Source organism: Streptomyces sp. GbtcB7 (assembly GCF_019091445.1).
GTDB lineage: Bacteria > Actinomycetota > Actinomycetes > Streptomycetales > Streptomycetaceae > Streptomyces > Streptomyces mirabilis.
The window spans coordinates 1-328,500 of the sequence record NZ_JAGXJM010000007.1; the positions used below are offsets into that span (position 1 = coordinate 1).

General features: G+C 70.5%; 306 protein-coding genes, 13 pseudogenes and 2 riboswitches. Of the genes and pseudogenes, 145 read left to right on the top strand and 174 right to left on the bottom strand.

Annotation, left to right across the window (positions count from 1 at the left end; translation table 11 throughout):
• Together KVT44_RS13390 and KVT44_RS13395 are read left to right on the top strand one after the other, a co-directional pair.
• A partial coding sequence (locus KVT44_RS13390; RefSeq protein WP_217567216.1) for an aldehyde dehydrogenase family protein occupies positions 1-766 on the top strand: 766 nt, incomplete at its 5' end.
• A 99-nt stretch (positions 767-865) separates the two neighbouring features.
• Complete coding sequence (locus KVT44_RS13395; RefSeq protein ID WP_217567217.1) at positions 866-1,570, top strand: TetR/AcrR family transcriptional regulator; 705 nt, start codon at positions 866-868, stop codon at positions 1,568-1,570.
• A 632-nt stretch (positions 1,571-2,202) separates the two neighbouring features.
• Here KVT44_RS13395 and KVT44_RS13400 read toward each other — a convergent pair.
• Entirely contained in the window at positions 2,203-3,912 is a 1,710-nt protein-coding gene (locus tag KVT44_RS13400; RefSeq protein ID WP_217567218.1) for an MFS transporter, read from the bottom strand.
• A gap of 741 nt (positions 3,913-4,653) precedes the next feature.
• Between KVT44_RS13400 and KVT44_RS13405 the strand changes: the two genes are divergently transcribed.
• The 3 genes from KVT44_RS13405 (at position 4,654) to KVT44_RS13415 (ending at position 10,537) form a co-directional block, all read left to right on the top strand.
• On the top strand, positions 4,654-6,903 hold the full coding sequence (locus KVT44_RS13405) for a LuxR C-terminal-related transcriptional regulator (RefSeq protein ID WP_217567219.1): 2,250 nt from the start codon (positions 4,654-4,656) through the stop codon (positions 6,901-6,903).
• Positions 6,904-7,351: 448 nt separating this feature from the next.
• Positions 7,352-9,169, top strand: coding sequence for a LamG domain-containing protein (locus KVT44_RS60560; protein WP_308313988.1), 1,818 nt, complete (start codon positions 7,352-7,354; stop codon positions 9,167-9,169).
• A gap of 132 nt (positions 9,170-9,301) precedes the next feature.
• The gene (locus tag KVT44_RS13415; RefSeq protein ID WP_217567220.1) at positions 9,302-10,537 is read left to right on the top strand and encodes an endonuclease/exonuclease/phosphatase family protein; all 1,236 of its coding nucleotides are present in this window, start codon (positions 9,302-9,304) and stop codon (positions 10,535-10,537) included.
• A 220-nt stretch (positions 10,538-10,757) separates the two neighbouring features.
• Here KVT44_RS13415 and KVT44_RS13425 read toward each other — a convergent pair.
• The 4 genes and pseudogenes from KVT44_RS13425 to KVT44_RS13440 all read right to left on the bottom strand — a co-directional run.
• Positions 10,758-11,280 (bottom strand): annotated as a pseudogene (locus KVT44_RS13425) (IS5/IS1182 family transposase); the annotation flags it as partial.
• Positions 11,281-11,546: 266 nt separating this feature from the next.
• A complete protein-coding gene (locus KVT44_RS13430) occupies positions 11,547-12,491 on the bottom strand; it encodes a fumarylacetoacetate hydrolase family protein (protein ID WP_217567221.1) in 945 nt (314 codons plus the stop codon).
• Positions 12,488-14,101, bottom strand: a complete 1,614-nt coding sequence (locus KVT44_RS13435; RefSeq protein ID WP_217567222.1) for an MFS transporter — start codon at positions 14,099-14,101, stop codon at positions 12,488-12,490. The genes KVT44_RS13430 and KVT44_RS13435 overlap by 4 nt, the downstream gene beginning before the upstream one ends.
• A 76-nt stretch (positions 14,102-14,177) precedes the next feature.
• Positions 14,178-15,125 (bottom strand): MBL fold metallo-hydrolase, encoded by a 948-nt coding sequence (locus tag KVT44_RS13440; protein ID WP_217567223.1) that lies wholly within the window; start codon positions 15,123-15,125, stop codon positions 14,178-14,180.
• A 137-nt stretch (positions 15,126-15,262) separates the two neighbouring features.
• Between KVT44_RS13440 and KVT44_RS13445 the strand changes: the two genes are divergently transcribed.
• Complete coding sequence (locus KVT44_RS13445) at positions 15,263-15,901, top strand: TetR/AcrR family transcriptional regulator (RefSeq protein WP_217567224.1); 639 nt, start codon at positions 15,263-15,265, stop codon at positions 15,899-15,901.
• A 693-nt stretch (positions 15,902-16,594) separates the two neighbouring features.
• On the opposite strand, the gene KVT44_RS13450 is transcribed toward KVT44_RS13445, so the two are convergent.
• The 4 genes from KVT44_RS13450 to KVT44_RS13465 are packed head-to-tail and all read right to left on the bottom strand — an operon-like array spanning position 16,595 to position 20,441.
• The gene (locus KVT44_RS13450; protein ID WP_217567225.1) at positions 16,595-17,794 is read right to left on the bottom strand and encodes a mandelate racemase/muconate lactonizing enzyme family protein; all 1,200 of its coding nucleotides are present in this window, start codon (positions 17,792-17,794) and stop codon (positions 16,595-16,597) included.
• On the bottom strand, positions 17,791-18,321 hold the full coding sequence (locus KVT44_RS13455; protein WP_217567226.1) for a nuclear transport factor 2 family protein: 531 nt from the start codon (positions 18,319-18,321) through the stop codon (positions 17,791-17,793). The genes KVT44_RS13450 and KVT44_RS13455 overlap by 4 nt, the downstream gene beginning before the upstream one ends.
• Positions 18,321-19,094 (bottom strand): ribonuclease activity regulator RraA, encoded by a 774-nt coding sequence (locus tag KVT44_RS13460; RefSeq protein ID WP_217567227.1) that lies wholly within the window; start codon positions 19,092-19,094, stop codon positions 18,321-18,323. Before KVT44_RS13460 ends, KVT44_RS13455 begins: the two co-directional genes overlap by 1 nt.
• A 45-nt stretch (positions 19,095-19,139) precedes the next feature.
• Positions 19,140-20,441, bottom strand: a complete 1,302-nt coding sequence (locus tag KVT44_RS13465; protein ID WP_308313989.1) for an enolase C-terminal domain-like protein — start codon at positions 20,439-20,441, stop codon at positions 19,140-19,142.
• Between the two features lie 148 nt (positions 20,442-20,589).
• On the opposite strand from KVT44_RS13465, the gene KVT44_RS13470 reads away from it, so the two are divergent.
• On the top strand, positions 20,590-21,396 hold the full coding sequence (locus tag KVT44_RS13470) for an IclR family transcriptional regulator (RefSeq protein ID WP_217567229.1): 807 nt from the start codon (positions 20,590-20,592) through the stop codon (positions 21,394-21,396).
• A 75-nt stretch (positions 21,397-21,471) separates the two neighbouring features.
• Here the strand turns inward: KVT44_RS13470 and KVT44_RS13475 are convergent, their stop codons facing one another.
• Both KVT44_RS13475 and KVT44_RS13480 read right to left on the bottom strand, forming a co-directional pair.
• Entirely contained in the window at positions 21,472-22,131 is a 660-nt protein-coding gene (locus KVT44_RS13475) for a fumarylacetoacetate hydrolase family protein (protein WP_217567418.1), read from the bottom strand.
• Entirely contained in the window at positions 22,128-23,435 is a 1,308-nt protein-coding gene (locus KVT44_RS13480; RefSeq protein ID WP_308313990.1) for an MFS transporter, read from the bottom strand. Before KVT44_RS13480 ends, KVT44_RS13475 begins: the two co-directional genes overlap by 4 nt.
• Positions 23,436-23,957: 522 nt before the next feature.
• Between KVT44_RS13480 and KVT44_RS13485 the strand changes: the two genes are divergently transcribed.
• From KVT44_RS13485 to KVT44_RS13495, 4 genes are all read left to right on the top strand, one after another.
• On the top strand, positions 23,958-24,671 hold the full coding sequence (locus KVT44_RS13485) for a FadR/GntR family transcriptional regulator (RefSeq protein ID WP_217567231.1): 714 nt from the start codon (positions 23,958-23,960) through the stop codon (positions 24,669-24,671).
• 110 nt (positions 24,672-24,781) lie between these two features.
• Positions 24,782-25,465: an aspartate/glutamate racemase family protein gene (locus tag KVT44_RS58015; protein ID WP_308313991.1), complete on the top strand. Its 684-nt coding sequence runs from the start codon at positions 24,782-24,784 to the stop codon at positions 25,463-25,465.
• Complete coding sequence (locus tag KVT44_RS58020; protein ID WP_308313993.1) at positions 25,462-26,289, top strand: sugar phosphate isomerase/epimerase family protein; 828 nt, start codon at positions 25,462-25,464, stop codon at positions 26,287-26,289. The genes KVT44_RS58015 and KVT44_RS58020 overlap by 4 nt, the downstream gene beginning before the upstream one ends.
• 162 nt (positions 26,290-26,451) lie before the next feature.
• The gene (locus KVT44_RS13495) at positions 26,452-28,893 is read left to right on the top strand and encodes a glycoside hydrolase N-terminal domain-containing protein (RefSeq protein WP_217567233.1); all 2,442 of its coding nucleotides are present in this window, start codon (positions 26,452-26,454) and stop codon (positions 28,891-28,893) included.
• 60 nt (positions 28,894-28,953) lie between these two features.
• Here the strand turns inward: KVT44_RS13495 and KVT44_RS13500 are convergent, their stop codons facing one another.
• The 4 genes from KVT44_RS13500 to KVT44_RS13515 form a co-directional block, all read right to left on the bottom strand.
• On the bottom strand, positions 28,954-30,606 hold the full coding sequence (locus tag KVT44_RS13500; RefSeq protein ID WP_217567234.1) for a PHB depolymerase family esterase: 1,653 nt from the start codon (positions 30,604-30,606) through the stop codon (positions 28,954-28,956).
• An 82-nt stretch (positions 30,607-30,688) separates the two neighbouring features.
• Positions 30,689-31,783: an ABC transporter ATP-binding protein gene (locus KVT44_RS13505; protein WP_217567235.1), complete on the bottom strand. Its 1,095-nt coding sequence runs from the start codon at positions 31,781-31,783 to the stop codon at positions 30,689-30,691.
• Positions 31,776-33,569 carry an iron ABC transporter permease gene (locus tag KVT44_RS13510; protein ID WP_217567236.1) on the bottom strand — a complete coding sequence of 598 codons (1,794 nt, stop codon included), beginning with the start codon at positions 33,567-33,569 and terminating at the stop codon, positions 31,776-31,778. Before KVT44_RS13510 ends, KVT44_RS13505 begins: the two co-directional genes overlap by 8 nt.
• Positions 33,570-33,617: 48 nt before the next feature.
• Positions 33,618-34,790 (bottom strand): ABC transporter substrate-binding protein, encoded by a 1,173-nt coding sequence (locus KVT44_RS13515; protein ID WP_217567237.1) that lies wholly within the window; start codon positions 34,788-34,790, stop codon positions 33,618-33,620.
• 315 nt (positions 34,791-35,105) lie between these two features.
• Here KVT44_RS13515 and KVT44_RS13520 point away from each other — a divergent pair, with 315 nt between their 5' ends.
• The 5 genes from KVT44_RS13520 (at position 35,106) to KVT44_RS61035 (ending at position 39,508) form a co-directional block, all read left to right on the top strand.
• A complete protein-coding gene (locus tag KVT44_RS13520; RefSeq protein ID WP_254649356.1) occupies positions 35,106-35,816 on the top strand; it encodes a FadR/GntR family transcriptional regulator in 711 nt (236 codons plus the stop codon).
• Positions 35,817-35,973: 157 nt separating this feature from the next.
• Positions 35,974-37,077: an isocitrate/isopropylmalate dehydrogenase family protein gene (locus tag KVT44_RS13525; RefSeq protein ID WP_217567238.1), complete on the top strand. Its 1,104-nt coding sequence runs from the start codon at positions 35,974-35,976 to the stop codon at positions 37,075-37,077.
• A 235-nt stretch (positions 37,078-37,312) separates the two neighbouring features.
• Positions 37,313-38,566 (top strand): 3-oxo-tetronate kinase, encoded by a 1,254-nt coding sequence (gene otnK, locus KVT44_RS13530; protein WP_217567239.1) that lies wholly within the window; start codon positions 37,313-37,315, stop codon positions 38,564-38,566.
• Positions 38,563-39,204 (top strand): 3-oxo-tetronate 4-phosphate decarboxylase, encoded by a 642-nt coding sequence (gene otnC / locus KVT44_RS13535; protein WP_217567240.1) that lies wholly within the window; start codon positions 38,563-38,565, stop codon positions 39,202-39,204. The genes otnK and otnC overlap by 4 nt, the downstream gene beginning before the upstream one ends.
• A gap of 7 nt (positions 39,205-39,211) precedes the next feature.
• The gene (locus tag KVT44_RS61035) at positions 39,212-39,508 is read left to right on the top strand and encodes a hypothetical protein (RefSeq protein ID WP_368857590.1); all 297 of its coding nucleotides are present in this window, start codon (positions 39,212-39,214) and stop codon (positions 39,506-39,508) included.
• A 175-nt stretch (positions 39,509-39,683) separates the two neighbouring features.
• On the opposite strand, the gene KVT44_RS13545 is transcribed toward KVT44_RS61035, so the two are convergent.
• Positions 39,684-40,283, bottom strand: coding sequence for a MarR family winged helix-turn-helix transcriptional regulator (locus KVT44_RS13545; protein ID WP_217567242.1), 600 nt, complete (start codon positions 40,281-40,283; stop codon positions 39,684-39,686).
• 144 nt (positions 40,284-40,427) lie between these two features.
• On the opposite strand from KVT44_RS13545, the gene KVT44_RS13550 reads away from it, so the two are divergent.
• The gene (locus tag KVT44_RS13550) at positions 40,428-41,888 is read left to right on the top strand and encodes an aldehyde dehydrogenase family protein (protein ID WP_217567243.1); all 1,461 of its coding nucleotides are present in this window, start codon (positions 40,428-40,430) and stop codon (positions 41,886-41,888) included.
• A gap of 13 nt (positions 41,889-41,901) precedes the next feature.
• Complete coding sequence (locus KVT44_RS13555; protein ID WP_217567244.1) at positions 41,902-42,858, top strand: helix-turn-helix domain-containing protein; 957 nt, start codon at positions 41,902-41,904, stop codon at positions 42,856-42,858.
• On the opposite strand, the gene KVT44_RS13560 is transcribed toward KVT44_RS13555, so the two are convergent.
• From KVT44_RS13560 to KVT44_RS13570, 3 genes are all read right to left on the bottom strand, one after another.
• Positions 42,845-43,771 (bottom strand): hypothetical protein, encoded by a 927-nt coding sequence (locus tag KVT44_RS13560; RefSeq protein WP_217567245.1) that lies wholly within the window; start codon positions 43,769-43,771, stop codon positions 42,845-42,847. The two genes, KVT44_RS13555 and KVT44_RS13560, sit on opposite strands and share 14 nt — an antisense overlap.
• Positions 43,772-43,894: 123 nt before the next feature.
• Entirely contained in the window at positions 43,895-45,595 is a 1,701-nt protein-coding gene (locus tag KVT44_RS13565) for a thiamine pyrophosphate-binding protein (RefSeq protein ID WP_217567246.1), read from the bottom strand.
• 49 nt (positions 45,596-45,644) lie between these two features.
• Positions 45,645-47,066, bottom strand: coding sequence for a benzaldehyde dehydrogenase (locus KVT44_RS13570; protein WP_217567400.1), 1,422 nt, complete (start codon positions 47,064-47,066; stop codon positions 45,645-45,647).
• 197 nt (positions 47,067-47,263) lie between these two features.
• On the opposite strand from KVT44_RS13570, the gene KVT44_RS13575 reads away from it, so the two are divergent.
• Positions 47,264-47,734 (top strand): VOC family protein, encoded by a 471-nt coding sequence (locus KVT44_RS13575; RefSeq protein WP_217567247.1) that lies wholly within the window; start codon positions 47,264-47,266, stop codon positions 47,732-47,734.
• A 5-nt stretch (positions 47,735-47,739) separates the two neighbouring features.
• A complete protein-coding gene (locus KVT44_RS13580) occupies positions 47,740-48,486 on the top strand; it encodes a glucose 1-dehydrogenase (protein WP_217567248.1) in 747 nt (248 codons plus the stop codon).
• 209 nt (positions 48,487-48,695) lie between these two features.
• On the opposite strand, the gene KVT44_RS13585 is transcribed toward KVT44_RS13580, so the two are convergent.
• The 8 genes from KVT44_RS13585 to KVT44_RS13620 form a co-directional block, all read right to left on the bottom strand.
• Entirely contained in the window at positions 48,696-50,306 is a 1,611-nt protein-coding gene (locus KVT44_RS13585) for an FAD-binding oxidoreductase (RefSeq protein ID WP_254649357.1), read from the bottom strand.
• On the bottom strand, positions 50,303-51,076 hold the full coding sequence (locus KVT44_RS13590; RefSeq protein ID WP_217567249.1) for an ABC transporter ATP-binding protein: 774 nt from the start codon (positions 51,074-51,076) through the stop codon (positions 50,303-50,305). The genes KVT44_RS13585 and KVT44_RS13590 overlap by 4 nt, the downstream gene beginning before the upstream one ends.
• Positions 51,073-51,789: an ABC transporter ATP-binding protein gene (locus KVT44_RS13595; RefSeq protein WP_217567250.1), complete on the bottom strand. Its 717-nt coding sequence runs from the start codon at positions 51,787-51,789 to the stop codon at positions 51,073-51,075. The genes KVT44_RS13590 and KVT44_RS13595 overlap by 4 nt, the downstream gene beginning before the upstream one ends.
• Entirely contained in the window at positions 51,786-52,850 is a 1,065-nt protein-coding gene (locus KVT44_RS13600) for a branched-chain amino acid ABC transporter permease (protein ID WP_217567251.1), read from the bottom strand. Before KVT44_RS13600 ends, KVT44_RS13595 begins: the two co-directional genes overlap by 4 nt.
• A gap of 3 nt (positions 52,851-52,853) precedes the next feature.
• A complete protein-coding gene (locus KVT44_RS13605; protein WP_217567252.1) occupies positions 52,854-53,723 on the bottom strand; it encodes a branched-chain amino acid ABC transporter permease in 870 nt (289 codons plus the stop codon).
• Between the two features lie 34 nt (positions 53,724-53,757).
• Complete coding sequence (locus KVT44_RS13610) at positions 53,758-55,077, bottom strand: ABC transporter substrate-binding protein (RefSeq protein WP_217567253.1); 1,320 nt, start codon at positions 55,075-55,077, stop codon at positions 53,758-53,760.
• A 103-nt stretch (positions 55,078-55,180) separates the two neighbouring features.
• A complete protein-coding gene (locus tag KVT44_RS13615; RefSeq protein ID WP_308313994.1) occupies positions 55,181-56,791 on the bottom strand; it encodes an FAD-binding oxidoreductase in 1,611 nt (536 codons plus the stop codon).
• 80 nt (positions 56,792-56,871) lie between these two features.
• Positions 56,872-57,495, bottom strand: coding sequence for a hypothetical protein (locus KVT44_RS13620; protein ID WP_217567254.1), 624 nt, complete (start codon positions 57,493-57,495; stop codon positions 56,872-56,874).
• Positions 57,496-57,616: 121 nt separating this feature from the next.
• On the opposite strand from KVT44_RS13620, the gene KVT44_RS13625 reads away from it, so the two are divergent.
• Positions 57,617-58,360: a glucose 1-dehydrogenase gene (locus tag KVT44_RS13625; protein WP_254649359.1), complete on the top strand. Its 744-nt coding sequence runs from the start codon at positions 57,617-57,619 to the stop codon at positions 58,358-58,360.
• 83 nt (positions 58,361-58,443) lie between these two features.
• Positions 58,444-59,013: a MarR family winged helix-turn-helix transcriptional regulator gene (locus tag KVT44_RS13630; protein ID WP_217567256.1), complete on the top strand. Its 570-nt coding sequence runs from the start codon at positions 58,444-58,446 to the stop codon at positions 59,011-59,013.
• A gap of 254 nt (positions 59,014-59,267) precedes the next feature.
• Here KVT44_RS13630 and KVT44_RS13635 read toward each other — a convergent pair whose 3' ends face one another.
• A complete protein-coding gene (locus KVT44_RS13635) occupies positions 59,268-60,191 on the bottom strand; it encodes a LysR family transcriptional regulator (protein WP_217567257.1) in 924 nt (307 codons plus the stop codon).
• Between the two features lie 69 nt (positions 60,192-60,260).
• Here KVT44_RS13635 and KVT44_RS13640 point away from each other — a divergent pair, with 69 nt between their 5' ends.
• The 5 genes from KVT44_RS13640 to KVT44_RS13660 all read left to right on the top strand — a co-directional run bounded on the left by KVT44_RS13640 (position 60,261) and on the right by KVT44_RS13660 (position 67,680).
• Positions 60,261-61,316: an aldo/keto reductase gene (locus tag KVT44_RS13640; protein ID WP_217567258.1), complete on the top strand. Its 1,056-nt coding sequence runs from the start codon at positions 60,261-60,263 to the stop codon at positions 61,314-61,316.
• A complete protein-coding gene (locus KVT44_RS13645) occupies positions 61,313-61,732 on the top strand; it encodes a VOC family protein (RefSeq protein ID WP_217567259.1) in 420 nt (139 codons plus the stop codon). The genes KVT44_RS13640 and KVT44_RS13645 overlap by 4 nt, the downstream gene beginning before the upstream one ends.
• A gap of 262 nt (positions 61,733-61,994) precedes the next feature.
• Positions 61,995-64,262 (top strand): LuxR C-terminal-related transcriptional regulator, encoded by a 2,268-nt coding sequence (locus KVT44_RS13650; protein WP_254649360.1) that lies wholly within the window; start codon positions 61,995-61,997, stop codon positions 64,260-64,262.
• Between the two features lie 96 nt (positions 64,263-64,358).
• Positions 64,359-65,837 carry a carotenoid oxygenase family protein gene (locus KVT44_RS13655; protein WP_217567261.1) on the top strand — a complete coding sequence of 493 codons (1,479 nt, stop codon included), beginning with the start codon at positions 64,359-64,361 and terminating at the stop codon, positions 65,835-65,837.
• A 616-nt stretch (positions 65,838-66,453) separates the two neighbouring features.
• On the top strand, positions 66,454-67,680 hold the full coding sequence (locus tag KVT44_RS13660) for an NAD(P)/FAD-dependent oxidoreductase (protein WP_217567262.1): 1,227 nt from the start codon (positions 66,454-66,456) through the stop codon (positions 67,678-67,680).
• 285 nt (positions 67,681-67,965) lie between these two features.
• Here KVT44_RS13660 and KVT44_RS13665 read toward each other — a convergent pair.
• A pseudogene (locus KVT44_RS13665) lies at positions 67,966-69,145 on the bottom strand (homogentisate 1,2-dioxygenase).
• Between the two features lie 213 nt (positions 69,146-69,358).
• Here KVT44_RS13665 and KVT44_RS58025 point away from each other — a divergent pair.
• Positions 69,359-69,742: pseudogene (locus KVT44_RS58025) on the top strand (alpha-L-rhamnosidase); the annotation flags it as partial.
• Positions 69,743-69,897: 155 nt separating this feature from the next.
• Positions 69,898-70,080 (top strand): alpha-L-rhamnosidase C-terminal domain-containing protein, encoded by a 183-nt coding sequence (locus KVT44_RS58030; RefSeq protein WP_254649382.1) that lies wholly within the window; start codon positions 69,898-69,900, stop codon positions 70,078-70,080.
• Positions 70,081-70,300: 220 nt separating this feature from the next.
• On the opposite strand, the gene KVT44_RS13675 is transcribed toward KVT44_RS58030, so the two are convergent.
• The 25 genes from KVT44_RS13675 to KVT44_RS13795 form a co-directional block, all read right to left on the bottom strand.
• Positions 70,301-71,371 (bottom strand): MBL fold metallo-hydrolase, encoded by a 1,071-nt coding sequence (locus KVT44_RS13675; protein WP_217567263.1) that lies wholly within the window; start codon positions 71,369-71,371, stop codon positions 70,301-70,303.
• 485 nt (positions 71,372-71,856) lie between these two features.
• Positions 71,857-72,135, bottom strand: a complete 279-nt coding sequence (gene catC, locus KVT44_RS13680; RefSeq protein ID WP_217567264.1) for a muconolactone Delta-isomerase — start codon at positions 72,133-72,135, stop codon at positions 71,857-71,859.
• Positions 72,136-72,180: 45 nt separating this feature from the next.
• A complete protein-coding gene (catA, locus tag KVT44_RS13685) occupies positions 72,181-73,035 on the bottom strand; it encodes a catechol 1,2-dioxygenase (RefSeq protein ID WP_217567265.1) in 855 nt (284 codons plus the stop codon).
• 29 nt (positions 73,036-73,064) lie between these two features.
• On the bottom strand, positions 73,065-74,168 hold the full coding sequence (locus tag KVT44_RS13690) for a mandelate racemase/muconate lactonizing enzyme family protein (protein WP_217567266.1): 1,104 nt from the start codon (positions 74,166-74,168) through the stop codon (positions 73,065-73,067).
• Entirely contained in the window at positions 74,165-75,361 is a 1,197-nt protein-coding gene (locus KVT44_RS13695; protein WP_217567267.1) for an amidase, read from the bottom strand. Before KVT44_RS13695 ends, KVT44_RS13690 begins: the two co-directional genes overlap by 4 nt.
• Positions 75,358-75,873 (bottom strand): flavin reductase, encoded by a 516-nt coding sequence (locus KVT44_RS13700; protein WP_308313995.1) that lies wholly within the window; start codon positions 75,871-75,873, stop codon positions 75,358-75,360. The genes KVT44_RS13695 and KVT44_RS13700 overlap by 4 nt, the downstream gene beginning before the upstream one ends.
• Before the next feature lie 65 nt (positions 75,874-75,938).
• Positions 75,939-76,886, bottom strand: coding sequence for a PDR/VanB family oxidoreductase (locus KVT44_RS13705; protein WP_217567269.1), 948 nt, complete (start codon positions 76,884-76,886; stop codon positions 75,939-75,941).
• Positions 76,887-76,926: 40 nt separating this feature from the next.
• Positions 76,927-77,691, bottom strand: a complete 765-nt coding sequence (locus KVT44_RS13710) for an SDR family NAD(P)-dependent oxidoreductase (protein WP_217567270.1) — start codon at positions 77,689-77,691, stop codon at positions 76,927-76,929.
• Complete coding sequence (locus KVT44_RS13715) at positions 77,688-78,203, bottom strand: aromatic-ring-hydroxylating dioxygenase subunit beta (RefSeq protein ID WP_217567271.1); 516 nt, start codon at positions 78,201-78,203, stop codon at positions 77,688-77,690. Before KVT44_RS13715 ends, KVT44_RS13710 begins: the two co-directional genes overlap by 4 nt.
• Positions 78,193-79,452, bottom strand: coding sequence for a Rieske 2Fe-2S domain-containing protein (locus KVT44_RS13720; protein ID WP_217567272.1), 1,260 nt, complete (start codon positions 79,450-79,452; stop codon positions 78,193-78,195). Before KVT44_RS13720 ends, KVT44_RS13715 begins: the two co-directional genes overlap by 11 nt.
• Complete coding sequence (locus KVT44_RS13725; RefSeq protein WP_217567273.1) at positions 79,449-79,808, bottom strand: hypothetical protein; 360 nt, start codon at positions 79,806-79,808, stop codon at positions 79,449-79,451. The genes KVT44_RS13720 and KVT44_RS13725 overlap by 4 nt, the downstream gene beginning before the upstream one ends.
• A 16-nt stretch (positions 79,809-79,824) precedes the next feature.
• The gene (locus KVT44_RS13730; protein WP_217567274.1) at positions 79,825-80,934 is read right to left on the bottom strand and encodes an acyl-CoA dehydrogenase family protein; all 1,110 of its coding nucleotides are present in this window, start codon (positions 80,932-80,934) and stop codon (positions 79,825-79,827) included.
• A 114-nt stretch (positions 80,935-81,048) separates the two neighbouring features.
• Positions 81,049-82,275 carry an amidohydrolase family protein gene (locus tag KVT44_RS13735; RefSeq protein WP_217567275.1) on the bottom strand — a complete coding sequence of 409 codons (1,227 nt, stop codon included), beginning with the start codon at positions 82,273-82,275 and terminating at the stop codon, positions 81,049-81,051.
• Positions 82,276-82,381: 106 nt separating this feature from the next.
• Positions 82,382-83,827: an ATP-binding protein gene (locus KVT44_RS13740; RefSeq protein ID WP_308313997.1), complete on the bottom strand. Its 1,446-nt coding sequence runs from the start codon at positions 83,825-83,827 to the stop codon at positions 82,382-82,384.
• Between the two features lie 14 nt (positions 83,828-83,841).
• Positions 83,842-84,444: a response regulator transcription factor gene (locus KVT44_RS13745; RefSeq protein WP_217567276.1), complete on the bottom strand. Its 603-nt coding sequence runs from the start codon at positions 84,442-84,444 to the stop codon at positions 83,842-83,844.
• Between the two features lies 1 nt (position 84,445).
• A complete protein-coding gene (locus KVT44_RS13750; protein WP_217567277.1) occupies positions 84,446-84,706 on the bottom strand; it encodes a hypothetical protein in 261 nt (86 codons plus the stop codon).
• Complete coding sequence (locus tag KVT44_RS13755) at positions 84,703-85,161, bottom strand: nuclear transport factor 2 family protein (RefSeq protein WP_254649361.1); 459 nt, start codon at positions 85,159-85,161, stop codon at positions 84,703-84,705. The genes KVT44_RS13750 and KVT44_RS13755 overlap by 4 nt, the downstream gene beginning before the upstream one ends.
• A complete protein-coding gene (locus KVT44_RS13760; RefSeq protein WP_217567278.1) occupies positions 85,158-86,012 on the bottom strand; it encodes an ATP-binding cassette domain-containing protein in 855 nt (284 codons plus the stop codon). Before KVT44_RS13760 ends, KVT44_RS13755 begins: the two co-directional genes overlap by 4 nt.
• Positions 86,009-87,748, bottom strand: coding sequence for a dipeptide/oligopeptide/nickel ABC transporter permease/ATP-binding protein (locus tag KVT44_RS13765; protein WP_217567279.1), 1,740 nt, complete (start codon positions 87,746-87,748; stop codon positions 86,009-86,011). The genes KVT44_RS13760 and KVT44_RS13765 overlap by 4 nt, the downstream gene beginning before the upstream one ends.
• A complete protein-coding gene (locus KVT44_RS13770) occupies positions 87,745-88,686 on the bottom strand; it encodes an ABC transporter permease (RefSeq protein WP_217567280.1) in 942 nt (313 codons plus the stop codon). Before KVT44_RS13770 ends, KVT44_RS13765 begins: the two co-directional genes overlap by 4 nt.
• A 39-nt stretch (positions 88,687-88,725) precedes the next feature.
• Positions 88,726-90,231 (bottom strand): ABC transporter substrate-binding protein, encoded by a 1,506-nt coding sequence (locus KVT44_RS13775; protein ID WP_217567281.1) that lies wholly within the window; start codon positions 90,229-90,231, stop codon positions 88,726-88,728.
• A 109-nt stretch (positions 90,232-90,340) separates the two neighbouring features.
• Positions 90,341-91,228, bottom strand: coding sequence for a sugar phosphate isomerase/epimerase (locus KVT44_RS13780; protein WP_217567282.1), 888 nt, complete (start codon positions 91,226-91,228; stop codon positions 90,341-90,343).
• 14 nt (positions 91,229-91,242) lie between these two features.
• Positions 91,243-92,376, bottom strand: coding sequence for a Gfo/Idh/MocA family protein (locus KVT44_RS13785; RefSeq protein ID WP_217567283.1), 1,134 nt, complete (start codon positions 92,374-92,376; stop codon positions 91,243-91,245).
• Between the two features lie 35 nt (positions 92,377-92,411).
• Positions 92,412-93,332 carry a sugar phosphate isomerase/epimerase gene (locus KVT44_RS13790; protein ID WP_217567284.1) on the bottom strand — a complete coding sequence of 307 codons (921 nt, stop codon included), beginning with the start codon at positions 93,330-93,332 and terminating at the stop codon, positions 92,412-92,414.
• Positions 93,329-94,480 carry a Gfo/Idh/MocA family protein gene (locus KVT44_RS13795; RefSeq protein WP_217567285.1) on the bottom strand — a complete coding sequence of 384 codons (1,152 nt, stop codon included), beginning with the start codon at positions 94,478-94,480 and terminating at the stop codon, positions 93,329-93,331. Before KVT44_RS13795 ends, KVT44_RS13790 begins: the two co-directional genes overlap by 4 nt.
• Before the next feature lie 221 nt (positions 94,481-94,701).
• On the opposite strand from KVT44_RS13795, the gene KVT44_RS13800 reads away from it, so the two are divergent.
• Positions 94,702-95,937 carry an ROK family transcriptional regulator gene (locus KVT44_RS13800; RefSeq protein ID WP_217567286.1) on the top strand — a complete coding sequence of 412 codons (1,236 nt, stop codon included), beginning with the start codon at positions 94,702-94,704 and terminating at the stop codon, positions 95,935-95,937.
• A gap of 841 nt (positions 95,938-96,778) precedes the next feature.
• Here the strand turns inward: KVT44_RS13800 and KVT44_RS13805 are convergent.
• From KVT44_RS13805 to KVT44_RS13815, 3 genes are read right to left on the bottom strand one after another with little or no spacing between them, the layout of a single operon-like run.
• Positions 96,779-100,729, bottom strand: coding sequence for a hypothetical protein (locus tag KVT44_RS13805; protein WP_217567287.1), 3,951 nt, complete (start codon positions 100,727-100,729; stop codon positions 96,779-96,781).
• 14 nt (positions 100,730-100,743) lie between these two features.
• A complete protein-coding gene (locus KVT44_RS13810; protein WP_217567288.1) occupies positions 100,744-101,154 on the bottom strand; it encodes a DUF6375 family protein in 411 nt (136 codons plus the stop codon).
• The gene (locus KVT44_RS13815) at positions 101,151-102,023 is read right to left on the bottom strand and encodes a radical SAM protein (RefSeq protein WP_217567289.1); all 873 of its coding nucleotides are present in this window, start codon (positions 102,021-102,023) and stop codon (positions 101,151-101,153) included. The genes KVT44_RS13810 and KVT44_RS13815 overlap by 4 nt, the downstream gene beginning before the upstream one ends.
• 739 nt (positions 102,024-102,762) lie before the next feature.
• On the opposite strand from KVT44_RS13815, the gene KVT44_RS13820 reads away from it, so the two are divergent.
• Positions 102,763-103,479 (top strand): hypothetical protein, encoded by a 717-nt coding sequence (locus KVT44_RS13820; RefSeq protein ID WP_217567290.1) that lies wholly within the window; start codon positions 102,763-102,765, stop codon positions 103,477-103,479.
• A gap of 113 nt (positions 103,480-103,592) precedes the next feature.
• Here the strand turns inward: KVT44_RS13820 and KVT44_RS13825 are convergent, their stop codons facing one another.
• From KVT44_RS13825 to KVT44_RS13850, 6 genes are all read right to left on the bottom strand, one after another.
• Complete coding sequence (locus KVT44_RS13825) at positions 103,593-104,909, bottom strand: ThiF family adenylyltransferase (protein WP_217567291.1); 1,317 nt, start codon at positions 104,907-104,909, stop codon at positions 103,593-103,595.
• A gap of 4 nt (positions 104,910-104,913) precedes the next feature.
• Entirely contained in the window at positions 104,914-105,321 is a 408-nt protein-coding gene (locus tag KVT44_RS13830) for an E2/UBC family protein (RefSeq protein ID WP_217567292.1), read from the bottom strand.
• 4 nt (positions 105,322-105,325) lie between these two features.
• Positions 105,326-105,586 (bottom strand): multiubiquitin domain-containing protein, encoded by a 261-nt coding sequence (locus tag KVT44_RS13835; RefSeq protein ID WP_217567293.1) that lies wholly within the window; start codon positions 105,584-105,586, stop codon positions 105,326-105,328.
• Positions 105,587-105,681: 95 nt separating this feature from the next.
• The gene (locus tag KVT44_RS13840) at positions 105,682-107,430 is read right to left on the bottom strand and encodes an AAA family ATPase (RefSeq protein ID WP_217567294.1); all 1,749 of its coding nucleotides are present in this window, start codon (positions 107,428-107,430) and stop codon (positions 105,682-105,684) included.
• Positions 107,427-108,374 carry a hypothetical protein gene (locus tag KVT44_RS13845; protein WP_217567295.1) on the bottom strand — a complete coding sequence of 316 codons (948 nt, stop codon included), beginning with the start codon at positions 108,372-108,374 and terminating at the stop codon, positions 107,427-107,429. The genes KVT44_RS13840 and KVT44_RS13845 overlap by 4 nt, the downstream gene beginning before the upstream one ends.
• The gene (locus KVT44_RS13850; protein ID WP_217567296.1) at positions 108,367-108,996 is read right to left on the bottom strand and encodes a hypothetical protein; all 630 of its coding nucleotides are present in this window, start codon (positions 108,994-108,996) and stop codon (positions 108,367-108,369) included. Before KVT44_RS13850 ends, KVT44_RS13845 begins: the two co-directional genes overlap by 8 nt.
• 702 nt (positions 108,997-109,698) lie before the next feature.
• Between KVT44_RS13850 and KVT44_RS13855 the strand changes: the two are divergent.
• Both KVT44_RS13855 and KVT44_RS13860 read left to right on the top strand, forming a co-directional pair.
• Positions 109,699-109,824, top strand: a pseudogene (locus KVT44_RS13855) (ATP-binding protein); the annotation flags it as partial.
• Between the two features lie 1,640 nt (positions 109,825-111,464).
• Positions 111,465-112,757, top strand: coding sequence for a cytochrome P450 (locus KVT44_RS13860; RefSeq protein WP_254649363.1), 1,293 nt, complete (start codon positions 111,465-111,467; stop codon positions 112,755-112,757).
• A 97-nt stretch (positions 112,758-112,854) separates the two neighbouring features.
• On the opposite strand, the gene KVT44_RS13865 is transcribed toward KVT44_RS13860, so the two are convergent.
• Genes KVT44_RS13865 through KVT44_RS13880 form a run of 4 tightly spaced genes read right to left on the bottom strand, consistent with a single transcriptional unit; the run spans position 112,855 to position 114,528 of the window.
• Positions 112,855-113,412 (bottom strand): GNAT family N-acetyltransferase, encoded by a 558-nt coding sequence (locus KVT44_RS13865; protein ID WP_217567297.1) that lies wholly within the window; start codon positions 113,410-113,412, stop codon positions 112,855-112,857.
• 11 nt (positions 113,413-113,423) lie between these two features.
• A complete protein-coding gene (locus KVT44_RS13870) occupies positions 113,424-113,570 on the bottom strand; it encodes a Tn3 family transposase (RefSeq protein ID WP_217567298.1) in 147 nt (48 codons plus the stop codon).
• Positions 113,570-114,142: a DUF6529 family protein gene (locus KVT44_RS13875; protein ID WP_099924092.1), complete on the bottom strand. Its 573-nt coding sequence runs from the start codon at positions 114,140-114,142 to the stop codon at positions 113,570-113,572. The genes KVT44_RS13870 and KVT44_RS13875 overlap by 1 nt, the downstream gene beginning before the upstream one ends.
• Positions 114,142-114,528, bottom strand: a complete 387-nt coding sequence (locus tag KVT44_RS13880; protein ID WP_217567299.1) for a hypothetical protein — start codon at positions 114,526-114,528, stop codon at positions 114,142-114,144. The genes KVT44_RS13875 and KVT44_RS13880 overlap by 1 nt, the downstream gene beginning before the upstream one ends.
• Positions 114,529-115,086: 558 nt before the next feature.
• Between KVT44_RS13880 and KVT44_RS13885 the strand changes: the two are divergent.
• Positions 115,087-115,266: pseudogene (locus tag KVT44_RS13885) on the top strand (SDR family oxidoreductase); the annotation flags it as partial.
• A 142-nt stretch (positions 115,267-115,408) separates the two neighbouring features.
• On the opposite strand, the gene KVT44_RS13890 reads toward KVT44_RS13885, so the two are convergent.
• Positions 115,409-116,014, bottom strand: a complete 606-nt coding sequence (locus KVT44_RS13890) for a TetR/AcrR family transcriptional regulator (protein WP_099924089.1) — start codon at positions 116,012-116,014, stop codon at positions 115,409-115,411.
• A 124-nt stretch (positions 116,015-116,138) separates the two neighbouring features.
• On the opposite strand from KVT44_RS13890, the gene KVT44_RS13895 reads away from it, so the two are divergent.
• From KVT44_RS13895 to KVT44_RS13920, 6 genes are all read left to right on the top strand, one after another.
• On the top strand, positions 116,139-116,597 hold the full coding sequence (locus KVT44_RS13895) for a cupin domain-containing protein (protein WP_217567300.1): 459 nt from the start codon (positions 116,139-116,141) through the stop codon (positions 116,595-116,597).
• Between the two features lie 46 nt (positions 116,598-116,643).
• Positions 116,644-117,453, top strand: a complete 810-nt coding sequence (locus KVT44_RS13900) for an alpha/beta fold hydrolase (protein WP_217567301.1) — start codon at positions 116,644-116,646, stop codon at positions 117,451-117,453.
• A 20-nt stretch (positions 117,454-117,473) separates the two neighbouring features.
• The gene (locus KVT44_RS13905) at positions 117,474-118,892 is read left to right on the top strand and encodes a DHA2 family efflux MFS transporter permease subunit (protein WP_217567302.1); all 1,419 of its coding nucleotides are present in this window, start codon (positions 117,474-117,476) and stop codon (positions 118,890-118,892) included.
• A 230-nt stretch (positions 118,893-119,122) separates the two neighbouring features.
• Positions 119,123-120,688: a serine/threonine-protein kinase gene (locus KVT44_RS13910; protein WP_217567303.1), complete on the top strand. Its 1,566-nt coding sequence runs from the start codon at positions 119,123-119,125 to the stop codon at positions 120,686-120,688.
• 170 nt (positions 120,689-120,858) lie between these two features.
• A complete protein-coding gene (locus tag KVT44_RS13915; protein WP_054228938.1) occupies positions 120,859-121,233 on the top strand; it encodes a DUF779 domain-containing protein in 375 nt (124 codons plus the stop codon).
• Between the two features lie 75 nt (positions 121,234-121,308).
• Positions 121,309-122,583, top strand: a complete 1,275-nt coding sequence (locus KVT44_RS13920; RefSeq protein WP_217567304.1) for a phosphodiester glycosidase family protein — start codon at positions 121,309-121,311, stop codon at positions 122,581-122,583.
• A gap of 31 nt (positions 122,584-122,614) precedes the next feature.
• Here KVT44_RS13920 and KVT44_RS13925 read toward each other — a convergent pair whose 3' ends face one another.
• The 6 genes from KVT44_RS13925 to KVT44_RS13950 form a co-directional block, all read right to left on the bottom strand.
• The gene (locus KVT44_RS13925) at positions 122,615-122,809 is read right to left on the bottom strand and encodes a hypothetical protein (protein WP_054228939.1); all 195 of its coding nucleotides are present in this window, start codon (positions 122,807-122,809) and stop codon (positions 122,615-122,617) included.
• A gap of 176 nt (positions 122,810-122,985) precedes the next feature.
• Complete coding sequence (locus KVT44_RS13930) at positions 122,986-123,843, bottom strand: phosphatidylinositol-specific phospholipase C/glycerophosphodiester phosphodiesterase family protein (protein ID WP_217567305.1); 858 nt, start codon at positions 123,841-123,843, stop codon at positions 122,986-122,988.
• Positions 123,844-124,018: 175 nt separating this feature from the next.
• A complete protein-coding gene (locus KVT44_RS13935) occupies positions 124,019-125,125 on the bottom strand; it encodes an acyl-CoA dehydrogenase family protein (protein WP_217567406.1) in 1,107 nt (368 codons plus the stop codon).
• A gap of 5 nt (positions 125,126-125,130) precedes the next feature.
• Positions 125,131-126,312, bottom strand: coding sequence for an acyl-CoA dehydrogenase family protein (locus tag KVT44_RS13940; RefSeq protein WP_143607484.1), 1,182 nt, complete (start codon positions 126,310-126,312; stop codon positions 125,131-125,133).
• Positions 126,309-127,286 carry an NADPH:quinone oxidoreductase family protein gene (locus KVT44_RS13945; protein ID WP_099924081.1) on the bottom strand — a complete coding sequence of 326 codons (978 nt, stop codon included), beginning with the start codon at positions 127,284-127,286 and terminating at the stop codon, positions 126,309-126,311. Before KVT44_RS13945 ends, KVT44_RS13940 begins: the two co-directional genes overlap by 4 nt.
• Before the next feature lie 94 nt (positions 127,287-127,380).
• Entirely contained in the window at positions 127,381-127,977 is a 597-nt protein-coding gene (locus KVT44_RS13950; RefSeq protein ID WP_229888850.1) for a helix-turn-helix domain-containing protein, read from the bottom strand.
• Between the two features lie 87 nt (positions 127,978-128,064).
• Here KVT44_RS13950 and KVT44_RS13955 point away from each other — a divergent pair, with 87 nt between their 5' ends.
• The 5 genes from KVT44_RS13955 to KVT44_RS13975 all read left to right on the top strand — a co-directional run bounded on the left by KVT44_RS13955 (position 128,065) and on the right by KVT44_RS13975 (position 132,804).
• Complete coding sequence (locus KVT44_RS13955) at positions 128,065-129,015, top strand: NAD(P)/FAD-dependent oxidoreductase (protein WP_217567407.1); 951 nt, start codon at positions 128,065-128,067, stop codon at positions 129,013-129,015.
• Positions 129,016-129,059: 44 nt separating this feature from the next.
• On the top strand, positions 129,060-130,598 hold the full coding sequence (locus KVT44_RS13960; RefSeq protein WP_217567306.1) for an ATP-dependent DNA ligase: 1,539 nt from the start codon (positions 129,060-129,062) through the stop codon (positions 130,596-130,598).
• Entirely contained in the window at positions 130,595-131,059 is a 465-nt protein-coding gene (locus KVT44_RS13965; protein WP_099924078.1) for an NUDIX domain-containing protein, read from the top strand. Before KVT44_RS13960 ends, KVT44_RS13965 begins: the two co-directional genes overlap by 4 nt.
• Positions 131,060-131,145: 86 nt before the next feature.
• Positions 131,146-132,540, top strand: a complete 1,395-nt coding sequence (locus KVT44_RS13970; protein WP_217567307.1) for an NADP-dependent succinic semialdehyde dehydrogenase — start codon at positions 131,146-131,148, stop codon at positions 132,538-132,540.
• A gap of 24 nt (positions 132,541-132,564) precedes the next feature.
• Positions 132,565-132,804 (top strand): DUF6213 family protein, encoded by a 240-nt coding sequence (locus KVT44_RS13975; protein ID WP_054228947.1) that lies wholly within the window; start codon positions 132,565-132,567, stop codon positions 132,802-132,804.
• Between the two features lie 42 nt (positions 132,805-132,846).
• On the opposite strand, the gene KVT44_RS13980 is transcribed toward KVT44_RS13975, so the two are convergent.
• Complete coding sequence (locus tag KVT44_RS13980; RefSeq protein ID WP_217567308.1) at positions 132,847-133,521, bottom strand: transcriptional regulator; 675 nt, start codon at positions 133,519-133,521, stop codon at positions 132,847-132,849.
• Between the two features lie 213 nt (positions 133,522-133,734).
• On the opposite strand from KVT44_RS13980, the gene KVT44_RS13985 reads away from it, so the two are divergent.
• From KVT44_RS13985 to KVT44_RS13995, 3 genes are read left to right on the top strand one after another with little or no spacing between them, the layout of a single operon-like run.
• A complete protein-coding gene (locus KVT44_RS13985; RefSeq protein ID WP_099924075.1) occupies positions 133,735-134,799 on the top strand; it encodes a type III polyketide synthase in 1,065 nt (354 codons plus the stop codon).
• Between the two features lie 5 nt (positions 134,800-134,804).
• Positions 134,805-136,019, top strand: a complete 1,215-nt coding sequence (locus KVT44_RS13990) for a cytochrome P450 (RefSeq protein WP_217567309.1) — start codon at positions 134,805-134,807, stop codon at positions 136,017-136,019.
• A gap of 8 nt (positions 136,020-136,027) precedes the next feature.
• Positions 136,028-136,549: a cupin domain-containing protein gene (locus KVT44_RS13995; protein WP_099924073.1), complete on the top strand. Its 522-nt coding sequence runs from the start codon at positions 136,028-136,030 to the stop codon at positions 136,547-136,549.
• A 16-nt stretch (positions 136,550-136,565) separates the two neighbouring features.
• Here the strand turns inward: KVT44_RS13995 and KVT44_RS14000 are convergent, their stop codons facing one another.
• A complete protein-coding gene (locus KVT44_RS14000) occupies positions 136,566-137,795 on the bottom strand; it encodes an acyl-CoA dehydrogenase family protein (protein WP_217567310.1) in 1,230 nt (409 codons plus the stop codon).
• 169 nt (positions 137,796-137,964) lie between these two features.
• Here KVT44_RS14000 and KVT44_RS14005 point away from each other — a divergent pair, with 169 nt between their 5' ends.
• Complete coding sequence (locus KVT44_RS14005) at positions 137,965-138,609, top strand: TetR family transcriptional regulator (protein WP_054228952.1); 645 nt, start codon at positions 137,965-137,967, stop codon at positions 138,607-138,609.
• A 144-nt stretch (positions 138,610-138,753) separates the two neighbouring features.
• Here KVT44_RS14005 and def read toward each other — a convergent pair whose 3' ends face one another.
• The gene (def, locus tag KVT44_RS14010; RefSeq protein WP_180293101.1) at positions 138,754-139,293 is read right to left on the bottom strand and encodes a peptide deformylase; all 540 of its coding nucleotides are present in this window, start codon (positions 139,291-139,293) and stop codon (positions 138,754-138,756) included.
• A 154-nt stretch (positions 139,294-139,447) separates the two neighbouring features.
• On the opposite strand from def, the gene KVT44_RS14015 reads away from it, so the two are divergent.
• The 7 genes from KVT44_RS14015 to KVT44_RS14045 all read left to right on the top strand — a co-directional run bounded on the left by KVT44_RS14015 (position 139,448) and on the right by KVT44_RS14045 (position 147,884).
• Positions 139,448-140,686 carry a MurT ligase domain-containing protein gene (locus KVT44_RS14015; RefSeq protein ID WP_168506668.1) on the top strand — a complete coding sequence of 413 codons (1,239 nt, stop codon included), beginning with the start codon at positions 139,448-139,450 and terminating at the stop codon, positions 140,684-140,686.
• Between the two features lie 22 nt (positions 140,687-140,708).
• Positions 140,709-141,437, top strand: coding sequence for a type 1 glutamine amidotransferase (locus KVT44_RS14020; protein WP_054228955.1), 729 nt, complete (start codon positions 140,709-140,711; stop codon positions 141,435-141,437).
• 259 nt (positions 141,438-141,696) lie between these two features.
• Positions 141,697-142,722 carry a 6-phosphofructokinase gene (locus KVT44_RS14025; protein ID WP_217567311.1) on the top strand — a complete coding sequence of 342 codons (1,026 nt, stop codon included), beginning with the start codon at positions 141,697-141,699 and terminating at the stop codon, positions 142,720-142,722.
• 103 nt (positions 142,723-142,825) lie between these two features.
• Positions 142,826-143,779 (top strand): cytochrome c oxidase assembly protein, encoded by a 954-nt coding sequence (locus tag KVT44_RS14030; protein ID WP_099924072.1) that lies wholly within the window; start codon positions 142,826-142,828, stop codon positions 143,777-143,779.
• 212 nt (positions 143,780-143,991) lie between these two features.
• Complete coding sequence (locus KVT44_RS14035) at positions 143,992-145,467, top strand: DUF6777 domain-containing protein (protein WP_308313998.1); 1,476 nt, start codon at positions 143,992-143,994, stop codon at positions 145,465-145,467.
• A 36-nt stretch (positions 145,468-145,503) separates the two neighbouring features.
• Positions 145,504-147,630: a serine/threonine-protein kinase gene (locus KVT44_RS14040; protein WP_217567313.1), complete on the top strand. Its 2,127-nt coding sequence runs from the start codon at positions 145,504-145,506 to the stop codon at positions 147,628-147,630.
• A gap of 95 nt (positions 147,631-147,725) precedes the next feature.
• Positions 147,726-147,884 carry a hypothetical protein gene (locus KVT44_RS14045; RefSeq protein ID WP_167552139.1) on the top strand — a complete coding sequence of 53 codons (159 nt, stop codon included), beginning with the start codon at positions 147,726-147,728 and terminating at the stop codon, positions 147,882-147,884.
• A gap of 17 nt (positions 147,885-147,901) precedes the next feature.
• Here the strand turns inward: KVT44_RS14045 and KVT44_RS14050 are convergent, their stop codons facing one another.
• From KVT44_RS14050 to KVT44_RS14065, 4 genes are read right to left on the bottom strand one after another with little or no spacing between them, the layout of a single operon-like run.
• Positions 147,902-149,107 carry a sensor histidine kinase gene (locus tag KVT44_RS14050; protein ID WP_099925839.1) on the bottom strand — a complete coding sequence of 402 codons (1,206 nt, stop codon included), beginning with the start codon at positions 149,105-149,107 and terminating at the stop codon, positions 147,902-147,904.
• Between the two features lie 28 nt (positions 149,108-149,135).
• A complete protein-coding gene (locus KVT44_RS14055) occupies positions 149,136-150,881 on the bottom strand; it encodes a cation acetate symporter (RefSeq protein WP_217567314.1) in 1,746 nt (581 codons plus the stop codon).
• Between the two features lie 45 nt (positions 150,882-150,926).
• Positions 150,927-151,286: a hypothetical protein gene (locus KVT44_RS14060; protein WP_054228962.1), complete on the bottom strand. Its 360-nt coding sequence runs from the start codon at positions 151,284-151,286 to the stop codon at positions 150,927-150,929.
• Between the two features lie 14 nt (positions 151,287-151,300).
• Entirely contained in the window at positions 151,301-152,056 is a 756-nt protein-coding gene (locus tag KVT44_RS14065; protein ID WP_099924068.1) for a LytTR family DNA-binding domain-containing protein, read from the bottom strand.
• A 119-nt stretch (positions 152,057-152,175) separates the two neighbouring features.
• On the opposite strand from KVT44_RS14065, the gene KVT44_RS14070 reads away from it, so the two are divergent.
• From KVT44_RS14070 to KVT44_RS14085, 4 genes are all read left to right on the top strand, one after another.
• Entirely contained in the window at positions 152,176-152,688 is a 513-nt protein-coding gene (locus tag KVT44_RS14070; protein WP_067378689.1) for an Lrp/AsnC family transcriptional regulator, read from the top strand.
• Between the two features lie 123 nt (positions 152,689-152,811).
• Positions 152,812-153,633, top strand: a complete 822-nt coding sequence (gene ddaH, locus KVT44_RS14075; protein ID WP_097283733.1) for a dimethylargininase — start codon at positions 152,812-152,814, stop codon at positions 153,631-153,633.
• Positions 153,630-154,880, top strand: coding sequence for an ornithine--oxo-acid transaminase (rocD, locus tag KVT44_RS14080; protein WP_075025345.1), 1,251 nt, complete (start codon positions 153,630-153,632; stop codon positions 154,878-154,880). Before ddaH ends, rocD begins: the two co-directional genes overlap by 4 nt.
• Positions 154,881-154,941: 61 nt before the next feature.
• On the top strand, positions 154,942-155,118 hold the full coding sequence (locus tag KVT44_RS14085; protein ID WP_217567315.1) for a hypothetical protein: 177 nt from the start codon (positions 154,942-154,944) through the stop codon (positions 155,116-155,118).
• Here the strand turns inward: KVT44_RS14085 and KVT44_RS14090 are convergent.
• From KVT44_RS14090 to KVT44_RS14100, 3 genes are all read right to left on the bottom strand, one after another.
• Positions 155,105-155,449 (bottom strand): hypothetical protein, encoded by a 345-nt coding sequence (locus tag KVT44_RS14090; RefSeq protein WP_190169156.1) that lies wholly within the window; start codon positions 155,447-155,449, stop codon positions 155,105-155,107. The genes KVT44_RS14085 and KVT44_RS14090 overlap by 14 nt on opposite strands.
• Positions 155,450-155,507: 58 nt before the next feature.
• Positions 155,508-156,005: a GbsR/MarR family transcriptional regulator gene (locus KVT44_RS14095; RefSeq protein ID WP_217567316.1), complete on the bottom strand. Its 498-nt coding sequence runs from the start codon at positions 156,003-156,005 to the stop codon at positions 155,508-155,510.
• Positions 156,006-156,084: 79 nt separating this feature from the next.
• On the bottom strand, positions 156,085-156,492 hold the full coding sequence (locus tag KVT44_RS14100) for a RidA family protein (protein ID WP_095856018.1): 408 nt from the start codon (positions 156,490-156,492) through the stop codon (positions 156,085-156,087).
• Between the two features lie 143 nt (positions 156,493-156,635).
• Between KVT44_RS14100 and KVT44_RS14105 the strand changes: the two genes are divergently transcribed.
• Positions 156,636-157,016, top strand: coding sequence for a helix-turn-helix domain-containing protein (locus KVT44_RS14105; RefSeq protein WP_217567317.1), 381 nt, complete (start codon positions 156,636-156,638; stop codon positions 157,014-157,016).
• 52 nt (positions 157,017-157,068) lie between these two features.
• On the opposite strand, the pseudogene KVT44_RS14110 reads toward KVT44_RS14105, so the two are convergent.
• Positions 157,069-157,942: pseudogene (locus KVT44_RS14110) on the bottom strand (short-chain fatty acyl-CoA regulator family protein); the annotation flags it as partial.
• A 132-nt stretch (positions 157,943-158,074) separates the two neighbouring features.
• Between KVT44_RS14110 and KVT44_RS61040 the strand changes: the two are divergent.
• Positions 158,075-158,625: pseudogene (locus KVT44_RS61040) on the top strand (5-methyltetrahydropteroyltriglutamate--homocysteine S-methyltransferase); the annotation flags it as partial.
• A complete protein-coding gene (locus KVT44_RS61045; protein ID WP_368857588.1) occupies positions 158,612-159,079 on the top strand; it encodes a hypothetical protein in 468 nt (155 codons plus the stop codon). The pseudogene KVT44_RS61040 and the gene KVT44_RS61045, both read left to right, overlap by 14 nt.
• Here the strand turns inward: KVT44_RS61045 and KVT44_RS61050 are convergent.
• Positions 159,073-159,186: pseudogene (locus KVT44_RS61050) on the bottom strand (hypothetical protein); the annotation flags it as partial. The gene KVT44_RS61045 and the pseudogene KVT44_RS61050 overlap by 7 nt on opposite strands.
• A 7-nt stretch (positions 159,187-159,193) precedes the next feature.
• Here KVT44_RS61050 and KVT44_RS61055 point away from each other — a divergent pair.
• Complete coding sequence (locus tag KVT44_RS61055) at positions 159,194-159,307, top strand: hypothetical protein (protein ID WP_368857589.1); 114 nt, start codon at positions 159,194-159,196, stop codon at positions 159,305-159,307.
• Between the two features lie 98 nt (positions 159,308-159,405).
• On the opposite strand, the gene KVT44_RS14120 is transcribed toward KVT44_RS61055, so the two are convergent.
• Positions 159,406-159,915, bottom strand: coding sequence for a GNAT family N-acetyltransferase (locus KVT44_RS14120; RefSeq protein WP_099924062.1), 510 nt, complete (start codon positions 159,913-159,915; stop codon positions 159,406-159,408).
• Positions 159,916-159,941: 26 nt separating this feature from the next.
• On the opposite strand from KVT44_RS14120, the gene KVT44_RS14125 reads away from it, so the two are divergent.
• Both KVT44_RS14125 and KVT44_RS14130 read left to right on the top strand, forming a co-directional pair.
• On the top strand, positions 159,942-160,460 hold the full coding sequence (locus KVT44_RS14125; protein ID WP_099924061.1) for a CGNR zinc finger domain-containing protein: 519 nt from the start codon (positions 159,942-159,944) through the stop codon (positions 160,458-160,460).
• A gap of 110 nt (positions 160,461-160,570) precedes the next feature.
• Positions 160,571-161,296: a 1-acyl-sn-glycerol-3-phosphate acyltransferase gene (locus KVT44_RS14130; protein ID WP_075025340.1), complete on the top strand. Its 726-nt coding sequence runs from the start codon at positions 160,571-160,573 to the stop codon at positions 161,294-161,296.
• Between the two features lie 60 nt (positions 161,297-161,356).
• Here the strand turns inward: KVT44_RS14130 and KVT44_RS14135 are convergent, their stop codons facing one another.
• The 8 genes from KVT44_RS14135 to KVT44_RS14170 form a co-directional block, all read right to left on the bottom strand.
• Positions 161,357-162,955, bottom strand: coding sequence for an alpha/beta hydrolase (locus tag KVT44_RS14135; RefSeq protein WP_217567318.1), 1,599 nt, complete (start codon positions 162,953-162,955; stop codon positions 161,357-161,359).
• 141 nt (positions 162,956-163,096) lie between these two features.
• The gene (locus KVT44_RS14140; RefSeq protein WP_217567319.1) at positions 163,097-163,858 is read right to left on the bottom strand and encodes an urease accessory protein UreD; all 762 of its coding nucleotides are present in this window, start codon (positions 163,856-163,858) and stop codon (positions 163,097-163,099) included.
• The gene (gene ureG / locus KVT44_RS14145) at positions 163,855-164,538 is read right to left on the bottom strand and encodes an urease accessory protein UreG (RefSeq protein ID WP_099924058.1); all 684 of its coding nucleotides are present in this window, start codon (positions 164,536-164,538) and stop codon (positions 163,855-163,857) included. Before ureG ends, KVT44_RS14140 begins: the two co-directional genes overlap by 4 nt.
• A gap of 135 nt (positions 164,539-164,673) precedes the next feature.
• The gene (locus KVT44_RS14150) at positions 164,674-165,348 is read right to left on the bottom strand and encodes an urease accessory protein UreF (RefSeq protein WP_217567320.1); all 675 of its coding nucleotides are present in this window, start codon (positions 165,346-165,348) and stop codon (positions 164,674-164,676) included.
• The gene (locus KVT44_RS14155; RefSeq protein ID WP_217567321.1) at positions 165,348-167,069 is read right to left on the bottom strand and encodes an urease subunit alpha; all 1,722 of its coding nucleotides are present in this window, start codon (positions 167,067-167,069) and stop codon (positions 165,348-165,350) included. The genes KVT44_RS14150 and KVT44_RS14155 overlap by 1 nt, the downstream gene beginning before the upstream one ends.
• On the bottom strand, positions 167,062-167,373 hold the full coding sequence (locus KVT44_RS14160) for an urease subunit beta (RefSeq protein ID WP_054228979.1): 312 nt from the start codon (positions 167,371-167,373) through the stop codon (positions 167,062-167,064). Before KVT44_RS14160 ends, KVT44_RS14155 begins: the two co-directional genes overlap by 8 nt.
• A gap of 16 nt (positions 167,374-167,389) precedes the next feature.
• Positions 167,390-167,692, bottom strand: a complete 303-nt coding sequence (locus KVT44_RS14165) for an urease subunit gamma (protein WP_054229180.1) — start codon at positions 167,690-167,692, stop codon at positions 167,390-167,392.
• Positions 167,693-167,961: 269 nt separating this feature from the next.
• Positions 167,962-168,240: a type II toxin-antitoxin system Phd/YefM family antitoxin gene (locus KVT44_RS14170; protein WP_099925837.1), complete on the bottom strand. Its 279-nt coding sequence runs from the start codon at positions 168,238-168,240 to the stop codon at positions 167,962-167,964.
• Between the two features lie 202 nt (positions 168,241-168,442).
• On the opposite strand from KVT44_RS14170, the gene KVT44_RS14175 reads away from it, so the two are divergent.
• The 4 genes from KVT44_RS14175 (at position 168,443) to KVT44_RS14190 (ending at position 171,031) form a co-directional block, all read left to right on the top strand.
• Positions 168,443-169,099: an ATP-dependent Clp protease proteolytic subunit gene (locus KVT44_RS14175; RefSeq protein WP_217567322.1), complete on the top strand. Its 657-nt coding sequence runs from the start codon at positions 168,443-168,445 to the stop codon at positions 169,097-169,099.
• 7 nt (positions 169,100-169,106) lie between these two features.
• Positions 169,107-169,412 carry a hypothetical protein gene (locus KVT44_RS14180; RefSeq protein ID WP_054228981.1) on the top strand — a complete coding sequence of 102 codons (306 nt, stop codon included), beginning with the start codon at positions 169,107-169,109 and terminating at the stop codon, positions 169,410-169,412.
• A gap of 346 nt (positions 169,413-169,758) precedes the next feature.
• Positions 169,759-169,944: riboswitch (cyclic di-AMP (ydaO/yuaA leader) on the top strand.
• A 3-nt stretch (positions 169,945-169,947) separates the two neighbouring features.
• The gene (locus KVT44_RS14185) at positions 169,948-170,421 is read left to right on the top strand and encodes a C40 family peptidase (RefSeq protein WP_060902454.1); all 474 of its coding nucleotides are present in this window, start codon (positions 169,948-169,950) and stop codon (positions 170,419-170,421) included.
• A gap of 88 nt (positions 170,422-170,509) precedes the next feature.
• Positions 170,510-171,031 (top strand): DUF6328 family protein, encoded by a 522-nt coding sequence (locus KVT44_RS14190; RefSeq protein WP_099924054.1) that lies wholly within the window; start codon positions 170,510-170,512, stop codon positions 171,029-171,031.
• A gap of 466 nt (positions 171,032-171,497) precedes the next feature.
• On the opposite strand, the gene KVT44_RS14195 is transcribed toward KVT44_RS14190, so the two are convergent.
• On the bottom strand, positions 171,498-171,956 hold the full coding sequence (locus tag KVT44_RS14195) for an ATP-binding protein (protein WP_054228985.1): 459 nt from the start codon (positions 171,954-171,956) through the stop codon (positions 171,498-171,500).
• Positions 171,957-172,168: 212 nt separating this feature from the next.
• Here KVT44_RS14195 and KVT44_RS14200 point away from each other — a divergent pair, with 212 nt between their 5' ends.
• The gene (locus KVT44_RS14200) at positions 172,169-173,026 is read left to right on the top strand and encodes a helix-turn-helix transcriptional regulator (RefSeq protein ID WP_217567323.1); all 858 of its coding nucleotides are present in this window, start codon (positions 172,169-172,171) and stop codon (positions 173,024-173,026) included.
• A gap of 12 nt (positions 173,027-173,038) precedes the next feature.
• A complete protein-coding gene (locus tag KVT44_RS14205) occupies positions 173,039-173,263 on the top strand; it encodes a DUF397 domain-containing protein (protein ID WP_079065523.1) in 225 nt (74 codons plus the stop codon).
• On the opposite strand, the gene KVT44_RS14210 is transcribed toward KVT44_RS14205, so the two are convergent.
• On the bottom strand, positions 173,220-174,380 hold the full coding sequence (locus tag KVT44_RS14210) for an 8-amino-7-oxononanoate synthase (protein WP_190169147.1): 1,161 nt from the start codon (positions 174,378-174,380) through the stop codon (positions 173,220-173,222). The genes KVT44_RS14205 and KVT44_RS14210 overlap by 44 nt on opposite strands.
• A gap of 186 nt (positions 174,381-174,566) precedes the next feature.
• Between KVT44_RS14210 and bioB the strand changes: the two genes are divergently transcribed.
• Genes bioB through bioD form a run of 3 tightly spaced genes read left to right on the top strand, consistent with a single transcriptional unit; the run spans position 174,567 to position 177,781 of the window.
• Positions 174,567-175,772: a biotin synthase BioB gene (gene bioB / locus KVT44_RS14215; RefSeq protein WP_217567324.1), complete on the top strand. Its 1,206-nt coding sequence runs from the start codon at positions 174,567-174,569 to the stop codon at positions 175,770-175,772.
• The gene (locus KVT44_RS14220) at positions 175,765-177,063 is read left to right on the top strand and encodes an adenosylmethionine--8-amino-7-oxononanoate transaminase (RefSeq protein WP_217567325.1); all 1,299 of its coding nucleotides are present in this window, start codon (positions 175,765-175,767) and stop codon (positions 177,061-177,063) included. Before bioB ends, KVT44_RS14220 begins: the two co-directional genes overlap by 8 nt.
• A gap of 1 nt (position 177,064) precedes the next feature.
• Positions 177,065-177,781: a dethiobiotin synthase gene (gene bioD / locus KVT44_RS14225; protein ID WP_217567326.1), complete on the top strand. Its 717-nt coding sequence runs from the start codon at positions 177,065-177,067 to the stop codon at positions 177,779-177,781.
• A gap of 77 nt (positions 177,782-177,858) precedes the next feature.
• Here bioD and KVT44_RS14230 read toward each other — a convergent pair whose 3' ends face one another.
• Positions 177,859-180,027 (bottom strand): LuxR C-terminal-related transcriptional regulator, encoded by a 2,169-nt coding sequence (locus KVT44_RS14230; RefSeq protein WP_308313999.1) that lies wholly within the window; start codon positions 180,025-180,027, stop codon positions 177,859-177,861.
• Between the two features lie 114 nt (positions 180,028-180,141).
• On the opposite strand from KVT44_RS14230, the gene KVT44_RS14235 reads away from it, so the two are divergent.
• Both KVT44_RS14235 and KVT44_RS14240 read left to right on the top strand, forming a co-directional pair.
• The gene (locus KVT44_RS14235; protein WP_217567327.1) at positions 180,142-180,828 is read left to right on the top strand and encodes a triacylglycerol lipase; all 687 of its coding nucleotides are present in this window, start codon (positions 180,142-180,144) and stop codon (positions 180,826-180,828) included.
• A gap of 106 nt (positions 180,829-180,934) precedes the next feature.
• Positions 180,935-181,621, top strand: coding sequence for a class I SAM-dependent methyltransferase (locus KVT44_RS14240; protein ID WP_190169143.1), 687 nt, complete (start codon positions 180,935-180,937; stop codon positions 181,619-181,621).
• Here KVT44_RS14240 and KVT44_RS14245 read toward each other — a convergent pair whose 3' ends face one another.
• Positions 181,622-181,996: a hypothetical protein gene (locus KVT44_RS14245; RefSeq protein ID WP_054228993.1), complete on the bottom strand. Its 375-nt coding sequence runs from the start codon at positions 181,994-181,996 to the stop codon at positions 181,622-181,624.
• Positions 181,997-182,000: 4 nt separating this feature from the next.
• On the bottom strand, positions 182,001-182,264 hold the full coding sequence (locus KVT44_RS14250) for a hypothetical protein (protein ID WP_054228994.1): 264 nt from the start codon (positions 182,262-182,264) through the stop codon (positions 182,001-182,003).
• Between the two features lie 149 nt (positions 182,265-182,413).
• Between KVT44_RS14250 and KVT44_RS14255 the strand changes: the two genes are divergently transcribed.
• The 14 genes from KVT44_RS14255 to mug all read left to right on the top strand — a co-directional run bounded on the left by KVT44_RS14255 (position 182,414) and on the right by mug (position 196,922).
• Positions 182,414-183,310: an ABC transporter ATP-binding protein gene (locus KVT44_RS14255; protein ID WP_254649366.1), complete on the top strand. Its 897-nt coding sequence runs from the start codon at positions 182,414-182,416 to the stop codon at positions 183,308-183,310.
• 10 nt (positions 183,311-183,320) lie between these two features.
• Positions 183,321-185,885, top strand: a complete 2,565-nt coding sequence (locus tag KVT44_RS14260; RefSeq protein WP_217567328.1) for an FtsX-like permease family protein — start codon at positions 183,321-183,323, stop codon at positions 185,883-185,885.
• Positions 185,886-186,010: 125 nt separating this feature from the next.
• On the top strand, positions 186,011-186,910 hold the full coding sequence (locus KVT44_RS14265) for an LLM class F420-dependent oxidoreductase (protein ID WP_099924044.1): 900 nt from the start codon (positions 186,011-186,013) through the stop codon (positions 186,908-186,910).
• 57 nt (positions 186,911-186,967) lie between these two features.
• Positions 186,968-187,393 (top strand): GNAT family N-acetyltransferase, encoded by a 426-nt coding sequence (locus tag KVT44_RS14270; RefSeq protein WP_190169140.1) that lies wholly within the window; start codon positions 186,968-186,970, stop codon positions 187,391-187,393.
• 160 nt (positions 187,394-187,553) lie between these two features.
• Positions 187,554-188,897 (top strand): hemolysin family protein, encoded by a 1,344-nt coding sequence (locus tag KVT44_RS14275; RefSeq protein ID WP_217567329.1) that lies wholly within the window; start codon positions 187,554-187,556, stop codon positions 188,895-188,897.
• Positions 188,894-189,907: a hemolysin family protein gene (locus KVT44_RS14280; RefSeq protein WP_217567330.1), complete on the top strand. Its 1,014-nt coding sequence runs from the start codon at positions 188,894-188,896 to the stop codon at positions 189,905-189,907. Before KVT44_RS14275 ends, KVT44_RS14280 begins: the two co-directional genes overlap by 4 nt.
• 73 nt (positions 189,908-189,980) lie before the next feature.
• Positions 189,981-190,763, top strand: coding sequence for an SGNH/GDSL hydrolase family protein (locus KVT44_RS14285; RefSeq protein WP_099924040.1), 783 nt, complete (start codon positions 189,981-189,983; stop codon positions 190,761-190,763).
• Between the two features lie 36 nt (positions 190,764-190,799).
• Positions 190,800-191,138: a DUF4326 domain-containing protein gene (locus KVT44_RS14290; RefSeq protein WP_217567331.1), complete on the top strand. Its 339-nt coding sequence runs from the start codon at positions 190,800-190,802 to the stop codon at positions 191,136-191,138.
• Between the two features lie 137 nt (positions 191,139-191,275).
• Positions 191,276-191,890, top strand: coding sequence for a hypothetical protein (locus KVT44_RS14295; protein WP_099924039.1), 615 nt, complete (start codon positions 191,276-191,278; stop codon positions 191,888-191,890).
• A gap of 64 nt (positions 191,891-191,954) precedes the next feature.
• On the top strand, positions 191,955-192,188 hold the full coding sequence (locus tag KVT44_RS14300) for a ferredoxin (RefSeq protein WP_099924038.1): 234 nt from the start codon (positions 191,955-191,957) through the stop codon (positions 192,186-192,188).
• Positions 192,185-193,579 carry an FAD-dependent oxidoreductase gene (locus tag KVT44_RS14305; protein ID WP_217567332.1) on the top strand — a complete coding sequence of 465 codons (1,395 nt, stop codon included), beginning with the start codon at positions 192,185-192,187 and terminating at the stop codon, positions 193,577-193,579. Before KVT44_RS14300 ends, KVT44_RS14305 begins: the two co-directional genes overlap by 4 nt.
• A gap of 24 nt (positions 193,580-193,603) precedes the next feature.
• A complete protein-coding gene (locus KVT44_RS14310; protein WP_217567333.1) occupies positions 193,604-194,842 on the top strand; it encodes a cytochrome P450 in 1,239 nt (412 codons plus the stop codon).
• A gap of 92 nt (positions 194,843-194,934) precedes the next feature.
• The gene (purB, locus tag KVT44_RS14315; protein ID WP_054229009.1) at positions 194,935-196,377 is read left to right on the top strand and encodes an adenylosuccinate lyase; all 1,443 of its coding nucleotides are present in this window, start codon (positions 194,935-194,937) and stop codon (positions 196,375-196,377) included.
• Positions 196,374-196,922 carry a G/U mismatch-specific DNA glycosylase gene (gene mug / locus KVT44_RS14320; RefSeq protein WP_217567409.1) on the top strand — a complete coding sequence of 183 codons (549 nt, stop codon included), beginning with the start codon at positions 196,374-196,376 and terminating at the stop codon, positions 196,920-196,922. Before purB ends, mug begins: the two co-directional genes overlap by 4 nt.
• 9 nt (positions 196,923-196,931) lie before the next feature.
• Here the strand turns inward: mug and KVT44_RS14325 are convergent, their stop codons facing one another.
• From KVT44_RS14325 to KVT44_RS14335, 3 genes are read right to left on the bottom strand one after another with little or no spacing between them, the layout of a single operon-like run.
• Positions 196,932-197,375 carry a hypothetical protein gene (locus tag KVT44_RS14325; RefSeq protein WP_101407877.1) on the bottom strand — a complete coding sequence of 148 codons (444 nt, stop codon included), beginning with the start codon at positions 197,373-197,375 and terminating at the stop codon, positions 196,932-196,934.
• A gap of 41 nt (positions 197,376-197,416) precedes the next feature.
• A complete protein-coding gene (locus KVT44_RS14330) occupies positions 197,417-198,142 on the bottom strand; it encodes an ABC transporter permease subunit (RefSeq protein WP_217567334.1) in 726 nt (241 codons plus the stop codon).
• The gene (locus KVT44_RS14335) at positions 198,139-199,080 is read right to left on the bottom strand and encodes an ABC transporter ATP-binding protein (protein WP_217567335.1); all 942 of its coding nucleotides are present in this window, start codon (positions 199,078-199,080) and stop codon (positions 198,139-198,141) included. Before KVT44_RS14335 ends, KVT44_RS14330 begins: the two co-directional genes overlap by 4 nt.
• 107 nt (positions 199,081-199,187) lie before the next feature.
• Between KVT44_RS14335 and KVT44_RS14340 the strand changes: the two genes are divergently transcribed.
• The 3 genes from KVT44_RS14340 (at position 199,188) to KVT44_RS14350 (ending at position 202,314) form a co-directional block, all read left to right on the top strand.
• The gene (locus tag KVT44_RS14340; RefSeq protein ID WP_217567336.1) at positions 199,188-200,357 is read left to right on the top strand and encodes a sensor histidine kinase; all 1,170 of its coding nucleotides are present in this window, start codon (positions 199,188-199,190) and stop codon (positions 200,355-200,357) included.
• A 14-nt stretch (positions 200,358-200,371) separates the two neighbouring features.
• Positions 200,372-201,034, top strand: coding sequence for a response regulator transcription factor (locus KVT44_RS14345; RefSeq protein ID WP_217567337.1), 663 nt, complete (start codon positions 200,372-200,374; stop codon positions 201,032-201,034).
• Between the two features lie 122 nt (positions 201,035-201,156).
• Positions 201,157-202,314 carry an ROK family transcriptional regulator gene (locus KVT44_RS14350; protein ID WP_099924029.1) on the top strand — a complete coding sequence of 386 codons (1,158 nt, stop codon included), beginning with the start codon at positions 201,157-201,159 and terminating at the stop codon, positions 202,312-202,314.
• 104 nt (positions 202,315-202,418) lie between these two features.
• On the opposite strand, the gene KVT44_RS14355 is transcribed toward KVT44_RS14350, so the two are convergent.
• The gene (locus KVT44_RS14355) at positions 202,419-203,180 is read right to left on the bottom strand and encodes a GntR family transcriptional regulator (RefSeq protein ID WP_190169131.1); all 762 of its coding nucleotides are present in this window, start codon (positions 203,178-203,180) and stop codon (positions 202,419-202,421) included.
• 256 nt (positions 203,181-203,436) lie between these two features.
• The gene (locus tag KVT44_RS14360) at positions 203,437-204,321 is read right to left on the bottom strand and encodes an RNA polymerase sigma-70 factor (RefSeq protein ID WP_217567338.1); all 885 of its coding nucleotides are present in this window, start codon (positions 204,319-204,321) and stop codon (positions 203,437-203,439) included.
• A 155-nt stretch (positions 204,322-204,476) separates the two neighbouring features.
• On the opposite strand from KVT44_RS14360, the gene KVT44_RS14365 reads away from it, so the two are divergent.
• Positions 204,477-205,307 carry an alpha/beta fold hydrolase gene (locus KVT44_RS14365; protein WP_075025299.1) on the top strand — a complete coding sequence of 277 codons (831 nt, stop codon included), beginning with the start codon at positions 204,477-204,479 and terminating at the stop codon, positions 205,305-205,307.
• A gap of 45 nt (positions 205,308-205,352) precedes the next feature.
• On the opposite strand, the pseudogene KVT44_RS14370 reads toward KVT44_RS14365, so the two are convergent.
• A pseudogene (locus KVT44_RS14370) lies at positions 205,353-206,198 on the bottom strand (DMT family transporter); the annotation flags it as partial.
• Between the two features lie 67 nt (positions 206,199-206,265).
• Here KVT44_RS14370 and KVT44_RS14375 point away from each other — a divergent pair.
• From KVT44_RS14375 to KVT44_RS14385, 3 genes are all read left to right on the top strand, one after another.
• Positions 206,266-207,666: a PLP-dependent aminotransferase family protein gene (locus tag KVT44_RS14375; protein WP_217567339.1), complete on the top strand. Its 1,401-nt coding sequence runs from the start codon at positions 206,266-206,268 to the stop codon at positions 207,664-207,666.
• 183 nt (positions 207,667-207,849) lie between these two features.
• Positions 207,850-209,448: an alkaline phosphatase gene (locus KVT44_RS14380; protein WP_217567340.1), complete on the top strand. Its 1,599-nt coding sequence runs from the start codon at positions 207,850-207,852 to the stop codon at positions 209,446-209,448.
• Between the two features lie 224 nt (positions 209,449-209,672).
• A complete protein-coding gene (locus KVT44_RS14385) occupies positions 209,673-211,097 on the top strand; it encodes a GNAT family N-acetyltransferase (protein WP_217567341.1) in 1,425 nt (474 codons plus the stop codon).
• 48 nt (positions 211,098-211,145) lie between these two features.
• On the opposite strand, the gene KVT44_RS14390 is transcribed toward KVT44_RS14385, so the two are convergent.
• Positions 211,146-212,477 (bottom strand): PLP-dependent aspartate aminotransferase family protein, encoded by a 1,332-nt coding sequence (locus KVT44_RS14390; protein WP_217567342.1) that lies wholly within the window; start codon positions 212,475-212,477, stop codon positions 211,146-211,148.
• Here KVT44_RS14390 and KVT44_RS14395 point away from each other — a divergent pair.
• Both KVT44_RS14395 and KVT44_RS14400 read left to right on the top strand, forming a co-directional pair.
• Positions 212,439-212,975, top strand: coding sequence for an Lrp/AsnC family transcriptional regulator (locus tag KVT44_RS14395; protein ID WP_217567343.1), 537 nt, complete (start codon positions 212,439-212,441; stop codon positions 212,973-212,975). The genes KVT44_RS14390 and KVT44_RS14395 overlap by 39 nt on opposite strands.
• Before the next feature lie 63 nt (positions 212,976-213,038).
• Entirely contained in the window at positions 213,039-214,730 is a 1,692-nt protein-coding gene (locus KVT44_RS14400) for a DUF885 domain-containing protein (protein WP_217567344.1), read from the top strand.
• A 92-nt stretch (positions 214,731-214,822) separates the two neighbouring features.
• On the opposite strand, the gene KVT44_RS14405 is transcribed toward KVT44_RS14400, so the two are convergent.
• Entirely contained in the window at positions 214,823-215,737 is a 915-nt protein-coding gene (locus KVT44_RS14405; protein WP_308314000.1) for an MBL fold metallo-hydrolase, read from the bottom strand.
• A gap of 148 nt (positions 215,738-215,885) precedes the next feature.
• Here KVT44_RS14405 and KVT44_RS14410 point away from each other — a divergent pair, with 148 nt between their 5' ends.
• A complete protein-coding gene (locus tag KVT44_RS14410; RefSeq protein WP_217567411.1) occupies positions 215,886-216,755 on the top strand; it encodes a LysR family transcriptional regulator in 870 nt (289 codons plus the stop codon).
• Between the two features lie 6 nt (positions 216,756-216,761).
• Here the strand turns inward: KVT44_RS14410 and KVT44_RS14415 are convergent, their stop codons facing one another.
• A complete protein-coding gene (locus tag KVT44_RS14415; protein WP_217567345.1) occupies positions 216,762-217,268 on the bottom strand; it encodes a rhodanese-like domain-containing protein in 507 nt (168 codons plus the stop codon).
• Positions 217,269-217,429: 161 nt separating this feature from the next.
• Here KVT44_RS14415 and KVT44_RS14420 point away from each other — a divergent pair, with 161 nt between their 5' ends.
• Positions 217,430-217,876, top strand: coding sequence for an Lrp/AsnC family transcriptional regulator (locus KVT44_RS14420; RefSeq protein WP_095858239.1), 447 nt, complete (start codon positions 217,430-217,432; stop codon positions 217,874-217,876).
• A 20-nt stretch (positions 217,877-217,896) separates the two neighbouring features.
• On the opposite strand, the gene KVT44_RS14425 is transcribed toward KVT44_RS14420, so the two are convergent.
• The 3 genes from KVT44_RS14425 to KVT44_RS14435 form a co-directional block, all read right to left on the bottom strand.
• Positions 217,897-220,899, bottom strand: a complete 3,003-nt coding sequence (locus KVT44_RS14425; protein ID WP_217567346.1) for an AAA family ATPase — start codon at positions 220,897-220,899, stop codon at positions 217,897-217,899.
• A gap of 58 nt (positions 220,900-220,957) precedes the next feature.
• On the bottom strand, positions 220,958-222,121 hold the full coding sequence (locus KVT44_RS14430) for an exonuclease SbcCD subunit D (protein ID WP_217567347.1): 1,164 nt from the start codon (positions 222,119-222,121) through the stop codon (positions 220,958-220,960).
• A 69-nt stretch (positions 222,122-222,190) separates the two neighbouring features.
• Entirely contained in the window at positions 222,191-222,817 is a 627-nt protein-coding gene (locus KVT44_RS14435; protein ID WP_190169121.1) for a YigZ family protein, read from the bottom strand.
• 682 nt (positions 222,818-223,499) lie between these two features.
• Here KVT44_RS14435 and KVT44_RS14440 point away from each other — a divergent pair.
• Positions 223,500-225,491 carry an APC family permease gene (locus tag KVT44_RS14440; RefSeq protein ID WP_217567348.1) on the top strand — a complete coding sequence of 664 codons (1,992 nt, stop codon included), beginning with the start codon at positions 223,500-223,502 and terminating at the stop codon, positions 225,489-225,491.
• Between the two features lie 10 nt (positions 225,492-225,501).
• Here KVT44_RS14440 and KVT44_RS14445 read toward each other — a convergent pair whose 3' ends face one another.
• Both KVT44_RS14445 and KVT44_RS14450 read right to left on the bottom strand, forming a co-directional pair.
• Positions 225,502-226,047: a histidine phosphatase family protein gene (locus KVT44_RS14445; protein WP_099924013.1), complete on the bottom strand. Its 546-nt coding sequence runs from the start codon at positions 226,045-226,047 to the stop codon at positions 225,502-225,504.
• Positions 226,044-226,724, bottom strand: coding sequence for a hypothetical protein (locus tag KVT44_RS14450; protein WP_217567349.1), 681 nt, complete (start codon positions 226,722-226,724; stop codon positions 226,044-226,046). The genes KVT44_RS14445 and KVT44_RS14450 overlap by 4 nt, the downstream gene beginning before the upstream one ends.
• Before the next feature lie 263 nt (positions 226,725-226,987).
• Between KVT44_RS14450 and KVT44_RS14455 the strand changes: the two genes are divergently transcribed.
• The 3 genes from KVT44_RS14455 to KVT44_RS14465 all read left to right on the top strand — a co-directional run bounded on the left by KVT44_RS14455 (position 226,988) and on the right by KVT44_RS14465 (position 230,075).
• Entirely contained in the window at positions 226,988-227,668 is a 681-nt protein-coding gene (locus KVT44_RS14455; protein WP_217567350.1) for a response regulator transcription factor, read from the top strand.
• Positions 227,669-227,781: 113 nt separating this feature from the next.
• The gene (locus KVT44_RS14460; protein ID WP_217567351.1) at positions 227,782-228,903 is read left to right on the top strand and encodes an acyl-CoA dehydrogenase family protein; all 1,122 of its coding nucleotides are present in this window, start codon (positions 227,782-227,784) and stop codon (positions 228,901-228,903) included.
• A 2-nt stretch (positions 228,904-228,905) separates the two neighbouring features.
• Complete coding sequence (locus KVT44_RS14465) at positions 228,906-230,075, top strand: acyl-CoA dehydrogenase family protein (protein ID WP_217567352.1); 1,170 nt, start codon at positions 228,906-228,908, stop codon at positions 230,073-230,075.
• 227 nt (positions 230,076-230,302) lie between these two features.
• Here KVT44_RS14465 and KVT44_RS14470 read toward each other — a convergent pair whose 3' ends face one another.
• Positions 230,303-230,821, bottom strand: coding sequence for a MarR family winged helix-turn-helix transcriptional regulator (locus KVT44_RS14470; RefSeq protein WP_075025281.1), 519 nt, complete (start codon positions 230,819-230,821; stop codon positions 230,303-230,305).
• Positions 230,822-230,904: 83 nt separating this feature from the next.
• Complete coding sequence (locus KVT44_RS14475) at positions 230,905-231,570, bottom strand: SDR family NAD(P)-dependent oxidoreductase (protein ID WP_217567353.1); 666 nt, start codon at positions 231,568-231,570, stop codon at positions 230,905-230,907.
• Positions 231,571-231,806: 236 nt separating this feature from the next.
• Here KVT44_RS14475 and KVT44_RS14480 point away from each other — a divergent pair, with 236 nt between their 5' ends.
• A complete protein-coding gene (locus KVT44_RS14480) occupies positions 231,807-232,214 on the top strand; it encodes a CoA-binding protein (RefSeq protein ID WP_217567354.1) in 408 nt (135 codons plus the stop codon).
• 75 nt (positions 232,215-232,289) lie between these two features.
• Positions 232,290-232,730, top strand: a complete 441-nt coding sequence (locus KVT44_RS14485) for a GNAT family N-acetyltransferase (protein ID WP_067378938.1) — start codon at positions 232,290-232,292, stop codon at positions 232,728-232,730.
• A 16-nt stretch (positions 232,731-232,746) separates the two neighbouring features.
• Here the strand turns inward: KVT44_RS14485 and KVT44_RS14490 are convergent, their stop codons facing one another.
• The 3 genes and pseudogenes from KVT44_RS14490 to KVT44_RS14500 form a co-directional block, all read right to left on the bottom strand.
• Entirely contained in the window at positions 232,747-233,595 is an 849-nt protein-coding gene (locus KVT44_RS14490; RefSeq protein ID WP_217567355.1) for an alpha/beta fold hydrolase, read from the bottom strand.
• 128 nt (positions 233,596-233,723) lie between these two features.
• Positions 233,724-235,946: a catalase/peroxidase HPI gene (gene katG, locus KVT44_RS14495; RefSeq protein WP_217567356.1), complete on the bottom strand. Its 2,223-nt coding sequence runs from the start codon at positions 235,944-235,946 to the stop codon at positions 233,724-233,726.
• 100 nt (positions 235,947-236,046) lie between these two features.
• Positions 236,047-236,145, bottom strand: a pseudogene (locus KVT44_RS14500) (transcriptional repressor); the annotation flags it as partial.
• 180 nt (positions 236,146-236,325) lie between these two features.
• On the opposite strand from KVT44_RS14500, the gene KVT44_RS14505 reads away from it, so the two are divergent.
• The 4 genes from KVT44_RS14505 (at position 236,326) to ppk2 (ending at position 239,180) form a co-directional block, all read left to right on the top strand.
• Positions 236,326-236,754 carry a Fur family transcriptional regulator gene (locus tag KVT44_RS14505; RefSeq protein WP_217567357.1) on the top strand — a complete coding sequence of 143 codons (429 nt, stop codon included), beginning with the start codon at positions 236,326-236,328 and terminating at the stop codon, positions 236,752-236,754.
• A 108-nt stretch (positions 236,755-236,862) separates the two neighbouring features.
• Positions 236,863-238,017, top strand: coding sequence for an inorganic phosphate transporter (locus tag KVT44_RS14510; protein WP_099924003.1), 1,155 nt, complete (start codon positions 236,863-236,865; stop codon positions 238,015-238,017).
• Between the two features lie 20 nt (positions 238,018-238,037).
• Positions 238,038-238,274, top strand: a complete 237-nt coding sequence (locus tag KVT44_RS14515; RefSeq protein ID WP_217567358.1) for a hypothetical protein — start codon at positions 238,038-238,040, stop codon at positions 238,272-238,274.
• A 21-nt stretch (positions 238,275-238,295) separates the two neighbouring features.
• Positions 238,296-239,180 (top strand): polyphosphate kinase 2, encoded by an 885-nt coding sequence (ppk2, locus tag KVT44_RS14520; RefSeq protein ID WP_217567359.1) that lies wholly within the window; start codon positions 238,296-238,298, stop codon positions 239,178-239,180.
• 38 nt (positions 239,181-239,218) lie between these two features.
• On the opposite strand, the gene KVT44_RS14525 is transcribed toward ppk2, so the two are convergent.
• The gene (locus tag KVT44_RS14525; protein ID WP_054229043.1) at positions 239,219-239,578 is read right to left on the bottom strand and encodes a metalloregulator ArsR/SmtB family transcription factor; all 360 of its coding nucleotides are present in this window, start codon (positions 239,576-239,578) and stop codon (positions 239,219-239,221) included.
• 62 nt (positions 239,579-239,640) lie between these two features.
• Here KVT44_RS14525 and KVT44_RS14530 point away from each other — a divergent pair, with 62 nt between their 5' ends.
• Entirely contained in the window at positions 239,641-240,831 is a 1,191-nt protein-coding gene (locus KVT44_RS14530; protein ID WP_308314006.1) for a cation diffusion facilitator family transporter, read from the top strand.
• 4 nt (positions 240,832-240,835) lie between these two features.
• On the opposite strand, the gene KVT44_RS14535 is transcribed toward KVT44_RS14530, so the two are convergent.
• Together KVT44_RS14535 and KVT44_RS14540 are read right to left on the bottom strand one after the other, a co-directional pair.
• Positions 240,836-241,393: a YbaK/EbsC family protein gene (locus KVT44_RS14535; RefSeq protein WP_190169109.1), complete on the bottom strand. Its 558-nt coding sequence runs from the start codon at positions 241,391-241,393 to the stop codon at positions 240,836-240,838.
• Positions 241,394-241,436: 43 nt separating this feature from the next.
• A complete protein-coding gene (locus tag KVT44_RS14540; RefSeq protein WP_054229045.1) occupies positions 241,437-242,009 on the bottom strand; it encodes a helix-turn-helix domain-containing protein in 573 nt (190 codons plus the stop codon).
• Positions 242,010-242,116: 107 nt separating this feature from the next.
• Here KVT44_RS14540 and KVT44_RS14545 point away from each other — a divergent pair, with 107 nt between their 5' ends.
• Entirely contained in the window at positions 242,117-242,974 is an 858-nt protein-coding gene (locus KVT44_RS14545; protein WP_217567360.1) for a DMT family transporter, read from the top strand.
• 16 nt (positions 242,975-242,990) lie between these two features.
• Here the strand turns inward: KVT44_RS14545 and KVT44_RS14550 are convergent, their stop codons facing one another.
• Complete coding sequence (locus tag KVT44_RS14550) at positions 242,991-243,758, bottom strand: acyltransferase (RefSeq protein ID WP_067378965.1); 768 nt, start codon at positions 243,756-243,758, stop codon at positions 242,991-242,993.
• A gap of 130 nt (positions 243,759-243,888) precedes the next feature.
• Between KVT44_RS14550 and KVT44_RS14555 the strand changes: the two genes are divergently transcribed.
• Entirely contained in the window at positions 243,889-244,419 is a 531-nt protein-coding gene (locus tag KVT44_RS14555) for a gamma carbonic anhydrase family protein (protein ID WP_054229048.1), read from the top strand.
• Between the two features lie 98 nt (positions 244,420-244,517).
• Here the strand turns inward: KVT44_RS14555 and KVT44_RS14560 are convergent, their stop codons facing one another.
• From KVT44_RS14560 to KVT44_RS14575, 4 genes are all read right to left on the bottom strand, one after another.
• Entirely contained in the window at positions 244,518-245,168 is a 651-nt protein-coding gene (locus KVT44_RS14560; protein ID WP_099923996.1) for a DedA family protein, read from the bottom strand.
• A gap of 74 nt (positions 245,169-245,242) precedes the next feature.
• Entirely contained in the window at positions 245,243-246,895 is a 1,653-nt protein-coding gene (locus KVT44_RS14565; protein WP_308314001.1) for a carboxylesterase family protein, read from the bottom strand.
• Positions 246,892-249,351 (bottom strand): beta-glucosidase, encoded by a 2,460-nt coding sequence (locus KVT44_RS14570; RefSeq protein WP_217567361.1) that lies wholly within the window; start codon positions 249,349-249,351, stop codon positions 246,892-246,894. Before KVT44_RS14570 ends, KVT44_RS14565 begins: the two co-directional genes overlap by 4 nt.
• Positions 249,352-249,644: 293 nt before the next feature.
• Positions 249,645-251,489 (bottom strand): TIGR03767 family metallophosphoesterase, encoded by a 1,845-nt coding sequence (locus KVT44_RS14575; protein WP_217567362.1) that lies wholly within the window; start codon positions 251,487-251,489, stop codon positions 249,645-249,647.
• A 436-nt stretch (positions 251,490-251,925) separates the two neighbouring features.
• Between KVT44_RS14575 and KVT44_RS14580 the strand changes: the two genes are divergently transcribed.
• Both KVT44_RS14580 and KVT44_RS14585 read left to right on the top strand, forming a co-directional pair.
• Complete coding sequence (locus KVT44_RS14580) at positions 251,926-254,313, top strand: beta-galactosidase (RefSeq protein WP_217567363.1); 2,388 nt, start codon at positions 251,926-251,928, stop codon at positions 254,311-254,313.
• 90 nt (positions 254,314-254,403) lie between these two features.
• A complete protein-coding gene (locus KVT44_RS14585) occupies positions 254,404-255,489 on the top strand; it encodes a LacI family DNA-binding transcriptional regulator (RefSeq protein WP_217567364.1) in 1,086 nt (361 codons plus the stop codon).
• Positions 255,490-255,630: 141 nt separating this feature from the next.
• Here KVT44_RS14585 and KVT44_RS14590 read toward each other — a convergent pair whose 3' ends face one another.
• Positions 255,631-256,083, bottom strand: coding sequence for a DUF4442 domain-containing protein (locus KVT44_RS14590; protein WP_179436649.1), 453 nt, complete (start codon positions 256,081-256,083; stop codon positions 255,631-255,633).
• Between the two features lie 105 nt (positions 256,084-256,188).
• Here KVT44_RS14590 and KVT44_RS14595 point away from each other — a divergent pair, with 105 nt between their 5' ends.
• Positions 256,189-257,178: a hypothetical protein gene (locus KVT44_RS14595; protein ID WP_217567365.1), complete on the top strand. Its 990-nt coding sequence runs from the start codon at positions 256,189-256,191 to the stop codon at positions 257,176-257,178.
• Between the two features lie 52 nt (positions 257,179-257,230).
• Here the strand turns inward: KVT44_RS14595 and KVT44_RS14600 are convergent, their stop codons facing one another.
• Complete coding sequence (locus tag KVT44_RS14600; protein WP_099923990.1) at positions 257,231-257,557, bottom strand: hypothetical protein; 327 nt, start codon at positions 257,555-257,557, stop codon at positions 257,231-257,233.
• A gap of 174 nt (positions 257,558-257,731) precedes the next feature.
• On the opposite strand from KVT44_RS14600, the gene KVT44_RS14605 reads away from it, so the two are divergent.
• The 3 genes from KVT44_RS14605 (at position 257,732) to KVT44_RS14615 (ending at position 260,205) form a co-directional block, all read left to right on the top strand.
• Positions 257,732-258,838 (top strand): MFS transporter, encoded by a 1,107-nt coding sequence (locus KVT44_RS14605; protein ID WP_308314007.1) that lies wholly within the window; start codon positions 257,732-257,734, stop codon positions 258,836-258,838.
• Positions 258,839-258,905: 67 nt separating this feature from the next.
• Entirely contained in the window at positions 258,906-259,895 is a 990-nt protein-coding gene (locus KVT44_RS14610) for a dipeptidase (RefSeq protein WP_254649370.1), read from the top strand.
• 7 nt (positions 259,896-259,902) lie between these two features.
• A complete protein-coding gene (locus tag KVT44_RS14615) occupies positions 259,903-260,205 on the top strand; it encodes a GAP family protein (protein ID WP_308314002.1) in 303 nt (100 codons plus the stop codon).
• 194 nt (positions 260,206-260,399) lie between these two features.
• On the opposite strand, the gene KVT44_RS14620 is transcribed toward KVT44_RS14615, so the two are convergent.
• On the bottom strand, positions 260,400-261,818 hold the full coding sequence (locus KVT44_RS14620) for a glutamate decarboxylase (protein WP_254649371.1): 1,419 nt from the start codon (positions 261,816-261,818) through the stop codon (positions 260,400-260,402).
• Positions 261,819-261,976: 158 nt separating this feature from the next.
• Here KVT44_RS14620 and KVT44_RS14625 point away from each other — a divergent pair, with 158 nt between their 5' ends.
• A complete protein-coding gene (locus KVT44_RS14625) occupies positions 261,977-262,474 on the top strand; it encodes a hypothetical protein (protein ID WP_217567367.1) in 498 nt (165 codons plus the stop codon).
• Between the two features lie 319 nt (positions 262,475-262,793).
• Here the strand turns inward: KVT44_RS14625 and KVT44_RS14630 are convergent.
• Positions 262,794-263,223, bottom strand: a pseudogene (locus KVT44_RS14630) (DUF4291 domain-containing protein).
• Between the two features lie 110 nt (positions 263,224-263,333).
• Positions 263,334-266,180: an AAA family ATPase gene (locus KVT44_RS14635; protein ID WP_217567368.1), complete on the bottom strand. Its 2,847-nt coding sequence runs from the start codon at positions 266,178-266,180 to the stop codon at positions 263,334-263,336.
• 532 nt (positions 266,181-266,712) lie between these two features.
• On the opposite strand from KVT44_RS14635, the gene KVT44_RS14640 reads away from it, so the two are divergent.
• Complete coding sequence (locus KVT44_RS14640) at positions 266,713-267,909, top strand: epoxide hydrolase family protein (protein WP_217567369.1); 1,197 nt, start codon at positions 266,713-266,715, stop codon at positions 267,907-267,909.
• A 94-nt stretch (positions 267,910-268,003) separates the two neighbouring features.
• A complete protein-coding gene (locus tag KVT44_RS14645; RefSeq protein ID WP_217567370.1) occupies positions 268,004-268,264 on the top strand; it encodes a hypothetical protein in 261 nt (86 codons plus the stop codon).
• Positions 268,265-268,717: 453 nt separating this feature from the next.
• Here KVT44_RS14645 and KVT44_RS14650 read toward each other — a convergent pair.
• A pseudogene (locus tag KVT44_RS14650) lies at positions 268,718-268,858 on the bottom strand (DUF4291 family protein); the annotation flags it as partial.
• Positions 268,859-269,205: 347 nt separating this feature from the next.
• Here KVT44_RS14650 and KVT44_RS58040 point away from each other — a divergent pair.
• Positions 269,206-269,373, top strand: a pseudogene (locus tag KVT44_RS58040) (MFS transporter); the annotation flags it as partial.
• On the opposite strand, the gene KVT44_RS14655 reads toward KVT44_RS58040, so the two are convergent.
• From KVT44_RS14655 to KVT44_RS14665, 3 genes are all read right to left on the bottom strand, one after another.
• Positions 269,335-270,180 carry a spermidine synthase gene (locus tag KVT44_RS14655; RefSeq protein ID WP_217567372.1) on the bottom strand — a complete coding sequence of 282 codons (846 nt, stop codon included), beginning with the start codon at positions 270,178-270,180 and terminating at the stop codon, positions 269,335-269,337. The pseudogene KVT44_RS58040 and the gene KVT44_RS14655 sit on opposite strands and share 39 nt — an antisense overlap.
• Before the next feature lie 144 nt (positions 270,181-270,324).
• The gene (tuf, locus tag KVT44_RS14660) at positions 270,325-271,494 is read right to left on the bottom strand and encodes an elongation factor Tu (RefSeq protein WP_099923985.1); all 1,170 of its coding nucleotides are present in this window, start codon (positions 271,492-271,494) and stop codon (positions 270,325-270,327) included.
• Between the two features lie 318 nt (positions 271,495-271,812).
• Positions 271,813-272,547, bottom strand: coding sequence for a DNA alkylation repair protein (locus tag KVT44_RS14665; protein ID WP_217567373.1), 735 nt, complete (start codon positions 272,545-272,547; stop codon positions 271,813-271,815).
• Between the two features lie 49 nt (positions 272,548-272,596).
• Here KVT44_RS14665 and KVT44_RS14670 point away from each other — a divergent pair, with 49 nt between their 5' ends.
• On the top strand, positions 272,597-273,376 hold the full coding sequence (locus KVT44_RS14670) for a TVP38/TMEM64 family protein (protein WP_190169095.1): 780 nt from the start codon (positions 272,597-272,599) through the stop codon (positions 273,374-273,376).
• 88 nt (positions 273,377-273,464) lie between these two features.
• Here KVT44_RS14670 and KVT44_RS14675 read toward each other — a convergent pair whose 3' ends face one another.
• Positions 273,465-274,634 carry a thiolase family protein gene (locus KVT44_RS14675; protein WP_217567374.1) on the bottom strand — a complete coding sequence of 390 codons (1,170 nt, stop codon included), beginning with the start codon at positions 274,632-274,634 and terminating at the stop codon, positions 273,465-273,467.
• 102 nt (positions 274,635-274,736) lie between these two features.
• On the opposite strand from KVT44_RS14675, the gene KVT44_RS14680 reads away from it, so the two are divergent.
• Entirely contained in the window at positions 274,737-275,198 is a 462-nt protein-coding gene (locus KVT44_RS14680; RefSeq protein ID WP_217567375.1) for a helix-turn-helix domain-containing protein, read from the top strand.
• 89 nt (positions 275,199-275,287) lie between these two features.
• On the opposite strand, the gene KVT44_RS14685 is transcribed toward KVT44_RS14680, so the two are convergent.
• The 3 genes from KVT44_RS14685 to KVT44_RS14695 are packed head-to-tail and all read right to left on the bottom strand — an operon-like array spanning position 275,288 to position 278,156.
• Positions 275,288-276,019, bottom strand: a complete 732-nt coding sequence (locus tag KVT44_RS14685; protein WP_308314003.1) for a cupin — start codon at positions 276,017-276,019, stop codon at positions 275,288-275,290.
• The gene (locus tag KVT44_RS14690; protein WP_190169092.1) at positions 276,016-276,957 is read right to left on the bottom strand and encodes a PmoA family protein; all 942 of its coding nucleotides are present in this window, start codon (positions 276,955-276,957) and stop codon (positions 276,016-276,018) included. Before KVT44_RS14690 ends, KVT44_RS14685 begins: the two co-directional genes overlap by 4 nt.
• Positions 276,954-278,156 (bottom strand): Gfo/Idh/MocA family protein, encoded by a 1,203-nt coding sequence (locus tag KVT44_RS14695; RefSeq protein ID WP_217567376.1) that lies wholly within the window; start codon positions 278,154-278,156, stop codon positions 276,954-276,956. Before KVT44_RS14695 ends, KVT44_RS14690 begins: the two co-directional genes overlap by 4 nt.
• Before the next feature lie 390 nt (positions 278,157-278,546).
• Between KVT44_RS14695 and KVT44_RS14700 the strand changes: the two genes are divergently transcribed.
• Positions 278,547-279,422: an undecaprenyl-diphosphate phosphatase gene (locus KVT44_RS14700; protein ID WP_217567377.1), complete on the top strand. Its 876-nt coding sequence runs from the start codon at positions 278,547-278,549 to the stop codon at positions 279,420-279,422.
• Between the two features lie 119 nt (positions 279,423-279,541).
• Here KVT44_RS14700 and KVT44_RS14705 read toward each other — a convergent pair whose 3' ends face one another.
• A complete protein-coding gene (locus tag KVT44_RS14705; protein WP_217567378.1) occupies positions 279,542-280,117 on the bottom strand; it encodes a carboxymuconolactone decarboxylase family protein in 576 nt (191 codons plus the stop codon).
• Positions 280,118-280,428: 311 nt separating this feature from the next.
• On the opposite strand from KVT44_RS14705, the gene KVT44_RS14710 reads away from it, so the two are divergent.
• Together KVT44_RS14710 and KVT44_RS14715 are read left to right on the top strand one after the other, a co-directional pair.
• On the top strand, positions 280,429-280,713 hold the full coding sequence (locus KVT44_RS14710) for a helix-turn-helix domain-containing protein (RefSeq protein WP_217567415.1): 285 nt from the start codon (positions 280,429-280,431) through the stop codon (positions 280,711-280,713).
• Between the two features lie 159 nt (positions 280,714-280,872).
• On the top strand, positions 280,873-281,052 hold the full coding sequence (locus KVT44_RS14715; RefSeq protein WP_075032584.1) for a hypothetical protein: 180 nt from the start codon (positions 280,873-280,875) through the stop codon (positions 281,050-281,052).
• A 60-nt stretch (positions 281,053-281,112) separates the two neighbouring features.
• Here KVT44_RS14715 and KVT44_RS14720 read toward each other — a convergent pair whose 3' ends face one another.
• From KVT44_RS14720 to KVT44_RS14740, 5 genes are all read right to left on the bottom strand, one after another.
• Complete coding sequence (locus KVT44_RS14720) at positions 281,113-281,853, bottom strand: SDR family NAD(P)-dependent oxidoreductase (RefSeq protein ID WP_217567379.1); 741 nt, start codon at positions 281,851-281,853, stop codon at positions 281,113-281,115.
• A gap of 132 nt (positions 281,854-281,985) precedes the next feature.
• Entirely contained in the window at positions 281,986-282,531 is a 546-nt protein-coding gene (locus tag KVT44_RS14725) for a hypothetical protein (RefSeq protein ID WP_217567380.1), read from the bottom strand.
• A gap of 212 nt (positions 282,532-282,743) precedes the next feature.
• Positions 282,744-283,007, bottom strand: a complete 264-nt coding sequence (locus KVT44_RS14730) for a hypothetical protein (protein WP_308314004.1) — start codon at positions 283,005-283,007, stop codon at positions 282,744-282,746.
• 113 nt (positions 283,008-283,120) lie between these two features.
• Entirely contained in the window at positions 283,121-283,822 is a 702-nt protein-coding gene (locus KVT44_RS14735; RefSeq protein ID WP_217567381.1) for a 1,4-alpha-glucan branching protein, read from the bottom strand.
• Positions 283,823-283,825: 3 nt separating this feature from the next.
• Complete coding sequence (locus KVT44_RS14740) at positions 283,826-284,827, bottom strand: LLM class flavin-dependent oxidoreductase (protein WP_217567417.1); 1,002 nt, start codon at positions 284,825-284,827, stop codon at positions 283,826-283,828.
• 116 nt (positions 284,828-284,943) lie between these two features.
• Here KVT44_RS14740 and KVT44_RS14745 point away from each other — a divergent pair, with 116 nt between their 5' ends.
• Together KVT44_RS14745 and lnt are read left to right on the top strand one after the other, a co-directional pair.
• Positions 284,944-285,429 carry a nuclear transport factor 2 family protein gene (locus tag KVT44_RS14745; RefSeq protein WP_075032511.1) on the top strand — a complete coding sequence of 162 codons (486 nt, stop codon included), beginning with the start codon at positions 284,944-284,946 and terminating at the stop codon, positions 285,427-285,429.
• A 127-nt stretch (positions 285,430-285,556) separates the two neighbouring features.
• Positions 285,557-287,167, top strand: a complete 1,611-nt coding sequence (gene lnt, locus KVT44_RS14750) for an apolipoprotein N-acyltransferase (protein WP_217567382.1) — start codon at positions 285,557-285,559, stop codon at positions 287,165-287,167.
• Here the strand turns inward: lnt and KVT44_RS14755 are convergent.
• The gene (locus tag KVT44_RS14755; protein ID WP_190169085.1) at positions 287,085-287,996 is read right to left on the bottom strand and encodes a Gfo/Idh/MocA family protein; all 912 of its coding nucleotides are present in this window, start codon (positions 287,994-287,996) and stop codon (positions 287,085-287,087) included. The genes lnt and KVT44_RS14755 overlap by 83 nt on opposite strands.
• Positions 287,997-288,130: 134 nt before the next feature.
• Here KVT44_RS14755 and KVT44_RS14760 point away from each other — a divergent pair, with 134 nt between their 5' ends.
• On the top strand, positions 288,131-288,643 hold the full coding sequence (locus KVT44_RS14760; RefSeq protein WP_217567383.1) for a DinB family protein: 513 nt from the start codon (positions 288,131-288,133) through the stop codon (positions 288,641-288,643).
• A 131-nt stretch (positions 288,644-288,774) separates the two neighbouring features.
• Complete coding sequence (locus KVT44_RS14765) at positions 288,775-289,257, top strand: hypothetical protein (RefSeq protein ID WP_217567384.1); 483 nt, start codon at positions 288,775-288,777, stop codon at positions 289,255-289,257.
• Between the two features lie 22 nt (positions 289,258-289,279).
• On the opposite strand, the gene KVT44_RS14770 is transcribed toward KVT44_RS14765, so the two are convergent.
• The 7 genes from KVT44_RS14770 to KVT44_RS14800 all read right to left on the bottom strand — a co-directional run bounded on the left by KVT44_RS14770 (position 289,280) and on the right by KVT44_RS14800 (position 295,487).
• Complete coding sequence (locus tag KVT44_RS14770) at positions 289,280-289,879, bottom strand: tetratricopeptide repeat protein (protein ID WP_217567385.1); 600 nt, start codon at positions 289,877-289,879, stop codon at positions 289,280-289,282.
• A 147-nt stretch (positions 289,880-290,026) separates the two neighbouring features.
• Positions 290,027-290,710 (bottom strand): uracil-DNA glycosylase, encoded by a 684-nt coding sequence (locus KVT44_RS14775; RefSeq protein ID WP_075032516.1) that lies wholly within the window; start codon positions 290,708-290,710, stop codon positions 290,027-290,029.
• A gap of 113 nt (positions 290,711-290,823) precedes the next feature.
• A complete protein-coding gene (locus KVT44_RS14780; protein ID WP_217567386.1) occupies positions 290,824-292,404 on the bottom strand; it encodes an ABC transporter substrate-binding protein in 1,581 nt (526 codons plus the stop codon).
• Between the two features lie 209 nt (positions 292,405-292,613).
• Positions 292,614-293,375, bottom strand: coding sequence for an SDR family oxidoreductase (locus tag KVT44_RS14785; protein ID WP_099923885.1), 762 nt, complete (start codon positions 293,373-293,375; stop codon positions 292,614-292,616).
• 16 nt (positions 293,376-293,391) lie between these two features.
• On the bottom strand, positions 293,392-294,153 hold the full coding sequence (gene fabG / locus KVT44_RS14790) for a 3-oxoacyl-ACP reductase FabG (RefSeq protein WP_099923884.1): 762 nt from the start codon (positions 294,151-294,153) through the stop codon (positions 293,392-293,394).
• A 189-nt stretch (positions 294,154-294,342) separates the two neighbouring features.
• Positions 294,343-294,726, bottom strand: coding sequence for a DUF3037 domain-containing protein (locus KVT44_RS14795; RefSeq protein WP_060900867.1), 384 nt, complete (start codon positions 294,724-294,726; stop codon positions 294,343-294,345).
• On the bottom strand, positions 294,723-295,487 hold the full coding sequence (locus KVT44_RS14800) for a HipA family kinase (RefSeq protein WP_217567387.1): 765 nt from the start codon (positions 295,485-295,487) through the stop codon (positions 294,723-294,725). Before KVT44_RS14800 ends, KVT44_RS14795 begins: the two co-directional genes overlap by 4 nt.
• A 197-nt stretch (positions 295,488-295,684) precedes the next feature.
• Between KVT44_RS14800 and KVT44_RS14805 the strand changes: the two genes are divergently transcribed.
• Positions 295,685-296,182, top strand: a complete 498-nt coding sequence (locus KVT44_RS14805) for a Rieske (2Fe-2S) protein (RefSeq protein WP_099923882.1) — start codon at positions 295,685-295,687, stop codon at positions 296,180-296,182.
• 18 nt (positions 296,183-296,200) lie between these two features.
• Here KVT44_RS14805 and KVT44_RS14810 read toward each other — a convergent pair whose 3' ends face one another.
• Positions 296,201-296,839 carry a cysteine hydrolase gene (locus tag KVT44_RS14810; RefSeq protein ID WP_190169079.1) on the bottom strand — a complete coding sequence of 213 codons (639 nt, stop codon included), beginning with the start codon at positions 296,837-296,839 and terminating at the stop codon, positions 296,201-296,203.
• Between the two features lie 153 nt (positions 296,840-296,992).
• Between KVT44_RS14810 and KVT44_RS14815 the strand changes: the two genes are divergently transcribed.
• A complete protein-coding gene (locus KVT44_RS14815; protein ID WP_099923880.1) occupies positions 296,993-297,460 on the top strand; it encodes a pyridoxamine 5'-phosphate oxidase family protein in 468 nt (155 codons plus the stop codon).
• Between the two features lie 219 nt (positions 297,461-297,679).
• Here KVT44_RS14815 and KVT44_RS14820 read toward each other — a convergent pair whose 3' ends face one another.
• Positions 297,680-298,582 carry a LysR family transcriptional regulator gene (locus KVT44_RS14820; RefSeq protein ID WP_099923879.1) on the bottom strand — a complete coding sequence of 301 codons (903 nt, stop codon included), beginning with the start codon at positions 298,580-298,582 and terminating at the stop codon, positions 297,680-297,682.
• Between the two features lie 74 nt (positions 298,583-298,656).
• Between KVT44_RS14820 and KVT44_RS14825 the strand changes: the two genes are divergently transcribed.
• On the top strand, positions 298,657-299,592 hold the full coding sequence (locus tag KVT44_RS14825; RefSeq protein WP_217567388.1) for a DMT family transporter: 936 nt from the start codon (positions 298,657-298,659) through the stop codon (positions 299,590-299,592).
• Positions 299,593-299,655: 63 nt separating this feature from the next.
• Here KVT44_RS14825 and KVT44_RS14830 read toward each other — a convergent pair whose 3' ends face one another.
• The gene (locus KVT44_RS14830; protein ID WP_217567389.1) at positions 299,656-300,987 is read right to left on the bottom strand and encodes an aminotransferase class I/II-fold pyridoxal phosphate-dependent enzyme; all 1,332 of its coding nucleotides are present in this window, start codon (positions 300,985-300,987) and stop codon (positions 299,656-299,658) included.
• A 35-nt stretch (positions 300,988-301,022) separates the two neighbouring features.
• Here KVT44_RS14830 and KVT44_RS14835 point away from each other — a divergent pair, with 35 nt between their 5' ends.
• Positions 301,023-301,712 carry a pyridoxamine 5'-phosphate oxidase family protein gene (locus tag KVT44_RS14835; RefSeq protein WP_225900241.1) on the top strand — a complete coding sequence of 230 codons (690 nt, stop codon included), beginning with the start codon at positions 301,023-301,025 and terminating at the stop codon, positions 301,710-301,712.
• A gap of 75 nt (positions 301,713-301,787) precedes the next feature.
• On the opposite strand, the gene KVT44_RS14840 is transcribed toward KVT44_RS14835, so the two are convergent.
• The 3 genes from KVT44_RS14840 to KVT44_RS14850 form a co-directional block, all read right to left on the bottom strand.
• A complete protein-coding gene (locus KVT44_RS14840; RefSeq protein ID WP_217567390.1) occupies positions 301,788-302,768 on the bottom strand; it encodes a DMT family transporter in 981 nt (326 codons plus the stop codon).
• A gap of 229 nt (positions 302,769-302,997) precedes the next feature.
• Positions 302,998-304,008 (bottom strand): DMT family transporter, encoded by a 1,011-nt coding sequence (locus tag KVT44_RS14845; RefSeq protein WP_099923875.1) that lies wholly within the window; start codon positions 304,006-304,008, stop codon positions 302,998-303,000.
• Between the two features lie 46 nt (positions 304,009-304,054).
• Positions 304,055-304,684, bottom strand: a complete 630-nt coding sequence (locus tag KVT44_RS14850; RefSeq protein ID WP_229888839.1) for a Clp protease N-terminal domain-containing protein — start codon at positions 304,682-304,684, stop codon at positions 304,055-304,057.
• A gap of 305 nt (positions 304,685-304,989) precedes the next feature.
• On the opposite strand from KVT44_RS14850, the gene KVT44_RS14855 reads away from it, so the two are divergent.
• Complete coding sequence (locus tag KVT44_RS14855) at positions 304,990-305,418, top strand: SRPBCC family protein (protein ID WP_054229119.1); 429 nt, start codon at positions 304,990-304,992, stop codon at positions 305,416-305,418.
• 101 nt (positions 305,419-305,519) lie between these two features.
• On the opposite strand, the gene KVT44_RS14860 is transcribed toward KVT44_RS14855, so the two are convergent.
• Complete coding sequence (locus tag KVT44_RS14860) at positions 305,520-306,173, bottom strand: PadR family transcriptional regulator (protein WP_190169073.1); 654 nt, start codon at positions 306,171-306,173, stop codon at positions 305,520-305,522.
• Between the two features lie 211 nt (positions 306,174-306,384).
• On the opposite strand from KVT44_RS14860, the gene KVT44_RS14865 reads away from it, so the two are divergent.
• Positions 306,385-306,798, top strand: coding sequence for a hypothetical protein (locus KVT44_RS14865; RefSeq protein ID WP_229888838.1), 414 nt, complete (start codon positions 306,385-306,387; stop codon positions 306,796-306,798).
• 193 nt (positions 306,799-306,991) lie between these two features.
• Entirely contained in the window at positions 306,992-307,807 is an 816-nt protein-coding gene (locus KVT44_RS14870; RefSeq protein ID WP_217567391.1) for a PhzF family phenazine biosynthesis protein, read from the top strand.
• Between the two features lie 78 nt (positions 307,808-307,885).
• Here the strand turns inward: KVT44_RS14870 and KVT44_RS14875 are convergent, their stop codons facing one another.
• Complete coding sequence (locus KVT44_RS14875) at positions 307,886-308,686, bottom strand: CPBP family intramembrane glutamic endopeptidase (RefSeq protein ID WP_075033608.1); 801 nt, start codon at positions 308,684-308,686, stop codon at positions 307,886-307,888.
• A 199-nt stretch (positions 308,687-308,885) separates the two neighbouring features.
• Here KVT44_RS14875 and KVT44_RS14880 point away from each other — a divergent pair, with 199 nt between their 5' ends.
• A complete protein-coding gene (locus KVT44_RS14880; RefSeq protein ID WP_217567392.1) occupies positions 308,886-310,655 on the top strand; it encodes a substrate-binding and VWA domain-containing protein in 1,770 nt (589 codons plus the stop codon).
• A gap of 348 nt (positions 310,656-311,003) precedes the next feature.
• On the opposite strand, the gene KVT44_RS14885 is transcribed toward KVT44_RS14880, so the two are convergent.
• Positions 311,004-312,524, bottom strand: coding sequence for a glutamate-cysteine ligase family protein (locus KVT44_RS14885; RefSeq protein WP_190169069.1), 1,521 nt, complete (start codon positions 312,522-312,524; stop codon positions 311,004-311,006).
• A gap of 537 nt (positions 312,525-313,061) precedes the next feature.
• On the opposite strand from KVT44_RS14885, the gene KVT44_RS14890 reads away from it, so the two are divergent.
• Positions 313,062-313,646 carry a hypothetical protein gene (locus KVT44_RS14890; RefSeq protein WP_095855895.1) on the top strand — a complete coding sequence of 195 codons (585 nt, stop codon included), beginning with the start codon at positions 313,062-313,064 and terminating at the stop codon, positions 313,644-313,646.
• Between the two features lie 391 nt (positions 313,647-314,037).
• The gene (locus KVT44_RS14895; RefSeq protein ID WP_054229126.1) at positions 314,038-314,244 is read left to right on the top strand and encodes a DUF5999 family protein; all 207 of its coding nucleotides are present in this window, start codon (positions 314,038-314,040) and stop codon (positions 314,242-314,244) included.
• Between the two features lie 99 nt (positions 314,245-314,343).
• Here the strand turns inward: KVT44_RS14895 and gcvP are convergent, their stop codons facing one another.
• On the bottom strand, positions 314,344-317,229 hold the full coding sequence (gene gcvP / locus KVT44_RS14900; protein ID WP_217567393.1) for an aminomethyl-transferring glycine dehydrogenase: 2,886 nt from the start codon (positions 317,227-317,229) through the stop codon (positions 314,344-314,346).
• Between the two features lie 180 nt (positions 317,230-317,409).
• Positions 317,410-317,505: riboswitch (glycine riboswitch) on the bottom strand.
• A gap of 114 nt (positions 317,506-317,619) precedes the next feature.
• Here gcvP and KVT44_RS14905 point away from each other — a divergent pair.
• Entirely contained in the window at positions 317,620-317,991 is a 372-nt protein-coding gene (locus KVT44_RS14905; protein ID WP_217567394.1) for a PRC-barrel domain-containing protein, read from the top strand.
• Positions 317,992-318,108: 117 nt separating this feature from the next.
• Here the strand turns inward: KVT44_RS14905 and KVT44_RS14910 are convergent, their stop codons facing one another.
• The 10 genes from KVT44_RS14910 to KVT44_RS14955 all read right to left on the bottom strand — a co-directional run bounded on the left by KVT44_RS14910 (position 318,109) and on the right by KVT44_RS14955 (position 328,315).
• On the bottom strand, positions 318,109-319,503 hold the full coding sequence (locus KVT44_RS14910; RefSeq protein ID WP_217567395.1) for a DNA polymerase IV: 1,395 nt from the start codon (positions 319,501-319,503) through the stop codon (positions 318,109-318,111).
• 43 nt (positions 319,504-319,546) lie between these two features.
• On the bottom strand, positions 319,547-320,191 hold the full coding sequence (locus KVT44_RS14915) for a MerR family transcriptional regulator (RefSeq protein WP_217567396.1): 645 nt from the start codon (positions 320,189-320,191) through the stop codon (positions 319,547-319,549).
• Between the two features lie 328 nt (positions 320,192-320,519).
• A complete protein-coding gene (locus KVT44_RS14920) occupies positions 320,520-320,993 on the bottom strand; it encodes a bifunctional nuclease family protein (RefSeq protein WP_006123076.1) in 474 nt (157 codons plus the stop codon).
• Positions 320,994-321,079: 86 nt separating this feature from the next.
• Positions 321,080-321,844 carry a MerR family transcriptional regulator gene (locus KVT44_RS14925; protein WP_099923866.1) on the bottom strand — a complete coding sequence of 255 codons (765 nt, stop codon included), beginning with the start codon at positions 321,842-321,844 and terminating at the stop codon, positions 321,080-321,082.
• Positions 321,845-321,886: 42 nt separating this feature from the next.
• Positions 321,887-322,852 (bottom strand): FHA domain-containing protein, encoded by a 966-nt coding sequence (locus KVT44_RS14930; protein WP_075033617.1) that lies wholly within the window; start codon positions 322,850-322,852, stop codon positions 321,887-321,889.
• A 61-nt stretch (positions 322,853-322,913) separates the two neighbouring features.
• Positions 322,914-323,756 (bottom strand): DUF881 domain-containing protein, encoded by an 843-nt coding sequence (locus tag KVT44_RS14935; protein ID WP_190169064.1) that lies wholly within the window; start codon positions 323,754-323,756, stop codon positions 322,914-322,916.
• Between the two features lie 5 nt (positions 323,757-323,761).
• Positions 323,762-324,094 (bottom strand): small basic family protein, encoded by a 333-nt coding sequence (locus tag KVT44_RS14940; RefSeq protein ID WP_003988855.1) that lies wholly within the window; start codon positions 324,092-324,094, stop codon positions 323,762-323,764.
• A complete protein-coding gene (locus KVT44_RS14945; RefSeq protein ID WP_229888885.1) occupies positions 324,091-324,927 on the bottom strand; it encodes a DUF881 domain-containing protein in 837 nt (278 codons plus the stop codon). The genes KVT44_RS14940 and KVT44_RS14945 overlap by 4 nt, the downstream gene beginning before the upstream one ends.
• Before the next feature lie 167 nt (positions 324,928-325,094).
• Positions 325,095-327,590, bottom strand: coding sequence for a mannose-1-phosphate guanyltransferase (locus KVT44_RS14950; protein ID WP_217567397.1), 2,496 nt, complete (start codon positions 327,588-327,590; stop codon positions 325,095-325,097).
• Positions 327,591-327,706: 116 nt separating this feature from the next.
• Positions 327,707-328,315: a CDP-alcohol phosphatidyltransferase family protein gene (locus KVT44_RS14955; RefSeq protein WP_054229135.1), complete on the bottom strand. Its 609-nt coding sequence runs from the start codon at positions 328,313-328,315 to the stop codon at positions 327,707-327,709.
• Positions 328,316-328,500 lie beyond the last annotated feature (185 nt).

Here is a 328,500-nt window from a genome sequence, read left to right on the forward strand (position 1 = left end):
CGCCTTCACCGGTTCGACCCCGGCCGGCCGCCGTATCGCCGAAGTCTGCGGCCGGTTGCTGCGGCCGGTCACCCTGGTACTGGGCGGCAAGGCAGCTGCGATCATCCTGGACGACGCCGACCTGACGTCGACCGTATCGGGCCTGGCAGGCGTCTCCTTCGCCAACAACGGCCAGACCTGTCACCTCAGCACCCGCGTGCTCGCCCCCGCCGCGCGATACGCCGAGGTGCTGGAGGCCGTATCGGAACTGGCCCGCGCCCTGCCTGTCGGTGACCCGCTCGAACCGGCCACCGCGATCGGCCCCATGGTGAGTCGGCGTCACCGGGAGCGGGTGGAGGGCTACATCGCCTCCGGCCTGGCACAGGGCGCCAGGCTCACCGCGGGCGGGGGCCGACCCGCTCACCTGGACCGTGGCTGGTACGTGGAGCCCACCGTCTTCGGCGACGTACGCAACGATATGGCCGTCGCCCAGGAGGAGATCTTCGGCCCGGTGCACACGGTCACCCCGTACGCCACCGACAACGAGGCTGTCGCGCTGGCCAATGCTTCCGAGTTCGGCCTCGGCGGGTCGGTATGGACATCCGACCCCGAGCGCGGTCTGGCGTTGGCCCGCCGCGTGCGTACCGGAACCATCGGGGTCAACGGCTACGCCCTGGACTTCGCTTCACCCTTCGGCGGCTACAAGGCCAGCGGTCTGGGCCGCGAACTCGGCCCCGAGGGACTGGACTCCTATCTCCAGCTCAAATCCGTCTATCTGCGGGGCTGACCGCCCCTGCCAGGTACGATGCCCCTGTCAGGTGGAACCCGTGGCCCAGCGCCCTCCGCCGGTCCCACCCGCCCTTCGTCCCAACTCCGAGGAGCCCCCGTGAACACGCCACCGGACCAGAACTCCGGTTCGGCTCAGCAGTGGCGCGAGTACGAAGCACTCGACCTGCACCCCATCCTCATGCATGCCATGAGGGCGTTCAACGAGCACGGCTACCACGGAACCTCGGTACGGGACCTCGCACGCCGTGTCGGCGTCACCGTCCCGGCGCTCTACTACCACTACGAAAACAAGCAGGCGTTGCTCAGCACCCTGCTCGAATCATCGGTGCGCGACGTTCTGGACCGCTGCCGTACCGCGGCGGCCGAGGCCGGCGAAGACCCCGTCGCCCGCTTCTCATCCATGATCGAATGCATCGTGCTCTACATGGCCCACCGCCGCGGACTCGCCTTCCTGGACACCGAGATCCGCAGCCTGGAGCCGGAGAATCGGGCTCGTTACATCGCCCTGCGCGACTATCTCGAGCACATGCTGCTCGACACCGTCCGGGCGGGCATCGCCGAAGGCCTCTTCACCACTCCCATCCCGGCCGACGCCAGCCGAGCCGTGCTGACCATGTGCCAGGGCGTCGCCACCTGGTACCACCCGGGCGGGCCCCTCCCCCCCGAGGCGATAGCCGACCGCTACGTGCTGCTCTGCCTTGGCACGGTCGGCTTCACCGGCGCACCCGAGCTGCGTGCGCACTCCGCCCCCCATCGCAAGGACGTGCGGACCGGTACCGGCACTCGCAGCCGCTCCGCCTGACCATAGGTCCACCGAGATCAGCCCATCCGTCCGGTCCGCCCGCGTCCCAGCGGGCGGACCGGATTTCACCGTTGCTCTCGACTGGCTCCATGAGGTGCCCGGACCATGCGCCGCGCGCCGGACTTCCTGTCGGCCACGAGCACATTCGGTTCGCGGTGGTCCTGTGGCATCCACAGCCCCCGCCGCTCTCCGCGTCAGTGCTGTGCACCGCCGAGACCGGACCGCGGAGGTCAGGTGTCATGGTCGGGATCGGCAAGGCGGTTCCCGTACGTTTCGAGATCCACCCGCCGAGCAGCCGACGGGCATCGCGCCCCTCGGCTCTCACCGAGCCCCGCGCGGCAGGCGCCCGTCGCGTCATGCGTCATGCGTCATGCGTCATGCGTCAACCAGGTAGAACGGTGGTCCGGCATCCTGGCGGACCGGGCGATCCCCGCATCCTGGCGGACCGGGCGATCCCCGCGGCGTGGACAGACAACATGGCCGCACACACATACGGCAACGCCTCGACAGCCCAGTCGACGGCGCGACAGCCGCCACCTCCGCCGAGCGCCCAGCAACGCCGGAGCGGTGCCGGGGGTCCCCCACCACGGGAACCCCCGGCACCGCTCCCCAGCCCGAGTGGGCCAGGCGGGTCAGACGCCGCTGCCCGACAACGCGGCGAGTTCCCGCGCGACGGTCCGCTCATGTGCTTCGAAGTCCTCGCGTGCCTTACGAGGGCGCCATCGCCCGGCCATCACGAAGACAAAGGGCAGGAAGATCACCTGGCCGCCGACACACACCCACCACCAGCTCGTCCACTGGCCTGCGACGTCCTCGGACGCCTTCTGAACGGCGGGGCCGTGCTCCTTCAGGATCAGCAGTTCGGGCTGAGCCTTCTGTACGACGGTGAGGTCCTTCACGCCCACCTCAGTGACGGCACGCAGGGACAGGGCCGGCGGTACCGCGCCCGGCCCGTACTTGGCCAGTTCGGCGAAGACTTGCGGATGAGCCTTGATGATGGCCTGCGCGGGGGCGGTCTGCCGGGCGGCGGCCTGGACCTCGGCACCGTGTTCCACAAGCGGTGTCACGGCGGTGGCCAGGACCGGCAGCAGGGCGGCGGCCCCGGCCGCGACGAGTCGGAGCGCACCGCCGAAGACGGCGAGACCGGCTGCGGTCGCCGCCGGGTTTCGCCGCTCCACGGTTTCGGTGAACCCGGCCAGCCACGGGGTGAACGTCAGGCTGTTGAGAGCGCCCATGGCGACCAGCAGCCATACGAAGGTGTCATAGCTGGTCTCGGCGCCGCGGGTGACCAGTGTGAAGACGATCGTCACCGCGATGGAGCCGATGGCGCCGGCGAGCATGAAGGGCTTGCGCACCCGCAGACGGTCGGAGAGCAGGCCGCCGACCAGCGCGCCGCAGAGATTGCTGATCCAGAACCAGTTCAGCAGTGAGTTGGCGCGCTGCTCGCTGTAGCCCAAGGTGGTCGAGAGGTAGAGCACGAAGTTGCCGACGACGGAGAGGTACAGCAGCGAGAAGAAGGCCACCGAGAAGGCGGTGCCCACGATGTCCAGGCGCAGCAGCTGCCGCCACTGGCCCCGGCCCTTCGGCTGCGGGTCGATGCCCAGTGCGCGGGCCTCCACCAGTTCGCGGTCGTGCAGGCTCACCATGACCTGGTCGCGCAGTCCGGGCGAGAGTTCACGCAGGCCGATGAGGGCGACGAGGAACACGACGAGCCCGGCGACGCCCGCGTAGCGCAGCTCGTCCTGCCAGGTGGTCGAGCCCTGCAGGGTGTGGCTGACCACCTGGGTGGCGACCAGAGTGCCGACGATGGGTCCGGCACCCCAGAAGGCCATCGCCGTGCCCCGGCCGAGCTGTGGTGAGAAGTCCCGGATCAGAGCGGGAGTGGCGACCAGAGTCATGCCCTCCACCGCGCTCAGCACCGCGAAGACGACGAGATACGACGTCTTGTCGGGTGCGTTCGGCAGGGCGAAGAACACGAGCAGACTCGCTGCCAGGACACCGCCGACGACCAGGTTCGCCCGGCCCCAGCGGTCCGCGACACCGGCGGCGAGAGAACCCAGCGCACCGACGACAGCACCCGCGACGCTGACCCAGAGGAAGTAGTGGAACGACATGCCGTAGTGGCTGATGATCGAGGCGGAGACCGCGTACTGCACGTTGAGCTGGTAATAGAACAAGACGGTCACCGCGACGACGATGGCCAGATACACGAAGCGTCGGCCGGTCGCGGGGTACTCGTCGAGTCGGCGTCGCCACAGCCAGGAACCGGATTCGGGCGTGCCACGGCCGTCACCGGTCGTGGTGTCGGCATCGGTCGGTGGTGAGGTGATGGGCTGGGACATGCGGCCTCCCGGCATGCTCAGAGGGACCTTGCGGCTCATGCGGTGGGTTGAGATGGAGGCAGGCGCGGCTTTGTGAGCTTCGTGGCCTACGAGCCATGAAACCGGCGGCTCGCACTGCCCGGGTAAGGCCGAGCGCGAGGTGCCGTGCGTGACAGGCCGCCCCGGACGCCTCTTGCGCACGGAGCAGGTGGTTGCTCGGCCAGACCTTATGAGCGAACGCTAAGTAAAAGCCATACTCGTACACGGGGAACTTTCCACCGGCTCACCACATGAGATGCCTGACGAGATCGAGTGATCATCCCTTTAGTCACGCTATGAGACCTCTAGGTCGAGCCAAAGACACAAGCCTTCAAGGAAGTAAACGATCGGTCGCTAACCACCCTGATGTTCGCGCACCCCAAGGAAGGGCAGCCCTCGCCGGTGCCTGCCAGACGAGCCCGACCTTGCCCGAAGCGGCTGAAGGTGACGCCAAGATCGACGCCCACGGTCCCTCGCGGCGTGGTCAGCGGCACGCTCGCCTTCGGCGACCCGCCCTTGCCGTCCGGTGGACGGGGCTGTGGTCCGCACCATCGCGGCGGTGCGAGAGTGGAACGTTACGCTGAGCAGTGGAGTCCGGCGGTTCGCACATTTCGGTAAGTTTCGCGTGAAGGACGGTCCTGCGGCCACAGGGGTCGGCGATCGCAGCGTGCGGGGCGTCGCCGACTGGCGGGTTCCTCCGGGCACGTGGGAAGGGAAGGGAACGTGACCAGCGTCATCTCGGAAGCGGGGCACCTGCCCGCGGCCTTCACCAGCTTCGTGGGTCGGCGGCGTGAGGTCGCCGAGATCCGCCGCTTCCTCGGCTCGGCGCGGCTGCTGACGCTCACCGGAGTGGGCGGCGTGGGCAAGACGCGGCTGGCGCTGGAAACGGCCACGGCGTCCAGGAAGGCCTTCGCGGACGGGACGTGGCTGGTCGACCTGGCTCCGGTGCGGGAGCCCAAGTTGGTGGCGAGCGCGGCCGCGACCGCGCTGGGAGTGCCGGACCTGGGAGCCCGGCCAGTCCTGGAACAACTCGCCGGATATCTGGCCGGGCGCCGGGCGCTGATCGTGCTGGACAACTGCGAGCACCTCATCGACGCCTGCGCCGAACTCGCCCAGACGTTGCTGTCCGCCGCCCCCGAGCTGCGCATCCTGGCAACGAGCCGCCAGACACTGGGTATCACGGGCGAGCACCTCATCGACGTCCCCCCGCTGGCGTCGGACGAGGCGGTCGAACTGCTGCGGGACCGGACCGTCGCCGTCCGGCCGGAGTTCCGGGTCACCGATGCGAACCGGGCCGCTGTCTCGCGTTTGTGCGACGACCTGGACGGGGTGCCGCTGGCGATCGAGCTGGCCGCGTCCCGGCTGCGTACCCTCACCGTGGAGCAGGTGGTGGAGCGGCTGGAGGACCGGTTCACGCTTCTCACCGGTGGCAGCCGGACCGCCCGGCCGCGCCAGCGCACGCTGCGCGCGGCGATCGACTGGAGTTACGAGCTGTGCGGCCCCGCCGAGCGGCTGCTGTGGCGTCGGCTGTCGGTCTTCGCCCAAGGCTTCGGCCTGGACGCGGCCGAAGACGTCTGCTCGGGCGACGGCATCGACCGCGAGGACGTGCTGGATCTCCTGGACCGGCTGGTGTCCCAGTCCGTCGTCCTGCCCACCGAGCGCGAGGGGCTGCCCGGCTACCGGCTGCTGGAGACCATTCGCCGCTTCGGCCGGTCCCGCCTTGCCGAATCGGGCGAGGAACAACGGCTGCTGCATCGGCACCGCGACTTCCATCTCGCCCTCGCCGAGCGCCTCTCCGACGGCTGGTACGGCCCCGGCCAGCGGGAAGCCCTGACCCGGCTGCGGGCCGAGCACGGCAATCTGCAGGCGGCACTCGACTGCGGCGATGATCCGCAGGTCACGCTGGCCCTGGCCGCGGCGCTGCGCTTCCACTGGGGCGTCGGCGGATTCCTCGGCGAGGGACGCCGCAGACTCGGCCGGGCGCTGACGGCCGCGCCCGAGCCCACCCCGGCACGGGCCCGGGCGCTGTTGGCCGCGTCCTGGGTCGCGCTGTTGCAGGGCGATCCGCCGGTGGCCGACCAGTGGCTGAACGAGGCCGCCGAGTTGAGCGAGCGGCTGGACGCCCCGGTGCTGCGCGCCTACGTGCAGGGCTTCCGTGGCACGTCGGCAAGGCTCAGGGGGAACCTGAAGGAGGCCGCGTCGCTGCAGGAGGGCTCGGCGGACGCGCACGCGGCCCTGGGCGAGAGACGCGGATTCGGCTTCGCTCTGTACCAGTTGGCCATCACCCAGAGCCTCCTCAGGGACCCGCGCGCGGCGGAGACCGGCAGACGGGTGCTCGCGATCGCCGAGACGCACGGCGAGCGGTGGGGCCGTGCCCGTGCGCTCTGGGCCCTGGGCTATGACGCCTGGCTGCGTGGCGACCGTACGGAGGCCATCGCCTGGATCCGGGCCGGACTCGAGACCGAGCGGGGTTTCAACGACTGCATCGGGACCGCGCAGCTGCTGGACCTGCTCGCCTGGACCACCGCCGACGACGGCGACCACGAGCGGGCGGCGAGGCTTCTGGGCACCGTCCGTGCCCTGTGCCGGGCCATGGGCACCCATGACTCCGAGCAGCACGCGCGGTGTCAGGAAGCGGTCGTCGGGTCCCTTGGCCCGGCGGCGTACGAGCGGGCGCTCGCGGAGGGTGGCCGGCATGACCGCCCGGACCTGGCCATCGCCTACGCCCTGGGCAGCGGCCGGGAACCGGCGACCGCCCCGGCCATCGTCCCCCCGAGCCCGCTGACCCGCCGCGAGCGGGAGGTGGCCGCGCTGGTGGCCCAGGGCATGAGCAACCGGCGGATCGCCGCCGAGCTGGTGCTGTCGCCGCGCACGGTCGACGGCCATGTCGAACGCATCCGGACCAAGCTCGGCTTCGGCTCCCGCGCCGAGATCGCGGCCTGGTGGGTGGTGAATCAGGTACCCACCCCGTAAAACTACCCACGCCCCGGGGCGGGCCACGCCACGATCCTTCTCGCATGACGCACCACGGCGGACCAAGCCTGCCACCACGGCATCGGCCGACCCGTGCGCAGGCCGCCCGGACCCCAGGAGTGGTGACCCGGTCGCGGCAGCCGGGGTGCCGGGCGGTCCCCCGCGGCACGGCCTCCGGACGGTGAACGCCTCGGATGTCCGTCGGTGTACCGCGAGGTGCCGCCAGTCGCTCGCACGCCGGGTGCGTGAATCGGTGGATCCGCAGCCGAGGACACCGGTCTGAGAGCGCGTTCATTCCTGTTGGACAGAGCGGTGAAAGGGCCTCTCCTCTCCTCAACCCTCCTCCACGCTCCGAACAGACCCGTCCCCGCCGAACGCACGTGGCCAGGCGCGTCAAGCAGTCGTCGCGTCGGACGCCTGTGTACCCCTTCCATCCGAAAGGAAGAGCATGCGAAGAACGAAAGCGACCGGGGCAGGGCAGGTGACCGCCCACGTCGTGGCCTCGCCGAGTCGTGGCCCGGCCGCTCCGGTGGCCTCCCTTCTGGTCCGCGCGGGCGCCTCGCTGCGACGGCGGATGTTCGCCGGTGCCTTCGCCGTCCTGTCTCTCGGGCTGGCCGCCAGCGGCGTGCTGACCACCGCCGCTCCGGCGCAGGCCGAGATCACCAACGGCCTGGTGCTGCGGTACAAGATGGACGAGACGTCCGGCACGGTCGCGGCCGACTCCTCGGGCAACGGCCGCAACGGAACGGTCAACGGCACCGCCTCATGGAGCGGTGCCGAGGGGCTGGCCTTCAACGGCTCCAACACCTACATCAAGGTGCCGAACAACATCATGTCCGGGCTCAGCTCGATCACCGTCGCGTTCGACGTGTGGATCGACCCGGCCATAGGCAAGCCGTACTTCCTCTACGGGTTCGGCAACACCAGCGGCACCAGCGGCAACGGCTACCTGTTCGCCACCGGGAACCAGTTCCGTACCGCAATCACGACGACCAACTACGCCGCCGAGCAGAACACCCGCCCCTCCACCTCGTACCAGCTGGCGCGCGGCATGTGGAAGCACGTGACGTACACCCAGACCGGCAACACCGGCATCCTGTACGAGAACGGCGTGGAGAAGGCCCGCAACACCAATGTGACGATCGCCCCGGGCGCGATCGGCGGCGGGACGACCACCGCGGACTACATCGGCCGGTCGCTGTACTCCAGTGACCTGTACTTCAACGGCCGGATGCGGGACTTCCGCGTCTACGACCGGGCCCTGTCCACCTCCGAGGTACAGGCCGTGGCCACCGGAACCGAAGAGCAGTGGGAGGAGTTGCAGGCCCTGGCCGCCTACAACGGCGCGCTCGGGGCGTTCGACGACCCCGACGTCGGACCCGTCGTCATCTTCCCGTCGGACTACACCGGCGACATCAACGACCTGCAGGCCCCACCCGACTGGACCAACGAATTCGGGCAGGCCCCTGCCGAATGGCCCGACCCCGTCTCGGGATGGAGTCAGCTGTTCACACTCTCCCAGATCACCGATCTCCAGGACGCGGTCACCGCACAGGTACAACCGAACGGCGACACCACCTACCAGCTGAGCGTCTACTACGACGTGTCACGCGACCAGGTGGTGGTGGCCACCGACGCTCCGGCCTCGGTCACCGATCCGTTGGTGGCCGCCCATCCCGGCAAGCTCGTGATCGAGGCGTACACGCTCGACAATCCGCCACCCGCCAAGTGCACTCCGGACCAGACGACAGTGGGCAAGGTGCTGTCCGACGGCGCCGCGCCGGCGGCGGGTTTCAACGATGCCACGACGAAACTGCAGTGGCAGCAGGTCCAGGCCCTCGCCGACTACAACTGCGCGCTCGCCGCGTTCGACGACCCCAACATCGGACCGGTGCTCATCTTCCCGTCGGACTACACCGGCGACATCGACGACCTGCAGAAGCCGCCAGGGTGGACCTCCGAGTACGGAGAGGTCCCGGCCGCCTGGCCCACCCCCACCACCGTGAAAAGCCCCCAGTTCACCCTCGCCCAGATCACCGACATCCAGGACGCGGTCATCCGGCAGGTATCGGCGGACGGCGACACCACCGCCTACAGCGTTGCCGTCCGCTACGACGGGATGAGCGACCGGGTGGTGGTGGACACCGATGCCCCGTCCTCGGTCACCGCTCCGCTGCTCACCGCCTATCCGAACCGGGTCGTGATCAACACGGTCACAGCGCCCACGCCGGCCTCCACCGCCGACAGCTCGTCCGTCGTCGGATAGCCGATCCCCCGTGCACCCTTCGCGCCGTCATCGGCGCACCAGAAAGGACAATCGATGAGGATTCCCCTCCCCAGGGCGTCCCGCGGGAAACAGCACCGCCGCGGCAGCGGTCGAACGCGGATGAGATTTCTTGTGCCCGTGCTTGCGGTGGCCATGCTGGCCGGCGCGATCGTCTTCCTCGCGACACCGCAGCGCGCCTCCGCGGCGGTGACGGACTACCGCCCCGCGACGTACAACATGCAGGGCGGTGGCAACAAGTGGACGACCGACATCCCGCAGCTCACCAACCGCGGCTACAACGTGATCTCGCTGCAGGAGGCCGGCCCCCGTCCGCCGGCAAGCGCGACACTGTTGTGGACGAGCGGCTACCTGTCAGGCAACCAGCAGTGGGCGGGTTGGCGCGTACAGCAGTACCGTTGGCGGCCGCTGGGCCAGTCCCAGGACTGGTACATCTACTTTGTGCGGACCGACTTCGGCGGCAACCGGGTGAACCTGGCCATTCTGACCCGCCAGGCGGCGCATGAGGTACACATCGCGCGGCCCGCCTTCTACGGCAGCAACGGGCTTCCGACGTCCCGGCCGGCCCTCGGCATCACCCTGGGCAGTACGATCTTCTTCAGCGTGCACGCGTTGGCGTCCGGGGGTACAGACGGCCGGCAGTTGCTGCAGAACATGGCCGGGCTGGCGGGATCCCGCATATGGGCCGCGATGGGCGACTGGAACCGCGCGCCCAGCACCCTCCAGGTCCAGCCCGGTTGGCACAGATACACGGTCAACGGCCCCACCCACCAGAGTGGTGGGGAACTGGACTACATGGTGTCCAACCAGCGGATCGCGGGCTACGGTGCCGCCGCCAGGGGCTACGGCTCCGACCACTTCGCCGTCATGTTCTCCGTCCTTCGCGCCAATGCGGGTGTCGCCCTGTTCAACGCCCACGACGGCAACCGCGCCCTTGAGGTGGAGTCGCAGAACGCCACCACCACTGGTTCCAGCATCGTGTCCATGAACAAACAGCCAGGGCCGTGGGGCCACTTCAAGTTCGTCCCCGAGGGCGACGGCAACTACAGCATCAGGGTGACCAAGAGACCGGCTGGTACCCCTGAAATGTGTCTGGACGCCGGTGACGCACGTCTTCGCCGATATCCCTGTGACGGCAGCATCGCCCAACTCTTCGACATGCAGTACTGGGGCGATACGGGCCAGCTCAAGATCGTGTCCGTCGACCAAGAATCCTGCCTCGGGGACGACACCGACAACGGATACGGAACCGAACTCGTGACCACCGTGACCTGCACGAAGGGCGAGGCCAGGTTCAACTTCCGGTTCGACCAGGATCCCGACCCCAACGCGGCCGCCGTGGTCTTCTAGAACCTTCCAGAACCCGACAAGCGTAGAAATCGACGTACGCCGGCCGACCGCGCGGCGACGACGGAAGGGGCTGCCCGCAGGCAAGCCCCTTCCGGACGATCGTCGACCTCTGCCGGGCGAGGCCAAGACCAACGCGAAGGACGCCGCGGTGATCGCGGACGCCGCCCGCACCAAAGCGCGCAAGCGCGCCGTTCGTAGCAGCGGGCGAGCCGGTAGAAGACGTCTTGTCCGAGTCGTTGCCGGTGTCCAGATACACGGTGATGTCGTCGGGCAACGGCCCGAGGTCGTCCAGGCGGTCCAGGGGCGGGGCGAGCAGCGGGGAATCGTGGCGGTTGGCACCGGAGGCCCTGTCTGCCACGGTCGACTGGTGAGTGTCCGGCAGCCTCGCCGCCTCCGGGACCCTTGGTGATGGAGCCGTCGATGGCGATCCGGCCAAGAACGAGGCCGACGATCCGATCGTAGGACTCCCACGCGACCTGCCTGAGCCGGGCGAAGCCGCCGAGGGCGATCCCCTGGTCGCGACGGTTGCGGATCGTAGTGGCCGAGCACGTCGTGTCGGCTATCGCCTCGTAAGAACAGCCGAAGCGCAGCAGTTGCAGGAGCTTGTCAAAGATGATCCGGTCACTGATGCTCAGGCGGTGGCAGCCGAGTGAATGGTCTGGGTGGTACAGCGGCCGTTCGGGCAGCAGGGCCGCGAATGGGGCCCGAAGTGGTTCGGCCGGCCGTGACGGCAGCGCGGGCACAGGTCTCCCCATTGATCACAGAGCGTCGCAACTCCATGGTCACCCGAACCTGTACCTGTTCTGCTGCCGAGGTCCCCCACCGCGCCTGCTGCGCGACCTCGTGGTCGACGCCGCAGGCGAGGCCGAGGGTGTTGGCGCCGTGCCGGTCGCGGATAGGCCGCGAGCGCTGCCCAGAGCCAGGATCGCGGACGTGGCCACCGGCACCGGTGCCGGTGGCCACGTCCGCAGCGGTGGCCCCGCCGGCGACTGCTCCGTACATCGAGGCTTCACAGCCTGCGGCGCGCCGAAGCTATGGGAAGGGGGGCCACCCCTTCGACGACCGTGTTGCTGATGGTGCCCAGGCCCTGGGCCGTGATGGTGACGGTGTCGCCGTACGTCAGCGGTGGCGGTTCGAGCGCGCCGCCCCGGCCCCAGAGTTCGGCCAGACAGCCTCCGTTGCCACAGGTGCCGGAGCCGAGGACGTCGCCGGGGCGGACCCATGTGCCCCGGGAGGCGTAGGCGACCATCTCCTCGAATGTCCAGGCCATGTTGGCGAGGGTGTCCTGTCCGATGGTCACGCCGTTGACGTCGACGGTGAGTTCGAGATCCAAGAAGCCTTCGGCGTTTCGGTACGGATCGAGTTCGTCGGCGGTGACCAGCCAGGGGCCGAGGGTGGTGGCACTGTCCTTGCCCTTGGCCGGACCGAGTTTGACCTTCATCTCCTGGCCCTGGAGATCGCGCGCGGACCAGTCGTTGAGGATCGTGTAGCCGATGATGTGGTCCTGCGCCTCCTTGGGGCTGAGGTCCCGCCCGGCACGTCCGACGACGGCGGCCACTTCCAGTTCGAAGTCGAAGCGCCGACAGCCGGGCGGCACCGGGACATCGTCGTGGGCACCGATCATCGCGTAGGGGTTCGTGAAGTAGAAGGCGGGCTTGGCGTACCACTCTTCGGGCACGGTGTCGCCGTATCCCACGGCGATACCCGCGACATGTCCTTCGAAGGTCATGAAGTCCCGTACGGTCGGCGGCTGCAGCGGCGGCAGCAGTCGGACTTCGGCGAGTGCGAGGCGCGGAGCCCCGGTCAGGGCCCGGGCGCCGACGGCCCGCAGTTCGCTCTCGCCGGCCTCGATGAGCCCCAGCAGGCCGACACCGACGTCGAAGGGGTGGACTCCGTCGTCGGTCACGACTCCGGACCGCTGTTCTCCGTCATGGAGGAAGGTCGCGTACTTCACGGTCGGATCCCTTCAGGGGCGGCGGTCTCCGGCCCGCTCTTCCCTGCGACACCGCTACCACGGGTTCTGAACCCCAGGAAGACGGCGGCGATCACGGCGGCGACAAGACAGGCGACTGCGGTGAGGACGAGCCCGGCGTTGTAGCCGTCGGCGAGTGCCCGTTCGGTGAACGGGGCGATCTTCGCGCTGAGCGGGCCGAGTTCGGCGGTGTGCAGGGCGATGGGTCCACCCGCGTCGAGGACAGCGGAGGCTGTGCCGTGTTCGGCAGGTGTGAGTTCCGCGCCGGCGAGGCTCCCCGTCAACTGGCTGGTCGCCATGCCGAGGGCCACCGCGCCGACGACGGCCGGGCCGAGAGTCTGACCAAGGTCACGGACCAGGCTGGTGGTGGCGCTCGCCATACCGGTCAGACTCGGGGGAACGACGTTGACCGCAGCGGCTGTGATGGCGGCGACGACCAGTCCGAAGCCGACGCCGTTGAGGACGAGCGGGCCGAGCAGGGGCACGAGGCCGGTCTCGTGGATCGGCACCGCGCGCAGCCACAGCTGCGCGGCGGCCAGCGCAGTGAAGCCGGTGACGAGCATCGGGCCGGGGCCGACCTTGTGCAGCAGCCGGACCAGCAGCGGCCAGATGAAGGGGGTGATGCCCTGGATCACCAGGAAGGGAACTGCGGCCCGCAGTGGGCTCTGGTGCTGGATCACGCCGAGGCGGATGCTCAGGTCGTACGCCCCGCCCAGGAAGCCGAACATCCCGATGACCGCCATCGCGGCCGAGGCGGCGAAGGCCGGGATACGGAACAGCTCCAGACGCAGCATCGGCGAAGCGCCGCGGTTCTCCACCTGAACGAACGCGCCGAGCAGAACGGCGGCGGCGACGAAGGAGAGGACGACGGCCGGCGACCCCCAGCCGTCAGCGGGGCCCTGGATGATGCCGTACAGCAGGGCCAGCAGAGCCAGACCGATCGTGATCTGCCCCGGCCAGTCCAGCGAGCGGCCTTCAGGAGCGCTGGACTCGGCAGTCAGCCGCCACGCCGCCGCCGCGGCCACGAGCGCGAGCAGCCCGGTGGCGGCGAACGCCCATTGGAAGGAGGCGTGTTCGACGACGGAGCCGGAGAGCAGCGGGGCGATAAACGCGCCGAGAGACAGAGCGGTGGTCCACGAGGCGAGGCCGCGGGCCCGGGCAGCGGGCGTCGGCGTACTCGCGGTGATCACGGCCAGCGAGGCGGGAAAGAGCGCGGCGGCGCCGATGCCCGAGAGCGCCTGACCGGTGATCAGCTGGGCCGCGGAGTCGGAGGTCGCAGAGACCGCGTAGCCGACGGCGGCCAGCAGCGCTCCTCCCACCAGCAGCTTCTTGCGTCCGTACAGGTCACCGAGGACGCCGAAGGTCAGCGCGAGCACGGCGGCCGGGACCAGGAACGCGTCGCTGATCCACGTCAGCTCCGCGCCGGATGTCTGCAGGGAGCGCTGGATGACTCCGTTGATCGCGGCGGGCAGTACCAGGCCGATCTGGGCGAGGCACACCGCGAGGCAGCCGGCGATGATCGTTCCGGTGTGCCGGGCCGACGGGCCGTCGGTCGGCGTGATGGGTGGGTCGTAGGCAGGGCTGGAGACCATGTCTCCTCCTCAGAATGGTCCGGGGAATGACCGGTGGGGATCCGGGTGGGACCGGCGGCTCGGAAAGGCCGGTGAATCAGAAACCGGAGTGAGAGCAGGCGAGTTCGGCCATACGGCCGAACAGGCCGGGCCCGTCGAGCGGGGACAGGGAGGGGTCGAGTTCCCGGTAGACGGTGTGCACGTTGACGGCCAGCCGTTCACTCTCGTCCAGCTCGGCGAAGCGCCCGAGGCGGATGTCACGTGCGGCGTCCATGGCGGGCATTCCGGCGGTGAACCGGGCGGTGGCCTGCTCGTGGACGTGTTCGAGGTAGTCGCGGATGTCCCGGACCGCCTTCTTGGTGGTGACCGGTCCGTGTCCGGGCACGATGGTGTCGGCGTCGAGACCGAGGAGCAGGTCGCAGGCGGCGAGCCAGTTGGCGAACGGCCCGTGCCACACGACGGGAGTGGAGCCGGCGAACACGATGTCGCCGGTGTAGACGACCCGGACCTGCGGCACGTGGACGATGGTGTCTCCGGCGCTGTGGGCGGGACCCACGTCGATCAGACGGACCTCCGTGCCGCCGACGTCCAGCACCAGTTCTCCGTCGAAGACCCGGTTCGGCAGGACGGGCTCGATGCCCGCGTAGTCGAAGGCTCCGAAGATCCGGCGGGCGAACCGCCCGGTGAGACCTTGAGCGGCGGCGAGTTGCCGCATCTCGGCCGGGCCGACCTGCCGCATGTCGGCCAGTGACCCGCTGGCCGTGACGATCTCGGCGTGGGCCACCAGCTGGTTGCCGAACCAGTGGTCACCGTTGCCGTGGGTATTGACCACGGTCGAGATGGGGGCGGTGGCGGTCACCGGTGCCAGCGCGTCGAGCATCACACGGGTCAACCGCAGGTCGTAGAGGGTGTCGACGAGAAGGGACTCGCCCCGGCCTGCGACCAGGCCGGCATTGCTCATGCCCCAGCCGCCCCGGTTCGGGAGCCACGCATGACAGCCCCCGCCTACCTCGACACGGCCCGCCATGGGGAGTACGGAAGCCACGCTGCCTCCTGTCCACGTCCCGCGACATCGCGAGATCAGAATCGATTGATGGACTCGCATCCATCAATGGTCCGGAATCTAGATTCCTTCTGTGGATGAGGTCAAGAGGTGTGCAGCGCTGTGTTCTACTGGAGGCCATGAAGATCCCGGACGCCGGAGCCGTCCCCTCAAGCGACGCACCCGCTCCCGGGCGTCGGGAGCGCAAGCGTCGCCAGGTGCATGACAAGCTGTACGAAGCGGCGGTGGGGCTGTTCGTGGCCCAGGGATTCGAGGCGACGACCATGGAGGAGATCGCCGACACCGCCGATGTCGCCCGGGCCACCGTCTTCAACCACTTCTCTCAAAAGGTGGGATTCCTTGAGGAGTGGGGAGCCCGCCGCCGTTCCCGGGTCGCGGCCATCCTCGGTCAGGAGCACGCCGAGGACCTGCCGGTCGGTGAGCGCCTCAGGCGCTACCTGCGAGAGATGGGCGAACTCAACGTCGCCTCCCGCGCGGAGACCACGGTCCTCATGGGCGCCTCGGCACGATTCGGCCGGCTGCTGCAGGATCCGTCACTGGAAATCGAACTCACCAAGATCGCCGAAGAAGGGCAGCGGCGCGGCGAGATCCGGCCCGAGGTCGCCGCCGACCAGGCGGGCACCCTGCTCGCGGCCTGCTACTTCTCCACCGTTCTGCGCTGGATCCGCGAGGAGCCACCGCCCTTCGACCTCACCGGCCGCCTCGACGCCGCGCTCGACATCATCCTGCTGGGCATCCTCACCTCAACCTCACCCTGAACGACATCTCGCGCCAGACCCGGCCCCGGGCGCCGGGGGCGACGACCCACCCGCTTGTCGAGCGATGTCCGGACGTCATCTCCGGGCCAGGATGCCTCGCCACGACGCGGCTCCCAAGCCGCCCCTGGTCAACGAGCCCACCGCTGGCTTCGGATCACCGGGCCGGTCCTCCGGGACCACGAGCGCGACTGATCGCCTACACCGGTAACTAGAGTGCCGCCACCGGCGACCACCTCGGTGCGTATCACTCCACGACCGACGCCGGAGCCACCGTAAGCTTCGCCTTCGACGGCACCACCATCGCCACCGGCGTAAGCCTGAGCAGCGCCACCGCGACCGTCGGAAAGCCACCACGTCATGATCGGCCCGGCCGCCGGCGACCCCAGCAAGAACGTCGCGGGCGAGATCAAGCTCTACCGCGACACCACCCTGCTCGCCGCCGACACCACCGGCACCTCCGGCCTCACCGGGGTCCGCGTCGAATCGAACGTCGGTGGCGTCGGCGACCTGGTCACGGTCGACAACACCTCCGTCACGACCGGCGGCACCACCGCCTACAGCAGCACGTTCGGCTCATGGGCCGCCGCCTCCACGTGGATCGACGAGACCGGCGGTGGCGGACTCCTGGATACGCCCTGTCGTCACCGCGGCCTGCCTGCCGGTGATGGTGACGTGCCGCACCACCCCTCGCGGTTACCCCAGTTCAGTGCTCTCGGCCGTCCAGGCTGCCGCCTGCTCGCTCAGGGACAGCCCGAGTCCGGGACGGTTGGGGATACTCAGGCGGCCGTCGGTGATCTCCAGCCGTTCGTTGAACATCGGCTCCAGCCATTCGAAGTGCTCGACCCAGGCGGTGCGCGGGTAGGCGGCGGAGAGATGGGCGTGGATCTCCATCACGAAGTGCGGGGCGAGGGCGAGGCCCTTGTAGTCGGCGAGGTGCATGATCTGGAGGAACGGGGTGATGCCGCCGACGCGTGGGGCGTCGGGCTGGACGAAGTCCGAGGCCCGGGCCTCGATCAGCTGGGCGTGTTCGCCGAAACTGGTGAGCATCTCGCCGGTGGCGATGGGGGTGTCGAGGGTGGCGGCGAGATCGGCGTGGCCCTGGGCGTCGTAGGCGTCGAGGGGTTCCTCGATCCAGGTGAGGTCGAACTCTTCCAGCCGACGGCCGATGCGGATCGCGGTGAGACGGTCCCACTGCTGGTTGGCGTCGACCATCAGCGGCACTCCGTCGCCGATGTGCTCGCGGACGCGGCGCACCCGCTCCAGGTCGACACTCGGCTCGGGCGAGCCGACCTTGAGTTTGATGCCACCGACGCCGCGTGCGAGGGCGAGGTCCACGTTGTCGAGGACCTGCTCGATCGGCATGGACAGGTAGCCGCCGGAGGTGTTGTAGACGGGGACGGAGTCGCGGTGGGCGCCGAGCAGTTTGGCGAGCGGGAGTCGGGCACGTCGGGCCTTGAGATCCCACAGGGCGATGTCGAGGGCGGCGAGTGCCTGGACGGCGACGCCACTGCGGCCCATGGAGGCGCCCGCCCAGATGAGCTTGGACCACAATCGGGAGATGTCGGAGGGGTCTTCGCCGATCAGTTCGGGTGCGATCTCCTTGGCGTGGGTGTACAGGGCGGGACCGCCGGCCCGCTTGGAGTAGCCGAAACCCAGGCCGTGGTGCCCGGACTCGGTGCTGATCTCGGCGAAGAGGAAGGCGATCTCGGTCAGCGGCTTCTGCCGCCCGGTGAGGACCTTGGCATCCGATATCGGCGTGTGCAGGGGGAGGTTGACGAGGGAGAGACGGACACCGGTGATGCGGTCGGTGGTCGCCTCACCAGGGGCCTGGGCCCAGGGCTTGAACGCGACGGAGTCGGCGGGGGCGACGGATCGCTCGCTGGTGGTGGTCATGCGACGGTCTCCTCGGCGGTGTGGCGCGGGTTGCTGTGCGCGGCGTCCTTGTGGGGGCGTGGGACGGGGCACGTCGTGTGGTAACCACGGCTCTCGTAGTCGAAGCCCTCAAGTTCGATGTGGTCCCGGCCGTCCCCGCGGGAGGCGTAGTAGGCGCGGATCTCGGTGATCAGACCGGTCTCGTCGTCGAAGGCGTACCATTCGTCGCCGCGCAGGAAGCCGTTCAGCGCGGTCTTGTAGTGGGTCCACTCGATGACGGCCTGGTTCGAGGCGGGGTCCGTGATCAGCCGGTCGATGGTCCAGGCCGAGCCGATGGTCAGTACGAGGTGCCGCCAGTTCCCGGCGATGGTGTGGGCACCCTTCCAGGGGCCGTCAAGACCAGGGGGGAAGTAGTGGACGGCGTCGTGGGTGAAACAGCCGGCCATCTTCTCGACGTCCGCCTCATTGCAGCCGTCGAAGTAGGTGCGGATCGTCTGCTCCATACGGGCCCGACGTTCGCTTTCCACAAGCGTGGCAAAGTGCTTCATCAGTGCGCGGTCTCCTTGTGTTCACTCGCCGCAGGCGCCTGCGCGGCCTTCCAGTCGGCGTACTCCTTCTTGGTCTGCTCGTTCGGCGGGTAGAGGCCGCCCAGCAATGGCTCGCCCTGGTGGACGCGGTGGTGCAGCCAGGCCTCCAGCTCCTCCTGCTCCAGCGCCTCGCCGGCGGTCCGCTCGACCAGATGGCGCGGGACGACGATGACGCCGTCCCGGTCGCCGACCAGGATGTCGCCGGGATAGACGGCCACGCCCGCGCAGCCGATGGGCACCTGGAGGTCGGCCACATGGAAGCTGGTCAGCCGGGTGGTGGCGGTGACCGTGCGGGAGTACGTGGGCAGGGGCAGGGTCTTGAGAACGTGCCCGTCACGGAACGCTCCGTCGGTGACGACCCCCGCCGCCCCGCGGTGCAGGGCACGGGTGACCAGCATGTCGCCGGCGGACGCGGCACTGACGTCGGAGCGGCTGTCGATGACCAGGACCTGGCCGTCGGAGAGCGATTCGACACCCAGCCACTGCAGGTTGTCCTCCTGGTGCAGGGAATCGAGTGTGTCGATGTCCTCCCGGGCCGGAATGAAGCGCATGGTGAACGCCTCGCCGACGAACCCGTCGAGGGAGGGATTGAGGGGGCTCACACCGACCAGGAACTGCTGGCGCAGGCCGAGGGCGAAAAGGCGGGTGGCCAGGGTGGCGGTCGAAACGCGGGTGAGCTTGTCCCGGACGTCCCGGTCGAGCGGCGGCAGTTTGCTGTCGTACACGGCGGACATGACGTAACTCCTGTAAGAGGTGAGCCGGTCGGGGGCGAGGGCCGGTCAGAACTTCGGCAGCGTCGGGCGTTCGTAGCCGGGGTGTACGGCGCGCATCGCGGCGATGTCGTCGCGCTCGCGCATCCGGGGCTTCTTCTGCCAGCGTTCGTGCAGCCGGGCGAGCATGTCGCGGTCGAGCTCGACGCCGAGGCCGGGGGTGTCGGTGACCTTGACACACCCCTCGTCGAAGGTGAACGGCTCGGTGATGACGTCCTCACCGGTCATCGCCTGCCAGGGGTAATGGGTGTCGCAGGCGTACTGGAGGCCGGGGACCGTGGCGGCGACCTGTGTCATGGAGGCAAGGCTGATGCCCAGATGGGTGTTGGAGTGCATGGACACGGCACGCCCGTGGGTCCGGCACACGGCGGCGAGGTCGCGAGTGGCCAGCAGCCCGCCCCAGAAGTGATGGTCGCAGAGCACGACCTGCACGGCGTCGAGGCCGAAGGCCGGCCCGATCTCCTCGACCGCCGTGACGATCATGTTCGTGGCCAGGACCGCTCCGGTGCGACGGCGCAGTTCGGCCATGTCCTCCAGCCGTGCGGTGGGGTCCTCCAGGTATTCGACGACGCCGTCGAGTTCCTCGGCGACCTTGACCGCCGTCCGCAGGGACCATGCGCCGTTGGGGTCGAGACGCAACGGGTGGGTGGGGAAAGCGGCGGCAAGCGCCTTGACGGCAGCTGCCTCCTCCAGCGCCGGGAAGGCGCCGCCTTTCAGCTTGAAGGACTGGAAGCCGCCGTACGCATGGAACTTCCGGGCCAGTTCGACGACGCCCGCGGGGTCGGCGGCCTCGCCCCACGGGTCGGGTTCGGCGCCCGGCTGGGCGGCCCACTTGTAGAAGAGGTAACCGGAGTACTCGACCCGGTCACGGACCTTGCCGCCCAGCAACTGGTGGACAGGGACGCCCAGTTCACGGCCGTAGGCATCCAGGGCGGCGCCCTCGAACGCGGAGACGACGGAGAGCCGCATCTTCTCGGTGGTAAGCAGTCCGCGGTAGCCGGAGGCGTCCGGATTGGGGTCGACGACATGGCTGCCCGAGGGGTCCTTGCCGATCTGGAGGATGGCGTTGATCTCGCCGACCGGGTGGCCCTTCAGCTGAGGAGCGAGCTCGGCGGCGAGCCGGAGATAGGCGCCGTCGCCGTAGGTCTCGCCCAGTCCGACCGTGCCGGTCTCCGTCTCGACCTCCACGATCAGACGGGGAGCGTACGGCTGGTGGACTCCGGCGATGTTCAGCAGCGGCGGATCGGAGATCAGGATCGGGGTGAGGCGAATGTCCGCAATGCGGGGGCCTGCGGGGGCCGTGAGAGACACGGGAAACCCTCTCTGTCTCATTCAGTAGTTCACTGTCCCAATGAATGAACACGATGAATCTAGCAATGGACTTCCGGGCCGCACAAGGGGAAGGTAGTCTCATCCACTGGGATTCTTGCCGAGCTGGAAAGCGGGAGGCGCGTTCACCATGAAGGCAGCAATCGACGCGGCGGCCGATGCGTCCGCCGCCGCGGAGCGCGGTCCGGGCGCGCTGGACCGCGGCCTCGCGATCCTCGACCACCTCTCGCGGGCGCGCAGCTCCACGACCGTCGAGCTCGCCAAGGACCTCGGCCTCTCCCGCTCGACGGCGTACCGTCTGGTCGAACGGCTGCGTGCGCAGGGCTGGTTGAGTCTTGACCCGGTCAGCGGTCATCTGCGGCTCGGTCCCATGGCGATGCGTCTGGCCAACGCCGCCGTCGCCTCGACCAATCTGCTGGACGCCGCGACCCCGGCTCTGCGCAAGCTGGTCGACCTGACCCAGGAGACCGTGAGCCTCGCCGTGCCCAACGGCCTGTCGATGGTCTTCATCCACCGCGAGCGCGGCCCGCGCCCGTCCGCCGTGACCGCCGAACTGGGTGCCGCCCGCCCCATGCACATCACCTCACTGGGGCGCGCCTTTCTCGCCGCGCTGCCCGAGCCTCGACTGGAAGAAACACTGGTGGAGCTCGTCCGTTCGTCCGAGTCCCCGGTGACCGCCGCGACCGTCTCCGACCTGCACGCCGAGGTCGTACGCACGCGCGAGCGCGGATATGCCCAGGACATCAGGGAGTTCGACGCTTCGAGCGTGTGCTGCGGGGCAGCGGTCCACGACCACACGGGACTTCCGGTGGCCGCGATCAGCGTGGCGGGCGTGGCCGAGCGAATGGAGCCGGCCATCGCCACGTACGGGCCGGTGGTCGCGAAGGTGTGCGCCGATCTCTCGGCGGGGCTGGGGTACGTGCCGCCGAAGGCCTGAGGACACCGCGGGGTTCCGGCCGGAGACGGCTCCTGCCGGATCCCACGCCGCGTCGTACAGAACTTCTCGTGCGGTCTATGTCTTCGCCACCACGGGGTTGGTCAGTCGGCCGATCCCCTCGACCTCCGAGACCAGTACGTCGCCGGGTTTCAGCGCCATCCGCGGTGTACGGAAGTCCCCGCAGCCCGAGGGTGTGCCGGTGAGGATGACATCACCGGGCCGGAGGGTGAAGAACGAGCTGAGGTAGGCGATCAGCTCAGCCACCGTGAAGACCATGTCCTTCGTCGTACCTTCCTGCACCCGTTCGCCGTTGAGCCAGGTGCGGACGGCGAGTTGCTGCGGGTCGGGCACATCGGCGGCCGGTACGACCTCGGGTCCGAGCGGGCAGAAGGTATCGAGGCCCTTGCCGCGCACCCACTGCCCGTCGGCCTCCTGCAGGTCGCGCGCGGAGACGTCCTGGGCCACGGTGTAACCGCGCACGATGCCCAGCGCCTCCGCGGCCGGAACGTCGCGGGCCGTTTCGCCGATGACGACGGCGAGTTCGCTCTCCCAGTCGACACGGCTGGTGATCTCCGTGTCGATGACGATCGCCTCGCCGTCGCCGATGACGCTGGAGGTCAGTTTGGGAAAGAGATACGGCGTCGTCGGCGTCTCCCGTCCCATCTCCCGGATGGTGTCGGCGTAGTTGAGGCCGATGCCGAAGATCGTGCCCGGCCGCAGCCGTCCGCCCGTCATCGGGCCGGCTCCGCGGTTTCCCGACTGATGGGACCCATTCCTTCTCCTAGAGACTTCGAGGCGGAATCCGCCGTGGCGTCTTCCCTGTCCCGCACCCACAGGCAGGCGACGGCCGCGACGAAGGAGAGGCAGCCGAGGGCGATCAGCGCCCATTCCGTACTGCCGGTACGTTCCTTCACCAGGCCGAAGCCGAACGGTGCCACGAACCCGCCGAGGTTGGCGACGGAGTTGATGACGGCGATGGCGACGCCGATCGTCATCGGGTTCACGGTGCGCTGCACGATCGGCCAGAAGACCGGGCTGATCGACTTGAAGCCCATGGCTGCCACGCACAGCCATACCAGTGCCCACCAGGGCGAGACCAACGCGGCGGTCAGGGTGCCGATGCCCGCGACCAGCAGCTGGCCGACGAGAATGGGCTTGCGCCGACTGGTGCGGTCGCCTACGCGGGCCAGGCCGAACATCGCCACCATCGCGCACAACCAGGGCAGCGAGGACAGCAGTCCGACCGTGACCGCGTTGGTGCCCGGGATGTCGCCGACGATCGACGGCAGCCAGAAGGTGTTGGCATAGATGGACATCTGGGTCGCGAAGTAGATGAAGACGAAGAGGGCGATCTTCGGGTCACGCAGCACGCTCCAGAAGGACGCCTTGCCCTCGCCGTACATCTCGACCGCCGCCTTCTCCTCGGCCTCGACGGCCTCGGTCAGGGCGGCCTTCTCCTGACGGGTCAGCCAGGTCACGTCCTCGATCCGGCCGTCCAGCCAGAAGAAGGCGAAGACTCCGATGCCCACCGAGAGCAGGCCCTCCAGGAGGAACATCCACTGCCCGCCGTGCAGCCCCAGCACGCCGTCCATGCCCAGCAACGGCCCGGACAACGGACCCGAAACAGAGAAGGCCACCAGCGCACCCACGCCGTAGCGGGCGTTGGCGCGGCCCCGGTAGTCGTTGGGCAGCCAGGTGGAGAAGTAGTAGAGCACGGCCGGCACGAACCCGGCCTCAGCGGCACCGAGCAGTAAGCGCAGCGCGTAGAAGCTGACCGGGCCCTGCACGAAGAGGGTGCAGGCGGAGACGATGCCCCAGCTGACGCAGATCCGGGAGAGCCAGATCTTGGCGCCGAACCGCGCCATGAGCAGGTTCGAGGGGACTTCGCAGAGCATGTAGGTGATGAAGAACAGCCCGGCACCGAGGCCGTAGGCGGCTGCCCCGATGCCGAGGTCGGCCTCCAGGTGCTCCTGGGCGTAGCCGATGTTCGAGCGGGTGAGCTGGTTGCACATCATCATGATCGCGAAAACCGGCACCACGCGCCGGAGAATCTTCGACGCGGCGCTGTGCACCGCGGCCTCTCGGATGTCCCGCGACGGGGATGCGCCTGGCGACGGCTTGTTCTCTGCTGGGGAGTTCATACTGCGGCCACTTCCTCGCGTCCCAACGATTGGGAATGTGTACCGTTTATTGGCACGGGTCAACGTAGGAGGGGGCCTGGGAGGTGTCAAGAGATCGGACGAGACTCGGGCGCGGGACGGCGAAGCTCGCCCCGGAGCCCAGGCGGCGCCCCGGCAGGCCGGGGCGGCGGTCCGGCGCGTGAGCAGGTCGACAGCGTTCCTGTCGCGCCGCGGAGCGGAGGCCCCCGCCCTCCCGCACCCTGTCGAGGTCGACGAACGCGCGCCCGGGAGACATCGCCGCGCCGGGAAAGCAGCCGGGAAAGCAGCTGCCCCGGATGACCGGACCACCGGTTCATCACTTCGCAGTACGATCGCTGCACCGCCGCGTCCAGCGCTCCTTCGACGACCGGGCCGGCGCGCAGCCGATCAGAAAGCGACGCGATGAGCACCGAACTCTCCAGGATCAAGGTGGAACCACGGGAGCCCCTGGCCTCGGAGGTGTCCCGGCGACTGATCGACTACCTGATGTCCGGCGAGGTCGAGCCCGGCCAGCGCATTCCCTCCGAGCGACAGCTCACCGAGATGCTCGGGGTGAACCGGCCGACCGTGCGCGAGGCGATCAAGTCGCTGGGCTTCCTCGGCCTGCTGGAGATCCGGCAGAGCAGCGGTACATATTTCCGTGGGCCGGACTCGGATGTCCTCTACCGGCTGTTCGAACTGGGTCTGGTGCTCGGCGAGCGCGGCTCTAGGGACCTGCTTCAGGCACGCGCGGAACTCGAAGTACTCGTAGCCGGTCTCGCGGCCGAGCAGCGTGACGAGGCAGGCGTGGAACTGCTGCGCAAGCGGCTCACCGAGATGCGCGACTGCGCCGACGACGCGTTCCCCGAGGCCGACATGGCCTTCCACGCCGCTGTCGCCGACGTCTGCGGCAATGTCGTACTGCGCGACATGCTCAAGGGGATGCGAGCGATGGTGCAACGCGGCTGGATCAACCGCACGGGCAGCACCCGCAGTCGCAAGATCGCGTACGACGATCACGTTCCGATCTTCGAGGCGGTCAAGCGTGCCGACGCACCAGCCGCCCGAAATGCCATGGCGCGGCACATGGAAGGAGCAACCCAGCGGCTACTCACCGCCCTGGAGCAGGAAGGCTGACCAGGCAGCGGTATCCATATTCAGCAACCGGTTGACCGGTTGACCGACGCTCCCTAGGCTGGCGGTTGCGCGGCCACCTGTGCGCCGCCGCATGGAGTGGGGAGGTCCCGGTGACGCAGAATCGGCCCGTGGTGGCCATGATCCATGCCGTTCCGTCCGGCGCGGAGATCGCCAACCAGGCGTTCGCCGAGGTCTTTCCCGAGGCCGTGGTGTGGAACCTGCTGGACGACCGGCTGCTCGAAGACGCGCGGTCCGCCGGTGGCCTCGGCCCTGGTCTGCGCCGCCGCATGCTGCGCCTGATCGACCACGTCTTCCAGGAAGGGGCGGACGGGCTGCTCCTGACATGCTCGTCGTACGGGCCGGTGGTCGACACGGCCCGGCGTCTGTGGGGCAAGCCGGTCTACAAGGCCGACGAGGCCATGTTCCGCGCCGCGCTCGGCATGCCCGTCGGCCGTCTGCTGGTGCTCGCCTCCACTCCCCCCGCCGTACCGGCGGCCGTGGAACAACTGGAAGCGCTCAAGCTCGAGTTCCGCGGTGGCCCCGAGATCGGCACGGTGCTCTGCGAAGAGGCGGCGTCGATCGGCCACCCCGAGGAGCTGGCGACGGTCCTGGCGCAGGCCGCCCGCACCGAGCGAGCCGACGTGGTGCTGCTCGCCCAGTACTCCCTCACTCCGGCCGCCACCGCTCTGCGGGCCATGCTCGGCGTTCCGGTACTCAGCGGCGCCGGCGCTGCCGCCCAGGCGCTGCGAAGGGATCTCATCGACTCCCCCGCCCTGATCGGTTCCGAGGCGTGACCGAGCTGCCCTGGCCCATCGCGTACACCGTCTCCTCCGACGACTGCAGCTCGCCGGCCGCCCTGGGCCACCAGTCCCCCTACGCGAAGGCGCTGGCCGAGGTCGCGGCACTCGGCTACGAAGCCGTCGAGGTGCAGGTACGCGAACCCGGTCCGCGATCCGCCGAGCGGCTTCAGGCCGTGGCGGGCGCGACCGGGGTACGGATCGCGGCCATCGCGACCGGCCCCGTGCACGGCGAGGACGGTCTCACTCTCATCGACCCGGATCCCGAAGTGCGCTGCCGAGCACTGAGGCGGCTGACAGCCACGGCTGATCTCGCGGCGGAGCTGGGTGTCCCGATGACGCTGGGCAAGGCCCGCGGCCGTTTCGCGCCTGGGCTGGAGGAACGTCAGCGAGTCTGGGCGCTGGCGTCCGTACGCGATCTCGCCGGCCACCTCGCCGCGAGGGGAAGCCGCCTGCTGCTGGAACCGCAGCGCCGGGCGAACACCGACTTCCTCACCACGGCAGACCAGGCACGGGCGTTCGCCACCGACGTCGGCGAACCCGGTATCGGCCTGGTGCTGGACACCCACCACATGGCTGCCGAGGGCGAGCCCTTCGCCGAAACCGTCGACGCGAACGCCGACTGGCTCGCCTGCGTACAGCTGGCGGACAGCCACAGCCGCGGACCGCTCGGCAGCGGTCACTTCGCCTTCGACGCGCTGCTCGGGGCACTCCGCCGTACGGGGTTCAGCGGTTGGATCACGATGGAGCACCATCAGGTTCCCACCAGCGCCCAGGCGGCCGAACGCTCTCTGGAGACGTTGCGCAAGGCATTCGCCTGACCACACTGCGGCGGCGGACGGGGTCGCATCCACCATCCACGGGCACCCGAAAACTTTCGACACGTGAACGCCTTTTGTTCGGCACCGGTTCGGGGGATCGGGACCCTGTCGTGAATCGATTCACGACGATCTGCGCTCCTGTCCCCACGCCTGGGAGAACACGTGAACAGACGCCAGTTCCTCGCCACCGCCACAGCGGCAGCCGCGACACCCGCGGTCTGGCCGACGGCCAACGCCCGTGCCGTCGGGTCCCCCAGGCCTCCGCGCTGGGGAGTCCACGACGAGGCCCCCGCCACCACGTGGACCGACGGTTTCCTCAGCGGCAACGGGGAGACGGGAATCACCGTCTACGGCGCGCCCGCGAGCGAGAAGGTCGTCCTCAACCACCACCGCCTCGTGCTGCCCAACGGCACCCGCGACCAACAGCCGCCGGTCACCGCCGACCTGTTGGAGAACGTCCGCGATCTCGCGCTGGCAGGCAACTACCGGGCAGCGCAGTCGGCGTTCTCCCCGCCCGGCTGGACGATCAAGTGGACACAGACCTACCACCCGAGTCACCAGCTGGTGCTTGAGAGCCCGCACCATGTCTCGTACCAGGACTACCTGCGTACCACGGACTTCCGCACCGGTCAGATCACCACCAGTTGGAGTGACTCGGCCGGCACCTGGAGACGCCGGGCCTTCGTGTCGCGTGCGCATGGCATCGCGGTGCATGAACTGTTGCCGCCCCGCGGCGCCACGATCGACTTGACAGTCCGTGCCGACCCCACGCTGGCCGACGTGCCCGGCACGGTCTCGTTCACCACCACCTCGGACGTGGCGGCGGGAGAAGGCTGGCTCACCCTTCGCGGCACCTATCCCGCGGACCTCGGCGCGCACGGCTTCGAGGGCGTGACCCGGATCATCGCCCAGGGCGGCGGGGTGACAGCCCGCGAGGGCGTTGTCGAGATCACCGACGCTTCCCGGGTGCTGCTGCTGTCGAAGCTCGGCCGCTACGACACCGCCGACGGCTGGGACTCCCGCCCCGTGCACCGGGCACTCGCGGTACCGCGCGCCGGATACGACACCCTGCTCGCCCCGCACGCGCGCGTGCACCGCGAGCTGTACGACCGCACCACTCTCGACCTCGGCGGCACCGCCGCCGACCGTGCCCTGACCACCAGCCGGCTGATCGCCCGCCAGAACGCCGACCCGTCCGTGCCTGATCCAGCCCTGCTGGAGCGGCTGTTCGCGGTCGGCCGCTATCACTTCGTGTCCTCGTCCGGTGTGCTGCCGCCGCGCCTGACCGGCATCTGGTCCGGCGGCTGGAAGGCCGCCTGGGCAGGCGACTTCACCACCGACGCCAACGTCAACTTGCAGGTCGCGGCCGCGAATCTCGGCGACCTGGCCGAGCCCTTCCAGGGGTACGTCGACCTGGTCCTCGGTCAGATCGACGACTGGCGCACCAACGCCCGGCGCCTGTACGGGGCGCGCGGCTTCCTTGCCCCCTCCCGCACCGACGGCGAGAACGGCTTCATGTTCCACTTTCACTCCGCCTGGCCGGGCCATGCCTGGACCGGGGGCGCCGACTGGCTGTTCCTGCCGTTGCTCGAGCATTACCAGGTCACCCGGGACGAGCGGTTCCTGCGCCGGACTCTCGCCCCACTGCTGCTCGAACTCGCCCTGTTCTACGAGGACTTCCTCACCCGGACCGACACCGACGGCAACGCCGTCTTCGTACCTTCGTTCTCGATGGAGAACGTCCCCGCCAACACGGGTCGCTACCTCGCCGTCAACGCCACCGGCGATGTCGCCGCAGGCCGCCACGCCCTTCGGTCCGCGATCTGGGCGGCGAAGAAGCTGGACGTGGAACAGGGGGCGGGCGAGGGCGCGGAGCGCTGGTCGAAGCTGTTGGAGCGGATCCCGCCGTATCGCCTCACCGAGGACGGACTGATCGCCGAATGGTCCTGGCCCGGACTCGACGAGCGCCACAACCACCGCCATGTCAGCCACCTCTACGGAGCCTGGCCACTGCACGAGATCAACCCGGAGGACACTCCGGACCTGGTCGAGGCGACCCGCGCCACGCTCGTCGCCCGCCGCGCCGACACCTCGTACGCCGCCCATGGCAGCCTGCACCGGGCCCTGGTCGCCGCCCGCGTCAAGGACGGCCCGAAGGTCGAGGAGAACCTGGCCCGTATCCTCGGCAAGAACATGCTCTTCCGCTCCCTGATGACCTCCCACAACCCGAACCTCGACATCTTCAACGCCGATGCCTCGAACGCCATCCCGGCCGTGCTCGTCGAGGCCCTGGCCTACTCCCGGCCCGGCGTCACCGAACTCCTGCCCGCCCTGCCCGACGCCTGGCCCAAGGGCACGCTGCGGGGCATCCGGGGCCGCGACGGAGTCACCGTCGAGGAGCTGAGCTGGGATCTGGGGAAACGCGAGGTGAGGGCGGTACTGCGCACTGAGCGGGCTCGTACGACGACCCTGATCAGCAGGCGCGGCATCGGCTCGATCCGAGCCGATGCTGTCGTGCGCGCATCCGAACTCGGGACCCACGCGCGCGAACTGGCTCTGCCCGCGAGGAAAAAGGTCCACGTTCGGATCAGCCTGCCCGGCTGAGGGCGAGCCGGCACGCGGCCCGTGCGGGCCGCGCCGCGTGCCGGCTCACTCACGAATCCCTCAGTGAACTTCGAGAGAACCATCGGGAAGCCGGCGGTAACGGGAGAAGAACTCGGCCCACACCTTGTGGTTCACGCCGTTCGGCGGGAAATGGCCGACGTCACCGTTGACGGTCCAGCGGTATTCGGCGACGCCATCGGTGAACACCTCGGTGGTGTACCGGCCGTCGACGACGGTGCGGGGCCGCTGGAGGTTCCTGTCGACCGTTTCCCGCCAGAAGACGCGCGAGGCCGCCTCCCCGGAGCTGCCGCCCGGGAAGTCACCGGGTACTTCGTCGACTCCTCTGAACTGCCAGACCGGGAGTGGCACGTCGGTGCGCACGACGGGTGCGCTGTAGTCGTTCGCCCGGAAGAGGTGGCCGGACTGGGGCGCTATGGCGGCGAACCGCTCGGGGTACTGCACCGCGAGGCGGTTGGTGAACGCCGACCCCTGCGAGAAGCCGGTGACGTACACGCGCGTGAGGTCGGCTTCGAAGCGGGAATCGATGTCTTCGACGATGCCCAGGGCCACGCGTACATCGGTGTTGTCGGGGGCGGCGTCCGGGCTCCAGGCGATGTTGTCGTGGGGCCCGGCTCCGGGGAGCGGCTCGGCCTGCGGAAACACCGCGATGAAACCGTACTTCTCGGCGACGTCCGCCCAGTAGGACTGCTGGGCGTGGAAACGGGCCGAGCCGTTACGGCCGTGGAAGGACATGACGACCGGCAGCCTCCGGCCGTGCCTGGTCAAGGACCGATAGCGCGTCGGAAGATAGACCAGCCACCTCCGGGAGGCACCGCCGATGGTCTTCGTACACCAGCGCAGCCCCATCTCCTGTGCTGTCCGGAACGGCACGAGATGGCCGTTGACGGAGTCCTGATCGGTAAAACGCAGCGTCGGGTGGAACATCCTGTCCCAGACCGCCTCGACGACGTCGGTGCTGGCGAAACCCCGCCCATCGCGCAGGCGCGACACGCGCACCTGGGCATGGGGCCGGCCCTTGTTGGCGCCTCTCCAGTACGCGATCTGGCGGCTCTCCTCGGCCGATGGCCGGGGGCCGCGGAGGAACGTCCAGCCGGACATCGCGGTGACGGTCAGCCGGGAGGCGGCCTTGTCGTAGAAGTCTAGGGGAACGCCGTCCCCGCAGCCCGCGACCGCGACATAGCGAGTCGAGGAGATCGCGGCCACCTGGTTGGCCAGCGCCGCGCCCGCTCCCTCGCCGGCGATGTAGGTGTTGATCTCATTGGACTTGTAGGTGCCGCGGACTGTGTCGGTGACCGCGGTGACGAAGGCGATGTCATCGGGGCGGTCCGCGGACAACCCGATGTTCCAGCCCCCGTCGGCCGCGACCGGGAACGCCACGATGAAGCCGCGGTCCTCGGCGACTCGGGTCCACGCGGTACGTGCCGCATACCCGGCGCCGCTCTCGTCGTCGGGAGGGATCACGATCACCAGCGGATTGTTCTTCGGATCCTGAGCGCGATACGCGGGCTGGCCACTCGGTACGTAGACGGAGAACCTGCGAGTCACTCCCCCGGATTCGATCGTCTGGTGCGACAGCGGCTGCGACGCGGCGGCCGGCCGGCGGCTGCGCGGCTGGGCAGCCGCGGACCCTTCTGCGGCGAGGGCGCTACCGAGTCCGGCGGCGGCGAGGGTTACGAACGTACGGCGTTTCATGAGGCGGCTCCGTCTGCGTTTCGCGCGGGAAGGAGAACGAGGAGGACCGAACCCGTTCGGCCCTCCCGTGGTGCCAGTGCCCTCAGGCCGCTGCCGGATACAGCAGGCAGTCCTCGGGGCGGATCAGCAGGCTGATCTCCGAGCCGGTGTAACGGACCTCGCTCTCCGCCTGGAGGGTGAGTCCGCCGACCGTGAGTTCGTATTCGAAGCGGGCGCCGGTGTACGAGCATTGAGCGATCTTCGCCTCAAGAACGTTGACCCCGTTGGCGGGCACGTCCGCGCGCTCGGCGAGCGTGATCCGCTCGGACCGCAGGCCGACGGTGGCCTTCTGCCCCTGGGCGGCTCCGTCGGTGCGTACGACGTCCAAGTGCTGTCCGGTGTCCCCCAGCTCGACGCGCACGGTCCTGCGGTCGGCCGGCGCCTCTCCGATACGGCCTTCGAGAAGGTTGCAGCGGCCGATGAACCCCGCGACCTCGGGGGTGGCCGGGGTCTCGTAGATCTCGGTGGGGGTGCCGACCTGCTGGAGGCGGCCGTGCATGAAGACCGCGATGCGGTCGGACAGTGACATGGCCTCGATCTGGTCGTGGGTGACGTAGACGGTGGTGATCCCGACCTCGCGCTGCAGGGCCTTGAGCCAGGTACGGGCCTGATCGCGCATCTTGGCGTCCAGGTTGGAGAGCGGCTCGTCGAGGAGCAGTACGCCAGGGGCGTAGACGATGCCGCGGGCCAGTGCCACACGCTGCTGCTGGCCACCCGAGAGCTGGTGGGGGTAGCGGTCCCGCAGGTGCAGCATGTCGACCTTGCCGAGGGCCTCGTCGATGAGGCGGCGCTGCTCGTCCTTGCTCACCTTGCGCAGCTTGAGGGGGAGGGCGAGGTTGTCGGCTATGGTCATGTGCGGCCAGAGGGCGTACGACTGGAAGACCAGGCCCAGGTTGCGTCCCTCCGGCGGCACGGCGTGCTTGCCCGTGCCCTCGAAGAAGACCTGGTCGCCGACGCGGATGGTGCCGGAGTCGGGGTGTTCCAGGCCCGCCACGCAGGACAGCGTGGTGGACTTGCCGCAGCCGGACGGGCCGAGGAGGGTGAAGAACTCCCCTTCCTGGACGGTGAAGTTGATGTCTTCCAGGACGGTGTTCCCGCCGAAGGACTTGACGAGGTTCTCGACAACCAGCTCAGGCATTGTTCTTCCCCTTGTTTCGCGTCTTCTTTTCCTTCACCAGCAGCCCGGCGAGGCCCGCGACGACGGCGGTGACGGCGATCTGGATGGTGGCGAGGGCTGCGACCGAGCCGGTCTCCCCTTGCGTCCACAGGTCGATGGCGGTGGTGCCGATGACCTGTGATTCGGCGCCGGCCAGGAACATGGCGGGCGCGTACTCCCTGATCATCGCCGTCCAGATGAGGACGAAGGAGGCGAGCATGGCGGGCACGAGCAGGCGGATCAGGATCCGCGAGACGGTTCGCCACCAGTCCGCTCCGGCGACTCGGGCGGCGTTGTCGAGTTCCCTGCCGAGCTGCATCACGGACGGTGAGATCGCTCCGAAAGCGGACGGAAGGGCACGGACCCCGAAGGCGATGATCAGAGCGATCAGCGTGCCACGTACGGCGTCGCCGCCGGGCGCCCAGGCGAAGGCCCAGAAGAAGCCGATGCCGATGATGAGCCCGGGCACAGCGTGCGGGGAGAGGGCGGCGGTCTCCAGGAGTCGCGCGAAGCGGAATTCGGAGCGGCGCGCGACCAGGACGACGACCGTGCCGATGAGCGTGACCGCGATCGATCCGATCAGCGCGATGGTGATCGAGTTGACGATCGATTCGGTGTAGGGCGCATAGTCGAAGATCAGCCGGAAGTTGTCGAGCGTGAGTGTGGAGAACGGGCTGACCAGCGGCGTGAGCAGCGAGGTGAACGCCCGCGCGATCAGCGCGATCATCGGCAGCAGTACGCCCAGGACCAGGTAGACGCCGACGAAGGCGAAGCCCGCCCACTTCCAGTTGCCGAGGTCCAGCAGGTTGGCACGGGTGGCCTTGCCCCGTACGGAGACGAAGCGCTGAGCGTGCTTCAGAAGCCGGGTCTGGGCGATCACCAGGGTGATGGTGGCGGCCAGGATCAGTGTGGACGCCGCGCCGAGGAGACCGTAGTCCGGATTGATCGAGTCGATGCCTTCGTTGTACAGGAAGCTGGAGAACATCGTGATCTCGGAGGGCTCGCCCAGGATCAGCGGGATGGACAGGGTCTCCACGGCCGTACCGAAGATCAGCAGACCGGCGTAGAGCATGGGCGGGCGCAGCATCGGGACCACGATGGAGCGCAGGATGCGCATCGGTCCCGCGCCGACGGTGCGGGCCGCGTTCTCCAGCGAGGTGTCCGAGGAGGCCAGCGCGTTGGCGCAGAAGAGAAAGGCGACGGGAACCTGGGCGACGGCCTCGACGAAGGCCATGCCGGGCAGCGTGTAGAGGTCCCAGGGCACGAAACCCGCGTACTCACGCAGTGCGGTGGTCAGGAATCCGGCCGGACCGTAGACCACGATCCAGCCGAACGCGAGGACGAGCGGCGAGATGTAGATGGGCCAGCGCACGATCTGCCCGATGATCCGTGCGCCGGGGAAGCGGGTGCGCGTCAGCAGGATCGCCATCGGCACGGCGATGGCGAGTGCGAAGACCGTCGTGAGCACCGCGAAGAGCAAGGTGTTGAGGATGATCGTGCCGAAGCCCGCCTCGGTGAAGAGGTGAACGTAGTTGGAGAGGGTGAAGGCCCCGCCCGCTTCGTAGAGCGGCTGGTTGCGGACCGACTGGAACAGGATCGGGATGACCGGGGCGAGGACGAGCGCGACCGTGACAAGAAAGGTGAGGTAGTGGATGAAGGCTTCGCGGCCGGCGCCGAACCAGCGCCGGTAGCTGGGTATGCCCAGTTCACCGGGGCGCAGGGAACGGGGTGGTGCGTCGGCCGGGGCCGGGGGTGTCTGGGTGGCCATGGGACCTCCGTCTGCTGGGAGATGATCGGGTCGGGAAACGGGCGGTGATCAGCCCTTGGCCTTCTCCCAGCGGTGGAGGTAGGCGTCCTGGTCCTTCTCCTCGACCGCCGCGTACCGGTAGAGGTGAACGCGGTCCGTGCCCAGCTTGCGCTGGAGATCCTGCAGGCTGTCGGTGCCGGACTGCTCGACACCCGGCCGGTACGGGGTGAGACCTCCGGCGGCAACGGCCTTCTGTCCCTCGTCGGAGAGGAGGAAATCCAGGAAGAGCCGTGCGGCATTGCCGTGCGGGGCGGTCTTCACCATGGAGATGGCGCGGGGCACGACGACCGTGCCTTCCTCGCAGTACGTCCAGCCGAGCAGCCCACCGCTGTGCTCGGCGGCGGGTACGGCGACCGCGCCATTGATGTTGATCGAGGCGTCGTACTCACCGGAGACGACCTTCTCGACGAGGGTGCCGGAGGAGTGGTCGGCCCGGACGAACGGCAGGATGCGCGTGAAGTTCTGCCAGCCGTCAGGCACGTTGCTCGTGTAGCCCTGGTTGCTGGCGTAGCCGAAGGCGTTGCTCGGGTCGTAAGCACCGATCTTGCCGCGGAAGCGGCTCGGTTCGGACTCGGCGAGCGAGGCGAGCGAGGCGATGCCGTTGGGGATCTGCCCCTCGTCGAGCGTCTTGCGGTTGTAGAGCACGACGATGGGATCGGTGGAGAAGACCCAGACACCGGGCAGCATCTCCGCGAAGTCGGGGAGCTTCGTCTTCTCGGGCGACGAGTAGTCGCCGGCGATCTTCCGGCCGGCGTAGTCGGCCCAGTTGCCCGGCGCGTTGGAGACCAGCAGATCGGCGGGCGAGGTACCGGTGGCCGCCTCGCTGTAGTACCGCTCGTAGACGGCGGAGCTGCCCAGGTTGGTGGCTCGGATGTCCTCCAGCCACGGGTAGCGGGCGGTGAAGGCCTCGAAGATCGGCTGCCAGGCGGTCTGCGAGGTGTTCGAGTAGATCAGCAGCTTCTTCTCCCGGCGCGAGGCGTCGACGATCACGTCGTAGTCGCCGGGGTAGTAGCCGGGTGCGGGCTTGGCCGCGGCATTCGCGTTGCCGCTGGTGCAGCCGGTCAGCACTCCGCTCGTGGCCGCGGTCGCCCCGAGGGCGGCGACACCGCGCAGCACACTGCGGCGGGATGGCCCGCGGGCGGGGGCCGCTGCGGATCCGGGCCCGAAACGGGTGGGAAACATGGGGGCTCTTCTCATGTCTGGCGCGACGGCGCTGTCAGCTGCGACGAGAGCACCTGGGCCGATCGAGCCGGAACGGGCTGGTGCGGGGCGGCCGGTGCCGGGTCTGCTCCCGTGGTTGCGACGACGATGGACCTCAACCGGTAAACCTGTCAACCACTTGCCGGGTCGCTGTTCACTGTGCGATGGAGATTTCGCCTCCATGTCGGTGACGTATCCGCGAAACATCATGGGCGCGGAGCATCATGCCGCCGGACCGCTACGGTTTGGCGCGCAGCCGTTTGATCGGCCGGCACTTCGAGCAGGAGGACGCAGACGATGGCAGGCCTACAGAGGATCGAACGCGAAGAGCCGAGCACTCCGGCAGTGGAGGTGGCCCGGCGTCTGCTCGACCATCTGCTCACGTCCGGGCAGTTGCGGTCAGGTGATCGGCTACCGCCGGAACGGGAGCTCGCCGAGGTGTTCGGGGTCGGCCGCTCGGCGGTACGTGAGGCCCTCAAGTCACTGTCGCTGCTGGGCCTGCTGGAGATCAGGCAGGGCGACGGGACGTATGTGCGCGGGGCGACGTCGGACCTCTTGCCGCAGGTCCTGGAGTGGGGACTGCTGCTGGGCGACCACAAAATGGACGAGTTGCTGGAGGCGCGCGCCTGCGTGGAGGTGGACCTCGCGGAGCTGGCCGCGCTGCGCCGCAGCGCCAACGACCTGACCGCGCTGGAGACCCACCTCGCCCGGATGGAAGCCGTCCACGACAGCCCCGCCAAGTATCTGGAAGCCGATCTGGCCTTCCATCGCGCACTGGCCCAGGCATCGCACAACTCGGCACTCACCGGCTTCCAGGCCCGGCTCGAGTCGCTGGTCGTGGTCTGGATCAAGAAGAATATCCGCAAGCCGGGCGAGGGCAAGCTCGCCGAACACGCCGCGGTGCTGGAGGCGGTGCGGGCCCGCGACCCCAGGGCCGCGCGAGCCGCCATGCACGCGCACATGGATTCCGCGACGCGTCGGCTGCGGGCACGGCTCAACGAGCAGTGAAGGGAACGCGAAACGGTCATCCGGTTTACCGGTTGACATGTTGCGGGGTACGCGGGCATGCTCCAGTCATCCCCGGGTGCTGCCGCGCCCGCTCCGACGACCGAGGAGCTCCCCGGGACGGGAACTCCTCCGCAATCCGTGAAGAGGTGCAAGGGCAGTGGCTGAAGCAACAACGGCCCGTGTCTACCGGCTGGGCGTGCTCGAAGGCGACGGCATCGGGCCCGAAATCGTGCCGGCCGCAGTGGCGATCGCCGATGCCGCGGTGGCCGCCACGGGTGCCGGGAAGATCGACTGGGTGACGCTTCCGCTGGGAGCCGGCGCCATCGAGACCCATGGCACCCCCGTGCCCGACGAGACCAAACAAGCACTCACCGAGCTCGACGGCTGGTACCTCGGTCCGCACGACAGCGTCAGCTACCCCGAGCCGCACAAGTCCGCGCTCAACCCGTCGGGCACACTGCGCAAGCATTTCCAGCTCTTCGCCAACATCCGTCCCGCCAAGAGCTTCCCCGGCGCGCGGGCCGTGTGCGAGAACGCCGACCTGGTGATCGTCCGCGAGAACACCGAGGGCTTCTACGCCGACCGCAACACGTACGCGGGTACCGGCGAATTCAGCCCCGTCGAGGGCGTCGCGATCGCCATGGGCATCATCACCCGCACGGCCACCGAGCGCGTAGCCCGTGTCGCCTTCGACCTGGCACGCTCGCGCCGCAAGAAGCTGACGATCGTGCACAAGGCGAACGTCCTGAAGCTCACCACCGGACTGTTCCGCACCGTGTGCCAGGAAGTCGCCGAGGAGTATCCCGACGTCGCCGTCGACGACTTCCACATCGACGCCATGACCGTCCACCTGGTCCGACGCGCCCAGGACTTCGACGTCATCGTCACCGAGAACATGTTCGGCGACATCCTCTCCGACCTCGCCGGTGAGATCAGTGGCTCCCTGGGCACCGCGCCTTCCATCAACGCCTCCGCCGGCACCGCCATGGCCCAGGCCTCGCACGGCTCGGCCCCCGACATCGCCGGGCAGAACATCGCCAACCCGGTCGCCATGGTCCTGTCCGGCGCGATGCTCTTCGAGTGGCTCGGCGCCCGCCACGAGGACCCGGCCATCAGCAGGGCCGCGGCCGTCATCGAGGCCGGTGTGGCCGCCGCCATCAAGAGCGGCATCTCCACACGCGACCTCGGGGGCTCGGCCTCAACCACCGAGTTCACCAGCGCTGTCGTGCGGGCCATCGACGACGGGGCCGGCCAGGCCTGAGCCTGCCGGGCCCGGCAGGCGGCGGGGCGGTCGCGGAACCGGAGTCGCCCCGCGCTCCGTTCCCTCTCACTGCACGCCATCCACGCCCCGGGAGTGCCGGGCGGTCGGACTCGTCCGCTCACACTCCGCGGGAGAATCCTCAGGCCGCGCCCCGCCCGGCCCCGGCCCGCCCCACCCGGCTGAGCCTGTACAGACAACCTGCGCAGATACAGCAGACATAGAGGAGAGCAGTCCGATGCCCGTGCGCCTGGGGTGCATAGCCGACGATTTCACCGGTGGCACCGACGTGGCCGCCGCCCTGCGCAGGGCCGGACTGCGCACCGCCCTTGTCTTCGGCCTCCCCGAAGCCGACGCCGCGCTGCCCGACGACTGCGACGCCGTTGTCGTCGCCCTCAAGTCCCGCAGCACACCGGTGAAGGACGCGGTCCAGGAATCCCTCGCCGCGCAGAAGTGGCTGTGGTCCCAGGGCGCGGCGCAGGTCTACTTCAAGTACTGCTCCACCTTCGACTCCACCGCCGAAGGCAACATCGGCCCCGTCGCCGACGCTCTGCTCGACGCCGGGGGCAGTCGCCTGACCGTTGTCTGCCCGGCCTCCCCCGCCAACGGCCGCACCGTCTACCAGGGACACCTCTTCGTCCACGACCGGCTGCTCGCCGAGTCACCCATGCGTCATCATCCGCTCACACCGATGACGGACTCCGACCTGGTACGGCTCATGAGCGCTCAGTCCAAGCATCCGGTCGGCTTGATTCCGCTGCCAGTTGTGCGTACCGGACCGGTCACGGTCGCCGAGGCACTCAGGGCGCACGAAGACCAGGGTGTACGCCATGTCATCATCGACGCCGTTGTCGAGGCCGACCTCGAGACCATCGGTGCCGCCTGTCTGGAACTCGGCGTCGTGACCGGCGCGGCGGGCCTGGCCGAGGGACTCGGCCGGGCCTACCCCACCACCGGCCAGAACACGGCCGAACCGATTCCGCACGACGGTCGGGCCGCGATCCTCGCCGGGAGCTGCTCCGCCCGCACCCTTGAGCAGATCGCCCACTTCTCCACGCGCCACCCCGCTCTCCGGCTGGACCCGCTCGCCGCAGCCACCGGCCAGGACGTCATCGCCGCGGCACTCGCTTGGTACGACGCCCAGCCCGCCGACGCCCCCGCCCTCCTCTACGCCTCCGCCGCACCTGACGAACTGGCCCGAACCCAGGCACAGTTGGGAACGTCCGAAGGGGCGAGCCTGGTCGAGAACCTGCTGGGCACGCTGGCCCGGCATCTCGTCGAGCGCGGTGTGCGCCGTCTGATCGTCGCCGGCGGTGAGACCTCGGGTGCCGTCACCACCGCTCTGGGCGTACGCGCCGTCCTGGTCGGCACCGAGGTGGACCCCGGCGTGCCCTGGACCCGGACCACCGGCACGGACGAACTGGCGCTGATGCTCAAGTCGGGCAACTTCGGCGCCCCCGACCTGTTCTCCCGCGCTCTGGAGACCATGTGACCGACCACACCGACGAGCGGCAGGCCCGCGCCGGGCTGGTCCGCACCGCGCACTCGTTCTTCACCCGCGGACTCACTCACGGCAGCACCGGCAACCTCAGCGTCCGCCTCGCGGACAACACCGTGCTGCTCACCCCGACCGGCTCCAGCCTCGGCACCCTGACCGCCGAAGCCCTCGCGCGCATCGACACCGAAGGCCGTCACCTCGACGGGCCGCGTCCCTCCAAGGAGGCCTTCCTCCACGCGGCCTTCTACCGTGCCCGGCCCGACGCGAAGGCGGTCGTCCACCTGCACTCGACGCACGCCGCGGCTGTCTCCTGCCTCGCCGACGTGGACCCCGCCGACGTACTGCCGCCCCTGACCGCGTACTACGCGATGCGCGTCGGCCGTCTTCCGCTGCTGCCTTATCACGCGCCTGGGGACGCCTCCCTGGAGCCGTTGGCCGAGAAGGCCGCGCGCGATCACCATGCCGTACTCCTGGCCAACCACGGCCCGGTCGTCGCGGGCCGCACGCTCGCGCAGGCTGCCGACGCGGTCGAGGAACTGGAAGAGACCGCCAAGCTGCACCTCCTCCTGCACGGCCGCCGGACCCGCCCCCTCACCCCCGAGCAGGCTGCCGCGCTCGGCCACCCCTCCTGACGGCCGGATCCGAGCGCGGCAGCCCCGCACCACTGCCCTCCCGGGGAAACTCACGCCCGACACCTCGGCGACCGCCGCCCGCGCCGAACTCGGCCTCGGCTTCGAGGCGTCGGGCGCCCTTCCCCGTAAGAGCCGCAAGGCCGGCGTGGGCGCTGCAGACATCCCGGCCGGCTTCGGCGGCATCACCTTCCACCCCGGCGCCCGCCTCTACGCGGACGACGACAAAGTCATGCTGTCCGTCGGCCGCACCCAGCCGACGGACAGAGGTGCGCAAACACCACGTGGCGCGCGTCTCCTGGCCTGAGGCCCGGTACGCGACCGCTGCCGTCCTCAGCTGCGCCGAGAAGGTGTCACCGAGCGGCGGCATCGTCCTCTCCGCCGCGACCGGTCGCGAGGATCCGTACTCGTCCTCATGGTCAACCGTTCCGTCGCGGCTGACATCGAGCCCTGCTCGATCACGGGGACCGACCCCACGCGGATCAGCCCGGCGCTCCTGGAGTACGCGGAGGAGATGGACGCGGGACGAGCCGTTGCTGCGGTTCGGCGGGGGGTTCGGGGTCGCTGGCGGCGATCTTGCCGAGGAGGTGGGCGAGGGTGAGTTCTTCGCCGGAGGTGAGGGCGTCCAGCCAGAGCTTTTCGCGGTTGGTGCTCCACCAGCGCAGGAATTCGTCGACGACTCGGTCGCCCGGCTCGGTGAGGGTGATGACGAGCATGCGCGCGTCGTCCGGCTGGGGGCTGCGGGTGAGCAGGGCAGAGCGTTCCAGGGTGTCCAGCGCGGAGGTGACGCTGGCCTTGGAGACGCTGAGCTGATCGGCCAGCCGACGCGGAGTCTGCGGACCGCCGAGCCGGAGGGCCGACATAAGGCGGAAGGCGGCGAAGGTCAGACCGGCCGGCCGGGCGAAGTTGGTCTCGATATCACGCTCGATCTTCTTGGCGGCCCGCAGGAGGTTGTAGCCGACGGACATGGAGGCCAGTCTCGGGTCCGCGCCGGGCACGTCGAAGCCGGAGGCGGCGGCCAGGCGTTCACCACGCGTCGGTACCGGTTCGGAAGGCGGCTCACCAGTCGGGTTGTCTGCCATGCGGTGGGGCTCCTGTCCGGGTACGAGTGGTTCCTCTTTACGTAACACAGTCTTGACGCGGTCGCGGCCCGCCTTCTACCGTCGACACGGTCGTTAGACTTCTAACTACCACGCGTTTGCGCCACCACTCAATGAGGAGATGTCATGGCCTGGCTGGACGAGTCCGCTTGGCAGTCCCGGATCCGGCTCGGGGGCTGGGTGTCCGGCTCCGGCGGCGAGTACGCCGTCACCGAGCCCGCCACCGGCAAGGAGCTCACACGCATCGGCCAGGCAGGCCCCGCGGACGTGGCCGCCGCCACCTCGCGGGCCGCGCGGGCCCAGCGCGAGTGGGCGGCGCTGCCGTACGACCAGCGGGCGGCGGTGCTGCGCCGGGCCGGGGACATCTGGAACGAGCGGGCGGCGGAGATCCAGGAGTGGATCGTCCGGGAGTCCGGGAGCATCCCGGCCAAGGCACAGCTGGAGACGCACACCGCCGCCGAGGAGTGCTACGAGGCCGCCGCCCTGGCCTCGCACCCGGCCGGTGAGCTGCTGCGCAGCGCCCAGCCGCGCATCAGCCTGACGCGCCGGGTCCCGGCCGGGATCGTCGGGGTCATCTCGCCCTTCAACTTCCCGCTGATCCTGTCCGTCCGCTCCGTCGCCCCGGCGCTGGCGCTCGGCAACGCCGTCATCCTCAAGCCCGACCCCCGCACCGCGGTCTGCGGAGGCGTGGTCCTGGCCCGGGTCTTCGAGGAAGCCGGGCTGCCCGAAGGAGTGCTGTCCGTGCTGCCGGGTGGCGCGGACGTCGGCGAGGCCCTGGTCACCGACCCGCTGGTACGGGTGATCTCCTTCACCGGCTCCACCCGTGCCGGGCGTATCGTCGGCCGCCTCGCCGGGGTGCACCTCAAGCGCGCCCACCTGGAGCTGGGCGGCAACTCCGCCCTGATCGTCACCGCCGACGTGGACCTGGAGAAAGCGGTGTCGGCGGGCGCGTTCGGCTCCTTCATGCACCAAGGCCAGATCTGCATGACCACCGGCCGCCACATCGTGGACGCGGCGATCGCCGAGGCCTACGCCGCCGCGCTGGCCGAGCACGCCGACCGCCTCCCCGTCGGCGACCCGTTCATCGAGCAGGTCGCACTGGGCCCGGTCATCGACGCGGGGCAGCGCGACGGCATCCACCGCCTGGTCACCGAGTCGGTCGCCGCCGGGGCGCGGCTCGCGGCCGGTGGCACGTACGAGGACCTGTTCTACCGGCCGACCGTACTGGCCGGCACGCCCGTGACCGCGCCCGCGTACGCCGAGGAGGTCTTCGGTCCGGTCGCGCCCGTGGTGTCGTACGACACCCTCGACCAGGCGATCGCGCTCGCCACGGACACCCCGTACGGGCTGAAGCTGGGCATCCTGACCGGCGACGGCCTCAAGGCCATGGAGCTCGCCGAGAAGCTCCCGGTCGGCGCCGTCCACATCAACGACCAGACCGTCTCCGACGAGGCCGTCGCCCCCTTCGGTGGCCTGGGCGCCTCCGGCACCGGGGCCCGCTTCGGCGGTGTCCAGGGCAACCTCGAAGCCTTCACCGAGGTGCAGTGGGTCACCGCCCAGAGCCAGATCCCGGACTACCCCTTCTGATGCGGACCCGCCCATGTCCATCGTGATCGACACCGCCGGCTGGCCGGTCGACGAACGCGGCTCGCGCTGGCAGGAGGCGCTGTCCTCGGCGCACGCGCCGCTGAGCTTCCATCCGCGTACCCGCGAGATACTCGGCCGGATGCGGCATGGGCGGCTCGGCGCCCTGCGGTACTCGGAAGCGGTCATGCCGGAGGGCGAGTTGCGGCGGAGCGCGGCCGTCGTCCGGCGTGGCCCGCTGCCGCCCGAGGTACTGGTGCTGCTCCAGCTCGAAGGCAGCGCCACGGTTCTGCAGGCATGCCGTCAGTCGCGGCTGGAACCCGGCGACCTGACGCTGTGCGAGCCCACCCGCCCGTGCTCCGTCGACTTCTCCGACGGCGCCCGTACGGTGGCCATGGTGCTGCCCGGGCGCATGCTGGCACTTCCGCCACGACGGCTGCTGGACCTCACCGCGCTGCGCGTCGACGGCGACAGCGGCGCGGGCTCCGCCGCCGCGGCGCTGGTGACCTCGCTCGTCTCCCGGCCGGCCGCCGTCACCTGGCGTCAGGAGCAACGGCTCGGCGACGCGGTGGCCGCGGTCCTGACCGCCGCCCTGGAGGAGTTGCTCCCGACGGCGCCCGCCGCGTCCGGCCCCCGGCCCGACCTGGTGGCCCGGATCCACCAGTACGTGGAAGTCCAGCTCGGCGACCCCGAGCTGGACCCGGCGCGGATCGCCGCCGCGCACCGCATCTCGGTGCGCTACCTCAACCGGCTGCTCGCGGGCGAGGGCACGACCGTCGTGGAACTGATCCGGTCGCGGCGGCTGGAGTGCTGCCGCCGCGACCTCGCCGACCCCTCCCTGCGCGAGCTGCCGATCTCCGCGATCGCCGGACGCTGGGGCATCCCGAACGCCTCACGCTTCAGCCATCTGTTCCGGGCGTGCTACGGGATGTCCCCGCGCGCCTTCCGGACCACCGCGCTCACGCCTGCGTAGCCGCCCGGGCCGCCGCGGCGGTGTCCCCGGCGGCGCGGGCCTTGCGCTGCTCGCGGTACGCGCCGGTCGCCCGGCGCTCGCTGATCAAGGTCGTGGAGTCGGGCAGGAACCGCTCCTGCGCGCCGAGCAGCAGTCGGAATCCCCACCTGACCAGCCTGGCCGCCACCCGGTTCGGGTGGGGCAGGCCGTGCACTCCGCGCACCTTCTCCGGGGTCACGGCGAGCACGATCGCACGGCCGAGCGGCCACAGCGGGCGCGGGAACCAGCGCTCGGCGAACTGCTGCACCAGCGCGGCGGCGGCGACCCTTCCGTGCTCGGTGGTGGGGTAGTCGCGGTCCTCGAACTTCTCGGCGAAGGCCACGATGCCGTCGAAGTCGTCCGGGAAGCCCCGGATCGGCCCGGTCTCGGTCTCGAACAGCTTCGACAGGTCGCGCAGCCAGTGGTGGAAGGCGATCCGGAGGTTGTCCGGCATCCCCGAGAGCCCTACGTCGATCCGCAGGCGATGACTGAACAGTGCCATCAGCGCCAGCGGCTGGATGAAGTCGTCATGGTCGGCGAAGTTGCCCGGCAGCTGCCTCGCGAGCGCCATGTGGCGGCGGTTGAGCCGGGTGATCGACTTGCGTACGTCGGGGTGGGAAGGCCCCAGGACGTACCACTCGACCAGATAGTCGAGGCTGTCGTCGAAACGCTTCTGCTGGTGGTCGGTGACCTTACGGGTGTGCATCAGGGTCTCGGAGCCGTGCGACGCCTGGATCACGTTCATGAACGAGACCGCGTAGGACAGATTCAGCACGAACTCGTTGAGCTGATAGCCGACGATCAGGCCGATGATCTTCTCGTAGTCGACCTCGGGATCGAGCTGCGCGATCTCCTTCTCGACCCACCTCTTGCCGCTGCCGCGCTTCTTCGACACGACACACCTCCTCCGTCACAGGATCCCTGTCCTCAAGGACGACCCTGACAGCACAGGTGCGCCGCGTCTTGCTCCAGGCGGCACCACAACTTGTCGTACCGGGTACGAAGGCAGCGGGCCGCCTCAGGCGTCCTGCGGATAGGTCGTGCAGTAGTGCTCCTTGGTCTGCGCGAGCCGGGTGCGCGCTACAGCGAAGTCGAGTACCGCGGGGCGGCCGGCGGTGTTCTCGGTCAGGGCCCGCTTCAGCGCGTCGGGCACGGCGGTGGGGTCGTCGACGCGTTCGCCGTACGCGCCGCAGGCCTCGGCCAGGCGGGCGAAGTCGGGCTGGAAGGGGAACTCGGTGTCCAGGATGCGGTTGCCGTAGGTGTGTTCCTGGAGGTCCCGGATGGAGCCGAGGGCGTCGTCGTCGAGTACACACCAGGTGACGCCCAACCGGTATTGGGCGGCCATGGGGAGGATGTTCATGACCATCTGGAAGGAGCCGTCGCCCACGAAACAGAGGGCGGGGCGGTGCGGGTGGACCAGCCGGGAGGCGGGCAGGGCGGCGGCGGCGAACCCCATGCCGTAGAAGCTGGACGGGACGATGACCGAACGGGGCTCGTAGACGCGGAAGAAGGGGAAGGCGCCCCCGATGTGCTGGGCGAGGGCCCCGACGTCGACGCCGAGGACGGTGTCACGGGGAAAGACGGAGCGGGCGGCGCGGATGACGCGGGCCGGGTGGATGGGGGCGCTCTCGTCGAGTGCCATGCGGTCGATGTCGGCGTCCAGGGCGGCGATGTCGCGGGCGAGCCGCCGGGTGCGGTCCGGGGACGCGCACGTGTCGCGCGGAAGGGCGGCCAGTATCTGCTCCAGGACCCGTCCGATGTCGCCGGTGACCGGGATGTGTGCCGGGAGTGCGCGGCCCAGTTCGGCGGGGTCGATGTCGACCTGGACGTAGGTGGCGTCGGGGGACGGGAGCGCGGTGGGCTGCCAGTTGGTCTCCATCTCCTCGAAGCGGGTGCCGAGGCCGAGGACGACGTCGGCCTCGGCGAGCAGCCGTTTGGCGACCGGGTTGCGGTGGGCGCCGAGGCCGCCGGCGGCGAGGGGGTGGTCGTCGGGGAGGCTGCCGCGTCCGGCGAGGCTGGTCAGCACGGGAGCCGGGAGACGTTCGGCCAGGACGCGCAGCTCGTCGAAGGCGCCGGAGGCGGCGACTCCGCCGCCGGCGATGACGAGCGGGCTCCGGGCACCGGCGAGAGCCGCCGCCGCGGCGTCGACGGCGGGCTGGTCGGCGGCGGTCCGGGCGGCCGGGCCGGCCGGCCGGTACGGCTTGTCCGGGACGAGTCGGGTCAGGAGGTCCCGGGGGATGTCGATCAGGACGGGGCCGGGCCTGCCGCCGCGGGCGATGGCGAAGCCCTGGCGCACAAGGTCGGTGAGGAGGTCGGCCCGGTCGGCCCGGACCGACCATTTGGTGACCGGGGCGAAGACCCGGTCGGTGGCGACCTCCTGGCTGGCGCCCCGGTGGGCGGTCGCCGTGGAACCGCGCCCGCCCAGCACGATCATGGGCAGAGCACCGACGTACGCCTCGGCGACCGCCGTGAGGGTGTTGGTGACACCCGGTCCGGCGGTGACCAGGACGACGGCGGGTTCGCCGGTGAGCTGCGCGTGCGCGGCGGCCATGGCGGCGGCGTGGTGTTCGTGGCGTACGAGATGGCTGCTGATGCCCGGCGTCGAGTGGATGGCGTCGTAGATGGGCAGCACATGGCCGCCCGGCATACCGAAGACATGGCTGACGCCCTCGGCCCGGAGTGCGTTGACGACAGCCTGACCGGCGTTGATCTCGCCCATGGGGATGCGGCTCCTGTCCTGGTGGTCCTGGTCGTCCTGGTGGTCCTGGTCAGAAGGGGTAGGAGGCGATCTCGGGGCGCACGGTGAGCCACTGGGTCTCGGTGAAGGCCTCGATGTTGGCCTCGGCGCCGCCGAAACGCGATCCGGTGCCGGATGCGCCGACGCCGCCGAAGGGGCTGTTGGCCTCGTCCGAGACGGTCTGCTCGTTGATGTGCACGATGCCGCTCGGCACGGCGTCGGCGATGCGCATGGCGTCGCCGACGTTGCCGAGGACGCCGAGCGAGAGCCCGTACTCGCTGTCCGACGCGATCGCGGTCGCCTCCTCCGCCGTGGCGAAGGACGCGACCGGGGCCACGGGGCCGAACACCTCGTCCGCCCAGGCGGGCATCGCCGCCGTGACGTCGGCCAGCACCGTCGGGGCGTAGAACAGGTCCTTGTGGGTACCGCCCGCGGCGAGCCTGGCCCCGGCGGCCACGGTCCGCCGGACGAGGTCGTCGACGCGCTGGAGCTGCCGGTCGTCGATGAGCGGGCCGAGGGCCACCTGACCGGTCGCGGGGTCGCCGACCGGCAGGTGGGCGGCCTTGGCGGCCAGGGCCTCCACGTAGGCGTCGTGCAGGCTCTCGTGGACCAGGTGGCGGCCGGTGGTCATGCAGATCTGCCCCTGGTGCATGAAGGAGCCGAAGGCGCCCGCCGAGGCCGCCAGTGCCAGGTCGGCACCCGGCAGCACGATCAGGGCGTTGTTGCCGCCGAGTTCGAGGTGGGTGCGCTTGAGGTGGCGGGCGCCGAGCTCGCCGACCCGGCGGCCGGCCGCCGTGGAGCCGGTGAAGGAGACGACACGCACCTCGGGTGCGGTGACCACCGCCTCGCCGGTCTCGGCGCCGCCGGGCAGCAGTTGCAGCAGCCCGTCGGGGAGACCGGCTTCCTGGAAGATCCGTACGAGGGCGACCCCGCCGCACACCGCCGTGCGGGGGTCGGGCTTGAGCAGCACCGCGTTGCCCAGCGCGAGGGCCGGGGCGACGGAGCGGATGGACAGGATCAGCGGGAAGTTGAACGGGGCGATGACGCTGACCACACCTGCCGGCCGGCGCCGGGCGAAACTCCAGCGCGCCTCGTTCGAGGGCAGCACGGTGCCGTGCGGATGGCTGGGCAGAGCCGCCGCCTCGTAGCACTCCTGGGCGGCGATGTGGGTCTCCAGCGCCGCCTTGGGCCGGATGGAGCCCGCCTCGCGGACGATCCAGTCCTGGATCTCCTCGGCGTGCGCCTCCCACAGGTCGCCCGCTCCGCGCAGGACGGCGGCCCGCTCCTCGGGCGGCCGGGCCGCCCACCGCGCCTGGGCGGCCGCCGCGCGGGCGGAGGCCTTGCGTACGTCCTCGGCGCCGGCAAGGCCGATGGTGCCGAGCCGGTTGCCGGTGGCGGGCTCGACAACCGGGGCGGTTCCGGCCGAGCCGTCGGCCCAGCCGTCGATGACGATCTTCGCGGTCCAGGTGTCCGCGTCGACGAAGACTCACGATGCACTCCTTGAAGTGATTAGATGTCACAGTATTCTCGGGGTTTCGAAGATGACAAGAGCCCTGTACGAGAGAACCCTCCACCTGCACGACTCTTGTTCTCGAACTCAACAGACTGCTTAGATGTCTCAGATTATCGACTACTCCGCAGGAGGTAGCGATGTGCTCGATGCACCCCACGGCAGCAACGACGGCGCGGACATCGGAGGGAACCACGGCCTTCGACCATGTCGGGCTGTCGGTCCGTGATCTCGACGCGGCCGTCGTCTTCTACACCAAGGCACTCGGACTCACCGAGGAGTTCCGCTTCGAGGTCGAGGCCCAGGGCATGCACGCCGTCGTGCTGCGCAGCCCCGACGGATACGCGGTGGAACTGATGTCCCGCCCCGACTCGGTCCCGTCGCCGCCCGCGGCCGATCCCGACGCGGCCGTGCTCCAGCAGGGCTACGGGCACTTCTGCCTGCGCGTGAGCGACCTGGACGGGCTCTACGGCCGCGTGCTGGCCGCCGGCGCCTCGGTGATCGTGCCGCCCGGCCAGGCACCCCACCCGGACGTACGCTTCGGCTATCTCGCCGATCCCGAGGGCAACCTGATCGAGCTGATCCAGATCCGCGCGGGGGCGACACTGTGAAGCTGATGGAGGGCAAGTACGGACTGCTCACCGGCGGCGCCGGCGGCATCGGCCGGGCCTGTGCGCTCGCCTTCGCCCGCGCGGGCGCGGCGGTGGTCGTCAGTGACCTGGAGAGCAGCCGGGACGGCGGCGAGCAGACGGTCGCGCTGATCGGGAAGGAGGGCGGCCGGGCCGTCTTCGTTCCCGGCGACGTGACCAGCGAATCGGACCAGGAACGGATGGTCGCCGAGACCGTACGGGCCTACGGGCGGCTCGACTTCGCGCTGAACAACGCCGGCATCGAGCACCAGGCGAGCCTGGTCGACATGGAGGCCGCCGACTTCGACCGGGTCATCTCCGTCAACCTCAAGGGTGTCTGGCTGGGTCTGAAACACCAGATCCGGCAGATGCTCGCCCAGGGCGGCACGGGCGCGATCGTCAACACCTCCTCGCTGGCGGGGCTGGTGTCCCCACCTCTGCTCGGCGCGTACGTGGCCAGCAAGCACGGGGTGCTGGGCCTCACCAAGACCGCCGCCGTCGAGTACGCGGAGTCCGGTATCCGGGTGAACGCCGTCTGCCCGGCGTCCATCCGTACCCCGCTCATGGATGTGCTGACGGACGATCAGCTCGCGCAGTGGGTCGGCCGGATGGCCATCAAACGGCTCGGTGAGCCGGAGGAGGTGGCGGCGGCGGTGGTCTGGCTCTGCTCCGACCAGGCGAGTTTTGTCACGGGTGTCGGCCTGCCGGTCGACGCGGGCGCGTCCGCGATGTGACACCTCCCGCGGCGCGTACGGGCGAGAGCTCCGGGTGGGCCCGATGTCTTCGGGCCCCCCCGGAGCTCTCGCCGTTGGGCATGACCGCCGGACCCTCCCCCCGCTCTCTCCCGTGGAACGGCGTAGGGCCCGCGGCCGTGCTGCCCGCGGGCCCTACGCCCTACGCCCGACGCCCAGCACCTGAGGAGCACCTGAGCACCTGCCCGCCGTCAGCGCAGCGCGCGCGGCCGGATGCCCTGCTTGCCCGGCGAGAGGATGCCGTGGGGGTCGAGGCAGTCCTTGACGGTCTCGTTGAAGCGGCGCAGGGCGTGGTCCGCGTAGTCGAAGGTGTCGGCGACGGCGTCCATGTGACGCAGGTGGGTGCGGTAGACGCCGTAGCCCCGGCGGGCGCCTTCGGGGACGAGGCGGCCGATGACGTCGTACGCGTGCCGGGTCTGCGCCTCGTCGGCGGTGTCGAACCACACCGAGGTGATGTTGACGAAGGCCCGCGGGGTGAGCATCAGGGAGGCGGCGTAGTCCAGGCCCTCGGCCGCGAGGGCGGCGCGCAACCAGCGGCTCTGCTCCAGCGCCTCGGTGCCGGTGAGCGGGGCGACGGGTGAGTAGTCGAGGTGTCCGCCAACGCCGTGTTCGTCCCAGCTGAGGTTGTCCAGCAGGTCGAGGGTGGGGATGCCGGCCTGGGTGGTGTCGGACTGGTGCCGGATGCGCGGAAGCGCGGCGGCCGGGCTGTCCGGGACCGGCTCGGTGGGGGCGGTGAGCCGGTCGACGACGGTGGCGCCGTCGTACGTGCGGGCGGTGACGCGGGCGCCGGGGATGGCCTCGAAGGCGCGGCGGCAGGCCGCGTACTGCTGCTCCACGATCTCCGCGTGACCGTACAGTGCGAAACGCATGTACCAGCGGCCCGCGTCCGTCTCCCGGGCCATGCGGTCGATGGCCTCCTCCGGCAGCGGCCCCTCGCCGTCGTACCAGTGCTCTCGGGGGACGCCGCTGAGGGCACCGCCGACGAGCATCGTGTTGTAGGCGATCGGGTAGTTGGGGATGGTGCGGTCCAGGAGCAGCGGGCGGACGGTGTCGATGAGGGCGACGATGTCCTCCTCGTGCTCCACCCGCACGTCGCAGGACATGTAGACCTCGGGCCGCGGCACGAGCCAGCAGCCCATCGTGGTGACGATCCCGTAGTTGGACTGCATGAACATGCCGTCGGCCGTGGGGCCGAAGCCGAACTTGCGCAGCGCCCAGGAGGTGTTGCCCTCCATGGCACCCATGCCGGTGCGCAGCAGGGAGCCGTCGGCGAGGACGACCTCCATGCCGCACTGGCGGCCGGGGTGGTCGCCGAGCGGGGTGAAGCCGACGCCGTGGTCGAGGCAGTTGCCGACGACGCTGCCCCAGCCGAGGTCGGGGATGGACGGCCACAGGGCCAGGCCGCGTCGGCGGATCTCCTCGAAGAGGTCGAAGAAGCGCACGCCTGGTTCGACCACGCAGTAGGCGAGGTCCTCGTCCAGTTCCAGGATGCGGTCCATACGGCGCAGGCTGACCGACACCGATCCGGCGGTGGCCGGGGCCGGGCCGCCGTAGCCGTTGTTGCGGCCCTGGGAGAACGTCCACAGCGGCAGCCGGTGCTCACCGGCGATCCGGACGACGGCCTGGACCTCCTCGACGGTGCCCGGCGAGACCACGGCGGAGGGGGTGTGCTCCTGCCAGGAGGCGTGGGAGTACGGGTCGCGGTACGGCAGCAGGTCCTCGGGGCGGTGCAGGACGTGCTCCGGGCCGAGGGCGGCGGTGAGCGCGTCCAGGGCGGCGGTGGAGAGGGCCACTTGGGTCATGACGGGGAGTCCTCGGGGTCGGCGTTCGCGCGCAGCAGGTAGGCGGTGCTCAGTTTGTCGGGGTGGTCCTTCAGTTCCTGTGCCGTGCCGCTGAAGCGGATGCGGCCGCCTTCCAGGATGTGGGCCGTGGTGGCCAGGGCGAGGGCGACGTGCGCGAACTGTTCGATGAGCAGGACGGCCGTGCCGGAGGCGGCGACGTCGGCCAGGACCGGCATCAGCCGTTTGACGACCACCGGGGCCAGGCCCAGCGACAGTTCGTCCACGACCAGCACGGACGGCCGGGAGGCGAGGGCCTGGGCCAGGACGACCATCTGCTGCTGCCCGCCGGACAGGGAGCGGGCGGGGGTGCGCCAGCGTTCCCTCAGCTCTGGGAAGAGCTCCAGCGCGTGGTCGACCCCGGCCCGGCGCGCCGCGTGGGGCAGGGCGTAGACGGCGGTGTGCAGGTTGTCGCGGACGGTCAGGCCGGGCAGCAGCCGCCGTCCCTCGGGTACGACGGCCACCCCGGCCGCGCGCACCTGTTCGGGCCGACGGCCGGTCAGCTCCCGCTCGCCGAGCAGGACCCGGCCGCCGGTGGGGCGCAGGACCCCGCCCAGGGCCAGGACCAGGCTGGACTTCCCGGCGCCGTTGGGGCCGAGGAGGGCGGTGACCTCACCGGCGGGGACGTCGAGACTGACGTCGTGCAGGACGGTCCGGGTGCCGCGCGCGACCCGGAGCCCTTCGACGTGCAGGGCGAGCGCGGTCGTGGTCCTGGTCCTGGTCCTGGTGGTCATGCCGCCTCCTCGGTGCCGAGGTAGGCCCGTACGACGTGCTCGTCGCGCAGGACCTCCTGGGTGGGTCCGACGGCGATGAGCCTGCCGAAGTCCAGTACGGCGGTGACCTCGCAGCAGGCCGACACCAGGTTCATGTCGTGGTCGACCAGTACGGTCATGGCGTCCAAGTCCGCCGGGATGCGCCGGATCACGGCGCCGATCCGGCCGGTCTCCTCGTCCGGCAGTCCGGCGGCGGGCTCGTCGAGCAGGACGACGCGAGGGCGGCCGACGACCGAGCGGGCCAGTTCCACCAGCCGCCGTTCGCCGGCGCCGAGCGCGCCGACGGGCGCCGACGGACTGACGGACAGGCCGACGAACTCCAGGGCGGCGAACACGTCCCGGCGGCGGTCACGGCGGCGGCCCCCGGTGTGCTCGTGGACCATGGCCACGTTGTCGTACACGGACAGCTTCTCGATGGCCTGCTCGGTCTGGAACGTACGGCGCAGCCCCCAGCGGGCCCTGCGGTGGCCGGACAGGGCCAGCAGGTCGTCGCCGAAGGCCCGGACGTGGCCGGCGGCGGGGGTGACGAAACCGCTGAGTACGTTGAAGAGGGTGGTCTTGCCGGCGCCGTTGGGGCCGATGACGCCGCAGGCGGTGGCGGGCAGGGTCAGATCCATGGTCCGGATGGGGGTGACGCCGCCGAAGCGTACCGTCAGTCCCTCGATCTCGATCACGACGCGCTCCTCCGCATACGGGTTGCCAGCCGGCCCAGGTCCCGGCCGAGTTGACCGGCGATGCCTTCCGGCGAGGTGACCAGCGTCTGGACCAGGCCGACACCGAACAGGATCAGCAGGACGTTTCCGCTGACGCCCCAGGTGTCGAGCAGGGCGGGCATCGCCTTGAGCATCAGGCCGGCGATCACGGCCCCGGCGAAGTTGTACATGCCGGCCATGAGCAGGGCCGCCAGCAGGGTGATCGACTCCTGTGGCGGGAATTGATAGACCGTCAGTCCGCCCGCGCTGGCTGCCAGCAGTGCCCCGGCCACGCCGGTCATGAAGCAGGCCAGGGCGAACGCCCACAGCTTGTACAGGGTGACGTTGATCCCGGCGGCCATCGCCGCGTGCTCGCTCTGCCGGATCGCCGCCCACGCCCGGCCCGGTCTGCCCCGGGTGTGGGCGATGGCCAGCAGGAACATCAGGGCGCAGACGACGACCGTGTAGCGGAAGTACGCGGTGTCGGAGGCGGCCAGGTCGGGCCGGGCCAGCGGCACGGTGCCGGATTTCACGGGGTCGTAGCCCAAGAAGCCCTTCCCGCCGTTGGGGAAGTTGGCGTTGGTCAGCACGATGGTGACCGCCGCCGCGAGCATGAGGGTGATCAGGGCCAGATAGAGACCGGACAGCCGCAGCGCCGGGAGCCCGATGACGATCCCGAGCAGGCCGGTGACCAGGCCGGTGACCAGCAGCACCAGCGGGAACGGCAACGCGCCGTTCTGGCCGAGGCGTTCGGCCGTCCAGCCGCCGACCGCCAGCATGGCGATCTGGCCCAGCGAGATCAGTCCCACCCGCCCGTACAGCACGCTCAGGCCGAGGGCGGCGACCGAGAACACGGCGGCGGCGGTGAGGACCTGGATCCAGTACGCGCTGGTGAGCGGCGGCAGCAGGAGTACGGCTGCGGCCGTCACGCCGGTCGGCCAGGCCGCGGCCGACAGTGGTGGCCGCAGCCCGAGCCGCTCGCCCGCGGTCGGGCGCGGCGCGTCCGGTGCCCGGACGCCGCGCGTGCCTTGGAAGACGTTCATTCGTCAGACCCTTGTCTGTGACGGGCGGCGGACGGCCATGACCAGCACGACCGCGATCGCCACCAGGAACGGCGTCATGGACCGGTAGGAGGACAGGCTCGCGACGGGGGTGAGCAGGGACTGGGCGATGCCGATGACCAGCCCCGCCGCCAGCGTCGTCCACAGCGACTCCAGCCGTCCGACGAGGGCGGCGGCCAGCCCGGAGATGATCAGGAAGGTCAGCCCGGTGATGTCGAGACCGACCAGGTTGGACAGCAGGATCCCGGTGAGGCCGAAGACGACTCCGGAGCCCAGCCAGGCGGCGGCCTCCACCCGGCGCACCGGCACCCCCAGCATGGCGCTGTTCTCGCGGTTGTCGGCCAGGGCGCGCATCGCGGTGCCCAGGGCCGTACGGTCCAGGAACAGCGCGGTGACGGCGGTGAGCAGCAGGCCGAGCGCCAGGCTGGTCAGCTGGGTGCCGTTGACGTGCACGGTGCCGAGGGTCAGGCCCCAGGCGGTGGTGGGCAGGGAAAGGGAGTAGGTCTGCGCGCCCCAGATCCAGGACATGGTGCCCAGCAAGACGAGCATCAGGCCCAGTGTGGCGGCGGCCTTGACCAGCGGTTCGCGCTGGGCGAGCCGGGGGCCGAGGACCAGGCCGTACAGCAGGGTGATCGCCGCGGACAGGGCAACGCCCAGTGCGGCGGCGGGCCAGACGGTCAGGCCTGCGGTGGTGGCCAGAGAGCAGGCGGTGAAGGCGCCGACGGCGCCCACCGCCCCGCCCGCCAGATAGAGCACTCCGGTGGTGCGGTACAGGACCACGATGCCGATGCCGGAGAGCGAGAACACACCACCGAGAGCGAGTCCGAGGACGAGGAAGGGCAGAAGGCTCGGCATGGTGAGACGTCCTGTTCCGATCAGCCGCCGGCGGTCAGCCGAGACCGATCTGCTTCTCGTAGGCGCGGATCTTCCCGAAGTTGTTGTTCGGCAGGGCGGGGATCTCCGAGCAGCCCTGGGCCTGCGTCCACTGGCCGTTCTTCGGGGTGATGGTCCGGGTGGTGTTGTTGGCGGTGTGGAAGGCCTGACCGCCGAAGTACCAGGGCTTGCAGTACAGGTCGGACTTGAAGTCCTTGACCGCCTTGAACGCGTCGCCCACGGTGGCGGTGGTGTAGGTGCCGGACTTGATGCCCAGCAGGGCCTGGACGGCGATCCGGGCGGCGGTGAAGCCGAGTTGGCCGAAGTTGCCCAGCTGGGTCCTGGGCGCGTACTTCCTGCGCAGCTGCAGGTAGAGCTGGTTGTCCGGGCCGGAGGAACTGGCAAGGTTCATTTCGGCGTTGACGCCGAGTTTGCCGTCCCATGCGCTGCCGAGCTGCTTGAGCATGGACTCGTCGTTGCAGCCCGCCGGGCAGCCCCAGAGGGCCTGGTCGATCAGGCCCTGCTGCTGGATGGCCTGGAAGACCTTGAGCGCCTCGCCGGCGTTGAGGTTCACCACGACGCCGCCGCCGGAGCCCGCGGCCCGGGCGGCCTTGAGCGCGAGGCCGTTGGCGTCGGAGACCGGGACGTTCTCCACCCAGGCGGTCACCGGCACTCCCGCCTTCTTGCCCAGCGCCTTGATGCTGTCGTTGATGGCGTTGGAGCCGGGGGTGTTGCTGGTGAAGATGACGAGCTTCTTGGCGCCCTTGTCGAGCAGGTACTGGGCGGTGGCCAGGGCGCTGTAGCTGGAGCCGACGTTCACCGGGGCGATGGCGGGCGAGTTGAAGCAGTCGACGATCAGGCCCGCGTCGATGCCGTAGACAGCCTTCCGCGCGTACGTCTTGGCGTTGACCGAGCAGTCCAGGACGCTGGTGCTGGCGGTGAAGCCGACGACCTTCTCGCTGTCGATGAGCTTGGTCGCCAGAGAGGCGGTCAGCTGTGGGTCGAGGGCGTCCTTCTCCACGACGAGTTCCACGGGGCGGCCGTTGATGCCGCCGTTGGCATTGACACAGGAGAAGTACGCGTTCGCCATGTCGGTGACATCGGTGAAGCTCAGGCCGGGGGTGTCGGTGACGATGGCTCCGAGCTTGATCGGTGCGCCAGTGGCCTTCTTCCCGTTGCCGAGGCCGCACGGGGAGGCCTTGGACGGGCTGGCGGAGGGGGCCGCGGTGGTGTCGGCGGTGGAGGATGCGCAGCCGGTGGCCAGCAGCGCCAGGAGGGGCACGCAGGTGGCGACGGCGAGCAGTGGACTGCTCAGGATTCTGCCATGGGTCTTCACAGGGGGCTCCTGCTCACGGTGGGTTCGGCTCGGGTGAAAGGAGAGGGAAGGAAGAGGGGGAGGAAGGGAGGAGGAGGGAGGGAGGGAGTCGAAGGTGCGGTGCTCAGCGGCTCGGCGATACATCGCGCAGATGCCGCAGCCCGGCGGGCCAGACGCCCTGCTTGCCGGGGGCCAAGACGCCGTGCGGGTCGAGCGCGTCCTTGAGCCGCTCGTTGAAGCGGCGCAGCGCGTGATCGCCCCAGCCGTACTGGTCGGCGACGACGTCCATGAAGTCGACGTGTGTGCGGTAGACGCCGTAACCGGCCCCGGCCAGGGTGCGGACGAGCTCGGGGTAGAGCCGGTAGGCGTCGCCGGTCTGCTTCTCGTCGGCGGGGTCGAAGTAGAGCTGGGCGACGTTGATGATGTGCCGCTGGCCGAGGATCATCGCCGGGTCGTAGTCCAGGCCGCTGCCAGCCAGCCTGTCGTCCAGCAGGGCGTGCGCCCGCACGACGTCCGCGCCCCGCAGCGGTGAGACGGTGGAGAAGTCCAGGTGGCCTCCGCCCTCGCCGCTGTACCAGGACAGCGCCCGCATCAGGTCCAGGCTGGGGATGCCCGCCTGGACCTGGGCGTTCTGGTCGCGGGCGGTGTCGTGCACCGCGTGCCCGGCGAACTTCTCTCCTACGACGCGGGCGCCGGGGATGACCGACAGGGCCTGCCGCACCCGGGCGAAGCGGGCGTCGACGATGCCCTCGGTGCCGTAGAGCGCGAAGCGCGTGTTCCAACGGCCGATGTCCATGTGGCGGGCGAGGCGGAGGACCGCCTCTTCCGGGACGGGGCCGGGGCCGTCGTACACCTCGGCGCGGGTGGGTGAGCCGTCCATGACGGCGGCCACGAAGAGAGGGTGGCCGATGGCGGGCTGGTTCTGGATCGTACGGTCCAGCAGCAGCGGGCGGATCGCGTCGACGAGGGCGGGGAGATCCTCCTTGCGCGGCACTTGGACGCCGCCGGACAGATAGCACTCCGGCTCGGGCATCAGCCAGATCCCGGCCCTGGTCACGATGCCGAGGCCGGACTGCTTGAACAGGCCGTCGGCGGTGGGGCCGAAACCGCGGGGGTAGGCGTGCCAGGAGCGGTTGCCGGACATGGCGCCCATGCCGGTGCGCAGCAGGCTGCCGTCGGGAAGGACGACTTCCAGTCCGCACAGCCGGGCGGCGTGGTCGCCGTCGACGGTGTAGCCGACGCCGTGGTCGAGGGCGTTGCCGATGACGCTGCCCCAGCCGAGGTCGGGGGCGGAGGACCAGACCCTGTGGCCCTGGGCGCGCAGGTGGTCGTACAGGTCGAAGAAGCGCACTCCGGGCTCCACCACCGCGTAGGCCAGTTCCTCGTTCACTTCGAGGACGCGGTTCATGCGGCGCAGGCTGACCTGCACCGATCCGGGGACGCGGGGGGCGGGGCCGCCGTAGGCGTTGTTGCGGCCCTGGGAGAACGTCCACAGCGCGATCCGGTGCTCGCCGGCGATGCGGACGACCGCCTGGACCTCCTCGGCGGTGGCGGGCATGACGACCGCGGACGCGGCGTGGTCCGTCCAGGCCGGGTGGGAGAAGGGGTCCCGGAACTCGTCGACGCTGTCAGGGGAGGTAAGGACCGCGTCCGCTCCGAGGGCTGCGGCGAAGGCGTCGGCGGCGGCCTGGGACAGCGGGCGGGCGGCGGTCTGTGAGGGTGGCTGGAAAGGCACGTCGGGCCTCCCGGGTGTGCGGGCCGAAGCAGGCCCGCAGGGTGCGGAAAATACTGAGAGGTCTAATTGATTCCTGGAAGCTACGCCGGGGTTACACCCACGTCAATAGGGGCGTTGAGCAGCGGCGCCAGCAGCTCGGCCGCCCGCTTCGGGGTGATGACATCGGCCGGGTCCATGCGATGGATCTCGCGCGAGGCGCGGTCGATGTAGACGTGCTCGCCGAGCAGTCTGCCGTCGTCGTCGTACGGCCAGATATTGGCCACCTTGTGCGTGACCAGATAGTGGGCGTCCAGGTCGCCGACATCCTCGCCCATGACGGGCTCCATCAGCGCGCCGGGGACGATCTGGCCGAGCAGGGACTCGATGGCCAGCCCCCAGTCCGCGACCGCGATCCGCTCGGTCAGCGGGCCGAGCAGATTCAGCCCGGCATCGGTGATGGTGCGGTAGAAACCCGCGACGGCATCACGGCCGTCAAAGACGGTGGTGCGGTCACCTTCGGCGATGCGGTAGACGGGGTGGGCCACGGTCAGCCCGGGGTCCAGGATCTCCGGCCAGCGGCCGGAGACCTCCAGCATCGCGTGGCGGCGGAAGTTGATCAGGATCGCCCGCCGCCGGGGATCGGTCACGAGGCCGAGCTGACGCTCCGCCTCGCGAGGGACGTTGAGGACGTCCAGTCGCGGCACGACGGCCGGGGCAACGCTCATGAGTGGGTTCCTCTCGCTCTGAAGCGGCCTCACCGTAACAACAGATTAGTTAGAGGTCTAGGTATCGAGCGGCTGGGAATTACTAAGACATCGAGTTAGTCTCAGCTGTATGGAGATCAGGATGAAAGGCAAGGCCGGGCTGGTCACCGGCGCGGCGGGCGGCATCGGACGGGCCTCGGCCGTCGCCTTCGGGCGCGCCGGTGCCGCTGTCGTCGTCGCCGACCTGGACATCCGTCGCGCCGACGGACTGGAAACCGTACGACTGGTGGAGAAGGCCGGCGGCCGGGCACTGTTCGCCGCCTGCGACGTCACCGACGCCGACGACTGCACCGCGCTCGCGCGGGCCGTGGTGGAGGCGTACGGCCGGCTGGACTTCGCCCACAACAACGCGGGGATCGGCGCGCAGGGCAGCATCACCCACACCGACGAGGCGGCCTTCGACCGCTGTCTCGCCGTCAACCTGAAAGGCGTCTGGCACGGCCTGCGCGCCCAGATCCCGCCGATGGCGGCGGCGGGCGGCGGCGCGATCGTCAACACCGCCTCGCTCGCCGGGCTGACCGGCCTCCCGCAGGGTGCCGCCTACTCCGCGAGCAAACATGCCGTGGTCGGCCTGACCAAGACCGCCGCCATCGAGTGCGCGGAGCGGAACATCCGGGTCAACGCGGTCTGTCCCGCCGCCGTGCACACCGCCATGACCGCCTCCCTGCCGCCCGAACTCCAGGCACAGGTCGTCGCACCCCAGGCGCTCAAGCGGTTCGCGGAACCGGAGGAGGTCGCCGCCGCAGTGGTCTGGCTCTGCTCGGACGCGGCGTCGTTCATCACCGGGACGGCCATGCCCGTGGACGCCGGCGCCACCGCGTCGTAACCGGCGCGCACGGCCCGCCCGCTGACGTCATATGCTGAGACCTCTCAGCAATTCCCCCCCATGTCGAGGACAGAATCACCCCTATGCAGCCGAGCCGCACCCAGCCCCCGATCCCCGGCGATCCGGCCGAGGCCGACACCCAGGCCGCCGAGGCCGTACGGTCCTTCGCGCCGGACGCGGACATCGACGCCATGCTCATGATCTTCGGCCTGGTACGAGCAGCGGAACGGCTTCAGCAGGACTTCGAGGTCAGCGTCCAGCGGCCGGCCGGCCTCACCTGGGCCGGCTTCCGCGCCCTGTTCGCGGTCAAGACGGTCGGCGAGCTGACCCCGCTTCAGCTCGCCCGGCTGACCAGCGTCTCGCAGGCCAGCGTTTCGACCGTGCTCAACACCCTCGAACGCAAGGGCCTCATCCAGCGCAGCCGGTCGGACAACGACGGCCGGTCCGTCACCGTCCAGCTCACCGCGTACGGACACGACGTGGTCGGTGAGCTCTTCGCCCGCAACAACGCCCGCGAGGCGGAATGGGCCCGCGCGCTCACCGCACGCGAGCGCGGCACCTTGATACGTCTGCTGCGGAAGATCCGCGGGCACGAGGTCGGCGCGATCACCGACGCGACCCGGGTGGTGAACGGCGACACCGGCGAACCCTGAGCCCCCGCCCCGGCCCGCGCCGCACAACGGAAAGGCTCGTCCTGAGCCCGCCCCGAGAGCCTGCCGGGTTGGCTTCGATCGGAAGGTGGACGGAGGCTGGTACGTGCGATCGCAGGACGCCGGGATGTCCTCGTACCGGAGCCACCGGGGCATTTCGGCAACGCGGACAGCGTGCGTGCCACGCCCCGGGCGCCTGGTCAGAGGCCACCCGACAGACTCTGGGCCCTTCTGGCGGTCCTGGCCCGAGAGGGGCTTCAGGCCAGCGCGACCAGAGCGAGCGGGGCCGACTCGGCGACCTCCGTGGCGGCGCGTACGAAGGCGGCGACGGCCCGGGAGCGGCTGGCCCGGGGCCAGGTCACCACAAGGCGGCTGGGGCTGATATCGGCCACCGGGATGTGGACGACGCCGTCGTGCGGGAAGAGTTCGGCGGCGGAGGCGGGCAGGAAAGCGACCCCCATCCCGAAGGCGACGACCTCCAGGAGCTGGGTGACGTCGGTGATCTCGGGCCCGGCGGGCGGCAGCGGCCCGGGCACGGGCAGATGGTCGAGGGCGGCGAAATACGCGGCGTGGGCGGCGTCGGCCCCCTGCCAGACGGGGACGGTCTCGCCGTCGAGTTCGGAGCGCATCAGACGGCTGCGGCCGGCGAGGCGGTGCCCCCGCGGCAGAACGGCGTGGCGGGGCTCGGTGAGCAGGAGCTCGCTGTCCAGACCCGTGCTGTCCATGAGCTCGCGCAGCAGGGTGACGTCCGCGCGGCCGTCGCGCACCATCGCCTCCTGGTCGCCCCACCGGGAGATCAGCACCTCCACGGGTGGCCATCGGCCGTCGTGTTCGTACGCCGCGATGATCGGGCTCAGCATTCCGGCGTGCGAGCCGGGCTTGACGGCCACGCACAGGCGCGGACCGCCGCTCCGCCCGGCCCGTACGGTGCGGTGGGCCGCCGCCGCCATGGCCTCCAGCGCCGGGCGGGCCTGGGCCAGCAGCACCCGCCCGGCGGAGGTGAGTTCCACCTGCCGGGTGGTGCGCACCAGCAGCGATACACCGAGCTTGCGCTCCAGGGCGGCGATGGCCCGGGACAGCGGCGGCTGCGCGATGCCCAGGCGCTCGGCGGCGCGGGTGAAGTTCAGCTCTTCGGCGACGGCCGTGAAGTAGCGGAGTTCCCGCACCTCCAGATCATTCATACCGCCAGGGTATAGGGCGGTACCTGTGAGGTATTTCCGGGTCCGGGGCCCGCACTGGTCAGCTGGGGCATGCGATACACCATGCTCGGCCGCAGCGGGACAGCCGTGTCCACTCTCGCGCTCGGCACGATGACCTTCGGCACGGAAACCGACGAGGCAGGGGCCTTCTGCCAGCTCGACCGGTACGCGGAGGCGGGCGGCAATCTCGTCGACACCGCCGACGTCTACTCCGGCGGGGCCTCGGAGGCGATCATCGGCCGCTGGCTCGCCGACCGCCCCGACGACCTCACCGACCGGATCGTGCTCGCCACCAAGGGCCGTTTCCCGACCGGCGGGGACGTCAACGACGTCGGCCTGTCCCGCCGCCACCTCGACCGCGCGCTGACCGCCTCCCTGCGGCGGCTCGGTGCCGACAGCGTCGACCTGTACCAGACCCATGCCTGGGACCCGCTGACGCCCGTGGAGGAGACCCTGGCCTTCATGGACGACGCCGTACGCGCCGGGAAGATCCGCTACTGGGGCCTGTCCAACGTCACCGGCTGGCAGCTCCAGAAGATCGTCTCCACCGCCGAGGCCGCCGGGCTCACCCGCCCGGTCACCCTCCAGCCGCAGTACAACCTCCTCGCCCGCGAGCTGGAGTGGGAGATCGCCCCGGCCGCCGCCTACAACGGCCTCGGCCTGCTGCCCTGGTCGCCGCCGGCCGGCGGCCTGCTCACGGGCAAGTACCGGCGGGACACCGAAGCACCCGAGGGCACTCGCGCCGGGTCGGGCGACCCCTTCGCGGCCGGCGTCCACCGGGCCCGTACCGCCCAGGAGCGGACCTGGGCCGTTGTCGACGCCGTGACGGAGATCGCCACGAAGCGCGACATCTCCCCGGCTCGCATCGCACTGGCCTGGGTGGCCGGACGCCCCGGTGTGACCTCCGTCATCCTCGGCGCCCGCACCCTGGCCCAGCTCGACGACAACCTCGCCGCCGCCGGTCTCGTACTCGACGCGGACGAGACCGAGCGGCTGGAGGCGGCCGGCGAACCGGAGACCGCCGACTACCCGTACGGGCCCCTCGGCGCGGGGCAGCGCAGCCGGGTCCCCGAGGGCGGTTTCCCGCTGCTGGACGACGCCTCATGAGCGGCCTGTTCCCGGCCGTCGGACATGTCGTGCTGACGGTCAGCGACCTCGACCGCAGCGTGGCCTGGTACGAGCGGCTGTTCGACGCCCCGCCCCTGATCGTGGACGAGACCGGCGGCTTCCGCTTCGCCGCCTGGGCCCGGCCCGGCGTGGCCCTCCACGCGTTCCCCGACCGGCCCACCACCGAGGCGTTCAGCGAATTCCGGCCCGGCCTGGATCACCTCGCCTTCGCCTGCGCCAGCCCGGCCGCACTCGACGCCTGGTCCGAGCGGCTGGACGGACTGGGCATCGCCCACAGCGGTGTGACCCACGAGCCGTACGGCTCGGCCCTGTCCTTCCGTGACCCCGACAACATCGCCCTCGAATTCTTCGCGCATCCCGCGGCCACCCCCGCACCGCCCACGGAACCGTCATGAGCGCTCCCGGGCACCGAGCCCGTTCTCGCGCACGCCCACGCACACGCCCACAGACGCACACGCACGGCTGAGCGCATCCCGTCGGCCGGGGGGCGACCGGGCTTGCCCGTCACCCCCCGGCCGACGTACAACGGCATCGCGGACCTGCGACGACGGAGGTGCCATGCGGACGTCCACCAGCGCCGGGCCAACGGGAAACCTCCCTTCGCCCATCAGCGGCCTTGTCGGCAGAAGACGGGAGATATCCGAGGTCAGGCAGCGGATGACGGCCTCACGCCTGGTCACGCTCACCGGTATCGGCGGGGTCGGCAAGACCCGCCTCGCCCTGGAGGTGGCGGCCGTGGCGCGCAGGGCGTTCGCCGACGGTGTCTGGTTCGTCGACTGCACGGCAGTCCAGGACGGTGACCTGCTGGCCGAGGCGGTCGTCACCACGCTGGGCATACGGCAGCACTGCGCCCGGCCGCCCCTGGAGCAGCTGAGCGAACACCTGAGGACCCGGCGGCTGCTGATGGTGCTGGGCAACTGCGAACATGTGCCACACGCCGGCGCGGCCCTGGCCGAGCACGTGCTGCGGCACGCCCCCGGCGTGCGGATCATCGCCACCAGCCGCCGCGTCCTGGGCGCCGAAGGCGAGCAGGTGGTCACCGTCCCGCCCCTGTCGCTTCCCGGCCCCGGCCGGCCGCCGTCACCGGAGGCCCTGCTCCTGTACGAGACGGTGGCGCTCCTGGCGGAACGCGCCACCGCGGTCCGGCCCGACTTCCGCGTGACCGCGGACAACCACGCGGCGGTGGCCCGGCTGTGCGCCCGCCTGGAAGGCATTCCGCTGGCCGTGGAACTGGCGGCGGCCCGGCTGCGCTCCCTGTCGGTGGAGCAGGTCGCGGACCGGGTGGAGGACCGGTTCGCGACGCTGACGAACGGCAGGGCGGCGGCGCCGCCCCGACAGCGCACCCTGCGCGCGCTCGTCGACTGGAGCCACGACCTGTGCTCACCCCAAGAGCGCCGTCTGTGGGCCAGGGCATCGGTCTTCACGGACGGATTCGACCTGGAAGCGGCCGAATCCGTCTGCGCGGACGACAGCCTGCGGGCCGCGTCCGTGGCCGACCTGCTGCACCATCTGGTGGCCCAGTCGGTCATCACCGCCGAACCCCCGGCCCGGGACGGCGCCGGCATGCGCTACCGGATGCTGGACACCATCCGGCAGTACGGCGCGGAGCGCCTGGGCGAAGCCGGCGAGGAACACCCGATCCGGCGCCGGCACCGTGACTTCTACCTGCGCCTGGCCGAGCGGACACTGAAGGACTGGTGCGGCCCACGACAGCTCGCGGCACTGACCCTGCTGCGCACCGAGCACGGCAACCTGACGAGCGCGCTGGAATGCCCCACGACCGGCCCCGGGGACGCGGAGGCCGAGCTGCGCCTGGCGTCGGCCCTGAGATTCCACTGGACCGTGGGCGGTCCGCTCGGCCAGGGCCGCCGCCGGCTGGAACACGCCCTGGCCCGGACGACGGAAACCTCGGCGGCACGGGCGAACGCGCTGTGGCTCGCCGCTTCGATGGCTGTGATCCAGGGTGACCGGGCCACCGCCGAGCGCCGGATCGAGGAATGCCGTGAAGCAGCCGCCGGGCTGGAGGACGGCAATGTCGACGCCTACATCGCGCAGGTCTCCGGCACCATCCTCATGCTCCGGGGAGACCTGGAGGCGTCGGTCTCCCGGTACGAGGAGGCGGCGACCGGACACGCCGACGCCGACGACACCACCGGCCTCCTGGAAACCCTCTTCCAGCTCGCCGTGGCACTGGCCGACATCGGGGACAGCGACCGCAGCGCCGAAGTCTGCGAGCGGATCCTGCGCACCAGCGAGGAGTACCGCGAACAGTGGGCCCGCTCGTTCGCTCTGTACGCCCTGGCCTTCGACGAATGGCGCCGCGGCCTGCTGCGGCCGGCCGCCCGGCGGGCACGGGAGGCGCTGGCGGTGCACCGGGACTTCGGCAACCACATGGGGGCGTCCCTGTGCATCGATTTGCTGGCGTGGATCGCCGCGGCGGACGAGCAGTACGACACCGCCGCCGGGCTGCTCGGCGCGGCACAGTCGGTATGGAGCGAACTCGGCAGCTCCATCGAGGCGTTCGGGGTCCGCCCGGCCCTCTTCAGTCAGGACTGCGGCAGCAGCGCGGCGCAACGGCTCGGAGAGAGCCGCTTCCACGTGCTGAGGGACGAAGGCTCACGATGCTCCGCCGCCGAAGCCATCGACAGGGCTCTCGCCGTCGGCCGCGAAGCCCCCGCCACCCCCCGTGTCGCCCCCGCTTCCACCCCCGCCCCCGCCCCCGTCTCGGCACCGCAGGACCTGTCACGGCGCGAGCAGGAGGTCGCCCGGCTGATCGCCCAGGGCATGAGCAACCGTGAGGCCGCCGCCACCCTGGTCGTCTCGCCCCGCACGGTCGACGGCCACGTCCAGCGGATCTTCACCAAGCTCGGGTTCACCTCCCGTGCCCAGGTCGCCGCCTGGGTGACGGCAGCGGCGAACAGGTAGCGCATCAGGTAGTTCACCCCGCGTGTCCCAGACCGTTCCCCTGAAGGATCGACGCGCGAAGGGTGCCGGCCGCGCGCCCTGCCCGAGGAGGGTTCAATGTCGAACGCATCCGCGTTTCCGCCGCCGCCCAGCCGGTTCCCGGACGTACCGGTGTACGGCGGCTGGCTCAGCCCGTCCCGCATCGAGGCCGATGTCTTCGAACTGGAGGTGGAGGGCGAGATCCCCGCCGCGCTCAACGGCCGCCTCTACCAGCTCGGCCCCGACCCCCAACTGCCCAACCGGCTCGGCGACGACGTCGTCTTCAACGGCGACGGCCTCATGCGCATGTTCACCTTCGCCGACGGCCACGTCGACTACCGCAGCCGCTACGTCCTCACCGAGAAGCTGAAGCTGGAACGCGCCGCCCGCCGCTCCCTGTTCGGCGCCTACCGCAGCCCCTACACCGACGATTTCTCGGTCCGCGGCAAGTCGGCCGGGACGGCGAACACCACCGCGTACTTCCACGCGGGCAAGCTGCTGGCGCTGAAGGAGGACTCGCTGCCGGTCGAGATGGACCCGGCGACGCTGGAGACGATCGGCCCCTACGACTTCGGCGGCGCCGTCACCAGCGAGACCTTCAGTGCCCACCCCCGGACCGACCCCAGGACCGGCGAGCAGTTCTTCTTCGGCTACGAGGCCAGGGGCCTGGCCACCCGGAACGTCGCCTACTACGTCGCCGACGCGCACGGGAAGATCATCCATGAGGCCTGGTTCGAAGGACCGTACTGCGGCTTCATGCACGATTTCCTGGTGACCGACGACTATGTGGTCTTCCCCTTCATGCCCGCCGTCGCCGAACTGGACCGGATCAGGGCCGGCGGCAAGCACTGGCAGTGGGACCCCACCAAGGGCACCCAGTTCGCGATCATGCCGCGCTACGGCACCGCGAAGGACATCCGCTATGTCAGCGCGCCGCCCCGGTTCGCGTTCCACTTCTTCAACGCCCACAACGACGGTACGACGATCACCATCGACGGCAGCATCGCCGAGGGCTTTCACAATCCCTACCCCTACCCCGACACCCTGGGCAACGACTTCGACCCCCTCGCCTCCGCCACCCTGGTACGACGCTGGACCCTCGACTACGCGGAAGGCACCTTCGGCGAGGAGATCCTCCTCCCCGAGTACACCGAGTTCCCGGTCATAGACGACCGTTTCGAGACCGGCGCCAACCGCGTCGGCTTCGTCCTCGCCCGCGGCGCCGGCCAGACCCACCCCGATGTCCTGCACGGCCCGTTGGGCCTCAACACGGTCATCCGGTACGACTTCGAGAAGTCCCAGGTCATCTCCACTCACGTCCTCGGACCCACCTCTTCCGCCCAGGAGGCCGTCTTCATGCCCCGGTACGACGGAGCCCCCGAGGGCGACGGCTATCTGCTGATGCTCGCCAACCGCTGGGACACCATGCTCAACGAACTGCTCGTCCTGGACACCGAGAGGCTCGAGGACGGCCCCGTCGCCACCGCGAAGCTGCCGTTCCGCGTGCACTTCGCCTTCCACGGCTGCTGGGTGCCCGAGCACCTGCTGGAGGGGTGAGGGCGCCGGAGGTCCGGCGACCCGGCGCCTCCCCGGGCGGCCGGACCTCCGGGGTTCGTCCCGACGCCCGAACCGGGGCACCGCCGCAGGGCCGGGCGCCCGATGACTTCCGGGGACGGCGCGCTACGCCTTCAGCGACCGCCGCGCCGGCGATCTGCGCGGCTGCGCCGTGCGAACGACCGGCCCAGGACACGGACTCCCACTGGAGCACCCGGTTCCCCGAGGAACCGGCCCCCGCTCCTCAAGCCCAGCGGCACCAGCTCCCGCAGGGCGCCGAGTGCCACATTTTACGATCCCCACTCCCCCCGTTTACTAGGGCCTCCTACTATGCCTCTTGTCGCAACCGCCCGCCGTTCACGGGCGCGGCAGACGGACGCGGGGAGCGTTCGTGTCCCCTGGCACCGCCGCGCGGCTGTACCGCACGCGGCACCCGGTCCGGTTCGTCAGCGCGTCGGGATGGGCTCGGGCCAGGAGCCGCTGTACGCACCCCCGGCGATGCCGTGCCGCGTGATCACCGCCGGGCGCCTCGGCCGCAGGAATGGCCGAGGCTTCGCCGGCTACGACGTATGACCCGCGAGGAGGATCACGCCATGTGCGGGACGGTCGGAGTACGGGCATGAACGCGCCTGCCCGAGTTGTGGTGGTGGGCGCCTCGGCGGCCGGGTTGAGCGTGGCGGAGGGGTTGCGGCGGGAGGGGTTCACCGGGCGAGTGACCCTGATCGGCGAGGAGGAACACCTGCCGTACGACCGACCGCCGTTGTCCAAGCAGTTGCTGTCCGGCCACTGGGACGCCGGGCGTCTGCTGCTGCGCGCGCCCGAGGCCGTCGAGGCGCTCGGCCTTGATCTGCGGCTGGGTGTACGGACCATGGCGCTGGACACCCGCAACAGGGAGGTCGCGCTCTCCGACGGCACCCGGGTCGGCTACGACACGCTGGTGGCGGCGACCGGGGTCGCCGCCCGCCGGCTGCCCGGGACCGAGGGGGTGGCCGGGGTGCATGTGCTGCGCACGCTGGAGGACGCCCTGGCCTTCCGGGAGGTGCTGCGCGCCAAGCCCCGGCTGGTGGTCGTCGGGTCTGAGTTCGTCGGAGCCGAGGCGGCGGCCGTCGCCCGGGAACTGGGTGCCGAGGTCACCATGGTCAGCAATGCCGCGGTACCGCTGGCCGACACGCTCGGCCACCGGCTCGGGACGATGCTCGGGCGGGTGCACCGCGAACACGGGGTGCGCATCGAGCCCGGCGTCCTGGTCGAGGGGGTCGTGTCCGGCGGCGGCCGGGCGAGCGGGGTACGGCTGGCGGACGGACGGGTCCTGGACGCGGACGCGGTACTGGTGGGCATCGGCGCCCGGCCGAACACCGCCTGGCTCGCGGGCAGCGGCGTCCCGGTGGGCAACGGCGTCGAGTGCGACCAGACCCTGTACGCCGGGTCGGGGGTGTGGGCGGCCGGCGACATCGCCTGCTGGCCGCACCCGCGCACCGGCCGGCCGACCCGCGTCGAGCACCGGACCAACGCCGCCGAGCAGGGCCTGGCCGTGGCCCGCAACATCCTCGCCGGACCGGAGGCCGCCCGCCCTTTCGCCCCCGTCCCCTACGTCTGGTCCGACCAGTACGACCTGAAGATCCAGATCCATGGCACCACCCGCGGCGCTGACGAGGTACGGATCGTCGAGGGCAGCCCGGCCGACCGCAGACTGATCGCCCTCTACCGCAAGGACGCCCAGGTGTGCGGTGTGGTCGGCGTCAACCTGCCCCGGGCGGTCCGCGCTTACCGCACTCTGGTCGCCGAGGCAGCCGACTGGCCCGGCAGCGCCCCGGCCGCCGCTCCCACCGGCGGAAGCACGTCATGACGTGGACATCCGTGCGATCGGAGCGGTGTCGCGGGGAAGGGCCGTCCGCCGCGGACGATGGCGCGACGCCACCGGTCCTGGTCGGCGTGTTCGGTTCCTGCCACGGGCTGGACGTACGGTCTCGCCGGTCATGGGCTCAGCTCCTGTCGGGCGCCCGACAGGATCTGAGCCCATGACTCCGGGGCCTGATGACCGCGTGGTCATCAGGCCCCGGAGTCATGGGTGGCCCGGGCAGCCGCGCACCGGACGGACCCGGCCGGCTTGACGAACGGCGCATCCGGCAGGTCAGGAGTTGCGCCAGTTCAGGTAGTACGTGGCGTCCTCGGTGGCGAGCGCGCCCTCACCGAGTTCGGGCGGCCGGAAGGTGTCGATCATGACGGCGTTCGCGTTCTTGATCTCGATGAGCCCCTTGTTGTAGATGTCGACCGCTGTTTCCAGTTCACCGGGGAACGGACTGTGGACGAACCCGGCCGGGTGCAAGGTGACCGATCCCAGTCCGATACCGGATTCCCCCGGGTTCCCGACCGCCCTCATCCTGGGGTAGAACATCAGCTCGTCCGAGTCGACGTTGGCGTGCGCGTAGGGAACGATGACGGCGTCGGGATGGTATTCGGTCTTGTGCGGTACGAACGAACAGACCGTGAAATGGGGGCCCTCGAACGTCTGGAAGGTCGGCGGCGGCTGGTGAATGCGGCCGATGACCGGCTCGAAGTCGTGGATGCTGAAGACGTACGGGTAGAGGCAACCGTCCCAGCCGACCACGTCGAAAGGGTGGTGGGCGTAGGTGTAGCGGGTGCCGCCGGCCCGGTGACGGACCAGGACGTCGACGTGACCGCCCTCGACCACGTGCGGCTCCACGGGGGACCGCAGGTCCCTTTCACAGTAGGGGGAGTTCTCCAGGAACTGGCCACGCTCGGAGACGTAGCGTTTCGGCGCGCGGATGGTGCCGGTGGACTCCGCGATCAGCAGTCGCACCGGCTCCTCACCGACGGGCACCCAGCGGTGGGTGGTCGACGTCGGCATGACCACATAGTCGCCTTCGCCGACGTCGAGCACCCCGAAGGTGGTTTCGACCCGCGCACTGCCGGATTCTACGTAGTACAACTCGTCGCCGATGGCGTTACGGTAGAGCGGGCTGGGCCGGTCGGCGGCGACGTAGCCGACCCGCACGTCCTGGTTGGCCGCGAGCAGGCGGCGGCCGGTGACCGCGTCCCCTCCCCACGTCCAGCTTGTGGGTCTGCGCCAGCCGGGGCAGCAACGGATGGTTGGCCATGCGCTCGTCAGCCAGGTCCCAGGATTCGACGGCGACCAGATCGGTCGGCGCGTACATGTGGTACAGCAGCGCGGAGTCGGAGGAGAAACCCTCGGTCCCCATCAGTTCCTCGCGGTAGAGCCCTCCGTCGGGCCTACGGAACTGGGTGTGGCGCTTGCGCGGGATTTCGCCCACGGAACGGTAGAACGGCATCGTGATCCTCCACGGTCGCGGGGTGCCTCAGTCTGTTCTTCGGTCAGGAGTGTTCGCTCACCCACGACACGATCAGGTCGGTGAGTTCGTCCCGGGCTCCCTCGTTCTGGAGGTAGTGATCGCCGGTGAGGGTGATCGCCTGCTTGTCGGTGGCGGCCAGCGAGTCGACAATCAGCGTTCGCCACCGCCTACCTGCACCGCTCGGCTGACCTCCTGGCGCGCCTCGCGCGACTGCTCGACAAGCGGGAGCACGCCACCCGTTACGCGGAGATCGCGGCCGGCGCCCTGCGCGCGTGGCGTGCCGTCTGCCTCGCCCCGGACGGCACACTCATCCCCGATACGCAGGCCGGCTACGTACGCGGCCTGGCCTTCGGACTCGTACCGGAGGAACTGCGCGGGCGGGTGGCCGACCGGCTTGCCGCACTGGTCGTCAAGGCGGACACCCACCTCGGTACGGGGTTTCTGGCCACCCCCGACCTGCTGCCGGTCCTCGCCGACCACGGCCACCTGGACCTCGCCTACGCGCTGCTGCTCCAACGCACCCCACCGTCCTGGCTCGGCATGCTCGACCGGAGCGCGACCACGATCTGGGAGTGCTGGGAGGGCATCACCGAGGACGGCCCCCCGCAGGGCTCCCTGAACCACTACAAGCAAGGGTGCCGTGATCTCCTTCCTGCATACGCACACCGCCGGCATCCGCCCGCTCGAGCCCGGCACCCGGCTTCCTCGTCGAGCCCAGGCCCGGCGGCGGACTGCGCCGCGCCGCAGCCGAACACCACTGTCCCTACGGGCGGATCGCCGCTGCCTGGCACCTCTCCCAGGACGGCACCTTCCACCTCGGCGTCACCGTCCCCGCCGGCACCAGTGCCGAGGTCCGGCTGCCGGACGGCACGAACGTCGAAGTGCCGCCGGGGAGGCATGAGTTCACGCGGTAGCGGGGGCCGCCCGGGCGGCACGACAGCACCAGGGCGCGGCGCCTGCTGGACGAGGCCCCGGGAGCCCGGGAGATCCACGGCTTCACCCGTTGCCAGTTGAGAATTCTCCGTTTCCGTCATGCGTACGGGCATGCGGAGCAAGCGCTTCCGAGCAGCGGAGCTACCGGGGCGTTTCGGCAACGCGGCGAGCGTGCCCGCCAGGCCCCGGCCGGACACCCGGTCAGCGACCACCCGACAGGCTCTCGGCCCCGGGGCCGTACAGCACGGGGCCGTCCGCCGACGCCTGCTGCCGGGTCAGCCGACCGCGGTCCACCAGCAACACCAGGTGCGCCAGTGTCTCGTCCAGCGCGAAGCGGCGCAGTCTGCCCTGCAGTGCGTCCCAGCCGCGCGACCAGGTCAGGCGTTCCGTCAGCTGCCAGGCGGTGGCGGTGCCGAGTTCGGCCAGCGCGTCCACGATCTCCGTGCAGCGCTCCTCGTGGTGTCCATGCAACGCGGCGGTACGGGAGGCCAGGCCGCGGAAACGGTACTCGTGAGCCGGCAGGGCCTCGGCGGAGTCGTAACGCGCCGTCTGTTCGAGGGACCTCAGATAGTCGGCCAGGGGCGAGGCCGGGCTCGACGAGGCCAGCCCGATGTTCGGGCTGATCCGCGGCAGCACATGGTCCCCGGTGAGCAGTATGTCCTCGTCGGCGTCGTACAGGCACACATGGCCGGGCGTGTGGCCCGGCGTCCACACCGTCGTCAACCGCCGGCCGGGCAGCGGGACCGCGTCCCCGCCCTCCAGCAACAGGTCCGGTTCCGGCATACCGAAGAACCGGGCGATCCCCTCCCGGCTCATCGCCAACTCGGCGGCCACATCCGCCGGAACGCCCGCCTTCGAAAGCCAGACCCGGTCGCCCTCGGACGCGCCGGCGGACTGCCAGACGCGGGCGGGGAGTGAGTCCCGTTCGGCGGGGTGCATGCCCACCCAGGCATCCGACGCCTCCCGCAGCCGGGCACTCAGCCCGTGGTGATCGGGATGCACATGGGTTGCCAGAATCCCGGTCACGTCCTCCGGCCCGGCACCCGCCTCCTTCATGCCCTTGACCAGCGCGTCCCACCCCTCGTCCGACTCCCAACCGGGATCGACCACCAGCAACCCCGTGTCACCTGTCAGCAGGTAACACAGGGTGTAGCGCAGCGGACTGTCCGGAATGGGCACCGGCACCGACCACACGCCCGCCCGTACCTCCTCCACCGGCGGCTGAGTGCGAGCCCGCCAGGCGTTCCTCTGTTCGACTCCAGTCACCTGCATGCGTACTCCTTCACCGGGTCATTGCCGTGCCGGACCCATGAAAGAGCAGCAGGGCGACGGTTGGGCCGCCACGCCTTCGTGGCAGATCGCGGGCGTCCAATCCCGTGACGGGCGTCCAGCGCGGGCAGCAGCCCACAGCCCACTTCATTGCCCCTAGCAACTATATCGCCCGCGCTGCCCGTCTCCTTCCCCGCCTGCCCGCGCGTCAGGAACGACAGAGACCGGGCTGATGGTCGGCTCCTGGGAGGACGAGGACTCAACGCCGCGGCGATGCCCTTCGTGCCGGGGCGACGGTCACCGTCGTCACGGCCGCTGCCGCGGCGAGGACTCCCGCTCCGGCGATGGGTACCCACCTTGAGGAACACCTTGACCAGAGCCGGAACACGGTTGTCTCCGACCCGCTGTCGAGGAGATTCCCATCTCCTCGTACCTGCTCCAACGAGCCCAGACAGCCGGCCCGTTGGGGCAGGCATTCGAGACCGGCGTCAGTTGATGGCGGAAGGATGCCGGGCCAGCGGCGTCACGGTGACGTCCATATAGGGGAAGAGTGGCAGGCCCCACAGGATGTCGTTGAGCCGGTCGTTGCCGGTGACGTCGAAGATGCTGAGATTCGCGTACTGGCCGGCGCAGCGCCACAGGTGCAGCCACTCACCGGACTCCTGGAGCTTCTGCGCGTACTCCTTCTCGGCGGTGAGGGTTGCGTCCCTGAGGCCGGCATCCAGGTCGGGCGGCAGGTTCACGGTCATCCGGACGGCGAAAAGCACGGCGTCCTCCTGGCGACGGTCGTGTGGGGCGATGGCGTACGGCGGTCAGGAGCTGGGGTCGAGGACGAAGTCGTACGTGGACTCCTTGACGCCCGTGCCGTTCGGCCGCGGGTCGAGGACGAGTTCGGGTTTCACCGCGGAGGCCACGTCGTCCTGGATGTGGGCACCGTCCTTGAAGTAGAGCTGCGTGGTGAGCGGTTCGTGTCCGGGCGCCGAAACCTTCAGGTGCAGGTGGGCGGGACGCCAGGCGTGCCAGCCGGCCGCGGCGATGAGCCGGCCGCAGGAGCCGTCGGTGGGAATCTGGTAGGGGGCCGGCTGAATGGTGGTAACCGCGAACCGGCCCTCGTCGTCGGTGACGACGCCGCCCCGCAGGTTCCACTCCGGGATGCCGGGCGCGAACTGTGCGTACAGCCCGTCGTCGTCGGCCTGCCACATCTCCAGCAGGGCACCGGCCAGCGGCTTGCCGTCGACGCCGGTGACCTGCCCCTGGAAGAGGAGCCGGGTACCGGCCTCGGCGTCCCGCATCGGCAGGGTGCTGACGCTGGGCAGCGTGGGGGCGCCGGGTACGTAGTACGGGCCCTCGATGGTGCCCTTGCTGCCCTCGCGGGCCGCGGAGGCGACCTCCTCGACGACGTGTTCGATCCACACGTCGAGGAAGAGCGGCCACTCGCCGTCCTGGCCGACGGAGATCAGCCAGGGCTTCAGGGCGTTGTACTCCTCGTACGTCACCTGGTGGCGGCGGATGACATCGTGGACGGCGGTGATCACCTCGGTGACCAGGGTGTTGACCCGTGCGGCGTCGGAACGCGGCCCGGACTCACCGGTCTTGTCGTTGAGGAAGCGTTCCGTGGCCGAGGCCCCGGATCCGGCGGCCGTGGCCTTGAGGATGGTGTCGGACATGGTGTGAGGCTCCTTGGGAAGCGGGGGTGTCAGTGGTCCTGGCGGTAGCGGGCGAGCTTGGCGTCGTCGATCGCGACGCCCAGCCCGGGTCGGTCACGGACGGTGAGTGTCCCGTCGGTGATCACGGGTGGTTCGGTGAGCAGGTCGTCGCTCATGTCGAGGAAGTTGGAGAGTTCGCCGGCCCGGCGGGACGACGCGGCGTGGGCGGCGCCGAAAGCGACGGTGCACACCGTGCCCAGCTGACTGTCGATCTGGTTGCCCATCACCACCTCGGCCCCCATCCCCTCGCACTGGAACAGCACGCGCTGGGAGTCGGTGAAGCCGGTGCGGGCCGTCTTGACGCTGATTGCGGTGGCGGCGCCGTCGAGCAGGGAGCGGGTCACTTCGGCCGGTGTGGTGGCGGACTCGTCCGCGACGAAGGGAATGCGGCTCTGGCCGACGGGCCATCGCCGGCCGAGGACGTCGTCGGCCGGACACAGCCCCTCGGCGAGGGTCATGCCGAGCGCGTCCAGTTCGCGCAGTGCGGCCGCCGCTTCCGAGGCGGTCCATCCACGGTTGCCGTCGACGTACAACTCGGTCTCGTCGCCGAGGGTTTCCCTCAGCGCCCGGCAGACGTCGAGGTCGAGGCGGGCGGGGCGACGGCCCACCTTCACCTTGAAGACCGTGATGCCGTAGGTGTCCCGGATCCGCACCGCCTCGTCGGCCACCCGCCCAGGCGTGTCGAAGCCGAGCATGTGACTGCCCCGCATCCGGTCGGTCCAGCCGCCCAGCAGTTGGGTGACGGGCCGGTCCAGGGCCTGGCCCGTGAGGTCCCAAAGAGCCATGTCCAGGGCCGACTTGGCCGCCGGGTTGCCCACCGTGCGATGCAGCAGGGCGTGGATCCGCTCACGGGCGAACACGTCCGCGCCCACCAGCTGCGGCGCGAAGATCTTCTCGATCACGCCGATCACGGACGCCTGTGTCTCGCCGTACGTGAAAGGGCGGGGCGGGGCATCGGCCACGCCGGTCAGTCCCTCGTCGGTGTGCACCCGGACCAGGACGTGTTCGGCGGTGGACACCTCGCCACTGGCGAACCTCAGCGGCTTGGTGTACGGGATCGCGTACGGGACGGTCTCGATCGCGGTGATCTTCATCGGATGGTCTCCTCGACGCGCCGGGCGATGCCGAGCAGGCGGCCCACGCGCACGGGGTGGCCGACCAGTTGCAGGCCCAGCGGCATGCCGTACGGGTCCCGGTGACCGGGGATGGTCACGACGGGGAGGCCAAGCAGCTGCCAGGGCCGGCTCAGGACCGGGCTGCCGGTGGCGTCCAGGCCGAGCGGGGCGGGGCCGGGGGCCGCCGGGCCCAGGATCACGTCAGCGCGGTCGAGCAGTTCGAGGATCCGGGTGCGGGCTTCGAGCCTGACGGCGAGCGCTGCCCGGTACTCGTCCGGCGCGGTGTCGCGCCCGCGCGCCAGGAGGTCGTTCAGGTGCAGGCTCAGGGATTCGGGATGTTCCGCCTCGGCTGCGAGGGAGCGGGCGGCCTCGTACGCCATGACCGTGGCGTGCGTCTCGGCGAGTTCCGGCGTACGGACCCGTCCCGCGAGTTCGTCCGTTTCCGCGCCGTCGGCGGCCAGGGCCCGGACGGTGCTCCGCAACGCGTCGAGCATCGCCGGATCGACGTCGGCCAGCTCCGTGCCGGGCCACACCAGCACCCGTACCGTGTCCGGGGTCTCGGATCGCGTGCCGTCGACGGCTGCCACGGCCGCGGCCAGCTCGTCCACCCGTTCGGTGAGCAGTCCTGGTGCGTCCAGGGTCGGGCTGAGGCCGGTGATTCCGGTCGTCGGCCAGGCGCCGACCGCTGCGACATATCCGGCGACGCCGCAGAAGGAGGCGGGCCGGGTCAGTGAGCCCGCGGTCTGTGAGCCCAGCGCGAGGGGCACCACGCCGGCCGCGACGGCGGCGGCCGAGCCGCTGGACGAGCCGCCCGGCGTGTGGGCCACATCGTGCGGGTTGCGGGTGGGGCCGGGCTGGAAGTACGCGAACTCGGTCGTCACCGTCTTGCCGAGGGGCACGGCGCCCGCCCCGCGCAGCCGGTCCACCAGCCAGGCGTCGTGCTCGGCTGTCCTTCCGCGGCGCAGCGGGGAGCCGCACTCGGTGGGCAGTCCGGCGACGTCGATGATGTCCTTGACCCCGAACGGCACGCCCCTGAGCGGTCCGTCCGGTGCCCACTCGGCAGCCGCACGTGCTCCGTCGGCGTCCACCCGGACCCACGCGCGGATGTCCGGCTCCGTCTTCTCCAGGCGGCGCAGCGCGTCGTCCACCGCTGCCCCGCGGCCGGCCGTCACGACTGCGCGCCTTCCGCCACCAGGGGCGGGGCGTCGAGGCGGTGGAACGTCCGGTTGAAGTAGACGAGGCTCTGGCCTCCGGAGCGGGTGCGAATCTGTTCGATGTCGACGAACAGCACGCTGTGGGAGCCCATGGGGACGGTGTGTTTGATGGTGCCGATCGCCGTGACCGGGGCGTCCTTGAGGACCGGGACATCTTGGGTGCGGTCCCAGACGTCCCAGGTGAAGCGTTCGGCCATGGCCACCTCGGTGGCTCCCGCGAAGTGCAGGGCGAGTTCCTGCTGCTCTCCGCCGAGGACGTTGAGACCCACGCGTCCGTTCGCACGGAAGACGTCGTGCATGGCGCTGCCGCGGTTCACGCACACCAGGACGGTCGGCGGGTCGTCGGTCACCGAGCAGACGGCGCTGAGGGTGATGCCGCACCGGCCGTTCGGGCCGTCCGTGGTCAGGATGTTCACGGCTGCCGGGAGGTGGGCCATCGCCTCGCGGAAGTCGGTCCGGCTGGGGGGCACGGCTTCACCCCTCCTCTCGTTGTCGTACATCGGAGTAGTCGGACTGTTCGGACTGTTCGGACTGCTCACCACAGCTCGACCACCAGCCGCGACGACTTCGCCCGTGACACACAAGCGGCGATCTGGTCTCCGGCCGCCTTCTCCTTGGCGGACAGACAGTGGTCGCGGTGGTCGGGTTCGCCCTCGACCACGCGCAGGACACAGGTCCCGCAGATGCCCTCGCGGCAGGAGGTCTCCAGTGGGACCCCGTTGTCCTCCAGCACCTCGGCGATGCTCTTCCCGGGCGGCACCGTGTAGATCTCACCGGTGTCGAGTTCGACCTCGAATGCCCCGCCCGCGTCCAAGGGCTCACCGGCCTGGAACAGTTCCGAGTGGATCCGCTCCTCCGGCACGCGGGGTGCGGCGACCTCACGGACGTACGTCATGAAGCCGTGCGGTCCGCAAGTGTAGACATGGGCGTCCGCAGCGAGACCGGTCAGCTCCGCGGCGAGCGCGGCACCGGTCGGTTTCCGGCCGAGCCCGAAGTGGCGGACCACGCGCTCGGCGAAGGCGGACTCCTCCAGCAGTCCGGCGAAGGCCGCCTCCGCCCGGCTCCTCGCCACGTAGTGCAGCGTGAACTCCGCTCCCCTGCCGTGCAGTTCGTACGCCATCGCCAGCAGCGGCGTGATCCCGACGCCGGCCGCGACCAGGTGGTGCTCGGCCGCGTCGGGGGCGAGGCCGAAGAGCTGGCGGGGCGCGCCGACGGTCAGCTCGGTGCCCGGTTCGGTCTTGTCGTGCAGGGCCTGGGAACCGCCGCGGGAGTTCTCCTCGCGTTTGACGGCGATGGTGTAGGCACCGGGGTCGTCCGGCGGCCCGCACAGCGAGTAGGAGCGGGTGATCCCGGTGGGGCCGGTGACGTCGATGTGCGCGCCGGACGCGTACGGGGTGAGGGGTACGCCGTCCGGGCGGACGAGCCGGAGGACCTTGATCGTGTCGGTTTCGTGGTGGGTGTCGGTGACGGTGACAGGGAACATCCGTCTGCCTTCGGGGTCGGATCGGGAGCTGACGGCGCTGTCAGCGCATGTACAGGCCGCCGTTGGCGTCCCAGCAGGCTCCGGTGACCGCGTCCGCGTGCTCGGAGGCGAGCAGCACGGCCATGTCGGCGATGAACCGTGGGCGTCCCAACCGCCGTACGGGGGCGGCCTGTTCGATCGCGGAGAGGACGTCCGGCGGGACCATCTCGCGGACGACCGGCAGGTCCTGGGGTCCCGGCGAGATGGCGTTCACCGTCACCCCGTGCGGACCGAGTTCACGGGCGAACACCTTCGTCAGGGTGGCCACTCCCCCTTTCGCCGCCGCGTAGTGCGCGCCGGTCGCCGTGCCGCCGTTCTGGCCTGCCAGCGAGGCGATGTTGACGATGCGTCCGTAGCCGCGCTCGGCGAAGTGGGCGCCGAAGACCTGGCAGCCGAAGAACGTACCGTTGAGGTTGGTCGAGACGACCGCCTCGAAACTCTCGGGGCTGATCTCCATCAGCTTTTCGGCCTTGGCGTGGCCCGCGTTGTTGACCAGCACGTGGACGGCACCCCAGTGTGCGACGAGCCGGTCGCGGACCCGGGCGAAGGCGTCCTTGTCGCGTACGTCCAGTGCGAGCCCGACGGCGTAGCGGCCCTCCGGGTCGAGGTCCGCCGCCGCCTTCACCGCGGCCTCCTCGTCCAGGTCGGTCAACGCGACGCAGTAGCCGCGGTCGTACAGCCGCCCGGCGATACAGGCGCCCAGGCCGCGGGCCGCGCCCGTCACCAGCGCGACGCGCCGGGTGCCGTCGTCCTCGTGCGGGCTCACAGCAGGAACCCCGACGCCGTGACGGCCTCCTCGGAGTTGACCAGCCGCACGATCTTCCGGGAGACGCGCGGGCCGTCCGCCCCGAACACGATCCGGTGGGTGACGTCGGCGGCCAGGACGAACGTCTCCTCGCGCTTGTGCCCGACGAGGATCTGCGCCGAGCAGATCTCGATCGCGTCGTCCTCGCGGCCGGTCACCACGAACCGGGAGACCGAGCGGACCGTGCGGGCCGCGGCGGACGCGGAGATGGAGAACCCTCCGGTGAGGCGCTCGATGCGCATACGACGCATCCGGTCGTCGTCGTAGACCAGGTTGAGCGTGGCGGCGAAGTCGGTCGTCTCACGGTCGATGGGGACGACGTACTCGCCGCCCTCGGCCCACAGGCCGTCCCACTCCTCGTAGCGGCGGCTGTCGAGGAGATGGGCCTCGCGCCAGATCAGGGAGACGGCGGCGAGTGCGCGGGGGTCGTCCAGGGGAAGCTCGACTGCCGTGCCGAGAGCCTCAGTTGCCATCGGTCATCATCCTCTTCCACATCGTGTACGCCTCCCGCATCCCGGTCTCGTCGGTCGCGTGGGAGGTCGGCTGTCCGAGGTCGTCGGGCTTCTCGCGGCCGAGGCCGCGGTTGACGAGGATCGGCATGTCGACTCCGCCGGCCACCCCGCGCTGGACGCGGTTCCACGCCTCGGCGTCGTCGGGGCTTCCGAAGCCGAAGGGGCCCTGGAAGTGCTCGTGGATGCGCAGCCGTTCGCGGTTGACGATCTCCGGGCCGCCGTCCAGCCCGAGCGCCACGTGCCGGATCTCCGTCTCCGCGACCGAGATCGGGCGCAGCACGCGGAAGAAGGACATCGACATGGCCACGTTCGGGAAGAGGTTGAGGTTGAACCCGGCACCATGCAGGGAGCGGACGATGCGCCGCACCCTCTCGGGCGGCATCTCCTTCGACAGCTCCTCGACGATGTGGCCGAAACGGTCCTGGAGCTTCTCCGTGCCGTCGTCGACGTCGAGGTCGACGTGTCCGGCGACGGAGACGGAGACGCTGTGGCCGTTGCCGAGGGCGTGGGTGACCGCGGTGTCGTCGGTCATGATCGACAGCATGCTCGCGGTCTCGGCGTCCACCGAGGACATCCAGGAACGGTGCACGATCGGGAAGTGGTACCAGTCGGTGGTGTTCTCCAGCTGGATCTTCCAGTTGCCGTTGAAACGGAACCTGTGCTCGCCCTGTACCTTGATCGGGTAGCCTGCGCCCTGCTTCATGAAGCGGTCGATCCACAGCCGGGCCCCTCCGAGGAAGTCCTCCAGCGGCTCGATGTCCTCGCTGAAGCTCGCGAAGACCATGCCCGCGTAGGTGCCGACCTTGAGCCGTTGCAGCGGCAGGTCCTTCTTCTCGACCACGTCCTCGTAGCCCTCGGGGTACGGGATGCCGCGCAGGGTGCCGTCCAGGGCGTAGGACCAGGCGTGGTACGGGCAGGTGAAGCCGTTGCCGTTGCCCTTGGGGGTCTCACAGACGCTGGCGCCGCGGTGACGGCAGCGGTTGAGCAGGACGTTGATGCCGCCGCGGCGGTCGCGGCTGACGATGACGGGCCGGCGGCCGACCCACGCCGTCTTGAAGTCGCCGGCCTTGGCGATCTCGCTCTCATGGGCGACCCACACCCAGGTGCGGTGGAAGACGCGGTCCATCTCCCGCTCGAAGAGGGCCGGGTCGGTGTAAAGGGTGCCCGCGACGTGGTCGGACGCGACGAGGGGGGAGACGTCCAGGGTCATCGGGCGGCCTCCGGCTCGGGCAGCGGACGGCCGAGACGTGCCTCGATCTTCATGTAGCGCCACAGGCCGTGCTCGCCGACCTGGACGGTGCGGAAGAGGTTGCAGGCGGAGGCGACGGTGGGCTGGTCGACGACGTCGGCGAGGACGTAGCAGGTCCAGGGCCAGGAGTCAGAGGGGCCGACCATGTGCTGGTCGTCGTCGATGGTGCCGAGGACGGTGACACCGGGCAGCTCGTACAGCTGGGTGAGCATGCTCGTGACGCCGTCCCAGACGGTCTTGCCCTGGCCGGTGGGCAGGTCGAAGAAGTTCTGGTTGACGCCGATGCAGAACAGCACGCGCAGAGGTGCGTCGGGCATGGGGTTTCCTGTCTTTTCAGAGGTAGCCGGGGAAGGGCTGGACGCCCGTCAGGACCGCGCCGGCGCCGTCGTACATGCCCTCCTGGAGGAAGGCGTGCTGCGGTACGACCGAGGCGTCGCGCAGATAGCGCTGCATGGGGCTGCCGTCGGCGATGGCCGGAATGCCGGCGAGCTGGTACGCGGCTCGTACGACCTCGAAGGAGGCCTTGGCGAGGTGAGTGGAGGCGAGTCGCAGCAGGCTCGCCTGGTGCGCGGTCGCGGGGTCCCCCGCATCGACCGTCGCCCAAACCTCGTCGGTGGTCTCGTAGAAGAAGGCCCGTGCGGAACGGAGTCGGGCCTCGGCCTGGCCGACCGCGATGCGGTAGGTGGCACGCTCGGCGGGCTTCGGGGCGCCGGTGTAGCCGGAACGGCCGCCCTGGGCGATGACATGGTCGAGGGCGGCGCGGGCCACGCCGAGACCGACGACCGCGAGTACCTGCGCGGCGTACGGGACGGTCGGATAGCGGTAGAGCGGCTCGTCGACCGTGGGCCGGCCGCCGCGCACGAACGTCCACTCCTCGGGGACGATCGCCCCGTCGACCACCAGATCGTGGCTGCCGGTACCGCGCAGGCCGATGACGTCCCAGTTCTCGGCGATCTCGACCTGGTCGGGCCGCAGTACGGCGGTCAGCGGCGGTCCGGGCGCCCCCGCACCGGCCTTGATGCCGACGCCGAGGATGTCCGCGCCCTTGCAGCCGCTGGCGAACTTCCAGCGGCCGGAGACCCGGTACCCGCCTTCGGCGCGCTCGGCGGGCTGTACCGGGAACAGTCCGCCGGCGAAGGCCACATCGGGTCCGTCCGCGTACAGCTCGGCCTGTGTCTCCTCGGGAAGCGCGGCCAGGTAGATGCCAGAGCAGCCGAAGCTCGCGACCCAGCCGGCCGAACCGTCGACGACCGAGATCCGCTCGATGAGACGGAGGAATTCGGTGGGCGGCAGGGCATCGCCACCGAATCGCTTCGGAACGCCCGCCCGGTAGATTCCCGCGCGCTTGAAATCGGCGATCACATCACGCGGCACTTGCCGCTTCTCCTCGAATTCGGCCCGCCGGTCCGCCACAACCGCCAGCAACTGATCGAAATGCGTCATGAGGGAATCTCCTCGCATAGCCGGGCGGTTCTCCCGCCTGCCGTGTCATCACGCTATGTGCGGCAACCAAGCGCCCGCCATTGGGACTTGACCGCACCGAGTAGGGGATTTCCCCTATCCGCACAGCCCTGCGAGGTCCTTTCGGACCTGTCCCGACCGCGCGACCAGAACCACGTTCTCCGGTCGGCCCAGTACGGCGATGTCGCGGAGCGGATCCCCGTCCACGACCACGAAGTCGGCGGTTTTCCCCGTTTCGAGGGAGCCCAGCCGGGCGTCGACACCGAGGAGGCGGGCCGCGTTCAGGGTGCCGGCCGTGATCGCTTCGAGCGGTGCCATGCCCAGTTCGACCAGGTGGGACAGTTCGAGCAGATTGCGGGCGTGCGGGACGACTCCGGCGTCCGTGCCCAGGGCGATGGGCACACCCCGGTCGATGGCGTGCGCGATGTTCTCCTTGCTGATTCCGGACCAGCGGCTCTTCTTGCGGAAGTGGTGTTCGGCCATCGCCGCCGGATCGAGCGGGGCGAAGACGGTGGACAGTGTGGGGACGAGGAATGTGCCCTGTTCCAGGGCCAGATCGCACAGTTCGTCGGTCAGGCCGTAGCCGTGCTCGATACTGGTGACACCGGCCCGGAGGGCGGTCCGGATGCCGACGGTGCCCTGGGCGTGTGCGGCGACCGGCTTCCCGCGGTGCCGCGCCGCCTCGTCGACGACGGCACTCAGCTCGTCGTACGTCAGTCCCTCGTCGTCGGGGTCGTCGTGCGGGCTGCCCATGCCGCCGGTGGCACAGACCTTGACAACGTCCGCTCCCGCACGCAGCATCCGCCGGGCGGCGATCCGCGCCTCGTCGACCGTGTCGGCGATCTCGCCGAGGTGCGGGGCCGCGTCCATGCCACCGGGCAGTGAGCAGTCGGCATGTCCGCCGGTGTGGCCGATCACCTTGACAGCGACCTGGAGGCGGGGGCCGTCGATCAGGCCCCGGTCGATCGCGGTCCGGTAACCGACGGGTATGCCGCCGAGGTCGCGCACGGTTGTCACACCGGCGTGCAGAGTGGCGCGCAGTCGATCCGCGATCTCGAAGGTCTCCACCGTCGAGTCGGCGGCGAGGCCCGCGATCAGCGGACGCCCGGGAGTCATGCACAGATGTACGTGGCAGTCGAAGAAGCCGGGGAGCAGCGTGCGGCCGGCCAGGTCGGCCGTTGTCGCCATGGGTGTCGGGGGCGCGGCGGCGGCCGGCCCCGCGTACGCGACCAGTCCGTCGTCGTCCACGACGAGGACCGCGTCGGGCACCGGGGCGGCTCCGGTTCCGTCGATGAGGACGGCGTGCTCGTATCGGGCGGTCATGGCAGCTCCGTTCGGTACATGTGAAGGCGGGACGCCGCTCGCCGCTGTCGAGTTCTTCCCGGCGGTTCCGCGGCCCGTGCGCCGCCGACGCGGAGTCGGTGGTCCGTCATGGGTTCGGCATTCCCGGCTGCCGGTCCGCGAGTGGCAGGTCGAAGCGGAAGACCGCGCCGCGCGGCTGGTTCGGACGGACACCGATACGGCCGCCGTGGCGGGTGACGATGCGGTGACTGAGGGCGAGGCCGATGCCGCTGCCGTTCTCCTTGGAGGTGAAGACACCGTCGAAGATCCGGTCGTCGGGGGGCGGCCCATGTCCCTGGTCCCGGACGGCGAGTTCCACCCGACCGTCTTCGCTGCGTCGGGTGGTGATCCACACCCGGCGTTCCGCGTCCGGCAGGCGCGCCGTCTCGTCCACCGCGTTGAAGGCGAGGTTCATCACGACCTGCCCGATGAGCACGTTCTCGCAGCGCACCGGCAGTGGCTCGGCGGTGAGGTCGAACGCGACGGCCACCGCGTGCTCCTGGGCGCGGAGTTCGATGAAGTACACGCAGTCACGGACGATCGCGTTGAGGTCGGACAGCTGCTCGGACTGCTCCAGGCGGCCGACGTACTGCCGAAGGCTGCCCAGGATCCGCCGGGCCCTCTCGATCTGCCGTACGGCGTTGTCCAGTCCCCAGGCCACGGACTCGTCACCGCTCCCGAGTCGGCCGCGTGCTCCCTCGACGAAGTTGTACGCCGCTGCCAACGGCTGGCTCACCTCGTGGGCGATGGCCATCGCCATGTCGCCCATGGCGTTGTAGCGGGCCAGGTGGTCGAGGTGCTGGGTGTCGCGGCGGTGCTGCTCCTCGGCGCGGACGCGGTCGCTGATGTCGTAGAAGAGGAGCATCCGGCCTCGCAGATCGCTCTCGATCTCGATGTGCTGGCAGGTCGCGGCGTACCAGCGGGGCTCGCCGCCGGGTGTGGCGAAGCGGTAGCGGCCCTCGCGCTCGGGTACGGGCCCGCCGCAGCAGTAGAGGGTGAAGTCCGCCCCGGGAAGGCCGCCGCCGAGCAGCCGGGCCGCCGACTCGCTGGCGAAGAGCACACGGTCGGCGTCGTCGAGGACGACGATCCCCTCCGCCAGGCCGCTCAGAAACGCGCGCAGTCTGCTCTCGGTGCGGAACAGATCACGCCGGACAGCCTTCTCCTCTGCGATGTCCCGGAACTGCACCATGACCGCGGTCCGCGAGGCCAGCTCGACGCGGATCGCGATCGCCTCGGTGAGGATCTCCTCTCCGCTCCTGGACCGGTAGCACCACTCGGTGGCGCTGATGCCGTGCTCGACGGCGTGCCCGAGCCAGCGGTGGCCGAGTTCGCGGCTGTACTGGCGGGCGTTCTTGCTCATGTCCGGCGCCTTCAGCGGCCGCAGCTCGTCGACGGTCCAGCCGAGCAGGTCGCAGGCGGCGCGGTTGGCCCAGAGGATCTCGAAGGTACGGGCGTCGTGGAGCAGGACGCAGTACTTCAGCGCCTCGGTCAGCGCACGGAAGTCGGACGGGGCGGGATCGTCCACGTCGTCCACGTCGTGGCCGCCCCTCACCGCGGGTCCAGCCGCAGGACGTCCCGGACCAGGGCGGCGATGGTCTCCGCGCCGGTCTTCTCCCGGATGCGCGCCCGGTGGACGTCGACGGTCTTGACACTGATGCCGAGCCGGCCGGCGATCTGCTTGTTCGCCGCGCCTTCGACGGACAGCGCGAGCACTTCCCGCTCCCGGTCGGTCAGACTCCCCAGCTTCGCGTGCAGCTCGCTCTGCTCGGCCCGGCGCGCGAAGCGTTCGCGGGCCGTGCGCTGGGCGGCCTGTACGACGTCGAGCAGGTGCTGGGGGTCGTACGGCTTCTCCAGGAAGTCGACGGCCCCGTTCTGAAGGGCGCGCACGGACATCCGGATGTCGCCGTGCGCGGAGACGAAGACGACCGGCAGCGGCGACCCGGTCTCGTTCAGCAGCTCCTGGACGCCGAAGCCGCTGAGTTCGGGCATCCGGACGTCGAGGACAAGACAGGCGGCCCGGCCGCGGTCGTAGGAGCGCAGGAAGGTGCCGGCGTCACTGAAGCGCCGCGAGTGGATGCCGACCGAGTCGAGGAGCCAGGCCAGCGATTCGCTCAGTTCCTCGTCGTCGTCGACGATGTACACGAGGCACATCTCAATCGCCCCAGGACGCCTGTGCGGTCCAGTACTCGCTGCCGTCGGCGCTGACCCCGTGCAGCCAGTCGCTGGTGCGGCGCAGGGTGGGCTCGACGTGGGCGGTCGCCGCGTCGGCGCCCTCGGGGCCGTCCTTCTCGACCTGCCAGTGCACCCAGTTGACCTCGCGGCCCCCCGCGTCGTGCACGAACAGATCGACGTGGTGCCATCCGTAGTCGTGGGTGTCGGCGTAACAGGTCAGGAGCATGGTGCGGTCGTTCATCGCTCCCCTATCAGCGGCGCGGTGAAGAGTCGTTCGGTACGGAAGGCGGAGATACGGGGCCGGTCCGGGTCGAGCCGGAAGGCCACGTCGAGCCGGGCGACCATGACCTCGGTGTCCCCCGACTCGTACCGGGAGAGCTGCTGCATCGGCCAACTCCCCCGCGCCGTCGCGTTCTCGACGTCGACGGTGCCGGGGAACAGCAGGTGCACGTTCGTACGGAAGTGGGGGTTGGGCGGCAGATACGCCGCGAGCATCGCGACGATCGCCTGCCGCCCCTCGGTGCGGCCGAACTTCTCGGCGTAGGCGCTTCCGCCGCCCTCCCAGACCGCGTCCTCGGTGAAGAGGTCGCCCAACTCGCCCGCCGCGCCGGCGGGTACGTCGCAGAGGGCGAGGTAGCGGTTGAGGGTGTCGACCACGCGGTTGCCGGCCATGTCGTCGCCGACCACGTCGATCATGACGCGGCCAGCTTCAGCCGTGCGGCACGCCGTTCGGCCTGTCGCTCGGGGTCGGGCACCGGTGCGGCGAGCAACAGCCGCTTCGTGTAGGGGTGTTCGGGTCGCTCCGTGACCTGCGCCGCGCTTCCCGTCTCCACGATGTCGCCGCGGTAGAGCACGGCAACACGGTGGCTGATGTGCCGGACGACGGAGAGGTCGTGGGTGACGAAGAGATACGCCACGCCGGTCGTCTCCTGGATCTCGATGAAGAGGTCGAGCACCCGGGCCTGGGTCGTCAGGTCGAGGGCGCTGACCGGTTCGTCGCAGACGATCAGCCGGGGGTCGCGGCACAGGGCGCGGGCGATGGCGATGCGCTGGCGCTGGCCGCCGGAGAACTCGCGGGGCAATCGGCGGGCCGCGTCCTGTGGAAGGTGGACGTGGTCGAGCAGGTTCTGCACCCGGGCTTCGGCGTCGGTGCGGGCGACGCCGGTGACGAGCAGCGGCTCGGTGAGGATGTCCATCACCGTCATGGCCGGGTTCAGGGAGGTGAACGGGTCCTGGAAGACGACCTGGATGTCCTTGCTGAGCGCGCGCCGCTCCCGTTTGGCCAGCCGGGAGACGGGCCGCCCCTCGTACCGGATCTCGCCGCCGGTGACGGGTGCGAGACCGAGGACGGCCCGGCCCAGGGTCGTCTTGCCCGAGCCGGACTCACCGACCAGGCCGAGCGTCTCGCCGGGCGCGATGGACAGGGAGACGCCGTGCAGGACCCGGAAGGGTTTCTTGCGGCGTCCCTTTCCCGGATACTCCACGACGACGTCGTCGAGTTCGAGGAGCGGAGAGCCCGCCGAGGCTCCAGAGGCTTGTGCGGTCATGACGTCACCTCCTTGAGGGGCCGGCCGGGAACGGGAAGGTCTCCGCGCGCGGGCCCGCCTTCGAGCGTGGAGTCGAGGAGCATGCGGGTGTACGCGTGCTCGGGGGATGCGAAGATCCGCCGGGCCGGCGCGGTCTCCACGATGCGGCCCCGCTGCATCACCGCGACCCGGTCGCAGATGTCGGCCACCACACCGAAGTCGTGGGTGACGAGGATCATCCCCATGTCGCGCTCCTGCTGGAGCGAGCGCATCAGGTCGAGCACCTCGGCCTGGACGGTCACGTCGAGCGCGGTGGTCGGTTCGTCGGCGATCAGCAGTCGCGGGTCGCACGACACGGCGCCGGCGATGAGAACGCGCTGGGCCATGCCGCCGGAGATCTGGTGCGGGTACGACCTGAACACGCGCTCCGGATCCGGGATGCCGACCCGCGCGAGGAGCTCGAGCGCCTTGGTGCGCGCCTCGGCCCGGGACAGCCCGAGGTGTTTCCGTATCGGCTCCACGAGCTGAGCGCCGATACGGAAACAGGGGTCGAGGTTGGACATCGGCTCCTGGGGGATGTAGCCGATGCCGCGTCCGCGCAGTGCGTTGAGGGCGGTCACGTCCAGGCTCAGCAACTCCTTTCCGTCGAAGACCAGTCGGTCGGCCGTCACGTCGGCCTCGTACGGCAGCAGTCCGAGGACGGAGAACGCGGTCTGGCTCTTGCCGGAGCCGGACTCGCCGACCAGCCCCAGGACTTCGCCGCGGGCCACGGTGATGCCCACTCCGTCGACGACGGTCTTCTCGCCGTAGGTGACGCGCAGTCCCTCCACGGTGAGGAGCTGGTCCGGGGAGGGCCCGGACGCCGTCGCGGCCTTGGGCGCCACCGGCTTGCGCCGTTTGACGACCCGGGGCTCGGTCGTGCCCAGCGAGTCCCGCACGGCGTTGCCCAGCAGGCTGGAGGAGAGGATGGTCAGGCCCATCGCGGCGCCCGGCCACAGAAGCAGCAGGGGCGCGTTGTAGACGTTGGTGAACGCGTCGTTCAGCATCGCGCCCCAGCTGGCCTGGGATGCCTTGCCCAGGCCGAGGAAGGAGAGTCCGGCCTGGATGCCGATCGCCACGGCGAACACCTGGGTGGCCTGGATGACGGACGGCGCGATCACCACGGGCAGGATGTGCCGGCGCATGATGCGGGCGTCGCCGAGTCCCGAGACGCGGGCAGCGTCGACGTACAGCTCCTCGCGGACCGCGAGCACCGAGGCGCGGATGAGGCGGAAGACCATCGGGGCCATGATCACTCCGAGTACGATCATGGCGACGTTGAGGTCCTGTGAGACGGCCGCCATGACCACGAGCATCACGATGATCGCGGGCACGGCCATAATGATGTTGACGATCCAGTCGGCCACCGCGTCGAACCAGCCCCGGTAGAAGCCGCTGACCAAGCCGAGCGGACCGCCGACCGCGAAGGCGACGAGGACCGCGAGGGTGCCGCCCACCAGGCTGGTGCGGCCGCCGTACAGCAGCCGGGAGAGCACGTCGCGGCCGACGCCGTCGCCGCCGAGGGGGTGGCTGCCCGACATGGGCGCGAGGGTGTCCTCCAGGACGCTGTGGTCGGGGGCGTGATCGGTGAGCAGGGGGGCGGCGAGGCTCGCGAGGATCACCAGGGCCAGGACGACCAGGCAGACGACGGCCAGCGGGTCGCGCACCGTGCGGCGCAGCAGACCGTCACGTCGGGCCGCCGCGGGAGCATCGGTCATGACACACGCACCTTCGGGTTGAGCCAGCCGTACGCGATGTCCAGCAGCAGGTTGACGGCGACGACGATGGCGACGGTGACGACGACCGTGCCGAGCAGTACGGGCGCGTCCCCACGTACGGCGGCCGAGTTGGCGAGGGTGCCGATGCCGGGCATGCCGAACACCTTCTCCACCACGACGGCGCCGCCGATCAGGCCGATGAACTGCAGCGCCAGCACGGTCAGGGCGGGCGGGGCCGCGTTGCGCAGGGCGTGCCGGAAGACGACACTGCGGGTGGTCAGTCCGCGGCTGCGCAGGGTGCGGACGAAGTCGGCCCGCAGGACGTCGATCAGGGCACCGCGTACCTGCATCGCGGTGGCCGCGGTCGCGGCGACGGCCAGGGACAGGGCGGGCAGGGTGATCGAGCGCAGCCAGCCGGTGCCGGAGGTGGCGAGGTCCACATACCCGGTGGCGGGCAGCCACCCCAGCCTGACCGCCAGCGTGACCGCGAGAACCAGGGCGATCAGGAAGCTGGGCACCGCGGTGCCGAGCACCGCGGCGAACTGCACGAGACGGTCCACCCAGCCGCCGCGCAGCGCCGCCGCGGTGCCCAGCGCCACGCTGAGCACCGCCGCGACAAGCATTCCGGCGAGCACGATGGAGAGGGTGACAGGCAGGGTGTCCGTCAGGGACTGGTTCACCGAATCACCGGTGAACCATGAGCTGCCCAGGTTGCCCTGCAGGGCCTGTCCGGCCCAGTGCCAGTAGCGCTCCACCAGGGGCTGGTCCAGGCCGAGTTCGTGGCTCTTGGCGGCCACCGCGGATCGCGAGGCCGTCTCGCCCAGGACATTGCGGGCGACGTCGGCGCCCGTGAGACTCAGCAGCAGGAACGTCGCGGTGGCCACGACGACCACCAGAACGGCGCCGGCGGCGATGCGCCGGAACAAGAAGACGAGCACGGTCAGTTCCTCCTTCCGCGTGGCGGAAAGGGCCGGCGGCTATTTCGCAGGCGCGTAGTTGTGGATCGGCGGGTACTGCGAGCCGGGCTGGGGCGTCACCTTGACGTCCTTGGCGGTCGCGTACGCGTTGGCGATGACGCTCCAGGGGGCGTTCCATGCCTGGTCGACGACATAGGTGTTGAGTTCCTCGAAGAGCGCTTCGCGCTCGGCCCCGGTCGCCCTGCCGATGCGGGCGATGAGGTCGTCGCTCTTTGGGTCGCTGTACTTGAAGGGGTTCCAGGTCGACTTCGCCGTCAGCTGCAACTGGACCTTGTCCCAGGCCGTCGGCGCGCCCAGCTTGAAGTACGACAGCGCGTACTTGCCGGACAGGATCGCGCTGAAGACCTGGTCGCCGGGCAGGTTGTCCAGCTTCACCTTGATGCCGATGTCCTTGAGGGACTGAGTGAGCGCGGCCTGTTCCTGCGGGAACATCGCGGAGAGGTCGGGGACGGTGACCGAGAAGCCGTTCGGGTAACCGGCTTCCGCCAGCAGCTTCCTGGCCTTCGCCGGGTCGTAGGAGTACGTGTCGTTCAGCGCGGCCTTGTAACCGTCCTCGCCCTTGGCGAACAGCTGTGTGGTGGGGGTGCCCAGGCCGGTCTTGGCCGACTTGATGATGGCCTGCTTGTCGAAGGCGTAGTTGAGCGCCTGACGGACCTTCAGCTTGCCCAGGGCGGGCACCTTCTTGCCGACGCGGTCCCAGATGTAGAGGCCCTCGACATCGCCGGGCTGGTATGTGACGACGTTCAGCCCCCGGCCCTTGACGGTCTTGACCCGGTTGAGGTTGAGGGTGGCGCCGTCGAGCTGGCCGGACAGCAGGGCGTTGGTGCGTGCGGTCGGGTCGGCCAGGTACTTGATGACGATCTTGTCGTAGGGGAAGGCCTTGGTGTTCCAGTAGCCGGGGTCGCGCGTGTAGGTGTACGTCTGCCCGGCGGTGGTGGCGGAGGCGTCCAGCTTGTACGGCCCGGAGCCGACTGGGGCCTTGGGGTTGTCGAGGGACTTGGGGCTGGCCATCATGCCGGAGACCTGGCCGAGCGCGGGCAGCAGGGCCGCGGTGGGGTGGCTGAGCTTGATCGCCACCGTGTGGGCGTCGACCACGTCGACACCGGTGATGTCCTGGATCTCACCGGCCGCGCTGGCGGTGCCGCTCTTGGTGTGGAGCAGGTTCGCCCGCACCGCGTCCGCGTCGAGGTCGGTGCCGTCGGTGAACTTGACTCCCCCACGCAGCTTCAGCGTCAGGGTTGTCTGTGCCTTGTCGTACGACCAGGAGGTGGCCAGGTTGGGGGTGGGCTCCCCCTTGGTGTTCAGCCGGATCAGGGTGTCGTACACCGGCTGGTAGTACTGGGCCTCGGGGCCCATGCTCGCCTTGGCCAGGTCCCACGGCGTGGCCGTGACCGACTCGGCGAGGGTGAGGGTCTTGTCTCCGCCGGCGGCCTGGGTGCCGCCACCGCAGGCCGCGACCGTAGCTGTCAGAAGTCCGGCGCCGACGAACGCCATTGTCTTGCGCATGTTCTCTCCACCTGTCTCATTCCTTCGGCTCCCGCTTGTCCCCCGGGCCGTCCCGCTGCCGGCCGTGCACTACCGGTACCGCTCCTTCTCCGCGTAAGCCGGTCATGGCTTACGCCTGTCGTGCGGCCCACTCCCCGCAGATCCGCACGCTGTCCTCCGGGGTCGGCTGGGCTCCCCGGTCGACCTCGACGATCAGCCAGCCGTCGAAGTCGTCCGGCAGCGCGTCGACGAAGCCCTGGATGTCGGCGTTTCCGAGGCCCGGTTCGGACCACAGTCCCGCCAGGACCGTCTTGCGGTAGTCCCAGCCCGCGTCCCTGGCCTGCGCGGCGAGGCCGAGGTTCAGGTCCTTGAGATGGACGCTCGCGACGCGGTCCGCGTACTCGCGCACGAGGTGCACGGGGTTCGCGCCCGCCCAGGCCAGGTGGCCCAGGTCAGGTCCGAAGGCGAGGACGGAGGCGTCGACGGTGTCGAGGACGAACCGGGTCTCTTCCTCGGTCTCCGCCCAGGTGCCGACGTGCGGATGGAAAGCGGGGGTGATGCCCTGCGCCCGGATGATCCCGGCGATCTCGGCCAGCAGGTCGCGTACGCGCTCCAGGCGATCCGGGTCGGCGAGGTGGCCGACCGCGGGACGGGCCACGCGCTCGGCGTCCTTCGCCATCCCCATGGCGAGGAAGACGGTGGGCACGCCGAGCGCCGCGTGCTGCTCGGCGACCCGTGCCGCGGTGTCCCGGAAGGACTGCCGCTCGGCCGCGTCGTCGGAGAGGCGGACGGGGATGTAGCCGGGCGCGGGGCTGATGCCGTACTCGGCAAGCCGGGCGGCGTACTCCTGCGGTGTCATGTCGCCGGGTACGGCGCTGTGCAGGGCGGTGATGCCCGCATCGCGGATGACGGTCAGCTGTTCGTCGAGCGGTGGGGCGAGCGTGGGGTCGATCCAGCCGTCGGCGCTCGCGACCCACTGCAGGGGGTTGATGGCCAGGCGGTCCTGCCTGATCTTCATGGTATGTGGTCCTCTCAGTGGGCGATGGGGGCGGCGTGTGCGGCCACCGGGCGTGGCTCCGGGCGTGCGCAGCTGCTCTCCAGAGTGACGAAACGCTTCTCCCGCTGGGATGTCTCGAAGCTCGTCAGCACGTCCAATGCGTGGAAGGCGAACTGCGGGTTCGCGCGGTGCGGCGCGCCCTCGATCGCGTCGGCGAGGTCCCGCACGCCGAGGCCACGGCGGTGCTGTTCGGAGGTGTCCACGGCACCGAAAAGCTCCGTGACGGGGGTGAGCACCGCCCAGTCCGTGTCCCCGTGCCGCTTGAGGCGTACGTCGCCGTCGAAGAAGTTGGGGTTGGGCAGCGAGAGGGTGCCCTCGGTGCCGTAGATCTCGATGCGCGGGAGCTCGGTGTCCCAGACGTCGAAGCTCATCAGGGTGGTAGCCAGGGCACCGGAGGCGAAGGTCAGGGTGGCGGAGGCGTGGGTGGGGACCTCGACCGTGATCTCGTCGACCACGCGTCCGGGGCTGGTGACCTTGCGGGTGGGTGTGCCGACGCGGGTGGCGGCGGCCACCTGGGCCACCGGGCCGAGGCAGTTGACGAGCGCGGCCAGGTAGTAGGGACCCATGTCGAGGACGGGGCCGCCGCCAGGGCCGTAGAAGGCGCGCGGGTCCGGGTGCCAGGTCTCGGAGCGGCTGGAGCGTACGAAGGCGGTGGCGCCTACGGCCTCACCGATCAGGCCGGTGTCGAGCGCGTGCCGGGCGGTCTGCACGGCGCTGCCGAGGAAGGTGTCAGGGGCCGACCCCAGCAGCGCCGTGCTGCTCGCGGCGGCGGCGAGGACCTCACGGGCCTCGGCGACCGTGGCCGCGAGCGGCTTCTCGACGTAGACGTGCTTGCCCGCCTCCAGCGCGGCGATGACGGTCTTGGCGTGGAACTGCGGCGGAGTGATGTTGACGACGATCTCGACGGAGTCGTCGTCGAGGAGCTCGTCGCCGTGGCCCCAGGCCGCTATGCCGTACTCGTCCGCGGCCTGCCTGGCGCGGGCCGTGTCGACGTCGGCCACACGGACCACCTCGAGTTCCGGGAAGGTGCGCAGGCCCTCGACATAGCGGCCGAAGATGTTGCCGGCGCCCAGGATCCCGATGCGGTGCCGTGCTTGCTGCTGAGCCATGAATCTCCCGTAATCCGTAGGGGGTTGAGGTGGTGTCAGGTGATGACGAGGGGGCGCAGGGTCCGGTGCGCGATCCGCAGGCCGGTCTTGACCCGCTCCTCGGTGCCGCTCCACACCGGGTCCTCGTGCTCGACGGAGAGGGTTCCGGTGAAGCCGTTCTCGTACAGGGCGTCGACCACGGCGTTCCAGTCGACCTGGCCGCGGCCCGGCACGCGGTAGCGCCACCAGCCGGTGTCCCAGGGATCCTCGCGCCGTGCCGACTTGCCGAAGAAGCCGTAGCGGTCCACGTTGCCGGGCAGGATCTGCATGTCCTTGGCCTGGGCGTGGACGATGCGGTCCGCGTACGGCGCGATGGTCGTGACCGGGTCGATGCCGATCCAGGTCAGGTGCGAGGGGTCCCAGTTGAGGTACAGGCCGAGGGAGAACATCCACTCCCACAGCTCGGGCGAGTAGGCGAGGTTGCCGGGGTAGCCGTCGGGGTGCCAACCCTCCATCACACAGTTCTCGATGATGAGCTTCACCCCCCTCTCGCCCGCGTACTCGACGAGTTCAGGGAAGACCTTCTCGGCCTCGTCCAGGTTGTGCGCCACCGGGCGGGTCCAGTCCCGGCCGACGAAGGTGCCGACGTACGGGACGTCCAGGGCCGCCGCCGCGTCCACGACCGTCTTCAGGTGGGTGTGGATCGCGGCCCGCCGCCCGGGGTCGGGGTGGAGGTTGTTCTCGTAGTAGGCGAGGGCAGAGATGCCGAGGCCGTGCCGCTGCAGCAGGGTCCGGGTCTCGTCGGTCGCGCGACTGTCGAAGCCGGCCACCGGGAGGTGAGCCGCCTCGAAGTCCCGGCCCCCGGTGTCCGGCCAGGCTGCGACCTCCAGGGCCTCGTAACCGGCGTCGCTCGCCCAGGCGGCGATCTCGGCGAGGGAGAGCCGGGGCAGACAGGCGGTGAGCATGCCGAGTTTCATGCAGAGGCCTCCAGGGCTGCGGGTTCGGAAGCGATGTCGGTCCAGGTGAGCGACGCGGCGGAGGTCAGCACGGCTTCGACGATCCGGGCCGAGCGGACACCGTCAGCACCGGTGGGCAGGCCCTCGAGCGCCGCGCCGCGGATCGCCTCGTAGGCGTCGGCGACGAATGCGGCGAAGCAGTCGCCGTAGCCCTGTGCGTGGCCGGCGGGCAGGTGGGAGAGTCGACGCTGCTCGGCCGAGCCGTGGCCGGGGTCGCGGACAAGGAGGCGCGCTCCGTCGGGGGCGCCGAGCCACGCCGTCTCGGGGCTCTCCTGGTCGAAGACCGCGCTGCCCGCGGAGCCGTCGAGCTCGAACCACAGCCGGTTCTTGCGACCGGCCGACACCTGCGACACCGTCAGCGTGCCGAGGACACCGTCGCCGGTACTCAGCAGCACGGTCGCCACGTCCTCAGTACGCACCCGCACCCGCGGTCCCCCGGAGATGGCCGAGAAGCTCGCACCGGTGCCGGCGGGGCGGGTGGCGACCGTGGTGCCGAGCCTCGCGGTCAGCTCGGTGAAGCGGACTCCGGCGACCCACTCGACCAGGTCGCACCAGTGCGAGCCGATGTCCGCGAACGCCCTCGACGGTCCGCCGTCCACGGGGTCGACCCGCCAGGACATGGCGTCCGCGGAGAGCATCCAGTCCTGCAGATAGCTGCCGTGGATCAACTGCCACGCCCCGAACTCGCCGCGCAGCCGCCGGTCGCGGATCTCCCGGACGAGCGGGTGGTAGCGGTAGACGAAGGGGACGGCGAGCAGCAGTCCCGCCTCCCCTGCCAGCCGCGTCAGCCGTTCGGCTTCGGCGGCGGACGTGGCGAGCGGCTTCTCGCAGATCACATGCTTCCCTGCGCGCAGGCCCGCCTCCGCCTGCCGCACATGCAGCGCGTTCGGGGTGCACACGTGGACGACCGTGACGCTGTCGTCGGCGAGCGCCGCCGTGAGGTCGGAGTAGCGGGCGGGCACCGCCCACTCGTCGGCGACCCGTGCGCTGCGCTCGGGGGTCGAAGCGACCACTCCGGCCACACAGCCGCCCGCAGCGCGGATCGCCCGGGCATGGACGGCGCCGATCATTCCGGCCCCGACCACCACTGCCCGCATCGAGTCACTCACGGTTCACCTCCGTCGTCGTCCAGCGACCGGCCACGGCCTAAACGCCGCGTTGCGGAACACCATCGTTTAGTTCGCCAAGACTTCACAAGAGGAGCAATTTAATTTTTTTAAGCGCCTAAATCACGCTGTTATTCAGGAAGCATGTCCGATTGAATCCGATCTTTCTCCAGCAACCCAGGAACTCTTGACGGACATAAGGAAGTGACATTACGTTCACAAGAATGCATAAAGATGACGGCTGCCCGGACGAAGCGGTCGGGTCCGGGTCCGTGCCGCTCGCGCTGCGCCGCGTGCTGGGGCTCGTGGTCTCCGGCCAGGCGACCAACCGGGCCGAGATCGCCCGGCGCAGCGGCCTGGCCCGGTCGACCGTGGGCCAGCAGGTCGACCACCTCGTCGGTACCGGGATCCTGGAGGAAGTCGAGTCCAGACGGTCCGTGAGGGGCCGGCCCCCGCGCGTGCTGGCGATCAACCCACAGGCCGGGACCGTCGCCGTCGTGGACATCGACACTGCGGAGTCACAGATCGCCCTCGCCGATCTGACCCGCCGGGTGATCGCACGGGAGACGGTGCACGTCCAGATCGACGCGGGACCGCAAGTGGTGCTGGACGCGGTGGCCGAACGGCTGCACGGACTACTGGAGAAGCACCGGCGTGCTCCCGACCGGGTGCGCGAGGTGGTCGTCGGCCTGCCCGGTCCGGTCGACTTCCAGCAGGGGTGCGCGGTGCAGCCGACGGGCATGCCCGGCTGGGACGGCTTTCCCGTCGCGGAGTACCTCCGGGATCGGTTCCACGCCCCCACCGTGGTGGACAACGACGTCAACCTGATGGCGCTGGGCGAAGCCGCGCAGGCCCGGTTGGAGACTCCGCTGCTGTGCATCAAGATCGCAAGCGGCATTGGAGGAGGTCTCGTCACCGCGGCCGGTGACGTGTACCGCGGCGCCGACGGAGCCGCCGGCGACATCGGCCACATCCGGGCCGTGGGCGGCGGCAACATCCTGTGTGCCTGCGGCAACGTCGGCTGCGTGGGAGCGCTGGCCTCCCATCGGGCGGTGCTGCGCGGCCTCGGCATCCCCGAGTCGACGACCGAGGATCCGCTGCACGGCACCCGCGAACTCGCCAGGCGTATTGCTGCCGGTGACCCGACCGCCCTGCACGCCGTGCGTCAGGCCGCCACGGAGATCGGCGAGGTCGTGGCCATGCTGGTCCACATGTTCAACCCGCGCACCGTGGTCCTGGCCGGACCGCTCAGCGAACTGCGCGACGACCTCGTCTCCGCCGTACGGGCCGCCGTGTACCAGCGGGCCCTCCCGCTGGCCACCCGCAAACTCACCATCACCGCGACCCAGCTCAAGGGCGGCTCCGGCCTTCACGGTGGCATCGCCCTGGCCACCCAGGACGTCTTCAGCCCGTCGGGCATCGCACGGCTGGTGGGCGACGGGCATCGATCCGACGGGTAGGTTGACAGCCACATCGTCATTCCCCAGGGACCCGGCCTAGGCTTTCACGTCGCCAAACGGGCACTGCGCCGCGTGGAGGCCTGCCGCCACGGCGGAATCCCGCACCACGTCGGCGTCGGCCTCGCCTGCGTCGCTGTCCGCCGCGGTCGCCAGGGCGCAACGCATCGGTGGGCTCCTTCATCCGGGCGTACCGCCTGACGGTGTTCAGGGCGACATCGAGGCGGCGGGCGCATTCGAGCAGGCCGACACCTTGGCCAAGCAGATAGCGGACCCGCTGCCAGCGCTCGCGAGTGGCCTGCTCGCGCACGCCCCGGGCCGGGCGGGGGTTCACAGCAGGACGCCACGTGGAACCGACAGCAGATCTCCAACCAGCTCCGCTCCCTGCTGCGCGAGCACTACCCGTCCGCCCTGGCCGCCTTCGCGCCCTGGAAAAACGGTCTCTGCCGCCGGGAAGCGCACGAGCTCCTCAAGGCAGCACCGACACCGACACGGGCCGCGCGGCTGACACGCACGCAGCCGCAGGCCGCACTCTAACGCGCCGGCCGCCAACGCGGCGTCGAAGCCGAGGCCAGACGACTCCGGGACGTCTTCCGCGCCGACTGGGCCCACCAGCCACCCCTGGTCGAGGACGCGCTCGGCAAACAGATGCTCGCGCTCCTGGTCCAGCTGGAGGCTGCCTGCACCGCCAGCTCACCGCACTGGTGAAGACGCGGCTGAGTTGGATGCAGTACCGACCCCACCTCTTCAAGGGGCTTATCGCCAAGACCGGACTCGACCTCCAACCGCCGTAACTCCAGCCATTAAAGATCTCTAGCTGTACATACGCGCCAAAGGACGGTGTTCAGTGCTGCTTCGTCTGGCGCCAGATGTTCAGGTAGGCCTGGTAGAGGGCCTCTAGGGCACCGGACGGTCTCTCGGGCCAAACGGCATCGATCTGCCGCTCTCCCCAGCAGAAGGTGACGATCGCACGGCCGGCCGCATACCGTCGGAGAAGGTCGGCGCGCAGGTACAGCAGCCCGCCCGAGAAGCCGGAGGGGGCTGCGAAAGACCGCGCGGCGAGTGCACCGGATGACTCGTACTGATCGAAGCCTGCGGGAAGAGCACGCAGGTCGAAAGCCTCCGAGAACAGCCGACTGGGGACATAGGCGGTGGCCTGGTTCTGGCTGCTGTGGTGGGGTTCCCAGATGAAGTGGTGGGCCAGCCGCTCGAAGCGAAGTTCACGCCTGCCGTAGCGCCACGTGTCGCTGTACAGGTCCTCAATGGTCAGTCCTGATTCGGGTGCAGCAAATCGGGTGTGCCATGGGATCTCGCCGGCGAAGAGGTAGTACTCGGCGGACAAGTCGATCATGTCCCGGCCCGGGTGGGTCAAGGCATTGAACTCCTCCAGCAGTCCGGTCAGATTCTCCTGGTCGACGAGGACGGTGTTGAACAGGCCGAATGTGCGGCGTCCGGTGGCGATGTCCTCTGTGTCGATCTCTGCGTGGACGAGCAGCCACGGACCTTCGTCCGAATCGAGCCGGGCCGGTGCCATGAGGTCGTCCGGCACGTCGACGATTCCGTGGCGTAGCCATTCGAGGTCGTCGTCCGGTGTCCGCGGCGTCCACGTGTCGAGCGGGACCGGGACAGGTGGCGGGGGCTGCGGGAAGGTTGGGTCGATGTCCATTTCGAGTTTCTCGGGTGGCTGACCGCGGTCGGCCAGCATGCCCGCCACGGTGTGCAAGCCGATCCAGCCGTACTTCTTGCCATAACGGTCGATCCGGCTGCTGGAGGTGTGGCGTTGTCGGGACGTTGCTGAGGTGATGCCGCCTTCTGGCTCGTCGAACGAGTCGGGGCGCCAGCCCAGCGCGTGGACGACGCCCAGGACGAGGGCGGTGGCTTCTTGGTGTCCGGGGTGGGAGTCGTCGTAGTTCCTACGGTCCCCGAACAGACGCCCGAGCGTGTAGTTGCCGAAGTCCATTCTCATCGTGCTGCGGACCTCCTCCCGGCGTGGATCGCCCTCGGGCAGCGGCGTGATCGCCGGTGCCGGCGTGAAGACCAGGGGCAGTTCGGCTGCAGCGGGAACCGTGGCGGGGTAGTAGCGGTGGGCGAAGTCGAAGGTTGAGGAGACGTAGTACCGGGTCAGCGCGTGAAAGGTGGGGTGGGTGGCCTGGCTCCCGGTGAAGGTGTTCAGCAGCCCTGTCAGGTAGGCGGGCAAGGCAGCTTCAAGGTCCGGGGTGTGCGGTTGATGGGCCGTCGCGGCGCCGTAGCAGGTGGCGACCATGCGTTCGCCGACGTAGGCGTCGTTGACGGTGATCGCTTCCAGGGTCAGGGTGAAGAGTCCGCTGATGTCGTGTCGTCCGTACCAGTACAGGGCAGCCGTGGCGGCGTCGCGAAGGTCGCGGTGGGTGCTCGTCAGCGTCCACATCAGCCACCGGGCCCGTAGCCGGTCGGATTCCGCACGGTGCGAATGCTCGCGCCAGTATGTGGCCAGGGCGGTCGCGTCGGCGAGAAGGGGACGGCTGTTTGCACGCTGCCACTCACTCCAGCGCAGGTCGCGGTCTGCGACCGGTCTGTCGCGCAGGATCCGGTCGAGGAAGTGTGCGTTGAGGGGGTGGCCCGGGGCTGCGCGGGTGCCGTGCAGCCGTTGGAGGAGGTCGTCTCGTCCACGGAAGTCGTCGCTGTGGTTGGCGAGCGCCTCCACGGTGATGGAGTCGAGGTGGGCTGCTTCGAGCCGGGCGGCATGCAGGAGCGCACGCAGGCGGAGGGGTTCGGCGACGGCTTGCCACAGTTGCGCGGCGCCGGCGCGGGGCATGACACCTGCCAGGGCCTGGAAGATGTCGGTCGCGAGGGGGTGCCACTCGTCCGGAGTGCCGTTGAAGCGCGCTGTGGTCGTGTCTTCGCTCAGTAGCCGGGCGATGCCCTTGCCGTGGGCGTGCACGAGGCTGGTGGCGATGACGTGCCCGGCCATCAGGTCGTAGACGAACGACCAGGTCGCTCCGCCCGCGCCATCGGGGTGTCGCAGCAGGACCCCTTCATTTTCGAGGGCGGCGAGAAGGCTCTCCTGCCAGCGGCGGTGAGTGTCCTGGCACAGTTGCTTCGCCCGGGTGTCGGGAAGGTCGCGTGCCTGGTCCTCCCACAGGGCGTTACCCAGAGCGTCGAGTGCCTGGTTGACGTCGTTGGGGTGGATGGAGGGGGTGAGTTCGTAGACGCGGCGGGCGGCAGAGGCCAGGTACTCGCTGAAGATTCCGGTGAGGGAGCTGGGCAGGCCTGCGGCGCTGACGGGTTGCTTGCGGTCGCGGTTGGCTGTGGCGCAGTAGATCTTCAGTGTGAGCGGGTGGCTGAGGAGTTCGCGCGGCAGGCCAGCGCCGCCGGGTTCGATTCTGTAATAGGCGAAGTAGCGGGCGATGGCCTCGTCGAGGTCTTCGTCGAATCCGTCGAGCTCCAGGATGTCGGTCACTTCGGTGGGGATCGTCTCGTCGAGGAATGCCTCGCGGACCGTGCACACCACGAGCACGGACGGGTACTGCTTGAGGATCACCTGCAGACTGCGCAGCAACGGCGGCCACAGCGTGGGGGTTTCAGCCTCGTTCAGGCCGTCGATGACGATGGGCAGGCGGCATCCGGCCCGTTGTGCGGCCGCATCGACGGCGGCGAGAAGCTCCTCGAAGGAGGCCAGGGGCTTGCCTGCCGCCGTGACCTGGCCTGCGAGATCGTCGAGGCTTTGGCGGGCGCTCAGACGCCCGCCGTAGAGCAGGATGCCGGCGGGACGTGCCGCGGTTGCCGCGGTGAGCGTCGCGGACAGTTGCGTCTTGCCGAATCCGGCGTCGCCGGTGACCACCGCGAGCCGGGTCGACAGGTGATCGGTGACGTGGCGGGCGAGGGCGGCGGCGTCTCGGATGTGAGCGATCAGATTGGTCAGCGGCAGAGCGGCTGCATGCCGCAGGGCACGCAACCGCCTGAGTACGGCGGGCTGCGCGGTGGGGGCCTGGGGCACGGTGCGGTCGGTGGTGCCCAGCAGCGGGGAGGGCTGGCTGTTACTGATCTGCTGGTGTGCTTCGTGGAGGAGTTCGGCCACGTCACGTCCCACGGCGGCGATCTCCGCGGTCTGCTCGGCCAGAGGTGCCGGCAGCGTAGTGGCGGCGTCGTCGAGGGCTGCTTCGAAGCGGGCGATGTTGCGGTTGGTGTCGCCCAGATCGTCCCACGCGTCGGGTTCGGCGAGCATCCGCCGAAGCCGGTGCTCGGCCGCCGATGCCTGGTGCACCTCGGGAATCCAGCGTTCGCCGGCCTCGGCGGCGGCTCGCGCATGATGTTCAGCGAGACGCTCCGCGGTCAGAACGAGGGACCCGAAGTAGGACTCACGCAGCAGAACGGCATCACCGACGAGCAGGTGACCGAGCTCGACGTCTGTGGCCAAGTGCAGCTTCATCGTGGTGGACAGGCCGTAGAACCACGTCTGGTCGCCGGCGGTGAGAGGGTGCCGGGTCCACAGCACGAAGTCGGTGATGCCCGGAAAGTGCTTCTCGGTCTTCCTGAGGGAGTCCTCGACGTCGCCGCGGCGGCCGGCGCCGATGGCGCGACCCGGCTGGATGTCCCACCATTTGGTCTGCCACCCGAAGCAACGACCGGGCTGGCCGAGCGGGCAGCCGGGCTGGTCGATGTCGAGATGGAACTCGACGCCGGGCTGCTGGGCCAGGGCGATGAAGTTACCGTAGCGAGCGTATGCGTGAGTGACGGCACCCCGGCACAGCAGCTCGAAGTTGTCCCGGGTGCTGCCCGGCAGCGCGGTGAACTTGTCCCAGTCCAGCGGAGTCATCGAATCGTTCGCCCTCACTTGCCCCGGCCGGAGCCGGTACCGGGGTGGTCGTGTGCGGAATACACCTCGATGCGGGCCCCCTTGTCGAGGAGGACCTTCAGCAGTGCTTGGACATCGGTCTCATCGGTGGTCACCACGATGGAATCACCGTCGCGGCGCACATCCAGGTCGTACAGGAACTGTTCGAGTTCACGCGGCCCGATGCTGTGGATGTTGAGGTCACTGAGCAGTTTCAGGACCTCGTCGCCATAGCGGTCGTTCGGCTCGCCAACGGTCAGGCGACCGGCTTCCTCCTCCGCCTGCAGGGCCGTCGTGAGCTCTTTGATGAGGACGTGGGCTCGCTCGGCGGTGGTGGCGTCCTCGAACCGGCCGATCATGACGAGGTTCATGGAGTGCTCGGTGCCGTATCCGTACCAGACCTTCATTCGACATCCTTCTGCTGCAGGCGGTCGAGTGCGGCGAGGATGCCGCGGTCGTCGACCGGTTCGCCGGCGGAATGATAAGAGGTTCGCCGGAGCGTTCCGGCGGCATCGATGTGCGCGTAGGTGCGCAGTCCCGTTTCGCGCGGAAGCGGCTGGGCGATCGGTAATGAGCCGGTGTCGCCCTCGCCGAGGGTGAGGGCCACGGGGCCGCGGTAGTTGGTGATCCATTGATGCAGGGCGGCGACGGTGTTCTGGCTGCTTCCCGGGCGACCTCGTGCCGGACGCTCGGGCAGCAGCAGGAGTTCTGCTGCCCCGGTCGACGCTGCCAGGTCGGCCACGGCGTCAAGATCCGGCAGCGTACGGGTGTTGACAACGCAGTTGAGCCCGAACCGAAACGTCTGCCCGATCCAGGTAAGCCGCTGCACGAGCTCGGCGAAGGGGCGACCGCGTAGTTCCTCGTAGGTGGCGCCGACTCCGTCGACGCTGACGCGGACGAAGTTGATCGCTCCGGCCAGTTCGTCGGTCAACTGGGGTGTGAAGCGGTGGGCGTGCGTCGTCATGGTCACCGCAAGACCCGTGTGCTCAGCGGCGTGACGGCACACCTGCGGGAGGCGACGGTAAAGGGTGGGTTCTCCGCCTCCGAAACCGATGCCGAGACAGCCCTGCGCGTCCAGTTCGTCGAGCCATTCGCACAATTGGGCAGCATCCAGCACAGCAGCGGCCTTGGGCGCGTAGCAGAACGGACATGCGAGATCGCAGGCGTTGGTCAGAGCGATCGACACCTGGCGTGGCGCGCGGGCCCACTGCGCCGCAGGAACGTCGACCTCATCAATGAGTACGTTCAACCCTGTGCGGCGGTCGAAGAGGTGCATCCCGTCAGGACCGACACGACGTTTCACCGGCAGCCCCGCATCACTCTCACATCGCCCATCAGCGTTTCGGCTCAAAGTATTGCAGGACGCACCATCCCCAGTCACCGAGTTCCTCACCGGACCCATCAGCTCTGGCCGCCCGCGTCAGGGTCAGATCGCCTGGGCAGTCACGTTCGTAACGACGGATCATGGTGCTGGTGGGCCGGTCGAGCCGCGCGAGCTGGTTGAGTCCGTGGCCGACGCAACTTCACAGCTCATCATCGATTGCGGATTCCCTGCCGAAGAACCTTGAAGCTCCCCACGGGCCAGGCCGCTGTGCGGACGCTCGTGCGAGGTTTTTCCGCCGAAACACGGCACAGTCCAGTTGAGGAGTAGGCCATGGCAGATGGCGTCTACCACACACGTATTCGTGAGTACTTGAACCTCAACCGCGAAGATCTCGCCCTGGACGATACGGACCACGGCGCAGACGAGATCTGGCCCGAGATTCACACCTCGCAACGGCGCGGGCGTTCTCCGCTACGTCGCCGCACACCTGCCCACCGCCCACGAGGCCACCCCCGAAGAGACCGACAAGCACAAGGCGATGAAGGAGTTCATCGCCCGTACCTGCGATCGAGCGCGACTCACATACACGGTGGAAAGGGCCACGCACAACCGGAGCGCCCGACCCGACGTCACGATCGAGGGCAGCGGTGGCCTCAGCCTGGGATGTGAGGCGTAGTACTACAACAATCCGGTGCCAACGTACGACGCCGTTCCGGAAGGCGGATTGACCGCGAACTGGATCACCGACGACAGTACGTTCCACTTGATCGACCGGGCGCACTACGTCATCACCCCCCGGTACACGTGGAAGCAGATCGACGACGCGGCCGAGCTGGCGGCCCTCAACGGCGCCCGTATTCTCGTGGAGTGGCACTGCACCGCCGACGGATCAGGCGGACGTCCCTGCCCCGACAGGCTGATCTACGGCGCTGCACGCGGCAACGCCGGTGTGGGCTGCGGCAAGATGCACCTTCAATGGGAAACGCCACGGTTGGTGGACCGAGGCCCCGACGATTACGGCACGATGGCGGCTTTCAGTGTCGGCCGTGTTCTCGTCGACGCCGCGACGGGGAAAATGGACTCCCTGTTCGTCCCAAGCCGCGAGGACAAGCGGGCCGGCCGGTACGGCGAGACGGGAGACGGTTCCAACATGCCCCTGCCTCCTCGCGGTGTCTCGTCTCTCGGCCTGACCATCACCATCGACATTCCCACCAAGACCGTCGAAGGCCGCGAAGCGAGCGGCAGCACGGCCCCTGAGACAGTCCCGGGCCCGACGAGCTTCACTCAGCCTGCGAAGTGTCCGGGTTGCGGCAGGCCCGCTGCACATCGCGCTTTGTACGGCGTGCAACTCCACTATCCCGGCTGCTCCGCGCAGAAAGCGCCGCGTCCCAGGTTGTCCGACGAGTAGAGCGACGAGACCGACGCGCCCACTCCGAGGAGTTCCATGCACCAAACAGGCCAGGGGCACCAGACTGCGGCCCATCGGGACGAAGCTCTGCGCGCCTGCATCGCAAGATCCCCTCACTTGTCGTTCCCGCAGTCGACGCAGCCGGGAACACGTTCTGGAATCCGGCGAGGCCCGACCAACGTGCCCGGAGACTTCAAGGTCCCGGACAGATCAATGTCGAGCCATCGTGCCGGCTCGCGGGCACCGGAGATCCATGCACCCAGCTCGGCGAGCGCCGCGTTGACTGTCAGCCCGTTCAGGTAGACGACCGAGGGGTTCGCGACGCCGGTTCCATACCCGTGCAGGCGATCGACGGCTTGCTGATGGTCCGGTTTGGCCCAGCGCGAGACCTCCGCCGAGTCGAGTTCGTTCAGACAGGTCAGGCACGCGGCGCCGGGCAGCATGAAGAAAACACGGCCGCCGAGCGCGACAGGCTGCTGGTGATCATCGACGCCGGTGGCGATGTCGAGAAGCGGGGTACGTGTGTCGATGGCGATCTGATTGAGGCGGTGTCGCGGGCCGTCGTGATCGACACAGGAGATGAGCAGGTCGACATCGTGCAGTTCCGGATGTTCCCCTGTGGGTGTGAGCCCGGGGAAAATCTGGACCTCGGCCCTCGGGTCGATCGAGCGCATGCGGCGGCGCGTGACGATCGTCTTCGGGCTGCCGATATCGGCTTGGTCCGCAGTGACGAGCCGGTTCAGGTTGGTTGTCTCGACGAGGTCGTCATCAAGGATGATGACATTGCGGAAGCCGAGGTAGGCGAGCCCGAGCGCGATGTGTGATCCGGTGCCTCCGGCTCCGACGACCGCCACGCGCAAGGCGGCGACGGCCGCTTGGGCCCGGGGTCCGAGGAGCGGGGTCTGGCGGGCGAACCGGGGATCGGTGGTGGCCGGTGCGTTGAGCACCTTGATGTTGTCGCCGAGCACGGTGACCGTGTCGAACGTCTTGCGTTCGAGCTCGCCGTCGGTGCCGGGGCGCCACCATTCTGCGCGGACCATTCCTCGCGCCCACACTGCGGCCGCATAGGGCCTCCCGTCCAGCAGGTCGACCGCATACGGCGACATCTCGGCGAGCGCGCGCTCGTCGATGGCCGAGAATCGTGGGGGCTCCAGCCGGTGGTTGTGGAATTCGACGAGGCCGCGTCCTGTGGTGACCGCCCGGTTGTGGATGCGATCGAGCGCCGTGTCGACCAAGCGCCAGCCGTCGTGGTTCGGCTCGACGTCCTCGTCGCCGATGAGCGCGATGTCGACGACCTCAAGGACGGGGCCGCTCTCGCCGTTGTGCAGCAGCTTGGTGAAGGCGAAGGCGAATCGCTCGCCACGCGCTTCGGCCAGATGCTGCTCTACGCGCTCCCAGTGCTCGGACCGGGTGAACTTGAGAGTGCTCATCGGTTCAGCTCGCCTCCTCGAAGCGGGTGAGAGCGCCGGTCAGGTAGTCAACGAGGTTGCTGCCCAGCGCGGGGTCCACGTGGGGGTGCCAGTCGTTCGGGTCGATGTGATACGAGAACTGCAGCCAGGAGCGACCTGCGTGCTGCTGTACGCCCTGGCTGTTGCCGGGCGTTGTGCCGCCGACAAGGGTCAGGTCCGGGCGGGCACAGATGTTGTCCGGCTGACCTGCGGGATAGTTCACGGGGACGGCGAACAGGACGTCGGTGTCAGTGTGGGACCAACCTGCGGGCAGCGGGTGGTCTCGCAGTGTGACGACGAGGGCTTCAGGATCGATGGTGGCGTTCGGGAACGCCTGGCGCAGCAGCTCTTCCTCCTGCGCCAGGCGTTCGGCGAGCCGGTCGGGCACGGACACGCGATCAGCCTCGCTTGAAGCGGGGACGCCGCTTGAACTGGGCACCGGGCACGAGGCGGACTGTCTCGTCGGGCGTGATCGTGATGCGGGTTCCATCCGGCAGGATCTGAACCAGGCCGTCGGCCGGGTTGATGCCAGCCTTCGCCATGATCTGTGCACCGGTGATCGTCGGCCTGTCGTGGGTGTATTCCACGCCGTCGACCTCGAAGACGAATGTCGGGTGCTTGGTGCGGTCCGTCTCGGTCTGACTTTCTGCGGATGCCATTGCGGGGCCTCCAAGGATCGACCCGCCGGATGCGGGCTTTCACCTCTTAGTCGTTGGCGGCAGCCCGTCCGCAACCCCCTTCACGCAAGAATCTTTCAAGCCGAATCCGTGGTGGCGTATGTCAACTCCACAACGTCCGGTGCGGCGCTGGCCAAACGGCGTGCCAGCCGTTCTTCGTAGGTCGTGATGAGGATTTGCCCTACGGTGCCCGCTTCGACGGCGGACACCAGGGTCTGGGCCACCGCAGCGCGGCGGCGCGGATCAAGGTGCTCGAGTGGTTCGTCGAAACACACGGTCGAGGCACGTGCAACCGAACTCGCCAGCAGCAGTCGTGTCACGAGCAGAGCTGTGGACCGTTCTCCGCCACTCAGGTCGCCCACCGTCAGTGTGGCGTCCCCATGGGGAATGGTGAGGTTTCCATGGGCGTCGAAATGCAGTCCGTCGGTGCCGAACACGAGTTTCCAGCGGCGGCCGACCTCGTGCGCGATCGGTTCGATGTAGTCCGTCAGGTAGCGGTCGGCCAGCTGATGGATGGTCTTCTCGGTGACCTCCATGACCATGTCTTCGCGAGCGGCCGCGATGAGGGTCGACTGGTCGCGTGCGGCTTGTCGCAGTCTCGCCAGCTCGCTCCTGGCCGCTCCGAGTCGAGCCGCCGTATCACCGTGACGTTCAGCAAGATCTGAGAGGCGCAGGCGTGCTTCGGCCAGCTCGCTCACTGCTTCTTCGCCAGGATCGTCGCCGACTGGTTCTATTGGGGTGTGCAGCGCATTGAGCGCATCGCGGAATCCGGTGATGGCGGTCAGCCGCTCGCGGGCCCGCGCGGTGTCGCGCGCCCGCTGTTCGATCTCGGCGTGAGCAGCGTGGTCCATACCACCGTGCGCGGAAGCCGCAGCCTCACGTTCGGCGGGCGTCAACGGGCGAAGGCAGGTCGGGCACTGGTCCGTGGCAGAGGCAAGGGTCTCGGCAGCCGATGCTGCACGCGCTGCTCGGACCTCCGCCGCCGACGCGGCCGCCCGGCTGGACTCAAGCTCGCTCGAGGCGGCACGCTCGCTTCTGGCGATCGCAGCCCTCGGATCCTGATCGCCGAGATCGATGGAACCAGCCACGCCTGCGACGAGTCGCCTCACCTTCTCGTCGAAGGCATGGATGCTCTCCCGGTAGTCGTTCCAGGCCTGCGCGAGGGTTGCTGCCGGTTCAAGCCGCTGCGCCGCAGCGTGCGCGGCCTGTCGCTGATCCGCGATCCCGGACAGTTCCTCCTCCAACCGTGAGACCGTCTCGGTCACCAACGCGATGGCCTCGTCGGTCCCCCCCAAGTCATCGCGCAGAGTCTTGATCTTCGCCGCAAGCTCGGACCTCCGCGTGTTGATCGCTTTGGCGGCCCGCAGCATCGGTGTGATGCCGAAGATGTCTGCGAGGTGATCCTTAATCGGAAAGCCGGTGGCCTCCCCTTTCGCCCCGACGCCGAAGATCAGAGCGTCGAGAAGTCCCGGATCGGCCGCCCAGACACGACACAGGAGTTGTGTGTAGGCCTCTTCGTCGATCGCCAGGCCGTTGGCCTTCGCATCGAAACGAGCGGTGCCACTGCGCTTGATCGACCTGGTCAGCTGTACCTCGGTACCCGCCAGCACCAAGTCCAGGCGCACTGTCGCCGATTCGTGGCCGACTCGGACCGCCTGGCCAAGCCGGCGAGCCGGGGGCGCACCGAGCAGGCCCCATCGGACGGCCTCGATCAGCGACGTCTTGCCGACGCCATTGGGAGCGACGAAGAACGTGACCGGGCGGCTGAGCTCCAGGTTCAGCGTCTCGTAAGCCCGCCAATGGCTCAGGCGAATGCGTCGAATCACGATGCGGCAGCCCCCGCCATTTCCGCCAGCTGCTCTACGAAGTCATCCGGCATCAGGCCGCCCGTTTGCACACTCACTACGAGGGCGGCGAGTTCCGCCGCATCGACGTCGCCGAGTGCAAGCTGGCCCTCCTTCTTGTACTCGAGTCGAGGCTTCGCACGAAGAGCCTGCGCGATCTGTGCCCCACTCACCTCCCTCGCCACGGCGTCGAGAGCTGCCGTATCCGGAAGCACGTCAAAATCGGCGACTCTGTCCCAGCGCGGCATGCGCTGCTCGAAGAACCGTCCCAAGGCGAGTCCCAGAGGCTCTGGCAAATTCGAGCTGTGAGGTTCGAGCCAGCCCAGCACTGGGCTGACGGAACGTGTCACGTCGGCAGGCGAGAGAACGAGAGCCCGCTCTGCGTCACCGGAAGTGACGCAGATGGCCGAGATATCGGCGTACCGGTCAAAGAACCGCCCGAGTCCCTCCGGCGCGCTCGACCACGTGTCGGTGTCACCCACGAGGACTGCTACCGCTTCCGCCAGCACAGCACACTGCGCAAACGCCCGCATACCCTCGGGTACCTCCGGCGACCATGCGGGGTTGAACTCCATCGAGATACGGCCTCGAAACCGAAAGGCCACGTCCTCAAGCGAGGCCTTCAGCAGTTCGTCCACTCCTCCGCCCTGGGCCGACAGAGCCGACTGGGCTGCCGTGGGCATCGATGCAGACGACGCATCCGCCACCAGGCCCAATCGCCGAGCGACGGGGTCCAGCTCCAGAGGTGGGAGTTCCGGGTCTCGATCGGCCAACGCCGCCACAATCTCGAACTGCCCCGTGATTGCCTCTCGACGGCTCGCTGGCAGATCCGACAGGTCCGGCTGAGGGCCGAGGCCGCGCAGGAACAGCAGGTACTCCTCGATAAGCGCGTCGTTCAGGTTATCCAGTTCCTCGTTGTCAGTCACTGTGCCACCTCCCGTCCCGTGATTCCTCTGCTTCGCTGCGCTTCGATTCCACGCAGCGTCTGATCGCTTCAATGGCGCGCTTTCGCTGCCGACTCGCTGCTTGGTGCGTTTTGCCATTGCGGAACGCCCAGTCGGACAAGAGCTCCTCTCCCATGATCGTCCCTACGACGAGATCGCGTTGCTCATCGGTCAGAAACCCGAAACATCCCTCGGCCAGGGCGACTACTCGTTCGTCTTCCTCTGCGGCTCGCACATCGTCGTCATGGAACTCCATCGCCGCCGTGGCCACCCGGTCGGCAAGGAACCTCTTGATCCCTTCGCGCTCGCGTACGACTCCCCTGCCGATGTCCTGCCCCCGTCGGAGAGCGATCACCTTCGCCAGCCCGGTGACCGACGACACATCAGCGGGATCTTTGTCACGCAACTGCTCGAACGCTTCGTAGACAGCGTCCTCGACGTCCTGGGGATCCGGAACAGAAGAGGTGATCGAGTGAATGCCACGCCGGGCGGCCTGGTACATGGCGCCGCGGACCGCCGCATAGAGCTCAAGCGCGTCGAGCCGCCCCTGCCGCCATTGCAGCAGCAGTCTTTCGGCTTCGGTGTCCGTCCCAGGCTCGTCCATCACTCCTACGTCGGTCGGAAGGCGGCGACCGCAACCCCCTCTCTCTAAAGATTTTTTGGACGCGCATCGCGCCTACGCGCGGCACCACTCTGCCCCAGTGTGTTCCCCTGCGAGCCAGTAGTCACGAAGCCAGGCCGCAGCTGGTAGACGCGAGATGGAGCGAAGGGTCTCGTCGCAGCCAGCCGGCGTCTGGTTCGTGACTGTTCGCTGGGCGGTGGGGCGGAACCAGGACAGGCCCAGGATTCCAAGATCATGGCGGTTTCCGCGCCCCGTGAACTGTCTTGAAGACCGTGCCAGCCGACGCGCCATCCCCGATTTCAGCCTGCCCTTGGACCTGCTCCGCGAGTAGCCCGGCATCGGGCCCGGGAAGGCATCAGGCCAGCTGGAGTGCCTGGCCCAGACGTCGGGCCCTCGCAATCCACGCGGAGCACAGCACGCGCTGATCGTCGTCCTCGCGATGACGGCATCTGCGGTGCTGATCGGAGCGACCTCGCTACTGGCGGTCGGCAAGTAGATCGTGCAGGCGCCAGCGCAGTGCTGAAGCAGGTCGACATGTGCCCCGATCCGGTGCTGCCACGGCGGCTGGTCCCGGACGCGGCGACAGTCCGTCGGCTCCCACGCATCGGCCATGACGCCCTGGATCGGGACGGATGGCCCGCCAACCGGTTGCCCAACCGACCGACGCCCAACTGCGCGGACAACCCCGAGACCCTCGCGACCGCGACGGTCGACCGGCTCATGCACCACGCTCACATCGACGTCACCCAGGGTGACAGCTACCGGCTCACCGAGGCCACATCCGGACAGGGAGTGAAGCCCTTCAGCTGATCCACGCCAACCGAAGGCGGAGAGATTAACTGCCGCGAGTGGGCGATCATGCCTGCAATCAGCGGGGATGCCTCAAGGCAGCCAGCGGGGGCGATCAAGAAGCCGTTGACAGTCACGCCACCAAGATCCGGGCCATACGCGGGCCGGGGCCTGCCGGCTCCCCCACCGACTCTACATATATGCAGGTCCGAGACGTGCAACTGCTGTACCACCAGCAGACGAAGAACCTCCTGGTGTCGTACTCACCGAAGAAGCTGGGCTTCTTCTAGACGCCCGAAGAAAGGCGCCTGACCTGGGTTTTCACCCGTCAGGCGCCTTTCGCTCAGCCCGCTCTCGACCGAGCCCGGCTCGCACGCCAACTCCCCGTTCCTCCCCCAGCTGTACCCCTCCTGACCAGAGCTTCCGGATCAGTCACGGACCAAAACCCCGGTTCAGCCCTCGGGTGCTCCACCCTGGCTGACGCGCTGCCACTCGTTCATGGACTGCAGCCGCCTTGCCGTCCAGTTTGCGAGACATGGCATCGAGGGCCCGTCTCAGAACGTCGGCTTCCACGAGAGCGCTGACCGGCAGAGAGTTCCGCGCAGCAGTCATCAGCTTCGAGCGCCGACTATCAGCAAGCGCGAATGCGATGAAAGACTCAGACTTCTCGCGCCCGTTGACCGTCCACCGGATCTGGAGAGGCTTGCGCCGGTCGGGGCGCTCGCATATATCCCAGAAGCGGACGTCATAACTCATCGCCATCCAGGCGTATCCCTGTCACTTGCCTCCGCCCACGCGATTGCGTGCAACGGCGCGCTGGGGAGCACCGATGGCTCGGGCGGCGTGTCGAGGCACGGCTCCGTTCAGGAGTCGACGGGTGGGCCTCCTCGGGGTGGGGCTCGGTCGCAGGATCGAGTGGCGCGGGCTGTGGAGTGACGTGGCGGCCGGCCTGCCCGCCGGGGTCGGCCAGGAAGCCCGCGCCCCTTTGCTGACCTGGTGTTTTCCGGGTCGTTGTACGTTGACGTGATCCCGGTGGAAGTTCCAGTCCATTGGGGCTCTTTCTCGTCTGCCGTGAGCTGACGGACCCGGCAGGCGCTTGCTCACTGCCCAGGGTGGTCCCGCTGCATAGGGAGTTCAGACATGCGCCTGAGCGTCTGCCTGGTCAAGAGCCGTTCCGTGCGTCATCCGGCAGGCTGAGTGTGGCGCCTCCCGAGACGTCCTGAGACGTCCGGTTGATGTTGCTCACCGCGCTGCCGCCGCGCCTCACGTCACAGTCTGCCGAGCATGGATCTCACTGTGTGGGCCCCGTGCCGGTCAAGATATGCGTGCGGCCGATGATCCGAATATGACATATATGGCATGTGTGACAATATGGTACGAGTGCCATGTAGTGCTGGCGGGAACTTCTTTGCTGAGCCCTCAACCGGGAGGGCTCAGACAGGCGAGAGGAGTGCATCATGATCGCCAAGCTGCTCGGCAGACTGTCCTTCACCCGCCACTACGGTGCGTACGGGGCCCACGAATGGGATGCGTACGTCGGCGACGACTCGGTCTGACCGCACTGTCGGCGGGCGCCCCCGCGTGCCCGCCGACTGCCAGCCACGCTGCCGACGATATCGACCTGGACAGGTACGAGAGTCAGGCACGATCTCATGGGCCGAATGAATGAACCGCCGCGGCTGCCCGAAGGCAGCTTCGCGGCCTGGAGCCGCGACCGGCTGGCAATGGCGCGCCGTGGCGCTGACGAGTGCGGGGACGTCTGGCAGCTGGAGCCGGGTGTCTACGTAGCCGCTACGGCCGGGCCGTGTGAAGCGGTCCTGCGCGGCGCGCAGGACTTCCCCAAGGCATCCTCACCTCTCTTCCCGCCGTTGAAGCGGTCGAGCGGAGCACCGACGCCGGAGGATCGTGCGCGCGCTCACGCCGCCCGCATGCGCGGACTGCGCCCGCAGGCGGTTGCAGCCCGGATCGGTGAGATCGCGCCCAGTGCCGCTCGATTTGCCGACCAGTGGCCCACGGGCCAGGACGTCGAGATTCTGCCCCCGGTCCGGCACGCCCTGGCAGAGATAGGCGTGCGCTACCTCTTCTCCGAAGACGCTCCCACCCTGCTGCCCTTTGCCTCACAGCTCTTCCTGGCCCGGGAGGTGCTCGTACGCCCCTCGCGCTGGGTATGGCCGCGCTGGGTCCCCACACCGGCACGGCGGTTCCGCACGCGGCAGCAAGTCGCCTTCACCAACGCTTTGCGGCCCATCGTCCGCCGGCGCCGTGCATCGGGCCGGCTCGGTGACGACATGCTGGGACAGATGCTCCGGCCCTCCGCCCGCTACGGCCTGCTGCCGGAAGAGGCCGTCCTCGACACTCTCCCCGGAATCACCGTCGCCACCTTCGAGACACCTTCTCGGGCAGCCGGATGGATCCTGCTCCACCTGGCCCGATACCCCCAGGCAGCGGGACGCGTCGCGGCCGAAGCCGCCTTGCTGCCCGCGGACCCGGCCGCGACGACCAGCACCCACCTCGACCGCCTGCAATACACCCAGGCGCTGGTGCGCGAGGTGCTGAGACTGCACCCCCCGAGCTGGCTACTGACCCGGCGCGCCACGCGACAGACTCAGCTCGCCGGCTACACCATCGACGCCGGGTCCACCGTTCTCGTCTGCCCCTACACCGCTCACCGCGACGCACGGGAACACTCCGATCCGGACCAGTTCCAGCCCGAGCGCTGGCTCGATGATTCGGGCTCGCCGGCGAAACCCGGGGTCTTCCTCTCCTTCGGTACCGGGCCGCATGGCTGCGAGGGAGCCGCTCTGGCCATGGCGATGCTGACGCTCCTGACTGCGCAGACCGCCCGCCGCTACCACTTGAGCGAGCCGCCCGGACCGGAGCCCAGCTACCAGGTCACCACCTTGGAAGGTCTCGCAACGGTCGGCTTGCGCCTGCGTGCCACCTTGCGCAGCTGAGGGCAGTCCTGCTTGCAGTGACAGGCCGCCTCCACCCCGCGAACAGCGAACGTTGATCAAGTTCGAGTGCCGTTCCGCGCACGCTTGGACGCCCAGCTCATGGTTCGCTCATCGCGTGTCGCTGGTCGAACTCGTCGGCGAGCATGCCCATCATGACGAGTTCGTGGTGCCGGCCGGCGAAGAAGACGTGTTCCCGCAAGCGCCCCTCCTCGGTGAAGCCGAGCCGACGGGTAAGTGCCAGCGATGCCTCGTTGTGGGCGAAGATCGCTCCTAGGCATTTGTGATAGCGCCGCTCGGCAAACATGAAGCGCATCAGCAGCACTACGGCTTCTGCCGCGTAGCCCTTGCGCCGGTGGTCAGCGCCGATCGTGACATCGAACTCGAACCAGCCTGAACGAGCGCCGGTGCGATGTGAGCCGACCGTGCCAACCAGCTCTCCCCTGGCCGTCGTTTCGACTGCCAACTGGAAGCGGTCGTCATCGCACGTGGCAACGGCTTGCTCCCGCGCCCAGGCACGGTAGCTCTCGGCGGACCGCGGTAGATCCAGCCGACTCCCTCGCCGCCCGTCATCGTCGGCGAAGCGCGCGAACACTGTCCAGTCGTCGGGCTCGATAGCGCGTAGGCGTACCCGTTCACCAGTCCAGGACGATGCCATGCCGTATTTGATCACGCCGCAGTGCGCGCGAGGCCGAGAGGCACGCGCTGGTCCTCCTGCATCTCGCGGTACGCCTGCATGATCTGCCCGCGCTTGCCGTGGCAGACGTCCCGGACGAGCTTGTGACGGAACTCCTGCACCGTGAGCTGCCGGTTCATCAGAAGCCTGGGGCGGAGCCGGTGAAGAACCACAAGGCGGCTGTGTACCACATCAGTGCGATGGCGGCGACCAGGGCGCCGCCGGCGGCCGGAAGCGCCCAACCGGGCAGTCGGCGGCTGTGTACCACCAGCACCTTGGCGACGAACGCGCCGTACAGGACGCAGCCCGTGATGGAGTGCACCGCCGCTCGGCTGCTCGAGAACTCAACTCCGTAGGCGGTGATGCAGTGGTAGGAGATGGGCAGCGAGAGCAGAAAGGCAAGGAGGCCGATGAGCCGGTGTGTGGGGTGCACCCGGTGCGGGGCGGCCCCCGCTCCCGGTAGGCGCCGGTACATCCACAGCCCGAGCAGCAGTTGGACGACCGCGAGTGCCATCAGAGCGCTGCCCAGGCGCGCCTTGAGGTCGTAGACGCCGACGCCGTGCTGCCCGAACAGGCCGCTGGTGTAGTCGGGTGTGTGCGTGCGGCCGAACGCATATACCCCCACCGCGACCGCGACCGGCAGCAATGCCGCCAAGAAGCCCGCCACCGTTCGTGCGGGACGCCGCCTCCGCGCGCCTGTGTGCCCGGTCATCAGTCCCCAATCGATCGGGTTCGACCTTGCTGCCGGATGCGTTGACGACGTACCACTGTGGCGCCGGACGCGCTGGTTTCCGCGCTGTTCGTGTCACCGGCCGTCGTGTCACCCGCGAAGCAGTGCAGCGGGTGCCCGGTGCAGGTCACTTGAGTGATGCCGTTGGAGCGTTTCGAGGTGCTGATCAGGTTGCTCCTGGCAAACGGGGCCGCCTTCGGCGTACCGGAGGTGAGCGGCGGCGGCCAGGCGAACGCGCATGCTCCGCCGTCGGTCGGTGTAGTCGACTCGGCGGCCTCGGGGAGGTGGAACGTCCGCCCCTTGGCCTCACCCAGGAGGGGGCCGAGCTTGCTGAAGTGCACCGTGGCCGTGCCAGTGGCGGTGGGCACGCTGCCGGGTGCGGCCGAGCCGATGTATACGGGGATGCCCGCTGACAGCGCTCCCGATGTGGGCCTGGCGCAGGCGGACGAGATCGTCCGGCTGGGACAGCCGCGTGCGGCAGCAAGCGGCGTGGCGGAAACCGCCGGCACTGTCGCCGCGGCCATTCCCTTCATGAGCGCTCCATGGTGTCGGACGGGCGCATCCAGGCAGCCGCGGGAAACGACCCCAGCGGACCTCTTCTCCCAGTTGGCCCCGGGTGCTCGGGGCCTGTCCATTCCAACTGGTCCGCCTGGGCAGTCGCTGCTCTATTGGTGAGGTCCGCGTTTACCTGGCTTTGGCTCGTCAGGGTGACGTCGAGTCGTCGAGGGCCAGGCCGGTTCCGGCGATGAAGCCGTCGAGGACCTCGGGCCGGTAGTTGTCCGTGGGCGGCACGGAAGTCGGCCGGGATCGGGATGCCGCGGTGCTCCGCCGATCGGCCGACGGGCTCGATACGTCCCATTCCGCTTCCCACGCTTGACGCTCGAGCTCGGCAGACCCGCTCGCCGGCGAGGTAGTGGGTCAGGTCGTTGATCACCGACTGGCAGCGGCACCACCCCGAGGTCGTCGAGGAACTCAACGCCAGGACCCCGCTGCGCCGCGCCGCCGAACCCGACGAACCGGCGCGGGCCGCAGCCTGGCTGCTCAGCGACCGCGCCTCCTACATCACCGGTGTCGTCCTGCCGGTGGACGGCGGCCTCAGCGTGTAGCCGGTCACTCGGTGGGACTCCTGCGGCACCACCCGGCCCCCGGGCGAAGGGCAGCGCCGCCGTGCACCCTTATGACGGCGCCCCACCCCTACGCGATTCTGACCGCGCCCCACCCCTACGCGATTCTGACCGCCCCCCACCCCTACGCCATCGCGCGCACCGCGGCCTCGGTCAGGGTGGCCGCGGTCCGTACGGCGCTGGCGATGGCCTCGTCCGGGTCGAGCCCGCACAGATCGGTGAGGGTGAAGAGCGCCTCGGCGCTCACGACCACCGCGAGGTCCCGCTTGAGTTGGGTGAAGCCGTCCGGGTCCCTCGCGCCGAGCGTGTCCTCCAGAGGGAGGAGCGCATGGTCGATGAGTCCGAAGCGAATGCCCGGTCGCGTGGTCACCGTCTCGGGCCGGGTGATGGTGGCGGCGATCATCGCGCGTACCGAGCCCTGCCGGGCGAGGATGCCGCGGAGGAGGAACTCGCAGGCGAAGGCGACGCGTTCGACGGGGTCGGCGGAGTCCGCGACCGGCGCGAGCGCCTCGGCGGGGGGCGGCCAGACGCCGGCCAGGGCCTCGCTGATCAGCGACGGAAGGTCGGGGAAGTACCGATAGGCGGTGGCCTCGGAGACGAGGGCCGCGCGGGCGATCGCGGGCATGGTCACCTCGGCGCCCGTGCCGGTGAGATCCCGGGCGGCCGCCACGATCGCCGTTCGCGTGCGCTGCTTCTGGTTGGTGCGGCCGGTGCCCGCCTGCGCCGTCATCGTGGGACTCCTCCTGTTGGCTCACCCGCATTTTAGCAGCCATCCCTCGTCGTGAGAGTTGACTTGCATTATGCCACCCGACTCCTCTAATCTCATGAGAGTCAACTCTCACGAAGGAGAAGCAATGAGCACGGTTTCCGTGGTCGGCCCGGACGACGGCGAGACCATCCAGCTGGGCCCCACGCAGATGCGCATCCTCGAGGACGGCAGCACCACCGGGCACCGCCTCGGCATCGGAGAGATCACCATCGCCCCGCACACCCAGGGGCCGCCCCAGCACCGTCACGCCCAGCACGACGAGGGCTTCTACGTCGTCTCCGGCACCGTGCACTTCACCATCGGGGAGACGACCCACGTCGCCCCGGCCGGCACGCTGGCCATGATCCCGCCCGGCGCCCCGCACACCTTCGCCAACCTCGGCGACACGCCCGCGGTGATGCTCAACACCTTCACGCCCGACCTGTACGTGCAGTACTTCCGCGACCTGCGGAACATGATCGCGAGCGGCCGGGAGCTGACCCCGGAGTCGACCGTCGCGGTGATGAGCCGCTACGCCACCGTCCCCGCGACCGACTTCGCGTGACGGCAACCCCCTTCCCTCTCGACACAGCCCACTTGAGGAGCACCGCATGTCCCGCAGCACCCACACGCTCACGCTCGACCAGGGCACCCTCGACGTCACCGTCGACCTCTTCGGGCAGGAGGGGCACCCCTTCCTGCTGCTGCACGGAGGCGGCGGCCCGCAGACCGTCACCCCGTTCGCCGGCCTGCTGGCCGAGCAGCGTCCGGCCAGGGTGTTCACCCCCGTGCACCCCGGTTTCGACGGGACTGCCCGCCCCGAGTGGCTGACCGACGTCACGACCCTGGCCCAGGTCTATGCCCAACTGCTCGACGTGCTCGACCTGCGGGACGTCGCCGTTGTCGGCAACTCGATCGGCGGCTGGATCGCCGCCGAACTCGCGACCCTGGGCAGCCCTCGGATCAGCAGCGTCACCCTCGTCAACGCCGTCGGCATCCCCGTCCCCGGCCACCCGATAGCCGACACCTTCTCCCTGACGCCCGTCGAGCTGTCCCGCCTTTCCTTCCACGACCCCTCGAAGTTCCGCTTCGATCCCAGCAGGCTGACCGAGGCGCAGCGCGCGGTCATGGCCGCCAACCGTGCGACCCTGCAGCTCTATTCGGGCCCGCACGCCATGGCCGACCCCACCCTGACCGACCGCCTCGCCAAGATCAGCCATCCGACCCTGGTCGCATGGGGCGCAAGCGACCAGGTCGTGGACGCCGACTACGGACGCGCATACGCGCAGGCCATCCCCGACGCGGAGTTCCGGCTGCTGGAAGGCACCGGCCACATGCCCCAGACCGAGACGCCCGAGCAGTTCCTCCCGGTGCTCTGGGACTTCGCCGAGGCCCACGCCACCGACCGGCCGCGGCACTGACCCCGGAAAGAGGAGCCGACGTGTCTCAACCCGACCGCAGCAGACCCTCGTTGGTCTTGGCCGTCTGCTGCCTGAGCGTGCTCCTGGTCAGCCTCGACACCACCATCCTCAACGTCGCCCTGCCCTCGATACAGGAAGACCTGCACAGCTCCGTGTCGGGCCTGCAGTGGACCCTCGACGCCTACACCATCGTGCTGGCCTCGCTGCTCATCCTGGCCGGCTCCACGGCCGACCGCGTCGGGAGACGGCGTGTCTTCCTCCTGGGGCTCGTGTTGTTCACCGGCGGATCGGCGCTGTGCAGCCTGGCACCGTCGCTGGACTGGCTGATCGTGTTCCGCATGGCACAGGCGGTGGGCGGCTGCATGCTCACCCCGGTCGCCATGGCCATCCTCGCCAACGCCTTCCCACAACCGCGGGAGCGGGCAAGGGCCATCGGCGTGTGGGGCGGGGTGGTGGGCGTCAGCATGGCGGCCGGGCCGATCCTCGGCGGCGTACTGGTCCAGACGGCCGGATGGCGGTCGGTGTTCTGGCTGAACGTGCCGATCGGGCTGGCCGCGCTCCTGCTCACCACCCTTTTCGTCCCCGAGTCACGCGCGCCACGGCCCCGCAGGGTGGACCCGGTGGGCCAACTGCTGGTGATCACCGCGCTCGGCACACTGACGTACGCCATCATCGAGGCACCGGGCCGGGGCTGGACCTCCCCCACCATCGTGATCTGCCTGATCACCGCGGCCGGCGCGCTGGCCGCCTTCATCCCCTACGAGAAGAGACGCGACGAACCGCTGGTCGACCCGTGCCTCTTCCGCAGCGCGCCCTTCAGCGGGGCGACGGTGATGGCGGTGTGCGCCTTCACCGCGCTCGGCGGCTTCCTGTTCGCCAACACCCTCTACCTACAGCAGGTGTGGGGACTCAGCGCCCTGAGCACCGGGGTGCACCTGCTGCCGATGGCGGTGCTGTCACTGGTGTGCCCGCCACTGGCCGGGCGGATCGTGGGCAGCCGCGGCCCGCGCGTCCCGCTGCTGCTCGCCGGGGCCGGCATCACCGCCGGCGGCCTGCTGGCCATCGTCGCCACCCGATCCGCCGACCGCTCGGACATCCTGCTCTACGCGGCGTACGCACTGTTCGGACTGGGCTTCGGCTTCGTCAACGCGCCCATCACCCACACCGCGGTCTCGGGCCTGCCGCGTGCCCAGGCCGGGGTCGCCGCCGCGATCGCCGCGACCAGCCGTCAGGTCGGGGCCGCACTCGGCATCGCGGTGACCGGCGCCGTGATCGCCGCCGGGGCACGCCCGGCCGCCTGGTGGATCATCGCCGGCTGCGGTCTGGCCATCCTCGCCCTGGGCATCCTGACCACCGGCCCCTGGGCAGCCCGCACGGCCGCAGGAGACGATCCTTCCGAACGCGTCCGAGTACCGCGCAATCTGCTGGACGCCCGTTGACACCCGCTGCACAGATCATCACGGTCAGCGACCTTCCCGCCGCGGCCTCGACGGAGAGGCAGCCGGGCACCCGAAAAGCATGAGCCGTCAAAAACCCTTCGCCGCACGCGAGTTGACGGCATATCGCCACGATGCGCTCCGCTATGCTCAGCCCCGAACAACGAGCGAGCGAACGAACGACGACCGATCGAACGACGGCCGGCGGGCGCCCAGTCCACCGGGAAGGAAACGTGAGAGAGCGCGTGATACCCGGAGATGGCGATCACCAGGCGGCGACGCGTTCGGAACGAGACTCAGGGCGGCTGATCGCCGGTCGGTATCTGCTGCACGACGTTCTCGGCAGAGGCGGGATGGGCACGGTCTGGCGCGCCCACGACCAGCTGCTGGACCGCCCGGTCGCGGCCAAGGAACTGCACATCCTCACCCAGGGCGACGAGGAGCAGCGCGTACGAGTGCGCCGCGCGGTCCGTGAGGCGCGCGCGGTCGCCCGGGTGTCGCATCCCCATGTGGTGGGTGTCCACGACCTGGTCGAGTCCGAGGACCGTCTGTGGATCGTCATGGAACTCGTCGAGGGGCCCTCGCTGGCCCACCGGATCGCCGAGAACGGGCCGCTCACGCCGCAGCACACCGCCGCCCTGGGTGTGCAACTGCTCGACGCGCTGGAGGCCGTGCACGCGGCCGGCACCCTGCACCGTGATGTCAAGCCCGCCAACGTCCTGCTGCGCCGCGACGGCAACGCCGTCCTCACCGACTTCGGTATCGCGGCCCTGGACGACGGCGAGTTCCTGACGACCACCGGTGAACTGATCGGCTCCCTCGAGTACATGGCACCCGAGCGGGTGATGGGATCGCCGGTCGGCCCGGCCTCCGACCTGTGGTCCCTGGGCGCGACCCTCGCCACGGTCTGCGGCGGACAGTCCCCGTTCCGCAGGCCCGCACGGCCCGCGACGCTGCACGCGGTGGCGTACGAGGAACCCGTACTGTCGGAGTGGCTCGGCCCGCTGCGCCCGGTCGTCGAGGCACTGCTGCGCAAGTCCCCCGACGAGCGCCCTTCGGCGGCCACCGCGCGTTCCGCGCTGCGGCGCGTCGCGGCGGGAGAGGCGGACGCCGGGCCACTGCCGTCACCGACCGTGCGCGTGTTCCAGCCTTCGGCCGCGTTGGCCTACGCGGACACCGTGACCAGCGGCCAGGAGCGACTCGTCCCGGCCGGGGAGCCCGTACCGACGGCCCTGCACACCACGTCGCTCAAGCCCGCGCCCCGGCAGTCGTCCCGCCCGAGGGGCCCGAAGCGGCTGTGGTGGGCACTGGCCGGTACGGCGGTGCTGGTGACGGGAGTCGGCGGCGGTCTCTTCCTCACCGGGGTGCTGCCGCTCAAGAAGGGCCCCACGACGGCGACCATCAGTCAGGTCGTCCGGTCGACGACCGGCTGGCAGTCGGTGACCAGACTGACCGTCCAGCAGGGAGACCGGGTCACCGTACGGTTCGTTTCCGGAGAATGGACGGTCGACTACCGGAACATACCCGTGACCGGGCCGACCGGCTACGACGCGCTCACGGACCAGTCACTGGACGGGGCGAAGAGCTGCAAGATCAAGCCGGCGGCGCCGTTCGGCACCCTGCTGGCACGCCTCTCCGACAGTCAGGACGCCCCCGTCCACACCGTCGGGCGGAAACTGACTTTCCGGGCAGCTCAAAACGGCCCCCTGCAACTGGGGATCAACGACGCCGCCGGGTCCTGCTCCGAGGACAACAGAGGCACGCTGACCGTAGAGGTGAGCGTCACACACCAACCTTGACGGGCGGCCACCGAGCGCACGTGGTTCCTCCCTCGCCATGCCACCTGGTCCTCCCCCCCTGCCGTCGTGCAACCTGTCTGCAACCAAGCCAGGAGTTGACTGGGCCGGACCGACCGACCCTCGCGCGAAGCGGTCGCATCCGTTTCCGCGCATCAAGGCAGGGACACGCCATGGACCAGCAGGAGACGACGGACGCCGCCCCGCGCGTGGAGCTGACGCCCTCGGCCGCCGAGTTGCTGCGGCGGCTGCGGGCGGTCCACGGACCGTTGATGTTCCACCAGTCCGGCGGCTGCTGCGACGGCAGTGCGCCCATGTGCTATCCGGAGGGCGAGTTCCGCACCGGCGGCTCCGACGTACTGCTCGCCGAGCTGGACGTCGAGGGGCTCGACGAGCCGGTGACGTTCTGGATGTCGAAGAGCCAGTACGAGCTTTGGAGCCACACGCGACTCATCGTCGACGTCGTGGCGGGCCGCGGCAGCGGGTTCTCCCTGGAAGCACCCGAAGGAGTGCGTTTTCTCATCCGTTCCCGCGTCGTAGACGCCTAGGCCCTGCGGAGGTCGTCACGGTCTGCTGCAATCCCCCTGAGTCCGAAGACAGTTGACGAGACCTCAGGGGGCATCGTGACACCTCGCGACGGACGACTCAGAACAGCACTGACGGTTCTCACGGCATGGAGCGCGCTGGCCGGCGCGGCCCTGGTGGGGGCGGCACCGGCCAGCGGCGTGGAAGGCGCCCGCACCTGGAACAGCACGGTCGCGGACGCGAAGGCCCGCGTCGGCAAGGCCGTCGCCCCGGGCATCACGTACAAGGAGTTCGACCTCCCGGCGGCCCAAGGCGTGGCGCGCGCACACGTACTGAGCGTCGATCTGAGCAACCGTCATGTGCGCGTCGATCTCCTCCACTCCGCGGCCGTGGCCTCCCGGGCTGCCGTCTCCCGGCTGGCCGAGGCGCAGGGCGCCGTCGCCGGCGTCAACGGTGACTTCTTCGACATCTCCGAGGCCCAGCATCCGGGGGTCGAGGCCACGGGCGCGACCGTGGGTCCGGCGATCGCGAACGGCCGCACCCTGAAGGCGGCGGTCCCGGACGGTCAGCGCTTCGGCCCCACCCTCCCGCCCGGCACGACCACGAAGAACGTGCTCGGCGTGGGCCTGGACGGCCGGGCCCGGCTGGACAGTCTGGCCCTCGACGGTTCCGTGCGCAGCTCCCACGGGCGGTGGGCGCTCGGTGGGCTCAACCAGTACGCGCTGCCGCAGGGTTCGATCGGCGCGTTCACCTCGGCCTGGGGCGGTGTCTCCCGCAAGCGGGCCGTCTGCGGCACCGACATCGACCGCGCCGCGCCCTGCAGCGGGGACACCTACGAGGTGACGGTCCGCCGCGGCCGGGTCGTGTCGACGGCCACCACACCAGGCGGCGGTCCCATCGCGTCCGGCACCACCGTGCTGGTGGGGCGCGAGGCGGGCGCGCAGCAGTTGCGCGAGCTGGCGAAGGGGCAGGCGGTCCGCATTCAGCACTGGCTCGTCGCGGCCGGCACCCGGATCCGGTACCGCTTCGCCATCGGCGGCTATCCGGTCCTCGCTCACGGGCAGCCGCTGCCCGGTCTGAACAACACCACCTCGGCCGTACGGACCGCCGTGGGTATCGCGAACAAGGGGCGGCGCCTGCTTCTGCTCGCCCTCGACGGCGCGGCCGCCTACCGCGGCGGACTGACCATCGCCGAAGTGGCGCACACCATGCGGTCGTTGGGCTCCGTCGACGCGTTCAGTCTGGACGGCGGCGGGTCCACGACCATGGTCGCGCGGATGCCGGGAGCGGGCGCGGTGAGCGTCCTCAACCACCCCTCCGGCGGCGCCGAGCGCCCGGTCCCCAACGGCATCGGGGTGTTCTCACACAGCTGACACAGGGCTGACACGCACCTGGACCCGCACGTCAGGGACGCAGGCTGCTCACGATGTCCGCCGTCGCGGTGAGCCCGTTCTGAATGGTCGGCGCCATGCTGGTGGTCGACAGATAGAAGCCGAGCAGTACGCAGACCACCGCGTGCGAGGGTTTCAGCGCGCCGTTGCGCAGGAAGACCACCGCGAGGATCAGGAGCAGTACCACCACAGAGATGGAAATGGCCATCGTCAACCTCCTCCGCCACGTCGACACCGCGGCTTTCGGCCGCAAGTGTCGCGTAGCGGAGGGTTCGTCCGGGCGGCTGACGTGTCCTCCGAACGTGTGGTGTCTACGCCCACTCGCACACCAGCGCGTGCACCCGCTCGTGCGCGTCCACTCGCGTGCGTCTTACGCGCACACGTCTACTCGTGCGCGTCCAGGAAGGCTTCGAGCCCGACGAGGTCGTCGGTGTTGAAGTAGTCGAGGTCGGCGCCCAGTAGTTCGCCCCACAGCGCCTCGCGCGCCGGGCCCGCCAGGTCGGGCGTGGCCCAGAACCGCACCTTCTGGTGGCGCCGGTGCGCGGCCGCGATGATGCCGCGCAGCTTCGCACGCTCGGCGTCGGGGAACGGGCCGTCACCCAGCCAGGTGAAGTTGAGCGTCCAGTTGTCCGAGATCAGTGGGATGAAGGAGGCGGGGGCCGCGCTGCCGAGGTCGGTGAGCCTGCCGTCGTAGAAGGCGCGCCGCACGCTCTGCGCCTCCATGGGCGTACGGGCGGCGCGGTCGCCGGATATCACCGCGGTGATCGGCCCCGGGCGCACCCGGCCGTGCGCGTAGGTGGTGAACAGGTGCGGGTAGCGGCTCAGATGGCGGTCGAGTTCGAGGTACGTCGACGAGCCCTCGGTCTTGATGTCGATGAGGAGTTGCAGGGGGCGCCGGTATCCCCGGTAGACCGAGCCGTGGTTGGCCTTCACGCGGGCGGCGAGCGGGGCGAGGTAGAGGGATTCGAGGGTGCGGGTCGGGTCGAGGTCGACCGGGTCGTGGGCGACGAGGAGTTGGTCGCCGACGAGGTAGATGTCGGCCTCGACGCTGCCGAAGCGGTGGTCGAGGGCGTCGAACAGGGGTCGCGGGTGCTCGTAGTCGTTGTGCGCGTGGGCGCGCCGCAGGGGGCGCGTGTGGTGCTTCTCCTCCCCCGCCAGTGCCCGCGAGGCGGGCAGGGCGACCGAGCCTGCCAGGGCGGCCCCGAGTGTGGTGAGGGCTCTGCGACGGGTGGTGAGGGCCATGCTCTGCCTCCCTTGAGGGGTGCGCTACGGACCTCAGCGAGTATGCGGTCCTCCGAGGTCCGACAAACCCTGCCGTGGGGGGAGTTGGCCGGACTGCCGCTGTCCGTTCACTTCACCCGCGGTGCGCACACCGAGAGGCCCGCCCCTGGTGGGGCGGGCCTCTCGCAGAGGTACGTCAGGGGGCTTGCAGGTCCACCAGCTCGGCCAGCGCGGCGCGGTGGGCTCCCGCCGTGCCGTACGCGATCGAGTCCGCCTTGGCCCGCTTCAGATAGAGGTGAACCGGGTGCTCCCAGGTCATCCCGATGCCCCCGTGCAGTTGGAGGGCCTCCTCGGCGGTGTGGACGGCGACGGGCGCCGCGTACGCCTGCGCGACGGCGACCGACACGTCGGTGTCCGCGCTGCCGGTCGCGAGCGCGTCGGCGGCAGCGCGGGCGGCGGCACGCGTGTTGACGACCTCCAGCCACAGCTGCGCGAGCCGGTGCTTGAGCGCCTGGAATCCGCCGACGGGCCGGTTGAACTGCTTGCGTTCCTTGAGGTAGCGGACCGTCTCGGTCAAGCACCAGTCGGCGAGGCCGAGTTGCTCGGAGGCGAGCAGTCCTCCGCCGCTGCGCAGGGCCCGTCGTACGGCGGGTTCGGCGGCGCCGAGGCGACGTGCCCGCACCCCGTCGAAGGTGACCGTGGCGAGCGGCCGGGTGAGGTCGAGGGACACCTGCGGGGTGACCGTCACGGCGTTCCCGTCCACCGCGTACAGCCCGCCGTCGTCCGCCGGAACCAGCAGCACGTCGGCCACCGCCGCGTCCGCGATCCCCGTCAGCTCCCCGTACAGGAAGCCGTCCTCGTTCCGTACGGCCTGGTGGGCGCCGCCGGGTGCCACGGACAGCGCGACGGCGAGGGCGCCGATCGTCCGGCCCGACGCCAGCGCCGTCAGCAGCCCGGCGGCCTCCTCGCCCTCGCAGGCCAGCAGCGCCTCGGTGGCGACGACGGCGCTGGTCAGATACGGCACCGGCGCGACCGCGCGCCCCAACTCCTCCAGCACCACGGCGACTTCGCGGTGGGTGGCGCCCTGGCCGCCCAGCGACTCGGGTACGAGCAGGCCCGCCAGGCCCATCCCGTCCGAGAGCGCCTTCCACAGCTCGGGGTCGTGCGGGGTGTCCGTCTCGGTGCGGGTGATGACGCCCGCCGCGTCGCAGTGGTCGGAGAGGAGGTCGCGGACGGCGGCACGCAGCGCCTCTTCCTCCTCCGAGTACAGCAGATCGGGCTGGGTGCTGTGTGTTGTCGTCATCATCATCATCGGGTCAGGTCCTTCCACGCGACGTCCTTGTCGGTGCGCGGCTCGGACGGCAGGCCCAGCACGCGTTCGGCGACGATGTTCAGCAGGACCTCGCTGGTCCCGCCCTCGATGCTGTTGCCCTTGGAGCGCAGATAGCGGTAACCGGCGTCGCGGCCGGTGAAGTCGACCAGTTCCGGTCGGCGCATCGTCCAGTCGTCGTACAGCAGGCCCTCCTCGCCGAGGAGTTCGACCTCAAGACCGCTGATCTCCTGGTTGAGGCGGGCGAATCCGAGCTTCATCCCGGAGCCCTCGTGGCCGGGCTGGCCCGCGACGAGCTGCTGGCGCAGCCGTTCGCCGGAGAGCCGGGCGACCTCGGCCTCCACCCACAGCTTCAGCAGCCGCTGGTGCAGATCGTGGGTGCGCAGTTCGGGACGTTCGCGCCAGGTCCTGGAGACCGGGCCGATCATGCCGCCCTCGCGCGGGATGCGCATACCGCCGATGGAGACGCGCTCGTTCATGAGCGTGGTCTGCGCGACCCGCCAGCCGTCGCCGACCTCGCCCAACCGGTGCGCGTCGGGAATGCGGACGTCGGTGAGGAAGACCTCGTTGAACTCGGCCTCACCGGTGATCTGGCGCAGCGGCCGCACCTCGACGCCCGGGTCGGTCATGTCGCAGATGAAGTACGTGATGCCGCGGTGCTTGGGCACGTCCGGGTCGGTGCGGGCGATGAGGATGGCCCAGCGGGCCAGGTGGGCGCTGGACGTCCACACCTTCTGCCCGTTGACCACCCAGTTGTCGCCCTCCCGGACGGCACGCGTACCGAGCGCGGCCAGGTCGGACCCGGCGCCGGGCTCGCTGAAGAGCTGGCACCAGACCTCCTCGCCGACCCACAACGGCCTGAGGAAGTCCCGCTTCTGCTCCTCCGTGCCGAAGCCGAGGATGGTCGGCGCGGCCATGCCGAGGCCGATGCCGATGCGCCGCGGGTCGTTGTCGGGTGCGCCGGCGGCCTCCAGTTCGGCGTCCACGACGGCCTGGAGGGTGCGTGGGGCGCCGAGCCCGCCGAGGCCCTCGGGGTAGTGCACCCAGGCGAGTCCGGCGTCGAAGCGGGCCTTGAGGAAGTCGAGGCGGTCCGTGGTCGCGGGCGGGTGCGCCGCCAGCAACTCCTTGGTACGGGTGCGCAGTTCGGCTGCGTCGGTCATGCGGCTGCTCCGTTCTCGAGAGAGGGCACCACGACGACCCGGCCGGTGGTGACACCGTCGCCGACCCGCTGCACGGCGGCCGCACCGCCGCCCAGCGGCACGCGCTCGCTGACCAGCGGCTTGATGGCGCCGCGCGCGGCCAGCTCGGTGAGCTGCTCGTGGCAGTGCTGGATCAGCTTGGGGTTCTTGATGCCGTACAGGCCCCAGTGCAGGCCGAGGATCGCGTAGTTCTTCACCAGGGCGTGGTTGAGCGCCGGGCTGGGGATCGAGCCGCTCGCGAAGCCCACGACGACGATCCGGCCCTCGAAGGCGACGACCTTGGTGGACTGGGTGTACGCCTCACCGCCGACGGGGTCGTAGATCACGTCGGCGCCCCGGCCGCCGGTGGCTTCCTTCACGGCGGCGATGACGTCCTGGGTACGCCGGTCGATGACGACGTCGCAGCCCAGCTCGCGCGCCACGGCCGCCTTGTCGGCCCCGCCGACCACACCGATGACGGTGGCGCCCGCCGCCTTCCCCAGCTGCACGGCCGCGCTGCCGACCCCTCCGGCGGCGGCGTGGACGAGCAGCGTCTCACCGGCTTCGAGACGGGCCCGGCGGTGCAGACCGAACCACCCCGTCTGGTAGCCGATGTGCAGGGCGGCCGCCTCGGCGTCGTCGAGGGTGTCGGGCGCGGGCAGCAGGGCGGCGGCGTCCGCGACGGCGTACTCGGCGAAACCGCCGTGCGGCAGCGCGGGGTTGGCCAGCACGCGGCGTCCGTCCTCGGTCTCGCCACAGATCTCCACGCCGGGCGTGAACGGCAGTGGCGGCCTGACCTGGTAGTGCCCGCGGCACATCAGCACGTCCGGGAAGTTGATGTTCGCCGCGCGCACCTTGAGCAGGACCTGCCCTTCACCGGGCACCGGTCGCTCCACGTCCTGGAGCTGCATCACCTGGCTCGGTTCGCCGAGCTGGTGTACTTGCCATGCCTGCATGCGGGGCCTCCACGGGACTGCTCTGTCTGACCGGGCTCGACCGCATACTAAGCGGTCGCTTGCCGATCAGGGAACAGTCATGTGCGTCACGCCCTCACGAGCGGACCGGACGCGCCCTCACATGCATCCGCTCCCCCTGTGGCCCGAACAGGCTCAGGAACTCCACGGGCCCCTCCCCCGTCGACCCGAACCAGTGCGGCACCCGCGTGTCGAACTCGGCGGCCTCCCCCGGACCGAGCACCACATCATGATCGGCCAGCACGAGCCTCAGCCGCCCCGACATCACGTACAGCCACTCATAGCCCTCGTGGGTCCGGGGTTCCGGCTCGAGCTTGCGCTGCGGTTCGAGCACCTTGTACGCCTGGAGTCCGCCGGGCTGCCGGGTGAGCGGCCAGTGGGTGCGGCCGCCACGCACGATCGGCTGGGCGCGTACCCGCGGGTCGCGCACCGGGGGCGCGCCGACCAGCTCGTCCAGCGGCACCTCGTGGGCCCGGGCGATCGGCAGCAGGAGCTCCAGACTGGGCTTGCGCAGCCCCGACTCCAGCCGCGACAGCGTGCTCACGGAGATGCCGGTCACCTCGGACAGGCCGGCGAGTGTCGCACCCCGCTCCTTGCGGATGCGCCGCAGCCTCGGCCCGACCTCGGCCAGCACCTCGTCCGTCCGTGCATCGTCATCCATACCCTTGCTCATGCCCATATTGCAGATTCGGCAAAGCCGTTTGTCAATGCGGCACCGGTCGGGTGACCGTCTGCGGTGGAGGTGGTCACCATGACCGACATGACCGAGAGGTACGAGGCCGTCGTCGTCGGAGGCGGCGCGGCCGGCCTGTCCGCCGCACTGGTCCTCGGCCGGGCCCGGCGCCGCACGCTCGTCGTCGACGCGGGCGAGCCGCGCAACGCGCCCGCCGCGCATCTGCAGGGCTATCTGACCCGGGACGGCATGCCGCCCGCGGAGTTCCTCGTCGCGGGGCGCGAGGAGATCGCGCGGTACGGCGTCGAGCTGGTCCGGGACCGGGCGGTGGACGTGTCCCGGCAGGACAACGGCGAGTTCCTCGTGACGCTCGCGGCCGGACGGACCCTGCACGCGCGGCGGCTGATCCTCGCCACCGGGCTGGCGGACGAGCTCCCGACGGTCCCGGGGGTCGCCGAGCGCTTCGGGCGGGACGTGCTGCACTGCCCGTACTGCCACGGCTGGGAGGTCCGCGACAAGTCCTTCGGGGTGCTGGCCGCCACGCCGATGAGCGTCCACCAGGCGCTGATGGTCTCCCAGTGGTCCAAGGACGTCACCCTGTTCCTGCATACGGTCACCGAGGCGGAGCTGACGGCCGACGACACGCGACGGCTCGCCGCCGCCGGGGTCGTCGTGGTGCCCGGTGAGGTCGCGGGGCTCGTCGTCGAGGGCGACCGGCTCACGGGGGTCCGGCTCACGGACGGCACCGTCCACGACCGCTCGACGCTCTTCGTGGCGCCGCGCGCGGTCCCCCGCAACGACCTGTTCGAGCGGCTGGGCGCCGAGCTGCGCGAGAGCCCGTTCGGCACGTACCCGGTGGTCGACGAGACGGGCCTGACGACCGTGCCCGGCGTCTGGGCGGCGGGCAACGCAGTGGGCTTCGCCGAGCAGGTCGTGAACGCCGCGGGCGCGGGCTACCGGGCGGCGGCCACGCTCAACGGGGAGCTGCTCTTCACCGACCTCGACGCCGCCCAGGACAGGTCCTGGCCCCGGAGCTGAACCGCCCGGGTGTGGACGGCGCCCCTCCGTAGCACCATGGCTCCATGCTGCTCGCCCGGCTCGCCCATGTGTCCCGGGAGGTCGCCGCCACCTCGGCGCGGTCCCGGAAGACCGCCCTGCTCGCCGAGCTGTTCCGGGACGCCGACGCGGACGACGTGCCAATCGTGATCCCGTATCTGGCGGGCCGTCTCCCTCAGGGGCGGCTCGGCATCGGCTGGAAGCTGCTGAGCGGACCGGTGCCGCCCGCGCCCGAGCCCTCGCTCACGGTGCGGGACGTGGACGCCCGGCTGACGGAGGTCGGCGCGGTCACGGGCGCCGGCTCGCAGGCGGAGCGCAGGCGGCTGATGGACGAGCTGCGGGCGGCGGCCACCGAGGACGAGCAGCGGTTCCTGTTCGGGCTGCTCACCGGCGAGGTGCGGCAGGGCGCTCTGGACGCGGTCGCGGTCGAGGGGCTCGCCGAGGCGACCGGCACCCCCGCCGCGGACGTACGGCGGGCGGTGATGCTCGCCGGATCGCTGCAGACGGTGGCGCAGGCGCTGCTGAGGGACGGCCCGGGGGCCCTGGACGGCTTCCGGCTCACGGTGGGCCGCCCGGTGCTGCCCATGCTCGCCCACAGCGCCACGTCCGTGTCCGAGGCCGTGGAGAAGCTGGGCGCGTGTGCCGTCGAGGAGAAGCTCGACGGCATCCGGGTACAGCTGCACCGCGACGGCGACGACGTACGGATCTACACCCGCACCCTCGACGACATCACCGACCGGCTGCCCGAACTCACCTCCGCCGCGATGGAGTTGAAGGGCACCCGGTTCATCCTGGACGGCGAGGTGATCGCGTTGGACGAGGACGGGCGGCCACGCTCCTTCCAGGAGACGGCCGGGCGGGTGGGCTCGCGGGTGGACGTGGCCACGGCCGCGAAGACCGTGCCGGTCTCCCCCGTCTTCTTCGACGCGCTGTCGGTCGACGGGCGGGATCTGCTGGATCTGCCGTTCGCCGAACGGCACGCGGAGCTGGCGCGGCTGGTGCCCGAGCCGATGCGGGTGCGGCGCGCCCTCGCCCACGGGCCCGAGGACATCCCCCCGGCACGACGATTCCTCGCCGAGACGCTGGAGCGCGGTCACGAAGGCGTGGTGGTGAAGGCCCTGGACGCCCCCTACAGCGCCGGCCGGCGTGGGGCGTCGTGGCTGAAGGTCAAACCCGTGCACACCCTCGACCTGGTGGTCCTGGCGGCCGAGTGGGGCCACGGACGGCGCACCGGCAAGCTCTCCAACCTGCACCTCGGGGCCCGCGCCGCGGACGGTTCCTTCGCGATGCTCGGCAAGACCTTCAAGGGCATGACGGACGCGATGCTGGCCTGGCAGACCGAGCGCCTCCAGGAGCTGGCCGTCGAGGACAGCGGCCACGTGGTCACCGTACGGCCCGAACTCGTCGTGGAGATCGCCTACGACGGTCTGCAGAAGTCCACCCGCTACCCGGCCGGGGTCACCCTGCGCTTCGCCCGCGTGGTGCGCTACCGCGAGGACAAGACGCCCGCGGAGGCCGACACGGTCGAGACCCTGCTCGCCGCACACCCGGAGGTGGCCCCGTGACGGGGAAGCGCAGTGCGGGACTGCTGCTGTACCGGCGCACCGACGACGGCCCGGAGGTGCTGCTCGGCCATATGGGCGGCCCCTTCTTCGCGCGGCGGGACGCCGGGGCGTGGACCCTGCCCAAGGGCGAGTACGAGCCCGACGAGAGCGCCTGGGACGCGGCGCGCCGGGAGTTCCAGGAAGAACTGGGGCTGCCGCCGCCCGACGGCGAGGCCGTCCCGCTCGGCGAGGTCGAGCAGAAGAACGGCAAGGTCGTCACGGCCTGGGCGATCGAGGCGGACCTCGACCCGGCGACCGTGGTCCCGGGCACCTTCGAGATGGAGTGGCCGCCGAAGTCGGGGCGGCGCCAGGAGTTTCCCGAGCTGGACCGGGTGGAATGGTTCGGCCTGGACCGGGCCGGGGAGCTGATCGTGCCGGCGCAGGCGGCGTTTCTCGACCGGCTGGCGGAGCACTCGGACTGAGAACGCCCTCCGCGTTGCGCCGCACCGCGCCGCGCGGGAGGGTCGGAAAACAGGCTCAAGGAACAGCCCGCTTCAGGAGGTCGGCCATGCCCATCGCGACGGTGAACCCGGCGAACGGCGAGACGCTCAAGACGTACGACGCGCTCGGCGCCGAGGAGATCGAGCGCAGGCTCGCCACGGCCGAGACCACGTTCCGCGACTATCGCACCACGTCCTTCGCCGAGCGTGCACGGCTGCTGCACAGGGCAGCCGACCTCCTCGACGAGGAACGGGACGACATCGGCCGGGTGATGACCACGGAGATGGGCAAGCCGGTCAAGCAGGCCCGCGCGGAGGCCGCCAAGTGCGCGAAGTCGATGCGCTGGTACGCCGACCACGCCGAGGAGCTGCTCGCCGACGAGGAGCCCGCCGACTCCGACGTCAAGGACTCCGGCGCCTCCCGCGTCCTGGTGCGCTACCGGCCGCTGGGCCCGGTGCTGGCCGTCATGCCGTGGAACTTCCCGCTCTGGCAGGTGGTCCGGTTCGCCGCGCCCGCCCTGATGGCGGGCAACGTCGGCCTGCTCAAGCACGCCTCGAACGTGCCCCAGACCGCCCTCTACCTGGAGGACCTGTTCCGCCGGGCGGGCTTCCCCGAGGGCTGTTTCCAGACGCTGCTGATCGGCTCGGGCGCCGTGGAGGGCATCCTGCGCGATCCCCGGGTCAAGGCGGCGACGCTGACCGGGAGTGAACCGGCGGGGCGCGCGGTGGCCTCGGTCGCCGGGGACGAGGTCAAGAAGACGGTGCTGGAGTTGGGCGGCAGCGACCCGTTCGTCGTCATGCCGTCCGCCGACGTGGACCGGGCGGCGAGGACCGCGGTGACGGCCCGGGTCCAGAACAACGGGCAGTCGTGCATCGCCGCCAAGCGGTTCATCGTGCACACGGACGTGTTCGACGCCTTCGCCGAGCGCTTCACGGCGGCCATGAAGGCGCTGAAGGTCGGCGATCCGCTGGAGGAGGCCACCGACATCGGCCCGCTCTCCACCGAACAGGGCCGCGGTGACCTGGAGGAACTCGTCGACGACGCGGTGGAGAACGGCGCGACCGTGCTCTGCGGCGGCGAGCGCCCCGAAGGCTTCACGGAGCACGGCTGGTACTACGCGCCGACCATCCTCACCGACATCACCCCCGAGATGCGCGTCCACCAGGAGGAGACCTTCGGGCCGGTCGCCACGCTCTACCGCGCCGCCGATCTGGACGAGGCGGTGGCCCTCGCGAACGACACGCCGTTCGGGCTGAGTTCGAACGTCTGGACGAACGACGAGGCGGAAGTGGACCGGTTCGTGCGCGACCTGGAGGCGGGCGGCGTGTTCTTCAACGGGATGACCGCCTCCCACCCGGCGTTCCCGTTCGGCGGGGTCGAGCGGTCCGGCTACGGGCGTGAACTGTCGGGACACGGAATCCGCGAGTTCTGCAACATCACCACCGTATGGCACGGAGCGTAAGCGTTCCGCAGCTACGATCCCCCTGTGAACCGCGAAGTGACCCTGCCTCTGATCGTCGACGACCGCGGCACGTTGCAGGTGGCGGCCGCCGACGTCAGCAAACTGCTGCGCACGGTGGGCGGCCGGTGGCTGCATCTGGTGGAGGCCGGCCAGGACGGGCTCGACGAGGACACGGTGGCGACGCTGACCATCGAACTGGCCAAGCTCGCCGACCGCATCGACGTGGCCTGCATCGCGCACAGCAGCGGGACGACGTCCGACTGACGGCGCGCGTCCGCCCGGTCCGCGCGCCGGGCCGACGCGCCCTCAGGCCGTCCGCTGGTCGAGTTCCCACAGGGCGTGCCAGAACTGCGCCTCGTAGCTCTGCAGCAGCCGCCCGTACCGGAGGACCTCGGTCTCCCCGATCCGCCCCGCGTCCAGCCCCGCCTGTACAGCCGTGAGCGCCTTCCGCTCCAGCTCCGGGGCGGGTGCCGCGAAGAAGTCGAAGAAGCCGCACACCTCGCCGCCGAAGCCGTAGTGGCGGCGCAGGGCTTCGGCGATCGCCGCGCAATAGCCGCCCCACGTCGTGAAGTTGCTGCTCAGGGCGAGCACCACGTCGGCCGGTGACCCGTTCAGGGCCAGCCAGGCGACGTACGCGGGATAGGCCTGGCAGTCCGCGAGCGGCTCGTAGGCCGCCGCCCGCGCCTCGTCCACCCCGCAGGCGGCGGCGAACACATCCAGCCTGCCCTGGGCCAGAGCCTCACCCTCCGCGAGCATGGTGAAGAAGGCGGCGCTCTGCGGCTCGACGTCCGGACGCTCGACCAGATGCAGGAACGCACGGCGGTCCGCGGCGATCACATGGCGCTGTTCCAGGGCGAGGGCGGCGAGCGTGGAACGCTGGGCCGCGCCCCGGGCGATGAGGGGCAACAGCCGGTTGGCGTGGGGGTCCGGGGCGAGCTTCTCCGCGGTGTCCTCCAGCAGTTCCCTGGCCGTGCGCACCATGGCGTACTCCTTCGGTTCGGCCGTCCCGGGGCCTCTTCCCTCGCACTCCCGCGTCCTCCCAAAAATCCCCGGAATGGAGTAACCCGACGCGAGATCCCCACGCTTCCGGGTGATCGTGGGTGGACCACCCCGGTGGGTGAACCGCCCCCGTGGGTGAACCACTCTTCCGCCGGGGGACGAGAGTTCCCCGGAAGGCGAAAGAAGGCGCGCGTCATGGCGACTTTGTGCAGACCTTCGGTCTCCGTGCCGGAATACGTGATCACGATGGAGGAGACGCTGGAGCTGGCTCGCTCCCGTCACGAGGACCACCCGCAGCTGCCGTTGGCACTCCGACTGATCGAGAACACCGGTGTCCAAACCAGGCACATCGTGCAGCCCATCGCGGAGACTCTGAAACACCCGGGCTTCGAAGAACGCAACAAGGTCTACGAGAGTGAGGCCAAGGCCCGCGTCCCCGCCGTCATACAGCGGGCGCTGGATGACGCCGAGCTGCTCACCACCGACATCGACATGATCATCTACGTCTCGTGCACCGGGTTCATGATGCCCTCGCTCACGGCCTGGCTGATCAACACGATGGACTTCAGCAGCGACACCCGACAGATACCCATAGCCCAGCTGGGCTGCGCGGCAGGCGGCGCCGCGATCAACCGGGCCCACGATTTCTGCACGGCGTACCCCGACGCCAACGCGCTCATCGTGGCCTGCGAGTTCTGCTCGCTCTGCTACCAGCCGACCGATCTCAGCGTCGGCTCGCTGCTCTGCAACGGCCTGTTCGGCGACGGCATCGCCGCCGCCGTCGTCCGCGGCAACGGCGGCACCGGCGTCCACCTGGAGCGCAACGGCTCCTACCTGGTCCCCAAGACCGAGGACTGGATCATGTACGACGTCCGCGCCACGGGCTTCCACTTCCTGCTGGACAAGCGGGTTCCCGGGACGATGGAACCGCTCGCCCCCGCCCTCCACGCCCTCGCGCGACAGCACGACTGGGACGCCTCCGACCTGGACTTCTACATCATCCACGCGGGCGGCCCCAGGATCCTCGACGACCTCAGCAAGTTCCTCGAGGTCCCGCCGGAGGCCTTCCGGTTCAGCCGGGCGACCCTCACCGAGTACGGGAACATCGCCAGCGCCGTCGTCCTGGACGCGCTGCGCCGGCTGTTCGACGAGGGCGGCGCAGAGCACTCCGCACGCGGACTGCTCGCGGGCTTCGGCCCCGGCATCACCGCGGAAATGGCCCTGGGCCGCTGGCGCGACACCAACGACGAGACGGTGTGAGGGGAATGACCGAGAAGACGATCACCGGGCCGCTGCCGCCTGTCCGGCACTGGCCCGCCCTCGACCTGAAGGGCGTGGAATTCGACCCGGTCCTGACCGAGCTGATGCGCGAGGGACCGGTCACCCGGATCCAGCTGCCCAACGGCGAGGGCTGGGCCTGGCTGGTGACCCGCCACGACGATGTGCGCATGGTCGCCAACGACCCACGGTTCAGCCGCGAGGCGGTCATGGACCAGTCGGTCACCCGGCTCGCCCCGCACTTCATCCCGGTCCGCGGCGCGGTGGGCTTCCTGGACCCGCCCGACCACACCCGGCTGCGCCGCTCGGTGGCCGCGGCCTTCACGGCACGCGGGGTGGAGCGGGTCCGCGACAAGGCCCGGCGCACGCTCGACGTGATGGTCGACGAGCTGCTGCGGGTCGGACCGCCCGCCGATCTCACCGAGGCGGTCCTCACCCCCTTCCCCATCGCGGTCATCTGCGAGCTGATGGGCGTCCCGGCCGACGACCGACAGGGCATGCACGCCTGGACGCAGCTGATCCTGTCCTCCGCGCACGGCGCCGAGGTCAGCGAGAAGGCCAAGGACGAGATGGGCGCCTACTTCAGGAAGCTCATCGGCGCCCGCAGCGGCAGCAGGGACGAGGACGTCACCTCGCTGCTGGGCGCCGCCGTGGGCCGGGACGAGATCGATCTGGAGGAGGCCGTCGGACTCGCCGTCCTCCTCCAGATCGGCGGCGAGGCGGTCACGAACAACAGCGGGCAGATGTTCTACCTGCTCATGACCCGCCCGGCGCTGGCCGACCGGCTGCGCTCCGACCCTCGGATCCGCCCCCAGGCCATCGACGAACTGCTGCGCTACATCCCGCACCGCAACATGGTCGGCCTGTCGCGGATCGCGAGGGAGGACGTCGAGATCGGGGGCGTACTGATCCGGGCCGGCGATCCGATCTACGTCTCGTACCTGGCCGCCAACCGCGACCCGGAGGTCTTCCCGGACCCGGAGCACATCGACTTCGAGCGCAGTCCCAATCCGCACGTGGCGTTCGGCTTCGGCCCGCACTACTGCCCGGGCGGGATGCTGGCCAGGCTGGAGTCGGAGCTCCTGGTCGACGCGCTTGTGGACCGGCTGCCGGGGCTGCGGCTCGCCGTCCCCCCAAGTCAGGTCCCGTTCAGGAAAGGCGCGTTGATCCGTGGCCCCGAGGCTCTGCCCGTGACGTGGTGAGCGACCCGATGACCATGACCGAAGGACTCCTCGTACCGCCGGGTCACGGCCGGATCGTGCAAACCCCCGCCCAGCACGTGACGTTCAAGGTGACCGGCTCGCACTCGCGCACCGCGTCCACCTTCGAGGTGCTGGTACCGCCCGGCTTCGACGTGGGCGCCCATGTGCACACGCGCAGCGAGGAGCTGTTCTACGTGCTCGAAGGCGAGCTGGACGTGCTCGCCTTCGAGCCCCGGATCCGGACCCCCGACAACTGGCAGAAGTGGGAGTCGAGTTCGGGCAACCGGGTGGTACGGGCAACCCCGGGCACGGTCATCGTCGTGCCCCCGGGCTGTCCCCACGCCTTCTCCAACCCCACCGAGACCCAGGCGAAGATGTTCTTCCAGGCCTCCCCGCCCCCGGACCACGAGCGCTACTTCGAGGAGCTGCTCGAGATCCTGAGGGACGGGGGCCCGCCGGACCACGCGGCCATCGAGGAACTGAGGGCGAGGTACGACATCGAGCAGCTCACCCCTCTGAAACTCCGGTGAGGGCAGCGCGCAACCGCTACCGAATCGGCATCCCGGAAAGCGTCCGAGCGATCACCAAGCGCTGAATCTCACTCGTACCCTCAAAAATGGTGTAAATGGCCGCATCCCGGTGCATCCGCTCCACCGGATACTCACGGGTGTAGCCATTTCCACCCAGGATCTGGATCGCCTGACCGGTGACCTTCTTCGCCGTCTCACTGGCGAACAACTTCGACATCGACCCCTCGGCCGCGGTGAACGGCTTCCCGTTGATCGCCATCCACGAAGCCCGCCACACCAGCAGACGCGCGGCATCGATCGACGTACGCATGTCGGCGAGCTGGAACGCGACACCCTGATTGTCGATGATCGGACGCCCGAACTGCTCACGCGTCATCGCATAGTCGAGGGCGACCTCGTACGCGGCGCGGGCCGTGCCCACCGCCATGGCCCCGACAGCCGGACGCGACGCCTCGAACGTGGCCATCGCGGCGTTCTTCACCCGCTCGCCGCCACCCGCCTTGGCGCGCTCCCGGGCGCGGGCCAGGCGCTCGTCCAGCTTCGCCTTGCCGCCGAGCAGGCAGGAACCGGGGATGCGAACGTTGTCGAGGACGACCTCGGCGGTGTGCGAGGCACGAATGCCGTGCTTCTTGAACTTCTGGCCCTGGGAGAGGCCCGGCGTGTTCGGCGGCACGATGAAGGAGGCGTGCCCCTTGGAGCCGAGGTCCGGGTCGACGACCGCGACGACGACATGGACATTGGCGATGCCACCGTTGGTCGCCCAGGTCTTGGTGCCGTTGAGCACCCACTCGTCCTTGGCCTCGTCATAGACGGCACGCGTGCGCATCGAGGCGACGTCGGAGCCGGCGTCGGGCTCGGAGGAGCAGAAGGCCGCGACCTTGACATCGCCCGCGTCGCCGTACATCTGCGGGATCCAGGTGCCGATCTGCTCCTCGGTGCCGTTGGCGAGGACGCCCACGGCGGCGAGGCCGGTGCCGACGATCGACAGGGCGATGCCCGCGTCGCCCCAGAACAGCTCCTCCATGGCCATGGGTATGCCGAGACCGGTCGGGTCGAAGTACTGCTGGGCATAGAAGTCCAGGGAGTAGATGCCGACCTTCGCGGCCTCCTGGATGACCGGCCAGGGAGTCTCCTCGCGCTCGTCCCACTCGGCGGCCGCGGGGCGGATCACATCGGCGGCGAACCCGTGGAGCCAGTCGCGGACCTCCCTCTGTTCGTCGTTGAGCTCCATGGTGAACTCGGCCATGACCCCTCCAGCACTGCACTAAAGTGTTACTTGCGGTAACTGGAGTCTGTTACTGATCAGTAGTAAAAGTCAACTCCCACGTTCCGCTCGGCAGCCCGTTCGATACGCATGGGCCGATGAGTGTTACTTTGCGCAGGCGTCACCGAATCACCACGGGTGGGGAGAGATCATGGACACCACACAGCGGACCGATCAGCAGAGGTCCGCCGACCGCCGCCGGCGCGAGCTGCTGGAGGCCGCCGACAGAGTGGTGCTCCGCGACGGCCCCGGGGCCTCGATGAACGCCATCGCCGCCGAGGCGGGCATCACCAAGCCGATCCTGTACCGCCACTTCGGCGACAAGGGCGGACTTTACGCGGCCCTGGCCAAGCGGCACACCGACGCCCTCCTCGGAGCGCTGCGGGCCGCGCTGGACGCGCCCGCGGAGCGCCGGGAGCGGGTGGAGGCCACGCTCGACACGTATCTCGCGGCCATCGAGGCGCACCCTCAGGTCTACCGCTTCCTGATGCACCCCACGGAGGGCGCCTCGTCCGCCGACCAGGGCTTCGACCTGGGCAAGCACTCCGCGCCGCTGCTGCGCCGCATGGGCGAGGAGTTGGCCGAGGTCATCGAGGAACGGGTGGATCTCGGACCGGGCAGTCAGCAGCTGGCGCGGGTGTGGGGGCACGGGATCGTCGGCATGATGCATGCCGCCGGGGACTGGTGGCTCGGTGAGCAGCCCTGCTCCCGGGCCGAGTTGGTACGGAGTCTGGCCGACCTGCTGTGGGGCCGGCTGGCCGCGGCCGGCGATCGTGTCGGGGGTCCTGGGTTCTGAGGTCGGGTGTCGACTGCGGGTTGTTTTCGGCTGAGCGCGCGGTTCCCGGCGCCCCTGGAGGGGCGCCGACCTGAGCGCCCCGCTTTCAGGGGCGCGGGGAACCGCGCGACCAGGCACGAACAACCCGCAGCCGACCGACCGAGCTCAGCGCCCCCAAGACGCCCGCGCCGCCTGCCTCATCACCCGGCGCCGGCGCCACCCACTCAACCGGTCCACGTACAGACCACCCTCCAGGTGGTCGTACTCGTGCTGCAGACACCGGGCGAACCACCCCGTGCCCTGCACCGACACCGGCTCCCCGGCCACCGTGAACCCCTGGACAACGGCGTGGTCGTACCGCTCCGTCCCCGCTTCCAGGCCGGGCAGGGAGAGACAGCCCTCCGGCCCGCGCAGCACCACTCCGTCCGTCTCGACGAGACGGGGGTTCACCACGTGTCCCAGATGGCGGACGTCCTCGTCGTCCGGGCAGTCGTACACGAAGACCCGCGAAGCGACGCCGACCTGGTTCGCGGCGAGGCCGACGCCCTGGGCGGCGTACATCGTCGCGAACATGTCCTCGACGAGTTGGGCGAGTTCGGGACCGAAGTCCGTGACGTCTTCACACGGTGTGTGCAGAACGGGGTCGCCGAGCAGAGTCACCGGCCGGACGCGCCCTCGGGTGCCGGGGATGGAGCCGTGTCGCATGGCGGCAAGGGTACGGTCCTCATGGGCGCGCGAATGTCGCGCGGGCACCGTGGAGGTGCCGCGATTCGGGCACGTGAGTGGATCTCGATAGGCTGAGGCCCACACGGTGCCGGGGGCAGAGGCGCGGCGCGTACGCAAGGAGGATCGAGAAACGATGTCAGGCAACTCGGACCCGCTGACGCCGCGGGCCAAGCTGGCCGTGACGGCGGGCAAGGCGGCGGCGGCCGTCTCGCGGGCCGCCGGACGCGGCAGCGGATCGGTGATCGGCGGCCGGGTGGCACTCAAGCTCGACCCCGATCTGCTGGCCAGGCTCGCCACCCACCTGGACGTGATCCTGGTGTCGGCGACCAACGGCAAGACCACGACCACCCGGCTGATCGCGGAGGCGCTGCGCGCCGCGGGCCCGGTCGTGTCCAACGCGCTGGGCGCCAACATGCCGGCCGGTATCACCTCGGCTCTCGCCGGGGGTTCGGACTCGAAGTTCGCGGTCATCGAGGTCGACGAGAAGTACCTCGCGGGTGTCGCCCGCGACACCGACCCGAAGTGCATCGCCCTGCTCAACCTCTCCCGCGACCAGCTCGACCGGGCCGCCGAGACCCGGATGATGGCCGAGCACTGGCGCGAGGGCCTGGCCGGTTCCAAGGCCGTCGTGGTCGCCAACGCCGACGACCCGCTCGTCGTGTGGGCCGCTTCCTCCTCGCCGAACGTCATGTGGGTGGCGGCCGGTCAGATGTGGAAGGACGACGCCTGGTCCTGCCCGTCCTGCGGCGGTGTGATGCAGCGCCCCGGCGACGACTGGTTCTGCGGCGACTGCGGCTTCCGCCGTCCGACGCCGACCTGGGCGCTGTCCGGGGACCACGTCCTCGACCCGCACGGCTCCGCGTGGCCGATCCACCTCCAGCTGCCCGGCCGGGCCAACAAGGCGAACGCCGCCTCGTCGGCCGCCGTCGCCGCGGTCTTCGGGGTGCCCCCGCAGGTCGCCCTGGAGCGCATGTACCAGGTGCAGGCGGTCGCCGGACGCTACGACGTGGTGCAGTTCATGCAGCGCGACCTGCGTCTGCTGCTCGCCAAGAACCCCGCGGGCTGGCTCGAGACGTTCTCCCTGATCGACCCGCCGCCGACCCCGGTCATCCTGTCCGTGAACGCGCGGGGCGCCGACGGTACCGACACCTCCTGGCTGTGGGACGTCGACTACACCCGTCTGACCGGGCACCCCATCTTCGTGCTCGGCGACCGCAAGCTCGACCTCGCCGTGCGTCTCGAGGTCGCCAACCAGTCCTTCCAGGTCTGCGAGAACCTCGACCAGGCGGTGCAGCTCGCCCCGCCCGGTCGCATCGAGGTCATCGCGAACTACACCGCATTCCAGGATTTGAGGCGTCGTGTCGGCAACTGAGCAGCCACGGAGGACCAAGAGAATGAGTGACAACAGCCTGCGCCTGGTGTGGATCTACCCGGACCTGCTGAGCACCTACGGCGACCAGGGCAACGCCCTCGTCGTGGAGCGCCGGGCCCGCCAGCGCGGTCTCGACGTCGCCCGTCTCGACGTACGCAGCGACCAGCCGATCCCGACCTCCGGCGACATCTATCTGATCGGCGGCGGCGAGGACCGGCCGCAGCGGCTCGCCGCGGAGCGTCTGCGCCGCGACGGCGGTCTGCACCGCGCGGTGGGCAACGGCGCGATCGTCTTCTCGGTCTGCGCCGGCTACCAGATCCTCGGCCACGAGTTCATCAACGACCTCGGGCAGCGCGAGCCCGGCCTCGGTCTGCTCGACGTGGTCTCGGTACGCGGCGAGGGCGAGCGGTGCGTCGGCGACGTACTCGGAGACATCGACCCGCGCCTCGGCCTGCCGCAGCTGACCGGCTTCGAGAACCACCAGGGCGTCACCCACCTCGGCCCCACCGCACGTCCGTTCGCGCAGGTGCGGCTCGGCAAGGGCAACGGCACCGGCGACGGCACCGAGGGCGCGTACAACGACACGGTCTTCGGCACGTACATGCACGGGCCCGTGCTCGCCCGCAACCCGCAGATCGCGGACCTGCTGCTGAAGCTGGCGCTCGACGTGAACGCGCTGCCGCCGATCGACGACCGCTGGTACGAGGCGCTCCGGGGCGAGCGCATCTCCGCGGCGCAGCAGCCCGCCTGAACGGTCGGCCAACAACGGACAAACGGTACGGGATGTCCACAGGGCGCGCTCGAGGGATACCTCAAGCGCGCCCTAGGCGTATCCGGCACGGTGTACCCAGGTCGGGCCCGCCTGACCGCCTGTCCGCTCACTTGTGCGGCCGCGTCCACCAGGCGGACGCCCGCTACGGCACCACCCCGTCCCGCCGGTAGGGTGACCGGGATTCCAGCCGGACAGCGTGGTCCGGTACCCGGCCCACGTTGAGAAGGTATTTCGGGCTATGCGCATTGGTGTCCTCACGTCCGGCGGCGACTGCCCCGGCCTGAACGCCGTCATCCGGTCCGTCGTGCACCGCGCCGTCGTCGACCACGGCGACGAGGTCATCGGCTTCCGGGACGGCTGGAAGGGGCTTCTGGAGTGCGACTACCTGAAGCTCGACCTCGACGCGGTGAGCGGCATCCTGGCTCGCGGCGGCACGATCCTCGGCTCCTCCCGGGTCCAGCCCGCGCAGCTGCGTAACGGCGTGGAGCGGGCCAAGGGCCATGTCGAGGAGCTCGGCCTCGACGCGATCATCCCGATCGGCGGCGAGGGCACGCTGAAGGCGGCCCGGCTGCTCTCGGACAACGGCCTGCCGATCGTCGGCGTGCCGAAGACCATCGACAACGACATCGCCGTCACGGACGTGACCTTCGGCTTCGACACGGCCGTCGGCGTCGCGACCGAGGCCCTGGACCGGCTGAAGACCACCGCCGAGTCCCACCAGCGGGTGCTGATCGTGGAGGTCATGGGCCGCCACACGGGCTGGATCGCCCTGCACTCCGGCATGGCCGCGGGCGCGCACGCCATCGTCGTCCCCGAACGCCCCTTCGACATCGAGGAGTTGGCCGCGCGGGTCGGCGAGCGCTTCGAGGCGGGCAAGCGGTTCGCGATCGTCGTCGCCGCGGAGGGGGCGAAGCCTCGCCCGGGCACCATGGAGTTCGACGAGGGCGGCAAGGACGTCTACGGGCACGAGCGCTTCGCCGGCATCGCCCGGCAGCTCTCCCTGGAGCTGGAGGAGCGCCTCGGCAAGGAGGCCCGGCCGGTGATCCTCGGGCACGTCCAGCGCGGCGGGACGCCGACGGCGTACGACCGCGTGCTCGCCACGCGGTTCGGCTGGCACGCGGTGGAGGCCGCGCATCGCGGCGACTTCGGGAAGATGACCGCGCTGCGGGGGACCGACATCGTCATGGTGTCGCTCGCGGAGGCGGTGGAGAGCCTGAAGACGGTTCCTGAGGAGCGGTACGCCGAGGCGGAGTGCGTGCTCTGAGGGTTCGTTCGCGCTGCACTGACCCCGGTCATAGTTGTGGCCGGGGTCAGTTCTACTCTGGTTCGGACAGACAGCGCACAACGTACGAATCAGGAGCCGGCGGATGGATCACAGCGGGCACGGCATGACCATGGATCTGCCGCCGTTCACGCTGGGGCGGGGGCTCGAGTGGTCGACGGACCCGTTCTTCCTCGTCGCCTGCCTGGTGGGACTCGGCCTGTACGGCTGGGGGGTTGTGCGGCTCGCGCGGCGCGGTGACAAGTGGTCGGTCGGGCGGACCATCGCCTTCGTGCTCGGCGTGCTGACCGTGATGCTCGTGATGTGCACCAAGCTGAACGACTACGGCATGGTCATGTTCAGCGTGCACATGGTGCAGCACATGGTGATCAGCATGCTCTCGCCGATCCTGATCCTGCTCGGAGCGCCGATCACACTGGCGCTGCGCGCACTGCCGGTGGCCGCCACGCGAGGCAACAAGGGGCCGCGTGAACTGCTCCTGATGTTCCTGCACAGCCGCTACATGCGGATCATCACGCATCCGGCGTTCACGATCCCGCTGTTCATCGCGAGCCTGTACGCGCTGTACTTCTCCCCCATCTTCGACTTCCTGATGGGCTCCAAGACCGGGCACATCGCGATGATGTGCCACTTCCTCGCCGTCGGCCTGGTCTTCTTCTGGCCGATCATGGGCGTCGACCCCGGACCGCACCGGCCGGGCTATCTGATGCGGATGCTGGAGCTGTTCGCGGGCATGCCGTTCCACGCGTTCTTCGGTATCGCGCTGATGATGGCGTCCGCGCCGATGGTGGAGACGTACAAGAACCCGCCCGCCTCGCTCGGCATCGACGCGCTCTCCGACCAGAGCGCCGCGGGCGGCATCGCCTGGGCGTTCAGCGAGATCCCCTCCGTCCTCGTGCTGATCGCGCTGCTCTTCCAGTGGTACGCCTCCGAGAAGCGGCAGGCCCGCCGCACGGACCGGGCCGCCGACCGCGACGGCGACAAGGAACTCGAGGCGTACAACGCCTATCTGGCCTCACTCAACGCACGCGGCCGCTGAATTAACTTTGCAATTCACCTTGCGTGAAGGGCTTTTCGGTTCAGTAGCATGGGGGGACAACGGGGGAAACCGCAGGGGGAGCGGTCATGTCAATTCGTGCGTCCATGCAAAGGGCGGGGATTTCCGCCGCCCGAAGGCTCGCTCTACTGCTGGTTTCGGTACTGATAGTCAGCGGGTGCAGCAAATCCGATCAGTTGTTCGTGGTGCGGGCCGTGGCGGTGGGGGTTTCCTCGGTCTCCCCCTTCTTCAAGGAGGACCGACAGCTCGGCACGGACATCCATCTGCCCGAGGCCCGGCCCAGCGGTGGTGTGCAGGCCAGTAACAACCCCGGGCTGTACGGCGGGGCCCCTGACGGCAGCGACGGAAGCGGTTCACCGGCACCCGAACCCAGTACCGCACCCGGCACCGGCACCGGCCCTGGCACCGGCGTGTGGGGCGGCACCACGAAACCCGGCACATGCGCCGTGGCGAAGTTGAAGAAATTCCTCACCGACCCCAAGAACTCGGCGAAGGCCCAGGAATGGGCGCGGGTCCTGCATATAAGCACCGATCAGATCCCGAGTTATATCGATCAACTCACACCCGTCGTACTGCGTCACGACACTCTCGTGACGAATCACGACTACAAGAACGGCAAGGCGGTTTCGTACGCCGCGCTGCTGCAGGCCGGAATCGCCATTCTGGTCGACCAACAGGGACTGCCCGCGGTGAAGTGCTCCTGCGGCAATCCGCTGCTCCCCTTCGAGGGAAAGGCCTCGAAGACCGACGTGCGGTTCAAGAACGGCAACAATCAGTGGACCGACTACCGGCAGGACCGCGTCGTGGTGGTCGAGCCGCCGCCCGGGGCGCAGGAGATCCACAAGCTCCAGCTCGTCGACGTGCACAACCCCGACCGGGGGATCGCCCGCCCGGTGGGCAGCGACGGCAGCCAGGACAAGTCCTTCGACACCCAGCAGAAGCACGCCGTGCCACCGGTCACCGGCATGACCTTCGCCGAGGCGACCCGGCGGCTGACCGACGCGGGGCTGGGAATGTCGTACGCCGGTGACACCCTGCCGGCCGACGACGCCCAGGTGACGGCGTCCCGGCCGACCGAGGGCAGTCAGGTCGCCTGGGGCACGTCGGTCGTCCTGTCGGCGCGGTCCGACAGCGCGCCCGAGAGCGGCGGTGGTCCGGCCACGCCATCGGATTCCGGCACGAGCGGGACGGGCGGCACGAGCGGGACGGGCTCGGATCCCGGGACGACCCCGTCCACTCCGTCCGGGGGATCGTCCGGCCCCTCGACCGGCCTCTCGTCCGGCGGCGCGTCGTCGGGCAGCGCCTCGCCGTCCGACGGCGGCACCGGGTCGGGTGTCCCTACGGATACGGGCACCTCCACCCCCACGAAGCCCGCCACGCCCACGGACACCCCCACGGACACGAGCGGCGGAACGGGCGGCGGAACGACGTCGGACCCGTCGCACACCTCTCCGACCGGCTCACCTACGAGCAGTGCCCCGACCACCCCCTCGGCCACTGCCCCGAACGTGCCGACGACCGAACCGACCTCGCACGAACCGACCTCGACCAAGCCCACCGTCAGCAGCGCGCCGCCGCCGAGTGAGCCCGTGTCGAGCACACCGCCCGCCCCGGTCGACCCGGGTACGAGCGACTCCGCGCCCGGTGGGCCCACCGAGAGCGCGGCCTGACCCGCTTACGACAACGCAGAACCCGGGGGCAACCGGATGACAGCAGGATCAGCGCAGTCGGGAGTGGGCCGGATCATCGACGGCCGGTATCTGCTTCTGAAGCAGGTCGGCTCCGGCGGGATGGGCCACGTCTGGCTCGCCCACGACCAGCGGCTCGACTGCGACGTGGCACTCAAGGAGATCAGGTTCCGCGATGTCCGGGAAGGGAGTGAGGAGCACGAGTCGCGGATCGCGCGCGCCCGCGCCGAGGCCCGGCACGCGGCGGTGCTGCGCGGCCACCCGCACGTGGTGACGGTCCACGACGTCCTGGAGCACGACGGCCTGCCATGGATCGTGATGGAGTACGTGGCGGGCGCCGAGGACCTGCGGGCCTGGCTCGCCCGGCGCGGCCCGCTGGCCCCCGACGAGTGCGCCCGCGTCGGCCTCGCGGTGCTGGACGCGCTGACCGCCGGGCACGAGCGCGGCATCATGCACCGGGACGTCAAACCGGCCAACATCCTGCTCGCCCCGGACCGCGCGGGCACCCCCGGCGCACGCATCCTCCTCACCGACTACGGCGTCTCGGTCCAGCCGGACTCCCCCGAGACCCGCTGGACCCGTACCTCCGTCCTGGTCGGCACGGCCGGCTATCTGGCACCGGAACGGGCGCAGGGCGCGGATCCGACCGCGGCGTCCGACCTGTTCTCGCTGGGCTGCACTCTGTACTTCGGTGTGGAGGGCCACGGCCCCTTCGACCGCGACAGCCACCTCGGGGCGCTCGCCGCGGTGGTCTCGGAGGAGGCGCCGCCGTCCCGGCGGGCCGGCGCGCTGGGGCCGATCATCGACGCGCTGCTGGTCAAGGACCCCGGCCGGCGGATCTCCGCGGAACGGACGGCGGCGGCCCTGGCCCGGATCATCCTGCCCGAGCCCCATCCGCCGACCCAGGTCGACACCGGCTCGCAGCCCGCGTGGGCGGGGCTCGTCACCTCCGACGGGCCCGGCGGTCCGGCGCCACCGGGCCGGACCCCGGGCGGCCCGTCCAGGGACCACGACTACGCTCCGCCCGCACACGACCAGAGCCCGTCCCCCGCCCGGGACCAGGGACTGGCCCGGGACCAGGGTTTCGCCGCGCCGGGTTCGTACGTCCCCACGGCCCAGGCCTCTCCCGCGCCGGCGCACCACGCGGCGTACGCACCCATGGCGCAGGCAGCCGGTGCCCCGGCCGCGTACGCGCCTCGCCCGGGCCAGGGCTTCGGTCCGCCGACCCCGCTTCCCCCGCAGCCCGGTGCCGGTTTCGGTCCGCCCGGGTACGTGGGGCCCGCCGCACCCGCCCAGGGTCCCGGCGGGGGGCGTCACAAGCGGACGCTGCTCCTGCAGGTGACCGCGGCACTGCTCCTCGCGCTGTCGCTGACGGCGGGAGTGATCTGGGGTATGGCCCGGTACGGCGGGACGCGGACGCCCGTAGCCCCGTACGGCGCCCAGGTCGGGCTCTCCGCACCGCTCAAGAAGGGCGACTGCGTACTGAGCGACCCGTCCCCCGCACCGTCCTCGGGTACCCCGCGCCTGCAACTGGATCCGAGCTGCGGAGCGCTGCGCCCCGACGGGCAGGTGATGGAGCTGTACAAGGCCCGCTCCTTCGAGGAGGCCGGCAGCGACGGACCGGACCAGTGCGCGGAGCGGACGAAGGCGACCGCCGACAAACTCGCCTGGCACGTCCAGAGCCTGGCCGTGGTGCCCACCCGCGAGGGCTTCGACGCCACCGGCGGGAACGTCGCATGCCTGCTGGTCGGGAAGCACGGTCCGGTGTACGGCAGGCTCGGCGGCCTCCGCCCGTACGGCATGGTGTTCGAGGACGCGACCCAGATGCAGCAGGACGACTGCCTCGGCCATGCCCGCGGGGACGCGAGCGAATACACCCACTACGAGCTCGTCTCCTGCGACCAGGACCATGTGGGCAAGGTCTTCCGGATCACGCACCTCACCACCCTCACGCCCGGCAAGAAGCCCGATGTCGAGGCGGACGCGCAATGCGCGGCCGACGCCCCGCCGCAGCAACTCGACTATCCCGCCGACACCTACGTGAGTCATGGCCTGCGCAGCACAGGACTGTGGAGGAAGGGGTACTACCTGGTGGTCTGCAGCATCGAGCGTCTGGACAAGGCCCTCATGCACGGAGGCGAGTAGCACACCCGGCCCTGGCGGACTACGTCCCTTCGGGTGAAAATGGGCGCAGGCCACGGCCCGCGTCGCGGACCCCGCCGGGAGAAGGGTGTACTGCGATGCCCGGTTCGACGAAGGCGATGGGGGTGCTCACCGTCGGCGGACTCGTCATGGTGACGGCCTACACGGTGGCGCTCGGCAGCAACGGCTGGCTGTGGTTCGGCTGGGTGGTGCTCGGTCTGCTCACGATCGGCATGGTGGCCTCGCGGGGCGCCTGACTGCGCGCGGGTCACGGTCACTGCCTGGGCAGCGGTCCCGCCGAGTGCACCCCCGGCTGGTACTTCGGCAGCCGGGCGGTGATCTTCATGCCCGCTCCCACCGCGGTCTCGATGACGAGGCCGTACTCGTCCCCGTACACCTGGCGGAGCCGGTCGTCGACGTTGGACAGTCCGATGCCACCGGAGGGGCTCACCTCCCCGGCGAGGATGCGGCGCAGCCGGTCGGGGTCCATTCCGGTGCCGTTGTCCTCGATCACGACCAGGGCCTCGGCGCCCGCGTCCTGGGCGGTGATGCTGATGTGGCTCTTGTCGGTCTTGCCCTCCAGCCCGTGTTTGACGGCGTTCTCCACGAGGGGCTGGAGGCAGAGGAAGGGCAGCGCGACCGGCAGTACCTCGGGGGCGATCTGCAGGGTGACCGAGAGGCGGTCGCCGAAGCGGGCTCTGACCAACGCCAAGTAGTGGTCGATGGCGTGCAGTTCGTCGGCGAGGGTGGTGAAGTCACCGTGCCTGCGGAACGAGTAGCGCGTGAAGTCGGCGAATTCCAGGAGCAGTTCACGGGCGCGCTCGGGGTCGGTGCGGACGAACGAGGCGATCACCGCCAGCGAGTTGAAGATGAAGTGCGGGGAGATCTGGGCGCGCAGGGCCTTGATCTCGGCCTCGATCAGACGGGTGCGGGACTGGTCGAGGTCGGCGAGTTCCAGTTGCACGGAGACCCAGCGGGCGACCTCACCCGCGGCCCGGACGAGGACGGCGGACTCGCGGGGCGCGCAGGCGACGAGCGCTCCGTGGACGCGGTCGTCGACGGTGAGCGGTGCGACGACGGCCCAGCGCAGGGAGCAGTCGGGCTCGTCGCACTTCAGCCGGAAGGCCTCGCCGCGGCCGGTCTCCAGGGGGCTGCCGAGCCGTTCCATGATCTCGGTGCGGTGGTGCTCCCCCAGGCCGTCCCAGGCGAGGACGGTGTCCTGGTCGGTGAGGCACAGGGCGTCCGTGCCGAGCAGGGTGCGCAGTCGTCGGGCGGACTTGCGGGCGGTCTCCCCGGTGAGGCCCGCGCGCAGTGGGGGCGCAGCCAGCGAGGCCGTGTGCAGGGTCTCGAAGGTGGCGTGTTCGACGGGGGTGCCGAGGCCGCCGAGGTTCTCGGGCCGCGCGGTACGCCTGCCGAGCCAGAACCCGGCGGCGAGCAGCGGGAGCACGGCGACGCACAGGCCCGCCAGGAATCCGCTCACGCCGTCACCGCCCCACTCGACGATCCGCTCACGCCTTGGCCTCCCCGCGTGCGTCGGCGTCTGCGCGCCTGTCTCCTCCGGCCAGTTCTTCCGGCAGGTGGAACCGGGCCAGGATCGCCGCCGTCCCGGCCGGCACCCGTCCGGCCGTGGCCAGCGACACCAGGACCATGGTGAGGAACCCGAGCGGCACCGACCAGAGCGCGGGCCAGGCGAGCAGTGCGTGCAACGCGCCCGAGCCCGGGTAGCCCGCCATGGTCGCGGCGACGGCGACGAAGGCCGCGCCGCCGCCGACGAGCATTCCGGCGGCCGCGCCCGGTGGGGTCAGCCGCCGCCACCAGATGCCGAGGACGAGCAGCGGGCAGAAGGAGGACGCGGACACGGCGAAGGCGAGTCCGACGGCGTCGGCGACGGGCAGTCCGCCGACGATCACGCTCGCCGCGAGCGGCACCGCCATGGCAAGCACGGTGCCCAGCCGGAAGTGGCGTACGCCGCGCGAGGGCAGCACGTCCTGGGTGAGCACCCCGGCCACCGCCATGGTCAGTCCGGACGCGGTCGACAGGAACGCCGCGAAGGCCCCGCCCGCCACCAGCGCGCCCAGGAGGTCCGCGCCGAGCCCGCCGATCACGCGGTCGGGCAGCAGCAGGACGGCGGCGTCGGCGTTCCCGGTGAGGCTCAGTTCGGGGGCGTACAGGCGGCCGAGCGCCCCGTAGACGGGCGGCAGCAGGTAGAACGCGCCGATGAGGCCGAGGACGGCGACCGTGGTGCGGCGGGCCGCGACGCCGTGCGGGCTGGTGTAGAAGCGGACGACGACGTGCGGCAGTCCCATCGTGCCGAGGAAGGTCGCGAGGATCAGTCCGTACGTGGCGTACAGCGGGCGTTCCTCGCGGCCCGCCGCGAGCGAGGTCGACATGCCGCCGTTGCTGCCCCGGTCGGCGGCCGGGACGGGGTCGCCCTTGGCGAAGGTGAGCCGGGTGCCGCGCTCGATGTGGTGGACGCCCGCGGGGAGTCGGAACCGCTCGCCGTCGTAGCGGTGGCCGTCGACCTTGCCGGTGGCCGTGACGCCCAGCGGGGCCGCGAGCCTCAGGTCGAGGCTGTCGTCGATGCGGACGACGCGCTGCTCGCGGAAGGTCGCGGGTTCGGCGAAGGCCTGGCGCGGGGCGCCGTCGGCCTGCCAGGCGAGGACCAGGAAGAGTGCGGGGACCAGCAGGGCGGTGAGCTTGAGCCAGTACTGGAAGGCCTGTACGAAGGTGATGCTGCGCATGCCTCCGGCGGCGACGGTGGCGACCACGACGACCGCGACGAGCACCCCGCCGAACCAGTCGGGCGCGTCGGTCAGGACGGCCAACGTCAGCCCGGCGCCCTGTAGTTGGGGCAGCAGATACAGCCAGCCGACTCCGACCACGAAGGCACCGGCGAGGCGTCGCACGGCCGGTGAGCCGAGGCGTGCCTCCGCGAAGTCGGGCAGGGTGTACGCGCCGGAGCGGCGCAGCGGGGCCGCGACGAACAGGAGCAGTACGAGATAGCCGGCCGTGTAGCCGACGGGGTACCAGAGCATGTCGGGGCCCTGGACGAGGACGAGGCCCGCGATGCCGAGGAAAGAGGCGGCGGAGAGGTACTCGCCGCTGATCGCGGCCGCGTTGAGCCGGGGGCCCACGGTGCGTGAGGCGACGTAGAAGTCGGAGGTGGTCCGGGAGATGCGCAGGCCGAACGCGCCGACCAGGACGGTCGCCACGACGACGAGGGCGACGGCGGGGACGGCGTAGTTCTGATTCACGGCTCAGCGGTCCTCATTCACGGCTCAACAGTCCTCGTCCACGGCTCAGCGGTCCTCGACCAGGCGCACGAAGTCCTTCTCGTTGCGCTCCGCGCGCCGCACGTACCAGCGGGCGAGCAGGACCAGGGGCGGGTAGACGCAGAAGCCGAGCACGGCCCACTCCAGGCTCGCGCCGTCCGGCATCGCGGCGAAGACCAGGGGCAGTGGCCCGACCAGCAGGACCAGTACGGCGAACACCACCAGTGCCGCGCGGAGTTGACTGCGCATCAGGGAGCGGACGTAGGTGTGGCCGAGCGTGGTCTGTTCGTCGATCTCGGTCCTGGGCCGGTAGTAGCCGGAGGTGCGGCGGGTGCGCCGGGGCACCCCGGTGACGACCACCCGGCGTTCGGTCGGGTCCTGCGGCACGCCGCTTCCCCCTCTCAGCTCGTGGTCCGGCGCATCAGCAGATCGCGCAGTTCGCGGGCGTGCCGACGACTGACCTGGAGTTCGACGGAGTCGACGAGGACGCTCACGGTACCCGCGTCCAGGCGGAGTTCGCCGATGTGGCGCAGGGCGACGAGATGGCGCCGGTGGATGCGGACGAAGCCGCGTGAGCGCCAGCGTTCCTCCAGGGTGGAGAGCGGGATGCGGACGAGATGGCTGCCCTGGGCGGTGTGCAGACGTGCGTAGTCGCCGTGTGCTTCGACGTGGGTGATGTCCTCTACGGCCACGAAGCGGGTGACGCCGCCGAGTTCGACGGATATGTGGTCCGGGTCGGGCTCGTGGACGGGTATCCGCGGCGCGGTGTCCTGGAGTTGGGCGGCCCGCCGGACGGCTTCGGCCAGCCGCTCCCGCCGTACCGGCTTGAGGACGTAGTCGACGGCCTTGAGGTCGAAGGCCTGGACGGCGAAGCCCTCGTGGGCGGTGACGAACACGACGAGCGGCGGTGAGGCGAAGCCGGTGAGCAGCCGGGCGAGGTCGAGTCCGTCGAGTCCGGGCATGTGGATGTCGAGGAAGACGACGTCGATGGCTTCGGGCCCGCCGGGTCCGGATTCCAGGGCCCGGTTGATCCGGCGCAGCGCCTCGGTCGCGTCGCTCGCGCCCTCGGCGCTGGAGATCCGGGGATCGGTGTTCAGGAGGTAGAGGAGTTCCTCGAGGGACGGTTGTTCGTCGTCGACGGCGAGCGCGCGCAGCATGACAGTGGAGTGTAGGAGCGATCGCCATGCCTGGACATGTGCGGGACGTGGACGTCGTCGCTGGACATGCGGACGTTGTCGCTGGTTGCGTGGACGTTGTCGCTGGATACAGTGCCGCCATGAACAGCAAGCCCGCGATGTTCGACGAACTCGACCGCAAGATCATCACGGCCCTGATGGCCAACGCCCGGACGAGCTTCGCCGAGATCGGCACGGCGATCGGACTGTCGGCCACCGCGGTCAAGCGCCGTGTCGACCGGCTCCGCGAGACGGGTGTGATCACCGGGTTCACGGCCACGGTGAAGCCGACGGCGCTCGGCTGGCGCACGGAGGCGTACGTCGAGGTGTACTGCGAGGGCGCGGCGCCGCCCCGGCGGCTCGCGGAGGTGGTCCGCAACCATCCGGAGATCACCGCGGCCATGACGGTGACGGGCGGCGCGGACGCGCTGCTCCATGTGCGGGCCACGGATGTGGACCACTTCGAGGAGGTGCTGGAGCGGATCCGCACCGAGCCCTTCATCCGGAAGACGATCAGCTACATGGTGCTGTCGCATCTGCTGCCGGAGGCCCCGGAGGCGGGCGCCACCCACGCGGCTCCACAGGATGCGCTGGACGCATCAAACCTGCGTTGACCTGAGTGATTGCGCAGCGATGCTGCGCACACACGCAGCTCTCGTCTCTTGTCGCCCGTATCCCCCGTTTCCTACCTTGGAGGCACCCCCAGTCGACACCGCAGGAAGCGGAGGTACCTCTCTGTGCCCGACAGCCGTGTGCCGCGCCCTCGGCGCTTTCTCGTCTGTGAACCCAGACACTTCGCCGTGCAGTACGCGATCAATCCCTGGATGCATCCCGACGCCCACGTGGACGTCGATCTGGCCCGTGACCAGTGGGCGGCGCTGATCGGCGCCTACCGGGCCCACGGCCACACCGTGGACACCGTGGAGCCCGTGGCGGATCTCCCGGACATGGTGTTCGCGGCGAACTCCGCGCTCGTCCTGGCGGGCCGGGTCTTCGGCTCGTACTTCCACGCGCCGCAGCGCCGCCCCGAGTCCACCGCGTACGAGACCTGGTTCAAGGCGGCCGGTTTCGACGTCTACCGTCCCGAATCCGTCTGCGAGGGCGAGGGCGACCTCGTCCCGGTGGGCCGGTACGTACTGGCCGGCACCGGATTCCGGACCACCCCCGAGGCGCACCGCGAGGTGCAGGAGTTCTTCGGCGTCCCGGTGGTCAGCCTCCAACTGGTGGACCCGCGCTTCTACCATCTGGACACGGCACTCTTCGTCCTGGACGACGGGCCCGAGGCGAACATCGCGTACTACCCGGAGGCGTTCTCGCCCGGCAGTCGCGAGGTCCTGGCCCGGCTCTTCCCGGACGCGGTGCTCGCGACCCGTGAGGACGCGTTCACCTTCGGCCTGAACTCCGTCTCCGACGGCCGCCACGTGTTCATCGCGCCGCGCGCCGAGGCCCTCGCCGACCGGCTCGCCCGCCACGGCTACGTCCCCGTCCCCGTCGACCTCTCCGAGTTCCACAAGGCCGGCGGTGGCATCAAGTGCTGCACCCAGGAGATCCGCTCATGACCGCTCCCGCCCGTACGCTCGCGTCCTCCGCCGCCGGTCCGCGCTCCTCCGCCGACCTGATCCGCGCCGAGGAGCCCGTCCTCGCGCACAACTACCACCCCCTTCCCGTGGTCGTCGCCCACGCCGAGGGCACCTGGGTCGAGGACGTCGAGGGCCGCCGCTACCTCGACATGCTGGCGGGCTACTCGGCCCTCAACTTCGGCCACCGCAACCCGGTGCTGATCGACGCGGCCCACCGTCAGCTGGACCGGCTGACGCTCACCTCGCGCGCCTTCCACAACGACCGGCTGGCCCAGTTCGCCGAGTCGCTGGCCGAGTTGACCGGCCTGGACATGGTCCTGCCGATGAACACGGGCGCGGAGGCGGTGGAGAGCGCCATCAAGGTGGCCCGCAAGTGGGCGTACGAGGTGAAGGGCGTGGCACCGGACCGGGCGACGATCGTGGTGGCCGCGGACAACTTCCACGGCCGTACGACGACGATCGTGAGCTTCTCGACGGACGAGACGGCCCGCGCCGGCTTCGGCCCCTTCACCCCGGGCTTCCGCGTCGTCCCGTACAACGACCTCGCCGCGCTGGAAGCGGCCGTCGACGAGACCACCGCGGCCGTGCTGATCGAGCCCATCCAGGGCGAGGCGGGCGTCGTCATCCCGGACGACGGCTACCTGACCGGTGTCCGGGAGCTGACCCGGCGCGCCGGCTGTCTGTTCATCGCGGACGAGATCCAGTCCGGCCTGGGCCGCACCGGCACCACGCTCGCCGTGGAACACGAGGACGTCGTCCCCGACCTGCTCCTCCTGGGCAAGGCGCTCGGCGGCGGCATCGTGCCGGTGTCGGCGGTGGTCGGCCGCCGGGACGTGCTCGGGGTGCTGCGGCCCGGTGAGCACGGCTCGACCTTCGGGGGCAATCCGCTGGCCGCGGCGGTCGGCTCCGCGGTCGTCGGACTCCTCGAGACCGGTGAATACCAGAGCAGGGCGGCCGAGTTGGGCGTGGTCCTGCGCAGTGGCCTGACGGCGCTCGTGGGCCGGGGCGTGGAGGGCTTCCGCTCTCGCGGGCTGTGGGCGGGCGTCGACATCGACCCGGCCATCGGCACCGGGCGCGAGATCAGCGAGGGCCTGATGCGCGAGGGAGTTCTGGTCAAGGACACCCACGGATCGACGATCCGACTGGCCCCGCCGTTGACCATCACCGGTGAGGAACTCCACTCCGCCCTGGGCGCCTTGGAGAAGGTGCTGTCACAGGGGGTCTGACACCGGCACCGGACGCCGGCGGCGGCAGCCGACGCGGTGGGCACGCCGTGCCCCCGCCGAGATGCCGCCGCCGTTCACCGACTGCGCCGCACGGGCGGCGCGGCTGCGCCGGGACAGCGCCGAGGTCACCCTCGTCACCGGCTGCGTGCTCGGCCCGTACGCCCGCGGTCACCTGCCCGGCGACACCCCCGGCGAGCAGAGCGGCCATCCCTTGAGAAATCCCCTCACTCGGCGGTGAGCTCCGCGAGTTGCTCGGCCGCTGTCGTGTTGCCCTGGTCGGCGAGGCGTCGCAGCTCGTCCATGTCGTCCTGTTCGGTGGCGAGTTCGATCAGCTGGTCGGTGGCCGTGGCGTTGCCGCGGTCCGAAAGGCGACGCAGTTCTTGGAGGTCGCCTTGCTCTGCGGCGAGTTGGATGAGCTCGTCGGTCGCGGTGGGGTTGCCCGCGTCCTCGAGGCGACGCAGTTCGTTCAGGTCGCCGAGTTCGGCGGCGAGTTCGATCAGCTCGTCGATTGCAGCGGCGTCGCCGTGCTCGGCGCGTTCCCGCAAGGCAGACAGGTCGGGCTCGGTCATGACGGGCCACCTCTCCGTGGTTTCGCTCCGGGACCGGCCGGCCCTGGACCTTGTGCGGCTACGCGCCGGTGCTGGGCAGCTTTCCCGAGGCGCGCAGGGTGTCGCGGTGTGCGTGCCACTCGTCCACCAGCTTGGGCAGGCGGTCGGCCAGGAACTCGGCCAGCGCGACCATCTCTTCGAGTGGCGTACGCCGCTCCGGTGGAGCGCCGGCGAGCAGTGCCAACCCCTCCCTGAACAGCGCCGCATGCTCCTTGTGGATGGCGGAGTCGAAGTTCTGCGGCTGCCGGCCGGCCGGATCCAGGCTCACCCGGTCCATGCGCTCGCCGGCGGCACGTGTGCGCCGCGCCGTCCCGTAGGTCTCCAGCAGCTTCACCGCACCGGTGATGGCGCTCCGGCTCGCGAGCAGCGCCTGGCTCAGCTCGTCGATCGTCTGCTGAGGCGGATCGCAGACGAGCAGGTACCCCAACAGGCGCCCGGCCATCGGCGGAAACCCGTACTGGCGGGCATAGAAGCGCCCGACATGGTCGGCGAAGATCAGCTGGCTGTCATTCGGCACGTCGCCAAACCTAGCACCAATGACTGAGATGACACAGATTTGTGTCATCTCAGTCCGGGTGACGGTGAAGAGCGGCTGTTCAGTCGATGATCGCGGTGGCTTCGACCTCCACCAGATGGTCGGGGACGTCCAGTGCCGCCACGCCGATCAGCGTGCCCGGCGCCATCGGGGTGATTCCCAGCTTCGCGGAGGCCCGCGCGACTCCCTCCAGGAACAGGGGCATCTTGTCGGGGGTCCAGTCGACGACGTAGACGGTCAGCTTCGCCACGTCGTCGAAGGAAGCGCCGACCTCGGCCAGTGCGGTGCCGACGTTGAGGTAGCTCCGCTCGACCTGAGCGGCGAGGTCACCTTCGCCGACCGTGACCCCCTCGGCGTCCCAGGCGACCTGCCCGGCGATGAAGACCAGCTTCGACCCGGTCGCGATCGACACCTGCCGGTACACCGGGATCTTCGGCAATCCGCTGGGGTTCACCAGGGTGATGGCCATGTTGCCTGCCTCCTTGTCATGAGCGCCCTTGGCTCGCGTCCACCGAGCCAAGAGGCCCTCGCAGTCTCTTGTGGTTACTCGGGAACTGTAGGAGAGTGGCCGCTGACCTGGAAGAACGCACTTTTCAGTGACTGGGGAACCTTATGGTGACCAAGCAGTTCAAGGGCTCGCCCGAGGATGCGGACCTGAGGCGCGCGGACTCTTTGGCGCGGGAGATCTTCTCCGACGTCGCCAACAAGTGGGCGTTCCTGATCATCGAGGCCCTCGGTGAACGCACCCTGCGCTTCACCGAGCTGCGCGACGAGATCGAGGGCATCAGCCACAAGATGCTCACGCAGAACCTGCGCATGCTGGAGCGCAACGGCCTGGTCGAGCGCCGCGTGCACCCCACCGTGCCGCCGCGGGTCGAATACACCCTCACCGAATCGGGCCAGGGCCTTCGCGCCACGGTCGACGCAATGTGCGGCTGGACCCACCGGTACCTCGGCCACATCGAGGCCGCCCGCCGCCGCTTCGACGCCTGACGGCCAGAGCACTCACACGCTCGCGTCCCCGCCTGGCGCCTTCCCGGTGCCCTCAAGGCGATTGGTCGACCACCGGGTAGGGGACGAACGTGCTGTCGTTCTCGTCGATTCCCAGTCGCGGCCGAGCGGGGGTGCGGCACGCTGGGGGCAGTCGGTGCGTTGGCAGCTGCGGCAGCCCATGCCGCTGGGAGTAGCGGCGGCGGCGTTGCCGAGGTCGAGTCCGTCGGCGTGGACGAGGCGTGCGGCGTGGCGGATCTCGCAGCCCAGACGGACGGCGTAGGCCTTGCCGGGTTCGCCCCAGCCTCCGCGGTGGCGGGTCAGGGCATGTGCCGTCCACAAGTAGCGCTGGCCGTCGGGCATTTCGGCGACCTGGACGTGGATGCGGCCGGGTGCCGCGAACGCCTCGTAGACGTTCCACAGGGGGAGGTGTCGCCGGCCCGGGAGAAGTGGAAGTCGGTCGCGGACTGCCGTTTGGACAGGTTGCCCGCCCGGTCGACCCGGACGAAGGAGAAGGGAACCCCGCGCAGCCGCGGGCGCTGGAGGGTGCTCAGACGGTGGCAGACGGTCTCGTAACCGAGGCCGTACCGGTCGGTGAGGCGTTCGATGTCGTACCTCACCTCCTCCGCCGCCGCGTGGAAGGTGCGGTAGGGCGGGATCAGCGCGGCGGCGAAGTAGGTGGCGATGCCGATCCGGGCCGGCGCGTGCGACGGTGAACCGGTGGGAAAGTCGGCGGCGGCGTGACGGTCGAGTTCGTCGCCGTACTCGAGCAGGGCGAGCTGGGTCGCCAGACGGAACGCCCGCTGACCGGGTCGCAGACGGCCGGACAGATGGAGAGTGCGGGACGCCTCGTCGTAGTGATGCAGGCGATCGCCGGATTCGGCGGCCGACCGCACGCCGTGCCCGTCGGCGAGCCGCTCGGTGAGCGCCTGGTTGCGACGCCCCAGGTCGAGCAGGAACGTGGCGCGTGTCCGGCAGGGACCGGGCCGCCCACGAGGCGGCCCTGGCCAAGGTCCGGCTGGACGACGGCGCGCGGCACCCAGGACGCGGCGCCGCTGGAGATGACGAAGTGGTTCGACACCAACTACCACTACCGGGTGCCCGAGTTGGGCCCCGACACCGTCTTCACGGCCGATTCCACCCAGCAGGTCGCCGAGTTGGGCCAAGCCCTCGGCGTCACCCCGCGCCCCGTCCTCGTGGGCCTCGTCACCTATCTCCTGCTCGCCAAGCCCGCGCCGGGCGTGGCCGCGGACTTCGATCCGCTGACGCTCCTCGACCGGCGTCCCGTGTACGCCCAAGTCCTCACCGGCCTCCGCACGGCCGGCGCCGAGTGGGTGCAGCTCGACGAGCCGGCCCTGGTCCAGGACCGTACGCCCGCCGAGCTGAACGCCGCCGCGCGCGCCTACCGCGACCTGGGCGGGCTCACCGACCGCCCGAAGCTGTTGGTGGCCTCGTACTTCGACCGGCTCGGTGACGCGCTGCCGTGCTCGCCAAGGCTCCGGTGGAGGGCCTGGCGCTCGACTTCACCGAGGCCGCCGCCGCCAACCTGGACGCGCTCGCCGCCGTGGGCGGACTGCCCGGCAGGCGCCTGGTCGCCGGTGTCGTCAACGGGCGCAACATCTGGGTCAACGACCTGGAGAAGTCCCTCGCCACCCTCGACACCCTCGTCAAGGGCCTCGGGGGCGGTACCGACACCATCGCGGCCGAACTCGCCCTTCCCCCAGACCACCGAACTGCGCACCGCGCGGGCGGACCTGCGCGCGGGACGGATCGACAGCGCCGGGTACGAGGAACGCATCAGGGCCGAGATCGGCGAGGTGATCTCCTTCCAGGAGAAGACCGGCCTCGACGTCCTCGTGCACGGCGAGGCCGAACGCAACGACAGGGTCCAGTACTTCGCCGAACAGCTCACCGGCTACCTCGCCACGCGGTACGGCTGGGTCCAGTCCTACGGCACCCGCTACGTCCGCCCGCCGATCCTGGCCGGCGACATCTCCCGCCCGGAAGCGATGACGGTGCGTGGGGAGTGGATGTCGTACACGCCGGGTCCGGCCTCGCGCGGGTAGCCGTGTCCGGCGAGTTCACGAGCGACCTGAATGTGGGAGCGGGCCCGTACCCGGCGCGGACCAGGCGGCGGCCCTGCTGTGCAAGGGACTTGAGGCCATCCCCGCAGAACGACTGTGGGTCAACCCGACTGCGGCCTGAAGACCCGCGCCTGGCCCGAGACCCGCGCCTCGCTGGAGAACATGGTCACCGCGGCCCGGACGGTCCGCACGGAGTTGTCCGCGTCCTGAGCCCGTACGACGGGCCGGGAGAGCACGCCCACCACTTTCCCGGCCCGCTGGCGACCCACCACACCACAAGCCCCGCGCACCACATGGAGGCCGGTGGCTCACGGGCGCCAGTACAGCGCGGGGTCGGGGTGATTGGTGAAGCCGAGTTCGCGGTACAGCGGTTCGCCCTCGGCGGAGGCGTACAGGTCCACTCGGGCGACCTCACGTTCCCCGAACCAGTCGAGCAGGCCCCGCATGATCGAGCGGCTGTGACCGCGGCGCCGGTACGACGGGTCGGTGACCACGCCGATCACATGCCCGATCCGGCCGTTGCGCAGGTGCGGGCCGGGCAACCGCTGCTCGATGGTGGCGATCCCACAGGCGGCCAGGCCACGGTCGCCGTCGCTGTCACCGTCACCGTCCACCACGAGGATGCGCACGGCATCCGCGGTCAGCTGTTCCTTCAGCACCACGGCCAGGGCGTCCAGCCAGTCGTCGTCCGCCGACGCGGGGCTGAAGAAGTGACCGCCGAGGTTCTCGAACAGCAGGGCCCGCAGACGTACGAGCTCCACCAGGTCGTACTCCACCGCCTGCCGCACGGCCGGCCCGTTTCCTTTGCGTTGTCCCATGCCGACCAGACTGATGTAATGGTCTTATGCACCTCAACCCTTACGGCGAGGATGCCGTGAACCTGGCCGCCGATCTGGCCAACCGACGCCCGGCCGGCGCCGAGGAGCTCGCGGACCGCTGCCGCGCCGCCGGGCTGGTGCTGGAGAACCCGGCCACCCCCCAGGACCTCGACCGCACCCAGGACGCGCTGGAGGCGTGGGAGAAGGTCGTCGACGCCACCGACGAACACGAACGCGCCGAGCTGCTCAACCGGATGCTGGCGGCGGCCGCCGCCCACCCGCGGATGACCAACCACGCCGGCAGCGGCTGGCACCTGCACTTCCGTGACGACCGGCAGACACTCGGTTCCGTACTGTTCTCACTCATCGCCGTGGGTACCGCACTGCACCTGACCGGACGAGGCATGCACCGCCTCCGACGCTGTGCCGTGAGCGAGTGCACCACGATCTTCGCCGACACCTCCCGCACCGGACGTCGGCGCTACTGCTCCCCACGCTGCGCCAACCGCGACGCGGTACGCCGCCACCGGGCACGCGGCGTTTGACGAGCGTCACGAGCTGCCCCTATCCCCCACGTGGCCAGTAGACCATCCTCAGGGATGAAGTCCGGAAGAACGCGGCCCCAGAGCCGATTCGGTAGATGTGGAGAGACACCGTGTTTTACTACGTGCTCAAATACGTGCTTCTGGGTCCACTGTTGAGGCTGGTGTTCCGGCCTCGGATCGAGGGCCTTGAGCACATACCGGCGTCGGGTCCCGCCATCGTGGCCGGCAACCATCTCTCGTTCTCGGACCACTTCCTGATGCCCGCGATCCTGAAGCGGCGCATCACCTTCCTGGCGAAGGCCGAGTACTTCACGGGGCCCGGTATCAAGGGACGGCTGACGGCCGCCTTCTTCCGCAGCGCCGGGCAGATCCCGGTGGACCGCTCCGGCAAGGACGCGGGCCAGGCCGCGATCCGCGAGGGACTGGGCGTGCTACGCAGGGACGAACTGCTCGGCATCTACCCGGAGGGGACGCGTTCGCACGACGGGCGTCTCTACAAGGGCAAGGTCGGCGTCGCGGTCATGGCGCTGAAGGCCGGGGTTCCGGTCATCCCCTGCGCCATGATCGGCACCTTCGAGGCGCAGCCGCCGGGCCAGAAGATCCCGAGCCTCCACCCCGTGGTGATCCGCTTCGGAAAGCCCCTCGACTTCTCCCGCTACGCCGGGATGGAGCACGAGAAGGCCATCCTGCGCGCCGTCACCGACGAGATCATGTACGCCATCCTCACCCTCTCCGAGCAGGAGTACGTCGACCGGTACGCGGCCGTCGTCAAGGCGGAGGAGGCGGCCGAGGTCGCGGCCCAGGCCCGCAAGTTCCCGCGGATGCCGTTGAGTTGAGAGACGCGCGGCAGGCAAAAGGGGCGGCCGGGATCCGGCCGCCCCTCTGTGCGCGGGGTGTTACGGGGTCGGCGTGGCGTGCGGGGTGCACGTCACATCGGCCGCGTCCGTCTTGCCCGTGAGCAAGTAGGAGTCCACCCGGGTGTTGATGCAAGGGTTGACCAGGCCGGTCACACCGTGCGAGCCCGCACCGTTCTCGGTGATCAGGCGGGAGCCCTTGAAGCGCTTGTGCAGTTCGACGGCGCCGGGGTACGGAGTGGCGGCGTCACGCGTGGACTGCACGATCAGGACGGCGGGCAGACCCTTGCCGGTCTTGACGTTCACCGGGGTCTGCTGCTTGACCGGCCAGGTCGCGCAGGGCAGGTTCATCCACGCGTTGGCCCACGTCATGAACGGGTAGCTCTTGTGGAGCTTCGTGTTGTCCTTGTCCCACTTCGACCAGCTGGTGGGCCACTTGGCGTCGGTGCACTCGACGGCCGTGTAGACGGCGTTGCCGTTCTCCGAGGCGATGTTGCCCGCGGTGTCGGACAGGTCGGGGGCGGCGGCGTCGACGAGCGCCTGGGTGTCACCGGCGACGTACTTGCTGAACGCCGTCGCGACCGGCACCCACGACGAGTCGTAGTACGGGGCACTCTGGAAGAAGGAGATCAGTTCGGCGGGGCCGACGACGCCACCGAGCGGGCTCTTCTTCGCGGTGGCCCGCAGCTTCAGCCACTGGTCCTGGACCTTGGCGCGGGTGTCGCCGAGGTGGAAGGCGGCGTCGTTCTTGGCGACCCAGTCCTCCCAGTCCTTCCAGCGGCCCTCGAAGGCGATGTCCTGCTCCAGGTTGGCCTGGTACCAGATGTTCTCCTTCGCCGGGTTGACGACACTGTCGACGACCATGCGGCGGACGTGGCCCGGGAACAGGGTGCCGTAGACGGCGCCGAGGTAGGTGCCGTAGGAGACGCCCAGGTAGTTGAGCTTCTTCTCACCGAGTCCGGCCCTGATGACGTCCAGGTCGCGGGCGGTGTTGGGCGTGGTCATCTGCGCCAGCATCGCCTTGCCGCTGCGCTTGGCACAGCCGTCCGCGTACGCGGCGGCGAGCTTGCGCTGGACGCGCTTGTCGGCCTCGGAGTCCGGGACCGGGTCGGCCTTGGGTGCCTTCACGAACTCCTGGGGGTCAATGCAGGAGATCGGGGCGGAGTGGCCGACACCGCGCGGGTCGAAGCCCACGAAGTCGTACGCCTTCGAGGTGTTCACCCACAGGGGGTTCTTGGTGGTGACGCGGCGCGGGAAGCGCATGCCCGAACCACCGGGGCCGCCCGGGTTGTAGACGAGCGCGCCCTGGCGCTCCGCCTTGGTCCCGGTGTTCCCGATGCGGTCGACGGCGAGCTTGATCTGCTTGCCGTAGGGGTGGGCGTAGTCGAGCGGGACGGAGACCCAGCCGCACTGGATCGGCTTCTCGAAGCCCCAGTCCGCAGGGCAGTCCTGCCAGTTGATCCCGGCCTTCGCGGCTCGGGCGGCGGCGATCGCCGCGCCGCGGGCCTCGCGGTCCTGACCGTGACGCGAGTCGGCGGTGGCCGACGGCGCCGCGACGGCTCCGGCTATCAGGGTCGCCGTGACGAGTGCTCCGGCCGAAGCGAACGCGGTCAGGCGTTTCGTCGGTCTCTTAGCCCTCAAGTGGGACCTCCCCGTACATCGTTGCGATTGGTACGGGGATCCTTTCGGCTGTGAGGTCCCTGAGAACAGGGGTGACCGGCCTTCTTTACCATTCCGATAACCGGAGCACCAAGTCCCGTTGAGCGGAGAGTACTTGTCGACTTATCGGTCGAGTGCGCGCAAGGCCCCGTCCAGTACCCGCCGCAGTCGCAGCGCGTCCGGCGCCAGGGCGCTCACCAGAGCCGCGGGCCCGGCGAGCGGCATGACGGCCGCGTACTCCCCCAACAGCCGCGCCTGCGGCGGCTCACTCTCGAACTCCGGTTGTACGACGAGGAGTTGCCCCAGGGCCCGATGCCCCCCGAGCCCCGCGGGACCGTCCCAGCCGCCGGGTGCGCCGGGACCGCACGACAGCTCCTGGTCCAGCAGCGGCCGTCCGTCGAGCCGTACGGTAAGACGACTGGTGAGCCGTCCGGGTTGCTCGCCGACGCGCCCGAGCACCTGCTCCTCCCGGAAGACGAGCCGAGCGCCCGACCGGAGCTCGACGCGCGAGGACACGTACAGGTCACTCCCCTGGGCGGAGATCAACTGCTCGGGCAGCCAGCGCAGTTCACCCCCGCCGGACACGTCGAGCCGCACATCGTAACGGGCCTCGCCCTTGGCCTGTCCCGGCAGGGCGATGGTCGCGGCGGCCGATCCGACGTGCAGCCGGGCCCCCTCCCCCACCTCCGCCTCCACGGCGAAGCGGTCACCGCCGAGCGGCCCGCTCATCGCCCCGACGAGCATGACGCGTGCTTCGTCCCCGCTCGCCCGGGTACGCCGCAGGGCGAGCGGCCCCTCTCCCTCCAGCACGGGCAGCGCGGTACCGCCGCGCCCGTCGGCCCGTGCCCCGATCCGTGCGGTGGCCCGCACTCCCGCTGTGGTCATGCCGTCCACGCGGCCAGCCGTTCCCGCACCCAGTCGGCGACGGCCGTCACCCCAGCCTCGGTGCGCAGCGACTGGAAGACGACGGGCAGCTCATCCCGCTGCGCCTTGGCGTCGGCGGCCATCCGCCCCAGGTCGGACCCCACGTACGGCGCGAGGTCGGTCTTGTTGACGACGAGCAGGTCGGCGGTGGTGACACCGGGCCCGCCCTTGCGCGGAATGTCGTCCCCGCCCGCCACGTCGATGACGAAGACCTGCGCGTCCACCAGTCCCCTGGAGAACGTCGCGGTGAGGTTGTCACCCCCGGACTCGACGAGGATGAGGTCCAAGGGCCCCACCTCGTCCTCCAGGTCCTCCACCGCTTCGAGGTTCGCGGAGATGTCGTCCCGGATCGCGGTGTGCGGGCACGCGCCCGTCTCGACGGCGGTGATCCGCTCCGGCGGGAGCACGGCCTCCCGCAGCAGGAACTCGGCGTCCTCCCGTGTGTAGATGTCGTTCGTGACGACCGCGAGCGACAGCTCGTCCCGCAGCGCCCGGCAGAGCGCGGCGACGGTCGCCGTCTTCCCGGACCCGACGGGCCCGCCGAGCCCTATGCGCAGAGCGCGCCGCGAGCCGTCGGGCCGCCGAGCGTCGGCACTGACGGCCGAGGCCCCGTCGTGGGAGTGATCGTGGTCGAGATGCATGATTTCGGCTCCAAACTGTTCTTCGGCCCGGGCCGGCACCATCCAGCCCGTCCGGCGTTTGAGGACGAGGCCGTTCAGGCCGATACGGGGGTCTGGGGGCGGAGCTCCCAGGGGACGGGAACGGGGGCGGTCCACCTACGACGCGAAGAGCCGTACAGCCCAAGCGGCATGCGCCTCCGCACTGATCTCCAGCAACGGCGCCGACGCCGACGGCAACGCGTCGACCCCACCGTCGACCACGTTCCGCGCCGCGTCGGCCGCCGCACGTGCCACGACGTCCAACTCCGGCGCGAGCCGGGCCAGCACCCCCGTGGCGTCGAACGGATCAAGGCTCAGCAACCGCACGGTCGCGGTCGCCGGACCGCTGACGCTCTCGTACGCGGAGCAGTACGCGGCGTCCTCGGGCCCGAGCCCGGCGGCCCGCGCCGCCAGCCCCAGTACGACCGGCTGGTGCGCTCCCTTGGGAAAGGCCCGTGCCAGCGCGTCGAGTTCCGCGGACGGCCAGGTCGCCCGAGCCGCCCGCATCAGCTGCCGCCCGAGCCGCCGCGCGGCGACCCGCAGAGCCGGCGACGGGGTGCGTGCGTCGGCGGCCGAGTCCAGCAGCGCCGGATCGACCCCGAGCGCGGCCGCCGCGGCCAGGGCGGCCGACACCAGCCCCGCCGTCTGCAGTCGCCCCCGGCAGAAGTCCTCCAGGCTCGCCGCCCCGCTGATCCGCCCGGCCTTGACCGCCGCCTCGGCCCCGCCGGAGTGGGCGTGCCCTCCGGCGGGGAAGCGGCCGTCGGCCAGGACGAGCAGTGCCGCGCGGGACATCAGAAGAGGAAGTAACGCTGGGCCATGGGCAGTTCGGCGGCGGGCGTGGCCTCCACCAGCTCCCCGTCGATGTGCACGGCGAAGCTGTCGGGATCGACCCGCACATGCGGCCGGGCGTCGTTCTCCCGCATGTCGGCCTTGGTCACCCCGCGCGTCGACTCGATCGCCACGAACCGCTTCCCCAGCGAGAGCCGCTCCGGCAGCCCGTCCTCGATGGCGAGCGGCGCCACGAAGTTGAACGAGTTCGAGGCGGGTGCCCGTCCGATCGCCCCGAACATCGGCCGGGGCAGGATCGGCTGCGGTGTCGGGATGGACGCGTTGGCGTCGCCCATCTGCGCGTACGCGATCTGCCCGCCCTTGATGACGAGCTGCGGCTTGACCCCGAAGAACGCGGGCTCCCACAGCACGAGGTCGGCCAGCTTGCCGGTCTCGACGGAGCCGATCTCGCGGGCGAGGCCCTGCGCGAGCGCCGGGTTGATCGTGTACTTGGCGACATAGCGACGTACGCGGTGGTTGTCCGCGCGCCCGTCACCGGGGAGGGCGCCGCGCCGCCGCTTCATCACGTGGGCCGTCTGCCAGGTCCGCATGATGACCTCGCCGACCCGGCCCATCGCCTGCGCGTCGGACGAGATGATCGAGATGGCGCCCAGGTCGTGCAGGATGTCCTCGGCCCCGATGGTGGAGGGCCGGATGCGGGACTCGGCGAAGGCCAGGTCCTCCGGGACGGCCGCGTTGAGGTGGTGGCAGACCATCAGCATGTCGAGGTGTTCCTCGGCGGTGTTGACGGTGTACGGCCGGGTCGGGTTGGTGGAACTGGGCAGTATGTGCGGCTCGGAGACCACGGTCATGATGTCCGGCGCGTGCCCGCCGCCCGCACCCTCGGTGTGGTAGGCGTGGATGCCGCGGCCGGCGATCGCGGCGAGCGTGTCGCCGACGAACCCGGCCTCGTTCAGGGTGTCCGTGTGGATGGCGACCTGGATACCGGTGCGGTCGGCGACGGTCAGCGCGGCGTCGATGACGGCGGGCGTGGAGCCCCAGTCCTCGTGCAGCTTGAGACCGAGCGCCCCGCCCCGGATCTGCGACAGCATCGCGTCGCGCGAGACGGTGTTGCCCTTGCCGAGCAGACCGAAGTTGAGCGGGTACTGCTCCATCGCCTCCAGCATCCGGGCGAGGTGCCAGGGGCCGGGAGTGACCGTCGTCGCCTTCGAGCCCTCGGCGGGACCGGTGCCGCCGCCGACCAGCGTCGTGATGCCGGAGGCGAGCGCCTCGTCGGCGATCTGCGGACAGATCAGGTGGACGTGCGCGTCGATGGCACCCGCGGTGACGATCCGTCCGTTGCCCGCGATGATCTCGGTCTCGGGGCCGATGACGAGGTCGGGGTGGACCCCGTCCATGGTGTCCGGGTTGCCGGCCTTGCCGATGCCGGTGATCCGGCCGTCGCGGATGCCGACGTCTGCCTTGACGATCCCCCAGTGGTCGACGATCACGACACCCGTGATGACCGTGTCCGGAGTGCCTTCTGCGCGCGTAGCGCGCGCCTGGCCCATGGATTCGCGGATGACCTTGCCTCCGCCGAAGACGGCCTCGTCACCGGCGAGCCCGGGGCCGCCGGAACGGTCCTCCTCGATCTCGATCAGCAGGTCGGTGTCGGCGAGCCGGATACGGTCGCCGGTGGTGGGGCCGAACAGGTCGGCGTACGCGGCGCGCGAGAGCTCAGGCATCGAGGGCACCTCCGGTCTCCCCGCGCAGGCCGGGCACAACACGGGCGCCGGTGAGCGGAACGAGTTCGACGTCGACGGGGATCCCGGGCTCGAAGCGCACGGCGGTGCCGGCGGCGACGTTGAGCCGCTTGCCGCGCGCGGCGGCGCGGTCGAAGTCCAGACCGGGGTTGGCCTCGGCGAAGTGGTAGTGGGAGCCGACCTGGACGGGCCGGTCGGCGGCGTTGAGGACGGTCAGCCGGGTGACCTCGCGGCCCTCGTTGAAGGCGACGGGTCCGTCGGCGAACAGGATCTCTCCGGGAATCATGGCTCTCGCTCCCCCGTCAGACGATCGGGTCGTGGACGGTGACGAGCTTGGTGCCGTCCGGGAAGGTCGCCTCGACCTGGACGTCGTGAATCATCTCGGGGATGCCCTCCATGACGTCGTCCCGGGTGAGGATCTTGCGCCCGGAGGACATCAGCTCGGCGACCGTACGGCCGTCGCGCGCGCCTTCGAGGATGTGCGACGTGATGAGGGCGACCGCCTCGGGGTGGTTCAGTTTGAGCCCGCGGGCCCGTCGCTTCTCGGCCACGTCGGCGGCCACATGGATCAGCAGCCTCTCTTGCTCATGCGGGGTCAGTTGCACGGCGTCCCACCTCACAGTCCTCGCTCCGGACCGTGCGGGGTCCGGTGGCCGCAGCCACCAAAACCCCTGGTGGCATGGATGGGCACGCTAGTTGGCCGTCGTTTCGAGGACGTTAACCGGGCTGTGGTCCACGCATGACCGACGTGGAGGCTCCCGGGCCGTCGTCGAGGCCGCCGCCCGGGACGAGGCCATGGGTCGGACCGTATACGGCGCGATGGCCGCCCGCCTTCGACGCGGCCGTCACCCTCACCGCCACCGCCGAAGGGACCCTACGAGGCGCCATGCCCCCGGTGCTCCGCCGCGATGCCGAAGCGCTGGCGCTCACGCGGGGCGGACCCGACCTCGCGGACGCTGGAGAGGGAGCTGACCACCTGCTCGTCGGCGGACTCCGGGAGTTCCTCGAGCCGCTCCAGGTCGGCGGCGGAGACCAGGGCGACGAGGGGCTTGCCGTGCCGTGTCACAACGACGCGCTCGCCCCCGTACACCACCCGGTTGATCAGATCGGCGAGCTCAGCCCTGGCTTGCGTCACCGGAATCTCGTAGGCCATGCCCACCAGCTTAGACCGGGCCCCCGGCACCCCCACAGAGCGGACGATCCCGTTCAGCTCCACCGAAAACGATCCGTGCGCACGATCAGGCGACCCTCTCCACCGGCGGCGCACGGGGATTTTCGCTGTCAGCCGAGCACCCTTCCGCCACTCTGTACGTCCTGTACATTTTTTACAGAACCCTTCACAGGAGGCGCGTGCCATGAATGAACCGTCCGCCCGTCATGTCCTGCCCGAGTTCACCGAGCGGACGAGCATGGGGCACCGGACCCTGGATCCGTACTCGAAGCTGCTCGACGAGCGGATCGTGTTCCTCGGGACGCCGATCGACGACACCTCGGCGAACGACGTGATGGCGCAGTTCATGCACCTCGAATACCTGGCTCCGGACCAGGACATCGCGCTGTACATCAACTCCCCCGGCGGCTCGTTCAGCGCGATGACGGCGATCTACGACACGATGCAGTTCGTCAGCTGCGACGTGGAGACCACCTGCCTGGGGCAGGCCGCGTCGGCCGCCGCCGTGCTGCTGGCCGGCGGCGCGCCGGGCAAGCGGTTCGCGCTGCCGGGGGCCCGGGTGCTGATCCACCAGCCGTCACTTCCCGAGCCAGTACAGGGACAGGCGAGCGATCTGGCCCTCCAGGCCGAGGAGTTGATGCGCACTCGGAGGCTGCTGGAGGACATGCTCGTACGGCACACGGGGCAGAGTTCTGAACAGGTCGCCGCCGACATCGAGCGGGACAAGATCCTGGACGCTCAGGCCGCGTTGGCGTACGGACTGGTGGACGGGATCATCCCCAGCCGCAAGACCTCGCGCACCGCGCCCGGTGCGAGGAACGCCACACCCGACGCGAGGTGATCCGCCGATGGTGCCCGAACTGCCCCCGCTGCCCGCGCTGACGCGAGCCGAGGCCGAACTGATCGACCGTTACCTCGACGTGGTCGACCTGCTGGGCCGTATCAACCCGGCCAGGCCCGGAGACACCTACCGCGGACTGCGTGCCGCCCAGGCGCTGGTCGCCAAGGCCACCGAGCTGCGGGACGCCCTCGCGCTGATGCACCAGCGCGGCGAGAGCGAGGTGCACGCGCCGACGCTGGCGCAGGCTCTGCGCGTCCTCGACGGTGAGCGGCGGGCTGCCCGCGTCACGCTGCCACCCGACGCCGACAATTGACACCTCCACACCCGGGTCGCGGTGCGCGCCGAGTCGGCGAGGCGTCCGGCCCGGGGTTCAAACGGACCAAATGGCGTACCCCCTGATGGAGTAGTCACAGACCCCTTCGGGGAACCGAAAAAGTTGCGCAACACGCTTGGCCCGGAGGCGGAATGAGACGCTCCGGTGCTGGTGGGCGCGTCGTCGGTGTCCCCAACATCGCCCGAACAGGGGGTCGTCCACCCGAACGGGTGAGTGGTGAGTAACCCCACAAATCGCCAGTTCCGCTCGGATTTTCCGACCGCTATGCGTGAAGATCCCTTCCGACGACAAGCCCCCGCCACAGCGGCGGGGCGGTCCGGGCGGACGCCGAGTCCTGCCGCTGCCCGGATGACCGGTCGACAGAAGTGCATCGGCAGGAGTGGAGGACCCAGCAAGACGGGTCGCCGGAGAGATCCGGGCGGTCCTTGGGGTGAAGCCGCGCAAGCGGCCGGGCTACTTCGCCAGCCCGAATCCGACAGGTCATCCTTCACAGGCGGCTGACGAAGGGTTGCGCATGACTGCGCTCAATCGTGTCCCGTCGCTGTGGACCCGGGCCGGTACGGCCTCGGCGCTCACCATCGCCGCCGTGGGCGGCAGCCTTGTGGTTCCTGGCGTCGCATCCGACGCCGAAGCGGCCACGTTGGCGACGAGGGCACTTCAGGTCGCGGCTTCCAAGAAGGGCTCCCCGTACCAGTACGGTGCCGCCGGGCCACGCCGCTTCGACTGCTCCGGGCTCACGCTCTACTCGTACAAGAAGGCGGGCAAGACGCTGCCTCGTACGGCCGCGGCGCAGTACAACAAGACGCACCACATCTCCGCATCCCACCGCAAGGCCGGAGACCTGGTGTTCTTCCACTCGGGCCGGAACGTGTACCACGTCGGCATCTACGCCGGGAAGGGAAAGATCTGGCACTCCCCGAAGACAGGGGAGGTCGTGAAGCTGCAGAAGATCTGGACGAAGAGCGTCTGGTACGGCCGGGTCAGCTGACCTGCCCGAGGGGGTGCCGCCGGCCGGCACCCCCTCGGGGTTCCACCCCCCGGGCGTGAAAAGCGGACGAACCGGTTACTCGTTCAGCATGGCTGAGCGACCTTCCCCCGAGGAACGGAACGAGACGCCCCTCGAGCGCGCCGATCGCAACTTCGGCGAACTGCTCCAGGAGCTGCGCGTCACGCAGACCGGTGTGCAGATCCTCTTCGCGTTCCTGCTGACGCTGGCGTTCACCCCGCGCTTCCCGTCCCTCGACACGGTGCAGCGCGCCACGTACGTCACCACCCTCCTGCTGGCCGTGGTGGCCGCCGCGCTCTTCACGGCGCCAGCCGCGCTGCACAGGTCGCTGTTCCGGCAGGGCGCGAAGCCGACCATCGTGCGGGTCTCCTCCGTCCTGGCCACGGTCGGGATGGGTGTGCTCATGCTGGCGCTGACGGGATCGGTGCTGCTCGTCGTGGATGTCGCGCTGGGACGCGCCGCCGGGATCGCCTCGGGCGCGGGCACCCTGCTCGTCTGTGTGGCGCTGTGGGGCCTCCTGCCGGGCCTGGTGCACCGTGCCGTCGTCGGCGGAGCGACGGCTCCGAAAGAAGCACCGGACCGAGAACCGTGAGCGCGCTCATCGCCTGACTGCCCGCGGGCACGAACCGCGGCAGCGGACCGAGGAAGGTGACCGGCGCCTTCGGGTCGAGCGCGTGGGTGACGGACCCCTGCCGCAGCGGGCGGGCGCCGGACGCCATCGGCTCGGTCTCGCTCCGGTCTCCTGGGCCCTGCCCAGCGACCGCAGCGTCCGTACGCCGAGTCCGGAGCACGCAGGCGCCGCCGAGCAGCGGCAGCGCCCACGCGGGCGGTCGGCCGCGGCTGCCGCCGGCCGAACGGCCGGACAGCGCGGTCGTAACGGAGATGGTGGCCGGGACGGCGGTGGCTCCGGTGGGGCCGCGGTTGCCGGGACCGGGAGATCCGCGCCGTACGATCTCCGTCGTCCATCGGACCGGGGACCGGTCGGCGCCGGCGGCCGAGGCCTTCCAGGCCCCGCCGCGAGGCGCCGGACAGGGCAGACACGACAACTGAGCCGCTCCTCAGGGCTCTTGTGGGCCGCCGGCCGTCACCGGCTGGGCCGGCACCGTCCAGGGCAGCTCGATGGCGACCGTCTTGCCGCCCTCGCGGGTGGGCCGGACGACGAGTCTGCCGCCGCATTCGGCGGTCAGCCAGCGGATGATCACCATGCCGCGCCCGTTGTCCTGCTGAACGGCGGCGGGCAGACGTTTGGGAAAGCGCGGATGGCTGTCGGTAACGCCGATCCGCAGGTGTTCGTCTCGGTCGAGGCGGACGTCCACCGTGAAGGTGGGCGACTGCCCGAAAGTGTGTTGGACGGCGTTGGTGGCTAGTTCTGACACGATCAGGCGTACGGTGTCCGCGACTTCGGCGTCGCACGGCAGGCCCCATTCGGCCAACACATCGGCGACGAAATTCCGGGCCGCGGAGACCGAGGCGGGATCGCTCGGCAGAGTGACGGATGCTTCCTGGTGATCTGCCATGGCGACGTCGTCCCTTTCCCACGGGACCGGAGTCCGACACGGAGCGGATGGTTCGAGTACGGTCCCGGACTGGTGCTTCGCGCCAGACTGCCATCACTGGGACGGTCACGGGTGCGATCCACCGAGATATGCATATATCTGTCGCTCGATGCGGTGAACTCTGCGACGGCGGAGCGTATTTGGGCGGCTCGGAAGGAGTAAGGAGTACGCCCATGCAGCACGGTCCCGCGGTGCGCCGCCGCAAGCTCGGTGCCGAACTGCGCGCGCTGCGCGCCGGTGTGGGTCTCACCAGTGGTGAGGCGGCCCGTCTCGTCGGCTGGCACCAGTCGAAGGTGAGCCGGATCGAGACCGGTATCAGTGGGGTGAAACCGGCCGACGTGGAGCGCCTGTTGGACGCCTACGCCGTCACGGAGCACGAGTTACGGGAGCTCCTGGTGGGCCTGGCGGGCTCCGAGGGCAACGGTCGCCATCACTGGTGGCACGCCTACCGCGGGGTCCTGCCGCCCACGTACCGCGACTTCATCAGTCTGGAGTCCCAGGCCAGCGGCATGCGCACGCTGGAGACCTCGGTGGTACCCGGACTGCTCCAGACGCCCGAGTACGCACGGGAGGTGACCCGGGTCGCCGTCGGCGGCCTGGAGGACGACAAGCTAGACGCGCTCGTCGAGGTGCGCCTCGCCCGGCAGGACGTCCTGCGTTCGAGTCCGCCGCTGGAACTGACCGCGGTCCTGGACGAGGCGGTGTTAAAACGCGAGGTCGGCGGCCCGGAAGTGATGGCTCGGCAACTGGTGCGTCTACGGGAGGCCGCCGCCCTGCCTCAAGTGCGGCTTCAGGTCCTGCCGTTCGCCGCGGGGGCCCATATCGGCGTCACCGGGCCTTTCGTTATCTTCTCATTTCCGAACACAACTGATCTGGATGTGGTTGTTCTCGACCACTTGACGAGTAGCCTCTATCTCGAACGGAAAGAAGACCTTCAGGCCTACACCGAGGCCTTCAACGCCCTTCAGTTCCACGCCCTTTCGCCCGAGGACTCGTTGGACTACATCGCCGGGATAGGTGACGGCGCGTAAGGAGGCACCCCCATGACTGCACTGCCTCGGTACGTACGTTCCAGTACTTCACTCCGCGACGTGCGATGGCTGCGCAGCAGCCGTAGTACGGGAATGAACAACTGCGTCGAGACGGCCCGCCCCGGCCCAGGACCCTGGGCCGGACTGGTCGCTGTGCGCGATTCCAAGAACAAGGCGGGCCCCGCCCTGCTCTTCACTCCCGCCAGTTGGGAGGGCTTTGTCGCCGGACTGAACTGATCACGCCGACGGCGTGCTCGATCTGCGCGTCGGTGAGGTCCGCGCGGGCGGTCAGCCGCAGCCGTGAGATGCCGTCCGGCACGGACGGGGGGCGGAAGCAGCCGACGGCGAGTCCCGCTTCACGGCAGTCGGCGGCCCATCGCACGGCCTGTTCGGGGGACGGCGCGCGCACGGAGACCACGGCGGCGTCCGGTCGTACGGCTTCCAGGCCCTCGGCGGTCAGCCGGGTGTGCAGCGCCGTCGCCACCTCACGGGCCCGGGCGGCGCGCTCCGGCTCACGGCGCAGCAGCCTGAGCGCCGCGAGAGCCGCGCCCGCCGCCGCGGGCGCGAGACCCGTGTCGAAGATGAAGGTGCGCGCCGCGTTGACCAGGTGGTCGATGACCGGGGCGGGGCCGAGGACGGCTCCGCCCTGGCTGCCGAACGACTTGGAGAGCGTGGCGGTCACGACCACGTCAGGGGCGCCCGCGAGCCCCGCGGCCTGCGGGGCGCCCCGCCCGCCGTCGCCCAGGACGCCCAGCCCGTGCGCGTCGTCGACGAGCAGCGCCGCGCCGTGCTCGCGGCAGGCGGTGGCGAGTGCGGCCAGCGGGGCCGCGTCGCCGTCCACCGAGAAGACCGTGTCGGACACGGCGACGGCGGGACCCTCGTGCGTGCCCAGCGCCTTGCGCACGGCGTCGGGGTCGGCGTGCGCCACGACCTGGGTCGCGCCCCGGGCGAGCCGGCAGCCGTCGATGAGGGAGGCGTGGTTGCCCGCGTCCGAGACGACCAGCGAGCCGTGCGGCGCGAGCGTGGTCACGGCGGCGAGATTGGCCGCGTAGCCGGAGGAGAAGACGAGCGCGGACTCGAAGCCGCAGAAGTCCGCGAGCTCGCGTTCGAGTTCGCCATGAAGTTCGGTCGTGCCGGAGACGAGCCGCGAGCCGGTCGCACCGGCGCCCCAGCGGCGCGCGGCCTGTGCGGCGGCCGCCGTGATCTCGGGGTGGTGGGCCAGCCCGAGGTAGTCGTTGCTCGCCAGATCGAGAAGGGGTGAGTCGGCGGCACGGGGGCGCAGGGTGCGGACGAGTCCGGCCTGCCGGCGCTGGTGCGCCTGCTCGTCGATCCACGCGAACGGCGATCCGGCCATGCTGGTGCCTCCGGGCCCTGGGAGTGGTCGTGAGGGGGTCATGAAGGTGGTCGTTTTGTAGGCAGTGCACAGACCCTAGCGGGGCGACGCGGCGCCCATGATGTGGCAATACCCACACGTCGAACCGTCTCTGTTGTGCAAACTCTCCTTGGCCGCAGCGGCTCGCATACGTCAGGATCGGATCTCATGGACCTGCTGAACACGCTGGTGGACAAGGGGCTTCGGCGCGAGCTGCCGACCCGTGACGAGGCGCTGGCCGTGCTGGCCACGTCCGACGACGACGTGCTCGACGTGGTGGCCGCGGCCGGAAAAGTCCGCCGTCACTGGTTCGGCCGTCGAGTGAAACTCAACTATCTGGTCAATCTGAAGTCCGGTCTGTGCCCCGAGGACTGCTCGTACTGTTCGCAGCGACTCGGCTCCAAGGCCGACATCCTCAAGTACACCTGGCTCAAGCCGGACCAGGCCTCGCAGGCCGCGGCGGCCGGGCTCGCCGGGGGCGCCAAGCGGGTCTGCCTGGTGGCCAGCGGCCGCGGTCCGACGGACCGTGACGTGGACCGGGTCTCCGACACCATCAAGGCGATCAAGGACCAGAACGAGGACGTCGAGGTGTGCGCCTGCCTCGGCCTGCTCTCCGACGGCCAGGCCGAGCGGCTGCGCGAGGCGGGCGCGGACGCCTACAACCACAACCTGAACACGTCCGAGGGGACGTACGGGGACATCACGACCACGCACACGTACGCCGACCGGGTGGACACGGTCCAGAAGGCGCACGCGGCCGGTCTGTCGGCCTGCTCGGGTCTGATCGCGGGCATGGGCGAGTCGGACGAGGACCTCGTCGACGTCGTCTACTCGCTGCGCGAGCTCGACCCGGACTCCGTTCCGGTGAACTTCCTGATCCCCTTCGAGGGCACCCCGCTCGCCAAGGAGTGGAACCTCACCCCGCAGCGGTGCCTGCGCATCCTGGCCATGGTCCGTTTCGTCTGCCCGGACGTGGAGGTCCGCATCGCGGGCGGCCGCGAGGTCCACCTGCGGACGATGCAGCCGCTCGCCCTGAACCTGGCCAACTCGATCTTCCTCGGCGACTACCTCACCAGCGAGGGCCAGGCGGGCAAGGCCGACCTGGAGATGATCGCGGACGCCGGGTTCGAGGTGGAGGGCGCGGGCGAGGTGACCCTGCCGGAGCACCGCGTGACGGCGGGCGCGGGCTGCGGTGCGCACGCCGAGGCCGGGTGCGGCTCGCACGCGGACGCCGGGTGCGGCTCGCACGAGGGCGGTGGCGTCTGCGGTTCCGTGAAGGTGCAGGCCGAGCAGGAGCAGCCCGCCGAAGCGCGTACGGATCTCGTCGCCGTACGCCGCCGGGGTGCCGGAACGGACCTCGCCCCCAATGCCTGACCGGTCCGAGCCGTCCACGCTGCCCGTGCGGGAACTGCTGGAGTTGGACCGGCGGCACGTCTGGCACCCGTACGGCCCCATGCCAGGCCGCCAGGAACCGCTCGTCGTGGAGTCGGCGAGCGGGGTACGCCTGCGGCTGGCGGACGGCTCGGGCGAGCTGGTCGACGGCATGTCGTCCTGGTGGTCGGCCATCCACGGCTACAACCACCCGGTCCTCAACGACGCGGCGCGCGACCAGCTGGAGCGCATGAGCCATGTCATGTTCGGCGGGCTCACGCACGAGCCCGCCGTGCGGCTGGCGAAGCGACTTGTCGACATCACGCCCGAGGGCCTGGAACACGTCTTCCTCGCCGACTCCGGATCGGTGTCGGTCGAGGTCGCCGTCAAGATGTGCCTCCAGCACTGGCGCTCGCTCGGCCGCCCGGGCAAGCAGCGGCTGCTGACCTGGCGCGGCGGCTACCACGGGGACACCTGGCAGCCGATGTCGGTGTGCGACCCCGAGGGCGGGATGCACGAGCTGTGGCAGGGCGTGCTGCAGCGCCAGGTGTTCGCCGACGCCCCGCCGGTCGCGTACGAGGAGTCGTACGCCGACCAGCTGCGCGAGCTGATCGGGCGGCACGCCGACGAGCTCGCCGCGGTGATCGTGGAGCCGGTGGTACAGGGCGCGGGCGGGATGCGGTTCCACTCCCCCGCGTATCTGCGGGTGCTGCGGGAGGCGTGCGACGCCCACGACGTGCTCCTCGTCCTCGACGAGATCGCGACCGGCTTCGGCCGAACGGGTGCTCTCTTCGCGGCGGAGCACGCCGGTATCACGCCGGACGTGATGTGCGTCGGCAAGGCGCTGACCGGCGGCTATATGACGATGGCGGCGACGCTCTGCACGGCGCGGGTGGCCGAGGGCATCTCACGCGGTGAGGTCCCGGTCCTGGCTCACGGCCCGACCTTCATGGGCAATCCGCTGGCCGCCGCGGTGGCCTGCGCCTCGATCGACCTGCTGCTCGGACAGGACTGGCAGACCGAGGTCAAGCGGATCGAGGCGGGTCTGCGGGACGGCCTTGCGGAGGCGTCCTCGCTGCCGGGTGTCCGGGACGTACGTGTCCTGGGCGCGATCGGCGTCGTCCAGCTCGACCACGAGGTCGACATGAAGGCGGCCACGGCGGCGGCCGTGCGCGAGGGCGTGTGGCTGCGACCGTTCCGCGACCTCGTCTACACGATGCCGCCGTACGTCACGGGTGACGTGGACGTGGCACGGATCGCGCGCGCGGTGTGCGCGGCCGCACGGGAGGGATGACATGGCGGTTCTGGTGATCACGGGGACGGGCACGGAGGTCGGCAAGACGGTCACGACGGCCGCCGTCGCCGCCACGGCCGTCGCGGCCGGACGCTCCGTGGCCGTGCTCAAGCCGGCGCAGACGGGTGTACGCCCGGGCGAGCGCGGGGACGCCGACGAGGTGGCCCGGCTCGCGGGCGCCGTGACCACGCTCGAACTCGCCCGCTATCCGGAGCCGTTGGCTCCAGCGACGGCCGCGCGGCGAGCCTCCCTGCCCCCGGTGAGCCCGGTCGCGGTGGCGAAGGCGGCGGCCGAACTGGCCACCGAGCACGACCTCGTGCTGGTCGAGGGAGCGGGCGGTCTCCTCGTCCGCTTCGACGACGAGGGCGGCACGCTGGCGGACGCGGCGAGCCTGCTGGACGCGCCGGTCCTGGTGGTGGCATCAGCGGGCCTCGGCACCCTGAACACCACCGAGCTGACGGCTCGTGAACTGCGGCGCCGTGGCCTGGACTTGGCGGGAATCGTCATCGGCAGCTGGCCCGACTCCCCCGACCTGGCGTCGCGTTGCAACCTCGCAGACCTGCCCCTCGTGGCCGAGGCCCCGCTGCTGGGCGCGCTGCCCGCGGGGGCGGGGGCTTACCCGGTCGCCGACTTCTGTGCGGAGGCGCCTGGGTGGCTGGCCTCTCGGCTGGGCGGCACCTGGGACGGAAACGCCTTCATTTCGGCGCAGGGGGTCTGAGCGCCCCGTCAGGGGCGCGGGGAACTGCGCGCCCAGCCACGACCCACCCGCAGCCGACCAACGACACCAACCGCCCCTCACCGCTCACCCAACAACCGCACCAACTCGATCCGCGACCGAATCCCCAACCGCGCGAACACCCCCCGCAGATGATGATCAATGGTCCGCGGACTGAGCAACAACCGCGCCGCGATCTCCCGATTGGTCGCCCCGTCGGCCGCCATGCGCGCGACCATCAACTGCTGCGCGGTGAGGCGGGCGACGAGATCGTCGGCGCCCCGTACCGGCGAGACGGGCTCCCCCAGGGCGCGGAGTTCGGTCCGCGCCGCCGCCGCACACTGCGGCGAACCGAAGTGCTCGAACGCCTCGAGGGCGCTGTGCAGCCGGTCACGGGCCTCCGTCCGGTGCCGCAGTCGCCGTAGCGCACCGCCGAACAGCAGCTCCGTGCGGGCGCGTTCGAAGTCACGGGTGCCCGAGGCGTGCAGGTCGAGGGCGGTGCGGTAGTGCTCGACGGCCTCCGCGCCGGAGGCGAGCAGGGCCCGGCAGCGGGCGCTGAGGGCCAGATCGTCGGGGCTGCGCACGGTACGCGCCCAGTGGTCGTAGTCGGCGTGGGCGGCCCGGGCGACCCGTGTGTCGCCGGTGCGGACGGCGGCCTCGACGTAGTGCGGGGTGGCGATGTGACGGATGGCGCGGTGCCCGTGCCCGGGGCCGAATCCGGCGAGGGCGCGCAGCCGGGCCGCCGAGGCGGCGAAGCGGCCGGTGCTCAGGTCGAGGAAGGCGAGCGCGAACAGGGCCAGCGCGGCGGGCAGGCCGAGCCCGCGCGCGAGAGCGTAGGAGCGGGCGGCCTCGGCGCGCTCCCGGCAGACGTCCTCGTCGCCGGTGACCGCGGCGAACATCGCGAGGGCCGCCTGCAGATGGCAGGCCCCGTTGTCCTGGCCGGTGGTGTACGCCTGGCGGAGGGCCTCCAGGGTGGCGGCCTCGGCGGCCCTCGGTCGACCCGTCCAGAAGTCGGCGTACGCCCGGAACTCCATGGCCTGGGGAACGGTGACCCCGTCTCCCCCGGCCCGGGCGGAGGCGGCGGCCCGGACGGTGGCGGTGGCGGCCGCGGTGTGGTCGCCGAGCATGAGTGCGGCGATCCCGGAGTGGATCAGCAGGGTGGGGTCGCCCCCGGGACCGCAGCGCCCGGCCGCCGCCTTCAGCAGGTCCCGCGCGTCGTCGTACCGGCCCTCGAACGCCGCGGCCAGCCCGCCCAGCGTGCCGGGCGGCACGATCCCGAGCCGGTCGGCGACGGCCGCCGCCTCCCGGCACCGGCGCAGGTCGCCGGTGTAGATCGCGGCTTCGGTGGCGCGGGCGAGGAAGTGGACGGCGGCGTGCTGGGGGTGGTCCGTACGGGTCGGCCCCGGGCCGTCGTCGGCGTAGCGCGCCGCGGCCGTCAGCAGCGCATCGAACGCGTCCGTCGCGTTGCCCGCGCGCAGCGCGAGCAGACCGCCCAGGGCGTCGTCGTCGGTGGCGGCGACGAGCCGGCGGGCACGGTCGGCGTCGCCGGACCGCCAGGCGTCGGCGGCTGCGCGGGCGAGCAGCCGGGCCCGCTCGCTCGGCTCGGGGGACAGCGCGGCGGCGCGTTCGACGAGGGCGCAGGCCAGGGCGTGGTCGCCCGCGGTGCGCGCGGTGTGGGCGGCCGCCCGGAGTTCGGCGGCGAGGCGTCGGCTGGGACCGAGCGCGGCGGCGCCCCGGTGCCAGGACCGCCGGGGTGACTCGCCCTCGCCGCGCAGGACCCGGGCGAGCAGGAGGTGGACGGCGCGCCGGTCCGTCACGGAGGCGGTCTCGTAGGCCGCTATCCGGGTCCACGGATCGCGGAAGACGACCCCGCCCGCCGTGGCGTGGGCGACTCCGGCCACCTCGGCGGTGACGAGGGGCCGGGTGTCGAGCCGGGCCGCGGTGACGGCCCGCAGGAAGGCGTGGGTGTCGACCGGGTACTGGTCGGCCGCCGCGAGGAGCAGGAGGCGCCGGGTGGTGTCGGGCAGGGCGCGGACCTCCTGCCGGTACGCGCGCAGGAGTACGGGAGGCTGTGCGGGCAACGGGTCGAGGCCGGTCAGCTGACGCTCGGTCAGTGCGGAGGCCAGTTCCGCGGCGGCGCGGCGGTCGCCGTGCGCGGTGCGCAGGATCCGTACCCGTACGCCTTCGGGAAGCGAGGGGCCGAGCTCGGGTTGTGCGGGGCCGCGTACGGGGTTCACCGAAGTCACCACCCGAATGACGTTACTGGTGGGTTAACTGGCAAGTAAAGACCGGCGATTTCACCGATGCGGCGCGCGTAGACCCCGGCTGACACTCCAGGCACCCCACCCTTGTCTGGAGGCACCATGCAACGCCGCTCGCGTCGCATCGCCACGTTCTTCTCCGCCGTGGTCGCGGCGCTCCTCGTGTCACTCTCCCTGTCCGCCGCGCCCGCCCAGGCCGCGACCCACAACCCCGTCATCTTCGTGCACGGTCTCAGCAGTTCGGCGAGCAGTTGGGACGACTGGATCGCCGACTTCGAGGCCGACGGCTACAGCGGCTCCGAGCTGTTCGCGTGGTCGTACGACTGGGGCCAGTCGAACGTGACCACGGCCCAGCAGCTCTCCACCGAGGTCAAGAACGTCCTCGCGCAGACCGGCGCGTCGAAGGTGGACCTGGTCGTCCACTCCATGGGTGCGCTGAGTGCCCGCTACTACCTCAAGAGCCTCGGCGGGACCTCGTACGTCGACGACTTCGTGTCCACCGCCGGGGTGAACCACGGAACCACGGTCGCGAGCTGGTGCAAGTGGCTCTACACCTCGTGCGCCGAGATGTACACCGGCAGTTCGTTCCTGACCGCGCTGAACTCCGGCGACGAGACGCCGGGCAGTGTCTCGTACGCCAGCTACTGGTCGAACTGCGACGAGCTGCTCACTCCGGACACCAGCGCGATCCTGAGCGGCGCCACCAATGTGGAGGTCGGCTGCATCTCGCACACCGACATGAACAACGACTACGGCGTCTACGAGCAGGTGCGCGACTTCATCGCCTGACGCGTGGGCCGACCCGCGTATGGCGTAGGTCGAGCGTCGTAAAGCGTGTGGCGGACGTCCTGGGGGGACAATCCCGGTAAGACCCCGTCCTCCCGGGAGGTCCGTCATGCCCTTCAGGTCAGCCGGCTCCGCCAAGCTGTCGCGGGACGCCGTGCACCATCCGCTGTTCGCCCGCTACTACGCCCGTATCAGCGTGGCGGCCGAGACCAGGATGGGCATCGGCGCGGTACGCGACCGGCTGCTCACCGGACTTTCGGGGCGGGTCATCGAGATCGGCGCGGGCAACGGGCTGAACTTCGCGCACTACCCGAGCGCCGTCTCCGAGGTGGTGGCGATCGAACCCGAGCGGCTGCTGCGGCAGTTGGCCGTGGAGGCCGCGCTGCGCTCCGAGGTGCCCGTGGACGTGGTGCCGGGCGCGGCGGAGGCGCTGCCGGTCAAGAGCGAGGCGTTCGACGGGGCGGTGCTCTCGCTGGTGCTGTGCAGTGTGCGCGATGTGCCGCGGGCCCTCGGTGAGGTGCGGCGCGTGCTGCGGCCCGGTGGCACGGTGTGGTTCTTCGAGCACGGCAAGGGCGGCGGGCGTGTGATGGCGTCCGTCCAGCGCGGGCTGGACCGGACGGTGTGGCCGCGATTGAACGGCGGTTGCCATCTGGCGCGCGACCCGATCGCCGCGCTGCGCGAGGCCGGATTCGAACTGGGCCCGTACCGGCGGCTGTTGATCCCCGAGAAGGGACCGCGGCTGCCCACGTCGTACTGCGTGCTGGGCAGCGCGAGGCGCCCGCCGGTCAGGGAGTAGTCACAGACTCCACTGCCGCAGCTCCTGTGCGATCTCGTGCACGGTCGCGTCGCCGCCCTTCACCAGGCGGGCGAGTTCGCGCACCTGCTCGGGCGAGGTGACGACCTTGAGGCCGCTGGCGACGAGATAGGCGTACGCGACGGCCGAGGCGAACATCGCGTTGGACCGTTCGAGCGCCGGGACGTGCAGCAGCAGCTGGAGCAGCGCGGCGGCGCGGGCGTGCGGGCTGTCGTAGACGGGAATGCCGAATATCTCCGCCTCGTGCCGGCTGACGGCGGCGACGAGGGCTCCCCAGTCGGTGACCTGGGGATCTCCGGGCGTCTTCTGTTCGGCGATCATGAGGAGCCAGGCGAGGTCGACTCTGAGACTGCTCAAGGGATCAACGACGACCTTCGCGCGAGCCGTCCCGGAACGCGTCCCGTGAGCCCTCCCGGTCCGCGCCGAACTCCTCGGCGAAGACGTTCGCGTACTGCTTCATGAAGTCGGAGGCGGCGTCGACGAAGGTGTGACCGACCTCGCCGGTGTCCTGTCTGACCAGCTCTTCGATGTAGCGGTTCACGCTCATGCCGCGCTCCAGGGCCCGCTCCCGGGCCGCCCGGGCCGTGCCCTCGTCCACCCGCACGTTCAGCTGAGTCTTCGCCATACCTCGAAGCTAGCGCCGAAGTGCTAGCACCCGCAAGGGGGGACGACTCGCCGGAGCCGGTACCTCGGGGGGATACCGGCTGTGGGCGGGGTCACACTACGCTCGGCCGGGACCGGGGAGTCAGGACGTCCATCACGGAGGAGGCGGCCTTGTCCACACCTGCTGCGGAGCACGCCGTCGGACGACGGGACGCCGACGGGGTCGCCGCCCGCGCCCGCGGCCTGACGAAGGCGTACGGATCCGGCGAGACCACCGTCCTCGCCCTCGACTCGGTCGACGTGGACATCGCGCGCGGCCGCTTCACCGCGGTCATGGGCCCCTCGGGTTCCGGGAAGTCGACGCTGATGCACTGCCTCGCGGGACTCGACACCGTCTCGGCCGGACAGGTGTGGCTCGGCGACACCGAGATCACGGGGCTCAAGGACCGTGAGCTGACCCGGCTGCGCCGGGACCGGATCGGGTTCATGTTCCAGTCCTTCAATCTGATCCCCACGCTGAACGCGGCCGAGAACATCACGCTGCCGATGGACATCGCGGGCCAGAAACCCGACCAGAAGTGGCTGGACCAGGTCATCGACACGCTCGGGCTGCGGGACCGGCTGAAGCACCGGCCCGCGCAGCTCTCCGGCGGACAGCAGCAGCGCGTCGCCTGTGCGCGGGCGCTCGCCTCCCGCCCCGAGCTGATCTTCGCGGACGAGCCGACCGGCAACCTCGACTCCCGTGCGGGGCTCGAGGTCCTCGGCTTCCTGCGCGAGGCGGTCGACGACCTCGGCCAGAGCGTCGTCATGGTCACGCACGATCCGGGCGCGGCGGCCCACTCCGATGTGGTGCTGTTCCTCGGGGACGGGCGGATCGTGGACGAGATGGAGCGGCCGACGGCGGAGGCGGTGCTGGAGCGCATGCGGCACTTCTCCGGGGGCCGTCCGGCCGCCGGGGGCGCCTCCGACGACGTGGACGTGGTCCTGGCCGCCGACTCCGACAACGTACCTCTCGACGCATCTCTAGACGCATCTCTCGACACTCTCGACACCTTCGACAAGGACTGAGGCGGCGGCCGTGCTCAAGGCGACTCTGCGGAGCTTCCTCGCCCACAAGGGACGACTGCTGCTCTCGGCGCTGGCCGTCGTGCTGTCCGTGGCGTTCGTGGCGGGCAGCCTGATCTTCTCGGACACGGTCACCCGTACGTTCGACCGGCTCTTCGCCTCCACCGCGGCCGATGTGACCGTGTCGCCGAAGAACGACCTCAAGTCGCGGGTGGCGACCGGTGCCACGCCGACGCTGCCCGCCTCGCTCGCGGACCGGCTCGCGAAGGTCGACGGCGTGGCGGCCACCCATGTGGACGTGAGCGTCGAGAACCTCACCATCGTCGACCGCGAGAACAAGTCGATCGGACCCACCTCGGGCGCGCCGACCATCGCCACCAACTGGCAGGTCACCAAGCGCAGCCCGGTGAAACTGACGTCCGGCCACGCCCCGCACGGCGCCGACGAGGCACTGCTCGACGCGGACACCGCCAAGCGCAAGCACGTGGCGATCGGCGACACCCTGACGGTGCAGGCGGAGCGCACCTTCCCGGTGAGGATCGTCGGCATCGCCACCTTCACCACCACCAACCCCGGTGCCGCGCTGCTGTTCCTCGACACCCCCACCGCGCAGACGAACCTGCTCGGCAGCCCGGACGCCGCCACGAGCATCGCGGTGGACGCGGCGCCCGGGGTCGCGGACGCTCCGCTCAAGCAGCGGATCGCGGCCCAGGTGGGCACCAGGACATACGAGGTGAAGACCGCCGACGAGCAGGCCAAGGACGCCGCCGCGCAGCTCGGTGGATTCCTGGACGTCATCAAGTACGTGATGCTCGGCTTCGCCGGCATCGCCGTACTGGTCGGCGTCTTCCTGATCGTCAACACCTTCTCGATGCTCATCGCCCAACGCACCCGTGAGCTGGGCCTGTTGCGCGCGCTCGGCGCCGACCGGCGGCAGGTGCGGCGGTCCGTGCTCACCGAGGCGCTGCTGCTCGGTCTGGTCGGCTCGACGCTCGGACTCGCCGCGGGGATCGGTCTCGCCCTCGGGCTGATCCGGCTGATGAGCGCGTTCGGGATGAACCTCAAGTCCACCGAGATGGTGATCGGGTGGCCGACCCCTGTCACGTCGTACGTCGTCGGAGTCGGCGTCACCTTCGTGGCGGCGTATCTCCCCGCCCGGCGCGCGGCCGGTGTCTCCCCGATGGCGGCCCTCTCGGACGCCGAGGTCGCCGGGGTGGGACGGCCGCTGCGGACGCGCGCACTGGTGGGCTCGGTCGTGGGCGTGGCCGGAGCCGCCGCGCTGGCCGGCTGCGCCACGGCGTCGAAGACCGCGACGTCCGCCTCCCTGCTGGGCCTCGGTGTCGTACTCACCCTCATCGCGACGGTGATCGCGGGTCCGCTCCTTGTGCGGCCGGTGATCCGGGTCCTGGGCGGCGCCTTCCCCGCCCTGTTCGGCCCGGTCGGCCGGATGAGCCAGCGCAACGCGCTGCGCAATCCGCGGCGCACCGGTGCCACGGCGGCCGCGCTGATGGTGGGCCTCGCACTGGTCGGCGGGATGTCCGTGGCGAGCGCGTCCATGAGCAAGTCGTTCGACCACCAGATCGACAAGACACTGGGCTCCGACTTCGTGATCCAGAACAGCAACTTCGTGCCGTTCACCAGGGAGATCACGGACAAGGTGCGCGCCACCCAGGGTGCCGGGCTCGTCGTCCGCCAGCGGTTCACGCCGGTCGCGGTGCGGCTGCCGGACGGCAAGCGGGTCGAGACGACCGCGGCGGGCTACGATCCGCGGCTCGACGACGTCGCCCACGTCACGTACACCCAGGGGAACACGGCGGCGGCGCTCGGTGCCGGGCACCTGTCGATGGACGCGAAGTTCGCGCGGGAGCACGGCGTGCGCGTCGGCAGTGTGATCCCCGTCGAGTTCCCCGCCGGGCGGAAGACCGAGCTGACGGTGGGGGCGCTCACCGACCAGGGCGGCTCCGGGGGTTTCGGGATGCAGGGCGGGCTGGCCTTCGGCTTCGGCACGGTCGAGAAGTACGTGCCCGGCGGGCAGGACTCGGCCCTGTACGTGAACGCGGCTCCCGACACGAGCCCCGACCGGCTGCGCGCGCACCTGGAGCAGACGCTCAAGCCGTATCCGCAGGTGCAGGTCCGTGACCTGGCCGACTACAAGAAACTCGTGCACGACCAGATCGCCGTGCTGCTCTACCTCGTGTACGCGCTGCTCGGACTCGCGATCGTGATAGCGGTGCTCGGCGTGGTCAACACCCTCGCCCTGTCGGTGGTCGAACGCACCCGCGAGATCGGGCTGCTGCGCGCCATCGGGCTCGCCCGGCGCCAACTGCGCCGGATGATCAGGCTGGAGTCGGTGGTGATCGCCGTGTTCGGCGCCGTCCTCGGCCTCGCGCTCGGGCTGGTCTGGGGCGTCTGTGTGCAGCGGGTCCTGGCGCTCCAGGGCATGAAGTCGCTCGCCATCCCCTGGACCACCATCGTCGCCGTGGTCGTGGGTTCGGCGGTCGTGGGCATCGTGGCGGCGCTGCTGCCGGCGCTGCGTGCCTCGCGCATGAACGTCCTGGCGGCCATCGCGCACGAATGATGTACGCGTCCCGCTGACGTACGCGTCCTGTCCACCGATGTACGTGTCCTGTCCACCGATGTACTCGCGTCCGGCCCACCCCGTTCGCCCCTTGCGCACAAGTGGCTTGTGAATGAGGAGAGTTCATGCCGCAGTCCTCGGGCTCCGCCCGCCCGTTCCGGTTCGGCGTCAATCTGCTCGCCCCCGCGCCCCTCGACGAGTGGCGCGCCAAGTGCCGACGTGCCGAGGAACTCGGTTACGACGTGATCCTGGTCCCCGACCACCTGGGCATGCCCGCGCCCTTCCCCTCGCTGGTGGCCGCGGCGGAGGTCACCGAGCGGCCCCGCCTCGGCACCTTCGTGCTCAACGCGGGCTTCTGGAATCCCACGCTGCTGGCCCGCGAGGTCGCCACCACGGACACGCTGACGGGCGGTCGCCTCGAACTCGGGCTCGGCACCGGCTACATCCGGGCGGAGCACGACACGGCGGGCCTCCCCTGGGGCTCACCGCGCGAACGGGTCGACCATCTCCAGCGCACCGTCGAGGAGTTGGAGCGCCTCCTCGGTTCGGACGAGCACCAGCCGGGAGCGGTGCAGCGACCCCGTGTGCCGCTGCTGATCGGCGCCAACGGCGACCGGATGCTGCGGCTCACCGCCGAGCACGCGGACATCGCGGCGTTCACCGGGGCGCGCACCAGCCCGGGCGGCACGCTGGAGCCGATCACGGCCGCCGCACTGGACGAACGCGTCGCCCTGTACCGGGAGGCGGCCGAGGGACGCAAGGAGCCCGCCGAGCTCAATCTGCTGATCCAGGTCCTCGCCGTCACCGAGGATCGCGGCGCCGCGATCCGGCCCTGGCTGCCCCGTATCCCGAACCTGACCGAGGACCAGGTGCTGGAGCTGCCGATCGTGCTGGTGGGAACGCTGGAGCAGATCGTCGCGCAGGTGCGGGCGCAGCGGGAGCGGTACGGGTTCTCGTATCTGACGGTCCTGGAGCCGAACATGGAGGCGTTCGCCCCCGTCGTCGACGCGCTGCGGGGTGAGTGACCGTCCGGATCGTGGAATTCGGTGTCGCCCCACGGAACGCGTGATGGGATCGGCGCCATGACCGACTTGCGGATACGGGCCGCGACGCCCGAGGACCTCGACACCGTGCTGGCCTTCTGGAAGGTGGCGGCCGAGGGCACGAGCATCAGTGACGACCGGGACGGCGTGGAGCTACTGGTCGCCCACGATCCGGAGGCGCTGATCCTGGCCGAGGACGACGGCGAGCTGGTGGGCACGGTGATCGCGGGCTTCGACGGCTGGCGCTGCCATCTGTACCGGCTCGCGGTGCATCCCGGGCGGCGCCGCCGCGGGATCGGCTCCGCGCTGCTCGTCGCCGCCGAGGAGCGGTTCGTACGGCTCGGGGGGCGGCGCTCGGACGCGATGGTGCTGCGGCGGAACGAGACCGGGCAGCATGCGTGGCGGGCCGCCGGGTACGAGCCCCAGGAGCAGTGGCGCCGCTGGGCGAAGCCGCTCACCGACTAGCCTCCAGCACTCAAGAGGGTACTTTGCCTATCCTTTACCATGGGAGGATCACCCGCTCCTCCCATGAAAGGTGTGAGCGTCCGCCGATGGGCGAGCCTCCCCGTACCCGACATCGCGCGATCCCCCCGCCCCTGGCCGATCATGGGACGGAGGTGACCCGATGACCGAAGTCCTCCTCCTCCTGGTGGCGGTGCTGCTCTCGCTGGCCTGTGGCGCCTTCGTCGCGGCGGAGTTCTCACTGACCACGGTCGAGCGCAGCGAGCTGGAGCGGGCCGTCGAGCGCGGCGAGCGCGGCGCGTCGGGCGCCCTCAAGGCCGCACGAAATCTGACGTTCCAGCTGTCCGGCGCCCAGCTCGGCATCACCGTCACCAACCTGGTCGTCGGCATGCTCTCCGAGTCGTCGATCGCCAAGCTGATCGCGGGTCCGCTGGAGTCGCTCGGCGTCTCGCCCTCCGCGTCCCGTTCGGTGGCGCTGGTCATCGGTACGGCCCTGTCGACGGTCTTCCTGATGGTCGTCGGCGAGCTGGTCCCCAAGAACTGGGCGATCTCCTCTCCACTCGCCGTGGCCAAGCGGGTGGCGACGCCGCAGCGCTGGTTCAGCGGCGCGTTCCGCCCGTTCATCACGCATCTCAACAACACGGCCAACCGTGTCGTACGGGTCTTCGGCCTCGAACCGGCCGAGGAGCTGGCCTCCGCGCGCGGGCCCCAGGAACTGGTCGCCCTGGCCCGGCACTCCGCCAAGGAGGGCGCCCTGGAGGCGGACACCGCCGAGCTGTTCGTGCGCACCCTGAACCTCGCGGACCTGACCGCGGAGAACGTGATGACCCCGCGCGTCCAGGTCATCGCGCTGGACCTCCAGGCGACCTGCGAGGACGTGGCGAACGCGACCCGGGCGACGGGTCTGTCCCGCTTCCCCGTCTACCGCGGCAACCTCGACTCGGTCGTGGGTGTGGCACACATCAAGGACGTGGTGGCGGTACCCGCCGAGTCACGGCCCCGCACCCCCGTCTCCCAGATCATGCGCGAACCCCTGTTCGTACCGGAGTCACTCACCGTCGACCGGCTGCTCGACCGGCTGTCCGGCGGACGCACCATGGCCGCCGTCATCGACGAGTACGGCGGCACGGCGGGCGTCGCCACCCTGGAGGACATCGTCGAGGAGGTCGTCGGCGAGGTCCGCGACGAGCACGACCCGCACGAGACTCCCGACCTGGCCCCGGCCGGCACGGACGAGGAGGGGCGGGCGCTGTACTCGGCCGACGGGTCCGCCCGCACCGACCAGCTGGCCCGCGTCGGCCTGCGGGTGCCCGAGGGGCCCTACGAGACCCTGGCCGGTTTCCTCGCGACCGGGCTCGGCCGCATCCCCGCCGTCGGGGACGCCGTCGAGGTCGCCGGGTGGCGGCTCGACGTGGTGGACGCCTCCGGGCGGCGGGCCGCGCGGGTGCTGCTGCACGCGCCGCGCGACGGGGAGCAGCGGTACGACGAGGAGAGGGGGCCGCGATGACCGCCGTACAACTTCTGATCGGGCTGGCGACGCTGGTCGTGAACGCCTTCTTCGTGGGCGGCGAGTTCGCGCTGATCTCGGTGCGCCGCAGCCAGATCGAGCCGCATGCCGAGGAGGGCGACCGGCGGGCACGCAGCGTCTTGTGGGGCCTGGAGCACGTGTCCGCGCTGCTGGCGGCCGCGCAGCTGGGCATCACCCTGTGCACGCTGGTCCTCGGCATCGTGGCCGAGCCCGCGATCGCGCACCTGCTGGAACCGGCGTTCCACGCGATGGGCGTCTCGCAGAGCGCGGGCCACGCGATCTCGTTCGTGATCGCGCTCACCCTGGCGACCTATCTGCACATGCTGCTCGGCGAAATGGTGCCGAAGAACATCGCGCTCGCGGAGCCGGTGCGCACCGCGCTGCTGCTCGGACCGCCGCTGGTGGCGCTCTCCCGGGCGCTGCGCCCGGTGATCTTCACGGTCAACGCCTTCGCGAACGGCCTGCTGAAACTGCTGCGGGTCGAGACGAAGAACGAGGTCGTCGCCACCTTCTCCGACGACGAGCTGGCCAGGCTGGTCAAGGACTCCGGCGCGGCGGGGCTCATCGACGACCGCGCTCTGGAGCGGTTGCACGACGCGCTGGAGCTCGGCCGCCGGCCGGTACGGGACGTGGTGCTGCCACTGGAAGGTGTCGTCTACGCGCGCGTGGGCGTCACTCCGGAGGAGCTGGAGCGGCTGTCCGCCGAGTCCGGCTTCTCGCGCTTCCCGGTCGTGGACGAGGGGCGCCGCATCGTGGGCTATCTGCACGTCAAGGACGCGCTGGACGCGATGCCGCGCGAGGTGCCGTTCCGGGTGGAGGACATGCGGCCCATCGCGCGGGTGCGGGAGAGCACCCCGCTGGACGACGTGCTCACGGCGATGCGCCGCAGTCGTACGCATCTCGCGGCCGTCATGGGCAGCGACGGACGGATGACGGGGCTGGTGACGATGGAGGACGTGCTGAGGGAGCTGTTCGGACAGACGGTGTGAGGGCGGCCGGGCCGGGCCCTGCGGAGGCCCGACCGACCGGCGAGTATGCCTGCGGGTTAGCATCTTGTCCGCCATGCAGACGAATGCCACCTACACCAGTCTTGTCGCGGTCGGCGACTCCTTCACCGAGGGCATGTCGGACCGGCTGCCCGACGGCTCCTACCGCGGCTGGGCCGATCTCCTCGCCGGCCGGATGGCCACGCGGACGCCCGGCTTCAAATACGCCAACCTCGCGGTGCGCGGCAAACTGATCGGACAGATCGTCGAGGAACAGGTGGACGTGGCGGTCGCGATGCGGCCCGACGTGATCACCCTCGTCGGCGGACTCAACGACACACTGCGTCCCAAGGTCGACATGGGACGCGTCCGCGCTCTCCTGGAGGAGGCCGTGGAGCGGCTCGCCCCCGCCTGCGAGCGGCTCGTCCTGATGCGCAGCCCGGGTCGCAACGGTCCGGTGCTCGAACGGTTCCGGCCGCGTATGGAGGAGCTCTTCTCCGTCGTCGACGGGCTCGCGGAGCGGCACGGCGCGCTGGTGGTCGACCTCTACGGTGCGCCCTCACTCGCCGACCCCCGGATGTGGGACGTGGACCGGCTGCATCTGACGGCCGAGGGGCACCGCCGGGTCGCGGAGGCCGTCTGGCAGACGCTCGGGTACGAACCCGAGGACAAGGAGTGGCGTACGCCGATGCCGCCGACGGCGCCGCCCGGCTGGGTCGCCCGCCGCGCCGCCGACGCCAGCTTCGCCAGGCAGCACCTGCTGCCGTGGATAGGACGACGGCTGACGGGACGCTCATCGGGGGACGGACGCCCGGCCAAGCGGCCGGAGCTGCTGCCGTACGAGGGGTCCGTGGGGTAGGCACCGGTGGGTAGGCGGACGGCCGAAGGGAATCCCATGCCCACCACCGTGATCAACCTCAAGGGTCATATCAACGAGTTCGGTCCCCGGCTCGAACACGCCCCCGCGGACCTCGTCTACATCGGCCGCCGCTGGACCATGGGCCACTGGGACCTCCCGCAGCACCCGCTCTACAACCCCTTCGCCTACGACACCCCCACCAAGAAGCGCGACGGCACCCGCGCCGAGATCATGGAGAAGTACCGGGCGTATCTCCTCGAACGCCCCGACCTCCTCGACCAGGTGCCCGCCCTGCGTGGCAAGACGCTGGCCTGCTGGTGCGCACCCGAGCTGTGCCACGGCGACATCCTGGCGGAGCTGGCCGACGCCTCGTAGCGCGGCCGGCTCCCGCGACCGGCCTCCGGCTGAGCGGGGCGTCACCCCCACGGGTGGCCCCGGTGGCGTGGGCGCACCGGTGCCTGCTTGCTGGACCGAGAGGGGAACGGGGGGCTTCGGGAAGAGAGCGAGCGCCGATGGAGCCGAGGGAAGAACGGCTGCGGACACCGCGCGCGGCCGGACTGGCGGGTACGGTGTTCGCCCTCCTGCTGGCGGCGGCGATCGTGCTGGTGCGGATCGCGATCCCGGCGGGGGACGCCGAAACGGCGACGGTCGCGCCGGACCAACGGTGGGAAGTGCGTACGGCTTTGGAGATCCTCCCGTTCGCGGGGATCTTCTTCCTGTGGTTCATGGGCGCGCTGCGCGCACGGGTCGGCGATGCCGAGGACAGATTCATCGCCACCGTCTTCATGGGCAGCGGACTGGTCTACGTGGCCACCATGTTCGCGGCCGGCGCCGCGGCGGGCAGTGTACTGAGCCAACCCTCCGGCTTCGGCCGCCACTTCGCCTACACGCTGATGACGACGTACGCGCTCCGCATGGCCGCCGTGTTCGTCTTCACGACCTCGACCATCGGCCACCGTCTCGGCGTCCTCCCCCGTTCGCTCGCCGTGTTCGGCTATCTCGCGGGGCTTGTCCTGCTCGTCGCGGGATCTTCTCTGCCCTGGTCGGAGCTGGTCTTCCCGTTCTGGGCACTGGTCGTCAGCCTTCACATCCTCCGTGTGGGCCTGCACGCCCCGGCGAGCGGCTGAGCACCCTCTCGCGCATGCTGAGGGGCAGGGGGACGAGAACGGGCCACGGAAAGGCTGATCCTCGGTGAGGCTTGTCGTCGATCTCAACCGCTGCCAGGGATACGCGCAGTGCGCGTTCCTGGCTCCCGATGTTTTCGCCATGCACGGGGACGAGTCCCTGCTCTACAACCCCGAGGTCGAGGAGGATCGGCGCGAGGACATGGCGCGGGCCGTGGCCGCGTGTCCCGTCCAGGCCATCATGGTGGACGCGAACTCCCCTGACGGGAACCCCGGAACCCACCGGGAGGCCGACCGGTGAGCGCCGACGGATCGCTGGACCGGCTCAAGCGTGAAGGTCGCATCGTCGTCGTCGGCGCCTCGCTCGCGGGACTTCGGGCCGCGGAGACCTTGCGGGAGAAGGGGTTCGCCGGTTCCCTCACGATGATCGGGGACGAGCCCTACGAGCCGTACGACCGACCGCCGTTGTCCAAGCAGGTCCTGCTGGGCAGGGCGACGGCGGACCGCACCGGCCTCCCCCGGCACCGCGCCATCGACGCGCAGTGGCGCCTCGGGGTTCCGGCCACCGGCCTCGACATGGCGGCCCGGCGGGTACGGCTGGCCGACGGCGACGAGGTGGAGTACGACCGGCTGCTCATCGCCACCGGTGTACGAGCCAGGCCCTGGCCCCAGGAGGACGAGGCGGAGCTCGACGGGGTGTTCGTGCTGCGGACCCGCGACGACGCCGAAGCGCTGGAGCGCTCGCTCGCGCAGGGCCCCCGCCGCGTGCTCGTCATCGGCGCCGGGTTCACCGGCTCCGAGATCGCCTCCGCCTGCCGGGAACGCGGGATCGCGGTCACCGTGGCCGAGCGGGCGGACGCGCCGCTGGTCGGAGCGCTCGGCGGAGTCGTCGGCCAGGTGGCCGCCGAGCTGCACCGCAAACACGGCGTCGACCTGCGCTGCGGCGTCATGGTGACCGGCCTGGAGGGCGACTCCGCGGGACACGTCCGCGCCGCGCATTTCTCCGACGGGAACACCATCGAGGCCGACGTGGTGGTCGTCTCCCTCGGTGCCCAGCGCAACACCGAATGGCTCGCCGGGTCCGGACTCGGCGCGGGTCCCCGCGGGATCGCCTGTGACGCCGGATGCCGGGCCTTCGACATCCGGGGCATCGTCACCGACGACATCTATGTGGCCGGCGATGTCGCACGGTCCCCGCACCCGCTGTTCGGATACCAGTTCCTGTCTCTGGAGCACTGGGGCAACGCCGTCGCCCAGGCCGAGACCGCCGCGCACAACATGCTGAGCGACAGTGCGGACCGCCGCCCCCACATCTGGGTGCCCGCCTTCTGGTCCTCCCAGTTCGGCGTGAACATCAAGTCCGTCGGGGTGCCGTCGATGGGCACCGAGATCCTCATCGCCCAGGGCTCCCGCAGCGAGCACAGGTTCACCGGCGTCTACGGCTACCAGGACCGCGTCATCGGCGCCGTCACCTTCGACCAGACGAAGTGGCTGCAGTTCTACCAACAGCTCATCGAGACCACGGCGCCGTTCCCGCCGGCCTCCCCCACCGTGGACCGCCGCCCCGAGGGGCAGCAGCCGATGCCCGCGGACTTCCCCGACCCGTCCGTGCCCACCCACGGCCCGACCGTCACCCTCAGCGGATACGCGCCGGACGACCGACGGCTGACGTTCACCCCCGCTCGGCACTGATCCGACGTTCCCTAGGACGCACCCATGACCGAAGCCATCCTGCGGCAGATCATCGACTACGCCCACCGCGCCAATCCGTATCCGCTGTACGAGGAGCTGCGCAAGACGCCGGTGTACCACGACGCGGACGGACCGTTCGTCCTCAGCAGGTACTACGACATCCAGAGCCTGCTCCACGATCCGCGCATCAGCTCCGACGCCCGCAATCTGAAGACGCCGGCGACCGCGAACCCGCTGGCCGCCGAAGCGGACGAGGAGACGGCCCTTCCGCCGAGCTTCCTGCGGCTCGACCCGCCGGAGCACGACCGGCTGCGGCGCATGACGAACCGGCCGTTCGGGCCGCCGCACTCCCCGCGGCGTGTCCACGAGATGCACGGCGAGCTGAAGGACATCGTCTCCGGGCTCATCGACGGCATCGACAACCCGGACCGGATCGATCTGGTCGACCAGTTCTCCTATCCCTTCCCCGTGACCGTGATCTGCCGGCTGCTGGGGGTGCCGCGCGAGGACGAGTCACGCTTCCACTCCTGGGCGGACACGATCGCCGCCAGCCTGGACCCCGTCCCGGGCGCCGACGCCGACGAGCGCGCCAAGGTCTCCCACAACGCCCGCACCGAGCTGGGCATGTATCTGGCCGGGCTCATCGAGGAACGCCGCAAGAAGCCCGGTGACGACATGCTGTCCCAGCTGTCCACGGCGGGAGGGCCGGACGGTGTCATGACGACGATGGAGGTCCTGAGCACCGCGGCGCTCCTGCTGATCGCCGGCCACGAGACCACGGTCAACCTCATCACCAACGGCATGCTGACCCTGCTGCGCAACCCCGACGTGCTCGAGCGGCTGCGCAAGGACCCGAATTTCGCCGTCCCCGTGGTCGAGGAGCTGCTGCGGTTCGAGCCGCCGGTGCAGCTGGTGCCGCAGCGCACCACCCTCGCCGACATCGAGGTCCGCGGGGTCACCATCCCCAAGGGCGCGTCACTGTGGCTGGTGCTGGCGGCGGGGAACCGCGACCCCGACCGCTTCGAGGATCCGGACCGCTTCAACCCGGACCGCGGGGACATCCAGCACCTCGGCTTCGGCAGCGGCATCCACAGCTGCTTCGGCGCCCCGCTCGCCCGCCTGGAGGCACAGCTCGCGCTGAGCGAGCTGGCCCGCAGACTGGAGAACCCCCGGCTGCTGGAGGACCCGCCGCCCTACCGGCAGAACGCGGTCCTGCGCGGCCCACGCCATCTACCGATCGCCTGCGACGGCATCCGCCCCTAGGGCCGCCTGGCCAGGGCCACTACCGCTGACCTGGGCTCCGGAGCGTGCGGGCGTTCCGGAGCCCGTCCGGACGGCGGGTAAACTCCGTCCACGTGACTGCCGCGCCTGCAAAGCCCCGTATCCCCAACGTCCTCGCCGGACGCTACGCCTCCGCCGAGCTCGCCACGCTCTGGTCCCCCGAGCAGAAGGTGAAGTTGGAGCGTCAGCTCTGGCTCGCCGTGCTGCGGGCGCAGAAGGACCTCGGGATCGAGGTCCCGGACGCCGCGATCGCCGACTACGAGCGCGTCCTCGACCAGGTCGACCTGGCCTCCATCGCCGAGCGCGAGAAGGTCACGCGGCACGACGTGAAGGCGCGGATCGAGGAGTTCAACGACCTCGCAGGGCATGAGCACGTACACAAGGGCATGACGTCCCGGGACCTCACCGAGAACGTCGAGCAGCTGCAGATCCGGCTCTCGCTGGAGCTGATGCGCGACCGCACGGTGGCCGTTCTTGCGCGGCTCGGCAAGCTGGCGGGCGAGTACGCCGAACTGGTCATGGCCGGCCGCTCGCACAACGTGGCCGCCCAGGCCACCACCCTCGGCAAGCGCTTCGCGACCGCCGCCGACGAGCTGCTCGTCGCGTACGGCCGCGTCGAGGAGCTGCTCGGCCGCTACCCGCTGCGCGGCATCAAGGGCCCGGTCGGCACCGCGCAGGACATGCTCGACCTGCTGGGCGGGGACGCGGCGAAGCTCGCCGAGCTGGAGCAGCGGATCGCCGGGCACCTCGGCTTCTCGCAGGCCTTCACCTCCGTCGGCCAGGTCTACCCGCGCTCGCTGGACTACGAGGTCGTGACCGCGTTGGTGCAGCTGGCGGCCGCGCCGTCCTCGACGGCCAAGACGATCCGGCTGATGGCCGGGCACGAGCTGGTGACCGAGGGCTTCAAGCCGGGCCAGGTCGGCTCCTCGGCGATGCCGCACAAGATGAACACCCGCTCCTGCGAGCGCGTCAACGGCCTCATGGTCATCCTGCGCGGCTACGCCTCGATGACCGGCGAGCTGGCGGGCGACCAGTGGAACGAGGGCGACGTGTCCTGCTCGGTGGTCCGCCGGGTCGCGCTGCCGGACGCGTTCTTCGCGCTGGACGGTCTGCTGGAGACCTTCCTCACCGTCCTCGACGAGTTCGGCGCCTTCCCGGCCGTCGTCGCGCGCGAGCTGGACCGCTACCTGCCCTTCCTCGCGACGACCAAGGTCCTGATGGGCGCGGTGCGCGCGGGCGTCGGCCGTGAGGTCGCGCACGAGGCGATCAAGGAGAACGCCGTCGCCTCCGCGCTCGCCATGCGCGAACAGGGCGCCGAGCGCAACGAACTCCTCGACAAGCTCGCCGCCGACGAGCGCATTCCGCTCGACCGCGCGCAGTTGGACGAGCTGATGGCCGACAAACTGTCGTTCACCGGTGCCGCCGCCGACCAGGTCGCCGCCGTCGTCGGCCGCATCGAGGAGATCGTGAAGCAGCACCCGGAGGCCGCGGGCTACACGCCGGGGGCGATCCTCTGACGCGGCTCACTCCCGCGGACCTCGAGGCCGCCCGCGACCGGCTGGTGCCGGATGTCGTCGGGGACGGCCTCAAGGTGCTTTTCTGTGGCATCAATCCGGGGTTGATGACCGCCGCCACGGGCCACCACTTCGCCCGTCCCGGCAACCGCTTCTGGCCTGTGCTGCATCTGTCGGGGTTCACGCCCCGGCTGATGAAGCCGTCGGAGCAGGGCGAGTTGCCGTCGTACGGGCTCGGCATCACGAACGTGGTGGCGCGCGCGACCGCCCGGGCCGACGAGCTGTCCGCGGAGGAGTACCGCGAGGGCGGACGGCTGCTGAGCGCGAAGGTGGAGCGACTGCGGCCGGGGTGGCTGGCGGTGGTGGGGGTGACCGCCTACAGGGCGGCCTTCGAAGACCGGAAGGCCGTGATCGGCCCGCAGGAGCGGACGATCGGGGACACCCGGGTCTGGGCGCTGCCCAACCCGAGTGGGCTCAACGCGCACTGGACGGCGGCGACGATGGCGGAGGAGTTCGGACGGTTGCGGGTGGCTGCGGCCGAGGGGTAGCGGATCAGGTCACGGCGGGTCGATCTCGGTGATCACGGCCAGGAGCTGGAACGGCCATTCCTTGTCCCACTGCGAGACACCGAGGGCGACCCAGCGGTCGTGCCCGGTCGCCTTCCAGAGGTGCACATCGGGCACATGCCCGCTCACGATGCCCCAGGGCTCGGGTATGTCCTCCCCGTCCATCGTCCGGTCGAGCACGCTCGACAGGCTGAAGACCTGCGGAGGCCCCCAGCGGTGGGTGAGCAGCACCGAAAGACCGTCCCGGTCGGCCTCGTACTGCTCCGCCGTCTCCTCCCGTGCCGTGCCGTCGTCCTCCCAGAATTCCTCGCTCGTCGCTAACTCGGCGATGTGGTAGCCGGGTCCCGCGTCGCCGACGTCCGAACGGCCGTGCTCACGGGGGAAGTCCTCGGAGCACAGCCTCAGGATGGTGGCGAGGTGCTGCGCGCTGGTCATGAGGTCCAGTAAAGCGGCTGCCACTGACAATTGCCGTGCCGTCAGGCGTCCCTGCGCCGTAGGCACCACGCACCCGCCGCGAGTGCCGCCGCCGTCCAGGCCGCGGTCACCATGAGCCCGGTCCAGGGGCCGAGGGCGCCGTCCCACGTCTCGTGGAGCACCACTTGGCCCGCCCGGTCGGGCAGGAAGTCGGCCACGCCGCCCGACATTCCACCGATCACGAAGGAGACGATCAGGAGGAACGGGACCAGGATGCCCAGCGTGGCGACCGCGCTGCGCAGTACGGCCGTGAGCCCGGCGGCGAACAGGGCCATCAGCGCCAGGTAGAGGCCGCAGCCCACAGCCCCGCGTACCCCTTCGCCCCACGTCAGACCGCTCGCCCTGGTTCCGAGGACCGCCTTGCCCACGAGCAGGCTCACGAGCCCTGACACCAGGCCGACGGCCAGCGCGGGCACCCCGATCGCCACCACTTTGGCCGTGAACCACCGTCCCCGCCGGGGCACCGCGGCCAGCGACACCCGCAGCGCGCCGCCCCGGAACTCGGCCGCGACGGCCTGCGCGCCGAAGGTGATCGCCGCGATCTGCCCGAAGCTCACGCCGAAGAACACCGAGAACAGCGGGTCGAAGTCCTGGCCCCCGGAGTCGTCGAGACCGGCGAGCGCGGAGAACGCCGCCGTCGCAAGGAGCACCGCGAGCGGTCCCGCGACGAGGGACCGCAGCGTACGGATTTTGATCCACTCCGCGTGAAGTACGGGTGCGAAGGTCATGAGCGGGCCTCCTGGGGCCGGGTGAGCGACGGTACGGCGGTGAACTCGGCTTCCGCGGCCGTCAGGTCGAGGTACGCCTCCTCCAACGTGCCCTCCTCCGCCGCGAGTTCGAGAATCGGCAGGCCCGCGCCGGAGGCGAGGAACCCGATGTCCTCCACACGTGCGTGCGGGACGGTCCACCGTCCGTCCGCATCCTCGACGGCCTCGTGACCGTGGCGCGCGAGCAGCGCGCCGAGAGCGGCGCCGTCCGTGGTGCACACCCGTACCCGAGGCCGCACGCGCGCGTGGATGAACTCCCGCAGGGGTGTGTCGGCGAGGAGCCTGCCCCGGCCGAGGACGACGAGGTGGTCGGCGAAGGACGCGGTCTCGTTCATGAGATGGCTGGAGACGAGCACCGTGCGGCCCTCACGGGCCAGTCGGCGCAGCACCTCGCGGATCCAGATGATCCCTTCGGGGTCGAGCCCGTTCGACGGTTCGTCGAGCAGCACCACGGGCGGGTCACCGAGGAGCGCGGCCGCGATGCCCAGGCGCTGTCGCATGCCCAGGGAGTACGTCTTCACCCTGCGCCGCGCCACGGACTCGAGCCCCGACTCCTCCAGCACGTTGTCCACCCGCCGTTCGGGGATGCGGTTGCTCGCGGCGAGCGCCCGCAGATGGTCGCGCGCGGTGCGCGAGCCGTGCGCGGCCCCTGCGTCGAGCAGTGCTCCGACCCGGCGCAGGGGCTCGTCGAACGAGGCGTAGGGCCGGCCGCCGACGGTGGCGGCGCCGGACGTGGGCCGGTCAAGACCCAGGACGAGCCGCATGGTGGTGGACTTTCCGGCGCCGTTGGGTCCGAGGAAGCCGGTGACGCGGCCGGGAAGCACGCTGAAGGTGAGGTCGTCCACGGCGCGCAGACTGCCGTACTCCTTGGTCAGGTTCTGGACGTCGATGCTGGTCATGGCCCCAGCCTGGCGGCCTTTCCGCGGTCGGTACTCCCCCGCCGGTGGAGATCGTCTCCCCCGCTCGGGGGAAGCCGGTTGCCGGGGCCGGCTGGGACGATGGCGCGATGGCCCGCTTTCTGCGCCCGTTGTGCCTGGGGACCACCTACACGCGCCTGCTGCATCTGTGGGTGCCGATGCTGTTCGTCAGTGTGTGGCTGTTCATCGACATGTCGAGACCGTGGGTGCCCGCGGTGTTGTTGATCCCGCTGGGGCTGGTCCCGGCCGTGCGGCGGGGCGAGGGCGTGCAGGCGCGGTACATGCTGGCGCCGGACGAGCCGCGGGAGCGGGGCGACCGGGACGCGGCGATCTCGGTCGCGCCGTCTGCGACCTGGCGGGACCGGCTGCGGACCGTGCTGTGGCTCGAAGTACGGATGGGCCTCGGGGCGGTGACGACGGGGGTCACCGTCTGGATGCCGGTGACCGCCGTCGAACTGGCCGGGGCCGCCTGCGGTCGCCCCGTCGACATCACACTGCTGCCGGTGTCGCCCCCGCCGTGGGCCTGCGCCCTGCTCGTACCCGTGCCGCTGCTCGCGCTGTACGGCGCGGTCGTCGGCCTCGGCGAGCTGGTCACGGTCATCGCGCGCCGGCTGCTGGGCCCCTCCCCCGCCGAGCGCATCGCCGCCCTGGAGGAACGCACCGAACAGCTCCTGGAACGCACGCGCATCGCCCGTGAGCTGCACGACTCGATCGGGCACGCGCTGACCGTGGCGGTGGTGCAGGCGGGCGCGGCACGGGCGGCCGGCGACCCCGCGTTCACCGACCGGGCGCTGCTCGCCATCGAGGACACCGGCCGGGCCGCCCTGGAGGACCTGGAGCGCGTGCTCGGCGTGCTGCGCGAGGTGGGGCGCCCCGCGAGCGGCCGACCCACGCTGAGCGAGGCGGACCGGCTCCTGGAGTCGGCGCGCGGCTCGGGTGCGAAGGTGGACGCCGAGGTGACGGGTGCGTTGGAGACCGTGCCGGGACCGGTCTCCCGCGAGGGCTACCGCATCCTCCAGGAGTCCCTGACCAATGTGCTGCGGCACGCGGGGAGCGTGCCGGTGCGGGTCCGTATCGAGGTCGACGACGGCACTCTGGGCCTCGAGGTCCGCAATCCGCTGACGGCCGGGATATCGGGGCCGGGCCGCGGCAGTGGCCTGCGGGGCATACGGGAGCGGGCGGCGCTGCTCGGCGGGCGGGCGCGGACCGGGCCGGACGGGGGTGACTGGCAGGTACGGGTCGAGCTGCCGTTGCGCTGATCTACGCTGACCGGATGCCGGTCACCGTTCTCCTCGTCGACGACGAACCGCTCGTCCGCGCGGGTCTGCGGGCCGTCCTGGCGGCGCAGCCCGACATCGAGGTCGTCGGAGAGGCGGCCGACGGCGCCGCGGTGATCCCGCTCGTGCGGCAGTTGCGGCCGGACGTCGTCGCCATGGACGTCCGCATGCCGCTCATGGACGGCATCGAGGCAACGCGCGCGGTCCTGCGGATCGTGAGCGATCCTCCGAAGATCCTCGTAGTGACCACGTTCGAGAACGACGAGTACGTCTACGAGGCGCTGCGCGCGGGTGCCGACGGTTTTCTGCTGAAGCGGGCCAGGCCTGCCGAGATCGTGCACGCCGTGCGGCTCGTCGCGGAGGGCGAGTCGCTGCTGTTCCCGGCGTCCGTACGGCAGTTGGCGGCCGAGTACGGGGACGGCGGCGGGAATCCGGCGGCGCGGGCGGCCATGGAGCGGGCCGCGCTGACCGAGCGTGAGGCGGAGGTGCTGCGGCTGATGGCCCGGGGGCTGTCGAACGCGGAGATCGCCGGGCGGCTGATCGTCGGGACCGAGACGGTCAAGTCGCACGTCAGCGCCGTACTGGCGAAGCTGGGAGCCCGGGACCGTACGCAGGCGGTCATCGCGGCGTACGAGTCGGGGTTCGTTGCCCCCGGCTGAAACGGCGGTCCGCCGGTGGCCGAAGCGACCGGTCGGTAGCAAAGGAGGTCCCCGGCTCTCGCCGGGGCGCGCCGCGCCGAGTACGATCCGGCCAACACGCGCACGAGCTGGGAGGACGGACGTTGGGGCGGTTGACCGGCGGGGACCCCTCTCTGCTGCGAAGGATCAATTCCGCGGTGGTGCTGCACGCGTTGCGCGCCACGGACTGCGCGACGCTGACCGAGATCACCCGGGTGACCGGCTTGTCCCGGCCCACGGTCGAAGGTGTCGTGGAAGGGCTGATCGAGGCCGGGCTCGTGGTCGAGAAGGCGGCCGAGGAGGGCGCGGCACGGCGTCAGGGCCGTCCCGCGCGGAGGTTTCGGTTCCGGGCCGAGGCGGGACATCTGCTGGGCCTGGAGATCGGTCCCCATCGCGTCGCCGGGCTTCTCGCCGATCTGGACGGCCGGGTGCTGGGCGCCATGTCCAAGGAGGTGGACGAGACCGCGTCGGCGGACGAGCGGCTGGAACGGCTGCGCACGGCGGTCGCCGATCTGCTGCGTCGCGCGGGTGTCGCGCGCAGTTCTCTGCGTGCGGTCGGCGTGGGCAGCCCGGGGATCGTCGAGGCGGACGGCACCGTGCGCCTGGGCACGGCGCTGCCGGAGTGGACGGGGCTGCGCCTGGGCGACCGGCTGAACCGTTCCTTCAAATGCCCGGTGCTCGTCGAGAACGACGCCAACGCGGCGGCGGTCGCCGAGCACTGGAAGGGCTCGGCGACGGAGTCGGACGATGTGGTGTTCGTGCTGGCCGGGCTGAGCCCGGGGGCCGGTTCGCTGATCGGCGGGCGGCTGCACCGGGGATACGGGGGCGCCGCCGGGGAGATCGGGGCGCTCCATCTGCTCGGCCGCGGAGCCACTCCCGAGACGCTGCTGTCGACCACGGACGAGCCCCTGCACCCGCTCGACGAGCAGGCCGTCGCCGAGGTCTTCGCGCTGGCCAAGGGCGGTGACCAGCGGGCTCGCGCGGCGGTCGACCGCTTCATCCAGCGCCTCGTGCACGACGTGGCGGCCCTCGTCCTCGCCCTCGACCCGGAACTGGTCGTCGTCGGCGGCTGGGCGGCGGGTCTGGACGGCGTACTGGAACCGCTGCGGCGCGAGCTGGCGCGCTACTGTCTGCGCCCGCCCAAGGTGGCGCTCTCCCTGCTGGGCGAGGCGGCCGTCGCGACGGGCGCCCTGCGGCTGGCCCTCGATCATGTGGAGGAGCAGCTGTTCGCGGTCGAGGGGACCGTGACCGCACGCCGCTGACCAGCGGTCTCACGGGTACGGGAAAGCCGTCATGCCCCGGAGTGTTCCGGGGCATGACGGCTGAGACCTCGGGGCTGTCGTCTGGAGCAGGCCTGGGCCGCGGCTCAGGAGGCCCGGCGCTCGGGGTCGTGGTGGATCTCCACGCCGCCTGAGTCGCCGAAGGTCAGCCGGCAGGTGTCGGCGCGGTACGTGGCCACGGAGACCGCGGCGGTACGCCCCTCGGCGAAGTAACGGGTCGTGACGACGAGGACGGGCGCGCCGGGCAGCCGGTCCAGCTCCTTGGCGTCGTCCGCGCGGGCCGAGCCGAGCTCCACGGCGCGGTCCTGGCCCTCCAGGTCGAGGTGCTGCAGTTCGCGCAGCACGGCACGGGCGAGGGTCGCCCCCGACGGGGCGTCGATCGCGGGCAGGCCGGGCACCGAGGACGCCGGGATGTAGAGCAGCTCGGCGGCGACCGGCTGGCCGTGCGTCACACGGGAGCGGCGGATCGTGTGCACCTGGTCGTCGGGGTCCGTCTCCAGGACCTCGGCCACCGCGGCGGGCGGGACCGCCACCGCGCAGTCCACGGGCCGCCAGGCGTCGCCGACCGCGCCCGGCCACACATGCTGCTCGGTTCCGACGGCCACGCCCACGCGCGGCGGGGCGACGGTCGTGCCCACCCCGCGGCGGCGCTGCAGTCGCCCTTCGAGCTCCAGCTGCTCCAGCGCCTGGCGCAGCGTGGCGCGGGCGACGCCGAACCTGGCCGCGAGGTCGCGTTCGTTGGGCAGGATCTCGCCCACGGAGAACTCGGAGTCCAATGCCTCGGTGAGCACCGTCTTGAGATGCCAGTACTTCGGCTCCGGCACCGTTTCCAGCTGCGTGGTCCCCACCCTGTCCTCCGCAATCGCCGTGGCCCGGCGGCGTTTTAGCGCCCTTGTTTATTAAAGGTTCTTGCACTATCCCTGCGACCATAGGGCCGCCCCCACCCTTGGTCAAGACCAATCCTCGATCCCTTACGGATTGCGGAGGCGCGTTGCCGCACAGCGTTCACAGGGCGTTCGCGCGGGGTGACGTCCGTGACACAACGTCGAAAGCCCCCGTCCAGAAGACGGGGGCTTTCGAGGGGCCCCAAGGGGACCGCAGTGACTACTGGTTGCCCAGGGACACCAGCTTCTCGGGGTTGCGCACGATGTAGATGCACTGGATCCGGCCGTCCACGACATCCAGCTGGACGGTGCTGTCGGGCTTGTCGCCGGAGAGGACGAGGAGCGCGGCGCCCGCGTTGAGCTCCAGGGAGCGGTACGACAGGTCGGGAACACCCTGCTGGGCGACGGCGTACAGGAAGCGGCCCACCTTGTCGGCGGTTTCGATGACCCGCAGCGGCGCCTTGGACAGTCCGCCGCTGTCGCCGATCAGGCGGACGTCCGGGGCCAGCAGGGACATGAGCCCCTCCAGGTCTCCTCCGGCCGCCGCCGCGAGGAACCGCTCGGTCAGGTCGCGGCGTTCGGCCGGGTCGACCTCGTAGCGCGGGCGTCGTTCCTCGACGTGCTTGCGTGCCCGTCCGGCGAGTTGGCGCACGGCGGGCTCGCCCCGGTCGAGGACGGCGGCGATGTCCGCGTACGGGTAGCCGAACGCCTCTCTGAGGACGAACACCGCGCGTTCCAGGGGCGACAGGGACTCCAGGACGACGAGGACGGCGAGCGAGACGGAGTCGGCGAGCACGGCCCGCTCGGCGGTGTCGGGGGCGGTGTCCCCGAAGTCGGTGACGTACGGCTCGGGAAGCCACGGTCCCACGTACGCCTCGTTGCGCGACCGCACCTGGCGCAGCCGGTCGACGGCGAGCCGGGTGGCGATGCGCACCAGGTAGGCGCGTGGTTCGCGCACCTCGGTCCGGTCGGCGCCGGACCAGCGCAGCCAGGCTTCCTGGACGACGTCCTCGGCGTCGGCCACCCGTCCCAGCATGCGGTAGGCGACGCCCATCAGGACGGGGCGGTGCTCTTCGAAGACCTCGGTCGCGGTGTCGATGGTCACGGCTCCATCCCATCCCGGCACATCCCGCCGTGTCCAGGCGGCGCCGGCGAACGCTTCGGTCTCGTGGCTACCGGGGGCTACCCGTCGGTAGCAGTTGCTGACAAGCTGTCTACGAAGACGGTTCGTCAACGTGCCACCAGACGAGGAGCAGCATCATGTCCGCCACGGTCTCCTTCAGCCTTCCCTCCGCGCACGGTCCGCGGACCGTGACCATGTCCTACGCGCGCGTGGGCACCGGCGAACCGCTGCTCCTGCTGCACGGCATCGGCCACCACCGGCAGGCCTGGGACCCGGTCGTGCACATCCTGGCCGCCGAACGCGAGGTGATAGCCGTCGACCTGCCCGGGTTCGGCGAGTCCCCGGCGCTGCCCGACGGGCTCAGGCACGACCTCGGGACGGTGGTGCCCACGCTCGGCGCGCTGTGCGAGGCGCTGGAGATCGAGCGTCCGCACGTGGCAGGCAACTCCCTGGGCGGCCTGCTGGCCCTGGAGTTGGGCCGCGAGAAGCTCGTACGGTCCGTCACCGCGATCTCGCCCGCCGGGTTCTGGTCGCCGGTCGAGCGGCGTTACGCCTTCGGTGTGCTGCTCGCCATGCGGCAGGGCGCGCGGCGCCTGCCGCTCCCGGTGATCGAGCGGCTCTCCCGCTCGGCGGCCGGGCGGGCCGCCCTGACCAGCACCATCTACGCCCGGCCCGGCCGCCGTTCACCCGAGGCCGTGGTCGCCGAGACCCTCGCGCTGGCCCGCGCCGAGGGCTTCGCCGACACCCTCCGGGCTGGCACCACCGTCCAGTTCACGGACGACATCCCGGGACTGCCCGTCACCGTGGCCTGGGGCACCCGGGACCGGCTGCTGGTGCGCCGCCAGGGAATCCGGGCCAAGCACATTATTCCCCGGGCCCGGCTGGTGCGGCTGCCGGGCTGCGGTCACGTCCCGATGAACGACGACCCGGCGCTCGTCGCCCGTGTGATCCTCGACGGCAGCCGCTGACCGACGCCGGGTGAGGCGCCACGCGCCGGAGCCCAGGACGACGCCCGCGCCGACCAGGGCGCTGCCCGCGGCCTGCGCGGCGCCGTACGCGCCGGTGCCGACCAGCGGCGCCGTGCAGGCCGCGGCGACGGGGATGAGCCCGGAGAAGAGCGTGGCGCGCTCCGCGCCGATGCGCTGCATGCCCATGTACCAGCACACGAAGCCGACGACCGTGACGACCGCCGCCTGCCACAACAGCGCGGCGGCCTCGGTGGTGTCCGGAATCCGCAGCCACGCGCCGCCGGTGAGGCGCGCGGTGAGGATCCCGGCCACCGCCGACTCGACCGCGGCGATCCCGCAGACGGTGGCCGACAGCAGCCGGGGGCCGAGCGGGCGCAGCACCGGTACGGCGAGCACCGCGAAGCCCACCTCGCCCGCGAGCGCGCACACGGAGTACGCGATCCCCGTGCCGTCGGTGCGGCCCCAGCCCTGGACCGTGAAGGCGCCCACCGCGACGAGCGACGCCCCGTACAGGACCGGGCGTTGGGGCCGGCGGCCCTCAAGAAGGGGGACGACAACGGCCACGACCACCGGGGCGCAGCCCACGAAAACGCCCGGAACGGCTGGTTCCGCGGTGCGTTCGGCGGCGATCACGGCGAGGTTGAAGCCGACCATGCCGACGGCCGCGAGCAGCGCGAGGCGCCCCCACCGGCGTGCCGCGAGCCGCCGCAGCGGTGCCGTGCCACCCCGTCCGACCAGCGGCAGGAGCAGCACGCAGGCGAGACCGTAGCGAAGGAACTGACCCCCCGCGTACGGGTAGTGGCCCAGGACGCTGTTGGCGGTGAAGGAGCCTCCGACGAGGACGCAGGCGAGGGCGGCGAGCAGCGACCCGCGGAGGGTGGTGGTGTTCATGACGGTGACGCTACGAAGGGCGGCGGTCCGGTTTAAGGTCCACTTTCATGACGCCATCGGGGACCACATGACGCCGTCGGGGGCCGCATGGGAGCTGCTTGTGCCGGCCGCTTCGGCACCGGCACGCGCGCGTGGGCGCGCTTTGCAGGCCGCGCTGCGCGAGGCGGTCCGCACGGGGCGGCTCGCGCCGGGCACCCGGCTGCCGTCCAGCCGCGAGCTCGCCGCCGACCTCGGGGTGTCGCGGGGGCTGGTCACGGAGGCGTACGAGCAGTTGACCGCGGAGGGGTATCTGCGCAGCGACCGGGGCGCGGGGACCTGGGTCGGCGGCGCCGCCCGGGCGGCCCACCCGCGCGCGCGTGACCTCGCACCGCGCCCCGCCGGGGCCCGCGCCGACTTCCTTCCCGGGACACCGGATCTGTCCCTGTTCCCGCGCGCCGCCTGGGCGGCCGCCCAGCGCGGGGTCCTCACCGAACTGCCCCACCAAGCCCTCGGCTACCCGGATCCGCGCGGTCTGCCCCGGCTGCGCACCGCCCTCGCCGAACTGCTCGCACGGCGCCGCGGCGTGGTCGCGGACCCCGAGCGCGTCATCGTGGTCTCCGGGGTCGCGCAGGCGACGACCCTGCTCGGATTCGTGCTCCACGCGCGCGGGGTGCGCGCGATCGGCGTCGAGGACCCCGGAAGCCCGGAGCACGGCGCCCTCTACGCCTCGGCCGGCCTCGACGCCGTACCGCTGCCGCTGGACGGCGAAGGGCTGGCCACCGGGCCGCTGAAGGAGTCGGGCGTACGGGCGGTGGTGACCACGCCCGCCCACCAGTTCCCGTCGGGGATCGCCTACTCGGCGCGGCGCCGCACGGAACTCCTCGACTGGGCGCGCTCGGTGGACGGTCTGGTGGTCGAGGACGACTACGACGGGGACTTCCGCTACGACCGTGCTCCCGTGGGGGCGCTTCAAGGGCTCGATCCCGAGCGCGTCGCCTACACGGGGTCGGTCAGCAAGTCGCTCGCGCCCGGGCTGCGGCTCGGCTGGCTGCTCGTACCGGCGGCGCTCGCCGAGGAGGTCGTCGAGCGCAAGCGCACCATGGATCTGGGGAACCCCGTCGTGGACCAGGCGCTCCTGGCCCGCTTCGTGGAACGGGGCGACTACGACCGGCAACTGCGCCGCTGCCAGCGCGCCTACCGGGAACGGCGCGACACCCTCGTATCCGCCCTGGAGGAGCACTTTCCCGGTACCGAGGTGTCCGGGATCGCGGCGGGTCTGCATGTCATCGCCGCGCTGCCCGGGAGGTACGGGCCGCCGGAGTACTTCCTGGAGCGAACCGCGGCGGCGGGGGTGGCCGTGCGCCCGCTGGCGGACTACGGGCGGACGGTCGAGCGCGCCGACGTACGGCTGGTGCTCGGTTACGCCCATCAGTCCCCCGCGCGGATCCGCGACGGCGTACGTCTGATGGCGCAGGCGCTGCGCGCCTGACCGCTGAAGGGGCGTCCGGGTGAGTGGGTAGCCGGAGCATCCGTGGGACGTGCGCGCTCGGAGGCGGACGTCGCCGCCCTTGTCGGCGGGGCCAGTTGTTCACTTGTGGTTTCCGTGTGCGCTGCGGCGCACCCGTAGTTGTGGCTAGGCACACCGGCCGACTCCGTCCCTGGAGGCGCATTCATGTCACACCGCCCGCAAAGCCCTCTCCCTCTCCCCGGTCGCCGCGGCGTCCTGCGCGGATCCCTCGCCGCTTCCGCGGCCCTGGCTCTGCCCACCGCACTCGGCTCGGCCCCGGCGTTCGCGCTGTCCGGGCGGCCCAAGGCGGGGTGGGGTGTCCAGGCCGGAGACGTGAGCGCGCACTCCGGCCTGGTGTGGGTCCGCTCGGACCGCCCCGCCCGGATGATCGTCGAGACGTCCGCGACCGAGGCGTTCCGCAACCCGCGCAGATGGCACGGTCCGCTGCTCGGCGCGGACTCCGACTTCACCGGTACGACACGGCTGCACGGACTGCCCTCCGGCGAGCAGATCCACTACCGCGTACTGCTGGCCGACCCCGACGACCCGCGCCGTACGGGCGAGCCGGTGACCGGCACCTTCCGCACCGCGCCCGCGAAGCGGCGCCAGGACGTCCGGTTCGTCTGGTCCGGTGACCTGGCCGGACAGGGCTGGGGCATCAACGAGTCCATCGGCGGTTACCGGATCTTCGACGCCATGGCGAAGGTGGACCCGGACTTCTTCCTGTGCAGCGGCGACAACATCTACGCCGACGGCCCGATCTCCGCCACGGCGCCGCTTCCGGACGGCAGCCTGTACCGGAGCATCACCACCGAGGAGAAGTCGCACGTCGCGGTCACCCTGGCCGACTACCGTGGCAACTTCCGCTACAACCTGCTGGACTCGGCGCTGCGCCGGTTCAACGCCCGGGTTCCGAACATCATCCAGTGGGACGACCACGAGGTCCGCAACAACTGGTACCCGGGTGAGGTCATCGGGTCCGGCACCCCCTATCCGGCCGGCACGAAACTCGACGACCTGGCCGTCCGTGCCCGGCGGGCGTTCTCGGAGTACTTCCCGATCTCCACCGTCGGCGGACGCCCGGACGGACGGATCTACCGGACCGTCCACCACGGCCCGCTCCTGGACGTGTTCGTCCTGGACATGCGGACCTACCGGAACGCCAACTCGCCCGACGACCAGACGACCGACCCGCAGGGCATCCTCGGCCGCGAACAGCTGGAGTGGCTCAAGCGCGAGCTGGCCGCGTCGCGCGCGGTGTGGAAGGTCATCGCCGCCGACATGCCGCTCGGCCTGGTCGTGCCCGACCCGGTCGAGGGCAAGCCGAACATCGAGGCCGTCGCCCAGGGCGACCCGGGCGCACCGCTCGGCCGCGAGCTGCAGATCGCCGAGCTGCTGCGGTTCATCAAGCACCGGCGGATCACCGGGACCGTGTGGCTGACGGCCGACGTCCACCACACCTCGGCACAGCACTACGACCCTTCGCGGGCCGCTTTCAAGGACTTCGAGCCGTTCTGGGAGTTCGTCTCCGGACCGCTCAACGCGGGCGCCTTCCAGGCGAACGCCCTGGACGGCACCTTCGGCCCCGACCGGGTCTTCGTCAAGGCTCCCGCCACCGCCAATGTCTCGCCGGCGGACGGTTACCAGTTCTTCGGCGAGGTCGACATCGACGGCGACAGCGGGGAGCTGACGGTGCGGCTGCGCGACCTGGACGGCACGGTGCTGTTCACACAGGTGTTGCAGCCTGGGCGCGTGGGTCAGTAACGGCGTCCAACTCCCGTACCCTCGAAGGGTCGGGCCGCGCACCGGAGTCATCCCCCGGTGCGCGGCCGCTCTCGTGACCAGCCACGTAAGCCAGGTGATCCGAGGCAGGCAAAACAAGGGCAAAAAGAACCGCAAAAAGGATAGAACGACACTTTACCGATCAGTCACAGACCGTTCGTGATCACGCAACACCATTCCTTCACAGTGGTTGCATGACTCCAGACATGTCTGATGTGACCCGGGCGAAGCACGGACGCCCCGTCCACCACTGGCGACGCGACGTGGTCGAGCTCGCCGCCCTGTTCACGGCCGTCGCGGTCGCCGACGCCGTCGCCAACCTGATCGGACACGGCCCCGACGGCCCGACCCTGCTGGTGATCTCGTCCGCGGTCCTGGTGGCCACGGCCGGATTCCACACATGGTGGGCACGCCGCCACGGTCACGCGCCTCCCGCGGGCGATACCGGTGCCCGGACCCTCGCCATAGGGCGAGAGGCCGGGCAGGCCCACCGGGCCACGGCGGCCCCGGAGGCCGTCACGGGAGAGACCGTCCTGTGGCGGATGCGGACGACGGTGAAGGACGAGCCGGGTTCACTGGCCGCGCTGTGCGTGGCGCTGGCCCACCAGCGGGTCGACATCCTGAGCCTGCAGACGCACCCGCTCGCCGAAGGCACGGTCGACGAGTTCCTGCTGCGCGCGCCCGTCGAACTGAACGCGTCCGAGATCACCCGCTCCGTCTCGCTGGCGGGCGGCACCGGGACCTGGATCGAACGGGCCGACGCCCACGACCTGGTGGACGCTCCGACGCGCGTCCTGGGGCTGGCCACGCGCACGGCTTTGGACGCCGCGGAACTTCCGCTCGCCCTCCGGCAGTTGCTCGGTAGGTGCACCATTCGTTCGCTGCCCGCCCGCTCCCCCGGGTCGGGTCGGGCGGAAGAGGGTGCGCCGGTCGAAGGAGTGCTGGAAGACACGGTGATGCGGTTGCGCGCACCGGAGGGTGGGGTGATCACGGTGGAACGGCCGTATCTGCCGTTCACGCCGACCGAGTTCGCTCGGGCGCGGGCGTTGGTCGAGCTGGACGCGCGGCTGGGTCCGCGCATCCCGCTCCACCAGGACATGCTGACACTTCCGGAGGGCAACGCGATCACCGTGCGTCGCGCCGACGTCTCCGATGTCGCCGCGGCGAAGGCGATGCACGAGCGCTGCTCCCCGCGCACGTTGAGCATGCGCTACCACGGGCCGGTCGGTGACGCGGACCGCTATCTGAACCACCTGCTCAGCCCGCGCTTCGGACGCACCCTCGCCGTGCAGACGGCGTCGGGACGCGTCGTCGGGCTCGGCCATCTCCTCTGGGACGGCGACGAGACGGAGATCGCGCTGCTCGTCGAGGACGACTGGCAGCGGCGCGGGATCGGCGCCGAACTGCTCGGCCGGCTCGTGACGATGGCCGTCGAGGCGGGCTGCGAGAGCGTGTACGCCGTCACGCAGGCCTCCAACACCGGCATGGTCGCCGCCATGCGCGGCCTGGACCTCCCCCTCGACTACCAGATCGAGGAGGGCACCCTCGTCATCACGGCCCGCCTGGACGCCACACCGGTGACCTCCCGACTGCCGTACGACCAGGAGCAGAAGCAGGGCCAGAAGAAGTAGGACGGACACCGGGAGGCCCCGGGCACCCTGCCCGGGGCCTCTCCCTGGTCACCGCCCCAGCGCACCGTCCAGATCGGCCCACAGGTCCTCCACGTCCTCCAGTCCCACCGACAGGCGCAGCAGCCGGTCACCGACCCCCGACTCGCGGCGGTCGTCCGCGGCCACGATGCGGTGGCTGATGGACGCCGGATGCTGGATCAGGCTGTCGACACTGCCGAGGCTCACCGCCGGGGTGATCAGGCGGACCCCGGCGATGACCTCGTGCGGGTCGCCGTGGACCTCGAAGGCGATCATGGCACCGCCGATCCGCGGATAGTGGACGCGGTCGACGCGCGGATCGGCGGCGAGCCGGCGGGCGAGTTCGGCGGCGTTGGCGGACGCGGCCCGGACCCGTACGGGCAGGGTCGACAGGCCGCGCAGCAGCAGATATCCGGCCAGCGGATGCAGCACGCCCCCGGTCGCGAACCGCACTTGGCGCAGCCCCCGGGCGAACTCCTCGTCGCAGGCGACCACTCCGGCCATGACGTCCCCGTGTCCGCCCAGGTACTTGGTGGCGCTGTGCAGGACCAGGCGGGCCCCCTGCTCCGCGGGGCGTTGCAGCACGGGTGTGGCGAAGGTGTTGTCGGCGAGCAGCGGAACGGACCCGCAGGCGTGCGCCACGGCGCGCAGGTCGAGTTCGGCGAGCGTCGGATTGGCCGGGGACTCGACCATGACGAGGCCGGTGTCGGGGCGCAGGGCGTCCGCGATGCCCGCCGGGTCGACCCAGGTGACCTCGGAGCCCAGCAGCCCGGCGGTGAGCAGGTGGTCGCTGCAGCCGTACAGGGGCCGTACGGCGACGACATGGCGCAGGCCGAGCGCGTTGCGCACGAGCAGGACGGCGCTCAGCGCGGCCATGCCACTCGCGAAGGCGACCGCGCTCTCGGATCCTTCGAGGCGGGCGAGGGCGGTCTCGAAACGGGCGACGGTCGGGTTGCCGAGGCGCCCGTAGACGGGCGGGCCCTCCGGCTCGGCGCCGTCGGCCGCGAACGCGTCGATGCGAGCGGCTTCGCCGCGGCTGTCGTACGAGGGGTAGGTCGTGGACAGGTCGATGGGCGCGGCGTGCAGTCCCAGCCGGGCGAGGTCCTCCCGCCCTGCGTGCACGGCCTCGGTGGCGAGGGCACGCGGCGCGAGGGCACGGGTGCCCTGAACGTCGTAGAGGTCGTCCCGACCGTCATAGGAGTCGCCCTGAGCGTCGCAGGAGCCGTCCTGAACTTCGTATGCGTCGTGCACCACGGATTCCATGCACAGCAGACTGAACACCGGCCGGGACCCCGGACGCACACTCCGTGTTACGTTCGGGCCATGGCCGAATCTGTCGTACTCGATCCGGTGGATCTTCATCTGCTGCGGCTGCTCCAGAACGACGCACGGACGACGTACCGCGATCTCGCCGCGCAGGTCGGAGTCGCGCCCTCGACCTGCCTGGACCGGGTGACGAGGCTGCGCCGTGCCGGGGTGATTCTCGGCCATCAGCTGCGCCTCGATCCGGCGAAGCTCGGGCGGGGCCTGGAAGCCCTGCTGTCCGTGCAGGTCAGACCGCACAGCCGCGAGTTGGTCGGGCCGTTCGTGGAGCGGATCAGGGCGCTGCCGGAGTCCCGGACCGTCTTCCACCTCACCGGGCCCGACGACTACCTCGTCCTGGTCGCCGTCGCGGACATGGCCGACCTGCAACGGCTGGTCCTCGACGAGTTCACGTCCCGGCGCGAGGTGGCCCGGGTGGAGACCCGGTTGATCTTCCAGCAGTGGGACTGCGGCCCGCTGCTCCCGCCCTTCCCGACCTCGGCTTCGTCCTCATCCTCGGCCCCGACCTCGGCTTCGGCCTCGGCAAAATCAGGCTGATGCCGGCCCCATGCCCGGTCGACCGGGCTGACGCGGCACCCGTCCTCGTATGAGGATGTCGGCATGTCAGAGACGAAGAGCCCGCTGCCCCGCGAGGTCGCCGACGCGTATGTCGACGATCTCATCGCCCTCGATCCGGTCCTCGGTACCTACCTCGGTGTGAAGGAGAGTGCCGACAAGCTCCCCGACACCTCGCCCGCGGGGCAGGAGGCCGTCGCGGAGCTGGCGCGGACGACGCTCGCCCGGCTCGACGAGGCGGAGCGGCAGCCGGGGGCGGAAAGCGACATCGAGCGCCGCTGCGCCCGGCTGCTGCGCGAGCGGCTCACCGCCGAACTGGCCGTCCACAACGCCGACGAGGGCCTGCGGGCCGTCGGCAACATGCAGACGGCCGCGCACTCCGTGCGCCAGGTGTTCACCATCGCCCCAACGGAGACGGACGAGGACTGGGCCGCGATCGCCGAGCGGCTGCGCGCGGTGCCGACCGCCCTTACGGGGTACCGCGAGTCCCTCGCCCTCGGCCTGGAGCGCAAGCTGTACGCGGGCCCGCGCCCCACCGCGACCTTCATCGAGCAGCTCACCGAGTGGTCGGACCCGGACGGGCAGGGCCGTGGCTGGTTCGAGGACTTCGTGTCCGCGGGGCCCGACGCCCTGCGGGACGAGCTGGACACGGCCGCCCGGACGGCCACGCAGGCCCTGGTGGAGCTGCGCGACTGGATGCGTGACGTCTACGCGCCCACGATCGAGGGCGCGCCGAACACGGTGGGCCGCGAGCGGTACGCGCGCTGGGCACGCTACTTCAACGGTACGGATCTCGACCTCGACGAGGCGTACGCGTACGGCTGGTCCGAGTACCACCGGCTCCTCGCGGAGATGAAGTCCGAGGCCGAGAAGATCCTGCCCGGCGCCGAGAACCCCTGGGTGGCGCTCGCGCACCTCGACGAGCACGGCAGGCACATCGAGGGCGTCGACGAGGTCCAGACGTGGCTCCAGGGAGTGATGGACCGGGCGATCGACGCGCTGGACGGCACCCACTTCGAACTCGCCGAGCCGGTGCGGAAGGTGGAGTCGCGCATCGCGCCGCCCGGCGGTGCGGCGGCCCCGTACTACACCGCGCCGTCCGCGGACTTCTCGCGGCCCGGCCGCACCTGGCTGCCCACCATGGGGCAGACCCGCTTCCCCGTCTACGACCTCGTCTCGACCTGGTACCACGAGGGCGTCCCCGGCCATCACCTCCAGCTCGCCCAGTGGGTGTACGTGGTCGACGACCTCTCGCGCTACCAGGCCACCGTCGGTCTCGTCAGCGCCAACGCCGAGGGCTGGGCGCTGTACGCGGAGCGGCTGATGGACGAGCTCGGCTTCCTGGAGGACGCGGAGCAGCGGCTCGGCTACCTGGACGCGCAGATGATGCGCGCGGCCCGGGTCATCGTCGACATCGGCATGCACCTGGAACTGGAGATTCCGGCGGACTCCCCCTTCCACCCGGGCGAGCGCTGGACCCCGGAGCTGGCGCAGGAGTTCTTCGGCGCGCACAGCAGCCGTCCGGCGGACTTCGTGGAGAGCGAGCTCACCCGCTACCTCTCCATCCCGGGTCAGGCCATCGGCTACAAGCTCGGTGAGCGGGCCTGGCTGCTGGGCCGCGAGAACGCGAAGAAGCGGCACGGCGCCGCCTTCGACGCCAAGGCCTGGCACATGGCGGCCCTGTCCCAGGGTTCGCTGGGCCTGGACGACCTGGTGGACGAACTGTCCCGGCTCTGACGGACACCGACGACGGCCGGGCTCACCACGACGACCGAGCCCGGCCGCCGCATATCAAGTACGCCGCGTATCAAGTACGGGGAGTACCGGAACTACTGGGCGTGTTCGGCGTGTTCGGCATGCTCGGAGCACAGGCAGCCGACGCCCTTCTCGATCCACTCCCGGCCGACCCACTCCGGGTGCCGTTCGAGCATCAGCGCCGAGATCTCCTCGACGATCGTCCGCTCGTCCACGGCGGAGTCGCGGCGGGCCCACGTCTCGTCCCGCAGCAGCCGCAGGTAGTCGCGCACGTCGGCCAGCAGCCCCGCACCGCCGACCTCGCCGTGGCCGGGCACCACGATCCGGGGAGCCTTCGCCGCCAGCCTCTCCATCACCGCGATCCAGCGGGTCCCGGACACGTCGGTGTCGTACGGCGGGAACCAGGGGAAGATGGCGAACTGCCCGGCTTCCACGAGGTCCCCCGTGAACAGGACGTCCGCATCCGGCACCCTGACCACCTGGTCGCCCCTGCTGTGGGCCCGGCCGGTGGCCCGCAGCTGCACCACCCGCCCGCCCAGGTCCAGGTCGTACGCCTGGTCGTAGACGACATCGGGCCGCGCCGGTTCGACGCCCTGGAGCCGGCGCTCGACCGGCTTGCCGAGCCCCTTGAACATCTCCAGGTAACCCGGCCCCTTCACCTTCAGGTCCTCGGCCTGGTCCCGGTTGAGCAGGAACGTCGCTTCCTCGGCGAAGACCTGCGCCCCGAAGGCGTGCTCGGGGTGAAAATGCGTCGTCGTCAGGTAGATCCGACGTCCCTTGGCATAGTCGGCCGCGAACTCCAGCACCCTTTCGGCGTTGCTCGGGCCCATGCCGGTCTCGACGACGAGCACGGCACCATGACCGCCGATCACGCCGATGTTGGGCACGAGCTGCACCCGCCGGTCGGGGATGACCACCAGGTCACGGGCCAGCTCCTGAACACCCTCGACGTGCACGACGGGATCCGTCGTCACCGCTTCCTCAGACACTGCGACTCCTCGGTGTTGCGCTGAGCCACCAGTCCAGCGCGGGACGTCCGGGGGCGTCCAACACCGATCTCGCAACCCCGATACCGCGCGGGTATCGTCGCAGTTGAGCGAACTCGAGGGAGCGGCTCGGGACGGCGATGGAGCGATGATGGAGCTGCGGACCTTGCGCTACTTCGTGGCGGTCGCCGAAGAACTCCACTTCGGCCGGGCCGCCGCGCGACTGCACATGACCCAGCCCCCGCTGAGCCGGGCCGTCAAGCAGCTGGAGACCGACCTCGGCTGCGAACTGCTGCGCCGCTCGCCCACGGGCGTCACCCTCACCCCGGCCGGGGCCCTCCTCCACGACGAGGCGTGCACCCTGCTGGCGCGGGCCGACCAGGCCCGGGCCCGGGTGGCCGCCGCGGCCGGCACGGCCACCCTGACCATCGGCACCCTCGCCGACAGCGCCGAGCAGGTCGGCACCCGGCTGGCCGTCGCCTACCGGCACCAACACCCCGCCGTGCGCATCCGCATCCGCGAGGCCGACCTGACCGACCCGACCATCGGACTGCGGGCCGGCCTCGTCGACGTGGCCCTGACGCGGGCGCCGTTCGACGACACCGGCATCAGCACCCGCGTGCTGCGGTCGGACCCGGTCGGTGTGGTCCTGCGCGCCGACGACCCGCTGGCCGACCGCGACCGACTGCGCCTGGACGAACTCGCCGACCGCCGCTGGTTCCGGTTCCCGGAGGGCACGGACCCGGTGTGGCAGGCCTTCTGGACGGGCCCGCCCGGCGCCGACGGCCGCCGTGACGGTCCCGTCATCCGCACCGCCCACGAATGCCTCCAGTCGGTCCTGTGGAACGACACCGTCGGACTGATGCCCCTCGCCCACTCCCAGACCCTGCCCGAGGGCCTCACGGTGATCCCCTTGGCGGACGCGCCGCCCAGTGACCTGGTCATCGCGTGGAACAGCGCCCACACCACCCCGCTCATCCGCTCGTTCGTCAGCCTCGCGACGGCCCTCACGCGCTCCTAGGAGCGGTCAGCAGCCACAGTCCGGCGCGTCCACCGGAGCCGTCAGCGGGTCCGCCGCGCGCCGCGCGCCTCCCTCCCAGGTCTCGTACGCGAAGCCTTCGCGCACCCAGTACTCGAAGCCCCCGAGCATCTCCTTGACCGGGAAGCCGAGTTCGGCGAGGGCGAGAGCGGCACGGGTCGCGCCGTTGCAGCCGGGTCCCCAGCAGTAGGTGACGACGGGCACCGACCTGTCGAGGAGCTGTTCGGCCTGCTCGGGGATGAGCGCGGTGGGGAGGTGGATCGCACCGGGCACGTGACCCTGGTCCCAGGACGCGGTGGAGCGGGAGTCGAGGACCACGAAGCCGGGGTCGCCGCCCGCCGCGAGGGCGGAGGCGACGTCGGAGACATCGGCGTGGAAGGCGAGGCTCGCGCCGAAGTGGGCGACGGCTGCGGCCGGGGACGCCGGGGCGACCCGCAGCACGGGGTTCGTCCTGGTCGCGGCGCTGGTCACAGTGGTGTCGACGGTCACAGTCATGGTCCGGCCTTCCCTCCCTGCCCCGCCTGACCGGCACCCTCGCGGCACCGGCCCCACGGGGCCTCCTGGCCAGAAATCTACGGCCGGTGGTCCTCTTCCTGAAGTGGGGATCCACGGCATCGCTCTTGATCGGCCGGGGTTTTCCCTGCTATCCATCGCTCATGACCGCGTATTCCCCGGACGCCACCGACTGGCACATCCTCGACGTCCTCCAGCGCGAGGGCAGGGCCAGCTTCGCGGAGCTGGCCCGTGCCGTCTCGATGTCCGCGAGCGCGGTCACCGAGCGGGTGCGCCGCCTGGAGGAGGCGGGCGTCATCCAGGGGTACGCGGCCGTCGTCGACCCGGAGAGCCTCGGTCTGCCGATCCTGGCCTTCGTCCGGCTGCGCTATCCGAACGGCAACTACAAGCCGTTCCACGACCTCGTCGAGGCGACGCCCGAGATCCTGGAGGCGCACCACGTCACGGGCGACGACTGCTTCGTCATCAAGGTCGCGGCGCGCTCGATGAGCCACCTGGAGAAGATCTCCGGCCGGATCGGCACCCTGGGCTCGGTGACCACGAGTGTCGTGTACTCCTCACCGCTCCCCCGGCGCCCCCTGGGTCACTGATCCCCCGGCGATCCTTCGACTCAGTCCTGGACGCCCCGCTGCCGTACGACCGATCCCGTTCTGCCCTTCACGACCTCGAGCTGGGCGTGGATGCGCCGCCGCAGGTCGGCGACATGGCTGACGATGCCGACGCTGCGGTCACGCTCCCGCAGGGAGTCGAGCACGTCGAGGACCTCGTCCAGGGTCTGGTCGTCGAGGCTGCCGAAGCCCTCGTCGATGAAGAGCGTGTCCAGCCGCACCCCGCCGGCCTCGTCCGTGACGACGTCCGCGAGGCCGAGGGCCAGCGCGAGCGAGGCGAAGAACGTCTCGCCCCCGGAGAGCGTCGCCGTGTCACGCTCCCGGCCGGTCCAGGCGTCCACGACATGCAGTCCGAGCCCGCTGCGGCCACGGCCCGCGCGGTCGTCGGAGTGGACGAGGGTGTAGCGCCCGGAGGACATGCGCTGAAGTCGTACGGTCGCGGCGGCGGCCACCTGTTCCAGGCGGGCGGCGAGGACGTACGACTCCAGGCGCATCTTGCGCTCGTTCTCCGCCGAGGTGCCCGCGGCCAGCCCGGCCAGGCGTGCCACCCGGTCGAACTCCTCACGCAGCGGCGCGAGCCGACGTACGGACGCGCCCGCGCGCGTGGACAGCCGGTCCAGTTCCGTGCAGCGTCGGGCTGCCTCGTCCTGGGCGGAGGCGGTCTCCCGCAGCCGTCGGGCGGCGGACTCGGCGGCCCGTTCGGCGGCGGCCAGGTCGGCGGCCGGCCGCTCGGCGGCGGCCGCCGTGTCGGCCTCGGCGAGCACGGCGCGCACCGCGCCGTCCTCCAACTGCCAGGCGTCCAGACGTCGTTGCAGGTCCCGGTGGGCCGCGTTGTCGAGGAGCGCGGCGGCCGCGGCCTGGGGGGTGTCGAAACCGGCGCGGAAGGCCGCGTCGGACAGGCGGGCGTCGGCGTCCTTGAGACGCTGCGCGGTGTCCTCGGCCACGCGCACGGCCTCGGCGGCCTCCGTGAGCAGGGCGGCCTGCCGCTCCAGCTGCGCGGCGCGCACGGCGACGCTCTCGGCGGCACCCCGCGCCTGCGCCAACTCCTCCTCCAGGGAGGCCCTTTCGCGGTCGTTCCGGTCGCGGTGGGAGACCCGGGCGGCAGATCGCAGCGCGATCTCCTGCTGGGCCGCGACCCGCCGCTCGTGCTCGAGTCCCGCCTGCGCGAGCCGCTCCCGCGCGGCGTGCAGCCCGGATCCCGCAGCCCGCGCCTCGGCGTACCGCTGCTCCAACTCCTCGGCCTGTTCGGCGAGTTGCGCGGTCGGTGTGTCGCCCGCCTCGGCGGTCGCTGCCGCCAGCGCCTCGCGTACGACGCCGAGCCCGCGCTCGTCCTCGGTGGCCTGTTCGTCGGCGCGCTGGTACGCGGCGAGGGCGCGCTCCTCGGCCTCCCGGTCGACGTGTCCGGCGTCCTTGCGCGCGGGTGCGGGGTGCGCGGAGCTGCCACACACGGCGCAGGGCTCGCCGTCGACGAGACCGGCGGCGAGTTCCGCGGCGATGCCCTGAAGACGCTGTTCCTTCAGATCGAGCCAGTGGACCCGGGCGTCCGTCGCGTGTTCACGGGCGGCGAGGGCCCTGGCGTGGGCGGCGTCCGTGTCCCGGGCGAACTCGTCGCGCTGCCGGGCCGCCCTGAGCCGCGCCTGGGCGGGATCGCGCCGCTCGGCGAGCTGCTCCGCACGTGTGGTGGCCTCCTGCGCGGACTCGATGCGCGCCTGGAGGTCCGCGCGGGTCGCCTCCCAGGTGGCGAGCCAGCTCTCGGCGTCCTGGCGGACGTCCTCGTCCTCGCGCTCCTGGCGGTCCAGGGAGGCGCGCTCCCGGGTGAGTTCACCGAGCCGGCGCTCCGCCCTGCGGGCCGACTCCAGTCCGCCGAGCTCCTCGGCCGCCTTGCGCGCGGCCGCCGCGAGCCCGGGCGCACCGGCTCCTGCAAAGGTGTCCGGCAGGGCGAGACGCGCGCGTGCCTCGGCCGTGGCCGCGCCGCGGTGTTCGGCCTCGGCGGTGTCACGCAGATCGAGCGCGGGGGCGACCATCTCGGCCTTGCGCGCCCGCTCCATCCGCGCCTGCGCCTCCCGATGGGCGTCGGCACGCTCCTCCAGCCGCGCGGCGCGCTCCCGCGCCTCGGTGAACCTGCGCTGCAGCCGTGCCACTTCGCGTACGTCGTCGAGTACGCGGTCGGCGGCGGCCTGCGCGGACTCGGCCGCCGTACGCGCGGTGCGCGCGAGGGTCAGCCGCTCGCGGGCCGTACTGCGGGCCACCGCGGCCCAGGTCAGGACGGCGTCGGCGAGGCCGGGCTCACCGGGCGCGAGAGCGGGCGGCGGCACCTCGACGATGTCCCCGGCGGCCTGCTGCATGCGGTGCGCGTCGGCGAGCAACGCGGCGTCGCCCTCGCGTACTTCGGCCTCCGTGGCCCGGCGCCGCTCGGCGAGCCGCTTCTCGACCTCGGCGAAGCGGTGGGTGTCGAAGAGCCGGCCGAGCAGCTTGCCGCGGGCCTCGGCGTCGGCCCGCAGGAAGCGGGCGAAGTCGCCCTGGGGCAGCAGCACGACCTGGCAGAACTGCTCACGGCTCATGCCGAGCAGTTGGGTGATCTCCTCGCCGATCTCCTGGTGGGAGCGGCTGAGGTCCTTCCAGGTGGCCGTCGACGCCTCGTACTCGCGCAGCCAGCTCTGCGCCTTTTCGGTGGTCGTGCCCGTGCCGCGCTTCTTGGGGCGGGCCCAGGGCGGTTGCCGGGTGACCTCCAACCGGCGCCCCGCGACGGTGAGTTCGAGAGTGATCTCGGTGCGCGTCGCGGGTGCCGCGTGGTCGCTGCGCAGGGTCAGGCCCTGGCCGCTCTGGCGGGCGCCCGGGACCGCCCCGTACAGCGCGTAGCAGACGGCGTCGAGGACGGACGTCTTGCCCGCGCCCGTCGGGCCGTGCAGCAGGAAGAGCCCCGCGGCCGACAGCTCGTCGAAGTCGACGCTCTGGGTGCCGCCGAACGGCCCGAAGGCCGTGATGTCCAGGCGGTGCAGCCTCATCGGGCCTCCTTCGGGTCCTGCGAGTCGTGCGGGTCTCGCGTGTCGTTCGTATGAGGGGTCACCGGGCGACCTCCCGGGCGGCCTCGTCGGCGCGGACGTCGTCGAACGCGTCCCTCAGTACGGCCTGTTCGTCGGCGTCGGGGCCCGCGCCGCGCACATGGGCCACGAAGTCCTCCGCGATCTCCTGCTCGCTGCGGCCCGCGAGCCGCCGGGCGTAGGAGACGTCTGGGTCCTCGGGGGCCCGCTCCGGTTCGAAGACGAGGCTGAGCGTGTGCGGGAAGCGCTCGGTCAGCCGGGCCATGGGCTCGGTGGGGCGGACCGGGTCGGTGAGGGTCGCCTCGACCCACGCCTCCTCGTGGCGCGCCAGCCGCGGATCGGCGAGCAGGTCTTCCAGGTGCCCCCGGACACGGGCGAGCTTCCGGGGAACGGGACAGTCGACCCGCTCCGCGCCCACGAATCCCTCCGGCCCCAGGTCCACCAGCCACATGCTCTTGCGGTGGTCGACCTCCGAGAAGGAGTACGGCAGCGGGGAGCCGGAGTAGCGCACGCGCTCGGTGATGGTCTGGCTGCCGTGCAGATGGCCCAGTGCGGTGTAGTCGACGCCGTCGAAGACCCCGGCGGGTACGGCGGCCACCCCGCCCACGGTGATGTCCCGCTCGCTGTCGCTGGCCGCCCCGCCGGTGACGAAGGCGTGGGCGAGGACCACGGAACGGGTGCCCGGCGCGCGCGTGGCCAGGTCGGCGCGGACGCGGTCCATGGCGGCGGCGAGGACGGCCTCGTGCCCCGCCTTCTCGACACCGAACTCGGTCTTGACCAGGGCCGGTTCGAGATAGGGCAGTCCGTAGAAGGCCACGTCGCCGTGGTCGTCGGCGAGCAGCACCGGCGTGCCGCACGCGGAGGGCTCGGTCCGCAGATGGATGCCCGCGCGGCCGATGAGCCCGGCGCCGACGCCGAGCCGGCGCGCCGAGTCGTGGTTCCCGGAGATCATCACCGTAGGCACTCCGAGGTCGGCGAGCCGGTGCAGCGCGTCGTCGAAGAGCTCGACGGCGGCCAGCGGCGGCACCGCCCGGTCGTACACGTCCCCCGACACGACCACCGCGTCGACGTCGTACTCACGCACGGTCGCGACGAGGTGACCGATGAACCCGGCCTGGGCATCGAGCATGTTCACCCGGTGGAAGGCCCGGCCGAGATGCCAGTCGGACGTGTGCAGAATCCTCATGATCCCCGAGACTAACGGGCGGGTCGGACATCACGGGCGGCTACTCCCGTATCGGTCCGCGCCGCCCGCCTATGCGTCCCCGTACGCCTCTCCACCCAGTTCGAACCCGGCCGTCCCGGCCGTCGCGTCGGCGAGCCACGCCCGGAAGGGCTCGACGTCGGTGTCCGGCAGCCCGATCTCGATCGTGACGGCCTCGCCGTACCGGACGTCACGGACCTCGCGCCCGGTGGACCGCAGGTCGTTCTGTATCTTGCCGGCCCGCTGGTGGTCGACCGTGACCGTGGCCAGCCGGAAGCGTTTGCGCGTGAGTGTGCCGAGGGCGTCCAGTGCCTCGCCGACCGAGCCGCCGTAGGCCCTGATCAGTCCGCCCGCGCCGAGCTTGACCCCGCCGTAGTAGCGGGTGACGACGGCGACGACGTACCGCATGTCGCGGCGCAGCAGCATCTGGAGCATGGGCACGCCCGCGGTGCCGCCGGGTTCGCCGTCGTCGCTCGCCTTCTGAACGGCGGCGTCGGCTCCGATGACGTACGCGTAGCAGTTGTGCGTGGCGTCGGCGTGCTCCTTGCGGACGCCCGCGATGAACTCCTGGGCCTCCTGCTCGGTGGCCGCCGGGGCGAGGGCGCACAGGAAGCGGGAGCGGTTGACCTCGGTCTCGTGCACGCCCGCGTGGGCCACTGTGCGGTACTCGTCCTGCATCACGCCAGCGTATGCGCTTCCCGCGCGCGTGCGGCACGGCGGACCCGGGTCGGGCCGCACACGCGTGTGCGGCCCGACCCGGGGATCTCATCGGCACGGCGAGAGGGCGCGGATCGTCCGCACGGCGGTCGCGACACGTTCGACCCCGCGCGACGCGTCCCGTCCCGGCGCGGCCCGTCCCGGCGCAGCCCGTCCCGACGCAGCCCGTCCCCACGCAGCCCGTCCCCACGCAGCCCGTCCCGGCGCGGGCGGCCTCGGCGGCCGCGCGCCCGACGGACCCGAGATCGCCCTCTGGGCGCCCCCGGCAGCGACGGGCCGACCTCACGGCCACCGACTCCGCCGCGCACCGCGCCCGACCGCGACGGCGGGTCCGCCGATGATCGCCTCCGGCGGGGGCACCACGCGCCCCGGGCGCCCAAGGACCCCCGTGGAGGCGCCGTCGAGCCCCACGCCATCGCCCCGGCGACAGCACGACGGCCCCGGTCGCCTCGCGGCCAACCCGCGTCACCCCGCGGCCAACCCGTTGTCGCCCCGCGACCGACCCCTGTCGCCGCCCCGGGCTCGGCGGGGTCCCTCCGGACGTCCGGACCCGGCTCAGGTGCGCGGGGCGGGGTGGTGGATACTCGCTCCTCGTTGCCCGAAGCCGGATCGCCGGCCCGACCGATCGCAGGGAGATCGCAGCATGACCGGCACCCAGGTGGACAGTTCGGACTCCGCAGAGCCCCTCGAACGGGAGCCCTCCACAGCCGCGCCGCGCTGGCGGGCGTGGCTTCTGGAGGGACTCAGCGAGCAGTCGGCCAAGCACCCCGGCCCGCACGCCACCCCGGATGCCGAGCACCAGGGCCACAAGTGGTGGCGGGTGATGTGCCTCACCGGCGTCGACTACTTCTCCACGTTGGGCTACCAGCCGGGTATCGCGGCCCTCGCCGCCGGACTGCTCTCCCCGCTCGCGACCCTCGTCCTGATCGGGCTCACCCTGCTCGGCGCGCTGCCGGTCTACCGTCGCGTCGCCAAGGAGAGCCCGCACGGCGAGGGTTCGATCGCGATGCTGGAGCGGCTGCTGCCCTGGTGGGCCGGGAAGATCTTCGTCCTGGTGCTGCTCGGCTTCGCGGCCACCGACTTCCTGATCACGATCACACTGTCCGGAGCGGACGCCTCCGCACACGTCGTGGAGAATCCTTTCGCTCCGCACTGGATGCACGGCGGGAACACCTGGATCACCCTCCTCCTCATAGCCGCGCTGGGCGCGGTCTTCTTGAAGGGCTTCAAGGAGGCCATCGGCATCGCGGTGGCGCTCGTGGCCACCTATCTCACCCTCAATGTCGTCGTTCTGGCGGTCTCCGCCTGGCAGGTGCTCAGCCACCCGGTCAAGATCGGCGACTGGACCGACGCGATGACGGCCGAACACTCCTCGCCGCTCGCCATGATCGGCGTGGCGCTCCTCGTCTTCCCGAAGCTGGCGCTCGGCATGTCCGGCTTCGAGACGGGCGTGGCGGTGATGCCGCAGGTCGAGGGCGACCCGACGGACACGTACGAGAAGCCGACGGGCCGGATCCGCGAGACCCGCAGGCTGCTCACCACGGCCGCCGTGATCATGAGCTGTTTCCTGCTGCTGTCCAGCCTGGCGACGACGATCCTGATCCCGCAGGACGAGTTCAAGAACGGCGGCCCGGCGAACGGCCGTGCCCTCGCGTACCTGGCCCACCAACACCTGGGCGAGGCGTTCGGCACGCTCTACGACCTCTCGACCATCGCGATCCTCTGGTTCGCGGGTGCCTCCGCGCTCGCCGGTCTCCTCAACCTCGTCCCGCGCTATCTGCCGCGCTACGGCATGGCCCCCGAGTGGACGCGCGCCGTCCGCCCCCTCGTGCTCGTCTTCATGGCGGCCGCGGTCCTCATCACGCTGTGGTTCAACGCGAACGTCGACGACCAGAGCGGCGCGTACGCGACCGGTGTGCTGGTCCTGATGCTCTCTGCTTCCTTCGCCTCGGCGGTCGCCGTGCACCAGCGGGGCCACCGCGCCGCCGCGATCGGCTTCGGCGCGATCACCGCGGTCTTCGGCTACACCCTGGTCACCAACGTCATCGAACGCCCCGACGGCATCAAGATCGCGCTGATCTTCATCCTGGCGATCCTGATCACCTCGTTCGCCTCGCGGGTGCGCCGCGCCTTCGAACTGCGCGCCGCCGAGGTCACGTTCGACGAGGCCGCGACCCGTTTCGTCGACGAGGCCGCGGCGAGCGGACCGCTGCGGCTGATCGCGAACGAGCCGCACGAGCACAGCACCCGGGAGTACCGCGCCAAGGAGTACAGCCAGCGCGAGCAGACGCACATCCCGGACGGCCGTCCCGTGCTGTTCCTGGAGGTGTTCGTGACCGACTCCTCGGACTTCACCGCCGACCTGACCGTGCACGGCGACGAGAAGCACGGGGTACGCAGGCTGCGCGTCGAGGGCGCGACCGTGCCCAACACCATCGCGGCCGTCATGATGCGGCTGCGCGACCGCACCGGCCAGGTCCCGCACGCCTACTTCAACTGGACCGAGGGCAACCCCCTCAGCCACCTGGTCCGCTTCCTCGTCTTCGGCGACGGCGAGGTCGCCCCGGTCACCCGCGAAGTGCTGCGCCGCGCCGAGCCGGACCCCGAGCGCAGGCCCCGGATCCACGTGGGCTAGCCCTTCCTCCTCAGTCCTTCTTCTTGCCCCGCGGCACGGTCATGCCCGTCAGCAGCGCCGTGCCCGGGGCGAGCGCGTCCCAGGAGTCCCCGTGCCAGGCGAGGACCGCCGTCGCGGAGGTCGGGAACTTCGTCCGTACGTCGTCCAGCGCGTCGTCGAGGCTGTCCCCCGCCAGTTCGAGCACGAGTTCCTCCAACCCGGGGTTGTGCCCGATCAGCAGCAACGTCCTGATCCGGTCGGGGACTTCGTGCAGGGCCGCCAGCAACTCCGGTACCTCGGCGCCGTACAGCCGCCGGTCGAACCGTACGGGCGGCGGGGTGCCCCACTGCCGAGACGCCAACTCCCAGGTCTGGCGGGCGCGTACGGCGGTGGAGCACAGGGCGAGGTCCGGCAGACAGTCCGACTCTGCGAGGGCGCGTCCGGCGGCCGGGGCGTCGCGGCGGCCGCGCGGGGCGAGGGGCCGCTCGTGGTCGGCGACGCCCGTGGGCCATGCCGACTTGGCGTGCCGCAGGACGACGAGTCTGCGCAGCGGGCCCGCGCCGGCGCGCGCGATCACCGCTGCGCCCCGATGTCACGCGTGAGTTCGAGCCCGAGGAGTCGGTCCGCGTAGGCGTACGTCTCGAAGCGGGCGCCGTCCGGCACGTCGTCCGCGTGCTCGACGCGCCGCAGCACCTCAAGTACGGCGGGTACGTCGAGGTCGTCCTCCCAAGCGGCGCGCAGTTCCTGGCGTACGCGCTCGGGGACGGGCTTGGACGGCCGGGTGGCCCAGGAGGCGACGGCCTTGCGCCAGCGCGCGAGCGTCTCGCGGGCGCCGTCGAGGTCGGCGGCGGCGAGGTCGACGGGCTGTCGGCGCGGGGCCGCGAGCAGAACCATCCTCAGCAGCGCCGGGTCGGCCGTGCCGAGCACCGGGGCGACTTCGATGCGGATGCCCTCCACGCTGGTGGCGTCGGGCGCGAGCACATGCAGGGCCGGGCCCGCACCGCTCCGGTCGCCCTCGGCCCGGCGGATCCCGAGCGCGTCGGCGCGCGCCCGGAGCTCCGGGGACGGGTCGGCCACCGTGACGACGGGGGTTCCACCGAGTTCCAGGGTCCTGGCGAGCACGTCGGCGACCAGTAGCACCCGTAGTGCGGACAGATCGTCCCGCTCCACGTGCGCCTCGACGCGGGTCAGGCTCCGGCGGGCAGGGACGGCGTCGATGGGCTCGCCCGTTCGGGCGTCGGTGATTCGCAGCACGGAGCGAGCGTAGGCGGGCGGGAGCCCGGGCGCAGGGAGGTCGGACCCATTCCGGACACGCGGGCTTCCCCCGGCCGTCCCGCGTACGGGAGGTGGGTGGTTCCACCCCGGGGGTGTAGCCCACTGCACCAGGGGTTCGGGAGATCGCTCTCTCGTGGGCGCGGCCGGGGGACGGGAGGGTTGATCCCGACGGACAACAGCCCGTCGACCTCGGAGATCCCCGCTCCTCACGCTCCTTCGGCCTGGAAGAGGACCTCACCCCCATGACCATCCGTGTCCTGCTCGCCGACGACCAAGCCCTGCTGCGGGCGACGTTCCGCATCCTGATCGACTCCTGCTCCGACATGGAAGTGGTCGACGAGGCCGCAGACGGCCGGGCGGCGGTCTCACTCGCGCGTACCCACCGCCCCGACGTCGTCCTCATGGACATCCGTATGCCGGGCGCCGACGGCCTCACCGCCACCGCCACCATCTGCGCCGACCCCGACCTCTCCACCACCCGCGTCCTCATCCTCACGACGTTCGAGACCGATGAGGACGTGGCACGGTCCCTGCGCGCCGGAGCCAGCGGCTTCCTCGGCAAGGACGTCACCGCGGACGAACTCCTGAGCGGCATCCGCACCGTGGCAGCGGGCGACGCGCTCCTCTCCCCCCGGGCCACGCACACCCTGGTCACCCGTTTCCTCGCCACCCCCGCACCCAGCGCCCAGCAGGCGCTGCCAGGTCAGCTGGCGGCTCTCACCGCCCGCGAGCGAGAGGTGACCGTGCTGGCGGCCGAGGGAAAGTCCAACGACGAGATCGCCGAGGAACTCGTCGTCAGCCCGCTGACCATCCGCACCCATGTGCACCGCGCCATGACCAAACTCCACGCCCGCGACCGCGCCCAACTCGTCGTCATCGCCTACCAGTGCGGACTCGTACAGGTCTCACGGCCCCCGGAGTGAGCGAGTCCGGCCTGCGCGTCGACCCCCTGGCCACAGCGCCCCACCGTGAGCGAGAATGCCATATGCCAGAATTGGAGAATGTGACTTATGTCACTCACTAGGGGGCACGACTCGTGGACCTGGACTTCACGGACGACCAGAGTGCGCTTCGCGACACGTTGCGCACGTTCTTCGAGAAGGAGTCGTCCACCGCGGCCGTACGGGCGGCGGAGCCACTCGGGTTCGACGCGGCGCTGTGGCGGAAGGTCGTCGACCTGGGGCTCGCCGCGATCGCCGTACCCGAGCACCTCGGTGGCGGCGGTGCCGGTTTCGTGGAACTGGCCATCGCGGCGGAGTGCCTCGGGCAATCCCTCGCTCCGGTGCCCCTGATCGAGGCGGCGGTGACGAACGACCTCATCGCGTCGCTCTCCGACGGAGGTTCGTCGCTGCCCGAAGCGGGCCCGTCGTCGTCCGGCGCGCCGGATGCCCGCCTGGAGTCCCTCACCGCACGCGCCGTCGCGGGCGAGCTCCTGGCGACCCTGGCCCTGCGCCCGGCGACGGGCGACCTCGCGCGGCTGGTGCCGGCGGGCGCGGTGGCCGATCTCGTGGCCGTCCTGCGGGGTGACGAACTCCTCCTGCTGCGGCAGCAGGACCGCGGCCCCGCCGCGCCGGGCGGGGCCGTCCACAATCTAGGGGCACTTCCGCTCGCCGACTGCCCCATCGACACGGAACACGCCCTGGTGCTGGCGCGCGGACCGGCCGCCGTCCGCGCCTATCGCCGCGCCCTGAGCCGGTGGGAACTGCTGACCGGCGCGGCGCTCTTCGGCCTCGGCTCGAAGGCCCTCGACATCGGCGTCGACTACGTGATGCAACGCAAGGCCTTCGGCGTGCTCATCGGCACGTTCCAGACCATCCAGCACCGCCTGGCCGACAACGCGATCGCCCTCGACGGCGCCCGCCTGCTGGCCTACGAGGCGGCCTGGGCTCAGGACGAGAACCTGCCCACGGCCGACACCTCGGCGACCATGGCCTTCCTGTTCGCCGCGGAAACCGCCCACAAGACGGCGTCGGAGGTCCTGCACTTCCACGGCGGATACGGCTACACGCTGGAGTACGACATCCAGCTCTACTTCCGGCGGGCGAAGGCCTGGTCACTCGTCGCGGGCGACTCCCGCGCGGCGTACGCGCGGCTCGCGCACCGCGTCTTCGGCGCGGCACCGGCACAGGCCCAGGCACCGGCAGAGAGGGCGGGCTGACGATGGACTTCCGCGAATTCGACGAACTGGCCTCGCACCGCGAGGCGGCCCGCGCCTGGGTCGAGGCCCATGTACGACCGGAGTGGGTGGAGGAACAGCGCCGCTCCGGCACGCATCAGACGGCCGAGCTGCACACCCTGCTCGCGCGCGACGGGATCCTCGCGGCCGACTGGGCGCCCGAGTACGGCGGGAGCGGGGTCGATCCCGGCTTCGCCCGGGCCGTGTTCGACGAACTCGGCCGCAGGGGGCTCGCCTCCGACGGCTGGTCCACGACCTCCATGGTGCTGCGCACCATCGAGCACGTGGGAACCGAGGAGCAGAAGCGCGAGTACATCCCGGCCGCGCTCCGCGGCGACAGGCTGATCGCCCTGGGCTACAGCGAGCCGGACTCCGGCTCGGACGTCGCCGCGGCGAAGACCACCGCGGTCCGGGACGGCGACGAGTGGGTCATCAACGGCCAGAAGATGTTCACCAGCACCGCCCAGCTGTGCAGCCATGTGTTCGTGCTGGCCCGCACCGATCCGGACGTGCCCAAGCACAAGGGGCTGTCGATGTTCCTCGTGCCGACCGACAGCGCCGGGTACGACATCCAGCCGATCCACACGCTCGGCGGGCAGCGCACCAACGCCACGTTCTACGCCGGCGTGCGGGTCCCGGACTCCGCGCGCCTCGGCGGGGTCGACGGCGGGTGGGGCGTCATGCACGTGGCGCTGGTCCACGAACGCTCCGCGTCCAGCCCCGGCTCGGACGGCGGTTCCCTGGTCAGGGACCTGGCCGCCTGGGCACGCACCGCGCGACGCCCCGACGGGACGACGGTCCTCGACGACCCGCTGGCCGCCGAGCGGATCGGCAGGATGGCGGTCGACGAGGAGGTCACGCGCCTGCTCGCCCTGCGCAACCGGTGGCGCGCCCAGAAGGGCGACCTCCCCGGTGTCGAGGGGTCGATGTGGAAGCTGTTCGCCACAGAGGCCGCGCAGCGCCACTCCAGCGACATCCTCGACATCCTGGGCCCCGAGGGCGTACTGGCCCCGGACGCGGCCGGCGCCCCCGCGGGCGGCAGGTTCGAGGAGGGCTTCCGGGCGGCGGTGGTCGGCACCATCTACGGCGGGACCAGCGAGATCCTCCGGGAGATCATCGCGGAGCGCCACCTCAGGTTGCCCAGGAACCGCTGACGGTACGGGGGCCTGCGGGGCGGCGGGAATCGTCGTACGGCAGGCACACCTGACCGGCGGCGCCGAGGCTCGGCCGGGCCTCGGCGCCGAGAAGTCGGACCCAGGAGCGCGGAACCGGTCCCGGCCCCGAGGGCCGCAACAGCGTTGTGGCCAGAAACTGCCCCCGCGTCCGTCCCCCCGCGTCCGTCCGTCGGGCACGGCCCCCGCGCAGGCCCGCGCCCCCGGCGTCAGGCCTTGCGAGGAACCTCGGGCGTCAGGTCGATCTCGTCCTCGGCGTGTTCGAAGAAGTCGTCGACCAGCCGATGGCACAGCGTGGCGAGCTGCTCCAGGTCTTCCGGTGACCAGTCCGCCAACGCGACCGACATGCCTCGGCAGCTCGCCTCCCGCACGCGGTCGACCGCGTCCCGGCCGGCCGGCGTGAGCTCGATGCGCTGGGCCCGGCGGTCGTTCGGGTCCGGGACGCGCGTCAGATAGCCGGTCTTCTCCAGCTGCTGCACCTGCCGGGTCACGTGGGACGCCTCGACGGACAGCAGGTTCGCCAGCTCACTGGGCCGCAGTGAGCCGGAGTCGGCGACCTGTCGCAGCAGTGCCACGGCGGCCCGGTCCAGCGGCAGCCCGGCCAGCGCCATGAGGCGCTCATGCTGACGAACCCTGCTGGTCAGATACGAGATACGGGTGAGCGCACGCTCGATCTCGGCCACGTCCGTCAACGCGGGATCGGCTGCTCTCGGCGGTGGTGTCGACATGGGACGACTCTAACGTCTACTTGCATAAGTTAAGCAATACCGAGTGGGGCCGGGGGCCTGAGGGCCGCTCGGGCCCCGCCCCCTCAGGAGTCGAGGTCGTCGGCGAAGTGCCGGTAGCCGTGCCGGTCCTGGTGGATGTTCCAGATGGTCTCCGCGAGTGCGGCGGGGTCCTTCCTGGGGTGTCCGGGGCTGATCGCGCCGGGGATGACGAGTTGCGCGACGTGGATGCCCTCGTCGGCGAGCGCGCCGTGCAACAGGTGTCCGTAGGCGCTCTCGGCGGCGAAGGCGAGGGAGGTGCCGGCCCGGTCGGGGTGGGGTACCGCGGCGGTGCCGCCGTTGACGAAGAGGATGGTGCCGCGGCCGAGGGCGCGCATGCCGGGCAGCACCTGGTGCACGGCGGCGACGGGCCCGTACACCGAGAACTCGATCGGTCCCACGAGGTCGGCGGGGGTGGTCTCCAGGACAGGCCGCATGAACTCCCGTTGCGGGACCGGGCTGTACTGCATGACCTCGATGGGCCCCAGGGTCGCGGTCGCCGCGTCCAGCGCCGCTTCGAGGGCCTTCGGGTCGCGTACGTCGGCCGCGAAACCGCGCGCCGTCAGGCCCTCGCCCGCCAGCTCGGCGGAGAGGGTCTGCGCCCGGTCCGTGGTGCGCGTGATGAGGGCGACGTCGAACCCCTCGCGGCCGAACCGCCGTGCGACGGCGACTCCGAGGCCGGGTCCGGCTCCGATAATGGCGATGGTGGTCATGGTCTTCCTTGGGGCCTCGTGGGGTGGAGCAGCCTACGAGGGGCAGCATGCCCCCAGTGGGCCCCCGCTGCTCGTCGTTCACGGCGCGACGACGTACAGAGCGGCGTTCTGGGGTGTGACAGGGCCCCCACGCCACGGGGAATCACCGTGTGCCTCATGCTGTTCTCCGGCTGAGCGCGCATGACAGGCCACGCGGGCCCATGACAGTCCTTGACACCAGACCCAGGAGGCCGACCGTGTACGGCGACCCGGCAACGATCCGCAAGATCCTCACCGAACTCGGCGACACCTGGGCGATCGTGGGCCTCTCGTCCAACGAGCGGCGCGCGGCGTACGGAGTCGCCGACGTTCTCCAGCGTTACGGCAAGCGGATCGTCCCCGTGCACCCGAAGGCGGAGACCGTTCACGGCGAGAAGGGCTATCCGTCGCTGGACGCGATCCCGTTCGACGTCGATGTCGTCGACGTCTTCGTCAACAGCGACCTCGCGGGGCCCGTGGCCGACGAAGCCGCCGCCGTCGGTGCCAAGGCCGTCTGGTTCCAGCTCGGAGTCCTCGACGAGGGTGCGTACGGCCGTACCCGCGCCGCCGGACTCGACATGGTCATGGACCGCTGCCCCGCCATCGAGATCCCGCGCCTCGGCTGAGCGTCGTCCGCACGGCAAGCCCGGTCGGGGCAAACCCGGTTGACGGCCGGTGGTGGGGATCGGTTTGCTGCTCCGGTGTCCACACTCACCTTTCAGCAGTCGGACGACGAGGCCGGTCTCAAGGACTGGCAGTACGTCCACAATGTCATCGTGCCACCCGCCGCCATGTCGCTCGACGAGGTCCGCGAGCGGGCCGGGCGCAACCACCTGGAGGTCGCGTACCTCGGCGACGTCCTGGTGGGCTGCTCGACCGTGCGTCCGCCCAAGGACGGTGGCTCGACGGCCACGGTGATCGCCCGGGTCCTGCCCGGACACCGTCGGCAGGGGTTCGGCGAGGAGCTCTACGAGCGCGGGCTGAAGCAGGCGCGGGCGCTGGGCGCGGACGTGATCGAGACGGTCGTGCTGGCGTCCAACGAGGACGGGCTGCGGTTCGCCGTGCAGCGCGGGTTCGTCGAGATCGAGCGGTATGTGCTGCCGGGCGAAACGGCCGAGTGGGTCGATCTGCGGCTGGCCTGAGCGCGGCCGGCCCCGGTCACCGCGTCCGGTCGAGGAAGGCCGTCACCGTTTCCGTGAAACGCCGGGGGTCGTCGAGCCATGGGTGGTGGCCGGCCCCCGGCTGGACGATCAGCTCCCCCTCGGGGAACAGCTCCGCCACGGTGGCGGCCACGCGCGGCAGTGGGCCACTGTCGAGTTCGCCCGCGAGCAGTAGGATCCGGGCGTCCAGCGTGGCGACGGCGGCGCGGGCCACGGCGGGTTCGAAGGCACCGGCGGACGCGTACAGGTCCGCGGCCTCCTCGTTGGTCTGTTCGACCTCGGTCTCGGCGTGCGCCTGCGCGGTCGCGTCCCAGCGGCCGTAGAAGAACGGGGCGACGGCGTCCCAGTCGGCATCGGCCGTCGAGCCCGCCCAGATCCGTTCGTAGGCGTCGTACGCCTCCGCGAACCACGGCTCGGCCCCGCGCCGCGCGGCCGCCTCCCGGCGGTGCTCCTCGGTGAAGTCGACACCGAGGGCCCGGGCGCGCCCGGTGACCGAGGTGAGGGTGCGGATGCGGTCCGGATACCGGGCCGCGTAGAGGAGCACGAGGTCACCGGCCGCCGAGTGGGCGAGGAGATCCACCCGCTCCAACCCGAGGTGCGCCCGGAAGGCCTCGACGTCGTCCACCTGCCGGTCGCAGCGGTACGTCGCCGGGTCGGCCGGGACGGCGGAGTCACCGGTCCCCCGCAGATCCAGCAGGAACAGCCGACGGTGCCGCGACAGCCCGCCGAGATCGCCGAGATAGGCGGAGGCACGCATGGGCCCACCGGGCAGACAGAGCAACGGCTCGCCCTGACCCGTGACGTGGTAGGCCAGTTCGGTCCCGTCGGGGGCGGAGAAGATCGGCATTCCGTCATCCTCATGACGACGGGACGCTCGGGGCAAGCGTTTTTACGCGGCGCCGAGGGAGGTCCCCCGGACCAGAAAACGTCCAGGCCGGCCGGTACGGGCCGACCTGGACGTCCTGGCTGGGATGATCAGACGAGGTCGAACCGGTCGAGGTTCATGACCTTGTCCCACGCCGCGACGAAGTCCTTCACGAACTTCGCCTTGGCGTCGTCGCCCGCGTAGACCTCGGCGAGCGCGCGCAGCTCGGAGTTCGAGCCGAAGACGAGGTCGGCACGGGTGCCGGTCCACTTGACCTCGCCGGTGGCGTCGTCGCGGGCCTCGAAGGTGGTCGCGTCCTCGGACGTCGGCGACCACGTCGTGCCCAGGTCGAGCAGGTTGACGAAGAAGTCGTTGGTCAGCGTTCCGGGGGTCGCGGTGAGGACACCGTGCGCCGACTGCTGGTGGTTGGCGCCCAGGACGCGCAGGCCACCGACGAGGACCGTCAGCTCGGGAGCGCTCAGGGTCAGCAGGTTCGCGCGGTCCAGCAGCAGGTACTCGGCCGGGAGGCGGTTGCCCTTGCCGAGGTAGTTGCGGAACCCGTCGGCGGTCGGCTCCAGCGCGGCGAAGGACTCCGCGTCGGTGTGCTCGTCCGTGGCGTCGACGCGGCCCGTGGTGAAGGGCACCTCGACGTCGTGACCGGCGTCCTTGGCGGCCTTCTCGACGGCGGCGCTGCCGCCGAGCACGATCAGGTCGGCCAGGGAGACCTTCTTGGCACCGGTGTTGAACTCCCGCTGGATGCCCTCAAGGGTGCGCAGCACCGCCGCGAGCTGGTCGGGGTCGTTGGCCTCCCAGCCGCGCTGCGGCTCCAGGCGGATGCGCGCGCCGTTGGCGCCGCCGCGCTTGTCGCTGCCGCGGAACGTCGAGGCCGACGCCCAGGCGGTGGAGACCAGCTGCGGGACGGTCAGACCCGAGTCGAGGATCTTCGCCTTGAGGGCGGTGACGTCGTCGGCGCCGATGGCCTCGCCCTCCGCCTCCGGCAGCGGGTCCTGCCACAGCAGGGTCTCCTCCGGGACCTCCGGGCCGAGGTAGAGCGACTTCGGGCCCATGTCACGGTGGGTCAGCTTGTACCAGGCGCGGGCGAAGGCGTCCGCGAACTCCGCGGGGTTCTCGTGGAAGCGGCGGGAGATCGGCTCGTAGATCGGGTCGAAGCGCAGCGACAGGTCCGTCGTGAGCATCGACGGGGCGATCTTCTTCGAGGGGTCGTGGGCGGCCGGGACGGTGCCCTCGCCCGCGCCGTCCTTCGGCTTCCACTGGTTGGCGCCGGCGGGGCTCTGGGTCAGCTCCCACTCGTAGCCGAAGAGGTTGTCGAAGAAGCCGTTGCTCCACTGGGTGGGCGTGGTGGTCCAGGTGACCTCAAGGCCGGAGGTGATGGCGTCCGCGCCCTTGCCGGTGCCGTACGTGCTCTTCCAGCCCAGGCCCTGCGCCTCGATCGGGGCGGCCTCGGGGTCGTCGCCCACGTGGTCCGCCGGGCCCGCGCCGTGGGTCTTGCCGAAGGTGTGACCGCCCGCGATGAGGGCGACCGTCTCCTCGTCGTTCATCGCCATGCGGCGGAACGTCTCACGGATGTCGCGGGCCGCGGCGATCGGGTCCGGGTTGCCGTTGGGGCCCTCGGGGTTGACGTAGATGAGGCCCATCTGGACCGCGCCGAGCGGGCTCTCCAGCTCGCGGTCACCGGTGTAGCGCTGGTCGTCGAGCCAGGTGGTCTCGGGACCCCAGTACACGTCCTCCTCGGACTCCCAGACGTCCGCGCGGCCGCCGGCGAAGCCGAAGGTATCGAAGCCCATCTGCTCCAGGGCCACGTTGCCGGTGAGGATCATGAGGTCGGCCCAGGAGAGGCTCTGGCCGTACTTCTTCTTGACCGGCCACAGCAGGCGGCGGGCCTTGTCGAGGTTGCCGTTGTCGGGCCAGCTGTTGAGGGGGGCGAAGCGCTGCTGGCCGGCGCCGGCGCCGCCGCGGCCGTCGCTGATGCGGTAGGTGCCCGCGCTGTGCCAGGCCATCCGGATCATGAACGGGCCGTAGTTGCCGAAGTCGGCCGGCCACCAGTCCTGCGAGGTGGTCAGCACCTCGGCGATGTCCTGCTTCACGGCCGCCAGGTCGAGGGTCTTGAACGCCTCGGCGTAGTCGAAGTCCTCACCGAGGGGGTTCGCCACGGCGGGGTTCTTGGCGAGGATCTTCAGGTTGAGCCGCTCCGGCCACCACTGGCGGTTTCCGCCGCCCTGGGTCGGATGCGCTGCGCGCCCGTGCGCGACGGGGCAGCCACCTGCGCCCTCCGACTTCGCATCGGTGACGATTGCATCATGGTTCTCGGACATGGGAATCCTTCCGGACGGGGCGGATCACTGTGCTCAGGAACTGCGGGCGGTGGAACAGTCGGTCAAAACAGTCGAAACAGCCGGGGCACTGACCCCCGGGGACGTCGTCGACGACACCGTACGACCGGCGCATGACGTAGTGGTGGCAGTCGCCGACGCGTCGCTCGAACCGGGTCGGGCTGCCGGGCTCCGGGATGCGCTCGCGACTGAAGTGGGCGAGCTCCACCCGTCTTCTGAACGTCACGTGCCTTTCCCTGCTGTTGTCCGGTCCCTTGGCTGTCGCCGGAACTGATCCTACGATGGACTCAGTCCAAGTCAATACGAGAACCAGACCCGTACGGATTCATTCGTCGGACGATGCACGATGAGGCTGGTGAGCATGAGTGACCTGCTCGAACGACTGCGCGGACGCGGCTGGCGGTTGACCGCCCAGCGCCGGGTGGTCGCCGAGGTACTCGACGGCGAGCACGTGCACCTCACCGCGGACGAGGTGCTCGCACGCGCCACCGCCCGGTTGCCGGAGATCTCCCGCGCGACCGTCTACAACACCCTCGGCGAGCTCGTTTCGCTCGGCGAGGTGATCGAGGTGGCCACCGACGGCCGCGCCAAGCGCTACGACCCGAACGCCCACCGCCCCCACCAGCACCTGGTGTGCTCGGGCTGCGGCGCCGTCCGGGACGTCCACCCCAACGGCGACCCCCTGTCCGATCTGCCCGCCTCCGAGCGGTTCGGCTTCACCGTCTCCGACGTCGAGGTGACCTACCGGGGGCTGTGCCCCGACTGCGGCCGCACACCGACCGGCCCCTGAGCGCACCGCGTCGAGGCGCGATCCCCCGTCCCGTCGCCTTCACTCCGGCTCACACCGCCTTCGCCTCCGGTTCGCCCGGCGTACGCCTGCGCTCGCTTCCATGAGGGGATGGACCACATCACGTTCCTCGTGGCGGTCGTCATCGTCACGGCGCTGGCCTTCGATTTCACCAACGGATTCCACGACACGGCGAACGCGATGGCCACGTCCATCGCCACCGGGGCACTCAAGCCGAGAACAGCGGTCCTCATCAGCGGCGTCCTGAACATCGGCGGAGCGTTCCTTTCCACCGAGGTCGCCAAGACCATCTCGGGCGGCATCGTGGACGACACCCTGGTCACCCCGGGGATGATCTTCGCGGGCCTGGTCGGGGCGATTCTCTGGAATCTGCTGACCTGGCTGCTCGGGCTGCCCTCCAGTTCCTCGCACGCCCTGTTCGGCGGACTGATCGGGGCGGTCTGGGTCGGCGCGGGCGAGCACGGCGTGCACGTCGACAAGGTGGTCGAGAAGGTGCTGATCCCGGCCGTGGCCTCGCCGATCGTGGCGGGCGTGGCGGCGCTGCTGGCCACCTACCTCGCGTACAAGATCACCGCACGGGCCCGTCAGGACTCGGTGACCAAGGGCTTCCGGCTCGGCCAGATCGCCTCGGCCTCGCTCGTCTCCCTGGCGCACGGCACGAACGACGCCCAGAAGACGATGGGCGTCATCACGTTGACGCTGATCTCGGCGGGGGCGCTGGGTCACGACGCCGGTCCCCCGGTGTGGGTGATCGCGTCCGCCGGTCTCGCCATCGGACTGGGCACCTACCTCGGCGGCTGGCGGATCATCCGCACGATGGGCAAGGGGCTCACCGACATCCAGTCGCCCCAGGGCTTCGCGGCCGAGGCCGCCGCCACCACCGTGATCCTCACCTCCGCCCACCTGGGTTTCGCGCTCTCCACCACACAGGTCTGCTCCGGCGGCATCCTCGGCGCCGGCCTGGGCAGGCGGCTGGCCGAGGTCCGCTGGGGCACGGCGGGGCGCATGGTGATCGCCTGGCTGGTCACGCTGCCCGCCGCCGCGCTGGTCGGCGGGGTCTCGGCGAGCGTGGTGAAACACGGCGGCACCTTCGGCACCGTGGTGATCGCCCTGTGCGCCGCCGCCGTCGCCGCGTTCATCGTGCTCGCCTCGCGCCGCAACCCGGTGCGCGCCGACAATGTGAACGACGCCCACGAGGTCACCGTCCGTGCCGCTGTGCCGACGACCGTCGGCACCGTCGCCTGAGCCAGGGGGGAAGTCGTACGATGCATGTGGACTGGACCGCGCTCGGCGAGGTCACCGCGGTGAGCATCGCCGTCACTGTCGGAGTGGTGGTCGTCTTCGCGCTCGGCGTGCTGGGTGTCTCCCAGGTCGAGGCGGCACGCGAGAAGGACGCCGACGGCACCCACGCCCTCGGCTTCGCACAGGCCGGACTGTGTTTCCTGGCCTGCGCGACGGTCGTCGCGTACGGAATTTACCTGATCGTGCCGCAGTTTCACTGAGATGAAGCCGGGGAGGCCGCGATGACGCCATTGCTGACGGGTTTGACCGTCGATTACAGCGACCACGACGACCCGGTACTGATCCGGTCGGACGGCAGTCCGGTGGAGACCTGGCGTGAGAACTACCCGTACCACGAGCGCATGGAGCGCAAGGAGTACGAGTGGCACAAACGCCTCCAGCAGATAGAACTGCTGAAGCTGCAGAGTTGGATCAAGGCAACCGGCCGCCGCCTGGTCATCGTCTTCGAGGGACGTGACGCGGCCGGCAAGGGCGGCACGATCAAGCGGTTCACCGAGCACCTCAATCCGCGCGGCGCCCGGGTGGTGGCGCTGGAGAAGCCGACCGAGCGCGAGCGCGGCCAGTGGTACTTCCAGCGGTACGCGGAGCATCTGCCGACCGCGGGCGAGATCGTGATGTTCGACCGGTCCTGGTACAACCGGGCCGGCGTCGAGCGGGTGATGGGCTTCTGCACGGACGACGAGTACCACCGCTTCATGCGGCAGGCGCCCGCCTTCGAACGGATGCTCGTCGACGACGGGGTGGACCTGATCAAGTTCTGGTTCTCCGTGTCGCAGGGCGAGCAGCGCACCCGTTTCACGATCCGCCAGGTCGATCCCGTACGACAGTGGAAGCTCAGCCCCATGGACCTGGCCTCCTTGGACCGCTGGGACGACTACACCGCCGCCAAGGTCACCATGTTCCGCGAGACGGACACCGAGCAGGCCCCCTGGACCGTGGTGAAGAGCAACGACAAGAAGCGGGCGCGTGTCGAGGCGATGCGCAGCGTCCTGGCCCGCTTCTCCTACACGGACAAGGACGAGGAGGTCGTCGGCAGCCCGGACCCGAGCATCGTGGGCGCTGCGGCGAACCTGCTGGAGGCGGGCGAGGACGACACCGGCCACTGAACGCGGCGAGGGTTCGCTTGAACGCGGCGAGGGTTCGCTCAGTCGTGCGGCGGGCGGTCGGTGAGGCGGTGGTCGGCCAGGTTCAGCGCCTCGTCGACCACCCGGCGCAGATGGCCGTCACCGAGTGAGTAGATGACCCGGCGGCCCTCCTTCCGGGTGTTGACCAGACCGGCGAGACGCAGCCGGGCCAGATGCTGGCTGACGGCCGGGCGCGCGGCCCCGCACGCCTCGGTGAGCGTCGTGACATCGGCCTCTTGGCCGGTCAGCGCGTGCAGGAGGGTGAGCCGGGTGCGGTCGCCCAGGAGGGCGAGGAGTTCGGCGGCGAGCGCGAACTGTTCCTCGCCGGGGGTACGCGGATGCGCATCATGCGCAGGTGATAGGTGCATGCGTGCGCTCATACGCACATAATGGTCCCGTGGACGCCGACACGTCCACTCCCGCGCACCGGAAGGGGACCCCCGTGAGCGACCGGCACGACGAGCACGGCCACGGCCACGACAACAGCGGCGGTCACGGCCACTCCCACGATCACGGCACGCCCCACTCCCACGATCACGGCACGCCCCACGGCCATGACCACGGTCACGGCCACAGCCACGGCCGCTTGGGGCACGACCACCCGCAGCCCCATCCCCATCCGCACCCCCACGCCCACAGCACCTCTTCCGGGCCCCTCCCCCGTCTCCGTCACCTCCTCACCCCCCACTCCCACGAGACCGGCGACAAGCTCGACTCCGCGCTGGAGTCCTCGGCGCGCGGTATGCGAGCCCTGTGGGTGTCCCTCGTCGTCCTCGGTACCACCGCTGTGGCGCAGGCGGTCGTGGTCGTGGTCTCCGGATCGGTCGCGCTGCTCGGCGACACGGTGCACAACGCCGCTGACGCGCTCACGGCCGTCCCCCTCGGCATCGCGTTCGTCCTGGGCCGGCGCGCGGCGACGCGCCGCTTCACCTACGGCTACGGCCGGGCGGAGGACCTCGCGGGCATCGTGATCGTGCTGACGATCGCCGCGTCCGGCGCCTTCGCGGCCTGGACCGCGGTCGAGCGGCTGATCGACCCGCGCCCCCTGCACCACATCCCGTTCGTCGCGGCGGCCGCCCTGATCGGCTTCCTCGGCAACGAGTGGGTCGCCCGGCACCGCATCCGGGTCGGGCGTGAGATCGGCTCGGCCGCCCTCGTCGCGGACGGCCTCCATGCCCGTACGGACGGATTCACGTCACTGGCGGTCCTGGTGGGGGCGGGCGGCGCGGCACTGGGGTGGCAACTCGCCGACCCGCTGGTGGGCCTGGCGATCACGGCCGCGATCCTGCTGGTGCTGCGCGACGCCGCCCGCGAGGTGTTCCGGCGTGTGATGGACGCCGTGGACCCGGAGTTGGTCGACTCGGCCGAACGGGCCCTGCGGGAGATCCCCGGCGTGCGCGGGGTGGGCGAGCTGCGGCTGCGCTGGATCGGGCACCGGCTGCGCGCCGAGGTGGCGGTCGTGGTGGACGGTGAGGCGAGTGTGCGACAAGCGCACCAGATCGCCGTCGAGGCCGAACACGCCCTGCTGCACGCCGTACCGAAGCTCACCGCGGCCCTCGTACACGCCGATCCGGCCCCCGCGCCGGGCGAAACGGACCCGCACCTGGCGCTGGCGCATCACATGGTCGCCTGACCGGTCAGGCGATGCCCAGCCCCTCCAGCACCACCACGTTCGGCAGTTCGGCGAACGCCTTGCCCGGCACCAGCAGCTTCCCGCGCCGTCGGCCACTGCCCACCAGGACGTACGGGAGCTCGACGACCGCCGAGTCCACCAGCACCGGCCAGTCGCCCGGCAGTCCGATCGGGGTGATACCGCCGTACTCCATGCCGCTCTCGCCGGTGGCGGTGTCCATCGGGGCGAACGAGGCCTTGCGGGCGCCGAGTTGGCGGCGGACGACGCCGTTGACGTCGACGCGGGTGGCGGAGAGGACCACGCAGGCGGCGAGCGTGGTCTCGCCGCCGCGCTTGCCCGCGACGACCACGCAGTTGGCGGACTGGTCCAGCAGTTCCTTGCCGTAGTGCTCGACGAAGGTCGCGGTGTCGGCCCACTCGGGGTCCGTGTCGACGTACACGATCTGGTCGGCGGGGACGGTGCCACGCCAGTGGCGTACACCGTCCGCGACCGGGCGGATGAGCTCGTCGAGGCAGTCGGGGGCGGCCGTGGCGTGGTCGAAGTGTCCGATGGGAGCGCGCATGACGGCACGCTAACAGCCGCTCCGGTCCGCCCGGTGGGGTGTCTCAGTGCACGAGCGGGACCGACACCGCCATGACCATCTCCACCGGCACGTCCCCCTTGTTGGCGTACGTATGGGGGGTGTTGGCCTCGAAGGACACGCTCGCGCCCTCGGGGACGCGGTAGTCGGTCCCGTCGACGACGAGAGTGAGGTCGCCCGCCATGACATGGACGAGTTCGACCGTCCCCGTGGGGTGCGGGTCCGAGGGGCTGCCGTCGCCCGGCATGAGCCGCCAGTCCCACATCTCCAGCGGTCCGGGCGCCTCGGTACCGGCGAGGAGGCGGTTGTAGCTGCCCGCGTCCGTGTGCCACAGCCGTACGGCCTGCTCGGCCGGGACGATCCGGACCTTGGGGCCCTGCTCGTAGTCGAGGAGGGTCGTGATGCTGACGCCGAGCGCGTCACCGATCTTCACGACGGTACCGATGCTGGGGTTGGTCCTGGCCTGCTCGATCTGGATGAGCATGCCGCGGCTGACTCCGGCGCGGCCTGCGAGCACGTCCAGGGTGAAGCCGCGCTCGGTGCGCCATCGCTTGACGTTGCGCGCCAGCGACTGGGTCAGCAGGTCGAGATCCGACACATTCCGTCCATTAGTCTGCGTCCAATATTTTAGATTACAGAGTTCAATAGAATGAACTATGCTGTGGTGCACCTGATCGTTCACTGAACTGTACTGCGAGGCGACCCATGACAGCGCTCTTCGCCCTGGCCACCAGCCTCCTGTGGGGCCTGGCCGACTTCGGCGGAGGGCTGCTGACCCGGCGTACGCCCGCGCTCACCGTGGTCGTCGTCTCACAGTCGATCGCGGCGGCGGTACTGGGCGCGATCGTGGTCGTGACCGGCGGCTGGAGCGCGGCGGGACCGCAGCTGTGGTTCGCGTTCGCGGCGGGACTCGTCGGACCGGTCGCGCTGCTCGCCTTCTACAAGGCGCTCGCCCTGGGCCCGATGGGCGTCGTCTCCCCACTCGGCTCCCTGGCCGTGGCCGTCCCCATCACCGTGGGACTCTTCCTCGGGGAGCGCCCGGGGCTGACGCAGGTGGCGGGCATCGCGGTCGCCGTCGTGGGCGTCGTACTCGCCGGCGGGCCCCAGTGGAGAGGCGCCCCCGTGCAGCGGCAGGCGGTCCTCCTCACACTGATCGCCGCGCTCGGCTTCGGCACGGTGTTCGTGCTGATCGCGGAGGCGTCCTCGTCGGTGACCGGGCTGTTCCTCGCGCTGTTCGTGCAGCGCCTGACCAACGTCGCCACCGGTGGCGCGGCGCTCCTCGTCTCCGTGCGGCGCGGCGCCGCGGCCCTTCCCGAGGGTGGCTTCCCCTGGCGCTCCCTGCCCGCGCTCGCCTTCGTGGGCCTCGCGGACGTCGCGGCGAACGGCACGTACTCCGTCGCCGCCCAGCACGGCCCGGTCACGGTGGCAGCCGTCCTCGCCTCGCTCTATCCGGTGGTCACGGCCCTCGCCGCACGGGGCTTCCTCAGCGAACGGCTGCGCGGAATCCAGGCGGCGGGCGCGGGCCTGGCGCTGGTCGGCACGGTACTGCTGGCCACCGGCTGACCCCTGCCGATCGGCCTCAGGACGACTCGGCGTCCAGCTCCGCCAGCCGCTCCACGGTCTCCTCGTCCAGCTCCGACAGCGCGAGCAGTTGCTCCGGGGTCACCCCGTCGGGAATCGGGACCGGCGCGGGCGTCCGCAGCGGCGGCTGCCAGCCGTCGACCGCGTCCCAGCGCCGTACGACCCGGGCCGGAGCCCCCGCCACGACCGAGTGGTCCGGCACCGCGCCGCGCACCACCGCGCCGGCCGCCACCACGACGTTCCGCCCGATCCGCGCCCCCGGCAGGATCACCGCCCCGGTGCCGATCCAGCAGCCGGATCCGATCTCCACCGGCTCCATCCGGGGCCACTGCTTGCCGATGGGCACGTGCGGATCGTCGTACGAGTGGTTCGTGGACGTCACGTACACATACGGCCCGAAGTAGCAGTCGCTGCCGATCGTGACCGTCGTGTCGGCGATGACGTGGCTGCCGCGGCCGAGCACGACACCGTCGCCGACGCGCAGGATCGGGTCGGCGCCGAGGTCTAGGTCGGGCATCAGACCGGCAGTGAGGGTGACCTGTTCGCCGACGATGCAGTGGGCGCCGAGGTGGATCCAGGGTTCACCGAAGACGGTGCCGAGCGGGAAGGCGAGTCTGGTACCCGTTCCCATCGCGCCGAAGCGCAGCCGCCCCGGGTGCTCGGCCGTCACCGAACCCGTGCGCTGCACCCAGGCCCAGCACGCGTGGACGGCGCGCTGCGCGAGGCGGCGCCGCCATGATGAGAACACGTTCCTGTTGCTGGGCACACGCTCACCGTACTCAGGGCGGCCTGGGCCCAGCAGAGATCACCGCTGTGATCTTCGCCCCACCGGGGCCGGGAGCGATGGCATACGGTGCCGCTGTACCGCCGCCGCCGACGACAACGAGGAGACGCTGATGACGCAGCAGGCGCTGATCATGGGGATCGGCGGCAAGGACCCGCAGGTGGACCCGGAGGCGTTCACGGCACCGACGTCCGTGGTGATCGGGGACGTCACCCTGCACGCGGGCGCGAGCGTCTGGTACGGCGCGGTACTGCGCGCCGACTTCGGTCCGATCGTCATCGGCGCCGACAGCAACATCCAGGACAACTGCACCCTCCACGTCGACCCCGGCTTCCCGATCACGGTCGGCGAACGCGTCTCGGTCGGCCACAACGCCGTGCTGCACGGCGCGACGGTCGAGGACGACTGTCTGATCGGCATGGGCGCCACGGTCCTCAACGGCGCGGTGATCGGCGCCGGTTCCCTGGTGGCGGCCCAGGCCCTGGTCCCTCAGGGGATGCGGGTCCCGCCGGGCTCCCTGGTGGCCGGAGTCCCCGCCAAGGTCAAGCGCCCCCTGACGGAGGAGGAACGCCAGGGCCTCACCCTGAACGGCACCTTCTACGTGGACCTGGCAAAGACGCACAAGGAAGCACACGGGAGCTGAAGCGCCCCCTCAGCGGCGCGGGGCCGTGTTCACTATGCGGCTCCGCCGCGTGGGCGCGCCCAGCCACGTACAACCTGCAGACACACGACGACGGAAACCTACTCGGCGGCCGCCACCGGCTCCCGCTCCCCCGTCTCGATCTCCGCCGCCGCCTTCTTCGCCTTGCGCTTCACGATCAGCATCGAGGCAAGCCCGATGAGCACGGCCACCACGAGCCCGACCCACGAGAACCGCTTCAGCCAGGACTCGGCGACGACACCCACGTAGTAGATGACCGCGGTGGTGCCCCCGGCCCAGATGATCCCGCCCAGCACATTGGCGATCAGGAACTTCCAGTACGGCATCTTCAGCACACCCGCGAGCGGCCCCGCGAAGATCCGCAGCAGCGCGATGAACCGGCCGAAGAAGACGGCCCACATGCCCCACTTCTGGAAGGACCGCTCGGCGGTCGCGACGTGCCCCTCGCTGAAGTGCCTGGGGAACTTCGCGCCCAGCCAGGCCAGCAGGGGGCGCCCGCCCTTGCGGCCGATGGCGTAGCCGATGGAGTCGCCGACGACCGCGCCGATGCTGGCGCACGCCCCGAGAATGACGGGATTGATGCCCGAGTGCTGCGAGGACAGCAGCGCCGCCGAGACCAGGATGATCTCACCGGGCAACGGGATGCCCAGGCTCTCCAGGCCGATGACCAGGGCCACCAGCGCATAGATGCTGACCGCGGGCACCGTCTCGAGCCAATGCTGGACGTCCAACGCCGGTTCCTCCCGAATCGCACACTTCCCGGCGTGCGCCCGCGACGACGGGCACACGCCGGGAAGCCTACCGCTCAGCCTCGCGCGGCGGCGTCCCACAGGTCGCACCGATGCTCCCGGTGGACGGTCGTGCTCACGAAGTCTCCGCCCCGGGAGGCGGTCCGCAGCGAGAGCACCGGACCGGCTCCACCGGGCATCGCGGGCTGCCCGTCGGCACGCGGCACCCCGCCCCTGACGAAGGACCCCCAGTACTGGATCATCTGCCGCGACAGCACCCGCTGCTCCGCGTTCAGCGGGGTGGTGAGCCCGAAGTGCTTGAAGAGGTACTGCACCTCGTTCACATGGGTCGCCCCGAAGTCGAAGCCCGTGTGCAGATCGCGCAGCGAGGCGAACGGCGGCGAGGTGCGGTCGGCGAACTCGTACGCGTACACGGGCCCGCGTCCGGCGAGCACCGCGTCGAGCCGCAGCGCCGGACACGCCATGAGGTAGTCACCGAAGGCCGTGGCGTAGGCGAGGATCGGCGACGCGTAGCCGTCGAGCGGATAGCGCTCGAGCACGCGCTCGCCCGGATCGGCGCCCCAGGCCTCCTTCACGACCGCCGGGTACCGCTCGGCGGTGAGCGGGGTGCCGGCATGGTCGAACCGGGCGAACGCGAACAGCCGCCCCTCGTCCTCGTTCGCCCCGTTCAGTACGGGGACCCGGGCCGCGGCCCCCTTCGCGTAGGCCTCGAAGGGCTGTACCGGCAGGAAGGCGCCGCCCACGACGGGCCCCCAGTCGAATCCGCCCTGGGCGGCGAGGATCTCCGCGGACGACTTGCCGCGCAGACACGCCGCCGACAGATCGGCGCAGCCCACCTTCCGCGCGAAGGCCGCGCCTGCGGCCACGGCCGCCTCGTGGGCGCGCGCCGCGCAGTTCCCGTACGCGCCGCTCTCGACGATCCCCGCCCGGTACAGGCCCTTCGAGGTCGGCGAGGCCAGCTGGGTGCAGACCGAGCGGCCGCCCGCCGACTCGCCCGCGACGGTGACACGGCCGGGATCACCGCCGAAGCGGCCGATGTCGGCGTGCACCCAGCGCAGTGCGGCCTGTTGGTCGAGCATGCCGAAGTTGCCCGAGACCCCGTCGCGCGCCTCGCCGTCCAGTCCGGCCGTGGCGAGGAATCCCATGGCGCCGAGGCGGTAGTTGACGGTCACGACGACCGTGCCGGTCTGCCGGGCGAAGGTGTCGGGCACGATGTCCTCGCCCGCGCCCGCGGTGAGCCCGCCGCCGTGCAGCCAGACCATCACCGGTCGGCTTCGGGCGCCTTCGGGGACGTACACGTTGAGGTCGAGGCAGTCCTCGGTGTGGCTGGGCCGCTCGTAGCCGGGGTCCCAACTGGCCGTCTGCACACACCGGTTGCCGAAGTCCCGTGCGGTGCGCACACCGGGCCAGGGTGTGACCGGCTCCGGCTTCTTCCAGCGGAGAGCGCCGACGGGCGGCTGTGCGTACGGGATGCCGAGGAACTGGCGTCCCTCGGCGGTGGCTTCGCCCCGGACCAGCCCGGCGGTGGTACGCACGACGGTCGGGTCCTGCGCGGCGTGCGCCGGGGCCGAGGCGGCAAGGGCCGGTGCCGAGGCCGGGGCGGCGTTGGCCGGGGTCGGGGTCGGGGCGGCGAGCGCGGCGGCGAAGACCGTCGCCCCCACCAGCAGCGTGCGCAGGCGGCCGGATCGGACGAACCGCCCCCTGTTCACGCGCCCACCTCCACGCTGCCGCGCAGCCGCAGATCCCGCGACGACGAGCCCACCCACACCGCGCGCCGCCCGGTGCCGAGGACCCAGTCGTGCCGCCCCGCGTCCCAGGACGACAGCGTGCGCGGGTCGAGGCGCAGCGTCACCCGTCGCCGCTCCCCCGCCCGCAGCGCGAGCCGCCGGTACCCGGCCAGCACCCGTACGGCCTGGTCGAGCCGGAGATCGGGCGACGGCCCCAGGTAGACCTGCGCCACCTCGACACCGTCGCGCCGCCCGGTGTTCCGCACGGTGAAGCCGACCTCTCTCCCCCGGACCCGCAGGTCCTCGTACGCGAACGAGGTGTACGAGAGTCCGTGCCCGAAGGGGAACAGCGGACGCACGCCCTGCGCGTCGTACCAGCGGTAGCCGACGTGGATCCCCTCCGAGTACTCCTCGGTGCCGTTCACGCCGGGATAGCGGTGCGGGTCACCGGCGACCGGGTGGTGGGCGTCGTCCACCGCGAAGGACTGGGTGAGCCGGCCGCCGGGATCGCAGTCGCCGAACAGGACGGCGGCGGTGGCGGCCGCGCCCTCCTGGCCCGGGTAGTACATCTGGAGCACGGCGGCCGTGCCGTCCAGCCAGGGCATCGAGGTCGAGGAGGAGGTGTTGAGGACGACGGCCGTCCGGGGGTTGGCCGCGGCGACGGCCCTGATCAGCCGCTCCTGGTTGCCGGGCAGTGCGAGGGTGCCGCGGTCCAGGCCCTCGGTGGCGTCCTCGTAGGCGAAGAGGACGACGCTGTGGGCGGCGCGCGCGGCGTCGACCGCCTCGGCGACGTCCTGCGCGCGGGTCGCGCCGGTGATGCGCCGCAGCCGGAACAGCTGTCCCGTGTCGGCGCCCTGGGCGGTGATGGAGACCTGGTGCGCGCCCCGGGAGAGGTTCAGGGCCTTGCGGCGTACGGCGAGTCCGTCGGGCGCCGCGGAGACCAGACCGCCGCTGAAGTACTCGCCGTAGCCGGGCAGCGGCGGGAAGAGCTCGACGCCGTCGACGAGCACCGTGGGCCGGATGCCGGAGTAGTGGATGACGAAGGTCCACTCGTCGGCGTCCGCGACGGTGAGCGTCCCCGTGTACGTCCAGGCCCCTCCGGCGGGGACGTTCTGGCCCTCGGTGTCGATGCCCGCGGTCAGCGCCCCGTCGGGGATCGCCTTGCCGAAGAGGTCCTCACCGAGCGCGTACGACACCCGGGCGCCGCCTCCCGCTCGGGAGCGGATGGCGTCGAGCGGGCTGTCGGCGTGGTCCGGGACGACGTGCGCGCTGCCGCCGCCGCTGATGAACGGCAGGGAGCCGGTGGGGCCGACGACGGCGATGCTGCGGGCGGCGGCGCCGGTCAGGGGCAGTGCGTGTCGCTTGTTGCGCAGGAGCGTCGCGCCCGCCTTGGCGACCTCCAGGGCGACGGTCGCGCCCGCCTTCGGGTCGCGGGCGGGACGGGGCAGGACGCTGCCGTCGAGCAGCCCGAAGCGGTCCATCACGGCGAGGACGCGGCGTACGGCCCGGTCGACGTAGGACTCGGGCACGGCGCCGCTCTGTACGGCCGTCTTCAGGGCGGCCCCGAAGTACGTCCCGTCCGGCATCTCCATGTCGAGGCCCGCGGTGAGGGCGGTGCCGGTGCTGTGGGCCGCGAACCAGTCGGTCATCACCCAGCCGCCGAAGCCCCACCGCTCGCGCAGGATGTCGGTGAGGAGCGTCTTGTTCTCGCAGGCGAAGGTGCCGTTGACCTTGTTGTACGCGCCCATGACCGCGCCGGTGCGGGCGGCGACGGCCGCCTCGAAGCCACGCAGTTCGACCTCGTGCATGGTCCGCTCGTCGACCCGCACGTCGATGGACATGCGGTCCTGCTCCTGGTTGTTCAGCGCGAAGTGCTTGACGGTCGCGATGAGGCCCTCGCCCTGGATGCCGCGGATCTCGGCCGCGACCAGGTCGCCGGCGAGCAGTGGGTCCTCGCCGAAGGTCTCGAAGTTGCGGCCCGCGTACGGGGTGCGGATGAGGTTGACCATCGGGGAGAGCAGCACGTCCTGGCCGAGGGCACGGCCCTCGCGCCCGATGACCTGCCCGTAGCGGCGGGCCAGGCCGGGGTCGAAGGCGGAGGCGAGAAGCACCGGGGCGGGCAGGGCGGTGGCGTGCCGGGTGACACGGACTCCGGCGGGGCCGTCGGCGAGGCGGAGCGGGGGGATGCCGAGGCGGGGTACTCCGGGTACGTATCCGGCCTGGCCGAGCGAGGCGGGGTCGGTGGCGCCGTGCAGCAGGGAGATCTTCTCGTCGAGTGTGAGCTTGACCATCAAACCCTCTACGCGAGGGCCGGCGCCGGATCTGGACTCCGCCCGGGCGAGCGGGACGGGGCCGGTGGCGGTGGTGGCCGCCGCGGCGACCGCGATGGCGCCGCCCAGCAGACGCAGGGTCGAACGCCGGGAAAAGGTGTGGGACATGAGCCGTCACTCCTTCGGTGCGCGGGCACGTCGTCGTGAACCGCGGGTACGCGCGCCGACGACAGCGGCCGCGTTCGGCCCTTGAACACACCAGGCATCAGACCGGACGTGACACGCCGTCACACGGCACGGGTACGGCGCGAAAACTATGACCGCCGGTGACTCGTGTCAATGAAATGAACAAGAACCGCCGACACCCCGACAACAACCGAAGGGACCACAGCAGAGGTCACGGCAGGGACCACGGCAGGGACCGAAGTAGGAACCGCGGTAGGGACCGCGGCGAGGGTGGGTTATGCCGCCGCCGAGCCTCCCGCCACCACCAGTTCCGCGTTGCGGTCCCCGGGACCGCCCGCCCAGCCCTCCTGGACGCCGCCCTTCATGCTCTCGGCGAGGCCGGGAGCGTTGTAGGCCACTTCCCGGTACAGGGAGGCGAGTCCCACCGCCGACAGGTCGTCGAAGTCCCGGGCGGTGCGGTGCGGCGCGGCGGACTCGACGAGGGTGGTGAACAGGGACACCGTCCCGTCCCCGTTGTCGGTCAGCTCGATCAGCCGGGCGTGGTGCGGATAGTCCACGTGGGAGGCGGTGTTGACCTCCCAGAAGGAGCGGGCGGGCGTCGCGTGCGCGTGCGGCGTGATCCGGTTGACGTGACTGTGCCCGTTGATCCAGGCCACCACGTTCGGGAACCGGCTGAGCAGGGCGATGACCTCCGCTCCGTCGTGGCGCGGCTCGTCCGTGCGGGCGGCATCGGGACGGCGGGTCATGCTGGGGCTGTGGTGGTGGCTGAAGACCAGGATGTGGGCGTCGTCGGCCCTGGAGTTGCGGACGAGCCGGCCGTCCGCGTCGTAGGACCGGGAGCTGTGCGCGGCCAGGGTCCTTTCCAGCCAGCGGAGTTGGTCGCTGCCGAGTGAACCCTCGTAGTGGCCGCTGCGGTACGTCGTGTCGATGCTGATGCCGAGGACGTTCTCGGCCACCTTGAAGGAGTAGTACATCCGCTCGCCGTCCAGGTTGTCCTGGGTGTAGCCGTGGCCGACCGGACCGGCACCGGCGTGAGCGGGGTCGAGATGCGCGGCCAGATAGTCGTGCGGGGTGCACAGCCGGCGCCGCTCGTCGGCGGTCACGGTCCGCGCCGAGGCCGCGTTCCTGGTCAGGATCGCCTTGAGCACCTCGCTCTTCGGATCGTCGCCCGACCCGAGCGCCTTGGCGTAGGCGGCCGCGTCCCCGGCGGACACCGACAGCAGTTTGCGGGACCCGACGGCGAAGTCGTTCAGCGCGGGCGACAGGCAACCGCCGGGCAGATCGTCGTGGTTGCCGACCGTGGAGTACCAGGGGATGCGCAGCCCCGGGCTGGTGATCGGGCGGGTGGCCGCGGCGAGGAAGCCGGGGATCAGGGGCAGCCCGCGCCGCTTGTCCAGGTCGCGCAGGTGGGGGTCCCCGGGGTGCCAGAACAGGGGGAGACCGGAGTTCTGGGCACCTTCGTACGCCCGCGGGTCACCGGTGTTCGGCGTGATCCGGCCACCGCTCATCACGGTCAGGAACCACTCCAGCTCGATCGCGGAGTTGTTGTCGACGTTGTCGCCCGTGGTCATCACGAAGGCGGGACGAAGCCTGGTGTTCGGCCCTCCGCCGAGCGCGTTCACCTGCTCGACGAGCGCGACCGCCCCGGCCACCGTCAGCGCCTCCTGCGCCCGCCACGACGAGGCTCCGCGCGAGCGCAGGAACTCGGTACGCAGCGGGTTCTGTACGTCGGCGAGATGGAGGTCGGTGAACTGTACGAAGCACGCGAGCGGGGTACGCCGGTCCTGGCGCCCGGCACCGGGCGTGGCGAGCTCCTTGCGGACGACCAGGGGCCAGCCGGGGCCCGAGACCAGCCGTCGGTAGGTGCCGGTGTGGGCGCTGCCGCCGAGGCGGGCCGTCGTCTCCAGGGTGGTCAGGGCGTACGGCGCCGCCCGCGGGGCGCTGCGGGGCGGCCGCTGGGCGACGGTCCGTGCGGCGGGCTCGACGGCGGGGTTCTGGCGCTGGCGCGGCAGGAGCGCCCCCGCGCTGGTTCCGGCGACGCCGGCCGCTGCCGTGGCGCCCGAGGCGAGCAGAATTCGACGACGGTTGACGGCGGCGGATACGGGTTCGGTTCCGGCCATGGGGCGACCCTCCGGTGCCTCCGAGCGATTCACTTGCTGGAACCACTCAGCCAGGCCGCGGGGACACGGGCGTGGCCTCGCCGTGAACGCCTCCGGAACAGGCGGAACGCCACTTGGCCCCGGTGTTTCCGAGGACGTCGCCCGGCCCGCGGGAGGTCCGGCGCGACGCGGACCGCGGCCTTCCGGGGCCGTTCCGCCATCGCCCCCAAAGTCCCTTGACGCGCGTAATGTTACCGATAACATCACTGAGCCTGGGAACGCTCCCAAGCCCCAGGCTCGGGAGCGGGAGCGGGAGCGGGAGCGGGAGCGGGAGCGGGACCGGGGACGAGTGACCGCGCCCCACCGCGCCCGTACTTCGCTGCACCGCACCCCGCACCCCCAGCCACACCCCGCCGAAACCGACGCCCGCCCCCCAACCCGGACCGGAGAAGTCCCGATGCCGCACCTCCTGCGCGTCCCCGCGCCCCCCGCACCGCCCCTGACCGGCCATCTCCCCTTCACCGACGCCCCGGGGGCGCCCGACCCCATCGAGGTGACCAGCCGCTACCTCACGCGCGGCGGCCGCCCCTGGTTCCCGGTCTCCGGCGAGTTCCACTACGCGCGCTACCCGGCCCGGGACTGGGAGGAGGAGCTGCTGAAGATGAAGGCGGGCGGGGTCACCGTCGTCGCCAGTTACGTCATCTGGATCCACCACGAGGAGGTCGAGGGCCGCGTCCGCTTCGACGGCGACCGCGATCTGCGGCGGTTCGCCGAGTTGTGCGCCCGGCACGGCCTGGACTTCATCCCGCGCATCGGCCCCTGGTGTCACGCGGAGGTCCGCAACGGCGGCTTCCCGGACTGGCTGCTCGCCCGCACCCGCGCGCCCCGCACCGACGACCCCGCCTATCTGGAGCCCGTACGCGGCTGGTTCACGGCGATCGCGCAACAGCTGCGCGGACTGGACCGGGCGCACGGCGGTCCGATCGTCGCGATCCAGATCGAGAACGAGCTCTACGACCAGCCCGGCCACCTCCTCACCCTGAAGCGGATGGCCCAGGAGGCGGGTCTGAGCGCGCCGCTGTGGACGTCCACGGCGTGGGGCGGGGTCCAACTACCGTCCGACGAACTGCTCCCGCTGTACGGCGGCTACACCGAGACGTTCTGGACGGAGGCGGACGACGGCTGGCCGGACACCTGCCGCAAGCACTTCTTCTTCACCCATCAGCGCGACGACGAGGGCATCGGCGCCGACCTGCGCCCGACGACCGTACGCGGCGGCGACCCCACGCCCACGGACCGCTTTCCCTGGGCCACCTGCGAGCTCGGCGGCGGCATGGCCGTCGCCTACCACCGCAGGCCACGCGTCGAGCCCGACGACATCGGGGCGCTCGGCCTCACCAAGATCGGCTGCGGTTCGGTCTGGCAGGGCTACTACATGTTCCACGGCGGCACGAACCCGGCGGGTGAACTCACCACGCTCCAGGAGTCCCACGCCACCGGCTACCCCAACGACCTGCCCGTCCTCACCTACGACTTCCAGGCGCCGCTGGGCGAGTACGGCCAGGTCCGGCCCTCGTACCACGCACTGCGCCTCCAGCACCTGCTGCTGGCCGACTTCGGCGACGTGATCGCCCCCATGGAGTCCGTCCTGCCCGAGCGGCAGCCCGCCTCCCAGTCCGACCGGGACACCCTGCGCTGGGCCGTGCGCGGCGACGGCACCTCCGGCTTCCTGTTCGTCAACAACCACCAGCCGCATGAACCGCTGCCGGCCCACCCGGGCACGACCTTCACGGTCGACTTCCCCGACGCTCCCGCCCTGACGTTGCCCAGCGCCCCTGTCACCGTCCCGACCGGCGCGTACTTCTGCTGGCCGCTGCGTCTGAACGTCGCCGGTCTACGGCTCGACTGGGCCACCGCCCAGCCGGTGTGCCGGGTCCAGGACGACGGGCGTACGGTCCTGGTGCTGGCCGCCACCGACGGCATTCCGGTCGAACTCGCCCTGGACGCGGGCACGGTCGCGTCCGTCGACACGCCCTCCGGCGAGGTCACCGAGACCGGCGACCGGATCCTGATCACCGGTCTGCGCCCGGGCACCGACGCCCTGGTCCAGGTGAAGACCGCGGACGGCGACGACATCGGCCTGCTCGTGCTCGACGCCGACAGCGCGCGCACCGCCTACCGCGGCACGGCCTGGGGCGCCGAGCGGCTGGTGCTCTGCCCGGACGGGGTCGTCTTCGACCAGGACGGACTCCGCGTGCACAGCTCGGCGACGCGGCCCTCCTTCGCCGTACTCCCCGCGCCGGAAGGGGTGTTGACGGTGGCCGGCACTCCGCTGTCGACGACGGCCGACGGCCCGTTCACCCGCTGCACGATCGCCGAGGGGGTCGACGCCGAGGACACCGCGCTCGCCGCCACCCTGGTGCGCCCCGCGGGACCGCCGCCCGCGCTCAGGAAGGGCCCCCTGGGGCGGGCGAGTGCCCCGGCGGACGAGCACTTCACGACCTCCGCGGCCGAGTACCGCGTGGAGGTCCCCGACGAGCTGCTGCGTGAACCGTCCGGCACGCTGCTGCGCTTTCACTGGACGGGCGACGTGGGGCGCGCGTACGTCGGGGACACCCTCGTCGCCGATCAGTTCTTCTCCGGCCGCGTCTGGGACCTCGGTCTCGACCGGCTCCCCTCCGAAGCCCTGCGCACCCACGGCCTGACGCTGCGGCTGCTGCCCCGGGCCGCCGGTGCTCCGGTGTACGTGCCCGAGCAGGCGGGCGACGTCACGGGACGGGCGGCCGTGTGGCGCGTCGAGTGGGTGACCACCCGCGCCTGGACGATCACGACGGACAGGCCCTAGAGGCGGCCGACGCGGCAGGCGGGCCTATCCTGTGGGCCTGCCGGGCGGATCGGGACAGACCGCCGCCGAGACGTCGGAGGAAGCGCCCCCATGACCCGAGGTGCCACGGACGGCGCCGTCCCCCAGGGAGCCGAGGGCCCCAAGGGACGCAGCCGGCGCAGCTTCGCGGGGGCGCGCCCGGTGATGGACGACGTGGCCCGTCTGGCCGGTGTCTCGAAACAGACGGTCTCCCGGGTGCTCAACGACAGTCCCGCGGTGCGGCCCGAGACCAGGGAGGCGGTCGTGGCCGCCATGCGCACACTCGGCTACCGGCCGAGCCGCAGCGCGCGTTCCCTGGCCAGTGGCAGGACACGCATGCTCGGGGTGATCTCGTTCGACGCGGCGCGCTACGGGCCCGCCTCCATCCTGACCGCGATCAACTCCGCCGCCCAGGAAGCCGGTTACCTGGTCAGTTCCATCGCGCTCGACACGGCCGACCGGGACACCCTGGTCCGCGCCGTGCACACGCTGTCGGCCGAGGGGGCGGACGGCCTGCTCGCCATCGCACCGCAGCGCTGGGTGGGCAGGGCCCTGGCGGAGGCGGCGCTCGACGTCCCCCTGATGGTCCTGGAGAACGACCTCGGGGACGACGCCTCCTACGTCACCGCGGACTCCCGCGACGGGGCGCGCCAGGCCACCGAGCACCTGCTGAAGCTCGGCCACGGCACGGTTCACCACATCGCGGGCCCCACGGGCTGGCTGTCCGCCGAGCGCCGATTGGAAGCGTGGCGGGACACCCTCCGGGCGGCGGGGGCCGAGGTCCCCGAGCCGCTCATCGGCGACTGGAGCGCGGACTCCGGGTACGCGCTGGGCCGCCGGCTGGCCGCGCGCCCCGAGGTCACGGCGGTGTTCGCCTCCAACGACCAGATGGCGCTCGGCGTGCTGCGCGCCCTGCACGAGGCCGGACGGCACGTTCCGGACGACGTCAGCGTCGTCGGCTACGACGACATCCCCGAGGCCGCCCACATGCTGCCCCCGCTGACGACCGTGCGTACCGACTTCGCCGCGACGGGCCGGCGTTCGCTTCAGCTGCTGCTGTCGCGCATCGACGGTTCGGCGAAGCCCCGGATCGATCACATCGAGCCGGTCCGGCTCGTCGTACGCCGCAGCACGGGCCCCGCGCCGCGGGAGCGGTGACACGGGGGCGGTGACACGGCGGCAAACGCCGGGCGACCCCGCCCGGCGCCAGGGGGTGGCGTTCGGATCACCGCGGGTCCGCGGCGATCCGAACGACGCCCTCTGGGCCGAGCGGACCCGCCGCCGTTCCGTTCGCTCGGCTCAGCCGTTCGGCCGCAGGGTCCAGACAACGGTCATCTCGCCCGTGACGGCGCCGTCCGCGCGCTGGATGGCGATGGCCACGGGGAACTCGGGGCGCTGACCCGCGTCGAGCTCGGCGACGACCTCCGCGGCCGGACGGCCGAGGGTCGCGGTGGCCGTCACGGGGCCCATCGCGAGCTTCTTGTACGCGATCTCGGCGCTGACCGCGAGCGGCACGGCGCGCGACAGCTGCTCCCCGAACGCGGCGAGGACGATCGCCCCGCTCGCCGACTCGCCGAGGGTGAACATCGCTCCGGCGTGCGGCCCGCCGACGTGGTTGTGGTAGTCGCTCTGGTCCGGCAGGGCCACCACGGCCTTGTCCGGCGTGGTCTCCACGAACTCGAGGTTCAGTGTCCGGGCCATCGGCACGGTGGCGGCGAGCATCTCGCCGATCGTCATCTGGTCTGCGCTCATGGCGGCATGTTACTCATGAGTAGCCCGCTCTGGCCAGATTTCGATGCGTCCCTGACAAGGAGCAGTGACCGAATCGTTTCCCTCGTGCCACTAGGGTTAACGCCCATGTGGCCAGGACAGCAGCCGCCCGGGGGCGAGCAGAACCCGCAGAACAGCCCGTACCAGCAGCCGAATCCGTACCAACAGCCCGGCTATCAGCAGCCCAACCCCTACGGGCAGCAGCCGCAGTGGGGCACCCCCGCGGGCATGGGCGCGCCGCAACCACCGCAGGGCGGGGGCGACGGCGGCAACCGGACGAAGCTCGTGGCGATCGTCGCGGCCACGGCCGTGGTGGTGGCCGCAGGCGTGACGGGATTCCTGGTCCTCGGCGGAAACAAGGACGACAAGGCCGAGGGCGGCACGAACGACACGTCCGGCCCGTCGACGTCGGCATCGGCGGACCCGAGCGACTCGGCCTCCGCTTCGGACGACAACCCGCGCGGCACGGAGACGGAGAAGCCGACCATCGCCGGCTGGAAGGTCGTGGTGAACCCCAAATGGGGCATCGCCTTCGACGTGCCCGCGGACTGGGAGGTCCAGTCCCCCGGCCTCGGGATCGGCTTCGAGTTCCCGAAGGAGGAGGACAAGGGAATCACGATGTCGGGCACCGCCGAGTACAAGTCCAAGTGGTGCACCTCGGACGACGACAAGGACGGCCGGACCGAGGACACCCCCCTGGCCGTGGTGGGCACCAAGGGCGCCAGCGGTGCCAAGAACAGCGACGAGGTCGCGATCAACACCCCCGCCTGGTGGGTCTTCGGCGGCTACACCCAGCCCGACAAGAAGAGCCTCTCGTACGACAAGAAGGCCACGCCCTTCACGACCACCTCGGGCATCACGGGCAGCGTCGGGTGGGCCCAGTCGACCAACACACCCGACAAGGGCAAGTGCGCGAGCGACGGCAAGGCACTCACGTTCGGCTTCAAGAACTCCGCCGCCGATTTCGTGTCGTTCAACTTCTACGGGGCCAAGGGCGTGAAGGACGAGGTCGCCAAGGCGACCATCATGAAGATCCTCGGCACGGTCCGGCTGCACGGGACCCCGACCGGCGGCTGACCCCGGTGGCACACCGGCCCGCCCCGACGGGCGGGCCGGAACGCCGGGAGCCTCAGCCCTTCAGGTAGTTGCGGAAGACCCAGCGGCCCGTGATCGACTCCTCGTCGACGTGGCACTGGCCGATGCACACCCAGTTGCCGGTGCTGTTGCTGCAGGCATAGTCGGCGTGCACCTTGTTGTCCTTGTACTTGTAGCCGACCACGCTGCCCCGAGGCGACGGCGTGGCATGGACAGCCACCTTCTCCTGACTGACGGTGTAGCTGTGGCTGACCGGCTGACAGGAGAACGAAGCCGCCGAGGCGGGCATCGAGGCCGCGACGGGAAGGGCGGCGCCCACCAGCGCGGCCGTGGCGAACAGAGATGCAACATGCTTTCGCATGACGCTCCTTTCCTTGGGAACAAAGCGTTCCTGGGGGTGGCGAATCATCATGAACATGACATGATCACCATAGGAGACACCGCGACCAGCGTCAAAGAAGCCGCCGGTGCGGCGAGTCGGCCCGCGGCCAGGCACGATGTTGCGCGCGGGGACCGCGGCAGCGACAGTCGGCCGGTGATCTCCGCCGCCGACTCCTCCCGCCGCTCCCGCCGCCCTGCCCGGGCGGGCCGCAACTACACCCTGCTGACCGCCGCCGCGGTCGTCACCAACCTGGGCAGCCAGTGCGCGCTGATCGCCGCGGCGTTCGCGGTGCTCGAGACGGGCGGCGACGGGGGTGACGTGGGGCTGGTGGCGGCGGCTCGGACGCTGCCGCTGGTGCTCTTCCTGCTGATCGGCGGAGCGGTCGCGGACCGGTTGCCGCGTCATCGGGTGATGGTCGCGGCCAACGCCCTGAACTGCGTCTCGCAGGCGGTGTTCGCGATCCTCGTCCTCGCCGGTGAGGCGCGACTGTGGCAGATGACGCTGCTGTCCGCGCTCGGCGGCACCGGGCAGGCGTTCTTCAGCCCGGCGGCCGAGGGCATGCTGATGTCCTCGGTGAGCGGGGAGCAGGCGAGCCGCGCCTTCGCCATGTTCCGGATGGCGATGCAGGGCGCCGGCCTGGGCGGCGCGGCCCTGGGCGGGGCGATGGTGGCCTTGGTCGGGCCCGGCTGGGTGCTCGCCGTGGACGCGGTGGCGTTCGCGGTCGCCGGGGCGCTGCGGTCGTTCCTGGACGTGAGTCACATACCGCCGCGCGAGCCCGGCGGCGGGCTGCTCTCCGATCTGCGCGAGGGCTGGCGGGAGTTCGTCGGACGGCCGTGGCTGTGGACGATCGTCGCCCAGTTCTCCGTGGTGGTCGCGGTCGTCGGCGCCACCGACGCGGTCTACGGTCCACTGGTCGCCCGGGACAGCCTCGGCGGGCCGGGGCCATGGGGGCTCGCGCTCGGCGCGTTCGGTGCCGGAACCGTCGGCGGCGCACTGCTGATGACCCGCTGGAAGCCGCGCCGCCTGCTGCTCGCGGGCACCCTCCGCGTCTTCCCGCTCGCCGCCCCGGCCGCAGCACTCGCCGTGCCGGTCCCGGTGGGTCCGCTGTGTGCCGTGATGTTCGTGAGCGGTGCGGCGATCGAGGTCTTCGGGGTGTCGTGGATGACCTCCCGGCCCCAGAACATCCCGAGGGTTGTAGGAAACGGTCTGCGAACGCGGCTTGGTATGGATCAAGCCGTCGTTCCTGTGGCTGGGATCTGAAGGATGGCCAGGGTGAACGGACCCCAGTCCCCGCTGCCGAGTCTGGAGCCGGTGGGGCACGGGCATGATGCGTACCATGCCGAACGAATCTTCAGGCCCGCGCCGTCCGCCCTTGCTGTGGGAGCAACACTGCTGCCTGCCGTTGGAGCGGCGCGCGGATGTCGGCGAACTGGCCCGCTACCGCAGACCGGGCGGCAGCTTCGTTTCGGTGAACGTGGGCTATGTTCCCCACAGCGCTGAGGACGTCACCGGCCTGATCGCGAGTTGGCGACAGCGGATCGCCGCGGATGAACGTTTGCGGCTCGCTGCGAGCGTCGACGACGTGGAAGCCGCAGGGCGTGCGGGGGACGTGGCGGTGGCCTTCGACCTGGAGGATTCCGGCCCGCTCGATGGGCAGTTGGACCGGGTGCGCCACTTCTACGATCTCGGTGTCCGCACGATGCTGCCGAGCTACAACAACCGCAACGCGGCCGGCGGCGGTTGCCTGGACGAGGTCGACGAGGGGCTCACCGCCTACGGTCGGGCGCTGATAAGGGAGATGAATGTCGTCGGCATGGTGGCAGACGGATCTCACTGCGGTGCCCGTACCGGGCTGGACATGTGCGAGGTCTCCGAACAGCCGGTGATCTACAGTCACTCATGCATGCGCTCGGTGTGGGAGCATCCCCGCAACATCAGCGACGAACAGGCCAAGGAGTGCGCCGCCACGGGCGGGGTCATCGGCATCACCGGTGTCGGTATCTTCCTCGGCCTCAACGACGCCACCATCAACGCGCTTGTGCGGCACATCGATTACGCCGTCGATCTCGTAGGCCCGGAACACGTCGGAGTGTCGACCGACTACCCGTTCGACCACGAGGACTTCAACGCGATGCTCGAACAGAGCCCGGAGTCGTTCCCCGACTGCTACACCCGCTGGGGGCCGATCAACTTCATGCCCCCGGAAAGTCTGCTGACTGTCGAAAACGCGCTGCTCGCCCGGGGATACCCCAACGACGCCGTCACCGCGATCCTGGGCGGCAACTTCCGCCGCGTCGCCGCGCTGGTGTGGCAGTAGTCCGGGCGTGCTCCTCGTCCTCTTCGGCGCCCGGCTGTGGCACCGGCGGCCGAAGGATCCCTCCTCCATCGGCTCAGCCGGACTGCCGGTCGGGCAGGAGATGGCATCGCTGGCGATCTTCGTCCTGATCGCCGCCCTCGGCCTGCTGGCCCCACTGGGGGTCTACATGCTCGGCGGAGAGCGAGCGAAGACCACACTCGGCAACTGGAAAGACTGGGCAGCTCAGCACAACGTCGCCGTGATGGCGGTCCTGTTCTTCGTCATCGGACTGAAGCTGCTCGGTGACGGCATCGGCATCCTCACCTCCTGACGGGTCTACTCACGCGTTGTGCGCTGCGACGGTGGTCACGAACGCGTGGACGCCGCTGTGCTCCTCAACTGACCGTGACTGACCGTTCGATCTGGCACGTATCTGGCACGCGCAGCAGATCTACCCGAGGCAGGGTTCGCTGTGGAGACGCCCTCAGAGCCAGCAGGTGTGTGCAACCGGGGAGCAGAGGTGCGTCAGTAGCCGGTGCCGCGCTTGACCTGAGCCCGCTCGATCTCATGGGTCGCACCCTTGTCGTCCAACGTGCGACACGCGTCGGCAATGTCCTGGCTCAGGCGATCGATCTGCTCCCGGCTCAGGGTCTCCTTGACCAGGGCACGCATGATCTTCACCCGCTCCGCGTTGGGCGGGAGCGTGTACGCCGGCACCATCCAGCCGCGCTCGGCCGAGAGTTGCCAGGCGACGTCGGACTCGTCGTAGGCGTGCTTGCCGGCGAGACGGAAAGCGACCAGCGGCAGCTGTTCGAGGTCGCTCCCGATCACTTCGAAGCGGTCGCTGCTACGCAGGTTGTCCGCCAACGCGTGGGCGTTCTCCTGCAACATCTTCATGACGTAGGTGTAGCCCTGGCGACCGAGCCGGACGAAGTTGTAGTACTGCGCGAGCACCATCGACGCGCCGGTAGAGAAGTTCAGCGTGAACGTCGCGTCGGTCTTGCCCAAGTAGTTCTCGTGGAACACGAGGTCCTTGGGCAGGTCGGACTCCTCGCGGAAGACCAGCCAGCCGATGCCGGGGTAGACCAGGCCGTACTTGTGTCCCGAGACGTTGATCGAACGGACCTGCTCAAGCCGGAAGTCCCATTTCGAGTCCGGGTAGAGGAAGGGCCACACGAATGCGCCACTGGCTCCGTCAACGTGGATCGGGATGTCGAGGTCCCGCTCCTTGCGGACGTCCCGCAGAAGCTTGTCGATCCCGACGACGTCGTCCTTGTGGCCGGTGAACGTGGTGCCGAGGACGGCGACGACGCCGATCGTGTTCCCGTCGAGGAGAGGCTCCACGTCCTCCGGGCCGATCGTGTACTTGCCCTCGGCAAGCGGCACGATCCGCGGCTCGACGTCGAAGTAGCGGCAGAACTTCTCCCACACGACGTGGACGTCCCCGCCGAAGATCAAGTTAGGTCGGTCGACCGACAGATTGGCCGCCTGGCGGCGCTCCCGCCACTTCCACTTCAGCGACAGCGCCCCGAGCATGATCGCCTCGGACGAGCCCTGGGTCCGACATCCGGTTGTCTTGCCCGGCGCATTGAAGAGGTCGGCGAGCATGCGCACGCAACGCTGCTCGATCTCGGCGGAAATCGGGTACTCCGCATGGTCGATGAAATTGCGGTGGAGATTCTCGGCGATGATCCGTTGCGCCTCCGGCTCCATCCAAGTGGTGACAAACGTCGCGAGGTTACGCTGCGGGTCACCCTCCATGGCGAGGTCCACATCCAGCAGCCTCATTGCGTCCGTCGCAGCCATGCCCTCCTCGGGGAAGCTCTCCGAGGGAGCGGGCACGGTCAAGAATCGGTTGCCGAACAGGGCCGCATCGTCACCCTTAGTCATATGACGATTCAAACAGCGCCGGTGCCTGTCTCGGCGAGGGACACGCCGAGACAAATAGCGAGGCTCCGAACGGAGGTGACCTGCGGGCCGGCGAGGGAGCTGCAGCCACCGGACCACATGCGGCAGCCGATCTGGAGGAGGCCGCTGGCCAGTGGTAAGACTGGGTGACTTTGGTTGTAGAGCCATGTCTTGTTGGTGCTGAGGAGGCGGGCATGTTCGATGAGGCCAGCGAGAACGAGCTCCTGCTCGCCGCGATGATGCAACTCGGTGCGAAGGGCGGCTCGATAGGAGCTGCCGCTGGAGGCGCGGCCACCGGAACGCACGGTTTGGGCAGAGCAGGGGCACGGGGCGGTGCTCGTGGAGGCGCGCGAGGCTTCAAATGGACAAAGAAGGACGTCAGTACCACTCTTGTCGAGTTGTCCGGAACGGTGACGGCAGTCTCCCAGCTGGTCCACACGACTCTGGCCGACATGGGGAGTCTGCTAGGCGCGGAGGCCCGAGACAACGGGGACATCGCCGTACGGGCAATGGTCGGTGTAGGGATTGGGGGCCTGAACCCCACCGTTGTGACCGTTGTTGTGGCCGCAGGTCCCGAAGGTGTAGCGGTGGTGGAGCTCCGCGCCGCAGGTCGTGAGGGGCTCATCAAGCAGCACCCCGCCGAAAAGGCTCTGGCCAAGATCACCGCTCAGCTCAAAGCTGCCTCGCAGTAACGACGGCCACACGGACCCAGCCCAGCGGGCGCCCCGACGTGTGCCCGGCTCTCTACGCCGCGTAACGCAGCTGGGTCGGCCCACCGATGGTCGTTTGCCACCCGGGGGCGGTAACACCCCAGACCTTCATACGTGCTGGAAGGTTACGTTCGTCAAGGTGTTGCGCGCAGTCCCGGGAGATCTCTGAGTTTGCCGGGCATACAGCGGACCGATGGTCTGCGGGGGCGCTGAGCCCAAAGGTCTGTGAGCGAGGCTTGACGTGGATCAAGCCGTCGTTCCTCTCACGGACGGCCGTCGGCCGTTCGGCCGGCTTGTCCGGTCATGGACGGAGATGGGCCAGCAGTTCGTCCCCGGCGGGGTAGGGGTGTTCCTGGGGCAGCAGCACGGTCGCAGCGTCCATCTCGTTGCGGCCTACGAGGTCGTGGATCTCGCGGGCGAGCGGAGTCACGTCGCTGATGGCCACCGTCCACTCGTCCGCGTAGCGCCCTACGGCCTCGCCGGACAGCCCGAGTTGGAGCGAGCGGTACGTCAGGGGGCGCAGGTGCAGATCACGCTCCGGATCCCACTGGACGCGGGCCGGTGCGCGCTTGAGCTGACGTTGCCAGGTGCCGCGGTCAGGGTGACAGCCCGCGCACATAGCTCGACAGGCACGCGTGACGCAGTGCCCACTCGAAGCCGTCGCGGGTGATCTCGACGGCCAGAACAGTCTCCTGCCCGGCCTTCGTCGCCCAGCCACAGCGGTACATCATCCACAGAAAAGACGGCTTGATCCAGGTCAAGGCGTGTTCACAGTCCTGTTCGGCGCGCTCATCCACACCGCTGACTGCTGATTGCCGGTGCACCGGGCATCAGGAGGCGATCAACGGGGTGCCCGACGAGCCGCGGACTCCGGGGCGTCCGCTGCTGGATGCGCCGTCGTCGTCGCCGTTTGCGGAGGAGAGAGCGCTGAGCGGAGGTGTCTGCGAGAGCTGACTCCGAGCTTGGTGAATACGTTGCCCAGGTGCCACTCCACCGTGCGTGGGCTGATGAACAACTGGGCGGCGATCTCGGAGTTGGTGTGACCGTCTCTGGCCAGGCCGGCGATCTGTGCCTCCTGGCCGGTGAGTTCGGCGACGGCGTCGACCGACCGCTTGCGTACGGTTTCTCCGGTTGCCAGAAGCTCCCTGCGGGCCCGCTCGGCAAAGGCATCGGCTCCGATCCGGCTGAACGCCTCGTAGGCGGAGCGCAGTTGAGCACGGCTTTCCTGACGGCGGTTCTGGCGACGCAGCCACTCGCCGTACAGCAGACGGGCACGGAACAGCTGGACGGCGACCCGGCAGCGTCCGAGATGCTCGATCCCCTCCCGGTAGAGCGCATCGGCAGCTTCGCCGTCGCTCAGTAGCGCGCGTGAGCAGGCCTCCATGCCCAGTGCCCACTCTGTTCCGCTGGTGTGTGTGCGTTCGGTGAGCTTCTCCAGCGCCGACGCGGCGGCCGCCGGCTGTCCACTTCGGGCGGCCGCCTCGATCAGTTCGGCAAGCGTCCAGCCGAAGAAGCCCAGATCCTCGTATTGACATGCACGCGTCGCCGCTGCCAGGGCTTCCTCGTAGTGGCCGAGGCCGTTGTGCAGCACTGTGGTCGCGTACTCGGCCAGGCTGAGAACACGCCCCTCACCCCGGGCGCGCACCTCTTCGATGGTCGTCTCGATGAGGCCCCGTGCCTGGGATTCCTGTCCTCGCCAGGCGGCGAGCACCAGGGACGTGTACATCATGGGTACGCCGCCCGCCGCCTCCGAGATCGCCGTCGCCTCGTCGATCAGAGCCGCCGCAGTGCCGAATTCGCCGGCGTGCACGTGGCAGCACGCCTGGTAGGTCAGCACCATCGGGAGGACGGCGAGCGCGCCCACTTCGCGGGCGATTCCGACGGCGCCGGTCGCCAGCTCGTGCCACGCGTCGTCGTCCCACAGCTCCGGGGCGAGAGGCTCGGGTGTCACCCGGAACGCCAGCCACAGCCAGCGCCTGTCCGCATCCGTCGTGCCGGATCTCTGCTCCTGCCGGACGGCGCGCAGGGCACGCCTAAGAGCGTCGACGCTGGAGGCGTGGCCGTCGATGATCAGGTCGGCCATGCTGTCCAGCAGGACGTCGACCATCCGCGGCGGCGTCGACGGCGGTGGTCCGGCGCGGGCGGCCTCGGCCACCTCGCGCTGCCCGGGGCCCGTGCTCAGGCGGCCGGCGAAGAGCGCCGCGCCGACAGCTTCCAGCAGGGTGTCACGGGCAAGGGCGCTGTCGAGAGGCGCAAGCCGGCGTGCCGCGTCGAGCAGAAGCCCGGGCGCCTCGCTCCCGCGCTGCTGGGAGAAGACCAGTCGGGCTCGCAGCCGATCCAGCCGGGCGCGCTGCAGGTCGTCGAATGGGCCGGCCTCCGCGGCCGCCAGCAGGTTGTGCGCATGGTCGGCCCCGCCGGAGTCGATCGCGGCCTGAGCGGCGGCCAGTGCACGGGTGACGCGGTGCGCGGGATCGGGTGTCAGCTCCGCCGCCCGCCGCAGGAACGATGCTGCCGCGACGACTCCTCCCCGGCCTCGCGCCCTGTCGGCCGAGCGTTCCAGGTCGACGGCGACGCTCTCGTCGGGCCGGGTGGCGGCGTGAGCGCGATGCCAGGCTCTGCGATCAGGATCAACGCGGGGATCGGTGGCTTCCGCCAGTGCTCGGTGCGCCGTCCGGCGGTCCGGCGCGGGTGTCCTCTGGTAGACGGCCGAGCGGACCAGGGGGTGACGGAACCGCACCCTGGTGCCGAACTCGACCAGTCCCGCCGCCTCGGCCGGCGCTGCGGCCTCCGCCGGTATCCCCTGCAGATCAGCCGCCCGCCACAACAGATCCATGTCTCCGGTCGGCTCGGCCGCGGCGGTCAGCAGAAGCCGCCGACTGTCCTGCGGAAGTGATCGGAACTGCTGGTGGAAGGCGGTCTCGATACAGCTCGCCACGGAGCGTCTGCCGGGGAGTCCGAAGCCGCCCGCCAGCTCGGCAGGGGCGAGCGCGTGCGTCACCTGCAGCAAGGCCATCGGGTTGCCGTGCGCCTCCGACACGATCCGGTCCCGTACGAGCGGGTCGAGCGGCACGCGCACGGCCGAAGCCAGTAGGGCACGCGCGTCGGGCTCGCTGAGGCCCTCGACGATCAGCTCCGGCAGACCTGCCAGCTCACGATCGCCATCGGGCTCCCGCAGGGCGAAGATCAAAGCCACCCGCTCGGCTTTCAATCGCCTGGCGACAAACGCCAGCACCTGCCGGGACCCGTCGTCGAGCCACTGCGCATCATCGACGAGGCAGGCAAGCGGCTGATCCTCGGGGGCGCCGGCCAGCAGACTGAGCACGGCCAGGCCTACCAGGAACCGGTTCGGCGCATCGCCCTCCCGCAGTCCAAACGCGACGGACAACGCATTGCGCTGCGGTCCAGGCAGCTCATGAAGCCGACCCAGCATGGGCGCGCAGAGCTGGTGAAGGCCCGCGAACGGTAGCTCCATCTCCGACTCGATGCCTGCGACGCCGACCGTACGAAATCCGACGGCCCGGCCGGCTGCGTAGTCCAGCAGTGCGGTCTTGCCGATCCCTGCCTCACCACGAAGAACCAGGACCGCGCTGCTGCCCGCCCGCGCTGTGGCCAGTACCCCCTCCAGCGCGGCCAGCTCCTGGCTCCGGCCCCGCAGTGCGACCTGCGCTTCACTGGCGGGCACGCCCATGGGTCGATCTCCCTGGTCCGCTGCTTGGTGCATTGCGCATCCAACGCGGTCATTCTGGTCAGGTCGAGCCGGTTGGCCTTCCGGTGCGAGCCTCACCGCACGACTCGGCCTCGCAAGGGCTTTCGGCCGACCGCTCGTAGGGTTCACAGCCCACCGAAGCGGCAGGAACGACTAGGCATGCTGCCCTCGGACACCGCTTGACACCTGATCTATCACCTTAGTGCGCTTTTGGGGCTTTCAGCAGCTATGCGGGGTCCAGGCGCGCACGGCGCTTGGTGCACTCCGATCACCGCTCGGCCCGCCGATGATCCTCCGCCTTGGTCCAGTGCTTTCAACAAGCCGTTGCAGGCAGCGACTGCTTCGGACCGTACGTGACCCAAAGGTCCGTGGTTTCCGGCGCGAACAACATGCCCCCGGGTTCAGCCACGGGTTCGACCCCGGGGTTTCTACAGGGGCGAGGCACGAACGGCGATGTCAGCGTGGAGGAGTCAGCGGCACGAGGCCGCTGATGTTGAAAAGGAGACCCCCACGCATGTCTGCAACACCAGAAGAGACAGCGATCCGTCCGTTCACGTTCGAGTTCCCCGAGGCGGAACTCAAGGATCTGCGTGCGCGTATCGAGGCGGCGCGGTGGCCGGAGAAGGAGACCGTCACGGATCAGTCGCAGGGCCCACAGCTGGAGACGATGAAGGAGCTCGCGCGGTACTGGGCGTCGGAGTACGACTGGCGCAAGGCCGAGGCGAAGCTGAAGGCCCTGCCGCACTTCATCACCGAGATCGACGGGCTGGACATCCACTTCATTCACGTCCGCTCGAAGCACGAGAACGCTCTGCCGATCATCGTGACGCACGGATGGCCGGGCTCGATCATCGAGCAGCTGAAGATCATCGAGCCCCTCACCAACCCCACTGCCCACGGCGGGAGCGCGTCGGACGCCTTCCACGTGATCATCCCGTCGATGCCCGGCTACGGGTTCTCGGGCAAGCCGACCTCGACCGGCTGGGGTCCCGAGCGTATCGCCCGTGCCTGGGGCGAGCTGATGAAGCGCCTGGGCTACACGAAGTACGTCGCCCAGGGCGGCGACTGGGGCGCGATCGTCACAGACCTCATGGGGGCGCAGGAGCCCGAAGGCCTGATCGGCATCCACACCAACATGCCCAAGGTGATCCCGGCCGCCATCGACGCCGCGCTCATCGCGGGCAACCCGCTGCCGGCGGGCCTGTCGCTCTCCGACGAGGAGAACGCGGCGGTCGAGCAGCTGGACTTCGTGTACCGGCACGTCTACTACGCCTACATGATGGCGTCGCGTCCGCAGACGCTGACCGGGCTGGTGGACTCCCCCGTCGGGCTGGCGGCCTTCCTGCTCGACCACGACAAGGCCAGCCTGGCCCTGATCTCCCGGGCCTTCGCCGGGCACACCGAAGGCCTCACCCGGGACGACGTCCTGGACAACATCACGCTCTTCTGGCTGACCAACACGACGATCTCCGCGGCTCGCCTCTACGCGGAGAACAAGACCTCCTTCTTCGGTATCAATGGCGTCACCCTGCCGGTTGCCGTGAGCGTCTTCCCCGATGAGCTCTACCAGGCCCCGAAGAGCTGGGCGGAGCAGGCGTACCCGAACCTCGTCCACTACAACAGGCTTCCCAAGGGCGGCCACTTCGCCGCCTGGGAGCAGCCGGAGCTGCTCGTTGAGGAGATTCGCGCGGGCCTCCGGTCACTTCGCTAGATGTCCGCGCCCGACCGACGGCACAAGCCTTAGCTCGGCGGGGCGGCCGAGTGCCTCATCTCCGAGGGGCTCGGCCGCCCCGAGCTGCGTGGCCATGCCGTCTTTGTACTTCCGGACGCTGAGGTACTTCAACCGGCTGCGCGCGCAGCCGTACATTTGTGTGTGGTCACATGCCTGCCGAAACGACTGGTCGGTCGTCATCGGAGTCCACACGCCGGAGTTCTCGTTCGAGCACGCGATCGATCGCGTGCGGCGGGCGACGACGGAGCGAAAGATCCACTATCCGGTTGTGATCGACGACGACGGAGTCCAGAGGGAGGCGGAGGCTGAGTGGGACCATGTGCATACGCCCTAGGCGTGCCTCGCCTGGAGGTATCTCGGCTACGGGCGCAGCCTGCACTTCGTACGAGCTCCCCGAGCGACTGCGCTTCAACCACTGCGCCTTCGTCGGCCCGTGGACGATCGAGCGTGAGAACGTCGTGCTCAACCAGGGTGGCCGGAGCATCTGCTGCGGGTTGGTGCGGCTTCACAGCCCTCCGAACGATGTCCGGACAGCGCATCAGATCCTACGAGCTGTGGGGTGTCGATCACACTGCGGGAGTCGTCTGTACGTGACCGCGGGAGCCACCTTGATCATGTCTTCCGGCCCCGGTGAAGCGCCCACTGCGACCCCGTGGAAGCCTCGCGGGTAGCGGATCACGCTGCACTCTCTCATGTGCATGCCGATGCCCCCTTCGGGCCATGGACGATCACATCTCGCCGGTCACAGCAGCATGGATGGGAGCTGTGAACGCGGCTTGATGACTCATGTCATACGGTCCCGCTTCCACGCAGCGGTAAATCGGCCCTGGCGAACTGCGGGCATACCGATCTCCGGGGAGTACGCCTGGTAGACGGTGATCGTGGATGCCGTGTGGAGCGCACGGATGCCGCCCAGCGGTTCTTCCATGGCGTACAGGGTGGGGTCGACCGGTTCCCGTCGGCCATGGCGGCGCGCGAACGGCGATCGACACCACGGCCGGTTGGGCTCGACTCAGGCCGGTCCGGTTTCTTCTCCGGCGCTTCGGGCGCGGGGGCGATGCCGGTCGGGCACGACGCTCCCCAGTTCGTTTCGAACGGGTCACCCAGCTTGACGCCCGTCCCGCCCAGGCTGCAGTGCCCGTTCGGGTCCACGGGACGACACCCGTGGCGATCTTGCCATGACCCGAGCCGGTAAGGGCTCCCAGGCTCAGCAACTCCCGGTAGAGGTTACTTTCGTTCAGGCGTTGCTCGCTGCACCAGGAGATCCCCGAGGACCTGTGGGGCTGTTCGGCGCTGGTCGTCGTGGTCACGGCAGCCGTGCTGTGCGTGCCGGACGTACGGAATCTGACCCGGCGGACCAAGGCGGTGGCCCACGGGTCACCGGTGGCGGAGTTCGAGCTCCGGTCAGCCGATGCTGAAGGCACCGCCGGGCGGCTCGGGTGAGGGAACCGCGTCCTCGTCACGCACGGGTGCGGCGGAGCCGATGAACTCCCGCAGCGCGGCGCCGCTTTCGACGCGAGCCGGGAAGGCGTCGGCGGCCGTGCGGCGGGCGAGGACGGCCGTGTCGAGCGGGCGGTGGGAGGCCACGAGTACCGCGTTGCCGAAGCGCCGGCCACGCAGCACACCGGGTTCGGCGATCAGGGACAGCTCCTCGAACACGGTCGCGAACGTGGCGAGTTGAGAGCGCAGGAAGGCGAAGGGAGCGGCGTCGGCGAGGTTGGCCAGATAGACGCCGTCCTCGCGCAGCACGCGCACGGCGGCGCGCGCGTACGCCGTGGACGTCAGGTGCGCCGGGACGCGCGCGCCGCCGAAGACGTCCGCGATCACGATGTCGGCGGAGGCGGGCGCGGCGGATTCGAGCCAGCCCCGCGCGTCCGCGCCGTGCAGCGTGATGCCCGCGTCCTCGGGCACGGGCAGGTGCTCGCGGACCAGGTCCAGCAGACCCAGGTCGGCCTCCACCACGTCCTGCCGTGAGCCGGGGCGGGTCGCGGCCACGTAGCGGGGCAGCGTCAGGGCTCCGCCGCCGAGGTGGAGCACGTCCAGGGGCCGTCCCGGCTCCACGACCGTGTCCAGGACGTGCCCGAGCCGTCGGGCGTACTCGAACTCCAGATGGGTCGGCTCGTCCAGATCGACGTACGACTGCGGTGCGGCGTCGACCGTGAGCAGCCAGGCCCGCTTCCGGTCCACGTCCGGCATCAGCTTGGCGGTTCCGTGGTCCACGGTCCGTATCACGGGTATCGGCTCGTCCACGGGTCCATTGTGCCGCCCCTTTCAGGAGCGCGGTCATCGCTGCCGGGCTTCGCGCGGGCCGCGGACTCTGCGACGGCGCTCGGTACGAGCCGGTGCCCGCTCCCCCGTAGCGGGAGCGGGCACCCTCGTCCTGCCCCTCGGCCGTCAGTCCACCGAGGTCACCGTCCCCGCGCCGACCGTCCGGCCGCCCTCGCGGATCGCGAAGCCGAGCCCCGGCTCCAGCGGCACCTCACGCCCGAGCTCGACCGTCATCGTGACGGTGTCGCCGGGCCGGGCGACCGCGCGTTCGCCGAGGTCGACGTCGCCGACCACGTCCGCGGTGCGGATGTAGAACTGCGGCCGGTACCCGGTGGAGACGGGCGTCGTACGACCACCCTCGCCCGTCGACAGGACATACACCTGGGCCGAGAAACGGCGACTGGGGACGACGCTGCCGGGCGCGGCGACGATGTGCCCGCGGCGTACGGCGTCGCGGGGCACCCCGCGCAGCAGCAGCGCCACGTTGTCCCCTGCCTGCGCCTCGTCCATGGGCTTGCCGAAGGTCTCCAGGCCGGTCACCACCGTGTCGACGGCCGCGCCGAGCACTTCGACGCGGTCGCCGACCCGGATCGTGCCGCGCTCGACCGCTCCGGTGACGACCGTCCCGCGCCCGGTGATCGTGAGCACGTTCTCGACCGGCAACAGGAACGGCGCGTCGAGGTACCGCTCGGGCATGGGCACATAGGTGTCCACCGCGTCGAGCAGCGCGTCGATCGCCGCCGTCCAACGGGGGTCCCCCTCAAGAGCCTTGAGGCCGGACACCCGTACGACGGGTACGGACTCGCCCCCGTAGCCGTGCGCGGAGAGCAGCTCGCGGACCTCCAGCTCCACGAGGTCGGTGAGCTCCTCGTCGCCCGCGTCGGCCTTGTTCAGGGCGACGACGATGTGGTCGACGCCCACCTGCCGGGCGAGCAGCACGTGCTCGGCGGTCTGGGGCATGATCCCGTCGAGCGCGGAGACGACGAGGATCGCCCCGTCGAGCTGCGCGGCGCCGGTGACCATGTTCTTGACGTAGTCGGCGTGACCCGGCATGTCCACGTGCGCGTAGTGGCGGGTGTCGGTCTCGTACTCGACGTGCGCGATGTTGATGGTGATGCCGCGCGCGGCCTCCTCCGGCGCCCGGTCGATCCGGTCGAACGGGACGAAGGTGCCGGAACCGCGCTCGGCGAGGACCTTGGTGATGGCGGCGGTCAGGGTGGTCTTGCCGTGGTCGACGTGACCCATCGTGCCGATGTTCAGGTGCGGTTTGGTGCGGACGTATGCCGTCTTGGGCATGGCGGTACCTCGAAGCCTCTTGAGTGTCAGCGGAGCTGAGTGATGGCCCCGGCGCTCAGCGGCCGGGACGGGGACCCCAAGGACTTGCCGACCCTCCCCCTGCGGGGTCCGCCGGACGATCCGGGAAGGGTCAGCTTCGGGCGCCGTCGACGGCGGCCACGATGATCGGGACGGCAGCCTTCGGCGCATCCGCGACTGCGGATGCTGCGAGGAGGAAGGCGAGCCGGAACATGAGGCGATCATCGCCGACGTATCCGGCCACGTCGAATGGTTTTTCTCGCCACGCAGGCGGGTGTGGCGGGCGTTTCTGCTGGTGCGTCAGCGGCCGATGTTCTTGAGTGCCTCACGTACGGAGAGGGGAGCGAGCCGCTCCCGTTCCCGGGCGACGAAGGCCCGTACCGCCTCCGGATCCGTCTTCGCGTACTCGCGCAGACACCAGCCGATCGCCTTGCGAACGAAGAAGTCGGGATGTCCGGACTGCCGTACGCAGTAGGCGAAGAGCCGCTCGGTGTCGGTCGTCTCCTTGTAACGGAGTTGGTGGAGCAGGGCCGTACGGGCGACCCACAGGTCGTCGTCCTCGATCCACGCGTCCATGTCGCTCTTCAGCCTCGGATCGGCGGCCACGAGGCCTCCCACTACGTGGGAGGCGAGTGCGTCGACGGTGTCCCACCAGGAGACCGTGCCGACGAGATGGCGCGCCACCGGGAGGAAAGCGGAAGAGAGTTGCCTCACATGGCGGCGCAGGTAGTCGACGGCGAAATAGTGGTACTCGCGCTCCGGCAACGCCCAGCAGCGCAGGGCCACGGCGGAGCAATCGGCCTCTACAGGGGCCGCTGTTGCGAGGAGGACCGTGCGGGACAGCGCGCGGCGATCGGGCGTGGTCAGACCGAGGAAGGGAGCGACGTCCTTCATGTACGCGCGCATGGACACGGCCCGTTCCGGATCGGCCGCCGCGCCGTAGGTGGCGGTGAGTCGTTCCAGCACGGTGTCCGCGAGGGAACTGTTCGGCACCTCGAACCGCGCACCCGACGTTCCGGAAGCTGTGACGCCCATGAGACGAACCATACGGCGATCACACACACGGGTCGGTTAGTGTCGCCGAATGCTCGATGCCACCACCCGCTCTGGGGGCACCGCCACAGCCGTTCCCCCGGCTCCCGTCGCTGAGCTCTCCCTCGCCGCGGAGTTCGCCGTCTCCACACCCACGGGCCTCGCCGCCCGTTGCACGAGAGTCCTGCTCTCGCCCTGGTCCCGGCTCTCCCTGCTGCTGGTGCTGCTCGCGGCGGCCGCGTCGAGCGTGCTGCTCTTCGAACCGCAGCGGCTGCTGTCCGACGGCTGGCCGCCACAGCTCAGCGGCGCCGCGGCGGCCGTGGTGTTCGCGGTGGCGTACGGGCTGTGCACGGTGGCGTTCGTGCCCCGGCCGCTGCTCAACCTCGCGGCGGGCGCGCTCTTCGGCTCGCAGCTGGGCCTCGGCACCGCGCTCGCGGGCACGGTGCTCGGCGCCGGCGTGGCGTTCGGGCTCGGCCGGATCCTCGGGCAGGACGCGCTGCGCCCGCTGTTGCGCGCCCGCTGGCTGAAGGCGGCCGACGGACAGCTCAGCCGGCACGGCTTCCGCACGATGATGATGGCCCGGCTCTTCCCGGGCGTGCCCTTCTGGGCGGCGAACTACTGCGCGGCCGTCTCCCGCATGGGCTGGCTGCCGTTCCTCCTCGCCACCGCCCTGGGATCGATCCCGAACACCGCCGCGTACGCCGTCGCGGGCGCCCGGGCCTCGGCGCCGACCTCCCCCGCCTTCCTGATCGCCATGGGCTTCATCGCGCTGCCGGCCCTGGTCGGCGCGGTGGTGGCCTGGCGCAAGCGCCACCACCTGCGCGGAGACTGATCGGCCTCCAGCACTGATCGGCCTCCAGCGCTGATCAGTCTCCGGCACGGCTGTTCTCGGGGAGGCGGACGACCCGGGCCGTCCGGGGTTACACGGCCTCGATGACCATCGCGTTGGCGAGTCCGCCCGCCTCGCACATCGTCTGCAGGCCGTAGCGGGCTCCGCGCTCGCGCATCGCGTGCACGAGGGTGGTCGTCAGCCGGGTGCCGCTCGCGCCGAGCGGGTGGCCGAGCGCGATCGCCCCGCCGTGCACGTTGACCCGGGACAGATCCGCGCCCGTCTCCTGCTGCCAGGTCAGGACGACGCTCGCGAAGGCCTCGTTCACCTCGAAGAGGTCGATGTCGCCGAGGGCGAGTCCCGCCTTGCGGAGCACCTTCTCGGTGGCCGGGATGACGCCCGTGAGCATCAGCAGCGGGTCGGAGCCGGTGACGGCGAAGCTGTGCAGGCGGGCGAGCGGGCGCAGGCCGAGCCTGGCCGCGGTCTCGCTCGACGTGATCAGCACGGCCGACGCGCCGTCGTTGATCGGGCTCGCGTTGCCCGCCGTGACGGACCAGTCGATCTGCGGGAAGCGCTCGGCGTAGCCCGGGTCGTAGTAGGCGGGCTTGAGTCCGGCGAGTATCTCCGTGCTGGTGGCGGGCCGGACACTCTCGTCGCGCGTCACGCCCTCCAGGGGCGCGACCTCGGCGTCGAAGAGGCCGTTGGCCCAGGCCGCGACCGCCTTCTGGTGCGAGCCCGCCGCGAAGGCGTCCATCTGCGCGCGCGACAGGCCCCACTTGGCGGCGATGAGCTCGGCGCTGATGCCCTGCGGCACCAGGCCCTCGGGGAAGCGCGCCGCGATCCCGGGCCCGAAGGGGTCCTCGGCGCCTCGGACGTTCGAGCCCATCGGCACACGGCTCATCGACTCCACACCGCAGGCGACGACCATGTCGTACGCCCCCGACAGGACGCCCTGGGCCGCGAAGTGCACGGCCTGCTGGGACGAGCCGCACTGGCGGTCCACGGTGGTCGCGGGCACCGTCTCGGGGAAGCCCGCCGAGAGCGCCGCGTACCGGGTGATGTTCGCGGCCTGCTCGCCCACCTGGCTGACGGTGCCGCCGATGACGTCGTCGATCAGCGCCGGATCGACTCCGGAGCGCTCGACGAGGGTGCGCAGTGTGTGGGAGAGGAGCTCCACGGGGTGGACGTGGGCGAGGGAGCCGTTCGGCTTGCCCTTGCCGATGGGGGTGCGTACGGCTTCGACGATGACGGCGTCACGCATGGCTGATCTCCAAACTCACCGAGTTTGTTTTCCAAACCCACTAGGTGACTCAAGAGTAACTCAGTGGGTTGGGCAAACCAACCCACCCCCTAGACTGGTGGCATGAAGGACGCCCGCCCCTGTTCGATCGCCGACACACTCGCTGTCGTCGGCGAGAAGTACTCCCTGTTGGTACTGCGCGAGGTGTCGCTCGGCGCCACCCGGTTCGACCAGCTCGTCCGCAACATCGGCGCACCGCGCGATGTGCTCACCGCCCGCCTGAAACGGCTCGTCGACGCGGGCGTACTGGAGAAGGTGGAGTACAGCGACCGTCCGAAGCGCTACGAGTACCGGCCCACCCAGGCCGGTCTGGAACTGGAGCCGGTGCTGCACACGCTGATGGCGTGGGGCGACCGCCATCTCCAGAAGGGCGGTTTCCGCCCCATGGTGCTGGAGCACACCTGCGGCCATGAGCTGGTCCCGCAGGTCGTGTGCCGGGAGTGCGGCGAGGTGGTCGAGCACGGCCACCTGACGGCCCACCCGCAGACCCCGGGCTGGACGACGACGGGGCCTGCGGCGGCGTAGGGACGAGCGTGCACTCGCTCAGGGACGAACCTGCACCGGCTCAGGGACGGACCTGCTGTGGCGCGGGCCCGGAAGAACCCCCGTAGGGGCTAATCGGTCCCCTTGTAGACGTCGAGCCGTCCGCACATCCCGAACTTGCCGTGCGCGGACGGCTGTTCGGCCCGTACGAGGGCGTCGGCGAGGTGGGAGACGTCGCCCCGCTCCAGCCGGTCGAGCTGCTCTCCCGTGGCCGCGGCGGCGGCCTCGGCACCGCGCCGCCACCGCTCGCGCCACGCGGCGAGCCGCGGCCGCACCAGCGCGGCCGCAGCCCCGTGGAACGCGGCGAGCGGCTCGGGCCCGTCCGCCGCGCGCAGCGCCCGGTAGCCCTCCAGGGCGAGGTCCCGCCGGGCCCGGGCGACCCGCTCCTGCTCCGCCTCGGGCGCGTCGGCCGGGATCACCGTCGCGGCCGCGTACGTCTCGGGGTCGGTCAGGTACTCCGGGGGCAGGGTGAGCACGGCGTCACCCGCTTCGGGGAGGCCGTTGTTCTGCATGAGGACGGTGATGCGCAGGTCGTCCTCGTTGACCAGGCGATGGATGGTGCCGGGCGTGAACCACGCGACGGTGCCGGGTTCGAGCGGCGTGACCTCGTACCCGGACGTCGTCAACGTCTGCACCGCTCCACGCCCGCCGGTGACGACGTACGCCTCCGAACAGGTCAGGTGCAGATGGGGGGTTCCGCCGGAGACTCCGTCGGAGGCGGGCCAGTCGTACACGCAGAGGTGCGAGACGGCGACGGCGCCCGGCAGCCCGGTGAACACCGGGGTCTCGTGCGCACCACTCACCACGGGTGCTCCTCCAGATACTTGGCGACCTCCTCGCGTTCCCAGGCCCCGTCGGCCACGACGACGCGGTAGCGGCGGGTGAGGGTGGCGCCGGGGGCGAGTTCGAGCTCTTCGAAGAAGGCGAACGAGGGGGCGACGGCGGCGAACGGATCGTTGCGCACGAACCAATGGGCCGGGTGGGCGCCGCCCTCCCCGGTGTGGTCGTTCTCGGGACCGTGCGCGAAGACGAGCGTCGCGTGGCCGTCGGCGCCGTCGTGCTCGCCGGAGTACGCGAGCCAGGGCGCCTGCTGCCCCATCAGGCCGGGCCCTTCGGAGTCCGGCCCGATGATCCGGCCGTCCCGGAAGGCACGCGGCCCGCGCCAGAACAGGCCCGTGTAGCCGGCCATCTCCCGCCCCGCGGTGGTCGGGCTGCCGAAGCGCAGCGCCTCGTCCCGCCGGTTGGTGACCGCGGTCGTCCAGGTCAGCGCCCAGGAACCCGACGCGGGATCGACGTCGTGCACCTCGACGCGGCGCTCCTCCTCGGCCCACAGCTCACCGTCGTACGGATGCCAGGTGAGGCGCTCGGCGATGACCGCGCGGCCCCCGTCCGAGACCACCTCGTCGAAGCCGACGTGGGCCATCGACCCGACACGCTCCGGGAGTTCGAGGTATCCCTCCCCGTGGACGTACGTGTTGCCGCCCCACAGGTTGGAGCCCGACAGGTGGGAGGCCGTCATCTGGAGGCCCTTGTGCCAGCGGTGATCGTTGGGCCGGTAGTCCGTGACGATGTCACCGGCCAGCGTTCTGAGCGGGTGCAGATACGGCTTGGGGGCCTCCCAGGCCGCCTCGGGCCGGTAGACGTAGCTCAACAGCTCCACGCCGGTGGTCGTGTCGCTGACCGTGATGCGATCACCATGGGCGTGGACGATACGCAGCGCACCCTGCGCGGACTCGGTCATGCCGACACCTCCTGACTCACGGTGGACGTGGACTCGCCGGCGGACGCGGCGGGCGGCGCCCAGCCCGGCGCGCCCCCGTGCAGGGCCGTGTAGAACGGGTCCCCGGGCCCGACCTCCCCCGCGCGGACGGTCGTGTCGGTGAACGCCGACTTGTAGAGCGCGGTGATCAGTTCCAGACTCGTACGCCCGTCGGCGCCGCTGCTGCGCGGCCGCTCACCCGCGCGCATGCTCGCGACCAGCTCCCGCAGCTGCTCCAGATGCGAGCTGGGCACGTCCGTACCGAAGTCACGCCAGGCCGCCACGTCCTCGTCGGACACGTCGGGGGCCGGGGTGATCCGCCAGTTGTCGTTGCTGTGGCCGTAGAGGTGCGTGAGCTCGACGGTGGCGCGTTCGCAGTCGATACGGATGCGGCTCACCTCGTCCGGGCTGAGGACGCTGTTGACGATCGTGGCCAGCGCGCCGCTCTCGAAGCGGACGAGGGCGGTCGAGACGTCCTCCGTCTCCACGTCGTGCACCAGGCGCCCGGCCATCGCCCGCACCTCGCTCCACGGCCCCATCAGGTCCAGGAGCAGGTCCATCTGGTGGATGCCGTGCCCCATCGCGGGCCCGCCGCCCTCGGTCTCCCAGCGCCCGCGCCAGGGCACGGCGTAGTACTCGGCGTTGCGGTACCAGGTGGTCTGGCAGTGCGCGACGAGCGGGCGACCCATGGTCCGCTCGGCGATGAGGCGCCGCACGTGCCGGGACCCGGAGCCGAACCGGTGCTGGAAGACGATGGCCGCGTACGGGCCTCCGTCCGCCCCCTCCTCCGCCTCGACGGCGTCGAAGTCGGCGAGCGTCAGGACCGGCGGCTTCTCGCACCACACCCAGGCTCCGGCGCGCAGCGCGGCGACGGTCTGGTCACGGTGCAGGGTCGGCGGGGTGCAGATCGCGACCAGGTCCGGCCGCTGCTCCTCCAGCATGCGGTCCAGATCGGTGTACGCGTGCGGGATGCCCGCCTCGGCGCAGAACTTCTGGACGGCGTCCTCCGCGATGTCGACCGCTGCGACGATCTCCGTCTCGCCCTCCTCGGCGAGCCGGGCGAGCGCGGGAACATGGCTCCCGCGCGCGATGGCACCCGTACCGATGACGGCGGCCCGGATACGGCGGCCCTCGAACGGGGTCGCGGGACGGTTGGGGGCGGACTCGGTGCTCTTACTCATGTACGTGATCAGCGCTCCACCGGACGTGACGTCAGACGTTGGCCAACGCATGGTGTCACCGAGACGGAACCGGCGGCAGCAAGCGCTTTCTCCTCTGCTGCAACGTATGTGCCGCTCCAGCGGCAGGTCAACACCCCGGTCACCCCGTGGACAACGTTGCCCACCGGCCCTCGGCACAGGACCGTCACGGCCCACCCGCCATCCTGCCGCCGTCCGCCCACCGATCGCCCACCGATCGTCCACCGCCCAACCACCGTCTGCGCACGAAACCCCTGTGGCCGAGCTGTCCTTGGGGGACGCTACGCTGCCACCAACACCCGTGATCACCGCGCACAGCGGCCCGGCGTGCCCGTCGCCCCTTTCCGATCAGCGCTTGGACCACCTCACTTCATGTCTTGGTTTGAATCCCTCATCCTCGGACTCGTCCAGGGGCTGACCGAATTCCTTCCCGTCTCCTCCAGTGCGCATCTGCGCCTGACGGCGGCGTTCTCCGGCTGGGAGGACCCCGGAGCGGCCTTCACCGCGATCACCCAGCTCGGCACGGAGGCGGCGGTACTGATCTACTTCCGCAAGGATGTCGGCCGGATCCTCGCGGCATGGTTCCGCTCGCTCACGAACAAGGAGATGCGCCGGAACCACGACGCCCAGATGGGCTGGCTGGTCATCGTCGGCTCCATACCCATCGGCGTGCTCGGCCTGACACTCAAGGACCAGATCGAGGGTCCGTTCCGCGATCTGCGGATCACCGCGACGATGCTCATCGTCGTGGGCGTGATCATCGGCATCGCCGACCGGCTCGCGGCGCGTGACGAGACCGGCGGGAAGCACCGGGCGCCCAAGCAGCGCAAGGCCCTCGAGGACCTGAACGTCAAGGACGGCCTGCTGTACGGCCTCTGCCAGGCGATGGCCCTGATCCCCGGAGTCTCCCGGTCCGGCGCGACCATCAGCGGCGGCCTCTTCATGGGCTACACCCGCGCCGCGGCGGCCCGCTACTCCTTCCTCCTCGCCATGCCGGCCGTGCTCGCCTCGGGCACCTTCGAGGTCAAGGACGCCACCGCGAACGGCCATGTGGCGTGGGGGCCGACCATCTTCGCGACGGTGATCGCTTTCGCGGTCGGTTACGCCGTCATCGCGTGGTTCATGAAATTCATCTCGCACAAGAGCTTCATGCCGTTCGTCTGGTACCGGATCGCGCTCGGCATCGTCATCATCGCGCTGGTCTCGACCGGCGGCCTGAGCCCGCACGCGGCCGAGTCCGCGGGCTAGGGCCTGTCCGGCGGATCAGGTCGGTGGGAAGTAACGGCACCTCATAGGTGCAGATGGGCGTGCCAGACCCCGCGTCTCCGGCATGATCCGCCGGACAGGTCCTGGCGGCTCACCACCCCTCAGGCGCCCGAGCGGTCCGTCCCGGGCAGGGCGAGCGCCCAGGGTTCCGGTTCGATCCGCGCGCCGTTGGCGACGTACGCGATCGTGCGGTACCAGCCCGCGAGGACCAGCAGTTCGAGGACTTCGGGCTCGTCGAGGTGCTCCCGCAGTCCGCTCCAAGCCGCGTCGCTCACCTGGGTCGTGTCGTGCAGTTCGTCGATGGCACGGAGCAGCGCCGCCTGTCGGCCTGACCAGGCCGGATGGTCGGGTCCGCCGGTCGCCGTGAGCGCCACCTGCCGCGGGGTGAGTCCGGCCGTCTCGGCGTACGTCGCCATGTGGACGCCCCACTCGTACGCGCATCCGCAGCGGGCGGCGACGCGGGCTATGACGAGTTCTCGGTCGGCGTCGCTCAGCCGGCCGTGGACGAGGAGGCCCGCGCCCAGTGCCCGCATGCGTGAGGCGAGTTCCGGGTGGCGCTCCAGCACCTTGAACAGCATCAGGGGATCACGGGCGACACCGGGCGGCATCCACCGGTGCAACGCGCGGTCGGTCTCGGGCTCGTAGGGCGGCGTGACGCCGTCGATGCGCTGCTTCATGGCTCGCAGCCTTGCGCTTCTGAAATCGAAGCGCAAGAGTGGGAGGTGAGCAACTCCCAACGAGAGGTACGCACTTGGGCACGACACCCGCGTCGAACGACGCGACGTCCGGCGTTCCGCGGCGGGGCGATCCGGGCCCCGGCGGCTCGTTCGAGGGCACGGGCGCCTCGGCTCCCGGCAACCCCCATCAGGACGCGGACGCTCCCGCCTCCGTCAGCCCCGCATCGAGCTCTCCCGCCCCCGTCAGCCCCGCATCGAGCTCTCCGGTCCCTGGCCGCCCCGTGCGCGGCTCGGCCGGCGGTCGTCCCGTCATGGCGGCGCTGGATCTGCTCGGCCGACGCTGGACGCTGCGGGTCATCTGGGAACTGCACCGCAACGGCGCCCCGATCGGCTTCCGGGACCTCCAGCGCCGTTGCGACGACATGTCGTCCAGCGTCCTGGCCACGCGCCTCACGGAACTCCGCGAGGCGGGCATCGCCGCGTCGACATCGACGGCGGCGCAGCCGGCGGTGCATCTCACCGCGCTCGGCGACGACCTGGTCACCGCTATGGGGCCGCTGCTGGACTGGTCCCGTGCCTGGGCCGAACGGCGGTGATCGACGAGGCCTCGGGGCGCTCAACTCCGGGGCCGGTGCGCCGTCGTACGGACCGACTGAGCCCGTTCGCGTCACTCCGCGTCGGCCGTGACGAACCGCATACGGGATGAGTAGCCGCCCGGTAGCGCAGTGTCAGTCCTTGCCCCTAGGCTGGTCCGCATGTCCCCCGATTTAATGTCCTCTGGTTCCGTGCGGTCCGCTGCAGCGCTGAACGAGCAGATCCGCGCCTTGTGGATGCGCGCGGGCGGCTCCCTCTCCGCCCAGGAGCGCGCGGAGTACGAGCTGTTGGTCGTGAAGTGGGCGGAAGCGATACGCGGAGAGGTCGTCGAGGCCGCGTGAGATCGGGCATGGGGACCCGCACGAAGTCCAAGGGCCGGTGACCGGCACCCCTGTCGGGGCTCACCGTCCCCCGGACACCCGCAACACCGCCCCCGTCGTGTACGACGCATCGGGCGACATCAACCACGCGATGGCCGCGGCGACTTCCTCGGCCTGACCGACACGGCGCAGCGGAATCGACGAGGCGGCGCGCTCGGCGCGGCCCGGATCTCCACTGGTGGCGTGCATCTCCGTGGCGATCATGCCGGGTGCGACCGCGTTGACGCGGATGCCGTCCGGGCCGAGTTCCTTGGCGAGGCCCACCGTCAGGGCGTCGACGGCGGCCTTGGTGGCCGCGTAGTGGACGAAGTCACCGGGGCTGCCGAGTGTGGCCGCCGCCGAGGACACATTGACGATGACGCCGCTCCCCCAGGCCGCCATGGACCGGGCGGCCCGCCGCGAACACAGCAGCGTGCCCAGCAGGTTGACGTCCACCACACGCCGTAGATCGGCGGGGTCGGTGTCCGCGAGCCTGCCGAGCGGACCGGTCACACCGGCGTTGTTCACCAATCCCGTCACCGGCCCGAGCCGGTCCGCCGCCGTGTCGAAGAGCCGCTCGACGTCGTCCTCGTCGGAGGTGTCCACGCGTACCGTGACGCAGCGGGCCCCCGCCGCGCGGACGGCGCTCGCGGTCCACTCCGCCGCGGCGCCGTCGCGCATGTACCCCACCGCCACGTCGTGTCCGTCCGCCGCGAGACGCGCGCACGTCGCGGCACCGATCCCCCGGCTGCCGCCCGTGACGACGGTGACGTGGCGTGTCATACGTGCCTCCTGGTGGCGAACGGGCAACCCGGGCCCACATCGAGCCCGTACTCGTCTTCGATCACTCTACGATCGAGGACGCACCGCCGGGCAAGGGGTGAGCGTGCGCCAACACGCCCTCATGGATACGTCCTAGGCGACGGGGTCCGCGGCGCCGTACGGCACGCGGAACACACGGCCTCGGGGCCCCCGCAGCCCGGGGACACCCTGCCACAGCACGGCCCCGTTCGCGCGCTCCCAGCCCGCGGTCGCCCGGGACCGCGCCCACTGGGCCAGGGCAAGCGTGACCAGCATGATCGGCGGCAGTACTTGATGGGACGCCAGGCCGATGAACAGCAGCCAGCAGGCCATGACACCCGCGAATCCCGCCGTGCGCCGCAGCGACAGCCGCCGCACCGCGTCCTGCCCGTCGCGCGGAGCGGCGACGCTCTCGATCGGCGCGGCATCGTCGTAGGTGCGCCGCAGCCGGGCGGGGAGACGAAGACTCATCGGCAGCAGCACCACGGACACGAAAACGATCGCTGTCGATCCCACCATCAGCGTCTCGAGGTGGTGAGCCGTGCCGACCAGGGCAAGCAGCACCGCTTCGGACAGCACCGCGCCGGCAGCCATCATCAGCGCGGAGATCCGCTCCAGGTACACCACGCGTATCAGCCCGTCGCGCGCGTCACCAGCCACCGTCGTACCCCTCTCACCGCCCGGACGCCCCCCACGGGCAGGCAAGATCCAACTCCGGGCGGAACACGAGGTCAATACGCGAGAGTTCGAGAATGCGCGGTCTTGACCACCACTTGGCCGATACGCGGTCTCGACCACCACTTCGCCCCTGCGCGGCCGAGTTGGCGATCATCGCGCCCGACCGACCGCTCCGGCTCGGCTGTCGACACCGCTCAGCCGCCCGTCCCCCATCGCACCGCCGCCACGGCCCCCAACGACAAGGCCGGCAGTACCCACCCCCAGCCCATGACCCGCCGCACCGACGCAAGCAGCCACAGCCCCGTCGCCGCACCGGCAGCACCGATGGTGAGGACGCACGACAGGACGATGCCGGCGTACGCGTCGTCGTCCCAGGAGCCGGACGGGCTGATGGTCAGCGCCATCCAGCAGAAGTACGCGGCGATGAGTGTGAGCAGGGTCAGGGGTACGGCGAGCACCAGGCGTAGGCAGCCGCGGTCTTCGTCCGGGTGAGACGAGTGGGACGCGTGAGACGGGTGAGACGGGTGAGACGGGTGGGAGAGGGGGCTACGGTCGGCGTCGGGGAGTCCGGTCAACGCGCCGTGTCACGCAGGACGACGAACAGGCCTCGGCTCTCGTCGCCGTTCTTCGCCCGCCAGTCGGCGACGACATGTCCTCGGGCCGACCGGGCCGCAGGGGACTGGGCAGCCTGCGTGTCGGGCCGGAGGACGCGCATGACGTCGATGGTCACGGCGCCCGCCTGCCGTCTGTGCGGCCCGGCTTCTTCCTTGGTTTCCACCACGATGGCCGTGCCGTGCTGCCGGTCGTCGACGGCTGTCGACGCGATCACGGTGGAGAAGCCGACTCCAGTGAAGTGGCTCGTGACGGAGGGGGCGGGAGTGTCGGTCTCGCTCTGCGCCTGCGGCTCGGCGCGGCCCTGGAAGAGATCGAGCAGTTGAGCGACGAGGACCGGGTCATGGGTCCCGTCGTACACCCACCGCCGTCCCAACACCCCGTGCTCGGACGTGCCGATGAGCGCCCGATCGGCTCCGTCGAGCGGCGCCCCGCGGTAGCTGAGCGGCACGTGGTACGAGCGCGGTCGCTCGCCGGAGTTGTCCGTGACCACCATGAACTCGATTCCCACCTCCCCCTGGGGATCATCGAGCCGGAAACCACCGGCCTTGGTCAGGTGCGGCTCACTCGCCGTGCCGATGTACCACGGCTGCCTGGGAAGCCAGGCGGCGAGGAGTTCCAACTTGCTGGGCGTCATCGTGGTCTTGTAGATCACAGCCATGCTTCATGAACGTCGCCCGTCGGCATGAGGTTCCTCCATGACGTGCTGCTTGACGAGTTCGTACGACCTCACTCGGTCGGCCAACGCGTAGACGGGCGTCACCAGCATGAGTTCGTCGGCACCCGTCAGGTCCGCCAGGTCCGTCAGGTGCTTCGCGACGGTCTCGGGTGAGCCGTGTGCCTGATGGGCACGGAATCTCGTCAGCACGCGCGCTTCTTCCGCGGTGAACGAGTGGGTCGCCGCCTCTTCGGGCGTGGGGAAGGGAATATCGCCTCGCCCCTTGAGGAGTCCGGCCTTGACGACATCCATCGGGCCGGCCAGCCGGGCCGCCTCCTCATCGGTCTCGGCGCATACCGTTTCCACGCAGATCAGCACGCGCGGGCGAGCGCACCAGCGGGAGGGGGAGAAGCGCTCGCGGTAGTGGCTGAGCGCGGCCAGGGTGTTGTCGGGACGAATGTGATGGGCGAAGGCGATCGGCAGCCCGAGTTCCGCGGCGAGCGCGGCGCCCGCCGTGCTCGATGAGAGCAGCCATGGCTCCGGGAGCGGGCTGAGCGCGACTTCGTCCACCAGGAAACGCAGAGTCGAGGACACGTCGTCGCGGTACTCGTCGTCCGTTGTCGGACCGGCCCCACGGCGCAGGGCCCGCGCCGTGGAATCGTCGAAGGTACCCGGACCGCGGCCGATGCCCAGGTCGATCCGGCCCGCGTGCAGTGCGGACAGCGTGCCGAATTGCTCCGCCAGCATGATCGGGGCGTGGTTCGGAGCGAGAACGCCTCCGGAGCCGAGACGGATGGACGACGTCAACGCGGCCGCGTGGGCGGTCAGGACCACGGGCGGGAACGCTCCGATGGCCGGAGAATGGTGATGCTCGGCGTACCAGAGCCGCAGGTAACCGAGGTCTTCGAGGCGCCGGGCGAACTCGGTGGTGTCTCGTAACGTGTCTCCGGCACGGGCGCCCGCTTGGACCATGGCCACTTCGAGCGCGCTGAGCGGTACGGTGATCATCCGATCAGTATAGAAATCGCCCATCCGCACCAACTCCCTTTGCTTACGAGGCGGAGTTATACACCTGTTGGCGCACGCCCCTTGGCTGCGCACCCGCCGTGGCCAACACTGAGCCGATGACGCAGCGTGTAGAGCTCGCGACCGTGATGGACCGATTCGCCGTGGACGGACTCGTGACCGAGTACGCGGTGGCCGTCGACGACGGTGACTGGGAGGCGTACCGGAGGCTGTTCGCACCGGACGGACGTGCCGACTACCGCTCGGCAGGCGGGATCGAGGGCGGCGCCGACGAGGTCGCGGGATGGCTCGCGCAGAGCATGGAGCTCTTCCCCATGCGCCAGCATCTGATCGTGAACCGGCGGCTGCGGTTCGGGTCGCTGGACCAGGAAACGGGCGACACGGCCCGGGTCCAGGCGGACTACATCAATCCGATGCGGTTCGCGGGCCACGACGGTGGGTCCACCGCGCCCGACTTCGTGTGCGGCGGCCGGTACGCCTTCGGGCTGGTGCGTACGGACCTGGGCTGGCGCCTGCGCGAGGTCGTCGTCCAGGAGAAATGGCGCCGCGCGCCGCAGCCGGGCCGGGAACCCGCCGCGACCTGACCTGACGCGCCGACCACAAGCCGCCCGAGTAGCACCCCCTGACCGGAAAGCCCTGACGGGACGCCCTCTGTCGGAGATCGTCGCCGACGCGCACACTGGAGGCATCCCCCGGGGAGGGAGGCCCTGTATGAAGAGGCCCGAGCGTTGGCCCGAGCGTTGGCTGGGCAGTGGGCCCGACCTTTGGCTCGCCTCCCCGTGGCGGCGCGCGATCGTCGCCGTACTGGCCGGCGCACTGCCGATGCTCGCCTTCCCCGCCCCTTCGTGGTGGTGGTTCGCGTACGTCGCCCTCGTGCCCTGGATCCTGCTGGCCCGCTCGGCCCCGACGGGCGGGCGGGCCGCCTACGACGGCTGGTTCGGCGGGCTGGGTTTCATGCTGGCCGTGCACCACTGGCTGCTGCCGAGTCTGAACGTGTTCACGGTCGTCATAGCGGCACTGCTCGGCGCGCTGTGGGCACCCTGGGGCTGGCTCGTCCGGCGGTTCCTCGGCGGGGTGCCCTCGGCGGGGCGGGTCGGGGCCGCGCTCCTCGTCCTGCCGTCGGGGTGGCTGATGGTCGAACTCGCCCGGTCCTGGCAGGGCCTCGGCGGGCCCTGGGGACTGCTCGGGTCGAGCCAGTGGCAGGTCGGGCCCGCGCTGCGGCTCGCGTCGGTCGGCGGGGTGTGGCTGCTCAGCTTCCTGGTGGTCGCCGTCAATGTGGCGGTCGCCGTACTGGTCGCGGTGCGTGAGTCCCGTGTGCCCGCCGTCGCCGGACTGGTCGCGACGGCCGCCGTGACCTCGGCGACCTGGGTGTGGTCGCCGCGCCCGGACGTGACCGGGCAGGTCCGGATCGCCGTCGTACAGCCCGGGGTGATCGGCGGCGCGGACAGTGCCGAGGCGCGTTTCTCACGCGAGGAGGCCCTCACCCGCACCCTCGCAGGACAGGATCCCGACCTCGTCGTCTGGGGTGAGAGCAGCGTCGGCTTCGACCTCGCGGACCGCCCCGACCTGGCGAACCGGCTCGCCGCGCTGTCCCGGCTGACCGGCGCCGACATCATGGTGAACGTCGACGCGCACCGCTCCGACCGGCCCGGGATCTACAAGAGTTCGGTCCTGGTGGGACCGCGGGGCCCGACCGGCGAGCGCTACGACAAGATGCGGCTCGTCCCCTTCGGCGAGTACATACCCGCGCGTTCCCTCCTCGGCTGGGCGACCTCGGTCGGGAAAGCGGCGGGCGAGGACCGCAGGAAGGGCACCGAGCAGGTCGTGATGAACGTCGGGCACGGACTGCGCGTCGGCCCGCTGATCTGCTTCGAGACCGCCTTCCCCGACATGAGCCGCCATCTCGCCCAGGACGGCGCCGGGGTGCTCCTCGCACAGTCCTCGACCTCGACCTTCCAGCACAGCTGGGCCCCCGAGCAGCACGCCTCGCTCGCCGCGTTGAGGGCCGCCGAGACCGGCCGCCCGATGGTGCACGCGACGCTGACCGGCGTCTCCGCCGTCTACGGCCCGAGCGGCGAGCGGATCGGCTCCTGGCTCGGCACGGACGCGAGCGCGGCGGTGGTGTACGACGTACCGCTCGCGCACGGCGTCACCCCGTACGTCCGGTTCGGCGACTGGCCGGTGCACGCGGCGCTGCTGATCCTGGCGGCACTGTGCGCGACGGAGGGCTTCCGGGCGTTCAGGCCCCGGCGGACCGCTCCTGAACCGCTCGTACCACCCGCTCGCACAGTTCATGAGTCGCCAGCGCGTCACGGGCGCTGAGTACCTTGCCCGCGCGCACCGCGTCGAGGAAGGCGAGCACGCCCTGCTCGATGCCGCGCTGCCGGGCCACCGGCACCCAGTCCCCGCGCCGCCGCACCGAAGGCTGCCCCTTGTGGTCGATCACCTCCGCGAGGTTGACCACCTGACGCTTGGTGTCCTGCCCCGAGACCTCGAGGATCTCCTCCGCCGAGCCGCTCAGCCGGTTCATCACGCCGAGCGCCGTGAAGCCGTCCCCGGCGAGTTGCAGCACGACATGGTGCACCAGGCCGCCCTCGACCCGGGCCCGCACGCTCACGTCGTCGATCGGCCCCGGCGCCAGGAACCGCAGCGTGTCCACGACGTGGATGAAGTCGTCGAGGACCATCGTGCGCACGTCCTCGGGCAGCCCTATGCGGTTCTTCTGCATCAGGATCAGGTCGCGGGGGTGATCGGCGCACTGCGTGTACCCGGGCGCGTGACGCCGGTTGAAGCCGACGGCGAGGCTGACGTTCCGCTCCTCCGCGAGCCGCACCAGACGCTCGGAGTCGGCGAGTTCGTACGCGAGCGGCTTGTCGACGAAGGTCGGCACGCCCGCTTCCAGCAGCCGCGTCACGATCTCGGGGTGCGCGACGGTGGCCGCGTGCACGAAGGCCGCGTCGAGGTTCCGCGCCAGCAGATCCGACAGGTCGGTGTGCCGCTGCTCCGGCGGCAGGCGGAGGCTGTCGCCGACCCGGGCCAGGGTCGCGGGCGTCCGCGTCTGCAGATGCAGCTCGACCCCCGGCTGGACACCGAGCACCGGCAGGTACGCCTTCTGCGCGATGTCGCCGAGTCCGATGCAGCCGACCTTCACGGGGGTCTCCTTCAGTTACGACGCGGGCCTCGCCGGAAGCATACGGCCGCCGTGGAAGGCGGGCAGGGGCTCGGCGACAGTCGGGGTGCAGGAAAAGCCTGGTGAACGGCCGTGCGCTCGACGAAACTACGGGCATGACGAAGCAGCGCACCGAACCCGCCACCAACGCCGACGAACGGTCCATGCTGGAGGGCTGGCTCGACTACCACCGCGAGACCCTGGAGATGAAGTGCGCGGGCCTCGACGACGCCCAGCTCAAGACCGCCTCGGTCGAGCCCTCCGAGTTGTCCCTGCTCGGTCTGGTGCGGCACATGGCGGAGGTGGAGCGTGGCTGGTTCCGCAAGGTTCTGGTGGGCGACGATCCGGGGCCGATCTACTACAGCGAGGAGGACCGGGACGGAGAGTTCCATCTCACCGACGCGGACACCTGGGACGAGGCGTACTCCACCTGGCAGGCCGAGATCGGGATCGCCCGGCGCAACGCGGCTCGTTTCGCGCTGGACGACTCCTGCGTGGGCAGGAGCAAGTTCACCGAGGACCCCATCAACCTGCGGTGGATCTACACCCACATGATCGAGGAGTACGCGCGTCACAACGGTCACGCGGACCTGATCCGGGAGCGGATCGACGGCGCCACGGGTGAGTGAGACAGGGGGATTCGGCGTCGGGTCACCTTGCGGACACCGGCGCCCTCCGCAGGGGCGGAAGGATCACCCGTGTGGGGCAACCTCCGCTTGTCAGCTCCCCAAACCGGGCCGGACACAGCAGAGTTGAGCGGGTGCATCGAACGACGACCGCCGCAACGCTCCTGGTCACCGTGGCCACCGCCGCGCTCTCCGGCTGTGTGACCGTCCAGCGACCGCCCGCTCCCACCCCGCCGACCGCGCCGTCCCGGCCGTCGCCGCCGCGACCCGACGGCAAGGCCGGGCCGCAGATCGTGCAGGCGCCGGCGCGCGAGGCGCTGGAACTCATCGGGCCGTCCCGGAAGCGGTCACCTGGCGCTCCGGTGCCGCACCGTACGCCCGTCCCGGCGCCCGCCGCCCCGCAGGCACCTCCGCGCCACCCGGGCGCCGCGCATCACCCACACCCGCGGCCTCACCCCCACCCACAGCCCCATCGTCCCGCACCCCGCACCGACGTCCCGCCCGTCGCTCCCGAGCAGCCGAACAACACGGACGTGTGTGCGCTCGGCCGGAAGTACGGAGGCTGGAAGGCGGACAGTCCGGAGGCGGTCATCTGCAAGGGGTCGTACGGGCATTGACCACGGCCGGTGTCCGCAGGATCTAGGGGCGCTGTCTCGGCGGGCCCAGGGTCTCCCCTCCGGACCCGCCGAAGGGACCGGGCCGCTCGACGGTGCCGGGCCCCTCGACGGCGCCGGGGTCCTCCCCCGGCCCTCCGTGCGACGGGCCCGCCCTGTCGAGTCTCAGCTCCAGACGGCCGATCGCCGCCCGTACGCCGTCCCCGTAACGGTCGTTCCCGAGGGCTCCGGCCGCGCCCCGTGCACGGCGCAGATGGCTGCGGGCGGCTTCGGAGCGGCCGAGTTTCACATAGTCGGCCGCCAGGTTCAGATGCAGCGACGGGTAGAACGCGCGCGCCGCGAGCGACCGGTGGCGCTCGGCGACGTCGCCGTCGGTGAGCTCCTCGGCCGCCGACAACGCCCGCAGGTCCCAGGCCAGTTCGTCCGCGGGGTCGTCCTGCGTGTCCGCCAGGTAGTGCGCCAGGGTGCAGCGGTGCAGGGGGTCGCCGTCCTCGCCGATCTCCCCCCACAGGTCCAGGAAACGCCCCCGAGCCTCCTCACGGTCACCACCGTGGTGCAGCATGACGACCTGGCCGATCCGGGTCATCATGGCGTCCGGCGCCGCCTGCTCCTGTTGCTCCGCCACCGCGTCCTCCAGGCTCGTCGCTGTCCCTTCCGACGCTAACCGGACACACTGACAATGAGGCTCAGGCGCCCCCGGACACCACTGAGCCGCCCCGGTGACGGCCGGACCGGACGCCCCCACCCGGCCCGGACCGCTCCAGGTCCCGGATCAGCCGAGGTTCGGAATCCGCCAGTCGATCGGCTCGTGGCCCTGCCCGGCGACCGCCTCGTTGATCTGCGTGAAGGGGCGGGAGCCGAAGAACTTCTTCGCGGAGAGCGGCGACGGGTGCGCGCCCTTCACCACGATGTGCCGCTTCTCGTCGATGAGCGGGAGCTTCTTCTGCGCGTAGTTCCCCCACAGGACGAAGACCGCCGGGTCGGGCCGCTCGGCCACGGCACGGATCACCGCGTCCGTGAACTTCTCCCAGCCCTTGCCCTTGTGCGAGTTGGCCTCACCGGAGCGCACGGTCAGCACCGCGTTCAGCAGCAGGACGCCCTGCTCGGCCCACGGCATCAGATAGCCGTTGTCCGGGATCGGGGTGCCCAGCTCCTCCTTCATCTCCTTGTAGATGTTGCGCAGCGAGGGCGGGGTCTTCACCCCGGGGCGGACCGAGAAGCACAGGCCGTGGCCCTGGCCCTCGCCGTGGTACGGGTCCTGGCCGAGGATCAGCACCTTCACCCGCTCGTACGGAGTCGCCTCCAGCGCCGCGAAGACCTCCTCGCGCGGAGGGTAGACGGGACCGTTGGCGCGCTCCTCCTCGACGAACTCGGTGAGTTCCTTGAAGTAGGGCTGCTGCAGTTCGTCACCCAGGACGCCGCGCCAGGACTCGGGCAGCATGGCGGTGTCGGTCACGTCAAGTTCCTCCGATGTGCGGTCACTTCCAGGTCTCAGAACCTACAGGCGACCACTGACAATCGGCCCCGCACCCCGTAGGACCACGCTACCCGCCGGGTCCTGCCCGTGACCTACCAGCTGGTCTTGCGGTGCAGCTCCCACATCATCATGATCGTCGAGGGGTCCAGGGCCTGCTCCCCGCCCGAGATCTCCTCGCTCGCCGCCACGAACTGCTTGCCCTGCCACAGCGGCAGCAGCCGTGCGTCGTCGACGAGGATCTGCTGGGCCGCCTCGAACTCCTTGACCACCGCTCCACGGTCGCTCTCGCGGCGCGAGGCCGGCAGCAGAGTGTCGGTGATCCGGGGCGCCGGATACGGCGTGCCGAGCGCGTTCTGCCGGCCCACGAAGGGCGCGATGAAGTTCTCGGCGTCCGGGAAGTCGGGGAACCAGCCGCGCCCGAACACCGGGTACTCGCCCTTGCGGTAGCCCTCCTCGTACGTCTTCCAGGGGCGCCCGTTGAGCGACACGCGGAACAGACCGGAGTCCTCGAGCTGCCTCTTGATCTCCTGGAACTCCGGGGCGGTCTCGGAGCCGTAGCGGTCCGTGGTGTACCAGAGGGTGAGGGGGACGCGCTCGGTGATGCCCGCCTCCGAGAGGATCTGCCGGGCCTTGGACGAACTGGGGTCCCCGTAGTCGTCGAAAAAGCCCGTGGTGTGACCGGTCAGGCCCGCGGGGACCATGGAGTACAGCGGGTCGACCGTGTCCTTGTAGACCTTGTGCGCGATCGCCGCACGGTCGATGACCTGGGCGACCGCCTTGCGCACCGCGAGCTTCTTGGCCCACGGGTCCTTCGGGTTGAACACCAGGTAGCTGATCTCCATGCCCGCGCCCTCGACGAGCTGGAGGCCGTTGTCCGCTCCCTTGCTCCGGAGCGAGACGATGTCCTTGGAGGCCAGGCCGCGGAACGTGACGTCGATCTTCTTGTCCTTGAGGGCGTCGACCATCTGCCCCGAGTCCTGGAAGTAGCGGATCGTGACCGCGTCGTTCTTGAGCTCGGCGAAGCCCTTGTAGTGGTCGTTCCTGACGAGTTCGGCCTGCTTGCCGTCCTCGTAGGAGCGCAGGCTGTACGGCCCGGACCCGAAGACCTTGCCGTCCTTGCGCAGCGAGTGCGCGGGGTAGTCGTCGGGGTCGACGATCGACATGGCCGGGGTGGCGAGGACGAACGGGAACGTCGCGTCCGATTTGTTCAGGTGGAAGACGAGTTCGCGCGCGTTCAGTACCTGGATCCGGTCGAGGCTGCCGAGGAGGCCGGCGGGGCCACCGGGCAGGTTGATCCTCTTGATCCGGTCGATCGAGTACTTGACGGCCTGGGCGTCCAAGGTGTCGCCGTCGGAGAACCTCATGTCGGCGCGCAGCTTGCAGCGGTACACGAGGTTCGAGGTGTCCGCGAACGCACAGCTCTGGGCGGCGTCGGGCTCGGGCGTGGTGGCCCCGGAGGGGTAACTGAGCAGCGTCTGGTAGATGTTGCGGAACAGTTCCCAGGAGCCGTCCCAGGAGGCGGCCGGATCCAGCGTGCTCGGGGCACTGGTGGTGCCCACGACGATCGGTCCCTTGTCGTCGGACGACGCCGAGGACAGGACGCCGCACCCGGCCACCAGGGTGATGGACGTGACCGCCGCCAGATGCCGCAGACATGGGTTCCGGTTGAACACGCGCACGCTCCTCGATCTGCCGTACCAAGGGTCGGCAGACCTTACCGCAGCGTCACACCGGTGAATCCATGTTCTCGGCAGGGCACTTGATCAGCGCGTTTGTGACTACGTTGTCATTTGGCTGTACGTCTTCATACGTCGACGCGAGCGCCGATTTCGTCCATCAGCGCCCGCGTCGATGCTCCGTTCGTCCCGTCTCGGGACTCCGGTCAGCCCACTCCGGCGTTCAGGAAGATGCCGCCGTCGACGACGAGCGTCTGACCGGTGATCCAGTCCGACTGCGACGAGGTGAGGAAGGCGGCGGCGCCTCCGATGTCGGAGGGCACACCGAGCCGGCCGAGCGGGTAGGACGCGGCCGCCTCCGCCTCCCGGCCTTCGTACAGGGCCTGCGCGAACTTGGTCTTGACGACGGCGGGCGCGATCGCGTTGACCCGCACCTTGGGCGCGAACTCGTGCGCCAGCTGCACGGTCAGGTTGATCATGGCGGCCTTGCTCATGCCGTACGCGCCGATGAAGGGCGAGGGGGCGATGCCGGCGACGGACGCGATGTTGACGATCGCGCCGCCGTTCTCGCTCTGCCAGGCCTTCCAGGTCAGCTGGGCGAAGCCGAGCGCCGAGATGACGTTGGTCTCGAAGACCTTGCGTGCCACGTCCAGGTCCAGGTCGGCCATCGGGCCGAACACGGGGTTCGTACCGGCGTTGTTGACCAGGTAGTCGACGCGGCCGAAGGCTTCCATGGTGCGCTCGACGACCGTGGCCTGGTGGGCCAGGTCGTGCGCCTTGCCGGCGACGCCGATGACGCGGTCGGCACCGAGTGCCTCGACGGCCTCCTTCAGGGCGTCCTCGTTGCGGCCCGTGATGCACACGCGGTCACCGCGCGCGACGAGGGCCTCCGCGATGCCGTAGCCGATGCCGCGGCTCGCGCCCGTGATGAGCGCGACCTTGCCGGAGAGTTCGGGGAGTGTGGTCATGTCGTGCCCTCCGGCGTCAGTTGAGCGGTCCGCCGGCCACGTACAGCACCTGGCCGGAGACGAATCCGGCGGCCTCGCCGGTGAAGAAGGCGATCGCGTTGGCGATGTCGTCGGGGTTGCCGACGCGCTGCACGGGGATCTGGGTGGCGGCCGCGGCCTGGAAGTCCTCGAAGCCCATGCCGACGCGCTCGGCGGTGGCCGCCGTCATGTCGGTGGCGATGAAGCCGGGCGCGACGGCGTTGGCGGTGACGCCGAACTTGCCGAGCTCGATGGCGAGGGTCTTGGTGAGGCCCTGGAGACCGGCCTTGGCGGCGGAGTAGTTGGCCTGGCCGCGGTTGCCGAGCGCCGAGGACGACGACAGGTTGACGATCCGGCCGAACTTGGCGTCCACCATGTACTTCTGGCAGGCCTTGGCCATCAGGAAGGCGCCGCGCAGGTGCACGTTCATGACCGTGTCCCAGTCGGACGCGGCCATCTTGAACAGCAGGTTGTCGCGGAGCACGCCCGCGTTGTTCACCAGGACGGTCGGCGCACCGAGTTCCTCGGCGATCCGGGCGACCGCGGCCTCGACCTGGGCCTCGTCGGAGACGTCGCAGCCGACCGCGATGGCCTTGCCACCGGCGGCGGTGATCTTCTCGACGGTGTCCTTGCACGCGGCCTCGTCGAGGTCGATCACCGCGACGGCGCGGCCCTCGGCGGCCAGTCGTACGGCGGTCGCGGCGCCGATGCCGCGCGCGGCACCGGTGACTACGGCGACGCGCTGCTCAGTGGTGGACATTGCTGGTTCTCCTCGCCCTTGAAAAGCCCTGCGGCTTGAAATGCCCTGCGGTGGAATGTCCTGCGGCGGAATGTCTTGCGGCTCACACGGTACGCCCGTCCGGTGAGCGACCGCTTAGTACCTTCGGTAGACGTGACGCTAGAAGCCCTGGCACCCGGTGTCAACGGCACACCACGCGGGTGTGATCCATTACCTGACCAGCAACTGGAGCAACCGCTCCGTCTCCGCCTCCGGATCGGCGGTGAGTCCGGTGTGCACGGGCCCCGGCTGCACGACCGTCGAACGGGGCGCGATCAGCCAGCGAAAACGCCGCCCGGCATCGTCACCAGCGGCCTGACCTGCCGCTTTGCCTCCCGCGCAGACCCCCTCGACCGCCCGCAGCGCGGCCCGTACGCCGGTCACGTCGGCCTCCGGGTCCAGGGCCAGCAGCTTGGTCTCGTCCAGATGGGTACGGACCCCGACGAAGGACTTGGCGCGGCAGTACACCAGTACGCCCGCGTTGAAGCACTCGCCGCGCTCGACCCGCGGCACCACGCGCAGCAGCGCGTACTCGAAGACGTCCCGCTCGCTCACTTGTCCCCCTCGAAGCCCTTGATGCGCCCCTCGATCACGCCGGCCCGCGCCAGCAGCGGCTGCGCGTAGGCACGCCGCAGGGCGTCCGGCGAGTCGAAGCCGGGTTCGTCGGCCAGCCACGCGTCGGGGATCTCCGCGGTCACCTCGGCCAGCAGGTCCTCGGTCACCAGCGGCGCCAGCTCGGCCGCGGCGGAGGCGATGTCCGGGCCGAAGGGCGCGAGCGCGTGGTCGGAGGCGTCGTAGGGCTTGGCCGCGGAGGTCACCGCGCCCGGCCAGTGGTGATGCCAGATCATGGTGGCGCCGTGGTCGATGAGCCACAGGTCGCCGTGCCACATCAGCAGATTGGGGTTGCGCCAGGAACGGTCGACGTTGTTGACCAGCGCGTCGAACCAGACGATCCGCCCGGCCTCCTCGGGGCTCACCTCGAAGGCGAGGGAGTCGAAGCCGATCGCGCCGGGGAGGAAGTCCATCCCGAGGTTCGGTCCGCCGCTCGACTTGAGCAGCTCCTGCACTTCCTGGTCCGGCTCCCCGAGCCCCAGGACCGGGTCGAGGCCGAGTGTCACCAGGCCGGGCACGCGCAGGCCGAGCCGGCGGGCGAGTTCACCGCAGACGACCTCCGCGACGAGCGTCTTGCGCCCCTGCCCCGCGCCGGTGAACTTCATGACGTACGTCCCGAGATCGTCGGCCTCGACGAGCCCCGGCAGCGAGCCGCCCTCACGCAGCGGCGTGATGTAGCGGGTCACGATGACTTCCTTGAGCATCGCCCCAGGCTACTGGGGTGGTCACGGCCACCGGACGCGACCCGTGGGCGCCCGCGGCGGCGGTGTCCCGAGCAGATCGGCGCGGCTGTCGAACCGCTGTCGATTCGGTCAAGAAGTCCTCAGCTCCTGAACAGGGCAGACGGGCGGACCGTACCTCTGTACGGATCACCATCACGTCCGTTGAAGGGAATGTCAGCATGACCAGCGAATCGCTTCACCCCGTTCCGGCCCCGGCCCGCCGCACCGTCGTGGCGGCGGTCGGTACGGCGGGACTCGCCGTCGCGCTGACCGCGTGCGGGTCGGACAACAAGTCCTCCGACTCGACCAGCTCCAACTCCGGCTCCGGCGCGAGCGCGAGCAGCGGGGGTACGGGCGGGGGCGACAACGCCGCGGCGGGCAACGCGGGCGGCACGGTCCTCGCCAAGACCACCGACATCCCGGAGGGCGGCGGCAAGGTCTTCGAGTCCCAGGGCGTCGTCGTCACCCAGCCGACCGCGGGCACCTACAAGGCCTTCTCCTCCAAGTGCACCCACCAGGGCTGTGCGGTGAAGGGCATCGCCAACAACGTGATCACCTGCCCGTGCCACAACAGCCAGTTCTCAGCGACCGACGGCAGCGTGAAGAAGGGGCCCGCGACGCAGCCGCTGGCCGCCGCCAACATCACCGTGGACGGGGACTCGATCAAGCTCGCGTGACGCGGCCGGGGCCGCGCCTCAGCGGCGCGGCCTCTCGAAGCAGGCCAGCACGTCGTCGGTCGCCGTGATCGTGGCGACCAGGGCGAGCGTGTTGCGGATCATCGCGGGGGTGTAGTCGGAGGGCACCCCCGCGATCGCGTCCGCGGGCACCACGGCGTTGTAGCCGCGGTTCACGGCGTCGAACACGGTGTTGGGGACGGCCACGTTGGCGGAGACTCCGGTCACGACGAGGGTGCGGCAGCCCAGGTTGCGCAGCAGCGCGTCGACGTCGGTGCCCGCGAGCGGGGACAGGCCGTGCAGGCGACGTACGACGAAGTCCTCCTCGGCGACCTCGATCGGCGGCGCGACGCGGACCGCGGTGGTGCCCGACAGCTGTTGCACGGGCAGCCGTTCGGCCGCGCGGAACAGGCGGGCGTTGTGGTTGGCGCCCCGCCCGTCGGGCCGTCGCTCGGCGATCGCGTGGATCACCTGGACGCCGCCGCGGTGGGCACCGGCCACCAGCCGGGCGATGTTCGCGAGTGCCCCCGACGACCGGGCCTCCTTGGCGAGTTCGGGCAGTGCGCTGTCCGGGCCGACGACACCCTGCTGGCATTCCACGGTGAGCAGAACGGTCCCGTCCGGGTCGAGGAGTGTGCTGAGCTGTTCACGCGACGGCATGACTCCCCTTGTCGTCGAGGGTCGGGCGGGCGAGCGTAACGAGCATTGCGCAAGGACGGAAGACGGCCCATGCTTTTCTGACGCACTGTCAGAGGATCTCTGTCGACACAGAAGATCGACGCATCAGGTCGACATGAAAGAAGAGGTGACCGCATGACCGTCACTCAGCGCAGGGGTCGGAAGATCATGATGACCCCGGGCGAGCTGGACGAGTTCCTCACCACCCAGCGCACCTGCCGCGTCGCCACGGTGTCGAGGGACGGCGCCCCGCACGTGAGCGCGCTCTGGTTCGTCTGGGACGGCACCTCGTTGTGGCTGTACTCCGTGGTACGCAGCAAGCGCTGGACGGAGCTGAGCCGCGACCCACGGGTCGCGGTGGTGATCGACACCGGCGAGGAGTACGGGGAGCTGCGCGGCGTCGAGCTGTCCGGCGCGGTGGAGTTCGTGGGCGAGGTCCCCCGCACCGGGGAGCTGTGCGCCGAACTCGACGTCCCCGAGACCTTGTTCGCCCGCAAGAACTTCGGCCTGGAGGAAATGCCGCACGACGGCCGCCACGCGTGGGCCCGGCTGACGCCGACAGCCATAGCCTCCTGGGACTTCCGCAAGCTGCCGCCGCTCTAGGCCGGAGGTGAGCCGGCAATATTGCGAACCTCCCGTGAGGTGAGGCGGCGGCGTGGGACTTCCGCGAGCCCTCCCGACCGCACGACGTCCGCACGCTGTCCCGACCGCACGACGTCCCCACCGCGAGACGTCCGCGAGCTCTCCCCACCGCGAGACGTCCGCGAGCCACCACGGCAACCGGCCGCGCAGCCGTCGGCCCGCCGCAGCCCAGGTCACCGCTCAGCCGATGCTCTCCCCCGCCGCCCGCAGCGCCGCGACCGCCGCTCTGATCGACGGGCGGCGGTCGGCGTCCGCGCGCCAGATCACGTAGACATGCCGCCGGACGGCCTGCCGCAACGGCACCGTGACGACTCCGTCCGGCATCGGATGGCGCCCGAGCAGCGGCGCGATGCAGACACCGAGCCCCGCGGCGACCAGGCCGAGCTGGGTGTGCGTCTCGGCGGCGCGATGGCCGATGTGCGGCTCGACGCCCCGGGAGCGCAACGTGAACATCAGCCACTCGTGGCAGAACTCGCCCTCGGCCCAGGTGATCCACTCGTCGTCGGCGAAGTCGCCGAGGTCGACCTCCGCGCGGTCCGCGAGCCGGTGGCCGACCGGCATCGCCACGTCGGCCGGGTCGTCGAGGATCGGGGCCTTGACCAGGCCGTCGGGCAGCGGCATCGGCTTGTTGTACCAGTCGAGCACCACCGCCAGATCGAGGTCGCCCCGGATCACTCCGGCGACCCCGGCCTCGGGCTCCAGTTCGCTGGAGCGCACCCGCAGCCCGGGGTGATCGGCGCGCAGCGCGGCGAGCGCGGTGGGGAACAGCCCGCGCGCGGCGGTCGGAAAGGCGGAGAGCCGCAGCTCACCGACGACCTGACCGCGCTGGGCCTCCAGGTCGGACTGGGCGAGCTCGACCTGCGACAGGATGCGCGCGGCATGCTCGGCGAGCAGCCGCCCGGCATCCGTGAGACGCACCCCGCGCCCGTTCTTGGCGAGCAGCTGCTGCCCCACCTCGCGCTCCAGCTTGGACATCTGCTGGGAGACGGCCGACGTCGTGACATGCAGTCCCTCGGCCGCACCGCTCACCGAGCCGTGCCGGGCGAGGGCGTCGAGGGTGCGCAGACGCTCCAGATTCAACATATAAGCAATGCTACGAGATACCGCTCGAAAAATCTCGCTTGTGCTACGAGATCGTCTGCTTCATCGTTACGTCCATGAGCGCCGTGACCACTCCCCGAACCGACACCCCCACCGCCACGACCGCCCGCCGTCGCACCGCCCTCGACTGGCGGATCCGCTTCGTCGCCCTCTCGCTGATCTGGGGTTTCAGCTTCCTGCTCATCAAGGTCGGCACGGAGGGCTACGCGCCGTTCCAAGTCACCTTCGGACGGCTGCTGTTCGGGACGGCGGTGCTCGCGGCGGCGATGGCGGTGAAGCGGGAGCGGCTGCCGCGCGGGGCCCGCACCTGGGGTCATCTCACGGTCGCGGCCTTCCTGCTCAACGCACTGCCGTTCTCGCTCTTCGCCTACTCCGAGCTGACGATCCCGTCCACGCTCGCGGGCATCTGCAACGCGACCTCACCCCTGTGGGGCATGGCCCTGTCCCTGGTCGCCCTCTCCGAGGACCGTCCGACCCGGCGCAGGGTCGCCGGTCTCGGCATCGGCTTTCTCGGCGTCCTGACGGTCCTCGGCGTCTGGCAGGGCTTCCACGGCCTGGACGCCACGGGCACACTGATGGCCCTGCTGGCCTCGCTGAGCTACCCGATCGGCTGGATCTACGTCCGCCGCACCCTGGCCGGCACCGGCAACTCGCATCTGTCGATGACCGGCGCCCAACTGCTGCTCGCCACGGCCCAACTGGCCCTCGTCACCCCGCTGTTCACCGCGCTGCCGAGCCGCTTCCCGGTCGTCCCGCTGCTCGCGATCGCCGCCCTGGGAGCCCTCGGCACGGGCCTGGCCATGCTCGTCCAGTACGGCATCGTCGCCGAGGTCGGCCCGACGACGGCCCAGATGGTCACGTACTTCATCCCGGTGATCGCCACCGCCGCGGGCGTCGCGATCCTCGGCGAGTCGCTGAGCTGGTCCACGCCGGTCGGCGCGGTGATCGTCCTCGCCGGCGCCGCGCTCACCCAGGCCGGGCCGCGCCACTGACCGCGCCCTCGGAGCGTACGGACCGACTCACACGTAACCGCACGTAATCGCGCACGGTCCGACTCACACGTAACCGCGTACGGGAGCCGGTCCGACGGCGGAGGCGACGGCGTCCGCCAGCGGCTCGATGTCGTCCGGCGTCAGAGTCGAGACGGTGATCCGTATCCCGGGCGGCGCGCTCATCCGGAAACGCGCCCCGGGCGCGACGGCCCAACCGGCGTGCAGCAACCGCGCGACCGCTCCCGTCTCGTCCGGGACGGGGATCCACACGTTCATCCCGCTGCGCCCGTACGCCTCGATGCCGCGCTGTTTCAAGGCGTCGATCAGCGCGTCCCGGCGCCGCCCGTACGCCGCCGCCACGGCCGTGACGTCCACCGCGCCGTTCGCCCACAGGTGCACGACCGCCCGTTGCAGCAGATGGCTCACCCAGCCGGGCCCCAGCCGCTGCCGCCCGTGCACCCGATCCATGGTGACGGGGTCCCCGGTGAGGACGGCGAGCCGCAGGTCGGGGCCGTAGGCCTTGGCGACGGAGCGTACGAAGGCCCAGTCGCGGGTCACCCCGGCCAGGGGGTGCAGCGGCAGGTCGACGATCCGATGCCCGTGGTCGTCCTCGACGAGCAGGACGTCCGGGTGCTCCTTCAGCACGGAACGCAGGGCACGCGCGCGTGTGGCGCCCACCGCGGCGCCGGTCGGGTTCTGCGCCCGGTCCGTGACGATCAGCGCGCGGGCACCGGACTCCAGAGCATGGCGTACGTCGTCGGGGACCGGGCCCTCGTCGTCGACGCGCACCGGGACCGTACGCAGCCCGAGCGCCGGGGCGAGGTCGAACACGCTGCCCCAGCCGGGATCCTCGACGGCGACGGCGTCCCCGGGCTTGAGATGAGCCGCCAGCACGCGCTCGATGGCGTCGAGCGATCCGGAGGTGACGACGACGGGTCCGTCGGGCACGCCGTCCGCGTCGAGGTCGGCGCGCGCGAGCCGCTCCAGCTCCGCCTCGACGGCGACCTCCCCGTACATCACGGGATCCCGGTCCGACCGTCCCGCCGCCGCCGCGAACGCCTCGGCGAGGGTCGGCAGCAGTGCCGGGTCGGGGTTGCCGTCGGCCACGTTCCGCACGCCCTCCGGCACCTCGACCCGGATGTAGTCGCGTCCCGTCGTGGCGGGCTTCGAGCGGATCCGGCTGCCCCGCCGCCCCGCGGTCTCGATCACCCCGCGTTCGCGCAGGGTGCGATAGGCGGCGGCGACGGTGTTGGGATTCACCCCGAGCCGCTCCGCCAACTCCCGCATCGGTGGCAGCAGTTGACCCGGTTCGAGGTCCCCGCTGCCCACCGCACGCTCGACGCTCGCAGAAATGTCCGCTGCGCGACGCCCTTCGATCCGATACTCTTCTAGCACAAAGAAGATTATGCACTAGTGCAATGGAGAGCGCAATGTCGGAGACGAGCACTCAGCCCGGGACGACGCGGCCCGCCGCCTACACCCCGACCGATCGCACCGTCCCCACCCGTTCCAAGGAGCGCGCCGCGTACGACCACGAGCTGGTCCACGCGATACTCGACGAGGGGTACGTCTGCCACCTCGGCTTCGTCCGGGACGGCGCCCCGGTCGTGCTCCCCACCCTCTACGGACGGGTCGGCGAGCGCCTCTACGTACACGGCTCGACGGGTTCGCGCCCACTGCGGATGACCGGTCAGGCCGACCCCGGACTGCCCGTCTGCCTGACCGTGACCCATGTCGACGGTCTGGTCCTGGCCCGCTCCGCCTTCCACCACTCGATGAACTACCGCTCCGTGGTGGTGCACGGCATCGCCCACCAGGTGACGGACCCGGACGAGAAGCGGGAGGCCCTGGACGCGCTGGTCGACCAGGTCGTCCCGGGTCGTTCGTACGACTCGCGCCCTGCCAACGCCAAGGAGCTCGCCGCCACCGCCGTGATCCGCCTCGACCTGAACGAGGTCTCCGCGAAGCTGCGCACCGGCGGCCCGAACGACGACGCGGAGGACCTCGCCCTCCCCCACTGGACCGGGGTCGTCCCCCTCACCAAGGGCCACGGCACCCCGATCCCCGCCGACGACCTGGCCCCCGGCATCGAGCTCCCCGACTACCTCGCGACCCTGTGACGCCGAGGCGGCCGAGGCACCGGGCGGGGTCACCCCCCGGCGCCTCGGCCTCATGCCTCATACCTGCCGCATCCCTCAGACGAGCGCCCGTTCCTCCTCGGGCACCCTTCGGGTGTCGCCCCGGATGCTCCGCGCCTCGGCCACGGCGAGCCCCGCGACCGAACCCAGCATCAACAGGGTGCCCGCGAGCGTCGTCATGGTCAGTCGTTCACCGAGCAGACCGACGGCCAGCACGGCCGCGCTCACCGGCTCCAGGAGCATGATCACGGAGACGGTCGCGGACCGGACCACGGCGGCGCCCGCGAAGAACAGGGCGTAGGCCAGCGCCGTGGGGACGGCGGCGATGTAGATCAGCAGGGCCAGCACGTGAGCCGGTCGGGCGGTGTGCGGGACCAGCCCCTCGGCCAGGCCGAGCGGCAGCAGGCAGACGGTGGTGACGGCGAACGTCCACACCGTCGTACCGGAGCCGTCGACGCGGCCGTCTCGTCCCCACCACCGGGTGAGCAGCGTCATCGTGGAGTATCCGGCCGCGGACACGACCGCGAGCACGACGCCCCAGGGCCGCACCGTGGCACCCCCGCCGCCCAGCGCCAGCACCCCGAGCCCGCCGAGCGCCCCGGCGACGGCGGCGCTCCCGCCGCGCCCGAGCCGCTCCCCCAGGGTCAGTCGCGCGCCCAGGGCGATGAGCACGGGTCCGGCGCCGAGGGTGACGACGGTCGCCACCGCGAGTCCGGTGGCCTCGACCGCGGCGAAGTAGGCGGTCTGGAAGACGGCCAGCCCAAGGCCCGTGACACCGATGCGCAGGGCCTTGCGGCCGAGCGGCTCCCGGGCGGCCGGCACGACCCGTCGGCGCCACCGCCGGTGCCGCGGCAGGCGCACGGCGAGCAGCAGCACGAGTCCGCCCGCACAGCGCCAGAAGGAGAGGGCGATCGGCCCCATGTCACTGGCCCGGTAGACCAGTGACGCGGCCGCGCCCGCGGTGCCCCAGGCGGCACCGGCGACGATCAGATAGAGGAGGCCTCGCCCGAGGGGCAGGCCTGAAGCAGCTTGCGACACGTGTTTCTCTCCGCGGATACGCGCGGCCGCGCACGAGGCGGCCGCGCAGAAGTTCGGGAAGGACCACGTCGCAGCCCGTGCCGAGTGGGCAGGGGCGTACGGGAAGGTCCTCGGACTTCTTCTGCGGGCAGCGCCGTGCCACCCGGCACCGCGCCGGGTGAAAACTCCGGAGGGCCCGCCTCAGGCGGCCGGAGGCGGCAGAACGAGCGTCGAAGGCATGATCAGCACCTTAGACGGCGGTCCCGTGGGCCGACAACTCCCTTTCGGCGCCGCTCCCGCCGCTCGCGACCGGCCCGTCCGAGGGTTTCGAGGGCGCCGACGACTGTGCGATGAACGCGCCGACCAGCACCACCGCACCGCCGACGATCTGCGGCGCCGAGAGATGTTCGCCGAGCAGGACCCAGGCGAGCACGGTCGCGATGACCGCCTCCAGGCAGGCCACGACGCCCGCGACCTGAGGGGAGAGCCTGCGCACGGAGAGCACTCCGGTGACGTAGGCGACGACGGTCGCGATCAGCACGATCCAGCCGAGCAGCAGGGAGGCGGCGACGGAGGTGCCGTTCATGTCCGCGCTGCCCCCGAGCAGCGACCAGTCCATGGTCCAGGGACGTGCGACGACCGTCAGCACGAGGGTGCCGACCAGCAGGCCGTACGCGATGACGCCGAGGGGGTCCGGTGCCTCCTCGCCCGCGTCGCTGCCCTGGTCGGAGAGGACGAAGTACCCGACCTGGCAGCAGGCGGCGCCCAGCGCGAGCAGCAGCCCGACGACGTCGAAGCTCAGTCCTGACCACACCTGGACGACACAGGCGAGCCCGCCGACCGCGAGGACGACCCCGAGCGCCGCGGCGCGTGTCACGGGTCGGCGCTGCACGAACCGCACCCAGCCGAGCACGAGCGCCGGCGCCAGGTACTCGACGAGCAGTGCGACACCGACGGGGATACGGGAGATCGCGGCGAAGTAGCAGGCCTGGACGCCCGCCACGGCGAGCAGTCCGAACCCGACGAGCAGGGCGGGGCGCCGCCGTACGAGAGCGCGATGGCGCACGGCCAGCGGCAGCATCACCAGGGCGGCGCCCGCGACCCGCAGCCACACCACGTGGAGCGGGTCGAGCCCCGCCTCGATCAGCGGCTTCGCCGCGACACCCGATCCGCCGAAGGCGACCGCCGACGCGAGCGCGAGGCCCAGCCCGACGCCCTTCCCACGGTTGTCCTGACTGCCCTGAGAGGTATGCACCGGCACATGATGACAGGCGACGACATGAGCGTCACCCCCAATGACACCTGTCTCAACGATTGGACTCGCAGCCCGGGTCGCCACCGCCGACGTACGTCTCGAAGTCGAGGCGGAACTCGCACGCGAACTCGTCCTCGACGCCGAAGGCGTTCTCGATGCGCAGAAGCAGCGTCTGGGCGTCCACGCCGGCCCTCCGCAGGACCTCGACGGCCCGCGACTGCGGATCGGTGACGATCGAGGCGAGCAGATCGAGACAGCGGGCCCGTTCGTCACCCCGCCGTTCGGCACGCTCGCACGCGCTCTCCATGGCTCCGGCCGCCACCGGCGACCAGCCCGCCTCGGCCACGACCCGCGACCAGCCCGCCTCGGCGACGACCGGAACCGCCCCCGAGTCCTCGACGCCGCTCTGCCAGCGCAGTCCGTAGCCGATGCTGCGCTGCACGAGATAGCCGAGCAGCCGGGCGACCTGCGGGGCGCCGTCGAAGACGGCGCGCACCTGGGGGTCGGCCTCCAGCAGTGAGTGCAGCAGATGGGCGGTGTCGATCTGCCGGTCGCCGTCCCGCAGCGCCCGCCTGCGTGCGCCGGAGACCACCGACGCCAGCTCGGCACCGAGCCTGGCATCGAGTTCCGTGCGGTGGGAGCCGCTCTCGGCGGCGGGCTGCTGGGGGATACGCGGTGGCACAACCCCTACCCCATCAGTCCCGGCGACCCGGGTCATCCTCGGTGGGCAGCATCTTCACGTCCCACACAGGGTGGGCTTCCGCAGCACGTTCTCCTCCTTACGGATGACTTCGCACCGTTTCTCCCTCAGGTTCTCCCTCAGGGCGCGCGCCGCCTTGCTTCGCGCCCCGTGCGCAACCACGCAGTTTCGGGCTGAGTTCACAATTCCTGACGGTTCATCAGTATTGAATGTTCCGAGGGCTGCGGCTACGTTCCGCGACACCGTAGCTGCGCCGGGCGCAGCGCCTGACACGAAGGGGTGGTCGCATGGCCGAAGTCAGCGCGGAAGCACGCATCGAGGCGCCTGCCGAGAAGGTCTGGGCGCAGCTCACGGACTTCTCCTCGTACGGCGAGTGGAACTCGACCCACACCAACTTCCCCAAGGGCGGCCCCGCCTCACTCGAGGTCGGCGGCACCTTCCAGGAGAACATGAAGCTCATGGGGTTCCCGGCCGAGGTCGAGTGGACCATCGAGGAACTGGAGCCGGCCCGCACCCTGGCCATCCGCGGCAAGGGTCCGATGGCGGTGACCGTCGCCACCCGCTACACCCTGACCCCCGACGGCGACGCCACCTCGGTGCGGATCGACGGGGAGTTCACCGGCGCGGCCGTCTCGCTGATGGCGGGCAAGCTCAAGGACTCGGCGACGGCCGCCCTCAACGAATCGCTGCGCAAGCTGGCCGGACTGGTGACCTGAGTCCCACTCCTGACCCGAGGCCCGCACCCAGCCCCCGTACATGGACAGGCGCCCCGCGGAAACACTTCCACGGGGCGCCGTCAGATACCACAGCATGCCCGTCAGTCCTCGTCGGCGAGGATCAGGTACAGCTTCTTGCGGGCTTCGTTGATGACCGCCAGCGCCTTGTCGCGCTGGTCCTTGCTGCCGGTCTTCCAGACCTGGCCGAAGGCCTCCATGAGACCGAAGCCGGCCTGCCGGATCTCGTGCAGCGTCTCCCAGTCGACCCCGCGCCCGGCCTCTTCCCACGGCGCCTCGGGGCCCGCCTCGGCCGCTGCGCGGCCTTCGTCGGTGAGCGAGAAGAGCTTCTTGCCGCCCTCGGCCGCGCTGGCGATGAGGCCCTCGTCCTCCAGCAACTGGAGGGTCGGGTAGACCGAACCCGGGCTGGGCTTCCATGCCCCGCCGCTGCGCTCGGCGATCTCCTGGATCATCTCGTAGCCGTGCATGGGCCGGTCCTTGAGAAGGGCCAGGATCGACGCGCGTACGTCACCGCGCCGCGCCCTGCCGCCCGGACCGCCCCGGCCGCCGCGCCGGCCACCCCAGGGGCCCGGCCCGAAGCCGAACCCGGGGCCGCCGGGGCCGCCGCCCGGACCACCCGGCCCGAAGGGCCCGAAAGCCCCGCGCCGCCCTTCGAAGCGGCCCCGGTCACGCGGACCGGGCCCACCGTGTCGTCCATGTCCACGTTCGAATCCAAATTCCTGTCCTTGGGGACGCATCGCCATCACTCCATTCGTTCGTTGATCGGTCGCGATGCGTCAACGATATATCGGAATAGCTCGCCTGACAACCCTCGAGGTCTGGGCAGGTGTCCTGTCTCATCGGACTTTGATCGGTCTCACCGAAGTTTGACGACCATCCTGTTCGTCTCATCGAAGCTTGATCACTGCTAGGGGCGTCTCGTAGATCCGGCCGCGTACCCTCGGCTGCGTGCCTCGCCATTCGAAGAAGCCCCGCCGGCTGGTCGCCAACGGGCGCGTGTACATGTGGACGATGCGCCACAGCCACCGAAGGGACGCCGACGGCCGGTCCGTGGACTGCCGCCACACCCTGACCCTGTCCCCGCAACCGGTTGGCACCGGCGGCCCTCTGCGCATTGTCTTTGCCGCCGGTCCCGGCCGATACGTCCCAGGCGGCGCCCCCTTCGGCTCCGGGGACGTGGGCTTCATCGGGGGTGCAGACCTGAACCTGCACGAGCCGGGCGCCGTCCGGGCTTTGCTCGACGTGGCGTTGGCCGGTGGGTGGCAGCCAGGGGAGCGGCGGGCGGTGCAGGTTGACGGCTGGTTCCTACTGGAGCCGGCGGCCGCCGCGCGAGCCGAGGACACCAGCCCCGAGGGCCCGTAGGGGGTGGCTCCTCTTCGCCTGACTTCATTGTTCCTGAGACGAGCCCACCACCGCGCGGCGATCAAACTTCGGTGAGACTGGTCAAACTCCGTTGAGACGCGACAGCAGGTCAGGGGGCCGGACGGCCACAACCGGTCCAGATCCCCGGAATTGGCCTTGTCCCGCGGCCCACGCGGGCCGCTAGCGTCGGGGCATGCGGATTCGAATCGTCGACGCCTTCACCGACCGTCCCTTCACGGGCAACCCGGCCGGGGTCCTCCTCCTCGACCACGACACCTTCCCCGAGGACAGCCGGCTCCAGAGCGTCGCCCTGGAGGTCAACCACGCGGAGACGGCCTTCGCGCACCGCCTCCCCGACGGCGGCGACGCCGACTGGGCGCTGCGCTGGTTCACGCCCGCCGCCGAGGTCGCGATGTGCGGGCACGCGACCCTCGCCACCGCACACGTCCTGCGCACCACGGGCGCCCACACGGGACCGGTGCGGTTCGCCACGCTCAGCGGCGTACTCATCGCCACGCCCCACGAGGACGGTTCCCTGACGCTGGACTTCCCCACCGCTCCGCTCACCCCGGTCGAGGTCCCGGACGGCGTCGCCGAGGCCCTGGGCGCCGAGCCGCTCACGACCTTGGACACCGGCCCGAACACCGGCGACCTGCTGATCGAGGTCGCCGACGAGAAGACGGTCCGGGGACTCACCCCCGATCACAAGGCCCTCGCCCGGTACTCGGAGCGCGGCATCATCGCGACCGCCCGCGCCGAAGACCCCGCCCGGGGCTACGACTTCGTCTCGCGCTGCTTCTTCCCGAACATCGGCATCGACGAGGACCCGGTCACCGGCAGCGCCCACACCGCCCTCGCGCCCTACTGGTCCGAGCGCCTCGGCCGTCCCGGCCTCACCGGCCTGCAGGCCTCCCCCCGCTCCGGCCTCGTCCGCACCGAGCTGCGCGGCGACCGCACGCTGCTCACCGGCCACGCGGTCACGGTGATCGAGGGCGAGCTCCTCGCGTAGCGACGCACGAAAAAGCCGTACAAAAAAGGGGCGTACGACACTGTCGTACGCCCCTTTCGGACCCGCTCACACCGCCGCTCAGGCGGTCGGCAGCCAGCCCACCTTCCCCGCCAGCAGCGCGTATCCCACGAACGCCCCGATGTCGAGCAGCGAGTGCGCCACCACGAGCGGTCCGACCCGGCCCCACCGCCGGTACAGGTAGACGAAGACCACGCCCATCGCCATGTTCCCGATGAAGCCGCCGATGCCCTGATAGAGGTGGTACGAGCCGCGCAGCACCGCGCTCGCCACCAGCGCGGTCCCCGGCGTCCAGCCCAGCTGCCCGAGCCGGCGCAGCAGGTACCCGACGACGATGACCTCCTCCAGTACGGCGTTCTGCACGGCCGACAGGATCAGGACCGGGTACTTCCACCACACGTCGGGCAGCGCTTCCGGCACCACGGTCAGGTTGGCGCCGAACCCCCGGGCCGCCAGGTAGAAGGCGATGCCCGTGCTACCGATCACCGCCGCGATCGCGGCCCCCCGCCCGAGGTCGGGCCAGGGGCGCGTACGGTCGAACCCGATCACACGCAGTCCCGTGCCCTCCCTCATCAGGAAGTGCGCGACCAGTGCGACCGGGACCAGGGCCGACGCGATGCCGAACAACTGCCAGGCCAGATCAAGCCAGGGGCGACCCGGCGCGGCCGAGGCGTTGAGGGTGGCCGCCTGGTCCTTGAGACCCCCCGGTTTGGTGACCGACCCGACAAAGCTGATCAGCGCGGACACTCCGCTCGCCCCGAGCGACAGGCCCAGGACCAGCAGTGTTTCGTCCCGGAAAATCCGTCGCGTCAGCCGCTCCTCGGGAAAAGAATCGGCCACCGACCCCGCCTCCACCTGCACTCCCGCCTCCAGTTGAGTAATCCCGCCTCATCCCCATCTTCGCCCCGCTAGGGTCTCGAAAGAAGTTGCGAAGATCGTGCGCGACAGGCCGTCGGGTGGACGGACGCCGTACGGGCGTACCTCCCCCTCGCCTTCTGCCTCACGGCCGTTTCTACGGCTTTCTCGCGACTCCGGCTCATTCAGGGAGGGCACCACCGTCATGGGACGTCACAGCTTGCCCGATGCGTACGGGGCGGGCGCGGCCGACCCCCGTCCACGCGCACGCCGCCGTACGGTGGCCATCGCGACGGTGTTGGTGCTCACGGTCGCCGCGGGCACGGCGGTCGCGGTCCGCGGTGGTCTGCTCTCCTTCGGCTCGTCCTGCCGGGACAACGCCGTACCCCTCAAGATCGCCGCGTCCCCGGACATGGCGCCCGCCCTCAGGGCCGTCGCCGAACACGCCCGCGACCACAACATCACCTCCGACGGTCACTGCATCGCCGTGACCGTGACGGCGCGCGAGTCGTACAAGGTCGCCGACGCACTGAGGTCGGGCAACAAGTCCGACGTCCAGGCGTGGGTGCCGGACTCCGCCCTGTGGGTGAACCGGGTCAGCGGTGAGAGCAACGCGACCCGGGTGACCGCGGCGGGCAGTGTCGCCTCCTCGCCGGTCGGCGTCGCGATGGTCCCGTCGGCCGCGAAGTCGCTGGGGTGGCCCGAGAAGACGTACACCTGGACCGAGTTGGCGGGCGCCGCGCTGCGGGACGACCGGCTGAGGCTCGGTGCGGCCGACCCGGTGCGCAGCGCGGCCGGCCTGCTCGCGCTGACCCAGCTCGATACCGCCGCGGCCACCATCAAGGGAGGTGACACCCAGGCGGCGGCCATGGCGAAGACGCTCTCCCAGCGCACGTCCGACAGCGACAGCCAGGTCCTGGACACCCTCCCGCGCGACTCCTCCGGCACCGAGCAGGGCAATCCGCAACGCAACCAGGCGCTGATCCTCTCCGAGCAGTCGGCGTTCGCGTACAACTCCTCGGCCGGCGGCGGCGCCGGACTCGACCTCTTCTATCCCAAGGACGGGTCACCGCGGCTCGACTACCCGTTCACCCTGGTCGACGAGTCACGGCTGAACACCGACACGAGCCGTGCCGCCCTTCGGTTCATGACACTGCTCGGCGAGTCGGACGGGCAGCGGATCCTGGAGCGGTACGGGTTCCGCACGGACGACGAGAAGGTCTCGCCCGCGCTGGTCGCCAAGGCCGGGGGTCGAGCCCCGCAGCCGTTCGCTCGCGCCGCGCTCGAACCCACCCCGGCGAAGGCGGTCGACGAGGCACTCGGCACGTGGACGATCACGGTGCAGAGCGCCCGGATCACCACGGTCGTCGACGCCTCCGCGTCCATGGCGCAGCCGGTGCCGGGCACCGGCCAGTCCCGTATGGACGTCACCAGGGCGTCCCTGCTGCAGGCCCTCGCGACCTTCACCTCGGAGGACGAGATCGGGCTGTGGAAGTTCTCCACCCGCCTGGACGGCGACCGCGACTACCGGGTGCTCGTGCCCACGGAACGCCTGGGCGACCGCAAGGGCAACGGCACCCAGCGGGACAGGCTGTCGGCGGCGTTCAGCTCCCTGTCTCCCGTCCCGAACGGCGCGACGGGCCTGTACGACACCACGCTCGCCGCGTACAAGGCGGCCACCTCCTCCTACGTCAAGGGGAAGTTCAACGCGCTGGTGCTGCTGACCGACGGCGTCAACCAGGACCCGGGAAGCATCTCGCGCTCCGCCCTCGTCACCCAACTGCAGAAGCTCACCGACCCACAGCGCCCGGTGCCGCTCATCGCCATCGCCGTGGGCCCGGACGCCGACAAGGCGGAGGTCCAGGAGATCGCCAAGGCGACCGGCGGCTCCGGCCAGCAGGTCAACGACCCCACGCAGATCCACTCGGTGATCCTCAGGGCGATCGTGGCGGCGGGCAGCCAGAGCCAAGGCTGACACCGGACCCCCCAACAACCACCACCACCGCCCGCCCCGGGGCGGCGAAACAGGCCACCCGGCCCTGGGCGCGGCGCCACACCCCGCCGGACCGGGCGCACCGGCGCGGGCGGCCCCACCCGGGCCACCACCACAGCCCACCCGGCCCAGGGACACGCCCGCGGACCAACCCGGTCCAGGAACCCCCACTGGCCATCCGCCCCAACCACACCCACGCAGGCCACCCGGCCCGGCGACCATGTCACCAACGGCCTGGCCAGGGACAACCACTCGGGGCAAACTCCGCCCCCTGAACAGCCACGACGAGCGGCCCGCCCCAGAGACACCGCCGCAGGCAGACCGCCCCGATCAGCCCAGCGGTACCGGCTCCGGCAGTCCCACCGGCCAGGTGTGCACGGGCTCACCGAGGTGCATCAGCTCGCCGTAGCGCCGGGTGGTCGCGGCCAGCGCCGCATCCCTCGCGAGGCCCTTCTCCAGCGCCTGGTGGAAGGTGGCCGCCTGCCAGGTCGCCCCGTTGGCACGCAGCCGGCACCGGTCCTCGATCACCCCCAGGTAGTAGTCCCGGTCGGCCGGCTCGACGCCCCACGCGTCCAGCCCCGCCGCGGCGAGCGGCAGCAGTTCGTCACGGACCAGGTGCACGGCCTCGACCTGCGCGGTGGTACCCCCGTACCGTCCCCGCCGCGGCCACTCCAGCCGCGCGTCGATGCCATGGCGGCAGGCCGCGTCGAAGTTGGCCGCCGCGGACTCGAACGACAGCCGTGTCCACACGGGCCGCGCCTCCTCGGCGAGCGCACGCACGACCCCGTAGTAGAACGCCGCGTTGGCGACGACATCGGTGACGGTGGGACCGGCGGGCAGCACCCGGTTCTCGACGCGCAGGTGCGGGACCCCGTCGGCGACGTCGTACACGGGCCGGTTCCAGCGGTAGACCGTGCCGTTGTGCAGCACGAGTTCGGCGAGCCTGGGAATGCCTCCGGCGTCGAGGACCGCGAGCGGGTCCTCGTCGTCGCTGATGGGCAGCAGAGGCGGGAAGAAGCGCAGGTTCTCCTCGAAGAGGTCGTACGCCGAGGAGATCCACCGCTCGCCGAACCAGGTGCGCGGACGCACCCCCTGCGCCTGGAGCTCGGGCGGCCGGGTGTCGGTGGACTGCTGGAACAGCGGCGGCCGCGACTCGCGCCACAGCTCACGGCCGAACAGGAAGGGCGAGTTGGCACCGATCGCGACCTGCACGGCGGCAACGGCCTGCGCCGCGTTCCACACGTCCGCGAAGCGCGCCGGGGTGACCTGGAGGTGCAACTGCACGGAGGTGCAGGCGGCCTCGGGCGCGATGGACTTCGACGTACAGACGAGGCGCTCCACCCCGTCGATGTCGAGCACGAAGTCCTCGCCACGGGCGGCCACGATCTGATCGTTGAGCAGGGTGTAGCGATCGACGTCCGACAGGTTCGAGGAGACCAGGTCGTCACGGTCGAGCGTCGGCAGAATCCCGATCATCATGATTCCCGCGTCGAGTTCGCCGGCCTTTCGATGGGCATATGCGAGCGAGGTGTGCAGCTCCTCGGCGAGCCGATCGAATACCCGTCCGTCCAATCGATGTGGGGCTATGTTGACTTCCAGGTTGAACATGGCAAGTTCTGTTTGAAAGTCTCGGCTCGCAATCCTTTCGAGTACTTGCGCATTCATCATCCTGGGCATGCCGTCGGGTCCGGCGAGATTCAGCTCGATCTCCAGGCCCATGAGATTCTTCGGGCGATCGAACCGCTTCTCCTCCAGCAGCCGCGCCAGCCCCGTCAGACACTGCCGGAGCTTGCCTCGGTAGTGCTGACGATCGGACAGGTCGTACGACCCTGCCACGACCTTCTCTCCCATCGAAGCGTCCCTCCTCGAATGGGCAGGCCGATCCTCCGGCCCCTGCCGTCCCGGAGGATGATGCCCAGGCAACACGATCGATAACGCCCTGTACAGCCTCGTCGACCGCTACCCTGGTACCCGTTGTCCGGAGGCACATTCACGGGGCATGAACCAGAGCACGGTTTCAGCCTGACACGATCTCGTGAAAAACGCCGACGAGAATCGGCCGACCGCTCCGACAAAGCAATCCGAGGTCACCGACGAACCCCGACACAGAATCGGGATGAACGTCTCGTTTCGTCGACCGAATATCGCCTTGCTCTTCATATTCAGGACGGCTAGACGAAACACCGTGTGAACACGTGTCGTATAAACTCCGCAAACGAGGCGGAGAGTTGGCGCTCGCGGTCCTAGGTCCTGTCGTCGAGGTGACGTGCGGCAGGCGACATCCTGTCGGCAGATCCAGACCCCTCGCCCCTCCGACCCCGAGAGCTGACAGCGCCGTCCGCCCCCGCCCTCGCGCCACTGTGCCTGTCGAATGAGAGGCGACCCACCATGCCGCTGCATGTCCCCCCGGCTCCCTCGCCCGCCCTGCGCACCGTCCTCACGGCACTCGGTTCCCCCACCGCAGTCCGCGAGGCCCGCACCCCGTCCCTACGCATGGCCCAGGGACCCGTCACCCCCGAACTCCCGTTGCCCGTACACGTTCTGGACCGCATCACACCGGCCGGCGCCTCCACCACCCGGCTCGCCGGATGGCGCTTCCTGATCCGCTGCGGCGAGCGGTCGGTGGCCGCGGCCGACACCATGCTCACTCCCGACGGCTGGGCCTTCTCGCACTTCTTCGAAGGCCCCTACATCGCCTCCACCGAGCGCGCCCTGCGTCACGCCGAGAACATGAGCCAGCCGTACCAGCCGCGACTGTTGTCCGTTCCCGAGCTCTACATGCTCACCCTCTGGCTGCACGGCGACTGCGCCGCGGACGGCGCCACCGGTCACCCGGCCGCCACCGATCTCCTGGTGCCGCTGGCGCCCGCGCCGCCCGGTATCGCCGCGCATCGCCCGCACCGCGTCGCCGAACTCCTCCCGGTCCTCACGCACCGGCTCACTCCCGCCCCGCTGCTCAGCTCGCCCGCGTAATCACGCACCCGGAGAAGCACACCAAGCGCTCGCCCCGTGCCCCGCTACCGTTGTCCCGGTCGCGGGGCACGTTGCCGCCCGAACGCGTCCGCTCGTTCGGGCCCCACAGTGCTCGTACGAGGGAGAACGCCCCCTCCACCCCGACCGGACTAGCCCCATCCGGCCACCACGAACCCCCCGAAGGGACCGTGGAGTTGGACTGAACCGTCCGCACGGGTGACGCGTCTCCAACCTGTGAGGAGCGCTGCTGCGAAATCCCTGCGGATTGACGCCCGTAGGGCAACACTGGGTTCCACACACACGCCACCGGGGGGCGGCCATGAGCACTTCAAGCCGCGGGAAAGACACCACAGCCACCACTCATCTCTCATCCCAGCGAAAGATCCCATCCATGTGCCAGCACCAGCCACCGTGTCCGACAGCCGAATCAGCCGACCGGGAGTCCGCCCGCCTCGTGGCGCACCACCCGGAGCAGGGATGGAGCCTGCTGTGCAACGGCGTTCTGCTCTTCGAGGACACCGGTGAGCTCCTGCCCGACGGCCAGATCATCGCCCCGCACCGCCCCCAGGGCAGCGAGCACGTGATGACGGCCGCCTGAGCCGCACAACCGGCTGGCGGTGACCGCCGCCCGGACATGGAGAGGGGCCGGCCCGGAGACGTGATCTCCGAACCGGCCCCGACGCGTGTCCGAGGGTGACTACTCTTCGTAAGCGTCCAGCGGCGGGCAGGAACAGACCAGGTTCCGGTCGCCGTACGCCTGGTCGATGCGGCGCACCGGCGGCCAGTACTTGTCCGCGGCCGAGACACCGGCCGGGAAGACGGCCTCCTCGCGGGTGTACGCGTGCTCCCACTCGCCGCCGAGCGCGGCGGCGGTGTGCGGCGCGTTCCGCAGCGGGTTGTCCTCGGCCGCCCAGACGCCCGAGCCGACCTTGTCGATCTCCGCGCGAATGGCGATCATCGCGTCGCAGAACCGGTCGAGCTCGATCAGGTCCTCGGACTCGGTGGGCTCGATCATCAGCGTGCCGGCCACCGGGAAGGACATCGTCGGCGCGTGGAAGCCGTAGTCGATGAGCCGCTTGGCGATGTCGTCGACGCTGACGCCGGTCGCCTTGGTCAGCGGACGCAGATCGATGATGCACTCGTGCGCGACGAGCCCGCCGGGACCGGTGTAGAGCACCGGGAAGTGCGGCTCCAGGCGCTTGGCGATGTAGTTCGCGGACAGCACCGCCACCTGCGTGGCCCGCTTGAGGCCCTCGCCGCCCATGAGACGGACGTACGCCCAGGAGATGGGCAGAATGCCCGCCGAGCCCCAGGGAGCGGCGGAGATCGGCCCCACGCCGGTCTCGGGGCCGGCCGCGGGCTGCAGCGGGTGGTTCGGCAGGTACGGCGCCAGGTGCGCGCGTACGCCGACCGGGCCCACGCCCGGACCGCCGCCGCCGTGCGGGATGCAGAACGTCTTGTGCAGGTTCAGGTGGGAGACGTCACCGCCGAAGTGGCCCGGCTTGGCGAGGCCCACCAGCGCGTTGAGGTTGGCGCCGTCGACGTACACCTGCCCGCCCGCCTCGTGCACCTGCGCGCAGATGTCGGCGACGTGCTCCTCGAACACACCGTGCGTCGAGGGGTACGTGATCATCAGCACCGAGAGCTCGTCGCGGTGCTGCTCGATCTTCGCGCGCAGGTCCTCGACGTCGATCTCGCCGTCCTCGGCGGTCTTCACGACGACGACCTTCATGCCGGCCATCACGGCACTCGCGGCGTTCGTGCCGTGCGCGGAGGACGGGATCAGGCAGACCGTGCGCTGGTCATCGCCGTTGGCCCGGTGGTAGCCGCGGACGGCAAGCAGCCCGGCCAGCTCGCCCTGGGAGCCCGCGTTCGGCTGGAGCGACACCTTGTCGTACCCGGTGACCTCGGCGAGCCGCTCCTCCAGCTCCTGGATGAGGGTGAGATAGCCCTGCGCCTGCTCGGCGGGGACGAAGGGGTGCAGCTGGCCGAACTCGGGCCAGGTGACCGGCTCCATCTCGGTGGTCGCGTTGAGCTTCATCGTGCAGGAGCCCAGCGGGATCATGCCGCGGTCGAGCGCGTAGTCGCGGTCGGACAGCTTGCGCAGATAGCGCAGCATCGCGGTCTCGGAGCGGTACTGGTGGAAGACCGGGTGCGTGAGGTAGTCGTCGGTGCGCAGCAGTGCCGCGGGCAGCGTGTCCTCGGCGACGGCGTCCAGGGCCTCGATGTCACCGTCGACTCCGAACGCGGTCCAGACGGCGCCCACCTGCTTGCGGGCGGTGGTCTCGTCGCAGGCGATCGACACGTGGTCGGCGTCGACGAGGTGGAGGTTGACGCCTCCGTCGCGCGCGCCCGCCACGACCTCGGCGGCCCGGCCCGGCACCCGCGCGGTCAGCGTGTCGAAGTAGGCGCCGTGCACGACCTCGACCCCGCCGGCCGTCAGGCCCGCGGCGAGGATCGTGGCGTACCGGTGCGTACGCCGCGCGATGGTCCGCAGGCCCTCGGGACCGTGGTAGACGGCGTACATGCCGGCCATCACCGCGAGCAGCACCTGCGCCGTGCAGATGTTGCTGGTCGCCTTCTCACGGCGGATGTGCTGCTCCCGCGTCTGCAGGGCGAGCCGATACGCCTTGTGTCCGTCGGCGTCCACGGAGACGCCCACCAGTCGGCCGGGCAGGCTGCGCGCGAACTTCTCACGCACCGCCATGTATCCGGCGTGCGGACCGCCGAAGCCCATCGGCACGCCGAAGCGCTGGGTCGTACCGATCGCGATGTCGGCGCCGAGCTCACCGGGCGAGGCGAGCAGCGTGAGGGCGAGCAGGTCCGCGGCGACCGTGACGACCGCGCCGAGCTCGTGCGCCTGCTCGATGACGGGCTTCAGGTCGCGTACGGCACCGGAGGCGCCCGGGTACTGGATCAGTACGCCGTTGATCTCACGCCCGGCGATCTCGGCCGGGATGCCCTCGCCCAGGTCGGCGACGACGACCTCGACGCCGGTCGGCTCCGCGCGGGTCTCGATGACGGCGACGGTCTGCGGCAGGGTGTCCGCGTCGACCAGGAAGAGGCCCTTCTTGTTCTTGCCCATGCGCCGGGACAGCGCCATCGCCTCGGCGGCGGCGGTGCCCTCGTCGAGCAGCGAGGCGCCGGAGGTGGGCAGCCCGGTCAGCTCGGCGACGACGGTCTGGAAGTTCAGCAGCGCTTCGAGCCGCCCCTGGGAGATCTCCGGCTGGTACGGCGTGTACGCGGTGTACCAGGCCGGGTTCTCCATGACGTTGCGCAGGATCACCGGCGGCGTGAACGTGCCGTAGTAGCCGAGGCCGATCATCGAGTCGAGCACCTGGTTGCGGTCCGCGAGGGAGCGCAGCTCGGCCAGTACCTCGGCCTCGGTGCGCGCGCCCGGCAGCTTCAGCGCCTCGGCGTTCTTGATGACGTCCGGCACCGCGGCGGCCGTCAGCTCGTCGAGCGAGCCGTACCCGACCTGCGCGAGCATCTTGGCCCGCGCCTCGGAGTCGGGCCCGATGTGGCGCTGCTCGAAGGGGATTCCCTGTTCGAGCTCGGAGAGCGGAATGCGATGGGCGGTCATTGCGGAGGCCTCCTGGTCTGACACGACCTTCGAGGGGCACCACGGCGCGGGTACCCCGACGGCCTCCCCCTCTGTCATCTCAACCTGAGAGCTTCACCGGCCCGCCCGCTCACTGCGACCCGGCTTTCACCGTCGGTGAGGGCGGAGGCCTTCGACACCCGCCCTGCTTTCCAGAGTGACCTCGTCCGTGCGGTACGTGTGCCTGAGAGATTCCGGGGAGGATTTGCTCCTTCGGCGCCTCCGATGATGTCTGGAGGACTCTCCCGCACGGGATCAGCAGCCGCTTGCCAGCCTACCAGCGAGGACAACGCACGAGCTTTCGAGTGGCCACCTTCCCGAATGTGCTCTTTTGTAGTGCTTACGGATGAGTTGCTAGCGAGTGGAGGGACCGTGCAGACCGACATCGATCCGCGCAACCTGATCGGCCGCAAGGCGCTCGACTGCAACGGCGCCAAGATCGGCACGGTCGACGAGGTCTATCTCGACGACGCGACCGGCGTCCCGGAGTGGGCCGCCATACGGACGGGCCTGTTCAGCAGGGACGCCTTCGTCCCCCTGGAGCCAAGCGAAGTCGTCGAGGGCACGCTGCGTGTCCCCTTCGACCGCGCCCTGATCAAGGACGCCCCCGACTTCGGCGTGGGCCGCCACCTCTCCCCCGAACAGGAACTCCAGCTCTACCACCACTACGGCCTGGACGTGACACCCCCACCCCCACCCCCGGACCGTGACTTCGGCCGCCTGGCAGGCACGGACGAGGGTTGACTTCTCTAGATGTGGCCCAGCTGACGCGCCCCGAAAGGGGCGCGGGGCGCTGACATCATGCGGCTCCGCCGCGTGGGCGCGACCAGCCACGTACCGGCCCGCAGCGCCAAGCCGACTTCACCCCCCACGGCGATCGCACACGGGCCCCCTCACCAACGGCAACGGATCAGCCAACTCCAACGCAACATCATCCGTACGAAACGTCCGCACACGCCCCGGCTCGGAGTAAGGCGTCTCGAACCGCACGGTCACCCTCCCGAGCCCACTCCCCTGCACCCATCCATGCCCGTACTCCACATGCCGCACGTCATGCCCCGCAGGCCACCGCCGCTCGGCAGGCGGCGCCTGCTCGGCAGCCGCTTCCTCCGCCCCCTCCTCGTCCGGATGCTCCAGCACCGCCGACTCCCCCGCGGCGGCCTCCGCCTCCGCTTGCGCCTGAGCCTGGGCCTGGGCGAACAGGTCCTCCTGCGTGTAGTCGGCGAGCCCCGAGACGCCGACCCCCAGCAGCCGCACACCCCCGGTCGTGTCCACCGCCTCCAGAAGCCGCGCGGCAGCCTCCCGTACGACGCCAGGGTCGTCCGTCGGCCCCCGCAGCGTCTCGGACCGGGTCAGCGTCGAGAAGTCGTACCTCCGCACCTTCAGCACGATGGTCCGCCCGGACAGTCCCGCATCCCGCAACCGCCGCACACATCGGTCGGCGAGCCGCTGCACCTCCAGGCCGACCCGCATCCGGTCGTGGATGTCCACGTCGTACGTGTCCTCCACCGACACGGACTTCGTCTCCCGCTCGGCCACCACGGGCCGCTCGTCGTGCGCCAGCGCCATCGCGTACAGCGCGTGCCCGTGTGCCTTCCCCACCAGCCGTACGAGTTCGTCCTCGCCCGCCTCGGCGATCTCGTCGACCGTGGTGATCCCGGCCCGGCGCAGGTGGTCCCCGGTCGCGGGCCCGACTCCCGGCAGCGTCCGCACCGACATCGGCCCCAGCAGCGCGCGCTCCGTCCCAGGTTCTATGACCACGAGACCGTCGGGCTTCGCCTGCTCCGAAGCGATCTTGGCGAGCATCTTGGACGCGGCGAGTCCCACCGAACCCGTCAGCCCCGTGACGGCCCGGATGTCCGCGCGCAGCTTCGCCCCGGCCAGCCGCGCGGAAGCCTCGTCCCAGGCCGCTGCCCCCGCCTCCAGATCGACGAACGCCTCGTCCAGGCTCAGCGGCTCCACCAGCGGCGACAGCGCCCCCAGCAGCCCCATCACCTGCTCGCTGACCTCCCGGTAGAGCGTGAAGCGGGGCACGAGATACGCGGCGTTCGGCGCCAGCCGCCGTGCCTGGGCCATGGGCATCGCCGAGTGCACCCCGAAGACCCGTGCCTCGTACGAAGCGGTCGCGACGACTCCACGGGGTCCGAGCCCGCCCACGACGACGGCCTTCCCGCGCAGGCTCGGCTTGGCTGCCTGCTCCGCCGAAGCGAAGAAGGCATCCATGTCGAGATGCAGGATCGTAGGCGCGGTTCTCACATGTCCGATGCTGCCCTACGCCACTGACAATGCCTCTCGGACCTCAGACGGCCCGATTGCGCCGGCGCGCCAGCTCGTCCGTCGGGTTGTGCCCGACGAGCGTCTCGCCCGTGTCCACACGCTCCCCGTGCAACTGCGAGAGCGCGCTCTCGACGTCCCGCCACACCACGCCCACGGCGATCCCGAAGACGCCCTGACCACCCTGCAACAGGGCGTGGACCTCGTCGGGCGAGGAGCATTCGTAGACGGTCGCGCCGTCGCTCATCAGCGTCATCCGCTCCAGGTCCCGGAAGCCGCGTTCCCTGAGGTGCTGGACCGTGGTGCGGATGTTCTGCAACGACACTCCCGTGTCGAGGAACCGCTTCACGATCTTCAGGACGACGACATCCCGGAAGCTGTAGAGCCGCTGGGTCCCCGACCCATAGGCGGGCCGCACGCTCGGTTCGACCAGACCTGTCCTGGCCCAGTAGTCCAGCTGCCGGTAGGTGATGCCCGCGGCGGCACACGCCGTAGGACCGCGGTAGCCGACCTCCTCGGCAGCCGCCCCACCCTCACCGGACTCACCAGACACCGCTGTCGGCCGCTGCGGAACGTGATCGGCCGCGCTGCCGTGAAGCGGGTACGGGCCGCTCTCCCCCAGACTTCGTCCGGGGGCACCCCCAGCCGTACCGTCGCCGCTGCTTCTCACGCCGACCTCCGTCCTTGACCTGCCCTCTCGACGGTAGGCAGTCACCGGGGGTGCGTCAACGATCGCCACACTCGGCACGCCGAGTGATAATCACCCTAAGAGTGGTTTCCCGTGTCCCACCGCGGGGAAAGGCTAGCCGAATGCTCTCGGAGCGGGCCGCAGCGCGCCACACGGGCCACGGGCAATTGCCGCCCCGGAGACCTGCGATCCTGCGGCTTACCCGATCCTTCGACTTGCCAGGGGGCGGGCGCCACAGCTTGCTCCCGAGCCCGGGCGTCCGACCTCCCACCCGCGGGCGATCGGTCCCGTCACCGGTTGATCGGTCCCCTTACTGACTGTTGGTCCCGAAGTCCTCGGGCGAGATCTGGTCGAGGAACTCGCGGAACTTCTCCACCTCGTCCTCCTGCTCGTCCGGGATCGCGATGCCGGCGTCGTCGAGCACACCGTCACTGCCGTAGATCGGCGTTCCGGTACGCAGCGCCAGCGCTATGGCGTCGGACGGACGGGCACTGACCTCGACCCCGCTGGCGAACACCAGCTCCGCGTAGAAGACCCCCTCGCGCAGATCAGTGATGCGCACCTCGGTGAGCTCCTGGCCGACGGCTTCCAGCACGTCCTTGAACAGGTCGTGGGTCAGCGGTCGCGCGGGGGCCATGCCCTGCTGGGCGAAGGCGATCGCCGTCGCCTCCCCCGGTCCGATCCAGATGGGGAGGTAACGGTCGCCTCCCACTTCACGCAGGAGCACGATCGGTTGGTTGGAGGGCATTTCGACCCGGACACCTACGACATCGAGCTCGTTCACACAGCAACCCTAGGCCGTGCCCGGGATGTTTGGGTAGTCGGGCACAGAACGGGGGGCCGATCCGGACGCCCACCGGGCACTTCGGGTCAGGGCAGCCGGACGCCCAGCGCGGTCTGCACCAGCGCCGCGTGCAGCTTCACCGTGAGCCCCGCCAGCTCCTTCGTACGGGCCTCGGCGTGCGCCCTGGTCTGCGGATTGCGGTGGCGCCGCAAAGGGGCCACCACCTGGTCCACGAGCCCCGCGTCACGTTCGGCCGCGGCCTTCATCGCGCGCAAATGGCGTGGCTCGATCCCGAACCGCCCGAGCTCGACGACGAGCGCGGCGACCGTCACCGCCTCAGCGTCATATGCCCCGTCCGGAAGCGGGGCGAGGAGTCCGTACGACTCCCACTCCTGAAGCTCCTGCTCACCGATCTCGGCGGCGGCCAGCAGCTCCGCACGGCCCACCCGGGCCGCTGTGGGTGCCTCGGGCTCCCCGAAGAGGTCACCGAGCCCACCGAACGGCTCCCCGTCGCCGGAGTCACGCTGCCGCCCCACGGACGGCAGCCGCACCGGCTCCCCACGCTCCAGAGCGTCCAGATGCTCGCGGATCACCTTCAACGGCAGATAGTGGTCCCGCTGCATCCGCAGTACGTGCCCGAGGCGCTCGACGTCGGCCTGGCTGAACTTGCGATACCCCGAGGGAGTCCGCTGCGGCTCGATGAGCCCCTCCGACTCCAGGAACCGGATCTTGGAGATCGTGACTTCCGGGAACTCGTCGCGCAGCGTGTTCAGCACCGAGCCGATGCTCATCAGCCCACTGTCCGCTGCGGCGGTACCGCTCCCGGCACCGCCGCTCGGTGATCGAAGCATGGACCTTCCTGAGGGTCCCCCCGGACGGAGTCCGGGGGAGGGTCAGATGCCTCGCTGGCTCGCGTAGAAGACCAGCCGGTACTTGCCGATCTGCACCTCGTCACCGTTCGACAGCGGGACCGAGTCGATTCGCTCCCTGTTGACGTACGTACCGTTCAGGCTGCCCACGTCGGCGACCGTGAACGAGCCGTCCGCGGCGCGACGGAACTCCACATGACGACGCGACACGGTCACGTCGTCCAGGAAGATGTCGCTCTGCGGATGACGCCCGGCCGTGGTCAGGTCGCTGTCCAGCAAGAAGCGACTGCCCGAGTTCGGACCGCGGCGCACCACCAGGAGCGCCGAGCCGAGCGGCAGCGCGTCGACGGCCGCCTGCGCCTCCGGAGAGAGCGTCGGCATCTGCGTCTGGCCGGTGACCTCGGCATCGTAGGCCTCGAGGCCCGAGATGGAGATCGTGGACGTGGTCTCGGACGGACGCTCCGGGACCGCACCGGGTCGCAGCGGCGCACCGCAGTTGGAGCAGAAGCGGCTGTTCTCCGCGTTGCGGTTACCGCACCTCGTACACACCAGGGCCGACATGGACGGATCCTCCTGCCGCGGCTGCCCCCCAGGGGCATGGGACGCGTACGGGTCGGAGGCGAACCCTCCACCCGCACTTGAGGCTGACGGTTCCCCGAAACCTATGCGTCCGGACTGGGCAGGGTCAACAGACGGCGCGCCCTGACCACCGGGAATGTCACCGACCTGGTCCCGGAACAGCGGGCGGTCGCCGCTCTGGCCCTCCGCGTCTCCATGGCGTGGTGCACGGTGTCGGGCAGTCGCGTTGTCGCTGCCCTCTCCTCGTGCGCTCTTGCCGAACAACTTCGCAAACAACTTCACGGGCGATTCCCCTTGACCGAAACAGACCCGCCCGTGGGGCAGGACGAACACTGATTGAACACACCGGTCGACCCGGACATCCTCACAACGTCCGTATCCACCAGACAGTTTCCACCACGCACCACCCATTCGGTGCGCCGACCCCCCGCAACCTCATGCCCTCGCCGGACGACGCCCATGCACCCCCGGTTCACTGGGAGGACGACCGAGCGTAGTCAGGCTGCTTCGCAGCCCGCAAGGCATCCACAATGATCTTCGTCGCACGCTCCACCGTGACGGTGGCCTGCTCCTTCTCAAGAGTCTGCACCACACCTCCGGGGATGTTGAGCGCCGGCTCAAGGTCCTGCGGTTTACCGATGACCTTGAAACGATAGGGCTGGGTGATCTTGTTCCCGTCGACGCTCACGCCCTTGCCGGAGTCGGCCAGATAGGTGCTGGCGACGACCCGTACACCGTTCACCTGGATCGCCTCCGCACCGGCGGCGCGCAGCTCCTGGATCGCGTCAAGCAGCATGTCCGCCTTGACCGTCCCCTTCGTGTCGTTGATCGTCAGCGTGATGCCGGGTCCCTGCGCCGCCACCGTGCCCGCCAGAATGCCGAGTTGCTTCTCCTTCTCGGCGGTCTGCTTGCGGGCCTCCGCGGCCTGGTTCGAGCTGTTCTCCAGCTCGGTGCGCTGATCTTCGAGACCCTGCTTCTCGTCTTCTAGACGCTGCGTACGGTTGTCGAGTTCATCGAGGATGCGTACGAGATCTTCCTGACGCGCACCGCGCAGGGCGCTGCCGCTGTCGCTGTTGGAGGCCACCTGGACGGCCAGACCGAAGCCGAGGCCGAACAGAAGCAGGGCGACGATGAGTTGCGCGCGCGTCACCCGCGGCGGCCACACCCCCTTCACCAGCCGCTGCCGGCCGGTCAGCGAGGGCTCGTCCTTCTCGTCACGCTGCTCGGTCCCCGAACTCTCGGGAGCCGCGGCCGGGACCTCTTCGGGAAGCTCCCTGCGCAGCCGGTTCTCGGGTGTCTCGCCCTCGTTGCTCATCTGCCTCACGCCCGGAAGACGTGCCGGCGGATCGCCGCGGCGTTGGAGAAGATGCGAATGCCGAGGACGACCACGACGCCGGTGGAGAGTTGGGCGCCCACGCCCAACTTGTCGCCCAGGAACACGATCAGTGCGGCCACGACCACGTTCGACAGGAAGGAGACCACGAAGACCTTGTCGTCGAAGATGCCGTCGAGCATCGCCCGCAGCCCTCCGAAGACGGCGTCCAGCGCCGCCACGACGGCGATCGGAAGGTAAGGCTCGACGACCGCCGGAACCTCGGGCCGGACCAACAATCCAGCCACGACTCCCACGACGAGGCCCAGTACGGCGATCACGATGTGCCCTTCTCTGTGCTCGGCTGTGCTGTACGTACGATCACACTCGGTGCGGCGGACAACTGGACGTCCTTTTCGACGGAAATGGCGGTCCGGATGCCGTAGTTCTCCTGCAGGGCGTGCAGATACAGGCCGTCGGCACTGTTCTGGAACCTGGTGCTGAGCCGCTCGCCGTCCCCCACCGCCAGCACCGTGTAGGGCGGCACCAGCGGCTTGTTGTCGACCAGTATCGCGTCACCCGCTGCCCTGATCGCCGACAGTGCCGTCAACCGCTGCCCGTTGATCGAGACCGACTCCGCGCCGGACTCCCAGAGCCCGTTGACGACCCGCTGCATGTCACGGTCGCGGACGCGCCCGGTGTCGGAGAACCCACTGGTCTCCCGAGGATTGCCGTCGCCGCCCTCGGTGGCTTCCTTGGCGTCGTTCACGACGAGCTTCACACCGGGCCCGTGGACGGCGACGGCACCCGACAGGACGCCCACCAGGTCGGCCTCGCCGCTGCCCCCCTGCTTCTTCAACGCCTCGTTCTGCCGGGCGCTCACATCGTCGCGCAGGGTGTCGACGCTGCTTTCGAGCTTGTCCGCTGCCGCGGTCTCTCGCTCGACGCGGTCGATGAGTTCCTGGCGCTCCTTGGCGACGACCGGTGCCGCGATCCGCGCGTTCGCCGCGCCCACGGTCACCACCAGGGCCGCGAGAACGAGACCGGCCGCGAGGCCCAGCTTCGCCCGCACCGTTTTCGGCATGCCGCCGGCACCCTCGGTCTGCCTACGGGCGGCGGCCTCGGCGTATCCGTCGTCGAGGCTGTGATCCATGACGTTGGTGAGCAGCGACATGGAGGCGTCCGGGCGCGGGGGGCGCGGAGGTGTGCTCCGAATGGGGGGCTGCTGCGGCATGCCGCACATCGTCGCACGTCGCGGGCGCTACCTCCGAATGGCCCCACCGGCGTGCCGGACAGGCCCCTTTGGGGGCACTTGTCCGGCACGCGCCTGTGCTGTCCGTTTCAGCGACCCGCGCTGTCCACGACGGCAGCCCACTCGTCGAGCAGGGCCTCCGCGGACGCGTCGTCAGGCCCCTCCGCCCACAGATGCGTCACCGCCTCGGCGGGGTCGGGAAGCACCATCACCCAGCGCCCGTCCGTCTCCACGACCCGTACGCCGTCGGTCGTGTCCACGAACCGGTCCCCGGCCGCCTCCACGACCCGGCGCATCACCAGGCCCTTGACGGCCCAAGGAGTGGCCAGGTCGCGCTTGAGAACATGCGCCCGAGGAATCCGCGCGTCGATCTGGCTCAGCGTGAGCTGAGTCCGCGCCACCAACCCGATCAGTCGTACGAAAGCCGCAGCGCCGTCGAAGACGCTGCTGAACTCCGGAATGATGAATCCGCCGCGCCCGTCACCGCCGAAGATCGTCGACTCCTCGCGTCCGACCCTCGTCAGATCGTCCGGAGACGTCGTCGTCCACTCCACCTGCGTCCCGTGGTATGCCGCCACCTGCTCGGCGATCCGCGTGGTGGTCACCGGCAAGGCCACCCGCCCACTGCGCCGCTCCGCGGCCACCAGGTCGAGCATGACGAGCAGGGCCCGGTCGTCCTCGACGATCCGTCCCTTCTCATCGACCAGCGACAGCCGCTCGCCCACCGGGTCGAAACGCACCCCGAACGCGGCCCGCGCGGACGCGACGATCTCGCCCAGCCGCACCAGACCGGCCCGCCGCGTGTCCGCCGTCTCCGTGGGCCTGGATTCGTCGAGACCGGGATTGATGGTCAGGGAGTCCACACCGAGCTTGCCCAACAGACTGGGCAACACCAGCCCCGCACTGCCGTTCGAGGCGTCCACGACCACCTTCAGACCGGATTCGGTGATACCGGTGGTGTCGACATTCCTGAGCAGTGATCCGGTGTACGAGTCGAAGACGCTGGCCGGGAAGTGCAGATCCCCGATCTCCCCCGGGAACGCACGCCGGTACTCCTGCCGCGCGAACACCCGGTCCAGCTTGCGCTGCCCCCCTTGCGACAGGTCGGCACCCTGTCCGTCGAAGAACATGATGTCGACGGAGTCCGGTACCCCGGGCGTCGTACGGATCATGATCCCGCCCGCACTGCCCCTGGCGGTCTGCTGACGAGCCACTGGCAGCGGTACGTTCTCCAGGTCGCGTACGTCGATGGCGCTGGCCTGCAGCGCCGAGATGACCGCCCGCTTCAGCGCACGGGCGCCTCGGGAGTGGTCGCGGGCCGTGGTGACGGTGGAGCCCTTCTTGAGCGTCGTCGCGTACGCCCCCGCCAGGCGCACGGCGAGCTCCGGAGTGATCTCCACGTTCAGGATTCCGGTGACACCGCGGGCACCGAAAAGATGCGCCTGACCGCGCGACTCCCAGATCACCGAGGTGTTGACAAAGGCGCCGGCCTCGATGGTCTTGAACGGATAGACGCGTACGTTTCCCTGGATGATCGATTCTTCACCGACGAGGCACTCGTCGCCGATGACAGCGCCGTCCTCGATCCTCGCGGCCCGCATGATGTCGGTGTTCTTCCCGATCACGCAGCCCCGCAAATTGCTGTGCTGGCCGATGTACACGTTGTCGTGGACCACGGCCCTGTGCAGAAAGGCCCCGCTCTTGACGACGACGTTGGAGCCGACGACGGTGTGCTCACGGATTTCGGCGCCCGCCTCGACCTTGGCGTAGTCCCCGATGTAGAGCGGGCCCCGCAGTACGGCGTCGGGGTGCACTTCGGCGCCTTCGGCGACCCATACGCCCGGGGAGATCTCGAAACCGTCGATCTCGACGTCGACCTTGCCCTCGAGGACGTCGGCCTGCGCTTTCACATAGCTCTCGTGGGTGCCGACGTCCTCCCAGTAGCCCTCGGCGATATAGCCGAAGACCGGCTTGCCCTCCTTCATCAGCTGAGGGAAGACATCACCGGACCAGTCGACCGAGACATCGGCCTCGACGTAGTCGAAGACTTCGGGCTCCATCACGTAGATACCCGTGTTGACGGTGTCGGAGAAGACCTGGCCCCAGGTGGGTTTCTCCAGGAAGCGCTCGACCTTGCCCTCTTCGTCCACGATGGTGATGCCGAATTCAAGGGGGTTCGGGACACGCGTCAGACAGACGGTGACCATCGCACCCTTTTCCTTGTGGAAATTGATGAGGTCGGTGAGATCGAAGTCGGTCAGGGCGTCACCGGAGATCACCAGGAAAGTGTCGTCCTTCAACGCCTCCTCGGCGTTCTTGACGCTCCCGGCAGTACCGAGTGGCTTCTCCTCATTGGCATAGGTGAGCTCCATACCGAGCTCCTCGCCGTCACCGAAATAGTTCTTGACCAGCGAGGCCAAGAACTGGACAGTAACGACGGTCTCGTTGAGCCCATGCCTTTTGAGCAGCCGCAGCACGTGCTCCATGATCGGGCGGTTCACCACCGGCAGGAGCGGCTTGGGCATGCTCGAGGTCATAGGACGAAGGCGTGTGCCTTCGCCTCCGGCCATCACGACGGCCTTCATGTCGGAAGCGTCCTCCTTGAAGAGACGACGGTCTAGCCGACTTCACCCGTCCTGATTGTCCCGCAGTTTTCGAGTGCGGGCCATCCGGGCACTTCAGCTGCCCCATCGGACCGAGCTCAATCGGCCATGGCGTCCGCCCTGAGAAGCCGGCGGACCTGGACCACGTAGAGGACTCCTGCCCACCAATAGAGGGTTGTACCCCACCCGGCGAACGCCCATCCGAAAATCGCGGCAAGTGACGCGAGCCATCCGCTTCCGTCGCTGAGCAGCAACAGAGGGAAGGCGTACATCAGGTTGAAGGTGGCCGCCTTCCCGAGGAAGTTCACCTGCAACGGCGGATAGCCGTGACGCCGGAGGACTGCCACGACCACCAGCAGAACCAGCTCACGCGCCAGAAGCACAGCCGTCAACCACAGCGGCAGAATCTCGCGCCAGGTGAGCCCCACAAGAGTGGACAGAATGTAGAGCCGGTCCGCCGCGGGATCGAGCAGCCGGCCGAGGCTGCTGATTTGATTCCAGCGCCGCGCGAGCTTCCCGTCGAGATAGTCGCTGACGCCGCTCAGCATGAGCACGAGCAGCGCCCAGCCGTCACTCTTGGGACCGCCGAACTCGGGCCGGAGGATCAGCCACAGGAAGACGGGTACGCCGACGAGGCGCGCCATGCTGAGGATGTTCGGGATGGTGAGGACCCGGTCCGTCTGGACGCGGGTCTCCTGGACCTCCACCCGGGGGCCTCCTGTGGGAAACGAGCCGACGATGCCCCCTGACCTTACCCGCAGCGCTCGCGTCGAGGTGCGGAGGGGTGGCGGGGCCACCGCGAAAGCAGACCTGACCCCGAACGCAGAAAACCCCCGTACCGATTTCCCGGTACGGGGGTTCTCCCTACAATTAGTTCGGCGGCGTCCTACTC

Excerpts from the sequence above, each read along its gene's own strand:
- KVT44_RS13745 (WP_217567276.1), bottom strand. The coding sequence starts at position 84,444 with ATGTGCCTCGTGTACATCGTCGACGACGACGAGGAACTGAGCGAATCG.
- KVT44_RS13470 (WP_217567229.1), top strand. The coding sequence starts at position 20,590 with ATGAAGGCAGCAATCGACGCGGCGGCCGATGCGTCCGCCGCCGCGGAG.
- KVT44_RS14070 (WP_067378689.1), top strand. The coding sequence starts at position 152,176 with ATGAACAGCAAGCCCGCGATGTTCGACGAACTCGACCGCAAGATCATC.
- KVT44_RS14385 (WP_217567341.1), top strand. The coding sequence starts at position 209,673 with ATGTCTGATGTGACCCGGGCGAAGCACGGACGCCCCGTCCACCACTGG.
- KVT44_RS13400 (WP_217567218.1), bottom strand. The coding sequence starts at position 3,912 with ATGTCCCAGCCCATCACCTCACCACCGACCGATGCCGACACCACGACC.
- KVT44_RS14890 (WP_095855895.1), top strand. The coding sequence starts at position 313,062 with ATGCCGCTGCATGTCCCCCCGGCTCCCTCGCCCGCCCTGCGCACCGTC.
- KVT44_RS14470 (WP_075025281.1), bottom strand. The coding sequence starts at position 230,821 with ATGTCGACACCACCGCCGAGAGCAGCCGATCCCGCGTTGACGGACGTG.
- KVT44_RS14025 (WP_217567311.1), top strand. The coding sequence starts at position 141,697 with ATGCGCATTGGTGTCCTCACGTCCGGCGGCGACTGCCCCGGCCTGAAC.
- rocD (WP_075025345.1), top strand. The coding sequence starts at position 153,630 with ATGACCGCTCCCGCCCGTACGCTCGCGTCCTCCGCCGCCGGTCCGCGC.
- KVT44_RS13755 (WP_254649361.1), bottom strand. The coding sequence starts at position 85,161 with ATGATCGACGTGGTCGGCGACGACATGGCCGGCAACCGCGTGGTCGAC.
- KVT44_RS14005 (WP_054228952.1), top strand. The coding sequence starts at position 137,965 with ATGGACACCACACAGCGGACCGATCAGCAGAGGTCCGCCGACCGCCGC.
- KVT44_RS13865 (WP_217567297.1), bottom strand. The coding sequence starts at position 113,412 with ATGGCATCGTCCTGGACTGGTGAACGGGTACGCCTACGCGCTATCGAG.
- KVT44_RS14475 (WP_217567353.1), bottom strand. The coding sequence starts at position 231,570 with ATGACCACCATCGCCATTATCGGAGCCGGACCCGGCCTCGGAGTCGCC.
- ureG (WP_099924058.1), bottom strand. The coding sequence starts at position 164,538 with ATGCATCTCGACCACGATCACTCCCACGACGGGGCCTCGGCCGTCAGT.
- KVT44_RS14895 (WP_054229126.1), top strand. The coding sequence starts at position 314,038 with ATGTGCCAGCACCAGCCACCGTGTCCGACAGCCGAATCAGCCGACCGG.
- KVT44_RS14645 (WP_217567370.1), top strand. The coding sequence starts at position 268,004 with ATGCCGTCTTTGTACTTCCGGACGCTGAGGTACTTCAACCGGCTGCGC.
- KVT44_RS13980 (WP_217567308.1), bottom strand. The coding sequence starts at position 133,521 with ATGGTGCGCACGGCCAGGGAACTGCTGGAGGACACCGCGGAGAAGCTC.
- KVT44_RS14195 (WP_054228985.1), bottom strand. The coding sequence starts at position 171,956 with ATGGCAGATCACCAGGAAGCATCCGTCACTCTGCCGAGCGATCCCGCC.
- KVT44_RS14155 (WP_217567321.1), bottom strand. The coding sequence starts at position 167,069 with ATGCCTGAGCTCTCGCGCGCCGCGTACGCCGACCTGTTCGGCCCCACC.
- KVT44_RS14400 (WP_217567344.1), top strand. The coding sequence starts at position 213,039 with ATGTCAGAGACGAAGAGCCCGCTGCCCCGCGAGGTCGCCGACGCGTAT.
- KVT44_RS14800 (WP_217567387.1), bottom strand. The coding sequence starts at position 295,487 with ATGCTCAAGGAAGTCATCGTGACCCGCTACATCACGCCGCTGCGTGAG.
- KVT44_RS13870 (WP_217567298.1), bottom strand. The coding sequence starts at position 113,570 with ATGAACCGGCAGCTCACGGTGCAGGAGTTCCGTCACAAGCTCGTCCGG.
- KVT44_RS14120 (WP_099924062.1), bottom strand. The coding sequence starts at position 159,915 with ATGGGACAACGCAAAGGAAACGGGCCGGCCGTGCGGCAGGCGGTGGAG.
- KVT44_RS14935 (WP_190169064.1), bottom strand. The coding sequence starts at position 323,756 with ATGAGCAACGAGGGCGAGACACCCGAGAACCGGCTGCGCAGGGAGCTT.
- KVT44_RS14210 (WP_190169147.1), bottom strand. The coding sequence starts at position 174,380 with ATGGCCGGATCGCCGTTCGCGTGGATCGACGAGCAGGCGCACCAGCGC.
- KVT44_RS14465 (WP_217567352.1), top strand. The coding sequence starts at position 228,906 with ATGGACTTCCGCGAATTCGACGAACTGGCCTCGCACCGCGAGGCGGCC.
- KVT44_RS14545 (WP_217567360.1), top strand. The coding sequence starts at position 242,117 with ATGACAGCGCTCTTCGCCCTGGCCACCAGCCTCCTGTGGGGCCTGGCC.
- KVT44_RS13985 (WP_099924075.1), top strand. The coding sequence starts at position 133,735 with ATGGCGACTTTGTGCAGACCTTCGGTCTCCGTGCCGGAATACGTGATC.
- KVT44_RS14265 (WP_099924044.1), top strand. The coding sequence starts at position 186,011 with ATGCCGCAGTCCTCGGGCTCCGCCCGCCCGTTCCGGTTCGGCGTCAAT.
- KVT44_RS13675 (WP_217567263.1), bottom strand. The coding sequence starts at position 71,371 with ATGCAGGTGACTGGAGTCGAACAGAGGAACGCCTGGCGGGCTCGCACT.
- KVT44_RS14880 (WP_217567392.1), top strand. The coding sequence starts at position 308,886 with ATGGGACGTCACAGCTTGCCCGATGCGTACGGGGCGGGCGCGGCCGAC.
- KVT44_RS13930 (WP_217567305.1), bottom strand. The coding sequence starts at position 123,843 with ATGGCCCTCACCACCCGTCGCAGAGCCCTCACCACACTCGGGGCCGCC.
- KVT44_RS13915 (WP_054228938.1), top strand. The coding sequence starts at position 120,859 with ATGGACCAGCAGGAGACGACGGACGCCGCCCCGCGCGTGGAGCTGACG.
- KVT44_RS13725 (WP_217567273.1), bottom strand. The coding sequence starts at position 79,808 with ATGCCCGACGCACCTCTGCGCGTGCTGTTCTGCATCGGCGTCAACCAG.
- KVT44_RS14665 (WP_217567373.1), bottom strand. The coding sequence starts at position 272,547 with ATGGGCGTCACAGCTTCCGGAACGTCGGGTGCGCGGTTCGAGGTGCCG.
- KVT44_RS13800 (WP_217567286.1), top strand. The coding sequence starts at position 94,702 with ATGCATAAAGATGACGGCTGCCCGGACGAAGCGGTCGGGTCCGGGTCC.
- KVT44_RS14680 (WP_217567375.1), top strand. The coding sequence starts at position 274,737 with ATGAAGGACGCCCGCCCCTGTTCGATCGCCGACACACTCGCTGTCGTC.
- KVT44_RS14220 (WP_217567325.1), top strand. The coding sequence starts at position 175,765 with ATGCCTGACCGGTCCGAGCCGTCCACGCTGCCCGTGCGGGAACTGCTG.
- KVT44_RS14525 (WP_054229043.1), bottom strand. The coding sequence starts at position 239,578 with ATGAGCGCACGCATGCACCTATCACCTGCGCATGATGCGCATCCGCGT.
- KVT44_RS14170 (WP_099925837.1), bottom strand. The coding sequence starts at position 168,240 with ATGGCCTACGAGATTCCGGTGACGCAAGCCAGGGCTGAGCTCGCCGAT.
- KVT44_RS14310 (WP_217567333.1), top strand. The coding sequence starts at position 193,604 with ATGACCGAAGCCATCCTGCGGCAGATCATCGACTACGCCCACCGCGCC.
- KVT44_RS14820 (WP_099923879.1), bottom strand. The coding sequence starts at position 298,582 with ATGTTGAATCTGGAGCGTCTGCGCACCCTCGACGCCCTCGCCCGGCAC.
- KVT44_RS13500 (WP_217567234.1), bottom strand. The coding sequence starts at position 30,606 with ATGAAACGCCGTACGTTCGTAACCCTCGCCGCCGCCGGACTCGGTAGC.
- KVT44_RS13825 (WP_217567291.1), bottom strand. The coding sequence starts at position 104,909 with ATGAGCACTCTCAAGTTCACCCGGTCCGAGCACTGGGAGCGCGTAGAG.
- KVT44_RS13660 (WP_217567262.1), top strand. The coding sequence starts at position 66,454 with ATGAACGCGCCTGCCCGAGTTGTGGTGGTGGGCGCCTCGGCGGCCGGG.
- KVT44_RS14490 (WP_217567355.1), bottom strand. The coding sequence starts at position 233,595 with ATGCCGATCTTCTCCGCCCCCGACGGGACCGAACTGGCCTACCACGTC.
- KVT44_RS14325 (WP_101407877.1), bottom strand. The coding sequence starts at position 197,375 with ATGACCAGCGCGCAGCACCTCGCCACCATCCTGAGGCTGTGCTCCGAG.
- katG (WP_217567356.1), bottom strand. The coding sequence starts at position 235,946 with ATGTCCGAGAACCATGATGCAATCGTCACCGATGCGAAGTCGGAGGGC.
- KVT44_RS14535 (WP_190169109.1), bottom strand. The coding sequence starts at position 241,393 with ATGCGCGCTCCCATCGGACACTTCGACCACGCCACGGCCGCCCCCGAC.
- KVT44_RS14945 (WP_229888885.1), bottom strand. The coding sequence starts at position 324,927 with ATGTCGCTGCTCACCAACGTCATGGATCACAGCCTCGACGACGGATAC.
- KVT44_RS14515 (WP_217567358.1), top strand. The coding sequence starts at position 238,038 with ATGCATGTGGACTGGACCGCGCTCGGCGAGGTCACCGCGGTGAGCATC.
- lnt (WP_217567382.1), top strand. The coding sequence starts at position 285,557 with ATGAAGAGGCCCGAGCGTTGGCCCGAGCGTTGGCTGGGCAGTGGGCCC.
- KVT44_RS14150 (WP_217567320.1), bottom strand. The coding sequence starts at position 165,348 with ATGTCCCGCGCGGCACTGCTCGTCCTGGCCGACGGCCGCTTCCCCGCC.
- KVT44_RS13510 (WP_217567236.1), bottom strand. The coding sequence starts at position 33,569 with ATGGCCACCCAGACACCCCCGGCCCCGGCCGACGCACCACCCCGTTCC.
- KVT44_RS14140 (WP_217567319.1), bottom strand. The coding sequence starts at position 163,858 with ATGACCACAGCGGGAGTGCGGGCCACCGCACGGATCGGGGCACGGGCC.
- KVT44_RS14435 (WP_190169121.1), bottom strand. The coding sequence starts at position 222,817 with ATGCAGGACGAGTACCGCACAGTGGCCCACGCGGGCGTGCACGAGACC.
- KVT44_RS14380 (WP_217567340.1), top strand. The coding sequence starts at position 207,850 with ATGTCACACCGCCCGCAAAGCCCTCTCCCTCTCCCCGGTCGCCGCGGC.
- KVT44_RS14505 (WP_217567357.1), top strand. The coding sequence starts at position 236,326 with ATGAGTGACCTGCTCGAACGACTGCGCGGACGCGGCTGGCGGTTGACC.
- KVT44_RS14290 (WP_217567331.1), top strand. The coding sequence starts at position 190,800 with ATGCCCACCACCGTGATCAACCTCAAGGGTCATATCAACGAGTTCGGT.
- bioD (WP_217567326.1), top strand. The coding sequence starts at position 177,065 with ATGGCGGTTCTGGTGATCACGGGGACGGGCACGGAGGTCGGCAAGACG.
- KVT44_RS13775 (WP_217567281.1), bottom strand. The coding sequence starts at position 90,231 with ATGCGCAAGACAATGGCGTTCGTCGGCGCCGGACTTCTGACAGCTACG.
- KVT44_RS14690 (WP_190169092.1), bottom strand. The coding sequence starts at position 276,957 with ATGACCGAGTCCGCGCAGGGTGCGCTGCGTATCGTCCACGCCCATGGT.
- KVT44_RS14455 (WP_217567350.1), top strand. The coding sequence starts at position 226,988 with ATGACCATCCGTGTCCTGCTCGCCGACGACCAAGCCCTGCTGCGGGCG.
- catA (WP_217567265.1), bottom strand. The coding sequence starts at position 73,035 with ATGTCCGACACCATCCTCAAGGCCACGGCCGCCGGATCCGGGGCCTCG.
- KVT44_RS14785 (WP_099923885.1), bottom strand. The coding sequence starts at position 293,375 with ATGACCACACTCCCCGAACTCTCCGGCAAGGTCGCGCTCATCACGGGC.
- KVT44_RS14570 (WP_217567361.1), bottom strand. The coding sequence starts at position 249,351 with ATGTCCCACACCTTTTCCCGGCGTTCGACCCTGCGTCTGCTGGGCGGC.
- KVT44_RS14950 (WP_217567397.1), bottom strand. The coding sequence starts at position 327,590 with ATGAAGGCCGTCGTGATGGCCGGAGGCGAAGGCACACGCCTTCGTCCT.
- KVT44_RS14855 (WP_054229119.1), top strand. The coding sequence starts at position 304,990 with ATGGCCGAAGTCAGCGCGGAAGCACGCATCGAGGCGCCTGCCGAGAAG.
- KVT44_RS13455 (WP_217567226.1), bottom strand. The coding sequence starts at position 18,321 with ATGAAGCACTTTGCCACGCTTGTGGAAAGCGAACGTCGGGCCCGTATG.
- KVT44_RS13550 (WP_217567243.1), top strand. The coding sequence starts at position 40,428 with ATGGCCTGGCTGGACGAGTCCGCTTGGCAGTCCCGGATCCGGCTCGGG.
- KVT44_RS14205 (WP_079065523.1), top strand. The coding sequence starts at position 173,039 with ATGACTGCACTGCCTCGGTACGTACGTTCCAGTACTTCACTCCGCGAC.
- KVT44_RS14885 (WP_190169069.1), bottom strand. The coding sequence starts at position 312,524 with ATGGGAGAGAAGGTCGTGGCAGGGTCGTACGACCTGTCCGATCGTCAG.
- KVT44_RS13970 (WP_217567307.1), top strand. The coding sequence starts at position 131,146 with ATGCCCATCGCGACGGTGAACCCGGCGAACGGCGAGACGCTCAAGACG.
- KVT44_RS13805 (WP_217567287.1), bottom strand. The coding sequence starts at position 100,729 with ATGACTCCGCTGGACTGGGACAAGTTCACCGCGCTGCCGGGCAGCACC.
- KVT44_RS14610 (WP_254649370.1), top strand. The coding sequence starts at position 258,906 with ATGCGTACCATGCCGAACGAATCTTCAGGCCCGCGCCGTCCGCCCTTG.
- KVT44_RS14870 (WP_217567391.1), top strand. The coding sequence starts at position 306,992 with ATGCGGATTCGAATCGTCGACGCCTTCACCGACCGTCCCTTCACGGGC.
- KVT44_RS13960 (WP_217567306.1), top strand. The coding sequence starts at position 129,060 with ATGCTGCTCGCCCGGCTCGCCCATGTGTCCCGGGAGGTCGCCGCCACC.
- KVT44_RS13585 (WP_254649357.1), bottom strand. The coding sequence starts at position 50,306 with ATGACCCAAGTGGCCCTCTCCACCGCCGCCCTGGACGCGCTCACCGCC.
- KVT44_RS14280 (WP_217567330.1), top strand. The coding sequence starts at position 188,894 with ATGACCGCCGTACAACTTCTGATCGGGCTGGCGACGCTGGTCGTGAAC.
- KVT44_RS13935 (WP_217567406.1), bottom strand. The coding sequence starts at position 125,125 with ATGACGACAACACACAGCACCCAGCCCGATCTGCTGTACTCGGAGGAG.
- KVT44_RS14020 (WP_054228955.1), top strand. The coding sequence starts at position 140,709 with ATGAGTGACAACAGCCTGCGCCTGGTGTGGATCTACCCGGACCTGCTG.
- KVT44_RS14175 (WP_217567322.1), top strand. The coding sequence starts at position 168,443 with ATGAATGAACCGTCCGCCCGTCATGTCCTGCCCGAGTTCACCGAGCGG.
- KVT44_RS14860 (WP_190169073.1), bottom strand. The coding sequence starts at position 306,173 with ATGCGTCCCCAAGGACAGGAATTTGGATTCGAACGTGGACATGGACGA.
- KVT44_RS13555 (WP_217567244.1), top strand. The coding sequence starts at position 41,902 with ATGTCCATCGTGATCGACACCGCCGGCTGGCCGGTCGACGAACGCGGC.
- KVT44_RS14735 (WP_217567381.1), bottom strand. The coding sequence starts at position 283,822 with ATGGCTGTGATCTACAAGACCACGATGACGCCCAGCAAGTTGGAACTC.
- KVT44_RS13995 (WP_099924073.1), top strand. The coding sequence starts at position 136,028 with ATGACCATGACCGAAGGACTCCTCGTACCGCCGGGTCACGGCCGGATC.
- KVT44_RS14295 (WP_099924039.1), top strand. The coding sequence starts at position 191,276 with ATGGAGCCGAGGGAAGAACGGCTGCGGACACCGCGCGCGGCCGGACTG.
- KVT44_RS13565 (WP_217567246.1), bottom strand. The coding sequence starts at position 45,595 with ATGGGCGAGATCAACGCCGGTCAGGCTGTCGTCAACGCACTCCGGGCC.
- KVT44_RS14705 (WP_217567378.1), bottom strand. The coding sequence starts at position 280,117 with ATGAAGCAGCGCATCGACGGCGTCACGCCGCCCTACGAGCCCGAGACC.
- KVT44_RS14015 (WP_168506668.1), top strand. The coding sequence starts at position 139,448 with ATGTCAGGCAACTCGGACCCGCTGACGCCGCGGGCCAAGCTGGCCGTG.
- KVT44_RS14925 (WP_099923866.1), bottom strand. The coding sequence starts at position 321,844 with ATGCTTCGATCACCGAGCGGCGGTGCCGGGAGCGGTACCGCCGCAGCG.
- KVT44_RS14200 (WP_217567323.1), top strand. The coding sequence starts at position 172,169 with ATGCAGCACGGTCCCGCGGTGCGCCGCCGCAAGCTCGGTGCCGAACTG.
- KVT44_RS14600 (WP_099923990.1), bottom strand. The coding sequence starts at position 257,557 with ATGCGAAAGCATGTTGCATCTCTGTTCGCCACGGCCGCGCTGGTGGGC.
- bioB (WP_217567324.1), top strand. The coding sequence starts at position 174,567 with ATGGACCTGCTGAACACGCTGGTGGACAAGGGGCTTCGGCGCGAGCTG.
- KVT44_RS14595 (WP_217567365.1), top strand. The coding sequence starts at position 256,189 with ATGTGGCCAGGACAGCAGCCGCCCGGGGGCGAGCAGAACCCGCAGAAC.
- KVT44_RS13940 (WP_143607484.1), bottom strand. The coding sequence starts at position 126,312 with ATGACCGACGCAGCCGAACTGCGCACCCGTACCAAGGAGTTGCTGGCG.
- KVT44_RS14395 (WP_217567343.1), top strand. The coding sequence starts at position 212,439 with ATGGCCGAATCTGTCGTACTCGATCCGGTGGATCTTCATCTGCTGCGG.
- gcvP (WP_217567393.1), bottom strand. The coding sequence starts at position 317,229 with ATGACCGCCCATCGCATTCCGCTCTCCGAGCTCGAACAGGGAATCCCC.
- KVT44_RS13765 (WP_217567279.1), bottom strand. The coding sequence starts at position 87,748 with ATGACCGATGCTCCCGCGGCGGCCCGACGTGACGGTCTGCTGCGCCGC.
- KVT44_RS13640 (WP_217567258.1), top strand. The coding sequence starts at position 60,261 with ATGCGATACACCATGCTCGGCCGCAGCGGGACAGCCGTGTCCACTCTC.
- KVT44_RS13760 (WP_217567278.1), bottom strand. The coding sequence starts at position 86,012 with ATGACCGCACAAGCCTCTGGAGCCTCGGCGGGCTCTCCGCTCCTCGAA.
- KVT44_RS13785 (WP_217567283.1), bottom strand. The coding sequence starts at position 92,376 with ATGGCTCAGCAGCAAGCACGGCACCGCATCGGGATCCTGGGCGCCGGC.
- KVT44_RS14030 (WP_099924072.1), top strand. The coding sequence starts at position 142,826 with ATGGATCACAGCGGGCACGGCATGACCATGGATCTGCCGCCGTTCACG.
- KVT44_RS14635 (WP_217567368.1), bottom strand. The coding sequence starts at position 266,180 with ATGGGCGTGCCCGCCAGTGAAGCGCAGGTCGCACTGCGGGGCCGGAGC.
- KVT44_RS13650 (WP_254649360.1), top strand. The coding sequence starts at position 61,995 with ATGACGGCCTCACGCCTGGTCACGCTCACCGGTATCGGCGGGGTCGGC.
- KVT44_RS14250 (WP_054228994.1), bottom strand. The coding sequence starts at position 182,264 with ATGGCGAAGACTCAGCTGAACGTGCGGGTGGACGAGGGCACGGCCCGG.
- KVT44_RS13730 (WP_217567274.1), bottom strand. The coding sequence starts at position 80,934 with ATGACGCATTTCGATCAGTTGCTGGCGGTTGTGGCGGACCGGCGGGCC.
- KVT44_RS14835 (WP_225900241.1), top strand. The coding sequence starts at position 301,023 with ATGTCGGAGACGAGCACTCAGCCCGGGACGACGCGGCCCGCCGCCTAC.
- KVT44_RS14815 (WP_099923880.1), top strand. The coding sequence starts at position 296,993 with ATGACCGTCACTCAGCGCAGGGGTCGGAAGATCATGATGACCCCGGGC.
- KVT44_RS14100 (WP_095856018.1), bottom strand. The coding sequence starts at position 156,492 with ATGGCCATCACCCTGGTGAACCCCAGCGGATTGCCGAAGATCCCGGTG.
- KVT44_RS13690 (WP_217567266.1), bottom strand. The coding sequence starts at position 74,168 with ATGAAGATCACCGCGATCGAGACCGTCCCGTACGCGATCCCGTACACC.
- KVT44_RS14105 (WP_217567317.1), top strand. The coding sequence starts at position 156,636 with ATGGTGACCAAGCAGTTCAAGGGCTCGCCCGAGGATGCGGACCTGAGG.
- KVT44_RS13810 (WP_217567288.1), bottom strand. The coding sequence starts at position 101,154 with ATGAAGGTCTGGTACGGATACGGCACCGAGCACTCCATGAACCTCGTC.
- KVT44_RS13715 (WP_217567271.1), bottom strand. The coding sequence starts at position 78,203 with ATGGCAACTGAGGCTCTCGGCACGGCAGTCGAGCTTCCCCTGGACGAC.
- KVT44_RS14670 (WP_190169095.1), top strand. The coding sequence starts at position 272,597 with ATGCTCGATGCCACCACCCGCTCTGGGGGCACCGCCACAGCCGTTCCC.
- KVT44_RS14440 (WP_217567348.1), top strand. The coding sequence starts at position 223,500 with ATGACCGGCACCCAGGTGGACAGTTCGGACTCCGCAGAGCCCCTCGAA.
- KVT44_RS13705 (WP_217567269.1), bottom strand. The coding sequence starts at position 76,886 with ATGTTCCCTGTCACCGTCACCGACACCCACCACGAAACCGACACGATC.
- KVT44_RS14330 (WP_217567334.1), bottom strand. The coding sequence starts at position 198,142 with ATGACCTTCGCACCCGTACTTCACGCGGAGTGGATCAAAATCCGTACG.
- KVT44_RS14695 (WP_217567376.1), bottom strand. The coding sequence starts at position 278,156 with ATGAGTAAGAGCACCGAGTCCGCCCCCAACCGTCCCGCGACCCCGTTC.
- KVT44_RS13780 (WP_217567282.1), bottom strand. The coding sequence starts at position 91,228 with ATGAAGATCAGGCAGGACCGCCTGGCCATCAACCCCCTGCAGTGGGTC.
- KVT44_RS14745 (WP_075032511.1), top strand. The coding sequence starts at position 284,944 with ATGACGCAGCGTGTAGAGCTCGCGACCGTGATGGACCGATTCGCCGTG.
- KVT44_RS14390 (WP_217567342.1), bottom strand. The coding sequence starts at position 212,477 with ATGAAGATCCACCGGATCGAGTACGACAGATTCGGCCATGGCCCGAAC.
- KVT44_RS14590 (WP_179436649.1), bottom strand. The coding sequence starts at position 256,083 with ATGAGCGCAGACCAGATGACGATCGGCGAGATGCTCGCCGCCACCGTG.
- tuf (WP_099923985.1), bottom strand. The coding sequence starts at position 271,494 with ATGCCCAAGACGGCATACGTCCGCACCAAACCGCACCTGAACATCGGC.
- KVT44_RS13720 (WP_217567272.1), bottom strand. The coding sequence starts at position 79,452 with ATGACCCTGGACGTCTCCCCCCTCGTCGCGTCCGACCACGTCGCGGGC.
- KVT44_RS14340 (WP_217567336.1), top strand. The coding sequence starts at position 199,188 with ATGGCCCGCTTTCTGCGCCCGTTGTGCCTGGGGACCACCTACACGCGC.
- KVT44_RS14045 (WP_167552139.1), top strand. The coding sequence starts at position 147,726 with ATGCCCGGTTCGACGAAGGCGATGGGGGTGCTCACCGTCGGCGGACTC.
- KVT44_RS13750 (WP_217567277.1), bottom strand. The coding sequence starts at position 84,706 with ATGAACGACCGCACCATGCTCCTGACCTGTTACGCCGACACCCACGAC.
- def (WP_180293101.1), bottom strand. The coding sequence starts at position 139,293 with ATGCGACACGGCTCCATCCCCGGCACCCGAGGGCGCGTCCGGCCGGTG.
- KVT44_RS13520 (WP_254649356.1), top strand. The coding sequence starts at position 35,106 with ATGGCAGGCCTACAGAGGATCGAACGCGAAGAGCCGAGCACTCCGGCA.
- KVT44_RS14710 (WP_217567415.1), top strand. The coding sequence starts at position 280,429 with ATGGCGGCGCTGGATCTGCTCGGCCGACGCTGGACGCTGCGGGTCATC.
- KVT44_RS13620 (WP_217567254.1), bottom strand. The coding sequence starts at position 57,495 with ATGAGCGTTGCCCCGGCCGTCGTGCCGCGACTGGACGTCCTCAACGTC.
- KVT44_RS14180 (WP_054228981.1), top strand. The coding sequence starts at position 169,107 with ATGGTGCCCGAACTGCCCCCGCTGCCCGCGCTGACGCGAGCCGAGGCC.
- KVT44_RS14575 (WP_217567362.1), bottom strand. The coding sequence starts at position 251,489 with ATGGCCGGAACCGAACCCGTATCCGCCGCCGTCAACCGTCGTCGAATT.
- KVT44_RS13580 (WP_217567248.1), top strand. The coding sequence starts at position 47,740 with ATGGAGGGCAAGTACGGACTGCTCACCGGCGGCGCCGGCGGCATCGGC.
- KVT44_RS13850 (WP_217567296.1), bottom strand. The coding sequence starts at position 108,996 with ATGGACGAGCCTGGGACGGACACCGAAGCCGAAAGACTGCTGCTGCAA.
- KVT44_RS13460 (WP_217567227.1), bottom strand. The coding sequence starts at position 19,094 with ATGTCCGCCGTGTACGACAGCAAACTGCCGCCGCTCGACCGGGACGTC.
- KVT44_RS14410 (WP_217567411.1), top strand. The coding sequence starts at position 215,886 with ATGGAGCTGCGGACCTTGCGCTACTTCGTGGCGGTCGCCGAAGAACTC.
- KVT44_RS14160 (WP_054228979.1), bottom strand. The coding sequence starts at position 167,373 with ATGATTCCCGGAGAGATCCTGTTCGCCGACGGACCCGTCGCCTTCAAC.
- KVT44_RS14825 (WP_217567388.1), top strand. The coding sequence starts at position 298,657 with ATGAGCGCCGTGACCACTCCCCGAACCGACACCCCCACCGCCACGACC.
- KVT44_RS14625 (WP_217567367.1), top strand. The coding sequence starts at position 261,977 with ATGTTCGATGAGGCCAGCGAGAACGAGCTCCTGCTCGCCGCGATGATG.
- KVT44_RS13890 (WP_099924089.1), bottom strand. The coding sequence starts at position 116,014 with ATGACGGCGCAGGCGGGCACCGGCCGCACCAACCAGAAGCAGCGCACG.
- KVT44_RS13545 (WP_217567242.1), bottom strand. The coding sequence starts at position 40,283 with ATGGCAGACAACCCGACTGGTGAGCCGCCTTCCGAACCGGTACCGACG.
- KVT44_RS13630 (WP_217567256.1), top strand. The coding sequence starts at position 58,444 with ATGCAGCCGAGCCGCACCCAGCCCCCGATCCCCGGCGATCCGGCCGAG.
- KVT44_RS14510 (WP_099924003.1), top strand. The coding sequence starts at position 236,863 with ATGGACCACATCACGTTCCTCGTGGCGGTCGTCATCGTCACGGCGCTG.
- KVT44_RS13625 (WP_254649359.1), top strand. The coding sequence starts at position 57,617 with ATGAAAGGCAAGGCCGGGCTGGTCACCGGCGCGGCGGGCGGCATCGGA.
- KVT44_RS13600 (WP_217567251.1), bottom strand. The coding sequence starts at position 52,850 with ATGAACGTCTTCCAAGGCACGCGCGGCGTCCGGGCACCGGACGCGCCG.
- KVT44_RS13860 (WP_254649363.1), top strand. The coding sequence starts at position 111,465 with ATGAATGAACCGCCGCGGCTGCCCGAAGGCAGCTTCGCGGCCTGGAGC.
- KVT44_RS13900 (WP_217567301.1), top strand. The coding sequence starts at position 116,644 with ATGTCCCGCAGCACCCACACGCTCACGCTCGACCAGGGCACCCTCGAC.
- KVT44_RS13590 (WP_217567249.1), bottom strand. The coding sequence starts at position 51,076 with ATGACCACCAGGACCAGGACCAGGACCACGACCGCGCTCGCCCTGCAC.
- KVT44_RS14640 (WP_217567369.1), top strand. The coding sequence starts at position 266,713 with ATGTCTGCAACACCAGAAGAGACAGCGATCCGTCCGTTCACGTTCGAG.
- fabG (WP_099923884.1), bottom strand. The coding sequence starts at position 294,153 with ATGTCCACCACTGAGCAGCGCGTCGCCGTAGTCACCGGTGCCGCGCGC.
- KVT44_RS14700 (WP_217567377.1), top strand. The coding sequence starts at position 278,547 with ATGTCTTGGTTTGAATCCCTCATCCTCGGACTCGTCCAGGGGCTGACC.
- KVT44_RS14810 (WP_190169079.1), bottom strand. The coding sequence starts at position 296,839 with ATGCCGTCGCGTGAACAGCTCAGCACACTCCTCGACCCGGACGGGACC.
- KVT44_RS13605 (WP_217567252.1), bottom strand. The coding sequence starts at position 53,723 with ATGCCGAGCCTTCTGCCCTTCCTCGTCCTCGGACTCGCTCTCGGTGGT.
- KVT44_RS13475 (WP_217567418.1), bottom strand. The coding sequence starts at position 22,131 with ATGACGGGCGGACGGCTGCGGCCGGGCACGATCTTCGGCATCGGCCTC.
- KVT44_RS13955 (WP_217567407.1), top strand. The coding sequence starts at position 128,065 with ATGACCGAGAGGTACGAGGCCGTCGTCGTCGGAGGCGGCGCGGCCGGC.
- KVT44_RS14065 (WP_099924068.1), bottom strand. The coding sequence starts at position 152,056 with ATGCTGCGCGCGCTCGCCGTCGACGACGAACAACCGTCCCTCGAGGAA.
- KVT44_RS13635 (WP_217567257.1), bottom strand. The coding sequence starts at position 60,191 with ATGAATGATCTGGAGGTGCGGGAACTCCGCTACTTCACGGCCGTCGCC.
- KVT44_RS13515 (WP_217567237.1), bottom strand. The coding sequence starts at position 34,790 with ATGTTTCCCACCCGTTTCGGGCCCGGATCCGCAGCGGCCCCCGCCCGC.
- KVT44_RS14090 (WP_190169156.1), bottom strand. The coding sequence starts at position 155,449 with ATGACCGAGCCCGACCTGTCTGCCTTGCGGGAACGCGCCGAGCACGGC.
- KVT44_RS13645 (WP_217567259.1), top strand. The coding sequence starts at position 61,313 with ATGAGCGGCCTGTTCCCGGCCGTCGGACATGTCGTGCTGACGGTCAGC.
- otnK (WP_217567239.1), top strand. The coding sequence starts at position 37,313 with ATGCCCGTGCGCCTGGGGTGCATAGCCGACGATTTCACCGGTGGCACC.
- KVT44_RS14185 (WP_060902454.1), top strand. The coding sequence starts at position 169,948 with ATGACTGCGCTCAATCGTGTCCCGTCGCTGTGGACCCGGGCCGGTACG.
- ppk2 (WP_217567359.1), top strand. The coding sequence starts at position 238,296 with ATGACGCCATTGCTGACGGGTTTGACCGTCGATTACAGCGACCACGAC.
- KVT44_RS13895 (WP_217567300.1), top strand. The coding sequence starts at position 116,139 with ATGAGCACGGTTTCCGTGGTCGGCCCGGACGACGGCGAGACCATCCAG.
- KVT44_RS14000 (WP_217567310.1), bottom strand. The coding sequence starts at position 137,795 with ATGGCCGAGTTCACCATGGAGCTCAACGACGAACAGAGGGAGGTCCGC.
- KVT44_RS14415 (WP_217567345.1), bottom strand. The coding sequence starts at position 217,268 with ATGACTGTGACCGTCGACACCACTGTGACCAGCGCCGCGACCAGGACG.
- KVT44_RS14930 (WP_075033617.1), bottom strand. The coding sequence starts at position 322,852 with ATGGGTGGTGCGTGGTGGAAACTGTCTGGTGGATACGGACGTTGTGAG.
- KVT44_RS14720 (WP_217567379.1), bottom strand. The coding sequence starts at position 281,853 with ATGACACGCCACGTCACCGTCGTCACGGGCGGCAGCCGGGGGATCGGT.
- KVT44_RS13950 (WP_229888850.1), bottom strand. The coding sequence starts at position 127,977 with ATGAGCAAGGGTATGGATGACGATGCACGGACGGACGAGGTGCTGGCC.
- KVT44_RS14365 (WP_075025299.1), top strand. The coding sequence starts at position 204,477 with ATGTCCGCCACGGTCTCCTTCAGCCTTCCCTCCGCGCACGGTCCGCGG.
- KVT44_RS14425 (WP_217567346.1), bottom strand. The coding sequence starts at position 220,899 with ATGAGGCTGCACCGCCTGGACATCACGGCCTTCGGGCCGTTCGGCGGC.
- KVT44_RS14335 (WP_217567335.1), bottom strand. The coding sequence starts at position 199,080 with ATGACCAGCATCGACGTCCAGAACCTGACCAAGGAGTACGGCAGTCTG.
- KVT44_RS14555 (WP_054229048.1), top strand. The coding sequence starts at position 243,889 with ATGACGCAGCAGGCGCTGATCATGGGGATCGGCGGCAAGGACCCGCAG.
- KVT44_RS60560 (WP_308313988.1), top strand. The coding sequence starts at position 7,352 with ATGCGAAGAACGAAAGCGACCGGGGCAGGGCAGGTGACCGCCCACGTC.
- KVT44_RS13450 (WP_217567225.1), bottom strand. The coding sequence starts at position 17,794 with ATGACCACCACCAGCGAGCGATCCGTCGCCCCCGCCGACTCCGTCGCG.
- KVT44_RS14235 (WP_217567327.1), top strand. The coding sequence starts at position 180,142 with ATGCAACGCCGCTCGCGTCGCATCGCCACGTTCTTCTCCGCCGTGGTC.
- KVT44_RS13815 (WP_217567289.1), bottom strand. The coding sequence starts at position 102,023 with ATGCACCTCTTCGACCGCCGCACAGGGTTGAACGTACTCATTGATGAG.
- KVT44_RS13945 (WP_099924081.1), bottom strand. The coding sequence starts at position 127,286 with ATGCAGGCATGGCAAGTACACCAGCTCGGCGAACCGAGCCAGGTGATG.
- KVT44_RS14270 (WP_190169140.1), top strand. The coding sequence starts at position 186,968 with ATGACCGACTTGCGGATACGGGCCGCGACGCCCGAGGACCTCGACACC.
- KVT44_RS14430 (WP_217567347.1), bottom strand. The coding sequence starts at position 222,121 with ATGAGGATTCTGCACACGTCCGACTGGCATCTCGGCCGGGCCTTCCAC.
- KVT44_RS13875 (WP_099924092.1), bottom strand. The coding sequence starts at position 114,142 with ATGACCGGGCACACAGGCGCGCGGAGGCGGCGTCCCGCACGAACGGTG.
- KVT44_RS14420 (WP_095858239.1), top strand. The coding sequence starts at position 217,430 with ATGACCGCGTATTCCCCGGACGCCACCGACTGGCACATCCTCGACGTC.
- KVT44_RS13505 (WP_217567235.1), bottom strand. The coding sequence starts at position 31,783 with ATGCCTGAGCTGGTTGTCGAGAACCTCGTCAAGTCCTTCGGCGGGAAC.
- KVT44_RS14240 (WP_190169143.1), top strand. The coding sequence starts at position 180,935 with ATGCCCTTCAGGTCAGCCGGCTCCGCCAAGCTGTCGCGGGACGCCGTG.
- KVT44_RS13445 (WP_217567224.1), top strand. The coding sequence starts at position 15,263 with ATGAAGATCCCGGACGCCGGAGCCGTCCCCTCAAGCGACGCACCCGCT.
- KVT44_RS14285 (WP_099924040.1), top strand. The coding sequence starts at position 189,981 with ATGCAGACGAATGCCACCTACACCAGTCTTGTCGCGGTCGGCGACTCC.
- KVT44_RS13790 (WP_217567284.1), bottom strand. The coding sequence starts at position 93,332 with ATGAAACTCGGCATGCTCACCGCCTGTCTGCCCCGGCTCTCCCTCGCC.
- KVT44_RS13990 (WP_217567309.1), top strand. The coding sequence starts at position 134,805 with ATGACCGAGAAGACGATCACCGGGCCGCTGCCGCCTGTCCGGCACTGG.
- KVT44_RS14675 (WP_217567374.1), bottom strand. The coding sequence starts at position 274,634 with ATGCGTGACGCCGTCATCGTCGAAGCCGTACGCACCCCCATCGGCAAG.
- KVT44_RS14190 (WP_099924054.1), top strand. The coding sequence starts at position 170,510 with ATGGCTGAGCGACCTTCCCCCGAGGAACGGAACGAGACGCCCCTCGAG.
- KVT44_RS14715 (WP_075032584.1), top strand. The coding sequence starts at position 280,873 with ATGTCCCCCGATTTAATGTCCTCTGGTTCCGTGCGGTCCGCTGCAGCG.
- KVT44_RS14085 (WP_217567315.1), top strand. The coding sequence starts at position 154,942 with ATGCCGCCGCCGTTCACCGACTGCGCCGCACGGGCGGCGCGGCTGCGC.
- KVT44_RS14805 (WP_099923882.1), top strand. The coding sequence starts at position 295,685 with ATGACCAGCGAATCGCTTCACCCCGTTCCGGCCCCGGCCCGCCGCACC.
- KVT44_RS13925 (WP_054228939.1), bottom strand. The coding sequence starts at position 122,809 with ATGGCCATTTCCATCTCTGTGGTGGTACTGCTCCTGATCCTCGCGGTG.
- KVT44_RS14345 (WP_217567337.1), top strand. The coding sequence starts at position 200,372 with ATGCCGGTCACCGTTCTCCTCGTCGACGACGAACCGCTCGTCCGCGCG.
- KVT44_RS14375 (WP_217567339.1), top strand. The coding sequence starts at position 206,266 with ATGACGCCGTCGGGGGCCGCATGGGAGCTGCTTGTGCCGGCCGCTTCG.
- KVT44_RS13735 (WP_217567275.1), bottom strand. The coding sequence starts at position 82,275 with ATGACCGCCCGATACGAGCACGCCGTCCTCATCGACGGAACCGGAGCC.
- KVT44_RS13435 (WP_217567222.1), bottom strand. The coding sequence starts at position 14,101 with ATGGTCTCCAGCCCTGCCTACGACCCACCCATCACGCCGACCGACGGC.
- KVT44_RS13575 (WP_217567247.1), top strand. The coding sequence starts at position 47,264 with ATGTGCTCGATGCACCCCACGGCAGCAACGACGGCGCGGACATCGGAG.
- KVT44_RS13655 (WP_217567261.1), top strand. The coding sequence starts at position 64,359 with ATGTCGAACGCATCCGCGTTTCCGCCGCCGCCCAGCCGGTTCCCGGAC.
- KVT44_RS14040 (WP_217567313.1), top strand. The coding sequence starts at position 145,504 with ATGACAGCAGGATCAGCGCAGTCGGGAGTGGGCCGGATCATCGACGGC.
- KVT44_RS14580 (WP_217567363.1), top strand. The coding sequence starts at position 251,926 with ATGCCGCACCTCCTGCGCGTCCCCGCGCCCCCCGCACCGCCCCTGACC.
- KVT44_RS14125 (WP_099924061.1), top strand. The coding sequence starts at position 159,942 with ATGCACCTCAACCCTTACGGCGAGGATGCCGTGAACCTGGCCGCCGAT.
- KVT44_RS13485 (WP_217567231.1), top strand. The coding sequence starts at position 23,958 with ATGAGCACCGAACTCTCCAGGATCAAGGTGGAACCACGGGAGCCCCTG.
- KVT44_RS14760 (WP_217567383.1), top strand. The coding sequence starts at position 288,131 with ATGACGAAGCAGCGCACCGAACCCGCCACCAACGCCGACGAACGGTCC.
- KVT44_RS14740 (WP_217567417.1), bottom strand. The coding sequence starts at position 284,827 with ATGATCACCGTACCGCTCAGCGCGCTCGAAGTGGCCATGGTCCAAGCG.
- KVT44_RS13835 (WP_217567293.1), bottom strand. The coding sequence starts at position 105,586 with ATGGCATCCGCAGAAAGTCAGACCGAGACGGACCGCACCAAGCACCCG.
- KVT44_RS14585 (WP_217567364.1), top strand. The coding sequence starts at position 254,404 with ATGACCCGAGGTGCCACGGACGGCGCCGTCCCCCAGGGAGCCGAGGGC.
- KVT44_RS14275 (WP_217567329.1), top strand. The coding sequence starts at position 187,554 with ATGACCGAAGTCCTCCTCCTCCTGGTGGCGGTGCTGCTCTCGCTGGCC.